A 340,310-nucleotide genomic window follows, 5' to 3' on the forward strand; every position below is an offset into this window, starting at 1 on the left:
GCGGAAGTTCAACCCCCGCGAGAAAGGCAGAAAGCACCTCCGGAGCCCCGGACACCGCAGCCATCCGCGACACCGGCGATGCAGAGCTGCAGACTTGCCTATGCCCTGCCGGTCGCCGTGCTGTCCGCTCTGCTCACACTGGCCTACGACAACAGACTGGACGACGCCCAGCGCTGGTGCGCAAGGCTCGGGCCGGAGGCGGAAGCACATCGGGCCGTGGCCTGGGTGGCCCTGCTTGCGGCGGTCGAGGGGATGGTGGCGCTGCGCAGGGGCGACCTGGTCGATGCCGAGCGGCATACTCGCCGAGCCCTGACCGTGATGCCTCCGCACAACTGGGGTGCGGCCGTCGGTCTGCCGCTGTCCTGTCTCGTCCACGCCACCACGGCCATGGGCAGAACGAGCGATGCGGAGGTGCTCATAAAGGAGGCACTTCCCGAGGCTCATCAGAACGCATTCTGGTTACATTTCTTACACGCCCGCGGTCGCTTCTACATCGCCATCAACCGGCCGTACGCCGCGCTGGCGGATCTCCAAGAATGCGGCACCCTCCTCGTGAATTCTCGCCTCGACCGCCCCAACTTCATCCCCTGGCGGAGCGACCTGGCCGAGACGTGGCTGATTCTCCAGGACCCGCTCAGCGCCAGAGCCGTCCTCGAGGAGCAGTTGACGCTGACGAACGTCGAGGACGAGCGAGTGCACGGTTGTTCCCTGCGCATCATGGCCGCCACATTGGACCTTCCGGACCGGGCGTCCATGCTGAGGGACGCGGTGACGGTTCTCTTCAGAGCCGGGGATCAGCTCGAGTTGGCCATCGCGCTCGCCGATGCCAGCGACGTCGAACTGGAGTACGGCCGGTTCGCCGAATTCAGGCTCAGCGCACATCAGGCGAAGCGCATGGCCAAGTTCTGCGGTGCCGAACCGCTCTACTGGCGGCTGCAGAGAATCGGTGACGCGGAGAAACAGGACGATGCTCCGACCCCTCAGAAGAACCCCCCTGGCTTCACCGTGCTCAGCGAGGCCGAGCGCAAGGTCGCGGCACTGGCGGCGCAGGGGCGGAGCCCGGCCGCTCCGCAGACCCTCACTGCGTCGTGCGGGCCGTCAGGCCTGGCCGGAGCCGGTCGCGGGCGGCGCGCTGGGGTGGGGCGGCCGCGACGATAGGGGGGTGATTAGGGGTGGGGCCGAGCTTGATCGCCGGTACGTTGAGGCTTGATCGCAGGGAGTTGCCGAACAGGTCAACTGAGCGAAGGGGAAAGCCTTGACTGAAACGTTTTCCGGACGGCACGTCGAGATCGCCTGGCCCGACCTGGGTATCACCGTGACCGCGGAACTCGACGGTCGCAACGCTGAACTCGCCGACGCGCTGTGGGAGTCTTTGCCCTACCAAAGCCTGCAGGGACACGCGCTGGTGGCGGGAGAGCATCTATATCACGCGGCACCGATACCGTCGCTGCTGCATCTGTCCGCGTCCACGCGGATCCCGGATCGACGCGATGCGCCCAATGGGACCGTATTCTGCTCCGCGTTACAGCATTTAGGCATCAAGTACGGCGAGTTGACCGAACCGATGCCGGCCTCCCCGGTGGGCCAGATCCGGCAGGAGGACATGCCCGCACTCCTGGAGGCCGGGCAGGCGATCTGGGATTCGGTCTATTCGACGAAGAAGCCGATCCTGGCAGAGGTCCGCAAGGCGGGAGCCGAAGGCGGCCACCGTATACCGCAATTGACCGCCGCGAATCTACTGCGGCCTGGAGCAGCTGTGGAGCTTCACTCAGCGCTTCCTGTCCTGCCTCGACCGGCTCGATCGCGACGACTTCCTGAGTGTGGTGAGCCAACTGGCCCTCTACGTCAACTGCTTGGGCGGCTGGAATCTGCACCTGTACCCGTGGGACTCCGGAGATCACCTGCGCCAACTGCGTCCCAGTGAACCGGTCCGCCAGTCGTGAGCCGGCTCCCCGAACGCGCGGACGCCGTCGTCATCGGCGGGGGTGTCATCGGCAACTCGACAGCGTGCCAACTCGCCGAATCAGGCGTAGATACCGTCCTGTTGGAGCGTGGCGCGCTCGGATCGGGATCGTCCGGGACCACTGCGGGCGTTGTGCGTACCTACTTTCCCGGCAACGCTCTCATCAGCAGCCTCGCCGTCCGGAGCCTGGCGGCTTACCACGCCTTCACCGAACGGACCGGAAACGACCTCGGCTTGAAGCGTATCGGCCTGCTCGTGCTGTTCACCGACGAACAGCAGGTGCAGGAATTCCGGGACACTCGAACTGCCCAGCAGGCAGCCGGAGTTGAGGTCGAACTCGTGACGGCGGCTGAAGCGGCGCGGCTCAACCCGCTGGTCGACGAGCGAACCATCCTGGCGGCAGCCTGGTCGCCCGAGGCCTACGCCTGCGATCCCGCCGCGATCGTGCGTGGCTATGCCACGGCCGCCCAACAGGCCGGCGCCGTCCTGCACACGGAAACACCCGTCACCGGCATCGACCCGGACGGGCGGGTCCACACGCCCGCGGGCAGCATCCGCGCCGACACCGTCGTCTGCGCGGCAGGCCCCTGGGCGGGAACGGTCGCCGCCCTGGCCGACGTACGCATTCCTGTGACCACGTACCCCGTCGACATGCTCCTGACCGACACCCCCGCCGGCGCCCCGCGCGACGCGCTGCCGATGACCATGCACCCATCCAGCCTGCGGATCCGAAGCTGGGGAGACCGCATCCTCGTCGGGATGGGCCGCCCCGCTCCGGACGAGACCCGACAGGCCTGGCTGCAACGGGTGTCACACCACCTCGGCACGGCCTTCCCGGCCCTCGCCGGCAGCGGCATCGAGCACGGGTGGAGCGGAGACCTCGATGTCAGTCCGGACGGGATGGCTTTCATCGGCCGCGATGATTCCCGCCCGTTCCTCTATGCGGCTGGATTCTCCGGTCAGGGACTGTGCCAAGCGCCTGCCGCCGGAGAGATCATCCGAGACCTCGTGCTCGGCAAGGAATCCTGGATCGACACGGCCGGTCTCTCCACCGCCCGCTGCCTCAGTGGTTCGGCCGAGACCGCGTAGGAAAGAAGATCGCGGAGACGGTGCGCCGGGCCGGTATCTGTTCCATTCTTTCGAGAGGAAAATCCATGGTTGAGCACACTGGCGGAGAGTTCGTTCGGGAGATGATGCGGTGGCACTTCAGTCCGGAGACCGGGTCACCGTTCTGGCTGAAGCGGGCCGAGGACCTCGACTTCGATCCGCTGACCGATGTCCGGGACTTCGACGATCTGGGCTTGTTCCCCAATGTGGTGGACGAGCTGCGCGATGTCGGCGTCCGTGACCTGATTCCCCGTGGCTATGGCGACGAGCACGGTGCGGCCGTCTACGAAAGCGGCGGTACCACAGGGCAGCCCAAGCGAGTGGCGTACAGCGCGGAGTGGCATCGGCGCAGCGTCGAATGGTTCAGCGAGCGACTGGATGCTCACGGCGTACCCCGAAATGTCGGCTGGCTCAGTGCGGTTCCCACCGGGCCGCACAATGTCGGAGCGATGGCGATCGACACCGCGATGCTTCGGGGCGGGCTGAACTTCAGCATCGATCTGGACCCGCGATGGGTGAAGAAGCTGATCGCGCAGAGCCGCATGGACATGGTCGAGGCCTACACCGATCACCTCGTCGAACAGGTCGGCCACATCCTGGCCGGCCAGGACGTGGGCGTCCTCTTCGCCACCCCGCCGATGCTGGAGCGCCTCGCGCAGGACGACGATCTGGTCGAGCTGGTGAACCGGAAGGTTCGCGCGATCATCTGGGGCGGTACACATCTGGACGCCGACACCCGGGACCTGCTGCGCGACGAGGTGTTCGGAAGCGCCAAGTTCGTCGGCGGGTACGGCGGCACGATGATGCTGGGGACATCGGTGGAGCGCCCCGGCCTAGGTGCCGACGAGCCGTGCGTATTCGACTCCTTCGCTCCGTACACCACATTCCGGGTGATCGACCCCGACACCGGCAAGGTCGTTCCGTACGGCGAGCGCGGGCAGATAGTCGTGCATCACCTGAGCCGAAGTGCCTTGCTGGTCAACAACATCGAGCGGGACTACGCAACCCGGATCGCACCGTTGGACGGCGGCTTCGGTGATGCGGTCGCGGACGTCGCCCCCGTGGCGTCCTTCGGCGATACGAAGGTGATCGAGGGCGTGTACTGATGTTGCCCCTGGACGTTCTCGGCCCCGGCGGCCCCTATCGGTCCCGGCGCCAGGAGACCATTCGCGATCTTGCCGGAGACGAGGTCGCGACACTCAGCCTCGCACCCTCGCTCTACATCCCCCGCGCGATAAAGGCTCTGCGCCGAGCGCCGGTGTTACCCGTCGACTCACGGATCGCGGCGTTCGCGGAGGCGGGCCGGGCTTTCGCCACGCAGTCGATCGCGGGACTGACGCCGCAGGAATATCAGCAAACCGTCAGCGCGGTCACCGGAATACCGATCACGGTGGTGCGCAATGCCACCGATGACATCGCGCGGGCCGCCGAGCTGATCCACCACACCGTGGAGAACGCGCGACCGGCCGCTGCGGTCGGCTCGTGGCGCGATCCACGGGCTCGGGGCGGTGCGGCGGTGTGGACCCGGCGCGGTGAGGTGTTCGCCGTCCATGCGGCGGGCAACCACCCTGCGGTGCACCAGGGTTGGTTCGATGCCCTCGCGCTCGGCTATCGCGTTGCCGTGCGTCCCTCCCGTCGTGAGCCGTTCACCCCGCATCGGCTGGTCACTGCCCTGCGCGAGGCCGGTTTCGGCGACGACGGAATCGCGTTCCTGCCCACCGACCACCATGTGGCCGACGACATCCTCCGGCACGCCGACCTCGGAATGGTGTACGGCGGCGCGGATGTCGTGGGCAAATACGCGGGCGACGGACGCATCCTGCCGCAGGGCCCCGGGCGCTCCAAGATTCTCATCACCGCCGAAACCGACTGGGAGCCGATCGTCGACACCATCGTGGAGTCGATCAGCAGTGGTGGGGGCGTCGGCTGCGTCAACGCCACCGGCGTACTGGTCGAGGGCGACCCTTCCCCCGTGGCCGCGGCGATCGCCGAACGCCTCGCCGCGCTGCCCAGCCTGCCCCCGACGGACGAACGCGCGGTCCTGCCCGTGATGCCCATCGATCCCGCCCGTCGGTGGGACGCGTATCTGCGGCAGCGGGCAGCGGGCACCAAGGCGTGGCTCGGCGGTGACAGCATCGTCGGCGATCTCGGCGATGGTTCCGCGGCGCTCCGGCCGGCGGTGCACCAGCTCGACAGCCCGTTCGCCGAACAGCTCGGGATGGAATTGGGCTTCCCCTGTGCGTGGGTTGCACCGTGGGACCGCGACGCAGGGATCCGGCCGCTGCGCGACACCCTCGTCCTCACTGCCGTCACCACCGACGAGGACCTGATCGACGCATTGGTGGCCGAGCCGACCATCGCCAATGTGTACGTCGGTGACCATCCGACTCCGTGGATGGAGCACGGGCTGCCGCACGACGGCTACCTCGCTGAATTCCTCATGCGTACCAAGACGATTCGACGTTGACCGACGAGGGCGCTGTGCCGGGCAGCGCCCTCGTCGGCTGCCGAGGTCAGCGCTGGTCCGCGAGGTGCGACGTGTCGTTCAGCGATTGCACCGACGCGGTCCCGTCCCCGTCATAGGCCACGGCCGACAGCGATGCCGCCGACAGCTCCATCCGGAACAGCGACTCGGGCGGCGCGCCGAGCGCCAGCCGAACCAGCGTCCGCAACACCCCGACATGCGAAACGACCAACACCGTCTGCCCCGCGTACCGTGCCAGGAGCCGGTCCCGCGAGAGCGCGGCCCGGCGCGCAACCGCGGTGAAGGTCTCCCCGGTTCCGCCCGGCACCGCCGCCGGAGAGGCGCGCCACGCCGCGAGTTCGTCCGGGTAGCGCTCGCCCACCTCGGCGAACGTAAGCCCCTCCCAGACACCGAAATCCGCTTCGGTGAGCCCTTCGTCGACTTGGACGTCCAGGCCGAGCCGTCGTGCCGCCGCCTCGGCCGTCTGCTGGGCTCGGCGCAGCGGTGAGGACACCACCGCCTGCACCGCGCCGCGTTCCTTGAGCATCCTCGCGGCGGCCTCGGCCTGCCGCTGCCCGGTCTCCGACAACGCCGGATCGGAGCCGCCGCTGCCGGACAACCGCTTCTCCGGTGTCAATGGCGTCTCACCGTGGCGCAGCAGCATGAGGGTGGTTCTGGAGCCGATGGGAATTCGGGTCACCCCTTTCGATTCAGCGGAGCGCGGAGATGACCGGCGCGAAGTTCTCCATGTTGTATTCCATTACCGTGAAGTAGGTGAAGCCGTAGCGTTCGCGGCGTTCCTTGATCTGTTGCGCCATATCCGCGGGGGTTCCGGTCAACACGCTGGGCACCTCCTCGGGGCGGTGCTCGGCGTCGGGCGGCTGCGGCGCGAACCTGTCAGGCAGTGCGGTGCGTTCGGCGGGCGGAATCACCTCCTGCACCAGGAGATTCAGCAATCAGCAGGGGTGGTCCGGACGGCTGGGCCGGACTCGGCTGATATTCGGTGTCCGCAAACAGACGGCGCAACGTGGTGACAGTCTGTTCCAGTTGTTCGACGCGCTTTCCGCCGCTGGGGAACGGTATCCCCGCGGTGTCGAACTCGGCCTTCACATAGCCTGCGCCGAGCCCGATTTCCATGCGCCCGTCGACGAATTGGTCGGTGCTCGCCACGTCACGCGCGAGAAGGACGGGGTTGTAGAACGGTGTGTTCAACACGAATGTGGTCAGCCGTACCCGTTCGGTCGCTTCGGCCGCGAGCACTATTGCTGGAAACGGCGCGGGGAATCCCAGGTGATCGGCTACTCCGACTACATCGAAACCGAGTTCCTCGGCTCTGCGGCACTTCGCGATCCACTCGCGTCGCGATTCGGAAGCGAACATGTTGACACCGAAGCGGAAGGGGCGATGTAAAGGCATTGAGTTCGTATATCACATGGTGATTCTTCCGTTCAAGACTATCCAACTCCCGCCCATCACAAGGGAGTTCGGCCTACAATGAGCACCGCCGTTACTACACAGTTCCCAATTGGAAAGAGATGGGCTATATGAACACGTCCCGTCCGGCAGACACGTCCGGCACCTTCGCCCTTGGCGGAGACCTGATAGTCAACCGTCTCGGCTACGGCGCCATGCAACTCACCGGCCCCGGCATCTGGGGCGAGCCCAAAGACCCGGACGAAGCGGTACGTGTGCTGCGCCGAGCAGTCGAGTTGGGCATCAACTTCATTGACACGGCCGACTCTTACGGCCCGTTCGTCAGCGAGCAGCTCATCCGCAAGGCCCTTCATCCCTATGCCGACGACCTGGTCATCGCCACCAAGGGCGGGCTGACCCGACCCGGCCCCGACGATTGGCGTCCCATGGGCCGGCCCGAGTACCTGCGCCAGCAGGCCGAGCTGAGCCTGCGTCACCTCGGCGTCGAACGTATCGACCTCTACCAGCTGCATCGTATCGACGAACAGGTGCCGCTCGCCGAGCAGTTGGGAGAGCTCGTCCTGCTCAAGCAAGAGGGAAAAATCCGCCACATCGGCATCTCCGAAGTGACCGTCCAGCAGCTCAAGGAGGCGTGCGCTCTCGCGGACATCGTCTCCGTGCAGAACCTCTACAACCTCGCCAACCGGAGCGCTGAGGACGTCCTCAAATACGCCGAGAGCCAGAGCATCGCCTTCATCCCCTGGTTCCCCCTGGCCACCGGCGAGCTCGCCCGCACCGGCGGACCGCTCGACGCCGCCGCCAAGCGGCATGGCGCAAGTCCCTCCCAGCTCGCCCTTGCCTGGCTGTTGCAGCGCTCCCCGGTCATCCTCCCCATCCCCGGCACCGCCCGGACCGCCCACCTGGAGCAGAACACCCAGGCTGCCTCCATCACCCTCACCGACGACGAGTGCGAGGCCCTCGCCGCCGCGGTCTGACTCAGGTCCGGTCACGGATGGCGACGCTCGCCCTCCGCATGGCCGAAACCTGCATCTGAGCAACCAAACAATCTAGGGATTCTCTGGTCATGCGCCTCTCCAGGCACTTAAGTTCCTGTCAGGCACTCGCTACCGGGCAAGAGCGAAAGCCCGGGCAAGAGCGAAAGCCGCCGGCAGGGTTATGCGCCAGCGGTCGTCTCCGCCCTGCCCGTCGGCCCACGCCGCTGTCCTTTGCGCGACCGTGCCACCCCGTCCCAACTGCCCCGAGGGTCCTTCTGCCGATGCCCGCCAGTGCACACCGTTCGGTGTCGTGCTCACACCACCCGGCGGGCCGCGCCCCGGCCGGCCGAGGGGGGCGCTGATGGAGAGTTCGAACCCGGCCGGCCGGGCGAACCCGGTCGGCCGGGACGCAGACCTCTATGCGGCAGTGCAGGACATTCAGGCGGGTTACTGGATGCAGATGCGGCAGGTCCTTGCCCGAACGGGCACCTGGCCGCAGTGGACATCCCGTACTCAGGTCCTTGGGGTTGTCGCAGCTCAGGCCAACGTTGTGGAGTTATGGCTGAAGGAGGAGCCGGAGAGCCTCGCTGCCCGGGTGATGTACGCCAGAGTCGCCACCGAACGGGTGCTGCAGGCCCACCGGAGGCACTGGGCGCGTGACTACCGGCGGGCAGGGGACCTGGAGAAGCTGGTGGCCCGGGCCCGGGAGGCGTGCCGCAAGGCGGGCGAGGGGAATCCCGACGACTCGGTGCCCTGGATCTGTCGCCTGGCCCTGGCCGAAACGGACGTGACAGGGCGCTACCCGGAGCATCACGTGGCTCCGCCAGCCCATGAGTATCTGCTGCCCGGCGGGCCATGGGGCCTGCTGGGGGAAGTGCACCGGCGAGATCCGTTCAACCGCGAGGCATGGCATCGCATGTCCCAGGCGCTCCAGGCCCGCCCGGGGCCGGCGGGCCGCCAGGCAGTCGCGACGGATTTCGCCCGTTGGACGGTCTCCTTCGCGCCGCCCGACTCGCCCCTGCTTCTGCTGCCCCTCTACGCCCGTGTGCAGGAGCACCGGGAGCGAAGGGACAGAGGCGCCGAGGTCATGCTGAACCTCCTGTGGACCAGGGAGGACACCACCCGGGCCGTCACGCAGGCATTCGAGGGCTGGTTCCAGAAGTGCGATCCGGCCACCAGTTCCCAGCTGGATCTGAACCACCTCGCATACGCCTTGGCGAGGGGCGGCTTCGCCCGGTGGGCCACCGAAGTCTTCGATGCCATCGGCGACTTCGCCACTCCTGCCCCGTGGCAGTACGACGCCCGGTACCCCGAGGAGCAGTGGCGGAAGGCATTCGAGGAGGACCGCGTCGCCTGCCTGAGATCCCACCCGCGGCATACGGGAGAACACCCATGACGGAGAACCAATGACTTCAGTAAGAACATCACGAACAACATCACGCCAGCAGCCGAACCCGGTCGACGACGACGGGGAGGACGCGCGCATCCTCCAGTCGCTGGGCTACACCCAGCAACTGCACCGCCGGATGGGGGCTTTCGGCAATTTTTCGGCCTCCCTGTCGGTCATCTCGATCATGTCGGGGACCTTGCTGCTTTTCGGCTACGGCCTGAACTCGGGAGGCCCCGCGGTGATCACGTGGGGGTGGCTCGCCGTCGGGCCGCTGGTGTTGTGCCTGGCCGCGTCCCTGGCGGAGATCACCTCCCGCTACCCCACCAGCGGCGGCCTGTACTACATGGCCCGCCAGCTCGGAGGCGAGCGGTGGAGCTGGTACACGGGCTGGCTCAACCTCCTGGGCCTGCTCGGCGGAATCGCCGCCCAGGACTACGGCATAGCGACGTTCACCGCCGCGTGGATGAACCTGCAGTTCGGCTACACGCCGACCCCGGAGTCCCTGCTGCTCCTGTACGCGGTCATCCTCGCGCTGCACGCGGTCCTGAACCTCTTCGGCACCCGGCTGATGAACATCTTGACGTCCCTGAGCGCGTGGTGGCACCTGGCAGGGGCCGTCGTCATCATCGGCTCCCTGGCACTCGTGCCCTCCCACCACCAGTCGGCCGGCTTCGTCTTCTCCGAGTTCACCAACAACACCGGCTGGAGCGCCCCGGTATACGTGATCCTCCTTGGCATGCTGCTTCCGGTCTTCGCCCTGGCCGGCTACGACACCTCGGCCCACCTGAGCGAGGAGACCAACCATGCCTCCGTCGCCGCGGCTCGCGGAGTCTTCCGCTCGGTGGCGGTGTCCTGGATCGCCGGCGGCATCCTGCTGCTCACACTGCTGTTCGCCATCCAGGACTACACCACGACCCTGTCAGGACCGACCGGCGTACCAGTGGCGCAGATCCTTCTGGACGCGCTGGGCATGGCGGCGGCCAAGGCCCTGCTCCTTGTGATCATCGTGGCCCAGTTCCTGTGCGGCTACACCGTGACCGCCAGCGCCAGCCGGATGATCTACGCCTTCGCCCGGGACGGTGCCCTGCCCGGATCGACGCGCTGGAAGAAGGTCAGCCGCCGCACCGCCATCCCCGCCAACGCGGTCTGGCTCGCGGTCGCCGTGGCGTTCGTGCTCGCGCTGCCGTCCTTGTATTCCCCAACGGCGTTCTCGGCGGTGACCGCCATCTCGGCCGTCGGATTCACCTCGGCCTACGCCATCCCGGTGCTGCTGCGACTGCTCCACCGCGACCGATTCACCCCAGGGCCCTGGCACCTGGGCCGCTGGAGCCGGCCGATCGGCTGGGTGGCGGTGGTGTGGGCGGCCGCGGTCACCGTGCTGTTCCTGCTGCCGCAGAGCAGCCCGATCACCGCCACCACCTTCAACTACACCCCCGTCGCCGTAGTGGTGGCCTTCCTCATAGCCGCCCTGTGGCGGCGCTTCGGACGCGACTCCTACCACGTGCCTCGCTCCGGTTCCCCCACCGAGGACAAACAGTTCGAAGGCATCATCTGATGACGGTGACACTGCAACACCACCCTCAACACCCTCAACTACCCATGGGAGTACGGTGACTGGCCTCACGGAGTCCATCGAATCGGCGCAGCAGCTCGCTGTGGCCTGGCGGGCCATGGTGCTCGACCGCGACGCGGACGCGGATGTGCGCGACCTCCCCGGCATCGCCGTCCGCTGGGCCGACTGCCGATTCTCGTTCTTCAACTGCATCGCTCTGACCGACGCAGGAGCAGGAGCCGATCTCGTCGCACAACGCCTGAGCCAGGCGGCGGACATCATGCGCGCGAAGAAACACCCGGGCTTCCTGTGGCTCTTCGAGGACCTCCTCGACGACGAGGCTCGCACCGCGCTGGCCACGGCGGCCGAGCAGGCAGGCCTGCAGTACGCCTTCCCCGGCACGGGAATGGCCGGAGACCTGCTGCCCGTCCCCGACCCGGTCCACCCCGACCTGACGTTCGTGCGTGTGCGCACCGACGAGCACTTGCGGGCCTACGCGGACCTCCAATCACGCGCCTACGGGTTCCCCTTGGAGGAAGGCCGCGACGGCCTGGTCGGATCCGCGCGCTGGAAGAGCGAGGTGTACGCCTACCTGGGCATGCGAGGCGACGTTCCGGTGGCGTGCGCCGCGACGGTCGAAGCGCAAGGCCGCCTCTTCGTCTCCTTCGTCGCCACCGACCCGCAGTGGCAGCGCAGGGGCTATGGCGAGGCGGTCACGCGCAAGGCGCTGCACGAGGGCGCCCGAGCCACCGGGCTGACCCGCGCCACTTTGCACGCGACAGTCGCCGGGGCCCCCGTATACCCGCGTATCGGTTTCACGCCGAACTCACCCATCCACTTCTACTACCTGAAGGAGTGAGCCAACGAGGTCGGCCCACGATCCGGGCGAACATCTTCAGCATGTGCCGGACCCGGTGGCGGAGTCTCGTCGTGCAGCTGGCCCGAGAGTTCGGGGCGGGACGGATCATCGCCACGGCATCGTCCGACGAGAAGCGCGCCACGGCCCTCGAACTCGGCGCGGACGCGGCGATCGACGGTGCTGCGGAGGGCTACCGGGAGCGGGTCCTCGACGCCCATCACGGGCGCCCGGTCGACGTCATCCTGGACGCCGTCGGCGGCCCCGTCCTCGACTCCGCCCTGGACGCACTCGGGTATCTCGGCCGGCTGGTGACGTACGGCGCCTCGTCCCGGCAGACAGCCTCCGCGATTGCGCCGAGCCGACTCGCGGTGGACAGCATCACCGTCGCCGGTTTCTGGCTCATCCCGCTCATCGCCCGGCACGGGGCCGGTGGTGCGGCGCTGGAGGAGTTGCTCGACCTCACGGCGCGGCGTCGCCTGTGGCCGCTGGTCGGCGCAGAGTACGACCTCGCGCGGGCCCGCGATGCGCATGAGGACATGCTCGGCCGCCGCACGAGGTGACTGCCTGCCGGCCCGGGACATGGCACCTCAGCGGTTATACGAGAGGTCGGGGCCGGCGCCGTCAGCCCCGGCGGCGCGGCAGGCGTCGAGGAGAGGGGCCAGACGGCGCGCGGGGGTGGCGGGGTGGACGGCCAGGAAGGTTTCGGCGGTCAGGCCGGGCGGGGCGAAGGGGCGGAAGGCGGCGCGGCCGGTCTGCAGGAACCGTGCCTGGGCGGCGTAGAAGACGGTCCAGCTCGGCTTGCCGGTCGCGATGGCGGCGAGGGTGTCCTGGTCGGTGGTGAAGGCGGGGCCGAGGACGGGTTCGAACCCGGTGTTCCGGCATGCTTCGATGACCAGGTCGACGAGTTGCGGGTTGGTCTCGCGGGGGACGATGCGCAGCGGGAGGTGGGCGAGGTCGGCAAGGGGCACCGTGGTGCGGGCGGCCAGAGGGTGGGTGGCGGGGAGCGCTGCCACGAGGGGGTCCTGCCAGACGGGGATGAGGTCCAGGCCGGGGCTGTGCGTCAGTCCGCGTACGAAGGCCGCGTCCAGTTCGCCGTCGCGTACGGCCTGTAGCCGGGCGGTGGATGCGGCACTCACCAGTTCCACGGTCAGTTTCGGGGAGCGGTCCGCGAGGGTCGTGAGGACGTGTTCGAGGCGCGCTCCGAGACCGACGCTGGTGCCGACGCGCAGCACTGTGGCCGCCATGGTCCGAAGGCCGTCCAACGCGTGGAGTGCCGCTTGCTCGGAGGCCAGGATGGTGCGGGCGTGCGGCAGGAAGGCGGCGCCGGCGGCGGTGAGGGTGACCTGGCGTGTGGTGCGGTCGAACAGGTCAAGCCCGAGTTCGCGTTCAAGCCGCCGGATCTGCTGGCTGACGGTCGGCTGAACGATGTGCATCCGCGCGGCGGCCCGGCCGAAGTGCAGTTCTTCGGCGACCGCCACGAAGTAGCGGACCTGACGCAGTTCCATTCCACCCCTGCCCCGGATTCATCACGGTTCTTGATCAGTGTACGAGCGGACTGCGTCTTGGTCGGGACGCGTCACCGCGGTGAACTGGCCCTGCTCAACACCGCGGCCGAACGGAGCGGTGCGGACGAGAGAGGGGCATGACGATGCCGTACGCCAAGACGAACGGGATCCGGCTGTACTACACGGACGGTGGGACCGGAGCGCCGGTGCTGTTCCTGCACGGTTGGGGCACCAGCGGCCGGGTCTGGGACGCCCAGGTCGCCGATCTGGCCGCCGACCACCGCGTGGTGACTGTGGACTGGCGGGGTTGCGGCCGAACCGACCATCCGGCCGCCGGGAACACCATCGCCGCCAACGCCGCCGACATTCTGGGGCTGATGGACGTACTGGCTCTGGATCGGCCCCTGCTGGTGGGCAACTCGATGGGGGCGGCCTTCGCTCTGGAGGCGGCACTCCAGTCGCCGGAGCGGGTGGCCGGCGTGGTGTCGATCGACGGGCCCGGCTACTGGCCGAGCCAGGGCATGTCCGACACCCTGCCCTCGCTGCGGACGGCGCTCTCCGTCGATCGCACCGAGACTCTGGCCGATTGGGTCCCGCAGTGGTTCGGCCCGGCGGCGGATCCGGACCTGGCGCGGCAGACGGTGCGACGGATCCTTCAATCCGGCCCGTTCATCAACGAGTTGTTCGCCGACCTCGCGGTCTACGACCCGCGCGAGGCACTCGGCCGGCTGATGGTGCCCGCGGTCTTCGCACACGGCCGACTCGATTCCCAGGTCCCCCTGGAGGTCTCCCGGACGCTGGCCGAGCTGGCCCCGTACGGCGAGTTCCACGTGATCGAAGAGGCGGGACACATGCCGCATCAGGAACAGCCCGCCGTGGTCAACGCCCTGATCCGCGCCGTGCTCGCCCGCCTGGCCACCGAAGCGGCCCCGTCCGCCTCAACTTCCTGCAACGCATATGCGGCATAGCCACGTTGACGAAGCAGTACGCCGTCGCTTCTGGGGGCGGCAGCAGCCACCGGCTCGATCTGTCGGCCATGGTGCTGCTCAAGGAGACCGTGGCGGAAGCGGACATCACCGTCGACGGCACCGGACTGCTCTGCGTAACGCTCCTCATACGACTACGGGCCGCAATCGCCCAAGCCAAGCCAAGCCGAGTGCCGTCGTACATGTCATCGCGACCGACCCGGCTGCTCCGCTCGACTTGCCGGCCTGGTGCCATATGACAGGCCATCACTATCTCGGACCCGTCCTCGACGACAAGGACAGCAGTGTTTACGCGCTCAGGCTCTCCGCCGACGCACGCCGGAGCGTTGATGCGCGGCGTCCCTCCGTGATCGGTTTGCGCCTGGTGGAAATCGGGCGTCGCGTGTGCGGAACCAACTGATGTGGAAAAGGAGTTGATCGGGCCATGGCGCGGGACACGCGGGACATCTCCGGCAAGGGATACCTCCTGGACAATCGGCAGGCCGAGGCGGGGGAGCGGTTCACCGCGCTGTCGGCGCTCTTCGATCCGTCGACATTCCGGCACTTCGAGACGGTCGGGGTCGACGAGGGGTGGCGGTGCTGGGAGGTCGGGGCCGGTGGGCCCAGCGTGCCGGCCTGGCTGGCCGAGCGCGTCGGCCCGGCGGGGCACGTGGTGGCCACCGACATCGACACCTCCTGGATGCGGGAGACAGCAGACTTCGAGGTACTGCGCCACGACGTGGCGGCCGAGGCGCCCCCGGCCGGGGGGCCGTTCGACCTGATCCACGCCCGCCTCGTACTGGTCCACGTCGCCGACCGCGACAAGGCCCTGCGGTCGATGGTCGAGGCGCTTCGCCCCGGCGGGTGGCTGGTGCTTGAGGATGGCGACCCGGCGTTGCAGCCGCTGATCTACCCCGACGAGTACGGGCCCGAGCAGGAACTGGCCAACAGGCTGCGCCGGGGCTGCCGTGAGCTGCTGCGGCAGCGCGGCGCGGATCTGGCATACGGGCGCAAGCTGCCGCGGCTGCTGCGCGAGGCAGGGCTGGCCGACGTCGAAGCCGATGCCTACTTCCCGATCACCTCGCCTGAGTGCACCGTGCTGGAGGAGGCCACCGTCCGCCAGGTCCGCGCCAAGCTCGTTGCTGCGGGGTTGGCCACGGACGAGGAGATCGACCGCCACCTGGCCAACATCGCCGCGGGCGGCCTCGACCTGGGCACCGCGCCGATGATCTCCGCCTGGGGCCGCCGCCCGCGGGACTTTTAGGTTGACGCAACACGCGGGAGGACATGTCGCTGCAGCGTCGGCGCAGGTCACGGAACCCCCAGGACACCTTCGTGCAGTCACATGCGTCTTGGGCTGCAGCAGTCTCGTCAAGCAGACAACCTCGCCAGCGCGTGAGGAACGTGAGGCTCTTGCGGCGAACACGCAGGGAGTACGTCTTCCTCCCCCCAGCGCACCACTGATGCTCCAGCCGCCGCTCGTGGCCATGCTCGTGAATCTCGCAGCCACAGTCCAGCGTGGCTCGACCACTCGCCGGGCCCATGTGGCCGTTCAGTCAACACTCACCGAGACTGCGTACGTAGCTGGTCCCCAGGGCCGCCCATTCTCCCCAGATTCTCCCCAGAGGGCTCGACAGAGCCCTACAGCCAGTCCCGCCGCTTGAAGATGAAGTACAGGCTCACGCAGACCATGGCCATCAGCAGGATCGCGAAGGGATACCCGGCCGCCCATTTCAGCTCGGGCATCGTCTCGAAGTTCATGCCGTAGATGGTTCCCACCAGCGTCGGTGCGAACAGGATCGCCGCCCAGGACGAGATCTTCTTGATCTCCTCGTTCTGCTCGAACCCCGCCTCCGCCAGCGCCCTCATCTCCGCGTTCTGCTGCTGGGTCACCAGCGTCGCGTTGACCGTGAGGATGTCCGTCAGGGCCTGGCGGAAGCCGTCGACGCGTTCGCTGGTGTGGGTGACGTGGTCGGCCACGTCGCGCAGGTAGCGCTGGAGTTCCTCGTCCGTGCCGTACTTGGCGAACCCCGCCATCAGGGCGTGCAGCATGGACACCAGGGGGCGGGTGGCGCGCTGGAACTCGACCATTTCGCGGGAGAGTTCGTAGATGCGGCGGGATGCCTCGGGGTCGCCGCCGAAGACGTCGGTCTCGATCTCGTCGATGTCGTTCTGGACGCCGGCCACGACCGGGGCGTAGCCGTCGACGACCGCGTCCAGGATCGCGTAGAGCACTGCCTCCGGGCCGAGCTTGAGGAGATCGGGGGTCTCCTCCATGCGGCGGCGGACCGCCGAGAGGTTGGGGGCCGCGCCGTGGCGGACCGTGATGACGAAGTCGGGGCCCACGAAGACGTGGAGTTCGCCGAAGTCGACCTCCTCGGGGGCGTCCAGGTAGCGGGCCGCGCGCAGGACCACGAAGAGCGTGGCGCCGTACCGCTCCAGCTTCGGGCGCTGATGGGCCTCCATCGCGTCCTCGACGGCGAGCTCATGGAGGTCGAACTCGGCCGCCAGGGAGAGGAGTTCCGCCTCGGTGGGGCGGGCGAGACCGATCCAGGCCATGCCGTCCTGCTGCTCGCGGAGCTCGCGGAAGGTATCGGCGAGGGAGGCGGGCGTCGCGACGCGGACGCCGTCCCGATAGAGCGCCGCATGCACCACGCTCGCGGCGTCCGGTGATGTCGCGCCCGTCGGGGCGGCGGACGCGACATCACCGGAGTTCCCGTTCCCGTTCCCGGTCGCCGGCGCCGCATCGCCCTGGGAGGCGCGCCGCCAGCCGTGCTTCCTGGTGGTCGGTGCGGGCCGGGCGCGGCGCTCCGCCATGCTGGGTGCCTCCCATGTCGAACGTATGTCTAGATGGCCTCGGAGCAGGATATACGGCTCAAAAGGAACGGGTATGGCGACGACGCGCCCGCGCCGTCGACAGCCCGCCGTCGGGCGTGACCGAGTTGCGGACCGTGGGTGTCCGCAAGGGCCGCTAGCGTGCGGAACATGACAAAGACGAGGGCGAGTTCAAGTTCGGGTTCGAAGAAGGCGGCGTCCTCCGGGGGTGCCGCCCCGGTGCTTGGGGCGCGTTCGCTCAATCGGGCCACGCTCGAGCGGCAGCTCCTTCTGCGCCGCTCGGCCGATCTTTCCGTCAAGGACGCCGTGGCTCATCTGCTCGGCCTGCAGGCGCAGAACGTCAAGCCGCCCTACTACGCCCTCGCGGCGCGCCTCGAGGACTTCGACCCGCTGGAGCTCTCCGCGCTCATGGAGGCGCGGGAGGCGGTCCGCATCGTCACCATGCGCTCCACCATCCATCTGCACACCGCGGAAGACGCCCTCGCCCTGCGGCCGATGATGCAGCCCGCGCTCGAACGCGAGATGGCGACGGTGTTCAGGAGGGGGCTGGTCGGTGTCGACCTGGAGGAGCTCGCCGTGCTCGCCCGCGAGGCCGTCGAGGCGGAGCCCCGCACGATGAAACAGCTGCGCGAGGTACTGCTCGTCCGGTGGCCCGACGCCGATCCGCAGTCCCTCGCGGTCGCCGCCCGGTGCGTGCTGCCGCTCGTCCAGGTCACTCCGCGCGGGCTGTGGCGGCGCAGCGGTCAGGTCGCGCTCACCACGCTCGAGCACTGGCTGGGCGGTGGTGCGGGGGAGCGGCGGACCGTGCCGGGCGGTGCGTCGGGTCCCACGGTGGACGCCACTGTCCTTCGCTATCTCGCGGCCTTCGGGCCCGCCTCCGTCAAGGACATGCAGACCTGGGCCCGGCTCACCCGCCTCCGGGAGGTCTTCGAGCGGCTCCGGCCCGAGCTGCGTACGTTCCGTGACGAGAACGGGGTCGAACTCTTCGACCTGCCCGACGCACCGCGGCCCGACGCGGACACGCCGGCTCCGCCGCGGTTCCTTCCCGAGTACGACAACCTTCTGCTCTCGCACGCGGACCGGGCCCGGGTCGTACCCGCCGAGTACAAGGGGCGTACCTGGAAGGGGAACTTCGCGTACTGCGTCTTCCTGCTCGACGGGTTTCTCGGTGGGGTGTGGCGGTTGGAGGAGGACGCGAAGGGCGGGGCCGCCGTGCTGACCATCGAGCCGTTCGGGCGGGTGAGCCGGTCGGAGCGGGAGGAGTTGGTGGGGGAGGGGGAGCGGATGCTGGGGCTGCTCGGGGCGGCGGGGTCTTCCTCCTGTGACATCCGCTTCGGGGCTGTGCTGTGACAAGCGGGCTTTCGTCCTCAGGGAGCCTTGAGGGAGCCTTGCGGGAGCCCTCAGAGAGCAAGCGGGTCTGCCTGGCGGAAGGCCACAGCGGCGCCGAGAGCCGCGTCGGACGGCACGAAGATGCCGCCCGACGGCGTCTCACGCAGCGGAAGTCCGTTGCGGTGCAGCAGGCTGCGGGTCAGGGAGAGGTCGCGTACGCCGACGGTGTAGCCGACGAACGCCGGCAGCGCGGCAGGGCCGCTCGCCCGGCAGGAGCGTGTCGAGTCCGGAGGCAGGTACGAGCGTCAGGGCGGCGCCGTACAGGTCGATGACCCGTCCTGGTCCGTCCTGCCGTGCCGTCCGATCGAGGTACGTCTCGTAGCGCTCCTGAAACGTGTCCACTTCCTGATCGGCGACGCAGAGCACGACCTCGACGAGATCGACGGCGCCGTTGGGATGGTCGAGGTGCCGGGCGTTCTGGATGTCCGGGTCCAGATCGGCGGCGATCCCGAGCCGGCCCTCCGCGACCGAGCCCGGCCTGTCGTCGGGGTCACCGCCACTGATTTCCAGGTAGCGGACGGTCGCCGCTGACTTTCGGGCGCCGGGCGGCGTGGCACATCGGACGGTGTTGACCCCGCCGTGGCGTACGCCCGCGTCGGACAATTGGCGGGCGGCGGCGTCGATTTGAGGGGAGGAGAACATGAGGATGTGCAGTCCCTCGAAGCGCTTCAGGCTCGCCGCCACGTTCGCGCTCGTCTCCCTGATCCGCTCCACCGGCTGCGGCAGCACGTCGGCCGACGCCTCCAGTGGTACGACGTGCGCGTCGGTCGGCAGGCGATCGGTGGCGCCGTCCTGTATCGAGGCCACGAGTTCGAGGAAGGAGCGCGGGAAGTCGGCGTGGGTGTTGCCGGTGCCGAACGGTTCGGGCGCGCCGCCCTCGTGGAGCGGTATGGCCGGACAGCTCGGAATTCATCGCAGAGGTGTGATAAGTCGACCATGGCCCGGGCGAGTCGACTCCGCTGTCAGAGGACTGTCGGTGAGTAGATGCCCCAGGCGTCACGCAGGATGTCGCAGACCTCTCCGACCGTGCAGCCCACGCGCAGGGCCTCCTTCATGGGATACAGGACGTTGTCCTCGCCTTCGGCGGCCTTGCGCAGGTCGGTGAGGGTCGTGTCCACATACTCGCCCACCCGCCATGCACGCAACTTGGCGAGGCGTTCGGCCTGTTGGGCCTCGATCGCGGGGTCGACGCGCAGTGGCTCGTACGGCTCGTCCTCATCGAGCCGGAAGCGGTTGACGCCGACCACCACCCTCTCCCCGGCGTCGGTCTCCTGGGCGATGCGGTAGGCGTTGCGTTCGATCTCGTCCTTCTGCAGGCCGCCCTCGATGGCGGCAACGGCCCCGCCCGCATCCTGGACCTTGGCCATGAGCTCCGTGATCGCGCTCTCCAGGTCGTCGGTCATCCTCTCGACCGCGTAGGAGCCGGCGAAGGGGTCGACGGTCGCGGTCACATCCGTCTCGTACGCCAGGACCTGCTGGGTGCGCAGCGCCAGGCGGGCGGATGTGGCGGTGGGCAGGGCGATGGCCTCGTCGAAGGAGTTGGTGTGCAGGGACTGAGTGCCGCCCAGGACGGCCGCCAGGCCTTGGACCGCCACCCGGACCAGGTTGACCTCGGGCTGCTGCGCGGTGAGCTGGACGCCCGCGGTCTGGGTGTGGAAGCGCAGCATCATCGACTTGGGGTTCCGCGCGCCGAACTCCTCCCTCATGATCCGGGCCCAGATCCGACGCGCGGCGCGGAACTTGGCGACCTCCTCCAGGATCGTCGTACGGGCCACGAAGAAGAAGGACCGCTTCCCGGGACCGGCCGTCACGCACGTACGCCTCCCGCATCCGGCTGACCAGGAACACCTCGTAGTCCATGGCGAGTCCGAAGACCAGGCCGATGATGATGACCGGCAGCAGGTTGACGATGAGGCCGGATGCCGTGACGCCGAGGACGTCGACGGCCCAGCCCCACTGGAACACTGCGACCATGACGCCGAAGGTGGCGGCGAGGCTGAGCAGGAAGCCCAGCGCCGCCTTCAGCGGCACCAGGATCGAACGGAACATCACCATGAGCAGCAGGAAGGCGAGTCCGACGACGACCGCCACGTACGGCAGAAGGGTGTCCGCGATGCGTTGGGAGATGTCGATGTTGAGTGCGGTCGTGCCGGTGACGGCGATCGCGGCGTCGGTGTCGCGGCGCACGTCCGCCGCCCGGTCGCGGATGTCGCTCACCAGGTCCTCGGTGGCGGCGCTTGCCGGGGAGCTCTTCGGGGTCACCATCATCAGGACGGTGTCGCCTGCCTTGTTGGGCACCGGCGGGGAGACGGCCTCGACGTCGGGCAGCGAGGAGATGCTCGAGTTCACCCGCTTCGCGGCGGAGTCGGCGTTCCCGCCGTCCTTGGCGTCGACCACGATCGTCAACGGGCCGTTGTGGCCGGGGCCGAAGCCCTCGGTCACGAGATCGTAGGCCTTGCGTTGAGTGGTGTTGGTGGGTTCGGCGCCGTCGTCCGGCAGGCCGAGCCGGATGTCGGCGGCGGGCAGGGCGAGGACGATGAGCGCCGCGGAGGCCGCCACCAGGAAGAGCACCGGCTTGCGGGCGACCAGCTGGACCCAGCGCAGTCCCATGGTCGGCTTGGGGGAGCGGTTGTCGCTCCCGGCACCCTTGTCGCTGCCGGCACCCTTGTCGAGCGATGTCCCGGAGACGTCGGAGTCGGCCTGCTTCGTGGCCTGTTCAGTGGCCTGCCGTTCGGCGCGGGCCTTGCGTCCGAGCACGCGCGGGCCGACGAAGCCGAGCAGGGCGGGCAGCAGGGTCAGTGCGACGAGCACGGCGACGGCCACGGTGAGCGCGGCGGCCACACCGATCTGCGTCAGGATCGGGATGCCCACGACCGAGAGGCCGACGAGGGCGATGATGACGGTGACACCGGCGAAGATGACCGCGGAGCCCGCGGTGGACACGGCCCGGCCGATGGATTCCTCCGGCGGGCGGCCGCTGAGCACCTCCTCGCGGTAACGGAAGCTGATGAACAGCGCGTAGTCGATGGACACCGCAAGACCCAGCATCAGGGCGAGTGCTGGGGTATCGGAGTTGAGTTCGATGAAGGCGCTGCTCGCCTGGACGGCACAGAGGCTGACGCCGACACCCAGGATGGCGGTCAGCAGCGGCAGCCCGGCGGCGACGAGCGAACCGAAGGTGATCACCAGAACGATGGCCGCGACGACCACGCCGATGAGTTCGCTGCCGCCTTCCTCCGGTGCGCCCTTGGGCGCGTCACCACCGAACTCGACCTTGAGGCCGGCCTGTTCGCCCGGCTCGGCGGTGTCGAACAGTGTCTGCCGGTCGGACTCCGTCAGCTCACTGCGTGGCTCGCGGTAATCCACCTGGATGAGCGCCATCCGCTGGTCCGGGGAGATCGACTTCGCCTTGAAGGGGTCGGCGGCGCCGGCCACCTTGGGCGCGTCGCCGAGCCTGCCCACCATTTCCTCGACGGCCTTGCGCCTGTCGGGGGCAGTGACCTTCTGGCCCTCGGGAGCCACGATCACCACCCGGGCGACGGCACCGTCCGCGGAGGCCTGCGGGAACCTCTCGCCGAGCAGATCGATGGCCCGCTGCGACTCGGTGTCCGGGATAGAAGGATTCAACTTTCTTTTGAAAGTGTACCGTCAGATCAGAGTGCACTGTACTCTGACGTCGGGGAAACTGAAAGAGGTCGGGTCGACCGCCTGGCAGGGGCCGCGGTCGATCGCCCGCAACGAGGAAGAGGAAGAGGAGAACTCGCAAATGGGCGTTGCGAAACAGCATCGGTCGCGGACACCCGCGGAGGGTGGTCCGGTCCTCGGGCTGCGCGAACGCAAGAAGGCCAAGACCCGCGCCGCGATCCAGCAGGAGGCACTGCGCCTCTTCCGCGAGCAGGGCTACGAGACGACGACGATGGAGCAGATCGCCGAGGCCGCGGAGGTGTCACCGAGCACGGTCTTCCGCTACTTCCCCACCAAGGAAGAGCTGGTCGCCTCCGACGAGCAGGACGCCTTCTTCATCGAGGCCTGGCGCGCCCAGTCGGCCGACCTGCCGGTCCTGCAGGCACTGCGCCTGGCCATCCGGGAGACCCTCGAAGGGCTCTCGCCCGAGGAGTTCGGGGCCCAGCGTGACCGCGACGTGCTCATGGTGACCGTGCCCGAACTCTGGGCCGCCAGCCTGGGGAACGTCACCCAGACGATGCGGATGATCAGTTCGCTGGTCGCCGAGCGCACGGGACGCCCGGAGGACGACACGGCGGTCCGGGCCATCAGCGGTGCGATCTTCGGCGTCATTCTGAACACCATGCTCCGCTGGGCCCAGGACCCCGACCACGACGTCGCCGAGGACCTCGACCAGATGCTTGCCCATCTGGACAACGCCCGGTTCGACAGTGTCGCCCCGGAATGACCTGCGTCCCGTACCTCAAGGCGACGCCATGATCCAGACCCGGCGGATTCACCGACCAGCGCCGGGTGCCATCAGGAGTGGGGGAGGGAGAGGCGATGAACGGGCAGTGTCGCTCGGCAGGATCCGTCATGGTGCGGGTGCTGAACACGGAGGGCCGCCGGTACCCCGGGCGCGCCTGACGCTCGTCGACCGCGGCGGCCGGCTGCTCGGCCACGGAGAGGCGCGAGCTGACGGGCTGTGCGAACTGGCGGTGCCCGGGGCCGAGCCGTACGTCCTGCTGGGCGGGGCCACCGGGCACCTTCCCGGGACGACGGACCTCGATGTGACGGCTCGGCTGCTGTCCGACGAGACCGTTCTGCTGCTGCGTGAAGTGACGACCGTGCGGGGGAGGGTCACGGAGGACTCGCTGTACATGCCGGTGCCGGAGGCCCTCGCGGTGTTCATGGACGACAGCGGGAACATGGCCGGCTCCGCCATGACGTCGGACGACGGCGGTTTCGAGGTCGCGGGGCTGCGTCCCGGCGGCTACACGCTCATGGTGCTCCATCGAGGGTTCGAGCACTGGCTGCGGCCGGTGCTCGTCGGAGGCAGTGAACCGCTCCTGGCCGACGTCACGCTGACGCGCCGTCTGTTCTCGTGCCACGGGGTTGTCCTCGACACGTGCGGCCGGCCCGTGCCGGGGACGGTGGTCAGCCTGGCGGACGGCTCGGGCCTCGAACGGCGGGAACAGGCCGACGAGAACGGGGAGTTCGGCTTCTCCGCCGTCCCCCAAGGGCTCTACGAGCTGGGGTCTCCGACCGGCCTGACGTCCGACGCGTCTTGGTGGCCGAGAACCTGACCGGCCTGGAGGTGACCCTCCCTGCCCCCTAACCCGCAGCCGATGATGCGGCTCGCCGAGCAGGGCCCGCTGGTGATCACGGTGGACGACCTGCACCACGCGGACCGGATCTCCCTGCAGTTCCTGTGCTATCTGGCCCGTCGCATACTCAACAAGCGTGTCCTGCTCGTGCTCGGCGTCCAGTCCAGCGCTGTGCCCATCTTCCCGCTGTTCCAGATGGAGATGTCGTCCCAGACGAACTGCCGGCGGGTGGTGCTCGAACCGCTCTCCGTCCACCAGGTCGGCGCTCTGCTCCGTGAGTCGGCGGGTGGGGACGACGCGGCCCGTCTGGCATCGCTCTACCACGCACTCAGCGGCGGAAACCCACTGCTCGTCAACGCGTTACTGGCCGACGGCCTGGGCAGCGCGGACGCCCTGCGAGCCGAGGACGCAGCCGAACTACCGACGCGCGGTGCTCACTTGCTCCAGCGCATGGACCGGATCTCGGCAGACGTGGCACAGGGCTTGTCCGTGCTCGAGGCGACGGAATCCCGGCATCTGATCGACCGGCTGCTGCGGCTCGACAGCGCGCTGGTCCGTCGCGCGGAGCACATCCTGTACCGCAGCGGCATCCTCACGGCCGGGCAGGGCTACCGTCACCGCGAGGCCCGCGCGGCCGCACTCGAGAGCCTTCCGGCCGAGCGGCATGCGGACCTCCACACCGAGGCCGCCCGGCTGCTCTTCCGGGAGGGAACCGGCGGCGCCGACGTGGGCACGCATCTGCTCGCCGCGGACAGCGCCAAGGAGCCATGGGCGGTCCCTCTGCTGATCGAGGCCGCGGAACAGCAGTTACGGGCGGACCAGCTCGACCAGGCCACCGCGTACGTCCGGCTCGCTCAGCGGGAGGCCGCGACCGAGCAGCAGCACGCCGATGTCACCCTGATGCTGGCCCGGACGGAGTGGCGCCTCAACCCCGCGGTCGTCGCCCGCCATCTCGCACCACGCCCCGGTTCGTCGTCCGAACCGGCGCTGCAGTCCGGCCAGGTCGTCCAGATGATCAAGGGGTTGCTCGATCAGAGGCTGCTGGAGCAGGCCCAGGAGGCGGTGCGCTCGGCCGAGGACCGGTTACGGGCACTCCGCCTGACCGGGAGCACCTTCGAGGCGCTGGGCATCACCCTGCGGGCACTGATCTACGCCGACCAGTACGGCCCGGCGTACGACTGGGGCGAAGTGCTGTTCAAGGACGCCAACGACCGCAACGAACCCGCGTGGCTCGTCCTCTTCGCGACCATCATGGCCGAGGCGGCGCTCGGCCGGGGCGAACTGGGGGGGGCAGCGGCCGAGTACGTCCGTACCGCCGTGGCCTGGCGGGCAGAGCTGAACGGTTCGACGGAGTCGGGCATCTCCCTGGCCGTGCGCATCCTGGTCCTTGTCGAATCCGGCGACCTCGATGGCGCAGGCCGGCTGATCTCCCAGCCGGCACCGGACACGGCGGACCACGGACGGGAGGGCCTGTACTTTCTTCATGCCCGGAGCCACTACCACCTGGCGAACCAGCAACCCCACATGGCGTTACGGGACTTCGAGTCCTGCGGGCAGCGCATGTCGGCCTGGGGACTCGACTCGCCCTCCTTCATTCCCTGGCGCACCGACCGGGCGCAGGCCCTGATCGCCCTCCATCGCTACGACGAGGCCCGGGAGTTGGCCGCGGAACAGCTCGCCCTGCTCGGCCCCCTCCAGCGCCGCACGCGGGCGATGACCACGCGGGTCCTGGCGGAGGCCACGAGCCCCGACCAGCGCCCGGCGCTCCTTGAGGAGGCGCTGCACGTCATGGCGGAGGTGCCCGACCACGTCGAAGTGGCCAGGATCCTCGGCCTCTTCGGCCGCACCCACCAGGCACTTGGCTCGCCGATCTGAGTGCGGCCGAGCAGCGCGTCGCCTCCCTGATAGGTGAAGGCCGTACCAACAGCGAGGCCGCGGCCGAACTGTTCGTCACCGTCAGCACCGTCGAGCAGCACTTGACCCGGATATACCGGAAGCTCGGCATCAAACAACGCAGTGACCTGCGCGCCCGGCTGGGATGATCCAGCTGATGTAGGCGCGGCATCCGCCGTGGGCCGGCGTGTGGGAAAGGTGGCTGGGCGACAGATGACGGACAAGAACGTGACGGAGGAGTTCCGGGCTGCGAGGGACTTCCTGCTACGGCATCGGGAGGACTACGAGGCCGCGTACGAGGGGTTCAGCTGGCCCCGTTTCGAGCGGTTCAACTGGGCCCTTGACTGGTTCGACGCGATCGCCGAGGGCAATGACCGCACGGCGCTCCACATCACCGAAGAGGGCGGGGACGAACAGCGGTTCAGCTACGCCGGGTTGTCGGCCCGCTCGAACCAGGTCGCCAACTGGCTTCGGGGGCAGGGAGTTGCGGCCGGTGACCGGATCCTGGTGATGCTCGGCAACCAGGTGGAGCTGTGGGAGACGGCGCTGGCCGCGATGAAGCTGCGCGCCGTGATGATCCCGGCGACACCGCTGCTCGGAACGGTCGATCTGCGGGACCGGATCGAGCGGGGCAGGGCGCGGCATGTGATCACCCGTGGCGAGGACGTCGAGAAGTTCGACGGTGTGCCCGGCACGTACACAAGGATCGTGGTCGGGGACGCCCCGGGCGAGGGCTGGCTGGCGTACGCGGACACGGCATCGGCCGCACACGACTTCGAGCCGGACGGCCCCACGGCAGCGGATGACCCGCTGATGCTCTACTTCACTTCGGGGACCACCTCGCAGCCCAAGCTGGTGGAGCACACCCATGTGTCGTATCCCGTCGGGCACTTGGCGACGATGTACTGGATCGGCCTGAAGCCCGGCGACGTACACCTGAACATCTCATCGCCGGGCTGGGCCAAGCACGCCTGGTCGAACCTCTTCGCCCCGTGGAACGCGGAGGCGACGGTCTTCATCTACAACTACCCGCGCTTCGACGCGGGCAGCCTGATGGCGGAGATGGACCGCGTGGGCGTCACCAGCTTCTGCGCACCGCCTACGGTGTGGCGGATGCTGATCCAGGCCGACCTGGGTCAACTGCGCACGCCGCCGAGGGAGATCGTGGCGGCCGGTGAGCCGCTGAACCCCGAGGTGATCGACGCGGTGAACCGTGCCTGGGGTGTGGTGATCCGGGACGGCTTCGGCCAGACGGAGACGGCCGTCCAGGTGGCCAACTCGCCGGGGCAGCGCCTGAATCCCGGTTCCATGGGCCGCCCGAGCCCCGGCTACCGGGTCACGCTCCTCGACCCGGTCACCGGCGATCCGGGAGCGGCGGAGGGGGAGATCTCCCTGGACCTGTCGGCGCGGCCGGTCGGTCTGATGACCGGCTACCACGGGGATGCGGAGCGCACCGGCGAGGCGATGGCGGACGGCTACTACCGCACGGGTGACATCGGGTCGCTCGACGCCGAGGGATACCTGACTTACGTCGGCCGCAGCGATGACGTCTTCAAGTCCTCCGACTACAAGGTGTCGCCCTTCGAGTTGGAGAGCGCGCTCCTGGAGCATGAGGCGGTGGTGGAGGCCGCGGTCGTGCCCGCGCCGGACGAGCTGCGGCTCGCGGTCCCGAAGGCGTACGTCGTGCTGGCCAAGGGCTGGTCGCCGGGCGAGGAGACGGCGGAGGCGATCTTCGAGTACACCCGGTCGGTCCTTGCTCCCTACAAGCGCATCCGGAGGATCGAGTTCGCGCAGGAGCTGCCGAAGACGATCTCGGGCAAGATCCGGCGGGTCGATCTGCGGGAGAGGACGGCGGAGGGGTCGCTGGACGAGTGGACGGAGCGCGGCAGGCGCTGAGTTCATGCCGGAGCGGGGCACGTCGGCCCGCATGGAGCGGAGGCTCGAGGGTCGACGCGGCATCGGCCCTCGGGTCACACTTGACGCCGTTCCGGGTTCTGGGAGTGATTCATGGGTGTGTTGACAGATGTCTCCGGCGAGGTCCGGCGGACCGAGCTCTCGTATGCGCACGGTGTGAGCGCGACGCCGCTGCTCGGTGACACGATCGGGCGCAACCTCGACCGGGCCGTCGAGGCCTGGCCCGAGCGGGACGCGCTGGTGGACGTGGGGGCGGGCACGCGGTGGACTTACGCCGAATTCGGTTCCGCCGTCGAGCAGTTGGCGCGGGGGTTCCTGGGGAGCGGGGTCGCCAAGGGGGACCGGGTCGGCATCTGGGCGGTGAACTGTGCCGAGTGGGTGCTCGTGCAGTACGCCACCGCGCGGATCGGCGCCATCATGGTGAACATCAACCCGGCTTATCGCGCACATGAGTTGGAGTACGTGCTCAAGCAGGCCGGGGTGACGGTCCTGGTCGCCTCGCAGTCGCACAAGTCGAGCGACTACCGCGCGCTGGTCGACCAGGTGCGGCCCGGCTGTCCCGAGCTGAGGTCGGTCCACTACATCGAGGACGGCTCCTGGGACGAGCTGCTCGATGCGGCGGGATCGGTGACGGATGTCGAACTCGCCTCCTGTGAAGCTGAGTTGAGCTGTGACGATCCCGTCAATATTCAGTACACGTCGGGCACGACCGGCTTCCCGAAGGGGGCCACCCTCTCCCACCACAACATCCTCAACAACGGCTATTGGGTGGGCCGTACGGTCGGCTACACGGAGCAGGACCGGGTGTGCCTGCCCGTGCCCTTCTATCACTGTTTCGGGATGGTGATGGGGAATCTGGGTGCCACATCCCATGGCGCCTGCATCGTCATCCCGGCGCCGTCCTTCGACCCCGTCGCCACGCTGCACGCCGTGGAGCGGGAGCGCTGCACCTCGCTGTACGGGGTGCCGACGATGTTCATCGCGGAGCTGAACCTCGCCGACTTCGCGACGTACGACCTGAGTTCGCTGCGCACCGGCATCATGGCGGGCTCGCCCTGCCCGGTCGAGGTGATGAAGCGCGTGGTCGCCGAGATGCACATGGAGGAGGTCTCCATCTGTTACGGCATGACGGAGACGTCCCCGGTCTCGACGCAGACGCGGCGCACGGACGACCTGGAGCGGCGCACCGGCACGGTGGGGCGGGTGCTGCCGCACATCGAGGTCAAGGTGATCGACCCGGTGAGCGGTGTGACGCTGCCGCGCGGCGCGTCCGGTGAGCTGTGTACGCGGGGCTACAGCGTGATGCTCGGCTACTGGAACGAGCCCGAGCGGACCTCCGAGGTCATCGACTCCGGACGCTGGATGCACACGGGCGACCTGGCCGTCATGCGGGATGACGGCTATGTCCAGATCGTCGGGCGCATCAAGGACATGATCATCCGGGGTGGCGAGAACGTCTACCCGCGGGAGATCGAGGAGTTTCTGTACGGCCACCCGAAGATCGCGGATGTCCAGGTGGTGGGCGTCCCCGATGAGCGGTACGGGGAGGTTCCGCTCGCCTGTGTCATCCTCCGGGACGCGGAGGATCCGCTGACGCTGGAGGAGCTTCGGGCGTACTGCGAAGGGCAGTTGGCGCACTACAAGATCCCGGCCGGGCTGCGGATCCTGGAGGACTTCCCCATGACGGTGTCCGGGAAGGTGCGGAAGATTGAACTCAGGGAGCGGTACGGGGCGTAGTGCCGCCGGGTGCGAGGTCGCGGCGGATTCCCCCCTCCCACCCACCCGATCACCCTGCGCGTACTACACCCCCATCGCCAACAACTCGTCCGCAGACGAATTCACCGGCTGCGGCGTTCCCGTGAGGTCGATGACGAACAGGGGGACCGACAGCGCCTGCGCGCGGGCGTGGGCGGGATCCTCGTAGCCGGCCAGCGAGAAGCAGAGGCAGGCGGTCGAGTCCGCCGTTGCGCTGAGCCAGAGGCATTCCACGTCGCGGAGGGACACGGGGCGTACCGAAGGCTCTATCAGCGCGATCACGCCCTCCGCGGCGACCCGCACCCCGGACGGCGCCCGCTCGACCGCCCCGCGGATGTCCCGGTACCCCAGCCACCGCAGGTACAGCGCGGCCACCGTCACCACATCCCGCGCCGTACGGACGGTGACCGGCTGGAACGCGGGGCGCGGCGCCGGAGCCGTCCGGGGGAGCGGGATGTGCGCCGGAGCCGCCGTCGGAGGCGTACGCACCGGTATCCGCAGCACCGCCCCGCACCCGCACCCCAACTCCGGCTGCGGCCAATGCCCTTGGCGCCCGCACACCTGGCACCGCACGCTGACCCACGCGTCCGCCCACGTCCGGTCCGTGACCGGCGACACCGCGGCGCCGCGCGCCAGCGGCGGGACCACGGGGGCACCGCAGCCGCAGGGGTACGCCGGCGGCGCGTACACATGCTCGCGCCGGCAGACGGGGCACCGCACCGGCATGCTGCTCTGCGTCATCGCCCTCACCGTCCGCCGGCCCCTGGAGCGTCCATCGTCCACCAACGAGGGCGCCCGGAACAGAAGATTGACGGTACGTCAGCCAAATCCCACCGCCCCGATCCGCGACTTCGAGCTGGACGTGAAGACGACCACCTGCCGCCCGCTCGCCGCCACCACATCGCCGATTCCGTCCATCGCCGCCACGTACGGCAGCGTGCCGTCCCCGTCGGTCGAGCCGTCGTCGAGGTCGAAGCGCACGATGTGGGTCGGTTCGTCGGGGGAGCTGTACTCGACCATGCCGGTCACCTTGCCGTCGCCCAGCGAGAGCAGCGTCATGCTGCCGAACGGCAGCGGCTCGTGGAGGCGGATCTTGCCCGTGCCCGTGTCGATCACGACGAGTTCGGCCTGCTTGCCGGACAGGCCCGTCGTCTGCGCGGTCACCACGTCGCCCTCGGACAGCATGCTGCCGTCGTCCTCGCCCCGGACCAGGTCGAGTTCGCCGTACGGACCGTTCCTCGCGACCTCGTGGTGCGCGCGCCCCTTGAGGTCGAGGACCAGCAACGAGTTCTTGCTGCCGTCGCCGCCCCGTCCAAGGGAGACGGCCACCGGCTCGGTGGTCAGCACCCGCGGCTCGGTGACATTGGCCGGCAGTCGGTGTGTCCAGCGCACCTCGCCGGTGGCGGCGTCCAGTTCGCGCACGGTGTTGGCGCTCGTGGCCACGCCTTCGCCGCCGGAGCATGTCTGGAGGAGGACGACCGTGCGCCGGCTCACCGTCGCGATGAAGAGAGTGCAGTTGTCGATGCCATCCGTGTAGTGCCACAGCTCCTTGCCGGTGCGGCGGTCCAGGCCGACGACCCCGCGCTCGCCCGACGCGACGAGCGCCCGGCCCGTCATGCCCAGCGTGATCCCCGCGCCGCGCGACGCGCCGAGGTCCTTGTGCCACAGGAGCTTTCCGCTGCCGGTGTCGACGGCGCCGACCCGTGTGCACTTGTCCTGGCGGTTCGGGTCCTTGCCGAAGCTGAGCGCGCCGATGCCGCCGGACGTCGCGCTCGGGCCCTTCGATGCCGAGCAAGTCCGCAGATTGTCGGGGGGTTTGACGTTCCACAGCTCGTCGCCGACAGCCGCGTCGTAGCCGCGCGCGCCGAGCCAATCGACGCGTACGGCCGTCCCCTTGTGCAGCCAGCCACCGAGCAGGATGCGCTCGTCGTCACTGCCGGGGACGTCGGCCGTCCACGTCTTCTCGCGTACGCCCACCGCCTGCGCCGCCGGCGGTACGTCGCTGCCGGGTCCGGCGGGCGCGGTGCGCGCGCTCTTGTTCGGCGGCTTGGCGGAGGAGGCGGGAGGTGAGCTGCTCGACGCGCCGCCGCCGGGCTCCTTCCCTTGCGGGGTGCGGCCTCCGTCGTCGTCCAGGAGCCGCGGCACGAACACCGCCGCGAGCACCGCGAGCACGGCGGCCGCCGCGCCCACCGGCCACCACGGGCGTCGGCGCCGCGGCGGGGTCACCGGCGGCGGGGGAGCGGGCCGCGGCGGGGGCGGGGCCAGGCGGTAGGAGGTCGGCTCGGGGGAGCCGTCCCACGGCGCGAGGGCCGACTGCGCGGCCCGCGCCGCCGCGATCACCTCGCGGGGCGTGGGCCGCCGCCCCGGCTCCTTCGCCAGACATGCGCGGACGAGGGGCAGCAGCGGCCCGGTGACACCGGCGGTGTCCGCGTCCTCGTGCACGGTCCGGTACGCGATCGTGGCTCCGGGGCCCTCGCCGAACGGATGCCGCCCGGTCGCCGCGAAAAGGAGCACCGCGCCGAGCGAGAACACGTCGGATGCGGCCTCCACCTGTGCGGAGCCGGTGAGTTGCTCGGGCGACGCGTAGCCGAAGGTGCCGATCATCATGCCCGTACCGGTCAGCGCGGTGGCGTCGGCGGCGCGTGCGATGCCGAAGTCGATGACACGAGGGCCGTCGTCGGTGAGCAGGACGTTCGACGGCTTGAGGTCACGGTGCACGATGCCCGCGCCGTGGATGACGACGAGCGCCTCGCCGAGCGCGGCGGCCAGCGTGCAGAGCCGGTCGTCGGGCAGCGGCCCGCCCTGCGCGACCGCCTCGCCGAGCGAGGGGCCCGCGACGTAACTCGTGGCGAGCCACGGCGGATCGCCCTCCGGGTCGGCGCCCACCACCGGCACCGTGAAGTAGCTCAACACCCGCTCTGCGGCGGTTACTTCCTGCCGGAACCGGGCCCGGAACTCGGGATCGTCGGCCAGCTCGGCGTGCACCAGTTTGACGGCGGCCTGCCGTCCCTCGCGGTCCCGCCCCAGATACACCTCGCCCATGCCGCCCGAGCCGAGCCGCCGCGTCAGCTCGTAGCCGCCGACCCAACGCCCGCCGTCCCCGGGGCCGTTCACCGGCGCGGTCACCCCGTGCCGTCCGTGCTGCCGATGACGATCGGGCCCTCGTCCTCGTCCAGGATGCTGAACACGGCGGCCCGGCCGTCATGGACCACGACCGTCGCCCCGCCGCCGAAGTCACGGGCGTCCCCGATCGTGCCCCCGGACGTGACGTCCCCGTCGGCCAGGTCGAGCCGCTGGAGCCGGACCTCGCGGCTGAATCCCTTGCCCTCGTCCCCGTCGACCACGAGGACCCCGCGGTCGTCCACGCCGAGGACCATGGCGCTCGTCGCGTCGGTGTAGGGGTGCCGCCAGCGCACCTTGCCGGTGGCCGCGTCGACGGCGAGCACCCCGAAGCCCTTCTTGTTGTAGTACTCGGTGACGACGACACCGCGCCAGCCCTGCGGCCCGTCGTACGCGGACCCGAAACCGCTGGTGGTGACGGTCCCGAAGGACTGCTTGTTGGCGAGCGGCTTCCCCGGCCGGCCCTTGGCGTCGAAGGTCTGCAGGGGCAGGTTCTTGGAGTCCTCGACGAAGAGCATCGCCGACACCGGCTCCGCGGTGGCCAGCGTCATCCCGGTCACGTCCTCGGGAAGCCGGGTGACCCAGCGTACGGAGCCGTCCTTCGCGTCGATCTCCCTTACGCGGACGCGCCGTTGCTCGTCCTCGCCGCACGTGGCCGACTCGGCGACGGTGGCCCGGCCCACCAGGGCGGTCTGGAGTACGCAGCCTTTGGCGAAGTAGGGCCGCCGCCAACGCCGTTCACCGTCGCCGACCGCGTACCCGGCTTCGTCGGCGGCGGACAGGACGACGACGGTGTCGCCCGCGATGCCGACCCGCGTCCATGCCTTGGGCGCGGGCGGATTCCGTACGGTCAAGGACTTCGACCAGGCGACGTCGCCGTTCGCCAGGTCGAGCACGGCCAGCTGGTCGCAGCCCTTCTTGAAGTCCGGGTCGGGGCCGTAGACGACGGCGCCGCGGCTGCCGTCGTCGGTGGCGGTCCGCGACATCGCGCACGGTTTGAGCCCCGGCTTCGGCGGCTTCGCCGTCCACAGGACCTTTCCGGTGGACGGCTCGAAGGCGCGCACCGCGTCCTCGTTCGCCCGGATCAGGGCCTTGTCCGTGAGCCAGACGCCGACCAGCTGCTGCCGGTCCTTGGACGTGTTGCTGCCTTCACCGGCGGCCGGCGGCTCGGGCCGCTGGGCCCACTCCTCCGACCACGATCCGTCCAGGGGTACGCCGCCGAGCGGGCTCACGGGGTCGCCGAGCGGCCGCATCTCGCGCGGCCCCAGAGCCTCGGTGACCTTGCCGAGCCGCTTCGGGATCTTGTCGCCGTCGGGCCGCGCCCCGCCCGCCGAGCCGCCGGACCCCGAGCCCCCGGCCCCGCTCCCGCCCTCACCCCCGCTCTCCTCGCCCGGCACGAGCAGCAGCCCCGCCACCACCCCCGCCACGGCGAGCAGCGTGCCCGCCACGGTGAATGCCCGGCGCCTGCTGCCCGGCAGCGGAAGCCCCGCCATGCGGGCGGCGGTGCGCGGGGCCGGGCGGGCCGCCGGGGTCTTGGCGAGGCAGGCGGAGATCAGCGGAAGGAGCTCCTCCGGGACGCCCGCGAGGTCCGGCTCGGCGTGCACGGTGCGGTAGCCGACCGCGTCGGATGGGCCGCTGCCGAAGGGGGCGCGGCCGGTCGCGGCGAAGGCGAGGACCGCGCCGAGCGAGAAGACGTCGGCGGCGGGCGTGGAGACGCCCTGGGTGAGGTGCTCCGGGGCCGCGTACCCCGCGGTGCCGGGCGTCGCGCCGCTCGCGGTGAGCCGGGTGCCGTCCGTGGCCCGCGCGATGCCGAAGTCGATGACGCGGGGTCCGGTGGGGGAGAGGAGCACGTTCGACGGCTTGAGGTCGCGGTGTACGAGCCCGGTGCGGTGGATGGTGCTGAGCGCTCCGGCCAGGGCGCCCGCGAGGGAACGTAACTCGGAGATCGGGAGCGGACCGCCCTCGCGCACCCGCGCGGCCAGCGTGGGCCCCGGCACGTACTCCGTGGCGAGCCAGGGCACGGCGGCGCCGGGGTCCGCGTCCACGAGCGCCGCGGTCCACGGGCCGCGGACCGCGCCGAGCGCGGCTATCTCGCGCGCGAAGCGGGCCCGGAACTCCTCGTCCCCGGCGAGAAAGCGGTGCACGACCTTGAGCGCGACCGTGCGGCCCGCGCCGTCGTGCGCCACATGGACTCTGCCCATGGCGCCCTGCCCCAGGAGCGGTCCGGTCGTCCAGCAGCCAAAGCGTTCCGGTGATGCGGCCACGCTCGCCCCCCGATGGTGTGGCCCGAATCCACCGACTGGGACGCGGCGCCGAGCGGCCCGGTTCCCGGATGTCTCTTGACGGTCTCCGTCACACCCCCCTACATTGCTTCCATATAGCAGAACATAATTTCCACAATGCGGAAACAGAAGCTCACCGCGGGGCGCGACGGGAGCCGAAACCGCCAGCCGTATCCGTCGGCCGCGAGGCCGCCGAAGCTGTCGAAGCTGTTGTCGAAGCAGGAGAACCCCATGGCTCGTATGACCGCTGCCCGCGCGGCAGTTGAGATCCTCAAGCGCGAAGGCGTCGTCAACGCGTTCGGTGTGCCGGGCGCCGCGATCAACCCCTTCTACAAGGCGCTCAAGGAGGGCGGTGGCATCGACCACACGCTCGCCCGCCACGTCGAAGGCGCCTCGCACATGGCCGAGGGCTACACGCGGGCCAACCCGGGCAACATCGGTGTCTGCATCGGCACGTCGGGCCCGGCGGGCACCGACATGATCACCGGCCTGTACTCGGCGACCGGCGACTCGATCCCGATCCTCTGCATCACGGGCCAGGCGCCGACGCACCTGCTCCACAAGGAGGACTTCCAGGCCGTCGACATCGCGACGATCGCCACGTCGGTCACCAAGATGGCCGTCACGGTCCTGGAGGCCGCGCAGGTCCCCGGCATCTTCCAGCAGGCCTTCCACCTGATGCGCTCGGGCCGTCCCGGCCCGGTCCTGATCGACCTGCCCATCGACGTCCAGCAGACGGAGATCGAGTTCGACCCGGACACGTACGAGCCGCTGCCGGTCTACAAGCCGTCCGCGACCCGCGCCCAGATCGAGAAGGCGATCGGCCTGCTCCTCGAGTCCGAGCGTCCGCTGATCGTCGCCGGCGGCGGCATCATCAACGCCGACGCCTCCGATCTCCTGGTCGAGTTCGCCGAGATCACCAACACCCCGGTCGTGCCGACCCTGATGGGCTGGGGCACCATCCCCGACGACCACGACCTGAACGCCGGCATGGTCGGCCAGCAGACCGGCCACCGCTACGGCAACGCCACGTTCCTGGAGTCGGACTTCGTCCTCGGCATCGGCAACCGCTGGGCCAACCGCCACACCGGCTACAAGCTGGACGTCTACACCCAGGGCCGCAAGTTCGTGCACGTCGACATCGAGCCGACCCAGATCGGCAAGATCTTCGCCCCGGACTACGGCATCGCGTCCGACGCCAAGGTCGCCCTTGAGCTCTTCGTCGAGGTCGCCAAGGAGCTCAAGGCCGCGGGCAAGCTCCCCGACCGCTCCGAGTGGGTCGCCTCCCACCTGGAGCGCAAGGAAACCCTCCAGCGCCGTACGCACTTCGACAACATCCCCATGAAGCCGCAGCGCGTCTACGAGGAGATGAACAAGGCCTTCGGCCCGGAGACGCGGTACGTCACCACCATCGGCCTCTCGCAGATCGCGGGCGCCCAGATGCTGCACGTCTACAAGCCGCGCCACTGGATCAACTGCGGCCAGGCGGGCCCGCTCGGCTGGACCATCCCGGCCGCGCTCGGCGTCGCCAAGGCCGACCCGGACACCCCGGTCGTCGCCCTCTCCGGCGACTACGACTTCCAGTTCATGATCGAGGAGCTGGCGGTCGGCGCGCAGCACCGCATCCCGTACGTCCACGTCCTGGTCAACAACGCCTACCTGGGCCTGATCCGTCAGGCGCAGATCGGCCTGGAGATCAACTTCCAGGTCAACCTGGAGTTCGAGAACCAGAACAGCCCCGAGCTGGGCGTCTACGGCGTCGACCACGTCAAGGTCGCCGAGGGCCTGGGCTGCAAGGCGATCCGGGTCACCGACCCGAACGACCTTGCCGCGGCCTTCGAGCAGGCCAAGAAGCTGGCCCAGGAGCACCAGGTCCCGGTCGTCGTCGAGGCGATCCTGGAGCGCATCACCAACATCGCCATGAGCCCCACGGCCGACATCAGCGCGGTCAAGGAGTTCGAGGAGCTCGCCACGGAGCCGGGCCACGCGCCGACGGCCATCCGGCCGCTGAAGGTGTGATGTGACGCTGCGCTGAGCGGTGACAGGGGCGGTCCACCCGTGGAGGGTGGACCGCCCCTTTGTCGTAGGCGGGAATTATCTTGTGCGGATGGAATCGCTCGCTGATCTGAAGGTCATGACCTGTGCGGACCTGGCCGAGTTGGAGGCCTGGCTGGACGGCCATCACGACGGCTCTCCGGGGGTCTGGGTAAAGCTCGCCAAGAAGGGTTCGGGGGTGGCCTCGGTGACGGCCGCGGAGGTCAACGACGCGGCGCTCTGCTACGGCTGGATCACCGGCCATCGCAAGTCGTACGACGACATCTACTACCTGCAGAAGATCACGCCTCGCCGGCGGGGCAGCCTGTGGTCGAAGGTCAATGTCGACCGGGTCGCGGAGTTGTCCGCGGAGGGCCGCATGCGCGAACCAGGGCTTGCGGAGGTCGCCTTGGCGCAGGCGGACGGTCGTTGGGCGGCGGCCTACGAGTCGCAGGCCACGGCTACGGTCCCGGACGACTTGGCGGCGGCGTTGGATGCGAGCCGGGTGGCTCGCGAGACCTTCGACGGCCTCACGAAGTCCGAGCGCTATGTGGTCCTGCACCGCCTGATGACGGCGAAGACGCCGGGTACGAGGGCTGCGCGGCTTGAACGGATGGTTGCGCAGCTGGGGTTGGGCGAGAAGGTCCGTTGAGGCGGGGGTCTCGCTGGTACCCGCGGGTGCGTCGTGGCTTGTCGCGCAGTTCCCCGCGCCCCTTACGGGGCCCGAGGCGAGCGCCCCTTTAGGGGCGCGGGGAACTGCGCGAGTAACCACGACGCGCCCGCAGACGAAGACGCACCCCACGATCCGCCAAAGCCCGCGCACGCAAAGAGCGCCGGGTCAGGGGACCGTCCCTGACCCGGCGCTCAGCTGAGGAGTTGTAGCCGTCCGACCGCGCGCGACTGGCGGAACATGCATACGCGCTGCCGGACGGAGTCTTTGGTCCGCGGTGGCTGCGAATGGACGGACGGGCTTCCTTCCCTCAGGTCGAGAAGGGAGCCGCCTGACCTTTACCACCGCACTGGCTCGCAGAGCCACCGCGGACTGCCCGCGTACCACGGGACCACCCCTCATCCGGGTCCGTGACGGTGCGGGCGTCGCGTCAGGGGAATGACCTCCCGTCATCCCCCTGACGCAGCTGGGGAGTTCTAGTCATCGCGCAGGGCGCGGACCGCCTCCTCCACGCGCTTGCCGTAGTCGGCGTCGGCGGCGTGGAAGTGGGCCAAGTTCTTCTCGATGACGTCGTCGCGGGAGACCTGGGACAGGCCGCCGGCGATGTTCGCCACCAGACGCGACTTCTCGTCCTCCGACATCAGGCGGTACAGCTCGCCCGCCTGGAAGAAGTCGTCGTCCTTGGTGTGGGCCGGGGCCTCGTGCGTGCCCGTGTGGCCGTTGATGGCCAGCGGGGCCGACAGGGCCTGGCCCGTCTCGGCGGGACCGTCGTACGAGTTGGGCTCGTAGTTCTTGCGGTCGCGGCCGTACGCGTTGGACGCCATCAGACCGTCGCGGCCGTAGTTGTCGGCCTTGGTCGCCTTCGGGGCGTTCACCGCGAGCTGGGTGTGGTTGACGCCCAGGCGGTAGCGGTGCGCGTCCGCGTAGGCGAACAGACGGCCCTGGAGCATCTTGTCCGGCGAAGGACCGATGCCCGGGACGAAGTTGTTCGGGGAGAAGGCTGCCTGCTCCACCTCCGCGAACACGTTGTCGGGGTTGCGGTCCAGGACCAGGCGGCCCACGCGCCGCAGCGGGTAGTCCTTGTGCGGCCACACCTTGGTGAGGTCGAACGGGTTGAAGCGGTACTCCGCAGCCTCAGCCGCCGGCATGATCTGCACGTGCAGCGTCCAGGACGGGTTCACGCCGCGCTCGATGGCCTGGAGCAGGTCCGTCTGGTGCGAGTTCGGGTCCTTGCCCGCGATCTCGGCGCCCTGCTCCGAGGAGAGGCTGCGGATGCCCTGGTTCGTCTTGAAGTGGTACTTGACGAAGAAGGCCTCACCCTGGGCGTTCGTCCACTGGTAGGTGTGCGAGCCGTAGCCGTTCATGTGGCGGTACGAGGCGGGGATGCCGCGGTCGCCCATCAGCCAGGTGATCTGGTGCGTCGCCTCGGGGGCGTGCGCCCAGAAGTCCCAGACGTTGTCCGCCTCCTGCTTGCCCGTGAACGGGTCGCGCTTCTGGGAGTGGATGAAGTCGGGGAACTTGATCGGGTCCTTGATGAAGAACACCGGGGTGTTGTTGCCGACGAGGTCGTAGTTCCCGTCCTCGGTGTAGAACTTCAGCGCGAAGCCGCGCGGGTCACGGACCGCGTCCGCGCCACCGAGGTTGTCGGCCACCGTGGAGAAGCGCAGGAACGTCTCGGTGCGCTTGCCTACGGTGTTCAGGAAGTCGGCCGAGGTGTACGCGGTGACGTCGTCCGTCACCTCGAAGTAGCCGTACGCGCCGGAACCGCGCGCGTGCACCACGCGCTCCGGGATGCGCTCCCGGTTGAAGCGGGCGAGCTTCTCGAGCAGGTGCTGGTCCTGGAGGAGAAGCGGGCCACCGACGCCGGCGGTGGCGGAGTTCTGGTTGTCGGCGACAGGAGCGCCGGACTCGGTCGTAAGCACGCGCTTCGACATGTGTCGGGTGGGCCTTCCGTGCGGGAACTGCTGAGGTGACAACTGCTGAGGTGACGCGAGCGTAAGTACGCCTGAACAGCTACGTCAACAGTTTGTTGAAGTTGAGGTTATGGTTCCGGGCCGTGGCGACGCCTGGGCGCGACAGGACAGGTGTCAGCGCCGCCACGGCCCGGAAGTTCGGTTGAGCTCTTAGAGCTCGGCGCCCGACAGGCGCTCGACGGCGCGCAGCAGGGCGGAGTGGTCGAGGCCGCCGTCGCCCTGCGCGCGCAGGGAGGCGACCAGCTGGGCGACCACGGCGCCGACGGGAAGCGCGGCGCCGACATTGCGGGCGGCGTCGGTGACGATGCCCATGTCCTTGTGGTGCAGGTCGATCCGGAAACCGGGCTTGAAGTCGCGGTTCAGGAAGTTGTCCTTCTTGCGGGTCAGTACGGTCGAGCCCGCAAGCCCCCCGTTCAGGACGTCGAGCGCGGCGGTCAGGTCCACGCCCGACTTCTCCAGGAAGACCACGGCCTCGGCGCACGCCTGGATGTTCACGGCGACGATCAGCTGGTTGGCGGCCTTCACGGTCTGACCCGAGCCGTGCGGACCGCACAGCACGATGGTCTTGCCGAGGGCGTCGAGGATCGGCTTGGCCTCGTCGAAGTCGGCCTTCTCGCCACCGACCATGATCGACAGTACGGCCTCGATGGCACCGGCCTCGCCACCGGAGACGGGGGCGTCCAGGACGCGCAGACCCTTCTCCTTGGCGGCCTTGGCCAGGTCCACGGAGGTCTGCGGGGTGATCGACGACATGTCGACGATCAGCGCGCCGGACTTCGCGTTCTCCAGGATGCCGTTCTCGCCGTACGCGATGGCCTCGACCTGCGGAGAGGCGGGCACCATCGTGATCACGACGTCGGCGTCCTTGACGGCCTCGGCGATCGACGCGGCGGCGGTGCCGCCGGCGGCGCTGAGCCGGTCCAGCTTGTCCTGCTCAAGGGTGAAGCCGGTGACGGAGTAACCAGCCTTGATCAGGTTCTCGGACATGGGGGACCCCATGATGCCGAGTCCGATCCACGCGATCTTGGGAAGGTTGCTCATGGTGGAGCCTTTCTGAGTACAGATGAACGGGCTGCGGGGTGCTCGGGTGGGTGGGCGGGAAAGATCCGCCGCGAAGCGGCGGCCTAGTCCGAGACGGCGAGCCAGCCGAAGGCCTCAGAGCTAGGACGGTCGCCAGCCTTGTACTCCAGCCCGACATACCCCTCGTAACCGCCCTTACGGAGCTGATCAAGGAGCTCCTCCAGCGGCAGCGACCCCGTCCCCGGGGCCCCACGGCCAGGGTTGTCCGCGATCTGCACATGCCCGGTCTGGGCAACGTACTGATCAATGACGGCAGGCAGGTCCTCACCGTTCATGGACAGGTGATACAGGTCCATGAGGAACTTCGCGTTACCGAGCCCGGTAAGGGCATTCACCTTGTCCACCACGGCGATCGCCGCAGGCGCACTGACGATCGGGCAGAGCGGCGACTCAGGCTTGTTCAAGGCCTCGATCAGCAGCACCGCGCCCACGCGAGAAGCCTCCCGCGCCGCCAACGCCAGGTTCTCCAGGGCGAGTTCGTCCTGGACGGCGGGGTCCACACCCTCCACCCGGTTGCCGTACAGCGCGTTCAGCGCCTTGCAGCCAAGCGACTGGGCGAAGTCCGCGGCCACCGAGAGGTTCGCACGGAACTTCTCGCTCTCCTCGCCGGGGATCGACAGCGCGCCCCGGTCGGGGCCCGGCAGCTGCCCGGCGTAGAAGTTCAGGCCCACCAGCTGTACGCCGGCGTCCGTGATCGCGGCCCGCAGGGCGTCGAGCTCGGACTGCTCGGGGGTGGGGGCGTCGACCCAGGGCCACCACAGCTCGACCGCCGTGAAGCCCGCCGCGGCGGCGGCCGCGGGGCGCTCCAGGAGCGGGAGTTCCGTGAAGAGGATCGACAGGTTCACATTGAAGCGCTGGTCGGAGTATCCCATGGGGCTTCCGCGCTCCTTCCGTATTGCGGAAGTTAATTTCTGTCTGATGGAAGATTGCCGTCGAGGCTCCGCCCTTGTCAAGAGGGGCCTCCCGGAAATCGGAAACACGGCAGTAGGTTGGGCCCGTGCGATTGCGAGTGGAGTTCACGACCGAACCGTTCGACCTGGACGAGGCCCCGCCCCATGCGGTGGTGGCCCGCGAGGTCATTCAGGGAGCCGATCTCGACGCCGTGGACGTGGGTCCGTTCGGCAATACCGCGGAGGGTGGTGCCGACGAGGTCCTGACCGCCGTCGACGCCCTGCTGCGCAAGGCCCTGGCGGCGGGCGCCACCCGCGTCTCGCTCCAGGTGAACGTGCTCGGAGAGTCGGGGGAGGCCGCCGAATGACCGGGTCCAGAGACGACCACGACCCCTTCGTAGCCGCCGTCAAGCCGCTCGTGGACGCCATGGGCGGCGAGATGGTGCCGCCCGGCCAGGCGGGCACCGACGACGTCGTGCTCGCCTGGGAGGGGCAGGACGTCGTCGCCGTACGCCTTCCGCAGCTCGCGGACTCCCTCGACCACATCCTGCTGGCCCTGGAGCGCAAGCGGGGCATGCCGCTGTCCGAGCTCGACCGCAAGGCCAAGCAGGAGGTCGTACGGATACTCGAGGCGCGTGGCGCCTTCGCCGTGCGGCATGGCGTGGAGACGGTGGCCGGCGCGCTCGGCGTCAGCCGTTTCACCGTCTACAACTACTTGAACCGCTCAACCTGAGCCCCAGCGCTTCGAGGAATCCCAGGTCATCGACCCCGTGAGGTCTACTACCGAGGCCGCCGTCCGGATACCGGACGGCGGTTTTCTGTAACGCGAAGTTTTCAACAAAGTGTTGACGTGGTGTTTCAGCTGGCGTTAGCTATCCGCAGCCCGTCCAGCACAAGGCCACGGAGGCTCCCCGTGACTTCGAGTACGACACCGGGTCTCGCCCGGTTCAACGCCTTGACGGAGAGTGCGGCCACCACCGCCCTCCACGAGGTCTGTGCCTCTTCGGCCTGGGGAAGCACTTTGCTCTCCCAGCGCCCCTTCTCCACCGTCGAAGCCCTCTTCGCCGCCAGTGACGCCGCCACGGCCGAACTGACCGACAAGGATCTGGCCGAGGCGATGGCGGGGCACCCGCCGATCGGCCGCCCGAAGCCCGGCGACCCCACCTCGTCCCGCGAACAGCGGGGCATGGCGGGGGCCTCCGAAGAGCTCAAGGCCGAAATGCTCGAACTGAACCTGGCCTACCAGGAGAAGTTCGGTCATGTCTTTCTGATCTGCGCCACCGGGGCGACCGGTGAGCAGATGCGCGATGCGGTCAAGACCCGGATCGGCAACACCGCCGAGCGGGAGCGCGACATCGTGCGCACCGAGCTTGGCAAGATCAACCGCATCCGGCTGACCCGCCTCGTCGAGGAAGCAGAGGAAGAGAACGCATGAGCACGGAAACCGGGGCCTTGCCCAGTAGTTCAGTGTCCACGCACATCCTGGACACCAGCGTCGGACGCCCCGCAGAGGGTGTCGCCATCACGCTCACGGCCCGCAGCGGCCGGGACGCAGAGTGGGTGACGCTCGGCGGGTCCGCGACCGACGCGGACGGGCGCTGCAAGGACCTCCCGGCGCTGCCGGAGGGCACCACCCACGTACGACTCGACTTCGAGGTCGAGGCGTACTTCGACAAGAAGCAAGCCGAGGCGCAGCAGGACGCCCCCCGCGTAAGGGACAGCGGTGCGTTCTTCCCGGAGGTGGCGATCACATTCGCCGTCACGCCGGGCGAGCACTATCACGTACCGCTGCTGCTCAACCCGTTCGGCTACTCCGTTTACCGAGGGAGCTAGCAGACATGCCCACGATTCTCGGCCAGAACCAGTACGGCAAAGCAGAGAACCGCGTCGTCAAGATCACGCGGGACGGCGACACCCACCACATCAAGGACCTGAACGTCTCGGTCGCCCTCTCCGGCGACATGGACGACGTGCACTACTCGGGCTCCAACGCCAACGTCCTGCCGACCGACACCACCAAGAACACGGTGTTCGCGTTCGCCAAGGAGCACGGCATCGAGTCCGCCGAGCAGTTCGGCATCCACCTCGCCCGTCACTTCGTGACGTCGCAGGAGCCGATCCACCGCGCTCGGATCCGGATCGAGGAGTACTCCTGGGAGCGCATCGCGACCTCGGACAACAACTCCAAGTTCATCGGCTCGGACGAGGTCAACCACTCCTTCGCCCGCAAGGGCCAGGAGCTGCGCACCTCCCAGATCACCTTCGACGGTGAGAACTGGGAGATCATCTCCGGGCTCAAGGACCTCACGGTCATGAACTCCACCAACTCGGAGTTCTGGGGCTACGTCAAGGACAAGTACACGACGCTGAAGGAGGCGTACGACCGCATCCTGTGCACCGACGTGTCGACCGCCTGGCGTTACAACTGGACCAGCGACGCGGACCGGATGCCCAACTGGGAGAAGTCGTACGAGCAGGCCAAGAAGCACATCCTGCAGGCCTTCGCCGAGACGTACTCCCTCTCGCTGCAGCAGACCCTCTACCAAATGGGTTCGCGCGTCATCAACAGCCGGAGCGAGATCGACGAGATCCGCTTCTCGCTGCCGAACAACCACCACTTCCTGGTGGACCTCGAGCCCTTCGGGCTGAAGAACGACAACGAGGTCTACTTCGCGGCTGACCGCCCCTACGGCCTGATCGAGGCCACGGTTCTCAGGGACGGCGTCCAGCCGAAGATCCCGGTCGACATGACCAACCTCTGACGCGGGACGCGCGCCCCCACCTCACCGCCATGAGCGGGGGCGCGCCACACCGGAGGGAACAGCAGCAATGGCACAGCCTGCATCGGGGCCGGTGAAAGGCCCGTGTTCCACCCCATCGGACATGGCCGACGGCGAGTCAACTGCCGCCTGCCACCCTGTGGATGAAAAGCTTCACCCCTCGCGGCTGTTCCCCGCCGCGCTCCAGCACATCGCCGCCATGTACGCGGGTGTCGTCACTCCGCCGCTGATCATCGGTCAGGCCTGCGGCCTGGACACCGTGGCCCAGACCCGGCTCATCGCGGCAGGGCTGCTCATCGCAGGGCTCGCCACCATCCTGCAGACCCTCGGCGTCAAGGGCTTCGTCGGCAACCGGCTCCCCTTCGTCAACGCCGCGTCGTCGGCCGGCATCGCGCCCATCCTCGCCATCGCCGAGACCAACGCCAAAGGCGACCAACTCCCCGCGATCTACGGCGCGGTGATGGTCGCGGGCGTCTTCTGCCTCGCGATCGGCCCCTTCTTCGGCAGGCTGCTCCGCTTCTTCCCGCCGCTCGTCACCGGCGTCGTCATCACGCTCATCGGCGTCACGCTGATGCCCGTGCCCGTGAAGTGGGCGCAGGGCGGCGACGACACGGACCCGACCTTCGGCGACATGAAGTACCTCGCGCTCGCCGCTTTCACGCTCGTCGTGATCCTGCTCTTCCAGCGCTTCGGACGCGGCTTCCTCAAGCAAGTCGCCCTGCTGGCAGGCATGTTCATCGGAACGCTCGCCGCGATCCCGTTCGGGATGGCCGACTTCAGCTCCGTACAGTCGGCGCCGCTCGCCGCGCTGCCCACCCCGTTCGCCGCGGGCGCCCCCACCTTCCAGCCCGCCGCGATCCTCTCGCTCTGCATCGTGATGCTGGTCCTGATGACCGAGTCGGCGGCCGGGATGCTCGCCCTCGGCGAGATCTGCGACCGCAGGACGGACGGGAAGACCATCACCCGCGGCCTGCGCACCGACGGCATCGCGACCCTCGTAGGACCCGTCTTCGGCGGCTTCCCGACCTCGGCCTTCGCGCAGAACGTCGGCGTCGTCTCCCTGACACGTGTACGCAGCCGCTATGTCGTGGCCGTCGCGGGCGGCGCGCTCATCGTGCTCGGCGCCTTCCCGGTGCTCGGCGCGGTCGTCAACGTGGTCCCCATGCCGGTGCTCGGCGGCGCGGGCATCGTCCTCTTCGGCTCCATCGCCGTCAGCGGCATCCGCACGCTCTCCGAGGCGGGCCTGGACGACAGCTCCAACATCATCCTGGTGGCCGTCGCGCTCGGAGCGGGCATCATCCCGCTCGCCGCGCCCACCTTCTACGCCGATTTCCCGGCCTGGGCGCAGACCGTGCTCGGCTCCGGCATCAGCGCGGGCGCGCTCGTCGCGGTCTCGCTCAATCTGTTCTTCCACCATCTCGGCACCCGTGGCTCCACCGCCGCGGCACTCAAATCTTCCTAGGGTCATGCCGTGCCCACATCGCCACTCACCAATGAAGGAAGACGCACCATGGCAGCACCGGCAACCCCCGAAGGCGCCGTAGAGCGCATCGTCATCGAGAACGCCGCGATCGCGACGGTCGACGCCAGTGACACCGAGTACGCCTCGGGGTACGTCGTCGTCGCGGGCAACAAGATCGAGTCCATCGGCGCCGGCAAGGCCCCCGAGGGACTGGAGAACGTCGTACGCCGTGTCGACGCGACCGGCCACCTCATCACGCCCGGCCTGGTCAACACGCACCACCACTTCTACCAGTGGATCACCCGCGGCCTTGCCACGGACCACAACCTCTTCAACTGGCTGGTGGCGCTCTACCCGACGTGGGCGCGCATCGACGAGCAGATGACGTACGCGGCCGCGCAGGGCTCCCTCGGGATGATGGCCCGCGGCGGTGTCACCACCGCGATGGACCACCACTACGTCTTCCCGCAGGGCTCCGGCGACCTGTCGGGCTCGATCATCCGTGCCGCCTCCGAGATGGGTGTCCGCTTCACCCTCGCCCGCGGCTCCATGGACCGCAGCGTCAAGGACGGCGGCCTGCCGCCGGACTTCGCCGTCGAGACCCTCGAAGGCGCCCTCGCCGCCACCGAGGAGACCGTCAAGAAGCACCACGACGCGTCCTTCGACGCGATGACGCAGGTGGCCGTCGCCCCCTGCTCGCCGTTCTCGGTCTCCACCGAACTCATGAAGCAGGGCGCCGAGTTGGCCCGCCGCCTGGGTGTACGTCTGCACACCCACGGCAGCGAGACGGTCGAGGAGGAGAAGTTCTGCCACGAGCTCTTCGGCATGGGTCCGACCGACTACTTCGAGTCGACGGGCTGGCTCGGTGAGGACGTGTGGATGGCGCACTGCGTCCACATGAACGACTCCGACATCGCGGCCTTCGCCCGTACCGGCACGGGCGTCGCGCACTGCCCGTCCTCCAACGCCCGCCTCGCGGCAGGCATCGCCCGCGTACCCGACATGCTGAAGGCGGGCGTCCCCGTCGGCCTCGGCGTCGACGGCACCGCCTCCAACGAGTCGGGCGAGCTCCACACCGAACTGCGCAACGCGCTCCTGATCAACCGCCTCGGCGCGCACCGCGAAGCCGCCCTGAACGCACGTCAGGCGCTGCGCCTCGGCACGTACGGCGGCGCCCAGGTCCTGGGCCGCGCCACGCAGATCGGCTCCCTGGAGGCGGGCAAGCTCGCCGACCTGGTCCTCTGGAAGATCGACGGCATCGGGCACTCCTCGATCGCCGACCCGGTGACCGCCATCGTCTTCGGCGCGGCGGCCCCGGTCACACTCTCCCTCGTCAACGGAAAGCCGGTGGTCGAGAACGGCCGCCTCCTTCACGTCGACGAGGACGCCATCGCCCGCTCCACGCGGGAGGAGGCGCAGCGCCTCGCGCGGATCTCCGCCGAGAGCTGACACCTGGAACTCCGGTCAGGGGGGACGGCCCTTGACCGGACTTGAGCAGCCGAGCGGGCTGTTCAAGTGCCGCCCCGGAACGTGGCCCAAAGCTTCACGTTCCCGGGGCGGTCAGTACTACCTGGGCGCACCACCCACAACTTCACATCGAGCAAGTCCTTGCACCACGCACCACCTCCCAGAAGCGAAAAGCGCCGGCGGCCCGCCGGAACTGGAAAACAACCGGAGGAGCCACAGTGGCCACTCAGCCCAGGTTCACCAAGCAAGGCACCACCCCTGACCCAGACTCCGACGAAGGGCGAATACACCCCGTCGACGAGAAGCTCCCACCCCTGAAGATGGCGACCACCGGCCTTCAGCACGTGGCCGCCATGTACGCGGGTGTCGTCGCCCCGCCCCTGATCGTCGGCGCGGCGATCGGCCTCTCCGCCAAGGAACTCACGTTCCTGACCGGCGCCTGTCTCTTCACCGCCGGACTCGCGACCTTCCTCCAGACGCTCGGCATCTGGAAGATCGGCGCCCGCCTTCCCTTCGTCAACGGCGTCACGTTCGCCGGTGTCGCCCCCATGCTCGCGGTCGTCGACTCGACCAAGGACAAGGACGACGCGCTCCCCATCATCTTCGGCGCGGTGATCGTGGCGGGCCTCCTCGGCTTCATAGCGGCCCCCTTCTTCTCGAAGATGGTCCGCTTCTTCCCGCCGGTGGTCACCGGCACCGTCATCACCCTCATCGGCATCTCACTCATGCCGGTGGCCTTCGGCTGGGCCCAGGGCCCGGTGCCGGACGCCCCCGACTACGGCTCGATGAAGAACCTCGGCCTGGCAGGCATCACCCTGGTGATCGTCCTGCTCCTGCGCCGCTTCACGACGGGTTTCGTCAAGCAGATCGCCGTGCTCCTCGGCCTGGTCATCGGCACGCTCGTCGCGATCCCCTTCGGCGTCACGGACTTCAGCCCGGTCGGTGACGCGGACATCGTCGGCTTCCCGACGCCGTTCCACTTCGGCGCCCCGCAGTTCGCGGCGGCAGCGATCGTCTCCCTGTGCGTCGTGATGGTCGTCTCGATGACGGAGTCGACGGCCGACATGCTGGCCCTGGGCGAGATCGTGGACCGCCCCGCGGACGAGAAGACCATCGCCGCCGGTCTGCGCGCCGACACCCTCGGCTCGGCGATCAGCCCGCTCTTCAACGGCTTCATGTGCAGCGCCTTCGCGCAGAACATCGGCCTGGTCGCGATGACCAAGATCCGCAGCCGGTACGTCGTCGCGGCGGGCGGCGGCTTCCTGGTCCTGATGGGCCTGTGCCCGATGGCGGCGTCGCTCATCGCGGTCGTGCCCCGCCCGGTGCTCGGCGGCGCGGGCATCGTGCTGTTCGGCTCGGTCGCGGCGAGCGGCATCCAGACGCTGGTCAAGGCGAACCTGGAGAAGGACAACAACGTCCTGATCGTCGCCGTCTCGCTGGCCGTCGGCCTGATCCCGATCGCGGCGCCGGAGTTCTACCACGCGTTCCCGGAGACCGCGAAGATCATCCTCGACTCGGGCATCTCCACGGGCTGTGTCGCCGCGGTGCTCCTGAACCTGGTCTTCAACCACATCGGCGGCCGCAAGGACGACGACGATGTGACGGCGCCGATGGAGGCCGGGGGAGAAATAGCTGAACAGAGGGTGCGCGAAGGGTCTTCGGCAGCGGGGGCCCACTGACGTAACGGGTGCGGGACATTGACGTCGAATTCATGCCAGACCGCGTCCGGTCGGAGCTGATGAACTCGGGGTCATGCCCGCACCCGCGTCTACGCCTTCTTCTACGTCCCCGTCCGCGCCCGGCAGTGCTGCCGGGCGCCGCCCTCCGCTCAACGGCTGGCCCGCTGTCCTCTCCGTGACGATGGGGATCTTCTGCATCGTCACCACCGAGATCCTGCCGATCGGCCTCCTGACGCCCATCGGCGACACCTTCGCCCTCTCGGACGGCACGTCGGGCCTGATGATGACCCTGCCCGGCATCCTCGCCGCCGTCGCCGCCCCCACCGTGACGGTCACGACGGGACGCGTCGACCGGCGGCGCATGCTCTGCGCCCTGATGCTGGTGCTGGCCCTCGCGAACTTCCTCGCCGCGATCGCGCCCGGGTACTGGCTGATGCTGGTCTCCCGCGTCCTCGTCGGACTCGTCATCGGCGCCTTCTGGTCCATCGGCGCCGGACTCGCCGCCCGCCTGGTCCCCGAGGCGCAGGCCGGGCGGGCGACCGCCGTGATCTTCTCCGCCGTACCGCTGGGTTCCGTGCTGGGGGTTCCTGCGGGGACGTTGCTGGGTCAACTCGCGGGCTGGCGGACGGTGTTCATCGCGATGGGCGCATTGACACTGGCCGTATTCGTCGCGCTGGTCGTGTCCGTACCGCCCCTGCCGCCGGAGCGGGTCACCCGGCTCACCGTGCTGCGGGACCTGCTGGGTACGGCTCGCGTGCGGGTCGGCCTGCTGGCCACGTTCCTCATCGTGACAGCCCACTTCGGTACGTACACCTACGTCACACCGTTCCTGGCGGACGTGACGCACGCAGGCCCCCGGCTCATCACCGTCTTCCTGCTGGCGTACGGCGTCGCGGGCATCCTTGGCAACTTCCTCGCGGGGGCGTGGGTGCGGCGTGAGCTGCGCGGCACGTTCACGGTTGCCGCGTCGCTTCTCGCCGCCGCCACGCTGCTGCTGCCGGTACTTGGCACGGGGAAGGCGGGTGCGTTCGTACTGCTCCTGGTCTGGGGCGTCGCGTACGGCGCGGTGCCGGTCTGTTCGCAGACGTGGTTCGTGACGGCGGCACCGGGCGCGCCCGAAGCGGCGTCCGTGCTGTTCACGTCGTCGTTCCAGGCGACGTTCGCGTTCGGCGCGTTGGCGGGCGGGGCGGTGGTGGACGCGGTGTCCACCACCGTGGCCATGACTCTCGGGGGGACCGTCGCGGTGCTCGCGGCGCTGACGGTCATCCGGTCGGACTGAACTCGGGTTTTGTATCGGGCGGGTATCAGGGAACGCTTCATTGCCCATCGAATCGGTCGGTGAGCCCGGCCACGGCGAAGGGAGGCCGTTGCCGGGGCCGGTCTCTGCCTTATCGTTCCTTTCAGGTCGCCGATCGCGCGTTCAGTGCGTACGGGACCGATGCCTCACCTGAACCGCCTGAACTGTCTGAGCAGGAGTGATCCGCCCGTGTCCTCGTCCGCCCCGGCTCCGGCCTCTTCGCGCCCTGTCCGCGTGTTGCTGGTGGAGGACGACGACCTGATGCGCCGGTCCTTCACGGTCGCCCTGGAGCGTTACGGCTACGAGATGGTGGCCGCGGCCGACGGTCTCGCGGGCCTCGAGCTCTTCCGCGAGGAGAGCTTCGACCTGCTGATTCTGGACGTGATGCTGCCAGGTCTGGACGGGATCGGTCTGTGCCGCAGAGTCCGGGAGACCAGTCTGGTACCGGTCTTGATGATGTCCGCTCGCGGCGACGGGCTCGATGTCGTCGCCGGCCTGGAGGCCGGGGCGGACGACTATGTGGTCAAGCCCGTGGAGACCGGCGTGCTCGTGGCCCGCATCCGGTCGCTGCTGCGGCGGGCGACCTACGCACCACCCGCACCGGAACCCGGGCGGGCCAGGGGCGACGAGCTGCCACCGGTTGAGGAGGATGTGCTGGTCTTCGGGGACCTGACCATCGACACCGGCGGCCTGGAGGTGGCCGTCTCGGGAAGCCCGGTGGCGCTGACCCCGACCGAGCTGAAGCTGCTCCTGAAGTTCGCCGCCCACCCGGGCATCGTCCTTGAGCGGCACACCCTGCTGCGGGACGTGTGGGAGTACGGCTGGGACGGCGACAGCCGGGTCGTGGACCTGTGTGTGCAGCGGCTGCGCCGGAAGCTGGGCCGGGACCGGATCGAGACGGTCCGCGGCTTCGGCTACAAGCTCAGGCGCTGAGGCCGGTGCATCCGTTCCACCGGCTGCATCCGGCCCGCGCGTCCCTGCGCTGGAAGATCGCGGGTCTTGCCGCGGCCACGGCTTGCCTGGTCGCGGTGGCGGTGGGCGTGCTCGTGCATCTGTGGACCGCGCAGGACATCAGGGACCGGGCGGAAGGGCAGGCCGTCAACAGCGTGTACGCGGCCATGGACACCTACCGGCGCACCGGAACCCTCACCGACGGCGCCGAGCTCGATCCGGCCGAGCTGCCCGCCGCACTGCGGCACCCGGCCGACAGCAATCGGCACACGGCCTACGACAGGCGCGTCGACGGGAACATGGGCCCGAGCGTCTGGGGCGCCCAGCGGGTCGGCGGTCCCGGCAGCCGGGTGCTGGCCGTCCGGGTCAACATGAGCTCGGAGCTCCACACGCTGCGCCGGCTCGACGCGGTCATGGTGGTGGCCTCGCTGATCGCCCTCGCGGCGGCCGTGCCCCTGGCGGTCTACGGAGCCGGGCTCCTTGGTCGTCGGCTGCGGCGGGTCTCCGAGACCGCGGGGCGGATCTCCGCCGGGGACCTGGATGCCCGCACCGGACCCACCAAGGGCCGCGACGAAGTGGCGGACATCGCCGCCACCGTCGACCTCATGGCGGACAGCCTCAGTCGACGGCTGCGCACCGAGCGGCAGTTCACCGCGGACGTGGCCCACGAGCTGCGCACGCCCGTCGGCGGTCTGCTGGCCGCCGCCGACCTGCTGCCGCCCGGTGAGACGGAGGAACTGCTCCGGGCCCGGGTGCGCGACCTGCGCGGCCTGGTCGAGGACCTCCTGGAGATCTCCCGGCTCGACGCCGGCGCCGAACAGCCGGTCCGCGCCCGTGTGCCGCTCGGCGCGGTCGTGTCCGAGGCTGTGGCGCGCACCGGCCTCGACACCGAAGTCACCGAGGTCACCGAGGTCACCGACGCCGACGCACAGCGCGAAGAGGCCGCGCAGACCGTGGAGACCGACCCGCGCCGCCTCGAACGGATCGTCAGCAACCTCGTCATCAACGCCCACCGGCATGGGGCCACCCCGGTACAGGTCACCGTCGAGGGCCGTACCGTCGTCGTGCGCGACCACGGCCCCGGCTTCCCCCCGGACCTGCTGCGCGAAGGACCGCGCCGCTTCCACACGGGCGCGACCGAGCGCGGCTCGGGACACGGCCTGGGCCTGACCATCGCCCTGGGCCAGGCCAGCCTGCTCGGCGCCGAACTGCACCTGGACAACGCCCCGGACGGCGGCGCCACCGCCACCCTGCGCCTGCCGAACTGACCGCCCGGCCCTACTACAGAACCGATACGCAGCGAAGCGGACGCCGATACACGGCGGCCCAGACCCCGATACGTTCCCCGGACACCCTTCGAAGTGCACCTTCCGCACCCGAAGAGGAGTCCCCCGTGACCGCCAACTCCCTTGCCCCGCACGAGCTGCGTACGACGACAACCGGGATCGCGGCCGCCACCACCGACCTGTCGAAGGTCTATGGCAGCGGCGACACCCGTGCAGTCGCCCTGGACCGGGTCAGCATCGCCTTCCGGGAGGGCGAGTTCACCGCGATCATGGGTCCGTCGGGCTGCGGCAAGTCCACCCTGATGCACTGCGCCGCCGGGCTCGACTCGCCAAGCTCCGGATCGGTGCGCGTCGGCACCACCGAACTGAGCACGCTGGGCGACCGGCAGCTCACCGCGCTGCGCCGCGACCGGATCGGCTTTGTCTTCCAGGCGTTCAACCTGCTGCCGACGCTGACCGCCCTGGAGAACATCACGCTGCCGCTGACCATCGCCGGTCGTCGCCCCGACCAGCAGTGGCTGGACCGCGTGATCTCCATGGTCGGCCTCTCCCAGCGCCTCGACCACCGGCCCGCGCAGCTGTCCGGCGGGCAGCAGCAGCGCGTAGCGGTGGCCCGTGCCCTGGCCCCACAGCCCGCGATCATCTTCGGCGACGAGCCCACCGGCAACCTCGACTCCCGCGCCGGAGCCGAGGTCCTCGGCTTCCTGCGCGACTCGGTGCGCGAGCTGGGCCAGACCGTGGTCATGGTCACCCACGACCCGGTCGCCGCCGGCTACGCGGACCGCGTGGTCTTCCTCTCCGACGGCCGCCTGGTCGACGAGATGGCACAGCCCACCCCGGACCGGGTCCTGGACCGGATGAAGGAAGTCGACACCCGCTCGCGCACCAGCTGACGACACCAGCTCGTACGCCGGCACCGCACCGGCTGACGACCAGCTCGTACGCGGCACCGCACCAGCCAGCCACCCGCTCGCCTCCGTCGAGCCCGCCTCCCAGGATCCGTACCCCATGTTCCGTACCGCCCTGCGCAATGTGTTCGCGCACAAGGCCCGCCTGCTGATGACCGCATTCGCGGTCATGCTGGGCGTCACCTTCATCACCGGCAGCCTCGTCTACGGCGACAGCCTGAATCAGGCCGCCACCGCCAAGGCGACCGACGGCTACGAGCGCATCGCCGTCAACGTCTCCGCCGATGCCGACCCCGCGGACGGCGGCCGATCGGCCGACATCGAGGCCCGCACCGCGACCGCTCTGGCCAAGCTCCCCGGCGTCGTCGCCGCCGCGGGCCGGGTCGACGGCTTCGCCGCCGTCGCGGGCCGCGACGGCAAGCCCCTCGGCAACGGCAAGGACGCCCTGGGCGGCAACTTCGCCCCGGCGGCGGACGGCAAGGACCCCGCGTACCGCTTCACCGAGGGTTCAGGACCGACCGGCAACCACACGATCGCCCTCGACAAGGCCACCGCCGCCAAGGGCGGCTACCGCGTCGGGGACACCGTGCGCGTCGGCACGGACAAGGGCGCCGCCTCCTACACCCTCAGCGGCATCTTCCGCACCGACGGGGCCAAGCTCCCCGACGGGGGCAGCCTGACACTGTTCGCCGGCACCACCGCTCAGAAGCTCTTCCTCGAACCCGGCCACTACACGAACATCGAACTCACGGCCACACCCGGCACTGATGTGACGCAGCTCCTCAGCCGCGTCGAATCGGTGCTGCCCAAGGGCACCAGCGCGGTCACCGGGGCCCGGCTCGCCCAGCTCAAGGCGAACCTCGCCACCAGCGGCACCAGCACCATGAGCCAGATCCTGGTCGGTTTCGCCGCGGTCGCCCTGTTCGTCGCCACCTTCCTCATCTCCAACACCTTCACCATGCTGGTCGCCCGGCGCACCAGGGAGCTGGCCCTGATGCGGGCCGTCGGAGCCACCCGCAAGCAGGTGCGGCGCATCCTGCTCACCGAGTCCCTCCTCGTCGGCGCGGTCGCCTCCGTGGCCGGCCTCGCCGTCGGCACCGGGGTCGCCGCCCTGCTCCAGACGCTCTTCGCCGACACCCCGGCCGCCCCGCTCGTCCTCACCCCGACCACCGTGATCATCTCCATGTTGGTCGGCACCCTTCTGCCCATGGTCGCCGCATGGCTCCCGATCCGCCGGGCCATGGCCATCCCGCCCGTCGCCGCGCTCAGCGCCGCCGAGCACACGGCCCCCGCACGCCCCGGCTCCCTGCGTACCGGCCTCGGTGGCGCACTGGTGCTCACCGGCACCGCCGCCATCGCGTACGGAGCCCTCACCCCAGGGAAGGACGCCCGGACCGTCATCGGCCTCGGCGCGGCCCTCGCCCTGACCGGGATGATCGGCCTCATCCCGCTGCTGTCCCGGCCGGTCGTCGCCCTGTTCCGTCCGCTGCTGACCCGCCTGGCCCCGGTGCACGGCGACCTCGCCGTACGCAACACCGTGCGCGACCCGCGCCGCACCGGCGCCACCGCCGCCGCGCTCGCCATCGCCGTCACCCTCGCCTCGGGCCTGTCCGTCCTGGGCGCCTCCGCCACCCAGTACCTCGACCGCGCCACCACCCAGGCCCTCAGCGCCGACTACGTGGTGAAGTCCGTGGGCGGCCAGCGGATGACCCCCACCACCGCCGCGCCCCTGAAGAAGCTGGCCGGCGCCACGTACAGCCCGCTCAACCAGTCCACCGGATACCGCCTGGGCGGCAGCGAGTCCGTCCTGACCGGCGTCGACCCCGCCACCATCGGCAAACTGCTGCGGTACGACGTGGTCGAAGGCTCCCTCGACAGCCTTGCCAAGGGCCAGATCGCCGTGGCCCACTTCAAGGCCGAAGAGGCGGGCTGGCACGTCGGGCAGACCCTGCCTCTGGAGAGGCATAACGACCAGCGCGGCAGCGTCACCATCGGCGCCATCTACCAGGCGGACGAGCAGAGCGACCTGATGCCCAGCATCACCGCACCCGGCTCCCTCGTCGCCCGCTACGACTCCACCCCGAGCACCGCCGGTATCCTCGTCGCCACCGACGGCGGACCCAGCCGTGCCGCGCTCGCAGGCGTCACCCACGCCCTCGGCGACAACCCCACGCTGAGCATCCTCGACCAGACAGAGATCCGCGCCGAGGACAGCCGTGGCATCGGCGACCAACTCAACGTCTTCTACGCCCTGTTGAGCATGGCCCTGGTGATCGCCTCACTGGGCATCGCCAACACCCTCGCCATGTCCGTCCTCGAACGCCGCCAGGAGCTCGGCACGCTGCGCGCCCTCGGTCTGGACCGCGCCGGAGTGACCCGGATGATCCGCCTGGAAGCCCTGCTTCTCGGCACGCTCGGCGCGAGCATCGGCACGGTCATGGGCGCCTTCCTCGGCTGGGCGCTCGGACACACCCTCCAAGAGAACGTCGTGGGCTACGAGTTGGTCCTGCCCTGGGGCCGCCTCGCCCTCACCATCCTGATCGCCCTGGCAGGCGCGCTGCTCGCGTCGCTCTGGCCGGCCCGCAGGGCCGCCCGCGTCGACATCCCCGCCGCGACAGCAGCCCAGGCATGACAGCTCAGCCCATCGCCGACCCGGAGCGGGCCGAGCCCGTCAGGACTCGCGAGTCCTGAGGCGGCGTACGGAGTCCGGCCCGGTGTAGGCCGTGATGCCCTCGGCTGCCCGCGCCTCCAGGTCTGCCACCGCCCGCTCGAAGCAGCCGGCGCGCACGCCCGCGTCCCGCGAGGCCCGCGCCATGTTGCGGGCCGCAGCGAGCACGACGTCGAGCCCCTGGCTCAGCACCGGCTCGGCACCCGAATCCCGGTCCGCGTCGACGTCGGCGGCGAACGCGGGCATCACCTGCGCCATGTTCGTCAGCCACGGCATGAGCAACTCTGCGAACCCAGCCGCGTCGCCCCGCGTCGGCGCCGAGATATTTGGCGGCACCGAGCGCCTCCAGCGTCGTGCGGTGCGCGGCGAAATGCGGCTCCTGCCCGCTGTAGAGGATGAAGGCCTGCGGGGTTGCGATGGTCGGCGGGATCGCCATGAATCCGGCCACGCAGGGCGGTGGCGGCGGGCTCGAGGACGGCAGGATCAACGGGCTGGCGAGAACTGCCTGTTCGGCCGAATCGGCTCGGACGGCCCCGCGTGCCACGATGTTCAAGGGTGGATGGGAGTACGGGGTACGCCCACTCAGCCTTGATCAGGTCGCGAGCCGCTACAAGTACCCACTTTTTGGTGGGTGGTTACCTATTGGTGCGTACGGGCGAGACCGGCGAAGGCCTGCCAGGTGGCGGGGGAGAGGGCCAGTTGGGGGCCCTCGGGGTTCTTGGAGTCGCGTACGTGGACTTGCGCCAGGCCAGGGCTACTTCGATGCAGTCGTCGCCGGAGCCGGGACACACATGTTTCGGGGAGGGCCGAAAGCTCTCTCTCCGGGCGTGGGGCGGCTGGCAGCGTCTTCACCAGACACAACCGCACAACCACAGTTCGGGGGAACCATGCTCATCGCATCACGCTCGATCAAGACTGCGCTCATCGGTGTGGGCAGCGCCGCGCTGCTGACCACCGGAGGCCTGGCCACAGCCTCGGCCGAGCCGGCGCAGAAGACGACGACCACATCCGCCGCGGCTGCCGCCAAGAAGCGGATGAGCTCCGCCGAGTCGGAGAGTTGGGGCTACGGCCGGGTCAAGTGGACGTTCACCAAGGGCCACCCCGGTACGTTCTCCAACATCGACTCGTACGCGAAGGACAAGAAGTGCGACAGCAAGGAGGTCTACGTCAAGCTCGAGGCGAGGACCACCCATGGCAAGACGCGCACGGTCAACCTGGCCCAGGACGACTGGTGCACCAACGGCGGTGACTCGTACAACAACAGGAAGTGGGAGATCGGCTACAACGTCAAGTGGGCACGGGCCGTCGTGTGCAAGAACGAATGGGGCCCCAACAACACCTGCGTGGCGGGCAACAAGCAGTACTGGCCCTTCTGATCCCCGTCCAGGGGGCGTGGAGAGGCCCAGGGCGCGGGGGTGGTTGTGCGCCCTGGGCCAGGCCCAGGACTACTGCTGATCCGGGGTGTCCGGCGTCTCGCGCGGTTCCAGCGTGGCAGGGGCATTCCCACGCTCGTTCGGCGTTGTTGAAGTGCACCAGGCATCCGAGGTGGGTGCAGCGCGCGGAGACCGCGCTGACCTGCCCGGTCTCGTCGCGGTAGACGGCGCACCGCCGGCCGTCCAGGCAGACGACGGCTCCGCTGCCGGTCATGATGAGCAGCCGCCGACCTTCGTCGTACGGTGCGCTGCGCAGCGACCGGATCCGGTCCTCCGGGGTGATGTACATGCCCGTGGGCGCCGCGTCCGCCGGCACCGGTGCCGCGATGACCAGCTCACGTCGGGGTGTGAGCAGGGTGAAGAGCAGGCTGTGGTCGAAGACGGGGTAGTGCGTGGCGATGACCGTGTCGCTCGCCCTGACCTCGGCTCCGCTCTCGGTGGTGAGCCGGCAGACGTGGCCGTCGTGCAGGCCGGTGACCCGCGAACGCTCGAAGATGCGTCCACCGGCCGTGGTGATGTTCTCGGCCAGTGCGAGCAGGAGCTTGCGGGGATGGAACTGCAGTTGGCCTCCGACGCGTACCGCCCCGGAGATGTCGAAGGGGAGTTCCGTGTCGGTCACGAAGGAGGCGTCCAGTCCTGCCCGCCGTGCCGCCGCGGCCTCCTCCTTGGGCTCGGCGACGCGTGCGGGGTCCTGTACGTAGGTGAAGGCGGGGGCCCGTTCCAGGTCCGCGTCGATGTGCAGCCCGTCGCAGAGGGCGGCGGTGCGCTCCACCGCGTCCTGCTGGGAGCGCGCGTACAGCCAGGCCGCGTCGGCGCCGTGCTCGGCTTCGAGACGCGCGTACATCAGACCGTGTGCGGCGGTCACTTTGGCCGTGGTGGCGCCGCTCACGCCGGCGGCGACCCGGTCCGCCTACAGGGCGACCACGTCGAGGCCGGCGCGGACCAGGTCCCAGGCGGTGCAGAGCCCTGCGACGCCGCCACCGGTGACGGCGACGTCCGCGGTCCGATCCGCGTCGAGGGGCGGGTAGCCGGTACCGGGGGTGGTCGCCATCCAGTAGGACTCGTCGGCGGTAGGGCGCTGCGCATTCATGTGCCCTCCCTCGCGAGTGTCAGTCGCGGTGTCAGGGCAGTGACAGGTGGGTGTCAGGCCCGGCCCGCATGGTGGAGCCATGAACACATCAGCGATCGCAGTTGCAGGACTGCGCAAGGCATACGGCGAGAAGATCGTCCTCGACGGCATCGACTTCGATGTTCCCGCGGGTTCGGTCTACTCCATGCTCGGCCCGAACGGGGCGGGCAAGACGACGACGGTGAACGTCCTGACGACCTTGATGAAGGCCGACGCCGGGACGGTGCGGATCGCCGGGCACGACGTGGCGACCGGGACCAAGAACGTACGCTCGGCCATCGGCGTGACCGGTCAGTTCGCCGCTGTGGACGAGCTGCTCTCCGGCCGGGAGAACCTCCAGCTGATGGCGGATCTGAAGCGCGTGCGCTCCAGCGGCAAGCTGGTCTCGGGGCTCCTTGAGCGGTTCGACCTGGTGGAGTCGGCGGACAAGATGTCGGCGACCTACTCCGGCGGTATGCGCCGGAAGCTGGACCTGGCGATGACGCTGGTCGGCAGCCCGCAGATCATCTTCCTCGACGAGCCGACGACGGGCCTCGACCCGCGCAGCCGGCGCACGATGTGGGAGATCGTCCGCGAGCTGGTGGTCGAAGGCACCACCATCTTCCTCACCACCCAGTACCTGGAAGAGGCCGACGAGCTCGCCGACCGGATCGCGGTGCTCAACAACGGCAAGATCGCAGCCGAGGGGACCGCGGAGGAGCTGAAGCGGCTCATTCCCGGCGGTCATGTGCGGCTGCGGTTCTCCGACCCGGTCGCGTACCGGTCCGCCGCCGTCGCGCTGCGCGAGGTCACCACGGACGACGAGACGTTGTCCCTCCAGATCCCGAGCGACGGCACCCAGCGCGAACTGCGCTCCATCCTCGACTGGTTGGACACGGCCGGCATCGAGGCGGACGAGCTGACCATGCACACCCCCGACCTCGACGACGTCTTCCTCGCCCTGACCGAGCACACCAACGACACCAATGGCACGAACGGCACCAACGACATCACCACGGAGGCGATCGCAAAGTGAGTACCGCATCGATGGCGACGACACTGGCCGACTCGGCGATCATGTTGCGCCGCAACGTCAAGCACACCCTTCGCAACCCGACCACGATGTTCAACGCGGTCCTGTTCCCGATCGTCCTCATGCTCATGTTCGTCAAGGTGCTCGGCGGCGGGTTCGACGTCGGCGTCGCCTATATCGACTACGTGACACCAGGCCTGCTCGTGATGGCCGTCGGCTACGGCCTCGGCGCCACCGCGACGGAGGTGAACTCCGACATGACCAAGGGCGTCATCAACCGCCTCAAGGTCATGGACGTATCCCGCGGCGCCATGCTCAGCGGCCACGTCATCATCACCACACTGCGCGCCCTGGTGGCCTGCGCGGCCATCATCGGGGTGGCCTTCCTGATGGGGTTCGACCCGGGCGCGAGCGCCCTCGACTGGCTCGGCGTGCTCGGTGTCGTCGTGCTCTTCGGCTTCGCAGCCAGCTGGCTGACCGTCGCCATGGGGCTCTCCGCGAAGACCGTGGAGTCGGCGGGCATGGCCACCGTTCCGCTGGTCATGCTGCCCTTCCTCAGCAGCGCGTTCGTACCCGCCGACACGATGGGGACCGGCGTACGGCAGTTCGTGGAGTACCAGCCCTTCACCCCGATCATCGAGACCCTGCGCGGACTGCTCGCGGGCAACCCGTCGGGCGGCGACGCCATCGCGGCCGTCGCCTGGTGCGTCGGGATCGCCTTCCTCGGGTACGTGTGGGCGGTCTCCACGTTCAAGAAGCGAGCGTGACCTCGACCAGCAGGGACCAGTCGGTCCGCGTCCCCTCCAGAGCCGCCTCGGCGAACTTCTCCTCGCCGAGGCGGCTTCGGGCGCTCTGCTCGATCCGGGCCACGTCCGGGTGGGAGCTGTCCCGCAGCCCGCGCACCACCCCGCCCGCCGCGAGCAGCCGCGCGGCCTGCTCGTAGTCGCCCTGGCGCAGCGCCAGGTCCGCGACCCCGACGAGCACCCCCGCGGTCAGCGGCGCTATGCCCGCCTCGGCCGCCGCCTCGCAGGCCGCCGCGCGGTGCGCACGGGCTTCGCCGAGGTCGTCGGCGAGGTAACCGAGCAGGTCGTGCGTCATGGCCCGGACGTACGTCTGCTCAGCGTCGTCGCCCAACAGAGCCTTGGCGACGCCGAGTTGCTCCCGCGCCTGCTGGGGGTCACCGTCCCACCGGGCGAGTTCGGCCTTCGCGAGGGCCAGTTCGGCCAGCGCGTCGGGCCAGGCGACGCGTTCCGCGTACCGCTGTGCCTCGGCGATGGAGGCCGCGGCGGCGTCCTCGTCCCCGAGGAACCAGTACAGCCGTGCCTGCAGCGACCGCATCCGGATGATGTCCTCGGTGGCACCGACCTCGGTGACGACCGCGATCGCCTCTTCGTAGTGCTCGCACGCACCGGCGAACTCGCCGTGCATGGCCATTCGGTCCGCAAGCTCGGTCAGGGCGAACGAGATCCCGAACCGCTCGCCCAGCGCCCGGAATTCGGCGAGCGACCGCTCCAAGTACGCGTCCGCCTCCCGTCCTTCGTGGCCGAGCATGATCCGCATCTTGCCCAGGTGGAGCAGGGCGAGCGCGCGCACCCAGGGGTCCTCGTCGTCGAGGACCAGCTCCCATGCGGGCAGGAACTCGCTGGGCTCCACCTCCAGCATGCGTATCAGCGGGGCGACGAGCCCGAGTGCCGGGTGGCGGCGCCGCCCGCCCGGGTCGCGCTCGCTCAACCGATGCGCCTCGCGGATCCATCCCTCCGCCAGGTGCTGGTCTCCTCGCCCGGCGCTCACGAACATCGAGACCACGGCGCACACCGTGGCCCGTACGTCGTCGGCCACCTCGCCGGGCACATCGGCGGCCGCGGTGAGCAGTTCGTAGCCTTCGGTCCTGCGCCCGCTGAGCCACCAGTACCAACCGGCGCCCGCCGCGAGCTCCATCGCCTCCTGCGCCTCGCCCGCCGCGAGGGCGCCGCGCATCGCCGCGGCGATGTTGTCGTGCTCGGCCTCCAGCCTGGCCAGCCAGTCCAGCTGCTCGGCGCGGCGCAGGTGCGGTTCCGCCGTCTCGGCGAGCTCGGTGAAGAAGGCCAGGTGCGCCCGTCGCGCGAGCTCCGATTCGCCCGCTTCCGCGAGCCGTTGTCCGGCGTACTCCTTGATCGTGCCGAGCATGCGGTAGCGCGGGGCGCTGTCGCCCTCGGCGCGGAGGAGGGACTTCTCGGTGAGGGCGGTGAGGAGTTCGAGCACCTGCCAATGCTCGACGCCGTCCCCGTTGTCTCCGGTGTCCCCGGCCTCCCCGGTGTCTCCCGAGCAGACCCGTTCGGCCGCCTCCAGGCTCGCACCTCCCGAGAACACCGAGAGCCTGCGCAGAACCGTCCGCTCGGCGTCGCTGAGCAGCTCCCAGCTCCAGTCGACCGCCGCGCGCAGCGTCTGGTGGCGCGGCAGCGCGGTGCGGCTGCCGCCGGTCAGCAGCCGGAACCGGTCGTCGAGCCGGTTGGCGAGCTGCTCGACGGACATGGTGCGCAACCGGGCCGCGGCCAGCTCGATCGCCAGCGGCATCCCGTCGAGGGCCCGGCAGATACGCACCATCGTCGCCAGAGCGCGCTCGTCGACGTGGAGGTCCCTGCGCACCGCCCCGGCCCGGTCCCGCAGCAGCTGGACGGCGGGTGAGGACTCGATCTCGCCGGGTCCGGCATCCCCCTTCGGCAGGGTCAGCGGCTCGACCTGCCACAGCGCCTCGCCGGTGATGCCGAGCGGTTCGCGGCTCGTCGCCAGGATCCGCAGCCGCCTGCACTCGCCGAGCAGCCGGTGCGCGAACGTCGCCGCGGACGCGATCACATGCTCGCAGTTGTCCAGGATCAGCAGGGCGTCCCGCTCGCGGATCGCGGCTATGAGCCGGTCCGTCAGCTCCGCGTTCGGGGAGCCGCCCAGCAGGGCGTCCCTCAGCCCGAGCCCGGCTAGCGTCGCCTGCGCCACATCGGACACATCACCGTCCGCGCCGACGCCGGCCAGCTCTACCAACCAAGCCCCGTCCGGCAGTTCGCCGAGCAGCGTGCGCGCGGTCTCCGTGGCCAGCCTGGTCTTGCCCGCGCCGCCGGGCCCGATCACGGTGGTGAGCCGATGCCGGCCGACGAGCCCACGTACGGCGCCGACAGCCGTGCCCTCGCCGACGAAGCTGGTCAGCTCGGCCCGCAGATTGGTCTTACGGTTCTCTTCTTTTTGCCGCCCCAACTCGCCCCGCAGCAGGGCGACATGCAACGCCGCGAGCTCCGGCGACGGGTCGACGCCCAGCGCGTCGGCCAGGGCCTCCCGCGCGCGCTGATACACAAGGAGGGCCTCGCTGTCGCGACCGGCGGCGGCGAGGGCGCGCATCTGCGCTGAGACGAGCCGTTCCCGCACCGGGTGCGCGGCGACCAGGTCGGTCAGCTCCGTGACCATCTCGGCACCGCGCCCGAGGGTGACTTCCGCGTCGGCCCGCTCTTCGGTGGCGGTCAGCCGCAGTCCTTCGAGCCGGTCGACGGCGGCGTCGAAGGCGGCGCTGTCCTGCAGACCGACGTCCTGCATGGCCGCACCGCGCCACAGTTCAAGGGCCTCGCGCAACAGCCGCGCCCGCCCGGCCCCGTCTTCGGTACGGGCCTGGCCCGCGACGACGAGCCGCTCGAACCGCACGGCATCGACGTCATCGGCCTCCACCTTCAGCCGATAGCCGTCCGTCCGCCCCTCGATCACTCCGCCCGGCAGTACCTTCCGCAGCCGGGAAACCAGACGCTGCAGGGCGTTCGTCGCATCGGCGGGCGGGTGCTCTCCCCAGATCCAGTCGACGAGCGACGCCTTCGGGACCGCGTGCCCCGGCCTGAGCGCGAGGGCGATCAACAGGGCGCGCAGCCGCGCGCCCGGCACGTCGATCAGGCTGCCGTCGCCCGCGCGCATTTCAAATGGACCGAGCATCCGGATCTGCATCCGCCGATTTTGCCATGTCGCCTTGTCAGCCACCTTGTCAGGCATCCAATGGCTCTTGATCTTCAGGAAGTAGGGGGTGGGACGGGGGCTTTGCTGGGCCTGTGGTGGTGTTCGTGCCGGGGCCGCCCGGTTGTCCGGAGTCTGGCGGTTCCGGGCCGGGTGTAAAGGGCGCTCCGCTGCGCTGCGCGTCGGCTGCGCCGATTGCGCTTCGCTTCACCCTTGACACCCGTCCCTCCACCGCGAGAGGCGTGATGACCGGGCGGCCCTGGAAGCGGGGCTCACGGGGACCACCCGGCGGGTCATCCGGCTTCGCGGCCGGGTGCGGACTGGTTCGGAGCAGCGCGCCGCATCGCTGGCGGGGCGCGCGGCCGGTCCGGGGATGGGTCCCGGTCTCGTCAAGCGTCTGACGGCCGGATCTTCCGGGGTGAGCGTCACGGTCGTGGGCAGGTGGGGGGTGGGGGACCTACTTTGGAAAAGTAGTGTTCTGGCACAAGGGGGGCGCGCGCCGCTACGAAACGCAACTTTGCCGAAGTAGGTTCCCCACCCCCCTCTCGCCCTTCTCGCGGCCGGGGCCGGTCGGTAGACGCTTGACGAAACTGGCCACCCATCCCCGGACCGGCCGCGCGCACCCTCCCCTCCCACCCGCCGGTGCGCTGTAACGAACTGGTCCGCACCCGGCGCTCAAGCCGGATGACCCGCCGGGTGGTCCCCGTGAGCCCCGTTTCGTGGCCGCCCGGTCATCTCGCTTCTCGCGGTGGAGGGGTGGGTGTCAAGGGTGGAGCGAAGCGCAATCGGCGCAGCCGACGCGCAGCGCAGCGGAGCGCCCTTGACTCCCGGCCCGGAACCGCCACTCTCAGGCCAACCGGGCGGCCCCGGCACCAATCAAGCACCGGCCCGGCAAAGCCCCGCCCGCCCCCGCCCAGAACCCTCAGCCAATCCGGTAAGAGTCCCCGTACACCTTCCACTCCAGCGGCGGATCCAGGTTCAGGTTGCCCTTCTGGAGGAACACCCGCTGCGCCGTGTCCACACGGCTCGTGTCCTCGTGCGCCTCCTCCTGCTTCATCGCCCAGACCCTCGCGTCGAGGAACGCGTTCAGGTAGTCCGTCTCGTCGCCGCCCTGCGACGGGGGCTGCGCCGAACCCAGGGCGCGCTTGCGGATGTTGCCGAAGCTGGTGCTGTCGCCGCCGTCGCCGTGCATGACGATCGCGTCGTAGTACGCGAACTGGCCCAGTACGCCAAGGCCGTCCGCCTTGCCCTGCTCGACCGCCGGGTTGAAGTAAACGCGGTCGCGCTCGTCGTTCTGCGCTTTCTGGAACTCCGGGTCCTCGGCGGCCTTCTCCCAATCGCCCACGTACGTGGGGTCCAGCCCCTCGTGGGAGTCGGTGCCGTCGACCTCACGCAGGGCGGGGAGGTACTTGGCGAGGATGTTGTCGGGCTTGCGGTCGGTGTACAGCTCGACCAGGTCCAGCATGTCGCCGGTGCCGGAGCAGAAGCCGATGATCCCGGCGGTGTAGCCGCGGCCGTCGCCGATGTCCTCGCAGTAGCGGTAGTAGTCCTTCCAGTTGAGGTCGGAGTTCTCCGCGCTGCACACGATCTTCATGGCGATCTCCTTCTTCGCCGGATCGTCGAGGCCGCCCGCCTCGGCGGTCGGCGCGGCCCCCGCCGTCTGCGAGGCGATGACCGGGCCCGCGACGAGCGCGGCGCCCATGAAGGCGAGCAGGGTGCGGCGTGAGGTGAGCGTGCGCGGGGGTATGTGGGGGGATTGCACGAGGGCCTCCAGAGGGGGGGAATCCAGGGGGAGTTCATCGTTCCGCGTACTGTTAGGAAGGTTTCCTACCAGAGATTGCGCGTGACGTATACCCGTCAAGATGCGAAGAGCCCGCGGCGCCGAATGGCCGGACATCGCCCTGGGCGCCGCCCTCATTGGTCCGTACGATCCCCTCGCTCACGCAATCCGCTCCACGCACCACAGGCACTTCTCCGACCCCCCTCCTCAGTAATGGAATGGAGAATCATGGCTGGTGCACTGCTGCTGAGCGGCGCCGTCGCCGCTCTGTTCGGCTCGACGATCCCGGCACAGGACACGTCCGCGACCCTCGACCCGCCCCCGGACAAGATCGTGATCGAGGTCGCGACGGTGAACGGCTCCGGCTGCCCCCTGGGCTCCGCGGCCGTCGCCGTATCCGAGGACAACACGGCCTTCACGGTCACCTACAGCGACTACCTCGCCCAGGCGGGCGGCGCCGCGGACCCCACCGCGTTCCGCAAGAACTGCCAGCTCAACCTCGTCGTGCATGTGCCGCACGGCTTCACGTACGCGATCGCCAGCGCCGACTACCGCGGCTATGCCTCGCTCCAGCCGGGCGCCAAGGCCACCGAGAAGGCGTCGTACTACTTCCAGGGCTCACCGGACACGGCCTCGATCAGCCATGAGTTCAAGGGTGCGTACAACGACAACTGGCAGGCCAGCGACTCCACGGAGTGGGGTCAGCTCGTCTGGGCACCCTGCGGTGTGCAGCGGAACTTCAACATCAACACCGAACTGCGCGTCGACGCGGGCACCTCGGACCCCGCGAAGACCAGCTTCATGACGATGGACTCGACGGACGGGGACATCAGCACGATCTACCACATGGCGTGGAAGGAGTGCCCGAAGTCCTGACCGGACTCGGCCGTGCCCCCGACTCCCGCCGGGGGCACGGCCGTTGGGTCGGCGGGCTCCTCAGCTCCTGGCCGCAAGGCGGGCGCGCACCTGAAGGGCGATCTTGTACGTGTCGCCGGTCGGCCGGGTCACGAGCGGTCCCGGCTCGCGAATCCAGCCGTCCTCGATGGCGAACCAGTCGATCGGCTTCGGCGCGCGCCCTTCCGTGAGTGCCGCCCGCAGCTCCTTGAAGTACGTGTCCCAGCGCAGTCGGTAGAGGCCGCCGACGAGTCCCGCCCACTCTCTGTTGGCGTAGTCGCGAAGGCCCGCGTCCGCCCCGGACCTCGTGCCCCACACGGTGAGCAGCGACAGCTGGTCGTACGCCAGCCGGTCCCTCTCCGTGGCGTCGGCGCCCCACGAACGGGCGTCCGCCACCCAACGGCCCAGGAGGTGCCGGGAGTCGGTGGCCATCAGCTTGTCGAGCAGGTCCATGAGTGCGAGCCAGTCGCGCGTCAGCTCGTCGAAGCGTGGGGTGTCCTTGGCGTCGTACGCCTGCTTGATCCGAGGGAGGAGGGTGCGGCTTCGGTTCGAGAGTGACTGGCGCGCCACGTCCAGGACGTCCCTGCGGTACGCGGACGAGTCGCGCAACTCCCTTCGCACGGCCAGGAGTTCGCCCAGCGCCGGCTCGAACTCCGACGGTTCGTACCGCATCGCCTGCGGCGACCATGCCGCCGCCGACTTTGCCGCCAGGCTCGGTCGCGCGCCGAAGAGGCCGTCCGCGCCCTCGGACCACTCGTCGGCGCGCGTCGTGCCGTACGCCGTGCGGCGCAGGATGTCCCAGGCGGCTGCCGCGTGCGGGTCCGCCGCGCCGTAGCGGGTGACGGACCACTCGGCGAACCAGTCATCAAGGGCCAAGTCACCCGTGCGCCAGGCCAGTTCGGAGAACAGCTCGAACGCCGCCGGGTTGTTGTCGGCCGCTTCCGGCATCAGCGAGATGCCGGACAGTGCGCTGCCCTCCTTGGTGCGCCACGTCTCGTACAGCTCGGCCCAGTCCGGGGTGTTGGCGCCCAGTGTCGTGTGTCCGCCGAAGTTCCAGATCGAGCCGAAGGTGTAGGGCGTCGAGTTCCAGTCGGACTCGCGGTCGGTGATGTTGGGGAAGCGGTCGGAGAGGCCGTCCACCACCAGCATCCGGGACTTGTCCACGGCGTCGACGATGGCCTTCGGCGGGTTGCTCTGCCAGCCGAGGATCACCCACGTCGCGCCGGGGTGCGCGGTCTGGAGTGCCTTCTCCACTGCCTTGGCCGCATCGCCGACGGGGACGTCCCCCGGCTTTCCGCCCTCGTGGAGGAGGTCCATCTTGTACATGGTCGATGGGCCGAACAGGTCGTCCTGGGCTCGGTAGAACGCGGCGGACACGCGGGTGAAGTGCTCCGTGCGCGGGTCCAGCCAGTCCGGGCGCGTGAAGCCGACCCAGTCGCCCTGCGGCACCGTCTTCGCTCCTGGGTTCTTCGCCGTGAAGTCCGGTGGGACCGTGCCGAAGTAGCCGGGGAACACAGGGGTCATGCCCAGCTCGCGGACGCGGTCCGCGATGCGACGGCCCAAGGCGGCCCGTCTGTCGAGGAGTTGGCGCGACATCGGGTACGGGAACGCCGACATGTTCTGCAGGAGCCACCATGGCTGGTGCGCCGGGGCCGGGATCCACTCCCGCAACTCCTGGTCGGAGTAGCCGAACTCCTGGAGCACCCGGTGGTAGAGCGCGTCCGCGCCCACGTACACGAGGACCTCGTTGTAGCCGTGCAGCGCGAGGACGTCCAGCTCGCGCTCCCAGTACGACCAGTCGTGGTACGCCCCCGTGTAGCCGTCGTTCGTGTCGTTGAGCACGAAGCGGTGCGGGGTGTTGGCGCGGCCGTTCAGTGGTCTGTCCGGGGCGGGGAGCCGGTCGGGGAGGTCCGTCTGGCTGCCCGCCCAGGTGATGTTCGTGTGGGTGGTGTGCTTCAAGTAGTGGCGCAAGCCGGTGAGTTGGACTGCCGGTGTGCGTCCGGTGATCGTGATGTTCCCGCGGCTGCCGGACACCCGGAACGTGTCGGCGGGGCCCGACGTCTCGAAGGTGAGCTGTTCCCAGTGGCGGGGGAGCAGGCGCCGGGCGGCATCGGCGGCGGGGGGCCGCCCGGCCGGTGTGCTGTCGGCGGAGGCTCCGGAACAGGCGACCGTGGCGCCGGTCGTGCCGGCGATGGCGGCCAGGAAGGTGCGGCGGGCCAGGGGCATGGTGAAGGGATACCCTCCCGGTTCGGCGGTGCTCGACGGGCGTGGACGGCGCCCCACGATGAAGGGGACGGCGGGCTCGGTCAAGGACCCGCGCGGGGTGCCGCCGGGGTCGCGTGACGCCCACCGCTTCGATAGCCGAAGCGGTGGTGTTAGCGTCGGCGGATGAGCACACCGCTGCCCGGCAGGCCGACCGGTGCCTCCACCACGGGGCGCCCGCTGATGGCCGCGCTCGATCTGTTCGGACGGCGCTGGAGTCTGCGGATCGTCTGGGAGCTGCGGGAGGACCCGCTGGGCTTTCGCGTGCTGCGGGAGCGCTGTGACGCCATGTCGTCCAGCGTGCTGCGCCAGCGCCTGACCGAACTGCTCGAAGCGCGTCTCGTCCAGCAACTGCCGGACAGTACCTATACGTTGACCGCGCTCGGCCGCGAGGCTCATCAGGCGCTGCTGCCTCTGGATGCCTGGGCCCGGCGGTGGGCTATCGAGGTCGGCGCCGACTCGGCAGCGGATCGGCCTTGAGCGCCTCGCCCATCAGCGAGACGGCGGTCTTCAGCGTACTGAGCGGGCGGAGCATGAGCGTGGCCTCGGCCAAGTTGCCGTCCGTGTCGACCTGTTGGATGAAGGCGCCGTAGACGGGCTCCTCTCCGACGCTTGCGTTGAACGTCGCGTCGAGGGCGGTGCGGCAACCCCCGTACCCCTCTTGGGACTTTGTCCCGCGCCCGTGGGCGATCCGCCCCGGAATTCCCGGCCTCAAGTCCCGACGTCAGAGGCGGTCTATGCCCATAGATGAGGACGCCGCCGCCGAATTACGTTCGTTGTCATTCCCTTCACGGAAAGGCAGCAGCACATGAAGCGCGTGCACAGGACAGCGGTCAAGGCCGAGATCGTCCGCGAACCGGGAGCCAAGGAGACCACCCACCGGAAATTGATCGACACACCGGACGGCGCCGATCGGTTCGTCCTCACCGAATTCGAAGTTTCTCCCAACGGCTCCACACCGCCCCACTATCACGAGTGGGAACACGAGATCTATGTGCTCGAAGGTTCGATGGGGCTCGTCATGCCGGATCTCGGCAGGACCGAGGAAGTCGGCCCGGGCGACGCCATCTTCATACCGCGCAACGAACCCCACGGATTCGTCACCGGGCCCGACCAGACCTGCCGGTTCCTGGTCGTCGCACCGTGCGAGCGGCCGCCCGTGCGCAACGTCTTCCTCTCCGACGACCCGTACGAGTACACGCAGAACCCCCAGTACGTGAGCCTCGTGGAGGGCGGCAAGTGACCGCCCCGGTCGTAGCCGCCGAGCGCCGCGCCCTCGCGCCCTACGAGGACGCCCCGGACCCCGGCCCGCTGCTCGCCCTGAACTTCGGGTTCGCCCGCGCCAGGGTCCTCGGCACGGCCCTTGACCTCGGCGTGTTCACCGGCCTCGCCCGAGGGCCCCGCGGCACGCGGGGGCTTGCCGCCGAACTGGGCTGCGACACCGCCGCGTTGCGTGCACTGCTCGCCGCCCTGGAGGAGCTGGGTCTCGTCGCGGGCGGTGACGCCGAGAGCTGGGTGCTGACCGAGGTCTCCCGCGCCCAGTTGGTCGAGGGCGGCCGTGGCTATCTCGGCGACCACTTCGCGGACGTACTCGCGGAGTGGGAGCAGTGGAGCGGGCTCACGGAGTTGGTGCGGCGAGGTGGGCACGGCGGGGGTGAGCTCGGTGCGCCCGAGGCTCGAGGGCGGTATCCCGGCATGTTCTGCGGGATCTTTCCCGTTGCCGTGCGCACCGCCTTTCGGGTGGTGCGGGAGCTGGCGCTGCCTGCCGCCGGTCGTGTGCTCGACTTCGCGGCCGGCAGCGGGGAGTGGGGCATCGCGTTGGCCGCCGCCGATCCGGAGGCGCGGGTGGTGGCCCATGACCATCCCGAGCTTCTCGGCGCCGCGCGCGAGCGGGCGGAGGAGTTCGGTGTGGCGGGGCGGTTCCGTTTCGTTCCCGCCGACTTCACCGGGGATGTGGAGAAGGGGGCCATCAGGGCGCCCTTCCCCGACGGCTGCTTCGACACCGTCGTACTGGCGCATCTGAGCCGGTTCGCGGGACCGGCCGCCACGGAGCGGCTCGTCGCCGAGTGCGCCCGGCTGCTGAGTCCCGGCGGCACGCTCCTGGTCGTGGACGTCATGCGCCAGGAGCCGGGGCGGCCCGCCCTGCACCGGCCGATGATCGCGCTCAGCCTGCTGGTGAACACCGAGGCGGGCGCGGTGCAGGAGGAATCCGCGTACCGCGCGGTCATGGAGAAATACGGGGTGACGGCGAAGGAGTCATTCACGCCCGGCCTCATCACGGTCCTGACTGGAGAAAGGCGTTAGTGGTGCGAGAAGTGGTGGTCACCGGGCTCGGTGTGGTCAGCCCGGCCGGCATAGGAACAGAAGAATTATGGAAAACGATCTCAGCGGGAAAGAGCGTCACCAAACCCCTTTCCGACATCACGAGTTCGGCGCTCTTCGGAGACTTCGACTTCCTTTCGGACTCGATCGCCGAGGTCGACGGGTTCGAGGAGCAGATACCCGCGCTGCCGCCCGAGGTGCAACGGCTCGACCGCTACACGCAGTTCGCCGTCGCGGCCGCCTACCAGGCCGTCCGTGACGCGGGCCTCGAACAGGGCGGATACGATCCCGATCGCGCCGGACTCTCGCTGTCCACGGCGATCTGCGGCACCCCGCGCATGGAGGAGGAGTTCCTGCGGGTGACCGACGAGGGCCGTAAGCCCATCGACCCGGCGAAGGCGGGCCGCGATCTCTACCTCGCCTCGATGTCGAACACTCCGGGCACGATCCTGTCCGCGCTGCTCGGCATGCGGGGCCCGTGCGTGACCCTGTCGACGGGCTGCATCGGCGGCGTCGACGCGGTCGGGCACGCCTACGAGACGATCCGGCACGGCGACGCGGACGTGATGATCGCGGGGGCGAGCGAGGCACCGATCACGCCGGTGACCGTGGCGTCCTTCGAGATCATCAACTGTCTCTCGCGCTCGCACAGCGACCGGCCCGAGGCCGCATCGCGCCCGTACGACGTGGGGCGCGACGGATTCGTGCTCGGCGAGGGTGCCGGAGTGGTCGTCCTTGAGTCGCGCGAGCACGCGGAGCGGCGGGGCGCCAGGTCGTACATGACGATCGACGGCTTCTCGCACACCTCCAATGCCGCGCACATGACCGATCTGCTGTCCGACGGCGCGGATCTGACCCGCGCCATGACTCAGGCCGTAGCGGAGGCCGGCCTGCGTCCCGAGGACATCGATCACGTCAACTCGCACGGCAGCTCCACCCCGCAGAACGACACCTGCGAGACCAGCGCGCTCAAGCTCGCCCTGGGCGAGCGTGCCCGGGAGATCCCGGTGAACTCGGCCAAGTCCATGGTCGGCCATGCGCTGGCCGCGGCGAGCGCCATGGAGATCGTGCTCTGCGCCCTGGAGGGCAAGCACTCCTTCGTCCATCCGACCGCCAACTATGAGACGCCGGACCCGACGTGCGACCTGGATTACGTCCCGGGGGCAGGACGCCCGTGGGACGGCGACACGATCCTCAAGGGCGCCAGCGGATTCGCCGGGCTGCACGCGGCGCTCGTCACCCGTGCCGTACGGGAAGGGGCCCACCGATGAGCGTCGTCATCACCGGAATCGGCGCGGTCACGCCCGCCGGCATCGGCATCGATCCCCTCTGGGACAGCGCACGCGACGGCACACCGCTGGTCGGCGCCATCGACCGGTTCGACGCGTCGGAGTACGCGTGCGACGCCGCGGGTCAGGCGGGCTTCGATGCCCGCGCCGAACTGCCGTCCCGCTTCGTCAAGCGCACCGACCGCTTCACGCACCTGTCCGTGCACGCCGTGCGCCAGGCACTCGCGGACGCCCGCGTCACCGTGGGCGACCAGGTCACGCCGGAGCGGACCGGCGTCATGGTCGGCAACATCCTGGGCGGCTGGGAGTTCGCCGAGCGGGAGCTGCGCCACCTGTGGACCGACGGTCCGCGGGCCGTAAGCCCCTACCAGGCGACCGCCTGGTTCCCCGCAGCGCCGCAGGGCAACATCTGCATCGACCAGGGGATCAAGGGCCCGGCCCGTACGTACGTCGCCGACCGGGCCAGCGGTGCGTACGCGCTGATCGGCGCGGCGGAGTCGCTGCTTCGCGACCGCGCGGACGTGGTGGTCGCGGGAGGCGTGGAGGCGCCCCTTTCGCCGTACGGCTGGCTCTGCATGGAGACCAGCGGGCTCGGCGCCAAGTCCCGCGGTTCGCTCGCACCGCACGAGCTGTACCGGCCCTTCGACGCGGGCCACGGAGGCAGCGTCTTCGGCGAGGGCGCGGTCTTCCTGGTCATGGAGCGCCGCGAGCACGCCGAGCGGCGCGGTGCCACGATCATCGGCGAACTGGCCGGTTGGGGCGTGACCACGGACGGCTACATGCCGTACTACACCGTCGAACCCACCGGACAGGTCCTTGGCCGCGCCATGCGGACCGCCACCGAACGCGCCGGGATCACCGGAGCCGACCTCGGCGCGGTCTTCGCGCATGGCTCGGGCATCCCCTTCGAGGACGTCACGGAGGGGTACGCGCTGCACGAGGCCTTCGGCCCGAGGGCACGCCAACTGCCGGTCACCGCGCCCAAGTCGGGCTTCGGGCATCTGCTGGGAGCTGCGGCGCCCGCCGATACGGCGCTGGCACTCCGGGCGATGCGCGAAGGGGTCGTACCGCCGACGGTGAACCTGGACCGCAGGGCGCCTGGCATCGACCTCGACCTGGTGGCCGGTTCGGCGCGCCAGGTCTCCGGCCTGGAGCACACGCTGGTGGTCTCGCGCGGCCTGGGAGGTGTCAACGCATGTCTGCTGCTGAGGCGTTGACCGCGAGAGGAACCACAGGGGTCCTTCCCGCGCTCGCGGGCATCCGCGCCGTGGGCATCGACGTCGTCGACGTCGAGCGGTTGCGGGGCATGGTCGAGCGGCGCGGACAGCGGATTGTCGAGCGCCTGCTCACGGTCAACGAACAGGCCCTGTGCGACGGTTCGCCGCGGCACCGCGCGTACCGCATGGCGGGCCGGATCGCCGCCAAGGAGGCGGTGCGCAAGGCGCTCGGCGGATACGGCGAAGGGTGCGGCTGGCTCGACGTCGAGATCGGCCGCGACGCGTCGGGACAACCGGTGCCCCGGCTGATGGGCCGGGCCGACGAGGCCTTCCGGCGCGCCGCCTACAGCGGCCTGCACGTGAGCATCTCGCACGAGGCGGGCGTCGCCGTGGCGATCGCCGTCGCCGACTGACGGTGGATCAGGATTCCAAATACACCAAGGAGTACGTGAGTTCCATGAATGTACGAGAGAACGTGGTCACCGTCATGCGCGGTGCGGGCTTCGAGAGCGAGGAGCTCGCCGACGACCGGCGCATCGCCGAGGACCTGGACATCGACTCGACCGAGCTGGTCGAGGTCGTCGTCGCCCTCGAACAGCACTTCGGCATCAGCATCGACGCGGACGCCGAGGGCGGCTTCCGCACCTTCCGCGACCTCGTCGACTGCGTGGACCGGCTGCTGTCCGCGGGCGCGGGCGCAGGCGCGGTGAGGAGCTGAGATGCCCAGGATCGAGAACAGCATCGTCATCGAGGCCGACGCGCGGCACGTCTTCGACGTCACCAACGACATCGACCGCTGGCCCCGTCTCTTCGACGAGTACAGCCACGCCAAGGTGGTCTCCGAGGAGCGGGAAGGACGTTGGACCGAGATCCTCTTCGAGCTCAGCAACCCGGAGGGTTCCACCTGGACGTCCTGGCGGCTGCTCGACCACCGGGAGCTGACGGCGGTCGCCGAGCGGCGCGATCCGCTCTTCCCGTTCCGCTATATGCACCTCAGGTGGAGCTACCGGCAGGTGCCCGAAGGGACGCTGATGACCTGGGTGCAGGACTTCGAGGTCGACGACGAGTTCGATGTCCCGCTGCCAACGGTCGTGGAGCGCATGAACGCGCACACCCGGCAGAACCAGACGGGCATCAAGCGGAAGATCGAGTCCGGGGTCTGAGTGCCCTGTGCCCATCGCAGTCACGGGGGTCATCGCGATGGACCACCTCATCACCTTCCCGGGCCGCTTCCCCGTGCGGCCGGTCACCGGCCGGCCGCACGTCGCGTCCCTGACGTTCCTCGCCGAGCGTCTGGAGACCCGCAGGGGCGGCACGGCCGCCAACATCGCCTACGGGCTCGGCAGACTCGGCCAGGACCCGGTCCTGGTGGGCGTGGCGGGCTCCGACTTCGCCGACTACCAGGTGTGGCTCAAGCAGCACGGCGTCGACACCGATTCCGTACGCGTCGTGCCGGGCGAGCCCACCGCGCGGCAGGTGTGCACGACCGATATCGACGGGCATCGGGTCAGCACGTTCCGGCCGGGTGCGACGCGTTCGGCGCGGGCCCGCCCGCTGCGTTCCGTCGTGGAGCGCACGGGCCGCATCGACCTGGTGATGATCGCGCCGGGCGACGACCCGGCCACGATGCTCCGGCACACGAAGGAGTGCCGTGCGCTGGGGCTGCCGTTCGCGGTCCACATCGCACGGCAGATCTCCGGGATGAGCCGGGCGGACGCCAAGTCATCCGTATCGGGGGCGCGTTGCCTCTTCGTGGGTGAGGAGGAGTCCGGATTCCTGCGGGACGCGACCGGCTGGAAAGCCGAGCAGCTCCTCGACCGGGTCGGGGCGTGGGTGACCGCGCTCGGCCCGGACGGGGTGCGGATCGAGCGGGCGGGCCACCGGCCGTCCCTCGTCCCCGCGATCGGCTCGGTCACGGTGGCCGATCCGGCCGGGGCGGGGGACGCGCTGCGGGCCGGCCTGCTGGCCGGCGTCGCGCGCGGCATCCCGCTGGAGCGGGCGGCCCAACTGGGCTGCGCCCTGGCCTCGTTCGCTCTGGAGTCACCCGGCTCGCAGGAGTACCCGATGGACGTACGCGTCCTGCTGAACCGGATCAGGGGCGCCTACGGGCACACGGCGGCGGCCGCGATCCGCCGCCTGCTCACCTACGCGGCATGAACCTCAATGACAGAGAGAGTGAGACGTACCGACCATGTACGTGGACCTGAGCATCCCCATCGGCCGCCGGGCGCCCGGCGTCGAGTTCGAGCAGTGGCTGCACCGCGACGGGATCCGCCAACTGTCCCGCAGGATCAGGGCGTTGCCCGGTGACAGCAGAAGGGACAGGTACGTCAACTATTGGCGCTGGCTCACCGGCGCCCGGCGTCTGCGCGAGCGTGACCTGCCCGGCGGCTGCTTCCTCTCCAACGAGTTCTACCGGATGTCCGTGCACCAGGGCACGCACGTCGACGCGCCCTTCCACTACGGCCCCGAGTGCGCGGGAGAGCCCGCGAAGAAGGTGATGGACCTGCCCCTGGAGTGGTTCAGCGGCCCTGGAGTCGTGCTCGACGTCCGCGGCTGCGGGGGCCGTGTCACGGCGACCGGCGTCAAGGAGGCGTTGGACGCGGCGAGTTCGGGTCTTGGGCCCGAGACGGTGGTGGGGCCCGGGACGGTGGTGCTGTTCCGCACGGACTCCGATCTGCGGCTCGGCACTCCCGCGTACTACACGGAGTCCACCGCCATCACCCCCGAGGCCGTCGACCACCTCCTCGACCTCGGCGTGAAGGTCCTGGGCACGGACTGCTGGAGCTTCGACGGCCCGGCCCGCGCGATGGTGGAGTCCTTCTACGACACGCGTGACCCCGGGGCGCTGTGGCCCACTCATCTGCACGGCAGGAAGCGGGAGTTCATCCAGATCGAAGGCCTGGCGGGGCTGCGGGGGCTGCCGCGGGCCCCGTTCACCTTCATGGCCTTCCCGATCGCCCTCGCGGATGCGGGCGCGGCATGGTGCAGGGCGGTGGCGCACGTACAGGAGCCGCGGTGAATTACCCAATTGCCGAGGAATTCCACCCACCTTACGGGTCGGTCGCCAGATCTCCTTGCCGGCCCAATGAGCGTTTTGCGTACAGCACGGTCTGTACGCGATTGGGTGTGCCCAGTTTGGCGTAGATACGGCTGAGATAGTTTCGGACAGTCTTCGGGCGTAGCCCGAGATGCTTGGCGATGCAATCCGTTTCGTGGTCGTCGGCCACCAGCGACAGAATCTGCCGCTCGCGTTCCGTCAGCATCGCGAGGGGCGAGTCGTCGCCGCAGCCGCGGCCCGCCATCAACTGAAGGATCGGGCCCGCGGTGGCCGCCGTGAACGCGGCGCCGTCGCGGTGCACGGCGAGCAGCGTCTCGCGCAGTTCGCCGGCGTCGATGCTGCGGGAGAGATACGCGTTGGCGCCGGCCACGAAGGCTTCTCGCATGTAGACCGGCTGCTGGTTGGAGGAGAGGATGACGATCCGTACGTGGCCGGACTCGCGGCGGACCGCCCGGATCGCGTCCACACCGCCCGTGCCGGCCACGCCGAGCCCCATCACGACGAGCTGCGGGCGGTGCCTGCGTAACTGCGCCACCGCCGATGCCGCGTCATGGGTTATCGACACCACACAGAATTCCGTAAAGCCGTCGAGAAGCTTTCGGAAACCTTCGAGCACCAGTTGTTCGCTGTCGACGAGCAGGACCCTTATCGATGACACTGAAGACCCCCCTGGGTTCCGCATTCACGACTGTGAAAGATCAGAACATGGGGGCATCAAGTGTCCCGCTCCTTGCCCCCGTTGGCTGATTCTCATCGTCGATGAATATCTGCCTCATCCGATGCTACACCACTGGACGAATCACTCTTCTGGTTAATTGTCAATTATGCGGCGGGCGCCTTTCGGTGATTGATCGCATTTCGGTTGAACTTTTCATTGGCGTGGGTGGCCATGGGGTGTCCATGGGGTGGGCCCGAGGGGTGACGGTTGCGGGCCAGTCATCGGAGCGATGCACCGCGAACCAGCCAACATCCAGTGCATGGGGGTCAGTTGGGCGCATTGACATCCGATGTATTCCTCCCTACGTTCCCGAGCGACCCCTCAACCTCAGGAGCCGCCCCATGCGCAAGAGAGCCGCCGGACCAGCCCTGCTCCTCGCCGCCTCATTGGCCTTCGCCGTCGTCCCGCAGGCGACCGCGATGCCGGACGATGCCCCGGAGCCGGTCGCGGGCCCCGGTACCGACCACGCCACGGACGACCCCTTCACCGCCGACCGCACCAACTGGTTCCGCCAGGACCGCTTCGGCATGTTCATCCACTTCGGCGCGTACTCGAACCTGGAGGGCGAGTACAAGAAGGCCGACGGCTCCGTCTGCCGTGACGCCGAGTGGATCCAGCGCCAGTGCGACATCCCGCAGGCCGCGTACGAGAAGCAGGCCGCGACGTTCAACCCCGCCGACTTCGACGCCAAGGCCGTGGTCAAGGCGGCCAAGGACGCGGGCATGCGCTACATCGTCATCACGTCGAAGCACCACGAGGGCTACGCGATGTGGCCGACGAAGGTCAACGACTACAACCTGCGCGACCACTCCTCCTTCGACAAGAACCGCGACATCCTCGCCGAGCTGAAGAAGGCCTCCGACGACGCGGGCATCAAGCTCGGCTTCTACTACTCGATCTGGGACTGGCACGACAAGGACTTCCCCGACCCGGCCACGTTCCCCAAGTACGAGAAGCGGATGCGCGCCCAGCTCAAGGAGCTGGTCGACAACTACGACCCGGCGCTCCTCTGGTTCGACGGCGAGTGGGACACCGACAAGCCCAACAACCCCTGGACGGCGCGGGACGGCGAGAAGCTGGAGGCCTACCTCCGCGACCTCGACCCGGACCTGGTCATCAACAACCGCGTGGGCAAGCGCCGCGTCGTCGACGGCGACTACGGCACCCCCGAACAGGAGATCCCCGGAGCCCCCGTCGACGGCCAGCTCTGGGAATCCTGCATGACCCTCAACGACCACTGGGGGTTCGCCCGTTACGACCAGAACTGGAAGTCCGCGGCGACCCTGACCCGCAACCTCCTCTCCACGACGTCCCGCAGCGGCAACTATCTCCTGAACGTCGGCCCCGACGCCCGTGGCCGCGTCCTGCAGCCCTCCGTCGACCGCCTGAAGCAGATGGGCGACTGGCTGCGTACGTCGGGCCAGGGCGAGGCGGTCTTCGGCGCCCGCTACGGCGGACTCGTCGAGGAACCGGCCTGGGGTTCGGTGAGCCGCAAGGACGACAAGCTCTACGCGGCGGTCACCCAGTGGCCGACGGACGGTTCCGCCCTGCATCTCAAGGCGCGCACGGACTTCAAGGTCACCTCGGCGCGGGTGCTCGGCAGCGACCAGCGGGTGGAGGTCACCAAGTCCGGTGACGGGTACGACATCAAGCCTTCCGGAGCGGCGACGAACGACACCGCCACGGTCATCGAGCTGAAGGTCGATCCCGGCCCGACGGCCCGCCCCGGCAAGGGCAAGGGCCTGAAGCAGGAGATCTTTGACAACGCAGAGCTGAGCGGCACGCCGAAGATCACCCGCACCGACGCGACGGTCAACCACGCCTGGAAATACGAGGGTTCACCGTCCACGACCATCCCCTCCGACAAGTTCAGCGTCCGCTGGACGGGCAAGCTGGAGCCGCGCCGCTCGGAGACGTACACGCTGACGACCGTCTCGGACGACGTGGCGCGGGTGTGGATCGACGGCAAACTGGTCATCGACTCCTGGACGCCGCATGAGCCGAAGATCGACAAGGCGCAGGTGAAGCTGACGGCGGGCACCCGCCACTCCATCAGGATCGACTACGCGGAGAACACGGGCGAGGCCCACATGAAGCTGCTGTGGTCGAGCCCCGGTCAGGAGCAACAGATCGTCCCTGCCTCGCAGTTGTACGAGGGCTGACGCGGGCGCGTGCCCCAGGGAAGTCCCGTGGTGGCGACCGGTTTGGCGGAAAATGCCCCCATCTGGAACCTGGCTGGTTTGTCGGTGACGGAGGACCGCAGGACTGCTGCTAGACCAGAAGGGCACCTGCCGAGACGTAGCCGCCGAAGGGCGGAGGCGGCTCCGGCGATCCGTCCCGTTGGCACTACGAGTGTGAGGTGGACTCCGTGGCACTTGCCTTCAAAATCATCAGGTTCAACGGGATAGAAGGGAGTTGTCAGAGCCAGACGGTGAACGAGGAGTCTTTCAAGTTCGATTTCCCGATCCGCAGGGACTGGAACGACCACCCCATCGTCGACGTGGCGCTGAAGTACTTCGACATCGAGTACCTGAACGGCGGTCAGCCCCTTGAGTACGTCGTCAACCGGGAGTTGGCAAAGGTAGAGCTGGAGGACTCCGGCCACGATTCCGGCACGGTCAAGGCGACGGTTCAGATACGTCCGGTCAACCCTGCGGCAGCTCCGTCGTTCGGCTACCGGGCGACGATCCACGCTTTGGTCATCGCGGACCTCATGTGGCCCGAGTGACCGCTGCGGGACTACCCCGCAGCGCCGGCTCCTTGGCATCCACCCGCTGTCCGCAGCCACTGCCTCACGATCGTGGCAGGTCAGGCGTGCGTTAGGCGGATGTTAGCGGGGTGGGAGCTGGGCGTTAGCGGCCCCGCTCAGAGTGGGTGTTGTTCCGAGGGACGGAACAACACCCACTACTTTTCGGGGGATTTGCCATGCGTTCCAACACCGCTGTCCGTGCCACTCGTCGCCGCAGCCTGCGCGTTGCCGCCGCCGCCCTTGCCGTCGCCGGGAGCCTCGCGCTCACGGCCTGCAACGACGAGGACGTCACGGGACAGGGCGACCCGTCGGCCGCGTCCAGCGAGTCGTCGTCGGGCGGCGGTTCCGGCTCGGGCGGTTCGGAGCAGGGTGGCGGCGAGGACACCTCCGGGAACAGCTCCGGCGGGCAGGGCACGAACGCCGGTACCGGCTCGAACGAGAGCGGCAAGACCGACAAGTGCCGTACCGACGAGCTGGAGGTCACGGCCTCGGACAGCACCATCGACGGCGACACCGAGGGCTCGGTCGCGGTGACGTTCAAGAACGGCGGCGGCCGGGACTGCGCCATGTCCGGTTTCGCGGGCGTCGACCTCCAGACCAGCGAGGGCGCGCTGTCCGCCAAGCGCAGTGGCCAGCCGGCCGACCGGATCATCCTTGCGGACGGCAAATCGGTGTCCTTCAGCATCAGCTACCCGATGAACGACTCGGGCGGCTCCGGTGTCCGCATCACGGGTCTCGTCGTGACCCCGCCCGGCGAGACAAAGTCGGTCACCCTCGACTGGCCGGGCGCCGCGACGCTGCCCGTCACCGACGGCTCCGGCTCCCCTGTGAACGTCCACCCGATCGGCAGCGCCGGCCAGGGCGACTGAGACTTCCGACTTCTTCAGTAGGGACATGTCGTGAGTGGATTCATTGCCAGGCGCCGGGCAGCTCGTTGGGTCACGATGACGATCGAGTAGCGGCGTACGACACGAAGTCCGCCCAGGCGCGGGGCTCCAGGGAGAGTTGGGGCCCTGCCGGGTTTTTGGAGTCGCGTACGTGGATGGTGGTGGGGCAGGGGGCGAATTCCAGGCAGTCGCCGGAACCCCCGCTGCTGTAGCTGGACTTGCGCCAGTCCAGGGCGACTTCTACGCAGTCGTCGCCGTCGCCGCCGCTGTAACTGCTCTTGAACCAAGCCAGTTCGGGGGTGCTCATGCTGCTCCTCGCATCCGCTCCAGCAGGCTCACCGAATGCTCGAACGAGAGAGCCTGTGCGCGCATCCTGGCATACCGCATCTGGAGGACGCTGATCTCTTGGGGGGCGGAGATGAGCTGGCCGCTCCGCTGTCCTTCGGAGTAGGCGAACCACTGGTTCTCCGGAGTCTCCAGCAACCGGATGGAGCCGTCCAGCCCGGCATGACTAGCCCGTACCACCGGCATGATCTGCACCTCGATGTTCCGGCGCTCGGCGAGCCCAAGCACATGGTCGATGAGTTCCATGGTGACCTCATGCCCGCCCATCCCGCGAAGGAACAGGTGTTCCTCCAAGATGAAGCTGTACGCCGTGTTGGGCCGCTCCGTCAGCAGTCGCTGCCTCTCCACCCGTGCCGCGAGCTGCGCCTCGATCTGCTCGTCGCCCAGCGGCGGAAGCTGATTGACGAAGAGCGTCCGAGCGTACGCGGCCGTCTGCAACAGGCCTGGAATCAACCGGCATTCGTACGTGCAGAGAGCCACCGCCTCCTGCTCCAGGAGGGCCCACTGGCGGAACCAGGTCGCGAGACCCGGCTTACGGGACAGTTGGTTCGCGGCGAGTCGCAGCGTGCCGAACGCGTCGAGCGCGGCCTCGCACTGGTCGACGAACCCCAAGGGTGGCAGCCGCCTGCCCTGCTCGATGGAGGCCAGGAAGTGCGAGGAACAGCCGACCTCGTCGGCCAGTCCTTCCTGGGTGACCCCGGCGCGTTTGCGAAAGCTCTTGAGGACTGCGCCGAAGGTCTTCAGACCGTCCGACGGCTCGGGCTCTTTCCTGCTTGACGACATCACGGGTAACCCCCGACGCTCGTGTGCTGATCCCCGCCAACGGCCCCATGGTCACGGTCCGTTAACCCACCTGTCTACCCTTCGTACTCGTACGCTGACGGAGCGTACGAGTCTGGTTTCTGGTGTACGGGTTCCTGTACGGCCACGGTTGGCGCCATGCCGACCCAAGCCCAACCCACAACCCCCATCAGGGAATTCACCCAGCGCCTGAGCGCCACGCCCCGAGGCGCCCGCCTAGCCCGGCGGCTGGCCAGGTATCACCTGGACGGCTGGGGCATCCCGTACGACAGCGAACTCAACGTCACCGCCGAGGCGATCACCGCCGAGTTGGCGGCGAACGCCGTGACCCACGGTCGCGTACCCGGCAGAGACTTCGAGCTGCGGCTCACACTCCACCCGCACACGCTCCGTATCGAGGTGTCCGACACGCTGACCGAGCGCAGACCTCCGCAGAGTCCCCAACTCCCGGAGTCTGAGGGGGAGTCGGGCCGGGGTCTGGTGATCGTGGCGGCGCTGGCGAAGGAGTGGGGTGTGGTCGGACGGGGCGTAGGAAAGACGGTGTGGGCCGATGTCACCTCTCCAAGGCGCTGATGGCCTCGGCCAGCCACTTCTTCTCCTCCGTGCCCGTCGCGCGGGCGATCCGGAGCATGCCCTGGCGGAAGAGGTCGGGCGCCTCCTCCGCCCTCACCGGCTTCCCGTCGCGGTAGAAGAAGCTCGCCGGGGTGTCCAGGAAGGCCTGGCGGCGGCGGAGTACGGCGGCCTGCTCGGCGGGGTCGGGGAGGTGGCGCAGGAAAGCGAGCAGCGTGAAGAAGCGCTGCCCGTCGGTGATTTCGGCGTCCTTGGGATCCCGCAGCCGGGCGAGGAGCCGGTTGCGGCCGGCTTCGGTGAGGGAGAGGACCCGGCGGGGCGCGGCGCTGCTGCCCGGTTCGGTGTGCTGCTCGACGAGGCCCGCTTTCGCGAGCCGGGTGATCGCCGGGTAGAGGGCGCCGTCGCTCACCGGGCGGATGTGCCCGCTCAGGCCCTGGATACGGGCCTTGAGCTCATATCCGTGCAGCGGCTCTTCGTGCAGAAATCCCAGAATCGACAACTCCAGCATGCGAGGCATGCTATCTCTTTCCGCTGTACCTCGAAACGAGGTATACCTGGCGGAGCGGAAAGAGGGGGAGGGCGGCCATGGGCGACCCGAAGGAACACCGACACCGCCTGGTGTCACTGGCGTACCCGGTCTACTTCGAGCTCCTCGCGGGGGTCACGGCCGGGATCATCAACATGGTCTGGGTGGCCAGGCTGGGCGGCGACGCGGTCGCCGCGGTGGCCGTCGCGACGAACGTCGAGAACGTGCTGCTCGGCGTGATCCTCATGGCCGGGTCGGGTACGACCGTCCTGGTGGCCCGCGCGAGGGGAGCGGGAGACCCGGCGGCGGCGCGCTCGGCGGTACGGGGCGGCTGGGCGCTGTGGGCGCTGATCACCCCCGTGGTGGCCATCGGCGGCTATCTGTGCCGGGAGCCGCTGGCCCGCCTGGTGCTCGGCGGGGGCGGAGGCGATGCCCTCTCCCTGACGACGGACTACTTCGCGATCGCGCTGCCGGGCATGGCGGTCTACTTCGCGACCAACGTCGTCGACGGCATCCTCAAGGGCGCGGGCGACACCCGTACGCCGATGCGGCTCGCCCTGCTCGCCAACGGCTTGATCCTCGTACTGGATCCGCTCCTCATCATGGGGTGCGGGCTCGGCGTGCGGGGGGCGGCGATCGCCACGGTGACCGGGCGAACGGTGGCACTCGTATGCGGGGTCTTGGCGCTGCGGGGCGGTGTCGCGCCCCGTCAGGGGCGCGGGGAACTGCGCGACCAGCCCCCACCGGCCCGCAGGTCCATCACCGCAAACCCAGCAAAGCGCCTGGCCGCCGACGCACGTCGGACCGCCGCGACCGGCCTCCCGATGTCGGCGGACTTCGTCGTACGGATGGCGGGGACGCTGGCGCTCGTCGCCGTCGTCGCCCGGATCGGCGTCGACGAGGTCGCCGCGTACGGCATCGCGACCAAGGCCATGTATGTCGCGACCATGGCGTTCTACTCTGTCCGCCAGGCTGCCGCCATCCACACCGCCCATCTGCTCGGCGCGGGGAGCGACGCGCGCCGGGCTGTAGGGCGCCAGGCACTGCTCGTCGCCGGGGCGCTGGGGCTGGTCGCCGCGCTGGTGCTGCTTGCTGCGGGCCCCTGGATCATGCGGGGCTTCGGCGCCGGGGGTGAGGTGGCCGACGCGGGGGCGCTCTATCTGCGGTGCCTGGGGCCGTACTTGGTGCTGCTCGCCTGCTTCATCGCGCTGGGCGGGGTCTTCGAGGGCAGCGGCAAGAGCCCGGCCCTGGCCCGCATCACGGCATTCGGCACCGCGGTCCAACTGGCCCTCGCCCACGCCCTGTCGGGCCTCGGCCTGCCCGGCATCTGCCTGGCCATGGCGTTGTCCATGGCCCTGCAGTGCGGGGCGCTCGCGCGCCTCTACCGGCGGGCGGGGCGGCAGCGGGAGGTGGACCTCACCGGCTCCGGCGTCAGCCGCAGAAGCGCCCGGTGGTGACCGCGCCGCCCCCGTTCTCGTCGTCCGTGCCGAGGGCGGCGAGTTCCGAGCCGGGGAGGCAGTGCAGGGCCTCGATCTTGTGGCCCTTGAACTTCCGCAGGACCTCGGGCGACTTGGCGAGCGTCAGGCGCCACTTCCCTGCGTCGGTGACGGCGAGCCTGCCCGCCTCGCTCACGGCCGAGTCGAACGGGCCGTCGTCACCGGCGTCCGAAGCCGAACTGATGAGGATGCGCCCCGACTTGGTTACGTCGATGTCCGAGGCGTGCCGGACGTCGCCGCCCGGGTAGGGCGCACGGAACTCCGTCTTCGACACCGCGCCGAACTTGGACTCGCCGTAGGAGTTGATCGAGAACGGCGCCGCGTACAACGTGGCCGGACGGTCGCCCGTGCCCCGGTCGGCCCAGACCGCGGCCAGCTTTCCCTTCTGCGAGGTCAGCGTGAAGCTCTCGAAGTCGTCGCCGTTGCCGATCGCGGGGAGCGGCGAGATGTCGAGGACCTCCACCGCCTCGCCGGAGTCGGTCAGCTTCAGGTGGTAGACGAGGCCGCGGCTCGCGACCGCCACGTACTCGTCCGAGGTGCCCGGCACCCGGTCGAGCGCTTCCAGGTCGACCGGCTCGGCGCCGCCCTGCCAGGTGAGCGGCGCGGTATCGGGGGTCTGCCCCGGCCCATAGGCGACCTCGGCGATGCGATTCTGGCCCGGCTTCTTGTTGTCGCGTACGACGAGGGCGCGGAACGTGTCACCCGAGCGGGAGGCGACGGCGAGACCGCTGATGCCGGACTGCAGGTCGTACCCGACCTGCCGCCAGTCGGCGGGCGCCTTCGGCTGGGCCGGGGACAGGCCGGCCGTGACGAACACGGCAACTGCCGCGCCGAGTACGGACATTGCGATCAGTGCGGACTTACGCATGGTCAGGGACCTCTCGCTCGATCTGCGACGCGCGTAGATTCACGGCTGGCCGGACGGTAGTGGCCCGGCAAGGCGTGAGGCAAGCAACGTGCCTGAACCGGGCTAAGCGGCCCCGGTGAAGTCCGGTGCGGTACCGCGCCCCGTAAGGGGCGCGGGGAACTGCGCGACCAGCCCCCACCGTCCCGCGGGTTCATCACCGCACTTCCCGCGGAGCGCTTAGCGGGCGCTTCGTACGGCAGCCTCCTCGCGGCGGCCGGGTGTCGGCTCGACGGTGACGGTGGGGCGCCGCCGCCCCGGCCGCAGCACCGTCGCCGCGACGGCGAGGCCGAGCGCCGCGATCCCGGTGGCGACCCAGAAGGCGAGCCGGTAGCCGTCGGCAGTGGCCGCCAGGGTGCGCCCGCCGTCGGCGAGCAGTCCCTCCGTGCGGCTCGCGGCCAGTGTCGTCAGCACGGCGAGGCCCAGCGAACCGCCCACCACCTGCGTGGTGTTGAAGAGACCCGAGGCGAGCCCCGCGTCCTCCTCGCGCACCCCGGACATCGCGAGCCCGGTCACGGCGGGCATCGCGGCGGCGAATCCCGCACCGAGCAGAATCATCGGGGGAAGGACGTCGGTGACGTACGAACCATCGGCGGGCAGCCGGCCGAGCAGGGCGAGACCGGCCGTGATGAGGGTGAGCCCCGCGAGCAGCGGGCGGTAGGGGCCGAACCGGCCGATCAGCCTCGCGGACACGCTCAGCATCAGTACGCCGATGATGACGGGGGCGGGGAGAAAGGCGAAGCCCGTCTTCAACTCGCCGTAACCGAGGACGCGTTGGAAGTAGAGGGCGCCGATGTACTGGAAGCCGTACATCCCGGCGATCATCGCGATCTGCACCGCGTTGGCGCCGGTCAGCGACCGGGAGCGGAAGACGCGCAGGCGCAGCAGGGGGCGGGCGGCGCGGGCCTGGCGGACGGCGAAGGCGGCGTACAGGGCGAGGGAGAGCGCGGCGAGGCCGAGGGTGGCGGACGTTCCGTGCCCGGCGGAGCCGACGATCGTGAAGACGGTGAGCATCAGCGCACCCGTGATGAGCGCCGCGCCCGGATAGTCGGCGCCGCCGCCGAGCCCTGTGCCGCGGTCGTTCGACAGGATGCGCACCGCGGCGACGAGCGCGACGACACCGATCGGCAGATTGATCAGGAAGATCCAGTGCCAGTTCAGGGTCTCGGTCAGCGCACCGCCGAGGAACGTGCCGAGCGCACCGCCCGCAGCGCCGACCGCGCTGAACACCGCGATGGCCTTGGCCTGTTCGCGCGGTTCGGGGAAGAGTGCCACCAGCATGCCGAGCACGACGGCGGAGGTCATCGCCCCGCCGACACCCTGCACGGCGCGCGCCGCGATCAGCATGCCCTGGTCGGTGGCGACCCCGCAGAGCACGGAGGCGGCGGTGAACAGGGCGAGGCCCCACACGAACATCCGCTTGCGCCCGACGAGATCACCGAGCCGCCCGGCAAGGAGCAACAGACCGCCGAAGGCGATGAGATAGGAGTTGACCACCCAGGCGAGACCCGGCGCGGAGAAGCCGAGATCGCTCTGGATGGCGGGCATCGCCACGGTCACGATATTGCCGTCGATGATCGTCATCAGCAGGCCCGAGGACAGTACGGCGAGCGAAGCCCAGCGTGAGCGTGGTGTGGTGGAATCAGCCTCGGACATGATGATGGAAACCCTCCATGAACTGCATAGGTGCACGACTTGTAACGGGACTCATCGTGGGTGACCATGGAGGCGTCGAGAAGGAGGCACTTCAATGTCCCAAGGGAACACCGGTGTTACCTCGCAGGTGGTGAACGCGCAGGCGTGCCCGGTGCGGGAAGTTCTTGACAGGGTGGTCGGGAAATGGAGCGTCCCGATCCTGGTCGCGGCGGCGCACGGGCCGATCCGCTTCACCGAACTGGAGCGCAGCATCGACGGAATCAGCCGCCGCATGCTGACCCTGACACTGCGGAATCTGGAGCGCGACGGCCTGCTCGTACGGACGGTGCACCCGACGGTCCCGCCGAAGGTGGAGTATGAACTGACGCCGGTGGCCGAGGAGTTGCACGGCACGCTGCTCAAGCTGACGGGCTGGGCGGAGCGCCACCGCGTGACGATCGCCGAGTCGCGGGCGGCGTACGACGAGCGGCGGGAGCCGGTGGACGCGTAGCCCCGCCGGGTCTTCGGTTCGGCAGCGCCCCGAAGGGGCGCGGGGCTGTGACATGTGCGGCTCCGCCGCGAAGGGGGTCCCCCCTGTTCGAGCGAAGCCGAGAACTTGGGGGAGCGACCAGCCACGACGGACCCGCGGACGAGTACCGCACTTCCCACGGGCACCTAGCCTGCCCTGCGCGGTGAGGCCAGCAGATAGTGGCTGCCGCCCGGCCGCTCGGCATGCTCGCTGACCTGCCAGCCCGCCGCCGACAGCGCGGCCGCGCACGCCCGCAGCCGCTCGGCCGACGCGTCGCGCACCGCGACGGCCTCCGGCTGCGGGGTCTCGCCCACCTCGTAGCCCTCGGGTCCCGGCCGGCAGCCCGCCGCCTCCAGGGCGAGCGCGGCGGCCTGGACGAGATGCGTCCGCTCCCAGGCGCAGGGGCGGTCCCGCGCGCCGTCCGCGTTGGTCATGCGGCGCATTTCGAGGAGGCCTTCCCAGGCGCTGCGTACGTCGCGGGCGCGGGCGGGGCCGTCGGCGCCCGGCGGCGGTGCGGGCTCGGTGCCGGTGCGGGCGGCGAAGATGCCGGAGGGGGTGGCGGCGGCCGCGGGCGTCTCCGGGGAGGGAGCGGCCCGGCCCGGCGCCTCCTCCCGTATCCGATGTCCCGCGGGCGTCAGGAAGAAGGCGTGCGGCGGCCGGGGGTGCCGGAAGGCGAGGCGGTGGCGCACGAGTGCGGCCAACTGCGCCTCGCTCCCGGTCAGCCGTCCGGTCGCGGGGTCCGCGGCCTCGATGATGCGGCGCTGAGCGGCCGTCGGCGGCTTCGCCATGAGTCCACCTCTTCCCAGGTTCTTCTGCTCCTGGTCCCGATGGTGCCTCGCGCCACTGACAACGGCTTCAGCGAACGTCCCCCGTGGCGAGGTCGACGACCTTCTCCGCGACCAGTTCGAGTACGCGACGGTCGTCATCGGCGGTGCCCCGCTCGCCCGGCGTACCGGGGTAGGTGTCGAGCAGGACGTCCGTTGCGCCCAGTTCGACGAGGGCCTCCAGGTCGCCGCGGAGCTGGTCGACGCTGCCGTGGCCGAGGGGGCGCTCGGCCGTGTCCGGCTGCGGGGCCAGTCGGAGCTGAAGCCGCGGCACCAGGGCGGGAGTCGGCCGCCCGGCCGCTTCGGCCTCCCGCGCGATCAGGGGCAGCGCGGCGCGCAGTGCTTCGAGCGTCGGCATGAACGGGTGCCAGCCCTCGCCGAGGCGGGCCGCGCGGCGCTGGGCGGCGGGGGAGTTGCCGCCGACCCAGACGGGGAGGGAGGCCGTAGGGGCGGGGGCGGTGTGCACGCCTTCGTAGGAGACGTACCGCCCCTGGAAGGACGTCGTCTCCTCGGCCCACGCGGCGCGGATCGCGGCGAGGTACTCGTCGGTGATGGCGCCGCGCTCGCGGAAGGGGATGCCGAGCGTCTCGTACTCGGCGGCGGACCAGCCGACGCCTGCGCCGAGGACGAAGCCGGCGTCGCCGTTGAGCTGGTCGATGTTGGCGGCGAGGCGGGCGGTCTGGAGGGGGTGCCGGTAGGGGATCACGGTGATCGTGGTGCCGAGCCGCAGGCCCGGTACGCGCGCCGCGAGGTGGGCGGCGAGGAGGAACTGGTCGTAGAACGGGGCGGGGTAGACCCCGTGCACGTCCGGGGTGACGGCTATGTGATCGGAGATCATCGCGAAGGTGTAGCCGAGGTCGCGGGCGTCGGTGGCCTGGCGGGTGAGGGTCTGCGGGGTGGTACCGGACCCGAAGTTGAGGAGATTTACGCCGTATCGCATGAGGCCAGTCTCAGTGATCTTGAGGGCGCGTGTCGACCGAGGCGAGGCTGCCTTGGCTTGACGCACCGCCGATCACCGGCTCCGCCGAGTCCGCCCTCAACTGCCCGACGGGGCTAGGAACTTGGCCGCAGGTTCCAGCTCGCCACCACCGGCCGCCCGTGCTCCGTGCTGAGGCGGCTCACCGTGCCCGTCGCCAGTTGGAACAGCGCGCCGCCGGAGACGGGAAGACCGAGCTGCCGCGCTGCAAGGACCCGCAGAAAGTGCGAGTGCCCGAACAGCACCACGCTGCCCTCGTTCTCGGCCAGCGCCGCGTCCACCTTGGCCAGCATCCGGTCCGCACGCTCCCCGACCTGCTCCGGGCTCTCCCCGGGATGCTCCGGGGGCCCGGCGGCCACGCCGTCCGTGAACAGGTACCAGTCGGGGCGGTCGCGGTGGATCTCCACCGTCGTCACGCCCTCGTACGCTCCGTAGTCCCACTCGCTCAGGTCGGCATCGACCCACGCGTCGCCGAACCCCGCGAGCGCGGCCGTGTCCCGCGCCCGCTCCCGGGGGCTGGTGAACGCCGCCCCGATCCGGTACGTCCCGATCAGCGGCGCGAGCCCCCGCGCCTGCTCCCGGCCGTTCTCCGTGAGGGGGATGTCGGTCCAACTGGTGTGCTGCCCGGTCAGCGCCCACTGGGTCTCGCCGTGCCGGACGAGGAGCAGGTCACCCATGGTGCACAACTTCCTGAACGCTGAAGGCAGGACTTTCATGAACCACAGTCCTGTGAATGCGCGCTTCGATGATCACGGCTCCTGATTCTGCTCCATCCTCACAACGCCGCACACGCTACGCCTCCGTACCGCCCTTGTTGTGGCACGCCGACCCGCATCAGGTCGTGACGTGACCTCGACAATGTTCTGGATGTGCGATCGCCGTCGTCTCCGGGCAGAGTTGAGCGCATGTTCCGCACGCGGGCGGCCGACGACGGTGACGAGCTGCTTGCCAGGCTCGGGGCGTTGACCGCCCGGGCCCGGGAGCTCGCGGAGATGCAGCGCTCCCGGGTCGAGCTGGCAGTGGCCCTGCAGCGCGGCATGCTGCCGCACGACCTTCCGCACCCTCCGGGCGTCCGGCTGGCCGTGGGCTACATGCCCGCCAATCACGGGCTCAACGTCGGGGGAGACTGGTACGACGCCTTCACCATGCCCGACGGCCGTATCGGCCTGTCCATCGGAGACGTGCAGGGACACAACATCAAGGCCGCCGCGTTCATGGGCCAGGTCCGTGTGGGACTGCGTGCGCTGGCCTCGGTCACGGGCGACCCCGGGGAACTGCTCGCGCGTACCAACGATCTCCTGGTTTCCCTGGGCGAGGATCTCTTCGCCACGTGTACGTTTCTCCGGCTCGATCCGGCCACCGGCGTCCTGGAGTGCGCTCGGGCTGGCCACATCCCCCACATCTGGGCCACGGCCGACGGCCGATCCGGTGTCGACGAAGGAGAATGCGGTCCTCCGCTCGGCGTACTCGAAGGCGCCGAGTACCCCGTGGTGTGCCACCGGCTCACCCCGGGTGGCGTCGTCGTGCTGCTGACCGACGGAGTGGTGGAGGGGCCGTCACTGAGCCTCGACGAAGGACTGAGCCGGGTGATGCGGCTCGCCGAGATCACAGCCGCCGCCGGCCTCGGCATCAACGCTCTCGCGGGCGGTGTGATGCGCCTTGCGGACACGGTGGGGCATGAGGACGATGCCGCCGTCCTCGTCGTCGGCCACGACGAGGGAGCCCTGTAGACACGCCCGCCGCGCACCGTTCGCATGGCCGAAATGGTCCGCGCGGTGTCTGATGGCTGCTGTGTTGGTGTCCCCGCGGTTCCGGCTGTCCTTGGAGGTAGTCCTCAAGACACTGGCCGTTGCCGCCTGCTACTACGTGGCCGGGCGTCTTGGCCTGCTCGGTCGACTCACCGTCGAAGGAGTGATCGTCACCCCCATTTGGCCGCCCACCGGCTTCGCCGTCGCCGCACTGCTTGTCTACGGCCTGTCGGTCTGGCCCGGGATCGCCATCGGGTCCTTGCTCGTCATCGCGTCCCTCACCACCCCTCAGCTCACCGCGCTCGTCACCGTGGCGGGTAACACCATCGCCCCGCTCTGCGCCTATCTGATGCTGCGCGGGGTCGGTTTCCGGGTCGGCATCTCACGTGTGCGGGACGGTATCGCCCTGGTCTTCCTCGGCGGGCTCGGCGCCATGCTGATCAGTGCAACGGCGGGGGTGGGGCCGCAGCTGGTGACCGGTGGACTGGGGACGGGGCAGTTCTGGTTCGTGTGGCTGGCGTGGTGGGTGGGCGATGCAATGGGCGTCCTGCTCGTCACCCCGATCCTGCTCGTGCTTGCGGGAGCCGCTGGGCCACTGCGACTGAGGCGCTGGAAGGAAATGCTGTGCCTCGGCCTCGCGGCCATGATCGTCGTCCCTTGGGCCGTGCTCGGCGAATTGAGCCTGCTTTTCCTCGTCTTTCCGCTGCTCATCTGGGCGGCGCTGCGCTTCCAGCTGGCCGGGAGCATGCTGTGCGCGCTGTTCGCGTCCGTGCTCACCACCTTCGAGGCGAATAGGCAGCAAGGCGCCTTCCTCCACCTGTCGGCCATCGAGGTCATGACCAAACTTCAGGCATTCAACGGTGCCGCTGCGCTGACGGCGCTCCTGCTGTCCTCGATGGTCGCCGAACAGCGCGCCACCCGACGGTCTGTGGAGAGTGCCTGCAGGGAACTCGCCGAGGTACTTGAGCACCTCGCCGCGGGGGAATCCCCGCCCGAGCTGTCCGACAGGCACACCGACGGGCTCCAGCATGTGCAGCGGTCGGTGGTGGCCGGACCGGAGGGCCCGGTCCGGCCACCACCGAGGTCAGATCCCGGCGGGCGCGCGTGACGGACGGCCCGAGCCGCGCGTCAGGCAGTAGCCGCCGACACCGGCGAGCGCGGCGAGCACGCCGCCGCCCGCGGTCCACAGCCAGCGCGATGACCACCAGCTGGACGCCCAGCCGTCCTCCGGCTCACTGGACACCGCCGCCGTCTTCGTGCCGATCCCCGGCACCAGCGGCTTCGCAAGCGCGCCGTCCACGGCCTGCGCGCCGCCCGCGTCGTTCGACGTGACCTTCGCCGAGGCCTTCATGGGCAGCCCCAGGGCGTCCGCCTCCAGGTCGGTGACCGTCAGGCGTACGTAGTACGTGCCCTGCAGCGGGTCGTTGGCCCACGGTTCGGCCCAGCCCCTGACGGTGCGCAGGGTGCAGGACAGTTCGACCGTCCCGGCGTCCTGCGCCGCCGTCTTCGTCTGCGTGCCGTACCGGCACGCCTGGTGGCGCCGCAGCCCGTCGTACACGTCGACCTGCCAGGTGGACCCGCCGCGCCCGGCTGTGTCCTTGGGGGCCTCGGGCAGCTCCACCGTGGCGTGCACGGTGGGCCGCTGTCCGATGTCCGCGGGGAACGCCCAGTACAGGTAGTCGCCGGTGGATGCCTCTGCGGTGGCCTCCTGGTCCTGCTGGATCGCGGTCGCCGTGCGGAAGGACGTACCGGCCTCCGTCGGTGCGACGGGCTTCTCGTCGCCGTCCGATGAATCGGCACTCGCGACCCCCGCCGCCCCCGCGAGGGTGAGAAGAACGGCCGCGCCCAGCGCGCCCGCCCGGCTCAACACACGTGTCGTACGCATCAGTTGGTCCTCCAGACCGCGAAGCGCCAGCGCGAGACCCAGCCCCAGACCAGACCGGCGATGAAGCCGGTGAGGACCAGTGTGCCGAGCAGCCACCAGCCGTTGCCCAGGCCGAAGGACGCCACGTCCGACGCCTCGTCGGGCGCGTCCACCACGTCGATGTTCAGCTCGACCGGCAGCCCGGGCGCCGTCTTGACGGACGCGGGTGCCGAGAAGGAGTTGCTGACCCGCAGGCACACGGTCTCGGCGACGGGCTCGCTACCGCCCTCATCGTCGGAGTCCTCCTCCCGCGTCGGGTAGCGCAGCCCGGTCGAGATCACGTCCGTGCGTCCGTCGCCCGCCTCCGCGCCCCGAACGATCTCGCGTCCGCGCTCGGTGGAGGCCTGGAGCAGTACGCCGTAGTCCTGATGGACGGCTCGGTCCGCCGCGACGCTGACGGAGGCGCGCAGTTCCTGCCCGGGCTCGACGTCCACGCGGTACCAGCGGTGCTCGCCGAACTTCTCGCGGTCGGTGTAAAGACCGGCCTTCAGCTGCGGGGCGTCGGAGCACTGCGCCGCGCCCTTCGTGGCGACCGGCGTGGCGACGGGGTCGGCCGCGCGGTCCACCAACTGCTTGACGCGGCCCGAGAGTTCATCGGTGTGCCGGACGGATGTGTACGTTCCGCCGGTGGCCTCGGCGATGCAGCTCAGCTGGTCGCGGGTCTTGGCGTCCGGCACAAGGCCGAGCGTGTCGACGGTGAGGTGGATGCCCTCGGCGGCGATCTTGCGGGCCACCTCGCAGGGGTCGAGCGGCTGGCAGGTGTCCTCGCCGTCGGAGATGAGGACGATGCGGCGGCTGCGCTCGGTGTTGTCGTCCTTGAGGTCGTCGGCGGCCTTCAGGAGGGTCGGGCCGATCGGCGTCCAGCCGGTGGGCGCGAGCGTCGCCACGGCGGTCTTGGCGTCGGTGCGGCCCGCGCGGTCGAGCTCGGCGACGGGGTAGAGCAGCTCGGTGTCCTTGCAGCCCGTCTTGCGGTTGTCGCCGCGGTAGTTGGCGCCAAGGGTGCGTATGCCGAGCTGGACCTCGTCCGGCGTGGCGTCGAGCACCTCGTTGAACGCCTGCTTCGCCGCCGCCATCCGGGACTTGCCGTCGATGTCGCGGGCCCGCATCGAACCGCTGACGTCGAGGACCAGCTCGACCTTGGGTGATGGCTGTGCCGGTGCGTCGTCGGCGGTGGCGGGGCCCGCCGTGCCGAACCCGGCGGTCAAGGCGGCGAGCAGGGCGATCGCCCCGGCCGCCAGCCGTTGTCTTGTGATCATCGCCGGATCTTATTGATCTTGGCGTGCATACCCAAACCGGCGGCTGGGTATCAGCGGTCGGTTTGGGTATCAGCAGCCGGCGGCTGGGGGCCAGCTGTCACCGCTTCAGCTCGCGCCCCCCGAACGCCCCGCCGCCGTCCGCCTGCTTCCACCACGTCTCAAGAGCCGTCTGGTCCATGGACCGCCACGGCGGCGTCTCCTCCACAAGGGCGCGCCCGAGGCGGCGCCCCAGGTCGACCATCGCGGCACCGGCGACGGTGCGGTCGGTGTCGTACGTGTCCAGGGCGTCGGGCCAGGTCGTCGCCGTGGCGAAGGCGGACTCCAGGACCGTCGCGTCCTGCAGCGCCTTCACCGCGCCCGCCCCGGTGTGCGGCCGGGCGACCGTGGCCGCGTCGCCCATCAGGAGCACCCGGCCCGTGGTGTAGCGGGGCGCCGTGAAGTCGTACATGGGCTGGAGGAAGAGCTCGTCGGGAGCGGTCGTGTGGACGAGGCCGCCCCAGTAGGGAGGCAGCAACTCGTCGCACACGAACGTGAGATGAGAAGTCAGGGCCTCCGTGAGGCCGCCCGGCGGCAGGCTGGTGGGGGCGGTGAGCCGCAGATCGCGGCCGAGCCCGAGATCCAGGTCCGCGGGAGGCGCCGTGTAGAGCACCCAGTTGACCCGCTGGCCGCCCGTACCGTCGGGGATGCGGTAGACGATGAGATGGCCGCCGGGGAAGACGACGTACACGCAGTCCTGTGCCGCCCACAGCTCCGGGTCCACGAGACGGTCTGCGGGGAAGGCGCCCCGCCAGGCGAGATAGCCGGCGTACGCGGGACGCACATCGGCGAACGCCGCCGTGCGGACCACCGAGCGGTAGCCGTCCGCGCCGATCACGAGGTCGAAGCGCGCGGTTCCTTCGGCGGTGCCGACCTCGGCGCCCTCGTCCCCAGGCCGCACCTCCTCCACCGCGACCCCGGACCGGAACTCGACGGACTCGGGCACCCTGCGGCGCAACTCGTGCCACAGCGGACCCCAGTTGTACGTACGGAACGGAAACGGCATCGCCCCGATCTCGTGGCCGAGCGGCCCTGCCGCGGATCCGTCCCGCACATACCAGCGCCGCCGATCCAGCTGCACCCACGGCATGTCCGCGTCCAGATATCCGGCCGAATCCAGCTCCGCATAACGGGAGTTGTGCACCGCGAGCCCGACGCCGCGGTCCGCCAGGTGTCCCGCGGCACGCTCGTACACCGTGATCTCATCGGCGCCACCGCGGTGCGCGGCGAGTGCGGCGGCGCATCCGGCGATGCTCCCACCCACGATGGCGACCTTGCCTCCACGCATCATCGCGCCATCCTGGCAGCAAGGGTGACCTTCTGTCAGTGAAGGGACACCCCGCGCCCGGCGAAGAATGGCTCGAACTCGGCCAGGGTCAGGTCCGCCGTCCGGGTGCCCGCGTCGATCCCCGAGGGGTTGTGCAGATGCAGGCCGCCGTCCGCGGAACCTCCCGTGACCAGCACCAGGTGCCCGCCGCGTCCGGGGGATCGCCGGTGCGGACGGCGGATCTCGTAGTGCACCGAGACCATGACCTGACGTCCCTGGTCGAGCAGCCCGGTGATCTCATCGACCGTAAGGTGCCGGTGCACCGTCGCGTTGACGCCGTGCACATCGCGCACGTACTCCGCGAACGGCGCGTAGATCAGACCGTGGATCGTGCCGTCGGGATCCTCCGTGTACGCGCCGTACTTCAGCGCGCCGTCCCGCAGCTCGAAGAGCGTCGGGGAGGACGGGCCGAGCGCCATCCGCAGGCAGGTCAGGCCGCAGAGATGGCCGCACCAGCGCGCGTAGTCGTCGAGCGTCGCGGCGCCCGACTCCGGCCAGGCGGGGTCGGCGGCCCGGTCGAATCCCCCGTACACGATGGGCTCGACGAGGTCGGCCGACGCGAACTGGGTGTGGGACGGGACCCGGCAGGTGGGACAGAGCGACACGCGACCCCCGACTGCTGTCATGACTGGCGGTATCCGCTGAGGAAGCGGCCGATGCGGCTGATCGCCGCGTCGAGATCGTCAGCGTGGGGGAGGGTCAGGATGCGGAAGTGGTCGGGGCGCGGCCAGTTGAAGCCGGTGCCCTGGACGACCTGGATCTTCTCCTGGAGCAGCAGGTCGAGGACGAACTTCTCGTCGTCGTGAATGGCGTGGACCTTGGGGTCGAGGCGTGCGAAGGCGTACAGCGCGCCCTTGGGCTTCACGCACGAGACACCGGGGATCTCGTTCAGCTTCTGCCACGCCACGTCGCGCTGCTCGTGCAGCCTGCCGCCCGGCGCGGTGAGCTCGCGGATGGACTGGCGGCCGCCGAGCGCGGCCTGGATGGCGTACTGGGCGGGGGCGTTGGGGCACAGGCGCATGGAGGCGAGCATGGTCAGCCCCTCCAGGTAGTTCTTCGCGTGCTGCTGCGGGCCCGTGACGACCAGCCAGCCGGACCGGAAGCCCGCAACGCGATACGTCTTCGACAGACCGCAGAAGGTCAGGACGACCAGATCCGGGGCGAGGGCGGCGACACTGTGGTGCACGGCGTCGTCGTACAGGATCTGGTCGTAGATCTCGTCGGCGAAGACCATCAGGCCGTGGCGGCGCGCGAGGTCGAGGATGCCTTCGAGGATCTCCTTGGGATACACGGCGCCCGTGGGGTTGTTCGGGTTGATGATCACGACGGCTTTGGTGCGGTCGGTGATCTTCGACGCCATGTCGTCCAGGTCCGGGTACCAGTCCGCGGACTCGTCGCACGTGTAGTGGACGGCCTTGCCTCCGGAGAGGGTCGTCACGGCGGTCCAGAGAGGGAAGTCCGGGGCGGGGATGAGGACTTCGTCGCCGTCCTCGAGCAGGGCCTGGACGGCCATGGTGACCAGTTCGGAGACGCCGTTGCCGAGAAAGACGTCGTCTACGGAGACCTCGTCCAGGCCAAGGGCCTGGTAGCGCTGGGCGACGGCGCGCCGGGCCGAGAGGATGCCGCGCGAGTCCGTGTAGCCGTGCGCCTGGGGGAGCATCCGGATCATGTCCTGGACGATCTCCTCGGGCGCCTCGAAGCCGAAGAGCGCCGGGTTGCCGGTGTTCAGGCGCAGGACGCTGTGGCCCGCCTCCTCCAGGGCGTTGGCGTGCTCGATGACCGGGCCCCGGATCTCGTAACAGACCTCGCTGAGCTTGCTGGACTGCCGGAACTCCATGCGCTGTGCCTCCCGTGACGTGAGTTACTTGGTTTTACCAAGCTGGAGCTTGGAAAGTCCAACAACTTGCATAGACTGCGTCGCATGCCACCTGCACCCAGGTCCCGCCGAAGCTATGACCAGTACTGCGCCGCCGCCCGTGCCCTCGACGTCGTGGGCGACCGCTGGACCCTGCTGATCGTCCGCGAACTCCTGGTCGGCCCGCGCCGCTACACCGATCTGCACGCCGATCTGCCGGGCGTCAGCACGGATGTCCTCGCGTCCCGGCTCAAGGACATGGAGCGCGAGGGCCTGACGACCCGCCGCCGCATTCCCCCGCCTTCAGCCGCGTATGTCTACGAACTGACCGACCGCGGAAGGGAGTTGCTCCCCGTCCTGCAGGCGCTCGGCACCTGGGGCGCGCCCGTCCTCCAGGAGCGCAGGCCGACGGACGCGGTCCGCGCGCACTGGTTCGCGCTGCCGCTGCTGCGGGTCCTTGCGGGGTTCGGAGCGGAGGGTGTCGTGCAGGTCCGCCTTGCCGAGGGCGAGTTCCACGTACGCGTCGGGGGCGAGGGCGAGTCCTATGGCGACGGCCCGGCACCCGACGCCCCGGACGTGCACCTGACGCTGGACGCGGAGACCTGCGTGGCGGTGGGCCGGGGCGCGCTGACGGTGGGCGACGGCGTGCGGGCAGGCAGCATCGACCTTGCGGGCGAGGGAGTCCTGGCCAAGGCCTTGCGCGCGTCCTGAGCACCCTGAGCAGTGGGTCCCGGTGCGGATCAGGGGCGGCTGGTGTCGGTATCGGCAAGGACCCGGAGCAGGTGGCGCAGTGGGGGACCGGGCGGTCCCGGGCGTACGGCCAGCGACGTGGTGAGGGCAGGTCCGGCCAGGGGACGCAGGGCCACCCGTGGGAACGGCGGTAGCCCGACCACGTCATAGAAGACGGTCCAGGAGGGCGCGCTGGTGCCGATCGCGGTGAGCGTCTCCTGGAAGGTGGTGAACGACGGCCCCGGAGACGGTTCGGCACCGGCCGAACGGAGGGCGTCGGTGATCAGATCGTGGAAGGGCGGATTGTTCTCGCGCGGCGCGAGCCGCAGCGGCAGATCGGCAAGCTGCTCCAGGTGCAGATGCGGCTCGGCCGCCAGTGGATGGCTGTCGGGCAGGGCCACATACAGCGGATCGCTCCACACCGGCAGGAGTTCAAGGTCCGGTGCCGCGGGCAGGGCCCGTACGAGTGCGGCGTCCAGCTGACCGGAACGTACTGCGGCCAGCCGTTCGGTGAGGGACAGACGCCGCAGCCGGACCTGGAGCCGAGGGGCGGCGGCCGCCAGCTCGTTCAGGAGGCGGTAGATCCGGTCGCCGGGGCCTTGGACGCTGCCGAGCCGCAGCAGGCCGTCGTCGCCGGTCACGATGTCGGCAGCCACTTGGCGGGTGCGGCGCGCGGCCGCGAGCACGGCGTACGCCTCGGGCAGCAGCCGCTCGCCGGCGCCGGACAGATGCACCTGGCGGGTGGAGCGCTCGAACAGCACCACCCCGAGCTCGCGTTCGAGGCGGCGGATCTGCTGGCTCACCGCCGATTGGACGATGCCGAGGCACTCGGCGGCACGGCCGAAGCCACCTTCCTCGGTGACAGCCACGAAGTACTGCAGTTGCCCACCGCCGACCTCCTCGCGGTACTGACACCGGGCGTCGACCGTTTCGGATATTTCCGCGCTCTGGGCCGCATTCAGCACGGCCTGGACTCCTTTGACAGCCTGAAAGCCGAGCAAACACGCTACGACGTGCATTTCCTCGACGCCGCGTCCTGGCAGTCGGCACGGACAGGCTGAGGACTATGCTCACGACCTGGTCACGAGAACGAAGAAACTGGGGAGCGGGACCTTTGAAGGCGCTGAGGCAGGTCGTTGCAACCCGCTACATCGAACCCCTGCGGGCGGGCGGATCCGTTCCAGGGGTCGTCGAGGGCGACGACCTGGGCACGTACGTCGTGAAGTTCACCGGGTCGGCGCAGGGCCGCAAGGCGCTGGTCGCCGAGATCATCGTCGGCGAGCTTGCCCGCCGCCTGGGTCTGCGCTTTCCCGAGCTCGTCCTGGTCCACTTCGACCCGGCGGTCGCCGCGGACGAGCCGCACCAGGAGGTGCGGGACCTCCTTGACGCCAGCGCGGGGCTCAACCTGGGCATGGATCTGCTGCCGGGCGCGCGGGACTTCACCCCGGACGCGCTGGACGTGGACCCGTTGGAGGCGGGCAAGGTGGTGTGGCTCGACGCCCTCACGGCGAACGTCGACCGCACGGTGCACAGCTCGAACCTGATGATCTGGCCTGCGTTCGGCATCCATGAGCCCCAGTTGTGGTTGATCGACCACGGGGCGGCGCTGGTGTTCCATCACCGCTGGGGTGCGTCCGCGCCGGACAAGGTGTACGACTTCCGGCATCACGCGTTGGGGGGATACGGCCCGGACATGGCGGCCGCCGATGCGGTGCTCGCGCCGCTGGTCACGGAGGCCATGCTGCGGGAGGTCGTCTCGCTGGTTCCTGAGGGATGGCTCGCCGATGAGCCGGGCTTCAGCGCCCCGCAGGACGTACGTGAGGCGTACGTCGGTTTTCTGCTGGCCCGTGCGAGGTGCTCCGCGGTGTGGCTGCCGAGGGATTTCCCCTCCCGGGGCGAGCTTGCGGCCGCGGACGCGAGGCGTGCCGCCGCCACGGAGGCGGGCCGTCCGGCCTGGCTGAGGAAGGTGCCCGACCTGCATGGGAAGCCTGCTGCCGAGCAGGACTGGTCGCGGCACGTCGGTTAGTGCGGGTCAACGACAAAGCCCCCGGCGCTGTGCGGTGCCGGGGGCTCTGTCGTGAACGTACGCGGAAGCGTCAGCTCAGCTGCTCGTACGCCGGGAGTGTGAGGAAGTCCGCGTAGTCCGCGTCCAGGGAGACCTGGAGGAGGAGGTCGTGGGCCTGCTGCCACTTGCCCGCCGCGAAGGCCTCGTCGCCGATCTCGGCGCGGATCGCGGCCAGTTCCTGCGCGGCGACCTTGCGGGCCAGGTCCGCGGTGGCGGTCACTGTGTTTCCATCGTGCTCGAATACGACACCCGCGTTGATCCACTGCCAGATCTGCGAGCGGGAGATCTCGGCGGTGGCCGCGTCCTCCATCAGGTTGAAGATGGCGACGGCGCCGAGGCCGCGCAGCCACGCCTCGATGTAGCGGATGCCGACCTGGACGGCGTTGACCAGGCCGTCGTACGTGGGCTTCGCGTCGAGGGAGTCGATGGCGATCAGGTCGCCGGGGGCGACGGAGACGTCCTCGCGCAGGCGGTCCTTCTGGTTCGGCTTAGCGCCGAGCACCGCGTCGAAGGACGCCATCGCGATCGGGACCAGGTCCGGGTGCGCGACCCAGGAACCGTCGAAGCCGTCGCCCGCCTCGCGGTCCTTGTCGTTCTTGACCTTCTCGAACGCGACCTTGTTGACCTCCGCGTCCTTGCGGGACGGGATGAACGCGGCCATGCCGCCGATCGCGTGCGCGCCGCGCTTGTGGCAGGTGCGGACGAGGAGTTCGGTGTACGCCCGCATGAAGGGGGCGGTCATCGTGACCAGGTTGCGGTCCGGCAGGACGAACTTCGAGCCGCCGTCACGGAAGTTCTTGACGATGGAGAAGAGGTAGTCCCAGCGGCCGGCGTTCAGACCGGAGGCGTGGTCGCGCAGCTCGTAGAGGATCTCCTCCATCTGGTACGCGGCCGTGATCGTCTCGATGAGGACCGTGGCGCGGACCGTGCCCTGCGGGATGCCGACGTAGTCCTGGGCGAAGACGAAGATGTCGTTCCAGAGGCGGGCCTCCAGGTACGACTCCGTCTTCGGGAGGTAGAAGTACGGGCCCTTGCCGAGCTCGATCAGCTTCTTGGCGTTGTGGAAGAAGTAGAGGCCGAAGTCGACGAGGGCGCCGGGGACCGGCTTGCCCTCGAACTGAAGGTGGCGCTCGTCCAGGTGCCAGCCGCGGGGCCGCATGACGACGGTGGCGAGCTCGGCCGCGTCCTTCAGGGCGTACGACTTGCCGGTGCGCTCGTCCGTGAAGTCGATGCGGCGGGCGTAGGCGTCGGAGAGGTTGACCTGGCCGAGGACCACGTTCTCCCAGGTGGGGGCCGATGCGTCCTCGAAGTCGGCGAGCCAGACCTTGGCGCCCGAGTTCAGGGCGTTGATGGTCATCTTGCGGTCGGTCGGACCGGTGATCTCGACACGGCGGTCGTTCAGGGCGGCCGGAGCGGGGGCCACCTGCCAGGAGTCGTCCGCGCGGATCGCCGCGGTCTCCGGCAGGAAGTCGAGCGTGGAGGTGCGGGCGATCTCGGCGCGGCGCTCGGAGCGGCGGGTGAGGAGCTCGTCACGGCGGGGCGTGAAGAGCCTGTGCAGCTCGGCCACAAAGGCGAGGGCCGCGTCGGTGAGGACCTCCTCCTGCCGCGGCAGAGGCTCCGCGTCGACGATGGCCAGCGGGGACTGCGCTGGTGCGGACATGAGCTGTCACTTCCTTCAGCGAGCTTCACGCGCAGGTGCCGTGGCTGCCGCCGGGCATTCTCAGTGACACTCAGTGCCACAGGAGCCGAGATACGGCCGCGGGCCCCACGTGAGGGAACGGGTGCTTCTGAACAGTGGATACTAGTTTCCTCATGGTGGAAGTTCAATCGTTTGTTGATGTCGAGATTCTCCTCATCAACAGAACGTGTCGCTGAGTGCCATGCCGGTCACTCCAGGTGGACCAGGTCGGCGGGGGTGTCGATGTCGTACGCCCTGGCCACGTCCCCGCACTCGACGAGCACGACATCCCCGGCGTGTTCCTTCAGATAGGCGCGCGCCCCGCGGTCACCGACCGCGCTCGACTCGATGCCGGCCCAGTGGTCGGCGCCGAAGAGCACCGGGTGGCCGCGCTCCCCGTCGTACGCGGCGGCCGCGAGGGTCGCGGGCGAGCGGTAGGCGGCGTGCACGCGGGCGATCGCCGCGGGGCCGATGCCCGGCTGGTCGACGAGCGAGACGAGGGCGGCGTTCGCGCCGGTGCCGCGCAGCGAGGCGAGACCCGCCCGCAGCGACGAACCCATCCCTTCCTCCCAGTCCGGGTTGTCGACCAGGACGCAGCCGGGGAGCGAGGCCTTCGCGCGTACGACATCGGCGTCGGCGCCGAGCACGACGTGTACGCGCGTGCAGCCGCCCTCGCGCAGGACGCGGACCGCGTGCTCCACGAGGGGGCGGCCCTGGTGGTCGAGGAGCGCCTTCGGTCGGCCGCCGAGACGGCGACCGCCGCCCGCGGCGAGGAGGAGCCCGGTGATGTTCATGTTCTGCGGGTCGACGTTCTGCGGATCGGTCATGGCTGGATCGGTCATGGTTCCTGCATACCGCACCGCGGGCCGGGTCTCCCGGCCGCAAAGTGGCGCGCCCCGCTTCCCGTGGCGTTTACTGGCCCGCGTCCCCCTGGTGTCTGACCAGCGCCTGTGCGGGGGCGGCAAGAACTGCACGAGAACACGCGCACGACGGCGTGCGAGGGGGAGAGCTGTGTTGCAGAGCATGGGGCAGAGGCGAGTGACCGGCAGCGATGAGGATCCGCGAGTGGCGGAGCTGCGCACCGCGGTGGCGCGGCTGCGCCGCGAACTCGCCGCGCATCCGGCCGAGTTCCCCGACCGGGGTATTGCCGAGGACGAGCTTGCGGCGTTGGCCGCGATGGCGGTGAGCGGTGCGCCGGAGGCGCCTCGGCTGCGGCGGTCGCTCCTGCTTGTCGCGGGCGCGATCGGCTCGGTGAGCGCCCTGGCCGCGGGGCTCTCGGCGGTGCGGGGTGCGGTGGACCTCTTCGGGGAGCAGGGCCGGGGGCGGCCCTAGCTTCCCGGCGCGCCCCGCAGCCGGTAAATCCCCGCCGCTCCGCGGCGGGTCTCCCACCCACCCGATTACCCCGCGGTGCGGGCATGACGTAGGAACGCCTGCCCTGCCCGCCCCCTCCGTTGTGAGGGAAACGAGGAGGTCAGGCCACCCAGTGGCGGGGCGTTCCCGCCCCGGAGGGGGCGACAAGATCGCCCCCGCCCAGCGCAGCGGCCAGCCTCCGCACCGCCTCCTCACCCAGCGCCGCAGGCAACGCGTACGGAATCCGCAGCCGGTGCTCATGCGTGCCGGGGTCTGCGCCGAACCGCGCGCCGCCCTCGATCCGCACCCCGTGGTCCAGCGCCGCCTCGGCGAGTGCCGAGGAGATCGGACGCCCCAGGTCCACCCACAGCGAAAGCCCACCGGGCGGCAACTGCCAGCGCCACTCGGGGAGATGACGGGAGAGCGCCCCGGCAAGCGCGTCCCGCTGCGCCCGCAGCCGCGGCAGCCGCTCCCGCAGCACATCGTCCATCCCGCGGATCAACTCCAGCGCGATCAGCTGCTCGATCACCGGCGTCGACATGTCGGACGGCACCCGCGCCATCGCCAGTTCTGTGATCAGCCGTGACCCTGCCCGCACCCAGCCGATCCGCAGTCCGCCCCAGTGCGTCTTGCTCAACGAGCCGACGGTGACGATCTGTTCACCCACACCGTGCGGCGCGAGCGAGGCGAAGGGTGCGGGCGGTGGAACGTCCAGCGCGATGTCGGCGATCGTCTCGTCGATCAGGAGCCAGCTGCCGGTGGCGCGGGCGGTCTCCAGGATGCGCAGCCGCTGCTCACGCGGCATCAGACTGCCGGTGGGATTCTGGAAATCGGGCACCAAGTACGCGATACGGGGCGCCGCCTGACGGAGCGTCGACTCCACGAGGCCGGTGTCCCAGCCGGTGTCGGTGACCGGTACGGGCGTGGCGCGAAGCCCCGCGCGGCGGATCGCGTCCAGGGCGTTGGGGTACGAGGGGTTCTCGACCAGGACACGGTCGCCCGGCCTGCCGAGCAGGGTGAGGGTGAGGGACAGCGCGTGCTGGGCGCCGGTGGTGATCAGGATCTGGTCGGGGATGGTCGGAAGACCGCGCCGCGTGAACCGCTCGGCCACGGCTTCCCTCAACTCCGGGAGGCCGTAAGGGTGGTAGCCCGGGGTCGACGCGTGTCGGGGCAGTGCGGCACTGGCCGCGACGAGCGCCTCGCCGAGCTCCGCCTCGGGCGCGCCGGGCGCCGCCACCGCCAGGTCGAGCATGCCGTCCCCCACGGGGAACGCGGCCACGCCCGCGGGACGCCGCCCGTCGGGCAGCTCCGTCCAGGTACCCGCGCCGCGCCTGCTGCGGGCGAAGCCGCCCTCGCGCAGCAGGTCGTACGCCGCGGTGACGGTGGCCCGGCTGACGCCCAGGGCCGTGGCGAGCTCGCGCTCGGCGGGCAGGCGGGTGCGCAGGGGGATGCGGCCGTCCAGGAGGAGGGTGCGGACGCCGTGGGCGAGCGCACGGTAGCCGGGGCGTTCCCCGGCTGTTCCGGTCACCAGCGCGGCCAGCCGCCCGCTGCCCAGGCGCCGGTCCACATCGTGGATCCCTCGTACGTCTGCCATGCCACCTCCCGCTGATTGGCCCTGCTGGCCAGGCCAATCAGCGTACAGAATCGGAACCGATACGCCGCATTGGCCTGGTGCGGTGGCTGAACGGGGAGGTGTGCGGCATGGGAGCGCGGGTTGTGGTCGGGGTGAGTGGATCGCTGGCGAGCCTCGCGGCGCTGCGAGCGGCGGCAGGGGAGGCGCGGCGCTCGGGGCGGGTGCTGGTTGCGGTGATCGCCTGGGAGCCGCCGGAGGGGGAGGGGCTGTATCTACGGCGCCCGGACCGGGCGTGGGCCCGCCACTGGCAGGACGCAGCGCGGGCGAGCCTCGACCGGGCCTTCGAGGAGGCGTTCGGCGGGTCGCCGCAAGGGGTCACGGTCGAGCGCTGGGTGGTACGGGACCGCCCGGGCCGCGCGCTGTGCGGCCTGGTGCAGCGCGGCGACGATCTGCTCGTCCTCGGCACGAGACGCCGCTGGAGCAGAACCGGTCGGCACGTACACGCGCACGCGGGCTGCCCGGTGATGACGGTGCCGGGACCCTCGGCTCCGAGACACGCACGACGAGCCCTCCGCAAGGCCCGAGCAGAAGACTTCGCCGCGATCCCGCCCCTGCCCACCGCCCTCATGACGGGATCGCGCCGTAGGGCGCGGATCTTCCGCCCGGTGGATCCGCGACGGGCCGGCCTTGATCGGCGGCCGGGGTAGGCAAGTTCGGGTGCTGGGCGGCGGTCGGGGCCGAGCTGCCCGCTCCGGAGCGGCTGAGGGTCGCTGGACGCCCGGTTCCGGAGCCGCGACGTCGGCGGCGGCTGTGACCGGCGAGGCGCGGTCGCGCCTGATCGGTGGGCGTGATCGCGCCCTGCGCCGGGTCGCATCCGCCTGCCCCGGCGGGAGGTGCCTGCCCTGCCGGGACGTGCCGGCCGCCCTGGAACCGGGGCCGGTGAGGGAGTTCCGGTTCGGCCATGGCTGCCGGATCGCGGATGTCCGGCGATCTTGGTCGGCGGCCGGGCTGCGGTCGGCGTGGCGCCGCTGGACGAGTCTCCGCCGAGGCCGGCGGGTTACGGGTGTCCCGCCCCCCTGATCAGGCCCCGCCCCGTCGCCACCGCCACCGCCGCCGTGCGGGAGTCGACGTTCAACTTGGCGTAGATGTGCACCAGATGAGACTTCACCGTCGCCTGGCTGAGGAACAGTTGCTTGCTGATCTGTTGGTTGGAGAGGCCGTCCCTCACCAGGCGCAGTACCTCGAGTTCGCGCAGGCTCAAGGCCTCCGCGGGGGCCCGCATGCGGTCCATCAGGCGGTGCGCGATGGCGGGGGCGAGTGCCGACTGGCCCGCCGCTGCCGTGCGGACCGCGGCGGCGAGCTCCTCCGGTGGCGCGTCCTTCAGGAGGTAGCCCGCGGCGCCCGCCTCGACCGCCGCGAGGATGTCCGCGTCCGTGTCGTACGTGGTGAGGACCAGGACGCGTGGCCCGCCGGGCACCGCGGTGATCGCCGCGGTGGCCTGCGAGCCGTGCATGCCGGCGCCGAACTGGAGGTCCATCAGGACGACGTCGCACTCACCGGTGGCGGCCAGGGAGACCGCGGCCTCGGCCGTCGGTGCCTCCGCCACGACGGCGAAGTCCGGCTCCGTGTCCAGGACCGCGCGCAGCCCGGCACGGACCACGGGGTGGTCGTCGGCGAGCAGCAGCCTGATGACCGGCACAGGGGTCACAGCGAGGCCTCCCTCGCCGGGAGGGGGAGTGTGACCGCGACCGCCGTGCCCTGGCCCGGCGCCGATTCCACGCTCAGCGTTCCACCGAGCGACCGCGCCCGTGACCGCATCGCGGGCAGGCCGAAGCCGCCGTCCCCGCGCGGCGCGGACGGCGCGGACGACGGGTCGAAGCCCCGCCCGTCGTCGACCACGTCCAGGGACACCGACGTGTCCATGAAGCTGAGGGTGATCTCGGCGCGGTCCGCCTCCGCATGCCGGACCGTATTCGCGAGGGCGGACTGGGCGGTGCGCAGGAGGGTCACCTCGTACGGGGTGGGGAGTTCGGTGGGTGTGCCACTGACGGTGAACTGGACCTTGGTGCCGTGCGATGACGCCGAGAGACGTTCCAGTGCTCCGGCGAGCGAGCCGTGCTCCAGGTCCGGCGGGCTCAGCGCGCGCACGAAACGGCGTGCCTCCGCGAGGTTGTCCTGCGCGGCCGTGCGGGCCTGCTCGATGCGCGGGGCGGCGGGGGAGCCCGCGGGCAGCGCGCGTTGCGCGGCGCGCAGCAGGAGCTGGATGGAGGACAGGCCCTGGGCGAGGGTGTCGTGGATTTCGCGGGCCAGACGCTCACGCTCGGCGAGGGTGCCCGCGGTGCGCTCGGCGGCGGCGAGTTCGGCCCGCGTCGCCATCAACTCGTCGATCAGCTCGCGGCGGCGCTCGCTCTCCCGGTACAGCGCCTGGTACCCGAGGACGGTGGCGACCGCGACGGCGGCGCCGAGCAGCGGCCCGATGAAGATGCCCGGCGAGAGGGGCGATGCGGGCGAGCTGTGCAGCAGATAGCCGGCGATGGCGGCCGCGGCGGTCAGTGCGACGGCGGGCAGCGCCCAGCGGACCGGCAGCAGATGGAGCTGCAGGAAGTAGAGCGGGAACGCGACCCACAGCCCGTCCGGGGACAGGGCGAGCAGCACCACCCAGCAGACCCCGAGCGTCGCGAGCCACACCGCGGCCGCACGCCGCGAGCGCGCCACGGCCGGGCTGAGCGTGCCCGCCGCGTACACGGCTCCCATGGCGAGGACGGCCCCCACGACGGCACCGCCGCGCGGCGCGCCGTCGGCGAAGGACCGCACCGCGGGCAGCGCGAGCAGTCCGGCGAACAGCGCGTGCAGACAGAGCCGCAGGACGAGCGCGACGGGCGTGCGCTGAACGGCGTTCATGGTCACCTCCCGCGGAGCGCGGTGGTCGGGAGGCCGAGGGCCTGCGGTGGGGGGGCTGGGCTGGGCAGAGCCCTGCCCAGCGTAGGCGGACGCCCGTCCTTTCCCGTCAACCGAAAGTTTGAAAGCGGGCTCCCTCCTTCGATTCGGGTGAAGCATGCTGTGGCGCGATGCCCGGGGCGGCCCCGCAGCCGCAGGGTTGAGGCATGTTCGTCGCATGGAGAGACCTGCGGTTCGCCAAGGGGCGGTTCGCCCTGATGGGAGCCGTCGTCGTGCTCATCACTCTGCTCGTGGGGCTGCTGTCCGGGCTCACCGCGGGGCTGGCCAAGGAGAACACCTCCGCGATCACCGGCCTCCCCGCCGACCGGCTCGCCTTCGCACCGCCACCGGGCGGCCAGTCGGTCTCCTTCACCCAGTCACAGGTGGAGCAGCGCGCCTGGGAGACCTGGGCGGACCGGCCCGGCGTACGGTCCGCGGAGCCGGTCGGCATCAGCACGCTCAACGCCACCGCCGGTGACCGCTCGGCCGCCGTGTCCGCGTTCGGCGTCGAGCCGGACTCGGGGATCGCCCCGGACGGCCTGGCACCCGGGCAGGTCGTGCTCTCCCACAAGGCCGCGGCCGACCTCGGTGTCGGCCCCGGCGACGACGTACGCATCGGCGGGCTGAAGGAGCGCGTCGCGCGGGTCGCGTCGGACGCCTCGTACAGCCATACGCCCGTCGTGTGGACCCCGCTCGACGACTGGCAGGCGCTCGGCCACCGGGGTACGTCCCTGGAGAACCAGGCCACGGTCATCGCGCTGCGCACGGACGACGGTGCCGACATCGCCGCCGGGGACAAGGCGGCGGGCACCGAGAGCAGGACCCTGGACGGTGCGCTCACCGCTATCGGCTCCTACCGGGCGGAGAACGGCTCGCTGCAGCTGATGCGCGGCTTCCTCTTCGTCATCTCCGCGCTGGTGATAGGGGCGTTCTTCACCGTGTGGACCATCCAGCGCTCCGGCGACATCGCGGTCCTGAAGGCGCTCGGCGCGTCCACGCCCAGTCTGCTGCGGGACGCGCTCGGACAGGCGGTCCTGATGCTCGCCGTCGGGACCGGGCTCGGCACGGGGATCGCCGCGGCCGTCGGCTCCGTGATCAGCGGCGGTGACGTCCCCTTCGTACTCGATCCGCCGACCGTGCTGTGGCCCGCCGCCGTACTGATCGCCCTCGGGGCGCTCGGCGCGGGCCTGTCCGTCCGGCGGATCACCGCCGTCGATCCGCTGACCGCGCTGGGGAGTGCCCGATGAGTCCGATCAGTCTGACCCTCGAAGACATCACGCTGACGTATCCGGACGGGGAAGGGCGCCTCACCGCTCTCGACGGCGTCGGCATCGAGGTCCCAGCGGGAACGCTGACGGCGGTCGTCGGGCCTTCGGGCTCCGGGAAGTCCAGCCTGCTCGCGGTGGCGGCGACGCTGGTGACGCCCGACCGGGGCCGGGTCGTCGTGGACGGTACGGAGACGGGCGCGCTGTCCCGCGCCGAGCGGGCGGAGCTGCGGCGGCTCCGCATGGGCATCGTCTTCCAGCAGCCGAACCTGCTGGCGTCGCTGACCGCGCTTGAGCAGCTGCAGCTGATGACGCATCTGGGCGGGAACGGTCGCGGGCGCCGACGGACGGCGGAAGTACGGGAGCGGGCCCGGGAGTTGCTCTCGGCGGTGGGCCTGTCCGACCTCGCACACCGCAGGCCGCATCAGCTGTCCGGCGGCCAGCGGCAGCGGATCGGCATCGCGCGGGCACTGATGAACGCACCTGCGGTGCTGCTGGTCGATGAACCGACCAGTGCGTTGGACCACGAGCGGGGGGCGGCGGTGATGGATCTGCTGGGGAGGCTCACGCGGGAGCGGGGGACGGCGACGGTGCTGGTTACCCATGACCGGGCGCGGTTGGCTGTCGCCGACCGGGTGGTGGAAATGGTGGACGGGAGGCTGGGGGTGGGGACCCCCGCGTAGGTCCCCACCGCGGGGCTCCGCCCCGGACCCCGCTCCTCAAACGCCGGAGGGGCTAGTTTTCCCGCCCACCCACCCGATTGCCCGGAGTTGCCCGCCAGTTACGCCGCCGGGCCCGAGCTCGCCAAGGCGGCGGACAGTTCCACCGCCACTTCCTGGAGCACCGGCACGATCTTGTCCACGGCCGCCTCCGTCACGCGGCCCGCCGGGCCCGAGATCGAAATGGCCGCCGACGTGGGGGAGTTGGGCACCGACACCGCCAGGCAGCGCACCCCGATCTCCTGTTCGTTGTCGTCGACCGCGTACCCCGCCCTGCGCACCTCCTCGAGCGCGTCGAGGAAGCCGTCCGGCGTGGTGATCGTCTTCTCCGTGGCGGCGGGCATGCCGGTGCGGGCGAGCAGGGCCCGCACCTCCTCCGGAGGCGTGTGGGCGAGGAGGGCCTTGCCCACGCCGGTGGAGTGCGGGAGGACCCGGCGGCCCACCTCGGTGAACATCCGCATGGAGTGCTTGGACGGCACCTGCGCGACGTACACGATCTCGTCCCCGTCGAGCAGCGCCATGTTCGCGGTCTCGCCGGTCTCCTCGACCAGGCGGGCCAGGTAGGGGCGCGCCCAGGTGCCGAGGAGGCGCGAGGCCGATTCGCCGAGGCGGATCAGACGCGGGCCGAGCGAGTAGCGGCGGTTGGGCTGCTGACGTACGTACCCGCAGGCGACGAGCGTGCGCATCAGGCGGTGGATCGTGGGCAGCGGGAGGCCGCTGCTGGCGGAGAGCTCGCTGAGACCGACCTCGCCACCCGCGTCCGCCATCCGTTCGAGCAGGTCGAAGGCGCGCTCAAGGGACTGGACACCGCCGCTGGCAGCGGGCGGCTTGGAGGCAGCGACTTCGGTGGAGGCGTCGCTTGCGCTTGACGTCGGCACGGCGCGGTCCTTTCGGGGCTGACGGGCAAGGCAGCAGCCTACCGGGCGGTTCTTCGCGGAGTCCTGTGATCGCCAAGACGTCTTGGCCGGTCAGGGGGCCTTTGTCCGCTTCTCCGCAGGAACGGCCGGTGATCGCTCGGCGGTCCGGTTGTGCGTAGCTACGTTCTCTCTTTCGGAATTCTATTTCCACTTTGTGGAAACGTCCAGGGTGTTCCAGGTGACCTCTTGACGGGTCGGGGTCGGACGTGAAGACTGATTCAACAGAACGTTGAATTCCGTTTAGCGGAACCGAAAGGTCTGTGTAGCGGAAAAGAACGAACGGCGAAGACAGGCAAACGTCGACAAACGGCGACGGACCACAGTGAAGAGAGGGCGTTGAGGGTGGACGTTGAACTGGTGCTGCGCTCGACTCGCGTCATCACCCCGGAGGGAACCCGCGCCGCGTCGGTGGCGGTCTCCGGCGGGAAGATCACGGCCGTGCTCGCGCACGACGCCGAAGTGCCGGACGGCGCCCGGCTCGAGGACCTCGGGGACGACGTCCTGCTTCCCGGCCTCGTGGACACGCACGTCCACGTGAACGACCCGGGCCGCGCGGAGTGGGAGGGGTTCTGGACCGCGACGCGCGCCGCGGCCGCCGGCGGCATCACCACCCTCGTCGACATGCCGCTCAACTCCCTGCCGCCGACCACCACGGCCGCCAACCTGCGGACGAAGCAGGACGTCGCCCGCTCCAAGGCGCACATCGACGTCGGCTTCTGGGGCGGCGCCCTGCCCGACAACGTCCGGGACCTCAAGCCCCTGCACGACGCCGGTGTCTACGGCTTCAAGTGCTTCCTGTCGCCGTCGGGTGTGGACGAGTTCCCGCACCTCAACCAGGACCAGCTCGCCGCCTCCATGGCCGAGATCGCCGGATTCGGTGCTGATGGGGGCCTGCTCATCGTGCACGCCGAGGACCCGCACGAGCTGGACGCGGCCCCGCACAAGAGCGGCCCCAAGTACACGGACTACCTGGACACCCGGCCGCGCGTCTCCGAGGACGTCGCGATCGAGGGCCTCATCGCCCAGGCCAAGCGGCTCGGCGCCCGTATCCACGTACTGCACCTGTCGTCGTCCGACGCGCTGCCGCTGATCGCCGCCGCCAAGCGCGAGGGCGTCAAGCTCACCGTCGAGACCTGCCCGCACTACCTCACCCTCACCGCGGAGGAAGTCCCGGACGGGGCAAGCGAGTTCAAGTGCTGCCCGCCCATCCGCGAGGCCGCCAACCAGGACCTGCTCTGGGCCGCACTCGCCGACGGCACCATCGACTGCGTGGTGACGGACCATTCCCCGTCCACCGCGGACCTCAAGACCGACGACTTCGCGACCGCGTGGGGCGGCATCTCCGGGCTCCAGCTCAGCCTCCCCGCGATCTGGACCGAGGCCCGCAAGCGCGGCCACAGCCTCGAGGACGTGGTGCGCTGGATGTCGACGCGCACCTCCGAACTGGTCGGACTCGACCAGAAGGGCGCCATCGAGGCCGGCCGCGACGCCGACTTCGCGGTCCTCGCGCCCGACGAGACCTTCACCGTGGACCCGGCGGAGCTGCAGCACCGGAACCGAGTCACGGCGTACGCGGGCAAGACCCTCAGCGGCGTCGTGAAGTCCACCTGGCTGCGCGGCGAACGCATCCTGCACGGCGGCGAGTTCAGCGAACCCGCAGGCCGACTTCTGGAAAGGAACAACTGATCACCGTGACGGCGATACTCTCCTTCACCGGCGACGCGAGCCCCTACGGCGGCGGCGACCCGTACGCGGACTACCGCACCGCCGACTTCCCCTTCACGCAGTACGCGAACCTGGCGGACCGCCAGCTCGGCGCCGGTGTCATCGCCGCCAACGACGAGTTCTTCGCCATGCGCGAGAACCTGCTCCTCGCGAACGCCGCCGAGTTCGACCCGGAGCACTTCGGGCACAAGGGCAAGGTCATGGACGGCTGGGAGACCCGCCGTCGCCGTGGCGTGTCCGCCGAGCACCCGTGGCCGACCGCCGATGACCACGACTGGGCGCTTGTACGCCTCGGCGCGCCCGGTGTCGTACGCGGCATCGTCATCGACACCGCCCACTTCCGCGGCAACTACCCGCAGGCCGTCTCCGTCGAGGCCACCTCGGTCGCCGGTTCGCCGACGCCGGAGGAACTCCTGGGCGACGACGTGAAGTGGACGACCCTCGTGCCCCGCACGGCGGTCGGCGGCCACGCGGCGAACGGCTTCGCCGTCGACGTCGAGCAGCGCTTCACGCACCTGCGGGTCAACCAGCACCCCGACGGCGGCATCGCCCGCCTGCGCGTCTACGGCGAGGTCGTCGCCGACCCCAAGTGGCTCGCGGCGCTCGGCACGTTCGACGTCGTCGCCCTGGAGAACGGCGGCCAGGTCGAGGACGCGTCCGACCGCTTCTACTCCCCGGCCACCAACACCATCCAGCCGGGCCGCTCCCGCAAGATGGACGACGGCTGGGAGACGCGGCGCCGCCGCGACACCGGCAACGACTGGATCCGCTACCAGCTGGTCGCCCAGTCGGAGATCCGCGCCGTCGAGATCGACACGGCGTACCTGAAGGGCAACTCGGCCGGCTGGGCGTCCCTTTCGGTACGTGACGGCGGCGAGGACGGTGAGTGGGTCGAGGCCCTGCCCCGCACCCGCCTGCAGCCCGACACCAACCACCGCTTCGTCCTGGACACCCCGGCGGTGGGCACGCATGTCCGCGTCGACATCTTCCCGGACGGCGGCATTTCGCGGCTGCGGCTCTTCGGTTCTTTGACGGAGGCGGGCGGGGTCGCCCTGACCGCGCGCCACCAGGAGCTGGGCGGCTAGTCAGGCACCGTCTGTCACCGGCTTCGCCGAGTTCGTCCTCAATCGCCGGACGGGCTAAGTCTCTTTAGCCCTCCGGCGTTTGAGGAGCGGGGCCGCCCCTACGCCCCATACCCCCCGTCCGCCACCAGCTCCGCCCCCGTGATGAACCCCGCGTCCTCACCCGCCAGATAGGCGACGAGCGAAGCCACCTCGTCGGCCGAGCCGAAGCGGGCCAGCGCCGTGGCCGAGCGCTGCGGGTCGGCGAACGGGCCGTCCGCCGGGTTCATGTCGGTGTCGATCGCCCCGGGATGCACCACGTTCACCGTGATCCCGCGCCCCGCGAGCTCCCGCGCCAGCGGCTTGCTCATGCCCGCGAGCGCCGCCTTGCTCATCGCGTACAGCGTCCCGCCGGGCCCGCCCGCGAACCGGGCGAGCGCCGAGCCGGTCGAGATGATCCGGCCCCCGTCGGCAAGCCGCCCGGCCGCCGCCTGCGAGGCGAGGAACACCGCGCGTACGTTGATGTCAAGGACCCGGTCGACATCGGCGAGCGCCAAGTCGCCGATGGGGCCGAGCACTCCGATGCCCGCGTTGTTCACCAGGATGTCGAGCCGACCCAGATCATCCGCAGCGCGCTCCACCGCGCCCGCCGCGTCCCCGGGATCAGCCGCATCCGCCTTGATGGCGAACCCCCGCTGCCCCGCCGACTCGATCTTGGCGACGACATCGAGAGCGGCGGCCTCCCCATGGACGTACGTGATGGCCACATCGGCACCCTGCTGGGCGAGCCGCAGCGCGATCGCCGCGCCGATACCGCGGCTGCCGCCGGTGACCAGGGCCGTCTTACCGGTCAGTGAAGACATGTCGAAACCTCATCCACAGAGAGAGAAGCGCTTGATTGAGAGAGAAGTGCTTGCGGTTTCAATGGAAGCGGGCTGCGCGCGCCCTGGCTGGCGGGAAATGGACAGCGATTTCGCGGGGGTCCGCCGGGGTGCGATGACTTCCGGACAAGTGCAGGGTCTGAGTAGGTGAAGGAACCGCAGAGCCGACACGCACCGGCCGACACGCACCGGAAGAGAGGCTTCGCCATGAAGCTCACGCTCACCCAGTTCCAGACCCTCGACGGCGTCATCCAGGCGCCCGGCGGCCCGGAGGAGGACCGCGTCGGCGGCTTCGAGCACGGCGGCTGGTCGGTGCCCTTCGACGACGACGACTTCGGCCGGTTCATCACCGGCGTCTTCGACCAGGTCGACGCCTTCCTGCTCGGGCGGCGTACGTACGACATCTTCGCCTCGTACTGGCCGAAGATGACCGACCCGGCCGACCCGGTCGCCTCCCGGCTCAACAAGCTGCCCAAGTACGTGGCCACCACCACGCTCACCAGCAGCGACTGGGAGAACACCCACCTCATCGGGCGCGAGGACATCGCCAAGGACGTCGCCCTCCTCAAGGAGCAGCCGGGCCGCGAGCTCCAAATGCACGGCAGCGCGGGCCTCGCACAGTCCCTCCTTGCGCACGAACTGATCGACACGATCCACCTGCTGACGTACCCCGTGACCCTCGGCACCGGCAAGCGCCTCTTCGCCGACGGCGGCCTGCCCACCGCGTTCAGGACCATCGCGTCGAGCGTGACCTCGACGGGCGTCGTCATCAGCACGTACGAGCGCGCCGGGCGCCCTGAGTACGGGAGCTACTAGTCGTCCACCAGTTGTCCACCGGACGGGACGCCCCTTCCCGGCACCATCTCCTCCGGATACGGTGATCGACCCACGTGAGAGCCGCCGAAGTCTCCACACCGCCGCATCCGTTGGAGACCGAGCCCCGTGTCGACGCTCGCCGCCCCCGCCGCGCCCACCGCGCGCCGCGCCTGGCTCACCGATCTGCCCGTTCTGCTGGTGGCCGTGGTCTGGGGCGCCAGCTATCTCGCGGCGAAAGGCATCACGACCACGCACACCGTCGTCGCCGTCCTGGTGCTGCGCTTCGGCATCGTGCTCCCCGCGCTCGTCGCGGCCGGCTGGCGCGGCCTGCGTGCGCTGAGCGCGCCGCAGTGGCGCGGCGCGGGGACGCTCGGGCTGATCCTGAGCGGGATCTTCCTCCTGGAGACGTACGGAGTCGTCCACACCTCGGCGACCAACGCGGGCCTCATCATCAGCCTGACCATGATCTTCACCCCGCTCGCCGAGGCCGCGGTGACCCGGAAGCGGCCGCCGCGCGCCTTCCTCGCGGCGGCGGGACTCTCCGTACTCGGCGTGGTCCTGCTGACCCAGGGCGGCGGCTTCACGCGGCCCTCGCTGGGCGACGGCCTGATCCTGCTCGCGGCGCTCGCCCGCACGGTGCACGTCCTCGCGATGTCGCGCATCAAGGCCGTGCAGGATGCCGACTCGCTCTCCCTCACCACCGTCCAACTCGGCTCCGCCGTGGCCGTGTTCGCGGTCCTCGCCGGCGCGGGCACGGGGGAGAGCCCGTGGTCCGTCGCCGCGGACTTCGGCGTACGCGAGTGGGCGGGGCTGCTCTTCCTCTCCGTGTTCTGCACGCTCTTCGCCTTCTTCGTGCAGATGTGGGCGGTGCGCAGGACCTCTCCCTCGCGCGTGAGCCTGCTGCTCGGCACGGAGCCGCTGTGGGCGGCGGCGGTCGGGATCGCGGTGGGCGGCGAACGGCTCGGTGTGGTGGGTCTGGTGGGAGGTGTGCTGGTTCTGGTGGGGACCAGCTGGGGGCGTCGGGCGCGGTGATACGTTCCGTGGTCGATCAAGGAGGGGGAGGCTCATGAACGAGTACTTCGAGCAGCGGTTCGCGGCGGCCGCTGAGAAGCGCCGCAACTGGGGCGGCGTGCTGCTGTTCCTGGCGGGCGTCATCTGGGTCGTCATCGCGTACCAGCTGATGGTGCCGTTCAGCGACGGGGACGACGAGTACGCCGACAGCCGCAAGTGCCAGTCGATGCTCTTCTACGAGGGCGACGCCCCGACGTGGGCCGAGGCTACCTGGGACGACTGCCGTGACGAGCGCCGATGGCCCGAGATGCTCGGCTGGCTCGGACTCTCCGTGCCGCTCTCGGTCGGCGGCGCCGTGCTCTACACCAGCGGGACCACGAGCCTGCGGATGCGTGAGTACACGGCGGAACACCGCATCGCCGCCGCGAAGAAGGACGCCACCGCGAAGAAGGACACGCCAGCGAAGCAGGACGCACCCGCGAAGAAGGGCTGAGGAAGAACCGGCGGCAGACGGTTAACTCCCGGAAAATTCACTGCACTTGACGTTGACACGCCAACCTCTACGCGCGTCACACTGGACCCATGCGAATCCCCCCACGAATCGTCAGCGTCACAGCCCTCGCCGCCGCCCTGCTCGTAGGCGGCCCCGTCGCGGTCTCCGCGAACGCGGCGCAGGCCCCGGCTCCGGCCCCCGTGTCGGCGTCCTACTCCATCACCGCCGTCGGTGACATCTGCTACTCCGCCCTGCCCTCCCAGGCGCACGACACCCTCGACCTGATCGAGGCGGGCGGCCCCTACCCGTATCCGCAGGACGGCACGGTCTTCCAGAACAGGGAAGGCATCCTGCCCTCACAGAGCTCCGGCTACTACCACGAGTACACGGTCAAGACCCCCGGCTCACCGGACCGCGGCGCGCGCCGCATCGTGACCGGTGAGGAGAACCAGGAGGACTACTACACGGCGGACCACTACGAGTCCTTCGACCTGGTGGACTACGCCTGCTGACCGAGAAGAACCGACAGGTGCCGACAGCGGTCTAACGTCCCTTCCGGCTCCCCGCGGCCGCGAACAGCGCGAACGCAAGCACGATGAGCGTGACGCCCGCGTAGATCTCGTAGCCGTCGAGGAACCCGATCCGCCGCACGACACCCCATCCGTCGAACCGGCCGGTCAGCTCGTGCACCAGGGCGGCCACGCCCTGGATCAGGAGAAGGACGCCGAAGACCTCAAGTACCTGCTTCATACCGAAGAGCCTCGCCCCGTGGACTCCCCACGCACATCGGCCACGGGGCGAGGCTTCTTCCCGCCCGCTCCTCCGAAAGTCTCGACCCGTGCGACTTTCGTAGCCGATCACGTCCGATGGGCGTCCGGCGCCCGCCGCGGTGCGTAGATTTGTCGACCATGAGCGGCGATGAACCCACGCGGTACCCCTTGGCCAGAAATCCATGGGCGCTGCCGTCAGCCATCGCCGCGGAGCTCGACCCGGATCGTCGCGCGGGGCGCAGGCACAAGCGGACCGTGCGCGACTGGCTGGTCGACTTCGCCTGCTTCTTCGTGGCCGTCTTCATCGGCCTGCTGGGCGCGGAATCGGTCTCCGGAAACCCGGATCTCTCCGCGGGCGCCGAGGCGCTCGACCAGCTGGTCGGCGCGCTCGCCTGCGCCGCGGTCTGGCTGCGCAGACGCTGGCCGCTCGGCCTCGCCATCGCCATGGTGCCGGTCAGCCTGGTCTCCGAATCGGCAGGCGGCGCGGCCGCGGTGGCCCTGTTCACGCTGGCGGTGCACCGACCCTTCCGGTACGTCGCCTGGGTGGGCGGGATCTCGATCGCCATCGTGCCGTTCTTCTACTGGGTGCGGCCCGACCCCGATCTTCCGTACGTGGTCTCCGCCGTACTCGGCGTCCTGCTCAGCGCCTCCGTCATCGGCTGGGGCATGTTCGTGCGCTCCCGCAGGCAACTGCTGCTCAGCCTGCGCGACAGTGCCATCCGCGCCGAGAACGAGGCCGCGCTCCGCGCCGAACAGGCCCAGCGCCTCGCCCGCGAGGACATCGCCCGCGAGATGCACGACGTCCTGGCCCACCGCCTCACCCTGCTCAGCGTGCACGCGGGCGCCCTGGAGTTCCGCCCCGACGCACCCCGTGAGGAGATCGCCCGCGCCGCCGGAGTCATCCGGGAGAGCTCCCACGAGGCGCTGCAGGACCTGCGGCAGGTGATCGGCGTCCTGCGCGGCGGCGACGGCGAGGCGTCGGGCCGCCCGCAGCCGACCCTCGCCGCCCTGGACACGCTGGTCGCCGAGTCGCGCGAGGCGGGCATGAAGGTCGCGCTCGACCAGCGGGTCGGCGATGCCACGGAGGTGCCCGCCGCGATCGGCCGCACCGCATACCGCATTGCCCAGGAAGCCCTGACCAACGCCCGCAAGCACGCCCCCGGCGCCGAGGTGACCGTCGCCGTGTCGGGGCGGCCCGGCGACGGCCTTTCCGTCGTCGTACGCAACCCGCCGCCGCCCGGCGACGTGCCGCACGTGCCCGGCTCGGGACAGGGCCTGATCGGCCTCACCGAACGGGCATCGCTCGCGGGCGGACGGCTGCGGCACGGCACGTCGGCGGACGGCGGCTTCGAGGTCAGCGCCTGGCTGCCCTGGTGACGGAGGCGGTGTCTCCGCCCGGATACGATCAGCGGCCACATCGGGCGAGGCGGAGGACGCGGTGACGGGGGAGATGAGGACGCGGTGACGGGGAAGATACGGGCGACCGCGCCGCCGACATCCGCACGCTGCTGCCCCGCTAAGCGGCCGCGCGGAGTCGACCCGCGCCGGCCGCGGCCCCCTTCGGATCAAGCTGCCCGCGTGACGTCGGACTCCACTTTCTACCTGGTTACGGTGGTCGCATGAACCCCATCAAGCTGCTGCTCGTCGACGACGACCCGCTGGTCCGTGCGGGCCTGTCGTTCATGCTCGGCGGCGCGGACGACATCGAGATCGTGGGTGAGGCGGGCGACGGCACGGAGGTCGCGGGCCTCGTCGCCGAACGGCGTCCCGACGTCGTCCTGATGGACATCCGCATGCCCACGATGGACGGCCTCGCGGCGACGGAGGCTCTGCGCAAACGCCCTGACGCTCCCGAGGTGATCGTCCTGACCACCTTCCACGCGGACGAGCAGGTGCTGCGGGCCCTGCGGGCGGGCGCCGCGGGGTTCGTCCTGAAGGACACCGCGCCCGCCGAGATCGTCGCGGCGGTGCGGGCGGTGGCGTCGGGGGAGCCGGTCCTCTCGCCTTCGGTGACACAGCAGTTGATCACGCGGGTGACGGGCGATGACCCTCAACAGGGGCGCAGGGAGCGGGCGTTGGATCGGCTCGCGCTCCTTGGCGAGCGGGAGCGGGAGGTGGCGGTCGCGGTGGGGCGCGGGGCGTCCAACGCGGAGATCGCGGCGGAGCTGTTCCTCAGCGTGGCCACGGTGAAGGCGCATGTCTCACGGATCTTGACGAAGCTGGACCTCAACAACCGGGTGCAGGTTGCGCTGTTGGCGCATGATGCGGGGCTGTTGGATGGGGTGGATTAGTAGCCCCGCGGTCATGCGCACCGTCGATCACCGGCTTCGCCGAGTTCGTCCTCAAACTCCCCCAAGCTCCTAAAGAGCAAGGCGGGACCCCCTCGACGGGCTGGACGTACCCCCTGCGATCTCCCCCATCCGTACCACCCGCCCCTCCCGCCGGGACACCTCGCACGCCTCCGCGATCCGCAACGCGGCCAGCGCCTCACGGCCGTCGCACGGGTTCGCCCGCTGGCCCCGCACCACCTCGACGAACGCCGCCAGTTCCGCCTCGTACGCGGGAGCGAACCGCTCCAGGAACCCCGGCCAGGGCTTCTCGGGCGGCGGCGGGCCCGCCGGTTCCACGGACGACAGGGGGGTGCGGTCGTCGACGCCGACCGCGATCTGGTCGTCCTCGCCCGCGAGTTCCATGCGTACGTCGTAGCCCGCGCCGTTGCACCGCGTCGCGGTGGCCGTGGCGAGCGTGCCGTCGTCGAGGGTGAGGACCGCCGCGGCCGTGTCGACGTCGTCCGCCTCGCGGAACATCGCGGGCCCGGCGTCGGACCCGGTCGCGTACACCTGCGTCACCTCACGGCCCGTCACCCAGCGCAGCATGTCGAAGTCGTGGACCAGGCAGTCCCGGTAGAGCCCGCCGGACAGCGGCAGATACGCGGCCGGCGGCGGCGCCGGATCGGCGGTGATCGCGCGGACCGTGTGCAGCCGCCCGAGCCGCCCCGAGCGCACGGCATCGCGCGCAGCCAGGTACCCCGCGTCGAAGCGCCGCTGGAAGCCCAGTTGGAGCACCGTCCCCGCGGACTCGACCTCCCGCAGTGCGGAGAGGGTGCCCGGCAGGTCGAGGGCGATGGGCTTCTCGCAGAAGACGGGGAGCCCGGCCCCGGCCGCCCTGCCGATCAGCTCGGCGTGCGCGGAGGTCGCCGCGGTGATCACCACCGCGTCCACGCCCCCGGTGAAGAGCTCGTCCACCGACGCGGCCGCCGTCGCCCCGATGCGGGACGCGAGGTCGGCCGCGCGCCCGGTGTCCGCATCGGCGACGACCAGCGCCGCCACGTCCGGATGCCGCCGCAGAGCCGCGGAGTGAAATGTGCCGATACGGCCCGTTCCGATGAGTCCGATGCGCATGGACCCACCCTCGCCAGACCCGGGGGCCCTGTCAATCCTTTGTCCGGACAACAGAACTTCCGAACTTCCCGTCATCATTTCCTGGGGCTACGCTCGGCCCGTGCCCAAATCTGCCGCCAAACCAGCCGTGGACCCGACCGTCTCCCTGCAGCTCGGCGTCGACCGCAGCAGCCCGGTCCCGCTGTACTTCCAGCTGTCCCAGCAGCTGGAAGCGGCGATCGAGCGCGGCGCCCTCACCCCGGGCAGCCTGCTCGGCAACGAGATAGAACTCGCCGGACGCCTCGGTCTGTCCCGGCCGACCGTCCGCCAGGCCATCCAGTCGCTCGTCGACAAGGGACTGCTCGTACGGCGCAGGGGCGTGGGCACCCAGGTCGTGCACAGCCAGGTCAAGCGCCCGCTGGAGCTCAGCAGCCTCTACGACGACCTGGAAGCGGCCGGCCAGCGGCCCGAGACCCGCGTCCTGCTCAACACGGTCGAGCCGGCGTCCGCCGAGGTCGCGGCCGCCCTCGGCATCGCGGAGGGCGACGAGGTGCACCTGGTCGAGCGGCTCCGGCTCGCCCACGGTGAGCCCATGGCGTACCTGCGCAATCACATCCCGGCCGGGCTGCTCGCGCTCGACACCGACCGGCTTGAGGCCACCGGCCTGTACCGCCTGATGCGGGCCGCCGGCATCACCCTGCACAGCGCGCGCCAGTCCGTCGGCGCCCGCGCCGCCACCGCGGAGGAGGGCGAGCGGCTCGGCGAGCCCGCGGGTGCCCCGCTGCTCACCATGGAGCGCACGACCTTCGACGACACGGGCCGCGCGGTCGAGTTCGGCTCGCACATCTACCGGGCCTCGCGCTACTCCTTCGAGTTCCAGCTCCTCGTACGGCCGTAGATTCCAAGTCGCTCACGGTCGTAAGAATGTTCTGACAAATCCATTGACGGTGCCGCGCACCCACCGCTAGAACTCCCCCCAGCCGCACCGAGGCGGCCGGGAGAAGAGGTGGTCCCACCATGCGCACATCCCGCACGGCGACAGGTGTCGCGGCCTGCATCACGGTGATCGTCCTCGCGGCCGGATGCAGCAGCTCCGGCGGCAAGGACGACGAGGACAAGTCGGGCGACGGGGGAGGCGGCGGCAAGGGCGTGAACACGCCCCGCCTCAAGATCGCGATGGTGACGCACTCCGGCGAGGGCGACACCTTCTGGGACATCGTGCAGAGCGGCGCCAAGCAGGCGGCCCGCAAGGACAACGTCGAGTTCCTCTACTCCAACGACAAAGAGGCCAAGGGCCAGGCCGAGCTCGTCCAGTCGGCGATCGACAAGAAGGTCGACGGGATCGTCGTGACCCTGGCCAAGCCCGAGGCGATGAAGACGGTCCTGGGCAAGGCCGAAGCCGCCGGGATACCCGTCGTCACCATCAACTCCGGCGGCGAGTTCTCCGCCGACTTCGGCGCGCTCAGCCACATCGGCCAGGACGAGTCCGTGGCGGGCGAGGCCGTCGGTGACGAGCTGACCAAGGGCGGCAAGAAGAAGGTGCTCTGCGTCATCCACGAACAGGGCAACGTCTCGCTGGAGCAGCGCTGCGCGGGCGTGAAGAAAGCCTTCAAGGGCTCGGTCGAGAACCTCAACGTCGAGGGCACCGACGCGCCCAGCGCCCAGTCCTCCATCAGCGCCAAGCTGCAGGCGACCAAGGACATCGACGCAGTGGTCACTCTCGGCGCGCCCATCGCCGCCGTTTCGGTGAAGGCCAAGGAGGATGCCGCCAGCAAGGCCGAGGTTGACACCTTCGACCTGAACGCCGAGGTCGTCAAACGCCTCAAGGCCAAGGAGGTCGGATTCGCCGTCGACCAGCAGCCCTACCTCCAGGGCTATCTCGCCATCGACGAGCTGTGGCTCTACAAGACCAACGCGAACGTCATCGGCGGCGGCAAGCCCGTCCTCACCGGACCCGCCATCGTCACCGAGAAGGACGTGCCGAAGCTGGAGAAGTACACCGCCCGCGGTACCCGATGAGTACATGCGTGATCCGCGTGGTCGATACTTGGGCGGCTGGGGCCGGGGATCCGGACCGGCCTCACCGAGGAGCAGAGCTAGAAGGGCACGGCGTCGTGGCAAGGGTTCAGACAGGGGTACGTGCGGTGGGCGCCGTGCTGGTCGCGGTGCTCGGGGTATCCCTTGCGGGGTGCAGCAGCACCGGCGGCAAGCGCGCCGAGGACGCACGCAAGGCGGCAACGGCACAGGGCAAGGCCGCGGTGAACACGCCGAACTGGACGTTCGGGATGGTGACCCACTCCGGTGACGGCGACACGTTCTGGGACATCGTCCAGGAAGGCGCCAAGCAGGCCGCCGCCAAGGACAACATCAAGTTCCTGTACGCCCATGACGACGAGGCCCAGCAGCAAGCCCAGCTCGTGGACTCGTACATCGACAAGAAGGTCGACGGCATCATCGTCACCCTCGCCAAGCCCGACGCGATGAAGGGCGCCCTGGCCCGCGCCAAGAAGGCCGGGATCCCGGTGATCACCGTGAACTCCGGCTCCGCGGAGTCCAAGGAGTTCGGCGCGCTCACCCACATCGGCCAGGACGAGACGATCGCGGGCGAGGCAGTCGGCGACGAGCTCAACAAGCGCGGCAAGAAGAAGGCGCTCTGCATCCTGCACGAGCAGGGCAACGTCGGCCACGAGCAGCGCTGCGAAGGCGCAAAGAAGACCTTCGACGGCAAGATGCAGAACCTGTACGTGACCGGCACGGACATGCCCGACGTGGAGTCCTCCATCGAGGCCAGGCTCCAGTCGGACAAGGACATCGACTCGGTCGTCACGCTCGGCGCGCCCTTCGCGGACACCGCGGTGAAGGCCGCGGACAGCGCGGGCAGCAAGGCCGAGGTCGACACCTTCGACCTGAACGAGAAGGTCGCGGCGGGCCTGAAGTCCGGCACGCTCGGCTTCGCCGTCGACCAGCAGCCCTACCTCCAGGGCTACGAGGCCGTCGACCTGCTGTGGCTGTACAAGTTCAACGCCAATGTCCTCGGCGGCGGCAAGCCGGTCCTCACAGGACCGCAGATCGTCACCAAGGACCAGGCCGCCAAGCTGGAGGAATACGCGAAGCGAGGGACGCGATGACAGCGACCGCACCCGCACCGGCGCCGACGCCGGACACCAAGACCGACGAGCGCCTCCTGAAGGCGTCGCCGCTGAAGAAGCTGATGGGCCGCCCCGAGCTCGGCTCCGTCGTCGGCGCCCTCGCCGTCTTCCTCTTCTTCGCGGTCGCCGCGGACAGCTTCCTGCAGGCCACCAGCCTCGCCACGGTGCTCTACGCGGCATCGACGCTCGGCATCATGGCGGTGCCGGTGGCGCTCCTGATGATCGGCGGCGAGTTCGACCTGTCGGCGGGCGTCACGGTGACGACCTCCGCGCTGATCTCGTCGATGTTCAGCTACCAGATGACGGCGAACGTCTGGGTCGGCGTGCTCGTCTCGCTCGTCGTCACCCTCGCGATCGGCGTCTTCAACGGCGTGATGCTGACGCGCACCGACCCGCCGAGCTTCATCATCACGCTCGGTACGTTCCTGATGCTGACCGGCATGAACCTCGGCTTCACCAAGCTGATCAGCGGCACGGTCTCCACGAAGTCGATCGCCGACATGGAGGGCTTCACCTCCGCCAAGGACGTCTTCGCCTCGACGATCACCATCGGCGGCGTCGACTTCAAGATCACGATCCTGTGGTGGCTCGGCCTGATCGCGGTCGCCACCTGGGTCCTGCTCCGCACCCGCGTCGGCAACTGGATCTTCGCGGTCGGCGGCGGCGAGGAGGCGGCCCGCGCGGTCGGCGTCCCGGTCGCCGCGACCAAGATCGGCCTCTATATGGGCGTGGCCTTCGGCGCCTGGATCTCGGGCCAGCACCTGCTGTTCTCGTACGACGTCGTCCAGTCCGGCGGGGGCGTCGGCAACGAACTGATCTACATCATCGCGGCCGTCATCGGCGGCTGTCTGATCACCGGCGGCTACGGCTCCGCGGTCGGCGCGGCGGTCGGCGCGCTGATCTTCGGCATGGTCAGCAAGGGCATCGTGTTCGCCGAGTGGAACCCCGACTGGTTCAAGTTCTTCCTCGGAGTGATGCTGCTCCTGGCGACCCTGCTCAACCACTGGGTCCGCAAGCGCGCGGAGGCGACGAAGTGACCGAGACACCGACCGACTCCGTGCCGGAGACCCGGGCCCGCACGCCGCTCGTCGAACTCGACGACGTCTCCAAGTACTACGGCAACATCCGCGCCCTCGAAGGCGTCTCCCTGGAGGTCCACGCGGGCGAGATCTCCTGCGTCCTCGGCGACAACGGCGCGGGCAAATCAACCCTCATCAAGATCATCGCGGGCCTGCACCAGCACGACGCGGGCACCTTCCGCATCGAGGGCGAGGACGCGAAGCTCGGCTCCCCGCGCGAGGCCCTGGACCGGGGCATCGCCACGGTCTACCAGGACCTGGCCGTGGTCCCCCTCATGCCGGTCTGGCGCAACTTCTTCCTCGGCTCGGAGCCGACGAAGGGCGCGGGCCCCTTCCGCCGCATGGACGTCGACTTCATGCGCGAGACGACCCGCGCGGAGCTGCTCCGCATGGGCATCGACCTGCGCGACGTCGACCAGCCCATCGGCACCCTGTCGGGCGGCGAGCGCCAGTGCGTGGCGATCGCCCGCGCCGTCTACTTCGGCGCGAAGGTCCTGGTCCTCGACGAGCCGACGGCGGCGCTCGGCGTCAAGCAGTCGGGCGTCGTCCTGAAGTACGTGGCAGCGGCGCGGGACGCGGGCCTCGGCGTGGTCTTGATCACCCACAACCCGCACCACGCGTACCTGGTCGGCAACCGCTTCGTCCTCCTGAAGCGCGGCACGATGTTCGGCAGCTACGCCCGCGACGAGGTCACCCTGGACGAGTTGACCCGCCAGATGGCGGGCGGCAGCGAACTGGATGACCTCCGTCATGAGCTGGAAGGGCGCTGAGTAGCGCCCCGTCAGGGGCGCGGGGAACTGCGCGCTCAGCCCAAGAAAAGCCGCAGACGCGTCTGCTCGGTAGCTTGGCAGACGCGACTGCGGCTCTTTTGTGGTTGCTCGCGCAGTTCCCCGCGCCCCTGGAGGGGCGCACCCCCCGTGCCTGTTGTGCGCGCCCCCGCGAGAGTGAGGCAGAATCGCCGCAATGAGCACCTACCGCGACCTCGCGCACCGCGGCTCCGCACGAGCCACCGTCCTGCGGACCGTGGGCACGCGTGAGCGCCGATCGCATCTGACGGCGCCCCGCGTACCCACCGTCGGCATCGACATCGGCGGCACGAAGGTGATGGCGGGCGTCGTCGACGCCGACGGCAACATCCTGGAGACGCTCCGCACGGAGACCCCGGACAAGTCGAAGAGCCCCAAGGTCGTCGAGGACACCATCGTCGAGCTGGTCCTCGACCTCTCCGACCGGCACGACGTGCACGCGGTGGGCATCGGCGCGGCCGGTTGGGTGGACGCGGACCGCAACCGCGTCCTGTTCGCCCCGCACCTGTCCTGGCGCAACGAACCCCTCCGTGACCGCATCTCCGGCCGCCTCGCGGTCCCGGTGATGGTGGACAACGACGCGAACACCGCCGCCTGGGCGGAGTGGCGCTTCGGAGCGGGCCGCGGCGAGGACCACCTCGTCATGATCACGCTGGGCACCGGCATCGGCGGCGCGATCCTGGAGGACGGCGCCGTCAAGCGCGGCAAGTTCGGCGTGGCCGGCGAGTTCGGCCATATGCAGGTCGTCCCCGGCGGTCACCGCTGCCCGTGCGGCAACCGCGGCTGCTGGGAGCAGTACAGCTCCGGGAACGCGCTGGTCAGGGAGGCCCGCGAGCTCGCCGCTGCCGACTCCCCGGTGGCGTACGGCCTGATCGAACGGGTCAAGGGCGACGTCTCCGGCATCTCAGGCCCCCTGATCACCGAGCTGGCCCGCGAGGGCGACGCGATGTGCGTCGAGCTGCTCCAGGACATCGGCCAGTGGCTCGGCGTGGGCATCGCGAACCTCGCCGCGGCCCTCGACCCCTCCTGCTTCGTCATCGGCGGCGGTGTCAGCGCCGCCGACGACCTCCTCATCGGCCCGGCACGCGACGCCTTCCGCCGCCACCTCACAGGCCGTGGCTACCGCCCCGAGGCCCGCATCGCCCGCGCCCAGCTCGGCCCCGAGGCGGGCATGGTGGGCGCCGCCGACCTGGCCAGGCTTGTCGCCCGCCGCTTCCGCCGCGCCAACCGCCGCCGCGTGGAGCGCTACGAACGCTATGAGCGGTACGCCGAAGCACGCCGCTCCAACAACCGCACCTCTCAGGGAACCCAGTAAGCAGATGACCGTGCCCCGCCAGCCCTCGTCCCCGGATTCCCCGGATTCCCCGGACGAGGGCAAGCGTCCCCCTGAGGACCGCCGCCACATGATCCGCCGTCGTTGGCTGACGGCGACGATCATCGTCCTGCTCATCGGCGTACCCGCCGGCTATCTGGTGATCTCCGCCAACCAGAGCCGCAACAGCGGCCGCGACAAGGAGGCCAAGTACTCCGCGACGGGCCTCACGGCGGGCTGGCCCTCCAAGGTGCAGCGCCGCCTGTACGACGTGCCGATCCCGCCGTACTCCAGGGAAGTCGCGTACTACGAGACGAACAACTGGCGCACCAGCCGCTTGTACGCCCAGTTCCTGACGAGCAACAAGGGCCTGGACAAGTTCCTCGAGCAGATCGGCACGAGCACCGCCGACCTGGAGAAGAACGACATCACGATCAGCAAGCGCGACCGCAAGGTCGTCGGCTGGGAGTTCACCGACCCGGGCCCCTGGTACGGCCTCACCCACGAACAGAAGGACCCGATCCCGACCCTGGACGTGGTGGTGAACCGCGCCAACCCGGACCACCCGATGGTGTACGTGGTATCGACGACCACTCCGTAACTGACGACCACTCCGTAACTGGCGTGTTTCACTGGTGAGTTGCCCGATGGGTGGCTCGTACGATGACGCCCATGATCTCCAACAGGCTGTCCGAAGAGGCGTACGACGGACGGCGCAGGGCCCAGTGGCTCGAGGGGAAGGCCCGCGCGGCCGGGGTGGCGCGCAGGGACATGCTGCGGCTGCTCGCGGCGGCGGGCGGGGCGACGGCGCTGGCGTCGGCCGCCCCGCGGGCGGTGGCCGTCCCGCGCCGCCAGGACACCGCACCGGGGATCGTGAAACCACTCCCCGCGGACCGCTTCACGATCCGGGGCACGAACGCGGAGACAAGGTTCGAGTCACTGGCTGCGACCGGCCATCTCACCCCCGCTTCCCACTTCTTCGTACGCAACCACACGGCGACCCCGAGTCTCGACGCGAAGACGTGGAAGCTGAAGATCTGGGGCGACGGACTGCGCGGCGGGCCAAAGGAGTTCACGCTCACGGACCTCAAGCGCCTCCCACCCCTGTCGCGCACAGCCTTCGTCGAATGCGCGGGCAACGCCCGCAGCTTCTTCGCCACGCAACAGGGCACCCCCGTCTCCGGCACCCCCTGGACCCTCGGCGCGATCGGCAACGCCCGCTGGCGCGGCGTACGCCTCTCCGAAGTCCTGCGCCTGGCCGGCGTGTCACGCCACGCGGTGGACGTGATGCCGCGAGGTCTGGACGCCGACTACGTCACGGACGACGGCACCAACCTGGGCAGGGTCCGCCGCCCCCTGCCCCTCTCCAAGGCGATGGACGACGTGATCCTGGCCTACGAGATGAACGACGCCCCGCTCCCACCGGACCACGGCTACCCGGTCCGGCTCCTCGTCCCCTCCTGGGTGGGCATCGCCTCGATCAAATGGCTGGGCGACATGGAGGTCTCCACGACCCCCCTCTACTCACCCTGGAACACGGACTTCTACCGCCTGTTCGGCGATGCGTACCCGGACAAGGGCGGCGCCCCCTTGACCCGCCAAACCCTCAAATCCGCCTTCGAACTCCCTTGGAACGCAAGCCTCCCGGCGTCCACAACCCACCACCTCACGGGCCGCTCCTGGTCGGCGTCCGGCGCCATCACCCGCGTCGACATCAGCACGGACGAGGGCACGACCTGGCACCCCGCCCGCCTCAACGACAAGCCCCGTACGTCCAGTTGGACCCGCTGGACCACACGCTGGCACCCCACGACCCCCGGCCCGACTACCCTCCTGGCCCGCGCAACAGACACGACTGGGCGCACCCAGCCGGAGGCGACGGTGCACAACACGCAGGGGTTTTTGTTCGATGCGGTGGTGCGGCATGCGGTGCGGGTGGTGTGAGGCGGCCGGGCCGCCCGTGGCCGCGCCCTAACTTGCGGTCGAACCGAGGGCGGTCCACCCCTCGTACACACTCACCGCCACCCCCAGGTCCTCCCAAGCCATCCCCGCCGACTTGAACAGCCGGGGCCGGTCGCCCGGGATCGTGGTCTCGCCCCGTACCAGCTCGGCCAACGTCCGCAGCCGAGCCACGTCGAAGGCGCCTGCCTCGATCGCCAGGACGATGTCCCCGCACTCCCGCAGTGCCACCGCGCGGGACTCCGCCACCACCGAACCGCGGGTCAGGAGGCCCTCGTCGACCTCGCGGGCGTCCGGTTCGTGTGAGCCCACCGCCGCTACCGTCGCGTGGTCCGCGAGCAGGGTGCTGTCGAAGAGGGGGGTGCGCGCCGTCGTGCAGCAGCAGATCACGTCGGCCGACGCGACATCCGCCGCGGTGGCCGCCGCTGCCGAGAGGCCCGCGGCGCGGCAGCGTTCGACGAAGGCCGTCACCCGCTCCGGGGTCCGCGCGACCACGTCGACGTGCTCCAGCGTCGGCCGCACCGCCCGGACCGCCTCCACGTGCCCCCAGGCCTGCGGGCCGGTTCCGAAGACGAGGAGTCGGCGCGCTTCCGGTACCGCCAAGTACTTGATCGCGGCGCCCGATACGGCGGGCGTCCGCAGGGACGTCAGGGCGATGCCGTCCATGAGGGCGCGCGGCGTGTGCGTCACGCCGTCCAGGAGCGCGTACATGCCCTGGATACGGGGCAGGTCGCGGGCCGCGTTGGAAGGGGTGACCGTGGCGATCTTCACGCCCGTGTACGAGGTGGTGGCGGACGGCATCAGGAGGAGTTGGCCGCCCGGGATGTCGACCACGCCTCGCGGCGGTTCCGCTTCCGGGTCCAGATCTGTCTTCAGGACGGCTTCCACCGCCTCGATCGCCGTGGACATGGGGGCGAGTCGGGACATCGTCTCGGCGTCGATGTACGGCGGCGGAACGGTTCCGGACGGCATGGGCGGTCCTTTCGGGTGCGGTGCGGTGCGGTGTGGCTCAGTGGGAGTTCGAGGCCAGGCGTTCGATGAGGTGGGGGAGCGCGGCGAAGGAGTCGAGCACGTGGTCCGGTGTGCCGGAGGCCGAACGGTGGGTCTCCGGAAGGTACTTGCCGGTCTTGACGAGTACGCCGGTGACGCCGCCGCGCTGGGCGGCGAGCACGTCGGACTCGATGTCGTCGCCGATCATGAGCGTCGTGGACGGCTCGGCGCCCAGGTGGGCGAGCGCGGCGGCGAAGAAGGCCTCGGACGGTTTGCCGGTGATGGTCGCCTCGACGCGTGCGGCCCGTTCGAGACCGAGGAGGAAGGCGCCCGTGTCGAGGTCGAGGCCGTCGGCGGTGCGCCAGTAGAGGTTGCGGTGCATGGCCACGAGGTGCGCTCCCCGTTGCAGGTGACGGAAGACGCGGTTGAGGGCCGCGTAGCCGAATTCGTCGCCGGCGCCGCCGAGCACTACGACGTCTGCATCGGCTTCGGCTGCGTCGACCAGTGTCACACCCGTCAAGTCGTCTTGAATGTCACCGGCGTTGAGCAGCAGGCAGCGTGCGCCCGGGTGGTGCTCGCGCAGGTAGGAGGCCGTGACGGCGGGGGCCGTGAGGATGTCGTCGACCGTGACGGGGAACCCCGCCTCCGCGAGGCGAGCGGAGATCGAGGCGCGGGTGCGCGAGGTCGTGTTGGTGACCAGCGCGAGCGGCAGCCCCGCGGCGCGCAGCTGCTCCATGGCCGCCACGGCGCCGGGGAGGGGCTCCCAGGACACCGTGAGCACTCCGTCGATGTCGATGAGGACTGCGCCGATCCCGCCGACTTGCTCCATAGGACGACCGTACTCCGTAGATCACCTCTCCTACGCCTCACTGCTGGTGCCTGCTCCGGAGGCTCCGGGGAGCTCCTGCCGCACGGGGCGTGGTTCACTCCGCCCCCCGTTCGTCATCTCAGTCTCAGCCGAACCGCAGAATGCGAGGGGCGAACGTCCCCTCGGGACCGTCGGCGCGGCCGACCGACCACACCCTCTCCGTGCCCGGCACCGGTGCGAGGCGCAGCGCCCAGGACTCGCCCTCCCCGGCCACCGCCGGTTCGGTGTGCTCGGTGAACGACTGGCCGTTCCAGGCGAGGAAATCCGGCCCGGGGACGAGCGGCGGATTGCTGCCCGGCGGGCCCCACTTCTGGGAGCGGGCCACCGAGACCCAGCCCAGCGCGCCGGACGTGGTGGGCGCAAGGGAGCTGATCGAGCCGAAGTCGGTCGGCACAGTGACCCGGTTCCACGCCTGCCCGTCGAAGCGGACAAGAAGGGGTGGAATCGGCTTGCCCGGCGGTCCTCCGACGAACCCCGCCGTGCCACCCGCCCACACCTCCGTCGGCGAGACCGCAAGCACGCTGCTCACGCCCGACCGCGGGAATCCGCTGACGATCGTCTGCTGCCACTCCTGCCCGTTCCAGTGCGACACGGCCGCACCCGAGCCGGTGGCGCCCGCGGCCCAGACGTCGTCGGCCGCCAGGATGTGCAGGCCGTACACGGATCCCGGCGGCACCGGCACGTCCCGCCACCCGCGCCCGTCCCGGCGCAGCAGTACCTGTGCGCCGTCCCGCGAACCGATCAGCCAGGTCTCACCGCCGCCGGCGACGACTCTGGTCAGCACGACACCGCGCGGCGGCCGGTCCTCGGACCAGGCTTTGCCGTCGTGGCGGAGCAGGCGGGCGCCGCCCGCCGAGTCGCGGCCGACCGCCCAGACGGCGGTCGGCGAGGTCGCGGCGATGGACAGCAGCTCTCCCTGCCAGCCGATCCCGGGCGGACTCTGGCGCTGCCACGCGGTTCCGTTCCAGCGCAGAATCAGTGGGAAGCCCGGAGCCTCGCGGCCGACGGCGTCGGTGCCCACCGCCCACGCCCGGTCGGGACCGAACGCCACGGCCTCGTTGAGTCCGGCCTGCGGGCGAACCTGTGCCGGGACCGGAACGTGTTGCCAGGACAGGGTGTCCGCCGAGGCCGCGGCCGAGGACATGATCGCCACGACCGTCATGGCGACAGCGACGGCCGCGACGAGAAGTCTGCGTGCCAAGGGAAGTCTGCGTACGAAGGGCTGTCTGCGTGCCATGTCAGCCTCCCAGCCGCTCGCTCATCAGGTTCGGTTTCGAGCCGTAGATCTCGGCGGTCCCGAAGGACAGCAGTGCGGGCCCGGCCTTCGCCAGTGCACGCGGTTTGACGTCGATGGCGTTCGTACGCTCCGGGCCGTACGAGAAGGTGGTGCGGGCGCCGTCCACCCGTGCGTACTTCGACTGGAACGCGCGGTCGCTGCGCACCGGCAGCCACAGCGCACCGTCCGGGCCGCGCACCATGGCCTCGGTGTACGTGTCGCCCAGCGGTGGGTAAGTGGTGCGCCAGGCATGCCCGTTGAAGGTCATGAGGTAGGTGCGGGTCACGCCGTCGGTGTACTGGCTGCCGCCGATCGTGACCCGGCCGGACGGTTCGAGCAGGATCGTGTGCACGTTGCTGTTCGGCGGCAGCGGTACCTTCGCGTCCTGCCACGCCGTGCCGTCCCAGCGCAGGACGGTGGTCCCGGCCCCGGTCCTTGTGTCTCCCCAGGCCCAGGCATCGGTAGCCGTACGCGTGGTGATCCCCATCAGGTACAGCACGCCGTCCGGAGCGGACTGCGTGGTCCAGTCGCTGCCGTCGTAGTGCAACACCTTCAGCCCGGTGTCGTCCTCACCGACCACCCACGCGGCACCCGGTACCGCGGCGAAGTCCTGGTAGACCGACAGGGTCTGCGGCAGCGGGACGGCACTCCAGCCGCCTGTCGCCGACCGGCGCAGTATCTCCCCCGCCCCGTCGCGGTTGTGGAAGATCCACACTTCCTCGCCGACGAACTGCACCTTGCCCAGCCAGCCCGGCTCACCGGCGCCGGGGAAGGAGGCGTCCCGGCTCCACGCCCTGCCGTCCCACCGGTACAGCATCGGCCGCAGTCCATCGGCGGCGTGCTCGTACCCGGTCGCCCACGCCTCGCCGGGACCGCGGGCGGCGAGATCCTTCACGGTCACGGGCGGGGCCGCCGCCGGCACAGGCAGCGTCGACCAACTCGGATTCGCGGCAGCAGGAGCAGGAGTATCGGTAACAGCATCGGCAGCGGCCGGCGTCACGGCCACTGCCGTCGGCGACACCACCGCGGCACAGGCGATCACAAGACAGACAAGGACCGCACGGAGACCGTTCACGAGACCTCCCCAGGACGCACGCGAAGGTCGCACAGCCTATTGGCATGCTCACGCCCGCGGACAGGCGGCATCCGGCCGACAGCGGTTCTTTCCGGAGCATCGGCCGGACCCGTCAGAGGGGCGACGGCGAGAGGAGCCCTGTCTGATGGCTGCTGGTGAGTGGGGGATCAGAAGTCGTACGGCTTGGACGTGTTCCAGTTCAGGATGTCCCCGCTGGTCCACAGAAGCCGAGGTCCTGGTCGCCGCACTGGCTGACGGACGCGGCGTCGGAGCCGTTCTTCACGCCGCCCGCGGCGGACTTGCTCCCGGTGTTCTTGCTGACGCCCTCGCTCGCACCGCTCTTGGGTGGACGCACGTCCGGCCCGCCTCGCCGAAGGCCCGGCTGACGCCGGTACGGCGAAAAGTTGGTGTGCGGGGCCGACGGAACCGGGTACCGTCTTGGTCATGTTCTTCCAGACGCCGATTTACGAGTGAGAGCGTGATGGGCCCCTGCTGACGTCCTTCGATGTCGCCGCGCCCGTCCCCCATCGATGAATCCGTAGATCCTTCACATCATTCCGGGAGAACCCGTGAGCAAGAACATCAACAACCCCGTGGGCATGGGCGGCGGCCAGCGCAAGAAGCAGTCCCGCGCCGAACGGCGGAACAACGGTCCGCACCGCAACCTCGACCGCCAGGGTGCCGCCGACCAGAAGGCGGAGCTGGTGCGCAAGATGCGCGAGAAGGTAGGCGCAGCCGAGGGCACCGAGGGCGCCGGGCAGACGAGCGACGACACCGCACAGAACTGACGCACCGCCGCCGCAGGGCGGCACCGCATGGGGCAGGGCCCGGACCGCGACACGCGGTCCGGGCCCTGCTGCCGTACCGGGCGCGGCGCGGCGGGGCGGGGCGGATCGGATCGGCCTCGGCGAAGGCGGCCCTGCGCCCGGGCCCGCAGCCGCGCCGGAGCTCGTGGCGCGGTGGTGACGGCGGGCCGGCCAGCCTGTGGTCGGTCATGGCGCCATACGCCCGGGGAGTGCAGCAGGCAGGGGAGTGTGGTGGTGATGGCCGTGTTCCAGCGCGCTTTAGGGCACGACTTCAGTGACGTACGGGTGCACACCGATGCGGAGTCCGCGGCCGGAACGGGCCGCTACGGAGCGGTGGCGTACGTCGGCGGATCCGACATGGCGTCACTCTCCGAGAGCGTCAGCCGTCCCGGGTGCCGCGAGCTGCGCGATGCGGTCCCAAGTCCTGTAGTACGTCGCCGAGTTGGGTGGCGTCATGATTCGCCTGACCAGAGTGTCTGAGTCACACAGCCATGACCCCCGTTACAGGGGCTGCGTGGGGGGTCGCTGCGGGGAGCGGAGTACGAGCAGGGTGATCTCGCTGGGGGCGAAGACGCGGAACGGTGGGCCCCAGAATCCGGTGCCGCGGCTGGTGTAGAGGAGCGTACGGGCGCCGTGGCGGCTGAGGCCGGCGAGGGCGGTCTTGTCGATGCGGACGAGGTGGTGAAAGGGCCAGATCTGGCCGCCGTGGGTGTGGCCCGAGAGTTGGAGGTCGACGCCGCCGGCTGCGGCCCGGTCGACGAACTTGGGCTGGTGGGCCAGGAGCAGGACGGGCAGGTCGGGGTCGGCGCCGTCCAGGGCTCCGGCGAGATCGGCGCCGTGGTCGGCCAGGCCGGAGGACTCGGCGGTGACGTCATCCACGCCGGCGACCACAAGGGTGTCGCCGCCGCGTTCGAGCAGCAGATGACGGTTGCGCAGCGGCTCCCAGCCCAGCTCGTCCATCAAGTCGACCCAGCCCTGGGCCTCGCTGTAGTACTCGTGGTTTCCGGTGACGTAGACCCGGGCCCGGGTGGCTCGCACGGTGCCGAGCGGAGCGGCCTGGGCGCGGCGGCGTTCGGCCGTGCCGTCCGCGATGTCACCGGTGTGGCAGACCAGGTCGGCCTCCAGGGTGTTGACCGTCGCGCAGACCCGCGCCGACCAGCGGGCGCGGTCGAGCGGGCCGTAGTGGGTGTCGGTGATGAGGGCGACGCGGGTGCCGTCCAACCCGGCTCCCAGGCGCGGGAGTTGTACGTCGAGCTGACGCACACGTGGCACCCGGCGGGCCTCGGCGTACCCCCAGGCGAGCAGCGCGGCGGCTACGCCGAGGACCGCCCAAGTGACGATCCGGGCCCGGTTCTGACCGTCGCCCACGCCGGTCACGGTCAGGGCGAGGCGCAGCAGGACGCCGAGCAGGACGGACCAGGTGAACAGTACCCAGCCGGCCCCGAGGAGGGTGTCCCCGACGATCGCCGCCCGGTCCTGCTGCCGTCGGCCGTGGCCGCGCATCATCGCGAGCGGCATACCGATCAGACCGAGGACGAACAGGGCGGTACCGCCCAGCGCCACGGGGAGCGGCCAGTGCTGGCCGGCGTGCAGCAGCACCCAGCAGGGCACGGTCCACAGCAGGACGGGGGCGATCAAAGGGATGTAGCGCATCAGCCGGCGCAGTCGACTCTGCTCGGTCGCATGCGCCGCACCGTCCGCGGATCGGGTTTCGCTGGTGTCGGTCACGCTTCCCCTCCTCGAGTAGCCGGACTGCCGAAGCGCGCACTGTATCCGGTCGCCCCCGGGGACCCCGCCCGTGCCGTCGCCGACAACCTGGCCGACAACCTGGCGGGAAGCCTTCGCCCGCCTCAACCCGCCGCTGTTCGGTCCGGCGCACTGACACAGGCGGCGGTGGACGGCTGGAGGGGTGGCCACAGGGGGTGAGCTATGTTGGGTGACGAGTGACATGAGAGGGAGGCCCGTCGGTGTCATCCGGGCAGCAGGCACGCGCCCAGGCGGCCGCCATCACGCCGGGCGGGAAGTCGCCGGACCATGAGCGCGCCCCCGGCGAGCGGGTCCGTGCCCTGTTCGACGGCCATCGGCTGTCCCCGGGGCAGCGGCGCATCGCCCAGTACCTGATCGATCACCTCACCGAGGCCGCGTTCCTCTCGATCACCGAGCTGGCGGAACGGGTCGGTGTCAGCCAGCCGTCCGTGACGCGCTTCGCCGTTTCCCTCGGGTTCAGCGGTTATCCCGCCCTGCGGGAGGCGCTCCAGCCGATCGCCCTGAGCGCGGTCGCGGGCTCCCCGGGGGGCAGCGGACAGTTCCGGCACAACGCGCTGCAGGAGGCCGTGGACGCCGAGATCGAGAACCTGCAGAACCTGCGTCGCCTGCTCGCCGACACCGACCAGGCGCTGGACATCGGGCGCGAGCTGGCCGGTTCCGTGCCGCTGACGGTACTCGGCCTGCGGATCTCGGTGTCGCTTGCGGAGTACTTCGCCTACGCGGCCCGGCGCATCCACCCCGACGTACGCCTGGTGACCCGTGGCGGCAGCGTGGCCTACGACGCCCTGCTCCAGTCCCGGGCGGCGGGCGGGACCTGGGTCCTTGCCTATGCCATGCCCCGGCACGCCAAGGAGACCCTGGGCGCGCTCCGGGCCGCGCGGAGTGTGGGGCTCCGTACCGCGCTGATCACCGATCCCACCCTGGGGCCGCTGGCGGACGCGGCGGACGTGACGCTGACCGCGGGCACCGGGTCCCGGCTCGTCTTCGACTCGTACGCGGCGCCCGGCCTGCTGTCCGCGGCTCTGCTGCAGGCGATGGCCGACGCGGACCCCGAGCGGACGCAGGCGCGCCTCGAAGGCTACGAGCAGGTCGCCGACCAGCACGGTTTCTTCCTGTAGGCCGGTCCCCACTCGGCTCGCCTCCCCGTCTTGCCCGTCTTGCGCTGGGCATTTTCACCCTTACCTCCGTATGTAATTTTTCATTCCCTTGCGTACTCGGCGGTATATATATTTACTTGCCCAGCGCCCCGGATTCACCAGACGCCAGGGAGGGCGACCCCAAGCCCTCCCGGAAACCGACACGCGGTGTGACGCCTCCTCCTCACGTCCCACCCGTGCCCGGTCCCGGCTTTCGGATCCACCGGAGCGCTCACGGCGGCCTCGGTCAACCCCTGGGCCGAGGCCGCCACAGCAACGTCTCGATCAGAGTTCGACACCACTCGGAAGCGACGAGAATGCGCCAGACTGCCTCCATCACGCTCAGCCCCGACTGGCCCTGCCAGGTCAAGGCGCCCGGCACCCCGGACTGGGAACGCACAGCGATGCGCTGGCTGCAGGACCTGCTCCCGGCCCGGTACGGCACCTATCCGACGCTGACCCGCCATCCCGCACTGCTCGCCCGGCACGCACAGCTCCAACTGCAGCACGAGGTGCGGACGGCGCGGATCGCCCTGGAGACCAGCCGGGCGGAACTGCCCGCGATGGGCCTGTCCGCGTCCGTGATCGAGAACTCCATCAGGATGTACGCCGTCGAACTCCAGCAACTGGGCCGCCTGTCCCGAGGAGTCCGCCTCATCGGCGACGCCCTCCTGGCCCACGGCGCCAACCACCGTCCGTGACACCACGGCCGTGACATCAGGTGTGATGGTCGCTGAGGCCCTCGCCGGGTCGGACTCGACGAAGGCGTCGAGCATCTTCGCGCACTGCTCGTGGGTGATCGAGTAGCCGTCGCTCTGGTGGCCGGAGTCGGCGAAGCGGATCGGACAGTCCAGATTGCAGCCGGTGTTGACCTCGATGATGCCGAGGCAGGCGTGCTGCTTGTGCTCCGGGCACAGCCCGCAGTCGCTCGGGCAGCCGTCCCTCACCTCGGTCTGGAAGACCAGCGGGATGGTGCCGGGCTTGTTGAACCGTGCCGACGACAGGTATTCCTCGGCATCCCCGTAGACCAGGGCCTCGAACTGCCCGTGCTCCTTACAGCGTTTACGCAGATAGACCTTGTTCTCGCGGATGTTGACCTGTGCGTCGACGGGCGTCTTGCAGACCGGGCAGATGGACTTGGTGAACTCGACGAACACCTCGTCCCGGTCCCGTTTCCGTGGCGCTCTCTCATGCGTCGCCGCGCTGGGTGCCGTCCTGCCTCGTCCACCGTCATCGCTTCTCCCATTCCGTGACATCGCGTGAGCTGTTTCCATCAGCGTCGTCCGGAGGCGTCCGGAGGCGTCCAGAGGCGTCCAGAGGCGTCGTCCTGCTGGGGGGCGTGCCGCTCTTCTCCCTGAGTTATGCCGCGGAGTCCGGCGAACGGTTTCTGTCCGCTGCCGCGCGAGCGCTCCTCTCGCAGGTGCAGATCGTGCTGATCCGGCGGCCGTAACCGCTTGCCGCTGCGACACCAGATCGAGTCGAACCTTCATTCCCGGCGTTCGTACACGCAAGCACGTCCTTTCGGGAACTTGCGGACGCCCTGTCAGCCGCTACGGCCAGGTCGTACGCCTGGTCCCTTCCCTCGCAGTCGGCACTCGCCCGTGAACACGCCGGCCAGGTGGTCGCCGAGAGCGGCAAGTGCGGCCTCTGGGCGCAGCCCGTCAGGGGCGGTGTACAGGTGTGCGGTGAGGCCGTCGGTGTAGGCGGCGATGCGGGCCGCCTCGGTGGTGGCGTCGGTCGTGGAAGGTACTTCGCCGCATTCCTTGGCGTTGTTGACGGCTGTCGCGATCAGCGAGCGCAGTCGACGCAGAGCGCCCGCCTTGACCTCGGCGAGGTCCGGGTCGTCGACGGCCCGACCGGTGAAGGCGAGGGCGACCCGGCACTCCTGGCGGCGCTGTTCGTCCAGCGGCATGGTTTCGGCAAGACCGTCGAGGAGGGTGTGCTCGATGCGTGTGCCGGCCTTCTCCGACCGGACGACGAGCTCCGCGAGGCGGTGCTCGACCGTCTCCAGGATGTGGCGGTAGGTGAACACCAGCATCTCGTCCTTGGTGCGGAAGTAGTGCTGGACGAGCCCGACCGAGATCCCGGCCTCGGCTGCCGTCTTGGCGACTGTCGCCGCCTTCAACCCTTCGGTGGCGATGAGCCTGCCCGCCGCGGCGGCGACCTGCTGGCGGCGTTCTTCGTGATCGGCGACGCGTGGCATGGGGTAACCGTACCGCCGTATTGCCAGAATAACCGTACGTCCATATGGTTATGGCGTCAGGGCGTTCGCCCTGTGTGGCGGCGAGGGGTGGGGCAAGTGATGGGCGGCGTATGGCCGATGAGGCTTCCTGGGTCCGGCTTGGCGTGGTTACGGGGTGTTGGTGTGGTGTGCCTGGCGCTGCTGATGGCGCTCATGTCCCTGACCGCCTCCGCGGTGGAGCCCGCGGGGGAACGGGACGTGACCGCGGAGGCGGACTCCTTCGTGCGGGAGCAGATGAAGCGGGCCGGTGTGCCCGGCCTGGCGTACTCCGTCATCCGCGGCGACGACGTCGTGCACCGCCGCACGTGGGGGCGGGACGGCCGCGGCGAGCCGATCACCTCCCGCACCCCGTTCCTGGTCGGCTCGCTGGCCAAGCCGGTCACCGCGCTGGCCGTGATGCGGCAGGTGGAGGCGGGCAGGGTTGGGCTGGATGAGCCTGTGCGGCGGCATCTGCCGTGGTTCCGTCCCAAAGGTGAGGGTGAGAAGCCCGTCACCGTACGGCAGTTGCTCAATCAGTCGAGCGGTCTGTCGGAGCGGGACGGCATCACCCGCGCGGATCGCTTCGACAACGAGCCCGGCGGCATCCGGCGTCTCGCCCGCGAGCTTGCCGGTGTCACCCTGTCCGCGCCGCCGGGGGAGCGGCACGAGTACAGCAATGCCAACTACATGCTGCTCGGCGCCCTGTTGGAGAAGGTCACCGGCCGGCTGTTCGGCGAGCATTTGCGGGAGGATGTGCTGAAGCCCCTGGGGATGAAGGGGGCCATCACTGACGCCGGGGAGGCCGATCGGTGGGGCCTGCCGCCCGGTCACCGGTTCTTCTTCGGCCAACCCCGCCCGTTCGCCGCGGACTTCGACACCTCTGGCGTGCCGTACGGCTATCTCGGTGCCGGCTCCGAGGACTTGAGCGCCTTCGCCGCCGCCCAGCTCAAGGGCGCTCGCGGCGGCACGGGTGGCTTGCTGTCTCCGGAGGGCTTCCGGGAGATGCACAAGGGGACGATCTCCGTCCATGATCGCCACCGCTACGGTCTGGGCTGGCGGGACGACGAGCTCGAGGGCCTGGGCGCACGCATGGTCTGGCATTCCGGTGCCACCGCCGGCTATCACGGCATCGTGGTCCTGGTTCCGGAGCGGAACCTCGCGGTCGTCGTCCAGCACAACGCCTTCGCGATGAACAAGGAAAACCTGCTCAACAACACTGCATTCGGCGCGGCGGGCATCCTGCTCGGCGGGGAGCCCCAACAGGTCCACGAGGACCCGTGGTTGACCTGGACGCTCATCACGCTCGGCGCCATCACCGTCGTACTCACCGCCGTCGTCGGATGGTCGGTGTTCCGGGTGGTGCGTCCGCGCGTACGCAATCGAGGCGGGCGGCTGCGCGCCCCAGGGCGCGCGGCGGTGGGCGGTGTCGCGGCGGTCACCGGCTGCCTCGCGACCGCGGGCACCGCCTGCCACGTCCTGCCCGAGCAGATGGACGTGACGCTCCGCGAGGTGCTGCTGTTCGCGCCCGACGCGGGCCGGCTGCTCGTCGCGGTGGCCGGGCTCGGCCTGCTCCTCGCGGTGATACGGGCCGTCGTCACCGTCCGTACTGTGCTGGCCCTGCGGCGGGCCGACCGGCCGGTGCCCGCGCCCGAGGAGGAGCGAGTGCCCGCTCCGACGGCCCGGTGAGCGGGAAGCCCCGGTGCGATGCCCGTCGCACCGGGGGCGTGCCGAGGGGGAGTACGGATCAGGCGTGTTCGACCTGCCGCGCCGCCTCATGCTGCGCAGATTCCCGCTGCTCCAGCGCGTGGAAGAGCCTGCCCGGCCACCAGAACCAGCGGCCGATGTCCAGGGCCAGGGCGGGGACAAGGACTGTACGTACGAGGAAGGTGTCGAGCAGGACGCCGATACCGACGATCACGCCCAGACACCGGTTCCGGGGGCCTGTCAAAGATTCCTGACACATCTCAGGGGTATCTCGGGGAAAACTCAGGGTCGGATCGGGCGCATCCCTGGCCTTGGCTACTCCGGCGGGCGTATGCACGCTGACGAGCCGCCCCCTACGGTGAGAGTCGTGACGACCTTCGACCGGCTGGCCGGCAGGGTGCGGGCCCTGCCACCGCTCGCCGCGGACCTGCTGGTGGCCGCGGCGGTGGGGATCTTCACCGGACCGGACGCGGCGGTCAACGACCCCGGATACCGGCAGGCCGACGGGGTCACCTGGCTGCTGCTCACCGTCTCGCTCGTCGCGCTCGTGTGGCGCCGGCGGTGGCCGGTGCCGGTGGCCGTGGTGACCGGGGCCGCGTGCGCCGGATGGGCGCTGCACGGGCACATCGGGGAGCTGCTGAATCTTCCGGTGATCGTCGCGCTGTACACGGTGGCGGTTCTCGGCAACCGGCGGCGCACCGTGTGGACGGGGCTCGTCGCCTCGCTCGCCTCGGGGGCGGTGGCGCTGCGGGTGGGGCACGACGTGGCCAATCCGCAGGGGCTGCCGATGCTGGAGTTGCTCTGGCCGTTGGTCCCGCTGCTGCTGGGTGAAGCAGTGCGTACCAGGCGGGAGTTGCTCGTCGCCTACGCGGCCCGGGCGGCGCGCGCAGAGGAGGACCGGGAACGGGAGGCCGCTCGACGGGTGCATGAGGAGCGCGTGCGCATCGCGCGTGAACTGCACGACATCGTGGCGCACACGGTCGCCGCGATGACCGTGCAGGCCGGGGTGGCGCTCGACGCGTTCGACGCGAAGCCGGAGGTGGCGCGGCGGGCGATGCGGCAGGTCAGGGACTCGGGCAAGGAGGCCGTGCGGGAGCTTCGGGCCACGGTCACCGTGCTGCGGGAGCGCGAGGACCCGCCACCGGTGCCCGCACCAGGGCTCGGCCAACTCGACGACCTCGTCGCCCGGTTCGCGGGCAGCGGCGTCGAGATCACGCTGCGGCACGAGGGGGCGGCGGGCCGCGGCCTGTCGTCCATGGCCGAACTGGCGGCCTACCGCATCGTCCAGGAGGCGCTGACCAACGTGGCCAAGCACGCGGACGCCCGGCACGCCGCGGTCTCCGTGGTCCGGAGGGACGGGCGGCTCAGTGTGGAGATCGTGGACGACGGGCCGCCCTCCCGGTCCGGCGACCACGCCAGACGTGAGGCCGCCGGCTTCGGGCTCATCGGGATGCGGGAGCGCGCGGCGGCGGTCGGAGGCAGCATCGAGTACGGTCCCGTGCCCGGCGGAGGGTTCAGAGTGCTGGCCGCACTGCCTGCCGAGGACGACACCGACGGAGGACGGCCATGACCGTGCGCGTGGTCCTCGCCGACGACCAGACCGTCGTACGGGCAGGTTTCCGTGCCCTGCTCGACCTCACCGACGACCTGGTCGTCGTCGCGGAGGCGGCCGACGGCGCGCAGGCCGTCGAGGCGGTGCGCACCACCCGCCCCGACGTCGCCCTGATGGACATCCGCATGCCCGGAGTCGACGGCATCGAGGCCACCCGCCGCATCGCCGCCGACCGCACCCTCGACGGCGTACGCGTGGTCATGCTCACCACCTACCAGGACGACGGCTACGTCTTCGAGGCGCTGCGGCACGGCGCCGCGGGATTCCTCCTCAAGGACATCGAGCCGGACGACCTGCGCGAGGCGATCCGCACGGTCGCCGCGGGGCAGAGCCTGCTGGCCCCCGCCGTCACCCGCTCCGTCGTCGAGGAATTCGCCCGCCTCAAGGCTCCGGAGGCGGCGGCAGCCGAACGCCTCGCCCCGCTCACCGAGCGGGAGCGCGAAGTGATGGCCCTGGTCGCGGCCGGGCTCTCCAACGAGGAGATCGGCAGGGTGCTGATCATGAGCCCACTGACCGCCAAGACCCATGTCAGCCGGGCCATGATCAAGCTGGGCGTCCGGGACAGGGCCCAGCTGGTGGTCCTCGCGTACGAGACGGGCCTGGTGCGGCCGGGGAGCGGATAACTTGCCGAGGGGTGAGCTACGCCGCCGGGAGTAGCGGGCGACTCCCGGCGGCGGATGCCCCCGCCCATTCCGCTCCGTAGCGTCGAGAACATGATCGAGGCAACGGAACTCACCAAGCGCTACGGCGACAAGATCGCCGTCGACCGGCTCTCGTTCACCGTGCGGCCGGGCAGGGTCACCGGCTTCCTCGGCCCGAACGGCGCCGGCAAGTCCACCACCATGCGGCTGATCCTCGGCCTGGACGCGCCCAGCGCCGGCACGGTCACCGTCGGCGGCCGTCCCTACGCCGACCTCGTGGCGCCCCTGCGCACGGTCGGCTCACTCCTGGACGCCAAGGGCGTGCACGGCGGCCGCTCGGCCTACCAGCACCTGGCAGGGCTCGCGGTGAGCAACCGCCTCCCGCGCCACCGCGTCGACGCAGTCCTGGAACTGGTCGGCCTTCCGCCCGCCACCGCCCGCAAACGCACCAAGGGCTTCTCGCTCGGCATGGGACAGCGCCTCGGCATCGCGGCCGCGCTGATCGGCGACCCGCAGGTCCTGATCCTCGACGAGCCGGTCAACGGCCTCGACACCGAGGGCATCCGCTGGATCCGCACACTGCTCAAGTCCCTCGCGGCGGACGGCCGTACGGTCTTCCTCTCCAGCCATCTGATGAGCGAGATGGAACTGACCGCCGACCACCTGATCGTGATCGGCCGTGGCCGTCTCATCGCCGACACCACCATCCGCGACTTCATCGACACCAACTCCCGTGCCCACACGCTCGTACGCTCCCCTGAGCCCGAGAAGCTGCGCGCCCTCCTTGAGGCCAAGGGAGCGCGTGTCGGGCTCGCCCCCGACGGCGGCTGGCAGGTCGAGGGCCCGGACGCCGCGACCATCGGCGACCTGGCCCGTGACCACGGTCTCGCGATCCACGAACTCACTTCCGCCCGCTCCTCGTTGGAGGAGGTCTACACGGCTCTGTCGCAGGATGCGGCCGAGTACCGGACCGCGGGGCGGCACCAGGAAGGGACGGCCGCACGATGACCGCGCACATCGACGTCACCGCGCACACCGACAACACCGACAACACGGACAGCATCGACAGGGCCGACGCCCGCGCGGGCTACCCGCAGGCACTCGCGTACGAATGGATCAAGTTCCGCAGTGTGCGCTCCACAGTCTGGACGACGGCCGTGACCGCCCTCATGCCGGTCATCGGAGCCGTGTTCGTGGCGGCGACCGGAAGCCTGCAGCCGGACGACACCGTGCTCGGCGGCAGCCTCACCCTCTCCGTCGTCGCCCAGATGCCGGCCGCCGTCGTCGGTGCGCTGCTCGTCACCGGCGAGTACAGCAGCGGCACCGTGCGCACGACGTTCGCGGCCAACCCGCGTCGGGCCACCGTCCTTTCCGCGAAGGCAACACTGATCGCGGGCCTGGTGTACGGGGTGGCGCTGATCTCCTGCACGCTCGCCTTCCTTCTCGGCGACGCGCTGCTGCCCGCCGGAAAGTACGCCCAAGGCGAGCCGTTCCCGGCCCTGTTCGGCATCGCGGGCAGCTTCGCCGTGGCGGGTCTGCTGGGGCTCGCGGTCGGCACACTCGTACGCCACTCGGCGGGCGCGGTCACGACCGTCATCGGGCTGCTGCTCCTGCCCTCCCTCTTCGGACCGCTCTTCGGCGATGCCCAGCGCTGGGTGGCGGGCCTCTCGCCGACGGCCGCCCTGGAGAAGCTGACCCAGACCTCGGACGCGACCGCCGAGACGGTCGGCAGTCTCGGGCCGTGGCCCTCGCTGTGGCTGGTCGCCGGGTACACGGCTGCGCTGGGGCTCGCCGCGACGGCGGTGCTGCGCCGCCGCGATGCGTGACGCCGCGTCCGCCTGGCCAGGCGTGTCAACTGAGCGGTCACAGCCCTCGGAAGTCCTTGCACCGCTTCAACTCTCCCAACCTGTACGGGTGTTGGCTACTCCGGCTCGCCGCACCTGCACCTCGATGTTGGAACGCCGGGACCGAGTTGATCGCGTACGCGCAGTCGCAGGAGGTCTGTCCGCAGGAGCACCATACGGGGCGCCCCGGGCGCTTCGTCCTCTGATCAAGCCGCTATCCTTCGCACGCATGACCGATCATCAAATTCACGACCGGCTCGCGGGTGAGCTCGCGAGACCGTCGGCTCGCCGCGTCCTGCGGCTGGCCGCAGGCGGAACCGCGGCCTTACTCTTCGCCGACCTCGCCACGCGCGCCTACAACCACTACGACCCCATACCGACCATCCGCAGGTTGGTGAACGTCGACGTCGAGGCCAACCTGGCCACTTGGTGGAACAGCGCGCTGCTCCTTGCCGTGGCGGGCATGGCGCTGACCGCCGCGCTGCTCAGCGGGCACGGCGCGCGCCCGGGGCGTCTGTCCTGGCTGGGTCTTGCCGCCGCGACCGCACTGCTCAGCATCGACGAGACGGTCTCGTTGCACGAGCGCCTCGGCGAGGTCGGCAAGTCGTGGAAGGAATGGGCAGGGGGCTCGCTGCCCACGCACGCCTGGGTGCTGCCCGGCGCGGTCCTCGCGGCGGCGGGCATCGTATGCGCCGTGTTGTGGGCGCGGAAGCTCCCGCGTGACCTGCGGCACGGGCTCCTTGCCGCACTGGCGGTCTATCTGGGCGGCGCGCTGCTGACCGAGGCGTTCAACGGCTGGGCGCACGCGAACGGCCACAGCACCGTGCTCATGCTGGGCACGATCGTGGAGGAAGGTTTGGAGATGAGCGGCTGCCTTGTCGCCCTCGCCGTCCTCTGCCGGTACGTGGTGCTGGAGCATGATCCTGCGTCCGGGCGCGCGCTGGTCCGGCTGCGGGACGACTAGCTGGGCCAGACGTCGGCGGACCCGCCAGACACGGAAGCCGGCCAAAGCCGCGGTGACCCACGTCTGGCGTCGGCGGAAGGCTGCGGTCGCACCGCAGCGGTGTGGGCGAATGGCGAGGAGACGACGTGGCATTCGGGAGGCGCGGGGCGCGGGAGGGTTCGCTTGGTCCTGTATCCGCCGTCGAGTGGGTCGGGGTACGGGAGTTCACCATCGGAACCGTGGAGCGCCCGGTCACCAAGAGTCGCACTCGTCCCGTGCGCGGCCCGCGGGCCGTCCGCGTGCCCAAGGGGGCGGGGAACTCAAGGGTGTTCGCTCCTTGCGCCTACGCCGCCACTAAGAGCCGGAAGCTGGAATGGCGGTGCGGCTTCTGAAGTTCGGACAGGGGCCCGCTCAGGAAGCGGAGTCGGCGAGGAACGCCAGCCCGGCCAGTAGTCCTGCGTAGGCCAGGACCAGCAGCAGACTGAAGAGGGTCAGGATCCAGCCGGTCACGATACCGAGCAGCGCCATGCCGCGGTCGCGACCGCCCAGGCGTTTGCCCTGGCGGCGGCCGAGGTGTCCGGCGGGGATGGCGACAACACCGAACGCGAACACGAGGAACGTGTACAGCCCGCCGTACAGAAGCCAGAACCCCTGGCTGGTATCGGCGAGCCACTCTACGAGAACGGACGAGGCGGGCGGAGTTGGCCCGAAGTTGACTTGAGCACGCCAAGTTCAGCCCCTAGAAAGTTTGCAGAGCCGCTCCCGCCAACCACGGGAGCGGGAGCAAGCCATGTGCTCAACGGGGGGCGAGCCAGGTGGCGGGACGTACGCGTCCGCTTCCCCCCGTGACCGCACTCCACGGCAGAGGGGGGAACAGTGAAAGGAATCCGAGGCAAGACCGTCCTGGGCGGGGCGCTCGCGGCAGTGGTCCTCGCGCTCGTGCAAGTCCAGCCGGCCGGCGCGCAGGCGGCCTCGAACCCGCCGGCGGCCAAGGCGGCGGACGCGGCACCGAGCAGCGTGCCGCCCAAAGTCGGCGTACTGACCTGGAACATCTGCGGCGCCATCAACAGCTGTCCGAACAGCGACCGCCCGTCGCGCAAGATCAACGAGCTCGTCGACCGGGTCCAGGACGACGACTCGATCGCCGTCGTCATGATCCAGGAAGCCTGCGACAGCCTGCACTCCACGCCGCTCGAGACCGCGCTGAACCGCGACACCTCCGGTGAGTGGGTGGTCCGCCACCGCACCGCCAAGACCATCGGGACGGACAACCCGGTGCGGTGCCCCCGGAGCGGCAAGTACGAGGCGGGCGTCGCCATCGCGATGAAGAAGCTGCCGGGCAGCGACCTGGTCTACGACGGCAGGGGCGAGCCCGGCTGGGACATGACGTTCGGCAGCACGTCGGAACCCGGGGGGAAGCACACGCAGGGCGCCGCCTGCATCGAGGACCGCGGCAACAAGCTCCTGGCCTGCACGAGCCACTTCGCCAACAAGAACGCGGACCCGTCCAAGGCGCTGCGCAAGGCCTCCGCCCAGGACTTCCGTGACCAGGCGCGGGACTGGCAGAACGGCGGCTACCGCACCATCATCGGCGGCGATCTCAACCTCGAGCCCGGTGACGACGAGATCGATCCCCTCTACGACGGCAACTTCGAGGGCGACTCGGACGAGAAGTGCACCACCACCGGGCCTTGGTACCTCAAGGGCTGCCGCAACGTCGCCGGTTCGAAGCTCGACTACCTCTTCTTCAGCGACTACGGCTGGGACCTGGATCAAGGGCGGCCGATCTACGTCGGGTCATGGCGTTATGACTTCGGCGAGCTCAGCGACCACTGGATGCTCAAGGCAGCCGTCAAGCCCAGCGCGTGACCAGCTCCGTACCCAGCCGCACAGCGGCGCGATGAAGTGAGGAACCGAGAAGGCATGCGCATACGTGAGAAAGCGGCGCTCGCACTGAGCGGCATCCTGCTGGGAACCGGTGTCGTCGCCGGGGCGCCCGGCGCCTATGCCGACGAACCCGCACCGGCCGTCGTCCCATCGGAATACACCATCGGGCAGTTCAACATGGCCGGTGGCAACGAGGAGCACGGCCCCAAGGGCAACGAGGTGCCCGACGCGCTGGTGAGCAGCGTCAACGACCGCGATCCGGCGTTCATGACGCTCCAGGAAACCTGCCGGGACTGGAACGAGCGACTGCAGAGCCAACTGCCCGACTACACCGTGGTGTTCGACCCGGTCACCGGGGGCGATGGCACGACGGCCAGGTGCAAGCACCCATCGGACTTCGGCAACGCCGTTCTCTTCCGCAACGACCTGGGCTTCGACGCGGCGACAGCCGTGGCGCACCCGCTGGAGTCACCGGCAGGCTACGAACAGCGCGAGATGCTGTGCGTACGCTCCGAGTCCCGCAAGACCGTCGCTTGCAGCACACACCTGACCGTGGGCAACGACGGCCCGCACCTGCGGGCCAGGCGTCATGAAGCATCCGTCGCCAAGGGGATCCTCGCCAACACGTACGCCGGATACACCAAGGTCCTCGGCGGCGATCTCAACGACGACCCGCTCTCCGGAGCGACGGACAACTTCTACCACCCGAACTACCAGCGAGGGGCGCACGGCGAGTCCAAGGAGGTCGACAGCCCTTGCGGCAACGAGATCAAGCGGGGCTTCTGGATCTGGACCTTCCCGCCCGCCTACATCTACTGCCGCTCCGGCGAATCCACACACAGCCAAGGAAAGATCGACTACCTGTTCGTGCCTTCGGCAACGGACGTCAAGTGGGCCGATGCCACCCACGCCACGCACTCCGACCATGATCCGTTGTGGGCAGGTGTTGTGATCTGAGCACGGCCCGTGGGGCCGCCCGTGACCGGCCGAAGGCCATGTCGCGGGCGGCCGCGGCCGGTCAGGGTTGCAAGGACTCCGATCGTGACGGCGACCCGAAGCGCCCTGTCCTGAAGCGGTGTTGTTGCTCCAGAAGGTGGTGACACCCGGCGGCTTACGCCCCATCATGGGTGGGTCATGGCGCCTTCGGTCCTTGTGTTCCGTTCGCACCGTCGCGGCAGTGTGCCGCCCGCGGTGCCGGTGGCGGCCGTCCGGGCGGCATTGTTCTCCGGGGTGGGCTCGGCGCTGGCCGTCATGGTCCATCACCTGGCGTTCGACTCCCACCCCTCCTGGGGCGCGCGCATCCTCGCAGCCCTGATGCTGTTCGCGGTCGCCCTGCCGGGCGCGGGCCAGGAGACGCCGCTGCGGCGGCAGGTGCTCCTCTCGTACGGAACGCAGATGGCTGTCGGCTGGTGGTTCGTGCGAGCCGACGACTCGATCGGCCTCGCCCCGCACGAGGCATGGCCGTCCGCCGTACACGCCGGGGCGCCGGTCATAGTGGCCCACCTGGCACTGACGTTGCTCTGCGCGATCCTGCTGCACGGCCTCGGCGCCTGCCGACGGCGGGTGCTGTATGCCGCGGGCCAGGATCACGGCGCGCTCGGCGAACTCGTACGAAGACTGTTCGCTCCCCTCCCCACGCCCTGCGACATGGGCGTGGCCGGTGGCCTACCGCGTCTCTCACCGCTGCCCGCCCGAGCCTCCCCCGTCGAGTCCTTGCTGGCTGATGAGGTTGTCCGGCGCGGACCCCCTTCCCTGCGGCCGCTCGCTGTCTGAGCAGGGCTCCCGCCGCTGTCCGCGGCCCGAACGGCCTGCCCTTCGCCCCAGCCGCGCGCGCCCTTCCGACGTGCTCACCCATCACAAGTCCATGCCGGTACGCGGCCCGCCCGAGCACGCTTCGGGCCGCCGCGTCAGGGGGGATTCTCGTGTCTCGTACCACCAAATCTGTCGTTGTCATCGGGGCGGGCCCCTACGGCCTGTCCACCGCCGCGCACCTGAAGGAGCGCGGCCTGAACGTCAGGGTCTTCGGCTCGCCGATGGCGAGCTGGGACCGGAACATGCCCAAGGGCATGCTGCTCAAGTCGCCGCCGAGGGCGTCGATGCTGTCGGCGCCCGATCCGGGTTTCACGCTGGAGGGGTACTGCCGGCAGGCGGGTGAGCCCGTCCTGGGCGGGCACGACACCGTGCCGGTGGAGCTGTTCGTGCGTTACGGGCGTTGGTTCGCCGAGCAGTTGGTGCCGGAGGTGGAGGACGTCCGGGTGCTCCAGGTGGCCCGGCAGTCCGACGGGTTCCGGGTCAAGCTGTCGTCCGGGGAAGAGGTGCGGGCGCCCGCCGTGGTCGTGGCCAGCGGGATGGACGGATTCGCGCACGTGCCGGGCGCGCTCGCTCCGCTGGTGGCCGACGGGCTCGTCTCGCACATGGCCCACGGGCTCGTCTCGCACGCCTCCCACCATCCCGACCTGGGGGTGTTCGCGGGACGCGAGGTGGTCGTGGTCGGGGCCGGGCAGTCGGCGCAGGAGAGCGCGGCGCTGCTCCACGAGACCGGTTCGGAAGTGCGACTCCTCGCCCGTACGGCGGAGTTGGCTTTCGGGGCCGGGCCCACGCCGCCGCCGCACTGGCAGCCGGACACACCGCTCGGGCGTTCGTGGGGCCTGTACGGGGTGGTGCATCACGCGGCCGCGTTCCGGTATCTGCCGCGGGAGGTGCGGCTGAAGCTGGTGCGCCGCGTCCTCGGGCCGTTCGGGGCGTGGTGGCTCAAGCCGCGCCTGGACGGCGTCGTGCCCACCCTGTTGGGGCGGCGGATCACCGGGGCCAGGGCCTACGGCGACGGCGTCGAGCTGACGACTCGTGACGTACAGGGGCGCACGCACACCCTGCGCACCGGGCATGTGCTGGCGGCCACCGGGTACCGCGTACGCCTGGACGCCGTCGACTTCCTCGACCCCGCCCTGCGGGCCCTGCTCGCCCGTACCGCCGGCTATCCCCGCCTGGACGCCGGGTTCGGCTCCTCGGTACCCGGGCTCTACTTCACCGGGATCCAGGCGGCGGCGACGTTCGGGCCGTTGATGCGGTTCACCTGCGGGACGGCGTTCGCCGCGCCCCGGCTCGCGGCGGCACTGGCCGCTCGGGAGGGGCAGGGCCGATGAGGGCGGCAAGGAAAGGGACGTCAGCATTGAAGTCGGGGATCAAGCGGCTCCTGGGACGTGCCGGCTTCGACATCGTGCGCAGCACCAACCCCCGGGGTGGGGTGGACGATTTCATCCCGTTCGAGGCGACGATGCGGGCCGCACGGGCGGCCGGTCTGTCGGTCGGTGACTACATCGACGAGGTCATGAACGGGACGCCTGGCGCCACCCAGTCCACCATCGATGAACTACGCGCTCTCGGCGTCTTCGCCGCCGCCCCGGACACGGTCCTCGAGATCGGCCCCGGGTCCGGCCGGTATCTGGAGAAGACGCTGAAGGAGTGTTCGCCGGGCCGCTACGAGATCTACGAGACGGCGGCGCCCTGGGCCGACTACCTGGTGGACACCTTCGGCGTGGTCGCCCGACCGACCGCCGGATGCAGTCTCGCCCCGACACCCGACGGCAGCGTCGACCTCGTTCTGGCCCACAAGGTCTTCAACACGCTGACCTTCCTCGGCGCCTCCCGCTACTTCTTCGAGATGGCACGCGTCACGCGCCCCGGTGGCCGGATCGTCTTCGACGTCATGACAGAGACCTGCCTGGACCCGGCCGCGATGCGCGCCTGGGCGACGCAGGGCGGCGCGGGGCACGACTCCTACCCGGCCGCCATGCCTCGCCGGACCTGTGTGGACCTCTTCGCGACGCTGGGCTGCAGCCTGGAGGCCGGCTTCCTGGCGCCCATGGGCATCGCCACCACGGAGGTGCTTGTCTTCGGAAAGAGGGCTTGACCCTCGGAAGGCTTCCGCCTGCCGAGCGGAAGCCTTTTCACGAATACGGCGTGCAGGTGATCGGAGTCCGCATCGGCCCCACCACCCCCTCCGGGCGGTGGGGCCGTTTGGCGTCCGTGATCGGTCTTGTTGAGTACGCAGCCTGCTCCCTGACGGGGACCGCCAGTTTCCGGGTGAGTCAGGGTTGCTGCTCGTGTAGTACTCCTCGGTGGCCTGCCGCAGCTCCTGCTCGTCCAGCTCTCCGCTGTCGTCGCGGTCCAGCGTCCGAATCCATCAGCTCGAAGGCCCGTTCCAGCTTGCGGTCGAGGATGTCGAGCCCGTGTCGCCGTCAACGGCTGTTCGCGGATGCCTCGTTCGAGGTGGTCACCGCATCTGGCTCGGTGGAACGTTGCGGCGCCGCGGAGCCTTCCGCGGGCTTGGACCTCGCCAGCCACCGGCCGGTGAACACGGCGGTGGCCAAGGTGACGGTGCCGGCCGCGAGGAAGGCGCTGTTGAGGCCGGTCTCGAAGGAGGCGCCGCCGGATTGCCGGGTGCGGACGATGGCTCCGAGTACCGCCACGCCAAGTACCGCGCCGATCTGCCGGGTGGTGCTGCTGATGCCTGATGCGAGGCCGCCTTCCTGCGGGCTGACTGCTTGGATGGCGGCTCCCGTCAGTGGGGACAGGGTCAGCGCGAAGCCGATGCCGACGACTCCAAGGCGCCACCACACGTTCCCGTAACCGGTGTCGGCGTGCACCATGCCGAGCGCCATCAGTCCCAGGCCGGCCAGGGCCAGGCCGGCGGTAACCACGATTCGGAAGCCGTACCGGGCGGCGAGCCGGCCCGCGTACGGGCTGACGATCACCATGGCGAGGGATACCGGCAGGGTTTGCAGGCCGGCGCGCAGGATCGAGCTGCCCTGGACGTACACGAAGAACTGGGAGAAGAAGAACGACGAACCCATGAGCGCGAACCCCACCACGACCATCGCGGTGTTGGACACGGTGAACAGGCGCTGCCGGAACAGCCGCAGCGGCAGCATCGGAGCGGAACGACGCGCTTCGACGGCGACGAAGGCGGCGAGGAGGATCACCGCGGCGGTGAAGCTGCCCAGGATCACCGGCGACGTCCAGCCGCGGGCACCACCCTCGATCAACCCGTAGGTCAGTGCCCCCACCCCCAGAACGGACAGCACCGTCCCCGGGATATCGATCGCGGGGGCGCTCGGATTGCGGGTCTCTTCAAGGCTGCGCAGACCGACCAGCAGAAGGACCACGCCGATGGGCAGATTGACCAGGAAGATGGCGGGCCAGCCGAAGGCATCGGTCAGCACTCCGCCGGCCACGGGGCCCGCTGCCAGACCGATTCCGCTGAATCCGGCCCACAGCCCGATCGCCTTGATTCGTTCTTGCGGCGCGGGATGGGCGGCGACGAGCAGGGCGAGCGAGGCAGGGCTCAGCGCCGCGGCCCCGATGCCCTGCAGCACCCGGCCGGCGACCAGCCAGCCGAGCGAGGGCGCGAGGCTGCACAGCACCGACGCGGCGGTGAACACCGCCACGCCGGTCAGGTACACCCGCTTGCGGCCGAACCGGTCGGCGAAGACACCGCCGGACAGCAGCAGCATGGCGACCAGCAGTACGTACGCGTCGACGATCCACTGCAGACCGGTCAGCTGAGTGTGCAGCCGGTGCTGCATATCGGGCAGCGCCGCTCCAACAATCGTGTTGTCGAGCAGGACCATGAATTGGCCCAGGCAGGTCACCGTGAGCAGCACGGCCCGGTTTGGTCGACTGCCTACGGTCGGATGCGATGCAGCCATGGGATCCCCCTCAATCGGTAGTTGCGCCCGGCCACGGTCGACACGGGTGCCGATACACCTGAGCGCTCTAACGCAGTCAGTGACTGCGTTAGGCGACTGTAAGGAGGGTTGCCTCGCAAACGCAAGTCGTAGCTGCGTTAAGGTGGGGGCATGAACGAGCGACAGCCGGCCCGGCGGCCCGGCGGGCGCAGTGCCCGCGTCGCCGCGGACGTACACCGGGCCGTCACCGACCTGATCAACGAGCGCGGCTACGGCAACTTCACCGTCGGCGAGGTCGCAGCCCGCGCGGGCGTGGCCGACAGCAGCATCTACCGTCGGTGGGGCAACCTGGAGACCCTGCTCACCGACGTGGCGCTCACCCGCCTCAACGCGCAGTCGCCGATGCCCGACACCGGGAGCCTGGTCGGCGACCTGCGCACTTACGCGGCCAACGTGGCCCGCGAGATCACCGGACCCGACGGCCTGTTGTTGGTGCGCCTGGCCGTCGCCCTGTCGAGCAACGGTCAGCAGGGCCTGCAGGCTCGTGACGACCTCCGCGATGAACGCACCCGGCAGCTGCAGTCCATGCTCGATCGCGCCCGCGAACGCGGCGAGCACGCACCCGACGCGTTCGACGTGCTGGACCACATCCTGGCCCCGATGTATATCCGCGTCCTGTTCGGCATGGGCCCGCTCACCCCGGACTACGTCGACGGGCTGGTCGACCGATTGCTGTGACCTCAACCCGGTCCCGTGAAGTCGACGTCCAGGTGCCGGTGATCGCTCGCCTGCAGGGAGAGGCGGCCCTGTACGCGGGGCAGGCCCTGGAGCCGGACTGGGTGTGCGTCTCGTACTGCCTGGAGCCGTCGAGCAGCACAAGGATCTTCCGGAGGAGCACGCCATTTACACCGATACGCAGACCGTCAACCGCCGTGCCAGGTAAGGGAAATGGGGCGGGGCTGGCCCGAGCGTCGCGAGATACCGCTCAGCCTCGTGGATCTCGTGGATCTCGCTGTCGAACGCGAAGGAGATCTTGTCGTCGGCGAACGCGAGGTTCTGCATGACTTGCGCGGCGCGCAGGCTGGAGCGGCGGTGCACGACCGTCACGGACTTGGCGAAGCGGCTGAGGAAGGTGGACTCCTCCATGGCGGTGTCGCCGCCGCCGACCACCACGATGTCGCGGTCACGGAAAAAGAAGCCGTCGCAGGTCGCACACCAGGAAACCCCGCGGCCCGAAAGCTCGTCCTCGCGCGGCAGGCCGAGCTTGCGGTAGCCGGACCCGGTCGAGATGGTCACGGTCTTGGCGCGGTGGACGGTGCCCGCGCTGTCGGTGAGGACCGGACCGTCGCCCCCCTCGGGAAAGCGGGGGGAAGTTCTCGACCTCGGTGGTCGTCGTCAGCGAGCCGCCCACGAAGATCGAACTGCCGAAGAGCAGGGGCTTCAGGTCGGCGCGGGCCGCTCATACCTCCTGCTGGGCGTCGATCTCGGCGATAAGCGCCTCGACGCGGGTCTTGATCTCGTCGCGGATGGGGCGGACGGCGTCGACTCCCTGGCCGGCCGGGTCTTCCAGCGCCCAGTCGAGGTACTTCTTGCCGGGGAAGATCGGGCAGGCATCCCCGCAGCCCATGGTGATGACGTAGTCGGACGCCTGGACGGCCTCGGTGGTCAGGATCTTCGGCTTCTGGTCGGCGATGTCGACGCCGACCTCCTTCATGGCCTCGACGGCGGCCGGGTTGACCTGGTCGCCGGGGATCGAGCCGGCGGAGCGGACCTCGATCCTGTCGCCCGCGAGGTGGGTCAGGAATCCGGCGGCCATCTGCGAGCGCCCGGCGTTGTGGACGCAGACGAAGAGCACGGAGGCGAGGGGAGCGGTGGTCATGAGGTCTTCCTTCACAGGTAATGAGCGGTAGCGATGAGCGGTCAACAGGGGGTGTGGGGCGGAGTGTTCAGGTGCCCGGCAGCGTGCCGAGCAGGTCGGTGATGTGCGTGTCGATCTCGTCGCGGATGGCGCGGATGACGGCGATGGCGCGGATGACGGCGATGGGCGCGCCGTCGGGGTCCGTGACCGGCCAGTCCAGGTAGGTAGCGGCGGCCCGCGACGACGGGGTAGGCGTCGCCGCAGCCCACCGTAATGACGATGTCGGCGGCCTTGACGACCTCGTCGGTCAGCGGTTTGGGGTAGGCATCGGCGAGATCCACGTCCACCTCGACCAGGGCCTGGGCGATGCCCCTCTCCACCGCACCGGCCGGGGCCGTACCGGCGGAGGACACCGTCACCCGGTCGCCCGCGCGGTGGGCCAGCAGTGCGGCGGCCATCTGCGAACGCCCGGCGTTGTGGCTGCAGACGAACAGCACCCGCGGCGGCCCGCCGCCCGGCGTGCGCTCGACGTGGGCGAGGGCGTCCAGACGTTCACCGGCGAGCCGCTCGGACAGCACGGTCTCCACCGAGAAACGACCCGCATGCCGGGTGGCCAGGCGGGCAACCCCGGCGAAAAGGCGCTCGTCGGGAAAGAGCGGGAGCGGCGATGCGGTCATGAGGGAACCCTTTCGGCGGGCCCTGTGATTCAGCCCGGACTGGTATCAGCTCCGAATGATGTGAAAGTATCAGCCCATGATGACGTCAGTCGACACTGAGCTGATCCGGGTCCTCGCCGACCCGCTCAGGCTGCAGATCGTGACCCTGCTCGCCCGCGAGACGCTGTGCACGACCCACCTGGTGGAGGAGACCGGTGCCCGCCAGACCAACCTCTCCAACCACCTGAGAGTGCTGCGCGAGGCCGGGGTCGTGGAGACCGAGCCGTGCGGCCGCTTCACCTACTACAAGCTGCGCCCGGACGTCATCGCCTCGCTCGCAGGCCAGTTCACCGAGCTGGCCGAGAGCGCCCGCACCGCCGCCGACAACAAGAGGGCCTGCCCGTGACCCGCACCGAAGCAGCCGCGACCACCGCGACGACCGAGGAATCCTCGGTCGTCGCGAAGCTCTCCACTCTCGACCGCTACCTCGCGGTGTGGATCCTCATCGCCATGGGCGTCGGCCTGGGTCTTGGCCGCCTCATCCCCGGCCTGAACGACACCCTCGCCAAGGTCGAGATCGGCGGCATCTCCCTGCCGATCGCCGTCGGGCTGCTGATCATGATGTACCCGGTGCTTGCCAAGGTCCGCTACGACAAGCTCGACGCGGTCACCGGTGACCGCAAGCTGATGGCATCGTCCCTGGTCATCAACTGGATCGTCGGCCCGGCCGTGATGTTCGCGCTGGCATGGATCTTCCTGCCGGACCTGCCCGAGTACCGCACCGGCCTGATCATCGTCGGCCTGGCCCGCTGCATCGCCATGGTCATCATCTGGAACGACCTGGCCTGCGGCGACCGCGAGGCCGCCGCCGTTCTCGTCGCGCTGAACTCGGTCTTCCAGGTCATCGCCTTCGGCCTGCTGGGCTGGTTCTACCTCGACCTGCTGCCCGGCTGGCTCGGCCTCGGCGACGGCGAGCAGCTCGACATCTCCATGTGGAAGATCGCCCTGAACGTGGTCATCTTCCTGGGAGTGCCCCTGGCGGCCGGTTTCCTCACCCGCCGGATCGGCGAGAAGAAGCTGGGCCGCGAGACGTACGAGTCCAACTTCCTTCCCCGGATCGGCCCTTGGGCGCTCTACGGGTTGCTCTTCACGATCGTCGTCCTCTTCGCCCTCCAGGGAAAGACGATCACTTCGCAGCCGCTGGACGTGGCCCGGATCGCGCTGCCGCTGCTGGTCTACTTCGCGATCATGTTCTTCGGTACGTTCCTGCTCGGCAAGGCCATCGGCCTCGCCTACGACCGCACCGCGACCCTCGCGTTCACGGCGGCGGGCAACAACTTCGAGCTGGCCATCGCGGTCGCCATCGCGACCTTCGGCGTCACGTCCGGCCAGGCGCTCTCCGGCGTCGTCGGCCCGCTGATCGAGGTGCCTGTGCTGATCGCGCTCGTGTACGTCGCGCTCGCCTGGCGCAAGAAGTTCGCGGCCACGAGCCTGAGTTCATGACGTCACGCGTGGACGTGGTGGTGATCGGCGGCGGCCAGGCAGGGCTCGCCGCCGGTTACCACTTGCGCTGCCGGGCCGCCCCATGCCCGTACAGATCGGGGAGACGTATCCGGACGCCGCGCACGTCGTCACGTACCTGAGCGAGTACGAGCACCGCTACGAACTGCCCCTCATGCGGCCCGTATCGGTGCGCGGGGTGCACCGGGACGGCGCCTCCCTGCGCGTGGAGAGCGACGCCGGTGTGTGGCGGGCCCGCGTGGTGATCAGCGCGACCGGCACCTGGTGGCGCCCCTTCCTTCCCGCCGCGCCCGGCCGGTCCGAGTTCGCCGGACAACAGCTCCACACCGTCGAGTACCGCAGCCCGGCCGAGTTCGCAGGCCAGCGCGTCGTGGTCGTCGTCGGCGGCAACTCCGGCGCCCAGATCGCCGCCGATCTCGCGTACGACACCGAACTGCTTCTCCGATGTTCGCCCGGCTCACCTCGGACGGCGTGGAGTGGGCCGACGGGACGCGTGCCGAAGCGGACGCGGTCATCTGGTGCACCGGCTTCAGGCCCACGCTCTCCCACCTGGCCCCGCTCCAACTCCGGGGCTCACGCGGACACATCACCACGGTCGGGACCAGGGCGGCGGACGAGCCGCGCCTGCGCCTGCTGGGCTACGGCGACTGGACCGGACCCGCCTCCGCCACCCTGATCGGCGTCGGCCGCCCGGCCCGCGATGCCGCCCGGGAGATCGCGGGCCTTCTCGGGCCGCGTTCCTGACCTCCACCGCACGGGGCGGGCGACGGTGAGCGGAAGGATCAGGGCACGAGCGCGGGAGAAGGTGCGCTGCCGAGCAGAGCCGCAGCGCGCGCCCGGCCATCGCTCGTGAGGCGGTAATACGCCCAGCCGTCGCGCCCGTGGCGGGCGACAAGCCCGGCTCCAAGGAGTTGCTCCAGGTGGGCGTCGAGCAGTTCGGGGCCCAACCGCGGCAGGGCCTCTGCCAGGCGGCATGCGCACACCTCGCCCGCGCCCGCGAGGGCGAGCAGGCTGAACACACGTAGTCGTTCGGGGTCGGCGAGGGCAGTCAGGACCGCGGCCGTGCGTATCGCGGTCGCCCGGTCCAGGGCGATGCCCCGTGTGGGCGTGCACACCACGGCGCGTCCCTGTGCCCGTGACGTCGGCATGCCCCCAGAATCCCAGCCTGATAGAAGCCTGTCCATGAAATCGGGGGAGCGAGGGGAGGTCAGGCGAGAAGGCTCTCCACCGTGCGCAGGCGCTCGGGAACGATCGTGTACCAGGCCCATGTGCCGCGCTTCTCCCGTGTGAGGAGCCCCGCGTCGACCAGGATCTTCAGGTGGTGGCTGACCGTGGGCTGGGTGAACTCCAGGGTGTCGGCGAGGTCGCACACGCAGGCTTCGCCCGCCGGGTCGGAGGCGATCAGGCTCAGGAGCTGCAGCCGGGTGGGGTCGGCGACCGCCTTGAGGGAGCGGGCGAGCTCTTCGGCCTCCGCACGGCCGAGGGGGCGGCCGATGAGGGAGCCCTCGCAGGTCTCGTCCGGAGCCGTGACAGCGCTCACCGTTGCATCAGCGCCCACCGTTGCATCGTCCACCGGGTCAGTTTACGAAGTGACGAACGTGCGGTCGATCACGGACAGGTGAGGCGGTACCCGAGGCCGCGTACGGCGTCGATGGTGCAGCAGCTGGCGGGCGGCTGTGCCAGGCGTTTGCGCAGGCGGCCGATGTGGACGCTGAGGGTGTTGCTTTCGGGGACGTAGCTGCTGCCCCAGACCTGGTCGAGCAGGGACTCGCGGCTGAGCACCTGGTTGGGCTTGGCCATCAGGCAGGCGAGGAGCTGGAATTCGCGCAGTGGAAGTATCGTCGCGGCGCCACCGCGGCGGAACTGGTAGCCGACCGGGTCGAGTTCGAGGTCGCCCACCCGCAAGGGCCCGGACGTGACGAGGAGCGGCTGCGGGCCGGTCGGTGCGGTGCCTGTCGTGGCCAGGCGCAGCAGGTCGAGGGGGCTGTAGGGCCGGGGCAGGCACGCGGCGGCTCCCGCGGCGAGGCCCAGCGAGATCAGCTCGCCCTGGTCGGGCCCTGCGGCCAGGACCACGGTCAGGGCCAGCCGGCGTCGCAACAGGCGGACAGTGGAGGGCAGTTCAGCGCCCGGGAGCCCGATGTCCAGAAGGACCGTGTCCGGGAGTGTGGCAGCGGCTTCCACGAGGAGCTCCGGCAGGGTCTGGCAGACGGTGATCTCCAGTGCCTGGTCGGCCAGTTCGTGCTGGACGCGGGAGAGCAGCTGCCGGTCCCGGTCGGCGACGAGGAGCGTCGGCAGAAGCCGTCGCGCCTCCTCCCGCTGACCCCGCTCTGCTTCGGTGCCCGCTTCGGCTGCCATGACGGTCATCCGAACCGGCCGGAGATGTAGTCCTCGGTCCGCTGGTCGCTCGGCCCTTCGAAGATCTTCTCGGTGTCGTCGACCTCGACGAGCCGCCCGTGCCGCTCTCCCTTGTCGTCGACGTCGGCGGTGAAGAAGGCGGTGCGGTGCGAGACGCGGGCCGCCTGCTGCATGTTGTGCGTGACGATGACGATCGTGAACTGCGTGGTCAGCGTCTCCATCAGATCCTCGATCTTGGCGGTGGCGATGGGGTCGAGCGCCGAGCAGGGCTCGTCCATCAGGATCACCTCGGGGCGTACGGCGATGGTGCGGGCGATGCAGAGCCGCTGCTGCTGCCCGCCGGAGAGGGCGAGCGCGCTGCCGCCCAGTTTGTCCTTGACCTCCTCCCACAGCGCCGCGTCCTTGAGGGCCTTCTCGACGATGCCGTCCAGGGTGGGGCGGCCGCGTTCGCCGTTCACGCGCGGGCCGTAGGCGACGTTGTCGTACACGGACTTGGGGAAGGGGTTCGGCTTCTGGAAGACCATACCGATACGGCGGCGCACCTCGATGGGGTCGACGTGCTCGGCGTACAAGTCCTCGCCGTGGTAGGCGACTTTGCCCCGCACCCGGGCGCCGGGAATGAGGTCGTTCATGCGGTTGAGGCAGCGGATCACCGTGGACTTGCCGCAGCCGGACGGGCCGATGAGGGCGGTGATCTGGCGCGGCCGGACGGCGAGGTTCACCTCGCGTACGGCTTCGTAGTCGCCGTAGAAGACGGACAGGTCCTTGATGTCGAAGACGGAGCCGCTCGGCGCGAAGTCGACGGGGGCCGTGTCGGTCAGGGCCGTTCCGGACATGGCGGGGTCACCAGCGCTTTCCGTACTTGTTGCGGATGAAGATGGCGAGGGAGTTCATCGCGAGCAGCAGGAACAGGAGGGCGACGATGGCCGCGGCGGCGAGCGCCGCGAACTCCTCGCGGGACTGGCTGGTCCAGTTGAAGATCTGGATGGGCAGGACGGTGAACGCGGAGTTGATGCCGTCCGGGTTGAACGCGACGTACGTGAGCCCACCGAGCAGCAGCAGCGGCGCGGCCTCGCCCATTGCGCGCGAGAGGGCGAGGATCGAGCCGGTGGCGATGCCGGGCAGTGCGGCGGGCAGGACCTGGCGCCACACGGTCTGCCACTTGGTGGCGCCGAGGGCGAGCGAGCCGAGCCGGATGGAGTTCGGCACGGCCCTGATCGCCTCCCGCGAGGCGATGATCACGATGGGCAGGACGAGCAGCGCGAGGGTCAGGGACGCGGTGAGGATCGTGGTGCCAAGTCCCATGCCGCGGGCGATCAGGCCGAGCCCGAGGATGCCGTAGACGACGGAGGGCACCGCGGCGAGGTTCTGGATGTTCAGTTCCAGCCAGCGGTTGTACCAGCGCGTGGGGTCGGCGTACTCCTCCAGGTGGATGGCCGCGGCGACTCCAACGGGCAGGCACAGCAGGCCGGTCAGGCCCACCACCCACACCGAGCCCCAGATCGCGGATTGCGCACCGGCCCGCTCGGGGTGGCGGATGGAGGGGAAGTTGTTCCACAGCCGGCTGTCGAGGCGGCTCACACCTTCGTAGAGGACGTATCCGATCAGGATCGCGAGGAAGAGCAGAGCGATGGCGAGGGAGGCGAGCAGGGCGAGGCGGAAGAGGGTGTCGGCGGGGCGGGGGCGCCTGCGGCCGAGCGGGGTCGGCGGCACCGGTTTGGTCATGACGGGCGGTGTAGGGGCGCTCATTCGTACACCTCCCGGAAGCGGCGGACCAGGCGGATGGACACGGCGTTCATGGCGAACGTCAGCGTGAACAGGAGCAGTCCGACGGCGAAGAGGGTGTGATAGTCCACGGTCCCCACGGGCACGTCGCCGCTCGCGGCCTGGGCGATGAAGCCCGTCATGGTCTGCATCGCCTCCAGCGGATTCCAGCTGAGGTTGGGCCGGTTGCCCGAGGCGATGGCGACGATCATCGTCTCGCCGACCGCGCGGGAGACGCCGAGGACGAAGGCGGCGACGATCCCGGAGAGCGCGGCGGGCACCACGACGGTCGTCGCCACCACGCGTTTGCTCGCCCCCATCGCGTACGCCCCGTCCCGGAGCGAGTGCGGCACGGCGGAGAGCGCGTCCTCGGACAGGGACGCGATCGTCGGGATGATCATCATGCCCATCACAAGCCCTGCGGAAAGGGCATTGAAGATGTCGGGGCCCTCACCCCACGGCCAGATGCTCTGCAGCCTCGGCGTGAGGAACTTCAGCGCGAAGAAGCCGAAGACGACGGTCGGGATGCCCGCGAGCAGTTCGAGTGCGGGCTTGAGGACCTTGCGGGTGCGCGGCGTCGCGTACTCGGAAAGGTAGATCGCGCTGGCAAGACCCAGCGGCAGCGCGACGAGCAGGGCGATCACGGTGATCAGCAGCGTCGCGGCGACCAGCGGAAGCACGCCGTAGTGGGGCGGCTCGAAGAGCGGGGTCCACTCGGTGCCGGTGAAGAACTCCTTGACGGAGACCTCACCAAAGAAGCGGGCGCTTGGCTCGATCAGCGAGACGACGATGCCGATGGTGGTGGCGATGGAGACCAGGGCGGCCGCCACCAGGCCGATCCGGATGACGCGCTCGCCGTGGCGGGGGCGGGAGCGTCCCAGGCGCGGGCCCCCACCGGCACCCGGGACGCTCTCTCCCTTCGGGCTCTTCCGGGCGGGCACGGTTACTCCTTGCCGCTCTTGAACTTGTCGAAGGTGGCCTTGAGTTCCTTCTCCTGCGCGCTGTTGAGCGGGATGAACTTGGCGTCCTTGGCGACGTCGGCGTTGTTCTCCACGTAGTACTCGACGAACGCCTCGACCTCGTCCCGGTCCAGGGCCTTCTGCGAGGGGTAGATGAACAGCGGCCTGGAGAGCGGCTTGTACGTGCCGTCCTGCGCGGCCTTGACGCTGGGTGCGACACAGCCGTCACCGCCGTCGATCTTCAGAGCCTTGACCTTGTCGGTGTTCTCCTCGAAGTAGGAGTAACCGAAGTAGCCCAGACCGCCCTTGGAGCCGGCGACGCCCTGCACGGTGACGTTGTCGTCCTCGCTCGGGCTGTAGTCGGTGCGGGACTTGCCCTCTTCGCCGTTGATCTTCTCGGTGAAGTAGTCGAAGGTGCCGGAGTCGGTGCCCGCGCCGAACAACTTGAGGGGCTCGTCGGGGAACCGGGGATCGATCTGCTTCCAGTTGCTGACCTTTGATCCGGGCTCCCACATCTTCTTGAGCTGGTCGACGGTCAGACACCCGGCCCAGTCATTGGACTTGGGCACGACCACGGTCAGCGCGTCATTGGCGACCATGAATTCGTCGTACGTGACCTTGCCGTCCGCGCAGGCCTTCTTCTCCTCGTCCTTGATGGGCCGCGAGGCGTCGGAGATGTCGGTCTCGCCCTTGCAGAACTTCTCGAATCCGCCGCCGGTGCCCGAAGTGCCCACCGTGACACGGACCTTGGGCTGTTCCTCACCGAACAGCTCCGCCGCTGCCGTGGACAGCGGCGCGACCGTGGAGGATCCGTCGACCTTCACGGTGCCCGACAGCTGATCGCCGCTGCCGCTGCCGCCGTCGCCCCCGCCACAGCCGCTGAGCGTCACCGCCGCCAGACCGATGGCCGAAAGACCCGCCAGCCCCTTGCGCACACCATCCACGACGCACCTCCATCTGTCGGCCCGCCAAGTGCGGGCTGCCAGGCGGCCGTTGGCCGCAACCAACGACATAGATAGAAGTACGTCTATGTTAACGGGGAGCGAAGGGAGGGTGACTCGCACCTGAACATAGACAGAGGTCTATGAATGGGGTTCGCGTCACGACGGGGGCCGCCTCGGTGGCGGCGGACCGGTCACTGGCCAACGGGCCGGTACGTCAGGCGGCAACGCGCCCCAGCATCCGCCCCATCGCGGCGAGGACTGCCGGTTCGACGCGGTAGTACACCCAGGTCCCGCGCCGCTCGGAGGCGAGCAGCCCCGCCTCTTTCAGCTTCTTCAGGTGGTGGGACACCGTGGGCTGGGACACCCCGACGTCGGAGATGTCGCACACGCACGCCTCGCCGCCCTCGTGCGAGGCGACCAGCGAGAACAGCCGCAGCCGGACCGGGTCGCCGAGCGCCTTGAACATCGCGGCCGTCCGCACCGCCTCCTCGGCGGTCAGTGGGCGCTCGGTCAGGGGTGGGCAGCAGGGCTCGATGTCCGGCTCCAGCAGCGGCAGGACCTTGGCATTCGACATACGTCTATGTTGACACACGTCGAATCAAAGGGTGAGGGCCCAGGCCGTGAACATCGGCCGCCGCTCCAGATGGCCGCCCTCCAGTGAAGTCCCGCGCGCTGGACAGTACGCGCCGCAGCGGGTCGGCGAAGGCGCCGGTGGCCGCGACGATCCCGGCCGCTCCGACGGTGCGGCCGTCCGCGGTGCGGGTAGCGGTCACCGTCCCCGCCGAACTCCAGGCGCCCGGCAGGGCGCTGAGCCGCGCGGGCGAGAACGGCGAGGCGGCGGCAAGGCCGGACTGTCCGCCGCCGATGACTGCGACATCGAAATGCTCCATGATCCGAATCCACTGCTTCGATGGATGTCTATGTTGACGCATATCGAAGCAGGTGTAATGCTGGCGGCACAAGCCATCGACGGATGTCGAAACAACGTGGGAGTCACCGTGACTGAGCCGATCAACGACGCGCCCGCCACCGCCCTGCCCACCGTGGTGATCGGGGCAGGACCCATCGGCCTGGCCGCCGCGGCGCACCTCGTCGGGCGGGGTATCGAGCCGCTGGTCCTGGAGGCGGGACGGGAGGCCGGAAGCGCCGTGCGCGAGTGGTCGCACGTGCGCCTGTTCTCCACCTGGGCCGAGGTCGTCGACCCCGCCGCCGAGAAGCTCCTGGCCCCCACCGGCTGGGTGCGGCCGGACGGCGCCGCCTATCCCACCGGCGGCGACTGGGCCGAGCAGTACCTGCAGCCACTGGCCGACGTGCTGGGCGAGAGGGTCCGCTTCGGCGCGACGGTCACCGGCGTGTCCCGCCGGGGCCGCGACCGGGTCGTCGACGCCGACCGCGAGCGGCAGCCCTTCACCGTGCACGTCCAGAACGCCGACGGCAGCGAGGAGCGGATCGTCGCCCGCGCGGTCGTCGACGCCTCCGGCACCTGGTCGACGCCGGGCCCGATCGGCGGTGACGGCCTGCCCGCCCTCGGCGAGCGCGCCGCGGCCGCGCGCATCTCCTACCGCGTGCCCGACCTCAAGGACCCGGCCGTACGCGCCCGTTACGCGGGCAGGCGCACCGCGGTCATCGGCTCCGGCGCCTCCGCGTTCACCACGCTCGCCCATCTGGCCGACCTCGCCAAGGCAGCCCCGGGCACCCATGCGGTCTGGGTCCTGCGGCGCGGCATCAGCGGCTCGACCTTCGGCGGCGGCGAGGCGGACCAGTTGCCCGCCCGCGGCGCGCTGGGGCTTGCGGCCAAGGCCGCGGTGGACGACGGGTACGCCGATGCCGTCACGGGCTTTCGCACCGACGCCGTCGAGCGGGAGGATGAGCGGCTGGTGCTCGTGGCCGAGGACGGGCGCCGCCTCGACCCGGTCGACGAGGTCATCGTCCTGACCGGCTTCCGCCCCGACCTGTCCTTCCTGAACGAGCTGCGCCTGGGCCTGGACGCGCGCCTGCAGGCCCCGGTCGAGCTGGCCCCGCTGATCGACCCCAACGTCCACTCCTGCGGCACCGTCTACCCGCACGGCGTGGGCGAGCTCTCGCACCCGGAACAGGACGTCTACCTGGTCGGCATGAAGTCCTACGGCCGGGCCCCCACCTTCCTCGCCATGACCGGCTACGAGCAGGTCCGCTCCATCGCCGCCTCCCTCGCCGGAGACCAAGAGGCCGCCGAGCGCGTCGAGTTGACCCTGCCGGAGACCGGAGTCTGCGGCGGCGCCGGACTCTTCGACGAAACGGAGAGCCAGGAGGAGTCCGGCGGGGGCTGCTGTGCCACCCCGGCCGTGGTGCAGCTCGGCGTCGGTGCGCCGGTCACCTCCGGCGGTTGCTGACCATCGTGTCCCGCACCGACGCAGACGCAGACGCAGACGCGGCCGCGACCGGAACCGGAACACCGGACCACTCGCGGCCGCGCGCCGTTCTGCCCGCGCTGTGCGCCACGCAGATCACCAGCTGGGGCATCGTCTACTACGCCTTCCCCGTCCTGAACTCCCACATCACCGCCGACACGGGATGGTCGACGGCGGCCACAACCGCAGCCTTCTCAGGGGCCCTTCTCGTATCCGCCGCCGCCGGAATACCCGTGGGGCGCGCCCTCGACCGCCGCGGCCCGCACCTGGTGATGACCGCGGGCTCGGTCATCGCCGTGACGGCTGTACTGGCCATCGCGGCCGCCCCGAACCTGGCGACCTTCGTCGCTGCCTGGCTGCTCGCCGGGGTAGCCATGGCAGCCACCTTCTACCACCCGGCGTTCGCCGCCCTCACCCGCTGGTGGGGCCCGCACCGCGTGCGCGCCCTCACCGTGGTGACCCTCGCGGGCGGACTTGCCTCCACCGTCTTCGCCCCGCTGACCGCCGCACTGGCGGACCACCTGAGCTGGCGCGTGACCTACGCCGTCCTCGCCGCGATCCTCGCCCTCATCACGATCCCCGCCCACGCCCTCGCGCTGCGCGCACCCTGGCCACCGGCGCCCCCGCAACCGGACCACCTGACGGCCGAAGGGCACCGCAGCATCGCGCGGGGCCGTCCCTTCCTCCTGCTCGCCGCCGCCTTCACCCTGTCGGGATTCGCCGTGTACGGGGTCGTCATCGGCCTCGTACCACTCCTGACGGAACGCGGCGCGGATACGACAACGGCGGCCTGGGCCCTGGGACTTGGCGGAGCCGGACAGACCCTGGGCCGCACCCTCTACGCCACCCTCGCCCGTCGCACCGGCGTCGCCACCCGCACCACCGCGCTGCTCGCGGCAGGCGGGGCCACCACACTGGCGCTCGGCCTCGTCCCGGGCCCCATCCCGCTCCTGATCCTCCTGGCCGTCCTGGCCGGCGTCGTCCGAGGCAACCTCACCCTCCTCCAGGCAACCGCCATCACCGACCGCTGGGGCACCACCCACTACGGCCGCCTGTCCGGACTCCTTGCCGCCCCGGCGACCGTCGCCGCAGCACTGGCACCCTGGGCCGGAGCGAGCCTGGCCCAGGAACTGGGCGGCTACGCCGAGTTGTTCACCGTGCTCTCCTCGGCCTCGCTCGCCGCAGCGCTCCTGGCGGTCGGCTCCGCCGGCCTCCAGCGCAACCTGAACGCGTGGCGGTGCTGCCGATCTTGACGGGCCTGGAGCGACGCTCACCCTGATGCCGCGCTTGCCTCGCCATCCCCGCCGCCTAAGGTTAGCCTGACCTAATAATGACTGTTTGCCCGATGTGATCAGGTGCCCCATGCGCAGCCCGGCCGGCAGCGGAGGAGTGGGATGGTGCGTACCCCCTGGATGAGGCTCGTGTCGGCGTCCGCCCTCGGCGGTGTGCTGGCCCTGGGAGCCGCGGCCTGCGGCTCGGATCAGGGCGGGCCGAGCGAGTCGGGGCCCGATGCAGGGTCCGACAAGAAGATCACCGTGTACAGCGGCCGCAGCGAGTCCCTCGTCAAGCCCGTACTCGACGACTTCCGGGAAGCCACCGGCATCACCGTCGATGTGCGCTACGGCGACACCGCCGCGATGGCCGCCCAGCTCCAGGAGGAGGGCGACCGGAGTCCGGCCGACGTCTTTCTCGCCCAGGACGCCGGGGCTCTGGGAGCCGTGGCCAAGCGGGATCTGTTCGCCGAGCTGCCCGACGCGGTGCTGGACAAGGTGCAGGACGCCTACCGGGACGACGACGGGGAGTGGGTCGGGGTGACCGGCCGCGTGCGCACGATGGTCTACACCGTGGACCAGGTCCCCGGCTCGGACCTGCCGAAGTCCGTGTTCGAACTGACCGAGCCCCAGTGGAAGGGCAAGGTCGGCATCGCGCCGACCAACGGCTCGTTCCAGGCGTTCATCACGGCGATGCGCGTGCAGCACGGCGAGGACAGGACCAAGGAGTTCCTCACGGGGCTGAAGGCGAACGACGCTCAGATCCGGGAAGGGAACGCGCCCATCGTCGCCGACGTGAACAAGGGCAGGATCGCCGCCGGTCTTGTCAACCACTACTACGTGTACGAGCTGGCGAAGGAGGAGGGCACCACCGTCGACGCCCTCAAGGCGAAGAACCACTTCTTCCCGGACAGAGACATCGGCAGCCTGGTGAACGTCTCCGGCGTCGGCGTGCTGAAGAAGGCCGACGACGATCCCGACGTGCGTGCGTTCGTCGACCATCTCCTGGGCAAGCAGGCGCAGACCTACTTCGCCGAAGAGACGTACGAGTACCCGCTGGTGGCCGGTGTCGACTCCGCCCCCGGCCTGCCCGAGCTCGCGTCGCTGAACGCGCCGGACATCGACCTCAACGACCTGGACGATCTGGAGGCCACGGTCAAAATGATCAAGGATTCGGGGCTCGTCTGAGCACGCCGCCTGCCCTTGCCCTCCGTCGGGTGCGGCGATTCCTTCCGCGCCCGACGCTGGCGGCTGCCGCGACGCTTGCGGTCGGCATCGCACTCATTCCGCTGGCCTACCTGGGCGTACGGGTCAGCGAGGCAGGCTGGGCCCGGATCACCGATGAGCTGTTCACGGCGCGCACCGGGGCGCTGGTCGTCCGGAGCGTGGCGCTGGCGGCGGTAGTCACGGCGGCGTGCACCGTACTCGGCGTGGTTCTGGCGTTCCTGGTCACCCGTACCGACGTACCGATGCGGCGGCTGCTCGGGCTGCTCGCCGCGCTGCCGCTCGCTGTCCCCAGCTACGTCGCCGCTTTCGCCTGGGTCTCCACCGTCGAGGGCTTCGAGGGCTTCTGGGCGGCCGCACTCGTCCTCACGCTGGTCTCGTACCCGTATGTCTACCTGCCGGTCGCCGCCGCGCTGGCCGGCGGGGACCCGGCGCAGGAGGAAGTGTCGCGGTCACTGGGGCGGGGGCCATGGCGCACGGTCGGCGGTGTGACGCTGCGTCAGGTGCGGCCGGCTGTGGGGGCAGGCGCGCTGCTCGTCGCGCTCTACGTGCTCTCCGACTTCGGTGCCGTGTCCATCGTGCGCGTCGACGTCCTCACGCGAGCGGTCTTCACCTCGGTCAACCTCGGCTTCGACCGTACCGGTGCGCTGGTGCTCGCCACGGTGCTCGTCGTCCTCACCGCTCTCGTCCTCCTGGCCGAACAGCTCACCCGACGGCGCGGTGCCCGCTACGCCCGCGTCGGCGGCGGGGCGCCCCGACCGCCGACCCGTCTGAACCTGGGCGTGCTGCGGTGGCCGACCGCGCTCGCGTCCACCGGGGTGATCGCGACGGCTCTCGGAGTGCCGGCGGCCGGCCTCCTCCGCTGGTCCATCGAGGGGGTCTCACGGCCCGGTTCGATCGCCGAGCTGGCCACCGCGGCACGAAACTCACTGGGAGTCGCCCTGCTCGGCACAGGTCTGACCGTGCTGCTCGCCCTGCCGGTGGGGCTGCTCTCCACCCGTGTGCCCGGTCTGCTCGCCGTCGCCCTTGACCGCCTGACCTACCTCTCGCACGCCCTGCCCGGCCTGGTCATCGGCCTCTCGCTGGTGTTCTTCGGGATCAACGTCGCCTACCCGCTCTACCAGTCCGTGTGGCTGCTCGCGCTCGCCTACGCGGCGCTCTTCCTGCCCCTGGCCGTGGCCGCTGTCGGCTCCGCCGTGGCCCAGGCACCACCCGGCCTGGAAGAGGTCGCCCGCTCACTCGGACGCCGACGGGTGTACGTACTGCGCACGGTGACCGTGCCCCTGGCCGCGCCCGGCATCGGCGCCGGGGCCGCACTGGTCTTCCTCACCTGTATGAAGGAGCTCCCCGCCACCTTGCTGCTGCGCCCGACCGGTCTTGACACGCTCGCCACCGAACTGTGGACACGGACGTCGGTCGCCGCGTACGCCGCCGCCGCACCCTACGCGGCCCTGCTGGTACTCATCGCCGCCGTGCCCACCTGGTGGCTGTCGGCACGCACCGGAGTCCTCACCCGGGGAGGCGGCTGACATGGCGGAACTACGCATCGCCGACGTCCGCAAAGCCTATGGCCGCGTCCAGGCGCTCGACGGTGTGAACCTCACCGTCCGCTCCGGCACGCTGGTGGCCGTGCTCGGCCCCTCCGGCTCGGGCAAGACGACCCTGCTGCGCTGCATCGCCGGCTTCGAGGCGCCGGACGAAGGCGACATCCGCGTCGACGGCCGGCGGGTCGCCATCCGCGGTGCCGCGGTGCCGCCCGAGCGACGACGGATCGCGGTGGTCCCCCAGGAAGGCGCGCTCTTCCCGCACCTGTCCGTCCTGGGCAATGTCGCCTACGGCCTTGACCGGGCCACCCGCCGGGGCGGCCGCGCGGACGCGGTACTTGACCTGGTAGGCCTGGCCGGCTTCCAGGACCGGATGCCGCACCATCTCTCCGGCGGGCAGCAGCAGCGCGTAGCCGTCGCCCGCGCACTCGCGCCGCGCCCGCCGGTCGTGCTGCTCGACGAGCCGTTCAACGCGCTCGACGCCGCGCTGAGGGCCGAGGTGCGCCGGGACGTATGGCACGCCCTGCGCGCCGACAACGCCACGGCCGTCCTCGTCACCCACGATCAAGCGGAGGCCCTGTCGACGGCCGACGAGGTCGCGGTCATGCGAGACGGCCGGATCGTCCAGAGCGGACCGCCCGAACGCCTCTACCACGCACCGACCAGCCCGTGGGTGGCCGGGTTCGTCGGCGACGCGGTCTGGCTGCCCGCCGTCCTTGACGGCAACCGGGCCCGCACCCCGCTCGGCGCCGTACCGGTCACGCCCGCCGAAGGCTCCCTGCCGACCGGACCGATGCGCGTGCTGCTACGGCCCGAGCAGATCGCGCTCGCCCCGCCCGGGGCCCCCGACACGGTCACCGCGACCGTCGTACGACGCGACTTCTACGGCCACGACGCAGTACTCGCCCTGCGCCTGCGGGACGGCACGCCGGTGGCCGCCCGGATCTTCGACCCGGCCTCGGTCCCGCCCGCAGTCGGCGACGAGGTCGCTCTGCGCGTCCACGGCACCGGCCGCGTCTTCGCGCACAGCGGACGCCGGGGCCCCACCCGGCCATCCGCTCCGGACGAACCCCACTGCGGCCCAACTCACGGCACATCTCCCTGAGTTATGCCGCGGAGTCCGGCGAACGGGTTCTGCCGGACGGCTGATCGAGCGACGAGGAGACGGGGCGCGGTGCGACGCTATGCCTCCACCGACCAGCCCGAGCGCGCTCAGTTCGACACGACCTTCCACTCCGGCCCCGTCGGCCTCTCCTTGGCCTTCAGGATCAGGATGTGGGATCCAACTTCCCTGACACTCCGAGGAGTTCGTGGAGCAGATGCGATGCTGTGATGACGCCGAGCAGATGCCTGCCGTCTTTGGCCTTGTCCACGACGGCGACCAGGGGGCTGCGGACCTGTGCCATCAGCGCGGCCACTTCCAGGGCCGTGTCGTCGGGGGCGGCGATCGGGGGCGCCACGGACCTGCTGGAGAGACAGTCTCCGACGGTGCGGCCGGCGAGGGCCTGGCACAGCCGGTCGGCGTGTTTCTCGTCGACGACGGCAGCGAGCGTCGGGTCCTCGATCACGTAGGCGGGGACGAGCACCTTGACCATCTGGGAGGCGGGGAGGATAGCCCTCGGCTCGCCCTGTCCGTCGAGCACGAGGAGGGCGGGAAGCCGGTGCTCGGCCATCAGCCGGGCCGCGTCCGTGGCGTCACTGTCCAGGCTCACCGACTCGTACCCCACTGCCAGGTCGCGAGCGCGCATCATCGGCTCCTCGTCTGCTCACTTGCCTGATACGTCCTCGTGCCCAGCGTCGTACGCATTCAGGACGTGGGCGAGGCCCTTGACGGGAAACATACGCCTCGGCCCGCCGCGGACCGTGGAGATGTGCCCCCGGCGGTCCCGAGCAGCCGGGTGGGGCCGGGGCGACGGGCCAGTGCGGTCGGCACCCATCCGGACCAGCAGACCTACGCGGGTATGGCAGAGGCGTGCCCACCTGCGTCGATCTGAACGGGACGGGGGTGGTGGAGGGATGTGCCTATGTCTCTGGTGTGTGCGCCCGGGGCCGGCGCCGGGGCCGTCGTCCGAGGAGTTCGGCCAGGCCCTGGCGGGTGGCGGCGAGGACGACACGGTCCTGGGGGCGCAGTACGTAGCCGGGGTGGAGGTCCCAGACCAGGCCCGCGGGGTGTTCGGTGCCGTCGTCGGCGGGGGCGGCCGCCAGGTCGGGCAGGCGCTCGTCGGGGGCGGCGGAGTCGAGGGCGATGACGCGCCAGGCTCCGGCGCGGAAGGACTCGGCGATGGTGCGGCCCTCGAGCTGGGGGTGGCCCGCGACGTCGAGTGCGGCGAAGAGCAGGACCCGGCGTTCGACGGGGATCGCGCCGAGGATCTGGCGGCCCATCATCGCCCCGGCGAAGGCGGGCGCAGCGAGGGTGGAGACGCTGCGGCTGCGGGTCAGGGCCTGGGGGTGGGCGGTGCGCAGGGTGCGGTAGACGGCGGTGGCGAAGGCGTCGTCGTACAGGCGCAGGGCCACGCGCAGGTCGGGCTTGACGGAGCGGGCGTACAGGGCGGCTTCGAGGTTGGTGGTGTCGCTGCTGGTCAGGGCGAGCAGGGCGTGCGCGCGGTGGATCTTGGCGGCTTCCAGTACGCCTTCGTCGGTGACGTCGCCGATGACGGTGGGTACGCGCAGGCGGCGGGCGAGCGGGATGCCGCGGGCTTCGGGGTCCTCTTCCACGCACACCACGGGGATGCCGAGTTCGCGGAGTCGGGTGAGTACGCGGGTGCCGACCTTGCCGAGGCCGAGCAGGACGACATGGTCGGAGAGGCCGCGCGGCGGGCGGCGCAGGGCGGCCGTGCTGCGGAAGGTGCCGAGGGCCTCCAGGACGGCGGCGAGCAGCACGGGCAGGAGCAGTAACCCGGCCAGACCGGACAGGAGTTGGAGGATCTGGCGTGAGGTGGGCTGGCCGAGGGCGGGGTCGTCGATGGCGAAGAGGTCGAGCAGGGTGAGGTAGCCGGCGTGCAGGGGATGCGTGTGGGGGACCGTCAGCCAGTTCGCCACCGCCAGGCCGAGGACGCAGGCCGCGAGCCCGGCGAGGGACCAGCGCAGGCGAAGAGAGAACAGCGAGCCGAACGGGATGCCGCGTCCCGCGAGACGGCCGGGCGGCAGTGCGGGTCCGGCGTGGGTGACGGTTTCCAGGACGATGGTGCCCCGGCCGGTGGTGGCGGCCACTGTGCGGTCGTCGGGCAGCAGCAGGGGTCCCTCGCCTTGACCGCTGGCGTCCGAACCTTCCGCGCCTGCGGGGTCGTTGGTGGTGGCCGACAGCAGGGCCAGGGTGCACAGGCCGGGGTCGGCGACCTGGCCGCGGCCCGGTGGGGTGCGTTCCGCGGCGCGGAGCAGCAGTCCGTCGGCCTGGACGACCTTGCTGGTCCCGGCGACGGCGGTGGCTGCCAGTGCCGGGGCGGCGGTGTCGGCGTCGGACAGGACGGTGGTGGAGGTGTCGAGCGCTGTCCGGTCGAGTCCGGGAGCGGTCACCGCCGCGGCCTGGTCGAGGAGTTCCTCCAGGTGCTGGCCCAGCTTGCGGTTGTACAGCCGGATCACCAGGCGCAGGCGGGGGTTGAGGCGGCGGGAGGCCAGGGCGGCGTGGATGTTCGTCTCGTCGTCGTCGTACACGAGCGCGAGCGCGGCGGCTTCGCGCACCCCGGCCTCGACGAGGGTCGGCTCGTCGGGCTCCGGGGCTTCCAGGATCCGCGGCGCCTGGGCGTCCCCGTCGGGGGAGGCGCGGGCCGACCGGCTCATGACGGCCTGCATCCGGCCCAGGAGGGCGGCGGCCGCCCGGCCCGCCGAGCCGCCGCGTGCCGCGTCCCCCGCCTGGGCGGAGGGGACAACGACCGTGACGGTCTCGCGGTAGACCGCCTGCAGCTCGGCGGCCAGCCGTTCGGCCAGGGCGTCGTCGCCGCACACGATCATGTGGCCGGCCGGCGGGGGCTGTTGCATCTGGTGAGGAAGGGAGGACACATCACGTGGAGCACGGTGGGGTGCTCGCTGGTTCCCGTGGCTCGTCACATTCCCTCCCTTCTAGGCCAGGGCGAAGTAGCGCAGCCACACGTACCCGGCGGAGATCGTCACGGTGACGGCGGTGACGACGAGGCCGTACTTGGTGAACTGCCAGAAGCTGATGGGCTGTCGGTTGCGTTCGGCGATGCCCAGGACGACGACGTTGGCGCTTGCGCCGATCGCGGTGGCGTTGCCGCCCAGGTCGGCGCCGATGGCAAGGGCCCACCACATGACGTGGGTGCCGGAGCCGCCCATGGACTCGACCAGGTCGCTGGTGATGGGTGCCATGGTCGCGACATAGGGGATGTTGTCGACGATGCCCGAGAGAACGGCGGATGCGCCCAACAGGAGCATGGAGCCGCCCAGTTCGCTGTCACCGATGGCGTCCGCGAGCGCCGTGGAGATCTCGCCGATGACGCCCGTCTCGATCAGTCCGCCGATCATGATGAAGAGCCCGGCGAAGAAGGCGAGGGTGGGCCATTCGACCTCGCCGAGTACCTCGCCGGTCTCAACGGTGGAGATGCCGATGAGCAGTCCGGCGCCGAGCAGGGCGACGACGCTGGGTTCGTAGTGCAGCACCGGGTGCAGCACGAAGCCGATGACAACCAGGCCGAGCACGATCAGGCCCTGGACGAGGAGGCGCGGGTTCTTGATGGCCTCACGCTCCTCCAGCGCCATGACTTCCTCCGCGCGGGTCTCGTCGTACTGGAACGACTTGCGGAAGAGGAAGCGGCACAGCGCGATGAGTACGACCACCAGCATCGCGGAGAGCGGGGCGAGGTGGACCAGGAAGTCGTTGAAGGTGAGCCCGGCGCGGCTGGCGATGATGATGTTGGGCGGGTCGCCGACCAGGGTCGCGGTGCCGCCGATGTTCGACGCGAAGACCTCGGCGATGAGGAACGGGGCTACGGGCAGTGCCAGGCGCTCGCAGACCAGGAAGGTGACGGGGGCGATCAGCAGGACGGTGGTGACGTTGTCGAGCAGGGCCGAGGCCACCGCGGTGATGACGATGAGCATCACCATCACGCGGAAGGGCTTGGCCCGGGCCCGTTTGACCGCCCAGATGGCCAGGTACTCGAACATGCCGGTCCGCTTCAGGACGCCGACGATCATCATCATGCCCATGAGCAGGAAGATGACGTTCCAGTCGATGCCGGAGTGCTCGGAGTAGAAGGCCGATCTGTCGTCGGTCGCGCCGATCGCCAGCATGAGGGCCGCGCCGCCGAGCGCGGCGGCGACGCGGTGGATCTTCTCGGTGATGATCAGCGCGTAGGCGCCGACGAAGACGGCGATGGCGGCCCAGCTGTGCCAGTCGTTCACGATCCTCCGATGACGAGTTCCTGCAGCGCTTCACCTGGTCACACCCAACAGCCTGGGTACGTTGGCGGTCACGCCGGCATACGGGCGGACGGGCTCACGTTCCTACACGGCCGGGCTCCTCCGTGCTCGTGCCATCGCCGGTCCGGGCGGCGGGCACTTCGGTGTCGGTGAGCTCGTCGACGTGGAAGAGCTCGGCGATGGGTACGTCGGTGCTGCTGTGGGCCACGATCGAGAAGGCGATGCACACCGCGATGAGTGTGAACGCCTCCTCGCTACCTGGCGCGGATCGAGCTTCACCCCGACCATCAGGGACGCGGTATCGGCAGCCAGCTCATCCGCAGCCTCCTGCACCAGGCCCGTCGGCATGGCCAGGACCTCACCTTGGACGTCCTCGCGGTCAATCAGCGCCCAGGCTCTCTACCGGCGACTGGGCCTGCACGAGGTCACTCGTCACAGCGAGAACGACATCAAGATGAGATCGAGACAAGGAGTTAATGAATTGCAGGCGTAATGCCGTGCCCCTCGGATCATCGGATCGTTGTTCTTATGCGTAGCTGAGTGACCCCCAACGGACGTGAATCGAGCCCCTGTTACCGGACCGGACGGCGAAGCGGGGAGGCCAGTGCCGTAAGCGTCGGCGGGTGCACCGAAGCGAACCTCTGGAAGTACCGCGGCTTGCCCTGGCTGGACCTGCCCGAGCGGTACGACTCCTGGGAAGGCAGGTACATCCAGTTGCGGAACTGGCCATCGACGGCAGGTGAGAACGAGTCCGAGTGCCCGGATCTCCAAGAGCGACACGCTTCCCCGCTGTATACGCCCCTTTCCAGTCTCTGACCTCGAAGAGCGTGTGATGAACTCCTGGATCACGTCCACCCACCACGGTCAGCCGCTTGCCGACTGGTATGCCCGCCGCAGCAGCACACTCCGCGGCGCTGTACGCCACCAGCTTGTGGACCGAGCGCTGATGGAACACCTTCCCGTTGCACCGCCGCAGCGTGTGCTCGATGTCGGAGGCGGCACCGGCGTGCAGGCCCGGATGCTGGCCCATCGTGGCCACCACGTCACCGTTCTTGACCCCGACGAGAACATGCTGGCCAAAGCCCGCACCGCCTGGCTGCCACACGCCGACAACTCCCCGGGCAGTGTCAGCTTCTGCCACGGCACCGGCGAGCAGGCCCCGCAGCTGGTAGGCGCCGACTGGGACGCGGTGCTGTGCCACGGCGTCCTGATGTACCTGCAGGACCCGGCCCCCCTGCTGCACGTGCTCACGCAATGCCTGCGGCCTAAAGGTCTCATCTCCCTCCTCGCCTATCAGGCCGATGTCCTGGCCATGCAACGAGGACTCGCACGGGACTGGGACGGCGCACTCAAAGCACTGCACAGCCCGGTGGAATACAGCAGCATCGGCACGATCAGCTTCGGCGTGGACCGCACCGAGATCCTACGGATCCTCGCCGAAGACCACATCGACCTCGTGCAGTGGTACGGAGTGCGGGTATTCACCGAACACCTCGAGGACGAACCCGTCGGCAACGACTTCGACAGAGTGCTCGAAGCAGAGTGGGAAGCCGGCCGCATCGACCCCTACCGGCGCGTCGCCCGCCACTTCCACCTCATCGCCCGCCCCAAAACGGCCCACCACACCCATCACCCTTCGTGATGGGGTGAGGGGAAACCGGCCAGAGCATCAGGGTCCGATTCCACGGCCCCGCTCGCAGCCAGACTCTTGCTCTTGCACACGCCCCAGATCTCAGCCCCACCTGGGGAGGGACGCAACGCCAGAACGACCGGCTGCGGCCGACGGTCCATGGGGTGCGTCCGACGCTGCGCCCCGCTCCGTTCGCGACGCCAGTGCCACCGCCGCCACCAGGTCCGGCAGCCGCCAGTCCGCTACGCGGAAGTCCCCATGTGCAGGGGGCCGTAGCCAGGCCGGGATGCTCGATGCCGGCATTCATCCGGCCATGATCGGTTAGTCCGGTAGGTTCTCCGACCGACAGCACGGCCCAGGACCTTCACCTCTGTGCACCCCCCCGGACCCCACAACTCCGCCACCGACGCGGCGTTGACCCGCTACGAAGATCCCTTACGGGACGGCCCTCGACGTGGGGCTCGGGATGTCCAAGCAGCGCACCAGGTCTCTGTACGCCTCGGTTTCCTCGGTCAGGGCCGCCGTTTTGGCTGTGTCCCGCGCCGCGTCCGCCTGCAGGTAGGCGTCCCGGGCAGTGATCACGGATCGCAGTGCCGCGGGGTCCAGGGACTTTCGCCACTGGTCGGCGATCGGCTTGTTGTCACTGACGCGCTGGGCCAGGTCGTAACCCATGGAGTACGAGCCGAGGTCGGCGCGCAGGAAATCGTTCGCGAACTTCTCCTTCGCTGCCTTCAGATCTGCTACTGCCCGGGCGGTTGGCCTGTCGGTGAGTGCGGCCCGTTCGGCTCGCGCCGTCTGCTGGTGTGCTTCCACCCAGGTTCGGGCCGCTGCGTCACAGCCGCTCCCGACGGTGGCCTGCGCGGTGGTAGCAGGGATCGCCAGGGTGGTGAAGACGGATGCGAGGAGCACGATGTGGCTGCGGACTTTCATAAGGTCCACTCTCCACGGCGTCAGCCAGCTGAATGCGGCCCGACACACCGCTTTTCGTATCGGGGGGTGTGGACGTCCCTCAGAGGACACACACGCAGATCGGCTCCTTGGAGCTCGTACGCCGGCCCCCTCAAGGACGTACCTGGGACCGGCGCGGTGTGAGAAGCCGTTGTCATCCATCTTGAGTGCGGTGTGATCGAAAGGCCGGTGGGGCGGGTGAATCTGTCGTGGCCGTGCATGAAGACAGGCCTCTGGTGCAGTTCGGAGTGCTCTCCGAGCAGATCCGGGTGGTGGACGCTCGTCTGGCCCGGCTCGTCGAATGCCATGCCCCGCGGCTGCTGGAGGTGGTGGGGATCGGCCCGGACACGGCGGTCGCTTTGCTGATCGCGGTGGGGGACAACCCGGAACGGCTGGGCAGCGAGGCGTCCTTCGCCGCGCTGTGCGGGGTCAGTCCCGTTGAGCGTTCCTCGGGGCGTCGGCAGTTCCGTCGCCTCAACCGTGGCGGCGACCGGCAGGCCAATGCCGCGCTCCATCGCATCGTGTTCACCCGCCTGCAGGTCGACTCGCGCACTCGGGACTACTACGAGCGCCGGATCAAGGAGGGCAAGACCCGGCGCGAAATCGTCCGGTGCCTCAAACGCTATGCGGCCAGGGAGGTCTTCCACCTCATCGGACAGCCACAGTCAGGGCCCCGCGCATAGGGGCTGATAGGCAGTGACGGCTGAGGCCCCCTGCCGGGCGTGCAACGCCTGGTCCTCGACCACCCCGAAGGCGATCTGACCCTGCGGACGCTGTCCCGGCACGCGGGGCTGTCCGAGCGGCACCTTTCCCGGCTGTTCCACGCGCAGGCCAGCATGTCGGTCAGAGAGTACGTGGAGCAGGCCCGCGTGGCGTTCGCGTCCCGGCGGCTGACCGAGACGGCCGACAGTCCGGAAAGCATCGCCCGGGAGGTCGGTGGTCGGCTTCGGTACGGAGGCCACGTTGCGCCGTGCGTTCCTGCGGGCGCTGCGGGTGCTGCGGATCTCGCCTATTGAGTACCGCGAGCGGTTCACCTGAGCCGGGTTTCCAACTGGCCGGGAACTGTCGCCGCTTCTGCTCCGACTACTGGACCGGGTGACGGAGGTTCGCCCCGTGTACCGAGTTGTGCCCCGGCCGGCGACGAGGCGGTACGGAAGCAGGAGACGCAAGGGGCAGAACGGTGACGCACCAGGGTTCGGGAACGGAACAGCCCGGCCATATGGCCCTCGGTGAGGACCGCTGGCCGCTGGTGGCCGTGGCAGGCGCACTGGCGTTCATGGCGATGCTCGACATGAACATCGTCAACGTGGCCCTGGTGGACATCGCGGACGGACTGCACGTGTCCGCCGCAACCGCCCAGTGGGCCGCGCTGGGATACCAACTGCCCGTCGTGGCCCTGCTGTTGCCGGCCGGGCGATGGCTGGACGGCGTCGGCATGCGCTCGGCCCTGCTGGTCTGCACCGCCGGCTTCGGCCTGTGCAGCGCGCTGGCGGCCGCCGCGCCCTGGATGGCCTGGCTGATCGCCGCCCGGTTTGCGCAGGGCGCCTTCGGGGCGGCGCTGTTCGTGCTGATGCCCGTGCTCGCCATGCGCTCGGTACGGCCGGAGCTGCGGGGGCGGGCGATGAGCGTGCCCGCGACCCTGGGGCTGCTGGGCGCGGTGACCGGACCGGCCGTGGGCGGCCTGCTACTGGACCACTTCGGCTGGCACGCCGTCTTCCTCGTCAAACTCCCCTTCTGCCTGCTCGCCCTCGCCGTGGCATGGCGTGTGATGCCACGGGACGCACGTCTGAGGCGTCCCGAGCGTCGCTCGGCGGTGGAGGCCCTGCTGGTGGCCTCCGGCGTGGCTGCCCTGCTGCTGCCGCTGACCCTCGCTGCGGACGAACCGGCCCGGCTCGGGCTCGCCCTCGCCGCGATCCCGCCTCTGTGGTGGTGGCTGAGCGGCTCGGGCGGCCGTCCGGTGACCGGCGTACTGCGTGTCTCAGGGCTGTTCCGGGCGCACGGGGCCGTGCCGGCGCTGGCCGCGGGTTTTGCCGCGATGCACTATGTCGTCGCGCTGCACCTCCAGCGCGACGACGGCGTCAGCGCCACGACGACCGGTCTCGTGGTCCTCGCCTTCCCGCTCGGCATGGGGGTGGCGGGACCGTTCGGCGGACGTCTGGCCGACCGGTACGGGGCCCGGCCCGTCGCAGCGGCAGGTGCTGCGCTCACCGCCGCCGGGTTGCTGCTGCTCGTCCCGCTGGGCGACGGCTGGTCACCATGGGACGTCGCATGGCGACTGGCGCTGGCCGGCGTCGGCATGGGCCTGAACGGCGGCCCCACCCAGGCCCTGGTCATGAGCGCGGCCCCGCCCGACCGTACGGCCACCCTCGGCTCCACGGTCCAGTTCGCCCGCAGCCTCGACTTCACCCTCGGCCCGGCCCTGGCCACCGCCGTCTCGGGCCTCACCGGCCCCGGCAACGGCGTACACGCCGGGCTCGCCCTGGCCGCCGCTGCCGCTTGCCTCGCGGTACCCCTCGTAGCGCTGCCCGGTCGGCCACCTGCCCCCTTGCCCGGGCAGACCACCGACGCCGCCTGTGCCTGACCCAGGAGCCCCCCCCATGTACGGAATCACCGGCTGGGCGTCCTTGCAGCACGACGCCCGCACCCAGGCCCCGGTCATCGAGGCCATGACCGCCACCCTCACCTCACGCGGCCCGGACGCCGTGGGCGTCTGGCTCGGCGAGCGCGCTGCGATCGGCCACCGCCGGCTGGCCGTGATCGACCTTGTCGGCGGCGTGCAGCCGATGACCGACCGGCCGGACGAGCCGGACATCGTGCTCACCTACAGCGGCGAGATTCACAACCACCACGCCCTGCGCACCGAACTCCGCGCCCGAGGCCACCAGTTCGGTACGCGCAGCGACACCGAGGTCGTGCTGCGCGCCTACGCCGAGTGGGGGGAGAACGCCGCCGACCATCTGGAGGGCATGTTCGCCTTCGTCGTCTGGGACGAACGCCGACAGCGCCTGCTCCTCGTCCGTGACCGCCTCGGCGTGAAGCCCCTCTTCTGGACCGCCGTCGACGGCGGTCTCGCCTTCTCCTCCGAGCCCAGGCCCCTGTTCGCCCACCCGGAGATCCGGCCCCGCGTGGACGCCGACGGGCTGCGGGAGGCGTACAGCCTGCTGTTCAACACCGGGCCGACGGTCTGGTCCGGCATACGTGAGGTCGAGCCTGGCGGGATCCTCGTCCTGGACCGGGACGGGATCCGTGAACGTCGCTACTGGCAGCTGGAATCCGGCGTCCACGTCCACGACCGGGAGGCGACCGTCGAACGTGTCCGTCAGCTGGTCGGCGCGGCGGCACACAGCCAGCTGGAGGCCGATGTCCCGCTGTGCAGCCTGCTCTCCGGCGGCCTCGACTCCACCGTCCTGACCGCCCTGCTCGCCGACGAACTCCGCCGGCGCGAGGGCCCGGACGCCCGCGCCCGCTCCTACGCCGTCGACTACAGCGACCAGGCGTCGGCATTCAAGGGAGACGTCCTGCGCACCGGGCACGACACGCCCTACGCCACCGAGGCCGGCGCCTTCATCGGCACCGACCACAGCACCGTCGTACTCGACCCGCGCGCCCTCCTCGACCTTGAGCACCGTAGGGCCGTCGTCGTGGCCCGCGACTCGCCGATCGGCGTCGGCGACATGGACACGTCCCTCTATCTGCTCTTCGGGGAGATACACCGGCACTCGACCGTCGCCCTGTCCGGCGAGGCCGCGGACGAGGTGTTCGGCGGCTACCCCTGGTTCCACAACCCCAAAGCCCTGGCCGCCCGGACCTTCCCCTGGCTGCTGGTTACCGGCGACGAGGCCGCCATGCCGCTCAACCCGGCGCTCGACCTGCGCATACGCGAGTTCCGCGCCGACACCTACGCGAGCGCCATGGCCGCCGTACCCCACCTGGATGGACGGCGAAACGCCCGCGGAGCACCGCCGGCGCGAGATGCGGCACCTGTCCCTGACCCGCTGGCTGCGACAGCTCCTGCACCGCAAGGACCGACTGAGCATGGCCCAAGGACTGGAGGTCCGCGTCCCCTACTGCGACCACCGCCTGGTCGAGTACGCCTTCACCACCCCCTGGGCGCTGAAGAGCTTCGACGGCCGCGAGAAGAGCCTGCTGCGCGCCATCGGCAAGGGCCTCGCCCCCGACTCGGTGCTCCACCGGCCCAAGTACCACTACCCGGCCACCCACCACCCCGATGACAACCGCGGCCTGCGGGACATGGCCCGCGACGCGCTGGCCACCGAACAGGTCCGCGCCGTGGCCGACGAGACCCTCATCAAACCGTGCCTGGACACTCCGTACGACCAACTGGAGTGGGGCCACCGTCTGCGCCTGGAACGCGTCGTCGACCTCGCCCTGTGGTTCGACCATTACCAGCCCGAACTCGCCCTCTGAGGAGCCTGCCCATGACCACCCAAGAACCCTTGCCGGCCGTGGACCCCGGGACGCTGCCCGACCCGGTCCCGCTGATGGGCTGCCCCTACAAGGCCAACCCCTACCCCCTGTACGAGCAGATGCGCGAGGCCGGCCCGGTCCACCGCGTCCTGTTCCCCAGCGGCGTACAAGCCTGGCTCGTCACCGGCTACGACGCCGCCCACTCCGCCCTGGGCGACGACCGCCTGGGCAAGAACCACGACCGGGGCAACGACCGCTGGCGGGCCCGCGCTTCGATCATGCCCGAGCCGCAGCACTCCCAGCTCCAGGTACACCTCCTCCACCAGGACCCGCCCAAGCACACCGGCATGCGGAGCCATGTCGCCGACGCCTTCACGCCACGTCGGGTCGAGAGCCTGCGGCCCCGCTTCCAGGAGCTGGCGGACGACCTGATCGACGCCCTGCCCGAGAGCGGCCCCGCCGACCTCGTCGGCGGCTTCGCCGCGCACTTCCCGTTCCGCGTCCTCGCGGAGGTCATCGGCCTGCCACCGGTGCTGGCGGCCCGCTTCGACCGCGACTGGGGCAAGGTCGTCCAGCCGGTCGGCCCCACCGACCCCGGACGCCGGCGGTACGAGGCCCGCCTGCACGGCTTGCAGAGCTACATCGCCGAGGTCGTCACGCACAAGCGCGAGCACGGGGAGGACGACCTGCTCAGCCGACTGGTCGGGGCCCGGGATCGCCGCGAACTGTCCCAGGAGGAGCTGGACTCGATGATCTTCCAGCTCCTCGTCGCCGGCCAGGAGCCGGTCACCAACCAGATCACCACCGCGCTCGTTGCCCTGCTCCGCAACCCGGATCAGCTCACGCGCCTGCGTGAGGACCCTTCCCTGCTGCCCCGCGCGGTGGAGGAACTTCTCCGCTACGACAGCGCCTTCGAGCTGACCACCTGGCGCTTCTTCGACAAGGACAGCGACCTGCACGGCACCGAGGTCCCGGCCGGTGACTCGCTGATCGTTTCGCTGTGCGCCGCCAACCGTGACCCGCGCCGCTTCTCCGATCCGGACACGCTGGACCTCGACCGCTCACCCAACCCCCACCTCGCCTTCGGCCACGGCATCCACTTCTGCCCCGGCGCCGCCCTCGCCCGCGCCGAACTCCAGATCGCCCTGGGCACACTCCTCGCCCGGCTGCCCGGCCTGCGCCTGGCCATCAGAGACGAGGACATCGAGTGGATCCCGGCCGTCCTGGGCCGCGGCACCAATCGTCTTCCCGTCGGCTACGGCCGACGCCTCTGACACCGGCCACCAGCTGACCCACGCCCGCTGACCACCTGCGCCTGGCCACCCGCCACGGCGCCATTTCGCCGTGCCCGCGTACACCAGGAGGAACGACATGCCAGCGACGACCGCGCCCGACACGCTCCACAGAACCACCAGCATCGCGATACTGAAGCAGCTCCTGCCCCACCACCGCACCACCGACCAGGCTCGGGCCTTGGCCGAGGCGTTCCCGCATCAACTGCGCCGGATCACCGGCTTCATACGCGACGGTGCTCCGATCGTCTTCACCCTGCCAGGCTTCCCCTGCAAGTCACCCAACCCCGCCAAGGTCCTCGGCCACCTCCCCGACCGTGGCGAACGCCTCTCGCTCACGTTCCTGAACACTCTGTGCGGAGAGATCGAGCGGATCTACCCGCCCGGTGCCCGAGTGATCATCTGCTCCGACGGTCATGTCTTCGGCGACCTCATCGGCGTCCCCGACGACCACATAGACGCCTACGCCGACGACCTACGCCTGCAGATCGACAGAGGGGGCCTGGACCGACTGGCCGTCTTCGACCTGCGTGACGTGCTCGGCGACCTCCCGCACGACACCAAACGCGCCCACGTCCACGACCACTACGCCCCCACCCTGGATGCCCTTCGCACCGAGATCCGCGCCGACGCCCACGCCCTCGCCCTCTACCGCGGCATCACCCGGTTCCTCGCCGAGGACACCGCCCACTGGACCGGCACCCGCTCCGCCCTCCAGCGCACGTGTCGGCAACGCGCGTACGGCGTCATCCAGCGCAGTCGCGCCTGGGGCGACCTCATAGCGGAACACCACCCGGACGCCGTACGCCTCTCCATCCATCCCCAGCCCATCGGCGCCACGAAGTTCGGCATCCGCCTGCTCGACGCCCCGGACGCCTGGACCACCCCCTGGCACTCCGCCGCCCTGCACCGCGCCGACGGCACCTGGACCCTCATGCCTCGCGCCGAGGCAGCCCGATGGGGCCGACTGGTCCGGCGAGATGGCAGGCCCAGTCACTTCGCCCAGCACTGAGTCCGAACACAAGGGTGCTAGTCGTGACGCACGTTGGACGCTCCGGCGTCCTTCCCGCCACATCGCGAACAGCAAAACTGCCTCTGACCTGTTCTTTTCTTGGGCTCATTTCTTGTGATGTCTTTCCGATGACGCACCATGTGAAGTGTGGCTTCCATGCGAGGCACGAGTCTCGGGAACGATCCTTTATCGCAGCAGCCACGCTGGGAGGATGGGCGGGTGCTGTCCCGGGTCTGGGGTCTGACTCATGACACGACTGACCGGAGTGTCCAAGCCACACGGCAACGCGACGCGCTCCGCTGCGGGGCGACCCGCAAAGGACTACTGCAAGCGGCGGATCAAGGAGGGCAAGTCCCGGCGCGAAATCGTCCGTTGCCTCAAACGCTACGCAGCCAGGGAGGTCTTCCACCTGGTCAAACAGCCACAGTCAGGACCCCGCTCATAGGGGCTGTGACACGGACGTGACAGATGTTGACCCCTGTCGGCTTGTTTCGGCGGGGGTTCTGCCCTGCAGGGCCGATGGCGCGGCGGTGGTCGGCCGCGGCTTGGAAGTAGCTGCTTCCGATAGGTCGGGGCGGCCCAAGAATTCGAACAACTGTAGGCATCGTGGCGCGGGAAGGCTACGATCGCAATCGCTCGTCCGCGACCTGTTGCGGGTGCAGATTGTGCACGAGAGGACGGCGGATGGCCGATGCGGAGCTATCCGGGGAGGCGGTCGATGTTCGCGCGAGTGTCCGTACTAGCCTTGCCGTTCGTTTGGATGCCTTCCCGTGTCTAGGGCCGGTTGAGGTCCGTTGGCTTTGTTGTTGAGGCTGCTTCCGGTGGCGCGGGGCAAGCGGTAAGGATGAGCGCGTACAGCCCTGCTGGGGAGAGCGTCGGTGCAGGACGAGAGCGGGTTTGTCGATGGCAATCGCGGCACGAGAGCCCTTGGGTATGGTTGCGGGAGCGCTGGCTCCTGGCGATCTCGTACCCCGCGATGCGAACCTGGCGGTTGTTGAAGCTGTGGGGGCGAAGGTCGTTGCGGCCTACCGATTCGAGGCGCGAGAGCGGGAGCGACGGGCGGCTGCTGGGATGTCACCGCTGACGCGACCGGATGCCCTGAACCTCTTGATGGCGCTGCCACTCGGCGAGCCTGTACCTGCCGGATCACTGAGCGACAGGGAACGCCGAGCGTTGAAGGGTCTGCCGAAGGGGGCGGTGGTTCGACGCGACGGATTGATTACCCGTCTGGCGACCCAGCCGGTCCACGTCGACATGGTGTTCGTGCCTGGACGCAACTGGGAGTCGGCGATGGAGCAGGCCGAGCGGTTTACACCATTCACTGCTCGTTCCGTATTGATCGACGGCGTGTTGCGGCGCAAGGACGAGGCTGTGATGCGCGCTGACTTCTACGGCATTGGATTGCTCCACCTCCAGGGGGATGCGGTCGAAGTTGTGGTGCCACCCAGCCCCTTCGTACGCAGACGCCATACGGTTGCCGGCTGGAAGTTCCTGGAAGACGTTCACCGTCAGCTCTCCTGAGGGGGCGCGTCCGGCTACGGAGTGACGGGCAACGTCGCCCATGCTTTGAGCGGCGCGGGTACTTGGAATCCGGACCTGGGGCTCGCTCCCAGGCCGATGCGCTGGTTTTCCAGCGCGTAGCGGTCGACGGCCGCGGCGCATTTGTTGCGCCACCGCGTCTTGCGTTCGATGCCCGGTTGGTAGCCGGCCATGTCGCTGACCCATTCGCCCCAGGTGAGGATGTTGTGGCTGTCGGCCTCACGCCGTGTGTCGCCGTCGGACAGGAAGAAGCGGTCGAGACCGCGCCCGCCGCACTCCTCGCAGTCACACGTTGCCGGATCTGCGTTGGCGTAGAGGGTGGACAGCGACTCGGCGCCCTTGAAACACATCAACTGCGGCATCAGCACGTGCGGGTAGGTGGGCCCGCCGCCGCGCTTGCCTATCTGGGCCTTCTCGTCGGGCGGTATCGCGTGGCGGAGCGAACTCTGAACCCCTATTCCCGCACAGAGGGCACCATGCGCCATCACGTCGAGAGCTGCGAGGTCTGTGCGCAGCAGCGACATGTGCTCGACCTCGGTGAACAGCCGGCGCAAGTTGGCCGGGACATCCTTCGTCTGCTCCAGCGGGTCGAACTGGCGGAAGAGGATGACGGCCTTCGGGTGACGGATCTTGGCACAGACCGCGATCAGTTGGCCGATGTTATCCCGGTTCAGCCAGGTGACATCGATCGGAAGGGAGACCAGCGTGTCAGCTCGCTCGATCCGGTTGGCTTCCCGCAGCACCGCCTTGAGGGCACGGGAGTTGGCCGGCGGGATATACCCGGTGGGTGTCAGTGCTGCGGTTGCCCCTCGAGCCTTCTGAAAGGTCAAGGAGTCGTTCACGGCGCCGAACAGTTCGTCGGGAGGAGCCATGAACGGCTCCTCTGCCGTCGCCGTGTACGTGGTGTATACGGCGCTGTCGATCAGCAGAGTGCCCTGGTAGCCGACATCGGTGCGGAGCTGGAAGGCGCGTGCGTCGGCATTGGCGCCGGTCATGACCACGCCGCTCAGGCCGTCATCGAGGGCAGGGCGAGGCCGTGGAATGTTGCGTGCTTGCTCGTGCAGCAGTACGCGTCCCTGCAGGAGCGGTACCGCTGCCACGGTGTGGTCGAGCGTCTTCACGGCAGGCGGTCGCCGCCTCGGATCTGGGGCGTTGCTCATGAATCACCTCGCAGAAGGGTCCGGCACATCCTTGTGTCCGGACGGAGAAGAAGCGCACAAGTAGATCTCGTGGAACTCCTCGCGACCCAGGCCCGCCAGGTGAGCGGTCTCGGTCACACTGAGGTGGTGCTGTCCCTCAAGCCGGGTGACGGCCCGAGCGATATGACGCGGGGTCTCGCGCCGGATGACGATTGGTTCGTTGGTGCGGTAGCCGAGTGCGGACAACTCGACCATGAGCGTGCGGTACTGCCATTCGCTGATCACACCCAGGTCCACGGCCCGCCGGATGAGCGCGGCCATGGAGACCCCCCAGCGGGCTTTGAGATCCATGAGGCGGGCGACGTCGATGCCGGGCTTCAACTCGCCCAAGATGACCTCGTGCGGCATAAGGAACTCAGTGGCGAACCGGTCGGCTTGGGCCTCCTGAGCATGTCCCTCGCCAGGCTCGCGGTGCATGATCAGATGACCCAGCTCGTGAGCCAGGCTGAAGCGTGAACGGTCGCCAGGGGCAGTGGAGTTGAGGAGCACCAGCGGCGCTCGGCCATGCGGCCACTGGCTTACGGCGTCGAGTTCGGTGGTGCCCAGATCGCGGACTACGACCAGGGCGCCGACGTGTTCGAGCAGAGCGACCAGATCGTCGATGGGGCCGGTGGGAACGTTCCACTCTTCGCGTACCGTCTCCGCGGCGTCCGCGGGCGTGTCGAAATCGTTGACCTCAATGTGCCTGAACCGGTGGGGATGACGGAGGGCCGCCGCCCGCGTTACCGATTCGACCTGGAGGCGGGTGAGCGCCAGCGTCGCATGGATTCGGCGCAGCGCGGGGGCTCCCAGTGAGGCCCGTTTGCGGTGGTGTATCAGCCCGATGCCTGCCCCGGCCGTATCGGCGGCCTGGCACAGCATTTCGGGTGTGAAGCGAAGCGCGGCGGCGAACAGGAGGACCCGCTCGGCCCGGACCGGGATGCGCCCGGCTTCGGCCCGGCTTACGTACCCCTGCGTGATGCGGTTGCCGTCCACGTGCGACATCTGCTCGGCAAGCTCGGACTGGGTCCACCCCCGAGAGTCGCGCGCCAGGGCGAGCATGGCGGGATCCGCCAGCAAGTCCTTCTGGTCACTCACGGTCCACCTCCAACCCTGCCAAGTCTCAACTCCGCCGAGGATACACGGTTTTATGCCTCAAAATATTCCGTGCATGATCCGTGCAGTGTGATGCCTTCAGGAATACCACGCGCCACTGACAGTCCAACTCCGCGTGCTTCGGCTGGGGTTGGGTAAAGCTTCTGGGCGCGCACCCAACGGGGCCGTACTGCCGCCCTCCTGGCTTGGTGCGGATGAGGGAGGGGCGAGCCTGACGCTGGTGTCGACCCCTCGCCTGGGATGGCGTTGTCGGTGCCGGACCGGCGGAGCGTGTCCCCATAGGGGCCTGCCGATCACCGTGGCTTCCTCACGATCCTGACCACTCGACGCAGTCCGGTACCGGCAACGCGACAGGCCATCGAACCGGGAGAGGAACCGGCACCTTCAGACCGAACATCTCAGCGCGCCGATCATGTCGAATGCGCCACCGCTCACCTTCCCCTTGCTGCCCTGCAGAAGCCCGGATCGGCTGCTGACCCGGGTACCTGCGTGCTGCTGCAGTGCCGCGCAGTAGGGAGCCGTTGTGCGTACTGAGATGCCTTCCACCAGCTCAGACCCGGCGGGCCAGACGGCGGCTCATGAGCATGGCCTGCGAGAAATAGATGAACGCCTCGCTGGAGGCGGGCAACGTCTCGAAGTTCCCTACCAGCCGCCGGGATCGCATCAGCCACCCCAGTGTGCGCTCGACCACCCACCGTCTCGGTAGCACCACGAACCCGCTCATGTCGTCACTGCGTTTGACAATCTCCAGCGTGAGCTGGAGTTCTTCCCGCACCCACGTGACCAGCCGCCCGCGATAGCCGCCGTCCGCCCACACCAGCGTGATCTTCCTGAACCGCTCACGGAGTTGAGGCAGGAGCACTCGGGCGGCCTGCCGGTCAGTGACGTTGCCCGCGGCCACCAGCACCACCAACAGCAGGCCGAGGCAGTCCGTGATGACGTGCCGGCGCCTGCCGTTGATCTTCTTTCCGCCGTCGAACCCGCGCGAGGCCGCCGGGACCGACGCCGCCGCCTCGGCCGCCCGCCGGTGCACCCACGTCAGGTACGGAGCCGGGCGGCGCAGGGCCAGGCCCTCGATCAGGTGCTGGAGTTCCTCGGGGATGTGGCGGCGCCCGGCGTCCGAGCGGCGGGCACGGACGAGGCCGGCAAGGCCCTGGCTGCGGTAGGCGGCGGCCCACCTCTGGGCGGTTCGGCAGGCGACGCCCGCTTCGGCGGCGGCCCGCATCAGCGGAACCCCGTCCTCGATGTGCGGCCGCAGCACCGCGAACCGGCGCATCGCCGCCTCGCGCTGGGCCTCTGTCAGCTCGCCCAGCGCCGCGGACTCCACGGCGGGTGTCGCCATGCTCACCAGCATGCCGCCCTGCCCCGACCTTCCTCACCGGCGCGCGGGTGCACGAAGCCGGCGCTTCGCACTCTCGGGGGAGCGTCTAGATCCGGGCGAGTGTTGAGCACGGAGTTGTTGTCAGTAGCTACCGCCGTCGCTGCCGGGCCGACGTAGGCCAGGACTGCAGTCTCCAGCCAGCTCCATTGTCGACTGGGCTCCTGCGGGCCGACGGGAGAGCCTGATCGGGGCACAAGATGATGATCTCAACGCCTTAGATTGGGCACATGGTGGAGGGGACGCAGGCTGTGGCGGGAACGCGATCACGGGGAAAACGGAAGCGGGGGCGGCACGCCGCTACGAAGCCGAGGGTGGCGAAGGGCGGGCTGATGCGCTCGTCCCTGCTGATGGCGGCGGGGACGGTGGTGTCCCGGGCGACGGGCCTGCTCAGAACTGTCCTGCAGGCCGGGGCGCTGGGGACAGGGCTGCTGGCCACGACTTACAACCAGGCCAATGTGGTGCCGGCGAGCCTGTACTTCCTGCTCATCGGCGGCGCGCTGAACTCCGTGCTGGTGCCGCAGTTGGTGAGGGCCAGACTTGAGCACGCGGACGGCGGACGGGCCTTCGAGCAGCGCCTGGTCACCCTCACGATGTCGGTGCTAGGAGTCGGCACGCTGCTGGCGGTGTGGGCGGCGCCGCAGATCATCAGCCTCTATCAGAGCGATACTCCGGCCAACCACGAGGCGTTCCAGCTGACGGTGGTCTTCGCCCGGTTCCTGCTCCCGCAGATCTTCTTCTACGGACTGTTCAGCATCCTGGGCCAAGTCCTCAACGCCCGGAACAAGTTCGGGGCGATGATGTGGACCCCGGTCCTCAACAACGTCGTGCTGATCTCCATGTTCGGCGTGTATCTCGGCATGATGACCGTCCCGGACTCGGTCCAGGACATCACACCGACCCAGGTCACGTTGCTCGGCGCGGGCACCACGCTCGCCCTGGCAATCCAGGCCCTCGCCTTGATCCCCTTTGCCCGAGCCGCCGGATTCCGCTTCCGCCCACGCTTCGACTGGCGCGGCACGGGCCTGGGCAAGAGCATCAGCGCAGCCCGCTGGACCCTGCTGTTCGTGCTCACCAACCTCGTGGCCAGCACCGTCGTGACCCGCTACGCCTCCGCCGCGGACACGGCACTACCCGACGGAGGGGTGGGCTTCTCCGCCTATACCTACGCGCAGACCATCTGGTCGCTGCCGCAGTCGGTGATCACCGTCTCGCTGGTCACCGCCTTGCTGCCGCGGATGAGCCGGGCCGTCGCCGAAGACCGCCTGGACGACCTGTGCACGGACCTCTCCCGGGCCCTGCGGATCAGCGGCGTCGTCATCGTTCCGGCTGCCTTCTTCTTCGTGGCCCTTGGCCCGCAGGTGGCGCAGGTGGTCTTCGCCCACGGAGCGGCCGATCCGACGTCTATCGTGCCGCTGGGCCAGATGCTCCAGGCGTTCGGGCTCGGCCTGATCCCCTTCTCGGCGCAGTACATGCTGCTGCGCGGCTTCTACGCCTTCGAGGACACCCGAACCCCGTTCTGGATGGCGGTGTGGATCAGCGCGGCCAACATTGCGCTGGCCACCGCCTGCCATCTGCTGATGCCCCCACGCTGGGCAGTCACCGGCCTGGCGGCCGCCTACGCCCTCTCGTACGGCATCGGTCTCCTCATCACCGCGCTGCTGCTGCGACGACGCCTCGACGGCCGACTGGACGGCAAGAGACTGTGCCGCACCTACGGCAAGCTGACGGCTTCCGCCCTCGCGGCAGGGACCCTGGGCTGGCTCGTGGCGCGCACGTGCGCCACCACCGCCACGTCGACCGCATGGGCGCCCGTCCTGGGCCTGGCCACGGGAGGCGTCACGATGCTCCTGCTCTTCGTGCTCCTCATGCGAATCCTGAAGATCAGCGAGCTGCGGAGCCTGCCAGGGGTGAGATGAACTGGCTGGCCAGGACTGAGTAGCCCGCGTCGGGAGCGGAGTTGCATCAACTGCCGGTTGCGAAGGGCGCCCCACATGGTGTTCGGAAACGATCGTCTGTGAGCACCATTGCGAGCGCCTCGGTGGAACTGCCAACGTCCCAGCTCGCCACTCCGCCAATGGAGTTCACAACCCGTGTACGGAATCAATGGCCGGAATGGCGCCCCGACAACCGTTTGTGAGGACGTTTCAGCCACGGCGAAGATCGGCTACGGGCGCGTCAGCACCCGCGACCAGAACCCCGACTCCCAGCGCGACGCACTCACCGAAGCCGGGTGCGACAAGATCTTCATCGACAAGGCGTCCGGCAAGCTCGCCAGCCGCCCCGAACTCGACAAGGCGCTCGACTACGCCCGCGCCGGCGACACTTTCGTCATCACCCGGCTCGCCCGCGCCGCCCGCTCGCTCAAGCACCTGATCGAACTCGCCGAGAGCCTGCGCGAGCGTGGCATCGACCTGCTCGTGCTCAAGCAGGGCATCGACACCTCCACCCCTACCGGCCGCCTGGCCTTCCACATGCTTGGCGCCATCGACGAGTTCCAACGCGAGCTGATCGTCGAAGGCACCCACGAGGGCCTTGCCTCCGCCCGCTCCCGCGGCCGCACCGGCGGCCGCCGCCCCACCCTGACCGCCACCCAAGTCCGCATGGCCCGCCAGATGTACGACAGCGAGGAGTACACCGTGCAGCAGATCGCCGACACCTTCCACACCAGTCGCGCCACGATCTACAGGGCCCTGTCCGACGAGGGCGACTTCGCCTACGTCGTCTACCGCAGCAGCAAGCCCAAGGTGGACAACGACGGCCGCTCGTACGGCGAGACCGGACAAGGGGACCACAGCCGGGCCCAGTACGACTCTGACCGCATGTACTGGCCCCTGGACGATGCCAAGCGCCACCGCGCCAAGGCCATGGTTTACGTCACCGACGGCATCGTGACACGCATCCGCGCCATCGACCCCAACGGACAGTGGACCCCTGACCAGCGAGCAAACGGCACCTACTGGGAGATCCCCGTCACCGCCCCCCTTACCCACGACGAGATCACCAAGCAGTTCCCCACCCTCGACCTCACCCTTGGTGACGAACTGCCCCGCCAGCGCGGCAAGCAGCGGGAGCACCTCGCACTGTAAGCGCCCGTGGTCGGCCTCGCTGGAGTGTGTCTTCAGCGGGGCCGACCACGTTCACCGCGCCAGATATCGGTGAAGATTCGGCGTCACGGACATCTGAAGGTCACAGCCCTGGAGCCTCTTTCGGTGATCGTCGGCCGATCCTCAGAAAACGTTGGTTAGTTGACGGCACACTGGCGGTGTGACGACCCTCACCGACGTGCTCGACACCGGCGACGACCTTCTAGTCGCCTTCCCGCTCCACCCCAGCGAGATCCGCATCGGCTACGCCCGTGTCTCCACCGACGGGCAGAAGCTCGACCGGCAGATCGACGCGCTCACCGCGGCGACGTGTCGGCGCATCTTCGCGGACAAGAAGTCCGGCAAGAACGACCTGCGTCCCGAGCTGAAGGCGTGTCACGCCTTTCTTCAGCCCGGCGACACCCTCGTCGTCCCCTCCCTGGACCGCTACGGCCGCTCGCTCCAGGACCTGGTGAACATGGTCGCGGCCCTGCGCGAGCGCGGCATCGGCTTCACCTCGCTGCACGAGCGGCTCGACACCACCACCCCCGGCGGGCGCCTGATCTTCCACGTCTTCGCCGCGCTCGCTGAGTTCATCCGCGAGCTGATTGTGCAGGGCACCAACGAGGGCCTCGCGGCTGCGCGGGCCCGCGGCCGCGTCGGCGGCCGGCCCACGGTCGTCAATGACGACCTGCTCCGCAAGCCAAGGACATGCTGCCCAACCCGGAGAACAGCGTGGAGTCGATCGCGAAGATCCTCGGCGTCTCCGTCGGCACCCTCTACAACCACATCCCGGACCTCAAGGAACTCCGGGCCTCCAACGTTCCCGCCCCGCTCGAAGGGAGCACCCGGTGGTCCCGCAGCCTCACCGCCTGAAAGACAACGCCCTCGTTCTGGGCGCGAGTCGTGCCGGGGCAGGTCGGGCTCTTCGGTCCGTACGGCAGCGACGCCGAAGGCGACTTAGACAACCTCGACCAGGTGCACGCCGAGCCGTGCGACGGCCGTCCGGACCGATGACCGCGTTATGGCAGAACGTCGTGGGCCCGCTGTCGCAGATCAAGCCGATCCGCCCTCGACCTGGGCTCCCGGCTGGACATAGGCACCGCGCACCGGCCGGGGAGGACTGGTGGCGCGGACACGGCCGGTGTCGCGGGGCCGAAGACGGACCGTCACCTGCGGCCCCGCACGGCGCGGATCACCTCGGCGACAGCCCTGAGGACCATGACACGGTCCCGCGAGGCGGTGTCTGTCAGCGCAACAACGACGATCAGCACGGCCGCGGTGGCCGCGACCAGCATGCCGGCCACGGGCACCAGGGCCCAGGCGGTGACGTCCATGGCAGTCCCTCCGTCCGTGCCGCCGTCCGACGAACGGCACGGGGCCATCTCACAGGAGCGACCCGGAACGGCGAAGACGTGCCGGACCGAGCGGACGGCACAGACAAAAGGCCAGGTCACATGCGTATCCAGCCCGGTCCTGAGCGGATCCGCCGGATCCGGGGCGCAGGAGAAGGGCCGCGATGAGCAAGAAGACGAACCTCGGCGCGGGACGGCAGACGCTGCGCAAGGCGCTGCGAGAACTGGAGCAGGCGGCGCTTCAGGGCAGGGACCGTACGGAGGCGATCGCCCAGGCGAACCGCTGGCTGGAGCAGTCCGGGCTGGCGGTGCTCAGGCCCACGACAGTTGGTGGCTGGTTCGAGGGGGGCAGCCCGGCAAAGGACTTCCGGTCCTTGTGGGCACTGGTCCGCGTCCTGCTGGAGTGGACCGGACAGCCACCGGCAGACCTACTCGGCGGCCCTGCTCGCGGCCAAGCAACGGCACGGTGGATAGCCACCGAGGCACTGTGGAAGAACCTGTGGGAGCAGGCAAGAGAAACGAGCCCCCGCGCTGCCGCACCCGCCAACTCTCCGCTGGTTGCCGCATACCTGAAGGCAGCGCTCAACGCTGCCACGCAGCACCCTTATCCGGGTGAACTGGGCGTCCACCGTCTGCCGCCGGTGGCCGACGTCTATGTGCGCCAGCAGGCTCGTGCCCAGGAGGCGGGCGATCCGGGCAGCCCGAGTCCGGGCGATGCCACGGAGAGTGGAGACTCCACTGGGTCGGCAGTGCCCGCTGCCGAGGTCTTCCGGGACGGCACTCTGTGTGTGCTGGTGGGCCGTCCCGGGGGTGGAAAGTCCACGTTGCTACGTGCTCACCTCGCCAGCTCAGCCGAAAGCTGGCTGGGGGGCAGGGGCGGAAAGACGATCCCGGTCATGGTGAGCGTGGCGGCCCTGACCGGCTCGGACTCGCTGCCGACAGCTCTCGCCAAGGCTGTGACCGGCGACCTGCGGCGGGTGGGGCTGCTTGACGAACTCACGGCGGACTTCTTCCGCCACCCTCCACGCGCCGGGGTGAGCTGGCTGGTGCTGGTCGACGGCGTCGATGAGATCCCCAACGCAGCGACCCGCGTTGCTGTCCTGACGATGCTCGCCAGCGCAGTTTCATCCGGGGAGGGGTTGTACCAGTGCGTCGTGGCAACCCGCCCCCTGCCCGAACAAGAACTCGGCGCGCTGGGCGGGCACACGCCGCGCTACGAACTACAGCCCTTCTCCCACAAAGACCTGTTCACCTATGCCACACGCTGGTTTCAAACCCTGGACGGCCCCGGCCGCCACGCCAGGGTATTCCTGGCCAGCCTCAACTCCTCCCGCCTGGGCGTGTTGGCTCGTACCCCGCTGATGGCCTTCATGCTGTGCCAGTTGTACGCGGCCGATCCCTCCCGGCACCTGCCTGAAGGGCGTTCGGGGGTCTACCAGTCGTTCCTCGAACTGCTCTATGAACAGAACAGCCACAAGCAGGTCGCGAGTACGCAGGACAAGGCGATCCGTGAACTGAGAGATCGCTACCAGATACTCCGGGACAACGAGGCAGTCGAGCAGGCCGCGCAACGCGTCCGCTACCACTTGCCAGACTTGATCGACTACCTGGCCTACGAAAAGGCCAACGGGAATCCTGCCCCAGCTGTCAAGATCATAGCCGCCCATCCTCACGGACAGCGTCCAGACAAGGTCAAAGAACTGCTGTGGAACGCTTTCCTGGAGGATCTCCTACGGCCCACCGGTCTATTGACTCAACGCGCAGGCGACTTTGATTTCCTCCACCAAACCCTCCTCGAATACCACGCCGCCCGCCACGCCACCCGCGACGAGCAGACCCGTACCCAACTCCTACACAGCCTGATCTCGCCCCCAAGCGTTCCTAGCAGCGGTCGCTTGGAACCGCCCGACCTGGATGCCTCCTACCTCGGCTTCCTCCTTGACGGACTCCTCGCCCCCCAGGACCGCATCACAGCTGAGACCATCCGATACATGGAGGCACTCACCGAACACGGGGGATACGCCGCCTACCTGTTCCTCACAACACAAGTAGAGCTGAGGACCAATCTTCCCCCCGGCCCTACCGCAGGCCAGCTCGCCCGATTCGCCAGCGCCGCCACCTTGGGCGGCGTCGCCCGTGTACAGGCCGCCCGGTACTTGGCGCAGCTGGACGGCTACAGGAACGAGGCCGTTGGACTGCTCGCCGACCTCGGCGCCGACACCACCCTGAGCCGCTACGACCGCGACAAGGCAGTCCGGGCCATCGTCGCCTTCGGCGACGAGCGCGCCGCGGGGCTCCTCGCCCACCTCGCCAACGACACCACTCTGAGCAGCTACGCCCGCGGAGAGGCCGCCCGGGCTCTGGTCGAACTTGGCGACGCGCGCGCCGCCGGACTGCTCGCCACCCTCGCCGCCGACCGCACCCTCGACACCGACGAGGCCGTAACCGAGATGAACCGAGAGAAGGCCGTCCAGGCCCTGGGTGACCTCGGTGACGCGCGCGCCGCCGGGCTGCTCACCCGCCTCGCCAACGACACCACCATCAGCTGTATGAACCGGGTGGTGGCTGCCACAGCCCTGAGCAAGCTGACCGGGCACGAGAAGCGCGCCGCCGGGCTACTCACCCACCTCGCCAACGACACCACCCTGGACAGCTACGCCCGTGTACAGGCCGCCCGGGACGTGGCCAAGCTGGACGGGCTCAAAAACGAGGCCGCCGAGATGCTTATTGCTTTCACCGCTGATACCACCCAGCCCGCCTTCGCCCGCGCGATAGCGGCTGGAGGACTGGGTGACCTCGGTGACGCGCGCGCCGCTGGGCTGCTCGCCCACCTCGCCAACGACACCACCCTGGCCGGTAACGCCCGCAAGTGGGCCGCCGACAGCCTGGCTCGCCTTGGTGACGAGCAGCGCGCCAGGGCCGGAGAGTGAAGACGTTCGTTAGGGATCCCCAACGAACACACTGATCTTGCTCGACAAGAGCTGCCGAACAGCTCGGATACCGTCTCGCACCACAACCAGTCGGCCCTAACAGCCGCGATCACCGCCAACAACCGCTGACACTCCTGCTGTCGGAATCACTGACACCTTCATGTCGCCCCACACCTGTGACGTCGAAGACTGCGGATTGAAGTTTCACTTTGCGTGGGATGCTGCGGGCTGAAGAGTTACCTTGCGGCGAGGGGTGGGGCTAGCCGGACATGGTCCATGCGTTAGAGGTCCTGCCGGGTGGTTCCGCCGGGCCGTCGACAACCGGGTTCGCGGTCCTGTACGTCGCACCTGACGGGTCGGAATTGCGGCGCCCGCTGCCTGAGACATGGGCCGTGCCGTTCGAGCACGCCGCTCCCGTACGCGCCTTCGCGTCGTACCGCCGGCAGCGCAACCTGCCGGGCCTGACCGCCCGCCAGCGGGCCGCACGGACCTCCTCCTCCCCGCACACTCCCGCTCGCTTGTGAAAATTCGAGCTGCTCGGACGTATCTCTGAAAGGCAGAACATCATGGACGCCCCCTGGGGAACTCTCATATCCACAGCCAGCGGAGCCGCCGCGACCATCCTGGGCATCCTCGTCGGCACCCTGGCCGGACGGCGCAACGAGGGCCGACAGTGGACACGCGACCGGAAGGCCGCAGCATATGAGCGGTTTCTTCAAAGCTTCACCGCAGTGGAGATCGGCATGCGCCACGCATACTGGGAGGAAAGGAACCCGGAGGGAGTCGACTGGGAGGAGTGGAACGCCTCGCTGATATCCGTCAGCCTGATCGCCGACTCCGACACCGGAACAGCGGCCGACGAACTCTGCACGGCCATCGGAGAATTCAGCACATTCCCGTTCGGAGAACCGAAAGACCTGGAGAAGCTGCGCCAGATCCTCCAGAAACTCGACGCCGCACAACGGAATTTCGTTCACGCCGCCAGGCGATCGCTCCACCCCTCGGAGAAGCAGCAGGTCTCCTGGCGCCTGGGCGGGCCGCCATCCTGGTCCGAAATCGAAAAGATCCAGCAGCGAGACAACGACCTTGGCCGTCTCATCTCCTGAACCGTATCGAGGGGTAGAACGGCCTTTGCCTACGCGGGCTCGCCCGCGGACGGCGCGGGAGCATATGGTTCGACCTCGCGCCACGGAGGTGGACCTCCGAGTTGCAAATCAAGCGACTGCTGCGAACTGTCCAGGGACCTGCGGGCCGCGTTCACAAAGGCGAGCTGAGCAGCGGCCAGAGCACCGTGGATCTCCTGCAAGTCCTCCCGCGTTTTCGGAGAGCGGTCGACCAGAAGCGCGAAACGTCCGACGGCATCGGTCAATCTCCACGCCGCAGCCGCGACCTCCCGCGTCGCCACCAGGCTGAGCGCGACCAGCGCCGCATTCCAGGGCGCCCAGTCCAGCCTGTTGGGGCGATCCTCAATGAAGGCTTCACGGAGTTCAATCTCGACCTTGGTGAACTCCCTCATGAGCGTCGCATAGGTCGTCGTCCGGTTGTCCCGGACCCACTGCTCGTTCTGACCGCGTCGTCCGACGACGCCGCCCGCCACGACACCTACGACAGTGGCAGCAACGCCACCCGCAGTCGAGATCACAAGCTCCCACGGGACAGCCAAGCCAACCCTCCCCCACAACGGATGGGCCCACCCCATCGAACAAGGCTGAGCCCAGGGCCCAGACCCTAGTCGATCAGGGCGGAACCGCTCAGCCCGACCTCGTCGAGAACGATCAACCAACGACTCACCGAAGATGCAAAGTAGATCTACGCAGCCTGATCAGCAGACGCTCAAGCCAACCCTGCACGCCGCAGGTCAGCACCTCGGAGACCCGCAAGGATCATCCGCACCGGACACTGGCACGACGGGCCTCGCCAGCCTGCACTGGCGAAGCCTGTCCTGCCGTTGGTACGCCCTCGGGGTCTGTTCACCAGAGGGCGCCCTGCTCGGCTGACGCACTGGAGGCCGGAGGTGCCGCGGCCAGGTGCACTCGCGTCTTGTTGTTGATGGCGCGAGGGTTCGTCGCCACGGCGTCCGCGTCGCGTAGCTGTCGGACGGCGTCGATCACTTGTGCGGGTCGGTAGACGGTTTCCAAGAGGGCGTATCGCTTGAGCTCCGGGATGGTTCGCCCGTCGGGAGCTTCGGAGATGAAGTCGCGCAGGATCCGTCGCAGCGGGGCTGTATCGGGTTCGAATACGAGCTCCAGCATCTGCTGTTGGGTGTCCCGGGGGTCGCGGTAGCGGACGCCGTACGAAGGGTCCACCTTCCACATGGCGTCCTTCATCTTCTCCAGTCCCAGCTCGTGCTGGGTGCCGAAGATCAGGTAGAGCTTCCTGTTGCCCTCGTCGATCATCTCGAAGTACAGAGTGTGGGTGAAACCGGCCCGGCGTAACGCGGCCCGGTATTGCTCGCGCAGGAACGTGAACTTGTGCGAGGAAGGCTGCTGGAATACCGATTGCCACTCCTGGCTGCCGAAGGCTGCGTCTCCGAGTTGGCGGTGGCCGTCGTGCTTCTCGGCGAACCGCGTGAGGAAGGCGGGCTCGAATGTCACCATCACTTCGGTGCTGGGGTAACGCCCCAGCTCCCGCAGCTTCTGCACGAGGGTCGGGCGGAAGTCTCCGTGGCGTATGTCTACGGCCATTCGTTGGGCGATGCTGTCCGGCTGCCGGGAGCGGGCGAACTCCATCTGGTGCTGTAATTCCTTGACGCGCCGGGCGTCCTCTTCCATGAGGACCACGCGCATACGTTTCGGGAACCTGTGCAGAGTGTCGGCGAAGACCTCGTACGCGATGACTGGGGAGCCGGGCTCACCCCGTTTGTAGACACCGGCCCCCGCGAAGCCTTCCGCGTAGCTGATCACGTCGTGCCGTGACAGCAGAATCGGCGCCCATGCCTTCAAGTACTGCTGCAGTAAGTCTGTTTGGCTGCCGTGTGTGGATCGCGTTCCCACACGGTTTCCTTCGGTACGGCCACGACCGCTCCCCCTGCTACCTCCCGTTGGCCCCGCTGGGGAGAGGGTCACACATCGTTGCCATAGGTCACCAGAGCGCGTGCGGTGTGCTGTTGGACTTTGGCCGTTAATGAGCGGCGACAGGAAGCCGGGGAGGCATCTCGTCCCAGATCGCTCCGTCGAGTTCGCGACCTCCGGACTTCGGGGTGCGACCACCCCATTGTTTGAAGAAGAAGGGGACATCGGCGTCGTTGCAGGCATCGCGGATATCCATCAGCCACTCTTCCCGGACGGGGCGATGGTGGGGCCCGGACTCCCCTCCGGCGATCACCCAGCCGACGCCGTCCAGGCGCAGACCGGTCAGCGGGCCGAGCAGAGGTTCACAGGACAGGAAGCGCACGGCAGCAGGAACTTGTCGGAGATCATCGACACGGTCCAGGTGTTCCGCACTTTCGACGGAGACGCCCATCCACAGATTCGGCGGCCAGTCGAGCTCGCCGGCCACACGGCGCAGCCTGCGGGCCCTCTTGGTCAGTAGCTGGTAGGTGTGCTGAGGCGTCTCGGCGATCACTTGGAAGACCTGCCGAGCGAAGTCCAGGGGGACCTTGGCATGGAAGAGGTCGCTCATGGAATTGACGAAGACCATCCGCGGCGCCTTCCACTGAAGGGGAACGGCCAGCGCGTCTGGATGCGGGGTGAGGCCAAAACCTGGGCCCGATGTCCTGGGGTCACCGTCTGCCTGGTACTTCGCGACCCCCATCGCTTTCAGACGTCTGGATAACGTCAGGGCGTAGCAGTTGTCGCACCCGGGAGAGACCCGGTCGCATCCTGTGGTGGGATTCCAGGTCGCCTCAGTCCACTCGATCGTGCTGCGATCGCCCATGATTCCCTCCATTGGCGGGTGGACAAGGGCCATCAGCGCTTGCCCGCCCGGCGCCTTTGCTGCACTTCATAACGAGCGACGTGCCGAACTAGCACGCGATCGCTCCCATCCTTTACGTCGAAGGCATGTGCTGTGAAGGGGGTGCTGGGATCGAGCCGGTCAGTTGGCCCGGCACCCGTTGGGCTGGCTGAGCGTGTCACAAAGGGACTTGGGTGTGGCTCTGATGAAGGGGCAGGCCGAGCTGGGGCTTTGCTCAGTCGAGCGTGCGAGATGCGGCGGCCTCTCGATATGTTTCCGGGAGTGTCACGATGCGTTCGGCAGGTAGTAGTCATCCGCAGCGATGGGCGGGCCTGCGGCGACCGCTCGGGCGTACGCCTCGTCGGCCAGTTCGACGAACCTGCGGCTGCGCGCATCACCTTCCGCTGCAGCGTACTCTCGCCAATTTGCTCGGTTTCGTTCCCAGTGAGTGCGAGCGATCTCACCCTGAAAGTGGCCATCGAGAATCACGCGCATCGCCGGTTCCCCAGTCCGCTTCAGCCTGAAGTCCGTCCGCCACGTGTTGACTATCAAGTTCGTGAACATCTGTCGTCGAATGCCCTCTTGTGTCATAGGCATCCCCCTCAACGGGGCCTCCCAGCACGGCATCAGAGAGGGGTCGTTGATCGCCTGCAGCAGTAGCTCCCGATGTGCGGAACGCTGTGTCTCCTCGTGCGTGATGCGAGTTTGGCGGGCCTGATAGGCAAGTGATGCGATCACGCCGATCAGTGCCGCTGCTGAGAAGAGCACGGAGAGTGCGCCGTATGTCTGGCTGACATTACTCAGCTGGCTCCAGTTCATGCCGTCTGGTGCGGCAGCTTCGAGCAGGATCGGCGTCGTCGCGATCACCGCCACGACTGCTGCTCCCAGCACGCCCCACACAATTCCACGCCGCCATGCCGGCACAGCCCCCACCTCGTTTCGCCGTCTGGTCGGCGGAGAGCATGACTGCGCTTGCGTACGACAACAAGACGCTGTTCAGCCCTATGAGCCGATGTGAGCCCCCTCCAGAGGAGCCACAACCAAGGGACTTCACGGCAATGAGGGCCTGCCGGCGCAGGGCGTCGGCCGTCATTGCGCGTGAAGACGGCGCTTACGGCCGTCCGGGAGTGTTGGGGGAGGATGTCAGGCTGACGACGATCCGTCTGCACCGCTGGGCGAGTCGTACACGGGCGAGGGATCGGTTCCGCCTGGAGCCATCGTGGATTTCGGTCCTTCGAGGGGGACTGTCCTGAACGGCAGGATCGTCCCTCGCCGCCCTGGGCCACGACCAGCGTCTGGCCGACGTGGCGGGTGGCGACCGGAGAAGGGCGGCGGCGCTCCTCGATGACCGTCGGAGGGCCAGCCGTACGCGCTGCTCGAGACGGTCTACCGTCCCGCGCAGGTCATCTCGCTCATCGAGAAGATGCGGGACGGCAAGGTCGTCGCCACAGAATCACGTCGTATCACCAGAAAGACCCGGGTGTTTCCCTACGCCGAGAAGCCTGGACAAGGCGAGCTCTTTTAGGGCTGATACGTCGCGTTGGCGGAGTCCACGGCTTGAGCTGTACGCGCGGCGGCGAAGACAGCCCTGCGGGCACTGAATGGGTCGTGGGTCGCGGGCAGCCATGGGTGGGTCGCCAGTGCCGCGGCCAGTCGCCTGCACTCTTCCTGGGCTGCGAGCCACACCTCCCGTTCTGCGTGCGTGATGTCGATTCGTCCTGCCGCGATGTCTGCTCCCGCCGGGAGGGTGTCGGCGAGTGCCTTCAGGCGCTGAAGGGCGTAGTCCAACGCCAGCCTCGCCGCCACTACATCGCCGGGAATCTCCCAGCCGTCCACGTTCCAGGTGGACCTGTACTCCGGCGGCGGTTCCTTCGACAGCCAGTCGGAGGCATCGATGGGATCGCCACTGTCGCGGGGACGCGCGAGTTCCGTGCGTATCCCGGTGTCCTCGCCATAGTGGCAGTGCGGGTCGGGCGGAAGCGGCTCGGCGGGCAGGAGCGTGGCGGTCGAGCCGGCGGTTGATGCCGGTAGATAGGGATCCGGTTCTGGACGGCCCTGGAGGAACTCCGCCTTGTCCGACGGCTTCACCCACATATGCCAACTACGCCGCTGCCCTACGCGCGCTCGCATGAACAGCGTCACGAGCTCGCCCGTGGCCGTCATGCGCACCATGTCGTCGTAGTGCGCCTGCGTCGATTCCCACGTGGCGTGCCAACCGCCGCAGCGTGTACCCGTCTTGGGGCATTCTCGCTGAGTGCTCCAGTCGCAGCGGACCATGCGCAACGCCTTCACGCCTCCTCGTACGCGCAAGGCGTCCCGACTGCCCACGTCCTGCCATCGCTGGACGTTCAGCCTGGCCCAAGGCGCCCGATCGATGGCGAGCGAGTTCTCGTTCGTCACGAGCCACAGCGGTGTCAGGCCGTCGTCCACCGCAGTGCGCGTCCTGTTGTCCACAGAACCACTCGCGATCGGCGAGATCTGGATCTCGTAGCCGATCCTCTTTCCGCTGGCCCCGGCGACCGTTACATCCGTGCGACGGCGACCATGTACGGCTCGGTCTTCGACGGAGACGCTGAAGCCCTCTCGGTTGGCTGTTTCGGCGGTGTGGTTCTTGAGCGACTTGTGCAGCTCGCTCTCGCCCGCTGTCTCGAACACCTCTCCCTTGGTCACGTGCCGGGCGTGGTAGCGGCCGTTCTTCTCGACGATGGTCATGAACCCGGGGCAGACCGTCCCGTATTCGTGAGCCCCGAGGCAGTAGAGAAGGTCGGGCTTGTAGTTGCGGTGAATCTCCTGCAGGAGCCCCGGGCGGTCGGCGTTACCCAGGTCTGACGCACTCAAGTCGATGGTGATCCCGTAACCGCGATGCAGCGCGTTGTGGGTCATGTCTTGAGAGTAAGTCCCGCCACTGACAACAGAGTTGGTTGCCGCAGTGGGCTGGTCGGTGGCGGTGCCTCCTGAGCGGTCACGAGGCGGCCGGCGTGGAGGCGGTGCTGCAGGCCACTCGGATCACGCCGGGGGTGCTGGCTTGCGGGTCGGCCAACTTTCCGAGCAGAGCCGGGATGTGGACGATCGTCTGGCCGGCTCGTGGAATGTCATGCCCCGCACCCGCTCGACGTAGTGGGGATCGGTCCGGACACGCGATGGTGACCGGCAGGTAAATGCTGCGCTGCATCGCATGGTGTTCACCCGCCTGCGGGGCGACCCGCGCATCCAGGACTACTGCGAGCGCCGCATCAAGGTAGGACAAGACCCAGCGCGAAATCGTCCGTTGCTTCAAACGCCATGCGGCCCGGGAGGTCTTCCACCTGGCAGGCCAGTTTCAGCCAGGACCCCGCTCATAGGGGCTGTCGCGTGTGTGCGGGGAGTGTCGTATGCGTGAAAGCCGATCTTGGTGCGGAGCTCGGGCTCGCGACGCTTGTTTGACGCACGTAAGGCTCCCATTCTGATGGGGGTGCCAGTTGGGTACGGCGCCGGGTCGCCGAGCTACCAGTCGAGCCACCAGGCTGTGGTGCGCCGAGCAGTGGTGCGGGGGGGTTCGCGGCGTCGGCCTCCTGCTCGGGCGCGCCCCTGGGGGCATGCTCCAAGCCGATGCCGCCAATGGCGCGTCAAGAATTCCCGTCCGGCGTATGCGGTGCGGCAAGATCCCGGCCGTCGGGCTCCAGCCGTTCTAGCGTCACTTCCATGTCCAGGGGACAACGCCTCACATGGTCTGCGTCCGGTGGCGTTCGTGACACTCAGTGGGCCGGGGAGTGCCGATCGGCGGCCGGAGTCGCCGTCCTGGTGCTCGCGGCTCTGCTCGCGGTGGACGCGTTGGCCGACTCCTTCACGCTTCCCCGTGCCGTCTGCTGGGCCGGACTCGCATTGCTCGCCTTCGTGATCCTGCTGCCGGCCCGCGTCTCCGCGCGCCCTGGTCTGCTGCGCGTCCGTGGCGTGCTGGTCGTGCGCAGCGTCCGTACCGATTCTCTCCTCTCGGTGGGCTGGTCCCCCCTTGCGGTGTCCCAGCGTCTGCTCCTTCGGGACGCCCAGGGCGCCAGTGTCGAGATCGACCCCGAGGTCCTGGTCCGTAACCCCGCACTCTGGCAGCGCGTCCATGCCGACATTCGTGCGTCCTTCGAGCGGGACACCCAGGTGGGGGGAGAGGACGCGTTCCGCCGGTTGGCGGAGCGGATCGACGGCGAGACGGCGCTCCTGGTCTTCAAGGCGTCCGGGCTGGGCTGACCACCCGCCCGACCGTATGACTGGGCCGTGTGCCCTGAGTGAGACCTCATGCGCGGGACTTTCGCCGGCCACCTCCTGCCGGACGGCGCGCGTTCGCCGCCACCGCTGCTTACACTCGCGCCGTGTCCAACGTGACGGGGCTGCTCAAGCGGCTTGTGCTCGGCAGGGCCATGCGCAGCGAGGAGCTGGGCGAGACGCTGCTGCCCAAACGGCTCGCCCTGCCGATCTTCGCCTCGGACCCGCTGTCCTCGGTCGCGTACGCCACGCAGGAGATCCTGCTGGTGCTGACGCTGGGCGGACTGGCCTATCTGCACTTCACCCCGTGGATCGCGGTCGCCGTCGTGTCACTGATGACGGTCGTGGTGCTCTCGTACCGGCAGGTCGTGCACGCCTACCCGAGCGGTGGCGGCTCGTACGAGGTCGCCTCCACGAACCTGGGGCCGTCCGCCGGACTCGTCGTGGCCGCCTCGCTGCTGGTCGACTACGTCATGACCGTGGCCGTCTCGGTGGCCTCGGGTGTGGACAACATCGTCTCGGCGGTGCCGGAGCTAGCCGACCAGCGCGTGCTGATGGCGGTCGGCTTCGTCGTGCTGCTGACCGCGATGAATCTGCGTGGGGTGCGTGAGTCGGGGCGGGCGTTCGCCACCCCTACGTACCTGTTCATCGGCGGTGTGCTGATCATGGTGGGGACGGGGCTGTTCCGGTATCTCGTGGGGGACGCGCCGGTGGCCGAGAGCGCCCGGTACGGCATCGAGCCCGACCCCGCCGACGCGGATCTGGCCGGCTTTGCGCTGCTGATGCTGGTGCTGCGGGCGTTCTCCAGCGGCTGTACGGCCCTGACGGGTGTGGAGGCGATCTCCAACGGCGTGCCGGCCTTCCGCAAGCCCAAGTCGCTCAACGCGGCGCAGACCATGCTGGCCATGGGCGCGATCGCGATCACCATGTTCATCGGCGTCACCACCCTGGCCGTCGTCGCCAAGGTGCACATCGTCGAGGACCCCTGCCGCCTGACTGGCCTGACTGACTGCGGCACGTACACCCAGCGGACCGTCATCGCCCAGCTGGCCGCCTCCGTCTTCGGCGGAACGGACAGCTTCGGCTTCTACTACATCCAGGCCGCGACCGCGCTCATCCTGATCCTGGCCGCCAACACGGCGTACAACGGCTTCCCGCTGCTCGCCTCGATCCTTGCGCAACACCGGTACCTGCCTCGGCAGCTGCACAACCGCGGCGACCGGCTCGCCTTCTCCAACGGCATCATCGCCCTCGCGGCCGTCGCCGGGGCGCTGCTGTGGGCGTACAAGGCCAACGTCACCGACCTCATCCACCTGTACATCCTGGGCGTGTTCACGTCCTTCACGCTCTCCCAGGCGGGCATGGTCCGGCACTGGAACCGCGAACTGCGCGCCGAGCGGGACCCGGCGGTCCGCCGACGCCACCACGTCACCAGGGCGATCAACGGGGTCGGTGCCTGTGTGACCGGTCTGGTCCTGGTGATCGTGCTGGCAACGAAGCTCACCCAGGGCGCCTGGCTTGCGGTGCTCGCCGCGCTCGTGCTGTGGCTGCTGATGCGCGCGATCCGCCGCCACTACGACCGTACGTCGGCCGAGCTGGCAGTCACCGATCCGCATACGCTCCTCGCGCCGCCGTCCCGGGTCATCGCGATCGTGCTCGTCTCCACCCTTCACAAGCCCACCCTGCGTGCCCTGTCGTACGCCCGAGCCTTCCACCCGGACCGTCTGGAGGCGCTCACCGTCTCCGTGCACCGCGACGAGGCCACCGGACTCCAGCGGCAGTGGGAGGAGTACGGGATCGAGGTCCCGCTCAAGATCCTCGACTCGCCGTACCGGGAGATCACGCGTCCGATCGTCGACTACGTCCGCTCCATCCGCCGCGAGAGCCCGCGCGACGTGGTCAGCGTCTTCATCCCCGAGTACGTGGTCGGCCACTGGTGGGAGAACCTGCTGCACAACCAGTCGGCCCTGTGGCTCAAGAGCCGGCTGCTGTTCACACCGGGCGTCATGGTCACCAGCGTGCCCTGGCAGCTCACCTCCTCCACCCGCGCCGATCACCCGTCGCCCGCCGCCCCCGGGTCGGTCCGCCGCGGCGAACCGGACCGGACCACCAGGACACCGCGCTGACGATTCATGCGGCGGCGGGGAGCCCTGACGTCCGGGCGGCGGGTCCGGCGGCATGGTGCACGTACTCGCGATCCAGGCGGTAGCCGGCGGTCCAGGCGAGGAGGCGGCTGGGGCGGTTGTCGCGGGAGCAGCTCCAGGTCGCGGTGCGGCCGCGGGCCGCGATGTCCGCGGTGACTCCCTCGACGCAGGCCAGGGCCAGATGCTGCCGGCGCTCCCCGGGTGCGGTGGCGCAGGCGACGTCCTCGTAGCGGCTGCCGACGAACCGGGAGCAGGCAACGGCGATGACCCGGTCCTTGCGGAAGGCGGCCCGGGCGAGGCCGGAAGAGGCGAGGGCTGCGGGGCCGCCCCACGTGGCGTGGATCCAGGCCATGGACAGGTCGAGCGCGGCGAGCGCGGGGACGTCGTCGGCGGTCAGCGGGCGTACGGTCACTCCGCGCGGGATCCGCGGCTCCGTGCCCTCTGAGCGGTGGACGTACAGCATGCGTGGCCACGGTACGAGCTGGTCGAAGGCGGCCCCGGGTACGGGCAGGAAGCGGTCTGCCGCCTCGATGAAGTGCCCGGCGAGCGGGGCGAGTTCGGCGGCGGTGACGGCTGTGGGATCGCCCGCCAGGAGAGCGTGGCCGCCGGATGCGACGGCCACCACGCGGGGTCGTTCGATGCGATCGGTCCACCACTGGCCATGGCCGGTCGTGAGAACGTGCTCGGCGAGCGCGCCGGCGCCGGGTGTCCCGGAGGGGAAGACCTGTACAGGCGACGGTGGTTGGTGGGACGCGTGCGGGATCACGGAACCTCCGGAACGGGTAAGGGGAGGGGCCCGTTGGCCCCTCCCTCGGTGGTCAGCGCTGGCCGGCCTTGCGGCCGTGGTTCGCCTTCTTCTTGCGGCGGGCCTTCCTTTTGCGGGCGCGCTTGGACATGCTTCGGACTCCCTTCAGGCGGCGTGGCCGACGAGGACGTCGGCGAGCTTGCTGAGGCGCTTGACGGTGCGCTCTTCGGTGGCGGCGGGTGCGGGGGCGACGCGGTGGTCGCGGTCGTAGTAGGCGCCGTTGACGATCTCGACGGCCGGATCGCAGAGCCGTACGACATGGGCGGCGCCCTCGGCCGGGGCCGTGCCCTCGGGGGCGTACAGCGGCAGCAGGCCGGTCGTGCAGATACCCGGGTGGACGGAGATGGCGGTGACGCGCGGGTCGGCCGCGAAGACGGTCAGGGCGAGTTGCGACTGGGCGTACGCGGCAAGCCGGGAGTAGCGGCGGGTGCGGTTGGGGTCGGCCCATTGGATGGAGCCGGTGCGGTGCAGCGAGGACGAGACGTTGACGACCCGGCCGCCCAGCTCGCTGGTCAGCGCCGGCTCCACGAGGTTCGTGAGCAGGTAGTGCGCCAGGAAGTTCACCTGGAAGGCGATCTCGTTGCCGTCGGCGGTGACCGTGTGTCGCTCGGGCGCGGCCATGCCGGCGTTGTTGACGAGGACGTCCAGGTGCGGGTGCTCGGCGACGACCCGGGCGGCCATCTGCTCCACCTCTTCGAGGTGCGCGAAGTCGGCCGCGAACACGCACAGTTGGGAGCCGTCCACCTCGGCGAGCGTGATGAGTCGGTCCACGGCGGCCCGGGCCCCCTCGGCGGTCCGGCCGTGCATGAGGACGGTCGCGCCGCGCTCGGCCAGTATCCGGGCGGTCTCGTAGCCGATGCCGGAGGTCGCGCCGGTCACCAGCACTGTGCGTCCGGACAGGGAAGAAGACATGGTCCATCCAGGGGGCGAAGAGTGGATATGTGTCGTACGCGCGGTTTCGTGCGTACGAGAAGGGCGCCGCGACCGGTCGGTCACGGCGCCCCGAAGGCGGTGGAACGGGCGTCAGTGAGAGGCGGACGGAGCCGGGCGGCGGGGCAGCACTCGACGCGGTGACGCCTGATGAGGCGGCCGGTCGACGAGGAGCCACGCGCTGTTCACGTTAGGAGTTCAATTCCTGGGCGAGCGGGACCTCAAGACATTCCGCGCTTTCCTGACATCTCCCTGACGTGCAGTCATCCGCTGGCCCGGAGGTCAGCCCAGCCCTGGGATCGTGGAGACGAGCAGGTCGATCACCTTGATGCCGACGAAGGGGAGGACAAGGCCCCCAAGCCCGTACACGCCCAGGTTCCGGCGGAGCAGTGCGTGGGCCGACGACGGCGTGTAGCGGACCCCGAGCAGGGCGAGCGGGATCAGGGCGACGATGATCAGGGCGTTGAAGATGATGGCCGGGATGATCGCGAAGTACTTGGCCACGTCGTTCGTGATCGAGAAGGTCGTCAAGGCGCCCCGGGTGATGAGGAGTTGCTTGCCGATCTGGACGATCTCGATGAGCTTGGTCGGGTTGGAGTCGAGGTCGACCATGTTGCCCGCCTCCTTGGCCACCGAGGTGCCGGTGTTCATGGCCACGCCGACGTCCGCCTGGGCGAGCGCCGGGGCGTCGTTCGTGCCGTCGCCGGTCATCGCGACGAGCCTGCCGCCCTCCTGTTCCTTCGTGATGAGGGCGAGCTTGTCCTCGGGTGTCGCCTCGGCGAGGAAGTCGTCGACCCCGGCTTCTTGCGCGATGGCCTGGGCCGTCAGCGGATTGTCGCCGGTGATCACCACCGTACGGATGCCCATACGGCGCAGCTCCGCGAAGCGTTCGCGGATGCCCTCCTTCACCACGTCCTTGAGGTGGACGATCCCGAGCACCCGGGGCCCCTCCCAGTCGTGGGCGGCGACGAGGAGCGGGGTTCCGCCGCTGTCGGCGACCGCGTCCGCCCAGGTGAGCGCCACCTCGGGCACCGTCCCGCCGCGCATCCGCACCCAGTCGACGACCTGCGCGGCGGCGCCCTTGCGGATCGCGCACCCGGCGCCGTTGTCCCAGCGCAGGTTGATGCCGCTCATCCGGGTCTGCGCGCTGAACTCCACGAAGCGCGGGTTCGCGAGTTCCTCGGGCGCCGGGGCGGTCAGCGCGAAAGGAGAGCTGGGCCGCGTCGGCGAGGGCCCCCGCGTCGACCCCGGGCAGCGGGACGAAGTCGGCCGCCTCCCGGTTGCCGTAGGTGATGGTTCCGGTCTTGTCGAGCAGCAGGGTGTTCACGTCGCCGGCGGCTTCGACGGCGCGGCCCGACATGGCGAGGACGTTGCGCTGGACGAGCCGGTCCATGCCGGCGATGCCGATTGCGGACAGCAGAGCGCCGATCGTCGTCGGGATCAGGGTCACGAGCAGGGCGACGAGCACCGTGGTGGACGGGGCGGCGCCCGCGTACGAAGCCATCGGCTGCAGCGCGACGGTGACAAGGACGAAGACCACCGTGAGGGCCGCGAGCAGGATGTTCAGGGCGATCTCGTTCGGGGTCTTCTGCCGCGACGCCCCCTCGACCAGTGCGATCATCCGGTCCATGAACGAGTGGCCGGGGCGTGACGTGACCCGGACGACGATCCGGTCCGACAGCACCGTCGTACCGCCCGTCACGCCCGACCGGTCGCCGCCCGCCTCCCGGATCACCGGTGCGGACTCCCCGGTGACGGCGGACTCGTCGACCGCCGCGACTCCGTCGACGACATCGCCGTCGGCCGGGATCAGCTCGCCCGCCTCGACGAGCACGAAGTCGAACATCTTCAGATCGGTGGCGGCGACGGCCTCCGTCTCGGCCGTGTGGAGATTCGTGCCGTAGCGCCAGTGCTTCAGCCGCAGCGCCACCGTGTCCGTCCGGGCCTTGCGCAGCGACTCCGCCTGCGCCTTGCCGCGGCCCTCGGCCACGGCCTCCGCGAGGTTCGCGAAGACCACCGTCAGCCAGAGCCAGGCGCTGATCACCCAGGTGAAGACCGAGGGGTGGACGAGCGCGGAGAGGGTGGTGAGCACCGACCCGACGGCGACCACGAAGAGCACCGGGTTACGGACCAGAGCACGGGGATGCAGCTTGCGCAGCGCCTCGGGGAACGACTTCACGAGCATGACCGGATCGAGCAGCCCGCCCTGGACGCGCTCCCGCCGCCGTCTCGGCGCAGGTGTGGACGGGTGGCTGGGCGGCGCGGGCGCCTGCTGGGCCGGCGCGGTATGTGTCGCGGGAACCATCGCGAGACCCTCATGAAAGGAGCCGCCGCCCCGGACGGCGGGCGGCGGCTGGACCGATGTGGACGGGACGGGCCGCGGCACGGCGCGGAACCTGGGGATGGAGGCAGGCACCGCGCCGCGGCCATCGAGTCCGGTCAGGCCACTGACGTCCTCGAAGTTGAGCGGCCGCCGAGGAATCCAGCCCGCGAAAGGCCCTGGAAGCCGTCCTTCCGTCGGTGTTGACGACTGTCTGACGGCCCTCTGACGCGCTCTTGCCGACGCCCTTTATCGCTCGTCAAGACGGCGTCAGAAAGGGCCGACGAAGCATCAGAGACACATCAAGGTGGACCGATCCGGCCATGATCTCGATCAAAACTGATCACCACGGGGGGACGGACGACCGTCCGTCGGTGTGAAGTTGGAGGGCGCGTGACCACGACCGCCGGTACCGGGCACAGTCAGGAAGCGGGGGCCCCGACTGAAGCCGCAACACGCCAGACGACGGCCGTACGGCCCGGGGGCCCGCCCGGCCCGTGCTCCAGAGGGGGAACTCGGCCGGGCACCTCATGGGGCGCCGGGGTGCTCGGGGAGCCGCTGAAACGCTTCTCGTCGAGCACCCCGGCCCGCCTCCGCCTCGCCCGCGCGCTCATCATCGGGCTGCTCGGCGTGCTCGGCTTACTCCTCCTGACCTCCGGACTCGCCGTCTCCGGCACCTGGGACACCGTCCACCACCGCGCCGCTCCGCGCACCACCAGCGCCGCCGGGCTCGACCTGGCCCTCAACGACATGGACGCCCAGGCCGTCAACACCCTGCTGTCCAGCGGAGACGCGGGCCGCGGACGGCTTCCCGTCCCGCACCGCAAGGCCGTCGAGCTCTACGACACCGCCCGCCGCACCGTCAGCCGCGAACTGCGCGCGCTCGCCGTCGCCGCGGAAGGCGACGCGGCCGCCGAACGCACCGTCGAGACCCTGACGGAGAACTTCGCCCGCTACCAGGAGCTGATCGGCCGGTCCCTGGAGAACGACGGGCGCGCCGGTGGCAAGACCGCTGCCCGCCAGGACTACGAGGCCGCCGACGAACTCCTCGTCACCACGCTGCTGCCCGCGGCGAAGACCCTCCTCGACACCAACAACAAGGCATTCGCGCGGGAGTACGACGCAGCCCGCTCCCGGCTCACCGCTGAACGGGCCGCCCTGCTGATCACCGGAGTCCTGCTCCTCGCCCTTCTCGTCCTCCTCCAGGTCCACCTGGCCCGCCACTTCGGGCGCGTGTTCAACCCCGGGCTGCTCGCTGCCACGGCCGCGGCTCTCGTCGCCGTCGCCCTGGGCACCCTCGCACTCGGCAGCGGCTCCCAGGAGCTGCGCGTCGCCCGCCGCGACGCCTTCGACTCGGTCGTCGCCCTCTCCCGGGCCAAGGCCCTCGCGTACAGCGCCAATGCGGACGAGAGCCGCTACCTGCTGCTCCCGGACCGCCGTCCCGCCTACGAGCGGCTGTTCCTGGACAAGTCGCAGCGGCTGTACGGGATCAAGTCGGCGACCCTGGAGACGTACGACGAGCAGCTCGCCGCCACCTGGGCCGCCTACCGAGCCGACCACGGTGATCGGCGCTTCACCGGAGAGTTCCGGCGCGAGCTCGACAACATCACCTTCGTGGGGGAGCGGGAGGCCGCCGAACGCACGGTGGAGGCGTATGCCGTCTACCAGCGCGACGACCGCACCGTTCGCGCCCTGCTGCGGCAGGGCAAGGAGCGCGAGGCCGTCGCGTTCTGCGTCAACTGGGAGCCGAACACATCCAACGCCCACTTCGGCGCGTGGATGAAGGAGCTCGACCAGGTGACCGACATCAACAGGGCCCACTTCGCGCAGGCCGTGCGCGACGGTCGCGGCGCCCTCACCGGGCTGCTTCCCGCCGCCGGGGTCGCGCTCGTGCTGGCCGCCCTGCTCACCGTTCTCGGCCTGCGGCCGCGTCTTGCTGAGTACCGGTGACCGCTATGACTGGCCGTCCGTATGGACTCCGTCAAGGTCGTGTCAGCATCCCGCTGACGTGCGCCAGGGGTCCGTCAAGGTGGCTGAGTGCGGGTGCCCTCGGGGGGTTCCCTCGTCACTGCGCGGCAGGGCGCAGCCCTGCGACTAACCACCACACGGACATTCGAATCCTGACCGCTTCCTGACCGCTCCGAAGAAACGGCCTCACACATCACCATGAGACGCGGAAAGCTCCGGATCTACCTCGGCGCGGCACCGGGCGTCGGCAAGACGTACGCGATGCTCTCGGAGGGGCACCGTCGTGTCGAGCGCGGTGCGGACTGCGTCGTCGCCTTCGTCGAGCACCACGACCGTCCGCGTACGGAGGTGATGCTGCACGGCCTGGAGCAGATTCCGCGCCGGACCCTCGAGTACCGCGGCACGACCTTCACAGAGATGGACGTCGACGCGGTTCTCGCCCGCCGTCCCGCTGTCGCTCTCGTGGACGAGCTTCCGCACACCAACGTCCCCCGCTCGCGCAATTCCAAGCGCTGGCGGGACATCGAGGAGCTCCTCGCAGCCGGCATCGACGTCGTCTCGACGGCCAACATCCAGCACCTGGAGTCCCTGGGCGACGTCGTCGAGTCGATAACCGGCTTACGGCAGAAGGAGACGGTCCCTGACGAGGTGGTGCGCCGCGCCGACCAGATAGAGCTGGTCGACATGGACCCGCAGGTCCTGCGGCGACGCATGGCGCACGGAAACATCTACAAGCCGGACAAGGTCGACGCGGCCCTCTCCAACTACTTCCGCCCGGGAAACCTCACCGCCCTGCGCGAACTCGCGCTGCTCTGGACGGCCGACCGGGTCGACGAGTACCTGCAGGAGTACCGCACCGAGCACCGGGTCTCGAAGATCTGGGGCTCCCGCGAGCGGATCGTGGTCGGCCTCACCGGAGGACCCGAGGGCCGCGCCCTCATCCGGCGCGCTGCTCGGCTCGCCGAGAAGGGCGCGGGCGGCGAGGTCCTCGCCGTCTACATCGCCCGCAGCGACGGTCTCACCTCCGCGTCCCCCAAGGAGCTGGCCGTCCAGCGCACGCTCGTCGAGGACTTGGGCGGCACCTTCCACCACGTCATCGGCGACGACGTCTCCTCCGGGCTGCTCGAGTTCGCGCGCGGGGTCAACGCCACACAAATCGTGCTCGGCGTGAGCCGCCGCCGCTCGTGGCAGTACGTGTTCGGCCCGGGCGCAGCGCCACGGTCGCCCGGGAGTCCGGACCGGACCTCGACGTCCACATCGTCACCCACGACGAGGCGGCGAAGGGCCGCGGACTGCCTGTGGCCCGCGGCGCCCGCCTCGGCCGCGTCCGTACGCTGTGGGGCTGGTTCACCGGCATCGTGGGCCCGGCGGTGCTCAGCCTGCTGCTCAGCACCGCCGTCCCGGACGTCGGCCTGGCCAACGACGTCCTCCTCTTTCTCACCCTCACGGTCGCGGCGGCCATGCTCGGCGGGCTGCGCCCCGCCCTCGCCTCCGCGGCCGTGGGTTCGCTGCTCCTGAACTGGCTCTTCACGCCCCCGCTCCACCAGCTCACGGTCGCCGACCCGCGGAACATCGTCGCCCTGGTGATCTTCGCGGGGGTGGCCATATCGGTGGCCTCCGTGGTGGACATCGCCGCCCGCCGCACCCACCAGGCTGCCCGGCTGCGGGCCGAGGCGGAGACGCTCTCCTTCCTCGCCGACAGTGTCCTGCGCGGAGAGACCAGCGTGGAGTCCCTCCTGGAGCGGGTCCGCGAGACCTTCGCCATGGAATCGGTGGCCCTGCTGGAACGCACGGACGAGACCGAGCCCTGGGCCTGCGCCGCGGTGGTCGGCCCGGGTTCGTGCGCCCGCCCCGAGGACGCGGATGTGGGCATGCCGGTCGGCGAGCACCTGGCGCTCGCCCTGACCGGCCGGGTTCTGCCCGCCGAGGACCGTCGCGTGCTCGGCGCCTTCGCCGCCCAGGCCGTGGTGGTCCTGGAGCGTCAGCGGCTCGTCGGCCAGGCCGAGGAAGGCCGCAGACTGGCCGAGGGCAACAATCCGTACGTCGCTGCTCGCGGCCGTCAGCCATGACCTGCGTACGCCGCTCGCCGGCATCAAGGCATCCGTAACCTCCCTGCGGGCGCACGACGTCGAATGGTCCGAGGAGGACCAGGCCGAACTCCTGGCAGGGATCGAGGAGGGCGCGGACCGGCTCGACCATCTCGTGGGCAACCTGCTGGACGTGTCCCGATTGGAGACGGGCACCGTCACGCCCGTCATCCGCCGGACGGACCTCGACGAGGTGGTCCCCATGGCCCTTGGCGGCGTACCGGACGGTGGTGTGGACCTGGACATCCCGGAGACCCTGCCCATGGTCGCCGTCGACCGCGGCCTCCTGGAGCGCGCGGTCGCCAACATTGTCGAGAACGCCGTCCATTACAGCCCGGAGGAAGCGTCCGTCCTCGTCGCGGCGAGCGCGATCGCCGACCGCGTGGAGCTGAGGGTCGTGGACCGCGGGCCGGGCGTCCCCGACGAGGCCAAGGACCGGATCTTCGGAGCCTTCCAGCGTTACGGAGACGCGCCGCGCGGCGCGGGAGTGGGCCTCGGACTCGCCGTGGCCCGAGGGTTCGTCGAGGCCATGGGCGGCACGGTGACCGCCGAGGACACCCCGGGCGGCGGACTGACGATGGTGCTCAGCCTGCCGATGGCGGACGGACTTCCCGCGTCGCGCGCCGAACTCCCCACGGGCGTGACGACCTGACTCGTCAGCCGACGTGGACGCGGGGGCGGCGGTCGCGGTCGGGCTCCGCCTCGCGCAGGATCTCGCGGGTGACCGGGGCGATCTCGCCCTGGCCGAAGAGGAAGAAGCGGAGGAAGTTGGCGAAGGGGTTGCCCTCGGTCCACTCGAAGTAGATGTGCGGGCGGGTGCCGGTGAGGTCGCGGGAGTGGAGCAGGAGGGCCGCGAGGGCGTTGGGGACGGAGGAGCTCTCCAGGGTGAGGACGCGGTAGCGGTCGTGCAGGACCTCGCCGCGTACCGTCAGACCGGCCTCGAACTCGGACGGGTCGGTGACCGTCACCTCGACGAAGACGAAGTCCTCGGTGCCGGGGATGTCGTTGTCGGCGCGGATCTGGTCCTTCTTCGCCCGGTACTCGGCGGCGTCGCGGTTGTCGGGCTCGTTGGCGACGAAGCGCGGCGTGCGGCTGCCGACGTCGCGGATGAACCGCTCGGCCATGTCGTCCGGTTCGACGTGGGTGACGCGCAGCTCGAAGGCGCGGCCGAGGCGGGAGAGGAGCGAGATGAGGATGATTCCGGCGATGAAGCACGCGCCGATCTTCACGCCGTCGGGGCGTTCGATGATGTTGACGACGGTGGTGTAGAGGAAGACGGCGGAGATGACGCCGAAGGCGATGGTCCAGCCGCGCTGGCCGGCCTTGCGGGCGGCGATGGTCACGGCGATGGCCGCCGAGCAGATCAGGACGAGGACACCGGTCGCGTACGCGCCGCCCTGGGCGTCCACGTCCGCGTCGAAGATCCAGGTCACGAGGAAGGCGACGAGCGTGAAGACGATGACCATGGGACGCACGGCGCGGGCCCAGTGCGGGGCCATGCCGTACTTAGGCAGGTAGCGGGGCATCAGGTTGAGCAGGCCGGCCATCGCGGAGGCGCCCGCGAACCACAGGATGAGGATGGTCGAGCCGTCGTAGATCGTGCCGAAGGTGTTGCCCAGGTACTCGTGCGCCAGGTAGGCGAGCGCACGGCCGTTGGCCTCGCCGCCGGACTCGAACTTCTCGTGAGGGATGAGGACGGTGGTGATGAAGCTGGTCGCGATCAGGAAGACGCTCATGATGAGCGCGGCGGTGGTGAGCAGCTTCTTGGTGCCGCGGATCCGGCCGACGGGGTCCGACTCCTTGTCACCCGGGTCGCCCTTCACGTGCGGCATGACCGCCACACCGGTCTCGAAGCCGGACAGACCGAGCGCCAGCTTGGGAAAGACGAGCAGGGCGACACCGATCATGGCGAAGACGTTGCCGTGCTCCTGGGTCAGGGAGGCGGTCCAGTCGGTGACGACATGACCTTCGGTCAGGACGTGCCACACGCCCGTGACGACGACGACCGCGTTGAGAGCGAGGTAGATCGCGACGAGGGCCACGGCGACGCCGATCGCCTCCAGGAAGCCCTTCAGGAACACCGCGCCCAGGAGTGCGATCAGGATCATCGTGATCAGCACCTGCTTGTCGTGCAGCGCCGACTCCAGATGCGGGTTCTCCACCAGGTGGGTGGAGGCGTCCGCCGCCGACAGGGTGATCGTGATGAGGAAGTCGGTCGCCGCGAAGCCGAGCAGGGTGAGGACGAACAGCTTGCCCTTCCAGAAGGACAGCAGCCGCGACAGCATCGCGATCGAGCCCTCACCGTGGGGACTCTCCTCGGTCACCCGCCGGTAGACCGGCAGCGCGCCCGCGAGCGTCACGACGACCAGCACGATCGTCGCGATGGGCGAGAGCAGCCCGGCCGCCAGGGCGGCGATGCCTGGCTGGTAGCCGAGCGTCGAGAAATAGTCGACACCGGTCAGGCACATCACCCGGTACCAGGGCTGGCCCTTGTGTCCGGAATCCGGTGCTGTCTCCATGGGCCGGGAGGGTTTGCCCTTGCCCATGTCGGACAGGCCCTCCAGCATCCACGCGCGCAGCGTGCTGTTGCGCGTGTTGTTCGTGGTTGCCATGGGGGTGCTCCTGAGCGCTGTCGATGAGGGGGGTTTCGGCCGTGTCGCGGACGGCCGAGTCAGCGTAGGCAGCAGGGACCGGCGGGACACCGGCCAGCGCGTCAGGGAAGCGTCAAGATCCCACTCATGGGCGTTGCGTTTGTCACCGGTGGCTTCTTCCGCGCGACCGGTGACTTCTGAGGGGCTTCGGCCTTGCTGTCGGGCGCGATTTCGTGGAGGCCACGGGCGGAATGTCGACTGCGGCGAACATCCCGGGCGGAGGCTGACCTGCCTGATCAGCCTCCGCGCTCAAGGCCGTCCTGGTCATCGCAGACCCGGCCCTGCGGGAACGACCGTCCACCCTGGGCAACCGGGAGCTGTTCCGCACCTGCGCCCGCCTGAGCCCGAACCAGGCGGAAGACGGGGACGGCGTGGCCCAGGCCACCCGCATCACCCTGAGCCTGCTCGCCCAGCGCATCGAGCACCTCACCGGACAGATCGATGACCTGAATCAGCGCCTGACCCGGCTCCTCGAACACCACGCCCCACAGCTGCTCACACCGGTGGGCATCGGCCCGGACAGCGCCGTCACGCTCCTGATCGCGATGGGTGACAATCTCGAGCGGGTGCGCACCGAGGCGTCCTTCGCCGCCCTGTGCGGAGTCAGCCCCGTCGAGTACTCCTCGGGCAACCGGAGCTCGCGGCGGCTCAACCACGGCGGCGACCGGCAGGCGAACGCCGCCCTGCACCGCATCGTGTTCACTAGGCTGCGCCACGACCCGCGCACCCAGGCGTACTACGAACGCCGCACCCAGGAGGGCAAGACCCGGCGTGAGATCATCCGCTGCCTCAAGCGATATGCCGCCCGCGAGGTATTCAACCTGGTCAAAACGGTATCCAGCGACCCCCTGTTATCGGGGCGTCGGGTGTTTCTGGCGGCTTGGGGTCGACGGGGATTCTGTGTAGACGGGGACCTGGTACGACGGGCCTCGCCGGCCTGCATTAGCGAAGCCTGTCCTGCAGTTGGTACGCCCTCGGGGTCTGCTCACCAGAGGGCGCCCTGCTCTGCCGAGGGACTGGAAGCCGGAGATGTCGCCTTCGGGGACAAGTAAGGCGTCCATTGCCAGCGCAGTTCAATACCGCTCTGATGTTCCGCGCCCCTGGCCTGCGAGGCCCAATGAGACGGCAAGCGCTGCTGCGCGGGCCGCTCAGGCCGCAGGGCGACCGCGCAGCTGGCAGGGGCGGAGGTCAGCCCTTGTACAGCTGAGAATGCGGTCAGAGGCGCCGTTCGCTCTTCTCTTGTAGGCACCACACGTAGTACCACTTGTTGTCCTCCACCGGGGCCTTCGACTTGTCAGCCAGCATCGCCTGCGCCCAGCCCAATGTGCCTCCACCAGCCCCGCCCACGAGCCCAGTCACGTACTCCTTGAAAACGGCCCCATACACCGCGGCCAGCACCACCGTCACCCCCGCTACCACGGCCCCCGTCGTAGCAAAGGCCCGCTGTCGGCTCAGCATGCGCATCGTGGTTTCCAGCTCGCGGACCCCCTCCTCAATCTGAAAGCCCACATCCCGCAGCGCACGGTCCATCTGCTCCGCATCCACAGCCTCATCCAAGGCGTTGAACTCGCGACGAAGAAACGTACGGAATCCCCGGAATGAGTTGAATTCGCCTTCCGTGATCTTGCTGAAGTCTGCCAGGGCGACTCCTTCGATGAAGGGGAGGTCCATGGCAGCGATAGGGCGGACCATCCGGTTCATCTCCGGCCGCGCCTGCGAAACCTCGACCAGTCGGCCGTCACGCAATAGATAATCGACAGCCGACGATCTCGTGGGGCGTGGCTCTATCCGTTCACCGTCGTATATCTCCATATCTGAAACTGTAGGGAGATACGCCACGAGCCCCATACGAAGCAGCCCCTCCGCGTCACGAATCCACCGCCCCAGCGACCCGAGATCCGGGCAATGCATCCCAATCGTAAACGAGATTGCCTCATCGAGGTTGTCAGTTTCGCCAGCAGGCGCGTAGCCCTTCCTCCCGATCTCATGAAGACCAGCAGCAGGCGTATGAGACATGAGTAGCGTGTCGGATATCAGTGTCACTCGCTTGGTTAACGCAGCAAGGTCGCCCTGCCGTGAAGCGACGTGTACGGAATACCGCTCCCCGCCCTCTGGGGGCCGCCAAGGCTTCCTGCCCCATGTGTTAGTAAAGAACATCCCGTATTCGCGGGCTATGCTCGCTGGATGAAGTTCATCGATACCGCCGCGTCGGGGTGCAGCGCGCCTGAAGAACTTCTTCATCTGCTTGGCGATTTCAGGGTTCTGAACACTCACATCCCCATGGCGTCTCCACATTCACGCAGGATCCATCACTGCGGCACGGGCCGTCTAGAGGACCGCCCCTAAGGGCATGGCATGTGACCCGCTATCGAGTCGCCAGGGCGCGGCCACGCCACCGTCGAAGTCACGTCCAAAGCGGCGTAGTTGATGTGCCTGGCTTGTCCGCCCCATTCTGAGGAGTGTGGCCACGGCGGCTCTGTGGTCGTCATGTCCAGCGACAGCAGCACGCCGAAGCCAGTCGAGTGCCTCGTCCGGCCGGCCCGCAAGGTCCAGCGCCAGGCCGGCCCGGCCCAGCGCGGCGGCATCTCCATGGGCAGCCGCGCGCTCGTACCAGAGAAGCGACTCGTTCAGGCGGCCGTCTGGGACAGGCGCTCCGCTGTCTGTCTGAAGCCGTGGGTGTCACCGCCAGCAACGGCACGCTTGAACCAAGTGAGCGCGTCCTCTTCACGGCCAGTAGAGACCAGTTGGTACGCAGTCTCGTTCAGGACTTGGGCGCGGCCAGCAGCAACAGCTCTATCGGCCCATGACCATGCCTCGTCTACACGGTCGTCGAGTAGCAGCAGTTCAATCAGTTCACCTAAAGCGTGTTGCACAAGGCCGTGCTCGGGCACCCATGAGGGCTGGGGCTGTCAAGGCGCACAACACCCCAGCCCGGCAGGTGCTGTAGGGCCCACACCGGGTTGATCACGCTTGTGATCAGGGGCGTTGGACAGTGGTTCCCCGAGTCATGGTCGTGCGGAGAGGACTCGCATGCACCCATTCGATCCCGGCCGACCGGACCGGATCATGACCCTGCTTCGGGGCCGGGCTGCTCATTCAGGTCACCGAGCGTGGCCGTGGCCAGCTCATGCCCAAACGCGAGCTCGCCCGGGGCTTGTCGTCCCGCCCATGGGGGCTGTCATGCCGCGGCGCACGGCTCCTTTGGCTGCTGAGCTGCGTCAAGTTCACGCAGCACGTGGTAGGCGTGGGTGAGGAGTTTGCGGGCGACCGCGACGGTGGCGATCTTCCGGCCCCGGCGATGGGCGATCCGCTCGAAGCAGGCGGCGTAGGGCGGCGTGTGCTTGGCGGTCTGCGCGGCCTGGTTCATGATCCAGCGCAGCCACGGGTCACCCTGCTTGGAGATGTGCCCGTAGCGCACGGTGCGGTCCGAGCCCCGCACCGTGGGTGTGAGACCCGCCCAGGAGGCGAGCTTGCGGGCCGAGGAGAACCGGCGGATGTCACCGATCTCCGCCACGATGACCAACGCAGTCAGTGGCCCGATGCCGGGTAGCGCGCACAGGGCCTTGACCCGCGGATCGGCCTTCGCGGCCTGAGCGAGCACACCGTCGAGCCGGTCGATGACCACCTGGAGCGCATCGATGACCTCCAACCGGTCGGCCACCGCACTGCGGGCGCTGTCCGGAAGCGGCAGCGCATCCAGCCATTCGCGGCCGGGAGCACTCCAGCAGCTGGCCCCGCGGTCGCAGCCGTGATCCGCCAGGACCGCATGGAATGCGGTTGCGCAGCAAGGTCCGCAGACGCACAAGCTGGGCACGGTGGCGCAGCACGGCGCGCTGCTCGCGTATTGCCGCGGGAGCGATCCACGCCTCAGGCAGCAGGTCCGAGCGCAGCAGGTGCGCCAGGGTGGCTGCGTCGACCTTGTCGTTCTTCAGCCGGGCCGAGGCAATCGCCTTGCACTGCAAGGGGTGGGCCAAGTGCGGCTCGAAGCCGTAGTCCTGGAGCAGCTCGATCAACCAGCCCCAGCCGTAGGCGGCCTCGAACGCCACCGGCGTGCCGCCCGGCAGATCGCCGATCACGCCCAGCACCGTCTCGCGTCCGTTCGGGACGTTGCGGTTCACCGCCGTCCGGCCGCCCTCGTCCATCACGGCGATCTGCGACCGGCGGCGATGCACATCGATACCGACGTAAGCCTGCATCGCGGGCCTCCTGACCCGGACTCGGCTCCCCCATAAACAGGGTGCTCCGAACGCACCACAAGGGGAAGCCCCAGCCCTCATAGCGTCAGGTCAGCGCCGGTGGCGACGGTCTTCTGGTCATGATGTGAGGGCGAGGTTGTGCATGTGGGCGATGGCCTGGACGGCGTGGTGGAGGCCGTTGCCGTGCTGCCTGCAGTCGCGGAGGATCTTGTAGTTCTTCATGCGTCCGATGACATGTTCCACGCGGCGGACCGTGCGGTGGGCGGCGTTGTCGGCCTCCTCGCCCGGCAGCAAGGGTCGGTGGGGGCGTTTGCGGTGCGGAGTGGCCATGCCGCAGTTGAGGTAAGCGCCGTCTGCCAGGACGGTGACACCCTGACAGCACTCGGCGAGGCCGGAGGCCCGCCAGGCATGCGCGTCCGCGGTGGTGCCCGGCACCGGTCGGCTGGCGGCGATCACCAGGCGGGTATCGGCATCGACGATGACCTGCACATTCGCCGAGAACCGGTAGTTGCGGCTGGAGGAGCCGACACGCCGGTCACGCACCGGGACCAGGGTGCCGTCGACGATCCACAACCGGTCGGTGGCATCAGCCGGGCGGGCCACGGGCTCGAGCGCGAGCAGCGGGCCCAGCTTCTGGACCACCCGGCACACCGTCGACGAGGAGATACCGAAGAGCGGTCCGAGCTGCCGCATGGTCAGGTTCGTGCGGTAATACACGGCCACGATCAACACCCGCTCGGCCAGTGGCAGGCTCCACGGCCGGCCCCGCAGCGTGCCGTTGCCGCCCCGGTCGCGGACCGCTTTGAGCAGCCGCCCGAACTGTTCCAACCGCAGCCCCGTGAACGTCTCCACCCACACGCGTTCAGCCCTCAACACCCCAGCCATACAACGGAGATGCCCAGCTCAGAGCCTTACGCAACACGCTTTAAAGGTTGTCCCGTATGGCGGTGGGGCTGGTTGCAAGCCCCACCGCCTGCTCACTGCGTGTACGGACCTGCTCGTACTGGCTCCCCACCCGCTGGTTGCCGTGACCGGCGATGAGAGGATCGCCGCCTGCCCGGAGCAGGGCGCTTGGGCTCGAACAGGGGAGGCGTGCAGTGGGGCTGGGAACAGTGGTAGTCACCGGGGCAGCAGGGAACATCGGTTCGGTCGTGCGCAGGGCGTTGTGCAGCGAGGTGAGCCGCCTGGTCTTGCTTGACCGCGTTCCACTTCAGGTCGAGGCCGCGAACGAGGTGGTCCACACCGTGGACCTTCGGGATGCGGCCGCCGTCGAGGCTGCGCTCGCAGGTGCGGAGACCGTGCTCCACTTGGGCGGCCTGCCGGACGAGGCACCGCTTGAGCATCTCTTGGACGCCAACGTGCTGGGCACCCACCATGTCCTGGAAGCCGCCCGCCGCGCGGCGATTCCACGGGTCGTGCTGGCCAGCAGCAACCGCGTGACCGGTTTCTATCCCACGGCCCATCGCACCGGCCCACAGGAGCCGGTGCGCCCGGACGGCCTGTACGGGGTGAGCAAGGCAGCTATCGAAGCCCTAGGACGACTGTACGCGGACAAGTTCGATATATCCGTGATCTGCCTGCGTATCGGCAGCTTCGAGGAGGCGCCCACCGAACCGCGTCACCTGGCGACTTGGCTCAGCCCGCGCGATGCCGTCGGCTTCTGCCGCGCTGCGCTTACCGCCCCGCTCTCCACGCGCTTTGCCACGGTGTACGCCGTCTCTGCCAACACCCGCCGCTTCTGGGAACTCCCCGCGGAATCCGAACTGGCCTACACACCCATCGACAACGCCGAAGCTCATGTGCCGCACATCACCGACGCCGACGTCCCTGCCGATCCCGAAGCTCCGCAAGCCGGCCCCTATGCCCTGCCCGAGTTCACGTTGAAACACCTCCGGTCCTGACTTGCCCTTGGCCCACCGCTCAGCCGTTTTCCGGTGCCGCACCGAAGTAAGGATCAACCACCAACAGCGTGCTGTGGGTTATCCGGTGAGGGCGAGGTTGTGAAGGCGGGCGATTCCAAGCATGGCCTGGTGGACTCCATCACCCTTGAGCCTGCAGTCCCGCAGGATCTTCCAGTTCTTCAGCCGGGACAAGGCGTGCTCCACACGAGCACGGGCTTTGCGGTGGACCTTGTTCTCCGCCTTCTGCTGCGGGCTCAGAGGCTGTTGACCTCGTCGTTTGCGGTGCGGGATCAGTGCGCCGGTGCCCTGGTAGCCGCCGTCGGCGATGACCGGGGCGCCGTGACAGGCCCGGTCGACACCGGACTCAGCGAACGCCCGGCAATCGTTGCGGCTGCCAGGCAGCGGGATTCCGATGGCCACCACCAGGCGGCTGTTGGCCTCGATCACGACCTGCAGGTTGGTCGAGTAGCGGTAGTTCTTGCTCGAGGCGGAGATCCTGCGATCCCGCGTGGGCACCAGGGTGCCGTCCACGATGTACACGGTGTCCTTGCGCGGCCGTCGGGCCGGCGAGATCGCCAGTAGCGGCGCTAGATGGTCCAGAATCCGGTCGACCGCCGACTTCGAGATCCCGAACAACGGCGCCACCTGCCGCAACGTGAGGTTCGTGCGCCAGTACGTGGCCACCAGCAACATCCGGTCGGCCAACGGCAATCGCCAAGGGCGGCCACGCTGGACATCGCCTCCGCGACGGCGCACGAGCGCCACTAGCTGATCGAACTGCGACTGGCCCAACCCGGAGTACAGCTCGATCCACTTCGGATCATCCGCTGAGATCACCCCACCCATGCCCAGACAACACCCCAGCAGCCACACCAGTTACGGGACAACCTTTTGCAACATCGCGATCCAGGGAGGTGGCGAGGCCAGCAGGTTCCCGACAAAGTCGAGGGCGCTGGTGAGGGAGTTCCAAAGTGGTTCACGGCTCCAGGCGAAGCCCTGCTCTATGTCCCACCAGCCGAGCCTGCCTGTCCGCGCCACTTCCCCAGGTTCCCCAGCACCTGTCCAGCCACCTTGCGCGCCTGGCTGTTGAGGTCCTTCTCGGCCACCACATGGGCGGGCGAGTACCTCTCGATGTACAGGAACTGCCCCGCTCCGATGTCCACCGTGAACGACGCCCGCCAGGTAGCGCCGTACATGACCTGCCGCGCCGCGGTCCGGCCCTTGAGGATCATAGGGACGGCCTTCGTCGGGCTCGAGTCCGTCGCGTCGGCGACCTGGAGCAGCGCGGTTTCGTTCTTAAACAGGCTGACGACGTAGCCAGCCGGATTGTCCTCGTCGGACGTCATCAAGAAGTAGCAACTGACCTCACCCTTGTCCGAGTCGGGCTCGGTGTCCTCGATACCGGCGGCCTGCTGCTGGGCATCCGTGAGCGCGGCTTGGCAGATGGAGTTCTCGTCGACTCCATCTGTCTTGATCGGTACGGCGGCGGGCTTGGCGGACGTTGTCGCCGGGGATTCCGAGGAGGAGCATCCCGTCATCAGCAGAGCGGCGAGTGACACCAGGGGCCACGCGCGCGACGACATGTGCACTACGGATTCTCCTCAATCAGCCTTTGGCTGCAGCGAGCTGTAGCGGGCACGACATCGTAGCCACCAGATCTCCGCCCACCTCATGCCAGCAGCTGCGCAACCTCCCGAGCGCACCCCCAAGTTAAGCGCCCCGGCGCCTCCGTGCCCGTAGTTGTGCACCACGGGCGCCCTGACACCCTCACGGGTGTCGACCTCGACCCGCACCTCCGCCGTCGCAAGCCCAGTGATCGACCCATAGCAGGTGTGGGTCATGATGACCGCGTGGTTGCCGACGGCTATCCGGTCAGTGATTCCGCGATAGCCATTGCCTTGGGTGATGGGCTCGATTTCTGGGAGGACCTCGATCCGAAGAGCGCCGCGGCCGCGGTTGAGGGTCCCTTTCTGTCCGTCATCAGCGAGCAGGCTGCAGCTCTTCGGCGTCTCTACTCGGTCCGGCCCGATCAGCTCCGAGGCGGCAACGGTGCCGATCCCTCGCTGCGGAGGGTGAATCGCGTCAACCAGTGCGCGCCTCCACCCGTGCCAGGAGGCCCCGGCGGGCCCCGGAGATCTACTCGAGCCGCAGAGCTGTTCTGGGACGAAGTCTCCCCAGATCTCCGCGACGCCCTGATCAACGAGGGCCTGGCGCTGAACACCAATCGACCCTTCGAACGGTCCGGGTACGTGGACAGCCACTGGATAGCCATGGACCCGATGCTGGCCTGGGTGTACAAGTGTGCCCTCACGTACGAGATCGCCTCTCGGAACCGCCTGCACCCCACCACGACCAGATTTGCCTCCTACCTCGACCACGTCCGGCAGGAGCATTTCCAGAAGCCGCTGGATGACCTCAAGGCGGCCATGTGGGCGCCCTGCGACCCGCGTGCTCCGCCGCGTATGCCCTGTGCCTGGCGTGAAGTCCCGTAAGAGACACATGTGTTGGCCGTCGAGACCTGTGGCACCTTGGACGCATGCATCCGCTGGACGCTCGACCTCGCCCCTGCCCGGCCCCCGTGGCCGCGTGGGTTGCGGTCCATGCCCTGGTGGCGGTGGCAGTTGTGGGTCTGTGCCAGGTGTCGGCGGCCGTGATCGCGCGATGCATGGCCCATGCCCCCTGCCGGGGCATGTTGCGCCTCAAGCGGCTGCCGTCAGGCCCGCTCCTCGCCAGCCTGTAAGAGCTCGCCCTCCCTTCTCCTTCCTGGTGAGTGGGCAGTTCCGGTGCTTCTCCGTGCGTCGGGAGCGCTTCAAGGATCCGATCTCCCCGCTTGCCATCCATTCCTGGAACAAGGAAGAGATCGGCGATGCGACCGTTCTGGAAGAAGAAGTCACGCACCACCACGACGAATACGTCGACGGAAGCGGGATCCGCCACGGACGCGGCGTCCGCTGACGGGGAGAGCGCCGAGGTCGGCAACACGGGCGTGGAGAACGACCGCACGCCCCGCCTGCGGCGGGGGCGGGGACCGCGTCCGGAGTAACCGGAGACGTCGGCCGAGGCGTCGCTCATGGCGTCGGCCGCGCTGTTGGAGCCGATGCAGGGGAGAAGGTCCCTGACCTGTTGGAGAAGGCCAAGGAGTTCTTCAAGGACGTGTTCGGCGGGGACGAGTAGCCGTCCGTGCCCTGGATCAGGCTCGGCCCGCCCGTGGACCGGGATGAGGTGGCAGCGGCGGCGGACCGGATCATCGCAGCCCTGCACTCGGATCGCAGTCGTCTCCTGGTGGCCCATGCCGACAGCGACGTCGCCGGGTGGCTGAACGTGCGTCGTGATCCCGACCCTCTGATCGGGCACTGGGGGACCCTCCACCACGTCCAGACGCGGACAGCTGTGCGCGGTCGCGGCATAGGTGCGGTGCTGATGAGCCAGCTGCGGAGGATTGCCCGCGACGAGATGGGCCTAGAGCAACTCCATCTGGCCGCCCGGGGTGGAGTGGGCCTTGAGGATTTCTACGGGCGGCTCGGATAGACGGAGATCGGCCGCTGGCCTGGTGCTCTGCGCCTGAGCCAGGAAGACGACCGGGACGAAGTCCTCATGCTGCTGTCGCCTCTGTGACAGACGACGGCTCCTTCACCTCACAGCAGCCGAGAGGTGAAGGAGCCGATTGGCTTGCTCTGGGCGTCACTCCGGCGACGTATGGGGGACGGATGGTACACGTCCGGACCGGCCTGCAGGTATGCCGCGAGGGCAGGTACATCCACTACCGGCTGAGCGACGGACACCTGCGCCACTCGGATCGCCGGGTGAGCGGCCAGGCGCCGCACGACTGACGTACAGCGTCTGCCTCAGGACATGGGCGCCGCGCGCACTGAATCACCGGCCCTCCCCGCCCTTGCTCTGCGGCACGCCCCCGCGAACGGTGCGCCTGGAACGGCCGGGTTTCAGCGTGTGAGTCGGCCACTCCTGTGGTCACCGAGCGCGGCCCCCGTCAGCACCTGGTGGCCGCGAACTGGGCGGCGGCGCTGCGGGGCTCGGGGCGGAGGTCGGATCGGACGTCGCTGAGGGGGCGCGGGCTGCGTCGGGTCGTAGCTGCTCGCCGATCTCCTGCTGCCAGTCGGCGTAGTAGCGCCGTAGGGCTGCTGCGTCCTCGGTCGTGAGGTCGTACGCGGCGAACTGCTTGTCGCTGTAGCGCTGGACACGCGTGAGCGAGTCGGCGAACATGCGCAGGTCGAAGCCGCCGTCGAGCTGGGAGACCAGTTCGATGAGCCGCGCGCGGGTGTAGCCGGCCCGCAGGAGCCCGAGGATGTCGATGGCGTCGCGGGCCTCCGCCCGGCCGAAGAGCGCGCTGGTCTTGGCGGCGGCCAGGTCGTCGCGGTGCAGCACCGGCCCCAACTCGGAAGGTACGGGCGGGTGATGGAGGAATTCCGCGACCAGTTCGACCTTGGTGGTGGCACCGGTGTCGGGGTCGGTGACGTTCAGCCGGGTGTACCCGTCGGCTTGGTGCATCAGCTCGACTGTGCAGCCGGCGGACCCGTAGGCGGCGATGAGTCGCTCTACGGCCTGGGGCATCTCCGCGGTGCGGTTCGCCGGGGTGAAGAGGTCGACGTCCTCGCTCATGCGGTGGACGAGGTGGTGTGCCTGGACGGCGTATCCACCGGCCAGTGCGTACCCGTAGTCGTCGGCGAGGGCATCCAGGCCGATGCGGATCAGCCGGTGGTGGAGCTCCCGCATTACGCCGCCCCCGCTGCGGCGGCCAGCTCGGGGAAGCGGCTCTCCCATCCGGCACGAGCCGGGGCGGGTAGGAACAGGTCGTGCCACCGCTGCCGAAGGATCGCCGCGTTGAGGTAGGTGTGCAGGTCGGCGGGGGTGGGGGCTTCGCGGATCACGCGTTCGTACATCACCAGGAGGTCGGCGTCATCGCTCAGGGCGTACGTATAGTGCGGCCCCCAGTCGATGTACCGGGGCAGGATGACGGTGCCGCTCACCGGCCCGACGAGGTCGTCGAGCGAGGCGGGAAGCGTGTACGGCTTGGCCTCGGCGTACCTGCTGCTCATGCTCTCCAGCATGCCGCACCACCGCGGCGCACGTCATGACCGCAATGCTCCGGACCGCCGCGGCGATCACCTGCATCGTCATCGGGGCCGCACAGCCCGCACCGCCGGAACGAGTCAGGCTTTCTTGACCACGCTGGACTTGAGCTGCATGGGACCGAAGCCGTCGATCTTGCAGTCGATGTCGTGGCCGTCCACGCCGTCCTCGATGAGGCGGATGTTGCGGACCTTGGTGCCGGCCTTGATGCCGGACGGGCTGCCCTTGACCTTCAGGGTCTTGACCACGGTCACCGTGTCGCCGTCGGCGAGCACGTTCCCGACCGCGTCCTGGATGACGCGTTCGGCTGCTGTGACGTCACCGGTGGCCTCGGAGGGGGACCACTCGTGGCCACACTCGGGGCAGACGAGCAGCGCGCCCATCTCGTAGGTGTAGGCGCTGGAGCACTGGGGGCAGGGGGGAAGCGATTCACTCACCGGTCCAGTCTACGAAGCGACTAGCTGAATTGCGAAATTTTGCAATTCGTTAGATGGTGTGCGGGTCGTGCTCGCGGTTGTCGCATGGTGTCGCAGGTGGCCGCGGGCACGGCAGCCTGCCGTCTGTGTGGACTCGGGGAGAGGGATTCGTGTCGGTTCCGCTGTATCAGGCCAAGGCCGAGTTCTTCCGGATGCTCGGTCATCCGGTGCGGATACGGGTGCTTGAGCTGTTGCAGGACGGGCCGATGCCGGTGCGTGACCTGCTGGCCGCGATCGAGGTGGAGCCCGCCGCGCTGTCCCAGCAGCTGGCGGTGTTGCGCCGCTCGGGCATCGTGAGCTCGAAGCGGGAGGGCTCCACGGTCGTCTATGAGTTGGCGGGCGGGGACGTGGCCGATCTGATGCGGGCGGCGCGCCGGATCCTGACCGAGATGCTTACGGGGCAGCACGCGCTACTGGCCGAGCTGCGGGATGCCGAGGTCGCCGCGCGATGAGCACGAGCACCGGCCGGGCCCTGGCGGCCCGGATCACTTCGCTGCTGCCCGGCCGCGCCGATCTGGCGGATCTTCGCCGTGATCCCCGGCGTGATCTCCTCGCGGGGCTGACCGTCGCGATCGTGGCGCTGCCGCTGGCGCTCGGCTTCGGGGTCTCCTCGGGGCTTGGTGCGGAGGCGGGTCTGGTGACCGCTGTGATCGCGGGGGCTCTGGCCGCGGTGTTCGGTGGATCGAATCTGCAGGTGTCGGGGCCGACGGGCGCGATGACGGTCGTACTCGTTCCGATCGTGGCGCAGTACGGGCCGGGCGGTGTGCTCACCGTGGGCCTGATCGCCGGACTCATGCTGGTCGCTTTGGCCGTGCTGCGGGCCGGGAAGTACATGCAGTACGTTCCCGCGCCCGTCGTGGAGGGCTTCACGCTCGGCATCGCGTGCGTGATCGGGTTGCAGCAGGTGCCCAATGCCCTGGGGGTGGCCAAGCCCGAGGGCGAGCAGGTCCTGGTGGTGACCTGGCGCGCGGTCGAGGAGTTCGCCACGTCCCCGAACTGGACCGCTGTCGCCTTCGCCGTCGCGGTGGCCGTGGTGATGCTGGTCGGCGCCCGGTGGCGGCCCACGATTCCCTTCTCCATCGTCGCGGTGATCGCCGCCACGCTCGTCGCGCAGGTCGCCGGCCTGGACGCGGCGCCTCCGATCGGCGACCTACCGTCCGGCCTTCCCGCCCCGTCACTGGCCTTCCTGGACATGGGCGCGCTCGGTTCGCTGCTGGCCCCGGCGGTGGCGGTGGCGGCGCTGGCCGCACTGGAGTCGCTGCTGTCGGCCTCGGTCGCGGACGGCATGACGGTCGGGCAGAAGCACGATCCGGACCGGGAGCTGTTCGGGCAGGGCCTGGCCAATATCGCCGCCCCGCTTTTTGGCGGTGTGCCCGCCACCGGCGCCATCGCCCGCACGGCCGTCAACGTCCGCACCGGCGCGCGCTCGCGTCTGGCTTCCCTCACCCACGCCGTGATCCTCGCGGTGATCGTTTTCGCGGCCGCGCCGCTCGTCTCGAAGATCCCCCTCGCCGCGCTGGCAGGCGTGCTGTTGGCCACCGCGATCCGCATGGTGGAGGTCGGCTCTCTGCGCGCGATGGCGAAGGCGACCCGCTCGGACGCACTGATCCTCGTCCTGACCGCGGTCGCCACCCTCGCCCTCGATCTCGTGTACGCGGTGATCATCGGCCTGCTCGTCGCGGGCGCCCTCGCCCTGCGCGCGGTAGCCAAACAGGCCCGCATGGACCAGGTGCCGCTCGACCGGGGCGATCACAGTGTGGAGGAGCATGCGCTGCTGGCCGAGCACATCGTCGCGTACCGCATCGACGGCCCGCTGTTCTTCGCCGGAGCCCATCGCTTCCTCCTGGAGCTGGCCGAGGTCGCCGACGTACGCGTGGTCATCCTGCGCATGTCCCGCGTGAGCACGATCGACGCCACCGGCGCGCTGGTCCTCAAGGACGCGGTGCAGAAGCTGAACCGGCGCGGCATCGTCGTCATGGCCTCGGGGATACGCCCCGGCCAGCGCCAAGTCCTTAACTCCGTGGGCGCTTTGGCGCTGCTGCGCCTTGAGGGCCGGGAGTACGCCACCACCCCCGAAGCCATCGCCGGCGCCCGCACCCATCTGGAATGCACCGGTGTGTTCCCTGCCATCCCCGCCCAGAAGACGACCCGAACCGCCAGCGAGGAAACAGCCCGATGAGCACCACCCCCGCATCGCTCCGCATGGTCGAGGTCTCCGGCGCCGAGGCCCTGTGGCTCCTGGAGGGCAGCCGCCTGGGGCGTCTGGTGTGCGTCCACAAGGATGCCGCGATAGTCCGCCCGGCCGCGCACGTCCTGGAGTTCGGCCGCCTCGTGGTGCGCACCCCGGTCCCGGCCGCCGCGGTGCCGCAGACCGTGACGTACCACGTGGACGAGATCCGCACGGCGACGGGAACCGGCTGGACGGTGACGGCCACGGGCCCGGCCGAGGTGATCACCGATCCCGACGAGCGCGCGCACTACCGCCGCACACTGACCGGCTGGTCACACGGCCCGCACGACACCCTCGTGCGGATCCATCCGCAGACGGTGACCGGCTTCCGCCTGGCCCGAGCGGAGGGCTAATGGCCACCGACCTCGCCGAACTCCCCTACCGGCATGTGCTCACCGTGCCGTGCATGCCGGGCGCGGTGCGGATGGCGCGGGAGACCGCCGAGCAGGCGCTGACCGAATGGGGCATAACGCTGCGCCACCCCACCATCGACCCGGCGCTGCTCATCCTGAGCGAACTGGTCACCAACAGCATCCGCCACGCCGCTGTCCTCTCCCCGCAGGTGACGGTCATCTACGCGGCAGGCGAGGACTGCCTGGCCTTCGGCGTCCACGACCGCCACCCCTACCAGCCCTCGCTGTACGCATCGGTCACCGAGACCGAGCCGCGCGGCCTGGCCACCGTCATGGAACTCACCCTCGGCCTGGGCGGCACGGCGGTCATCCGCGGCGACGCCGACGGCAAGGGAAAGAGCATCTGGATCACCCTGCCCCTGTGACCGCGAAAGCAACAGCGACGGCGATCTCAACGGGCAATCAGCACAAGGAAGTTCACGCATGACCATCGAGTGGCGCTACACCATCGAGCAGGACCTCGGCGTGCTGTCCGTCGCCGGGCACCTGGGCCCAGACGCCGCGCACCGCTTCAGTGGTGCGGTGGGCTGGGTGCTCGCCCGCGGCACCGGTCCGGTCATCGTCGACCTCACCGAACTGCGCGGCTGGTCCACCGAGGGCCAGCTGGCCATCACGGATGCCGCCCGGCAACTCGCCGACCACGGCCGCAGTCTGGAACTGGCCGCGATCCCCGCCGACGGCTCCCTCGTCCCCGACGGCGACTGCCCGCCCATCGCCGTTCACTGCGACCTTCGGTCAGCTCTGGCCGCGCATGCCGCGCCGAGCGCGGCGGTCGAGGATGCGCAGGAGTGGCGTACCGCCGGCTGGTCGCAGTAGAGCTGTTGCTCAGTCGCGGCCGGTGGGGCGGGCCGCCGTCGCGTCGAGGCGCCCGTGGCGGCCGCCGAAGGTCAGCCTGAGCATCTGCGTCTGTCCGCAGCCGGGGCAGGTTCCCTCCGGGCCGACGGCGGAGGGGCGGCACTTGAGGCGGCAGGCGGGGCACTTGAACCAGGCGACGCCGATGCCTCGCAGCGGGGTGATTCTCACCAAGCCTCCCTCATGTGACGTATGGAGTTGCTAATCTTAGCAATTCCCGAGGTCGTCACCATGGAATTCGGGCGGCGCTGCTTCTGTGTGCGGATTCGGTCCGTCCGGTGCCACACGGGAGGATGTGCCCCATGTCTATGACGAGTGGGTGGATGCGATGCGTGCGGGAGCGACGATCGACGCGGGGGACCGCACAGTGAGCGCCCCGCTGTATCAATTGAAGGCCGAGTTCTTCAAGACGCTGGGTCACCCGGCGCGCATCCGCGTTCTTGAGCTGCTGAGTGAGCGCGAGCATGCGGTGGCGGAGATGCTGCCCGAGGTGGGCATCGAGCCCGCGCATCTCTCCCAGCAACTGGCCGTGCTGCGGCGGGCGAACCTGGTGGTGACCCGCAAGGAGGGCTCGACCGTCTACTACTCGCTGACCAGCCCTCATGTGGCGGAGCTGCTGACGGTGGCGCGCACCATCCTGTCCGGCGTGCTGGCCGGCCAGGCGGAGCTGCTCGCCGACCTGCGCGCCGCTCAGGGGGAGGGCCAGGGGGATGCGAAGCCGCCGACATAGGCGGCCCTGATCGGCGGCCCGCCTCACGCGCGTGATGGTCAGCGCTCTGACGGCGGGAGGCGGGCCGCCTTGCTTCAAACTCTGGGCAAAGTAGGCAAAGCGCAGGGAAACCGTCGTAACCCGGGTATCAGGGTCGCCTGTTAGCCCTCGTCGGAAGCCGTCGTCGCCTTCGTTCGGGAGGGATGTTCATGGGCCTGCTGCGCAAGATCCGCGACACCGGGCGGGTGGCGGAAGAAGCCCCGCCCCGGCCGGAGGGCGAAGTGCCGTCAAAGGCACGGGAGTTCGGCGGGTCGGTGCAGGTGCGCTGCGTGGACGCGGGATCCTGCAACGGCTGCGAGATCGAGATCGCGGCCGCTTTCGGCCCGGTGTATGACGCCGAGCGGTACGGCGCCCGCCTGGTGGCCTCGCCCCGGCACGCGGATGTGGCCCTGGTGACCGGGCCGGTCACCCGGAACATGGCGGAACCGTTGCGGCGCACGGTCGCCGCTATGGGCGAGCCGAGGATGGTGGTCGCGGTCGGTGACTGCGCGCTCAACTGCGGTGAATTCGCCCAGGGGTACGGGGTGGCGGGGGCGGTCGGTGACGTCGTACCGGTGGATCTGGAAGTGCCCGGATGTCCGCCCCGGCCGGACGAGATCGTGGCGGCGCTGCGGAGAGTGACCGGCCGGTGAGCACGGTCGCGGTCGCGCTCGTCGCCGCCACGGGAGTGGGTGGCGCGGGCGCGCTGGCGGGGGCGGTGCTGCCGGGCCGGGCGCGTGTGCTGGTGGCCGGGGCGTGCACGGTGGGAGTGGGGGTGGCGGGTGGTGCGGCGGGTGTAGCTGTACTGGGTGGCGGCGGAGCATGGTCCGCCCGCGTGCCCGGCCTGTTGCCGCTGGCCGGGGTGGATGTGGCGGTGGACGCGCTGGCGGGCCTGTTCATGGCGGTGGCGGGGGCCGTCGCGGCGGCGGTAGCCATCTACGGCATCGGGTACGCGAGCGGCCACGGCGGGCATGGGCTGTCCTCGCGGACGGCGCAGGCACTCCTTCCGCTGTTCGCGCTCAGCCTCGTGCTTGTCCCGGCGGCGGCCTCGGTCTCCACGTTCTTGGTGCTGTGGGAGCTGATGGCGTTGGCCTCGTTGCTGCTGGTGCTGGCCGAGCACCGCGAGCGGTCCTTGGTCCGGTCGGCGGGGGTTTGGTACGCCGTGATGACCCACCTGGGCCTGGTGTTGCTGCTCGCCGGGTTTGCGTTGTTTGCCGCGCACGCCGGAGGCGAGAGCTTCGCCACGCTGCGTACGGCAGCGGATGGCATGTCGGCGACGGTGCGGGGCCTCGTTTTTGTCCTGACGGTGGCCGCTTTCGCCTCGAAGGCGGGGGCTGTGCCCCTGCACGCGTGGCTGCCGCGCGCGCATCCCGAAGCGCCCAGCCCCGTCTCGGCATTGATGAGCGCGGCGATGGTCAACCTCGGGGTTTACGGTCTTGTGCGGGTCGGCTTCGATCTGCTGGGCGGGGGACCGGCCTGGTGGTGGCTCACCATCCTGGCCCTGGGCGGGCTTTCGGCGGTGTACGGGATTCTGCAGGCGGCCATGGCCTCCGATCTCAAGCGGCTGCTCGCGTACTCGACCAGCGAGAACATGGGCCTGGTGCTCGTGGGTGTCGGCGCGGCCGGGCTGTTCGCCTCCTACGGGAACGAGCCCCTGGCCGCTCTCGCGCTGGCGGCCGCGCTGCTGCACGTGGTCAACCACGCCGCGTTCAAGGCCCTGTTGTTCTGCGCGGCAGGGTCGGTGGTGCGGGCCACCGGGCTGCGGGACCTGGATGCGCTGGGCGGGCTGCGGGCCCGGATGCCGGTCACGGCGGGGCTGTTTGCCCTTGCCGCCCTGGGGGCGGTGGCGTTGCCGCCGGGCAATGGGTTCGTCAGCGAGTGGCTGCTGCTGCAGTCGCTGATCCATGGCCTTGAGGTGCCGGGCGTGGCCACCGCGGTGGTGCTGCCGCTGGCCGTCGCGTTGATCGCGCTGTCGGCGGGGATCGCGGCGGCGGTGTTCGTCAAGGCGCTGGGGGTGGGCTTCTTCGCCCGGCCGCGCAGTGAACAGGCGGCCGGGGCGCGGGAGTCGCCGCGGTGGATGCTGGCAGGGATGGGCCTGCTCGCGGCCCTGTGCGCCGGACTGGCCCTGGTCCCAGGGGTGTTGGGCAGCGGGCTTGACCGGGCGGTCGGGGCAGTGGGGCTGCCGGGGAGCGGTGCTGTCTCGGGTGGTGGGCTTACGGTGCGGCTCGACGAGATCTCCGCGCAGCTGTCGCCGCTGTGGATCGTGGCCGCGCTCACCGCCGCCCTGATGCTGGCCGTTGGCGTGCCCCGCCTCTACCAGCGCCGCCGAAGGCGCCGGGACGCACGGCTGTGGGACTGCGGAGGCGGTGCGCCGACCCCGCGCATGGCGTACACGGCGACTTCTTTCGCTGAGCCGCTGCAGCGCGTCTTCGACGACGTAATCGCCCCCGAACAGGACGTGAACGTGACGCCGGTGCGCGAGTCGGCATACCTGGTGGAGCGAGTGCGGTTCCAACGCCGGGTGCCCGACCGGATCGAGCACCGGCTGTACGAGCCGGTGCTGCGCGCCCTGGCCCGGGCCGGGCAGGCGGCGCGGCGCCTGGCGAGCGGCAGTGTGCATCTGTATCTCGGCTACGGCTTCTTCGGCCTGGTCGCCCTGCTGTTGGTGCTGGCGGTGGGCTGGTGATGAACGGGATCGGATACGTCGCCGTGGCGGGCCAGGTCGTCGTGGTGGCCGTGGGCGCCCCACTCCTCACAGGGTGGATGCGGCAGGTGCGGGCCCGCATGGAGGGCCGGGCCGGGGCCGGGGTGCTCCAGCCCTGGCGGGACGCGCGCAAGCTGCTGCACAAGGAGCCCATCACCCCGGTGGGCACCGGGCCCGCCTTCCGCGTCGCCCCGGCGCTGCTCGTGGCCACCACCGCGGTGGCCGCCGCACTCGTGCCGCTGCTGTCCACGGACACGCCGGTGAGCGGCAGCGCGGACCTGATCCTGGTGGTGGCCCTGATCGCGCTTGGCACTCTGGCGCTGGCCCTGGCCGGCCTGGACAGTGGGACCGCGTTCGGCGGCATGGGCGCCTCCCGGGAGATGACAATGGCCGCGCTGGTGGAGCCGACCATCCTGCTCTCGGTGTTTGCCCTGTCGATACCGGCCGGGTCGACCAATCTGCCCGCCATCGTCTCCGGTGCCGTCCACGACCCGGCACGGCTCGCCTCCCCGGCGGGGCTGCTCGCCACGGCCGCGCTCGCGGTCGCCGTGCTTGCCGAGACCGGCCGCATCCCGGTCGACAACCCCTCCACCCACCTCGAACTCACCATGATCCACGAGGCGATGGTCCTGGAGTACGCGGGCCCGGACCTGGCCCTGGTCGAACTGGGCGCCCAGATGCGGCTCACGCTCCTGCTCGGCCTGATCGCCTCGCTGTTCGCGCCGTGGGGCATCGCCACCAGCGCCTCCTGGACCGCCCTGGTCCTGGCACTCCTCGCCTTCGTGGTGAAGGTCGTGATCCTTGGCGCGGTGCTCGCGGCGGCCGAGGTGTTCTGGGCCAAGGTTCGCCTTTTCCGGGTGCCCGAACTCCTCGCCGGATCTTTCCTGTTGGCGCTGCTCGCGGTGACCGCGTCGTACTTCCTGAGCGGAGAGTGAACCAGTGACGGGAGGAGACGTCCGGTGAGCGAGGGGACGTACACCCAACTGCTCGATCTGGCCTGCGGTGTCTTCCTGCTGGCCGCCGTGATCGTGCTGTGGCGACGCGAACTGACCGCGATCGTCCGAGTCTTCGCCCTCCAGGGCATCGCGCTCGCTGCGGTCGCCGTGCTGCTCGGCGCGCACGAGCGACGCTGGGACCTGGTGGCGGTCGGCGTGGGCATCGGCGCACTGCGCGCCGGGCTGCTGCCCTATCTGATGCTCCGGGCCCTTGCCGCGCTCACCACCGAGCGGAGGCGCTACGACGACGGGGGCGCCGAGACCCGGGAGACCCAGCCCCTGGTGAACGTCGCCGCATCGCTGCTGACCGCCTCGCTGTTGACGCTCCTGGCCTATGTGGTGGCCCGGCCGCTGGTCGAGCTCGATCCGACGCCCGCGACGCGGGCACTGCCGGTCGGCCTCGCCGTAGTGCTGATCGGCTTCTTCGTGCTGGTGACACGCAGGCGGGCCCTCGCGCAGGTGGTGGGCTTCCTGCTCCTGGACAACGGCATCACAGCCACCGCCTTCCTGGCCACCTCCGGGGTGCCCCTGATCGTCGAACTCGGTGTCTCCTTCGACGTGTTGCTGGCCGTCCTGGTGCTGCAGATCCTCACCACACGGATGCGCGCGGCGTTCGGCACCACCGACATCGACGACCTGCGGGAGCTGCACGACTGATGAACTCCGCGCTCAATGCTGTGCTGTTGACCGTGCCGACCGCGTTCCCGCTCGGTGTCGCCGGAGCGTACGCGCTCACTGGGCTGCGGCGACGTATTCCCGTCGTCGCCCGCGGCGAGGTGACGCCGAAGGCGGCCGAGCTCGCCGCCGTGGGCGGGCGGACCGAAGGGGTGGCCCCGCACGCGCCCGACAGGGCACCTGCGGAGCCCAAGGCACGGAGGCGGCATCCGGGCGACTGGGTCGGGCTCGCATCCCCCGCCGCGATCCTGGCCTGCGCCGCCGCGCTGGCCGGTGACGCCTCCGACGGCCGGTCCGTCAGCGCGTACGACGGGCTGCTGCGCGCCGACGCGCTGACCGTGTGGATGCTGCTCGTCGTCGGAGCGGTCGCGTGCCTGGCGTGCGCGTCCATTCCCTCCTACCTGGCGGGGGAGCGGGCCACGTCCCGTGCGGACGCCCGCACCACCTGGCGCTTCCACGCCCTGGTCCACGCCTTCCTGGCGGCCATGTGCCTGGCCGTGCTCACCGCGAACCTCGGCGTGCTGTGGGTGGCCGTCGAGGCCACCACCATCGTCACCGCCTTCCTGGTCGGCCACCGTCGCACCCGGACGTCCGTCGAGGCGGCCTGGAAGTACGTGGTGATCTGCTCGGCCGGGATCGCGCTGGCCTTCCTGGGCACCGTGCTGCTGTACTACGCCGCCCGCCAGGCGGGCATCGCGGAGACGTGGGCGCTGGACTGGCCGACCTTGGTGGCGCACGCCGACCGCCTCGACCCGGCCGTCACCCGGCTCGGCATCACCCTCGTCGTCCTCGGCTTCGGCGCGAAGGCCGGCCTCATCCCCCTGCACGCCTGGCTGCCCGACGCCCACAGTCAGGCCCCCGCCCCCGTCTCCGCGCTCATGTCCGGGGTCCTGCTGTCCGTCGCCTTCACCGCGATCCTGCGCTACCGGCTCATCGCCGACGCCGCTCTGGGCCCCGGCTTCACTCGCACCCTGCTGACCGGCATCGCGCTGCTCACCCTGGCTATCGCGGCGGCCCTGCTGCTCGCCCAGCGCGACTACAAACGCATGCTCGCCTACTCCAGCATGGAACACGTGAGCCTGATCGCCCTCGGTGCGGCGATCGGCACCCCATTCGCCCTGTCCGCCGCCCTGCTGCACATCGCCGGGCACGGTCTGGCCAAGGCCGTCGCGTTCTGCGCCGCGGGCCACATTCTGCGGCTCACCGGCACCGCGCGGATCGGACGGGTGCGCGGCCTGCTCGCCCAAGCCCCGGCTCTGGGTGGGGTGTTCGGGATTTCCGTGGTCGCCCTGCTCGCCTTTCCGCCCTTCAGTCTCTTCGCCTCCGAAGTGGGCATCGTGCGTGCCGGATTCGCCGCCGGTATGGGCTGGCCGATGAGTGCGGCGCTGCTGCTGATCCTGATCGCCTTCGCCGCACTTGCCGCCCGCATGGCGCGGATGCTGCTCGGCCCAGCGGTACCCGCGTCGCGTACGTATGAGGAGTCCACCGGGGCCCTGTGGCCACTGATGCTCGGCCTCGCCGGGTGTGCCGTCCTCGGAATTGCCCTCGGGCCCCTCGCCGACCTGCTGACCACCGCCGCGCACACGATCGGAAGGCCCTGAGTCAGATGCGCACCCTGCACGACATCCACACCGGCGAACTGTCCAAGCGGACTGAGGAATTGCTGCGCGAAGGACACCGCCTCGCCCTGATCGCGGCCCACCACGACGCCGACTGCGTCCGCGTCGTCTACCTCTTCGTCGCGGGCCCGCCCGACACCCGCACCGAACTCCACGTACGCCTCGACCCCGACCGCCCCGAAGTGCCGACCCTGGCCCATCTCTCCTTCCCCGCAGGCCGGTTCGAGCGCGAGATGCGCGACCTGCACGGCGTGGTGCCACTGGACCACCCGCTGCCGCACCGCCTGGTGCGCCACTTCCACTGGCCGCGCGGCTGGTACCCCATGCACCCGGACGCAGGCGACCCGCCCGCCTTCGGCGAACAGGAAGGCCCCTACCCCTTCCTGGAGGTCGAGGGCGACGGCGTCTACGAGATCCCCGTCGGGCCCGTGCACGCTGGGCTCATCGAACCCGGCCACTTCCGCTTCTCCGTCGTCGGCGAGACCATCATCAAACTCAAGGCCCGCCTCTGGTTCGTCCACCGGGGCGTGGAGAAACTCTTCCAGGGCCGCTCGGTCGCCGCCGGGCTCCCGCTGGCCGAACGCATCAGCGGCGACACCGCCGTTGGCCACGCCCTCGCGTACTGCCTGGCCGTCGAGGAAGCCACCGGCACCCAGGTCCCGGCAGATGCCCAGCGCGCCCGCGCCCTGCTCCTGGAACTCGAACGCCTCCACAACCACGTCGCCGACCTCGGCATGCTCTGCAACGACGTCGGCCACGCCATCCTCAACACCCACGCCCAGCGTGTGCGCGAGCAACTCCTGCGTCTGAACGCCGAGATCACCGGGCACCGCCTGCTGCGCGGCGGTGTTGTCCCCGGCGGGGCCGCCCTGCGTTCCCTGCCCGACCCCGCCCGCATGCAGGCGATCGGCGACGACATCCGCGAGATCGCCGACTTGGCCCTGGGCCACTCCACCGTCCGCGACCGCTTCACCGGCACCGCCATCCTCGCCGCCGACGCCGCACGCGACATCGGCTGTCTCGGCTACGTGGCCCGCGCCAGCTCCCTCGCGGCGGACGCCCGCGTCGCCCATCCGTTCGTCCCGTACGGCACACAGCTCGACGTCCCCGTGCGCAGCGGCGGCGACGTGCTGGCCCGCTTCCTGGTCCGCGCCGAGGAGATCGACACCTCCCTCGCCCTCATCAGGCAGTTCACCGAAGGGCTCGCGCCGGGAGCAGTCCTCGCACCGGCGCCCCGGCCGGGGCAGGGACCGGGTTCTGGTGTCGGTATCATCGAGGGCTGGCGCGGCACCATCGCCACCCGCGTCGAACTCGCCGCCGACGGGACACTGGCACGGGTCAAGCCCGTTGACCCGTCGTTCTTCAACTGGCCAGCTCTGCCGGTGGCGTTGAGCGACACGATCGTCCCGGACTTCCCGCTGACGAACAAGAGCTTCAATCTTTCTTACGCTGGCAACGACCTGTGACCATCGGGCGGGTCGTCGGCCTGCTGCGACGACGAACGCCGCAGCCGGTAGCCGGTGACGATGTCGGACCGGATGCGCACCAGCTGGTCCGCCTCCGAGTCGACCCACGGCGTGAGCATGGCCTGGTAGTGCGCGAGCTCCATGGGATCGCACACCCGGGTCGCGGTGCCGGTGACGACCACGCTCCACCCGGTGCGTATCTCCGGGTCGAACTGGTCCGCCTCGTAGGCGACCACCTCCGACAGCAGGGCACGGCTGAGTAAAGCGGCGCCGGTATGCGTTCGGATGATGATGTCGCCGTGCTCGCCCACGAGATGGTTGACCGGCCGGATCGCGGGCAGCGCCTGGTGCGAGAAGGCCACCCGACCCACCTGCACGCTGGCCAACAGAGCCAGGGCCTCACCGCGCAGAAGCTCGACCATGCGGGACCCAGGAGGGGACGGAGGATTCATGGCCCGTCCGGGGGCGTCACCGCGTGCCGCTCGGCGCCCTCGGGCCACAGCACCTCAACATCGAGGCCACGGCTGCGGGCGTAGGCCACCAAGCGGCCCGTCGGGTCGAGGTGGCTGGACGTCGAACTGCCCCACACGGCGACCACCCGGGCACAAACCCGCAGGAGCCGCTCGTCGATTCGGGCACAGGCCGCACGGTCAGCAGGATCGTACTCAAGCAGCCGCACCTGCTGGGACAGCAGGAGCAACTCACCAGCCGCCAGGTGCTCATGCTCCCGCAGCAGCATCGGCACCAGGTTCACCGTGGGAACCACGGTCACCAGCGCCAGACCAGCCGCCTTCGCGGCACGCGCGAACGCGAGCGGCAGCCCCTGCCCGACCCGCACCCAGACCCATCCGGCCCGCCTCGGCGAACCGGCCAAGACGGGCCCGCAGCTCCTGCTCCACCAGCGTCAGAGCCTGCGGGGTGAGATCGTCATGCCCCACGACAGCGATCATGAACTGGCCCCTTCCCCACCCTTACTTGTTGGCATGTTCGCCGAGGTAGAAGAGGAGCCAGACGAACCCGGCGAACAGATGAGTGCCGAAGATGTAGAAGCCGGCCCGCAGCGCGACGCCGCGTTCCTTCCGGCTCTCCTCGTCCCTGACCTTGTCGTGCTCGCCGCCACTGCTTGCCATGTCAACTCCCTCTTCGCCAGAGCTCCGCGTACTCACGACGGGAGCCCGAGCCGTACGAGAACGACCTTGCCGTCGTGGTCGGTGGCCGGCTCCGCACTGATGTCGCCGCCGTGGTCGGCGGCCAGCTCGTCCACCATCCGCAGCCCCGCGCCCGTGCACTCCACGGTCAGATCGGGCAGGCGAGGGTCGGCGTCCGCGACACTGACAACCAGCTGTCCCGCCCCGACCGTTATCCCCACATCCGCCACCCGCGAGTGCGCCGCATGCCGCAGCACATTGGCGACCAGCTCGCTGACCACCAGCAGCACCGCGTCCGCGAACGCGGAGTCTGGCGCGACACCGGCCGCGGGCAGGTGCTCGGCCACCGCCTCCCGCGCCTCCGTCACTGCGCCGGGCGCCACTGGCACCGACACGATATGCCGCCGCACCTGCGGCAGCACGTGCTCCGAGGCTGCCGCGGGTGTGCCCCTGCGATGCGCGCGAAATCCGTCGCCGTAGCCCATCAGGCGGTCGCCTTCCTCTCACCCTCGGCCTCGCGTAGCTGCTCAAGCAGCTCGCTCTGCCCGGCAAGCAGTACAGACAGGATCCGCCGCGCGGAGGAAAGGAGCTCCGCCACGTCCCCGCCCGCCAGCTCGTACACCACGGTCGAGCCGCCCCGAGTCGCGGTCACGATCCCGGAGCGCCGCAACACCGCCAGTTGCTGCGACAGGTTGGAGGGCTCGACGTCGATGGCGGTCAGCAGATCACGCACCGGCAGGGGCCCGTCCTGCAGCAGTTCGAGCACGCGGATGCGCACCGGATGCCCCAGCATCCGGAAGAACTCCGCCTTCGCTTCGTACAGCGGAACCGGCATCCCGATCACTCCTCGCCCATTTCTGCCTCGACTCCGTGCCGCCGAGCCAGCCACAGCGCATCGTCCAGATCGTCCTGCGCGACCGCTGCGGCGTAGGCGTCCTCCGCTTCCAAAGCCGCTGCCACAGCGGCTCGGGCCTCCCGCACACGCTCAAGCAGCGCGTCGGTGAACGCACTCACGCCCGCTTCCCCCTCGTAGAACTGTCGATGAGCGTCGGCGAACTATCGATCACGGCAACTAGCTAATTGAAGAACTTTTCAAGTCTAGTGGACGGTCGTGGGTGGAGACCCCGCCCACAAGTGTGACTGCGGGCGATAGGCGGAACCTGGGAGCGATAGTTGGCTCCACTGCGGGCGGTGGCTCCTGCGGGTGGCATGACAGTCCCGGTTTCGGGCAACCGGGCCCTATGGCGGTGGACGACCCGTGTGCTCCTCTGGCGGAGTGGTTGGACTGCACTCGCGAGTGCGCCCTTGAGTTGCGACAGTCAGCTCGTGTGGTGGCTGAGGAGAGCCGACGGTTGCGGGAGGAGAGCCGTCGGCTAAGGCGCAGGAGCGCGGAGTTGGCGCTCACAGGGGAGTCGGCCCGCTTGCCCTGATGAACGCAGACCCGCAGCCGCCCCGGTGAGGGCGGCCTTCATTCTTCGGGCGGAGGCTGGCTGGCGGGGAGGCGACGTTGCTGCGACGGGGCCTTGCCGAGTTGATGATCGAGGGGGAGTCGTGGGTAGAGCCCGGTGCGGTCCAGGGCCCCGCGGATGGCGGGGCTGGGGGCGGTGAGGGTGAGGCTGCCGTCGGCGTGCTGGAGGGCGCTTCGGATGCCGAGGAGGGTGTAGAGGCTGGCGTTGATGCCCCTATGGATGTCAAGGGGTGTCGGTTGGCGGCTTGCGTGGCTCCGGGGGAGAGCGAAGGCCGTCAGCGGGAACGGGCAGAAAGAACTGGTCCAGGCCGGTGCGTGTCAGCGCGGCTTGGACACAGGAACTGGTGGCGGACAGCGCGAGGCTGCCTCCGATGTTGCTCAGCGCGTGCCGGATGCCGAGGAGTGCGTAGAGGCTCGCATGGTCACACCAGGTGACACCCGACAGATCCATTCTCAGGTGCGAGTCGCCCTGCTCGAACGCGCTGACGATGGCGTCGCACAACGTGGAGATGTTGGTGTTGTCGAGCTCACCGGTGAGTTTGAGTCGCAGGAAGCGCACGTCACCAGAATTGTCCTGATGGATGGTCAAGCACATGTCCATGAACAGCCCCCGTAAGTGTCGGCCCACCAGCATCGTTCCACCGTCAGGACCATCCGATGTCATCGAGTGAGCCTGGTCAACCTGGTGCGGTGAGTGCCTGTGATGAAACCCCTTGGAAACTGATGCTGACGGGCGCATGCCTGAGCATCGAACTCGGCATCGGCAGGTGTGCCGACGTTGGTGAAGTCGGCAGCGCGTTCCCTCAGACGGGTGATCGCGGATGAGTGCACGTGCGGGTCGGACAGGAACTGGGAAGCATCCTGCAGATCCGTCCGACTCCCTGCTCCTCCTGTGCGAGTAGCTGGGACCGCGCGAAGCGGAGTGCCTAGGGTGATTCGACGTCAGATGGCAGCGCTCGCCGCGTTCGCTGCAGTACTGGCCGCAGCGACTCCAGCAGCGAGCACAGGCCAGTCGGCCGCTTCCTGCCCCCGCAGGTATGTCTGCTTTTGGGAGTTCGGGGACTTCAGCGGAAAACGCATTTCCTTCGATCTGCGTCACAGTCCGAGCGGTAACCCGATCAACCTTAGTGACCAAGGGTTGAAGGAGGCGCGATCGGCCTACAACCGGTCCGGTTGGGACGTGCGGGTCACGACGGGCAAGAACGGCTCGGGTGCGTCTCGCTGCCTGCACCCAGGCGGCCAGACCGGGTTCGTGCTCACTCCTATCAAGTCCTTCATCGCTTACGGCGGCACAACCGGCTGTTGAGGGGGCAGGCGCCTTTTGGTCGGCTTGTTCACAAACCATCTAGACAAGGGGAGTCTCGCATTCACAGCAACGGGATGAGCGGGACGACCATCTGTCAGTCCCAGTAAGGGTGCCCATGTTCACCTGCCTCCGGCGTATGGCCAGTAGCACAATCGTGGCGGTCGCCGCTGTGACCCTGCTGCTAGCCCTGGGAACTCCAGCCCATGCCTCGAATTGGCACTGTGACCAGACGCCAACACGCGTGAAAGGTGTCGTCATCACCGCCTGCATCAACAACTCGCCCAACTACGCCCTGGGTGGCGCTTGGGTGAACGTCGACAGGCAAGTGATCTTCAAGAACACCACTGCCTCAAAGCTGACTGTCGTCACCCGCGCCTATCGGGGAATGCAGCTCCGCAAGTACGCGGGATTCGGACCGTGGGGTGACGTGCGCTGGGAAGATCCGGTTGTCGGCACGCATTACCTCTCTCCAGGAGAGTCAGAGACCGTCACGCTGCGACGCAGCCTCCTCGAGGCACCAAATAGGCCCGGAGAGCGCTGGGTCACGGGCGGCTCAGCCACAGTTGGTCGCACCACCAGCGCGATGTCCACCTACGCTTCGGGAGACCCTGACACCTGACGGTCAGAGGTACCGACATCTGGAAGATATGCCAGATTCTTCTTGGCATGCGGATGGTCGTGAAAGCGGGCCTCGATGAGCGCATCGAGCTCGGCGATCTCCTCGTCCAGGGCCAGCACGCCTTTTGCGATCCGGGCCACCATGTCCGCGGCCAGCTTCTCTCCAGGCAGCGCAATGTGCTGGGCTTCTGCCGCCTCGATGGCGGTCTGGGCGAGTGAGGAAGCGTTCTTGACCCCACGGTTCTTCAGCCAGGATTCGAGACGGCAGGCACCGATGCGGCGGATCGCGCCCGGTGTCTGATAGCCGGTCAGCAGCACAACCAGCCCTCGGCCCTTTCGGGTCAGGGCCCGTTCCAGGGCCGGGAAGATACCCAGGAGTTGCCCCCGCAGCCGGTTGATCTGCCGGGTGCGGTCGTTGACGAGATCGAGGCGCCGGGGCTGGTGATGATGCGCAGGTTGACGGCCACCTCGTCGCCGGGCCGCAGGAGTCCGAGGTCCTGGCGCATGCGGGCCTGGTCGGCGATGACGTGGGCGTCCTTGGCGTCGGTTTTGCTCTGGCCACGAAGACGCCGAACGCTACCGATCTCAAGCCAGGCATCTGAGCCGGGGCCATGCTAGATATCCGTTCGGCGCCCACGAAGCCGCCACCGCCGAGCACCAAGACCCGCCCGCACGCTCTAAGCGAAGGCCTCACAAGCCCGGCTCGTAAAAGGCGTCACGGCTCCCAGCACTCGAACACCTGGTGAGATCCACCCGACGTCACCGGGGTCCTTACGAAGGAATTAGGACAAGCTGAGGCCAGCCGGGAAGCGCATACTGGCGTGTCAAGCGGTGCCCGGGGCTGGCTTGTGTCGGAGTACGACCCTCGGGTCCCAGCCACGTACGTATGAACGCCCCGAGCTGTCAGGCCACTCCCGTTCCCCGGCATGACGGTAGTGCTCCTTGATCAGCTCGCGATGACGCGGTTCGCCCCGATGGCCGCGTGGGTGGCGGCACGCGCGCGGTAGACCCGTATGAGCAGGCTGAGTATCGCAATGCCCGCGCCCATGCCGATCCCGTGCTCGACGACAGCGACTGCCGGATGCTCGAGGGGCTCGTAGTCACCGGGGCGCAGCACGGCCCAGACGAACCTCCAGGAATTCCAGGCGAACAGCGACCCTGAGGCGACGAATCCGGTCATCATGGGAAGCCACAGCGGCAGTCGACGACCTGTGAGGCCGGCAAGCACCCACACGCTCCAGCCGCCGAGCAATGCCCAGAGCGCGCCACTTGCGATCAGCAGACGGCCGTTGAGGTCCCAGGAGTGGAACGCCGTATTGAGGCCGAGCTTTCCCCCGAACACCCAGAACAGCCACATCACGGCCAGGACCGTGGTAGCCGCGGGCACCAGCAGCATGCGCCGTCCCCGGGGCACTTCAGGGGCACCGGCCCCGGCCCGGCCCACAAAGGCGTGTGGCCAGCGTTCCCGCACGTAGATCGGGAGAGCGATGGCGAGCCCCACCGCCATCCCCGTGAACCCGATGGTGATGAAGGCCGTCTCCCACTCGGGCATTCCGCCGTCGCCGGCTGGCGCCCCGCCTGCCGATCCGCCGTCGGCCCCCGCGTCGTCCTCGTTGCCCAGGCGGACCCCGGCGGCACTGAGTACTGCGGCGACAACTCCGTAGGGAAGCAGCGACCCCAGGAAGCCACTCCCCATCCATGAGAAGAACAGCACGGGTGCTGTGGGGAGCCGCATCCCCCATGGCTGTGCCAGCGCCATGCCCAGCGCGATGCCAGTCGTGGCCATCACCACCGTCACCGCGTTCAGTATGACCCACTCGGCTGTGCTGCCGTCGGACTGCGGTGGCCCGTCACCGAGGAGTGCGACGGCCACCCAGATGACCTTGACCGCCAGGTAGAGCGACAGTGTGCCGGCGGCCGCCAGCCCGGCAACCCTGCGCGTCATGGTCCATCCCCGCCCCGGGGCCGCACCAGCCGGTGTCAGACCTTCTCGACTGCATTTCATGCTCAGAACTCTTCCGGCCACGGCAGCGCCGGGCTTCCCCCGCCGGGACAGTCCGCCTCCCTCGCCCGGGGGAGACTGCGCACCTGTCAATCCCCTCCTGGCCTGGCGCTGCTCAAGGGCGACCCATGTGTGTCCAAGCCCCGGCATGACGGGGCCGCGCAGGGTGAAGGCCCTCGCCTTCAACACGCAGCGCACAGCTGGAAGGGGCGTGGGTGTAGCCGCGGGTCTGCTGTGGGAGCACCAGGTGCCGTTCCTGAGCGAGTTGTCCGGTCCACCGGGGGAGACGTCCCAGTTGGTGTGGCGGCCACCCCGGGCTTGCGTCAACGGGGCCAGGGGCGGCCGCGTGCGCGAGATTGACCGCCCCCTCCTCCTGTCCTCGCGCGGGTAGTCCTCCCCGGTTGCTGGGGCGCCGCGAGAGTACGCCCTGGCGGTACACCTACGGGGAGGACGCGACCGGAGTATCTGCTTCCTGCTTGGAGCGTAGAGCTATTGCGAGGCCAGCGGCAGGGGCAAACTGACATCCGGTGCCAGTCACCCCGCACCATGACCGTTGGTGCCAACTACCGTTCACAACGCGACGCTACGGGCCATCTCACGTCGCCGCGTTGACAGCGGCCACTTCGATTTCCCCACGTACGGCCAGCTGAGGCGTCACTGTCGGTGAGGCGTACTTGGGTCGCCCAGGTGCCCCCTCGGGAGGGGGAGGGAGATCGTTCAAGCGGTCGATGCCGGGCTGATGCTGCCGATGCGACGTTTAAGACATGACCACTGATCTACGGATGATGAAGGCGCCCTGGCGCACGTGGCGGCAGCCAGGGCCGCGACGGGTGGGCCGGCCGGCGATGCTCTGGGCGATGGCGTACGCCGGGTTCGGCCTGGTCTGTGCGCTGAGGGAGACTCCGCTGTTCGGTTCCAGCGGCATCCTGGGGCCTTCCACGGCGGGGTGGGCAGTCACGGTGGTGGGGACACTGGCGGCACTGACCTGCGTGGCGGTGTTGCGATACGGGCTGCGGCCTGCACTGCGGGCGTTGCTGTGGACGGTGTGCGGCCTGGCCGGGTGCGCCGCGTTCAGCCTGCTCATGGATGTGATCATGCTGATGTTCGGCCAGGGTGTGGAAAGTTGGGCCGCCGCTGCAAACCATGCGCTTGCGGCGGCCGGGGCACTCTTGCTCGCGGCTACCGCCCGCTCCGGTCGGCCCGCGCCTGTCGCTGCCCCGGCGCCCTCTGCCGCACCCCGGCCGGTTCAACTCGCCGCTTGGGCCGGCACCGTGTCCTTCCTCCCGTATGCGGCGATGAAGCAGGTCTGGGCCTTCGGCGGCACCTTCGCCGGCACATCCGGCGCGGAGATGCACGCGATCTCCGAGCGCAACGGCGCCTCGGGAATCTGGCTCACCCTGGAGTCCTGGGGCGTGGACGGCACCATGCTGCTGGCCGCACTCGGCGTCTTCCTGCTGTGGGGCCTTGTCCGGCCCTGGGGTCAGGTCTTCCCGCGCTGGACGCTGTTCCTGCGGGGCCGTCGCGTCCCCCGCTGGCTCCCGTTAGCGCCGGCCCTGATCGGTGCCGCCACGCTTGCCCCGTACGGTGTGCTCGGCCTCGGCTACACCACTCTGGCCACCATGGACGTGCTGACGATGCGGAGCGGCGATTTCCACTCTCCGGATGACGCACTCGTGGTCAGCTGGATCGGCATGGCCGCATTCGCGGTGTACGGGTGCGCTTTGGTTATGGCGGCGCGCTCGTACTGGTTGCGGACCCGCCACCTGCCCCGACACAGTGACGCTGCGTAACTGTCTGCGGCCAGATGGCTCCCCACTAACTGGCCGCGGGCGGGGAATCTGAACTGGCCACTGACACCGCGTCGGTTCCAAGTAGCGCGCAGAGTCACAACAAGGCGAAGCACGTAGGTGCAGGGAGCGCCATGGACGCAGTGCACAGTTTGCCGGAACACCCCTGTCCGGCTTCCGCGTCGCGTTCTAGGCTTCCCAACGGCAGCGAATTCAGGGCTGGCGCCAGGCGCGGAGACGGTCCGCAACCCCGCCGCCGTCTCGGTTGGCGCCGTGCCCTCACCAGGCGGCCGAAGTCGCGCTCCATAGCGGACTCCCGCGGCCTCGGCACCTCGCCCTTCTGGCGAGTGTGTCCCACCGGGACGGCGTCCCGCCCGCCCCGGTTACCCACGAAGGGCGCTGCGGGGGCGGAATGGAAGTCAGGCGCCGTACGCCCCGCGGCTTACGACCGCCGCTGATGCCAGTTTGGTTTCGGCGGCGGTCGTGCGGCGAGGGGGCGGTGGACGCGAGAGCGCCAGAGAGGCCACCGAGGCGAGCGTCAGCGATAGACCATGGTGCGGAAGGTGTTGCGGACTTCGGTCAGTGGCTGGCGGTCGCGGGTGTAGTAGAGCTTGTTGGTCAGCAGCACGGCCCACCGTCCTTGCCGAGGTGAGATCCACATGCCGGTGCCCGTGAAGCCATAGTGGACCCAGATGTCGTCGGTAGGGGAGGTACCGGGGGCGGGGTGCCAGAACAGGCCGCGCACGGGGTCCAGTGCGCCGGTCTGGGTGGTTAGCGATTCTGCGGTCCAGGCGGGGCCGAATCCAGCCCGCCCGGCGGACGCGGTGGCGTTGAGCATGTAGCGCAGGAAGACGGTGAGGTCGTCGAGGACGGTGAAGACGCCGGCGATGCCGCACACTCCGCCCAGGAGCCGGGCGGAGAAGTCGTGAGCGATGCCCTTGAGGTGGGTGTCGGTGTCCTGGTCGAGCTCGGTCGGTGCGCACCGCGTGGTGATCTCGGTGGGCAGCGGCCCGAAACATGTGGAATCCATGCCCAGCGGCTGCCAGGTCCGCTCCGTGGCGAGCTGGTCGAGGCGCTGGCCGGAGAGGTGCTCGGCGAGGTAGCCGAGGATGAGGGCGGCCCGGTCGGTGTACTCGACGGCCTCGCCGGGTGGGCGGTGCAGGGACTCGTGGAGGACTCCGTCACGGACGTCTTGTGGGTCGGTGCCGTACAGGTTCTTGAGCTGGGCTCGCAGTGGGACACCGGCGGTGTGGGTCAGCAGGTGGCGGGCAGTCGTGATCCCGAGCGGGTGGCCGTCGACTTCGGGCCAGAAGGTGCCGAGCGGGGCATCGAGGTCGAGCTTGCCCTCGTCCCAGAGGGCTCCGATCGAGGTCCACACCGCGAGGATCTTGGTGAGGCTGGCGGCGTCGAAGACGGTGTCCGGCCGCATCGGTGTGTCTGGCTCGCTGGGGTCGAGCACCCCGGTGGCTCCGGAGGCGTGGATGCCGGCGGCGTCGCCTACGGCCCACACGGCGCCTGGGTAGACCTTGTCGCGGACGCCTTCGCCCAGGAGCTGTTCGATGCTGTTGATCCGGTGCGTCATGGTCTCCCTGTTCGCCGTGGGCATCCCGCCGGGTCAGCCTAGTGACGCGGGCCTTGCAGAACCTGCAGGCCGACGCGGCATCCAGGAGAGGATCGGGCTACTGCGGAGTGCACAGTGGGACTGCGTATCTGAGCACGTCTGTGCAGATCCCCCTGCGTAGTCCATGAGGGCTGTAGTCGGTGCCGGGGATCGGCAGGGGCGAACCGCTGTGCTGCCGATCCCCGTGGGTTTACCGCTGGGGCAGTTCCGGTGCTGTGGTGCGGAAGCGGGCGATGGTCTCGTCCTCGCTCCAGCGATGCAGTCCGGCCTTCTCCAGTACGCGAGCCGAGGCCGGGTTGGACAGTTCCACGTCGGCGTACACCGTGTGGACCTCCGGCAGGGTCAGGGCGTACGCCGTGAGGGCCCGGGTGGCCTCGGGGGCGTAGCCTCGGCCGCGCCGCGAGGCCACGGTGCCGTAGCCGATCTCGAGAGCGCCGTCACTCGGCGGCCAGAACAGCCCGATCGCGCCGACCACCAGGCCACTGGCCCGCTCGATGATCTGCCGTTGCCCGTACGGGCTAAGGGCGTCGGGCCGGTCCGCGATGAATCCGGCGATGACGCGGCCTTCGTCGGCGGGGAAGTCCTCCGCCCAGTGCGCCATGCGGCGGTCCTCAAGGACAGCGGTGACCTCGTCGACGGGCCACGGCCGCAGCACAAGGCGGTCAGTGGTCAGATCCGTACCGGTCAGGGAGAAAGAAGAAGACACGCGATACTCCTGGTCGTTTCAGGCGACCGGGTCGCGGACTAGCCTCGCGCGACCCGGACAAGGGCATGCTGATGAAGCGTCTGGCGGGCCATATTCATCAACCTCCCTTGTCGCAGTGGCAATCGCGTCGTTCGCGCGTCGAGCAATCCTATCAACGGAGTGGAGGCGGCCAAGCGTCGCCTGAGGCTCAGTCGAGTTTCTTGCGCATCTTCACCGAGGTCGTCTCGTAGCCGAGTGACTCGTAAAGGCCATGCGCGCCGGTGTTGAACCCGGCGACGCTGAGACCCAGAGTATGAGCGCCCCGCGCCCGGGCGTATTCCTCGCCGAGGAGCATGGCCATTCGGCCCAGGCCCCGACCACGCTTGTCGGCGTCGATCACGATGTCCCAGACCCACCAGGCACCGGCGTCATCACTCCTGTCCGGTCCGATCCAGAGGTAGCCGACGGCTACCCCGGCATCGTCGACCACGTCGAAGACCGCGTGATCCGGGGTCGGTGTCCCGGACGGAAAGGAGTGCGCCATGGTCTCGTCCGCATGCCGGTAGGCGTCCTCGGACGTCTGCCCCAGAGCAACGAGCTCCTTGGCGTACTCAGCTCGACTGCGTTCGAGCCAGGCAGGGAAGTGTTCGGCGTCCAGGGGACGGAGGGTCGCAGTCACCGGCCTAGCCTCCCACGCCGCCGACGCCTGAGAGGTGTCGCCCCTGATCAGGGGGCACGGCACATCACCAACAGAGCAAATGTTGCCTGATGCGGCACTACCTTGCCGACCCCCACCTCCGCGCCTCAATGATCTGGATCAAGGACCTAACGCGTGACGCGAGCCGCCCCTTGATCGCAACCAAATACGCTTCCTAGGCGAGCTGGTCGCCGAGGTCGGCCAGGGCCTGGGCGGTTGTGGAGAGGGGGTAGCGGGCGGCGTTCGCGTAGCCCGCCTGTCGCAGGGCGGGGAGCAGGCCGGGGGCAGTCCGTAGGCGGTCGAGGTCGCGGGCGAGTGCGGCGGAGTGGGTGAAGTCGGTGGCCACCCCCGACGCGGCGAGGACCTCGTTGAGGCCGGGCACGGGCTGGTACAGGACGGGCAGGCCGCAGGCTTGGGCCTCCAGAGCGACCAGTCCCATGGCCTCCAGGGTCGTGGACGGTATGACCAGCAGGTCGTGCTCGGCGAAGGTTTTCCACAGCTGTGGGCGGCGGAGCCAACCGAGATATCGGGCCCGCACCCCGGTCCGCTGAAGCAGCGGAGCCAGGGCGTGGAACTGGGCTCTGGGGGCAGCGATGCTCAGCTCGACGCCTGGAATGGGTGCCAGGTTTGTGACCAGGTGCTCGGCGCCCTTCTCGGCGGTCAGCCGCCCTGCGTACAGCAGTCGCAGGTGGCTGGTGGAGGTGTGGGTGGGCCGGGGCGGTGGGTTGGTGAGCAGGTGGTCGGGGATGCCCCAGGGGATGTGGACGATCTTCCGGCGGTCGGCCTGTGGCGCGAGTTTGAGAAGTTGGTCGGCCATCGCGCTGGTGGGGACCACGATGGCGTCGGCGGCCCTGGTTGTCTCGCGCAGGACTTGGAGTTGGTCGCGGTGGGCTTCGGCGAACAGCAGGTCGGTGCCGTGGACCAACGCGATCCTGGGGTGGGCCGGCAGGGCTCGGAGCAAGGCGGGGGTGGCGCCGAACGTGAGGTGTTGCAGGTGCAGTACGCCGACCTGCGTTGGATCGATCGTGGTCATCAGGGCACTTCCCGGCCACCGTCAGCAGGTTGAGCCCGGTGGGTAGCTGGGGTTTCGGGCCGTTGGGGGCCAGCATGAACGCCTGTGCGGGGATGAGGGGCTTGTCGCCGGTGTAGAGGTCGAGGAAGAGTTCGACGCTGCCGCCAGGGCTTCCGGCGGGGAGGTCAAGGAAGGTGGCGGCCAGCGGCCCCGCAGCTGGGCGTACGAGAGGGCTCACAGCGCTCCTTGGGGGATCTCTTCGTACAGGCGGGAGATGTCTATGCCGTTCGTGGCCGCGTACTTGGCGCGCTGCTGCTGGTAGCTGTCAGGCGTGCCGAGGGTGGCGAGGAAGACGAGCTTGCCGAAGGTCATTCCTGGATAGACGCGGGCGGGCTTGGCGACGCGGATCTCCAAGGTCCAGCGGATCGCGTGGCCCTGGTGGCCGAGTGGGGCGGAGACGTGGACCCAGATGCCGAGGGCGCCGATGGTGCGGTCGCCGTTGAGCAGCTGCGCGTACGTTTCCGAGCCTGTCTTCTCCAGGGTGACGCCGAGGTAGAGCACTCCGGGCTTCAGAACCAAGCCGGAGACAGGGATGGTCAGTTCGGTGAACGTGGTGGGGGTGGCGGCGTCCAGGTCGCTGGCGCAGATACGGATCCTCTCGCCCAGCCGCCAGTCGTAGGCGTTGGGGGAGAGCCGTGCCGGGTCGTACGGGGCGATGGTGATCTCTCCCGCGCTGACAGCGGCGGCGATGGCAGGGCCGGTGAGGATCACGAGGCGATCGCCTGGATGGGTGCCGCGTCCCGCCAGTAGCGCGAGGGCTGCGGTCCGGCGGCGCCCTGGTACTTGCCGCGGTACAGGTCGACGTCGCCGGTGGAGATGAAGAACATGACCTGTCCGATCTTCATGCCCGCGTACACCCGCAGCGGGCGGATGGGGGAGAGCATCAGGGTCCACTGGCCGTGGAAGCCGATGTCACCGATGGGGGCGGTGATCTCGACGAACAGCCCGAGACGGCCGACCGACGAGCGGCCGAAGAGCAGTGGGACGAAGAGGTCCGAGCCGACCTCCTCGATGGTGTGGCCGAGGTACAACTCGCCGGGCTGGAGGACGTATCCGTCCTTTCCGATCCTGACTGAGCGGGTGGGGTTGGGGTGGTGGGCGTCGATGACCTTGGCGGCGTACGTCAGCAGGGTCGGACCGAGGCGGACGTTGTAGCTGTTGGGGTTCGTCTGCTCCGGGGCGAAGGGGGCGATGCGCAGGCGGCCGTCGGCCACGGCAGCCTTGATCTCGGGTCCGGTGAGGATCATCGATCGCCCCCTTCGTGGGATTCGGTGGCGTTGGGGAGTGGGGAAGTCAGGGCGCGGCATACGGCCTGCCCAAGCTGGATGCCTGCCTGGTGTGTTCGCCCGCCGAGGTAGCTGGCGGCGAGGTAGTCGGTGGTCAGTACGCTGCGGATTGCCGGGGGCAGGGGAGTGGGGGCCACGACCAGAGGGCCGACGCGTTCGGTGAGGTGATCGAGCAGTTCGGTGTGGTCCTGGGTGTGACGCTCGGGAAGGTAGGCGTGCACGAGCTGGTTTCCGAAGGGCTCGATGGCCAGCAGGTCGCCGAGGGTGAGGGTGGTGCCGAGGTGTACAGGGCGCAGGGCGGTCACGTTGAGGATGACCGCGTCGGCGCCGAGGCCGGTGTGGAGTCGGCCGGCGATTTCTTCAAGCAGTCGGCGGCGGTCCAAGGGCGCGTTGCGGCGGGCCTCGTCCACAGCACCGAAGGGGCTCTTCAGGTGCTGTCCGACGGCCGAGATCTCCTCCAGCAGTGCGGTGAGACCGTGGGGAGCGCCAGGGGTGTCGGGGAAGGCGCAGGTGCGGGCGGCCCAGCCGCTTCCGACGGGCTCGGCAGCGGCGTATCCGACGCCGAGTTCGCGTCCCTTGACCACGAGGGTGTCGCCGACGTGCACGGGGCCGTGGGTGTCGCTGTGGCAGTGCCCGGCGAAGATGACGTCGGCGAACGGGCAGGCGGCGGCCAGCTTCAGATCCTCCTCGAAGCCGGAGTGAGACAGCACCATCCAGGCGTCGGCGCGGTGGTGGTGCTCCAGCATCACTTCGCGCAGGGCCTGGGCCGGATCGGTTACGCGGTGGCCGGAGCGTTGGCTGGCAGGGATGGCGTTGAACGCCTGTGGGCCTATCACCGCGGTGACGGCGACTCGTCGTCGCCGATGTCCTGGATGCGTACGTGGTCGAAGAGTGGATTGCCGCTGTCGTCGATCGCGTTCGCGCACACCGTCATGATGTGTAGCTGCGGTTCGAAGTAGTGCGGCCAGCCGTGGTTTCCGGGTGCGAGCAGGTCGTACAGGGGGGTGAGGATTTCGCGCTCGATGTGCCCTCTGCCGATGTGGTAGAAGCCGCTGCCCTCGAAGAAGTCGCCGCAGTCCACGATCAGGCTCTCGGCCCTGGCGGCGTGGAGGTAGCCGAGCATGGGGGCGGCCGAGTCGAAGGCGGAGTGGACGTCGGTCGTGGCGATGAGCTGCCGGAGTTGCCGGTTCACGGGATCACCTCGCAGATGTCGGCACCCAGGGCGTGCAGCTTGACGGGCAGGTCGGCGTGGCCGCGTCGGAGCTGTTCGAGGCCGCCAAGGGTGGTGACGCCACGAGCGGTGAGGCCGGCGATGAGCAGGGCGGAGCCCGTGCGGATGTCGGTGGCTTCGACACCGGCACCCGTCAGCTGCTGAGGACCGGTGAAGCGGCACTGGGTGGACGACAGCTCGTGGATCTCGGCACCGAGGCGGGCGAGCTGGGGAAGCAGGTTGCCGTGGCGGCCGGGGTTGATGTCGTCGGCAAACAGATGGGTGCCGGGGAGGGTGAGGGCCAGGGCTATCAGCGGGGGTTCGAAGTCCGCGTCCAGGCCGCCGGGGGAGAGGGAAGCGATGGCTCGCAGCGGCCGGCCGGTGGGCTGGGCATCCTGGGCCCGGACGGCGAGGGTGCCGTCCTCGGCGTCGGCGGGTACGCCGAGCCAGCGCAGTGCATTGACCAGGGGAGCGACGTCGTCGCTGCGTACGCCGAGGATGTCCGCGTTGCCGCCGCTCACTGCGACCGCGCAGGCCAGGGTGCCTGCCTCGATCTTGTCGCCGGGGACCCTCCACGCAATGGTCTCGCCGGAGACGGACCGAGGAGGGTGGAGCGCGAGGACGGCGTCGTTGATCCGGCATTCCCACCCGGCTGTCCTTAACGCCCCTACGACGCTGAGTACTTCGGGCGACAGATTCGGTTGGCCCAGACGCAGCGGGCGTCCGGCGACGACCGCGCGCAGGAGGGCGGCGATGCTCGCTCCGCGGGACCGGAAGGGCAGCGTGATCGACACCGTCTCGTGTCCACCTGCGGCTGCTTCCACGAGGTAGCCGTGGTCGTCGACGGCCGTGCGGTCACCGAAGCGCTCGTACACCTTGAAGTGCTGCTCCATCCCGCGTTCCCCGATGTCGCAGCCGCCGGGCCAGGGCAAGTGGGCCCGTCCGGAGGCGCCAAGTAGTGCGGGGACGAGGTAGTACGAGGCTCGGATGCGGGCGGCGACCTCGGGGTCGGGATCCGGCTGCGGCTTGTCGCTCGACAGGATCACCACGGTGTGCGGATCGCTGACCGGGCGGGCGGCGTGCCAGCCGGCCTGCTGGAGAAGGGTGACCATGGTCTCGACATCCGTGTTCGCCGGGACATTGCTCAGGTGCACCGGGCGGTGCATGGCCGCAGCGGCGGCCAGCAGAGGCAGGGCCGCGTTCTTCGATCCGTCGACGGTCACGGCCCCGGCGAGCGGATTGCTCGGTCGCACGGCGACCACTTCCGCGGCGACTGGGGGAATCCGTACGGCTGTCAAGAGTCAACTCCTCTGCAGGGGCAGGTGTGGTGCGACGGGCAGGAGTGGTGCGCCGAACTCGAATTCGGCCCAGCAGCGCTTGCCGGACGGCAGAGGGTCGAATCCGTGGCGGTCCGCGAGTGCGGCGACGAGGAACAAGCCGCGCCCGTCCTCTTCGTCTGCGTCCGGCAGACCGACCTGCGGGGTGTCTGAGTTGGTGTCGATCACCACGATCCGCAGGCCCTTGTTGTTCAGGTAGGCGCCGGCCGTGATCGGACCGCCGTCCGCGTGCTGCACCGCGTTCGCGAGCAGTTCCGCAGCCACCAGCTCTGCCGCGTCCAGGAGTTCCGGTTCGAGGAAGGCGCCCCAGGCCCGTATCGCCTTCGCGATCTGCTGGCGCGCGGACGCGGCACCGGCAGGCGTGCCGGAGACGGACATCCGGATCTGGTGCGCTTCCGTGAGCGGCCTCCTGGATCGGTTCGGCCACTCCACGCAACCGCCACACGGGCACCTCGAACCAGGACGTGTGCCGGTGCTGCATCGTCTATGCAGGAGCTGCATCAAGGTGAACTGCCAGTCCATTACGCTCGGTTGAGCAGGCAGGATCGGCGACGGCAGGAAGAGCCGTGGCACAGATGGCCGAAGCACAAAACGAAGCGAGACGGATCGGTGAAGTGATCCGACAGGCACGCGTATTACAGCGGCGCTCGCAGAGGGACGTCGCCTCTGCCCTCGGCTATCACCAGTCCAAGGTGAGTCGGCTGGAGAGCGGCAAGGGCACGGAAGACGTCCGGATCCTGCGCGACGTCGCGCAGGTGCTGGCGATTCCGCCGCATCACCTCGGCCTCGCCGCCGCTTCGGACCCTAGCCCCGCCGACCCCGAGACAGAGGACATGCGCCGCCGTACCGTTCTCACCGCAGGCATCGCCGCGCTCGCGGCCCCAGCCATCCCCAGCGCCGCTCATCAGGACCTGGTGCAGGCTCTCCTGCCCGGAGTGGCCCATGACTGCCGAATCGGTGCCGGATCTCCAGAACCTGCGGGACCAAGTCGCCGGCGTACGCCGCCTCTTCTGCACCTGCGACTACACGCGGCTGGAGGGCACGCTGCCCGGCCTGATCGGGCAGCTACGGCAGGCCATCAGCGACAGCCCCGGCTCGACCGACGTGTCCGGTCTCCTCGCCACGGCGTACCAGACCTCGGCGAGCCTGCTGCTCAAACAGAGCGACCAGGGCAATGCCTGGCTCGCGGTCGGACGTGCCATGGCCGAGGCCGAACGCTCCGGTGACCCCGTCGTCCTCGCCTCCAGCGTCCGAGTCCATGCCCACGCCCTTGCCCGCGACAGCCACACCGCCCAGGCCGTCACCCTCGTCCGCCACACCACCGACCAGCTCACGGGCTCGTACGACCAGCGCCCCCCGAAGTACCTGGCGGCACTCGGCCTGCTGCTCCTGCGCGGGGTCACCGCCGCCAGCAGCGGTGGTGATCGCTCCGCCACCCAGGACTTCCTCACCGAGGCGAAGGAAGTCGCCCGCTACGTCGCGCTCGACGGCCCCGACGTCTGGGCCAACTTCAGTCCGACCAACGTCGCCTTGCACTCTCATCGCGGCCGGACTCGGAGTACTCGCCGCCACCGCCGACGGCGGTGGCCTGTGGCCCTTCCTCGCCAGTACCACGCTGCTGGGTGCCGGCATCGCCTTCGCCGCGACCCCGGCCACGGAAGCAATCGTCGCCGCGCTGCCGCCTGCCAGGCAGGGCGTCGCCTCCGCGCTCAACGACCTGACCCGTGAACTCGGCGCCATCCTCGGCAGTGTCTTCAACACCACCTACCGCGCCGACACCGGTGACGCCGTGCGCGGAATGCCGACCGGGGCCGCCGACGCAGCGAACGACTCCCTGAGCGGCGCCCTGCGCGTCGCCGCGGAGATCGGAGGTCACCCCGGGGCCCAACTGGCTGACGCCGCCCGCGAGGCGTTCAACTCGGGAATGGCCAATGCGCTGCTCGGCGGCATCGCCGTCGTCGTCCTCGGCGCGCTCGCTGCCGTGGCTCTGCTGCCGCGCCGCAACTGACAGCCAGGCGGCCCCGGTCATCGGCAGCGTCGCGGCATGGGTAGGCTGACGCGGCCAAGGGCAATCATCAGCGCCGAAGCGGGCGCGACAATGACCGGCAGGGACTCGTGGGCGGTAGTGCGAAGGCGGGCGGCGTGGCCCTGCGTCTTGTGCTGCTGGCTCTGCTGTTGCTCGGTGTCGGCGTTGTGCACACCCTGAGCCATGCCGGGGCGCATGGCGGAGTGTCGACATCCGAGGCGGTCCAGCATTCTCCGCAGAGCTATGCCGCCTTCGACGAGGCGCCCGTTGGTGCGGACGACCCGCATGCTCCCTCCCCGGTGGTCGTGGAGCAGGAAGACCCGCACCACCGCGCGCATGCCGAGGGAACGACGGCGTCCGACTGCTTCGCACTGATCCCGGACGGATCGGAGCTGGCCCCGACGCCCTGCCCGACACCGTGGTGCGGTGCGGTGGGTGTTGGCGCATTGAGGTTCGCCCCGGTCCCGGACTTCGGCGATGGTCCAGGGCTGTCCCAGCTGTCGGTGCTGCGGATTTAGGCCGACGGTGATCTGAGGCGCGCGCTCCCTGAGCTGCCTCGCCATGGCGTGCAGGCCCCTCTCGGTCCGGTCGCGCCCATCAACTCTCACCGTCCATGCTCCCTCGGGCCGGTCCGACGCACTCGCACGCCCGGCCTGCGCTGAAAGGCGTCCTCAGTGTCCCAGCATCACCTCGCCGACCGCACCGCGGTGCCCGCAACTCCCCCTCAGGGCTACGCGCCGCACCCCCACGCGCCCCAGCGGCAGCGGTCCGCGCCCACGCCGTACTCGCCAGAGACGTCGGACGAGCCCACTCCGTCCGCTCGCCGCGCGGAGCGGCGAGGCGGCCGCCGACGTGCGCCGAAGCGCACCCCGTTGCTCGGTAACTACCTTGGCTACGCGGCCACGTTCGTCGGCGCCGGGCTGATCAGCGGCGCCATCGTGCACCATCCGCTGGACCCTGCCCGCTATACCCTCATCGCTGTCATCGGCGCGGCGGTCTTCCTCTTCGCCACGGTCCTCAACGAGTTCGTCCTCACCAAGCAGCGCCCCGGCGCGACCAAAGTGTTGAGCATCGTGGCAGCCTCGCTCGCGCTGTCGTTCGGTATCGGCATGCTCAGCGGCGGTCTCCAGCACTTCGAGGACTTCCCCGAGCGTGCCGCGATGTTGATCCCCTTCGGGCTCACTCTGTCCTTCATCGCGTATGTACTGCGGCACGAGCCGGCGCGCTGGCGCAGCATCATCGGTCCGGCGGGCGTGCTGGTCCTGGTGACCGCGGCCCTCGCGTTCGTCGGCCTGCGCGGCATCGCCGACGGGATGGCAGCCGAGTCGGACGACGGCGGACACAGCCATGGTGAGGAGACCGTCGAGGACGGAGGGATGCCGGAGGAGGCCGAGACGGGCCACGGTGAAGAGCCGGGCGGTAAGGCGCCGACCTCAGAGCCCTCGCAGCCCGACGCCCCTGCCGAGGACGCCGGGCACGCCGACGAAGGCCACAGCCATTGAGCCCGGGAGGCTAGCCACCAGGCTTGTCATGGGTCCGCGCGGGCGCTCTTGCTCACGAATCGGTCGGGTGATGGCCATGAGCGGTGTGTCGTCGAGGGCCGCGCGGCGGGTGGGCGGAAGACGAGTCGTCATTCCCGCTGAGGTATCGGGAACGCCCTGCCGCTGCGTCGGAGTCGGGAAGCCTCGCGGCAGGGCGCACCCCGGTCAGCGTGACCGCGACGAGCCGGTGGACCGCTGCTTTGGACGGCAGGTCGCCGGCTGCGGTGAGGGCGTGGAGGCAGTAGCTCGCGAGCTCGTCGGGGTCGATGTCGTCCCGGACATCACCGGCCTCCGTGCCCTCGGTCAGTAGCTCCTGGATCAGGGCGTGGAGCCGCTGCTGGGCCTGAGTGACCTGCTGGTCCCGGTGCAGGAGCGTCGCGAGTTCGTTGTCGTGGTGCCTGCGGGAGTAGTACGAGATGAGGGCGAACGCCCCCAGTACGGCTTCGAGCCGTTCACCGGTGCCGTCGGCTTCGTCCCGGACCTCGGTGAGGTGCTCGAGGTGCTCGGCGATCTGACGTTCGTGCCAGGCGAGCAGGATCGATTCGACGTCCGGGAAGTACTTGTACAGCGTCGCGCGCCCGATCCCGGACTCCTTGGCGATCCGCGACATCGTCACCGACGTCAGCCCATGCTCGGCGACCAGCGCCGCCGTGGTGTCAAGGACCGCTGTGCGCACCGCGGCGCGGTGCGCATCGATCGTCTCGTTCCAGAGCTTCGGCACGGCGACAGCATACAACCCGACGAGTGGAGGACACTGTGGATTGACAGTGACAATGTGTATCGATAAAGCTGGAGGCGTCACGAGGATCTGGACGATCACGCCCGACGGGAGGGCATGACCATGGCTGGCTCGACCCACCATCCCCATGCCGGTTGCACCTCATCGCACGGACCCGAGGATCTGTACCTCACTCCGCCGCCGTGGGACATCGGTCGACCTCAACCGGCGTTCCTCGCTCTCGCCGAGGCCGACGCCATCCGCGGCCGGGTACTGGACGCAGGCTGTGGGACCGGTGAGCACGCGCTCATGGCGGCCGGTCTCGGCCTGGACGCGACCGGCGCCGATCTCGCCACCAAGGCGTTGGCAGCGGCGGAGGACAAAGCGCGCGATCGAGGCTGTAGCGCGCGGTTCCTTCGCCACGACGCCCGGCACCTGGCCGATCTCGGGGAGTACTTCGACACGGTGGTCGACTGCGGGCTCTTCCACGTCTTCGACGGCGACGACCGTGCCGCCTACGTCGAGAGCCTGCGGTCCGTACTGCGGCCGGGCGGCCGCTACTTCATGCTCGCCTTCAGTGACCGCCAGCAGGGCGAGTGGGGGCGCGTCCACAAACTCACGCGGGACGAGATCGAAACCGCCTTCGCCGACGGGTGGCGGATCGACTCCATCGAACCGTCCACGATCGACATCACTACCGACCCGGACGGCATCAGGGCCTGGCTCGTCGCCCTCACCCGAACCTGAACCTCCCCCAGGCCCGGCAACATGAAAAGGAACGCCATGCTGACCGCCGAAGCCCGCGTCGAGACCGAGCGCCCGAGCCGGTATCTCGTCCAACTCTGCAAGCACTTCAACAACAAGGGGCGGCATCTGGGGCACCGGCCGCGCGCCCACAGCGGTGAGGATGCGCAGGCGCTCCGCGAGATGCAGGAGGTGGCAGCCCAGGCCGATGTCGATTGGTCGGATACGTACGGGACCGTCAGTCTGCCCTGGGGCCAGTGCGTGATGCAGGCGACCCCGACCGCACTGACGGTCCAGGTGGAGGCCGTTGACGAGGAGAACCTGCGGCGGCTCCAGGAGCTGGTCGCGGGGCACGTCGAGAGGTTCGGCAGGCGGGAGCAGCTGAAGGTGACCTGGCAAGAGCTCGAAGTCTCTACGACTTCTCCTGGTGAAGCGGTCGATGCGGCTCCCGCGTCCCAAGGGGGAGCGGCGAGGCGCCGTTGGCGCGGCGGGACCATAGCCCTCACGGCAGGCGGCGTACTGGCGATTGCCCTGCACCTTGGGCTCGGCGGCATTCTGGTGGCGAACTGGCAGTGGACGGCCGGGACAGTCGGCGGCCTCCTGGCTGTAGTCCTCGTGAAGGTCGTGGTCCTGGGCGGCATCGTCGTCCATCGCAGGAAATCATCCAGGGCAGGCTGAAGTCCGCACCATCGCGAAGCGAACGGCGGAGTCAATGCCTTGCCCCGCGCGAAGGCTGTGGCTCACGCGGACGCAGAATCGGGTTCCGCCTCAACGGCCGTACGGTGAGCCGGATAGCGTTCGTCGAAGCGGCGGACCTTCCAGAGCGTGACGGCGCCGATCCAGGTCGCCAGGAACGTCACCACGATGACGAAGCGGATGGTGTTGAGGTCGACGGAGGCGAGCCACGACCACGGCGCACGGTCGTCCGCACCCAGCCGCTCCGCGAGCAGCGAGACTAGTTCCACCGTGCCGACCACGAACGCCGGAGACCAGCGTCCCGATGACTCCGCCGATCTCCGCGAAGCCTGCCTGGAACCGGTTCGCGGCCTGCGCGGCGAAGGCGATGCCCACGGAGAGGCCGAACACGACGGTCGAGTGGCCGAGCGAGAAGGCGAGTCCCAGGCCGAGCGGGCGCTTGCCCTTCTGCAGCAGATAGCGGGTGGTGTCGTCGATCGCCGAGATGTGGTCGGCGTCGAAGGCGTGGCGCATCCCCAGCGTGTACGCGAGCCCCGCCGCACCCGCGTACAGCAACTGCCCCTAGCTGTCGGCGAGGCCGTGATAGCGCGCGTTGTAGTAGGCGAACAGCCCGAAGCCGACGATGTGAAGCGCCGCGATGAACGCGTACATCGCTACCAGACGGCGTATCTCGCCTCGGTCGAACCGCCGGCCCGCCGGGCGGTGCGGCATTCGGCCGACGTCAGCCGGGGGTTCAATGCCTGCCGCCCGACTCGACGGTGAGGCGCAGGGTGAAGGTCTTGCCGCCGTCCTTCGACTCGTACACGCCGTTCTGAGTCGCGGCCAGGACGTGTTCGGCGTCGACAGCGGTGAGGGCCTGGGGCTGCCCGCCGGGGACGGTGCCCGTCTTCTTCCAGGTTGTCCCGCCGTCAGTGCTGCGGTTGAGCCCGCCGGAGGTGTCGATGCCGTAGAGGCCGTCCTTCGCCTTCCAGGAGAGGAAGGCCATCACCGGCTGCTTGCCCTTGGCGAAGGTCTTGCCGCCGTCGGTGCTGCGGGCGATCCCTTCGCCGGTAGTGGCCAGTACGCGGTCGGGGTCCTGGGGGCCGACCGCGATGTCGAGCGCCTGGATGCTCGCTCCCTTCTTCCAGGTGGCACCGTCCTTACTGGTGCGCAGGAGGCCGTTCGTGGCGTCGTAGCCGTAGATGGTGCCGTGTGCGTAGTCCAGTGCGTGGAAGTCGGACTCTCCTGAGAGGGACAGCGACTTCCAGGTCTTGCCGGCGTCGGTGCTCTTGATCAGTCCCTTGTTGCCGGGGCCGTCCGCGCCGGGTGCGGGGTGACCGCTGGCGTAGAACGTCTTGTCCTGGGCCACGGTGAAGCCCATGTAGTCGTCCTTGCTGTCGCCCACCAGCTTGGGCCTGCCCTTGGTGTCAGGGGTGTAGACGCCGTCGTGCGTGGCGACGTACAGGCGCTGGTCGGACGGGTCAAGGCCGAGTCCGTGGATGTGGCTCACCGAAGCTCCCGACGCGGACGGGTCCGCGTCGTCGCTGTCGCTGTCGGAGCAAGCGGCCAGAGTGAGGCCGAGAGTGAGGGCGGTCGCCGCTGCGGCGGCATGGCGCTTGTTCATGGGTCCTCAGGGAATCGTGCGGGCGCCCCGGTGAACGGTGATCGGCGCGGGCGAGGGGGAGTGGGGCGACGGCCCGGGGCCGCGCCGCGAGCGCGGCGCGGAACCCGGACCATCTGGGTGCGACGTGTACCGGATGGTCGGCGTACGGCGAAGATCAGAGCTGGTCGAGGATGCTCTGAAGCTGCTTGACCTCGGCGGACTGGCCCTTGACGATGTCCTCGGCCGTCTTCTTGGCGTCGGAGTTCTTGCCGTCCTTCTGCTCGGCCTTGGCCATGCTGATCGCACCGTTGTGGTGCTCGATCATCATCTCGGCGAACATCTTGTCGAACTTGGCGCCCGTCATGCCCTTGAGTTCCTTCATGTCCTCGTCGGACATCATGCCGTTCATTCCGGAGTGGTCCATGCCGGGCATGGACTCCGCCTCGGTCGGCTTGTCCCAGGAGTTGAGCCAGCCCTTCATCTTCTTGATCTCGGGGTCCTGGGCCTTCTCGATCTTCCCGGCGATGTCCTTGATCTTCGAGTCGGCAGCGCGACTGTCGGCCAGCTTGGCCATCTCCAGAGCCTGCTCGTGGTGCGGGATCATCATTTGCGCGAAGGTGACGTCCGCGTCGTTGAAGTCCTTGGCCGCCGCGCTCTTGCCCGGCTCGGCGGTGGACGACGCCGACGAGTCACCGTCGTGGTCCATGCCGCCCATGTCGTCGCCGTTGTCGCTACAGGCGGCGAGGAGCAGGGCTCCCGCGGATACGACACCGACGGCCGCGATGCGGCGGGCGGGCTTGCGGCGCGGGGCGCGCGTGAAGGAAGTCATGGTGGATTCACCTCGTGTGTCGGTTCTCTGGTCTGTTTTGGCGTACGCGAATCCGCTGGACGGCGCCCGGTGCGCGCGTCCGCAGGAGTGGTTCGGCCTACAGCCGCAGGACTGACAGTTGGGTGAGGTCGGGGCCACGTGGCGGGGGGTGGGGTCGCATCGCGACGGTCACCTGGGCGAGGAGACGCGCCAGCCACTCGCGGTGTCGGGCGAACGCCGACTTGAGGAGCGCGGTGATCGCCCACGCTCCGAACAGGACCGCCATGCAGAGTGAGGCCATGTCCATCGACATGGCGGGCTGGTGCGCGGACGGCGAATCCGCCGAGTGGCCCGGGGCCATGGAGGCGGGAGCGCCCATGAGGTCGTCGGCCGCGGCGGCCGCATCCATCGTCGACGTGTGAGATGCGGTGCTCATGGCGGAACCGGACGGCTCCTCGGGATGCCCCGTGGAGTGCATCGCGAAGATGCCCAGCGCGAGCACCACGACGAGCAGCAGGTGCCCGAGGGCGCCTGCTGTGCGTACGTATCGGCTCGCCGTCACTCTGGAAACCCTGCCACTGGTCGTCCGGATCTGCGTCTTCGACGGTACCCAAGGGGCGCGCAGAATACCGCGGCGGGGCCAAGTATCCGTCGATCTACTAAGCTGTTTGGTATTAGGATACGGCAGAGAGGCGGACGCATGCGCGTATGGACGGCACGTCAATGGGTGCTGGCGGCGGCCGTGGCCATCGTCTCCGGCGTCGCGATCGGCGTACCGACCGGGGTCGTACCAACGCACTTCTACACCCGGATGACTCCGGTGCTGTGGTGGAACTACCCGGTCTGGGCGGTGTCATCGCTGCTCATGGGCCTGCTGGCGGCGACCTACGTGGGCCGGCCTCCTGCGGCGCGAGCTGATGGCCCGAGGGGCCGCCGTGCGGTGCTCGCCGGTGCGCTGTCCGCCTTCGCCGTCGGCTGCCCGATCTGCAACAAGCTGGTGGTGATGGCCATCGGGGTCAGCGGGGCCCTGTCGTACTGGGCTCCGGCGCAGCCGGTGCTGGCCGTCGCGTCGCTGGCGCTGCTCGTACACGCCCTGGTTCGGCGACTGCGTACGGCGGCCGCCTGCCCGACGCTGCCGGCACCCTCCGCTGATGGCTCTGCGGGGCGCGAAGGCGTCGCCGACTACGATGAAGGTTCACTGGTACCGGAGGGTTCGAACTCCGGGAGCGAAGGGAGCGGACGTGCGTCAGCTGGGTGAGCTCGAGGCGGAGATCATGTACCGCCTGTGGACCTGGGGACGTCCGGCGACCGCGCGCGACGTACTGACGGACATCAACAAGCAGCGGCCCCTCGCCTACAGCACAGTGAAGACCGTGGCCGACATCCTCTACAACAAGGGCATGCTCAAGCGGCACAAGGAGGGGCGGGCCTGGGTGTACACCCCTACCTGTACGCGCCAGGAGTACACGGCGTCGCAGATGCACGAGGCGCTCGGCAGCAACCCGGACCCGGCCGGAACGCTGGTCAGTTTCCTGGACCAGATCACGCCGGAGGAGGCGAACGCACTACGCTCGGCCCTCCGTGCGGCGAAGAGGCGGAGCGACGCATGATCACAGCCGTGGCGCTGGCCGGATACGCGGTCCTGGTGGGTGCCGCGGCGCCAACCTTCCTGTCCCGGGCGCGGTGGCCTCACCGCGCGCCGGTCCTCGCGGTCCTCGCGTGGCAGGGTCTCATGGCGACGTTCGTCGTCGCCACCGCGCTCTCGGTGTACCACCTGGTCCTCACGGAGCAGCACGTGCATGACGGCCTCGTCGGGTTACTCAGTGCCTGCAGTCTTGCCGCCGATGCCCCGGCGGGCGGATCCGTGCCCACCCTCACCGACGCTCTTGTGCTCGCCGCCCCCGTCGCGATCATCCTGCTCCCGCTGGGCTGGCTCGTGCGCTGCGCATGGCTGGCGCGCCGAGCGCGGCAGCGTCACCTCGACATGCTCACCCTGGTCGGAGAGCCGGCGCCCGAGTACGACGCGACCGTCGTCGACCACGGAGTTCCGGCCGTCTACTGCCTGCCCGGCCGCTGCCGCCGCGTCGTGATCACCCGAGGCGCCCTGGACGTGCTGTCCGATACGCAGCTGCGGGCTGTTCTGGAGCACGAGCGTGCGCATATCGAGGGCAGGCACCATCTGCTCCATGTGCTGGTTGACGGCTTCTCGCGCGCCTTCCCCGGTCTGCCGCTCGCCCGGCATGCCAAAGAGCAGACGGCTCTGCTGGTGGAGATGATCGCGGATGACCGCGCCCTGCGGTTCCATCCCCGGGAGGAGCTGGCCACTGCGATGTGCGAGGTGGCGGCCGGTCGGGCACCGCAGGCGGCTCTGGGCGCAGGGGGCACGGGTGCCCTCGTCCGGCTCCGCCGCGTTCTCGCTCCGCAGCCCCGACCGCATCGCGCGACCTGGGTGGGCGTTGTCGCAGCCACCGTCGCGGCACCGTTGCTGCCGTTGCTGGTGGCGTGCGGGCCCTGATCCAGCCAGGGCCCGCACGCCACCCCACCGTCCATCTAGGACACACCTCCCGGGAGCCTCGGCTCGTCTTCCTGTGTATCGGGGGGGGCGACACAAACGAGTCGAGGCTTCCGGTTAGCGAGGTGCTGCCGCCAGGTTACTGCTAATTGTCTTAGTGGTCCAGTGTCGCCCTCAACCGATCGCCCTCCCGCCTGTGATGGTTGAGTTCCCTGCCTGGCCTGTATGCGTCTGGTGGACATTTCGCTAAGCAACTTAATAGATTCACGTATGCGTTGGCATGCAGCTCGCTTACTTGCCCAGCCCGGCGCGAGGAGTCGTAGACCTGGGGCCGCTGCCTCTTCGGGCATACGCCCTCTGCATCATCCTGGGCATCTTCGTGGCCGTCTGGCTGACCCGGCGACGCTGGGCCGCACGCGGGCGTGATGCCCATGAGGTGGAGGACATTGCGATCTGGGCCGTTCCGTTCGGCATCGTCGGCGGGCGCCTGTACCACGTGATCACCAGTCCCGATGCGTACTTCGGTAAGGGCGGCGATCCGTGGCAGGCGCTGCGGATCTGGGAAGGGGGACTGGGCATCTGGGGCGCCGTCGCCCTCGGAGCGCTGGGCGCCTGGATCGGATGCCGTCGCCGAGGCGTCTCCCTCCAGGACTTCGCGGACGCCGTGGCGCCAGGGCTCGCCCTCGCCCAGGCCATCGGCCGCTGGGGCAACTGGTTCAACCAGGAGCTGTACGGACGACCGACGACCCTCCCGTGGGGCCTGGAGATCGACCCCGGCAACCGTCCGGAGTCCAGCCCCGACCTCGCGACCTACCATCCGACGTTCCTGTACGAATCTCTGTGGAACATCGGTGTGGCCGTCCTGTTGATCTGGGCCGGTCGGCGCTTCTCCCTGAAGCAGGGCCAGACGTTCGCTCTCTACGCCGCCGCGTATTCCGTCGGCCGCTTCTGGATCGAGTATCTGCGCATCGACGAGGCCCATACGTTCGGCGGGCTCCGCCTCAACGACTGGACCTCGATCGTGGTCCTCATCGCGGCCGTCGTCTTCTTCTTCGTCCGGTCTGCACGGCGGGGTGACGGCGACGGCCCGAAAGGCTCCGACACCACGTCCCAGCAGCCTGACCCGGAGGAGAGGGCCGCAGCATGACCAAGGAACGGCACAAGGAGTTCTCGGAGGCTTTGACGATCCTCCTGGGCGGTCATTCGCCCTTCTACCTGGTGGGAGGTGTCGTCGCGATGGCCGTGGGGGCGTGGCGGGCCGGGGTGCTCGACGCCAAGTAGAGACGGCCCGCCGACGTCAAGTAGAGACGGCCCGCCGACAGGGAACGGGCGGTCCGGGCTACTGGGACTTCTTGACCATGATCTTGCCGCAGCAGCATGTCGGACTCTGCTGACCGGTGCAGGTCGGCGGGGCCGCCTTGGTCACGGTCAGTTCACAGCCGCAGTTCGACTCCGGACAACGGTAGACCTCGCCCTCACGGAACGGCATGGTCACCACCTCCCTCGTCTCTCTCGTCGCGATTCATCGGAACGTTCACGACGCTAGAACCCGGCCCCCGGGGCAAGGTCAAGACTGGGGGTGAGGAGGTAGGGGCATGGCGCTTCAGGGACTGACCATCGGGCAGGCCGCCCAGGTGGCTGGGCTGACCCGCAAGGCGGTGCGGGTGTACGAGGCCAGGGGGCTGCTGCCCGCCGCCGAACGGAGCCCGGCGGGCTACCGCCTCTACGGCGAGCACGACATCGACGTACTGACCTTCATCCGAAGGGCCCGCACTCTCGGCCTGCACCTGGACGACATCCGCGAAGTGCTCCACATCCGCGACGGTGGCATCCCTCCGTGCGACACGGTCCGCGACCTGCTCGACGCTCGCATCACGGAGATCGACGACACCGTGTCCGAACTCCTGGCCCTGCGCGGGACCCTCGTCGACACCCGGCAGCGCGCCAGTGACTGCACCGACGTACGTCCCGTCACCGTCTGCGGGATCATTGAGGACGCGTAGTCCCTTCCGCACACGGCTCAGGGCTTCCGCCCGCGGCTCAGGGGCTTCCCCCTTGACGCAACCACCGGCCGCCGCCGGTCGGCGCTGATCGTGCTGTGCTTCGTGCAATTCATGCTGGTCCTGGACGACAACGTGGTGAGTGTCGCTCTCCCCAGCGTCCGGGATGAACTCGGCTTCAGTGCCGCGGGCCTGGCCTGGGTCGTCAACGCGTACTTCCTCGCCTTCGGCGGGCTGCTGTTGATTTCCGGCCGCGCGGCCGACCTGCTGGGCCGCCGACGCGTCTTCCTCAGCGGCGTGGCGCTGTTCGGTGCGGCGAGCCTGGCCTGCGGACTCGCCCAGGAACCCTGGCAGTTGGTGACCGGGAGATTCGTCCAGGGGGCGGGCGCGGCCATGGCCAGCCCGGCCGCACTGTCCCTGATCACACTTCTGTTCCCAGGTGCCGAGGAGCGCGCCAAGGCATTCAGCATCTGGGGCGGCATCGCCGGTCTGGGCGGCACCATGGGCTTGGTGATCTCCGGGGCGCTGACCGGCCTCACCTCCTGGCGCTGGATCTTCCTGATCAACCTGCCCGTGGCCGCCGGGGCTCTGGTACTGCTCCCGCGCCTCGTCGCCGAGAGCCGGGCCACCCGCCAGGCGCGCCTGGACGTACCTGGCGCGGTCTTGGGCACCGGCGCCGTCTTGTCGCTGGTCTACGGTCTGCTCCAGGCCGGGGAGTCGGGTTGGGGTGACTCGGCCGTTGCCGGGCCCCTGCTCCTTGCCGTCGTCCTGACCGTCTCGTTCCTCGCGGTCGAGTCACGCACGGCCGAGCCACTGGTGCCCTTGTCGTTCCTGTCCTTCCGCACCCGTGCCGTCGCCAACGGTGCGACCCTGCTGTTCTCCGCTGCCCTCTACGCGATGGCCTTCCTGCTGATGATCCACCTGCAGACCGTGCTGCGCTACGGTCCGCTCAAGGCTGGCATCGCCTACCTGCCCTACGGTGCCGGAATCCTGACGGGCATGTGGCTCTCCTCCCGCGCAGTGATCAGGTTCGGGATGCGCCGGACTTTCGTCGTGTCGTTCCTGATCAGCTCAGCGGGGCTGCTCCTGCTGTCCGACGTGACACCGAACGACAGCTACGCATCCGGGGTGCTGCCCGGCATGCTTGTCATGAGCCTCGGCTGCGGCCTGAGCCTTCCTGCCCTGACAGTCGCCGCGCTCACAGGCACCACCGAGGAGAACGCCGGTCTCGGCTCTGCGCTCCTCAGCTCCGTTCAACAGATCGGCGGCGCTGTGGGGGTGGCGGTACTCGTCACCCTGGCCGCGCGCCGCAGCGACGCCGTGGCCGATTCGACCGGCCCGCTGCACGCCGCGACGGAAGGCTACTCACTCGCGCTCATCGTCGCTGCGGCCCTCCTCGCGCTCGGAGCCCTCCTCATCGCCACCCTGCTCGGAAGCCGCCGCTCAGAATCTGCGGCGGACGTACGCGACATGTCGGCAAAGCACGGCTAGCTGCACGAAGCTGTCCCGTGCGACGCCATCCGTGAACCCCTATCGGGCACAGAGGGCCTTGCTCTAAGTTGCCTAGTAGACGTCGCGCACACGCGACGACAAGTTCGCATCGAGGCGAAGGTGAGCAGGAACCCGGTGGAAATCCGGGGCGGTGCCGCCACTGTGACCGGGGTGACCCGGGAGTCAGACACTGACCCTTCGTCCTCCAGGCAAGTGGGGCGTGCGCACCCCACGAGGAGGTTTCATGAGTGCTTCAGCGGTTCCCGGAACGCGATCTGCCGCGGGGCTGGTCGTTCACCCGCTGCGGGACGGGCTCATCGCTGCCGCGGCGGTGATTCTCGCGCTGGTCGTGCTGGACGCGGTCTTCCTGGACCAGGGGGCGCTGCTGTCACCGATGCTCGGCAAGGTCGCGACATCGGCCAACTACGTCCACGAGTTCGCGCACGACGGGCGGCACCTCTTCGGTGCCCCTTGCCACTGAGGAGAGCGCTCATGACTTCTCTCCTGTTCCTGCTGGGCCGGGGCACGTTCGCGGGTGGAGTCGCCGGTCTGGTCAGCGGAGGCTTCTCGGTGCTGTTCGCGGAACCGGTACTGGACCGTGCGGTGCGGCTGGAAGCGGCCCGTGAAGAGGCGCGCGGCGCGAGTGCCGCGGTCGAGGTCTTCTCCCGCTCCACCCAGCACACGGGCCTGGTGGTGGCCGCAGTTGGCACTGGTGCGGCGATCGGGGTGCTCTTCGCTGTCGTGTACGCGGTGCTGCACCGTCGGGACCCGGACAGCGCGCCCTGGAAGCGGTCGCTGATGCTGGCGGGCGCCGGATTCACCGGAGTCTGGCTACTGCCATTCCTGCGCTATCCGGCGAACCCGCCGGGCGTGGGCGACCCGGGCACGGTCGGTGTCCGCGGCGATGCGTGGCTCGCGGCCATCGGGATCAGCTTGATCGCTGTCGTCCTGGCCTGGAGCATCCGCACGTGGTTGGAGCGGCACGGCCACCCCGCGCCGCTGCGCCAGCTCGCTGTCGCGGCCATCATGGTGACCGCGCTCGGCTCACTCTTCGCGCTGCCGGACAACCCCGACGTGGTGAACGCTCCCGCGACGCTGGTGTGGGACTTCCGGGTGCTCTCGGCGGCGTCCGTGGGGCTGCTGTGGGCCTTGCTGGCCGTGGGCTTCGGTCTCATCGGCTTGCGGGCGGCTCGTACGCGGATGGGGGCGAGTGCGCGGACTGCACCCGTACCCGCAGCCTGACCCTCCGGTCGTGCCTCGGCCGACGTCCCTGTGCGCGTCACGGGCGTCGGCCGCTCCGGCGAGCGGCTGGTGCTGTCGCAGTCCGCGTGAGGCTTCAACGCACGATCAGAGTGCCCTTCATGGACGGGTGAAAGGTGCAGTCGAAGGCGTAACGGCCGGTGTCGGAAGGGGCCGTGAGAGTGGCGGACCCGCCGCCAGGGATGCTCCCTGTGTCGAATGTCTTGCCCTCCGTGGCGGTCACCGTGTGTGCTTCGGAGTCCTGGTTGACCACCGCGATCTTCTCGCCGGGACGCACAGTCAGTGTCGCGGGGCTGAACGCGAAGTCCTTCACGGTCAGGCGTACCTCGCCGGTGCTCGTTGGCGCGGATGTCGAGGCAGGGGGCGAGGAGGCCGGGGTGGAGGCGTCGTCCCCGCTGGAGCAGGCGGTGACGAAAAGCAGTGCGGCCGCGGCTCCGAGTGCGAGGGAGGCGACATTCCGCCGGTGATGCGAAGACGTCATCGGACCGGGCCCTTCGGATTTCGGATGGGCATCCCCGAGTGGGACCGTACGCAGGGGCTGAGAGCCAACGAATCCGAGCCCGCCGGGGTGCGTGGATCGGTCGGGTCCATTCTCGCCCGCGGCGCTGAACCCGACCACTCTTGTTCAGCTCAGACCGCTGGCGAGGGTCCGCGCGGCCGGGCCAGGTGCGGGGCGGCGGGCCCGCGCATCAAGCAGCCATCATCAACAGCATCGCGGACATGGTGCCGCCCATGCCGATGTGGGCGGCGAGCGCCGCCTCCGGTGTAGCGCCGAGCCTGCGGCGCTGGCCGTGGCGCCCGCCTTCCGCTGCGCGGGCCCGGTCCCACACCAAGATCGTCAGCGACGCCAGGAACACGACGACCGTGTCGGGCATGGTGAGCAGCCAGCGGCCCCAGCTGCGGCGTCGGCCACGCTCGCGGTTTCCGGCGAGTCTGTCCCTGCCCGTGCCGCGCACGCGTGCCCACACGGACGCGGCGATGGACAGCAGGAAGTAGACGGCGAGTGCGGCGATCACGAAGCGCCAGACGGAAGGTGACGGCGCGTCGGCCCCGGCGGCGACAGCATGGGTACTCATGCCATGCGTGTCCATCCCAGGCATGGACTCCATGCCTGCCATGTCCTCCGTCCCTGGCATGTCGGCCATGGTGGAACCGTGGCCCAGAGCGAGCACCGGTCCGGACGGGGTGCTCGTCATGGCCAGAGTCATGATCACCATGCCGGAGCTGCCGACGATGAGGTGCACCCAGTGGCGGCCACGCTTCCAGCCGTACTCGCGCGTGTTTTTGACGGCCAGTACGGCTCCGCCGAGTCCGAGGGCGGCGAACGCCGCCGCCCACCACATGCCGTACCCCGCGTACCAGGCCGCAGTCGAGGGCAGGGCCATGGCCGCCATGCACAGCCCCATCAGCAGGTCGCCGCTCGCCGCGAACCGGGTTTCGCCGCGCGTGGTCGTCACTCGGACCGCCTTGACGGCGGCGACCAAACCGGCGATTGCCGCAATGGACCAGCTCAGAGCCAGAGTTCCCATCCTCGCCCTCCCCTTCGGGACGCAATCTGCTACGGCCCTTAGTACGTATGGGGGCGGGAGGATGCTCACGGGGCGGGTGAGGTTTTGCGTCGCGACTGTTCAGGGCGATGTGTCTTGTCCGTGGGGCCGTCGGGTGTCGCGCTCGGCCGAGGGATGCTCGCGCTGATCCCGCCGGTCCCTCCATGACTGCCAGACGAACAGCGCCACCGCGAGGAGGAGCACCAAGACCCCTATGGCGAGACCCATGGTGGACATGCCGGCGAGGAGGCCGTCGTTGTCCGCCGGATTGTCGGTGGAGAGGTACACCGTCGGCGGCGGCTCGGAGGGCAAGGGCACGGGCGCTCCTGGTCTACTGGGCTGAACTGCTAAGCAGCTTAGTCAATTGGAGCCGCGTGAGGACGGTTTGGGTAGGGCCGCCTTCCCGGCGGGCCCGAGTCAGGGGCGCGAAGCGGCGAAGAACGGCATCGAGTCGAGGGGGGTGACCTCCACGTTCTTGCCGGTGCGCGGTGCGTGGATCGCTTTGCCGTCGCCTATGTACAAGCCGTTGTGCTGGGTGTCGTTGTACCAGTAGATGATGTCGCCCGGCTGCAGGTCCGACTTCGCGACCTTCCGTCCCGCGGAGTACTGCTCATTGACGGTGCGCGGCAGCGAGACACCGGCCGCGCGCCACGCGGCGCCCGTCAGTCCCGAGCAGTCGAACGAGTTCGGTCCGGTCGAGCCCCACTCGTACGGCTTGCCGAGTTGGGCGTACGCGAACTCGATGGTGGAGCGGGCGCGTCCGCTGGCGGAGCCCTTGTATGAGGCCGAGCTGTCGCTGGTGCCGGCGGCCTTGTCGGCCTTGGCCTCATCGGCCTTGAGGCGCGCGCGCTGGTCGGCGGTGAGGCTGTTCAGGAGCTTCTGCGCCTTGCCGAGTTTGCCCTGGATCTCTTGCTTCTTGCCGCTGAGCCGCTTGCGGGCCTTCTCCGCCGCGGTCAGCTTCTCGAGTGCCTCGGCGCGGGTCTGGGTGAGCTCGCGCTGCTTTGACTCCAAACTGTGCAGCAGGGCAACCTGGCGCGAACTCATGCGGTCGAGCGTCTGCGCCTTGTCGAGATAGTTGTCCGGGTCGGCCGAGAGGAACAGCTGCACGCTCGAGTCCAGGCCGCCGCTTCGGTACTGCGCGGCGGCCACCGGGCCCATCTTGTCGCGGATTTCGTTGATCTCCGCCTGCTGATCGGCCACCCGCTCCTGGGTGCGGTTGGCGGCCTTCTGAAGCTTCGTCTTCTTCGCGAGGGTGGCGTTGTACTCCTCTGTGGGAGTCTCGGCCTCCTCGTAGAGCTCCTCGACTTGCTGCCGCACCTCGTCGACCGAGGGCTTCGGTGCGGCCTGGCTCTGTGTCGGCAGCAGGGAGACAGTCCCCGCCGTTGCGGCCAGGACGGCGAGTCGGGAGCGGCTCGGCGGCTTCGGTCGGCGGTGGGATCCCATCCTGCGACAACTCCTCTGTTCACCCGCGAAGGCGGCGGACGCCGCTCCCCGGTCGGTGGCGTTGGCGTCGATCAAACACGTGGGCAACTTAGTAGCTTCGTAGTTCAGGCCGCAATTCAGTCCGGGAAAGACGGGCGGTTTGTCCCTGGTTACCCGATAGCGTGTGCGCAGCTCATGAGTAGCGGGACCAGCGGCACCGTGGCCGCTGCCGCGGCCACCGAGCCGCGGAGTGCGGCGTGCGGTCTCTGCTGCGGGGTGAGGATGCGTCGCAGGCGGATCAGCGCGGTCGGACCGCCCACCGAGAACGCGCCCACAGGCGCCGTCCCGGCCGCCATCTCGTACATCGCGGCGGCCAGCACCTCGCGCGGCTGGTGCCGCAGCGCCCGGTCGTCGGCGATCATCTCCAGGAGAACGGCGGTCTGCTCCCTGGCGTGTCGGGCCAGCGGAAGGCGGCCGAAGATCCTCGCGAATGCCGCGGAGGCGGCGAGCGCCAGATGATGCCGGCCCGTGATGTGTGCGCGTTCGTGTTCGAGTACGGCATCGAGCTGCTCGGTGGACAGCAGGCGCACGGCGCCGGCGCTGACGACGACGCGCGGTCTGCGGCCGGGAAGGCAGTACGCGGCAGGCAGGTCGTGTTCGAGAACAGTTGCGCGCAGCCGCGGTGAACGGCGCCCCACCACGTCGAGGATCTTCCGGTGGCGGGACCTGGCGCGTAGACCGCGGAGCACCTCGAAGGCGAGGCCCCCGAGGACGACGAGTACTACCGATCCAGGCAACGCCACCTCCAGATGCGAGGCGATCGTGGGGCCGGAGACGGCCGTGGCCGTTGTCAGGCCGCACGAGTGCAGCAGGCCGGTCAGGCCGACGTGCAAATGCTCGGTGGGTGCGATGAGTTGGTACGTAGCAAGCGCGATCGCCATGGTGAATGACGCGGACAGCGCGAGCCAGACGGCTACCGCCAGAGTCGGCGCCCGTTGCGGCCAGGCGCTGCGCAGCAGCAGCCTCGGCGCGAGGAACCCGACCGCCGCGGCGTAGCCGAGCAGCGCGGGGGCCGCGTTCACGTGCGGTCCTGGCGCCCTGCGGCGCGCAGCGCCTTGCGCAGTGCGCCGACCTCCTCGGGGCTCATCTGCTCCACGAAGTGGGCAAGGGCCACGGGACGGTCCTGGCTTGCGCCGAGCGCCTCTTCCATCAAGGCGGCGGAGTACTCCTCGCGGCTGCGGACCGGCGTGTATACCCATGCGCGGCCCTGTTTTCCGCGCAGCAGCCATCCCTTGTTGTAGAGGATGTTCGCCACCGTCATGACGGTGGTGTAGGCGAGCGGTCGCTGCTTGTTGATGTCGTCGACGACCTCCCGCACCGTCGCAGGGCGCTTCCATCGCCACAGGCGGTCCATGATCTCCGCCTCGAGTTCCCCCAGCAGCCGCATGGTCACTCCCTCCCTCTTCGCCGCAACACGCAGGCCAATAGTAGGTCGCCTCCTCGGTTGTCCGGTGATCTGTCGCGGCTGCTCACCTGCGGGCCTCGCCGAAGCAAACCGGTCATTTGCATGGCTCGTTAACCCGTCGTTTCGGGGGAGTTGGTGGATCAAAGTCTGCGAGCCGTTAGTATCACGGCGTGGTTACGGCTGAGTCACTCCGACGCATAGCGCGAGCCCGTGCATCTGCGGGTCCGCTGTTGCGTGTGCTGGCGTTGGCTGTGCTGCTGTTCGGTGTCGTGTCCACGCACGGAGTGAGCGTCGAGGGTGTCAAGGGGCACCTGGCGACCAGCGCGGCAGTGTCTGCGGCGGTGGTGTACGAAGACGTGGACGACACCGTGGACACGCAGGTTCCGCCCCGCCTTGTCGCGACGGGCGACCGGCATGACGATCACAGCTCGTCGCATCCAAGTGAGCAATGTGCCTCAGGGCAACCCCATCAGGGATCGGTACTGGCGCTGCCCTGCTTCACGGCATCAGTCAGCGAACCGGCAACTGCCGAGCCTGCAACCGCAAAGCGAGGGCTCGGGAAGCCAGAGCTTTCCGCCTTGTCGTCAGCAGCCCTGAGATCGTCCGTGGTTCAGCAGGTCTAGAACGCCGGGTCCTCCTCCCAGGCCGGTTGATACCACGCTCGTTCCGACGGGCAATTGCAATGGTTCGCCGGTCCTCGCGCGCGACGAGAACCGGATCCCGCGTCCTTCGGCGTAGATCCAGTTCTGAATCGTCGACGCCGCCCTACCCCCCACCCATGCCTGCCGTTTCCTGCTGCCCGGACTGTTGCCGTGGCCGAGGAAGTAGCGGGCGCACGGAGGACCTGTGCCGACACACTCCCGTACGCCTGCGCATATGCCGTTGGTCCTGGCCGACCCACGATGGATGCGCCGACTCACCTTGCTGATGCGCGGGTGCCTGCTCCTGGCGATCGCTCTCTGCGCCCTCGTACACGGACTGATAGAGGAGACGGACCGCCCGACACCCGCCCCCACCGCGGTATCGGTGACAACGGCGGCCGGTGTGATGCCCCACGGACCTCATGGGCCCCATGGGGGCGATGAGTGCGCAGCAGACGGAGCCGTCCGCACGACGGCCCAGGCAGCGGACCATCAGCCTGCCGGTGCGGCGGTGATGGTGCTCTTCGGCGTTCCCGCGATTCTGAGGCGGCCGTCCACGCGCCGGCCGCGCACGCGGCGCCGAAGAACACGCACGGGCCGGGTCAGAATCGCCCGCACGTCCCGGTGGCGCATCTAGACCTCTCGCCCGCAGCCGGCTGTACCGGCTGCCGCGCCGCGGCTCCACAGGCTCCGGACTGACCTTCCGCCTGTGGCTGTGGCGCGAGATGAGCACGCACCCCGCGCAATCATCGAGCGAGAGCGAAAGAAATGCAGTCACTGACGAAAACCGCCGTCACGCCTGACCGATCCGCGCTGGCGGCGCTGGTGGGGAACACGCCGCTGCTGCGCGTGTCGGAACCGCTGGCCCCCGCCGATCGCGGCTTCTGGGCGAAGCTCGAGGGCTTCAACCCCGGCGGGATCAAGGACCGGCCCGGGCTGCACATGGTCGAGCGGGCGCGCGCCCGTGGCGACCTACGGCCCGACGCCCGGATCATCGAGTCCACCAGCGGCACCCTCGGCCTGGGCCTGGCCCTGGCCGGGATGGTCTACGGCCACCCGGTCACCCTGGTCACCGACCCCGGTCTGGAGATGTCCATGACGCGGCTGCTGACCGCGTACGGCGCCCAGGTCAACGTGGTCTCCGAGCCCCACCCCACCGGCGGCTGGCAGCAGGCTCGTCGGGAGCGCGTCCAGCAGTTGATGGCGCAGCACCCCGACTCGTGGTGCCCGGACCAGTACAACAACCCGGACAACACCACCGCCTACACCCCGCTCGCCCTGGAGCTGGCGACCGAGATGGGGCACATCGATGTCCTGGTGTGCAGCGTGGGCACCGGAGGGCACTCCGCCGGCGTCTCCCGCGTCCTGAAGCAGCTGTACCCCGGTCTTGAGGTGGTCGGGGTCGACACCATCGGCTCGACGATCTTCGGGCAACCCGCCCGTCCGCGGCTGATGCGGGGTCTGGGCTCCAGCATCTACCCCCGCAACGTCGCCTACGAGAACTTCTCCGAGGTGCACTGGGTATCCCCGGCCGAGGCGGTGTGGACCTGCCGGCAATTGGCGTCCTCGCACTACGCCACCGGCGGGTGGAGCGTGGGGGCGGTCGCCCTGGTCGCCGGATGGCTGGCCCGCACCATGCCCGAGGACACCCGGATCGCGGCGGTCTTCCCCGACGGCCCGCAACGCTACCTGGGGACGGTGTTCGACGACGACTACTGCGCCGCCCACGGCCTGCTCGACTCCGCGCCGGCTGTTGAACCCGAGGTGGTCGGCAGCGTGGACGAGAAGGAAGTCACCCGCTGGACCCGGTGCACCACCGTGGTCGACCCGCTCACGCTTGCCGACTCCTCGGAAGATGCGGAGGAGAGCCGGTGAAGGGCACCCTCGCGCAGGTACGTACGTACGAACGCAGCGTCCAGCTGTTGATGGTCAACCAATTCACCATCAACCTCGGCTTCTACATGCTGATGCCCTACCTGGCCGCCCACCTGTCCGGCACCCTCGGACTGGCCGGCTGGGTCGTCGGGCTCGTCCTGGGAGTACGGAACTTCAGCCAGCAGGGCATGTTCCTCGTCGGCGGGACGCTCGCCGACCGGTTCGGCTACAAGCCGCTGATCGTGGCCGGATGCGTATTGCGCACCGTCGGCTTCGCGACACTCGGCCTGGTCGACTCGCTCGCCGCGCTGATCGCCGCGTCTGCGGCGACGGGTCTCGCCGGGGCGCTGTTCAACCCGGCGGTCAGGGCGTATCTCGCCGCTGACGCGGGGGAGCGCAGGGTCGAGGCGTTCGCGCTGTTCAACGTCTTCTACCAGGCCGGGATCCTGCTGGGCCCGCTGGTGGGAATGGTGCTCACCGGGGTGGACTTCCGTATCACCTGCCTGGTGTCGGCCGGGATCTTCGCGCTGCTCAGCATCGTGCAGATCCGTGCGCTGCCCGCCCGGCGGGCCAAGGACGCCAAGGAGAAGGAGGGGCAGGGCCGGGAGAGTGTGCTCGCCCAGTGGCGTGGCATTCTCGCCAACCGGCCGTTCCTGCTGTTCTCCGGGGCCATGATCGGCTCGTACGTGCTCTCCTTCCAGGTCTATCTGTCCCTGCCGTTGGAGGTACGCAGGCTCGGCGGTGACGGTGAGTTCGGCACGGCCGCGGTTGCGTTGCTCTTCGCCGTCTCCGGACTGGCCACGATCCTCGGTCAGACGAAGGTCACCGCGTGGTGCAAGGCCCGGTTCGAGCCCGGCCAGGCGCTGACCGGGGGTCTGGCGATCATGGGCCTTGCCTTCGTGCCCCTGTTGCTGTCCACCGCCGTGCCCGTCCCGGATTCCGGTGTGGGGTTGTGGCTGCTCGCGGCGGTTCCGCCGACGCTCGCCGCGCTGCTCCTGGCGGTCGGCACGATGATCGCCTACCCCTTCGAGATGGACACCATCGTGCGCCTCTCCGGTGACCGTCTAGTCGCCACGCACTACGGGCTCTACAACACCATCTGCGGAGTCGGGATCACGCTCGGGAACCTGCTCACCGGCGCCGCGCTGGACGCCGACCGCGACGCGGGGATGCCCGCGCTGCCATGGGCTTCGCTGTTCGCGCTCGGACTCGCCTGCGCGGTCGCCCTGTACGGCCTGCACCGCACCGGCCGACTGGCGACGCCCGCGCCGAAGCCGCAGTCCGTCACGGTCTGACCCACCGGTCCGCGGTACCAGGGGCGGGCGCCACACAGCGCCCGCCCCTGCTGGGCCGCGTCATTCACCAGGAGTGATCGATGCACACCCCTGCCCTTCCCATACCGGAGCCGACACCCCTGCGGCTCCGCCCTTTCCGGGCGGTGCGCTACGACGAGGACCTCGTCGGCGACCTGTCCGGCCTTGTGGCCCCGCCCTACGACGAACTCGGTCCGGCGCAGGCGCGGGCGCAACGAACCCGTCCGCACCACATCGCCCGCCTGATCCACACACACGATCCGCAGGCCGCCGCCCGGCAACTGCGGCGCTGGCTGCACCGTGGCGTTCTTCGCCAGGACGAGCGGCCCGCCATCTACGTCTACCAACAGCAACGCGGCGCCCGGATCCTGCAACGCGGCTTGATCGGCGACCTGTTGATGCCACGTCACAGCACCGGACCGGCGGGCCCCCTGCTGCCGCACGAAGGCGTGTCTCCCCATGTGGTGCGGCAGCGTGCCGCGCACATGTCCGGTATCGGTGCCCAGTTGGAGCCCTTGCTGCTGACCTGTCGCGGCACGGAATCTACGGCCGCGCAGGTGGTGGACCGCCTCACCCGTCGTACGCCGGCGGCCGTCGCCCGTATCGGCGAGATCACCCACACACTGTGGGCCTGCACCAGCGAGGAGGAGGTCTCGCTGGTGACCAGCGGCCTGCCCCGGGGCCGGGCACTCATCGCGGACGGCCACCACCGCCATGCCGCCTGCCTGCGTCTGAGCGAAGAGCCGGGCAGTCCCTGGGAGAGCAGCCTCGCCCTGCTGGTCGACACCAGCGCGTACCCCCTGCGGCTCTCCGCGATCCACCGGGTGATGCCCGGACTTGATACGGAGAAGGCGGCCTCGGCCGCGGCGGAGGTGGCCCGCGTCCGGCGCCTGCCCGAAGGGCCGCGACCGCCCGAGCCGGGCGAGTTGGTCCTGGTCGGCGCGGGACGCGCGTGGACGATCACCGAACCGGAACCCGGGGCGCTGCACGAAGCTCTCACCGGTCACCCCGAGCAGTGGGCCACGCTTCCCGCCGCCGTCAGTGACCAACTGCTGCTGGCGGCCGTCTGGTCCGTGCCTGACCTGCCCGGTGCCGTGCGCCATCTCCACGACGCCCGGCGCGCGGTCACGGAGGTGGCCGCACCCGGCAGCGGAACCGCCCTGCTGCTTCCTGAGATCAGCGAGGACCGGGTGCGTGAACTGGCGGGCTCCGGAGTGTTGCTTCCTCGTAAGTCCACGTCGTTCGGCCCGAAGCCGGCGGTCGGTATGGCGTTCAAGCTCTGCGAAGTGCTTTCGTAGAGATCGACCTGCCGGGCGCAGAACTTGCCTTACTCGGCGACGCTTGCCGTGGTCACGGCGGGTGGGAATCATCACCATGCGACCAGCATCTACTAAGTAACTTAAAGCATTCGATGGAGGATGACCGTGCAAGACAGTCGACGCGGGCTCCCAGCGTCCGCAGGGCAGCGGCCCAGGCGCAGGCGGCTCGCCGCCGCGGCGCTCGCCACGGCCGCGCTCATGACCCTGACGGCCTGTTCGCAGGCCGCCTCGGGAGCGACGGACTCCAAGGGGAAGGACACTTCGCCCTCGAAGCCGGAATCGGGTGCCGGGACGACGAAGTCGGCCGGCATCAGGGTGGCGCCGATCACCGACGGCAAGGACGTCATACCGGGTGAGCCGGTCACCGTGAAGGCGGCGGGCGGGAAGCTGGAATCGGTCTCGGTCACGGCCGAGGGCGGCAAGGCACTCGACGGCGAGCTGTCCGCCGACGGGACGTCCTGGTCCTCTGCCCACGGGACGGACTACGGCACCACGTACACCCTCGCGGCCCGGTACACCGACGCTGACGGCAGCAAGAAGACCAGCGAGAAGACTGTGACCGCCCTGAGCAAGGACCAGATCTTCGTCGGCACCTACAACGTCAACAAGAATTCGACGGTAGGTGTCGCCCTGCCGGTGTCGGTCGTCTTCAACAAGCCGATCCACGACAAAGCGGCGGTAGAGAAGAAACTCAAGGTCACCACGTCTCCCGCCGTCGAAGGCTCCTGGAGCTGGATGAAGGACCGCGACGGCAAGGACCGCGTGGACTACCGGCCCAAGGAGTACTGGAAGCCCGGCACCAAGGTGAAGTTCAGGATGGACCTGGTCGGCGTGAAGAACGGTGACCAGGTCGGCACGCAGAAGCGTGAGATCGACTTCACCATCGGCAAGTCCGTCGTGAGCACGGTCGACGTCGCCAAGAAGATCATGACCGTCGCCGAGAACGGCAAGGTCGTCAGGACGCTGAAGGTCTCCACGGGCAAGAAGAAGTTCGAGACCTGGAACGGCACCATGGTCGTGCTGAGCAAGGTCCCCACCCTTCGAATGGACTCGTCGACCGTGGGCATCTTCGGGCCTGAGGCGTACGACATGGGGGCGGTCAAGTGGGACGTCCAACTCACCCCTTCCGGCACATATGCCCATGCCGCGCCCTGGAACGAGGGCAAGTTCGGTCGCGTCAACGCCAGCCACGGCTGCATCGGCATGAGCACCGCGGACGCCAAGTGGTTCTACGACCGCGTCGACTTCGGTGACCCCGTCACCACCGTCAACTCCACGGACACGGTCGCGGTCAACAACGGCTACGGCGACTGGAACGTCGACTGGGCCAAGTGGCAGTCGGGCAGCGCCCTGAAGTAACTACGCGAAGCTGTGCCCGCTGCCCCCAGGCTGGCGGGCACAGCTTCAGCAGTGCCCGGATGCGTGACCGGGCCGGGTGCTGCGAGGCGGCGCCGTGCTGTCGTTCCGCAGGGACTCGTCCAGGCAGGCATCCGTCCGGCTGTCGGGGTGCGCGTGGTCGTACGCGACCGGGGTGGAGAGCGCGAGGACGGCCACGCGGCTGTCCGACTGCACCAGGGTCACCCGCACCGGATCATCCGGGCCGGACGACGTCAGCACGTACTCATGCAGGTCATCCGGCACGCCGTCGGATGGTGTGTCCCCCTGCGACGGCTGCGCCCCCCGTCGCCCTGGTCTCGTGCCAACCGCAGTGCCGCAACCGCGAGTTGAGCGTCGCGGTTGCCCCGGTCGCCTCGGAAGGGCTTGCGAACACCGCGATGCGGTGCTGCGCGGTCGCCCGCCCCTGACCCGCGTATGTACGCGCGACCACGTCGGTGGTGTCCAGATCCTCGAACCACGACACACGGCACTCACCGCGGCCCGCTTCCGGCAACGGTGTGTCCGGCGTTCGGCCCGTGGCCGCGGTCCGCCAGGGGTAGGCGCCGTTCCAGGGCAGGGCGGAGGGCGACAACAGTGCCTTCGCGGTGAGTCTGCCGTCCGCTTGCGCGGGGGGCAGCAGAGCGGCGGCGGAGACCAGCTCCCGACTCTAGGGTTCGCCGTCGGCGGGGCGTCGCGCCCCTGTGCGTACGGCAGCACGCCCCAGACGACGCCGACGGTCAGCATCGCGCCGCCCACCAGTGCCGCGGTGCCGGTCCGCCGCCGGGCCCGGTGCCTGCGCGCGCGCTCGCGCACCGCGTGCGGGCGGGCGCTCACGGCGATCAACTGCTCGGCGTCGTCGGCGAGACCGCGCAGCCGGAGCCCGAGACGTACGTCGTCGGCTGTTTCGGTGGTGGTTGGTCCGTGCTCCTGGCGACCGGAGTTCTCAGTCATGCGTGGGCACCTCCGCCGGTCGTACGCTCCGGTCCTGTCCGGGAGCGTATCGGGTCGTCCGTTTCTGCCGCGGGACCGTGTCGCTCTCCTCCAGGTGGGTGCTGAGCGCCCGGCGGGCCCTCACGAGGCGGGTGCGGACGGCATCCCGGGTCGACCCGGTCTCCCGTGCCACCTCCTCCACCGGCAGATCCAGCAGATGGTGCAGGACCACCACGCGGCGCTGCTCCGGCTTGAGCTTGCGCAGCGCGGCGACCAACGCCACGTGATCCGGAGCCAGACCCGGCAGGTCGGCCGGCGGGCCGTGGCGGAAGTGGGCCCGGACGCGGTTGCGGGACTTGCGCCAGGTGCTGACCGCGAGGCGCATGGCCACCGTACGGACCCAGGGGGTCGGGTCACCGGCCGCGAGGAGCCGGTCCCAGCGCAACCAGGCCCTCGCGAACGCCTCTTGGACCGCATCCTCGGCCTCCGCCACGTCACCCGTCACGGCATACACGATGGCCACGAGCCGCTGGGCCTGGTCGGCATAGAAGCGGTCGAAGGCGCGCGTCTTCTCCGAATCAGCCCTGGTCGGGTCAGCCATCGTCGGTCCCTCCGGTACCGCGGTGGCGGCCGCGTGGGCCGAAGCGGCGCAGCAGCGGTGGCGTGAGGGCCTGCACCTCGGCGATGCGCAGCGGGCGGGCGAGAGCGACCAAGGACACGGCGATGGCCGTGCCGCCGAGCAGCAGCCCGGTCAGGTCACCCGCCGGGCCGTCGCGCGCGGGCGCCGGGACGTCGCTCGGGGAACTGTTCAACGACGTGGTGCGGCCAGCGCTGGGGCTCGACCTGTGGTTCGGGGTGCCCGCTTCTGAGCTGCACCGCGTGGCCGATCTGGAGTACGCGAACCCGGACTGGCCGCGCCAACTCTCCTAGGTGCCCTGGTTGGAGACGCCCCCCGGCGTCCTGGACGTGCGGCGGGTGAACTCCGGGGACTGGCGGCGGGCGGTCTTCGGGGCGGTCAATCTGCACGCGGGCGCGACCGCCGTGGCGGAGTTTTTCTCCCGCCTCACGGACCCGGAAGGGCCGGTGCGCGAGCTGCTCGGGCCCGATCTGCACGCCGAGTACATCGCACCCCAAGTCACCGGCCACGACGAGGTGTTCGGCACCACGGTCACCTGGTCACTGGGACTCATACGAGACCGGCACAAGATAGCCAAGGGCGGGGTGGGCGGCTCGGCGGCCTGGTGGTCGGCCCGGTACGGCCATGGCGCCGCCTTCCTCACCCGCCGCCTGGACGACCTCTCCCGCGTCGCCGAGATCGCGGCAGCTCTGGGCGACGACCTCACCGTTGTGGGGGAGGAGTGATGGCCTTGGGGAGGAGGGCGGCCGCAACGACGAGGCCGACGGTCCCGGCCGTTTATTGCGGGATGGCCGACGTGGCGCCCGTCCATGTGTGGTGACCTCGACGTGCTGACCGTTGATCTGCGGGGACGCCTGGGGGTCAGGCGCCTGCGGTGTCCGCTGTTTCCGGGCGCATCGACCGCAGCAGTTCCTCGACCAGTGTCCCCACCTCGGTGCGCACCACCTCCGGGTCCGGGGCCTCACCGATGGCCATGGCGGCCTCGCTGACCATGCGGAACAAGACCCGGGTCAGCAGCGGCGTCGGCTGAAGTCTCATCTCGCCCGCGGTGGCGAGCTCTTGAAGCATCGCGTCCAGCAAGTTCATCATCCGGGACTCGAGTTCGCGGCAGCGCTCCCAGCCGAGCGCCACCGGCGCCTGCTGCAGGCAGATGCGCTGGTACTCGGGGTCGAGGCAGGCGTCGAGGAAGGCGTCGAGCCCACGGGTCAGCCGGGCCCAAGGGGCGTCCGTCGCCGCGCCGGCGCCAACCACCTTGTTCGCGATGCGGTCGTTCACGTCCTGGACCACCTGCTCGAAGAGCGCCTGTTTGCTTGCGAAGTGGTGGTACAGGGCCCCCTTCGTCAGCCGCGCTGAAGCGGCGATCTCGTCGAGAGAGGTCTGTGCGAACCCCTTCTCGGTGAACAGCTCCGACGCGGAATCGAGCAGTGCGGCCCGAGTGGCCTCCACGTACTCCTGGCGACGCCCCTTGACATTCATAACCAGCAGGATATTCCATACTCAAGGTATGAAGTAAACCGTTGGAATGAAATCTCCTGGGGGTTCCATGCTTGCCCGCCTGGCGTCGTTGGCCATCCGACGACGCCGACTCGTCCTGGTGCTCGCGGTGATCGGATTCGCGATCGCCGGGGCCATCGCCTCGCCTGCCATGAAGGTGCTCTCCGCGGGAGGCTTCGAGGACCCCAAGGCGGAGTCTTCGGTCGCCGTCGACGTGCTGCGTGACCGTTTCGACACGGGTGACCCCAACTTCGTGCTGCACGCGCGGGCCGACGGGAAGGTCGACTCCCGCGAGGCCGTTGCCGCCGGCCGTGCGCTCAGCGAGAAGCTCGCCGACCAGAAGGGCGTCGCCGAGGTCACCTCGTACTGGACCTCGGGCCGCCCCGCCGACCTGCGCGCCAAGGACGGCAAGTCAGCTCTCGTCCTCGCCCGCCTCGGCGGTGACGACGACGAGGCGCTGAAGACGGCGAAGCGGATCGCCCCACTTGTGACTGGCGATCAGGGCGGACTCGACGTGAAGTCCGGTGGCCGGGCGGAGTTCAACCGTCAGGGCTCCGAGCGCATCACAGCGGATCTGACACGCGCCGAGGGTGTCGCGGTGCCCCTCACCATTCTGCTGCTGATCCTCGTCTTCGGGTCCGGGATGGCGGCGCTGCTGCCGCTGGCCATCGCGGGCGTATCAGTGGTGGGTTCACTCGCCGTGCTGCGGCTGCTCAATGAGGTGACCGGCGTATCGATCTTCGCCATCAACCTCTCTACGGCGCTAGGGCTCGGCCTCGCCATCGACTATTCGCTCTTCATCGTCAGCAGGTACCGGGAAGAGCTGCGGAAGGGGTACGACACTGCGGCGGCACTACGCATCTCCCTGCGCACGGCGGGCCGAACAGTCATCTTCTCCGCCCTGACGGTGCTGCTCTCCCTCTCCGCGCTGCTTGTCTTTCCCCTGTACTTCCTGCGGTCCTTCGCCTACGCGGGCATCGCCGTCGTCTTCTTCGCGACGCTGGGGGCGGTGGTGCTGCTGCCCGCGCTGCTCGCGGCCATCGGCCCACGCATCGATAAATTCGACGTGCTCGCCAAGCTGCGACGAGGCCGCGAGCAGGAGCGGAAGCGGGTCGAGGACGGTGTGTGGCATCGCCTGGCGACGACGGTGATGAAGCGTCCGTGGCCGGTGCTCACCGTCGTACTCCTCGCCCTGGCCGTCATCGTCCTGCCCTTCACCAAGGCGTCGTTCGGCCTTCCCGACGACCGGGCACTGCCCAAGGATCTCGCCGCCGCCCAGGTGGGGCATGCCACGCGCACTGAATTCCCGTCGTTCGCCGGGCAGGACCTGAAGGTCGTCCTGCCCGAACGAAAGCCGGACGACGCCGCGTTGACGACATACGCCGAGCGGCTGTCCCAGATCTCCGGTGTCGACCGCGTGGACGCCGCGACCGGCAGCTTCCTGGACGGTAAGCAGACTGCGCCGCCGACGGCGGGCGCCGAGAAAGCCTTCACAGATGGCGGCGGTGATGGCGCGTGGCTCGCCCTCGCCACCGGCGTCGAGGCGTACTCGCAGGCCGGCGAGGATCTGGTCGCAGATGTGCGGGCGGTGTCCGCGCCCAAGGGCACGGGCCCGTTGGTTGCCGGGCCGGCCGCCACTTACACGGACACGCTGGACAGCCTCTGGTCGGCGCTTCCGTACGCGCTGCTCATCATCGCGGTGACGACCTTCGTGCTGCTCTTCCTCTTCACGGGCAGCGTGGTCATGCCGCTCAAGGCCATCCTGCTCAATCTGCTGAGCCTGACCGCCACCTTCGGCGCGATGGTCTTCGTCTTCCAGGACGGCAATCTGCAGTGGCTGGTCGGGGACTTCACCGTCACCGGGCGCGTCGACGTCACCATGCCGATCCTGATGTTCTGCATCATCTTCGGTCTGTCGATGGACTACGAGGTGTTCCTGCTCTCCCGTATCAAGGAGGAGTACGACCGCACGGGTGACAACCGCAAGGCGGTGGCCATCGGCCTGGAGAGCACGGGTCGGCTCATCACGGCAGCGGCGGGGCTGCTCGCGATCTTCTTCGCCGCTCTGGTCAGCGCGGGCGTCACCCATGTGAAGATGCTCGGCCTCGGTACGGCGCTCGCCATCCTGATGGACGCCCTCGTCATCCGCGGGCTGCTCGTACCGGCCTTCATGCGGCTCGCGGGCCGTGCGAACTGGTGGGCGCCCGCGCCGCTGCGGCGTCTCCACGAAAAGATCGGCCTCAGCCATGGCCCCGACGACGAGCCGCTTCCTGAGGGGGCCGCTGCTCCGGCGCGGGACGCTTCGTCGCCGCAGGCCGTGGGCTGACCCGGGCTCAAAGTTGACCGGGGCTCACGGTTAACCCGGTCTCAGGGTTGACCGCGTCTCAAAGTTGCCCCAGCCTCAGCACCAGGCCGTCGCCGCCCCAGCGGCGACGGCCATGGGCGCGGCGACAAGGCCCATCAGCCAACCCGTTCCGGCGGCCGCCGACCGCTTGCGCTCCACCCCTCCGATGTCGAGGAGCCGGTTGATGCGCTCGGTCACATCCGTCCCCGTGGCACCGAGCGTGGCGGCATCGGCGGGCATGGCCACCCCGCCCGCTGCCACGACCATCAGGGCGAGGCCACGGGCCACCGTCTCCTTGGCCACGTGACGGGCGGCCGCGTCGTCCGCCGCCATCTCCACGAGGCGCGCCACGGCGGGACCCACACAGGAAAACAGCGGAATCCACGGCAGCGCACGGCCCAGCGAGGCCGCAGTCGTGGCCAGCAGGGCGTGCCGGCCGTGCAGATGAGCCTTCTCGTGCTCCACCACGGCTGACAGCTCTCTGGCGGGGAGTACGTTCAGAGCCGCCGTGGTCACCACGACTCGACCGCCCTTCGCGGCGACGCAGTACGCCGCCGGAACATCGTGGTCGACGGCCAGCGCATGGCAGCCGGATACGCCGACGGGGCGGCCCAGCAGATCGAGCGCGGCGGCGTGGCCATGCCGCCGCCGCCGCATGCGCAGCGCGTCGAGACCCACGACCCCGATCACCCGGGCCGGTACGGCGACCGCGAGGACGCCCCACACCGACAACGGCAGCACACCAGTGGCAGCGGGCGCCCGCCCCGAGAACAGCATGAGACAGCACTCCCATGGCGTGCCCGCCGCGACGGACTCCGCCACATGGCAGCCGAGCGCGTAGACGCCCACCAGCGCCGAGACCGACAGGGCGATCCAGAGGGCGACGGCGAGACGAGGCGCCCGCACCACCCAACGGGCCTGCCGCAGCGCGCGCGGGACCAGCAGACCGACGACGGCGACGTACAGAGCGATCAGAGCGGTACCCGTCATGCGTCGCTGTCCAGAGCCCGGCGCACGGCACTCAGCAGATCCGGTGAACCGCTGGAGTGCACGCGCTCCACGAAGTGCAGCAGCACGGACTCGGGATTGGTGCTGCTGTTCAAGGCGTCCGCCATGATCCGTGCCGTGTAGACGTCGCGACTCTCGTGTGGTTCGTAGAGGAACTGCTTGCCCGAGCGGGTCCGGTCGAGCCAGCCCTTGCGGTGCAGCTTGGCCATGGTCGACATGACCGTCGTGTACGCGAGAGGGGCGGGGCGGTCCTTGTTCATCTCGTCGACCAATTCGCGCACCGGGACAGGCCGCGCGGCGGTCCAGAGCCGCTCCATCACCTCGGTTTCAAGGGATCCGAGATTCCACACACTGCCCCTCCAGCTCGCCTCTCTGCATCGTACCGGCGTCGAAGTGGACGTGGACATGACGGTGCGGTGCCCGCACTTCCGCGCGAGCACCGCACCGATTCACCTTCGCCCGTCGATCACTCGGTGGTGCCCGGCGACAGCCAGCGCCGGAACAGCCCGGCGAGCCCGGAGCCGCGCCCGCCGCGCGGCTCCTGCCCCCGCTCGCCGTGCGCCGTCTCCACCTCGGCCTGAGAACCGCCCAACTCGGCGATGAGGCACTTCAGGAGATGTTCCCCCGCGGCCCGCCCGTCGCCGGGCGTCGTCACGCCGATCAGCAGTTCGCCATCGACCGTGCCGCACAGCAGCTCGAAGCGGTGCCGGAGTGGGGTGTCCGGATGGACGAGCCGTCCCGGCCGGAGCGTGGACGGGTGCAGGCCGGGGATGGCGTACAACTCGTCGACCGCGCCCAGGTAGTTGAACGCGAAGTCCGCTGCCGGCACTGCGGCCTGCCCGGAGTGGGCCCGCGACCCGTAGCGGGCGACGGCGGAGTCGAGACCGCCGTTGAGGTGACCGGAGCGTTCCGCGACGGCGGCACGAACGCCGTCCTCGGTGTCGGATGCAGCGGGGACGCGGAGTTCGTACCGGACCGACACCCTGCCCACGGTCCGCGACAGATCCGCGGCGGGTGCCTCCTCCGAGTCGGACGGCAGCGCGGCGGCGCGGCCGTGGCCGTCCACGTCGACCCGGATCGCATCGCCGAGTCCCGCCGCACGCGCGGACCGGGCGAGCGCCGCGAGCAATACGTCACCCAAGGTGGCCGCCCCGCGTGCCTGTTCGCGGAGAACCGCGACAGCGGGTGCGCCCAGGACGTCGATCACGGTCACGGCGTCACGCGCCACCGCAGCGGATTCCCTCGCCGGTGCCTGCGGGAGGTGCTCCGGTAGGACAGTGCCCAGCCTCTCCGCGTGACGCTCCAGCTCCTTGGCCCAGCGCGCGGCCGACACCGTCGGCGCGGGAAGCCGCGCCTGCCCCTCCTCGGCGATCTGCCCATGGGCGGTGAGGAGTTCCTCGAGGACGAGCCGGAGCGAGAAGTTGTCCACGGCCAGCCAGTGGGCGACGAGCAGCAGCACGGGACGCCTGCCGCTACCCCGGTCGAAGTAAAGCACCCGCAGCAGCGGCGGCTCAGCGAGATCGAAGCTCCGTTGCGCCGCCTCGGCCAGCTCCTCGACAGAGACGTCCTGTTCGTCGTCCGAAAGCTCCACGATGTCGATCCACTCCAACGGGACGGAGCGTATGGCGTCGGCAGGTTCCACCCGCTGCACCCAGCCGTCGGGACCGTGCACGAAGCCCGTACGAAACGCGTCATGCCGTGTGACGAGAGTGCGCACCGCGACACGCAACGCGACCTTGTCCATGGCGTCGTCGAGTTCGAGGAGCAGCGCGTAGTTGTGCCGTCGGGCGACCCGACCGTCAAGCCCGGCCAGCAGCATGGCCTGGGCCGGCAACAGCGGCACGTCACCTACGACGGCGGCCTCCGGCTTGCTTCCCGTGCGCGGCGCCACCAGCGTGGCCGCACCGGCGAGACCGGCGATGGTCGGGTGCTCGAAGAACTGACGGGGCGAGAGTGAGAGCCCGGCGTCAGCCGCCTTTCCGATCACGCGCACGGCCAGCAGGGAGTCGCCGCCGAGCTCGCCGAATTCGTCGTGAATACCAACGGACTCGATGTTCAGAACGTCCAGCCAGATGACTCGCAGCCGCCGCTCGATGTCGTTGCGCGGCTCGGAGCCGCTCTCATCGACGGCGACGCTGTCGTGCGTTGCGGACTTCGGCACGGGAGCGGGCAACGCGGCGCGGTCGACCTTGCCGTTGGCCGACAACGGCAGCGCGTCGAGGACTACATGGCTGCGCGGAACCATGTAGTCCGGCAGCACGGCGGCCAGCGACTCTCGTACGCCGGCGATCAGCGTGTCCGGGTCGGCCGCATACCCGGGGTCTGCCGGTATGAGGTAGGCGGTGAGGTGGTTGTTGGTGGCGGTGACGAGGGCGTCTTTGATGGTGGGGTGTGTGGTGAGTTGGGTTTCTATTTCGCCGAGTTCGATGCGGTAGCCGTTGATTTTGACTTGGTGGTCGTTGCGGCCGAGGAATTCGATGGTGCCGTCGGGGTGGTATCGGCCGAGGTCGCCGGTGCGGTAGAGGGGTTGTTTGGTGGTGGGGTGGGTGAGGAAGCGGTCGGCTGTTTTGTGGGGGTCGTCCCAGTAGCCGTGGGCGAGGCCGGTGCCTGCGATGAAGAGTTCGCCGGGGACCCAGGTGGGGACGGGTTCGAGGGTGTGGCTGCTGAGGATGTGGAAGGTCTGATTGGTGAGGGGTTGGCCGTAGGGGATGCTTGGCCAGGTGGGGTCGAGTTGGTTGATGGGGTGGTGGATGGACCAGATGGAGGCTTCTGTCGCACCACCGAGGCTGATGATTTCCGCGTCCGGTGCGCAGGCGCGGATCCGCTCGGGCAGGCTCAGCGGAATCCAGTCCCCGCTCAACAAGACGAGGCGCAACGGGTCCAGGCTTTTCGCTTGCGCCCCGGCATGTTCGGCGAGCATCTCCATCAGCGCCGGCACCGTGTTCCATACGGTGACCCGATGTACGCGGAGGAGTTCGGCCCATGCAACGGGGTCGCGATGGGCGTCCGGGCCTGGCAGCACCACCGCACCGCCCGCCGCGAATATGCCGAAGATGTCCCAGACGGAGAGGTCGAAGCTGAGTGAGGAGAGGCCCAGGACGCGGTCGGTGGCAGTGATGTTGTAGCGCTTGTTGATGTCGGTGACGGTGTTGGCGGCGCCGCGGTGGTCGATCATCACGCCCTTGGGTTCTCCGGTCGAGCCGGAGGTGAAGATGACGTACGCGAGATCTTCGGGCCCTGCCGGGCAATCGACGGGCGAATCGTCAAGACCTTCCCAGACCGCGTCATCATCAACCGCCAGCACAGTCAGGCCAGTCGGCCACTCGACCTCGTCGACCAGGGCAGTCTGCGTGAGGACGACCGTGCAGCGCCCGCGTTCGAGGATGTGGCGCACGCGGTTGCCGGGCCATGTGGCGTCGATGGGGAGGTAGGCCGCGCCGGACTGGAGGACCCCCAGCGCGGCGACGGGCTGCTCCCAGCCCTTCTCCATCACTACGGCGACCAGTGTGTTGGGTTCCGCTCCGAGTTCGCGCAGCTTGCGGGCGATGCGCGCCGCCCGGCTGTCCAACTGCGCGTAACTCAGGGTCCGTTCGGGAGCGATCACGGCCGCTGTTTCGCCACGCGCATGCAGCGGCCCACCCAGCTCGTGCAGCAGCCCCTCCGGCAGTACGGCCTGTGTGGCATTGGCCGCTTCCCGGGCAGCCAGCTCATCAGGCCCGACGAGCCCCAACTCCCGCTTCCCCCACAGCGCTTCGTCATCGGCGAGCCGCTCAAGCAGCCCACCGAAGGAAGCGAAAGCCGCATCGATCATCCCGGGCGGGAACAGCTCATCCACCACCGCCCAGTTCACCCGCAACGCCCCGCCCAGCTCGAACACCTGACAGTCCAGATAGACCTGGGGAGTCTGCGTGAGGTGATACGTGAGCTCGCCGAACTCCTCGGCTGCCCGCCCGAGTGACGCCTGCCCGTCCCCCAGTGCGCTGGTGAAGACGACCGGCATCGAGGCGCGCGCCGCGCCCCCGGCGCGGCCGATCTCCCGCAGTACGTGCATGCCGTTGAAGGCACGGTGCTCGAAGTCCCGCCAGAACTGTGCCTGCAGGGCGCGGGCCTGCTCGCGTACTGTCGTCGTTGCGTCGAGCTCAGCCGCCAGCAGCGTCACCGAGGTGAATTCGCCGAGGACACGGTCGATGTCGGGATGGACGGGCAGGCGGTCGTTCACCGTGACGTTGAGTGTGAAGGTGTCGCTCGCGGACCATGTGCGCAGGGTCGCCGCGTAGGCCCAGCACAGCACCATCGACGGAGTCAGGCCGTCGGCCAGAGCACGTTGCCGCAGCCGCGCCCACCGCTCCTGCGACAGCTCGACCGACCGCGACGAGAACCGCGCGGCCGAAACCGACTCCGGACTCACCCGCAACGGCAGTTCAGGTGCGGGTGGCAGCTCCGCGATCCGACCCAGCCAGTACTCTCGCGAGGCCCGGAAGCCCGCCGAATCCTCCACACCCTCCAGTGCCCGCACATAGTCCCGGAAGGACACACCCGGAACGGGCGGCACGTCACCCCCGCCCCGGTAGTGCGCACCCCATTCGTCGACGATGCGGCCGAGTGTGGTGCCGTCGGCGATGAGCAGGTCGATCGCGATATGGATCCGGGTGTGGTCCTCGTCGAGGCGCGTCGCGGCGATCTCGAAGAGCGGCCAGCGCTCCGGTTCGCGTACACGCCCGGAGATGCGTTCCCGCACCGCGCCGAGGCGGGCCGCGCGCTCCTCGACGGCCAGACCTCGTACGTCCTCGCGATCGAAGACGCAGTCGGGAACCTCGGAGAGTACGCGCTGGCTGCCGTCCTCGGTGAAGATGGTGCGGAGCATGTCGTGCCGTGCCACCAGGGCGTTCCATGACGCCTCAACGCGTTCGACGTCGAGTGATTCCGCGTCGATCTCCGCGTAGAAGGCCGCCGGTCCGCCGCCGAGCGCGAAGAAGCCGCCGCGTCCGAGCAGATACGCCTGTTGCAGATCCGTCAGCGCGAACGGCTCGAACCGCCCGGCGGGGTCCGGCAAGACGATCGGCAGCCCGGAGTAGGCGCCCTCGGTTCCGTGCTCGCGGCCGGCGAGGATCTCGGCCTGGCCCGCGATCGTGGGGCGGGCGAAGACATCGGACGCGCTGAGCGGCAGACCGCCCGACGATGCCGCGCCCGCGGTGCGGACCGCGAGCAGACTGTCACCGCCGGCGCTGAAGAAGTCGGTGTGTACGCCGATGTCGCGGGACCCCAGCACATCGCACCAGATTGCCGAGAGCCTCTCCTCAAGGAGGGTGCGCGGCCTGGTGTAGTCGTGGGACGCGCCGTGCTCCTCCTCCGCGCCAGGCGCGGGCAGCCGTCCCCGGTCGACCTTGCCGTTGGCGGTGAGGGGGAAGCGCTCCAGGAACACATATCGCTCGGGCAGCATGTAGGAGGGCAGGGCCTCGCTCACGTGGCGCTGGACGGATTCCCGTAGCCGGGTTGTGGCTCCGGGGGCGGCAGGCCGGTTGACCAGTCTGTCGAGACGGTTCTCCAGTTCCTGGCCGGAGCAACTGTCGCTCGCTTCGGTCACGTACATGGTCGGATCCCCGCGGTGCAGTACGACATCGACCTCGTGCGGCACCTCGGTGAGCCGGGCCTCCAGCTGCCAGCCCGCCGCCGCCGCGGCGGAGCGCAGGTCATCGGGCCGGAATCCACCGACCGGGGGTTGGACGCCGAGATCACGGACGAGACGTGGGTTGGGTACCCCGCGCAGCGTTACGGCCGCCGTGCCGGGCAAGGGTTCTTCGAGCACGGCCGTCAACTCGGCGAGGACGTTGGCGGAACGACCGTCCAGGATCACCACATCACCCGGCGCACCGGACGGCGGGGGAGCGGACGGGGCGGACTTGCGGAGGATCGCGTCGTAGCGGTAGTCGGCCATCTCCGTCTGTGCGTCGCCGGTCTTGGGCCGCAGACTCACTTCGGTGAATCCAAGGCGCCGCAGCCCACGGAACAGCTGTGGAGAGATCGCCAGTTCCCGCTCCTGCGCGGCACGCGCGGCGACGCGGTCCGCCAGCCCGTCAGCGGAGTCCGTCGGATCCGTGCGGAAGAGCTCGACAGACGTGTGGAAGGCGCGCAGCAGCCTCAGGTCACGCACATCGCCGACGAACAGCGTTCCGTCGTCGGACAGGACACGCGCGGCCTCACCGAGTACGTCTAGGAGGTACGCGCCGCTGGGGAAGTACTGGACCACGGAGTTGACGACCACACAGTCGACGCTGCCGTCCTCGATACCGGCCAGGTCACGGGCGTCGCGGTGGAGCAGGTCCACGCGGTCCGCGTACTCGGGGCGCGCGTCGAAGTAGGCGCGCACCGTCGCGAGCGTCTCGGCGGAGACGTCAACGCCGGTGTACGCGGCGTGCGGTGCGAGGCGTGTGGCCAGCAGGCCGGTGCCGCAGCCGATCTCCAGTACCCGGGACGGCCTGCTCTCGAGGATGCGGCCCACGGTCTCGTCGACCCACAGACGCATGGAGTCGTCGGGGATCAGCTCGCCCGTGTACGTACTCGTCCAGCCGGTTGTGTCGAAGTCATGGCCGATCGCGCCGACTTCGGAGCGCATGGTGTCGAAGACGCTCTCCCACTCGGTGACACGCAGCGCGTCGTCCTCCGTGTCCCGATCGGTATCGGGTATGAGGTAGGCGGTGAGGTGGTTGTTGGTGGCGGTGACGAGGGCGTCTTTGATGGTGGGGTGTGTGGTGAGTTGGGTTTCTATTTCGCCGAGTTCGATGCGGTAGCCGTTGATTTTGACTTGGTGGTCGTTGCGGCCGAGGAATTCGATGGTGCCGTCGGGGTGGTATCGGCCGAGGTCGCCGGTGCGGTAGAGGGGTTGTTTGGTGGTGGGGTGGGTGAGGAAGCGGTCGGCTGTTTTGTGGGGGTCGTCCCAGTAGCCGTGGGCGAGGCCGGTGCCTGCGATGAAGAGTTCGCCGGGGACCCAGGTGGGGACGGGTTCGAGGGTGTGGCTGCTGAGGATGTGGAAGGTCTGGTTGGTCAGGGGTTGGCCGTAGGGGATGCTCGGCCAGGTGGGGTCGAGTTGGTTGATGGGGTGGTGGATGGACCAGATGGAGGCTTCTGTTGCACCACCGAGGCTGATGATTTCTGCCCCCGGTGCGCAGGCACGGATCCGCTCGGGCAGGCTCAGCGGAATCCAGTCCCCGCTCATCAGGACAAGGCGCAGTTCGTCGATCGTCTCCAGCCGCGCAGCCGTCGTGTGCTCGGCGAGCATCTCCATCAGCGCGGGCACCGTGTTCCATACGCTCACCCGGTGCTGCCGCATCAACTGCAGCCAGGACTCTGGGTCCCTGCCGGCATCCGAGGGAGGCAGGACGAGTGCTCCTCCTGCCGCGAGCATGCCGAAGATGTCCCAGACGGAGAGGTCGAAGCTGAGTGAGGAGAGGCCCAGGACGCGGTCTGTGGCGGTCACGTCGTAGCGGTTGTTGATGTCGGCGACGGTGTTGGCCGCGCCGCGGTGGTCGATCATCACGCCCTTGGGTTCTCCGGTAGAGCCGGAGGTGAAGATGACGTACGCGAGATCTTCGGGCCCTGCCGGACAGTCGACGGGCGAATCGTCAAGACCTTCCCAAACCGCGTCATCATCAACCACCAGCACAGTCAGGTCGCTTGGCCAGGCGTGCGATACCTGGCTCTGTGTCAGCACGATCTGGCAGCGACCTCGCTCCAGCACGTGCCTGATGCGGTCACCGGGCCACGTGGCGTCGATGGGGAGGTAAGCGGCACCGACCTGGAGTACGCCCAGTGCGGCGACGGGCTGCTCCCAGCCCTTCTCCATGACCACGGCCACGAGGGCGTTGGGTTCGGCGCCGAGCTCGCGCAGCTTGCGGGCGATACGCGCCGCCCGGCGGTCCAACTCGTCGTAGGTGAGAGTCCGTTCGGCAGCGATCACCGCCGGGGCGTTGCCCCGCGCCCGCAGTGGTCCGCCCAGCTCGTGCAACAGCCCCTCGGGCAGCGCGCCCTGCGTGGCATTGGCCGCCTTCCGGGCCGCCAGTTCAGAGGGCCCGGTCAGGCCCAACTCCCGCTGCTCCCAGAGCCCTTCGTCATCCGCGAGCCGCTCAAGCAGTCCGCCGAACGCTGCGAACGCGGCATCGATCATCCCGGGCGGGAACAGCTCGTCCACCACCGCCCAGTTCACCCGCAGGACGCCGCCGAGCTCGAACACCTGACATTCGAGGGCGACTTGAGGAGCCGTCGCGGCGACATACGGAATGCCCCGGAACCACTCCGGGAGGTCCGCGGTGGCGAGGTCCTGGCCGAGCACGGCGTCGAAGACGTACGGCATGGTCGTACGCGTGCCGCCCTCGCTGCGGGCGAGTTCGCGCAGGACCTGTACGCCACTGAAGCCCCGGTGCTCGAAGTCACGCCAGAAGCGGTCCTGGAGCATGCCGATCTGGTCGCGTACGGGATTAGTCGCGTCGACGTCCACGGCGACAAGGACCTGTGAGGTGTACTCGCCGATGACGCGGTCAATGTCGGGATGGACCGGCAGTCGGTCGTTCACCGTGACGTTCAGGGTGAAGTCGTCGCTCGCGGACCAGGTGCGCAGGGTCGCCGCGTAGGCCCAGCACAGCACCATCGACGGCGTCAGACCGCCCGCCAGAGCACGCTGCCGCAGCCGCGACCACCGTTCGCCCGACAGCTCGAAGGACCGTGACGAGAACTGTGCCGCCGCCACCGACTCCATGGGCGTCCGGAGCGGAAGTTCGGGCGCGGGTGGCAGCTCCGCGAGCCGTTCCAGCCAGTACTTCCGCGCGGCCCGGAACCCCGCCGAATCCTCCACGGCCTCCAGGCCCAGTACATAGTCACGGAAGGTCACTTCGGGGACAGGGCCAGGATCGCTCCCCGCGTCCACGGCCAGCCACTCGCCCAAGAGCTGCCGGATGCTCGGGGCGTCGGCGATCATCAGGTCCACGGCGATGTGGATCCTGGTGTGGCGGTCGTCCAGGCGAGTGGTGCCGATCTCGAAGAGCGGCCACTGCTCGGGGGCGCGTACCTTGCCCGCGATCTCCTCGCGTATCGAGGCGAGCCGGTCGTCGCGGTCCGCCGGTTCGGCGCCACGCAGGTCGTTGCGTGCGAAGCGGTACGCGGGTGCCTCGGCGATGACCTGCTGGCGGCCGTCCTCGGTGAAGACTGCTCGCAGCATGTCGTGGCGCGCCACCACCGCGTTCCATGCCGCCTCGAGCCGCTCCACGTCGACCGATTCCGCGTCGATCTCCGCGTAGAACGCCGCGGGCACACTCCCCAGCGCGAAGAACTCGCCGCGTCCGAGCAGGTATGCCTGCTGCAGATCCGTAAGCGCGAAGGGCTCGAACCGCCCGTCGGTGTCATGAGCGAGAACCTGTGATGTCGGCGGTGGTGCGGTGCCGTCCATCAGATCCAGGACGTTCGCCGCCAAATCGCTGGCACAGACGGGGTGGCGAAGGGTCCAGAGGTCCGTCTCCACGCCCAGCCGTGCATCGAGTACGACATTGAGTTCCACCGCGATCAGCGATTCGAGTACGGCAGGCGTCTCCACGTCGGCCCGGTCGTCGAGGGTGCCGCTTCTGACGAGGAACCGCAGGAGTGCTTGGGAGAGCAGGGCGTGTCGGTGTGCCGTGTCCGGCTCCCGCAGCAGACGCGTCGCGAAATCGGGGTGGGTCAGGTCGGGTCCGGTACAGGCGGGGACGGGCTCGTTGGCCATGCGGAGTCTCCTCGAACGTGCAGGCAGCTGGGCACTGTGGCTAGACGCTCGTCGCGGAACGCCGTCGTGGCATCGCCCGTCGGGGCAGATCGATCGAGGGTGGCCGAACGGGTACCTCGGCCGGCGGCCGGAAGTGGACCAACGGGGTGACCGTTCGCCCCGTACGCTGCACCGTTCCCGTCTTCTACGTTCGGGACATTGATCGCCGATCCCGGAGGTGGCCGTGTCCTCGATATCCCCGAAGACGCCCCCGAAGACGTCCCCGAACCGTGCCCGTACGCGTTCCTTCGTCGCCGCGGAGGCGACCGGCTTCTCCATCCCGGAAGGGCTTCTCAGGGCTCCCGAGACCGCTGCCCTCACCGTGCTCGACAACGACCTGAGCCCTCGGCGCATCCCCTACGGCGAACTCGCCGAGATGGCTGAGATGGCTGCCAAGTCGCTGCGGGCGAAGGGCGTTTCACCGGGGGACCGGGTCTGTCTGCTCTCGCCCACCACGAAGGACCTGCTGGTCACGGTCTTCGGGATCTGGCGGCTCGGCGCGGTTCCCGTCGTGCTGCCGCGACCGCGCCGGGCGGACACCGAGACCTTCATCGAGGAGGTGCGGCGCAGGATCAAAGCGGCGGCGCCCGCCCTTCTGGTGACGACGGAGCAGAGCGTGTCGCTTTTCGCGGGCCGCGTTCCCGTGCCCACGGTGAGCCTGCGCGGGCTGCGGGAGTCGACGGGTGCCGTGGGGCCCACTCCCGCCATGCCCGCGCCCGACAGCATCGGCCTGCTGCAGTTCACTTCGGGCACGACGGCGGTCTCGCGCGCGGTCCCGGTCACCCAGGCCCAGCTCATCGGCAACATCGCCGCGGCGGGGGAGCGGGCCGGGTTCGGCGCCGATGACACCTTTGTCAACTGGCTTCCGCTCTACCACGACATGGGAATCGTGTCGCTGGCGGGTATCACGGCCGGCGGGGCGGACGTCGTCATGATGGCGACCGAGACGTTCATGCAGCAGCCCGGCAGCTGGATGCGGACGATCAGCGACTACAGCGGCACGTTCACCGCGGCCCCGAACTTCGCGTACGGCCTGGCGGCCAAGGTCCAGTCGCTGCGCCCCGCTGCCCTGAACCTGTCGAGCCTGCGGGTCGCGATCAACGGCGCCGAGGCGATCGACGCCGACGGCCTGGCGCAGACCCAGGACATGCTTGGACCCTGCGGTTTCGGGCCGAACACTATGTGCCCGATGTACGGCCTCGCCGAGGCAACGCTCGCCGTCTCCGGCAGCGACCACCTCACCCCCGTACGCGTCCTCGAGGGCGGTGGCGCCGGCCCGGCCGACGTGGGCGAACCGCGCCCTGACCGGTCGCTGGTGAGCTGCGGCCCGGTCGTGCCGGGGACGGAGGTGCGGATCCGCGGCGCGCAGGGCGGGGCGCTGCCGCCGGGCGCGGTCGGCGAAGTGCTCGTCAAGGGGCCCGGTGTCACGCCCGGTTACTGGTCGGCCGGCGGACGGATCGACGCGGACGAATCGCACCAGGACGGCTGGCTGGCCACCGGGGACCTGGGGTTCCTCGAAGCGGGCGAGCTCGTCATCTGCGGCCGGATCAAGGACATGGTCATCGCGGGCGGGCGCAACCTCTATCCCGAGGACTACGAGATGGTGGCCGAGCGCGTGCCCGGTGTACGCGCGGGCAACGTCGTCGCCTTCTCCCTGCCGGGACAGGAACGCATGGTCGTCGTCGCCGAGGGCCGCGGATACGGAGCGGGTCTGGAGAAGCTGGGCCGCGGCGTCATGGACGCACTGAGCGAGGCGACCGAGTACGCGCCGCACGAAGTGCTGCTCATCAAGCCGGGGACGCTGCCGAAGACCTCCTCGGGGAAGCGGCAGCGGAGGGCCGCACGGGAGATGTATGAGAACGGAGAGCTGGACGTCATGACATCCGTGCGATGAGGCGGTTGCCGACCGGCACCGGTCCTGGACCCGACTCCCCTTCATTTTCGGACCTCTGGAAGACAGGTAGTACATGACCTCCGCATGGGTGGTCCGGCCTCCGGTCGACACCTCACCTCAGGCACTCACGCTCGTCTGCGTCCCGCACGCGGGCGCCGGCCCCGGCGTCTACCGCTCCTTCGCGCAGCACCTCGCTCCGCACGTGTCGCTGCTGCTCGTCCATCTGCCGGGCCGGGAGTCGAGGCTCGGTGAAGCGGCGCTCGACACCGTGCCGCGCGTAGTTCAGGCGCTCATGCCCCGGATCGTTCCCGAACTGCCGGGCAGGTTCGCGCTGTGGGGCCACAGCATGGGCGGGTTCGTGGCGTTCGAGCTTGCCCGTGTCCTGGAGGCCCGCTTCGGTCTCCGGTCGGACGCGCTCGTCGTCTCCGGCTGTCAGGCCCCCCGTTCCGCGGGGCGGGCCGGGCTTCCGCAACGCCGCGGCCTGGACGACGACGAACTGTGGGGGAGCGCCGCCGAGTTGAACGGCATCCCCGACGAGGTGTTCCACAACAGGGCATTGCGGGATCTGCTACTGCCGACGCTGCGAGCGGACTTCGCGGTCTTCGAGACGTACGAGTACCGCGCCGGTGTCTCGCTCGGCTGCCCGCTGTACGCGTTCGCCGGGCAGGACGACCCAGAGGCGCCGGCGGCTGACATGCGTGCGTGGCAGGAGGAGACCCGCGACCGGTTCATGCTCACCGAGATGGCGGGCGGGCACTTCTTCCATCTGGACGACATGGCGAGGTTCGGCGGGCAGCTGACCGCGATGCTGTCCGGCCGTGCGGCCGTCGGCTGACGGCCGCTCACGAGGGCTTCGCTCGGCTCTTGGTTGAGGCGGAGCGAAGCCCTCAAGAACCGGTTACGCCTCGGTCGCGTGCTCCAGGTCGACCAGGCCAAGGCGCAGGGCCAGGGCGACGGCCATCGTGCGGTTGTGGCAGCCGAGCTTGATCAGGATGTTGGCGACATGACGCTTCACGCCATGCTCCGTTATGCGCATGTTCTTGGCGATTTGACGGTTGCTCAGGCCGGTGGACATCAGGCGCAGCGTGTCCAGCTCACGCGCGCTGAGCGGTGGCCGGCTCGGCGAACCGGCCGTACCCGCGTCGGTGGCAAGAGCCAGTAACTCCCTGATGATGCCTCGCGATACGGGAACCATGCCGCGGGCCAGCGCGGTCAGCAGATCGGTGAGTGAGGCGACGGTGAGATCCTCCTCCCGCAGCACCGCGTCGATCGGCAGCGCTGCGGCGGCCTGCAGCCGCTCGCGGTCCAGGCCACGGGCGAGCAGTACGAGCCGGGTGCAGGGCCGGGCCAGGAGCGGCTCGATGCAGTGCGCGCCAGGTAGGGCTCCCACGGACAACAACACCACGGCAGCGGCGCAGAGTTCGTCGACAGGCACTTCCTGGGCGGTCGGAACCGCCACGACAGGGCGGTCGGGAGACGCCTGCTCCAGCATGCGCTGAAGTCCCATGCGCGTGACCGTGTGCGGTTCGACAAGAACGATGTCGGCGGCGTCCTCGAAAACGCGTCGGGACGCTGAACTCATCACGCCTGCACCGGACATCGGCGACCCCCCGTCGAGTGAACCGGGCAGTGGGTGATGGACGGCGGGCGGTGGGCGATGGATGAAACGTCAGCGCGGGCGCGCGGACGCGCGCTCGTGCTCTCCCCGTTGTGCACTGATCCCCCAATTGAACTGTGGGTATGTGTCATACCGGTGTCATGTACTGTGGATCGCAGTAGAAGGCTATGTCAAGGAACTTACGCTCCGTCATGACGCCTGCAGAGGGGAACGGTTCGATGGATTTCGATGTCGTAGTGGTCGGGGGAGGCGCGTCGGGCGTGGACGCCGCCACTGAGGTCCACCGGAGGGCTCCGGGAGCGAGCGTCGCCCTCATCAGTCCCGAGAGTGACCTCTTCTACCGCCCTTGGCTGGTCTACCTTCCCGCGGAGGCCGTACCGGCGGCCGACCTCTCCGTCCCGCTCGCAGGAATCGCTTCCGCGCAGGGCTTCCAGCACATTCAGGACTCGGTCGGCGCGGTGCACCCGGACTCGGGCGAGGTGACGCTTGCCTCCGACGCCCGGCGCATCTCCTACCGCCAGCTCATCCTGGCCCCGGGGGCGCCGGCCGACCGGGATCGCATCCCCGGGGCCGCGGAGCACGCGCTGTTCCCGTGCGATCGCCTGGAGGCCCGTGAACTCCTCCGTCAGCTAGGTGGGTTGACGGAGGGCACGGTCACCTTTCTGCTCACCGGTGAACGCATCGGGCCCGGCCTGGAGTACGCGGGCTGGATCGCCCGCGCTGCACGCGACGCCGGGCGTACGTCCTTCAAGGTGACCGTCGTCGAGGACGGCGATGTCATGGACCGCCAGTTCGGGCCCCGGGGCGCGGACCGGCTTGCTTCCATCGCGGGCGCGCTCGGCATCGAGACGGTCCGGCACGCACAGGTCGAGCGGATCGAGAGCGACAAGCTGCTCCTGGCCTCCGCCACGGTCGGTACGGACCTCGTCTGCGTCACGAGTCCTCTGCGTGGGCCCGATTTGGGCCTGCCCGCTGAACTGCTCAACCAGCATGGGATGTTGCGGGTGGACGCGACGCTGGCCGTCCCTGAGTACGGCAACGTCTTCGCCGCCGGAGACTTCAGTGACGTACGCGATCTGAGCCTGGAACTGCCCAAGACCTGGATGATGGCCCGCCTTCAGGCGGAGACAGCCGCCCGGAACGCGGCTGCGGCACTCGGCGGCGGGGGCCCCGTCCCTCTCGATGAACGCAAGGCGGCACGCATGGCCGCCGTCTCCATGCCGGACATCGGCGGCCGTACGCTCTTCGTGCGCAACAAGAAGCCTCTGGTGGCCGGGAGTTGGCCGTTGCGGCTGCGCTACCGCATGGACGCCAAGTACCTCTCCCGCTACCGCACCGAGCCCGGCGCGACCCGACCCTCGCGGTAGCGGGTCCTCGCCCTGTCGACGTGCAGCGCCCGCCTGCGTGATGGACACCTCTCGGTCGAGGCGGTCGCCGGGGCGTGGCGTATCCGCGTCACGGACACCGGTGTCAAGGTCAAGCGTCGGAACGCGGCAGCTGTGCGAAGCCCTCCGTGTCCGCCGCTTCGGCCCGCAGATGGGCGATGCGCTCCACGAGTTCGCTGCGGTGCCGCTGGAGTTCCGCCGCCTTGGCCTCCACGATGGCCAAGCGCTGCTCGTACATGGCGAGGACTTCGTCGGGACTGCTGTCGCAGGCCAAAAACTCCTCGGTCTTATGTCCAGGCAGGGCGCCACCACGCGGATGTCCTCCGCCGTGAGCCCGGCTCCGAGCAGCTCTCGAACGTTCAGGACCTGGTTGACCGCGCGAGCGTCGCGCTTCCGCCAGCCCTTGCTCGTTCGTGCCGCTTTCAGCAAGCCTGCTGCTCGTAGTAGCGAATCGAGCGGCGGCTTGCGTCAGTGCGCTCGGACAGCTCCCCGATCTGCATGATCGCCTCCTCGTAACGTCAGGCCCACGGTACGTGGGCTCCGCAATTCGACGGGTGGCCGTTCGCAGGCGCTTGACCGCCATGGCCAGGCTTTGCGGCAGGTCGAAGGGGCGTGAAGGGTGAGTGCTCGACGAGCAGGAGCCCCGTACTGAAACGCGGCTTTGACAGCAGACGTCGGGAGGCGCCGCACGTCGGCTTCGCGCCACAAGAACCGTCAGCGGACGGGAGAGGGGCGGACGCCTGGATGGGAGGTCCGATTCTCGCGCAACTGCCGGTTCTCCAACGCCAGCTGGTTGACCACGCGCACCAGTGCTTCCACATCGGTGCGTAGTTGGTCGAGTTCGGCCTTGTCCTTCTGCCGGAGCTCCTTGAGCCGCACGACCTGCAGGCGCAGCTCCCGTCGGCCGATGGCCGCTGCTCGGCGTGAACTGGCCAGCCGGTGTGGCGCGCCGCTCGGCTGTCCGTCGATGCCGGTCACGGGTAGACGAGGAATCAGCACATCGTTACGCCGTCCAGGGCGGGTTCAGTACCGTTTCGGACGAAGTCTCCCGCGAGTGGTCGGGGCGTGCGGTTGTGGCGGGGGCGGTGGGACGGTTGCGTGGCACCGTTCCGGATGGGGGTCTGACTCATGACACCTTTGACCGAAGTGTCTTGTCACGGACGTGTCGGCTGTCGTCGCGGGATGGTGTCTGCTGTCACCGAGCCACAGGGCGTGTCCCAATAGGGGCCTTGCCATCCATCAGGCGCCATCACGGTTCAGACCGCCCGACCGGGCAGGTGCCGGCCACCCAGCACATCACCACGCGGGAGGCGGACCACCATGACACCCAGAAAGCGAAGCCCTCACCCCAGCAGCACCGGTCCGCCCGCTGGGGGCGAGGTCGTCCTGGGGGTGGATACCCATGGTGAGATCCATGTCGCCGCGGCCCTCTGCCCGTTGGGCCAGGTCCTGGGCACCAAGTCCTTTCCGGCTACGGCGGTCGGCTACCGTCGGCTGCTCGTCTGGGCCCGCAGGTTGGGGACGGTGCGCCGGGCCGGGGTGGAGGGCACCGGTACCTTCGGGGCGGGCCTGGCGCGCTATCTGCTGGCGGAGCAGGTCGTGGTGTTCGAGGTGAACCGGCCCGACCGTTCGGCCCGCCGTCTGCTGGGGAAGTCGGATCCGCTCGACGCGCAGGCTGCCGCGCGGGCCGTGCTCAGCGGTCGTGCCACGGCGCGGGCCAAGTCCGGCGAGGGTCCGGTGCACAGCGCCCGGCTCTTCAAGATTGCCAAGGATTCCGCGGTCAAGGCCCGCACCCAGACGATCAACCAGCTCAAGGCCGTCCTGGTCATCGCCGACCCGGCCCTGCGGGAACGACTGTCCAGCCTGGGCAACCGGGAGCTGTTCCGCACCTGCGCCCGCCTGAGCGTGAATGAGGGGGACGACGGGGACGGCGTGGCGCAGGCCACCCGTGTCACCCTGAGCCTGCTGGCCCAGCGCATCGAGCACCTCACCGGACAGATCGATGACCTGAATCAGCGCCTGACCCGGCTCCTCGAACACCACGCCCCACAGCTGCTCACACCTGTGGGCATCGGCCCGGACAGCGCCGTCACGCTCCTGATCACCATGGGCGACAATCTCGAGCGGGTGTGCACCGAGACGTCCTTCGCCGCCCTGTGCGGAGTCAGCCCCGTCGAGTACTCCTCGGGCAACCGGAGCTCGCGGCGGCTCAACCACGGCGGCGACCGGCAGGCGAACGCCGCCCTGCACCGCATCGTGTTCACTAGGCTGCGCCACGACCCGCGCACCCAGGCGTACTACGAACGCCGCACCCAGGAGGGTAAGACCCGGCGTGAGATCATCCGGTGCCTCAAGCGATATGCCGCCCGAGAGGTCTTCAACCTGGTCAAAACGGTATCCAGCGACCCCCTGTTATCGGGGCGTCCGGGATCGGAATCTGTCCGACCTGCGTGCCGCGGCTGCAGACGTCGACCTGATCATCGGCCACAACCTCTTCGACGGCGACTACCGCTGTCTGCGGACCTACGGCGACATGCTGGACGTCGGCGCACTGGCCGCGAAGACGGTGGACACGCTGTATGCCGCCCGTCACGTGGCCGGCAGCGCAGCGTCGCGCACGGCGCGCCTGGACCTCACCACCTTGGCGCGCGCCCAAGGACTGCGGGAACGGGCGAAGACAGCATCCCGGACCGAGGCCCACCGCGGAATCCGCACCATCCATGACGCGGAAGAGCGCTGGCACTTCCAGCCTGTTTCCGATGACTGCGAACTGATGCTGGAGCTGTGGCTCGAGCTGGTCACCAGCCGACGCCTGTGTAGTGTCCTGCGGTCGGGCGAAGCGCTGGAGTTCCCGGTCGGCGAGGACGCGCTGCGGCTGCTGCTGGAGCCGCCACTCACCTCGGACATGTTCACGAACCTGTTGACGACGAAAGGCACCGTCTACCCGCTGCAGGGCGCGGCGCGCAAGGAGAGCGTGGCCCGGATCCACCGCGAGATCGAACAGCAACGGGCCGACGGCACGCTGACCAATCGCCACCCCGCCGCCTCACACCGTCAGCGCTGCATGGCACCCAGCGACGAGGGCGGACGGCAGTGCGACCAGCTCATCGAGGTGACGCAGACGTATTGCCGTGCCCATCGTCTCAAGCGGCGCTGCCGAGGCAACCCGGCGATCGACTACGTCTGCACCGCCGTCGTCCACGGCGAACTGGCTCATTGCCGCTGGCACAGGATGACCGCGCTCTATGTGCCCGAAGGGCAGCGAATCGTAGAGGACTTCACCCTCGCTCTACCTCTTCGTGGCTGGCATCGAGACAGTGACTGGGGATACGACACAGGGACGCGTTCGTACTTCGCGAGGCTGTACCGCATCGGAGCCGATCCGTCTGGCGAGCCGAGCGTATGGCTTTCGGGCACTAATCCCGACCTCGGCAACATGGTCGCGCTCGCGGACGCTCTGCAGCAAGCGACCGGGGCGACCCGGCAGGACGTCCTGGCGGCTCTGAATGAGCACCGGAGATCACCCCGCGAACGAGCGGTGAGCACGCAGGACTGGGAGCCGGCCGAGTGCGACCGCCCCTGCCCGTGCAGCACCACCAACTGCGGCCACGGCGCATCGTGCCCGGACGACGACTGCAACGGCCACGACATCCACACGATGCGCAACCCTTACACCGAAGTGGACGTGACGGCGTGGCAGGACCACTTCGAATGCAGTGCGGGCTGCTCCAGCAGCACCCTGGACATCGCACTCCCGGACCGTCCCTGGGGAGAGATACGCGACGACGGCACCGTGTCCGTGTACGCCGGGGTGCACCACCACGAGCTGGGCATCTCCCCGTAGCCGCGTGCAACCTGCAGGTGGTGGGGAGGGCTGCCCCCTCTCCAGGAGTTCAGTGCGTGGATGGCGCCCGAAAGCGCGTGGCGCCAGCCACACGACCAACAGGGCGACCGCGGCGACGACGCCCGTCGATAACCGGGCCGTCGATCGTCTGGGCGGGCTGCCTGCCCGTATCAAGGGACAGTCGGTGATCTTCGGAGGGTGGTGAATGCTGCGCGTGATCTAGCTGGTGAACTGGCCTGGTGCCAGGATGAGGTGGCCGGACGGACGGGGGGGCTGGGGTGGAGGGCGACAAGCGGCGGATCCAGACGCCGCTGCTGCTGCCCATGGAGGCGATCGAGTTGGACGCCTTCCGCCACCGCTATTCGGATCGTTCCTTTTGGTGCGGGAGGTGGCTCGGCGGGTGTGGTCAACTCCACCCCCAGGCAGGAGGGTTATCTGCTTGTGGAAGGCAGGGCGGCGGTAGCGTGCCGTCGACACACGCCACCACCCTTGACCGGGAGCCACTCCGCGATGTCTGGCCTTACCGACGTGCCGCGCGAATATGAACCCGAGACCGCCGACAGTTACGAACCGTGGGTGGGTGATGTCCTGCGCCACCTCGCATACGAAGGCCAGCGGCTGTCCGAGGCCGACATACTCACCCCCCTCCCCGAGGACTTCGTATTGACCTGGGAGGGCGTAGACGCGGTCCTCTCCGCCGCATGGAAGGCCGGTAGGGAAGAACTCAAGTGGGCCATAGATGTTCAAATAGCCCGACAGGTCAGATATGCCAGTGACGGTGCATACGTCTTCCACCGAAGGTATGGGGCACCTGACCGATACAAACGGTACGTACGACTTGAGAGTCTTTTCACCGCGGACTCGGATTCCACTTGGGGCGGCCTCGTTGAAGAGGTCATTGAATCCCTGAATGACCCAAAACAAGAGTACGGATGGAGCCTAGAGCCCGCTCGACAGCACGAGTACGCGAACAGTGTTATCACCTATCGGCGGGATGTCGCGACGGCGGAGCGCCGTATACGCAGGGCGCTTCTGTCGCGGTGGCTCCGGCTGGTGCCGCTTGTGGTGATGCCGCTGGTCCTGGCAGTGGTCGGGTGGGGAAACCTGTGGCCGGAAGACGTGCCGGACCTGCGCACGTTCAACATCGTGACCATCGCCGTGATGCTGGTCCTGGTGGTGGTGTACCTGGTCGGCTTCCTTCTGCGGGTGAAGGACGAGAAACACGGTGTCAGATCGGTGTTTCTGCTCCGCAGAGATCTGGAGATCATCCATGACCGGTGGATCCTCAACGCCTCAAAGACGCGCCCGACGAGGGAGCGGCGGGACGGCTACCGAGAGCAAATACCGCGGGTGATAGATCGTTTGCGGCGAGATACACGGTTCTATCGGCGTATTCACAACTGGTTCCAGTGGGGGGTGTTCTTCGCGTCAGTGGGGACCACGGCGACTACGGCTTTCTGGGAGACCCCGCAGCCGGGTAAGACGATCCTGATCGTGCTGGGGTCGTTCCTGGCGTTCGCCACCGCGGTGACGGGCTATTTTAAATTCCGTGAGCGGGCGTACAACCTTCAGCAGACCGCGGACCAAGTAGAGCAGCACGCCACGGCCTTCGATCTGGGCATTGCGCCATACGCGGATGCGGATGCGGCGGTAAACCTGGAGAAGTTCGCGGAGAACATAGAGATGCTCCGGGTGGAGCAGCGTAAGCGGGAACAACAGTTGGAACAGCCGCATGAGGGGCAGGCCGACGTCATCTGACCGGCAGCAGGACGGCCGTCAGTACGGCAAACCTGAACGGTGCGGCATCTCGCGCGAGGGGTGAACCGCAACAAGGGGCTCCGTGACATGGCTGCCGACATCATCACCCAGGTCACGGGTACGCCGGGATCAGCGGGAGGCGCCGTTCGGGCGGCGGGGATCGGTCGTGGTGCAGGTGAACGCGCACACCGATCGGATCACGCTGGTCGACTTCACGTGGGCGTATTGAGCGGCTCGGATTGGGCGGCTATCAATCCGAGCCATTGAGGTGTGCACGCTCTGCGACTGTGAATTCCTCTATTGCCCGCCGCAGGTTCACTTGGGCCGGTACGGCAGGTGTTCGGCCCTCTGCCAGCGCACGCAACGGCTCTCCTGGGCGTTGACCGGAGCGCGCTTCTTGCTGTAGCTGGTGCGCATAGCTGACGAGGTTTCGCGCGAGTTTGTCCAGGTGCTCCGGCCTTCCAGGGCGACGATGGCCGCGGCGTCATCCAATGGCTTCAAGGGGACCGCAGCCCGAATCCGGATGGTGCGTTGCTCTGCTTCCCCTTCCCAGTTTTCAGGGAAGCCTGTGGCTCTCATCGCGGACCGGGCTTCGGCGAAGCAGACACCCCAGGACGTTTGGCTCTCGTACGTCCGAGCCGCCGAGAGAAGGCTGGCGTACGCGTCGCGTTGATGCTGTCGGCGGACTGCGTCCACCGCTCCGCGGTAGGTCCCGCGCCCCTGTGAGCGACCGGCTGCATACGCAGCAGCTGCGAGTACAGCAACTGGGGTGGGGATAAGCGCGGCTATCACGGCAGGGTCCATGACGAGCGAGCATGCCGGATGCGGGGGCAGACCATCGAGCGGTCACTGATTCGCACACGGGGATCTCGTTCGAGTGGCCCGACCGACACTGTCCTTCGTCATCCGCTTGGTTTCAGGCGCATACCCGCCAGGTCGTGCTCGGGACGGACCAAATAGAGCCCGCCTCTTTGCTCTTGTAGGGCATCCTGCGCTCATGGACCAGGGGATAGCGGCAGCGCTGGCCGGAGTGGCAGGACTGATGGGTGCCGGCATCGGTGGCGGATCGTCGCCGGCGTGGCAAATCGGATCCGCTCGATGCTCAGAACGCGGCGCGAGCCGTATTGAGCGGGCGGGCCTGCGCTCGGGCCAAATCGGCCGATGGTCCTGCGCAGATCGCCAGGATGTACAAACTCACGAAGGCGTCGGCCGTCAAAGCCCGTACCCAGGCCATCAACCAGCTCAAAGCCGTCCTCGTCACTGCGGACCCCGCCCTGCGGGAGGAGCTGGCCGGACTGGGTAACGCCGAACTCTTCCGTGCCTGCGCGCGATTCACCGACGCGAGCACCCAGGAAGAGGACGGCGAGGAGTCGGTGCTGCAGGCCACCCGGATCACACTGGGGCTGCTGGCTGACCGGATCGGCCAGCTCTCGGAGCAGATCCGGGAGGTGGATGCTCGTCTGACCCGGCTGGTGGAAGGTCATGCCCCGCAGCTGTTGGAGGTGGTGGGGATCGGTCCGGACACGGCCGTCACTTTGCTGATCACAGTGGGAGACAACCCGGAACGCCTGGACAGCGAGACGTCCTTCGCCGCTCTGTGCGGGGTCAGTCCTGTCGAGCGCTCCTCGGGACGGCGGCAGTCCCTCGCCTCAACCGCGGCGGCGACCGTCAGGCCAACGCCGCGCTCCACCGCATCGTGTTTACCCGCCTGCGGGTCGACCCGCGCACCCAGGACAACTACGAACGCCGCATCAAGGAGGGCAAGACTCGGCGCGAAATCGTCCGTTGCCTCAAACGCTACGCGGCCCGAGAGGTCTTCCACCTGGTCAGATGGCTACAGCCAGGACCCCGCTCATAGGGGCTGTGCGGCTTCGTCCCATCGCGGTACGTCGTGCGTGAGCTCGACAGCGTGCTGAGCAATAGAGGACGGTAGTCCATGAGGCCATAGTCCGACCGACGTTCGGATGGGGCAACCTCTCTTTCGCTCCAGAAGCAACAGCCGTTGCGGCTGGCGCGGGAGCGCTGACAGATGATCAACGGGATCACCAATCGGCTGGGCACCAGCCGCCAACGGTGCCAGTTGCCCGCCCGTCGGCCTCTACGTGATCTTCGACGCATCGGGACTGGCTCTGAGCGGCTGTGGTGCGCAGTCCCCGCCGGACGCTTGGCTCGGCTGAGTCACGGCGTATTTACGGTCGTGCGAGGTTTGGCGTATGTCCGTAGCGAGCCGTGAATGACATCCTGGATGCCTGGCGGAGGGGGAGTTGTGGCCAAGATCGCGGGGGACATACCGCTCACGGACTGGCTGAGGGCACTGCGTGCTGAACTGCGTGCGGCTCAGGAGGCGGCCGGGGATGAGTCCTTGAAGTTCGAGCTGGGGCCGATCGACCTCGAGTTTGACGTCTGCACCACGCGTGAGGCCGACAGCAGGGCCGGGCTGAGGTTCTGGGTGACGGAAGCGGGGACGGGTGTCAGGAGGAGTTCTGTGCGCACCCAGCGGGTTCGTATGACGCTGCTACCGCACGAGGGGACTCTCGTGCGGTATCCCGAGGCCGAGGAGAGCCTCTGACGTCTTCTGGCCGGTGGTCTTTGTCCGGCGGAGGGTGAGTAGATGAGCGGTGGGACCAAATCGTTCGACGACTACCCGGGGCGCTGCGTGGTGGCCGTGCGTTGCCGTGCTACGAGGCAGGACCCTTTCGTATTTCGCGGGACCGGCTGCCTGATCGCCGACGGCCTGGTCCTGACGGCTCGGCATGTGGTGGGCGATTCCCAGGAGGTAGAGGTCCAGTTCGGGCTGGCGCCGGGAAGCCCGACCGTGTCAGCACAGGTGTGCTGGCGCAGTGAGGGAACCTTCACTGACATCGCGGTGCTGCGACTGGCCCACGCTGATTGCGATGCGCTTCCTCACGCCCCCGACGTCCGCCTGGCCCGGGTGCACCGGGACGGAGGCGGGGCAGCGATGCCGTGCATGGCGTTGGGCTTCCCCCGTTTTGCCCGCGGACGGCTGCGTGATCCTCCTCTTCCGTATGTCGACGCGTTCGAAGTGCAGGCGCACGTACCACTGTCGACGTCTGTACGCGACGGCAGGCTTCGCCTCTACGTGGAGAGCGCAGGAGGGGGACATGGGTCCTGGCAGGGCATGTCAGGCTCGCCGGTCTTTGCGTTCGGGTTCCTCATCGCCGTGGTCGTGGAGGCTGTGACCCTGAGCGGGCGTCAGGAACTGATCGCTGTGCCCGTCGCTCTCGCGACGGGGCATGAACAGCCCACCGTCACGCATCAGGGACGGCCCTTGGGAGAGCCACGGTCCAACAGCGCGGCCCTGCGGCAGCTGCTGGCGGGGGCAGGCGTCGTGCCGTCCGCGGACGAGGATTCTGCGGGCACGCTGCCGATCGCCCGGCGGCGGTCCTTCTACACGGCAACGGTCGAGGAGTTGACGCGCAGGACCGGACGGCTTGAGGACCGAGAGCACGAGTGGCACGACCTGGCCGACTGGGCACGTTCGTCGAGCCGCTTCGCGCTGTGGACCGGACCGCCCTGGTCGGGCAAGACGTCTCTGGCAGCGGCGTTCGCCTGCGACCCACCGCCCGACGTGGACGTTGTGTCGTACTTCTGCTCCCGTGTCCGTCGTGTGCCACGCCCCGAGCTGTGGTCCGCGGTCAACGACCAACTCGCGGCCCTCGTGGGTGATCCCTTCGCTCCGGATCCCACGATGGAACGGTTCCACTCACTGTGGACACGAGCGGTGGATCAGTCCCGTGGGCAAGGACGCCATCTGGTTCTGCTCATCGACGGGATCGACGAAATGGAGGACGCCGATGCGTTGCTGGCGTCACTTCCCGGCGGGCATCAGCTCGGTACACACGTGCTGCTCTTCAGCCGGACTCCGCTCGAGTCGTTCCCGTTCGCCGAACCACGGTACGAGGGCGTGGACTTCGCTCCGCCGCATCTGAGAGCGGTGCGAGTGGTCCTGACTCCCACGGACCACGCCCGCACGGCCGAGCAGCAAGCTCACCATGACATGGCAGATGTCTTGAGTCAGAGCGATACCACTCCCGTTCATGTACTTCTCGGGCAGATGGCCCTGCTGGGGCCCTTGGACACGGAGGACCTCCACACGCTGAGCGGTTTCATGGACTGCGACCTGACGAAGCGTGAAGTCAGGCGAGTGCTCACGTCCCCGTCGGTCCGGCGTCTGGTGCACGCCGGCGATCGTCGCGGCGCGACGGTGTTCGCCTTCGCCCACGACACGCTGCGCGAGGCATTCCTGAAGGACATGGACAAGAAGAGGCGGACGGCTCTCGATGGCGCGATAGAGACGGCGGTCCGCACATGGGCGGACGCTTGGCCTGATGCAACACCCCGCTGGGTCACCGAGCTGTACCCGGGCTATCTGGGTCGCTCCGGCAAACTCGATACGTGGGGAAAGCTACTTGAGTCCGAGCGGTGGGCGGGCCTGCTGCGCCATCGCACTGGTTCGCAACTAGCGCTCTTGGAGGACAACGAGCGTTATCTGTCCGCTCTGGCTGCCTCGCCCCATCCCTCCGTGCTGCGGATGACCAGTCGGGCGCTGGACCTGGACGAGCTACGGCACCCGGTGACTGGCTTACCCGCGGACCTGGGGCGGGCGTGGGCAGAGGCCGGGCGCTTGGACCGAGCGGAGCGCATTGCGCTTCATCTGGACAAGCCGGATCACCGCGTACGGCTCATGACCTACCTTTGTCTCCTGGCACACCAGCGCGCGGAACGCGCTCATGCCCGGCACCTCCTGGACACGGCGATAGAAATGCTGAAGGACTGCCGCGACAAGGACATAACTGATCTGCGTGCGCTTTTGGCGGCAACAGCGCATCGAGTCCTCAGCGTAGGTGTCGCGTCGTCGGTCCTAGGCGCACCCCAGGACTGTAGCTTCGGGATCCCGCAGATGGATCCGGCGCCCGTGCCTCCAGAAGCGACGTGGTCCAAAGACCCACATACACAAATCTTGTTCCTGGCAGGTAGGCGTCCAGACAGGCCGGCCCGGGAGCGGCGGCGCCGACCCGGACAGGACACTGCCCGTATGGAGTTGTGGCGGCTCGCCAGAGCGGCGGCGGAGCGTGGTGACGTTGACGCACTCCTCGGCCTGATCGAGGCACTCAACCTGTACAGCCTTCTCGGAGTCACCAACGTCGGTGGACGGGCCCAACGTGAGGCTCTCGCGGAGATCGCTCTGGTCTTCGTGCAGGAACACCCGGAGCACCCCAAGGTGGTCGACGTCCTGGAGGCGGCGCAGCGTCGGTGCGCTGAGAGCGTGCACGAGCACGATCCCTCCTACTGCTGGAGCGACGACCAAAAGGCGATGGAAGCATTCGCCGACCTTGTCAGCCTCATGATCCGCACCAACCAGTTCGACAGCATGGCCCGACACACCATCACACAAGGGAACGATGACGGCTTCGATCACGAGGCGAGCGTACTGAGGAGGTCTGCCGCAGCCCTGGGGGCGGCAGACGCCAAGGAGACGGAACTGGCGCGCCACTTCCTTGGCCAGGTGAAACACGATGTCCTGTCCGCTCACTGTCAGCAAAGGATCTCCGAGATCTGGGCCGACGACCCCGATCTCTGGGTCGAGGGAGTCAATCTCCTGGCCAGCTCCTATCCGGACAGGTGGACGACCACACACGTGGTGGCCAGAGCGCTGGACACAGCCTTCGGCTTCGGCATGGAGGATGCGGGTTTCGAGCTTCTGCAAAACTACCTGGCCTCCTGCGACGGCGAGGAATGGGATCTCACCTCGCATGTGGAGACTGCCATCGTCACCGCGGTGGCCGGCTGTGTCGATGCCGGGCTCGACGAGAGTGCACGCCTGCTCGCCGACAGCCTCATGTTGCCGAACTCCCGGGTATGGGCTTGGTCCGTCTATGCACGACACTGCGCACAGGCACGCATCGTCTCCGGTGCCATCGACGGGATCGACCGCGCGGAACGTATCTGCGACTGGGTCGTCTCCCTCGACGGTGCCGGCCGCATCCTGTGCCATCTGGCGTCCACAGCGCTGTTGTTTCGCGACTCGGTCCGCTACGACAAGCTGATCTCGGGTGCCGAAGCCCTTGCTCTACGCGGCCACCGCAAAACCTGGCGCGCTCTTCTCCCTTCCGTGATCCGCACCCACCATGAAGCGGGGAAGACGGACAGAGCACACACGCTGCTGGATACCTTTGACGCGCATGTGCGACGCGAGCGTGATCCGCAGCTTCAGGGCGAGGGCCTGATCACCTGCCCAACTACATGCCGAACTGGGGAACGTACAACCAGCCAGGGACCTGGGGCTGGTTGCGGACAGCCCGGTGTGGGCCCACGTCCACGACCTGTCCCTGGTGTTTCGCCACTTGGTGGAGACCGTCGCCAAGGTCGACGCGGACAGCGCGATTGTGCTGATCGAGCGCGTACCGGCACCGACCAATCCCACGGGGTACGGGCCTGCGGCCTGGTTGATATGGGAACGCGAACAAGGACAGACGTACGACTGGCTCGTGACAGCAGCGCAGTCGGGATTGTGGACCACCGCCGAGCGCGCGGCGCAACAGCTACCGACCGAGATGCGTGCCCGTTGTCTCGGCACATTGGCCCGTCTCTCCGCCACAGCCGCTCCGGAGCGTACTCCCGGCCTCTTGGGTAAAGGGCTCGCCTGCGGCATCACCGCGGACCTTCTGCTGGCGGCCGCCCTGATCAGCCCTGAGTCAGCGAAGCTCTGCCTCACCACGTTCGTCGATCACACCGATAGGTTGTTCCGTGTGTGGTGACTACTCGCCTCACACGGTCTTGACGCATGCGACGGCCGCCAGGGCGAGGTGCAAAGCAAGGCCTTTCTGCTCGGTGCCAGGCCACGCCTCCGACCCGAGGCACAGCTCGGCAACAAGGGGCACGCCCCCAACCGAGAAGAGCTGCGCAAGCGCCGGATCCTGCCAGTCATCTCCCGCGAGTGTGCCCCGAACATCAAGGGACTCGGCAAAGTCCGCTATGTGGGGGCGCTAGCAGGACCAGTGCGGGCGCCACGAGCGGCCTTCCCCAGCACCCCGCTCATAGGGGCTGTGACACGTGAGGGCCACCGTCGGCTTGCTGCGGCGGGGCGTCGTCGTGCAGTTGGTCATGACGGAGTGGGGCTTGCGCTGGAGGCTTCGTTGTACGGGCTGTCGTTGAGGCGTGGGTCGTGCCGACGGACTGGCCGAATTTCGCGGCGAGCTGGGTGAGGGTGTCGTGCCAGCGCAGGTACGCCGAACCGACCGGAGCGCGCTGGTGCGGTGAGAGTTTGCAGCGACGGTCACACTCGTGGGTGACGATGAGCATGTGACCCACTCGACCAGGGTGTGCGGCAGGTCGAGTGCGGCAGAATGCGGAACCAGCGCGGCTTCTGTGCCTGTGGGTTGAGACTTCGAACATCTCCCCAACGGCACGGGAGCCTCGTGCGTTGCGGACATCGGTCTCGTCAATCGATCAGTGGCCACCGTGAGGCTCCGGACCAAGGTCACCAAGGGCGCCGGGAGCCGCGCGGCGGCCCTGGCCATGGTCTTCAAGCTGATCGAGTCCGCGCAGGCTCGGTGGCGGGCCGTGAACGCGCCCCACCTCGTCGCCCTCGTCCGGGCCGGAGCCCGCTTCGAACGCGGCCACTCGTCGAACGACCCGAGGCTCACGCGGCCTGTACAACCTCAACTGATCCACAGGTATTGACAATTACTCCCCGCACACTTGAGTGCCGTGTTTCTGGTGGTCTGTTGGATAAACTACTCTTTGGGTGGATTGCCCCCCCCTCGATGAGGCGAAGGCATCTGTAGTCATTGCGCTGTGTGCCCACCTCACCCCCCTATTCTGCGAGAATGCCTGCTAACTCGTACCAGGCGGCCGGCCGTGATCGAGGCAGCCGCACGCGCGCCAGTATGACGACTAGTGCTACCAGTTCATTGGCCGGAGATTTCTTTGCGGAACGTGAGATCAACTCGCAGATTGGACTGAATGACACGCCAGAAAGCCTGTGGAGGTGGCTCACGGAAGGAGCGGAACGTAACCACTCTGCGGGCTATCCGGTGCTGCCCCACTCGTCGGCTGAGAACGTCTTCTATCGGGGGCAGTCCAATGCCGATTACGGTCTCTCCTCTAGCCTCTTCCGAGTCCTTAGTGCCTCAGTGTCAAGAGTCACCGAATATAGGATGGCCAAGGTAGAGGAACACATACTGCAAGTCATGAGGGGCGAGGGGCTTGGACGGCTGATGACGGACGGACAACTCCTGGGCCTCTTGCAGCATCATGGCATTCCGACCCGGCTCGTCGACGTGTCTAAGTCCCCGCTCGAAGCCCTGTTCTTCGCCGTGGATCAGGATCATGATCTGGACGGCCGACTATTTGTGATCCAGCTCCACCCAAGCGACGGTGGTGAGACAGACACCATCGACCTTACCGACCAGCACGAGCTGGCATGGGCAGACGCCGCACGCGGCGAGCAGTACGCCAAATCGAGCTGGACGGGGCGAGTGGCAGTCATTGATCCACAGGACCTCGACCCCCGAATGAGAGCCCAGCGGGGATGCTTCCTCGTAGGCGGCCTCATCGCCAACTACTCCCGGCGGCAGATGCAGTTTCGTGGCCGGCTATTGGTAGCAGACGACCTGGCCAAGATCACGACTCTCAGCATCCGGTTCCCGCAACGCAACGCACCAGGAAAAGCATGGTCCGCGACGGCCTGGACGGTTCGCATTCCCGCATGTTGGAAGCGCCCTCTAGTCGATCTACTCAAAAGAGAAAAGAACCCGATCACGAAGGACACCATGTATCCGCCCCTGACCGAGGTGAAACGTCTAGCGATCAGCAAGGCGGACGAGTTGTCCAGGACTACATGGGTGACCAGGAAGCGCCCGCGCTCGCGCTCGTGACAAGTCAGCGTCACCGCGCTGGGCTGGGTGGCTTCATCTTCGACCACACGGGGATGCCGTCGGCCCGCTCGTCAGCGCCCTGCAGACCGCAGGACACGCCCGCGTTCTCCCTCTACGCGACCGAACTCAGCCCGGGGCGGGCGACGCATGCGGCTGCCAACCTGGCTGTGACTGTTGCACCTGACCATGGGCTTCGGCGAGCATGACTGGGCTCGGATCGAGGTCCCGCCCCTGGCGCCGACCCGACCGCCGGTACTGGGCCACCGCGTGGCTCAGTACCGGCGGTCCGAGGCCCGCACACCACACTGCCCCCCCGTTTCTCTGTGGCCAGGCGCCTGACGTACGCCCACGCGTGGCCGGTGCTGGCCGAGGTCGCCTTGCGTCAGACCAATTGGCGTGACGGGCGCAGCAGGCAAGGCCGGAAGCTGGCGACCGCCGACTGGCTGAGCAGCGGGCGTACGTGAAGTGGCGGAGCTGCGCCGCTTTGTCGCTGGCTGCCTTCGCCGGGTTTTGTGCGCGGGTGCGGACCCGGCCGACGTCGCCCAGTGGGCGGGCAACAGTGTCGAGGTTCTGCTGAGTCGGTACGCGAAGTGCCTGTACGACCTGCAGTCCATTAGCAACCAGCGCATCGAGGATGGTGTCCCGCTGAGTGGTGTAGCGGCGCGGGATTCGTGACCCCGCAGGTCAGTTGGCCGACGCAGTCGCCTCGGCGTCGGATCGGGGTGCTTACGCCCGCGAGCAGCAGACGCTGCGGCCGGGTGAGCCAGCTGGCAATCGCCACCTCGGCCCTGAGCGGAGCCACACGGCCGGTGTCGGTACACCACTCGGCGGGACGCCACCCGCATCGAGGGGCTGTTGCTCCTACTACCGGCTGCCTGAGCCCGACCTGGCGCACGATTAGCCTGGTATCGCTGACACGGCGTGGTCGTAGAGATCTGCTGTCCAACCGCTGCGACGTGAGTTCGGGTGAGTGTGCGTCTCCGACAGCTCCCTTGCAGCGTCCATGGCCCGCGACTGAGCTGCCGCCTTCACTTCTCCTGCCGTGCTGCGTTTGTGGCGGCACGGACACGGAGCGAGGTCGATGTTCTGCACGACCGTTGCTCTTTTGGGTAATGCAGTGATCTACTGCATGCTCCGAAGTGGCTTATGGGGGAACTGTGCGAACAGGCCATTTAGCCGGGTATCGAGGGTCCAGTGGTGTGCGTCGGCCCGTGCGAGGCGGCCGTGGCTCTCGCGCCTGCTGACGGCGGCCGTCGCAGCAGGCGAGGGTTTGCGTATCAGGATGCCGTCACGTTGCTGGACTGCCTGGACATGCTCGAAGGGCAGTGGACGGCGGTCTCGTGGGAGGACCTGGAGGACATCCTGTGCCATCGGGATGGCGCCCCTGTATACCGGCAGGTCAAGACGATTGAGGAAGCCGGGACACGGCACAGTATCGCCAACATTTGCAGGCCGGAGGAGAAGAAGGCCGCAGACAGCAGTTATCTGGGCAAGCTGTTCCTGGGTAAGCCGCTGCCGGACGGTACACGGTTCACGTTCATCGTCAACGAGACGCCTCAGCGGGACCTGTATGAGTTCGTCGCGGAACGTGACCGTCCTCGTGGTCCGGTGAGCGCGGGAGCACGCGCGGACATCGTCAAGAGGCTCAGAGGGGTGCAACTGCCTGACGGCAGGAACATCGGATGGTGTGTCGACCGTCTGGACGTTCTGGTTGAGGCGCGCACCATCGACCAGGTCGAGGCGGAGGCCATGGCGCGGATCGCCCCATTGGTGGAAGCGTGCCTGGGAGAGAAACCGCTGTACGAAGAAGTCGAGGAGGTCATGATCTGGCTGATCTCCCGATACATCGCCCGCAGCGCCCTTGAGTTGCGACCGAGAGTCTTTACCGCGGACGACTTCGGCGCGGCCCTTGACGACAGCGTGCGCAGAGCTACCGGGCGGAGGCGAGACGGTTCCACCGAACTGTTGATGAAGCTAAAGCACAAGCTGCGGGCTGCCGAAATACCGGAGCCCGAGGCGGAAGCCCAGCACGATGCCATGCTCGCCTACCGTCGGACCTACCGCGCCAGTGTCGGCACCCGGCGCCGCGCGTACGACGATCTGGCCGATCAGATCAATGCCATCTGCACGCTCATGATGGCGAAGCGACGCGCCGGTCGTCTCGACGCCGGCTCGGCGGCGTATTTCGAGACGCTCGTGGCGGTGAGCGAGCTGCCCGAGGTGACCAGCCGGCAGTTCACCCTCGCAGAGGCGCACGCAGTGCTTTCTGACATCACGGCACGCTGCCAGAACAGGTACGCCGATGCCTCATAAGATCGGCAGCAGCGTGGTGCCCCCGCTGTACCGCGCCTGGGACCCGGACGACTCTCCCGACTTCCACGCCGCACGGCTCCTGCTGCTCATCTACCTCTGCGGTGAGGAGCCCGGTCCCTACATCGAGGGACGGACGAAGTTCGCCAAACTCGACTTCTTCGTGCGCTATCCGGGGTTCCTGGAACGGGCCCACGCCGCGATGCCGGAAACCGTCGATGCCGAAACCGTGTTTCTCGCTCGCGACCCGTCCGAAGTCGAGGCACCGATGATCCGCTACCGCTACGGGCCCTGGGACCAGCGCTACCGGCAGTTCCTCGCCTTCCTCATCTCCCGCGATCTTGTCACCGTCACGAGCCACCGGGTCGAACGCGTGAAGCTCAGAGCCGCCGGCAAGCGGACAGCGCAACGTCTCACCGAGGCCCGCCAGTTCCAGCCGTTGGTCCGGCGCTGTGAGGCCATGCGGGGGAATCTGGCCGCCATGTCAGGCACCGACCTGAAGAACCTGATCTACGACCTGTTCCCAGACGAGGTCGGCAACGCGCCCTTCCGCCAGGAGATCCGGCCATGACGAAGCCCGTGACCGCCCACCCCGACCGCGGGATCAGGATCGACTCCGTCAGGCTCGTCCACAACACCGCAGAGATCGACGAGTATGCCTTCGGGACCGGCATGCTGAACATCCTCAGCGGGCCCCGCAACAGCTCCAAGACCACCACGCTGAAGGTCATCGACTACTGCCTCGGCGACCGCGGTGGGATGATCGACGCTCTCGGTGCCGCCGTCTCCGACGAATACATCGAGGTCTCCACCGCGATCCGGCTCAACGGACACCCGCGCATCCTCACCCGCCTCCTGCAGCACGGGCGCATGAACAAGGTGTACGTCGACGGAGACGAGATGACCGACGCCGACTTCTCCGACTGGATCCTGCGCGAACTGGGCTGGCCCAACCTGCGCATCCCCAAGGGCCTCCACTCGGCCACAGCCAGTGAACTGACGCCCTTGTCCTTCCGGAACCTGCTGCGCCACTTCTACCGCAACGAGGAGTCCTGGACGAGCTTCGCCAACAAGGAGCATGAATTCATCCGGCGCGGCGTCGTCAGCATGCTCCTCGGCTTCGCTGGATCCCGCTACAACACCAAGGATTTCGCCGTCGCCCAGGCCAAGCGGCGCCTTGCCGAAGCCCAGGCAGTGGAGCGGGACGTGCAGGACAGCACATTGCAGGCCGTCACCGCTATCTCCGAACGGCTCCGCATTCCCGTCGCCCGCACCCTCGACCAGGTAGCGACCGCACGGGAAGAGGTCACTACCCAACTCGACGCGGTTCGCCAACGGCGTCACGAACTGACGCAGGAGATCAACAGCCTCCTGCAGGGAACGCCCACCACCGAGACGGCAGCCGGATACGACTCGTCACTGACGAGCGTCTACGAAGACATATCCAGGCGGCTACAACTGGCGATCGACGAGGTCGTTGCGCTCGAACAACTAGGCAGCGAACACGCCTACTCCGCCCAGACGGTCACCTCGGAGGTGACCCGCATGGAACGCCTCATCGCCTCCGTGGAGATCTTCGACGCCCTCCCTGTACGACTCTGCCCAGCGTGCGAACAACGCGTGGACCCAAACCGAGAGCACGACGAAGACGCCTGCTACCTGTGCTTCCAACCGGTCGACGACGACCAGCGCCGCCGCCGGGCACAAGTGGAGATCCGCTCGCTCAAGTCGGAACTCGCCGACCTGGACGACGTCACCGCCCGCACCGCCGCCGATCTGCAGGTGGCCCGCACCCGCCGAACGGACCTTCAAGGCGAACAGGCACGGCTCGCGCACCGCATCAACGAACAACGCGCCGCGCAGCTGGCTCCCTTCATGGCCAGCCTCGAAAACCTCGCCGCCCAAATCGCCCAGCTCGAACAGAAGATGACAGCCTTTCCTGCCATTGAAGAGATCCTCCAACGTCGCGCGGTAGCGAGCCAGGCCGTCACCGCTGCACAACAGACCTTTGACACACTTGGCCAAGAGCCTGCGGCAGTTGCCACAGCCACGCTCGGCTCCGTCGAACGATGCGCCTTGTTCGCCGAGCGCATGAACGAGTTTCTCCACCGATACCGCGAACGCGGCTGGGTCAAGGGCGCCATCACCATCAACGACAGTGACCTCACCTTCTACGTCGGCACCCGCCCCTGGGACCAAGCCCTGGGGGCAGAGACGAAGGTGCTCTTCTTCCTGGCCTACAGCTACGCCACCCTATTCCTGGCATCCGACCTCGACGAAGAAGCCGCCTTCCCCGGCCTCCTGCTCCTGGACAACCCCTACCAGCAGGGCATCGGCACCACCGTGGTCGACGACGTCCTGAGAGAACTGGCAAACGCAGCCCAGGCCACGGGCACCCAGGTCATCAGCACCCAGGCCGTTCCAGTGCCACTCGACCCGGCCACCATCCGAGAAATCCACATGCCCACGGAGTACGAAGCGCCGTAGGCAGACCCTCTCGTCCTTGGCGCAACGGAGTCCTATCAGCGGGGAGCGGACCTTGGCCGTGCGCCGTCGCGGTGGTGAATCCAGGAGGTGCCGAGCGTTGCGGCACCGCACTATGCCCACGGGCAGGGTGCGCACTTGGCACACGGGATCAGGAGCGGGGTGATGAGCAGACCGACTGCGATGAGGGTCAGCTCGCGATGAGTCCCCTGCGGAGTAGTTCGCGTTGAAGGGGCGCTTGTCAGCTCTTGGCGACGGTTGCCACCGCGCAACAATGCGAGGTTGTTCGGGGCGTAGATCGGGATCGGCGCCGGTCCGGGGCGGCGAGGGGGCGCTGGCCCTTTGCTCTGGCCGCGCCCCGCAGGGTCACGTCCGCTCGTACGACATCTAACTGGACTGTGCCGGTCGTTCCGCGATCCTGGAAGCGGACGAGTCCTCCCGCAGCACTACGCACCTGCAGGCTGGTCACCGGTGCCGGCAACGTGCGACATCGCGGGAGACACGGTACAACTGGCTGTCGTATAGGGGGAGGAACTGGTGAACGTGGGTCAGGGAGCAAGTCCGTTCCGCTTTGAGGTGGTCAAGAAGTACCCGCCGCGGGGCCCTATGCATCAGTACCGCCTCGCGACGGCGACAACATTCACCTGCTGCCGATGCGGCAGAGACAAGAAATCCAAGCTGACGGTCTCCATCCACGATGAGTGGAATCTCTTGTTGTGCAACGCCTGCTACGGGCGACTCCTGTCCATCTGGGAGATCAAAGCCGGAGAACTCAGCGACTTTGAACGCCATGCCGAGCTTATTCGCCTCCTTGGCAGCCTGTCGGGGGAAGCTGAGGTCGAGCGAGCCCGCGCTGTTCTGCTGGCTCGTGATTCCCGATCCACCCTCTTGTCGGCCCCTGCGCTCACGATGTTGGCGACGGCTGCCGCAGTGGCCGATGGATTTGCCGTCAAAACGGCCACGGAACTTGACTGGTCCGCTGCCGTTATCGGCTTGTGCAAGGCCGTTGAATTGGAGGCTGTCCGGCTGATCTGCGAACCGCTGAGCACAGCCGTGTCCGGCATGGAACTGGCGGACGACCTGCGCGACCGCAGCTTTCAGCGCATGGCCCAGTACTGCAAGAGCGGGAAACCCATGGAGCTGGGCACCCTTGGCTACTTCATGCGATCCGTGGCTGGGTCCCCTCGCTCGGTAACCAGCCCAATCGCGTCAGCGATGCGTGCTCTCGCCAGCCGATGGCCTAGAGCAGACTGGCTGTTCAAAGCGGACGGCCTTCCCGAAGATGTGCGGATACTGACCAAGAACTACAGAAACCCGGCAGCACATACTGAACTGCTCTCCGAGGCCCAATACCGATCATGTGCCGAACTCGTTCAGGGAATAGACGGAGTTCTCTGGAAGGTTCTCGCAGCCGTGGATGCAACCCGGCGGTAGTCCGTTCGATAGCGCGGTGACTGCCCGCAAGGTGGGGAAATGCCGGGGTGCGCACGCAAGGTGCGCCGGCATCGTGCGGCAACCGTCAGGCGCTGGTGACATATGGAGCGGTGCAGGGTTACGTAGGTAGCGGTGGCCAAACTGGGGGTGACTTACCAGCCTCGTGCCTCTACGTCCCTTGCGCCGCCGGTACTCCCAACACCCCTCTCGGGCAGCGCAACCCCGTTCCACGGCTGGAGTTAGCATGTTGCCCGGGAGGTCTTCACCTGATCCAGCCCGTATCCTCACAGCCCCCGTCATAGGGGCTGTGGCACGTGATGGTCGCTCAGGTCCCACTCGCGTAAGCCGTCCCTAACCGCAGCCAGTCGCTCTTTGGGTACGCGATGGATGCGCGCCGACTCGCGCGACGACGAGAGCGGCGGCGTGTCCGTCAGCGCGGTGCTCGCGCAGCGTGGTAGTGGATTTCCACAGTCGGACGACCGGGTCGCTCGGCACAGTAGGGTGTGCATCCTGGCGTACGTCACCCGGCCTTCTGCGGGCGCGCTCGTCGCGGCATTGGCGGTCAGGTTCGCGGCGCGCACTAGGCCAGTGGAGTCGGCCAGCTCGTCGCCGAGGATCCGTCGTACGGAGGCGGTGCGCTGATCGGTGCTGGGGCAGGCCCCCGGCGAGCGGTTCGGGTCGTCTATCCCTGGGCGTGGATGACGAAGGCGAGCTTGGCAAGGCAGGCAGCGATGTGCGCCCTTCCCTGGCAGGCATGGAAGCCACGCTGAGCCGTAGCGAGTCGCTCAAGAAAGGTTGCAGAGGGCCGCCCAAGTGTGGAGTTAGTCTTCCCTGCCCGGAGTACCGTGCCGGACAGGGAGCCAGCCTTGCCGACGTAGTCCTTGGTGCTTACAGCGGTCAGCGGCAGTACGTCGAGGAGACGGTCGCCGCGGAGGTCACATACATGCACACGATAGACAGCGCCGTTGTTCATCGATCTCTCTGACAGAGCACACTCCGCTCCATAGGCTTGATGCATCCGAGGGATAGGGGCATGCATGTCGGACTTAGGGTTCGTGGCCGAGAGCGTCACTACGGCACTTACTGGTCTGCTGGTCAGCGACGCCTACACGACTGTACGTCCGCGACTCAGCACGGTCTTGCGGCGATCAGGACGGAGTGAGGATTTCCGGATCGAGCACCTCGACCGTCTGCGCGGGGCGGACCCGGCGGCTCTTCGTGGTGCGGTGCATGAGTTTGTCCAGCGGCTGGCGGCTTCGGACGAGCGCCTGCTGGGCGAGCTCAGGGACGCTGTGGGTGCGCCAGCGCCGACGATCCACCAGGACATCCATCACAACCGATTCCAGGGCCCGACCCAGGTTGGCGGCGGCATCCAGATCATCAACATGCGGGAGGTGGAGCCCGAGCATGAACCGGAACTCTGATGGCTCGGAGATCCACCACAACGTGTTCTACGGCCCTACCGCGATCGGTACGCAGTACGTAGAGGGCGCCCCCCAGGTATCGGCGTCCCCGAGGCTGTCGGTGCCTTCGCAAGCCTGGAGAATCGTCATGTTGGCCTGGGCGCTGTGCCCTACGGCGGCATGGGCGACACAGGCCGTTCCGGAGGGTCTCGTCAGGCTGACGGACATAGTCCATGCCTCCACGCCGTTCATATGGCTGGCCGGTGGACTCGCGCTCTGCCTTGACGCAGCGGGCTGCTTTCTGTACCGACATTGGGCTGTGGCGCAGCGGGCAATCACTGACCCTGTTACGTGGAAGCTGCGACTATGCGCCGTGGCCTTGGGAGGCATTGCTTTGGGCGGGGCCGTGTTCATGGCCGGGCATACACCTAGTTAATCGGGCGAAGAGCAGGCCACCTCTTCCCTTGCTGTCCTCACCAGTGAGCCGAGCGCCAGCGCAGGACGGCGGCGGCGCCTGGGTCGGGAGCGATGTCCTCGGCGGCCCGGAAGGCGAGCAGGTTGGGCCCCGGGGGCGAGGACGAATGAGGGCTCGGGCCTCGCCCCGGTGAGCAGGCTCGTACCGGTCTCGCCGTTGAGGGCGACCGTGCTCTCGAAGGTGTCGACGGCCATCACTTCGTCGCGGCCGAGGATGACGTCGTATCCGAGGACGGCGCCGGTGGTTCGGTTGGTCAGCAGCGGTGTGGGCACAGGGCTGCGTAGCTCGACTACAGGGTGCGTCGGTGCGGTGCCGGTGTTGGTCGCCCTGGTGTCGCCGGTCGAGGCAGGTACGCCGCGCGGGCCGTTGCCGTAGTTCGCGAGCCAGGGAAGGCACGGTTCGGGCAGCCCGGTCTCAGAGTCGGTCTCCAGCGTCTGCGTACAGCTGGCGGGTGACGTCGGTGAGATCCTCGACCAGCTCGGGAGAGACGGGCGTGTGTGCACCTCCCGCGGACGATTCGGATTTGTCGTTACGCTCGAGGGCTTGTGATTGAGTCCCGGACCTTGCGAACGAAGATAGCTCTGTTCTCCTCGGCAACTTGGATGTTGCGTTTGAAGCCTTCTAGGAACCGGGAGCTTGCGTCGTTGATCTCTTCCTGCAGCTCACCGAGAGTGGTTGCCCTACGTACCCACTCTTCCGCTTCGGCCGTAGAGTGCTCCATATTGACAACGAGCTGCTCCAACTCCTCTATGGAGTAAAGCTCTTCCAGCTTCTGTAGGTCGCCTGCGTGGTGCAGTAGCTCGTTGAGCTGCTCGAGGGGAAGGTCCGGTGAGACTTCTTGAACCCGACTTGCCTGCTCGCGCACGCGTGCAAGCGCCGACTTCATATAGTCGCCATACTTGTCCTCTTGTTCGACGTTCTCCAATGTCGCTTCAGATATTGATTGAGCTGCTTGAGACACCTCGTCGGGGCCGAGAATCTCAATGCGTTTCGCTCGCTCCAGCATGCGAGCTGTTGCTCGACTCAGTTCTGCGCGGAGCTCGATGTGTTGAGTCTCCTCTGTCGGCCGGGTCAGCTCCTTGCGGATGCGGGTGCACTCATCCCATGCATCGAGGAACCCCTCGCAGCCGGCGAGGCGTTGCTGCCGCAGCCAATGCGCCTGCTCGTTTGCGGCTTGGTCGTGTGTCTGTCCGCGCATGGCTTCGGCACTTTTGTGCGCTCCGGCTTTGGTCGCCCATACAGTGCCAGCGGCCCCCAGTATCGAACCGAGAACTCCGCTGCCTGCGGCGATCAGTGCGACTGTCCCCTCATCCACAACAGGCCATGATGCGCGACGAGTTGGGGTTATGGAGGTTGATCGCTCGTCGTGGCCGCCCTTGGTGGCGATGGAGTGCGAGTCAGCTCTGCGCCGTAGCCGAAGGCCGGGTCTGCTGCAGGGGGGGTGACACGGACGACCTGCGGATCCACGCGACCTCGGTAATTCGTGTTGAGAGGGCCGCCAAGACGATCCACCGGCAGGGCCGCGCACTGTCGGGGAGGAAGAAGTGTGGCTGCATTGTCATACCTGGCCGCTACGGTGCTGTTATGGCTGCACACTCCAAAGGTCCGAACGGTCTAGCCGCTGTCCACGTTACTGTTCACAACCCTGCGGAGATAGAGGAGCCCGATCCGCAGGCAGCCGACTATGCGCACCAGCTTTTCGCGGCCTCCGTCAGGTACGCAGACATGTCTTGGACCGAGGCGGGAGCTGAGCCGCGCTGGCTCGGCATGGACACCAGCACCTGCGTCGCAGCCATTACTGAGCTTGAACTCATGAAGTCGTTGGGGTGAGGGATAGGCCGGTTCCGGCAAGGCATCCGTCGATGAGGTGGGGCCGGTGCTGGATCTTCCTCATCCCGTGTCGGATGGTCTGGATGAGGTGTTCGGGGGTGGTGAAGGCGGTGTTGGACAGCCAGCCGCGCCGCAGCAGCGACCAGATGCCCTCGACCGGATTGAGGTCGGGTGCGTAGGAGGGCAGCTGGTAGACGGTCAGCCAGTCCTGTCGGGCGATGAACTTTCGCATCCCGTAGGCAAGATGGACGTTGAGGTTGTCCCAGACGAGCACGATCGGGCCGCCGAGCTGGGTGTGAGCGGTGATCAACAGGTCGCGGTAGTCCGTCCAGTCGAAGCTCTTGCGTCCGTTGCGCCGGCCGTCGTCACGGCGCGGCCGGTAGATCAGTCTCGAGCGTTCGCCCGGCTTGTGGCAGGCCAGGGCGGCGATCGAGATGCGGCGACGGGAGCGGCCGCGGACCCGGATCACGGGTGTCTGCCCGCGCCTGGCCCAGGTGCGGGCGACCGGCGGCGTCATCGAGAAGCCGGACTCGTCCTCGAAGACTATCCAAGCGTCGAGCGCCGCCGTGGCCCTTCCACCTGTGGCCAGGTCTCCTTCACCCAGCCGGTGACCTTCTCCTCGTCGCGTTCGACGGCCCGTCTGGCCGGCACCTGGCAGGAGAAGCCGTGCCGGATCAGCAGCTTCCGCACGCCTTGCAGGGTGTAACTCTTGTGGAAGCGACGGCCGATCACGGTCTTGACCCTCGAGAGTGTCCACCGCTGATCCGGCCAGCCGTGCGCGACCGGCCCCTTCACCAGCTCCGCTTCCAGCTGGGTGAACTGGGCCTCGCTGAGCCTGGGCAGAGAAGCAGGTCCTGCGGACCGCAGAGCCCGCGGGCCACCCTTGTCCCATAACCGACGCCACCGCTGGACCGAACGGACGCCGACCCGTAAGTCCTTCGCGATCGCCGAGCTCGACTTGCCCTGGGCGAACCGCTCGGCGGCCACCATACGGATGCCCTCGCGGAACTGTCGGCGTTCGTCCGACAGACCGCCACCCTGCGCGTACCTCATGCCAACGGAGTACCTCGAGGATCAAGCCCTGTCAGCACCAACGACAACCCGAGTTCAAGCTCAGTAGGAAGCGGCGAGGCGCACGAGCCGGGTCGGGCATTTCAACATGCTGTCCGAGGGGAGGGGTTCTGGGGAGCAAACTGCCTTGATGGGCTAGTCGCGTGTCCTTGCGTCCGCATTCGGTGCCCACACCGAGGGGACTGACCATGAAGAGCAGGCCCCTCGGGTAATTGTCAAGAGATGCCAGCATATGACCAGACGTCTGCTGGAAGTTCGTGGCTAAGCTTCCATGTGATGGCCATCGGCTGGCTGCCTGTGTGTTGGACGTATTCGGCAGGGCCGAGAAGTGTCCATGGCTGAGATCTGCCGATGTCATTGCTCTTGTACTGGCGGATGAAGAGCAGCACGCTGCTGCCCATGTCGATGTGATTCTGGTATCGAATTCCCGTGCTCGAGGTTTCGGAGGTCGCGTTCTGAGACTCCCAGTGAAAGAGCGTTCTGGTCAGTGCATAGTCTCGAAAACGACTCCGGGGCGAGAAGTCCCCCTTATTCCTCTCTAGCGTGATGAGTAACATGTCGGTACTGACGGACTTGCACCAGTGAACTCCCTGAGCGAAGTTGCCTGGCATGGGGCCGTCGATCTGAACCTGCCCGAGTGCAGACAGGATTTCTTCACGGCTGTAGGAGGCGTGGATGTTGAGCGGGATATCCTGTCCCCCGTTGATTCCGAGTCGAGGGGTCGTGATACGCGCAGTGTGGCTCGTGTTGTACGCCAGGATCTGGCGTAGTTCACTTCGTACCGCAGGCTGCTGACGTAGTTCTGTGAAGGCTTGCTCGTAATTAGTGAAGCGTTCGTTGGGTGGTCCGCCGAGTGGCCAGAGTTGGAAGAAGAGCATGCGGGCGTACGCCTGGTCTCTCTCGTTCAGATCGCTGTAGCGGGGCGCGTCGTCTGCCAGCATGCGTGTGTATGCGTCTGAGCGGTACGGGTCGTCCACATGGAGAAAGGCGGCCAAACGCCGGAGAAGCGCACCCTCTCTTTCTGTTCCCTCACTCTTGAGAAGGCCGGAACGGCGGAGCAGGCTGGTCCAGGAGTTGGTGTTGCCGCGGTAGAGCTCACTTAGCTCCCGCCCACTTTCTTTCAGGTAGGGGTCGAGTTCGAGTTCTCCGTATCGGGCGACTTCGTGGGTGAGTCTGGTGATGCTTCCTCCCATCTGCTCTTTGACGTTGTCGACGATGATCCTCTTGGCCTTCGCGTCAAGGCTGATCTGGCACCCGGTGGGGAGGTGGGGGAAGTTGCGCTCCACCTGGTCGATTAGATGCTTTCCAGTAGAATTCGTTAGTGCGCGGAACTGCTGATCGAAACGGAATTCCTTGCTGGGTTGTCCGATGAAATCGAGCACGGTTAGAACGGATTTACCTGGCGAGAGGCGTAGACCGGTACCGATATCCTGGAGGAACCTTGTTGTGCTGCGATACGGGCGCAGGAAGAGGAGGGTGTCCACCTCAGGGATACTGATACCTCCGCTGAATAGGTCGACGCAGAAGATGATCTGCAACTCCCCGTCCTTGAGCTGAAAAATAGCATGCTGGCGTTGAGCTAGAGGAGTCTCAGCGGTCAGGGCTATGGCATTGAAGCCAGCATGGCGAAAGAACTCGGCCATGAAACGGGCATGCCTCACTGACATGCAGAAGGCCAGGGCTCGCATGCTAGTTGGGTCGGCGACCTTCTCCAGGACAGCTTCGATGATAATCCGCGCTCGCGCGTCGCTGTCGGAAATCATGGCGCTCAGCTCTGCGGGATCGTACGCTCCCTGATGCCATGCCACTGCCTGCAAGTCAGTGCCATCCGAGATGCCGAAGTAGTGGATAGGGCAGACCATTCCATTTTCCAACGCTTCCCACAACCGCATCTCTGCAGCGATGCGGCCATCAAAGAACTGGTCATGGACGTTCATTCCGTCTGCCCGTTCCGGTGTTGCGGTGAGACCGAGTAGCTCCATTGGCTCGAAATGATCCAAGATCTTCCGATACGTCGGAGAAGTCGCATGATGGAACTCGTCGATAACGATCACATCGAAGTGGTCGGGTGCGAGGTCGTCCAAGGACCGGGCGGTGAGGGACTGCACGCTAGCGAACACGTGAGTCCAGTCGCGCGGGATCATGCCGCTGTGCAGGGACTCTCCGAAGTGCGCATCCCCCAGTACCTCTTGATACACGCGTACTGATTGATGAAGGATCTCCGCGCTGCTCGCGATGAAGAGGAGGCGCAGGTCCCGCTGGTGCTTCTGCCGCAGATGCTGGTAATCGAGGGCGGCCATGACGGTCTTACCGGTGCCGGTTGCGGCGACGAGCAGGTTGCGATGACGGCCGTGGATGTCGCGTTCGGCATTCAGGCGCTCAAGCATGTCGCGCTGCATGGCCCTGGCTTTGATCTCTACTGTTGCGTCAGCCTGTCGGCCGTCGGGGGCAACTGCCGTGTCTGGTAGTCGCTTTGAGCCTCTGCTGAGCGCGGCAAGGGGTGAGGACTGTGGACCATCGTCTGCCTCCTCATTATGGAGCAGCCCGGCCTGGGGACTGGCCTGCCTATTGGCGCCGGAGTTGGGTTCGGTGAGCTCGACACCTAGCAGGCGGGCGGTGGCCGCAGCCGCTTGAGCGATGGGCTGTAGCCCGGCAGGAAGACGCACCTGGCTTTCGGGTGAACTCAATGTGGCGGTGATGCCGTGCGGGGCCTGCGGGTGGGCTGCGAGATGGTCGGTGAGGGCGAAGTAGGCATCCCATGCCTGGTCACGGTTAAGGAGTCCGCGAAGATGTGAGGCCGCGGCTGGGTGGAAGCGGTACACGATGTCCGAGGCGCCGTGCCGGGTCGCGGTGAGCAGGCCAGCGGTGAGGAATTCTGCGGTGTCAGCCAGGGTGGCCTCGGGCACCATGCGTTCGCGGAGGACATCGAGAATGGGGATGGTGAACGCGTCGAGGGACGCGGCAGCGATCGCCAGGCGGGCGGCGGGGGAGTCCGCTTCATCCGTGAAGGCTGATGCGGCGGTGGTGAATTGAGCATCGGCTGCTGTCGTAGAGGGGGCGGCTGCAGTGACTAGCCGCTCGCGGCCTCGGGGAGGCATGCGCCCCGAGGCCGGAATGAGGACGGCCTCGCAGCCCTTGGGGTCGGTACGCATCAGGGTGTGCGCCCACGCGAGCATCTGGTCGGGGGCGAACCCCATCACGGGTAGTGCCTGCCAAGGCTGCGTGCCTGGGTCTTCGTATTGAAGAAGACGGGGGCGTCCGTAAGCGAGGAGGTGGCCGGGGCATGCAGGGGTGGGAGCGGTAGCAGTCGTTCGGGGCAGGTCGAGGCCAGAGCGTTGCCAGAGGCGTTTCGGAAGCGGGTTAATTAGGGCAATAGGAGCCGTGCGGCCCCATGTATGGAGGGTCTGCCAAAGGGCGTTCTGGCGCCAGGCAGGAGCCGCACAGTCGGAGACGACTAGGACGAGGCGGTGAGCGGGCTGGTTCTGGCGGGCGTCGGATGGGTCCATGGGTAGAGCGCGGCCGCAGTGGTCGCGGAGTATCGGTGTGGCATTCGTTGGATGCTCGAGATGCCAGATGTGGACGTCGCGGAAGGCTGACAGCGAGTGCAGCACCTTGGCGAGGGAACGCACGGTCTCGTCCCAGACCGTCATGGCCGTGCCGCGGTCCTGGACCACGACGACGTCGAGCCACGGTTCCGGCGCTGGAGCCAGGCGCGGAACCAGCATGCCGGTACGGGTGTAGTGATCGACAGTGGCCGCTATGTCCAGACGCCGGTGGACCCGCGACGGCCGGAGGTGGCGCAACGGGCGCAGGGCGCGGGCGATTTCGAGAGCGTTTGGCAGGGCGGAGACGCGGCCAATACTCAGGGCCTTGCCCGGAATCGTATGGGCGCTGCCGTCGTCGCTCAGCCAGACCGAGGCGCTTCCTGGGGTATCGCTGTCCAGGCCGGTTTCGGGAAGCAGCAAGGGAGTGGGGCTGTCGGTCTTCGCTCCGGGCAAAGAGGATTGGTCAACCGGAGCTTCAGTGGCGTCTGGGAGCGAATCGTTGTCGCTGTTGGCAGGCAGGCTGGTGCGGGATTTGGCGGCGGCGAGGAGGAGGGCGTCAAGGAGGCTTGTGACGTCCCCGACTTCGCTGTCGACCTTGTCATTGAGGTGAGCGAGGGCCAGGGCTGCCAACACCTGCTTGGCTCCGTCGTCATGCACGCCCAAGTCCCTGAAGCAGTAGTTCTTGCAGCCGCATCCTCTGCGCCTCGTCCTGGACGTGATTACCGCGCAGGAGATGGACGGCGCTCAGTAGTTGGTCGACGGCTAGGCTCTCGCCACGGTTCAGCCTGTCCACGAACGCGTCCACCATGGTCTTCGTGGTGTCATCATCGACCGTCTCCAAGTGAGCCTCGACGATCTGGGTGAGGGTCGAGGCGGTGAGCATGGGCATGTTGAATCGGACGCAGCGGCGGAGAAACGGGGCGGGAAAGTCGCGTTCGCCGTTGCTGGTGAGCACGATGACTGGAAACTCTTGGCACTCCACCAGACCGTTGTGGAGTTCGTGGCTGATGCCTGGCTCGACGGTGCGGACGGTGACTCGGCTCCTGGAGTGGCGGGCAAGTTCGGGAATCTCGAAGTGGCCGCGTTCCAGAATGTCGAGGAGATCGCTCGGTAGGTCGAGATCGCTCTTGTCGATCTCGTCGATCAACAGAGCGCGGGGGGTGCTCCCAGGCAGCAGTGCGGTGCCGAGCGGACCGAGTTGGATGAAGTCCCCAATGTCGTCGCGGGTGGCCCGGGCGGCCCGGGCGGCGAGAGTGGTGCGGGCAGAGCGGCGCGGAGCCCGACCAGTTCCTGAAGCACCGGGGTGGTCGATGGCACGGACGTTATGAGCGTGAATGCGCCCCAGGGCGTCGTACCGGTAGAGGGCGTCGGTGAGAGCGCTCCGGGAGGTGATGTGCCAGCGCAGCACACTTCCGAGGCGGAGTTCAGCGGCGATCTGCTCGATAACCGTGGACTTTCCCGAGCCCGCCGGGCCGGTCAGCAGCAGAGGGCGGCGTAGGTAGAGCGCTGCATTGACCGCCTCGACCAAACCGGGGTCCGGTTGGTACGTGCCAGCCGGGGACGGCAGCAGTGCCTTCCAGGTTTGTCCGTTTGTTCCGCTGTGGTCTCTGTTTGCGGGCGCACGCCAAGGAGGTGGGGCAGGAAGCGTCGGAGACAGCTCGGGGACGGTTCCCGTACCCGTGTAGTACGGCGTCCAGTTCATGCTTGCTCCTTCGGCGTCACGTCTTGTGGGGCCACGACTGCACGGCCTGCGCGTCTCTGGCAGAAGGTTTGCCAGTGTTCGTCGTGCCATGTTGCGCGGATGTCGGCCAGAGAGCTGGGGACACCTGCGTCGTGGTATCCGGCCAGCCGCCCTTGGAAAGCGAGGGCAAGCTTCTCCGGCAGCGAGTCCCAGTGTTCTGCGACTGCCGCGTGAAGCGTCCGGGTGTCCGCGACGTCCTTGTGCCGGGGCCAGATCAGGGCTGGTGTGTGGATGAGGAGTTCCTCCATCATGAGGTCGAAGTCGTTGTCCGGCAGGGTGCTCACTCCCCAGACGCAGGCGCCCGTGCGACGGTGGCCGAGTAGTTCCTGCAAAGTCTTGAAGCTCCGCAGATGGTCACTGCTGAGCCATGACGGGCCTTTATGGGGCGACGACTGGAGGGATGACAGAAGTTGCCTGCCGGTGTGCAGCATGTCGTCGAGACGTATACCGGGTGGGGGCGTCAGCAGGCCGGACCAGCGGGTGGTGACGTCGTAGTCGACGCCCAGCATGCGTCTGCCGCGTACCACTCGCCACTCCTCCGGCGGGGCATCCAGCAGCCAGAGCGTAGGAACCGACAGGTCGATCGGTACCAGCTGCTCGCCCGCCGCGTTTAGCCAGAGGAGCGCCCACCCAACTGCCTTGTCCAGCGTCGATTCCAGGGCATCCGAACCACGGCCACACGGGAACGTCCTGGCGTGCACCACAGCCGAACCGAACAGTAGCGACGCGTCTACGCGGATGATCTCTTCACCGCCGTCGTCGGCGGCCACAAGGACTAGACGGGGTGTCTCGTGGGCGAGGTCGGTGTGCCGACCATTCAGCGCAGCGCTGACACCCAGATTGCTCGCCCAAGCCGCCAACTGCTCCGGGAGATTGGCCCGCGGGCACATCAGGTGAGTGAGAGCAGCGACGAAGTGGGCCAAGGCTCGGAAACGACGATGGGGGTCGGCCGCCGATTCCAGGAGGACAGCATGCTCCACGAGGTCACGGAGGGAAGGACATGGCATCCGGGTCACGACCTCAAGCGGAAAGGGCGTACGTGCCGCCGCTTTGCGGAGTAGGTCGTCGGTCAAGGAGCGACCGAAGGATTCTTCCAGGGCCTTCACGGTGGATTGACAGATGCGGAGATCGTCCTGGAACCACAGGACACGTCGGACGGCGGGGTGGCTTCGACGCCCCGCCTCCAACTGGTCCAGCCAGTCTGCCAGCTGCTCCTGGGTGTTGACGCTTCCAGTCTCATCTAGCGGGCCAAGCACCTTGCGCATCCGCTCATGAGCCAGCGAACCGATGGAGCTCGCCGCACGCCGCGTGACGCTCCCGACGTTGTGGGACAGCCAGAGGGATCCACCGGGCAGAGGAGTGCCGTTGAAACTGCAGCCACTTGGCTCTTGGGTGGTGATCCGGCTGCGCAGTTCCTTGATCAGTCGATCGTCTAGTTCCAGCAGGTCTCCGGCATCCGGCAGCCCACTCTCCATCAAGGTGGCGAGTTGGCTGCTCAAGTTCATGTCCCTGGCCGGCAGGTGGGCGGAGGCGGCGAACAGAAGAGATAGGCGGAGGTTTCCTTGCTGAAGGCCAGCCGTCACGGCCTGCGCGCTCGGCAACGCGCCAGCGGCATAGCAGGTGTCGACGATCGCGATCAGACCGTTGATCCCTGGCTCGTTCGCGACCGTGCCGATCGCAGAGGCCACGTCCAATTGCCGTATAGCTCCGTCCCTCATGCTCCCAGTGGTGACGAAATGCATCGGGCCGCCGTAGCCGCCCATTCCGTGGCCTATCAGGGCCAGGATGAGAGGGCCGCCGTCCTCCTTTGCCTTGTCAGCTGCGACGGCGAGTGCTGTCTCGACGCGTCCCTTGCCCAGGGCGGTGCCTACGAGCAGCGAACCGGTTTCACCCTCGCCACGGCCGAGGCAGGCGCCGAGATCTGGGTCGACCAGGGCTTTGTGGAGGTGGCGAGCGGCGCCTTCTAGGCCCTGCAAGTTCTCGGAGCCATGGCATTGGGCGCCGACGACCAGCACATGGCGAGGAGGCGCTGGCGTGGAGAGAGCTGTCACGGGAGAAGTGCCTCCACGATGGGGTCGGCCACCTGGGCGTGCTCCAGATACTTGGTGGCCGTGTGCGTCCATACCCCAGAAGACTTCACAGCGGTGGTCTCTGCCTTCACACCGCTACTGCTCGGCGCGATCCAGTTCGCCAGTCGTGGGCGGCCGACGATGACATCGTTTCGGTCCCAGAAGTTGAGCCACGTCGCCACGTTCTCCGGGCAAGATGGTGGTTGCGGCACCAGTCGCTGCAGGACGATGCCGCCGAGCGCGAGAGGGGAACCAAGCGTTACCCAAAGGGCGACTTGGCCCTCGTACTCGTGCAGCGCTTCGTAGGCGACGACCGTGCCGAGAGAGTGGGCGACGAAGACGAGTGGACGGGTGGGATCAAGTCTCTCCAGCACTCGAGAGCGAATGGCGCTGCCGAGGGCAGCCTTATGGCCACGCCGGTTCAAGTACCTGGCAACTTGCGCGAGATGCAGTGCGAAGGATTGGCCATTCAGCCACTGCGCTGTCTGGCGAAGACCAGGGAGCTGCAGAAGAGCTGTGGTTACCCATACCAACTGCCGCCCGAACTCCCCAGGCCCTTGAGCCTGGCTGCCGGACGCGAGTGCATCGAGGTGGTGTCGAGCCTGTCCGATGACGCGAGCGTCCTGCGTGCCGTTCCCTGGCGGAAACTGCTCGGCAAGTTCATCAAGCATTGCGTCTAGCAGATCGGCAAGCAGCCGCTCGTCGTCCGGCTCCAACTCGTTTACATGCGTCCCTCCTTGGGTCCCCTTGGGGGTGAGGAACTCGCTGTAGTCGGCGAATGTCACGTCTGCCAGCCAGCCTTGAGTGAGTGCCGAGATCCGCTCTGCATGACCAGACAGCCGGGCGCCGGTGGCCAGCGCCTGGAGCCACAGCTGTTGATCGTTCGCTGCGTTCCGGAGCCCGCCGATGCCATGTACGAAAACGAGTTGAGGCTTTGCCGTTGTCACTAGGACTCTCCCCCCTGCACATCCTTATGAAGGTCATCCTGCCTCGTAAGAGCCTGGTGCGGTACACGAACACTGACGCGGCGGGTGCGCGGCTGTCGGAAAATCGTTGAGGGGCGGCGAGGCCGACCACACCCACCCCCGAACCCGACCCCTGCCCGCCGGCCTCGTCCCCAACGACCAGCCGAGGTGCCCGTCCCGCCTTGCCGCAGGGAGGACGCATCGGCGACCACACCGACGCCGATCTGCTGACCCTGGCCAGCTGGCTGCTGAGCGACGGATACCAACTCGATCGCGACACGCGCATCGGCCAGGCCCTCACCGAGCTGGGCTTCAAACGGTGCGGCCGCATCCTCACCGAGCGCCTCACTCACGCCTTCGAACAGGCCCAGCACACGACAGACAGGGAACAGAAGCGATGAAACCCCTCGACATCCTCACCTTCGAGCATCGCCCGCCTCATCGTCGACATATACGGCCCCTTCGAACGCCGCGGTTACCAGGTGGAACAGCTCCTGCGACGTGCAGCCTGGCCAACGCCCGCCGAGTACGACGGCTCCCCCCGCATCGGCTGGCTCACTGAGATCTTGGCCGGCACCGATAACCATGGCGCCGTCAGCAGATTGCTGTGCCGCATCTGCGACCCGCTCGAATACGACGACGGCCCGTCCTCCGCCGACCTCATCCGCCAGGAGCTGAACAGCCTCCTCGCCGCCGAGGGACTCGCCGTCACCTACGTCGCCCACCGCCCTGTCATGGGCGAACTCAGCACCGACGGCGACAGCACAGTTTTCTCTGTCCCTGAGGGCCTCGAAGAACGCATCCGCCCCCTAGTCAGCAGCGACGAGTTCTTGCAACAGCTCATGGCGCGGGTCACCGAGACCCAGATCTGCGAGCAGCACGGGGCTTACGGCATGGCACTCATTGGCATTGGCAGCTTCACCGAGGCCCTCCTCCTCGACGTACTCATCTACCGAGATCCCGCCCTACAGCAAGGCTTTCCACAGGGAGGAAAGTGTGTTGCACCTGAGCGAGCCAGCTTCGCCCTGCTCCTGGATACCGCCCGCATCCGCGGGTGGATCCAGATGGACGCCCACGACTTCATGGCGATCGTCCGCGAGTATCGAAACTTCGTCCACCTGCGCAAGCAGAGAGAAGGCGGCGTGATTCCCGACCGTGATGTCGACGGTCAAGTTTTTCCTCATCTGGGGTGGTTTGAGCGCCAAGTAATTCTCCATCCGGAATTCTCCTAATTGGCCATGGGTACGGCGGCGT

General features: G+C 69.0%; 304 protein-coding genes, 23 pseudogenes and 1 riboswitch. Of the genes and pseudogenes, 183 read left to right on the forward strand and 144 right to left on the reverse strand.

Features of this window, described 5'->3' with window-relative positions; translation table 11 throughout:
• From AB0O76_RS16245 to AB0O76_RS16265, 5 genes and pseudogenes are all read left to right on the forward strand, one after another.
• Nucleotides 1-1,158, forward strand: a pseudogene (locus AB0O76_RS16245) (hypothetical protein); the annotation flags it as partial.
• A gap of 620 nt (nt 1,159-1,778) precedes the next feature.
• Entirely contained in the window at nt 1,779-1,943 is a 165-nt protein-coding gene (locus tag AB0O76_RS16250; RefSeq protein WP_365491530.1) for a hypothetical protein, read from the forward strand.
• The gene (locus AB0O76_RS16255) at nt 1,940-3,052 is read left to right on the forward strand and encodes an FAD-dependent oxidoreductase (RefSeq protein ID WP_365490712.1); all 1,113 of its coding nucleotides are present in this window, start codon (nt 1,940-1,942) and stop codon (nt 3,050-3,052) included. The genes AB0O76_RS16250 and AB0O76_RS16255 overlap by 4 nt, the downstream gene beginning before the upstream one ends.
• 65 nt (nt 3,053-3,117) lie before the next feature.
• Nucleotides 3,118-4,176 (forward strand): AMP-binding protein, encoded by a 1,059-nt coding sequence (locus AB0O76_RS16260; RefSeq protein ID WP_365491533.1) that lies wholly within the window; start codon nt 3,118-3,120, stop codon nt 4,174-4,176.
• Nucleotides 4,176-5,537 carry an aldehyde dehydrogenase family protein gene (locus tag AB0O76_RS16265; protein ID WP_365490715.1) on the forward strand — a complete coding sequence of 454 codons (1,362 nt, stop codon included), beginning with the start codon at nt 4,176-4,178 and terminating at the stop codon, nt 5,535-5,537. The genes AB0O76_RS16260 and AB0O76_RS16265 overlap by 1 nt, the downstream gene beginning before the upstream one ends.
• A gap of 46 nt (nt 5,538-5,583) precedes the next feature.
• Here the strand turns inward: AB0O76_RS16265 and AB0O76_RS16270 are convergent, their stop codons facing one another.
• Both AB0O76_RS16270 and AB0O76_RS16275 read right to left on the reverse strand, forming a co-directional pair.
• Nucleotides 5,584-6,198: a histidine phosphatase family protein gene (locus AB0O76_RS16270; RefSeq protein ID WP_365490718.1), complete on the reverse strand. Its 615-nt coding sequence runs from the start codon at nt 6,196-6,198 to the stop codon at nt 5,584-5,586.
• Between the two features lie 46 nt (nt 6,199-6,244).
• Nucleotides 6,245-6,950, reverse strand: a pseudogene (locus AB0O76_RS16275) (LLM class flavin-dependent oxidoreductase).
• A 128-nt stretch (nt 6,951-7,078) separates the two neighbouring features.
• On the opposite strand from AB0O76_RS16275, the gene AB0O76_RS16280 reads away from it, so the two are divergent.
• The 5 genes from AB0O76_RS16280 (at nt 7,079) to AB0O76_RS16300 (ending at nt 12,303) form a co-directional block, all read left to right on the forward strand.
• A complete protein-coding gene (locus tag AB0O76_RS16280) occupies nt 7,079-7,942 on the forward strand; it encodes an aldo/keto reductase (RefSeq protein WP_365490721.1) in 864 nt (287 codons plus the stop codon).
• Nucleotides 7,943-8,303: 361 nt separating this feature from the next.
• Nucleotides 8,304-9,338: a hypothetical protein gene (locus tag AB0O76_RS16285; protein WP_365490724.1), complete on the forward strand. Its 1,035-nt coding sequence runs from the start codon at nt 8,304-8,306 to the stop codon at nt 9,336-9,338.
• Between the two features lie 10 nt (nt 9,339-9,348).
• The gene (locus tag AB0O76_RS16290; protein WP_365490727.1) at nt 9,349-10,887 is read left to right on the forward strand and encodes an amino acid permease; all 1,539 of its coding nucleotides are present in this window, start codon (nt 9,349-9,351) and stop codon (nt 10,885-10,887) included.
• Nucleotides 10,888-10,942: 55 nt separating this feature from the next.
• A complete protein-coding gene (locus AB0O76_RS16295) occupies nt 10,943-11,743 on the forward strand; it encodes a GNAT family N-acetyltransferase (protein WP_365490730.1) in 801 nt (266 codons plus the stop codon).
• 71 nt (nt 11,744-11,814) lie between these two features.
• Nucleotides 11,815-12,303 carry a zinc-binding dehydrogenase gene (locus AB0O76_RS16300; RefSeq protein WP_365490733.1) on the forward strand — a complete coding sequence of 163 codons (489 nt, stop codon included), beginning with the start codon at nt 11,815-11,817 and terminating at the stop codon, nt 12,301-12,303.
• A gap of 27 nt (nt 12,304-12,330) precedes the next feature.
• Here the strand turns inward: AB0O76_RS16300 and AB0O76_RS16305 are convergent, their stop codons facing one another.
• Complete coding sequence (locus tag AB0O76_RS16305) at nt 12,331-13,248, reverse strand: LysR substrate-binding domain-containing protein (protein WP_365490736.1); 918 nt, start codon at nt 13,246-13,248, stop codon at nt 12,331-12,333.
• 137 nt (nt 13,249-13,385) lie between these two features.
• Here AB0O76_RS16305 and AB0O76_RS16310 point away from each other — a divergent pair, with 137 nt between their 5' ends.
• The 3 genes from AB0O76_RS16310 to AB0O76_RS16320 all read left to right on the forward strand — a co-directional run bounded on the left by AB0O76_RS16310 (nt 13,386) and on the right by AB0O76_RS16320 (nt 15,477).
• Nucleotides 13,386-14,216 carry an alpha/beta hydrolase gene (locus AB0O76_RS16310; RefSeq protein ID WP_365490739.1) on the forward strand — a complete coding sequence of 277 codons (831 nt, stop codon included), beginning with the start codon at nt 13,386-13,388 and terminating at the stop codon, nt 14,214-14,216.
• Nucleotides 14,217-14,221: 5 nt separating this feature from the next.
• A complete protein-coding gene (locus AB0O76_RS16315; protein ID WP_365490742.1) occupies nt 14,222-14,473 on the forward strand; it encodes a hypothetical protein in 252 nt (83 codons plus the stop codon).
• A gap of 185 nt (nt 14,474-14,658) precedes the next feature.
• On the forward strand, nt 14,659-15,477 hold the full coding sequence (locus tag AB0O76_RS16320; RefSeq protein ID WP_365490745.1) for a methyltransferase domain-containing protein: 819 nt from the start codon (nt 14,659-14,661) through the stop codon (nt 15,475-15,477).
• A gap of 377 nt (nt 15,478-15,854) precedes the next feature.
• Here AB0O76_RS16320 and AB0O76_RS16325 read toward each other — a convergent pair whose 3' ends face one another.
• A complete protein-coding gene (locus AB0O76_RS16325; RefSeq protein WP_365490748.1) occupies nt 15,855-17,030 on the reverse strand; it encodes a magnesium and cobalt transport protein CorA in 1,176 nt (391 codons plus the stop codon).
• 168 nt (nt 17,031-17,198) lie between these two features.
• Between AB0O76_RS16325 and AB0O76_RS16330 the strand changes: the two genes are divergently transcribed.
• Entirely contained in the window at nt 17,199-18,398 is a 1,200-nt protein-coding gene (locus tag AB0O76_RS16330; RefSeq protein ID WP_365490751.1) for a winged helix DNA-binding domain-containing protein, read from the forward strand.
• A gap of 138 nt (nt 18,399-18,536) precedes the next feature.
• Here AB0O76_RS16330 and AB0O76_RS16335 read toward each other — a convergent pair whose 3' ends face one another.
• From AB0O76_RS16335 to AB0O76_RS16345, 3 genes and pseudogenes are all read right to left on the reverse strand, one after another.
• Nucleotides 18,537-19,346 (reverse strand): VOC family protein, encoded by an 810-nt coding sequence (locus AB0O76_RS16335; RefSeq protein ID WP_365491536.1) that lies wholly within the window; start codon nt 19,344-19,346, stop codon nt 18,537-18,539.
• A 53-nt stretch (nt 19,347-19,399) separates the two neighbouring features.
• Nucleotides 19,400-20,224, reverse strand: a pseudogene (locus tag AB0O76_RS16340) (methylmalonyl-CoA mutase family protein); the annotation flags it as partial.
• Between the two features lie 58 nt (nt 20,225-20,282).
• Nucleotides 20,283-22,064 (reverse strand): annotated as a pseudogene (locus AB0O76_RS16345) (MMPL family transporter); the annotation flags it as partial.
• Nucleotides 22,065-22,203: 139 nt separating this feature from the next.
• Here AB0O76_RS16345 and AB0O76_RS16350 point away from each other — a divergent pair.
• The 6 genes from AB0O76_RS16350 (at nt 22,204) to AB0O76_RS16375 (ending at nt 29,251) form a co-directional block, all read left to right on the forward strand.
• On the forward strand, nt 22,204-22,848 hold the full coding sequence (locus tag AB0O76_RS16350) for a TetR family transcriptional regulator (protein ID WP_365490754.1): 645 nt from the start codon (nt 22,204-22,206) through the stop codon (nt 22,846-22,848).
• Nucleotides 22,849-22,954: 106 nt separating this feature from the next.
• Nucleotides 22,955-23,686 (forward strand): carboxypeptidase-like regulatory domain-containing protein, encoded by a 732-nt coding sequence (locus tag AB0O76_RS16355; RefSeq protein ID WP_365490757.1) that lies wholly within the window; start codon nt 22,955-22,957, stop codon nt 23,684-23,686.
• 42 nt (nt 23,687-23,728) lie between these two features.
• Nucleotides 23,729-25,582, forward strand: coding sequence for a hypothetical protein (locus tag AB0O76_RS16360; protein WP_365490760.1), 1,854 nt, complete (start codon nt 23,729-23,731; stop codon nt 25,580-25,582).
• A gap of 29 nt (nt 25,583-25,611) precedes the next feature.
• Entirely contained in the window at nt 25,612-25,749 is a 138-nt protein-coding gene (locus tag AB0O76_RS16365; protein WP_365491539.1) for a helix-turn-helix transcriptional regulator, read from the forward strand.
• A 64-nt stretch (nt 25,750-25,813) separates the two neighbouring features.
• Nucleotides 25,814-27,496, forward strand: a complete 1,683-nt coding sequence (locus AB0O76_RS16370; protein ID WP_365490763.1) for an AMP-binding protein — start codon at nt 25,814-25,816, stop codon at nt 27,494-27,496.
• Nucleotides 27,497-27,607: 111 nt separating this feature from the next.
• Entirely contained in the window at nt 27,608-29,251 is a 1,644-nt protein-coding gene (locus AB0O76_RS16375) for an AMP-binding protein (RefSeq protein WP_365490766.1), read from the forward strand.
• A gap of 63 nt (nt 29,252-29,314) precedes the next feature.
• Here AB0O76_RS16375 and AB0O76_RS16380 read toward each other — a convergent pair whose 3' ends face one another.
• From AB0O76_RS16380 to AB0O76_RS16390, 3 genes are all read right to left on the reverse strand, one after another.
• Nucleotides 29,315-30,010: a hypothetical protein gene (locus tag AB0O76_RS16380; RefSeq protein WP_365490769.1), complete on the reverse strand. Its 696-nt coding sequence runs from the start codon at nt 30,008-30,010 to the stop codon at nt 29,315-29,317.
• 78 nt (nt 30,011-30,088) lie between these two features.
• Nucleotides 30,089-32,395, reverse strand: a complete 2,307-nt coding sequence (locus AB0O76_RS16385) for a protein kinase (protein WP_365490772.1) — start codon at nt 32,393-32,395, stop codon at nt 30,089-30,091.
• Nucleotides 32,392-34,653: a protein kinase gene (locus AB0O76_RS16390; protein WP_365490775.1), complete on the reverse strand. Its 2,262-nt coding sequence runs from the start codon at nt 34,651-34,653 to the stop codon at nt 32,392-32,394. Before AB0O76_RS16390 ends, AB0O76_RS16385 begins: the two co-directional genes overlap by 4 nt.
• 249 nt (nt 34,654-34,902) lie before the next feature.
• Between AB0O76_RS16390 and gcl the strand changes: the two genes are divergently transcribed.
• Entirely contained in the window at nt 34,903-36,690 is a 1,788-nt protein-coding gene (gene gcl, locus AB0O76_RS16395; RefSeq protein WP_365491542.1) for a glyoxylate carboligase, read from the forward strand.
• A gap of 88 nt (nt 36,691-36,778) precedes the next feature.
• The gene (locus AB0O76_RS16400; protein ID WP_365490778.1) at nt 36,779-37,357 is read left to right on the forward strand and encodes a YdeI/OmpD-associated family protein; all 579 of its coding nucleotides are present in this window, start codon (nt 36,779-36,781) and stop codon (nt 37,355-37,357) included.
• A 494-nt stretch (nt 37,358-37,851) separates the two neighbouring features.
• Here AB0O76_RS16400 and AB0O76_RS16405 read toward each other — a convergent pair whose 3' ends face one another.
• From AB0O76_RS16405 to AB0O76_RS16415, 3 genes are all read right to left on the reverse strand, one after another.
• Entirely contained in the window at nt 37,852-39,309 is a 1,458-nt protein-coding gene (locus tag AB0O76_RS16405; protein ID WP_365490781.1) for a catalase, read from the reverse strand.
• Nucleotides 39,310-39,498: 189 nt separating this feature from the next.
• Complete coding sequence (locus tag AB0O76_RS16410; RefSeq protein ID WP_365490784.1) at nt 39,499-40,389, reverse strand: 2-hydroxy-3-oxopropionate reductase; 891 nt, start codon at nt 40,387-40,389, stop codon at nt 39,499-39,501.
• An 83-nt stretch (nt 40,390-40,472) separates the two neighbouring features.
• Complete coding sequence (locus AB0O76_RS16415) at nt 40,473-41,300, reverse strand: TIM barrel protein (RefSeq protein WP_365490787.1); 828 nt, start codon at nt 41,298-41,300, stop codon at nt 40,473-40,475.
• 125 nt (nt 41,301-41,425) lie between these two features.
• Between AB0O76_RS16415 and AB0O76_RS16420 the strand changes: the two genes are divergently transcribed.
• The 13 genes from AB0O76_RS16420 to AB0O76_RS16480 all read left to right on the forward strand — a co-directional run bounded on the left by AB0O76_RS16420 (nt 41,426) and on the right by AB0O76_RS16480 (nt 55,780).
• The gene (locus AB0O76_RS16420) at nt 41,426-41,686 is read left to right on the forward strand and encodes a hypothetical protein (RefSeq protein ID WP_365490790.1); all 261 of its coding nucleotides are present in this window, start codon (nt 41,426-41,428) and stop codon (nt 41,684-41,686) included.
• Nucleotides 41,683-42,051, forward strand: coding sequence for a helix-turn-helix domain-containing protein (locus AB0O76_RS16425; RefSeq protein ID WP_365490793.1), 369 nt, complete (start codon nt 41,683-41,685; stop codon nt 42,049-42,051). The genes AB0O76_RS16420 and AB0O76_RS16425 overlap by 4 nt, the downstream gene beginning before the upstream one ends.
• Nucleotides 42,052-42,231: 180 nt before the next feature.
• The gene (uraD, locus tag AB0O76_RS16430; RefSeq protein ID WP_365490796.1) at nt 42,232-42,753 is read left to right on the forward strand and encodes a 2-oxo-4-hydroxy-4-carboxy-5-ureidoimidazoline decarboxylase; all 522 of its coding nucleotides are present in this window, start codon (nt 42,232-42,234) and stop codon (nt 42,751-42,753) included.
• Nucleotides 42,750-43,151 (forward strand): hydroxyisourate hydrolase, encoded by a 402-nt coding sequence (gene uraH / locus AB0O76_RS16435; RefSeq protein WP_365490799.1) that lies wholly within the window; start codon nt 42,750-42,752, stop codon nt 43,149-43,151. The genes uraD and uraH overlap by 4 nt, the downstream gene beginning before the upstream one ends.
• A 5-nt stretch (nt 43,152-43,156) precedes the next feature.
• Nucleotides 43,157-44,080, forward strand: coding sequence for a factor-independent urate hydroxylase (pucL, locus tag AB0O76_RS16440; RefSeq protein WP_365490802.1), 924 nt, complete (start codon nt 43,157-43,159; stop codon nt 44,078-44,080).
• A gap of 67 nt (nt 44,081-44,147) precedes the next feature.
• Nucleotides 44,148-45,560 carry a nucleobase:cation symporter-2 family protein gene (locus AB0O76_RS16445; protein WP_365490805.1) on the forward strand — a complete coding sequence of 471 codons (1,413 nt, stop codon included), beginning with the start codon at nt 44,148-44,150 and terminating at the stop codon, nt 45,558-45,560.
• A gap of 48 nt (nt 45,561-45,608) precedes the next feature.
• Nucleotides 45,609-47,009: an 8-oxoguanine deaminase gene (locus AB0O76_RS16450; protein ID WP_365490808.1), complete on the forward strand. Its 1,401-nt coding sequence runs from the start codon at nt 45,609-45,611 to the stop codon at nt 47,007-47,009.
• Nucleotides 47,010-47,347: 338 nt separating this feature from the next.
• Nucleotides 47,348-48,706: a nucleobase:cation symporter-2 family protein gene (locus AB0O76_RS16455; protein ID WP_365491545.1), complete on the forward strand. Its 1,359-nt coding sequence runs from the start codon at nt 47,348-47,350 to the stop codon at nt 48,704-48,706.
• Nucleotides 48,707-48,779: 73 nt separating this feature from the next.
• On the forward strand, nt 48,780-49,985 hold the full coding sequence (locus AB0O76_RS16460; RefSeq protein ID WP_365490811.1) for an MFS transporter: 1,206 nt from the start codon (nt 48,780-48,782) through the stop codon (nt 49,983-49,985).
• A 207-nt stretch (nt 49,986-50,192) separates the two neighbouring features.
• A complete protein-coding gene (gene cseB, locus AB0O76_RS16465) occupies nt 50,193-50,936 on the forward strand; it encodes a two-component system response regulator CseB (protein WP_365490814.1) in 744 nt (247 codons plus the stop codon).
• Between the two features lie 5 nt (nt 50,937-50,941).
• Nucleotides 50,942-52,222 (forward strand): HAMP domain-containing sensor histidine kinase, encoded by a 1,281-nt coding sequence (locus AB0O76_RS16470; protein ID WP_365490817.1) that lies wholly within the window; start codon nt 50,942-50,944, stop codon nt 52,220-52,222.
• A 155-nt stretch (nt 52,223-52,377) separates the two neighbouring features.
• Nucleotides 52,378-53,133, forward strand: coding sequence for an ABC transporter ATP-binding protein (locus AB0O76_RS16475; RefSeq protein WP_365491548.1), 756 nt, complete (start codon nt 52,378-52,380; stop codon nt 53,131-53,133).
• A 115-nt stretch (nt 53,134-53,248) separates the two neighbouring features.
• Nucleotides 53,249-55,780, forward strand: coding sequence for an FtsX-like permease family protein (locus AB0O76_RS16480; RefSeq protein WP_365490820.1), 2,532 nt, complete (start codon nt 53,249-53,251; stop codon nt 55,778-55,780).
• 39 nt (nt 55,781-55,819) lie between these two features.
• Here AB0O76_RS16480 and AB0O76_RS16485 read toward each other — a convergent pair whose 3' ends face one another.
• Both AB0O76_RS16485 and AB0O76_RS16490 read right to left on the reverse strand, forming a co-directional pair.
• Complete coding sequence (locus AB0O76_RS16485; protein ID WP_365490823.1) at nt 55,820-56,092, reverse strand: hypothetical protein; 273 nt, start codon at nt 56,090-56,092, stop codon at nt 55,820-55,822.
• Nucleotides 56,093-56,455: 363 nt separating this feature from the next.
• Nucleotides 56,456-56,607, reverse strand: a pseudogene (locus AB0O76_RS16490) (DUF397 domain-containing protein).
• 96 nt (nt 56,608-56,703) lie between these two features.
• Here AB0O76_RS16490 and AB0O76_RS16495 point away from each other — a divergent pair.
• Nucleotides 56,704-57,192, forward strand: a complete 489-nt coding sequence (locus AB0O76_RS16495; RefSeq protein ID WP_365490826.1) for a hypothetical protein — start codon at nt 56,704-56,706, stop codon at nt 57,190-57,192.
• On the opposite strand, the pseudogene AB0O76_RS16500 reads toward AB0O76_RS16495, so the two are convergent.
• Nucleotides 57,104-58,339 (reverse strand): annotated as a pseudogene (locus AB0O76_RS16500) (FAD-dependent oxidoreductase). The gene AB0O76_RS16495 and the pseudogene AB0O76_RS16500 overlap by 89 nt on opposite strands.
• Before the next feature lie 79 nt (nt 58,340-58,418).
• On the opposite strand from AB0O76_RS16500, the gene AB0O76_RS16505 reads away from it, so the two are divergent.
• Entirely contained in the window at nt 58,419-59,393 is a 975-nt protein-coding gene (locus tag AB0O76_RS16505) for an ATP-binding cassette domain-containing protein (RefSeq protein WP_365490828.1), read from the forward strand.
• Complete coding sequence (locus AB0O76_RS16510; RefSeq protein WP_365490831.1) at nt 59,390-60,157, forward strand: ABC transporter permease; 768 nt, start codon at nt 59,390-59,392, stop codon at nt 60,155-60,157. Before AB0O76_RS16505 ends, AB0O76_RS16510 begins: the two co-directional genes overlap by 4 nt.
• On the opposite strand, the gene AB0O76_RS16515 is transcribed toward AB0O76_RS16510, so the two are convergent.
• Both AB0O76_RS16515 and AB0O76_RS16520 read right to left on the reverse strand, forming a co-directional pair.
• The gene (locus tag AB0O76_RS16515; RefSeq protein ID WP_365490834.1) at nt 60,141-63,344 is read right to left on the reverse strand and encodes a BTAD domain-containing putative transcriptional regulator; all 3,204 of its coding nucleotides are present in this window, start codon (nt 63,342-63,344) and stop codon (nt 60,141-60,143) included. The genes AB0O76_RS16510 and AB0O76_RS16515 overlap by 17 nt on opposite strands.
• Before the next feature lie 928 nt (nt 63,345-64,272).
• Nucleotides 64,273-65,052 (reverse strand): chitosanase, encoded by a 780-nt coding sequence (locus AB0O76_RS16520; protein WP_365491551.1) that lies wholly within the window; start codon nt 65,050-65,052, stop codon nt 64,273-64,275.
• A gap of 306 nt (nt 65,053-65,358) precedes the next feature.
• Here AB0O76_RS16520 and AB0O76_RS16525 point away from each other — a divergent pair, with 306 nt between their 5' ends.
• A complete protein-coding gene (locus AB0O76_RS16525; RefSeq protein WP_365490837.1) occupies nt 65,359-66,006 on the forward strand; it encodes a DUF4360 domain-containing protein in 648 nt (215 codons plus the stop codon).
• Between the two features lie 60 nt (nt 66,007-66,066).
• On the opposite strand, the gene AB0O76_RS16530 is transcribed toward AB0O76_RS16525, so the two are convergent.
• Complete coding sequence (locus tag AB0O76_RS16530) at nt 66,067-68,250, reverse strand: alpha-N-acetylglucosaminidase (protein ID WP_365490840.1); 2,184 nt, start codon at nt 68,248-68,250, stop codon at nt 66,067-66,069.
• Nucleotides 68,251-68,412: 162 nt separating this feature from the next.
• On the opposite strand from AB0O76_RS16530, the gene AB0O76_RS16535 reads away from it, so the two are divergent.
• The 10 genes from AB0O76_RS16535 to AB0O76_RS16580 all read left to right on the forward strand — a co-directional run bounded on the left by AB0O76_RS16535 (nt 68,413) and on the right by AB0O76_RS16580 (nt 76,136).
• Complete coding sequence (locus AB0O76_RS16535; RefSeq protein ID WP_365490843.1) at nt 68,413-68,766, forward strand: helix-turn-helix domain-containing protein; 354 nt, start codon at nt 68,413-68,415, stop codon at nt 68,764-68,766.
• A 328-nt stretch (nt 68,767-69,094) separates the two neighbouring features.
• On the forward strand, nt 69,095-69,529 hold the full coding sequence (locus AB0O76_RS16540) for a cupin domain-containing protein (protein ID WP_365490846.1): 435 nt from the start codon (nt 69,095-69,097) through the stop codon (nt 69,527-69,529).
• The gene (locus AB0O76_RS16545) at nt 69,526-70,590 is read left to right on the forward strand and encodes a class I SAM-dependent methyltransferase (RefSeq protein ID WP_365490849.1); all 1,065 of its coding nucleotides are present in this window, start codon (nt 69,526-69,528) and stop codon (nt 70,588-70,590) included. The genes AB0O76_RS16540 and AB0O76_RS16545 overlap by 4 nt, the downstream gene beginning before the upstream one ends.
• 2 nt (nt 70,591-70,592) lie before the next feature.
• Nucleotides 70,593-71,879: a beta-ketoacyl-[acyl-carrier-protein] synthase family protein gene (locus AB0O76_RS16550; protein WP_365490852.1), complete on the forward strand. Its 1,287-nt coding sequence runs from the start codon at nt 70,593-70,595 to the stop codon at nt 71,877-71,879.
• Nucleotides 71,876-73,114 carry a beta-ketoacyl-[acyl-carrier-protein] synthase family protein gene (locus AB0O76_RS16555; protein WP_365490855.1) on the forward strand — a complete coding sequence of 413 codons (1,239 nt, stop codon included), beginning with the start codon at nt 71,876-71,878 and terminating at the stop codon, nt 73,112-73,114. The genes AB0O76_RS16550 and AB0O76_RS16555 overlap by 4 nt, the downstream gene beginning before the upstream one ends.
• Complete coding sequence (gene acpS / locus AB0O76_RS16560; protein ID WP_365490858.1) at nt 73,093-73,527, forward strand: holo-ACP synthase; 435 nt, start codon at nt 73,093-73,095, stop codon at nt 73,525-73,527. The genes AB0O76_RS16555 and acpS overlap by 22 nt, the downstream gene beginning before the upstream one ends.
• A 44-nt stretch (nt 73,528-73,571) precedes the next feature.
• Nucleotides 73,572-73,832 (forward strand): acyl carrier protein, encoded by a 261-nt coding sequence (locus AB0O76_RS16565; RefSeq protein ID WP_365490861.1) that lies wholly within the window; start codon nt 73,572-73,574, stop codon nt 73,830-73,832.
• A 1-nt stretch (nt 73,833) separates the two neighbouring features.
• Entirely contained in the window at nt 73,834-74,277 is a 444-nt protein-coding gene (locus AB0O76_RS16570; RefSeq protein ID WP_365490864.1) for an SRPBCC family protein, read from the forward strand.
• A gap of 7 nt (nt 74,278-74,284) precedes the next feature.
• The gene (locus AB0O76_RS16575; RefSeq protein WP_365490867.1) at nt 74,285-75,271 is read left to right on the forward strand and encodes a PfkB family carbohydrate kinase; all 987 of its coding nucleotides are present in this window, start codon (nt 74,285-74,287) and stop codon (nt 75,269-75,271) included.
• Between the two features lie 34 nt (nt 75,272-75,305).
• Nucleotides 75,306-76,136 carry a cyclase family protein gene (locus tag AB0O76_RS16580; protein ID WP_365490870.1) on the forward strand — a complete coding sequence of 277 codons (831 nt, stop codon included), beginning with the start codon at nt 75,306-75,308 and terminating at the stop codon, nt 76,134-76,136.
• Between the two features lie 31 nt (nt 76,137-76,167).
• Here the strand turns inward: AB0O76_RS16580 and AB0O76_RS16585 are convergent, their stop codons facing one another.
• The gene (locus AB0O76_RS16585; RefSeq protein WP_365490873.1) at nt 76,168-76,833 is read right to left on the reverse strand and encodes a response regulator transcription factor; all 666 of its coding nucleotides are present in this window, start codon (nt 76,831-76,833) and stop codon (nt 76,168-76,170) included.
• A 401-nt stretch (nt 76,834-77,234) separates the two neighbouring features.
• On the opposite strand from AB0O76_RS16585, the gene AB0O76_RS16590 reads away from it, so the two are divergent.
• The 3 genes from AB0O76_RS16590 to AB0O76_RS16600 all read left to right on the forward strand — a co-directional run bounded on the left by AB0O76_RS16590 (nt 77,235) and on the right by AB0O76_RS16600 (nt 80,511).
• The gene (locus AB0O76_RS16590; RefSeq protein ID WP_365490876.1) at nt 77,235-79,055 is read left to right on the forward strand and encodes an alpha-L-fucosidase; all 1,821 of its coding nucleotides are present in this window, start codon (nt 77,235-77,237) and stop codon (nt 79,053-79,055) included.
• Nucleotides 79,056-79,261: 206 nt separating this feature from the next.
• Nucleotides 79,262-79,621 (forward strand): hypothetical protein, encoded by a 360-nt coding sequence (locus tag AB0O76_RS16595; RefSeq protein WP_365490879.1) that lies wholly within the window; start codon nt 79,262-79,264, stop codon nt 79,619-79,621.
• 197 nt (nt 79,622-79,818) lie between these two features.
• A complete protein-coding gene (locus AB0O76_RS16600; RefSeq protein WP_365490881.1) occupies nt 79,819-80,511 on the forward strand; it encodes a DUF4232 domain-containing protein in 693 nt (230 codons plus the stop codon).
• 70 nt (nt 80,512-80,581) lie between these two features.
• Here the strand turns inward: AB0O76_RS16600 and AB0O76_RS16605 are convergent, their stop codons facing one another.
• Both AB0O76_RS16605 and AB0O76_RS16610 read right to left on the reverse strand, forming a co-directional pair.
• Nucleotides 80,582-80,836, reverse strand: a complete 255-nt coding sequence (locus tag AB0O76_RS16605) for a DUF397 domain-containing protein (protein ID WP_365490884.1) — start codon at nt 80,834-80,836, stop codon at nt 80,582-80,584.
• Nucleotides 80,833-81,657, reverse strand: coding sequence for a helix-turn-helix transcriptional regulator (locus AB0O76_RS16610; protein ID WP_365490886.1), 825 nt, complete (start codon nt 81,655-81,657; stop codon nt 80,833-80,835). The genes AB0O76_RS16605 and AB0O76_RS16610 overlap by 4 nt, the downstream gene beginning before the upstream one ends.
• A 156-nt stretch (nt 81,658-81,813) precedes the next feature.
• Between AB0O76_RS16610 and AB0O76_RS16615 the strand changes: the two genes are divergently transcribed.
• Nucleotides 81,814-82,248 (forward strand): ATP-binding protein, encoded by a 435-nt coding sequence (locus tag AB0O76_RS16615; RefSeq protein ID WP_365490889.1) that lies wholly within the window; start codon nt 81,814-81,816, stop codon nt 82,246-82,248.
• Here the strand turns inward: AB0O76_RS16615 and AB0O76_RS16620 are convergent.
• Nucleotides 82,229-82,753, reverse strand: coding sequence for a PadR family transcriptional regulator (locus tag AB0O76_RS16620; RefSeq protein WP_365491554.1), 525 nt, complete (start codon nt 82,751-82,753; stop codon nt 82,229-82,231). The genes AB0O76_RS16615 and AB0O76_RS16620 overlap by 20 nt on opposite strands.
• A 77-nt stretch (nt 82,754-82,830) precedes the next feature.
• Between AB0O76_RS16620 and AB0O76_RS16625 the strand changes: the two genes are divergently transcribed.
• Nucleotides 82,831-84,228 carry an MATE family efflux transporter gene (locus tag AB0O76_RS16625; protein WP_365490891.1) on the forward strand — a complete coding sequence of 466 codons (1,398 nt, stop codon included), beginning with the start codon at nt 82,831-82,833 and terminating at the stop codon, nt 84,226-84,228.
• Here the strand turns inward: AB0O76_RS16625 and AB0O76_RS16630 are convergent.
• Both AB0O76_RS16630 and AB0O76_RS16635 read right to left on the reverse strand, forming a co-directional pair.
• Nucleotides 84,203-85,135, reverse strand: a complete 933-nt coding sequence (locus AB0O76_RS16630; RefSeq protein WP_365490894.1) for a hypothetical protein — start codon at nt 85,133-85,135, stop codon at nt 84,203-84,205. The genes AB0O76_RS16625 and AB0O76_RS16630 overlap by 26 nt on opposite strands.
• Nucleotides 85,136-85,351: 216 nt before the next feature.
• Nucleotides 85,352-86,827, reverse strand: coding sequence for an MFS transporter (locus tag AB0O76_RS16635; protein WP_365490897.1), 1,476 nt, complete (start codon nt 86,825-86,827; stop codon nt 85,352-85,354).
• A 94-nt stretch (nt 86,828-86,921) separates the two neighbouring features.
• Here AB0O76_RS16635 and AB0O76_RS16640 point away from each other — a divergent pair, with 94 nt between their 5' ends.
• On the forward strand, nt 86,922-87,317 hold the full coding sequence (locus AB0O76_RS16640; protein ID WP_365490899.1) for a helix-turn-helix domain-containing protein: 396 nt from the start codon (nt 86,922-86,924) through the stop codon (nt 87,315-87,317).
• A gap of 164 nt (nt 87,318-87,481) precedes the next feature.
• Here the strand turns inward: AB0O76_RS16640 and AB0O76_RS16645 are convergent, their stop codons facing one another.
• From AB0O76_RS16645 to AB0O76_RS16655, 3 genes are all read right to left on the reverse strand, one after another.
• Complete coding sequence (locus AB0O76_RS16645) at nt 87,482-88,123, reverse strand: hypothetical protein (RefSeq protein WP_365490902.1); 642 nt, start codon at nt 88,121-88,123, stop codon at nt 87,482-87,484.
• A 67-nt stretch (nt 88,124-88,190) separates the two neighbouring features.
• Complete coding sequence (locus AB0O76_RS16650; RefSeq protein WP_365490905.1) at nt 88,191-89,099, reverse strand: TIGR03619 family F420-dependent LLM class oxidoreductase; 909 nt, start codon at nt 89,097-89,099, stop codon at nt 88,191-88,193.
• Nucleotides 89,100-89,212: 113 nt separating this feature from the next.
• Nucleotides 89,213-89,812, reverse strand: coding sequence for a histidine phosphatase family protein (locus AB0O76_RS16655; RefSeq protein WP_365490908.1), 600 nt, complete (start codon nt 89,810-89,812; stop codon nt 89,213-89,215).
• Between the two features lie 228 nt (nt 89,813-90,040).
• Between AB0O76_RS16655 and AB0O76_RS16660 the strand changes: the two genes are divergently transcribed.
• Together AB0O76_RS16660 and AB0O76_RS16665 are read left to right on the forward strand one after the other, a co-directional pair.
• Complete coding sequence (locus AB0O76_RS16660) at nt 90,041-90,865, forward strand: PP2C family protein-serine/threonine phosphatase (RefSeq protein ID WP_365490911.1); 825 nt, start codon at nt 90,041-90,043, stop codon at nt 90,863-90,865.
• A 52-nt stretch (nt 90,866-90,917) separates the two neighbouring features.
• Nucleotides 90,918-91,991, forward strand: a complete 1,074-nt coding sequence (locus AB0O76_RS16665; RefSeq protein ID WP_365490914.1) for an MASE1 domain-containing protein — start codon at nt 90,918-90,920, stop codon at nt 91,989-91,991.
• Here AB0O76_RS16665 and AB0O76_RS16670 read toward each other — a convergent pair.
• From AB0O76_RS16670 to AB0O76_RS16690, 5 genes are all read right to left on the reverse strand, one after another.
• Nucleotides 91,968-92,768 carry a hypothetical protein gene (locus AB0O76_RS16670; RefSeq protein WP_365490917.1) on the reverse strand — a complete coding sequence of 267 codons (801 nt, stop codon included), beginning with the start codon at nt 92,766-92,768 and terminating at the stop codon, nt 91,968-91,970. The genes AB0O76_RS16665 and AB0O76_RS16670 overlap by 24 nt on opposite strands.
• Nucleotides 92,768-94,063, reverse strand: a complete 1,296-nt coding sequence (locus AB0O76_RS16675) for a VWA domain-containing protein (protein ID WP_365490920.1) — start codon at nt 94,061-94,063, stop codon at nt 92,768-92,770. Before AB0O76_RS16675 ends, AB0O76_RS16670 begins: the two co-directional genes overlap by 1 nt.
• Nucleotides 94,064-94,160: 97 nt before the next feature.
• Entirely contained in the window at nt 94,161-95,390 is a 1,230-nt protein-coding gene (locus AB0O76_RS16680) for an FAD-dependent monooxygenase (RefSeq protein ID WP_365490923.1), read from the reverse strand.
• A gap of 32 nt (nt 95,391-95,422) precedes the next feature.
• Nucleotides 95,423-96,052, reverse strand: a complete 630-nt coding sequence (locus tag AB0O76_RS16685; protein ID WP_365490926.1) for a peptidase — start codon at nt 96,050-96,052, stop codon at nt 95,423-95,425.
• Complete coding sequence (locus AB0O76_RS16690; protein WP_365490928.1) at nt 96,049-97,263, reverse strand: pyridoxal phosphate-dependent aminotransferase; 1,215 nt, start codon at nt 97,261-97,263, stop codon at nt 96,049-96,051. Before AB0O76_RS16690 ends, AB0O76_RS16685 begins: the two co-directional genes overlap by 4 nt.
• A gap of 84 nt (nt 97,264-97,347) precedes the next feature.
• Here AB0O76_RS16690 and AB0O76_RS16695 point away from each other — a divergent pair, with 84 nt between their 5' ends.
• Entirely contained in the window at nt 97,348-97,992 is a 645-nt protein-coding gene (locus AB0O76_RS16695; protein ID WP_365490931.1) for a helix-turn-helix domain-containing protein, read from the forward strand.
• A 29-nt stretch (nt 97,993-98,021) separates the two neighbouring features.
• Here AB0O76_RS16695 and AB0O76_RS16700 read toward each other — a convergent pair whose 3' ends face one another.
• The gene (locus AB0O76_RS16700; RefSeq protein WP_365491557.1) at nt 98,022-98,879 is read right to left on the reverse strand and encodes a LysR substrate-binding domain-containing protein; all 858 of its coding nucleotides are present in this window, start codon (nt 98,877-98,879) and stop codon (nt 98,022-98,024) included.
• Here AB0O76_RS16700 and AB0O76_RS16705 point away from each other — a divergent pair.
• Nucleotides 98,820-99,071, forward strand: coding sequence for a hypothetical protein (locus tag AB0O76_RS16705; protein WP_365491593.1), 252 nt, complete (start codon nt 98,820-98,822; stop codon nt 99,069-99,071). The two genes, AB0O76_RS16700 and AB0O76_RS16705, sit on opposite strands and share 60 nt — an antisense overlap.
• 5 nt (nt 99,072-99,076) lie before the next feature.
• On the forward strand, nt 99,077-100,036 hold the full coding sequence (locus AB0O76_RS16710; RefSeq protein ID WP_365490934.1) for a HipA family kinase: 960 nt from the start codon (nt 99,077-99,079) through the stop codon (nt 100,034-100,036).
• Nucleotides 100,037-100,106: 70 nt separating this feature from the next.
• Here the strand turns inward: AB0O76_RS16710 and aceB are convergent, their stop codons facing one another.
• Entirely contained in the window at nt 100,107-101,735 is a 1,629-nt protein-coding gene (gene aceB / locus AB0O76_RS16715; protein ID WP_365490937.1) for a malate synthase A, read from the reverse strand.
• A gap of 227 nt (nt 101,736-101,962) precedes the next feature.
• The gene (locus AB0O76_RS16720; protein WP_365491560.1) at nt 101,963-102,580 is read right to left on the reverse strand and encodes a nucleotidyltransferase family protein; all 618 of its coding nucleotides are present in this window, start codon (nt 102,578-102,580) and stop codon (nt 101,963-101,965) included.
• Nucleotides 102,581-102,776: 196 nt separating this feature from the next.
• On the opposite strand from AB0O76_RS16720, the gene AB0O76_RS16725 reads away from it, so the two are divergent.
• Complete coding sequence (locus tag AB0O76_RS16725) at nt 102,777-103,085, forward strand: DUF5955 family protein (protein WP_365490940.1); 309 nt, start codon at nt 102,777-102,779, stop codon at nt 103,083-103,085.
• 139 nt (nt 103,086-103,224) lie between these two features.
• Here the strand turns inward: AB0O76_RS16725 and AB0O76_RS16730 are convergent, their stop codons facing one another.
• Nucleotides 103,225-104,697 (reverse strand): PLP-dependent aminotransferase family protein, encoded by a 1,473-nt coding sequence (locus AB0O76_RS16730; protein ID WP_365490943.1) that lies wholly within the window; start codon nt 104,695-104,697, stop codon nt 103,225-103,227.
• A gap of 107 nt (nt 104,698-104,804) precedes the next feature.
• Between AB0O76_RS16730 and AB0O76_RS16735 the strand changes: the two genes are divergently transcribed.
• Nucleotides 104,805-105,383 carry a universal stress protein gene (locus AB0O76_RS16735; protein WP_365490946.1) on the forward strand — a complete coding sequence of 193 codons (579 nt, stop codon included), beginning with the start codon at nt 104,805-104,807 and terminating at the stop codon, nt 105,381-105,383.
• A gap of 350 nt (nt 105,384-105,733) precedes the next feature.
• On the opposite strand, the gene AB0O76_RS16740 is transcribed toward AB0O76_RS16735, so the two are convergent.
• Nucleotides 105,734-106,375: a response regulator transcription factor gene (locus AB0O76_RS16740; RefSeq protein ID WP_365491563.1), complete on the reverse strand. Its 642-nt coding sequence runs from the start codon at nt 106,373-106,375 to the stop codon at nt 105,734-105,736.
• 5 nt (nt 106,376-106,380) lie between these two features.
• Nucleotides 106,381-107,577 carry a sensor histidine kinase gene (locus tag AB0O76_RS16745; protein ID WP_365490949.1) on the reverse strand — a complete coding sequence of 399 codons (1,197 nt, stop codon included), beginning with the start codon at nt 107,575-107,577 and terminating at the stop codon, nt 106,381-106,383.
• A 203-nt stretch (nt 107,578-107,780) separates the two neighbouring features.
• On the opposite strand from AB0O76_RS16745, the gene AB0O76_RS16750 reads away from it, so the two are divergent.
• Together AB0O76_RS16750 and AB0O76_RS16755 are read left to right on the forward strand one after the other, a co-directional pair.
• On the forward strand, nt 107,781-108,860 hold the full coding sequence (locus AB0O76_RS16750) for an FtsX-like permease family protein (RefSeq protein ID WP_365490952.1): 1,080 nt from the start codon (nt 107,781-107,783) through the stop codon (nt 108,858-108,860).
• Nucleotides 108,861-108,865: 5 nt separating this feature from the next.
• Nucleotides 108,866-109,561 carry an ABC transporter ATP-binding protein gene (locus AB0O76_RS16755; protein ID WP_365491566.1) on the forward strand — a complete coding sequence of 232 codons (696 nt, stop codon included), beginning with the start codon at nt 108,866-108,868 and terminating at the stop codon, nt 109,559-109,561.
• A 98-nt stretch (nt 109,562-109,659) separates the two neighbouring features.
• Here AB0O76_RS16755 and AB0O76_RS16760 read toward each other — a convergent pair whose 3' ends face one another.
• Nucleotides 109,660-110,475 carry an IclR family transcriptional regulator gene (locus AB0O76_RS16760; protein ID WP_266871878.1) on the reverse strand — a complete coding sequence of 272 codons (816 nt, stop codon included), beginning with the start codon at nt 110,473-110,475 and terminating at the stop codon, nt 109,660-109,662.
• 381 nt (nt 110,476-110,856) lie between these two features.
• Between AB0O76_RS16760 and allB the strand changes: the two genes are divergently transcribed.
• Nucleotides 110,857-112,200 carry an allantoinase AllB gene (allB, locus tag AB0O76_RS16765; protein ID WP_365490956.1) on the forward strand — a complete coding sequence of 448 codons (1,344 nt, stop codon included), beginning with the start codon at nt 110,857-110,859 and terminating at the stop codon, nt 112,198-112,200.
• Between the two features lie 5 nt (nt 112,201-112,205).
• The gene (alc, locus tag AB0O76_RS16770) at nt 112,206-113,324 is read left to right on the forward strand and encodes an allantoicase (RefSeq protein WP_365490959.1); all 1,119 of its coding nucleotides are present in this window, start codon (nt 112,206-112,208) and stop codon (nt 113,322-113,324) included.
• Nucleotides 113,325-113,422: 98 nt separating this feature from the next.
• On the opposite strand, the gene AB0O76_RS16775 is transcribed toward alc, so the two are convergent.
• Nucleotides 113,423-114,163 (reverse strand): SDR family oxidoreductase, encoded by a 741-nt coding sequence (locus tag AB0O76_RS16775; RefSeq protein ID WP_365490962.1) that lies wholly within the window; start codon nt 114,161-114,163, stop codon nt 113,423-113,425.
• Between the two features lie 225 nt (nt 114,164-114,388).
• Between AB0O76_RS16775 and AB0O76_RS16780 the strand changes: the two genes are divergently transcribed.
• The 4 genes from AB0O76_RS16780 (at nt 114,389) to AB0O76_RS16795 (ending at nt 117,013) form a co-directional block, all read left to right on the forward strand.
• Nucleotides 114,389-114,997, forward strand: a complete 609-nt coding sequence (locus tag AB0O76_RS16780) for a dihydrofolate reductase family protein (RefSeq protein ID WP_365490965.1) — start codon at nt 114,389-114,391, stop codon at nt 114,995-114,997.
• A gap of 126 nt (nt 114,998-115,123) precedes the next feature.
• On the forward strand, nt 115,124-116,029 hold the full coding sequence (locus tag AB0O76_RS16785; RefSeq protein ID WP_365490968.1) for a DMT family transporter: 906 nt from the start codon (nt 115,124-115,126) through the stop codon (nt 116,027-116,029).
• A gap of 34 nt (nt 116,030-116,063) precedes the next feature.
• On the forward strand, nt 116,064-116,501 hold the full coding sequence (locus tag AB0O76_RS16790) for a hypothetical protein (RefSeq protein WP_365490971.1): 438 nt from the start codon (nt 116,064-116,066) through the stop codon (nt 116,499-116,501).
• A gap of 89 nt (nt 116,502-116,590) precedes the next feature.
• On the forward strand, nt 116,591-117,013 hold the full coding sequence (locus AB0O76_RS16795; protein ID WP_365490974.1) for a ribonuclease: 423 nt from the start codon (nt 116,591-116,593) through the stop codon (nt 117,011-117,013).
• 31 nt (nt 117,014-117,044) lie between these two features.
• On the opposite strand, the gene AB0O76_RS16800 is transcribed toward AB0O76_RS16795, so the two are convergent.
• On the reverse strand, nt 117,045-117,251 hold the full coding sequence (locus AB0O76_RS16800; protein WP_365490977.1) for a hypothetical protein: 207 nt from the start codon (nt 117,249-117,251) through the stop codon (nt 117,045-117,047).
• Between the two features lie 158 nt (nt 117,252-117,409).
• Between AB0O76_RS16800 and AB0O76_RS16805 the strand changes: the two genes are divergently transcribed.
• Nucleotides 117,410-118,648, forward strand: a complete 1,239-nt coding sequence (locus AB0O76_RS16805; RefSeq protein ID WP_365490980.1) for a histidine kinase — start codon at nt 117,410-117,412, stop codon at nt 118,646-118,648.
• Nucleotides 118,649-118,890: 242 nt separating this feature from the next.
• Complete coding sequence (locus AB0O76_RS16810) at nt 118,891-119,562, forward strand: response regulator transcription factor (protein ID WP_365490983.1); 672 nt, start codon at nt 118,891-118,893, stop codon at nt 119,560-119,562.
• Between the two features lie 69 nt (nt 119,563-119,631).
• Here AB0O76_RS16810 and AB0O76_RS16815 read toward each other — a convergent pair whose 3' ends face one another.
• The gene (locus AB0O76_RS16815) at nt 119,632-120,672 is read right to left on the reverse strand and encodes a Gfo/Idh/MocA family oxidoreductase (protein ID WP_365490986.1); all 1,041 of its coding nucleotides are present in this window, start codon (nt 120,670-120,672) and stop codon (nt 119,632-119,634) included.
• A gap of 127 nt (nt 120,673-120,799) precedes the next feature.
• Here AB0O76_RS16815 and AB0O76_RS16820 point away from each other — a divergent pair, with 127 nt between their 5' ends.
• The 8 genes from AB0O76_RS16820 (at nt 120,800) to AB0O76_RS16855 (ending at nt 128,941) form a co-directional block, all read left to right on the forward strand.
• A complete protein-coding gene (locus AB0O76_RS16820; protein ID WP_365491569.1) occupies nt 120,800-121,549 on the forward strand; it encodes a GntR family transcriptional regulator in 750 nt (249 codons plus the stop codon).
• 119 nt (nt 121,550-121,668) lie between these two features.
• Nucleotides 121,669-122,670: a sugar ABC transporter substrate-binding protein gene (locus tag AB0O76_RS16825; RefSeq protein WP_365490989.1), complete on the forward strand. Its 1,002-nt coding sequence runs from the start codon at nt 121,669-121,671 to the stop codon at nt 122,668-122,670.
• Between the two features lie 95 nt (nt 122,671-122,765).
• Entirely contained in the window at nt 122,766-123,779 is a 1,014-nt protein-coding gene (locus AB0O76_RS16830; protein WP_365490992.1) for a sugar ABC transporter substrate-binding protein, read from the forward strand.
• Nucleotides 123,776-124,837, forward strand: a complete 1,062-nt coding sequence (locus AB0O76_RS16835; RefSeq protein WP_365490995.1) for an ABC transporter permease — start codon at nt 123,776-123,778, stop codon at nt 124,835-124,837. The genes AB0O76_RS16830 and AB0O76_RS16835 overlap by 4 nt, the downstream gene beginning before the upstream one ends.
• Nucleotides 124,834-125,649 carry an ATP-binding cassette domain-containing protein gene (locus tag AB0O76_RS16840; protein WP_365490998.1) on the forward strand — a complete coding sequence of 272 codons (816 nt, stop codon included), beginning with the start codon at nt 124,834-124,836 and terminating at the stop codon, nt 125,647-125,649. The genes AB0O76_RS16835 and AB0O76_RS16840 overlap by 4 nt, the downstream gene beginning before the upstream one ends.
• A 193-nt stretch (nt 125,650-125,842) precedes the next feature.
• Complete coding sequence (locus AB0O76_RS16845; protein ID WP_365491001.1) at nt 125,843-127,000, forward strand: ROK family glucokinase; 1,158 nt, start codon at nt 125,843-125,845, stop codon at nt 126,998-127,000.
• A 4-nt stretch (nt 127,001-127,004) separates the two neighbouring features.
• Complete coding sequence (locus AB0O76_RS16850) at nt 127,005-127,598, forward strand: sugar kinase (RefSeq protein ID WP_365491004.1); 594 nt, start codon at nt 127,005-127,007, stop codon at nt 127,596-127,598.
• Nucleotides 127,599-127,660: 62 nt separating this feature from the next.
• Nucleotides 127,661-128,941 carry a sulfite oxidase gene (locus tag AB0O76_RS16855; protein WP_365491008.1) on the forward strand — a complete coding sequence of 427 codons (1,281 nt, stop codon included), beginning with the start codon at nt 127,661-127,663 and terminating at the stop codon, nt 128,939-128,941.
• A gap of 27 nt (nt 128,942-128,968) precedes the next feature.
• Here AB0O76_RS16855 and AB0O76_RS16860 read toward each other — a convergent pair whose 3' ends face one another.
• The 5 genes from AB0O76_RS16860 to AB0O76_RS16880 all read right to left on the reverse strand — a co-directional run bounded on the left by AB0O76_RS16860 (nt 128,969) and on the right by AB0O76_RS16880 (nt 133,520).
• Entirely contained in the window at nt 128,969-129,928 is a 960-nt protein-coding gene (locus tag AB0O76_RS16860; protein ID WP_365491011.1) for an ornithine cyclodeaminase family protein, read from the reverse strand.
• Nucleotides 129,929-129,965: 37 nt separating this feature from the next.
• The gene (locus AB0O76_RS16865; RefSeq protein ID WP_365491014.1) at nt 129,966-130,775 is read right to left on the reverse strand and encodes an HAD-IIA family hydrolase; all 810 of its coding nucleotides are present in this window, start codon (nt 130,773-130,775) and stop codon (nt 129,966-129,968) included.
• 124 nt (nt 130,776-130,899) lie between these two features.
• Nucleotides 130,900-132,015, reverse strand: coding sequence for a hypothetical protein (locus AB0O76_RS16870; protein WP_365491572.1), 1,116 nt, complete (start codon nt 132,013-132,015; stop codon nt 130,900-130,902).
• Between the two features lie 37 nt (nt 132,016-132,052).
• On the reverse strand, nt 132,053-133,165 hold the full coding sequence (locus tag AB0O76_RS16875) for a hypothetical protein (RefSeq protein ID WP_365491017.1): 1,113 nt from the start codon (nt 133,163-133,165) through the stop codon (nt 132,053-132,055).
• A 199-nt stretch (nt 133,166-133,364) separates the two neighbouring features.
• Complete coding sequence (locus AB0O76_RS16880) at nt 133,365-133,520, reverse strand: hypothetical protein (RefSeq protein ID WP_365491020.1); 156 nt, start codon at nt 133,518-133,520, stop codon at nt 133,365-133,367.
• A gap of 214 nt (nt 133,521-133,734) precedes the next feature.
• Between AB0O76_RS16880 and AB0O76_RS16885 the strand changes: the two genes are divergently transcribed.
• A complete protein-coding gene (locus AB0O76_RS16885; protein ID WP_365491023.1) occupies nt 133,735-133,953 on the forward strand; it encodes a DUF6243 family protein in 219 nt (72 codons plus the stop codon).
• Nucleotides 133,954-134,208: 255 nt separating this feature from the next.
• On the forward strand, nt 134,209-134,451 hold the full coding sequence (locus tag AB0O76_RS16890) for a DUF4157 domain-containing protein (RefSeq protein WP_365491026.1): 243 nt from the start codon (nt 134,209-134,211) through the stop codon (nt 134,449-134,451).
• Between the two features lie 21 nt (nt 134,452-134,472).
• On the opposite strand, the gene AB0O76_RS16895 is transcribed toward AB0O76_RS16890, so the two are convergent.
• The gene (locus AB0O76_RS16895; protein WP_365491028.1) at nt 134,473-135,699 is read right to left on the reverse strand and encodes a metallophosphoesterase; all 1,227 of its coding nucleotides are present in this window, start codon (nt 135,697-135,699) and stop codon (nt 134,473-134,475) included.
• Nucleotides 135,700-135,938: 239 nt separating this feature from the next.
• Between AB0O76_RS16895 and AB0O76_RS16900 the strand changes: the two genes are divergently transcribed.
• Nucleotides 135,939-136,856, forward strand: a complete 918-nt coding sequence (locus AB0O76_RS16900; protein ID WP_365491031.1) for a MurR/RpiR family transcriptional regulator — start codon at nt 135,939-135,941, stop codon at nt 136,854-136,856.
• Nucleotides 136,857-137,191: 335 nt separating this feature from the next.
• Complete coding sequence (locus AB0O76_RS16905) at nt 137,192-137,575, forward strand: hypothetical protein (protein WP_365491034.1); 384 nt, start codon at nt 137,192-137,194, stop codon at nt 137,573-137,575.
• A gap of 842 nt (nt 137,576-138,417) precedes the next feature.
• Here AB0O76_RS16905 and AB0O76_RS16910 read toward each other — a convergent pair.
• On the reverse strand, nt 138,418-139,077 hold the full coding sequence (locus AB0O76_RS16910; RefSeq protein WP_365491037.1) for a TetR/AcrR family transcriptional regulator: 660 nt from the start codon (nt 139,075-139,077) through the stop codon (nt 138,418-138,420).
• Nucleotides 139,078-139,260: 183 nt separating this feature from the next.
• Between AB0O76_RS16910 and AB0O76_RS16915 the strand changes: the two genes are divergently transcribed.
• Nucleotides 139,261-140,781 carry a serine hydrolase domain-containing protein gene (locus tag AB0O76_RS16915; protein ID WP_365491040.1) on the forward strand — a complete coding sequence of 507 codons (1,521 nt, stop codon included), beginning with the start codon at nt 139,261-139,263 and terminating at the stop codon, nt 140,779-140,781.
• Between the two features lie 58 nt (nt 140,782-140,839).
• Here the strand turns inward: AB0O76_RS16915 and AB0O76_RS16920 are convergent.
• Nucleotides 140,840-141,019: pseudogene (locus tag AB0O76_RS16920) on the reverse strand (MMPL family transporter); the annotation flags it as partial.
• Nucleotides 141,020-141,166: 147 nt separating this feature from the next.
• Between AB0O76_RS16920 and AB0O76_RS16925 the strand changes: the two are divergent.
• From AB0O76_RS16925 to AB0O76_RS16945, 5 genes are all read left to right on the forward strand, one after another.
• A complete protein-coding gene (locus AB0O76_RS16925) occupies nt 141,167-142,369 on the forward strand; it encodes a sensor histidine kinase (protein WP_365491043.1) in 1,203 nt (400 codons plus the stop codon).
• The gene (locus tag AB0O76_RS16930) at nt 142,366-143,034 is read left to right on the forward strand and encodes a response regulator transcription factor (protein ID WP_365491046.1); all 669 of its coding nucleotides are present in this window, start codon (nt 142,366-142,368) and stop codon (nt 143,032-143,034) included. The genes AB0O76_RS16925 and AB0O76_RS16930 overlap by 4 nt, the downstream gene beginning before the upstream one ends.
• A gap of 90 nt (nt 143,035-143,124) precedes the next feature.
• Nucleotides 143,125-144,060: an ATP-binding cassette domain-containing protein gene (locus AB0O76_RS16935; protein WP_365491048.1), complete on the forward strand. Its 936-nt coding sequence runs from the start codon at nt 143,125-143,127 to the stop codon at nt 144,058-144,060.
• Nucleotides 144,057-144,878, forward strand: coding sequence for an ABC transporter permease (locus AB0O76_RS16940; RefSeq protein WP_365491051.1), 822 nt, complete (start codon nt 144,057-144,059; stop codon nt 144,876-144,878). Before AB0O76_RS16935 ends, AB0O76_RS16940 begins: the two co-directional genes overlap by 4 nt.
• A 247-nt stretch (nt 144,879-145,125) precedes the next feature.
• Entirely contained in the window at nt 145,126-145,860 is a 735-nt protein-coding gene (locus AB0O76_RS16945; protein WP_365491054.1) for a hypothetical protein, read from the forward strand.
• Nucleotides 145,861-146,250: 390 nt separating this feature from the next.
• Here AB0O76_RS16945 and AB0O76_RS16950 read toward each other — a convergent pair whose 3' ends face one another.
• Nucleotides 146,251-146,451, reverse strand: a complete 201-nt coding sequence (locus tag AB0O76_RS16950; protein WP_365491057.1) for a DUF4190 domain-containing protein — start codon at nt 146,449-146,451, stop codon at nt 146,251-146,253.
• A gap of 264 nt (nt 146,452-146,715) precedes the next feature.
• On the opposite strand from AB0O76_RS16950, the gene AB0O76_RS16955 reads away from it, so the two are divergent.
• The 5 genes from AB0O76_RS16955 to AB0O76_RS16975 all read left to right on the forward strand — a co-directional run bounded on the left by AB0O76_RS16955 (nt 146,716) and on the right by AB0O76_RS16975 (nt 151,636).
• Entirely contained in the window at nt 146,716-147,708 is a 993-nt protein-coding gene (locus AB0O76_RS16955) for an endonuclease/exonuclease/phosphatase family protein (protein ID WP_365491060.1), read from the forward strand.
• Nucleotides 147,709-147,762: 54 nt separating this feature from the next.
• Entirely contained in the window at nt 147,763-148,683 is a 921-nt protein-coding gene (locus AB0O76_RS16960) for an endonuclease/exonuclease/phosphatase family protein (protein ID WP_365491063.1), read from the forward strand.
• Nucleotides 148,684-148,860: 177 nt separating this feature from the next.
• Nucleotides 148,861-149,499, forward strand: coding sequence for a hypothetical protein (locus AB0O76_RS16965; RefSeq protein ID WP_365491066.1), 639 nt, complete (start codon nt 148,861-148,863; stop codon nt 149,497-149,499).
• Nucleotides 149,500-149,648: 149 nt separating this feature from the next.
• Nucleotides 149,649-150,869 (forward strand): NAD(P)-binding domain-containing protein, encoded by a 1,221-nt coding sequence (locus tag AB0O76_RS16970; RefSeq protein ID WP_365491069.1) that lies wholly within the window; start codon nt 149,649-149,651, stop codon nt 150,867-150,869.
• The gene (locus tag AB0O76_RS16975; protein ID WP_365491072.1) at nt 150,866-151,636 is read left to right on the forward strand and encodes a methyltransferase domain-containing protein; all 771 of its coding nucleotides are present in this window, start codon (nt 150,866-150,868) and stop codon (nt 151,634-151,636) included. The genes AB0O76_RS16970 and AB0O76_RS16975 overlap by 4 nt, the downstream gene beginning before the upstream one ends.
• A 328-nt stretch (nt 151,637-151,964) precedes the next feature.
• Here AB0O76_RS16975 and AB0O76_RS16980 read toward each other — a convergent pair whose 3' ends face one another.
• On the reverse strand, nt 151,965-153,434 hold the full coding sequence (locus tag AB0O76_RS16980; protein WP_365491074.1) for an MFS transporter: 1,470 nt from the start codon (nt 153,432-153,434) through the stop codon (nt 151,965-151,967).
• 150 nt (nt 153,435-153,584) lie between these two features.
• On the opposite strand from AB0O76_RS16980, the gene AB0O76_RS16985 reads away from it, so the two are divergent.
• Nucleotides 153,585-154,151: a TetR/AcrR family transcriptional regulator gene (locus AB0O76_RS16985; protein ID WP_365491077.1), complete on the forward strand. Its 567-nt coding sequence runs from the start codon at nt 153,585-153,587 to the stop codon at nt 154,149-154,151.
• 258 nt (nt 154,152-154,409) lie between these two features.
• Here the strand turns inward: AB0O76_RS16985 and AB0O76_RS16990 are convergent.
• The 3 genes and pseudogenes from AB0O76_RS16990 to AB0O76_RS17000 form a co-directional block, all read right to left on the reverse strand.
• Nucleotides 154,410-154,869: pseudogene (locus tag AB0O76_RS16990) on the reverse strand (FAD-dependent oxidoreductase); the annotation flags it as partial.
• A 3-nt stretch (nt 154,870-154,872) separates the two neighbouring features.
• Complete coding sequence (locus AB0O76_RS16995) at nt 154,873-155,292, reverse strand: arsenate reductase ArsC (protein ID WP_365491080.1); 420 nt, start codon at nt 155,290-155,292, stop codon at nt 154,873-154,875.
• A gap of 41 nt (nt 155,293-155,333) precedes the next feature.
• Nucleotides 155,334-155,948, reverse strand: a complete 615-nt coding sequence (locus AB0O76_RS17000) for an arsenate reductase ArsC (RefSeq protein ID WP_365491083.1) — start codon at nt 155,946-155,948, stop codon at nt 155,334-155,336.
• A gap of 76 nt (nt 155,949-156,024) precedes the next feature.
• On the opposite strand from AB0O76_RS17000, the gene AB0O76_RS17005 reads away from it, so the two are divergent.
• From AB0O76_RS17005 to AB0O76_RS17015, 3 genes and pseudogenes are all read left to right on the forward strand, one after another.
• Nucleotides 156,025-156,333 carry a metalloregulator ArsR/SmtB family transcription factor gene (locus tag AB0O76_RS17005; protein WP_365491086.1) on the forward strand — a complete coding sequence of 103 codons (309 nt, stop codon included), beginning with the start codon at nt 156,025-156,027 and terminating at the stop codon, nt 156,331-156,333.
• On the forward strand, nt 156,330-157,430 hold the full coding sequence (gene arsB / locus AB0O76_RS17010) for an ACR3 family arsenite efflux transporter (protein ID WP_365491089.1): 1,101 nt from the start codon (nt 156,330-156,332) through the stop codon (nt 157,428-157,430). The genes AB0O76_RS17005 and arsB overlap by 4 nt, the downstream gene beginning before the upstream one ends.
• Nucleotides 157,427-158,192, forward strand: a pseudogene (locus tag AB0O76_RS17015) (NAD(P)-binding domain-containing protein). Before arsB ends, AB0O76_RS17015 begins: the two are co-directional and overlap by 4 nt.
• Before the next feature lie 38 nt (nt 158,193-158,230).
• On the opposite strand, the gene AB0O76_RS17020 reads toward AB0O76_RS17015, so the two are convergent.
• From AB0O76_RS17020 to AB0O76_RS17060, 9 genes are all read right to left on the reverse strand, one after another.
• Entirely contained in the window at nt 158,231-158,596 is a 366-nt protein-coding gene (locus AB0O76_RS17020) for a helix-turn-helix transcriptional regulator (protein WP_365491092.1), read from the reverse strand.
• 59 nt (nt 158,597-158,655) lie between these two features.
• On the reverse strand, nt 158,656-159,021 hold the full coding sequence (locus AB0O76_RS17025) for a metalloregulator ArsR/SmtB family transcription factor (RefSeq protein WP_365491095.1): 366 nt from the start codon (nt 159,019-159,021) through the stop codon (nt 158,656-158,658).
• Between the two features lie 35 nt (nt 159,022-159,056).
• Nucleotides 159,057-159,803, reverse strand: coding sequence for a response regulator transcription factor (locus tag AB0O76_RS17030; protein ID WP_365491098.1), 747 nt, complete (start codon nt 159,801-159,803; stop codon nt 159,057-159,059).
• A 5-nt stretch (nt 159,804-159,808) separates the two neighbouring features.
• On the reverse strand, nt 159,809-160,639 hold the full coding sequence (gene pstB, locus AB0O76_RS17035; protein WP_365491101.1) for a phosphate ABC transporter ATP-binding protein PstB: 831 nt from the start codon (nt 160,637-160,639) through the stop codon (nt 159,809-159,811).
• Between the two features lie 7 nt (nt 160,640-160,646).
• Nucleotides 160,647-161,528 (reverse strand): phosphate ABC transporter permease PstA, encoded by an 882-nt coding sequence (gene pstA, locus AB0O76_RS17040; protein ID WP_365491104.1) that lies wholly within the window; start codon nt 161,526-161,528, stop codon nt 160,647-160,649.
• A gap of 20 nt (nt 161,529-161,548) precedes the next feature.
• The gene (pstC, locus tag AB0O76_RS17045; protein ID WP_365491107.1) at nt 161,549-162,508 is read right to left on the reverse strand and encodes a phosphate ABC transporter permease subunit PstC; all 960 of its coding nucleotides are present in this window, start codon (nt 162,506-162,508) and stop codon (nt 161,549-161,551) included.
• A 2-nt stretch (nt 162,509-162,510) separates the two neighbouring features.
• Nucleotides 162,511-163,470 carry a PstS family phosphate ABC transporter substrate-binding protein gene (locus tag AB0O76_RS17050; RefSeq protein ID WP_365491110.1) on the reverse strand — a complete coding sequence of 320 codons (960 nt, stop codon included), beginning with the start codon at nt 163,468-163,470 and terminating at the stop codon, nt 162,511-162,513.
• A gap of 214 nt (nt 163,471-163,684) precedes the next feature.
• A complete protein-coding gene (locus AB0O76_RS17055) occupies nt 163,685-164,044 on the reverse strand; it encodes a metalloregulator ArsR/SmtB family transcription factor (protein WP_365491112.1) in 360 nt (119 codons plus the stop codon).
• A 4-nt stretch (nt 164,045-164,048) separates the two neighbouring features.
• On the reverse strand, nt 164,049-164,360 hold the full coding sequence (locus tag AB0O76_RS17060) for a hypothetical protein (RefSeq protein WP_365491115.1): 312 nt from the start codon (nt 164,358-164,360) through the stop codon (nt 164,049-164,051).
• 24 nt (nt 164,361-164,384) lie between these two features.
• Here AB0O76_RS17060 and AB0O76_RS17065 point away from each other — a divergent pair, with 24 nt between their 5' ends.
• From AB0O76_RS17065 to AB0O76_RS17085, 5 genes are all read left to right on the forward strand, one after another.
• Nucleotides 164,385-165,842, forward strand: a complete 1,458-nt coding sequence (locus AB0O76_RS17065) for an NAD(P)-binding domain-containing protein (protein ID WP_365491118.1) — start codon at nt 164,385-164,387, stop codon at nt 165,840-165,842.
• A gap of 5 nt (nt 165,843-165,847) precedes the next feature.
• Entirely contained in the window at nt 165,848-167,113 is a 1,266-nt protein-coding gene (locus AB0O76_RS17070; protein ID WP_365491121.1) for an MFS transporter, read from the forward strand.
• A gap of 141 nt (nt 167,114-167,254) precedes the next feature.
• Nucleotides 167,255-168,319 (forward strand): iron ABC transporter substrate-binding protein, encoded by a 1,065-nt coding sequence (locus AB0O76_RS17075; protein WP_365491124.1) that lies wholly within the window; start codon nt 167,255-167,257, stop codon nt 168,317-168,319.
• A gap of 29 nt (nt 168,320-168,348) precedes the next feature.
• The gene (locus tag AB0O76_RS17080) at nt 168,349-169,884 is read left to right on the forward strand and encodes an iron ABC transporter permease (RefSeq protein WP_365491127.1); all 1,536 of its coding nucleotides are present in this window, start codon (nt 168,349-168,351) and stop codon (nt 169,882-169,884) included.
• Between the two features lies 1 nt (nt 169,885).
• Nucleotides 169,886-171,004: an ABC transporter ATP-binding protein gene (locus tag AB0O76_RS17085; protein ID WP_365491130.1), complete on the forward strand. Its 1,119-nt coding sequence runs from the start codon at nt 169,886-169,888 to the stop codon at nt 171,002-171,004.
• A gap of 163 nt (nt 171,005-171,167) precedes the next feature.
• Here the strand turns inward: AB0O76_RS17085 and AB0O76_RS17090 are convergent, their stop codons facing one another.
• The 4 genes and pseudogenes from AB0O76_RS17090 to AB0O76_RS17105 form a co-directional block, all read right to left on the reverse strand.
• The gene (locus AB0O76_RS17090) at nt 171,168-171,647 is read right to left on the reverse strand and encodes a CBS domain-containing protein (RefSeq protein WP_365491133.1); all 480 of its coding nucleotides are present in this window, start codon (nt 171,645-171,647) and stop codon (nt 171,168-171,170) included.
• A 274-nt stretch (nt 171,648-171,921) separates the two neighbouring features.
• Nucleotides 171,922-173,874, reverse strand: coding sequence for an NAD-binding protein (locus AB0O76_RS17095; protein ID WP_365491136.1), 1,953 nt, complete (start codon nt 173,872-173,874; stop codon nt 171,922-171,924).
• Between the two features lie 81 nt (nt 173,875-173,955).
• On the reverse strand, nt 173,956-175,254 hold the full coding sequence (locus AB0O76_RS17100) for an ArsB/NhaD family transporter (protein ID WP_365491139.1): 1,299 nt from the start codon (nt 175,252-175,254) through the stop codon (nt 173,956-173,958).
• A gap of 94 nt (nt 175,255-175,348) precedes the next feature.
• Nucleotides 175,349-175,525 (reverse strand): annotated as a pseudogene (locus AB0O76_RS17105) (sodium:proton antiporter); the annotation flags it as partial.
• Nucleotides 175,526-175,572: 47 nt separating this feature from the next.
• Here AB0O76_RS17105 and AB0O76_RS17110 point away from each other — a divergent pair.
• Entirely contained in the window at nt 175,573-175,749 is a 177-nt protein-coding gene (locus AB0O76_RS17110; protein WP_365491575.1) for a hypothetical protein, read from the forward strand.
• A gap of 454 nt (nt 175,750-176,203) precedes the next feature.
• Nucleotides 176,204-176,914 carry a methyltransferase domain-containing protein gene (locus AB0O76_RS17115; RefSeq protein ID WP_365491142.1) on the forward strand — a complete coding sequence of 237 codons (711 nt, stop codon included), beginning with the start codon at nt 176,204-176,206 and terminating at the stop codon, nt 176,912-176,914.
• Nucleotides 176,915-177,337: 423 nt separating this feature from the next.
• On the opposite strand, the gene AB0O76_RS17120 is transcribed toward AB0O76_RS17115, so the two are convergent.
• Complete coding sequence (locus AB0O76_RS17120; RefSeq protein ID WP_365491145.1) at nt 177,338-177,832, reverse strand: hypothetical protein; 495 nt, start codon at nt 177,830-177,832, stop codon at nt 177,338-177,340.
• A gap of 227 nt (nt 177,833-178,059) precedes the next feature.
• Here AB0O76_RS17120 and AB0O76_RS17125 point away from each other — a divergent pair, with 227 nt between their 5' ends.
• The 8 genes and pseudogenes from AB0O76_RS17125 (at nt 178,060) to AB0O76_RS17160 (ending at nt 186,103) form a co-directional block, all read left to right on the forward strand.
• Nucleotides 178,060-178,533 carry a transposase gene (locus AB0O76_RS17125; protein ID WP_365491148.1) on the forward strand — a complete coding sequence of 158 codons (474 nt, stop codon included), beginning with the start codon at nt 178,060-178,062 and terminating at the stop codon, nt 178,531-178,533.
• Between the two features lie 39 nt (nt 178,534-178,572).
• Nucleotides 178,573-178,866, forward strand: a complete 294-nt coding sequence (locus AB0O76_RS17130; RefSeq protein WP_365491151.1) for an AraC family transcriptional regulator — start codon at nt 178,573-178,575, stop codon at nt 178,864-178,866.
• A 164-nt stretch (nt 178,867-179,030) separates the two neighbouring features.
• On the forward strand, nt 179,031-180,431 hold the full coding sequence (locus tag AB0O76_RS17135; RefSeq protein WP_365491154.1) for an MFS transporter: 1,401 nt from the start codon (nt 179,031-179,033) through the stop codon (nt 180,429-180,431).
• Nucleotides 180,432-180,447: 16 nt separating this feature from the next.
• Nucleotides 180,448-182,278 (forward strand): annotated as a pseudogene (gene asnB, locus AB0O76_RS17140) (asparagine synthase (glutamine-hydrolyzing)).
• Nucleotides 182,279-182,289: 11 nt separating this feature from the next.
• Entirely contained in the window at nt 182,290-183,552 is a 1,263-nt protein-coding gene (locus tag AB0O76_RS17145) for a cytochrome P450 (protein ID WP_365491157.1), read from the forward strand.
• Between the two features lie 97 nt (nt 183,553-183,649).
• Entirely contained in the window at nt 183,650-184,582 is a 933-nt protein-coding gene (locus AB0O76_RS17150; protein WP_365491160.1) for an isocyanide synthase family protein, read from the forward strand.
• Between the two features lie 331 nt (nt 184,583-184,913).
• Nucleotides 184,914-185,027: pseudogene (locus AB0O76_RS17155) on the forward strand (IS110 family transposase); the annotation flags it as partial.
• Between the two features lie 458 nt (nt 185,028-185,485).
• The gene (locus AB0O76_RS17160; RefSeq protein ID WP_365491163.1) at nt 185,486-186,103 is read left to right on the forward strand and encodes a hypothetical protein; all 618 of its coding nucleotides are present in this window, start codon (nt 185,486-185,488) and stop codon (nt 186,101-186,103) included.
• Between the two features lie 14 nt (nt 186,104-186,117).
• Here AB0O76_RS17160 and AB0O76_RS17165 read toward each other — a convergent pair whose 3' ends face one another.
• The 3 genes from AB0O76_RS17165 to AB0O76_RS17175 form a co-directional block, all read right to left on the reverse strand.
• On the reverse strand, nt 186,118-187,242 hold the full coding sequence (locus AB0O76_RS17165) for a hypothetical protein (protein ID WP_365491166.1): 1,125 nt from the start codon (nt 187,240-187,242) through the stop codon (nt 186,118-186,120).
• Between the two features lie 42 nt (nt 187,243-187,284).
• A complete protein-coding gene (locus AB0O76_RS17170) occupies nt 187,285-188,361 on the reverse strand; it encodes an XRE family transcriptional regulator (protein WP_365491169.1) in 1,077 nt (358 codons plus the stop codon).
• A gap of 604 nt (nt 188,362-188,965) precedes the next feature.
• A complete protein-coding gene (locus tag AB0O76_RS17175) occupies nt 188,966-189,757 on the reverse strand; it encodes a transposase (RefSeq protein WP_365491172.1) in 792 nt (263 codons plus the stop codon).
• 368 nt (nt 189,758-190,125) lie between these two features.
• On the opposite strand from AB0O76_RS17175, the gene murJ reads away from it, so the two are divergent.
• The 3 genes and pseudogenes from murJ (at nt 190,126) to AB0O76_RS17190 (ending at nt 193,755) form a co-directional block, all read left to right on the forward strand.
• Nucleotides 190,126-191,712: a murein biosynthesis integral membrane protein MurJ gene (gene murJ, locus AB0O76_RS17180; protein WP_365491578.1), complete on the forward strand. Its 1,587-nt coding sequence runs from the start codon at nt 190,126-190,128 to the stop codon at nt 191,710-191,712.
• Nucleotides 191,713-191,886: 174 nt separating this feature from the next.
• Nucleotides 191,887-192,882: a recombinase family protein gene (locus tag AB0O76_RS17185; protein ID WP_365491175.1), complete on the forward strand. Its 996-nt coding sequence runs from the start codon at nt 191,887-191,889 to the stop codon at nt 192,880-192,882.
• A 196-nt stretch (nt 192,883-193,078) separates the two neighbouring features.
• Nucleotides 193,079-193,755, forward strand: a pseudogene (locus AB0O76_RS17190) (recombinase family protein).
• A 293-nt stretch (nt 193,756-194,048) separates the two neighbouring features.
• Here AB0O76_RS17190 and AB0O76_RS17195 read toward each other — a convergent pair.
• Nucleotides 194,049-194,216: a hypothetical protein gene (locus AB0O76_RS17195; protein WP_365491178.1), complete on the reverse strand. Its 168-nt coding sequence runs from the start codon at nt 194,214-194,216 to the stop codon at nt 194,049-194,051.
• A 182-nt stretch (nt 194,217-194,398) separates the two neighbouring features.
• Here AB0O76_RS17195 and AB0O76_RS17200 point away from each other — a divergent pair, with 182 nt between their 5' ends.
• Both AB0O76_RS17200 and AB0O76_RS17205 read left to right on the forward strand, forming a co-directional pair.
• Nucleotides 194,399-197,164 (forward strand): NACHT domain-containing protein, encoded by a 2,766-nt coding sequence (locus AB0O76_RS17200; protein ID WP_365491180.1) that lies wholly within the window; start codon nt 194,399-194,401, stop codon nt 197,162-197,164.
• Nucleotides 197,165-197,730: 566 nt separating this feature from the next.
• Nucleotides 197,731-198,270, forward strand: a complete 540-nt coding sequence (locus AB0O76_RS17205; RefSeq protein ID WP_365491182.1) for a hypothetical protein — start codon at nt 197,731-197,733, stop codon at nt 198,268-198,270.
• 29 nt (nt 198,271-198,299) lie between these two features.
• Here AB0O76_RS17205 and AB0O76_RS17210 read toward each other — a convergent pair whose 3' ends face one another.
• From AB0O76_RS17210 to AB0O76_RS17230, 5 genes are all read right to left on the reverse strand, one after another.
• Nucleotides 198,300-198,761, reverse strand: coding sequence for a hypothetical protein (locus AB0O76_RS17210; protein ID WP_365491184.1), 462 nt, complete (start codon nt 198,759-198,761; stop codon nt 198,300-198,302).
• Between the two features lie 373 nt (nt 198,762-199,134).
• On the reverse strand, nt 199,135-200,106 hold the full coding sequence (tcmP, locus tag AB0O76_RS17215; RefSeq protein ID WP_365491187.1) for a three-Cys-motif partner protein TcmP: 972 nt from the start codon (nt 200,104-200,106) through the stop codon (nt 199,135-199,137).
• A gap of 178 nt (nt 200,107-200,284) precedes the next feature.
• On the reverse strand, nt 200,285-201,040 hold the full coding sequence (locus AB0O76_RS17220) for a phage Gp37/Gp68 family protein (protein WP_365491190.1): 756 nt from the start codon (nt 201,038-201,040) through the stop codon (nt 200,285-200,287).
• A gap of 303 nt (nt 201,041-201,343) precedes the next feature.
• Nucleotides 201,344-201,931, reverse strand: a complete 588-nt coding sequence (locus AB0O76_RS17225; RefSeq protein WP_365491193.1) for a DUF6082 family protein — start codon at nt 201,929-201,931, stop codon at nt 201,344-201,346.
• A gap of 648 nt (nt 201,932-202,579) precedes the next feature.
• Nucleotides 202,580-203,941: a hypothetical protein gene (locus AB0O76_RS17230; protein WP_365491196.1), complete on the reverse strand. Its 1,362-nt coding sequence runs from the start codon at nt 203,939-203,941 to the stop codon at nt 202,580-202,582.
• A 798-nt stretch (nt 203,942-204,739) separates the two neighbouring features.
• On the opposite strand from AB0O76_RS17230, the gene AB0O76_RS17235 reads away from it, so the two are divergent.
• A complete protein-coding gene (locus tag AB0O76_RS17235; protein ID WP_365491199.1) occupies nt 204,740-205,276 on the forward strand; it encodes a hypothetical protein in 537 nt (178 codons plus the stop codon).
• A gap of 122 nt (nt 205,277-205,398) precedes the next feature.
• Nucleotides 205,399-207,417: an APC family permease gene (locus AB0O76_RS17240; protein WP_365491202.1), complete on the forward strand. Its 2,019-nt coding sequence runs from the start codon at nt 205,399-205,401 to the stop codon at nt 207,415-207,417.
• A 4-nt stretch (nt 207,418-207,421) separates the two neighbouring features.
• Here the strand turns inward: AB0O76_RS17240 and AB0O76_RS17245 are convergent, their stop codons facing one another.
• The 3 genes and pseudogenes from AB0O76_RS17245 to kdpB form a co-directional block, all read right to left on the reverse strand.
• Nucleotides 207,422-208,201: a GNAT family N-acetyltransferase gene (locus AB0O76_RS17245; protein WP_365491205.1), complete on the reverse strand. Its 780-nt coding sequence runs from the start codon at nt 208,199-208,201 to the stop codon at nt 207,422-207,424.
• Between the two features lie 144 nt (nt 208,202-208,345).
• On the reverse strand, nt 208,346-209,152 hold the full coding sequence (locus AB0O76_RS17250) for an SDR family NAD(P)-dependent oxidoreductase (RefSeq protein WP_365491208.1): 807 nt from the start codon (nt 209,150-209,152) through the stop codon (nt 208,346-208,348).
• Nucleotides 209,153-209,452: 300 nt separating this feature from the next.
• Nucleotides 209,453-211,355, reverse strand: a pseudogene (gene kdpB, locus AB0O76_RS17255) (potassium-transporting ATPase subunit KdpB).
• Between the two features lie 678 nt (nt 211,356-212,033).
• Here kdpB and AB0O76_RS17260 point away from each other — a divergent pair.
• Both AB0O76_RS17260 and AB0O76_RS17265 read left to right on the forward strand, forming a co-directional pair.
• Nucleotides 212,034-213,440: a hypothetical protein gene (locus tag AB0O76_RS17260; RefSeq protein WP_365491211.1), complete on the forward strand. Its 1,407-nt coding sequence runs from the start codon at nt 212,034-212,036 to the stop codon at nt 213,438-213,440.
• Between the two features lie 216 nt (nt 213,441-213,656).
• A pseudogene (locus tag AB0O76_RS17265) lies at nt 213,657-216,197 on the forward strand (sensor histidine kinase KdpD).
• 4 nt (nt 216,198-216,201) lie between these two features.
• Here AB0O76_RS17265 and AB0O76_RS17270 read toward each other — a convergent pair.
• Nucleotides 216,202-218,157 carry an amino acid transporter gene (locus tag AB0O76_RS17270; RefSeq protein WP_365491214.1) on the reverse strand — a complete coding sequence of 652 codons (1,956 nt, stop codon included), beginning with the start codon at nt 218,155-218,157 and terminating at the stop codon, nt 216,202-216,204.
• 410 nt (nt 218,158-218,567) lie between these two features.
• Between AB0O76_RS17270 and AB0O76_RS17275 the strand changes: the two genes are divergently transcribed.
• Entirely contained in the window at nt 218,568-219,248 is a 681-nt protein-coding gene (locus AB0O76_RS17275; protein WP_365491217.1) for a transposase, read from the forward strand.
• 163 nt (nt 219,249-219,411) lie between these two features.
• On the opposite strand, the gene AB0O76_RS17280 is transcribed toward AB0O76_RS17275, so the two are convergent.
• The 4 genes and pseudogenes from AB0O76_RS17280 to AB0O76_RS17295 all read right to left on the reverse strand — a co-directional run bounded on the left by AB0O76_RS17280 (nt 219,412) and on the right by AB0O76_RS17295 (nt 223,277).
• Nucleotides 219,412-220,470, reverse strand: a complete 1,059-nt coding sequence (locus AB0O76_RS17280) for a hypothetical protein (RefSeq protein ID WP_365491220.1) — start codon at nt 220,468-220,470, stop codon at nt 219,412-219,414.
• 904 nt (nt 220,471-221,374) lie between these two features.
• Complete coding sequence (locus tag AB0O76_RS17285) at nt 221,375-222,010, reverse strand: IS110 family transposase (protein WP_365491223.1); 636 nt, start codon at nt 222,008-222,010, stop codon at nt 221,375-221,377.
• A pseudogene (locus tag AB0O76_RS17290) lies at nt 221,979-222,473 on the reverse strand (transposase); the annotation flags it as partial. The gene AB0O76_RS17285 and the pseudogene AB0O76_RS17290, both read right to left, overlap by 32 nt.
• 36 nt (nt 222,474-222,509) lie before the next feature.
• Nucleotides 222,510-223,277 carry a transposase family protein gene (locus tag AB0O76_RS17295; protein ID WP_365491226.1) on the reverse strand — a complete coding sequence of 256 codons (768 nt, stop codon included), beginning with the start codon at nt 223,275-223,277 and terminating at the stop codon, nt 222,510-222,512.
• Nucleotides 223,278-223,489: 212 nt separating this feature from the next.
• Here AB0O76_RS17295 and AB0O76_RS17300 point away from each other — a divergent pair, with 212 nt between their 5' ends.
• Nucleotides 223,490-224,293, forward strand: a complete 804-nt coding sequence (locus tag AB0O76_RS17300) for an NAD(P)-dependent oxidoreductase (protein WP_365491229.1) — start codon at nt 223,490-223,492, stop codon at nt 224,291-224,293.
• 78 nt (nt 224,294-224,371) lie between these two features.
• On the opposite strand, the gene AB0O76_RS17305 is transcribed toward AB0O76_RS17300, so the two are convergent.
• Both AB0O76_RS17305 and AB0O76_RS17310 read right to left on the reverse strand, forming a co-directional pair.
• On the reverse strand, nt 224,372-225,139 hold the full coding sequence (locus AB0O76_RS17305) for a transposase (RefSeq protein WP_365491232.1): 768 nt from the start codon (nt 225,137-225,139) through the stop codon (nt 224,372-224,374).
• A gap of 155 nt (nt 225,140-225,294) precedes the next feature.
• On the reverse strand, nt 225,295-225,876 hold the full coding sequence (locus tag AB0O76_RS17310) for a hypothetical protein (RefSeq protein WP_365491235.1): 582 nt from the start codon (nt 225,874-225,876) through the stop codon (nt 225,295-225,297).
• A 267-nt stretch (nt 225,877-226,143) separates the two neighbouring features.
• Between AB0O76_RS17310 and AB0O76_RS17315 the strand changes: the two genes are divergently transcribed.
• The 3 genes from AB0O76_RS17315 (at nt 226,144) to AB0O76_RS17325 (ending at nt 227,821) form a co-directional block, all read left to right on the forward strand.
• Entirely contained in the window at nt 226,144-226,785 is a 642-nt protein-coding gene (locus tag AB0O76_RS17315; protein WP_365491238.1) for a DUF6236 family protein, read from the forward strand.
• A gap of 374 nt (nt 226,786-227,159) precedes the next feature.
• A complete protein-coding gene (locus AB0O76_RS17320; protein ID WP_365491241.1) occupies nt 227,160-227,336 on the forward strand; it encodes a hypothetical protein in 177 nt (58 codons plus the stop codon).
• A gap of 137 nt (nt 227,337-227,473) precedes the next feature.
• Nucleotides 227,474-227,821, forward strand: a complete 348-nt coding sequence (locus AB0O76_RS17325; RefSeq protein ID WP_365491244.1) for a GNAT family N-acetyltransferase — start codon at nt 227,474-227,476, stop codon at nt 227,819-227,821.
• 441 nt (nt 227,822-228,262) lie between these two features.
• Here the strand turns inward: AB0O76_RS17325 and AB0O76_RS17330 are convergent, their stop codons facing one another.
• From AB0O76_RS17330 to AB0O76_RS17340, 3 genes are all read right to left on the reverse strand, one after another.
• Nucleotides 228,263-229,024 carry a nucleotidyl transferase AbiEii/AbiGii toxin family protein gene (locus AB0O76_RS17330; protein WP_365491247.1) on the reverse strand — a complete coding sequence of 254 codons (762 nt, stop codon included), beginning with the start codon at nt 229,022-229,024 and terminating at the stop codon, nt 228,263-228,265.
• Nucleotides 229,024-229,347: a hypothetical protein gene (locus AB0O76_RS17335; protein WP_365491250.1), complete on the reverse strand. Its 324-nt coding sequence runs from the start codon at nt 229,345-229,347 to the stop codon at nt 229,024-229,026. Before AB0O76_RS17335 ends, AB0O76_RS17330 begins: the two co-directional genes overlap by 1 nt.
• A gap of 114 nt (nt 229,348-229,461) precedes the next feature.
• Nucleotides 229,462-229,818, reverse strand: a complete 357-nt coding sequence (locus tag AB0O76_RS17340; RefSeq protein WP_365491253.1) for a zinc ribbon domain-containing protein YjdM — start codon at nt 229,816-229,818, stop codon at nt 229,462-229,464.
• A 149-nt stretch (nt 229,819-229,967) separates the two neighbouring features.
• On the opposite strand from AB0O76_RS17340, the gene AB0O76_RS17345 reads away from it, so the two are divergent.
• Genes AB0O76_RS17345 through AB0O76_RS17365 form a run of 5 tightly spaced genes read left to right on the forward strand, consistent with a single transcriptional unit; the run spans nt 229,968 to nt 233,316 of the window.
• Nucleotides 229,968-230,309 carry a metalloregulator ArsR/SmtB family transcription factor gene (locus AB0O76_RS17345; RefSeq protein WP_365491256.1) on the forward strand — a complete coding sequence of 114 codons (342 nt, stop codon included), beginning with the start codon at nt 229,968-229,970 and terminating at the stop codon, nt 230,307-230,309.
• Complete coding sequence (locus AB0O76_RS17350; RefSeq protein WP_365491258.1) at nt 230,306-232,036, forward strand: SulP family inorganic anion transporter; 1,731 nt, start codon at nt 230,306-230,308, stop codon at nt 232,034-232,036. The genes AB0O76_RS17345 and AB0O76_RS17350 overlap by 4 nt, the downstream gene beginning before the upstream one ends.
• Nucleotides 232,033-232,440, forward strand: coding sequence for a pyridoxamine 5'-phosphate oxidase family protein (locus AB0O76_RS17355; RefSeq protein ID WP_365491261.1), 408 nt, complete (start codon nt 232,033-232,035; stop codon nt 232,438-232,440). The genes AB0O76_RS17350 and AB0O76_RS17355 overlap by 4 nt, the downstream gene beginning before the upstream one ends.
• A complete protein-coding gene (locus tag AB0O76_RS17360; protein WP_365491264.1) occupies nt 232,440-232,865 on the forward strand; it encodes an ATP-binding protein in 426 nt (141 codons plus the stop codon). The genes AB0O76_RS17355 and AB0O76_RS17360 overlap by 1 nt, the downstream gene beginning before the upstream one ends.
• 58 nt (nt 232,866-232,923) lie before the next feature.
• Nucleotides 232,924-233,316, forward strand: coding sequence for an anti-sigma factor antagonist (locus AB0O76_RS17365; RefSeq protein WP_365491267.1), 393 nt, complete (start codon nt 232,924-232,926; stop codon nt 233,314-233,316).
• 9 nt (nt 233,317-233,325) lie between these two features.
• Here AB0O76_RS17365 and AB0O76_RS17370 read toward each other — a convergent pair whose 3' ends face one another.
• A complete protein-coding gene (locus AB0O76_RS17370; RefSeq protein ID WP_365491270.1) occupies nt 233,326-233,523 on the reverse strand; it encodes a hypothetical protein in 198 nt (65 codons plus the stop codon).
• Nucleotides 233,524-233,719: 196 nt separating this feature from the next.
• Here AB0O76_RS17370 and AB0O76_RS17375 point away from each other — a divergent pair, with 196 nt between their 5' ends.
• The 7 genes from AB0O76_RS17375 (at nt 233,720) to AB0O76_RS17405 (ending at nt 241,559) form a co-directional block, all read left to right on the forward strand.
• Complete coding sequence (locus AB0O76_RS17375; protein ID WP_365491581.1) at nt 233,720-234,082, forward strand: metalloregulator ArsR/SmtB family transcription factor; 363 nt, start codon at nt 233,720-233,722, stop codon at nt 234,080-234,082.
• 188 nt (nt 234,083-234,270) lie between these two features.
• Nucleotides 234,271-234,753, forward strand: coding sequence for an oxidoreductase (locus AB0O76_RS17380; protein WP_365491273.1), 483 nt, complete (start codon nt 234,271-234,273; stop codon nt 234,751-234,753).
• A complete protein-coding gene (locus AB0O76_RS17385; protein ID WP_365491276.1) occupies nt 234,750-236,786 on the forward strand; it encodes a proton-conducting transporter membrane subunit in 2,037 nt (678 codons plus the stop codon). Before AB0O76_RS17380 ends, AB0O76_RS17385 begins: the two co-directional genes overlap by 4 nt.
• Nucleotides 236,786-237,739 (forward strand): NADH-quinone oxidoreductase subunit H, encoded by a 954-nt coding sequence (locus AB0O76_RS17390; protein ID WP_365491279.1) that lies wholly within the window; start codon nt 236,786-236,788, stop codon nt 237,737-237,739. The genes AB0O76_RS17385 and AB0O76_RS17390 overlap by 1 nt, the downstream gene beginning before the upstream one ends.
• A 24-nt stretch (nt 237,740-237,763) precedes the next feature.
• Complete coding sequence (locus AB0O76_RS17395) at nt 237,764-238,456, forward strand: hypothetical protein (protein ID WP_365491282.1); 693 nt, start codon at nt 237,764-237,766, stop codon at nt 238,454-238,456.
• Complete coding sequence (locus AB0O76_RS17400) at nt 238,456-240,075, forward strand: proton-conducting transporter membrane subunit (RefSeq protein ID WP_365491285.1); 1,620 nt, start codon at nt 238,456-238,458, stop codon at nt 240,073-240,075. Before AB0O76_RS17395 ends, AB0O76_RS17400 begins: the two co-directional genes overlap by 1 nt.
• Nucleotides 240,076-240,080: 5 nt before the next feature.
• The gene (locus AB0O76_RS17405) at nt 240,081-241,559 is read left to right on the forward strand and encodes an NADH-quinone oxidoreductase subunit C (RefSeq protein ID WP_365491288.1); all 1,479 of its coding nucleotides are present in this window, start codon (nt 240,081-240,083) and stop codon (nt 241,557-241,559) included.
• Here AB0O76_RS17405 and AB0O76_RS17410 read toward each other — a convergent pair.
• The 7 genes from AB0O76_RS17410 to AB0O76_RS17440 form a co-directional block, all read right to left on the reverse strand.
• Nucleotides 241,538-241,981 (reverse strand): pyridoxamine 5'-phosphate oxidase family protein, encoded by a 444-nt coding sequence (locus AB0O76_RS17410; protein ID WP_365491291.1) that lies wholly within the window; start codon nt 241,979-241,981, stop codon nt 241,538-241,540. The two genes, AB0O76_RS17405 and AB0O76_RS17410, sit on opposite strands and share 22 nt — an antisense overlap.
• Nucleotides 241,982-242,007: 26 nt before the next feature.
• A complete protein-coding gene (locus tag AB0O76_RS17415) occupies nt 242,008-242,433 on the reverse strand; it encodes a hypothetical protein (RefSeq protein ID WP_365491294.1) in 426 nt (141 codons plus the stop codon).
• 97 nt (nt 242,434-242,530) lie between these two features.
• Entirely contained in the window at nt 242,531-242,689 is a 159-nt protein-coding gene (locus AB0O76_RS17420) for a DUF6126 family protein (protein WP_365491297.1), read from the reverse strand.
• Nucleotides 242,690-242,721: 32 nt separating this feature from the next.
• Entirely contained in the window at nt 242,722-243,102 is a 381-nt protein-coding gene (locus tag AB0O76_RS17425; RefSeq protein WP_365491300.1) for an ATP-binding protein, read from the reverse strand.
• An 89-nt stretch (nt 243,103-243,191) separates the two neighbouring features.
• Nucleotides 243,192-243,542: a metalloregulator ArsR/SmtB family transcription factor gene (locus tag AB0O76_RS17430; RefSeq protein ID WP_365491303.1), complete on the reverse strand. Its 351-nt coding sequence runs from the start codon at nt 243,540-243,542 to the stop codon at nt 243,192-243,194.
• Nucleotides 243,543-243,547: 5 nt separating this feature from the next.
• Nucleotides 243,548-243,721, reverse strand: coding sequence for a hypothetical protein (locus AB0O76_RS17435; protein ID WP_365491306.1), 174 nt, complete (start codon nt 243,719-243,721; stop codon nt 243,548-243,550).
• A gap of 677 nt (nt 243,722-244,398) precedes the next feature.
• Entirely contained in the window at nt 244,399-244,764 is a 366-nt protein-coding gene (locus tag AB0O76_RS17440; protein WP_365491309.1) for an STAS domain-containing protein, read from the reverse strand.
• Between the two features lie 357 nt (nt 244,765-245,121).
• On the opposite strand from AB0O76_RS17440, the gene AB0O76_RS17445 reads away from it, so the two are divergent.
• Both AB0O76_RS17445 and AB0O76_RS17450 read left to right on the forward strand, forming a co-directional pair.
• Entirely contained in the window at nt 245,122-245,481 is a 360-nt protein-coding gene (locus AB0O76_RS17445) for a peptidase inhibitor family I36 protein (RefSeq protein WP_365491312.1), read from the forward strand.
• A gap of 136 nt (nt 245,482-245,617) precedes the next feature.
• Nucleotides 245,618-246,100, forward strand: a complete 483-nt coding sequence (locus AB0O76_RS17450; protein WP_365491315.1) for a hypothetical protein — start codon at nt 245,618-245,620, stop codon at nt 246,098-246,100.
• 41 nt (nt 246,101-246,141) lie between these two features.
• On the opposite strand, the pseudogene AB0O76_RS17455 reads toward AB0O76_RS17450, so the two are convergent.
• Together AB0O76_RS17455 and AB0O76_RS17460 are read right to left on the reverse strand one after the other, a co-directional pair.
• Nucleotides 246,142-246,662: pseudogene (locus tag AB0O76_RS17455) on the reverse strand (transposase); the annotation flags it as partial.
• Between the two features lie 383 nt (nt 246,663-247,045).
• Entirely contained in the window at nt 247,046-248,044 is a 999-nt protein-coding gene (locus AB0O76_RS17460) for a hypothetical protein (RefSeq protein ID WP_365491318.1), read from the reverse strand.
• A gap of 914 nt (nt 248,045-248,958) precedes the next feature.
• On the opposite strand from AB0O76_RS17460, the gene AB0O76_RS17465 reads away from it, so the two are divergent.
• Entirely contained in the window at nt 248,959-249,891 is a 933-nt protein-coding gene (locus tag AB0O76_RS17465) for a hypothetical protein (RefSeq protein ID WP_365491321.1), read from the forward strand.
• Between the two features lie 535 nt (nt 249,892-250,426).
• On the opposite strand, the gene AB0O76_RS17470 is transcribed toward AB0O76_RS17465, so the two are convergent.
• The 9 genes and pseudogenes from AB0O76_RS17470 to AB0O76_RS17510 all read right to left on the reverse strand — a co-directional run bounded on the left by AB0O76_RS17470 (nt 250,427) and on the right by AB0O76_RS17510 (nt 258,174).
• Nucleotides 250,427-251,470 carry a serine hydrolase domain-containing protein gene (locus tag AB0O76_RS17470; protein ID WP_365491324.1) on the reverse strand — a complete coding sequence of 348 codons (1,044 nt, stop codon included), beginning with the start codon at nt 251,468-251,470 and terminating at the stop codon, nt 250,427-250,429.
• Nucleotides 251,471-251,699: 229 nt separating this feature from the next.
• Nucleotides 251,700-252,215, reverse strand: coding sequence for a GNAT family N-acetyltransferase (locus AB0O76_RS17475; protein WP_365491326.1), 516 nt, complete (start codon nt 252,213-252,215; stop codon nt 251,700-251,702).
• A gap of 187 nt (nt 252,216-252,402) precedes the next feature.
• A complete protein-coding gene (locus AB0O76_RS17480) occupies nt 252,403-252,873 on the reverse strand; it encodes a GNAT family N-acetyltransferase (protein WP_365491329.1) in 471 nt (156 codons plus the stop codon).
• A gap of 193 nt (nt 252,874-253,066) precedes the next feature.
• Nucleotides 253,067-254,141, reverse strand: a pseudogene (locus AB0O76_RS17485) (glycosyltransferase family 4 protein).
• The gene (locus AB0O76_RS17490) at nt 254,138-254,674 is read right to left on the reverse strand and encodes a deoxycytidine triphosphate deaminase (RefSeq protein ID WP_365491332.1); all 537 of its coding nucleotides are present in this window, start codon (nt 254,672-254,674) and stop codon (nt 254,138-254,140) included. The pseudogene AB0O76_RS17485 and the gene AB0O76_RS17490 overlap by 4 nt, the downstream one beginning before the upstream one ends.
• Nucleotides 254,671-255,210 (reverse strand): dCTP deaminase, encoded by a 540-nt coding sequence (gene dcd, locus AB0O76_RS17495; RefSeq protein ID WP_365491335.1) that lies wholly within the window; start codon nt 255,208-255,210, stop codon nt 254,671-254,673. Before dcd ends, AB0O76_RS17490 begins: the two co-directional genes overlap by 4 nt.
• Nucleotides 255,207-256,441: pseudogene (locus tag AB0O76_RS17500) on the reverse strand (metallophosphoesterase). Before AB0O76_RS17500 ends, dcd begins: the two are co-directional and overlap by 4 nt.
• Nucleotides 256,438-257,721, reverse strand: a complete 1,284-nt coding sequence (locus tag AB0O76_RS17505) for a UDP-N-acetylglucosamine 1-carboxyvinyltransferase (RefSeq protein WP_365491584.1) — start codon at nt 257,719-257,721, stop codon at nt 256,438-256,440. Before AB0O76_RS17505 ends, AB0O76_RS17500 begins: the two are co-directional and overlap by 4 nt.
• Before the next feature lie 39 nt (nt 257,722-257,760).
• Entirely contained in the window at nt 257,761-258,174 is a 414-nt protein-coding gene (locus AB0O76_RS17510; protein ID WP_365491338.1) for an ATP-binding protein, read from the reverse strand.
• A 197-nt stretch (nt 258,175-258,371) separates the two neighbouring features.
• Here AB0O76_RS17510 and AB0O76_RS17515 point away from each other — a divergent pair.
• From AB0O76_RS17515 to AB0O76_RS17530, 4 genes and pseudogenes are all read left to right on the forward strand, one after another.
• A pseudogene (locus AB0O76_RS17515) lies at nt 258,372-259,332 on the forward strand (helix-turn-helix transcriptional regulator); the annotation flags it as partial.
• 253 nt (nt 259,333-259,585) lie between these two features.
• Nucleotides 259,586-259,804, forward strand: coding sequence for a hypothetical protein (locus AB0O76_RS17520; protein WP_365491341.1), 219 nt, complete (start codon nt 259,586-259,588; stop codon nt 259,802-259,804).
• 134 nt (nt 259,805-259,938) lie between these two features.
• A complete protein-coding gene (locus AB0O76_RS17525; protein WP_365491344.1) occupies nt 259,939-260,340 on the forward strand; it encodes a hypothetical protein in 402 nt (133 codons plus the stop codon).
• Nucleotides 260,341-260,496: 156 nt separating this feature from the next.
• Nucleotides 260,497-261,324: a hypothetical protein gene (locus tag AB0O76_RS17530; protein WP_365491347.1), complete on the forward strand. Its 828-nt coding sequence runs from the start codon at nt 260,497-260,499 to the stop codon at nt 261,322-261,324.
• Nucleotides 261,325-261,376: 52 nt separating this feature from the next.
• Here the strand turns inward: AB0O76_RS17530 and AB0O76_RS17535 are convergent, their stop codons facing one another.
• Nucleotides 261,377-262,084 (reverse strand): TetR/AcrR family transcriptional regulator, encoded by a 708-nt coding sequence (locus AB0O76_RS17535; protein ID WP_365491350.1) that lies wholly within the window; start codon nt 262,082-262,084, stop codon nt 261,377-261,379.
• Between the two features lie 120 nt (nt 262,085-262,204).
• On the opposite strand from AB0O76_RS17535, the gene AB0O76_RS17540 reads away from it, so the two are divergent.
• Together AB0O76_RS17540 and AB0O76_RS17545 are read left to right on the forward strand one after the other, a co-directional pair.
• Nucleotides 262,205-262,828 (forward strand): class I SAM-dependent methyltransferase, encoded by a 624-nt coding sequence (locus AB0O76_RS17540; RefSeq protein ID WP_365491353.1) that lies wholly within the window; start codon nt 262,205-262,207, stop codon nt 262,826-262,828.
• A gap of 36 nt (nt 262,829-262,864) precedes the next feature.
• Nucleotides 262,865-263,503 (forward strand): DUF2218 domain-containing protein, encoded by a 639-nt coding sequence (locus AB0O76_RS17545; protein ID WP_365491356.1) that lies wholly within the window; start codon nt 262,865-262,867, stop codon nt 263,501-263,503.
• A 62-nt stretch (nt 263,504-263,565) separates the two neighbouring features.
• On the opposite strand, the gene AB0O76_RS17550 is transcribed toward AB0O76_RS17545, so the two are convergent.
• The 6 genes and pseudogenes from AB0O76_RS17550 to AB0O76_RS17575 form a co-directional block, all read right to left on the reverse strand.
• Nucleotides 263,566-263,790, reverse strand: coding sequence for a hypothetical protein (locus AB0O76_RS17550; RefSeq protein WP_365491596.1), 225 nt, complete (start codon nt 263,788-263,790; stop codon nt 263,566-263,568).
• Nucleotides 263,791-263,866: 76 nt separating this feature from the next.
• Nucleotides 263,867-264,034 (reverse strand): annotated as a pseudogene (locus AB0O76_RS17555) (HoxN/HupN/NixA family nickel/cobalt transporter); the annotation flags it as partial.
• Between the two features lie 48 nt (nt 264,035-264,082).
• Nucleotides 264,083-264,232, reverse strand: coding sequence for a hypothetical protein (locus AB0O76_RS17560; RefSeq protein WP_365491359.1), 150 nt, complete (start codon nt 264,230-264,232; stop codon nt 264,083-264,085).
• 22 nt (nt 264,233-264,254) lie between these two features.
• Nucleotides 264,255-265,124: a F510_1955 family glycosylhydrolase gene (locus tag AB0O76_RS17565; protein ID WP_365491362.1), complete on the reverse strand. Its 870-nt coding sequence runs from the start codon at nt 265,122-265,124 to the stop codon at nt 264,255-264,257.
• 154 nt (nt 265,125-265,278) lie between these two features.
• Nucleotides 265,279-265,932, reverse strand: a complete 654-nt coding sequence (locus tag AB0O76_RS17570; protein WP_365491364.1) for a DUF305 domain-containing protein — start codon at nt 265,930-265,932, stop codon at nt 265,279-265,281.
• A gap of 97 nt (nt 265,933-266,029) precedes the next feature.
• Entirely contained in the window at nt 266,030-266,473 is a 444-nt protein-coding gene (locus tag AB0O76_RS17575) for a DUF6153 family protein (RefSeq protein WP_365491367.1), read from the reverse strand.
• A 138-nt stretch (nt 266,474-266,611) separates the two neighbouring features.
• Between AB0O76_RS17575 and AB0O76_RS17580 the strand changes: the two genes are divergently transcribed.
• The 5 genes from AB0O76_RS17580 (at nt 266,612) to AB0O76_RS17600 (ending at nt 269,704) form a co-directional block, all read left to right on the forward strand.
• On the forward strand, nt 266,612-267,169 hold the full coding sequence (locus tag AB0O76_RS17580) for a hypothetical protein (protein ID WP_365491370.1): 558 nt from the start codon (nt 266,612-266,614) through the stop codon (nt 267,167-267,169).
• Nucleotides 267,153-267,521: a BlaI/MecI/CopY family transcriptional regulator gene (locus AB0O76_RS17585; RefSeq protein ID WP_365491373.1), complete on the forward strand. Its 369-nt coding sequence runs from the start codon at nt 267,153-267,155 to the stop codon at nt 267,519-267,521. Before AB0O76_RS17580 ends, AB0O76_RS17585 begins: the two co-directional genes overlap by 17 nt.
• Nucleotides 267,518-268,426, forward strand: coding sequence for a M56 family metallopeptidase (locus AB0O76_RS17590; RefSeq protein ID WP_365491376.1), 909 nt, complete (start codon nt 267,518-267,520; stop codon nt 268,424-268,426). The genes AB0O76_RS17585 and AB0O76_RS17590 overlap by 4 nt, the downstream gene beginning before the upstream one ends.
• 277 nt (nt 268,427-268,703) lie before the next feature.
• The gene (lgt, locus tag AB0O76_RS17595; protein WP_365491379.1) at nt 268,704-269,570 is read left to right on the forward strand and encodes a prolipoprotein diacylglyceryl transferase; all 867 of its coding nucleotides are present in this window, start codon (nt 268,704-268,706) and stop codon (nt 269,568-269,570) included.
• On the forward strand, nt 269,567-269,704 hold the full coding sequence (locus tag AB0O76_RS17600) for a hypothetical protein (protein ID WP_365491382.1): 138 nt from the start codon (nt 269,567-269,569) through the stop codon (nt 269,702-269,704). The genes lgt and AB0O76_RS17600 overlap by 4 nt, the downstream gene beginning before the upstream one ends.
• A 58-nt stretch (nt 269,705-269,762) precedes the next feature.
• Here AB0O76_RS17600 and AB0O76_RS17605 read toward each other — a convergent pair whose 3' ends face one another.
• A complete protein-coding gene (locus AB0O76_RS17605; RefSeq protein WP_365491384.1) occupies nt 269,763-269,912 on the reverse strand; it encodes a hypothetical protein in 150 nt (49 codons plus the stop codon).
• 106 nt (nt 269,913-270,018) lie between these two features.
• On the opposite strand from AB0O76_RS17605, the gene AB0O76_RS17610 reads away from it, so the two are divergent.
• From AB0O76_RS17610 to AB0O76_RS17625, 4 genes are all read left to right on the forward strand, one after another.
• A complete protein-coding gene (locus AB0O76_RS17610; protein ID WP_365491387.1) occupies nt 270,019-270,426 on the forward strand; it encodes a MerR family transcriptional regulator in 408 nt (135 codons plus the stop codon).
• Nucleotides 270,427-270,510: 84 nt separating this feature from the next.
• Nucleotides 270,511-271,914, forward strand: a complete 1,404-nt coding sequence (locus tag AB0O76_RS17615) for an MFS transporter (protein WP_365491587.1) — start codon at nt 270,511-270,513, stop codon at nt 271,912-271,914.
• Nucleotides 271,915-271,997: 83 nt separating this feature from the next.
• A riboswitch (cobalamin riboswitch) is annotated at nt 271,998-272,128 on the forward strand.
• 30 nt (nt 272,129-272,158) lie between these two features.
• Entirely contained in the window at nt 272,159-272,395 is a 237-nt protein-coding gene (locus AB0O76_RS17620) for a hypothetical protein (RefSeq protein WP_365491390.1), read from the forward strand.
• Nucleotides 272,396-272,406: 11 nt separating this feature from the next.
• Nucleotides 272,407-273,156, forward strand: coding sequence for a CbtA family protein (locus tag AB0O76_RS17625; protein WP_365491393.1), 750 nt, complete (start codon nt 272,407-272,409; stop codon nt 273,154-273,156).
• Between the two features lie 94 nt (nt 273,157-273,250).
• Here AB0O76_RS17625 and AB0O76_RS17630 read toward each other — a convergent pair whose 3' ends face one another.
• The 6 genes from AB0O76_RS17630 to AB0O76_RS17655 all read right to left on the reverse strand — a co-directional run bounded on the left by AB0O76_RS17630 (nt 273,251) and on the right by AB0O76_RS17655 (nt 277,590).
• Nucleotides 273,251-273,655, reverse strand: a complete 405-nt coding sequence (locus tag AB0O76_RS17630) for a cupredoxin domain-containing protein (RefSeq protein WP_365491396.1) — start codon at nt 273,653-273,655, stop codon at nt 273,251-273,253.
• Nucleotides 273,656-273,863: 208 nt separating this feature from the next.
• Nucleotides 273,864-274,703 (reverse strand): DUF5134 domain-containing protein, encoded by an 840-nt coding sequence (locus AB0O76_RS17635; protein ID WP_365491399.1) that lies wholly within the window; start codon nt 274,701-274,703, stop codon nt 273,864-273,866.
• Nucleotides 274,704-274,802: 99 nt separating this feature from the next.
• The gene (locus tag AB0O76_RS17640) at nt 274,803-275,039 is read right to left on the reverse strand and encodes a hypothetical protein (RefSeq protein WP_365491402.1); all 237 of its coding nucleotides are present in this window, start codon (nt 275,037-275,039) and stop codon (nt 274,803-274,805) included.
• Between the two features lie 99 nt (nt 275,040-275,138).
• The gene (locus AB0O76_RS17645) at nt 275,139-276,164 is read right to left on the reverse strand and encodes an NlpC/P60 family protein (RefSeq protein WP_365491405.1); all 1,026 of its coding nucleotides are present in this window, start codon (nt 276,162-276,164) and stop codon (nt 275,139-275,141) included.
• A 149-nt stretch (nt 276,165-276,313) separates the two neighbouring features.
• Nucleotides 276,314-277,225: a M56 family metallopeptidase gene (locus AB0O76_RS17650; protein ID WP_365491408.1), complete on the reverse strand. Its 912-nt coding sequence runs from the start codon at nt 277,223-277,225 to the stop codon at nt 276,314-276,316.
• Nucleotides 277,222-277,590, reverse strand: coding sequence for a BlaI/MecI/CopY family transcriptional regulator (locus AB0O76_RS17655; protein WP_365491412.1), 369 nt, complete (start codon nt 277,588-277,590; stop codon nt 277,222-277,224). The genes AB0O76_RS17650 and AB0O76_RS17655 overlap by 4 nt, the downstream gene beginning before the upstream one ends.
• Nucleotides 277,591-279,017: 1,427 nt before the next feature.
• Between AB0O76_RS17655 and AB0O76_RS17660 the strand changes: the two genes are divergently transcribed.
• From AB0O76_RS17660 to AB0O76_RS17675, 4 genes are all read left to right on the forward strand, one after another.
• Nucleotides 279,018-280,124 carry a PLP-dependent cysteine synthase family protein gene (locus AB0O76_RS17660; protein ID WP_365491415.1) on the forward strand — a complete coding sequence of 369 codons (1,107 nt, stop codon included), beginning with the start codon at nt 279,018-279,020 and terminating at the stop codon, nt 280,122-280,124.
• Nucleotides 280,121-281,419, forward strand: a complete 1,299-nt coding sequence (locus AB0O76_RS17665; RefSeq protein ID WP_365491418.1) for an MFS transporter — start codon at nt 280,121-280,123, stop codon at nt 281,417-281,419. The genes AB0O76_RS17660 and AB0O76_RS17665 overlap by 4 nt, the downstream gene beginning before the upstream one ends.
• Before the next feature lie 80 nt (nt 281,420-281,499).
• Nucleotides 281,500-282,735 (forward strand): DUF1015 domain-containing protein, encoded by a 1,236-nt coding sequence (locus tag AB0O76_RS17670; RefSeq protein WP_365491421.1) that lies wholly within the window; start codon nt 281,500-281,502, stop codon nt 282,733-282,735.
• Nucleotides 282,736-282,861: 126 nt separating this feature from the next.
• On the forward strand, nt 282,862-284,115 hold the full coding sequence (locus tag AB0O76_RS17675) for an Ig-like domain-containing protein (RefSeq protein WP_365491424.1): 1,254 nt from the start codon (nt 282,862-282,864) through the stop codon (nt 284,113-284,115).
• Nucleotides 284,116-284,160: 45 nt separating this feature from the next.
• On the opposite strand, the gene AB0O76_RS17680 is transcribed toward AB0O76_RS17675, so the two are convergent.
• From AB0O76_RS17680 to AB0O76_RS17690, 3 genes are all read right to left on the reverse strand, one after another.
• Nucleotides 284,161-284,397: a hypothetical protein gene (locus AB0O76_RS17680; protein ID WP_365491427.1), complete on the reverse strand. Its 237-nt coding sequence runs from the start codon at nt 284,395-284,397 to the stop codon at nt 284,161-284,163.
• Nucleotides 284,398-285,076: 679 nt separating this feature from the next.
• Nucleotides 285,077-285,664 (reverse strand): SigE family RNA polymerase sigma factor, encoded by a 588-nt coding sequence (locus AB0O76_RS17685; protein WP_365491429.1) that lies wholly within the window; start codon nt 285,662-285,664, stop codon nt 285,077-285,079.
• Nucleotides 285,657-285,875 (reverse strand): hypothetical protein, encoded by a 219-nt coding sequence (locus tag AB0O76_RS17690; RefSeq protein ID WP_365491432.1) that lies wholly within the window; start codon nt 285,873-285,875, stop codon nt 285,657-285,659. The genes AB0O76_RS17685 and AB0O76_RS17690 overlap by 8 nt, the downstream gene beginning before the upstream one ends.
• 127 nt (nt 285,876-286,002) lie before the next feature.
• On the opposite strand from AB0O76_RS17690, the gene AB0O76_RS17695 reads away from it, so the two are divergent.
• Nucleotides 286,003-286,425: a hypothetical protein gene (locus AB0O76_RS17695; RefSeq protein ID WP_365491435.1), complete on the forward strand. Its 423-nt coding sequence runs from the start codon at nt 286,003-286,005 to the stop codon at nt 286,423-286,425.
• 136 nt (nt 286,426-286,561) lie between these two features.
• Here the strand turns inward: AB0O76_RS17695 and AB0O76_RS17700 are convergent, their stop codons facing one another.
• Complete coding sequence (locus AB0O76_RS17700) at nt 286,562-287,176, reverse strand: helix-turn-helix domain-containing protein (protein ID WP_365491437.1); 615 nt, start codon at nt 287,174-287,176, stop codon at nt 286,562-286,564.
• Between the two features lie 67 nt (nt 287,177-287,243).
• On the opposite strand from AB0O76_RS17700, the gene AB0O76_RS17705 reads away from it, so the two are divergent.
• A complete protein-coding gene (locus AB0O76_RS17705) occupies nt 287,244-289,520 on the forward strand; it encodes an MMPL family transporter (RefSeq protein WP_365491439.1) in 2,277 nt (758 codons plus the stop codon).
• A 75-nt stretch (nt 289,521-289,595) separates the two neighbouring features.
• Here AB0O76_RS17705 and AB0O76_RS17710 read toward each other — a convergent pair whose 3' ends face one another.
• The 3 genes from AB0O76_RS17710 to AB0O76_RS17720 all read right to left on the reverse strand — a co-directional run bounded on the left by AB0O76_RS17710 (nt 289,596) and on the right by AB0O76_RS17720 (nt 300,291).
• Entirely contained in the window at nt 289,596-290,528 is a 933-nt protein-coding gene (locus tag AB0O76_RS17710; RefSeq protein WP_365491442.1) for a M56 family metallopeptidase, read from the reverse strand.
• Nucleotides 290,525-290,896: a BlaI/MecI/CopY family transcriptional regulator gene (locus AB0O76_RS17715; protein ID WP_365491445.1), complete on the reverse strand. Its 372-nt coding sequence runs from the start codon at nt 290,894-290,896 to the stop codon at nt 290,525-290,527. The genes AB0O76_RS17710 and AB0O76_RS17715 overlap by 4 nt, the downstream gene beginning before the upstream one ends.
• Before the next feature lie 116 nt (nt 290,897-291,012).
• The gene (locus AB0O76_RS17720; RefSeq protein WP_365491448.1) at nt 291,013-300,291 is read right to left on the reverse strand and encodes an amino acid adenylation domain-containing protein; all 9,279 of its coding nucleotides are present in this window, start codon (nt 300,289-300,291) and stop codon (nt 291,013-291,015) included.
• A 223-nt stretch (nt 300,292-300,514) separates the two neighbouring features.
• On the opposite strand from AB0O76_RS17720, the gene AB0O76_RS17725 reads away from it, so the two are divergent.
• Together AB0O76_RS17725 and AB0O76_RS17730 are read left to right on the forward strand one after the other, a co-directional pair.
• Nucleotides 300,515-302,224, forward strand: a complete 1,710-nt coding sequence (locus AB0O76_RS17725; RefSeq protein WP_365491451.1) for an AMP-binding protein — start codon at nt 300,515-300,517, stop codon at nt 302,222-302,224.
• A gap of 73 nt (nt 302,225-302,297) precedes the next feature.
• Nucleotides 302,298-303,059 (forward strand): alpha/beta fold hydrolase, encoded by a 762-nt coding sequence (locus tag AB0O76_RS17730; RefSeq protein WP_365491454.1) that lies wholly within the window; start codon nt 302,298-302,300, stop codon nt 303,057-303,059.
• Between the two features lie 63 nt (nt 303,060-303,122).
• Here the strand turns inward: AB0O76_RS17730 and AB0O76_RS17735 are convergent, their stop codons facing one another.
• Complete coding sequence (locus AB0O76_RS17735; RefSeq protein WP_365491457.1) at nt 303,123-303,731, reverse strand: response regulator transcription factor; 609 nt, start codon at nt 303,729-303,731, stop codon at nt 303,123-303,125.
• A gap of 302 nt (nt 303,732-304,033) precedes the next feature.
• Here AB0O76_RS17735 and AB0O76_RS17740 point away from each other — a divergent pair, with 302 nt between their 5' ends.
• Nucleotides 304,034-305,209, forward strand: coding sequence for an FAD-dependent oxidoreductase (locus AB0O76_RS17740; RefSeq protein ID WP_365491460.1), 1,176 nt, complete (start codon nt 304,034-304,036; stop codon nt 305,207-305,209).
• Between the two features lie 109 nt (nt 305,210-305,318).
• Here AB0O76_RS17740 and AB0O76_RS17745 read toward each other — a convergent pair whose 3' ends face one another.
• On the reverse strand, nt 305,319-305,465 hold the full coding sequence (locus tag AB0O76_RS17745; protein ID WP_365491463.1) for a hypothetical protein: 147 nt from the start codon (nt 305,463-305,465) through the stop codon (nt 305,319-305,321).
• A gap of 476 nt (nt 305,466-305,941) precedes the next feature.
• Complete coding sequence (locus AB0O76_RS17750; RefSeq protein WP_365491466.1) at nt 305,942-306,205, reverse strand: hypothetical protein; 264 nt, start codon at nt 306,203-306,205, stop codon at nt 305,942-305,944.
• 342 nt (nt 306,206-306,547) lie between these two features.
• Here AB0O76_RS17750 and AB0O76_RS17755 point away from each other — a divergent pair, with 342 nt between their 5' ends.
• The 5 genes from AB0O76_RS17755 to AB0O76_RS17775 all read left to right on the forward strand — a co-directional run bounded on the left by AB0O76_RS17755 (nt 306,548) and on the right by AB0O76_RS17775 (nt 317,484).
• Nucleotides 306,548-307,951, forward strand: a complete 1,404-nt coding sequence (locus tag AB0O76_RS17755) for an IS110 family transposase (RefSeq protein ID WP_365491469.1) — start codon at nt 306,548-306,550, stop codon at nt 307,949-307,951.
• 1,630 nt (nt 307,952-309,581) lie between these two features.
• Nucleotides 309,582-310,829 carry an SLATT domain-containing protein gene (locus tag AB0O76_RS17760; protein ID WP_365491472.1) on the forward strand — a complete coding sequence of 416 codons (1,248 nt, stop codon included), beginning with the start codon at nt 309,582-309,584 and terminating at the stop codon, nt 310,827-310,829.
• 1,046 nt (nt 310,830-311,875) lie between these two features.
• Nucleotides 311,876-312,745: a transposase gene (locus AB0O76_RS17765; protein ID WP_365491475.1), complete on the forward strand. Its 870-nt coding sequence runs from the start codon at nt 311,876-311,878 to the stop codon at nt 312,743-312,745.
• A gap of 350 nt (nt 312,746-313,095) precedes the next feature.
• Nucleotides 313,096-313,398 carry a trypco2 family protein gene (locus AB0O76_RS17770; protein WP_365491478.1) on the forward strand — a complete coding sequence of 101 codons (303 nt, stop codon included), beginning with the start codon at nt 313,096-313,098 and terminating at the stop codon, nt 313,396-313,398.
• A gap of 42 nt (nt 313,399-313,440) precedes the next feature.
• Nucleotides 313,441-317,484: a trypsin-like peptidase domain-containing protein gene (locus AB0O76_RS17775; protein WP_365491481.1), complete on the forward strand. Its 4,044-nt coding sequence runs from the start codon at nt 313,441-313,443 to the stop codon at nt 317,482-317,484.
• A 503-nt stretch (nt 317,485-317,987) separates the two neighbouring features.
• Here AB0O76_RS17775 and AB0O76_RS17780 read toward each other — a convergent pair.
• Nucleotides 317,988-318,208 (reverse strand): annotated as a pseudogene (locus AB0O76_RS17780) (IS5/IS1182 family transposase); the annotation flags it as partial.
• Nucleotides 318,209-318,305: 97 nt separating this feature from the next.
• Between AB0O76_RS17780 and AB0O76_RS17785 the strand changes: the two are divergent.
• From AB0O76_RS17785 to AB0O76_RS17825, 9 genes and pseudogenes are all read left to right on the forward strand, one after another.
• Nucleotides 318,306-318,487, forward strand: a pseudogene (locus tag AB0O76_RS17785) (IS256 family transposase); the annotation flags it as partial.
• 252 nt (nt 318,488-318,739) lie between these two features.
• Nucleotides 318,740-319,729, forward strand: a complete 990-nt coding sequence (locus tag AB0O76_RS17790) for an FRG domain-containing protein (RefSeq protein WP_365491590.1) — start codon at nt 318,740-318,742, stop codon at nt 319,727-319,729.
• A 323-nt stretch (nt 319,730-320,052) separates the two neighbouring features.
• Nucleotides 320,053-320,193, forward strand: a complete 141-nt coding sequence (locus AB0O76_RS17795) for a hypothetical protein (protein WP_365491484.1) — start codon at nt 320,053-320,055, stop codon at nt 320,191-320,193.
• 760 nt (nt 320,194-320,953) lie between these two features.
• On the forward strand, nt 320,954-322,042 hold the full coding sequence (locus AB0O76_RS17800; RefSeq protein ID WP_365491486.1) for a dsDNA nuclease domain-containing protein: 1,089 nt from the start codon (nt 320,954-320,956) through the stop codon (nt 322,040-322,042).
• Nucleotides 322,032-322,610 (forward strand): hypothetical protein, encoded by a 579-nt coding sequence (locus tag AB0O76_RS17805; protein ID WP_365491489.1) that lies wholly within the window; start codon nt 322,032-322,034, stop codon nt 322,608-322,610. The genes AB0O76_RS17800 and AB0O76_RS17805 overlap by 11 nt, the downstream gene beginning before the upstream one ends.
• 8 nt (nt 322,611-322,618) lie before the next feature.
• Entirely contained in the window at nt 322,619-324,526 is a 1,908-nt protein-coding gene (locus tag AB0O76_RS17810; protein ID WP_365491492.1) for a hypothetical protein, read from the forward strand.
• A 534-nt stretch (nt 324,527-325,060) separates the two neighbouring features.
• The gene (locus AB0O76_RS17815) at nt 325,061-325,957 is read left to right on the forward strand and encodes a hypothetical protein (protein WP_365491495.1); all 897 of its coding nucleotides are present in this window, start codon (nt 325,061-325,063) and stop codon (nt 325,955-325,957) included.
• Between the two features lie 754 nt (nt 325,958-326,711).
• Nucleotides 326,712-326,942 carry a hypothetical protein gene (locus AB0O76_RS17820; RefSeq protein WP_365491598.1) on the forward strand — a complete coding sequence of 77 codons (231 nt, stop codon included), beginning with the start codon at nt 326,712-326,714 and terminating at the stop codon, nt 326,940-326,942.
• Nucleotides 326,943-326,994: 52 nt separating this feature from the next.
• The gene (locus tag AB0O76_RS17825; RefSeq protein ID WP_365491497.1) at nt 326,995-327,381 is read left to right on the forward strand and encodes a hypothetical protein; all 387 of its coding nucleotides are present in this window, start codon (nt 326,995-326,997) and stop codon (nt 327,379-327,381) included.
• A gap of 411 nt (nt 327,382-327,792) precedes the next feature.
• Here the strand turns inward: AB0O76_RS17825 and AB0O76_RS17830 are convergent, their stop codons facing one another.
• From AB0O76_RS17830 to AB0O76_RS17865, 8 genes are all read right to left on the reverse strand, one after another.
• Nucleotides 327,793-328,107 (reverse strand): hypothetical protein, encoded by a 315-nt coding sequence (locus tag AB0O76_RS17830; protein ID WP_365491500.1) that lies wholly within the window; start codon nt 328,105-328,107, stop codon nt 327,793-327,795.
• A gap of 257 nt (nt 328,108-328,364) precedes the next feature.
• Nucleotides 328,365-329,033 (reverse strand): hypothetical protein, encoded by a 669-nt coding sequence (locus AB0O76_RS17835; RefSeq protein WP_365491503.1) that lies wholly within the window; start codon nt 329,031-329,033, stop codon nt 328,365-328,367.
• Nucleotides 329,034-329,645: 612 nt separating this feature from the next.
• On the reverse strand, nt 329,646-330,182 hold the full coding sequence (locus AB0O76_RS17840) for a transposase (RefSeq protein WP_365491506.1): 537 nt from the start codon (nt 330,180-330,182) through the stop codon (nt 329,646-329,648).
• A 26-nt stretch (nt 330,183-330,208) separates the two neighbouring features.
• A complete protein-coding gene (locus AB0O76_RS17845; protein ID WP_365491509.1) occupies nt 330,209-330,718 on the reverse strand; it encodes a winged helix-turn-helix domain-containing protein in 510 nt (169 codons plus the stop codon).
• A gap of 233 nt (nt 330,719-330,951) precedes the next feature.
• Nucleotides 330,952-334,938, reverse strand: coding sequence for a DUF3427 domain-containing protein (locus AB0O76_RS17850; RefSeq protein ID WP_365491512.1), 3,987 nt, complete (start codon nt 334,936-334,938; stop codon nt 330,952-330,954).
• Entirely contained in the window at nt 334,931-335,983 is a 1,053-nt protein-coding gene (locus AB0O76_RS17855) for an AAA family ATPase (RefSeq protein ID WP_365491515.1), read from the reverse strand. The genes AB0O76_RS17850 and AB0O76_RS17855 overlap by 8 nt, the downstream gene beginning before the upstream one ends.
• Nucleotides 335,980-338,073 (reverse strand): hypothetical protein, encoded by a 2,094-nt coding sequence (locus tag AB0O76_RS17860; protein WP_365491518.1) that lies wholly within the window; start codon nt 338,071-338,073, stop codon nt 335,980-335,982. The genes AB0O76_RS17855 and AB0O76_RS17860 overlap by 4 nt, the downstream gene beginning before the upstream one ends.
• Nucleotides 338,070-339,038 (reverse strand): hypothetical protein, encoded by a 969-nt coding sequence (locus tag AB0O76_RS17865; protein ID WP_365491521.1) that lies wholly within the window; start codon nt 339,036-339,038, stop codon nt 338,070-338,072. The genes AB0O76_RS17860 and AB0O76_RS17865 overlap by 4 nt, the downstream gene beginning before the upstream one ends.
• A gap of 200 nt (nt 339,039-339,238) precedes the next feature.
• On the opposite strand from AB0O76_RS17865, the gene AB0O76_RS17870 reads away from it, so the two are divergent.
• Both AB0O76_RS17870 and AB0O76_RS17875 read left to right on the forward strand, forming a co-directional pair.
• Nucleotides 339,239-339,457 (forward strand): hypothetical protein, encoded by a 219-nt coding sequence (locus tag AB0O76_RS17870; RefSeq protein WP_365491524.1) that lies wholly within the window; start codon nt 339,239-339,241, stop codon nt 339,455-339,457.
• A gap of 81 nt (nt 339,458-339,538) precedes the next feature.
• Nucleotides 339,539-340,288, forward strand: a complete 750-nt coding sequence (locus tag AB0O76_RS17875; protein ID WP_365491527.1) for a hypothetical protein — start codon at nt 339,539-339,541, stop codon at nt 340,286-340,288.
• The last annotated feature ends 22 nt before the right edge of the window (nt 340,289-340,310 follow it).

This window comes from Streptomyces sp. NPDC086554 (genome assembly GCF_040686095.1).
GTDB lineage: Bacteria > Actinomycetota > Actinomycetes > Streptomycetales > Streptomycetaceae > Streptomyces.

Bases quoted from the DNA above. Each gene is read 5' to 3' on its own strand.
- AB0O76_RS16945 (WP_365491054.1), top strand. From the start codon at position 145,126: ATGACCGATCATCAAATTCACGACCGGCTCGCGGGTGAGCTCGCGAGA.
- AB0O76_RS16775 (WP_365490962.1), bottom strand. From the start codon at position 114,163: ATGTCTTCACTGACCGGTAAGACGGCCCTGGTCACCGGCGGCAGCCGC.
- AB0O76_RS16645 (WP_365490902.1), bottom strand. From the start codon at position 88,123: ATGGCGAAGCCGCCGACGGCCGCTCAGCGCCGCATCATCGAGGCCGCG.
- AB0O76_RS16285 (WP_365490724.1), top strand. From the start codon at position 8,304: ATGGAGAGTTCGAACCCGGCCGGCCGGGCGAACCCGGTCGGCCGGGAC.
- AB0O76_RS17400 (WP_365491285.1), top strand. From the start codon at position 238,456: ATGAACTCCGCGCTCAATGCTGTGCTGTTGACCGTGCCGACCGCGTTC.
- AB0O76_RS17705 (WP_365491439.1), top strand. From the start codon at position 287,244: ATGCTTGCCCGCCTGGCGTCGTTGGCCATCCGACGACGCCGACTCGTC.
- AB0O76_RS16940 (WP_365491051.1), top strand. From the start codon at position 144,057: ATGACCGCGCACATCGACGTCACCGCGCACACCGACAACACCGACAAC.
- AB0O76_RS17085 (WP_365491130.1), top strand. From the start codon at position 169,886: ATGGCGGAACTACGCATCGCCGACGTCCGCAAAGCCTATGGCCGCGTC.
- AB0O76_RS17000 (WP_365491083.1), bottom strand. From the start codon at position 155,948: ATGACCGCATCGCCGCTCCCGCTCTTTCCCGACGAGCGCCTTTTCGCC.
- AB0O76_RS17220 (WP_365491190.1), bottom strand. From the start codon at position 201,040: ATGGGCGATCGCAGCACGATCGAGTGGACTGAGGCGACCTGGAATCCC.
- AB0O76_RS16865 (WP_365491014.1), bottom strand. From the start codon at position 130,775: ATGGAGCAAGTCGGCGGGATCGGCGCAGTCCTCATCGACATCGACGGA.
- AB0O76_RS16360 (WP_365490760.1), top strand. From the start codon at position 23,729: ATGATGCGGCTCGCCGAGCAGGGCCCGCTGGTGATCACGGTGGACGAC.
- AB0O76_RS17655 (WP_365491412.1), bottom strand. From the start codon at position 277,590: ATGCGGCTGCTGGGGGAACTCGAGGCGGAGATCATGGACCGCCTGTGG.
- AB0O76_RS16280 (WP_365490721.1), top strand. From the start codon at position 7,079: ATGAACACGTCCCGTCCGGCAGACACGTCCGGCACCTTCGCCCTTGGC.
- AB0O76_RS16520 (WP_365491551.1), bottom strand. From the start codon at position 65,052: ATGGGCGCCGCGCTCGTCGCGGGCCCGGTCATCGCCTCGCAGACGGCG.
- AB0O76_RS17390 (WP_365491279.1), top strand. From the start codon at position 236,786: ATGAACGGGATCGGATACGTCGCCGTGGCGGGCCAGGTCGTCGTGGTG.
- AB0O76_RS16415 (WP_365490787.1), bottom strand. From the start codon at position 41,300: ATGGGATACTCCGACCAGCGCTTCAATGTGAACCTGTCGATCCTCTTC.
- AB0O76_RS16650 (WP_365490905.1), bottom strand. From the start codon at position 89,099: ATGCGATACGGCGTAAATCTCCTCAACTTCGGGTCCGGTACCACCCCG.
- AB0O76_RS17145 (WP_365491157.1), top strand. From the start codon at position 182,290: ATGACCACCCAAGAACCCTTGCCGGCCGTGGACCCCGGGACGCTGCCC.
- AB0O76_RS16590 (WP_365490876.1), top strand. From the start codon at position 77,235: ATGCGCAAGAGAGCCGCCGGACCAGCCCTGCTCCTCGCCGCCTCATTG.
- AB0O76_RS16580 (WP_365490870.1), top strand. From the start codon at position 75,306: ATGTACGTGGACCTGAGCATCCCCATCGGCCGCCGGGCGCCCGGCGTC.
- AB0O76_RS17205 (WP_365491182.1), top strand. From the start codon at position 197,731: ATGGACGCCCCCTGGGGAACTCTCATATCCACAGCCAGCGGAGCCGCC.
- murJ (WP_365491578.1), top strand. From the start codon at position 190,126: ATGCGCTCGTCCCTGCTGATGGCGGCGGGGACGGTGGTGTCCCGGGCG.
- AB0O76_RS17685 (WP_365491429.1), bottom strand. From the start codon at position 285,664: ATGGCTGACCCGACCAGGGCTGATTCGGAGAAGACGCGCGCCTTCGAC.
- AB0O76_RS16635 (WP_365490897.1), bottom strand. From the start codon at position 86,827: ATGTCCGAGGCTGATTCCACCACACCACGCTCACGCTGGGCTTCGCTC.
- AB0O76_RS16995 (WP_365491080.1), bottom strand. From the start codon at position 155,292: ATGACCACCGCTCCCCTCGCCTCCGTGCTCTTCGTCTGCGTCCACAAC.
- AB0O76_RS17635 (WP_365491399.1), bottom strand. From the start codon at position 274,703: ATGGGAACTCTGGCTCTGAGCTGGTCCATTGCGGCAATCGCCGGTTTG.
- AB0O76_RS16450 (WP_365490808.1), top strand. From the start codon at position 45,609: ATGGCAGCACCGGCAACCCCCGAAGGCGCCGTAGAGCGCATCGTCATC.
- AB0O76_RS17755 (WP_365491469.1), top strand. From the start codon at position 306,548: ATGACACCCAGAAAGCGAAGCCCTCACCCCAGCAGCACCGGTCCGCCC.
- AB0O76_RS17600 (WP_365491382.1), top strand. From the start codon at position 269,567: ATGACCAAGGAACGGCACAAGGAGTTCTCGGAGGCTTTGACGATCCTC.
- AB0O76_RS17450 (WP_365491315.1), top strand. From the start codon at position 245,618: ATGGCCAGTAGCACAATCGTGGCGGTCGCCGCTGTGACCCTGCTGCTA.
- AB0O76_RS16540 (WP_365490846.1), top strand. From the start codon at position 69,095: ATGAAGCGCGTGCACAGGACAGCGGTCAAGGCCGAGATCGTCCGCGAA.
- AB0O76_RS16410 (WP_365490784.1), bottom strand. From the start codon at position 40,389: ATGAGCAACCTTCCCAAGATCGCGTGGATCGGACTCGGCATCATGGGG.
- AB0O76_RS17630 (WP_365491396.1), bottom strand. From the start codon at position 273,655: ATGACGTCTTCGCATCACCGGCGGAATGTCGCCTCCCTCGCACTCGGA.
- AB0O76_RS17825 (WP_365491497.1), top strand. From the start codon at position 326,995: ATGTCGGACTTAGGGTTCGTGGCCGAGAGCGTCACTACGGCACTTACT.
- AB0O76_RS17295 (WP_365491226.1), bottom strand. From the start codon at position 223,277: ATGGCTGGGGTGTTGAGGGCTGAACGCGTGTGGGTGGAGACGTTCACG.
- AB0O76_RS17625 (WP_365491393.1), top strand. From the start codon at position 272,407: ATGACTTCTCTCCTGTTCCTGCTGGGCCGGGGCACGTTCGCGGGTGGA.
- AB0O76_RS16730 (WP_365490943.1), bottom strand. From the start codon at position 104,697: ATGGCAGACGTACGAGGGATCCACGATGTGGACCGGCGCCTGGGCAGC.
- AB0O76_RS16495 (WP_365490826.1), top strand. From the start codon at position 56,704: ATGCTCATCGCATCACGCTCGATCAAGACTGCGCTCATCGGTGTGGGC.
- AB0O76_RS16445 (WP_365490805.1), top strand. From the start codon at position 44,148: ATGGCACAGCCTGCATCGGGGCCGGTGAAAGGCCCGTGTTCCACCCCA.
- AB0O76_RS16310 (WP_365490739.1), top strand. From the start codon at position 13,386: ATGACGATGCCGTACGCCAAGACGAACGGGATCCGGCTGTACTACACG.
- AB0O76_RS17540 (WP_365491353.1), top strand. From the start codon at position 262,205: ATGGCTGGCTCGACCCACCATCCCCATGCCGGTTGCACCTCATCGCAC.
- uraH (WP_365490799.1), top strand. From the start codon at position 42,750: ATGAGCACGGAAACCGGGGCCTTGCCCAGTAGTTCAGTGTCCACGCAC.
- AB0O76_RS16915 (WP_365491040.1), top strand. From the start codon at position 139,261: ATGGCGCTCATGTCCCTGACCGCCTCCGCGGTGGAGCCCGCGGGGGAA.
- AB0O76_RS16965 (WP_365491066.1), top strand. From the start codon at position 148,861: ATGGCGCCTTCGGTCCTTGTGTTCCGTTCGCACCGTCGCGGCAGTGTG.
- AB0O76_RS17305 (WP_365491232.1), bottom strand. From the start codon at position 225,139: ATGGGTGGGGTGATCTCAGCGGATGATCCGAAGTGGATCGAGCTGTAC.
- AB0O76_RS16675 (WP_365490920.1), bottom strand. From the start codon at position 94,063: ATGATCACAAGACAACGGCTGGCGGCCGGGGCGATCGCCCTGCTCGCC.
- AB0O76_RS16370 (WP_365490763.1), top strand. From the start codon at position 25,814: ATGACGGACAAGAACGTGACGGAGGAGTTCCGGGCTGCGAGGGACTTC.
- AB0O76_RS17365 (WP_365491267.1), top strand. From the start codon at position 232,924: ATGACCATCGAGTGGCGCTACACCATCGAGCAGGACCTCGGCGTGCTG.
- AB0O76_RS17095 (WP_365491136.1), bottom strand. From the start codon at position 173,874: ATGCAACAGCCCCCGCCGGCCGGCCACATGATCGTGTGCGGCGACGAC.
- AB0O76_RS17445 (WP_365491312.1), top strand. From the start codon at position 245,122: ATGGCAGCGCTCGCCGCGTTCGCTGCAGTACTGGCCGCAGCGACTCCA.
- AB0O76_RS17560 (WP_365491359.1), bottom strand. From the start codon at position 264,232: ATGCCGCACCGCCCGGCGGGCCGGCGGTTCGACCGAGGCGAGATACGC.
- pucL (WP_365490802.1), top strand. From the start codon at position 43,157: ATGCCCACGATTCTCGGCCAGAACCAGTACGGCAAAGCAGAGAACCGC.
- AB0O76_RS16805 (WP_365490980.1), top strand. From the start codon at position 117,410: ATGAGCGGCGATGAACCCACGCGGTACCCCTTGGCCAGAAATCCATGG.
- AB0O76_RS17430 (WP_365491303.1), bottom strand. From the start codon at position 243,542: ATGCCGGTTCCGCTGTACGAAGCGAAGGCGGAGTTCTTCCGGATGCTG.
- AB0O76_RS17355 (WP_365491261.1), top strand. From the start codon at position 232,033: ATGAGCACCACCCCCGCATCGCTCCGCATGGTCGAGGTCTCCGGCGCC.
- AB0O76_RS17805 (WP_365491489.1), top strand. From the start codon at position 322,032: ATGCCTCATAAGATCGGCAGCAGCGTGGTGCCCCCGCTGTACCGCGCC.
- AB0O76_RS16290 (WP_365490727.1), top strand. From the start codon at position 9,349: ATGACTTCAGTAAGAACATCACGAACAACATCACGCCAGCAGCCGAAC.
- AB0O76_RS17510 (WP_365491338.1), bottom strand. From the start codon at position 258,174: ATGTCCGTCTCCGGCACGCCTGCCGGTGCCGCGTCCGCGCGCCAGCAG.
- AB0O76_RS16910 (WP_365491037.1), bottom strand. From the start codon at position 139,077: ATGCCACGCGTCGCCGATCACGAAGAACGCCGCCAGCAGGTCGCCGCC.
- AB0O76_RS16380 (WP_365490769.1), bottom strand. From the start codon at position 30,010: ATGACGCAGAGCAGCATGCCGGTGCGGTGCCCCGTCTGCCGGCGCGAG.
- AB0O76_RS16745 (WP_365490949.1), bottom strand. From the start codon at position 107,577: ATGAACGCCGTTCAGCGCACGCCCGTCGCGCTCGTCCTGCGGCTCTGT.
- AB0O76_RS16845 (WP_365491001.1), top strand. From the start codon at position 125,843: ATGAGCACCTACCGCGACCTCGCGCACCGCGGCTCCGCACGAGCCACC.
- AB0O76_RS16480 (WP_365490820.1), top strand. From the start codon at position 53,249: ATGTTCCGTACCGCCCTGCGCAATGTGTTCGCGCACAAGGCCCGCCTG.
- AB0O76_RS17610 (WP_365491387.1), top strand. From the start codon at position 270,019: ATGGCGCTTCAGGGACTGACCATCGGGCAGGCCGCCCAGGTGGCTGGG.
- AB0O76_RS17775 (WP_365491481.1), top strand. From the start codon at position 313,441: ATGAGCGGTGGGACCAAATCGTTCGACGACTACCCGGGGCGCTGCGTG.
- AB0O76_RS17660 (WP_365491415.1), top strand. From the start codon at position 279,018: ATGCAGTCACTGACGAAAACCGCCGTCACGCCTGACCGATCCGCGCTG.
- AB0O76_RS16860 (WP_365491011.1), bottom strand. From the start codon at position 129,928: ATGCCGTCCGGAACCGTTCCGCCGCCGTACATCGACGCCGAGACGATG.
- AB0O76_RS17420 (WP_365491297.1), bottom strand. From the start codon at position 242,689: ATGGCAAGCAGTGGCGGCGAGCACGACAAGGTCAGGGACGAGGAGAGC.
- AB0O76_RS17170 (WP_365491169.1), bottom strand. From the start codon at position 188,361: ATGCTCGCCCTGGCGCGCGACTCTCGGGGGTGGACCCAGTCCGAGCTT.
- AB0O76_RS17820 (WP_365491598.1), top strand. From the start codon at position 326,712: ATGGAAGCCACGCTGAGCCGTAGCGAGTCGCTCAAGAAAGGTTGCAGA.
- AB0O76_RS16790 (WP_365490971.1), top strand. From the start codon at position 116,064: ATGAACGAGTACTTCGAGCAGCGGTTCGCGGCGGCCGCTGAGAAGCGC.
- dcd (WP_365491335.1), bottom strand. From the start codon at position 255,210: ATGATCCTCACCGGACCCGAGATCAAGGCTGCCGTGGCCGACGGCCGC.
- AB0O76_RS16350 (WP_365490754.1), top strand. From the start codon at position 22,204: ATGGGCGTTGCGAAACAGCATCGGTCGCGGACACCCGCGGAGGGTGGT.
- AB0O76_RS17360 (WP_365491264.1), top strand. From the start codon at position 232,440: ATGGCCACCGACCTCGCCGAACTCCCCTACCGGCATGTGCTCACCGTG.
- AB0O76_RS17065 (WP_365491118.1), top strand. From the start codon at position 164,385: ATGTCTATGTTGACGCATATCGAAGCAGGTGTAATGCTGGCGGCACAA.
- AB0O76_RS16655 (WP_365490908.1), bottom strand. From the start codon at position 89,812: ATGGGTGACCTGCTCCTCGTCCGGCACGGCGAGACCCAGTGGGCGCTG.
- AB0O76_RS17320 (WP_365491241.1), top strand. From the start codon at position 227,160: ATGCGACCGTTCTGGAAGAAGAAGTCACGCACCACCACGACGAATACG.
- AB0O76_RS16680 (WP_365490923.1), bottom strand. From the start codon at position 95,390: ATGATGCGTGGAGGCAAGGTCGCCATCGTGGGTGGGAGCATCGCCGGA.
- AB0O76_RS16980 (WP_365491074.1), bottom strand. From the start codon at position 153,434: ATGGCTGCATCGCATCCGACCGTAGGCAGTCGACCAAACCGGGCCGTG.
- AB0O76_RS16685 (WP_365490926.1), bottom strand. From the start codon at position 96,052: ATGACAGCAGTCGGGGGTCGCGTGTCGCTCTGTCCCACCTGCCGGGTC.
- AB0O76_RS16405 (WP_365490781.1), bottom strand. From the start codon at position 39,309: ATGTCGAAGCGCGTGCTTACGACCGAGTCCGGCGCTCCTGTCGCCGAC.
- AB0O76_RS16815 (WP_365490986.1), bottom strand. From the start codon at position 120,672: ATGCGCATCGGACTCATCGGAACGGGCCGTATCGGCACATTTCACTCC.
- AB0O76_RS16835 (WP_365490995.1), top strand. From the start codon at position 123,776: ATGACAGCGACCGCACCCGCACCGGCGCCGACGCCGGACACCAAGACC.
- AB0O76_RS17790 (WP_365491590.1), top strand. From the start codon at position 318,740: ATGACGACTAGTGCTACCAGTTCATTGGCCGGAGATTTCTTTGCGGAA.
- aceB (WP_365490937.1), bottom strand. From the start codon at position 101,735: ATGTCCGCACCAGCGCAGTCCCCGCTGGCCATCGTCGACGCGGAGCCT.
- AB0O76_RS16960 (WP_365491063.1), top strand. From the start codon at position 147,763: ATGCGCATACGTGAGAAAGCGGCGCTCGCACTGAGCGGCATCCTGCTG.
- AB0O76_RS17760 (WP_365491472.1), top strand. From the start codon at position 309,582: ATGTCTGGCCTTACCGACGTGCCGCGCGAATATGAACCCGAGACCGCC.
- AB0O76_RS17545 (WP_365491356.1), top strand. From the start codon at position 262,865: ATGCTGACCGCCGAAGCCCGCGTCGAGACCGAGCGCCCGAGCCGGTAT.
- AB0O76_RS17120 (WP_365491145.1), bottom strand. From the start codon at position 177,832: ATGAAAGTCCGCAGCCACATCGTGCTCCTCGCATCCGTCTTCACCACC.
- AB0O76_RS17465 (WP_365491321.1), top strand. From the start codon at position 248,959: ATGGCGTACGCCGGGTTCGGCCTGGTCTGTGCGCTGAGGGAGACTCCG.
- AB0O76_RS16325 (WP_365490748.1), bottom strand. From the start codon at position 17,030: ATGGCGGAGCGCCGCGCCCGGCCCGCACCGACCACCAGGAAGCACGGC.
- AB0O76_RS17380 (WP_365491273.1), top strand. From the start codon at position 234,271: ATGGGCCTGCTGCGCAAGATCCGCGACACCGGGCGGGTGGCGGAAGAA.
- AB0O76_RS17735 (WP_365491457.1), bottom strand. From the start codon at position 303,731: ATGGGACTTCAGCGCATGCTGGAGCAGGCGTCTCCCGACCGCCCTGTC.
- lgt (WP_365491379.1), top strand. From the start codon at position 268,704: ATGCAGCTCGCTTACTTGCCCAGCCCGGCGCGAGGAGTCGTAGACCTG.
- AB0O76_RS17670 (WP_365491421.1), top strand. From the start codon at position 281,500: ATGCACACCCCTGCCCTTCCCATACCGGAGCCGACACCCCTGCGGCTC.
- AB0O76_RS16690 (WP_365490928.1), bottom strand. From the start codon at position 97,263: ATGGAGTTCCGGCAGTCCAGCAAGCTCAGCGAGGTCTGTTACGAGATC.
- AB0O76_RS16735 (WP_365490946.1), top strand. From the start codon at position 104,805: ATGGGAGCGCGGGTTGTGGTCGGGGTGAGTGGATCGCTGGCGAGCCTC.
- AB0O76_RS17580 (WP_365491370.1), top strand. From the start codon at position 266,612: ATGCGCGTATGGACGGCACGTCAATGGGTGCTGGCGGCGGCCGTGGCC.
- AB0O76_RS16330 (WP_365490751.1), top strand. From the start codon at position 17,199: ATGACAAAGACGAGGGCGAGTTCAAGTTCGGGTTCGAAGAAGGCGGCG.
- AB0O76_RS17270 (WP_365491214.1), bottom strand. From the start codon at position 218,157: ATGGCAACCACGAACAACACGCGCAACAGCACGCTGCGCGCGTGGATG.
- AB0O76_RS17565 (WP_365491362.1), bottom strand. From the start codon at position 265,124: ATGAACAAGCGCCATGCCGCCGCAGCGGCGACCGCCCTCACTCTCGGC.
- AB0O76_RS17005 (WP_365491086.1), top strand. From the start codon at position 156,025: ATGATGACGTCAGTCGACACTGAGCTGATCCGGGTCCTCGCCGACCCG.
- gcl (WP_365491542.1), top strand. From the start codon at position 34,903: ATGGCTCGTATGACCGCTGCCCGCGCGGCAGTTGAGATCCTCAAGCGC.
- AB0O76_RS17075 (WP_365491124.1), top strand. From the start codon at position 167,255: ATGGTGCGTACCCCCTGGATGAGGCTCGTGTCGGCGTCCGCCCTCGGC.
- AB0O76_RS17845 (WP_365491509.1), bottom strand. From the start codon at position 330,718: ATGAGGTACGCGCAGGGTGGCGGTCTGTCGGACGAACGCCGACAGTTC.
- AB0O76_RS16320 (WP_365490745.1), top strand. From the start codon at position 14,659: ATGGCGCGGGACACGCGGGACATCTCCGGCAAGGGATACCTCCTGGAC.
- AB0O76_RS16855 (WP_365491008.1), top strand. From the start codon at position 127,661: ATGACGCCCATGATCTCCAACAGGCTGTCCGAAGAGGCGTACGACGGA.
- AB0O76_RS17230 (WP_365491196.1), bottom strand. From the start codon at position 203,941: ATGACCCACAACGCGCTGCATCGCGGTTACGGGATCACCATCGACTTG.
- AB0O76_RS16270 (WP_365490718.1), bottom strand. From the start codon at position 6,198: ATGCTGCTGCGCCACGGTGAGACGCCATTGACACCGGAGAAGCGGTTG.
- AB0O76_RS16570 (WP_365490864.1), top strand. From the start codon at position 73,834: ATGCCCAGGATCGAGAACAGCATCGTCATCGAGGCCGACGCGCGGCAC.
- AB0O76_RS17195 (WP_365491178.1), bottom strand. From the start codon at position 194,216: ATGGACGTCACCGCCTGGGCCCTGGTGCCCGTGGCCGGCATGCTGGTC.
- AB0O76_RS17020 (WP_365491092.1), bottom strand. From the start codon at position 158,596: ATGCCGACGTCACGGGCACAGGGACGCGCCGTGGTGTGCACGCCCACA.
- AB0O76_RS16260 (WP_365491533.1), top strand. From the start codon at position 3,118: ATGGTTGAGCACACTGGCGGAGAGTTCGTTCGGGAGATGATGCGGTGG.
- AB0O76_RS17060 (WP_365491115.1), bottom strand. From the start codon at position 164,360: ATGGAGCATTTCGATGTCGCAGTCATCGGCGGCGGACAGTCCGGCCTT.
- AB0O76_RS16630 (WP_365490894.1), bottom strand. From the start codon at position 85,135: ATGCGTAAGTCCGCACTGATCGCAATGTCCGTACTCGGCGCGGCAGTT.
- AB0O76_RS17235 (WP_365491199.1), top strand. From the start codon at position 204,740: ATGTCCAGGGGACAACGCCTCACATGGTCTGCGTCCGGTGGCGTTCGT.
- AB0O76_RS16565 (WP_365490861.1), top strand. From the start codon at position 73,572: ATGAATGTACGAGAGAACGTGGTCACCGTCATGCGCGGTGCGGGCTTC.
- AB0O76_RS17720 (WP_365491448.1), bottom strand. From the start codon at position 300,291: ATGGCCAACGAGCCCGTCCCCGCCTGTACCGGACCCGACCTGACCCAC.
- pstA (WP_365491104.1), bottom strand. From the start codon at position 161,528: ATGACCAAACCGGTGCCGCCGACCCCGCTCGGCCGCAGGCGCCCCCGC.
- acpS (WP_365490858.1), top strand. From the start codon at position 73,093: ATGTCTGCTGCTGAGGCGTTGACCGCGAGAGGAACCACAGGGGTCCTT.
- AB0O76_RS17310 (WP_365491235.1), bottom strand. From the start codon at position 225,876: ATGTCGTCGCGCGCGTGGCCCCTGGTGTCACTCGCCGCTCTGCTGATG.
- AB0O76_RS16985 (WP_365491077.1), top strand. From the start codon at position 153,585: ATGAACGAGCGACAGCCGGCCCGGCGGCCCGGCGGGCGCAGTGCCCGC.
- AB0O76_RS16975 (WP_365491072.1), top strand. From the start codon at position 150,866: ATGAGGGCGGCAAGGAAAGGGACGTCAGCATTGAAGTCGGGGATCAAG.
- AB0O76_RS16710 (WP_365490934.1), top strand. From the start codon at position 99,077: ATGCTCACGACCTGGTCACGAGAACGAAGAAACTGGGGAGCGGGACCT.
- AB0O76_RS16605 (WP_365490884.1), bottom strand. From the start codon at position 80,836: ATGAGCACCCCCGAACTGGCTTGGTTCAAGAGCAGTTACAGCGGCGGC.
- AB0O76_RS16425 (WP_365490793.1), top strand. From the start codon at position 41,683: ATGACCGGGTCCAGAGACGACCACGACCCCTTCGTAGCCGCCGTCAAG.
- AB0O76_RS16850 (WP_365491004.1), top strand. From the start codon at position 127,005: ATGACCGTGCCCCGCCAGCCCTCGTCCCCGGATTCCCCGGATTCCCCG.
- AB0O76_RS16530 (WP_365490840.1), bottom strand. From the start codon at position 68,250: ATGCCCCTGGCCCGCCGCACCTTCCTGGCCGCCATCGCCGGCACGACC.
- AB0O76_RS16930 (WP_365491046.1), top strand. From the start codon at position 142,366: ATGACCGTGCGCGTGGTCCTCGCCGACGACCAGACCGTCGTACGGGCA.
- AB0O76_RS16625 (WP_365490891.1), top strand. From the start codon at position 82,831: ATGGGCGACCCGAAGGAACACCGACACCGCCTGGTGTCACTGGCGTAC.
- AB0O76_RS16800 (WP_365490977.1), bottom strand. From the start codon at position 117,251: ATGAAGCAGGTACTTGAGGTCTTCGGCGTCCTTCTCCTGATCCAGGGC.
- AB0O76_RS16460 (WP_365490811.1), top strand. From the start codon at position 48,780: ATGCCCGCACCCGCGTCTACGCCTTCTTCTACGTCCCCGTCCGCGCCC.
- AB0O76_RS16555 (WP_365490855.1), top strand. From the start codon at position 71,876: ATGAGCGTCGTCATCACCGGAATCGGCGCGGTCACGCCCGCCGGCATC.
- AB0O76_RS16485 (WP_365490823.1), bottom strand. From the start codon at position 56,092: ATGCCGTGGCTGACGAACATGGCGCAGGTGATGCCCGCGTTCGCCGCC.
- AB0O76_RS17150 (WP_365491160.1), top strand. From the start codon at position 183,650: ATGCCAGCGACGACCGCGCCCGACACGCTCCACAGAACCACCAGCATC.
- AB0O76_RS16620 (WP_365491554.1), bottom strand. From the start codon at position 82,753: ATGCTGGAGTTGTCGATTCTGGGATTTCTGCACGAAGAGCCGCTGCAC.
- AB0O76_RS16535 (WP_365490843.1), top strand. From the start codon at position 68,413: ATGAGCACACCGCTGCCCGGCAGGCCGACCGGTGCCTCCACCACGGGG.
- AB0O76_RS16515 (WP_365490834.1), bottom strand. From the start codon at position 63,344: ATGCAGATCCGGATGCTCGGTCCATTTGAAATGCGCGCGGGCGACGGC.
- AB0O76_RS17335 (WP_365491250.1), bottom strand. From the start codon at position 229,347: ATGAGCAGCAGGTACGCCGAGGCCAAGCCGTACACGCTTCCCGCCTCG.
- AB0O76_RS17590 (WP_365491376.1), top strand. From the start codon at position 267,518: ATGATCACAGCCGTGGCGCTGGCCGGATACGCGGTCCTGGTGGGTGCC.
- AB0O76_RS17620 (WP_365491390.1), top strand. From the start codon at position 272,159: ATGAGTGCTTCAGCGGTTCCCGGAACGCGATCTGCCGCGGGGCTGGTC.
- AB0O76_RS17405 (WP_365491288.1), top strand. From the start codon at position 240,081: ATGCGCACCCTGCACGACATCCACACCGGCGAACTGTCCAAGCGGACT.
- AB0O76_RS16890 (WP_365491026.1), top strand. From the start codon at position 134,209: ATGGCCGTGTTCCAGCGCGCTTTAGGGCACGACTTCAGTGACGTACGG.
- AB0O76_RS16265 (WP_365490715.1), top strand. From the start codon at position 4,176: ATGTTGCCCCTGGACGTTCTCGGCCCCGGCGGCCCCTATCGGTCCCGG.
- AB0O76_RS17055 (WP_365491112.1), bottom strand. From the start codon at position 164,044: ATGTCGAATGCCAAGGTCCTGCCGCTGCTGGAGCCGGACATCGAGCCC.
- AB0O76_RS16795 (WP_365490974.1), top strand. From the start codon at position 116,591: ATGCGAATCCCCCCACGAATCGTCAGCGTCACAGCCCTCGCCGCCGCC.
- AB0O76_RS16670 (WP_365490917.1), bottom strand. From the start codon at position 92,768: ATGCGTACGACACGTGTGTTGAGCCGGGCGGGCGCGCTGGGCGCGGCC.
- AB0O76_RS17175 (WP_365491172.1), bottom strand. From the start codon at position 189,757: ATGGCGACACCCGCCGTGGAGTCCGCGGCGCTGGGCGAGCTGACAGAG.
- AB0O76_RS17030 (WP_365491098.1), bottom strand. From the start codon at position 159,803: ATGGCAGCCGAAGCGGGCACCGAAGCAGAGCGGGGTCAGCGGGAGGAG.
- AB0O76_RS16455 (WP_365491545.1), top strand. From the start codon at position 47,348: ATGGCGACCACCGGCCTTCAGCACGTGGCCGCCATGTACGCGGGTGTC.
- AB0O76_RS16660 (WP_365490911.1), top strand. From the start codon at position 90,041: ATGTTCCGCACGCGGGCGGCCGACGACGGTGACGAGCTGCTTGCCAGG.
- AB0O76_RS16695 (WP_365490931.1), top strand. From the start codon at position 97,348: ATGCCACCTGCACCCAGGTCCCGCCGAAGCTATGACCAGTACTGCGCC.
- AB0O76_RS16615 (WP_365490889.1), top strand. From the start codon at position 81,814: ATGCCGACCCAAGCCCAACCCACAACCCCCATCAGGGAATTCACCCAG.
- AB0O76_RS16600 (WP_365490881.1), top strand. From the start codon at position 79,819: ATGCGTTCCAACACCGCTGTCCGTGCCACTCGTCGCCGCAGCCTGCGC.
- AB0O76_RS17200 (WP_365491180.1), top strand. From the start codon at position 194,399: ATGAGCAAGAAGACGAACCTCGGCGCGGGACGGCAGACGCTGCGCAAG.
- AB0O76_RS17570 (WP_365491364.1), bottom strand. From the start codon at position 265,932: ATGACTTCCTTCACGCGCGCCCCGCGCCGCAAGCCCGCCCGCCGCATC.
- AB0O76_RS16780 (WP_365490965.1), top strand. From the start codon at position 114,389: ATGAAGCTCACGCTCACCCAGTTCCAGACCCTCGACGGCGTCATCCAG.
- AB0O76_RS16505 (WP_365490828.1), top strand. From the start codon at position 58,419: ATGAACACATCAGCGATCGCAGTTGCAGGACTGCGCAAGGCATACGGC.
- AB0O76_RS17410 (WP_365491291.1), bottom strand. From the start codon at position 241,981: ATGGTCGAGCTTCTGCGCGGTGAGGCCCTGGCTCTGTTGGCCAGCGTG.
- AB0O76_RS17090 (WP_365491133.1), bottom strand. From the start codon at position 171,647: ATGCGCGCTCGCGACCTGGCAGTGGGGTACGAGTCGGTGAGCCTGGAC.
- AB0O76_RS16810 (WP_365490983.1), top strand. From the start codon at position 118,891: ATGAACCCCATCAAGCTGCTGCTCGTCGACGACGACCCGCTGGTCCGT.
- AB0O76_RS16400 (WP_365490778.1), top strand. From the start codon at position 36,779: ATGGAATCGCTCGCTGATCTGAAGGTCATGACCTGTGCGGACCTGGCC.
- AB0O76_RS17710 (WP_365491442.1), bottom strand. From the start codon at position 290,528: ATGACGGGTACCGCTCTGATCGCTCTGTACGTCGCCGTCGTCGGTCTG.
- AB0O76_RS17855 (WP_365491515.1), bottom strand. From the start codon at position 335,983: ATGAACTGGACGCCGTACTACACGGGTACGGGAACCGTCCCCGAGCTG.
- AB0O76_RS17160 (WP_365491163.1), top strand. From the start codon at position 185,486: ATGGCAATCGCGGCACGAGAGCCCTTGGGTATGGTTGCGGGAGCGCTG.
- AB0O76_RS16725 (WP_365490940.1), top strand. From the start codon at position 102,777: ATGGGGCAGAGGCGAGTGACCGGCAGCGATGAGGATCCGCGAGTGGCG.
- AB0O76_RS16640 (WP_365490899.1), top strand. From the start codon at position 86,922: ATGTCCCAAGGGAACACCGGTGTTACCTCGCAGGTGGTGAACGCGCAG.
- AB0O76_RS16665 (WP_365490914.1), top strand. From the start codon at position 90,918: ATGGCTGCTGTGTTGGTGTCCCCGCGGTTCCGGCTGTCCTTGGAGGTA.
- AB0O76_RS17350 (WP_365491258.1), top strand. From the start codon at position 230,306: ATGAGCACGAGCACCGGCCGGGCCCTGGCGGCCCGGATCACTTCGCTG.
- AB0O76_RS17745 (WP_365491463.1), bottom strand. From the start codon at position 305,465: ATGTACGAGCAGCGCTTGGCCATCGTGGAGGCCAAGGCGGCGGAACTC.
- AB0O76_RS17605 (WP_365491384.1), bottom strand. From the start codon at position 269,912: ATGCCGTTCCGTGAGGGCGAGGTCTACCGTTGTCCGGAGTCGAACTGC.
- AB0O76_RS16750 (WP_365490952.1), top strand. From the start codon at position 107,781: ATGTTCGTCGCATGGAGAGACCTGCGGTTCGCCAAGGGGCGGTTCGCC.
- AB0O76_RS17840 (WP_365491506.1), bottom strand. From the start codon at position 330,182: ATGACGCCGCCGGTCGCCCGCACCTGGGCCAGGCGCGGGCAGACACCC.
- AB0O76_RS16305 (WP_365490736.1), bottom strand. From the start codon at position 13,248: ATGGAACTGCGTCAGGTCCGCTACTTCGTGGCGGTCGCCGAAGAACTG.
- pstB (WP_365491101.1), bottom strand. From the start codon at position 160,639: ATGTCCGGAACGGCCCTGACCGACACGGCCCCCGTCGACTTCGCGCCG.
- AB0O76_RS17700 (WP_365491437.1), bottom strand. From the start codon at position 287,176: ATGAATGTCAAGGGGCGTCGCCAGGAGTACGTGGAGGCCACTCGGGCC.
- AB0O76_RS17250 (WP_365491208.1), bottom strand. From the start codon at position 209,152: ATGTCTTCTTCCCTGTCCGGACGCACAGTGCTGGTGACCGGCGCGACC.
- AB0O76_RS17470 (WP_365491324.1), bottom strand. From the start codon at position 251,470: ATGACGCACCGGATCAACAGCATCGAACAGCTCCTGGGCGAAGGCGTC.
- AB0O76_RS16935 (WP_365491048.1), top strand. From the start codon at position 143,125: ATGATCGAGGCAACGGAACTCACCAAGCGCTACGGCGACAAGATCGCC.
- AB0O76_RS16825 (WP_365490989.1), top strand. From the start codon at position 121,669: ATGCGCACATCCCGCACGGCGACAGGTGTCGCGGCCTGCATCACGGTG.
- AB0O76_RS16905 (WP_365491034.1), top strand. From the start codon at position 137,192: ATGCGCCAGACTGCCTCCATCACGCTCAGCCCCGACTGGCCCTGCCAG.
- AB0O76_RS17330 (WP_365491247.1), bottom strand. From the start codon at position 229,024: ATGCGGGAGCTCCACCACCGGCTGATCCGCATCGGCCTGGATGCCCTC.
- AB0O76_RS17730 (WP_365491454.1), top strand. From the start codon at position 302,298: ATGACCTCCGCATGGGTGGTCCGGCCTCCGGTCGACACCTCACCTCAG.
- AB0O76_RS16610 (WP_365490886.1), bottom strand. From the start codon at position 81,657: ATGTCGTCAAGCAGGAAAGAGCCCGAGCCGTCGGACGGTCTGAAGACC.
- AB0O76_RS17460 (WP_365491318.1), bottom strand. From the start codon at position 248,044: ATGACGCGCAGGGTTGCCGGGCTGGCGGCCGCCGGCACACTGTCGCTC.
- AB0O76_RS16375 (WP_365490766.1), top strand. From the start codon at position 27,608: ATGGGTGTGTTGACAGATGTCTCCGGCGAGGTCCGGCGGACCGAGCTC.
- AB0O76_RS17740 (WP_365491460.1), top strand. From the start codon at position 304,034: ATGACGCCTGCAGAGGGGAACGGTTCGATGGATTTCGATGTCGTAGTG.
- AB0O76_RS16525 (WP_365490837.1), top strand. From the start codon at position 65,359: ATGGCTGGTGCACTGCTGCTGAGCGGCGCCGTCGCCGCTCTGTTCGGC.
- AB0O76_RS17835 (WP_365491503.1), bottom strand. From the start codon at position 329,033: ATGCGCGGACAGACACACGACCAAGCCGCAAACGAGCAGGCGCATTGG.
- AB0O76_RS17645 (WP_365491405.1), bottom strand. From the start codon at position 276,164: ATGGGATCCCACCGCCGACCGAAGCCGCCGAGCCGCTCCCGACTCGCC.
- AB0O76_RS16720 (WP_365491560.1), bottom strand. From the start codon at position 102,580: ATGACCGATCCGCAGAACGTCGACCCGCAGAACATGAACATCACCGGG.